Origin of the sequence: Streptomyces sp. NBC_01296 (genome assembly GCF_035984415.1) — a bacterium.
Lineage (GTDB): Bacteria > Actinomycetota > Actinomycetes > Streptomycetales > Streptomycetaceae > Streptomyces.
Genome location: NZ_CP130720.1, coordinates 3248677 through 3705144, shown reverse-complemented (window position 1 = coordinate 3705144; position 456468 = coordinate 3248677). Strand labels below are relative to the sequence as shown.

Sequence of the window (456468 nt, the reverse complement as noted above, 5' to 3'; positions counted from 1 at the left end):
CGCCTTGACCTTGCCGGACCGGATCTTGGTGCTGCTGAGGTGGCAGTACCAGGTCTCGGTGCCGTCGGGCGAGGTCACTATGGCCATGTTGCCGTAGGCGCTGTTCCACTGGGTGCGCACGGTGCCGTCGGTGGCGGACATGACCGGAGTGCCGTAGGAGACCGGGAAGTCGATGCCGGTGTGCACGGACATCCACATGCCGCCGGCCTGGCCGAAGCTGGCGCTGAGGCCGTGCTGCGAGACCGGGATCGCGAACTTGGGGCGGGCCGCTTCCTTGGCCGCCTCCTCCTCCGCCTTCTTCTGCTTTTCGTCTTCCTGGCGCTGGCGCAGGTCGATGCGCTCCTGCGTGCGGCTCGCGCGGTCCGCGAAATCGCCCGCGTCGGCGCTGAGCGCCGTCAGCTGGGTGTCGAGCTTGCTGTTCGCCGCGACGGGCTTCACCGAGGCCGGGTCGGGCGCGGCCATCGTGGTGGTGCCCTCGGCGGGCTTGTCCGCGGCGGTGAGTCCGCCGACGGAGGCGGCCGCGACACCGGCGACGCCCATCACGCAGGCGGAGGGCACGGCCACGGTCAGCAGGGCGGAACGCTTCGCCGGGGTGCGGCGCCGGCTGCTGCCGCCTGCGGACGGAGAGGCGGCCGTGGACGCCGACTTGGTCTTGGCGCCGGCGCGGCGCGAGCCGCGCGGCACGGGCGCGGCGGCCGGGGTGACCGGCATGGCCTGGGTGGGCAGGTCGTGCACCGGGGCGGCCGCGAGGTCGCCGTCGAGATCGATCCCGAAGTCTTGGTCGAGGCCGTGCTCGAGCCCGAAGTCGTGGTCCTGCTCGGGGGCTTCACTGCCGAGGACCTCGAAGACGGCGGTCTCGCTGTAGACGTCGGCGGCGGGGGCGGCCGGCGCCTCGTAGGCGTAGGCCGCGTCCTGCTGCTGCGGTTGGTGCGCCTCGTGCTGCTGCTGATACTCGTACGGGTAGTCGTACGAGAAGGTCTGGGTCTGCTGCTCGTGCTGCGGGACGGTGTTCCAGGCGGTGGCGTCGTACGCGCCGGTCTCGGTGCCCGTGGTGCCGTAACCCGGCACCGCCCACTGCCCGGTCTGCGCGGCCTGCCCGGTCTGCTCGTAGCCGAAGGCGGTGGCCTGGTAGTCCGTGCTGCCCGGCTGGTTCCAGGCGCTCGCATCCCACTGTCCGGTGCCGGCGTCCTCGGTGACGCCGCCCTGGGCGGGGATGGTCGGCAGGTAGCCGCCGTCCTGCGGGTAACTGCCTTGGGCGGACCAGGCGGTGGAGTCGTACGCGCCGGTCTCGTAAGAGGCATAAGAGGCGTAGTCGTACCCCTGGCCCTGTGTTTCGTAGGAAACATAGGTCGAGTCACCAGCGAAAGTGGTGTCGGAAAGGCCGTCGTACCCGGAATCGGGGTACAGGCCCGACGAGGGGCGGTCGTTCACCAACTTCTCTTTCGCCTCGGCAGTGGGGGCCTGGGTGGCCAGGGAACTCGAGGTTCCCTGGGGAGAGCAGTGGCGTGACTGTACCCGGCGGTTACTGGCAACGACAATCTTCGAGCGGCTCCGAGCTTTCCGGAACCGGGCATTCGGCCGTCTTTCGGTCGCGGCAAGGCCGAGCCTTGGCCTTGAGTTCGAAATTCGTTCGAGTCCGGGTGGGTTGGTGTTCACGCGACGGAAGCGGCGTCTCCCAGGCTCTCGACCGCGGCCGGACCGGGTCCGTCGAGCGCGCGCCGGACCGCCGCCGTCACGGCGGGATGGGCGGGCAGGGCGAGGTGTCCGATGCCGGTGACCTGGACGTTCTCCACGCGGAGATCCGGATGCTCGATGCGGGCCGTCTCGGTCGGATCCATCAGCTCGTCGAACTCGCTCCAGAACGCCACGCATCGGGTCCGGCAGCCGGGCGCGGGTGCCCGCAGCTCGGCCATCACCTCGGAATCCGGGCGCATCTGCCGGACCAGCGGGTGGGCGTCCATGAAGGGGGCGACCCGTGTGCCGGAATGCGGGGTGCCGAGCGTGACGAGCGTGCGGACCCGGGCCTCGCCGCCGAGGCGCTGGACGTAGTACCGCCCGACCAGCCCGCCCAGGCTGTGCCCGACCAGGTCCACCTGCTCCTGTCCCGTGCGCTCGCACAGCTCCTCGACCCGCCGGGCGAGGTGGCGCGCGGTGACCCGCAGGTCGCGGGTGAAGGGGGAGTAGTTGTACGTCTCCACCTGCCGCCGCCCGCCCGCGGCGAGCGTGCGGCGCAGCAGGACGAAGACGGACCGGTTGTCGGTGAACCCGTGCAGGAGGAGTGCGGGTGTCTGCCCGAGGTGTTTCCTGCCGGTTTCGGCGGGCTTCTCCTGACGTATCCCGGTCGGGTAGAGGAGCAGGTGGCCGCCGAGGACCACCGCCTCGAGCACGCCGGCCCGCAGCGCGGCCCCGGACACGGGTACGGGTATGGACACCCCCATGGACGGCCCCCCTCAGCCTTGTGGGACAGCGCCTCTTGGGGTCGCGGCCGGCCGCGCCACCGTGCCGTGCGGCTGTCGGTACGGTGGCGCGGCGCCCCCGGTGCGGCTCCCCTGGCGGTGAATCAACGCCGTCCCACGTGTGATTTCCCCCTCGTGGTTGACCGTGAAACGGGGGTGTGCGCGATGCTGTACTTAACGTTCGTTCACTCGGGAGGCAGTGCGATGGGTGTGACCGGTCCGATCCGTGTGGTGGTGGCCAAGCCGGGTCTCGACGGCCACGACCGCGGGGCCAAGGTGATCGCGCGTGCGCTGCGGGACGCGGGCATGGAGGTCATCTACACCGGCCTCCACCAGACCCCCGAGCAGATCGTGGACACCGCCATCCAGGAAGACGCCGACGCGATCGGCCTCTCGATCCTCTCCGGCGCCCACAACACGCTGTTCGCGCGCGTCCTCGAACTCCTCAAGGAGCGCGACGCGGAGGACATCAAGGTCTTCGGCGGCGGCATCATCCCGGACGACGACATCGCCCCCCTGAAGGAAAAGGGCGTGGCCGAGATCTTCACCCCGGGCGCAACGACGACGGCGATCGTGGACTGGGTCCGCGCCAACGTCCGCACCGCGTAGCCGCCGGGCCACCGCTGCGGAGCCGATGCTGCGCAGCGGTACCCCGGGGTGTCCGCACGGTCCTGCCCGGCCCGGCCCGGCCCGGTCAGGGCCTCGGGGCCAGCTCCGCGAGCATCGTGGCGCGCAGGCGCAGCGTGGCGACCAGGCGCTGGAAGGCCTCCGACCAGTACGCCGCCGCGCCCGGAGAGGTGTCCGGCGGGCCGTCCGACGCCGTCGTCAGGGACTCCAGGTGGTCGGCCGCCGCGGGATCCAGGCAGCGTTCCGCCAGGCCCATCACCCCGCTGAAACTCCACGGGTAGCTGCCCGCCTCCCGCGCGGCGTCCAGCGCGTCCACCACCGCCCGCCCCAGCGTCCCCGCCCACGGCACCAGGCACACGCCGAGCAGCTGGAAGGCCTCCGAGAGGCCGTGGGCCCGTATGAACTCCGCGACCCACTGCGCGCGTTCCCCGTCCGGCAGGATCGACAGCAGCTTCGCCCGCTCCGCGAGCGACGCCGTGCCGGGGGCCGTCGCGGGCGGCGCCGAGGCCGCGCCGAGCAGGGCCTTCGACCAGTCCGGATCACGCTGGCGCACCGCCGCCCGGCACCACGCCGCGTGCAGCTCCTCCCGCCAGCTCTCGCCCTCGGCCACCGGCAGCGCCACGATCTCCGCCGGGCCGAGCCCGCCGAACCGCTCGCGCCAGCAGGACAGCGGCGCCGCCTCCACCAGCTGGCCCAGCCACCAGGCCCGCTCCCCGCGCCCGGCCGGCGGCCGTTTGACCACGCCGTCCCGGAGCATCCCCGCATCGCACTCGGCCGGCGGGGTCACCCCCTGCGGCCCCACGCAGGCCAGCGCCCGCTCCGCCATCCGCCCGGCCAGCGCGGACTGCGGCAGGGCGGACAGCAGCTCGGCGGCCGTCGCCCGGACGTTGCGGCTCCGGTCGCCCAGGGCCGCCTCCAGGAACGGCTCGTCCCCCGCCGCCAGCCCCACCCGCAGCGAGTCGAGGAACATCAGCCGGTCCTCGGCCCGTTCCGTGGCCCAGGTCGTCGACAGCAGCCGCGTCGCAGCCGCCGCCTCGTGTGCCCGTACGGCCCCCAGCAGGGCCACGCGCTCCGCGAACAGCCCCTCCTGCCACAGCCGTTCCACCCCGGCCCGGTCCTCGGGGCCGGGCAGTTCCCCCGCGCCGCCCGCCCCGCCGCGCAGGGCGAACCGCCAGTCCGGGTTCAGCCGGGCCAGCCACAGCCCCCGCGCCCCGGCCAGGGCCAGCGCCTGCGGGCGCAGGTCCGTACGGGCCCGGGCCGCGTCCAGCAGCGCCGGCACCAGCGCGGCCGGCGCCCGGTAGCCGTGCCGCCCGGCGGCGGCCAGCCACTGCGGCAGCAGCTCCGTCAGATCCGGGGCGGCCCCGCGCCGCCCGCCGCCGCCCGCGCCGGTCCGGCCGGCCAGCAGCTGGGCGAGCCGCCGCCGGGCCGGCTCCGGCGGGGCCGGGCGCGGATCCCGCGGTGCGGGATCCGGCCGCGGACCCGCCTCGGCGGGCCGCAGCCCGGCCCGGCGCCGTACGGTCTGCACGGCCGCGGCGTCGAGCAGGGCCGCCGGACTTCCCTGCCGCCGCCCGGTCCCCAACAGCGCGGCCCCGACCAGCTCCTCCCACTCCCCGTAACCCGCGTCCGCGGCGGCACCCGTAGTCGTAGTCGTAGTCGTAGTCGTAGTCGTGGTTGTCGTGGTCGTCGTCGTGCCCGTGGTCGTCGTGGCCGTCACCGTGTCCCTCCCTCTCGTCGTGCAGTGCTCCGGTCCCGCCCCCTCCGCGGGACCGGAGCAGCTTTCGTGCCCCGTCCGTCGACCCTTCAGCTTGCGTGGTTGTCGTTCACAAAAGCCCCCCGGCTTCGTCGTTTGTGCACGTCGGCGCCCCCGCGCCGACGCTCCCTCCCCTACAAGGGCCCCCGGCCCCTCACCCCAGGGCGACCGGTTCCGGGCAGCCCGGATGCCATGCCGTCAAAGGAGTGAATCCGCGGTGTCCGCATTCGCCGAACACCGTGACCGGGCCGCCGCCCGAGAGCGCGGCCAGCTGCCACAGCCCGGACCGCGACCCGCCGCCGCCGAGCGCGACCGGCAGCGCGCAGTCGCCCTCCGCGTCCGCCAGTTGCCAGCCCGTTTCCCCCGGTATCGGGATCACCGGGCCCAGCACCACCGGCCACGAGTCGAGCCACGGGTCCTCCCGCAGCGCCGCCCCGTACGCCTCCAGTGCCTCCCCCGTACTGACCCCGGCCGGGACCCGATCGCACGGCGCGGCCGCCGCGGATCTCTCCCCGAGATCCGCCCGCAGTCCCGCCGAACCGGGCCGGAAGCGAGCCTCCGCCTCCAGCACCAGCCCCACGGGCAGTGCCAGCCCCGGAGGCCGCCCGGGCGGACCGAAGTCCAGTACCAGGGCCGGGCGCCCGCTCCCCAGCCCGCGCAGCCAGGACCGCCGGGTGGTGAGCCGGCCGTCCGGTGACACCGAGTCGTACTGGGCCAGCACCAGCCAGCGGTCCCGTACGACCTCCCCCTCCGCTGCGGTACCCGGAAGCCCCACCCTGCTCCGGACCGTTGCGGCGAGCGGCTCCGGCAGGCCTGCCAGCCCGAGCCAGCCCCGGTTCAGCAGGTGCAGCAGCGCGCCCTCCTCCAGCATCCGGGCGGGCCATCCGGGACCGCAACTGGGTATCGTCCCCAACTCCCGCACCCGTGCGGCCAGTCCGGGCGCCTGGGCGTCGACCATCCGGGCGGCCGTCTCCTCCCAGGGCGCGTACCCCGCCTGCTGCTGGCCGGCCAGGCCCCCGCGCAGCACGTCCTCGAGCCGCTGCTCCAGTTCGCCTACGCCCGCACTGATCCGGGCCGCCCTTCGTTCGGCCCGGCGCTTCGCCGCCTCCTCGTCGACCGGTCTGCCTGCCGAGGCCGCGGGGCGCTCGGCCTTCGCCACCCGCTCCGCCAGCCACCCGGCGGCCCAGTCCGGCGCCTCGCCGGGCTCGCCGAACCCCTCCGCCGACCAGAGCAGCAGCAGTCCGATCGCGTGCTTGCACGGGAACTTACGGCTCGGACAAGAGCACTTGTACGCCGGGCCCCTCAGGTCCACGACCGTCCGGTACGGCGTACTGCCGCTGCCCTTGCACGACCCCCACACCGAACCGGAAGCGGAATCTCCGGTCTGCGACCACGGACCCGCCCCGCCCAGCTTGGCCCCCGCCTTGCGTGACGCATCGTCAGGAGCCAGAGCCAGTACCTGTTCCGCCGTCCAGTGGACCCCCTGCTCAGTCATGTGTCCCACCGTAGAGACCCCCACTGACAATCGCCCTGACCTGCAACAACGTTGTGAATGAAGGGCGTTGTCAGTGGCGTGGTGCACGGTTGTTCCAGCAGTCGGGAGCGGCTGCCGAGCATTGGAGGGGGACCATGACCACGCCCGAGAACGGCAAGGGCGCCCAGGCGCTGCGACCGCACGCCGAAGACGCCTTCGCGGACGAACTGAAAGCCCTCGCCGCCGCCGACGACCGGCCCCGCCCGGAGCGTTGGAAGCTCTCCCCGTGGGCCGTCGCGACCTACCTCCTGGGCGGCACCCTGGAGGACGGCACGGTCATCACGCCCAAGTACGTCGGCCCGCGCCGCATCGTCGAGGTCGCCGTCACCACCCTCGCCACCGACCGCGCCCTGCTCCTGCTGGGCGTCCCCGGCACCGCCAAGACCTGGGTGTCCGAACACCTGGCCGCCGCCGTGAGCGCAGACTCCACCCTCCTCGTCCAGGGCACCGCCGGCACCCCCGAGGAGGCGATCCGGTACGGCTGGAACTACGCCCGCCTCCTCGCCCACGGGCCCAGCCGCGAAGCCCTCGTACCGAGCCCCGTCATGCGGGCCATGGCCGAGGGCATGACCGCCCGCGTCGAGGAGCTCACGCGCATCCCGGCCGACGTCCAGGACACCCTCATCACCGTTCTGTCCGAGAAGACGCTCCCGATACCGGAGCTCGGCCAGGAGGTGCAGGCCGTGCGCGGCTTCAACCTCATCGCCACCGCCAACGACCGCGACCGCGGGGTCAACGAGCTCTCCAGTGCCCTGCGCCGCCGCTTCAACACCGTCGTGCTGCCGCTGCCCGCCACCGCCGAAGCCGAGGTCGACATCGTCGCCCGCCGCGTCGACCAGATGGGCCGCGCCCTCGACCTGCCGGCCGTGCCCGAGGGCCTGGAGGAGATCCGCCGCGTCGTCACCGTCTTCCGCGAGCTGCGCGCCGGGGTCACCGGCGACGGCCGTACGAAGGTGAAGTCGCCGAGCGGCACCCTGTCCACCGCCGAGGCCATATCGGTCGTCACCGGCGGCCTGGCCCTGGCCGCCCACTTCGGCGACGGCGTCCTGCGCCCGTCCGACGTGGCCGCCGGGATCCTCGGCGCCGTGGTCCGGGACCCGGCCGCCGACAAGATCGTCTGGCAGGAGTACCTCGAGACCGTGGTGCGCGAGCGGGACGGCTGGAAGGACTTCTACCGCGCCTGCCGGGAGGTGACGGCATGAACGGTACGAGCAGCCCGGCCGCCGAGCGGCGGGGGCCGCTGCTGCTGGGCGTGCGGCACCACGGGCCCGGCTCGGCCCGCGCGGTGCGGGCCGCCCTCGACGCGGCCCGCCCGGCGGCCGTGCTGATCGAGGGCCCGCCGGAGGGGGACGCGCTGCTGCCGCTGGCCGCCGACCCGGGGATGCGGCCGCCCGTCGCCCTGCTCGCGCACGCCGCCGACGATCCGGGCAGGGCCGCGTTCTGGCCGCTGGCCGCGTTCTCGCCGGAGTGGGTCGCCATCCGCTGGGCGCAGGAGCAGGAGGTGCCGGTTCCGGTGCGGTTCATCGACCTCCCGGCCGCGCACTCGCTCGCCGCGGAGACCGACACCGAAGCCGACCCGGACGCGGCCGGGTCCGTACGGCCGGACCCCCTCGCGGTGCTGGCCGAGACCGCCGGGTACGACGATCCCGAGCGCTGGTGGGAGGACGTGGTCGAGCACCGCGGCGCCGTCCGGGAGGACCCCCTCGCCGTGTTCGAGGTCCTCGGGGAGGCCATGGGCGCGCTGCGCCAGGCGTACGGGGACGGCGGCCACGCGCGGGACCTGGTGCGCGAGGCGTACATGCGGCAGCGGATGCGGGCCGCCCGCCGGGAGTTCGGGGACGCGTACGCCGTGGTGTGCGGGGCCTGGCACGTGCCGGCGCTGCGCGCGAAGACCACGGCCGCCGCGGACAAGGCGCTGCTCACCGGGCTCCCCAAGGTCAAGGTGGAGACCACCTGGGTGCCCTGGACCCACCGGCGGCTCGCCCGGGCCGACGGGTACGGGGCGGGCATCACCTCGCCCGGCTGGTACGCGCACCTCTTCGCGGCCCGGGACCGGCCGGTGGAGCGCTGGCTGACCAAGGTCGCCGGGCTGTTGCGGGAGGAGGACCGGCAGGTTTCCCCGGCCCACGTCATCGAGGCGGTCCGGCTGGCGGGGACGCTGGCCGCGGTGCGCGGGCGGCCGGTGGCCGGGCTGACGGAGACCCTCGAGGCGGTGCGGGCCGTGATGTGCGACGGCTCCGACATACCGCTCGCGCTCGTCGAGGACCGCCTGGTCGTCGGCGACGTGCTCGGCGAGGTCCCCGACGGGGCGCCCGTCGTGCCGCTGCAGCGGGACCTGACCCGGCAGCAGCGCTCGCTGCGGCTCAAGGCCGAGGCGCAGGAGCGCGAGCTGGAGCTCGACCTGCGCAAGGACACCGACGCGGCCAAGTCCCTGCTGCTGCACCGGCTGCGGCTGCTCGGCATCGGCTGGGGCACGCCGGCCGCCTCGCGGGGGAGCACCGGGACGTTCCGCGAGACGTGGCGGCTGCGCTGGGAGCCGGAGCTGTCGGTGCGGGTCGCCGAGGCCGGGATCTGGGGCACCACCGTCGAGGCGGCGGCCACCGCCAAGGCCGAGGCGGATGCGGCCGGGGCGGCGGAGCTCGGTGAGGTGACGGCGCTGGCCGAACGGTGCCTGCTGGCCGGGCTGTCCGAGGCGCTGCCCGCCGTACTGCGGGCCCTCGCGGACCGTGCCGCGCTGGACACCGACGTGGCAGGGCTCGCCAAGGCCTTGCCGGCGCTGGCCCGTTCGCTGAGGTACGGGGACGTACGGGGGACGGACGCGTCGGCGCTGCGGACGGTCGCGGGCGGGCTCGCGGAGCGGATCTGCGTGGCGCTGCCGCCCGCGTGCGCGGCGGGCCTGGACGCGGATGCGGCGGCGGAACTGCGGGGGTATGTGGACGGGGTCCACGGCGCGATCGGACTCCTGGAGGCGGACGGCCTGCGGGAGCGCTGGTCGGCGGTGCTGCGGGCGCTGGCCGGGCGGGACACGGTGCCGGGGGTGATCCGCGGGCGGGCGGCCCGGCTGCTCCTGGACGACGGGCGGCTGCCGGCGCAGGAGACGGCGCGGCTGATGGGGCTCGCGCTGTCCCCGGCGGCGGCGCCGGCGGACGCGGCGGGCTGGATCGACGGCTTCGCGGGGGGCGGGGGCACGCTGCTGGTCCACGACGAGCGGCTGCTGGGGCTGATCGACGCGTGGCTGACCGGCGTGCCGGAGCAGGCCTTCACCGACGTTCTGCCGCTGCTGCGGAGGACGTTCGGGGCGTACGAGGCGGGCGTGAAGCGGAGCCTGGGCGAGCTGGTCCGCCGCGGCCCGTCGGCGAAGCCCGCGCCGTCCCGGGCCCCCGAGGGCTTCGCCCCCACCCTGGACCCCACCCGCGCGAACGCGGTCCTCCCCGTCCTCCGTCTCCTCCTCACCCCGGCATGACCACCAGGCATCCCGGGGCGGAGCCCGGGGGACGGTGGAAGGGCGCGGCGGGGAGAGGCTCCACGCAGCGGTGGGGCGGAGCAGGGCGGGACGCATGGCACCGGCGGGCTCAGGGGCTCGGTGTGGCGGAGACGGAAATGGATACGCGGCGTCGGCGCGGGCCGGGGGCCGGGACGAGCGGGCGTCGGCGCGGGCCGGGGGCCGGGATGGGTAGGGGGACGGGTAGATGAGCAGTGCTGGGATCTCGGCAGTGGGCGACGCCGCCGCGGAGGCGCGGCTGCGGCGGTGGCGGATGGTGCTCGGGGGGGACGGGGACGGGACCGGGTACGTGCCCGGCGGGCGGGACGCCGGCATGGACGCCGCGCTCTCGGGGCTGTACGGAGGCGGAGCCGGGGAGCGGAGCGGAGGGCTCGGGGGCTCCGCGCCCCGCGTGGCCCGCTGGCTCGGGGACATCCGTACGTACTTCCCCAGCTCCGTCGTCCAGGTCATGCAGCGGGACGCCATCGAGCGGCTCGGCCTGTCCGGCCTCCTCCTGGAGCCCGAGATGCTGGAGGCCGTCGAGCCCGACGTCCATCTCGTGGGAACGCTGCTCTCCCTCCACAAGGCCATGCCCGAGACGACCCGGGAGACGGCCCGCGCCGTCGTCCGCAAGGTGGTCGAGCAGTTGGAGAAGCTGCTCGCGTCCCGCACCCGCGCCACCCTCACCGGAGCCCTCGACCGCTCCGCCCGGACCGGCCGCCCCCGGCACGCCGACATCGACTGGGACCGGACCATCCGGGCGAATCTGAAGAACTACCTGCCGGAGTACCAGACCGTCGTCCCCGAGCGGCTCGTCGGGTACGGGCGCGCCGCCCGGGCGGTGAAGAAAGAGGTGGTTCTCTGCATCGACCAGTCCGGATCGATGGCCGCCTCCGTCGTCTACGCCTCCGTCTTCGGCGCGGTGCTCGCCTCGATGCGTTCGATCGCGACCCGGCTCGTCGTCTTCGACACCGCCGTCGTGGACCTGACGGATCAGCTCGACGATCCGGTCGACGTCCTGTTCGGCACGCAGCTCGGCGGCGGCACCGACATCAACCGCGCCCTCGCCTACTGCCAGTCGAAGATCACCCGCCCTGCCGACACCGTCGTGGTCCTGATCAGCGATCTCTACGAGGGCGGCATACGCAACGAGATGCTGGGCCGCGTCGCGGCGATGAAGGCGTCGGGAGTCGAGTTCGTGACCCTCTTGGCCCTGTCCGACGAGGGTGCTCCCGCCTACGACCGCGAGCACGCCGCGGCCCTTGCGGCACTGGGCGCGCCGGCCTTCGCGTGCACCCCCGACCTGTTCCCGGAAGTCATGGCCGCGGCCCTGGAGAAGCGCCCCTTGCCCGTCCCCTGACCCGTCCCCGATCGGCCCCGCCGACCCTGGCAGATCACACGAACTTCCAGTTCAACCGTGAGGCGATCTGTGACAGGTATCACCGCTCAGGTGTGATCTCTGATTTAGGGACCCAGGTCCCACGGGGATAACCTGCGGGACGGACATGCCGCGTCCACGGTCACCGTGTGCGCCTCCCTAGTGACAGCGCCGTCACGTTGCCCTCCGCGGCACGCCCACGCAGACAACCGCGAATCACTGCGAATCTTTGAAGACAAGGGACGGACGCGCGTGGACCTGTTCGAGTACCAGGCGAGGGACCTCTTCGCCAAGCACGGTGTACCGGTGCTGGCCGGTGAAGTCATCGACACGCCTGAGGCGGCTCGCGAGGCCACCGAGCGGCTGGGCGGCAAGTCGGTCGTCAAGGCGCAGGTGAAGGTCGGCGGCCGCGGCAAGGCCGGCGGCGTCAAGCTCGCCGCCACCCCGGACGAGGCCGTCGCCCGTGCGACGGACATCCTGGGCATGGACATCAAGGGCCACACGGTCCACAAGGTGATGATCGCCGAGACCGCTCCCGAGATCCTCGAGGAGTACTACGTCTCGTACCTGCTGGACCGCACCAACCGCACCTTCCTGGCCATGGCCTCGGTCGCGGGTGGCATGGACATCGAGCAGGTCGCCGAGGAGACCCCGGAGAAGCTCGCCAAGGTCCCGGTGAACGCCAACGAGGGCGTGACCATCGAGAAGGCCCGAGAGATCGTCGCGCTGGCGCAGTTCCCGGCCGAGGTCGCCGAGAAGGTCGCCGAGGTCCTCGTGACCCTGTGGGCGACCTTCATCGCCGAGGACGCGCTCCTCGTCGAGGTCAACCCGCTCGCGAAGGTCGCCAACGGCGACGTCATCGCGCTCGACGGCAAGGTCTCGCTCGACGAGAACGCCGAGTTCCGCCAGCCGGGTCACGAGGAGTTCGTGGACCACGCGGCCGCGAACCCGCTCGAGGCCGCCGCCAAGGCGAAGAACCTCAACTACGTGAAGCTCGACGGTGAGGTCGGCATCATCGGCAACGGCGCGGGTCTCGTCATGAGCACCCTCGACGTCGTCGCCTACGCCGGCGAGAACCACGGCGGCGTCAAGCCCGCCAACTTCCTGGACATCGGCGGTGGCGCCTCCGCCGCCGTCATGGCCAACGGTCTCGAGATCATCCTCGGCGACCCGGACGTCAAGTCCGTCTTCGTCAACGTCTTCGGTGGCATCACCGCCTGCGACGAGGTCGCCAACGGCATCGTCCAGGCGCTGGCCCTGCTGGAGGAGAAGGGCGAGGCGGTCACCAAGCCGCTCGTCGTCCGTCTCGACGGCAACAACGCCGAGCTGGGTCGCAAGATCCTCTCGGACGCCAACCACCCGCTGGTGCAGCGCGTGGACACCATGGACGGCGCGGCCGACAAGGCCGCCGAGCTCGCGGCTGCGAAGTAAGGGCAGAGGTCACAGACTCACATGGCTATCTTCCTCAACAAGGACAGCAAGGTCATCGTCCAGGGCATGACCGGTGCCACGGGCATGAAGCACACCAAGCTGATGCTGGCTGACGGCACCAACATCGTCGGTGGCGTGAACCCGCGCAAGGCCGGCACGACCGTCGACTTCGACGGCACCGAGGTCCCGGTCTTCGGCTCCGTCGAAGAGGCGATGAAGGCGACGGGCGCCAACGTCTCCGTCCTCTTCGTCCCGCCGGCCTTCGCCAAGGCGGCCGTCGTCGAGGCCATCGACGCCGAGATCCCGCTGGCCGTCGTCATCACCGAGGGCATTGCGGTGCACGACTCCGCCGCCTTCTGGGCGTACGCGACCGCCAAGGGCAACAAGACCCGGATCATCGGCCCGAACTGCCCGGGTCTGATCACCCCCGGCCAGTCCAACGCCGGCATCATCCCGGGCGACATCACCAAGCCCGGCAAGATCGGTCTCGTGTCCAAGTCGGGCACGCTGACCTACCAGATGATGTACGAGCTCCGTGACATCGGCTTCACCTCCGCCGTCGGCATCGGTGGCGACCCGGTCATCGGCACCACGCACATCGACGCCCTGGAGGCCTTCGAGGCCGACCCGGACACCGAGCTGATCGTCATGATCGGTGAGATCGGCGGCGACGCCGAGGAGCGTGCGGCGGACTTCATCGCGAAGAACGTCACCAAGCCGGTCGTCGGCTACGTCGCGGGCTTCACCGCACCCGAGGGCAAGACCATGGGCCACGCCGGCGCCATCGTCTCCGGCTCCTCCGGCACCGCGCAGGCCAAGAAGGAGGCCCTCGAGGCCGCCGGCGTCAAGGTCGGCAAGACGCCGACCGAGACGGCGAAGCTCGCGCGCGAGATCCTGAACGCCGCGAAGTAACGCTTGGCGCTGCCGTACGTGTACGGCTGTACGGGCGTGGCCCGCATCCCGACCGGGGTGCGGGCCACGCCCGTTCCTGCTCGCGTTCACTCCAGGCTGGGGGTGAGCCGCTCGGGCCTGTGCGCCGGATGCCCGCGCAGCTTTTCGCGCAGCTGCCGGGTCTCGTCGGTGAGCCGCTGGGGGCCGCTGAGCGGGGGCACCCCCGAGACGCTCGCGCCGGGCGCGATGGGGGGCTCGTACTGCCGGGGCGCGGTCACGGTGGTGTACGCGGTCGCGGCGGCGATCACGGCGCTCAGGCCGAGGACCGCCTGGGTCCACCGCCTGGCGCGGTACTCGGCGGCGACGCGTACGGCGGCTGCGGCGCGGGGTTCCAGCCGGACGGCCGGCGTGACCGCGCCGAGCCGCTCGCGCAGCAGCGCGGACTGCCTCTCGGGCGGCGCGGCGGCCAGTTCCGGGATCCGGTCGGCGAGGGCGGCGTGCGCGTGCAGGAGCCGGTTGCCGGCGGTGGGGGTGCTGGCCTCGGTCTCGGCGGCGGTGTCGGGGAGGTCGAGGCCGACGCCGTCGTAGAGCAGGACGGTACGGCGGTGGGCCGGCGGGAGCGCGAGCATGGCGTCCATCAGGATGCGGTCCGCGGGGGCGGCCGGTGCCTTGTCGGGGTGCTTGTGGGCGCGGCGGAACCGGTGCCAGGGGGAGAGGGCGTACTCGTACGAGGCGGCGCGCACCCAGCCGACGGGGTCGGGATCGGTGGCCACCTCGGGCCACCGCGCCCAGGCGAGCTGGAACGCCCGCTCGACGGCCTCTTGGGAGAGACGGCGGCGGCCGGTGAGCAGGTACGCCTGCCGGGTGAGCGCGGGGGCGGCGTACTCGTACAGCGCGTCGAACACCTCCCTGGGCCCCAACGGCCCCACCGCAGCCCCGCCCTCCGGAACCTCCGGCTCCCCTTCCGTCCCGCCCGGCGCCTCGGGCTCGGATGCGTCGTCCCCTTCGGGCGCAGGCCCGCCCGGCAGCTGTGCCGCCGCTCCGGGGTGGGGCGCGGTGGCCCCTTCGGGCGCGCGCTCGGGCCCCTCAGGGTGGGGGGAGTCCGCGAGGGCGGTTCCTGACGGGGGATCGGGCGGGTCCTGCTCGGGCGCGGGTGCGAGGGCGTCGTGCTGCGGAGGCAGGCCGGCCGGGGCGGAGGTTGCCCGGCCGGGCGTGCCGATGCCGCGGGCGGTGGCCTTGACGTTGACCTTGGCCACGTGGCGGGGCATGGCCGCGGGGGGCCGCGCAGCCCGCTTGGCCGCGACCGGCGGCCGGGTCCGCGGACCCGGCCCGCCCATGCCGAAGGGCCGGATGCCGCCCGACATCCGCAACGGGCTCGCTTCGGTCTCGTCCGCGCCGGTGCTCCCCGCGTCCGCGTTTGTGTCTGTATCTGAGTCCGCGTCTGACTCCGCGTCTGAACCCGCGTCTGAGTCCGCGTGGCCTTCCGCCGATGACGTGCCGTCAACCGCCGCTGTGCCCGACCCGGTGGCGACCGCGTCGTGCGCATCCGCGTCCGAGGGGTGGAGGGCCGTCAGGAAACCCGCGTACGCCTGGCGTTTGCGGCCTCGGGGGTCCGTGCGGCCCGTCTCCCAGGAGCGGACCGTGCTGACCGTGACGCCCACCGCCGTCGCGACGTCCTCGTACGTCAGGCCCGCCGCCTCGCGCAGTCTGCGGCGTTCCTTGGGCGAGGGGAGCCTCGGCTCCTCGACGCTCTCTGTCATGCCACACTCCCCGTGACCTGCCGGCAGCCCTGGGCGGAAAAGTACATAAAACATATATTGAGCGACACCACGGACATTCGCCTGTTACCCGCCCATAGCGCGTGTCGTTGGCACCATGGCGGGGTGACCCAAGTGACCGAACGCGGCACCCTGTTGCCGACGGCGTTGCCGCCCGCCCCGCGGGCCGCCGCCGGGCGGCGCCGATCGCCGGCCGCCGCGGCCTGTGTACTGGGCGGAGCCGTGGCCGCAGGGCTGGGGCTCGGCTTCCTCGCCGTGCTCGTCATCGTGCTGTGGATCAGCTCCCCTTACCCCGACAGCGGCCCCGGCGGCGCCCTGCACCTGGCCGCCGGGCTCTGGCTGCTCGCCCACGGGACCGAACTCGTCCGGTACGAGACCCTCTCCGGGGTCCCGGCCCCCGTCGGGGTGACCCCGCTGCTCCTCGTCGCGCTGCCGGCCCTGCTCATGCGCCGCGCCGCCCGCCTCGGCAGCGCCTCGGGCGACGGCAGCGACGGGGACGAGGTCCTGCCGGCCGGCGCCGTCTTCTCCGCCGTGACCTGCGGATACCTCTCCGTCGGATCGCTGGCCACCGTCTACGCGGCCGGCGGCCCCATGCCCGCCGACCCGCTCAGCGCCGCCTGGCACGTCCCCTTGGTCGCCGTGCTCGCCGCCGCCGGCGGGGTGTGGGCGGCCAAGGGGCGTCCGGTCGGGCCGCTGCCCCGGTGGGTGCCGGGGAGCGTACGGAGGGCCGTCGCGCGCCCCCGCTACGCTCTCGCGCTGCGCGCCGGAGCCGCCGGGGCCCTCGTCCTCCTGGGCGGCGGTGCGCTGCTCGTCGGGGCCTCGCTCGCCTGGCACGCCGCGGAGGTCCAGGGGTCCTTCCTGGCGCTGACCGGCGTCTGGTCCGGCCGCTTCGCGGTCCTGCTCCTCGCCCTCGCGCTGCTCCCGAACGCCGTGGTGTGGGGCGCGGCCTACGCCCTCGGGCCCGGCTTCGCCCTCGGCGCCGGCGCGACCGCGACCCCGCTCGGCTTCGCGGGAGCACCCGCGCTGCCGAGGTTCCCGCTGCTGGCGGCGCTGCCGCCGGAGGGGCCCGGGACGCTGCTGACCTGTGCGACCGCCGGGGTGCCGCTGGTGGCCGGGCTGGCAGTCGGGTGGTTCGCGGTACGCCGGGCGCGTGAAGTCTCGTACGGGGAAACCGCTCTGACGGCGGCTCTGGGCGCCCTCGTGTGCGCGCTGGTGCTGGCCGGACTCGCGGCGGCCTCGTCGGGGCCGCTCGGCTCGCGGGGGCTGGCGAGCTTCGGACCGGTGTGGTGGGCGACCGGCGCGGCGGCCTTCGCGTGGACGCTGCTCCCGGCGGTGCCGGTGGCGGTGGCCGTGCACTCCTGGCGTACCCGGCCCGCCCGGCAGGCGGACGCGAGCGGCATGGAGGGGGAGGACGAGTGGCACGACCGCGGCGTACGGGAGCTGCGCTGGGAGGCCCTGCGGCGTGCCGCGGGCGCCCTGATCCCCGACCTGGCCCAGGACGCGCCGCCGGCCCCCGCCGAGCCGACCCCCGCCGAGCCGGTGCCGGCGGAACCGGGGAAGGCCGCACCCGTCAAACCGTCGCGCCGGTTCACCGTCGTGACGGGACTTCACCTGGACCTGACGCCGACTCCGGTCCCGGCGGAGCCGGCCCCGCCACAGGAGCCCGAGCCGTCCGGGTCGCTCGTGCCGCCGGTGGCCGGCGCCCGTGTACTGGCCCGCCGCAAGCCCCCGGCCTGAGCCGGCGCAGCCGCAGGCGGTGGCCGCTGCCGGCCGCCGCTACTGCTGGACCTTGAGGATCTTGCCGAGCATGTTGTCCGGCAGCAGCGTGTTGCACTGCAGCTCCGCCGACTTCGTGAGGGCGTCCTCGCGGCAGACGTAGAAGTCCTTGTACGCCAGCTGCAAGCCGTACGAGCTCAGGGCCAGCAGGATCGCCAGCGAGGCCGTGACCAGCCCGCCGATCGCCGCCGTCCGCTGGGGACGGGCGGCCGGCCCGAGGGCCGCCAGGCCCCCCTGGGCGGCAGGGCCCGCCGCGGCATCGGCCCGCGCGTCCGACGGGGATGCGGCAGCCGGCCTCCCGCGCAGCCCGCTGATCCCCCAGTACAGGGCGAGCGCACCCAGCAGCAGCCCCACCGACGGGATCCCGAAGATCCCGAAGAAGAAGCCCCACATGCCGGCCAGCAGCGCGTACCGGGCGCGCCGCTGGACCGGGTCCGTCGGGTCCCAGCGCACGGGCCCGCTCGGGCCCGTCCCGGGGTCCTCACCGGGGCGGTCGCCCTCGCCGTCGCCACCGCTGCGCGGCTGCCACGGCTGGTCGGGCCGGCCTTCCGGGGGAGCCGCGAAGGGGTTGTCGTCGGTGGAGGAGTCGGGCTGGCGGCGATCCGGCATCGAGTGCGTTTCTTCCCCTGTGTCGTGGCCGTATGCGGCTTGTACGCCAGACGCTACCGCCCGGCCGTCCCCCCGTCCCTCGGGGGCTGTCCGGTGTGCCGGTATCGTTGCAGGCGGTCGGCGGCTTCGTAGGGTCCCCCGTATTTCGGGATACCTAAGTTTTGTCTGATCACACAAGATGTATGGAAGCATTCCCGCAGAAAGGGCCTCCCATGGCCGCCTCCCGCCTGGTCGTGCTGGTCTCCGGTTCCGGCACCAACCTCCAGGCCCTGCTCGACGCCATCGACGCCCACCCGGGCGGATCCGAGGGCTTCGGCGCCGAAGTCGTCGCCGTGGGGGCCGACCGCGAGAACATCGTCGGCCTGGAGCGGGCCGAGAAGGCGGGGATCCCCACCTTCGTGTGTCCGGTCAAGGCGTACGGGACCCGTGAGGAGTGGGACGCCGCCCTCACCGCGGCGACCGCAGCCCACGCGCCGGACCTCGTCGTGTCCGCCGGGTTCATGAAGATCGTGGGCGCGTCGTTCATCGGCCGCTTCGGCGGCCGCTTCGTCAACACGCACCCCGCCCTCCTCCCCGCTTTCCCGGGCGCCCACGGCGTACGGGACGCCCTCGCCTACGGCGCGAAGGTCACCGGCTGCACGGTCCACTTCGTGGACGCCGGCGTGGACACCGGTCCGATCATCGCCCAGGGTGTGGTCGAGGTCAGGGACGAGGACGACGAAGCCGCTCTGCACGAGCGCATCAAGGAAGTCGAGCGCCAGCTGCTCGTCGACGTCGTGGGGCGACTGGCCCGGCACGGCTACCGCATTGAGGGACGAAAGGTAACAATCCAGTGACCGCCGTAGAGAGCAGCACCACCTCGTCGAGCTCGTCGAAGCGACCGATCCGGCGCGCGCTCGTCAGTGTCTACGACAAGACGGGACTGGAGGAGCTGGCCCGCGGCCTGCACGAGGTGGGCGTCGCGCTCGTCTCGACCGGCTCCACCGCCTCCAAGATCGCCGCGACCGGCGTGCCCGTCACCAAGGTCGAGGAGCTCACCGGCTTCCCCGAGTGCCTGGACGGCCGGGTCAAGACCCTGCACCCGCGCGTGCACGCCGGCATCCTCGCCGACCTGCGCCTGGAGGACCACCAGCGCCAGCTCGCCGAGCTCGGCATCGAGCCGTTCGACCTGGTGATCGTCAACCTCTACCCGTTCCGGGAGACCGTCGCCTCGGGCGCCACCCCCGACGAGTGCGTCGAGCAGATCGACATCGGCGGCCCGTCGATGGTCCGCGCCGCCGCCAAGAACCACCCCTCGGTCGCCGTCGTCACCAGCCCCGCCCGGTACGCCGACGTCCTCGCCGCGGCCCAGGGCGGCGGCTTCGACCTCACCGCGCGCAAGCGGCTGGCGGCCGAGGCCTTCCAGCACACCGCCGCGTACGACGTCGCCGTGGCCTCCTGGTTCACGAATGCGTACGCCCCGGAGCCGGAGGCCGTGCTGCCCGAGTTCCTGGCCGGTGCGTGGGACCGCAAGTCCACCCTCCGCTACGGCGAGAACCCGCACCAGGCCGCCGCCCTCTACACCGACGGCCAGCCGGGCGGGCTCGCCAACGCCGAGCAGCTGCACGGCAAGGAGATGTCCTTCAACAACTACGTGGACACCGAGGCCGCCCGCCGCGCCGCGTACGACCACGACGAGCCCTGCGTCGCGATCATCAAGCACGCCAACCCGTGCGGGATCGCCGTCGGCGCGGACGTCGCCGCCGCGCACCGCAAGGCGCACGCCTGCGACCCGCTGTCGGCCTTCGGCGGCGTCATCGCGGTCAACCGCCCGGTGACCGTCGAGCTCGCCGAGCAGGTCGCGGAGATCTTCACCGAGGTCATCGCCGCCCCGGCGTACGAGGACGGCGCGGTCGAGATCCTGGCCAAGAAGAAGAACATCCGCGTCCTGAAGGTCGACGGCACCCCGCACCAGCCGGGAGACCTGAAGCCGATCTCCGGCGGCGCGCTGCTCCAGCAGAGCGATCTCTTCCAGGCCGAGGGCGACGACCCGAAGAACTGGACGCTCGCCACCGGCGACGCCCTCTCCCCGGAGGAGCTCGCCGAGCTCGCCTTCGCGTGGAAGGCCTGCCGGGCCGTCAAGTCCAACGCGATCCTGCTCGCCAAGGACGGCGCCTCGGTCGGCGTCGGCATGGGCCAGGTCAACCGCGTCGACTCGGCGAAGCTGGCCGTCGAGCGGGCGGGCGCCGAGCGCGCGCAGGGCTCGTACGCGGCCTCCGACGCCTTCTTCCCCTTCCCGGACGGGCTGGAGATCCTGACCGCCGCGGGCATCAAGGCCGTGGTCCAGCCGGGCGGTTCGGTCCGTGACGAGCAGGTCGTCGAGGCCGCGAAGGCGGCCGGCGTGACCATGTACTTCACCGGCACCCGGCACTTCTTCCACTGAGCACCGGGCGCCGGGCCGGCGCCCCGAGTACGGCGAAGGCCGCCATCCGCAGCTTTGCGGGTGGCGGCCTTCGCCGTACTGACGGGTCTTGCTGCTGCGCTCTAGTACTGCGGGCGCCGGAAGTACGCGCCGGCGGCCGAGTTGGCCAGGCCGACCAGGACCCAGAGGGCCAGCCCGAACTCGATCAGGCCGATGACCAGCGAGAACACCACGGCGCCCGCCGCCGTGTCGCTGCCGAGCGCCACGAGGTTGGCGAGCACGCCGAGCCCGGAGAAGAGGGTCATCAGCGAGCCGTAGATGATGCCGGAGACCCGGACGCCGCCGCGGCCCTTGCCCAGCTTGGCGGCGGTCAGGATCGGCCACAGCGACAGGGCCAGGGCGAAGATGCCGATGCCGACGATCACGCCGCCCGCGAGCGCGCCCGCGTCGCTCGCCGAGGAGCTGTAGCCCGAGGAGCTGGAGGAGCCCGAGAACGCCGAGGCGAACAGCGCCCCGCCGACGAGGGCGGCGATCCCGCCCAGGACCTGGAGGCCGCCGACGATGAACAGGATGACGCGGGCGGCCTTCACCCCGCCGGGCATCGGCATCTGGGCGCCCGGGTATCCGCCGGGACCCGCCGGGTAGGCCTGGTTCGGGTAGCCCATCGGCGCCTGCTGCGGGTAGGCGTAACCACCCTGCGGCGGGACGCTGGGCGGGGCCTGCTGGGGGTAGCCGTAGCCGGGCTGCCCCTGCGGGGCCGGCTGCTGCTGCCCGTACGGGTTGTTCGGGTCGCCGAAGCTCATCTTGGGGTGTTCCTCCGTGGAAGTGCGGGGACGCACGGCACGCGCGGAGGAAAACACTGCGATGTGCGGTCCGCCCCCCGGCACTGCCCGCGGCACTCTTTCGGTCATCGTCGTCCGATGGGGCCGGAGTTGTCCAGCCGCGGTGCGACCGGCCCGTCACTTGTTGTGCAAGTGCAACGAACGGTTCAAGCCTGTGACGAACCCGCGGGGACCCCCACGACTGGAACCGGGGCCGTCCCATCCGGGAGGATGGGACCATGACCGCCCAGATTCTCGATGGCAAGGCCACCGCCGCCGCGATCAAGTCCGAACTGACCGCCCGCGTGGCGGCGCTCAAGGCCCGGGGCATCACCCCCGGCCTCGGCACCCTCCTGGTCGGCGACGACCCGGGCAGCCGCTGGTACGTCAACGGCAAGCACAAGGACTGCGCCGAGGTCGGCATCGCCTCCATCCAGCGCGAACTGCCCGCGACGGCCTCCCAGGAGGACATCGAGGCGGTCGTACGGGAACTCAACGCGAACCCGGAGTGCACCGGCTACATCGTCCAACTCCCGCTCCCCAAGGGCATCGACACCAACCGGGTCCTGGAGCTGATGGACCCGGCCAAGGACGCCGACGGCCTGCACCCGATGTCGCTCGGCCGGCTGGTGCTGAACGAGCCGGGCCCGCTGCCCTGCACCCCGTACGGGATCGTCCAGCTGCTGCGCCACCACGGCATCGAGATCAACGGCGCGCACGTGGTGCTCCTCGGCCGCGGCATCACCGTCGGGCGCTCCATGGGCCTGCTGCTGACCCGCAAGTCGGAGAACGCCACCGTGACCCTGTGCCACACCGGCACCCGCGACCTGGCGGCCCAGCTGCGCCAGGCGGACATCATCGTCGCGGCGGCCGGTGTCCCGCACCTGGTCAAGCCGGAGGACGTGAAGCCCGGCGCGGCCGTCCTGGACGTGGGCGTCAGCCGTGACGAGAACGGCAAGATCGTCGGCGACGTGCACCCGGGCGTCGCCGAGGTGGCCGGCTGGATCTCCCCGAACCCGGGCGGAGTCGGCCCGATGACCCGCGCGCAGCTGCTCGTGAACGTCGTCGAGGCGGCGGAACGGACGTCGACCAGTGCAGGCTGAGAACGAAGCGGAAGCCGGCGCCGGCGCCGACTCGGGGACCGAGGCCGCAGCCGGTTCCGGCGCCGGCCCCGGCCCCGACACCGCCGCCGCCGGCGCCACGTCCGAAGCCGGGCGCGGCGCCGAAGCGGCCACGGCCGCGGAGGCCGCGAAGTCGCGCCGCTTCCCCTCCGTCACCCAGGACACGGCCCGCCCCGAGGGCCACGGCCGCGCCGCGCCCGGGGACGCGCTCGCGGCCCGGCAGTGGCCGATGCTCAGCGTGCTCGCCGCAACCGCGGTCGGACTGCTCCTGACCGCACTGGGACACCCCCGCGCCGGCGTCCTGGTGATCGGCGTGGCCCTGATCACGGCCTCCGTCCTGCGGCGCGTACTGCCGCAGGTGGGGATGCTCGCGGTGCGCTCCCGCTTCACGGACATGGTCACGTACGGGCTGCTGGGGGTGGCGATCACGCTGCTCGCGCTGGTGATGGAGCCCAAGCCGTGGCTGGAGATCCAGTTCTTGGAGAGCGCGGTCCGCTTCACGGTCCGCTGAGGCGCCCACGGAGGCCCGCCGAGCCTTCCGTGCGCCTGCGCGACACCCGTCCGGCGGTAGCGGATGGCTGAAAAGCGGGGGGAAATCCCGCTCCGCGCCTTCGAACTCCCGGTCCGTGTGCCGTGCACCACACGGACCGGGGGATTGGGTCGCCGGAAGGTCGGATAGCCTGACGCCGGATGTCTCTTCACGTCAAGATTCGCAGGGAAGCGGCGTCCGCCAGCACATGGGGCGGCGACGCCCCACCGCCAGCTGTCTAACGGAGAAGGCCATGACCCGCACTCCCGTGAATGTCACCGTCACCGGCGCCGCCGGCCAGATCGGCTACGCGCTGCTCTTCCGCATCGCTTCCGGTCACCTGCTCGGCGCGGACGTGCCGGTCAAGCTCCGCCTTCTGGAGATCCCCCAGGGCATGAAGGCCGCCGAGGGCACCGCCATGGAGCTCGACGACTGCGCCTTCCCGCTGCTCAAGGGCATCGACATCTTCGACGACCCGAACGCGGGCTTCGAGGGTGCCAACGTCGCCCTGCTCGTGGGCGCCCGCCCGCGCACCAAGGGCATGGAGCGCGGCGACCTGCTCGCCGCCAACGGCGGCATCTTCAAGCCGCAGGGCGCCGCGATCAACGCGCACGCCGCGGACGACATCAAGGTCCTGGTCGTGGGCAACCCGGCCAACACCAACGCGCTCATCGCGCAGGCCGCCGCCCCGGACGTACCGGCCGAGCGCTTCACCGCGATGACCCGCCTGGACCACAACCGCGCGATCTCGCAGCTCGCGGCGAAGACCGGCACCGCCGTCTCCGACATCAAGCGCCTCACCATCTGGGGCAACCACTCGGCGACCCAGTACCCGGACATCTTCCACGCGGAGATCGCCGGCAAGAACGCCGCCGAGGTCGTCAGCGACGAGCTGTGGCTCGCCGACACCTTCATCCCGACCGTCGCCAAGCGCGGCGCGGCGATCATCGAGGCCCGTGGCGCGTCCTCGGCCGCCTCGGCCGCCAACGCCGCCATCGACCACGTCCACACGTGGGTCAACGGCACCGCCGCGGGCGACTGGACCTCCATGGGCATCCCGTCGGACGGCTCCTACGGCGTCCCGGAGGGCATCATCTCCTCCTTCCCCGTCACCACCAAGGACGGCAAGTACGAGATCGTCCAGGGCCTGGACATCAACGAGTTCTCCCGCACCCGCATCGACGCCTCGGTCGCCGAGCTCGTCGAGGAGCGCGACGCGGTCCGCGAGCTCGGCCTGATCTGATCTGATCCGATCCGATCCGGCCGGTCATCCGGCCGGTCCGATCCGATACGCCTGAAAAGGCCCCGGCGCACGCGCCGGGGCCTTTTGGCGTGAACCGCCCTGTCCTGCGCGCCCCGCGCCCCGTACGGTTTCCCTCCTCCCGACCGAGGGGAACTCGTGAGCGGCACACCGGACGGCAGGACCCCCGTGGACCCGGCGGTATCGGAGGCGGGACGCCTCCTGTGTGCCGGCACCTACCTCGACGCCGCCTACCGCGACCGGGTGATCGAGGAGCTGTACGTCCACGAGGAACGGTTCCCCGCCCCCTCGTACGGGTTCGACGCAGCCCGCGTCCTCGCCCACGCCCTGCGGGCCCTGCGCACCGAAGTGGCCTGGTCGGCGGCGATCGTGGCGGTGTGGGGCCTCGGCCTGTTCCTCACCCGTGCGTTCTTCCTCTTCCTGCTCGTCCCGGCGCTGCTCCTGAGCGGGGCCGGGCGGATCAAGAAGCGCCGCGAGCGCAGCGGCCGTGGCGGCCGGGTCCTCGAATGGATCCTGCGCGGCTGCGCCTGCTTCCTCCTCGGCCGCATCCTGTGGGGGGTGCTCCGCGGGTTCTTCGCGGACGACGCGAGCAACGGGGCCAACCTGGACCTGAGCGACCTCGGCACGTACCTGGCCCAGCTCCTGCAGACCGACCCGCTGGCGGTCTTCCCGGAGATCCCGAGGATCGGGCAGGTCTACGGAGAGGCCTACGCGTGGACGGTCGTCCTGATCGCCGTGCTGGTCACGGTGCTCGTCGGCTTGCAGCGCGGGCACTTCGCGCAGATCATCCGCTCCTCGCTCAGCCGGGCACAGTACGAGGACCGCTCCGGCGACCCCGCGGCGGGACGGCGCTTCGAGCGGGCCCGGGAGGACATCGAGCGCGCCCAGCACGCGCCGCTGGTCCTGTACGACGTCGGCAATCCGTTCTGCGGCGCCGGCAAGGCCCATCTGCCGTGGCAGCTCGCCGTGGAGCTGCGCCCGCGCACCGGGGCGGGAGCCCGGCGCCTCGACAACGAGCGGATCATCGAGCAGATCCGGCCCAGGCTGGAGGCCCTGCGCACCCCCTCGCCGCGCGGGTCCGAGGCGGCGGACGACGCCGTACTGGACCGGCTGCGCGAACTGGTCGTCGACGAGTGCGTGTTCCTGCCGGCCGCCGGAGTGCCCGACGTGGACGCGGTGGACCTGTCCGCGGAGGCCTTCGCCGAGCACCGCGCCGCCGCGGTCGAGGAGGGCGGCGAGCGGCGCCGGCACTTCCTGCGCGTCCGGATCGGCGGCTGGGACGAGAACCTCGTCATCACCGTCTTCATCCGGGTCCATACGCAGGGCGGCATGCTGATGCTGGAGGTCGCGCCGCACGTGCTGCTGCCGGTGCGGCCCGATTTCCAGCGGGCCGACGACATCGCCCGTCGATACCGCCGCAACACCCCCGTGGCCAAGGTGCTCCTGGCCCTCACCCATGCGCCCGGCTCCCTCGGCGTGGCCCTCGCGACGCTGGGCGGGGCCTGCCGTGTCCCGTGGCGGCTGGCGACCGCCGGGCACGGCGTCGCGTACGCGGCCGGGCCGGCCGCCTCCGTACGCGAACTGGCGTCGCAGGAGGACGGATCGCTGTTCCAGCTGATGGACCTGGACCGGTACCTGAAGACCATCCAGGAGCGGATCGTCGGCGGCGTGACGCTGGCGCTGCACGACGCGGGCTGGCACACGGAGGAGTTCGCGGAGCGCGCCGTCAACGTCGCGGAAGGCGGGGTGTTCATCCAGTCGGTGAGCAACAGCGCCTTCGGGATCCACGGCGTGAGCCACAACAGCACGGTGAACAACGGGACGACGGACAGGGCGGAACGCAAGGACGGGCGCGTGCGCGCGGGCAAGGAGAGCAGAAGTGGCAAGTAGCGCAGACGCCGGGCAGCCGCTGCCTTCGGTGCGGATCGGCGACGTGCAGGGCAGTGCCTTCAGCATCGGCGGCACGGACGTCAGCAACAGCACGGTCCATCACGGCGGTACGGACCCGGGTGCGGGTGGTGCGGCCGGGCCGACCGCGCAGGAGCTGCTGGAGGCCGTACGCGACCTCCGCGCCGCCCTCGTACGGCTGCCCCGCAGCGACGGGAGGGCGGCGCTCGACACCGAACTGGACGCGGCGGCGGAGGAGTTGGCGGGGCCCGGCGAGGAGGTCCGGCCGGGCCTGGCCAGCCGGCTGCGCGGGGTGCTGGAGCGGTGGGCCCCGCTGGTGGACTCGGTGAGTGCGGCCACGGCCCTGGCGGCCCTGCTGACGTCGTCCGGGGGGTGATCCGTGGCCCCGGAGAGCGGCCCCGTCCGCTGGAACCCACAGTCGCAGCAGTGGGAGCGGTGGGAGGAGAGGCCGGAGCCGGAGGGGCCGGAGCCCGGGTCCGGGGGGCCGCCGCACCCGTCGGGCCCGCAGCCGCCGCCGAAGCCCGCCTACCCGCCGGGCGCAGGACGGCCGGGGGAGCGGGGGGAGCCGGGCATCCCGGCGGACCGGGAGGCTCCGGACGCCGTACCGCCCGTGCAGCGCACGGCGCGCAGGTGGTGGCCGCGGGTGGCCGTCGCCGGCGGCCTGGCGGTGGTCCTCGGCGGGGCCGCGCTGGCGGCCGCGTTCGTACTGAGGGAACCGCCGGGGCTGCCGGCCGGCTACAAGGTGCTGCGCAGCGCCGGGTCGGGCTTCCAGGTCGCGGTCCCCGACGACTGGCAGCTCAGCACGTCCGAGTCCGGCACGGGAGCCGGCACGGTGTTCCGCCCGGCGCAGGGCCGGGAGAGCCTGCTCCAGGTCTTCCCGGTCACCGGCGGCCCCGAGGACCCGTGCGAGGTCCTGCACGAGGGAACCAGGGAGCTGAGCGGCCGGGACGGCTACCGGCGGCTGTCCCTCGACCCGAAGGACGGCCGCGGCTGCGAGCTCGTCTACGAGGTGCCCGACGGGGACTCGAACGGAACCGCGCGCGGCATCGGGCGGGTTACCGTCGCCTCCGACGGCAGCCGGTGGGTGCTCATGGCCCTCGGACCGGTCGGCCAGGCCAAGGCCGTCCGCGCGCACATGGCGGCGGCCCTGGGCTCGTTCCGGCCGGGCTGACGGCCGGTGCTGCTCGGCCGGTCGCACTCGGCCGGTCCCGCTCGGCCGGTCCCGCTCGGCCGCTTCCTACTTGAACATGCCCGGCGTGTAGTGGCCCGGGACCATGCGGGTGGTCACCGCGAAGCGGTTCCAGACGTTGATCGTCGCGATCACGGCGATCAGCTGGGCGAGCTCCTTCTCCTCGAAGTGCTTCGCGGCCTTCTCGTACACCTCGTCGGGAACGAAACCGTCGGTCAGGACGGTCACGGCCTCGGTCAGCTCGAGCGCCGCGGCCTCCTTCTCGGTGTAGAAGTGGCGCGACTCCTCCCAGGCGGCGAGCTGGACGATCCGCTCGACCGTCTCGCCCGCGGCGAGCGCGTCCTTCGCGTGCATGTCCAGGCAGAACGCGCAGTGGTTGATCTGCGAGGCGCGGATCTTGACCAGCTCGACCAGGACCGGGTCCAGGTCCTTCTTCGAGGCGATCTCCAGGCCCACGACGGCCTTGTAGACGTCGGGCACGTGCTGGGCCCAGCCCATGCGCGGGGTGTGCTCGGGTGCGTGTGCGGCGGTGTGTTCGTGCGTGGTGGTCATGTCTCCACCCTAGGCAGCAGGCGGCCCGCCGATATGGTCCATATCCATGACGGAATCATGGGCCACTTTCGGCGCCGACCTGCATCTGGACCTCTCCGTCGGGCGGGGTCTGCGGGCCGGGCTCGTCGACGCGCTGCGCGAGGCCGCGCGCAGCGGGCGGCTGGCGCCCGGGACCCGGCTGCCGTCCTCGCGGTCGTTCGCCGCCGATCTCGGGATCGCGCGCAACACGGTCGCGGAGGCGTACGCCGAGCTCGTCGCCGAGGGCTGGCTGACGGCCCGGCAGGGCTCGGGCACGCGGGTGGCGGAACGGGCCCGGCCGCGGCGGCCCGCGGGCGCCGCCCGGGTCCGGCATCCCGAGCGGCGGCGGCCCTCGTACAACCTGCTGCCCGGCACCCCGGACCTGGGCGGCTTCCCGCGTGCCGCCTGGCTGACGGCGGCCCGGCGGGCGCTGACGGACGCGCCGAACGATGCCTTCGGGTACGCGGCGGACGCGCGCGGCCGGGTGGAGCTGCGGGAGGCGCTCGCGGGGTACCTGGCGCGGGCGCGCGGGGTGTACGCGGACCCGGAGCGGATCGTGCTGTGCGCGGGGTTCGTGCATGCGGTGACGCTGTTGGCGGGGGTGCTGCGGGCGCGGCGGGTACGGGAGGTGGCGGTCGAGGGGTACAGCCTCGACCTGCACCGGGAGCTGCTGACGGGGGCGGGGCTGCGGACCCGGCCGCTGCCGGTGGACGCCTCGGGGGCGCGGACGCCGGACCTGTCCGCGGAGTCGGGGGCGGTGCTGCTGACCCCCGCCCACCAGTTCCCCACCGGGGCGGCGCTGACCCCGGCCCGGCGGGCGGCGGCGGTCGACTGGGCCCGGACCACGGGCGGGCTGATCCTGGAGGACGACTACGACGGGGAGTTCCGCTACGACCGCCAGTCGGTGGGGGCGTTGCAGGGGCTGGACCCGGACCGGGTGGTGTATCTCGGCACGGCGAGCAAGTCGCTCGCGCCGGGGCTGCGGATGGGGTGGATGGTGGTGCCGCCGGGGCTGCTGGACGAGGTCGTCGCGGCGAAGGGGCGGATCGACTGGACGTCGAGTGCGCTGGACCAGCTGACGCTCGCGGAGTTCATCCGGTCCGGGGCGTACGACCGGCACGTGCGCGGGATGCGGCTGCGGTACCGCAGGCGCCGGGACGAGCTGGTCGCGGCCGTCTCCGGCCGGGTGGCGGTGTCGGGCATCGCGGCGGGCCTGCACGCGGTGCTGGACCTCCCGGCGGGGACGCAGGCCTCGGTGCTCCGGGCCGCGGCCTGGCAGGACCTGGCCCTGGAGACCCTGTCCCGCTACACCCACCCGGAGGCGGGGCTTCCGCCGCGTGAGGCGCTGGTGGTGGGCTACGGGACTCCGTCGACGAGCGCATGGTCCCCGACGCTGGCGGCCCTGCTTTCCGCGCTGCCTTAACGCGTGCGCCGGCGGGTGCGGGTGCGGGTGCCGGTCCCGGTGCGGCGCCGTTGCGGGGGCTCTGCCCCCGAGCCCCCGCGCCTCAAACGCCGGCGGGGCCGGATTTGGCCGGGCGGTGCCTCAAACGCCGGCGGGGCTGGATTTGCCGGGGCTACGCCGGCGCTGCTTCCGGGTCCGGGGGTTCGCCGAAGCGGGTCAGGAGGAGGGCTCCGGCGACCGATACCGCGAAGCCGAGGACGGCCAGCCAGGTCAGGCCCTCGCGGGTGCGGTCGCCGAGCCAGACCACCCCGACCACCGCCGGGCCGATCGTTTCGCCGATCACCATGCCCGCCGTGGCCGTCGTCACCGAGCCCCGCTGCAGCGCCGAGGTGAGCAGCAGGAACGCCGCGCCCCCGCCCAGCAGCAGTGCGTACAGCGCCGGGTTCGTGAGCGACCTGATCGAGATGTCGTCGATGAGGCGGACCGCCACCTCCACCACCCCGAAGCCCGTCCCCGCCGCCAGGCCGAGGACCAGCGCCCGGGAGCGGTCCGGGAGCCCGCCGGCCACGGCCCCCACCAGCAGCACCAGCCCCGCCACCACCAGCAGCCCCAGCTGCAGGGCGAACGACCCCGTCCCCGAGCCCTCCTCGCCCGACGCCAGCCCCAGCATCGCCAGCCCCGCGCACACCACCCCCACCGCGCCCCACTCGGCCCCGCTCAGCCGCACGTGCAGCAGCCACGCCGAGACCACCGCCGTCACCGCGAGGCTCGCCGCCAGCGCCGCCCCCACCGTGTAGATCGGGATGTGTTTCAGCGCCACGATCTGGAGGACGAACCCCGCCGCGTCCAGCCCCAGGCCCAGCAGGTACCGCCACTGCCGTGCCGCGCGCAGCAGCAGCGCCGTGTCCACCCCCGACCCGGTTCCGGGCTCCACCGCCCGCGCGGCCATCGCCTGCAGGACCGAGGCCGTGCCGAAGCAGACCGCCGCACCGAGCGCGCAAACCATCCCAAGAAGCACGAATTGACTCTAGGTCATGGAGGTGATGAGAGGGTTTGGACGGCCGGATTCCATCGCTTCGCCGACCCGTTCTAGTCTGTCCGCCATGGATGGCATGGACGACAGCAGCAGAAGCAGCACCACCCGACGCCGCATGCGCTCCGGCAGCGTCGCCCTCGGCGGCATGGGCCTGCTCGCCGCCGCCCTCGTGGCCTGCGGCAGCAGCAGCGAGCCCGACAAGCGCTGCGTGGACCGCGCCACCATGGAGAAGCTGAACAGCAAGGAGTGCAAGAGCGGCAGCGGGAGCAGCAACAGCCGCGGCACGTACTACTACGGCGGCAGCGTCTCCAAGAACCGGGTCAGCGGCGGCAGCTTCGACAAGTCCGCCGTCACCCGCGGCGGCATCGGCGGCCACTCCAGCTCCAGCGGCGGCTGAACCGCGTGCGCCGTCACACCATCGAGCCGCGCCCCGACTGGCAGAAGACCGTCGAGGAACAGGGGCTGATCTACCCCCTCACCCGCTACCCCGACGACTCCCTGCGGCCCTACTGGGACGAGAGCGCGTACTACTCCTTCTCGCTCCCCGAGGTCGAGGCGCTGGAGAACGTCGTCGAGGAGCTGCACGCCATGTGCCTGGCCGCGGCCGCGCACATCGTCGAGCACGACCGCTTCGCGGACCTCGGCATCACCGACCCGCGCCTCGCGGAGCGCATCGCCGAGTCCTGGCGCCGGCGCGCCGAACAGCCCTCCCTGTACGGCCGGTTCGACCTGCGCTACGAGGGCGACGGCAGCCCGGCCAAGATGCTGGAGTACAACGCCGACACCCCCACCTCCCTCGTGGAGGCGGCCAGTCCGCAGTGGTTCTGGATGGAGGAGCGCTTCCCCGGCGCCGATCAGTGGAACTCGCTCCACGAGCGGCTCGTCGAGGCCTGGCGCCGGCAGGCGGAACTGCTGCCGCCCGGCCCGGTGCACTTCGCGCACTCCGAGACCGACGAGCTGGGCGAGGACCTGATGACGGTCGCCTACCTCCAGGAGACCGCCGAGCAGGCGGGCCTGGAGACCGAGGAGCTGTCCGTCGAGCAGATCGGCTGGGACAGCCTGTCGGGCCGGTTCGTGGACAAGAAGCTCCGCTTCATCCGCAGCTGCTTCAAGCTCTACCCGTGGGAATGGCTGACCACCGACGCGTTCGGCCCGCAGGTCCTCGGTACGTACGACCACGGCGGCGGCTCCGGGACCACCACCTGGATCGAGCCGCTGTGGAAGATGCTGCTGTCCAACAAGGCGCTGCTGGCCATCCTGTGGGAGCTCTTCCCCGAGCACCCGAACCTGCTGCCCGCCTACCTCGACGGCCCGCGCGAGCTCGCGCAGACCACCGGGTACGCGGCGAAGCCCCTGCTGGGCCGCGAGGGCGCCGGGGTCAGCCTGCACCCGGCCGGCGGCGAGCCGTTCGTACCGGACGAGGACGAGACGTACGTCTTCCAGGGCCTGGCCCCGCTGCCCGACTTCGACGGCAACCGCGTAGTGCTCGGCGCGTGGGTCGTCGAGGAGGAGGCGGCGGGCCTCGGCATCCGCGAGTCGGCGGGCCCGGTCACGGACGAGTACGCCCGCTTCCTGCCGCACGTCATCCTGTAGGCCGTCTCTTCCGGATCTTGCCGCACCGGCAAGATCCGAAAGAGACGACCCAGCCGCAGGCGCGGCCGGGACCTGCTCGGCTCCCGGCCGTGCCCGCGGCGGCGGATCCGGGTCAGCCGGCCGCGAGCACCGACCGCAGCTGGTCCAGGCCCCAGTCCAGGTCCTCCTTGCTGATCACCAGCGGCGGCGCGATCCGGATCGTCGATCCGTGCGTGTCCTTGACCAGCACGCCCAGCTCCATCAGCCTCTCGGAGATCTCCCGGCCCGTGCCGTGCCCCGGGGCGATGTCGACGCCCGCCCACAGCCCGCGCCCGCGTACGGCGGTCACCGCACCCCCGCCGACCAGCAGGTTCAGCTCCCGGTGCAGGTGGTCGCCGAGCTCGGTGGCACGCTGCTGGTACTCGCCGGTGCGCAGCATCGCGATCACCTCCAGGGCGACCGCGCAGGCCAGCGGGTTGCCGCCGAAGGTGGAGCCGTGCTCGCCGGGCCGGAACACCCCGAGCACGTCCCGGTCGGCGACGACGGCCGAGACCGGGACCACGCCGCCGCCCAGCGCCTTGCCGAGGACGTAGACGTCCGGCACGACCTCCTCGTGCTCGCACGCGAACGTCTTCCCGGTCCGGCCCAGCCCCGACTGGATCTCGTCCGCCATGAACAGGACGTTCCGCTCGCGCGTGAGCTCCCGTACGCCCCGCAGGTACCCGGCGGGCGGCACCAGCACCCCCGCCTCGCCCTGGATCGGCTCCAGCAGCACGGCCACGGTGTTCGCCGTGACGGCCGCGGCCAGCGCGGTGAGGTCCCCGTACGGGACGATCTCGAAGCCCGGTGTGTACGGCCCGTAGTGGTCGCGGGCCTCGTGGTCCGTCGAGAAGCTCACGATCGTCGTCGTCCGGCCGTGGAAGTTGCCGGACGCGACCACGATCTTGGCCTGTCCGTCCGGGACGCCCTTGACCTCGTAACCCCACTTGCGCGCGGTCTTCACCGCCGTCTCCACGGCCTCCGCACCCGTGTTCATCGGCAGCACCATCTCCTTGCCGCACAGCGCGGCGAGCTCGGTGCAGAAGTCGGCGAACCGGTCGTGGTGGAAGGCCCGCGAGGTGAGGGTGACCCGCTCCAGCTGCGCCTTGGCGGCGTCGAGCAGACGCCGGTTGCCGTGGCCGAAGTTGAGCGCCGAGTAGCCCGCGAGCATGTCCAGGTAGCGGCGGCCCTCCACGTCGGTCATCCACGCGCCTTCCGCGGACGCCACGACGACGGGCAGCGGGTGGTAGTTGTGCGCGCTGTGGGCCTCGGCGGAACGCATGGCATCAGCAGTTGTCGACACGGGGTCTCCGATCGTCGGTCAGGCGGGCCGGGTGACAGGGGTGACGAGGGTGGTGCCACCGGCGTCACATCACCTTGTATACGGCTATACGTCGCTCGTACACCGGACGGGGAAACCTTTCCTGTGGACCGCCCGCTAAGGTGGGCGGCACGCACGGCGACTGGCGTACGGAGAACCAACTCCGGGGGAGTCGTGCGCGCACGACCGCATACAGGGCCGCTCGCCTGGGCCTCGCGGGGACGAGATCTGACATCGACCCCGGAGGAGCCGCCATGAGCGCGAGCCGCCACCCCGCCCTTCTCGCCACCGATCCCGAGCTGGCGTCCTACGTCACCGCCGAGGAATCCCTGCAGGCGCAGACCCTGCGCCTGATACCCAGTGAGAACTACGTGTCCGCCGCCGTGCTCGAGGCCTCCGGCACGGTGCTGCAGAACAAGTACAGCGAGGGCTACCCCGGCCGCCGCTACTACGAGGGCCAGCAGAACATCGACCGCGTCGAGGCGCTGGCCGTCGAGCGGGCGAAGGGCCTGTTCGGGGTGGACCACGCGAACGTGCAGCCGTACTCCGGCTCGCCGGCGAACCTCGCGGTGTACCTGGCCTTCGCGAAGCCCGGCGACACGGTGATGGGCATGGCCCTGCCGATGGGCGGGCACCTGACGCACGGCTGGGGCGTCTCGGCGACGGGGTCCTGGTTCCGGGGCGTGCAGTACGGGGTGTCCGCCGAGACGGGCCTGATCGACTACGACGCGGTGCGCGAGCTGGCGCTGACCGAGCGCCCGAAGATCATCTTCTGCGGCGGTACGGCGCTGCCGCGCACGATCGACTTCGCGGCGTTCGCCTCGATCGCCCAGGAGGCGGGCTCGATCCTGGTCGCGGACGTGGCGCACATCGCGGGCCTGATCGCGGGCGGGGCGCACCCGTCGCCCGTCGGGCACGTGGACGTGGTCTCCACGACCACGCACAAGACGCTGCGCGGCCCGCGGGGCGCGATGCTGATGTGCCGGGAGGAGCACGCGAAGGCCATCGACAAGGCAGTGTTCCCGGGCCTCCAGGGCGGTCCGCACAACCAGACGACGGCGGGCATCGCGGTGGCGCTGCACGAGGCGGCGCAGCCGTCGTTCGTGACGTACGCGCATGCGGTGGTGGCCAACGCCAAGGCCCTGGCGCAGGCCCTCCTCGCCAAGGGCTTCGACCTGGTGTCGGGCGGTACGGACAACCACCTGATCCTGATGGACCTGACCTCGCGGGGCGTCCCGGGCAAGGTGGCGGCCAAGGCGCTGGACCGGGCGGGGATCGTGGTGAACTACAACACGGTCCCGTTCGACCCGCGCAAGCCGTTCGACCCGTCGGGCATCCGCATCGGCACGCCGTCGCTGACGTCGCGGGGCCTGGGCGTGGAGCACATGCCGGCGGTGGCGGACTGGATCTCCCGAGCCGTGGACGCCGCCGCGAAGTCGGACGAGCCGGCCCTGTCCGCGATCCGCGCGGAGGTGGCGGATCTCCTGTCGGCCTTCCCGGCCCCGGGCCTGCCGGTCGCCTGACCGGTCCCGCCCGCTGCGCGGAGCAGCCCCCTGCCCGCCCTGCACGGTTCCCCGGGCTCCGCCCGGACCCGGTCCTCGAACGTCGACGGCTGAAATCCGGCCCGCCGGCGTTCGGGGCGCGGGGTCCGGGCGCAGGGCCCGGGAATCGGTCAGGTGCGGCCCGGCACGGCTCCGGTACCTGAGAGAATGGGGCCATGGCTTCTGATCGTCCTCGCGCGCTCTCCGGTATCCAGCCCACCTCCGGTTCGTTCCACCTCGGGAACTACCTCGGAGCCATCCGCCAGTACGTCGCCCTGCAGGAGACGCACGACGCCTTCTACATGGTGGTCGACCTGCACGCGATCACCATGCCGCAGGATCCGAAGGATCTCCGCGCGAACACCCGGCTCTCCGCCGCGCAGCTCCTCGCCGCCGGTCTCGACCCCGAGCGCTGCACGCTCTTCATCCAGAGCCACGTTCCCGAGCACGCTCAGCTCGGCTGGGTCATGAACTGCATCACCGGCTTCGGCGAGGCCAGCCGGATGACCCAGTTCAAGGACAAGTCCGCCAAGGGCGGGGTCAACAACGCCACCGTCGGCCTGTTCACGTACCCGATCCTCCAGGTCGCCGACATCCTGCTCTACCAGGCGAACGCCGTCCCCGTCGGCGAGGACCAGCGCCAGCACATCGAGCTGACCCGCGACCTGGCCGAGCGCTTCAACCAGCGCTACGGCCGGACCTTCACCCTCCCCGCCGCGCACATCGTCAAGGAGGTCGCGAAGATCTACGACCTCCAGGACCCGACGATCAAGATGTCGAAGTCCGCGTCGTCCCCCAAGGGCCTGATCAACCTCCTCGACGAGCCCAAGGTCACCGAGAAGAAGATCAAGAGCGCGGTCACCGACACCGAGGCCGAGGTCCGCTTCGACGCCGAGAACAAGCCCGGCGTCAGCAACCTGCTCACGATCTACTCCACCCTCACGGGGGAGTCGATCCCCGCCCTCGAGGCCAAGTACGAGGGCAAGGGCTACGGCGCGCTGAAGACGGACCTGGCCGGTGTGATGGTCGATTTCGTCACACCGTTCAAGCAGCGCACCCAGGAATACCTGGACGACCCGGAGACGCTGGACTCCATCCTGGCCAAGGGCGCGGAGAAGGCCCGCGCGGTCGCCGCCGAGACCCTGGCGCAGGCCTACGACCGCCTCGGCCTGGTCCCCGCGAAGCACTGAACCGGGGCTGACAAATCGGTCAGGGAAAGAGGCCCTGGCAATCCGGGGGGTGCTGGCCCCACACTGGGTCGGCAGGACCCGCACACAACCTGCACGCACCAGACGACGGACCGGACGACGGAGGAGACATACGTGGGGACCGTAACGCTCGGCGTTTCGATCGCGGTCCCGGAGCCGTACGGCAGCCAGCTCCAGGAGCTGCGCACCGGCTTCGGGGACGCTGCCGCGCACGGCATCCCCACGCATGTCACCCTCCTCCCGCCCACCGAGGTGGAGGCGGATCGGCTGCCGGAGATCAGGGCCCACCTGACCGAGGTCGCGGCCGCCTTCGGCCCCTTCGCGATGCGGCTCGCCGGCACCGGCACGTTCCGCCCGCTCTCACCGGTCGTCTTCGTCCAGGTCGTCGAGGGCGGTACGGGCTGCACCCGGCTCCAGGGCCTGGTCCGCGACCCGGACGGGCCGCTCGACCGGGAGCTGGCGTTCCCGTACCACCCGCACGTCACGGTCGCCCACGGGATCTCCGAGGAGGCGATGGACCTGGCGTTCACGACCCTCGCCGAGTACGCGGCGCAGTGGACGTGCACGGGCTTCGCGCTCTACGAGCAGGGCTCGGACGGGGTCTGGCGCAAGCTGCGCGAGTACCCCTTCGGCAGCGGTCCGATCACCGGCGTCCCGGCGCAGCTCGGGTCACCGGTCGACGAGGCCGCGGGGGCCGCCGGTGCGGCCGAGACCGCCGCACGGCGCTCCTGACGGCGCGGCCTGAGCGTCTGGCGGGCATGGAACCGGAGCGTGCGCAGGACCAGGGTGTGGAACGGACGATCGTCCATCGGACGCGCTTCGCGAAAAGTCACAATCGACGACCGTAGTGCCCGAAACCGGCAATCCCGGCTATTGCCGTCAGCTCCTTTACGGTGACCTCATGGACTGGCTGACGAAACTCCCAGTGATCGGGCCACTGGTGGTCCGGCTGATGCGGACGCACGCGTGGCGTGCCTACGAACGCCTCGACCGGGTCCATTGGAGCCGGCTCGCCTCCGCGATCACCTTCATCAGCTTCCTCGCACTCTTCCCGCTGATCACCGTGGCCGCCGCCATCGGCGCGGCGCTGCTCAGCCAGGAGCAGCTGGACCGGCTCCAGAAGAACCTCGCCGAGCAGGTCCCCGGCATCTCCGGGCAGCTCGACATCGACGGCCTCGTCGCCAACGCGGGCACGATCGGGCTCGTCGCCGCCGCCCTCCTGCTCGTCACCGGCATCGGGTGGGTCGGCTCGATGCGGGACTGCCTGCGCGCGGTGTGGGACAAGGACGACGAGGACCTGGGCAACCCCGTCCTCCGCAAGGGCAAGGACGTGCTCGTGCTCGTCGGCCTCGGCGGCGTGGGCCTGTGCTCGGCCGCGGCCTCGATCCTCGGCTCCAGCGCGGTCGGCAAGTTCGGCAGCTGGCTGGGCGTGCCGCAGCACGGTGCGGGCGGCGCGCTCCTGCGGGCCGGCGCCTTCCTCGTCGGGGTCGTGGCGGCCTTCCTGCTCCTGCTCTACGTGCTGACGCTGCTGCCGGGCGTCGAACCGCCGCGCCGCCACCTCATCCAGGCGGCCCTCCTCGGCGCGGCCGGCTTCGAGCTGCTGAAACTGCTGCTCAGCGGCTATATGCGCGGGGTCGCCGCTAAGAGCATGTACGGGGCCTTCGGCGTGCCGGTCGCCCTGCTGATCTGGATCAACCTGATGGCGAAGCTGCTCCTGTACTGCTCGGCCTGGACGGCCACCCGCGCCGCCGCGAACGGCGACGGCGCCCAGGGCCCCGAGCAGCCCGCGCACCAGGAGCGGGAGGCCTAGGAGGCCTATGCGGCCTGGTCGCCGCCGCCGCCGCTGCGGCGGCCGCGCGGGCGGCGCGGCCAGCGGCGGTTGACGGCGTACGCCCCGCCCGCGATCGCGGCCAGCGCCCCGCCCGCGACGCCTAGCGCGGTGCCGACACCGCCGCCCGCGCCCTCGCCGGCCGCCGAGGAGCTGTTCTCGTGCGACTGGGCGGGGGAGCCGAGCGAGGAGGTGTCCGCGCTCTTCGGCGGGACCAGCTCGCCCACCGGCTTGACCTTCCCGATCGCCGCGAAGCCCCAGTCGAAGAGGCCGGCGGTCTCCTCGTAGACGGAGTTCAGGCCGCCCGCGCTCGGGTTCATCACCGTGACCAGCAGCTTCTTGTTGCCCTGCTGCGCCGCGCCGGTGAAGGTGGAGCCGGCCATGGTGGTGTTGCCGTTCTTCACCCCGGCGATGCCCTTGTACGGGGAGAGGCCGCCCGAGCCCGTCATCAGCCGGTTGGTGTTCTGGATCTCGAAGTACTCGCGCGGCTTCCCGGGCTCCTGCCGGCCGGGGAACTTCGCCTCCGCCGTCCCGCAGTACTCGCGGAAGTCCTGTTTCTGCAGGCCGGAGCGGGCGATGAGGGTGAGGTCGTACGCGCTCGACACCTGCTCCGGGGCGTCGTACCCGTCGGGGGACACGACGTGGGTGTCGAGGGCCTGCAGCTCCTCGGCGTGCGCCTGCATGTCCTTGACGGTCTTCTCGATGCCGCCGTTCATGGCGGCGAGCACGTGCACGGCGTCGTTCCCGGACCGCAGGAACACCCCGAGCCACAGGTCGTGCACGGAGTACTCGTGGTCCTCCTTGACCCCGACCAGGCTGGAGCCGGCTCCGACGCCCTCCATGTCCTGGTCGGTGACCTTGTGGACCTTGTCCTTCGGGAGGGTGGGCAGCACCGTGTCCGCGAAGAGCATCTTCAGGGTGGAGGCCGGGGGCAGCCGCCAGTGCGCGTTGTTGGCGGCCAGGACCTCGCCGGTCTCGGCGTCGGCCACGATCCACGAACGCCCCGTCAGGTTCGTCGGCAGGGCGGGGGCGCCGGCCAGCGGGTTCACCTGGACCCCCGGCTTGCCGAGCAGGGCTCCGCCGACAGTGGACATCGACGCCGGCGGCCCGGCCGCGGCCTTGGGGGGCTGCCCCTTCCCGTCCGTCGGCGGGGTGGGCGCGGCGTGCGCGGGCACCACGAGCACGGCGGGGACGAGCAGCCCGGCGGAAAGGACCGTCAGCGCGGTCTTCTTGGCAGACACGCAGGTGAAAGTACATCCCGATCGGCGCTCCGCCGTCAGGGACCGGCCAACGTGGCCGAACCACCGCCGGTACAGCCCACCCCGACGCGTCCGTCCTGGGGACCAAACCGATACTGGGGGCATGAAACTCAGCCGTGCCGTCTCCTGGTTCCTGCTCGCCTTCGGAGTGTGGAGCTGGTTCATCTGGGCAACTTTCGTCCGGAACCTGTGGAAGGACGCCAGCGGTCTGGCATTCGACGCGGCGGGCGAGCCGACGGCCTACTTCTGGGTACACCTTCTCCTGGCCATCGCCTCCTTTCTCCTGGGGACGGCCGTTGGTGTGATCGGGTTGCGCGGCGTCCTCGCGCTGCGGCGCGGATCACGCCGGGGTCCTGACGCGGGTCCGGACGCGTGAAGATCGCGATGTTCGCGGTGATCGCGGTGCTGGTCCTGGCCCTGCTGGTCCTGGTCCACCGCTGGCTGTGGATCCGCCTGGTCCGCGATACGACGCGCCCGCACGGCACGGCCCGCCGGATCGGCACCACCCTCGCGTTCACCCTGCCGCTCCTCTCGCTGGCCGCCCTCACCACGGGCCGCGCCGGCGCCCCCTTCTGGCTCCAACAGTCCGTGGCCTGGCCGGGTTACATGTGGCTCGCGGTCCTCCTGTACCTGACGCTGGCGATGCTGGTGGCCGAACCCGCCCGAGCCCTCCTCCTGCGCCGAGCCCCGTCCGGCTCCGTCGAGCCCACCCACCCCCGCCGGCGTTTGAGGCGCGGGGTCCGGGGCGGAGCCCCGGGGAACGGCGAAAGGGCGGGTGGGGGACAAGCCCCGCAGGGCCCTGCGACCGCCCTGGACGACCCGCTCCCGCCCCAGCCCCAGCAGATCCAGAGCCCGGCGGCCCAGGACCCGGCCGGGGCGACCCGACGCCAGTTCGTCGCCCGAGCGGTCGGCGGCGCCGCCGCCCTCGCGGCAACCGGCACCGTGGCCACCGGAACCTACGGAGTACTCCGCGGCCCCCGCGTCAAGCGCGTCCAGGTCCCCCTCGCCAAACTCCCCCGCGCCGCGCACGGCTTCCGGATCGCCGTCGTCAGCGACATCCACCTCGGCCCGGTCCTCGGCCGCGCCCACACCACCCGCATCGTCGAGACGATCAACCGCACGCAGCCCGACCTCATCGCCGTCGTCGGCGACCTCGTGGACGGCAGCGTCCATGACCTCGGCAGCGCCGCGGAGCCGCTGCGCCGGCTCCGCGCGCGCCACGGCTCGTACTTCGTCACCGGCAACCACGAGTACTTCTCGGGCGCCCGGCAGTGGATCGACCACGTCCGCGAGCTCGGCCTCACGCCCCTGGAGAACGCCCGCCGGGCGCTCCCGTACTTCGACCTCGCCGGGGTCAACGACGTACAGGGCGAGACCGAGGGCCACGGCCCGGACTTCACCGCCGCCCTCGGCGACCGCGACCGGGCCCGCGCCGCCGTGCTCATGGCCCACCAGCCCGTTGTCATCCACGACGCCGTCCGCCACGGCGTCGACCTCCAGCTCTCGGGCCACACCCACGGCGGCCAGCTCTGGCCGGGCAACTACCTCGCCGAGCTCGCCAACCCCACCGTCGCCGGCCTCGAGCGCTACGGCGACACCCAGCTCTACGTCTCCCGCGGCGCGGGCGCCTGGGGACCCCCGGTCCGGGTCGGCGCACCGTCCGACATCACGGTCGTCGAACTCGCCTCATACCAGGCCTGACCGGTCGCAACCGGTAACGACCCGCCGTGAACCGGCCTTCCCGGGGCCCTATTTCCATGATGGGATGACCGTTAATCGGACATGGGGATCCGATTAACGGTCAAACCCCGGGCGTACGCATGCCCTGGGCGGGGTGGGGTGGGGTCAAGGATGAAGTCTGTCCGCACGAAGGTCATCGCGGTCGGGCTGGTGATCGGCGTGGCCGCGGTCGGCGCCTGGCAGCTGCTGCCCGAGGAGGGCCGCGGCAGCGGGACCGCCCTGCGGGTCGGGACGAGCGACGCCGTCTCCTCCCTCGACCCCGCCGGGGCGTACGACGCCGGCTCCTGGGCTCTGTTCAGCAACGTCTTCCAGTCGCTGCTGACCATCAAGTCCGGCTCCGGCACCCCCGTCCCGGACGCGGCCTCCGCCTGCAAGTTCATCGGCCAGAAGCTCACCACGTACCAGTGCGAGCTCCGCCCCGGCCTGAAGTTCGCGGGCGGCCGCGCCGTCACCGCCGAGGACGTCAAGCACTCCTTCGACCGCATCAAGGCGATCAACTCCGACCAGGGCCCGGCCCCCCTCTTCAACACCCTGGAGTCGGTCAAGGCCGAGGACCGCACCGTCACCTTCAACCTCTCCGCGCCCGACGCCACCTTCCCCTTCAAGATCGCGACGGGCGCCGGCTCGATCGTCGACAAAGAGAAGTACCCGGCGAAGGCCCTGCGCGAGGACGGCAAGGCCGACGGTTCCGGCCCCTTCACCCTCGGCGCGTACCGGCCCGTCGGCAGCGTCGAACTCAAGCCCAACCCGGGCTACCTGGGCCAGGCCAAGCCCGCCAGGACGGCCGTCACGGTCCGGTACTTCAAGGACTCCGCCCAGCTCAACCAGGCCTGGCAGGACCACCAGATCGAGGTCGCCCACCGCGACATGCCGCCGGACGTGCTCGCCGGCCTCAACCCCGGCCTGAAGGACACCCGTTACCAGGCCTCCGGGGGCACCGAGACCCGCAGCATGGTCTTCAACGTCCGCCCCGGCTCCGCCGCCGCCCCGCTCGTCGGCGCCGACTCCAGCATGAACAACGGCTTCTCCGACAAGGCCGTGGGCGACCTCATCGCCCGTACGCAGTCCTTCTCGGACCGGGCCCAGGCCGCCGGCGACTTCCGCGAGCTCCAGAAGCTGGTCGCCCAGCACGTCCCGATGCTGCCCCTCTGGCAGAAGAAGGACTACGTGATGTCCCGCGACGCCGTCTCCGGAGCCCAGTACCTCTCCGACGGCACCGGGGTCTGGCGCCTGTGGGAGCTCAACTGGCTGTAGGGGGCGGGCAAGCGCGCCGTGCCGGGCGCTACGCGGAGCCGGGGTCCGGGTCGGAGGCCCGCTTCTTCTTCGACACCACCGTCTGCGCCATGCCCGGCAGGAAGTCCGCGAACAGCTCGTGGACCTCGCGCACCAGCGGCCGCAGCACCCGGAACCGGGCCAGGACGATGCCCCGCGTCGTCAGCTGCGCTCCGCGCTCCGCGAGCCTGCGCGTCTTCTCGCTGTTCGGGGACCGGTCGAAGACCCAGTACAGGACGAGCCCCATCTGCGAGAGCCACATCAGCTCCGGCAGTACGTCGGCCAGCTCGTCCGGGACCTTCGTCTTCGCGCCCGCCAGCACCTCGCGGTGCATGTCGATCGCGGCCTTGCGCGCGGGTTCCGATTCGGGGGAGAAGGGGCTGAGCGGGCTCTCCGGGTCCGCCGCGTTCTTGAAGAACTGCGAGGCGAACTCGTGGTACGGCGCCGCGATGTCCAGCCAGCTCGTCAGCACGCCCGCGAGCCGCTTCTGCAGATCGGTCTCGCTGTCCAGGATGGGCCGGACCGCCGCCTGGTGTGCGGCGCCGATCCGGTCGTAGAACCCCTGGACCAGGTGTTCCTTGGACGCGAAGTAGTAGTAGGCGTTGCCGACCGAGACTCCTGCCTCCTTGGCGATGGCCCGCATGGTCGTCTTGTCGAAGCCGCGCTCCTGGAAGAGACGGAGCGCGGTTTCGAGGATGAGCGTGCGGGTCTGCTCGCTCTTGGGAGCCTTCTGATCAGTCACGGTGTACGAGCCTATCCGGGTACGGCGCAGTGGTCGTCACAGGCCGGTGCCTCCGGCTCCACTTCACCCTCCGGCCCGGGCCCGGTCCGTACGGCCTGCCGCCATGCCGAGGCGGTGTACATCGCGGCGCGGGCGAAGGGCCGGCCCGCCGGGGTGGCGAGCCAGTTCGCCTTCGGCCGGTGCTCCACCAGCGCCCACAGGCACACGATGAAGGCGTCGGTCCCGGTCCACACCTGCCCCGCGTCCCCGATGACGGTGATCTCGCGGAGCGTCGCCGCATGGTCGAGCTGCGGGTAGCGCCGCTGCGCCTCGTGGGACCCGGCCGGGATCAGCCGGAGCGGTACCAGCCAGCGCTGCCCGAGGAGCCAGTGCCGGATGTGGACGCAGAGCGGGCAGTCGGCGTCGTACAGCACGGTCAGGTGGTGCGTGGCCGTCGTTGCCGTGGCCATCGGTCAGGCCCCGGCCGGAGCGGTCCACGTCTGGGGGGCGACCGGCGGGGTCTGCTGGCGCTCCATGATCCCGCGGCGGCGCATCTTGTTCAGCACCCAGACGTTGCCGAGGTGCATGACGCCGAGGACGAGCAGGACGACACCGATCTTGACCGACAGGGCCTCGAAGAGCTGACGCGCCGTGTCGATGCTGACGTCCGAGCGCAGGTACAGGGTCACGAAGCCGATGTTGACGAGGTAGAAGCCGACCACCAGGAGGTGGTTCACGGCGTCCGCGAGCTTCTCGTTCCCGTGCAGGACGTCGGCGATGAAGATGCGCCCGTTGCGGCTGAGCGTGCGGGCCACCCAGACGGTCAGCGCGATGCTGACGAGCAGGTAGATGACGTATGCGACGACGGTGAGGTCCATGCCCTCGCCCCCCTTGAACGTGTTCAACTTGTTGGCAGGACTGACTGTAGACCTCTTTTTGAACAGGTTCAAGCTTTGTGGTGAAGGGGCTGTACGCAGGTGTCCGCGACCGCCGAGGCCGGGAACGGCGTCCGCTTGCTCTCCGTCACCAGCCGCCGGTGGAAGCCCGCCATCACGAGCCCCGTCGCGGCATGCCGGTCGAGCAGCGCGGCGGCCTCGTCCGGCACCCCGCCGTGCCCGCGCCCCGCGATCCACTCCCGCAGGAAGGCCTCGTGCTCCAGGTCGTCGCGCTCGTCGGCGCCGGGCAGGTGGTACCGCAGGAGATGGCTCGCGGTGTACGCCCGGTCGTACGCCAGGTGCTCCGACAGGAACCGGGCCTCGTCGGACGCCAGCTCGAAGCGGGTGCTGAGCGCGAGCCCGAAGTCGGCGAAGTGGACGAGCTCGCCGTCGGTCAGCACGTTGTGGAAGTGGGCGTCGAAGTGGACCAGCCCGCGCGAGCTCATGAACTCCGCCCCGCGGAGCAGGGTCCGGTCCGCCCAGTCGTACGCGGGGTGCCCGGCCAGCCAGGTGCCGAGCCGGTGCGGCACGTGCTCCAGGAAGAGCACCAGGCTGTACGAGGCCCGCCCGATGGCCTCCAGCCGCCGGCGCACGGCGTCCGACCCCTCCCACCGGGCGACGGCTGCGTCGATGCCGTCGCCACCGGGCGGGGAGTCGGGCAGTACCCGCCAGTGGTACATCAGCGGAAAGCCGTCGTACGCGCCCTCGATCACCCAGCCGGTGGTCATGGCGTGCGCGGCGAGCTCCCGCCAGGCCCCGAACCCGGCCGAGCCGACCCCGTATTGGTAGTGCAGCGGCAGTCCGAACAGGTTCGCGGTGGACCGCATGTTGCGCGGCAGCAGCTCGAGGTCGGTCAGCGGCACGCGTTTGACGAAGACCCGGGTCCCGTCGACGTCCAACTCGGCGGACCGGCCGCCGATACCGGACCCGAGGGGTGTCGCGGCGGCCGTGAGTGCGCGCAGCCGGCGGTCGCTCAGCAGGGACAGGCGGGTGGAGACGGCGGAGTACGCCGTGAGTCGCTCGGGGTGCATCCGGGCGACGCTACCGGCGGGCGCGTCACACCCTGGTCGCCTTATCCGGCAGATCCGGAGGAGACGGCCTGGTCACGCCGGACCTCCGCCCCGGGGAAGTGGACGTCGTAGCGGTCCTGGTGGGGCAGCAGCTCCTCGAACGGCGCCAGCCCGTGCTGGATGCGCCCCAGCGTCCGGAAGTAGCCGAAGCGCTCCACCCCGGGGGTCAGTACGACGAGGAGTTCGGCGCCTGTGCCCGGGGCCGCGCCGAACGCGTGCGTCAGCCCTGGTGGCACGAGGACCAGCCCGCCCTCCGCCACCCGCACGCGCTCCGTGCCGAGCACGAAGTCGGCGGCCCCGCCGAGCACGTAGAAGAGTTCGGTGGACCGGGTGTGGAAGTGTTCCGGTGCCCCGGCCGAACCCGCGCCCAGGCTGAGCCGGTTCACCCCGGCCGCGCCACCGTCCGTCAGCAGCCGGAAGGCACCCGCGTGGGGCAGCGGCACCTCCTCGGCGTCCGCCGCCCGCACCACGAGCGCGGCCGCGCCGCCGCCCGCGTGCCCGTCCGTACCTCCCGCGACCTGCACCTGGTGTCCCATCCGTCGTCCTTCCGCCGCTTGCGGTCCGTCGTACCGACCGCTCCATTCGAGCAGGGCAACCACCGCCGAACCAGCGTCGTTTCGCGCGTACAGTCATCTCCGATCGTGATGGGTCGGGGCAGGGAGGGCCGCGCATGGAGCTGCGCCAGCTGCGGTACTTCGTGGCGGTCACCGAGGAGGGCGGCTTCGGCCGGGCCGCCGAGCGACTCCACACCGTCCAGTCGGCGGTGAGCCGCCAGATCGGCCTGCTGGAACGGGAACTGGGCCTGGTCCTCTTCACCCGCACCACCCGCCGGGTGGGTCTCACCGGCGCCGGCGAGCGGCTGCTCCCGGAAGCGCGGGCGGTGCTCGCCGCGGTCGCCCGTACCCGGGAGGTGGCCGCCGAGGTCGCGGCGGGCGCGACCGGCGTGCTCCGGCTGGGCACGGTGCACGGCCCGGGGGACCGGGTCTACCGGCTGCTGGAGGAGCTCGCCGTCAGCGCGCCCGGGCTCCGGGTGCGGCCGGTCCGGCTGCCGGTGACCGAGCGGCTCGCGGCGGTGCGCTCCGGCGAGCTGGACGCGGCGCTGGTCCGGGCCCGGCCCGATGCACCCGGCCTGGAGCTGCTGCCGCTGTGGCGGGACCGGCTGTACGCGGCCCTGCCGGGCGGGCATCCGCTGGCCGGGGCCGCGGAGCTGGACCCGGAGCAACTGGCGCACCTGCCGCTGCGGCTGGCGGCCCGGGAGGGCAACCCGCCCTTCCACGACCTGGTCGCCCCGCTGGCCGGAGCACCGGCCGGGCCGCCCTTCACCGACCTGCTCGCCACGCTGACGTCGATCGGCGAGAGCCCCCTGACCCCGTCCTGGACGGTGTTCTACGAGGTGGGGCCGCTGCCGAGGCTGCCGCGCACCGCGATCCGGCCGTTGACCCGGCCGGTCCTGACCACGTACCTGGCGGTGCTCCCGGGGCCTCCCGGACCGGCAGTGCGCCGGCTGCTGGCGACCGCGACCGCGACTGCGACCGCGACCGCCTCGGAGCCCGGGGGCCCGCACGGCTGAGGGCCCCCGGTCCCGGGGCAGGGCGATCAGGTCCGCAGGCCGTCAGCAGGGCGGCCGCAGGCCGTTGCGGTAGGTGCGGGGGCGGTCCGCCGAGACGATCGCGGCCTCGGGGCGGGGCATGGGGGTGCCGTCGGGGAGGAGGAGGGGAGCGGGTTCCAGGACGATGCCGACGTCTGCCCCGCGGCGGGTCGTGTGCGCGGCGGTGACGCGGTTCAGGGGGGCCGGGGTCAGGGTCTGCGTCTCGCGGATGTACGCGACGAAGCTCTCGAAGTCGCGCTGGTGGCGGTAGGGGGCCTGGAAGCCGGTCAGCGCGTCGTAGCCGTCGTTCGCCAGGAAGGTGTACGAGGGGGACGCGAGACGGTAGGTGCCGGTGAGGTCGAGCGCGGCGCCGTCGATGAACACGTCGGCCGGGTTCACGCGGTCGCCGACCCCGCCCAGGGTGTTGAAGGTGTAGCGGACGTTCCTGGAGACGGCCAGGGGCGCGAACAGCAGCTCCCCGCTCGCCGCGATCGTCCACTGCTGCTCGAGGGCGTCGTGGATCTGCCGGCCGGTCACCGTCGCGCTGACGATCGGGTCGCCGAAGCCGACGGCCTTCCAGGCGCGGCCGAACGTGACGGCGCCGCCCGAGGCCGTGTCGCGGACCAGGTCGCCCGCGATGACGCACTGGCCGACCCGCGGTGCCACCGCGACCAGGGCGAGCTGGGCCGGGACGGCGGGGTGGATGTTGGCGTCGTTCTCGGGGTCGGCCGGGCGGCGGCCCGCCCACAGCGCCCAGTCGGCGACCAGGTCGCCCATGGTGCTCTCGCCCGCGGTGTTGCGCGTACGGATGAACGATCCGCTCTGCTTGCCGATCTTGCCGGTGTTGCGGGCCGCGGCCTGGCCCGCCCAATAGTCGACGACCTCCTTGAGGGCGGGGTCGGGGGTGACGTCACGGGTGTTGGGGTGGTTCGTGGACACCGTCAGCTCGCGGACCACCTCGCCGGTGGCGGGGTCGAGGCGAAGGTTGATCTCGTTGATGAGCTGGCCGTAGCAGCCGGCCTCGACGAAGGGGCGGGGAACGCCGTTCGGGTCCGGGACCATCATGTTGAACCGGGTGTGCCAGTGGCCGGTGACGATGGCGTCGATGTCGGGGGAGACGCGCAGCGCCAGGTCGAGGGCCGGGCCCGACGGGTCGGTGCCGCTGTTGAAGTCGCCGCCCGCGACCGCCCCGTCATGCATGCTCAGCACGATCGCGTTGACGCCCTGGGCCTTGAGCAGCGCCGCGTACCGGTCGGCGGTGGCGACCTCGTCGAGGGTGGCCAGGCCCGGCTGGTAGGAGCCGGGGAAGAGCTCGGTGCCGAGGGCGGTGAGGTGGATGAAGCCGATCTGCAGCTCCTGGCCGGCGGCGGTGCGGACCTTCTCGATGCTGTACGCGGGCAGGACGGTGCGCTGGTCGGCGTCCCAGACGACGTTGGCGCTGTAGTAGCGGAAGCCGGAGCCGTGGAAGCGGGCGCCGGAGGAGTCCGTGAAGGTGGCGTCGCGGCCCTCGACGGGGAAGGGGACGCCCTGCTCCATGTGCCGTTGGAGGAAGGCCGGGGACTTGTCGAACTCGTGGTTCCCGGCGGTCGCGAAGTCGAGGCCCATGCGGTTCAGGGCTTCGACGGTGGGCTCGTCGGCGAAGGCGGCGGCGTCGAACTCCCAGCCGGAGAAGGAGTCTCCGGGGGTGAAGAAGAGCGAGTTGAGCCGGCCGGAGCGGAGGCGGGCGAGGTGCGCGGCCATGTAGGCGACGCCGCCGACGGTGTAGGTACGGCCCCCGTTCCCGCTGATCGTGGCGTTGCTGCCGGGGGCGGCCTGGAGGTAGCCGTGCAGGTCGGTGATGCTGAGGAGCTGGACGTCGACGTACTCGACGGCGGAGGCGGCGTCGCGCGCGTGGTCGGTGGCGTGGGCGGGGATGCCGGTGGCGAAGGTGGCTGCCGCGGTTCCCATGGCGGTGAGGAACGTGCGCCGCCCGACGTGGTGAGAACTGTGGTCCGGATACGTGCTCTTGGAGTGCGAGTGCCTCGTCACGGGGGAATGGTCCCGCCGGGCGGGTCCGGTGTCGATGCGCCGGGCCGTATGCGGGCGGCGGGGCCCGGATGGCGGGGCGGCGGGGCCGGTGGCAGCCTGGAGGGGCGGGGGTGTGAAAGGGGAGGTGGACCTCCTTGAGCAGGCACGCTCCACTCGTCCGAACCGCACGGGCCTTCGCCGTGGCCGGAATCCTGTCGGCGGCGCTCGTACCCGTCTCGGCGGCGCCGGCGACGGCCGTCGCGTGCGACGCCGCGGCCGCTGCCCGGGCCCCGACCGGCAGCAACGACAGCGCCGCGCGGAACGCGGTGATCTGCCTCATCAACGCCGAGCGCGCGCAGCTGAGGCTGCCGGCCCTCACCGTGAACCAGGCCCTGACGAATGCGGCGCAGCAGCACTCCGCCGCCGCCGTCCAGCTGAAGTGGTGGGGTCCCGGCAAGGACTCGCACACCAACCCGCAGACCGGTTCGACACCGGGGACCCGGATCAAGGCCGCGGGCTACTGCCCGAACCCCAGGTCGTGGGGCTACGCCGAGATCACGTACACGGGCTGGGGCGGCTCGGGGACCCCGAACGCCGCGGTCAACTGGTGGGTGCACGTCAGCACGTACGGCCACCGGCAGATCGTCCTCGACCCGTCGATGCGGGAGATCGGCGCCTGGGCCCAGCCGGGCGCGGCGGACCGCGCCGGGGCCGGCGCGAGCCAGGCCGGCACCTACGTCGTGACGTTCGGCCGCTGCGTGCAGTGACCGGCCACCCGGGACGTCTCAGCCGTTCGGATGGTGCAGGAAGTCCAAGAGCAGGGCCGTGGTGTCCTGCGGGCGTTCCAGGGACGGGAGATGGCCCGCCCAGGCGAGTTCCAGGTGGCGGGCCCCGGGGATGCGGTGCGCGAGGTCGGCGGCGATGTCGCGGAAGTCCTCGACGTCGTGGGCGCCGCCGATCGCGAGGGTCGGGGCGGCGACGGCCCCGAGGTCGATCTCGTGCTCCGGGAGCTCATGAGCGCCCTCCACGGTCGGCGCCACGTCGAAGATGCGGCGCTGCATCGTCCGTACGAGAGCGCGGGTCTCCTCGTCCGCCGACGGGCCGAGCCAGGTGTCCACCATCAGCTCCACCGCCCCCGCGACGTCCCCCGCCTCGAGCAGCGCGTCCTCCGCGGCGGCGACCTTCCGCAGGGCCGGGCCGCGCTGCTGCCCGGGGACGGCGGAGCAGAGCAGGGCCAGCGCGGACACCCGCTCCGGGTGCAGGGACGCGATCCCCAGGGCGACGCGGCCGCCGTACGAGGACCCGGCGAAGGCGGCCCGTTCGATCCCGAGGGAGTCCAGCAGGTCCAGTACGTCGTCCACGTCGCGGTAGGGCGCGACGGCCGGCGGCGAGTCCCCGCACGTGCGGAAGTACGCCCGGACGACCCGGAACCCGGCCCCGGCCAGCGGGCCCCACTGCGGCTCCCACATCCGGCGGTCGCAGACGGAGGAGTGGAGCAGGACCAGCGCCGGACCGTCCGCCGGACCGGCGACGTCATGGGCAAGGAGAGGGTTCACGGGATCCATGGGGTTCATGGGCGTCATGGGGTTCGTGGGAGTCATGGGGACATCCTGTCCGAGGCGCGGTCCAACCGCCCTTGGATATAAGGCAGCCGATCCGCTGTCAGAGGGCCCCCTTACGCTCCTGGTCATGGGAATGGTGACCTTCGTCGACGAGACGACAGCGGGCGGCCGGGGCGACGGCTGGGAGTTCGAGGTGGCCGAGGAGCGGCTCGCGCTGCGCGAGCTGATCCGGCGGCGGGTGTTCCAGGAGGTCGCCGAGCGGCGCGCCGCGGCCCTCGTGCCGCAGAGGGACCAGCCCGATGCCCACGAACAGGCCGAGCTCGCGCTCACGGCCTTCGGGCGCAACGGGTTCCTCGTACTCGTCGGGGACCGCCAGGTCACCGATCTCGACGAGGTCGTCGACCTGCCCCTCGGCACGGAGGTCACCTTCCTGAAGCTCGTCGCCCTGGTGGGTGGCTGACATGGCCGGGAACAGGAAAACGAACAATCGCCACGCCGACGCGATCCACCGCGCCCTGGAGGAGGAGAACGCCGCAGAGCTCGCCACCGCGCTCCTGAAGGCCGCCATCCACTACAGCGGCCACTGGGGCAACGGGGAGGCGGCCGAGGTGATCGGCGCCGTCCGCGCCCGGCCGGTGGAGTTCCGTCGGCGGCTCGTGGACCGGCTGGCCGAGACCTTCCGCTCCCTCGCGGAGGACTCCCCGGCACGGGTGAACGCGCTGGCCCTCATCGCCGCCGCCGGACGGGACCTGCCCGGGGGCGGCCCGCTCTCCGCCGAACGGCTGGGCAAATTCGACGAGCTCGGCCGGATGGGGCAGGTCTACTCCTACGGATGGGTCTCGGAGCTGGTCCTCGCCGAGCTGGACGCGGGCCGCACGATCCCGCCGGCCGCCGTCGCCACCCTGCGCCGAAGCGCCCTGGTCGCATACGGGTACCGGCCGGTCGTCGAGCTCGCGCCGCGGCTGACGGAGCCCGTCCTCAATGTCGGCGAGGCGTGGGCGGACCGGGCGATGGCGGCCGGGAACCGTTGGCACGCCCTGCTCGCGCACGCGGTGACCGCGACCGCAGCCAAGCCCACGGCCAAGTGGGAGAAGGCCGGCCGGGCCCTGATCAAGGAGGCCGGGGAGGACGCCGTACGCGAACAGCTCCTCGGCTGGCTCCGGCTCGTCGGCGCGCCCCGTACCTTCGCCCTGGACGAGGAGCGGTACGGGCCGAACCCGAACGACACGTGGGACACGTACAACGCCAACGCCCTGCGCGGACTGGCCTGGCTGCTGTCCTTCCTGCCCCCGCACCCGGACATCGCGCGGGTGCTCGGCGCGCTCGTCGAGACCTCGCTGCGCAAGGTCGCGGGACTCGGCCCCCGCAACCCCAAGGTGGCCAACGCCGGGGTCACCGCCCTGTCCCGCATCGACAGCGAGGCCGCCCTGGCCGAACTGGCCCGGCTCGCCACCCGCGTGACGTTCAAGGGCACCCTCAAGATGCTGGACTCGGCCCTGGAGGCACGGGCCACCGCGCTCGGGCTGGGCCGGGAGGAGATCGAGGAGCTCGCCGTGCCTGCGTACGGGCTGACGCGGGTCGGGCAGGCCGAGTATGCGCTGGGCGGGACCACCGCCCTCGTGCAGGTCCGCGGCTCCAAGGCGGTGCTCTCCTGGCGCAGCGCCACCGGCAAGGCGGTCAAGAGCGTGCCGGCGGCCGTGCGCCGCGACCACGCCGAGGAGCTCAAAGAGCTCAAGGCGGCCGTCAAGGACATCGACAAGATGCTCGGGGCGCAGGCCGAGCGGCTGGACCGGCAGTTCCTCGCCCGGCGCACCTGGACGTACGGGCAGTGGCGCGAGCGCTACCTCGACCACCCCCTGGTCGGCACCCTCGCCCGCCACCTGCTGTGGGTGGTGGACGGCACCCCCGTCGGCTTCGCCGACGGCGAGGCGCGCACCCTTACCGACGGGCCCGTCACCGAGGGCGCCGAGGTGACCCTCTGGCATCCCATCGACCGCGAGCCGGCCGAGGTCGCCGCCTGGCAGGACTGGCTCGAACGGCACGGCATCACCCAGCCGTTCAAGCAGGCCCACCGCGAGGTCTACCCGCTCACCGATGCCGAGCTCCGCACCGGGACGTACTCCAACCGGTTCGCCGCGCACTTCCTGCGCCAGCACCAGTTCCACTCGCTGGCCGCGATCCGCGGCTGGCGCAACAAGCTGCGCCTCGCCGTCGACGACACCGCGCCGCCCGCCGTGCGCGAGCTGCCGCAGTGGGGGCTGCGGGCCGAGTACTGGATCGAGGGCGACACCGGGGGCGACCAGTACGAGGACATCACCGACTCGGGCAGCTTCCTGCGCCTGCGCACCGACCAGGTGCGCTTCTACCCGATCGGCGCCCCGCAGAACTCGGCGCACGCCTGCGGCGGCGAGTACACGATGTGGCTCCGTGGCGGCGAGGACCCGGTCGACCCGCTGCCGCTGGCCGAGGTCCCCGCCCTCGTGCTCAGCGAAGTCCTGCGCGACGTCGACCTGTTCGTCGGCGTCGCCAGCGTCGGCAACGACCCGACCTGGCAGGACGGCGGCCCCGCAGGCCGCTTCCGGGACTACTGGACCTCGTACGGCTTCGGCGAGCTGAACCAGAGCGCCGAGACCCGCCGGCTCCTGCTGCAGCGGCTGGTCCCGAGGCTGGCCATCGCCGACCGGTGCCGGATCGAGGGGCGCTTCCTGCACGTGCGGGGCGAGCTGCGCACGTACCGGATCCACCTCGGGTCGGGGAACATCCTCATGGACCCGGGCGACCAGTACCTGTGCATCGTCCCGGCGGGGCGCGCGGCCCCCGGGACGGAGACCGGCTACCTGCCCTTCGAGGGGGACCCGACGCTCGCCCTGATCCTCAGCAAGGCGATGATGCTGGCGGACGACGCCGGCATCACCGACCCGACCGTCACCCGTCAGATACTGAGGGAGCGGGCGTAGTTGATCTGGTTCATCACCCAGGGGAACGTTCCCGCGTCGACCGCCGGGATCATCGTGGAGTGGTGGCGGCCGCCGCTGGTGACGGTGACCTGGATGTAGCCGGTGGTGGTCTTCTCCTTCATGAGGAGGAAGAGCAGGCCGAGCAGGCAGAACAGGAAGAAGATGATCGCGAGCACGACCGCGTGCGTCGGGATCTTCGTCTCGGTGCGGGAGAAGTCCGAGGCGTTCCACATCGCGCCCTTGAGCGGCATCGCGCCCGAGGGGGTGATGATCTGGTCCCCGGCGATGGTGATGTCGCCGAGGGACAGGCCGGACCCGCCGGCGCCGTGCGGGGCGACCGCGTAGGCCGGGGGCTGCGCCGGCGGCATCATGGGAGGCTGCGCCTGCGCCGGGATGCCCGCGCCGCCGACGGTCGGCTGGTAGCCCGGGGCGGGCGGAGTGGCCGGGTACCCGTACCCGGCGCCTCCGGGGGCCGCCGGATAGGGCGGCGGATAGCCATAACCGGGGCTGCCCGGAGCCCCGTTGTCCCCTGCGTACGGATTCGGCTGCTGGTCGCTCATGCGCTCGATCTTTCCACAGCCACCCCCGACCCCGTACCCCGGTCGGAGCAGCCGCCTATTCGCTGTCGGGCTTGCGCCGCGCCGCCGCGAGAACGGCCTCGACGTCCAGGGTCACCTTGGCGCCGATCGACTCGGGCAGAGTGACGAGCTCGCCGGGGGCGTGGACGCGGTGGGTGGCGTACTCGTCCTGGACCGGATCGGTGAGGACGTGCAGGCGGTTGTGCCGGCGGTCGACGATCACGTAGACCGGGACCTTGGCGTCGGCGTAGGCGGTGACCTTGGTCCGCAGGTCCGTCTTGTAGTTGCTGGAGGTGACCTCCAGGACCAGGCGGAAGGCGAGGGGGTCATAGCAGTTGTTCTCGACGAGGTGGTCTTCGAAGTCCGCGTCGACCACGGCGAGGTCCGGGATGGCGTAGTCCTCGCGCCCGTCGGGGAGCCAGATGCCGATCGCCTGGATGACCTCCGTTGCCTCGCCGTCGAGCCCTGCCGTGATGAACGGCCTCATGAGCTTGGTCAGGCCCCGCCCGTGGGCGCCGTCTGCCGGTGGGGACACGAGGATCTGTCCTCCGATGATCTCGACTCGGTAGCCGGGGAGCCGCTCCATGAGGGCGTTGGCCTCATCGAGGAGCGAGGGCTCGGCTTCCGGTTCGCTGTAGGGATGCTCAGCGGGTGCTGCGGACATCACGGGCCTCCCGTGGGCTGCTGTCGAGAGCATCATCGTAGGACGGGAACGGGCACCGCGGCCGGAAGCCGGGCCCTCACCCGAACGGGCGAGGGCCCCGCCCCCGGAACGAATTCCGGGGGCGGGGCCCAGTCGGCTGAAACCTCGGCCGGGTACGACGGACGGAGTCCGGCGCAGCGTCTCGAAGCCGGGGAGGCCCGCCGGGGCCGACCCGTGCGAGGGACGCGTCGAGAAATCAGAAGCGGCGCGTGATCAGGGCGCGCTTGACTTCCTGGATCGCCTTCGTGACCTCGATGCCGCGCGGGCAGGCGTCGGTGCAGTTGAAGGTCGTGCGGCAGCGCCACACGCCGTCCTTGTCGTTCAGGATCTCCAGCCGCTGCTCGCCGGCCTCGTCACGCGAGTCGAAGATGAAGCGGTGGGCGTTGACGATCGCCGCCGGGCCGAAGTACTGGCCGTCGTTCCAGAACACCGGGCACGACGAGGTGCACGCCGCGCACAGGATGCACTTGGTGGTGTCGTCGAACCGCTCGCGGTCCTCCGCCGACTGCAGGCGCTCACGCGTCGGCTCGTTCCCGTTGGTGACGAGGAACGGCATGACGTCGCGGTACGCCTGGAAGAAGGGCTCCATGTCGACGACGAGGTCCTTCATCACCGTGAGGCCCTTGATGGCCTCGACCGTGATCGGCTTCTCCGGGTTGATGTCCTTGATCAGCGTCTTGCAGGCGAGCCTGTTCTTGCCGTTGATCCGCATCGCGTCGGAGCCGCAGATGCCGTGCGCGCACGACCGGCGGAAGGTCAGCGTGCCGTCGAGCTCCCACTTGATCTTGTGGAGACCGTCGAGCACGCGCTCCTTCGGGTCGATCTCGATCTGGAAGTCCTGCCACTGCGCCTCGTCCGAGATCTCGGGGTTGAAGCGGCGGATCCGGAAAGTGACCGTGATGTACGGGGAGGCCGCGGCCGCCTCTTCCATCTTTTCCAGGGTGGGGGTAGCCATCAGTACTTACGCTCCATCGGCTGGTAGCGGGTCGTCACGACCGGCTTGTAGTCGAGCCGGACCGAGTCCGAGCCATCGGCTCCGACCTCGCGGTACGCCATGGTGTGGCGCATGAAGTTGACGTCGTCGCGGTTCGGGTAGTCCTCGCGGTAGTGACCGCCGCGGGACTCCTTGCGCGCGAGCGCGGACACGGCCATGACCTCGGCCAGGTCGAGCAGGTTGCCCAGCTCGATGGCCTCCAGCAGGTCCGTGTTGAAGCGCTTGCCCTTGTCCTGGACGGACACGTTCTTGTAGCGCTCGCGCAGCTCCGCGATCTTCTCGACCGCGGTCTTGATGGTCTGCTCCGTACGGAACACCATCACGCAGGCGTCCATCGTCTCCTGGAGCTCCAGGCGCAGGTCGGCGACCCGCTCCTTGCCCGTGGAGTTGCGCAGGTGCTCGACCTGGTCGATGACCTGCTGCGCCGGGTTCTCGGGGAGCTCGACGTAGTCGTTCTCCTGCGAGTACCTCGCCGCGGCGATGCCGGAGCGCTTGCCGAACACGTTGATGTCCAGCAGCGAGTTCGTGCCGAGGCGGTTGGCGCCGTGCACGGAGACGCAGGCGACCTCGCCGGCCGCGTACAGGCCCGGGACGACGGTGGTGTTGTCCGACAGGACCTCACCCTCGACGTTCGTCGGGATGCCGCCCATGGCGTAGTGCGCGGTGGGCTGGATCGGGATCGGGTCCGTGTACGGCTCGATGCCCAGGTACGTACGCGCGAACTCGGTGATGTCCGGGAGCTTCGCGTCGAGCTGCTCCGGCGGCAGGTGCGTCAGGTCCAGGTACACGTGGTCACCGGCCGGACCGCAGCCGCGGCCCTCACGGATCTCGGTGTAGATGGAGCGCGAGACGACGTCACGGGACGCGAGGTCCTTCATGACCGGCGCGTACTTCTCCATGAAGCGCTCGCCGTCCTTGTTGCGGAGGATGCCGCCCTCACCGCGGGCGCCCTCCGTCAGCAGGATGCCCATGCGCCAGATGCCCGTCGGGTGGAACTGGAAGAACTCCATGTCCTCGAGCGGCAGGCCGCGGCGGTAGCAGGCCGCCTGGCCGTCACCCGTGAGGGTGTGCGCGTTGGAGGTCACCTTGAAGAACTTGCCGGTGCCGCCGGAGGCGTAGATGACGGCCTTCGCCTGGAACACGTGGATCTCGCCGGTGGCGAGCTCGTACGCGACCACGCCGGCCGACTTCTTGACGCCGTCCTCCTCGACCAGGAGCTGGTCCAGGACGTAGAACTCGTTGAAGAACTCCACACCCTCCTTGACGCAGTTCTGGTACAGCGTCTGGAGGATCATGTGGCCGGTGCGGTCCGCGGCGTAGCAGGACCGGCGGACCGGCGCCTCGCCGTGGTTGCGGGAGTGGCCGCCGAAGCGGCGCTGGTCGATGGTGCCGTCCGGGGTGCGGTTGAACGGCAGGCCCATCTTCTCCAGGTCGAGGACTGCGTCGATGGCCTCCTTCGCCAGGATCTCGGCGGCGTCCTGGTCGACCAGGTAGTCACCGCCCTTGACCGTGTCGAAGGTGTGCCACTCCCAGTTGTCCTCTTCCACGTTCGCCAGCGCGGCGGCCATGCCGCCCTGCGCGGCACCCGTGTGGGAGCGGGTGGGGTAGAGCTTCGTCAGCACCGCGGTGCGGCTGCGCTTCGTCGACTCGATGGCGGCGCGCATGCCGGCGCCACCTGCGCCGACGATGACGGTGTCGTACTTGTGGATCTTCATTGGATTCGCCTCAGCCCCGTTGCCTAGCGGATGTTCGGGTCGAAGGTGAAGATCACCAGCGTGCCCAGAAGGATGGTGAACACGGTGGCGGTGTAGAGCAGGCCCTTCAGCCACAGCCGCGTGTTGGCGCGCTCCGCGTAGTCGTTGATGACGGTACGCAGGCCGTTGGCGCCGTGCAGCATGGCCAGCCACAGCATCAGCAGGTCCCAGACCTGCCAGAACGGGGACGCCCAGCGGCCGGCCACGAAGGCGAAGCCGACCTTGGAGACGCCGCCGTCCAGCACCAGCTGGATGACGAGGTGGCCGATGACCAGGACCACGAGGACGATGCCCGAGAGGCGCATGAAGAGCCACGCGGCCATCTCGAAGTTGCCGCGGGTCGAGCGGGGCGTCTTGCCCGTGCGCTTGCGCGGGGCCTCGATGTACGGCGCCGGGTTGTCGACGTCGTAGAGGCTCACGCCCTCCACGTCGCCGATGGCCTGGGCGGAAGAAGTGTCAGAAGACATGCGTGTCACTTCCCGAACAGTTCGGCAGCTGCGTGGCCCAGGACGGGGTACAGGGCCCCGATCATCAGGATGATCCAGACGATCATCACGCCCCAGAGCATCTGCTTCTGGAGACGGGGGCCCTTGGACCAGAAGTCCACGGCGATCACACGGAGACCGTTGAGCGCGTGGAAGAGGATGGCGGCCACGAGGCCGTACTCCATCAGCGCGACGATCGGAGTCTTGTAGGTAGCCACGACATCGTCGTACGCCTCGGGGGAGACGCGGACGAGAGCGGTGTCGAGGACGTGTACGAACAGGAAGAAGAAGATGAGGACGCCGGTGACTCGATGAGCCACCCAGGACCACATTCCTTCCCGGCCGCGGTACAACGTTCCAGCCGGCACGGAAAACCCTCCGGAAGCGGGGCGGGGGCCAGCCGGCTTCTTTGTCGGTCGGGCCCGGCCGGGTACGGTCCTCCGGCCCCGGACATCGTAGCGACGCTTTGTCGGTTCCCTCGCGCCGGGTCCATCGGTGTGATCAAACAGGCACGGACGGACTATCCCACAGGGGCGAATAGCCCTGAATCCGCGGCGGAAACCCCGTCCGGCGAGGTCAGCCAATGTGTCAGATCTGCCAGCCGGACCTGGGCGAGGCGGCGCAGCTCGTCCGCCGAGAGCGACCGCTCCTCGTCCGCCTCGAGCTCCATCCGGCGCCGGATCGCGGTCAGCAGCTGGTCCGCCTGCTCCTCCGGCGGATGCCCGGCCAGGCAGATCACGAAGGCGTGGCCGAACTTGCGCTCGTACTCCGCATGGGCCGCGTCGAGCGCCAAGAGCGCGGCGTACGAGGCCCCGTGGTCCAGCTCCACCGGGAACTCCGAGGCCAGCGCCTCGCTCAGGTCCGCCTGGGAGAGGTCGTACGAGGCCTCGTCGGCGGCGGCCAGCAGCGCACCGGGATCCGGGTAGGGGCGGTGGATCGCCACCCGCTGGGCCCACCGCCGGCTCCCGCAGCAGTGCAGCAGGACGGCCTCGGCGGCTTCGGGGGAGAGGGCGTTGAACCGCGCCAGCCCGGAGCCGTGGGAAGGATCGGAGCTGCCGCGGACCTGTGCCGGAAGGTGGCTGGACAGCGGGGGGCTCCTCGGGGCGTGGCGCGGGTGTACCGCCACGCTAGCGACGCCGGACCGGGTGTGTCGTACCCATCCGAGGTTTTCACCCGGAAGTGAGCCGAAAGGATGACGTGATGACGGGCGGCGCGCCGGAAAGCCGCGAGCAGCGGCGGTGCAGGGAGGGCCGGCGGGGGATGAGGAAGACGACCGAGGCCGCCACCCCCCACAGGAGAGGCCCCGGTCGCCGTCCGTACGGGCTCGTGCGACAAGCCCGTACCCCTCTCAGCGCCGCGAGTGCGTTTTGTGTCACACCCCGCTTCGCGCACGATTGGTTGCTCCCCGTACACCACGTGGACGTAGGTACTTGAAAGCCGTAACGTGCTGATTTGCGCCACACGTACAGGACAGTGAACGGGTTGGGGACTTTGCTGGGGGACGACGCGGAGCTGACCGCCGCGGTGCTCGCGGCGCAGGGCGGCGACGAGAGCGGATTCCGTGCTGTGTACCGCGCCGTGCACCCACGCCTGCTCGGTTACGTACGCACGCTCGTCGGGGACGCAGACGCCGAGGACGTGACCTCCGAGGCCTGGCTGCAGATCGCCCGCGACCTCGACTCCTTCACCGGCGACGCCGACCGCTTCCGCGGCTGGGCCGCCCGGATCGGCCGCAACCGGGCCCTCGACCACATCCGCATGCGCGGGCGCCGCCCCGCCATCGGCGGCGACGAGACCGAACTGACGGGCCGCGCAGCCGACAGCGACACCGCCAGCGAGGCGATGGAGGCCCTGTCGACCGGCCGGACCATGGCGCTGATCGCACAGCTTCCGCAGGACCAGGCCGAGGCCGTGGTGCTCCGCGTCGTGGTCGGCCTGGACGCCAAGAGCGCGGCCGAGACCCTGGGCAAGCGCCCCGGCGCGGTACGCACCGCAGCCCACCGGGGCCTGAAGAAACTGGCCGAGCTGCTCGGCCAGGAGGGCGGCTTCGGGCCGGACCTGGATCCGGGGTCTGATGCGGCGGGGCCGGTCGGCCATAATGCCGGTGACCAGGCGCGGGACGGCAGGGGCGGGAGGGATCTCGACGCCGTGCCCGCTCAGCGCGGCCGGGACAGCGGCCTCGTGGAGCAAACCGGTGTGACGCATTCACGTTGGCGGACGCAGAAGGACATGTGATGGCCGACGAGCGCAACAGGTGGCTGGACAAGGCCGCGGCGGAACGAGTGCTGCGCGGCGGCCAGGCCGCACCTGGCGCCGACCGGCGCGCCCCCGAAGCGGAGGCCCGCCTGCGGGCCGTTCTCGACATGCTGGCCGCGCCGCAGCCGCCCGCCGGGGTGGAACTGCCCGGCGAGGCCGCCGCGGTGGCCGCCTTCCGCGCGGCGCGCGGCGGAGCGGTCGCGTCCGGGGCGGCTTCGGCGCCCGGGGCCTGCGGTGGGCCTTCGGTGTTCGGAGTGTCCGCGATATCCGCAGCGCCCGGGACGTACGCACCCGCCGGCGCCGACACCACGCCCCTCGTGGAACTCGCCGCGGCCGCCGCCGTCCCCCTCGCCGTCGCCCCGTCCCGGCGCGGCCGCCCGGCGCGGTTCGCACTGGTCGCCGCCCTGGCCGGCGTCGCCGTCGGCAGCCTGGCGGTCGCCGCCGGGGCCGGCCTGCTGGACCGGGTCACGAACGACACGGCGGGACCCGCACCGGCGGTCTCCCTCAGCGCCGACGAGAACCGGACGACGGCCGGCGACACCGCGGGCCCGACCCTCGCACCGCAGCGCCCCACCCCGCTCCGCGGCACCGACGGCTCGGTGCCCGGCCTGGGCACGGCGCAGACGCCGGGCGCGGACGCGGACGCGGGCGCGATCCAGGGATTCGGAACCGGAACGGGAACGGGAACCGGACCCGGTTCCTCGTCCGGCGCCGGCGCCGGCAAGGACGACGCGGGCGACAAGGGCACGAAGGACGGCAAGGACGCCTTCGCCGGCGGGACCACCTCGCTGAAGGACTCGGACAAGCTGAGCCGCCTCAAGGCGGTGGACCTGTGCGAGGCCTACCGGTCGGGGCACATGACCTCCGACCGCCGCGAGCGGCTCTCGAAGCTGGCGCAAGGACTCGCGCGCATCCCGCACTTCTGCGAGGCGCTGCTCGACGGGCCCATCGGCAGCGGCGCGCCGACCGTTCCGCGCACCGCCGACGACGGGAGCCCCGTGCTCAAGGCCCCGACGTTCGTCCCGGCGAGCCCGGTCGCGTCGTCCGCGGCGGCCCGCAAGCCGCGCTGACGGCTGCCGCTACAGCTGCCGCCACGGCTGTCAGGCGTTCCTTCGGGTGGTCCGCGAACACTCCTCGAGCGGGTTTCGAGCGGCGGCGTGAACGGGCTGTAACACTTTTCGAACCTGCGGCGCAGTACATAACGAGCCGACTGGTCATCGGCCGCGCATGAGCCGGGGTTCCCCCCGTACCCCTGGGCTCTGCGCACCCGGCGCGGGCGGGGTTCGTTCCCCCGGCCCTGCCCGCGCCTTTTACTTCTTCGACCGGATCACCGGGATCCCCGGGATCGCCCGGGGACCATCGCCATCACGCGGATCACCCTGATCGCGCGGATCATGCGGATCGCCCGGGATCACCAGTAGACGACGACCTTGTCGCCGACGTGCACCTGCTCGAACAGCGAAGCGAGCTTGCCCTTGTCCCGGACGTTCACGCAGCCGTGCGAGGCGCCGGCGTAGCCGCGGGCCGCGAAGTCGGCGGAGTAGTGCACCGCCTGGCCCTGGCTGAAGAACATCGAGTACGGCATCGGCGTGTGGTAGATGGTCGACGTCCAGTCCTTGGCCTTCCACTCCACCTTGAACTCGCCCTCACGGGTCGGGGTGTTCTCGGAGCCGAAGCGGACGTCCAGGGTGGAGACGATCTTGCCGTCGATCATCCAGGCGAGCGTGCGGCTCTCCTTGCTGATGCACATGACGCGGCCCGTCATGCAGCGCGGGTCCGGCGCGTCGACCTCGTTGACGGTCGGCGGGCGCAGCTCGTCGGCGGTGGGCTTCTTGCTGAGGCTCTGGATCTTCTTCCAGGTGGCCTCGTCGACGGCACCGGACGCCGTCAGGTCGTTCTTCGCCTGGAAGGCCTTGACCGCGGTGGTCGTCTTCGAACCGTAGAAGCCGGTGGGCGCGACCGTCATGTACTTGAGCTGCTTCAGGCGGGCCTGGAGCTCGCGGATCTGCTCGCTCTCGTCGCCGTTCGCCATGATGGCCTTGACCGTCGGCGAGGGAGACGCGGACGGCGAGGCCGACTGCGAGGCGGACGGCGAGGGCGAGGTGTCGGCGGGCTTGTTGTCCGTCGACTGGGAGCTCTCGGGGGTGGAACCCGCCGCGGACGCGGACGGAACCGAAGAGGCGGAGCCGGCCGGCTCCGTCTTCTGAGGCCCGCAGGCGGTCGCGGCGAGCGCGACGGCGGTGGCCACCCCGAGCGTGCGGATTATGACTCTCTGGCGGTGCATTGCAGTCCCCCGATTTCTACGTCGTGTATCTAGGTGATGCCTGGCGGGCGTGGAGAGTTGCAGACGATCCAGGGATGTTGCGCCATTGTGACCAGCGGCCGTCAGTGGACGGCCGGAGCCGTCGCGGGGAGGTTTTATCAGCCCCGGGGCCGTTTGCTCTATGGAGGGCTTCGTCACATGGCGAGTACTGAGAGCGGATTTCCGATCGAACCCGTTTACGGGCCCGGCGATCTGACGGGGTGGGATCCCGGGGGCAAACTGGGTGAACCAGGGGCGTATCCGTACACGCGAGGGGTCTACCCGACGATGTACACCGGCAAGCCGTGGACGATGCGGCAGTACGCCGGGTTCGGGACGGCGGCCGAATCCAACGCCCGGTACCGGCAGCTCATCGCCGGCGGCGGCACCGGGCTGTCCGTCGCCTTCGACCTGCCGACGCAGATGGGGCAAGACTCCGACGCGCCGCTCGCGCACGGGGAGGTCGGCAAGGTCGGCGTCGCGATCGACTCGGTCGAGGACATGCGGGTGCTGTTCGACGGGATCCCGCTCGACCGGGTCTCCACGTCCATGACGATCAACGCCCCGGCGGCGCTGCTCCTGCTGATGTACCAGCTGGTCGCCGAGGAGCACGGGATCGACGGCGGGCAGCTGACCGGGACCGTCCAGAACGACGTGCTCAAGGAGTACATCGCGCGCGGCACCTACATCTTCCCGCCCGGGCCCTCGCTGCGGCTGACGGCCGACACCTTCCGCTACTGCAAGGCCGAGATCCCGCGCTGGAACACCATCTCCATCTCCGGCTACCACATGGCCGAGGCCGGGGCCTCGCCCGCGCAGGAGATCGGCTTCACGCTGGCGGACGGGATCGCGTACGTACGGACCGCGCTGGCCGCCGGGATGGAGGTCGACGAGTTCGCCCCGCGCCTGTCCTTCTTCTTCGTCGCCCGCACCACGCTGCTGGAGGAGGTCGCGAAGTTCCGGGCCGCACGGCGGATCTGGGCCCGGGTCATGCGCGAGGAGTTCGGGGCCCGGAACCCGAAGTCGCTGATGCTGCGCTTCCACACCCAGACGGCCGGGGTCCAGCTGACGGCGCAGCAGCCGGAGCTGAATCTCGTACGGGTGGCCGTGCAGGCGCTCGGGGCGGTGCTGGGCGGAACGCAGTCGCTGCACACCAACTCCTTCGACGAGGCGATCGCCCTGCCGACGGAGAAATCGGCGCGCCTCGCGCTGCGGACGCAGCAGGTGCTGGCGTACGAGACGGACGTGCCGCACACCGTCGACCCCTTCGCCGGGTCGTACGCGGTGGAGCGGATGACGGACGAGGTCGAGGCGGCGGCGCTCGCGCTGATGCAGCGCGTCGAGGACCTGGGCGGGGCGGTGGCCGCGATCGAGGCCGGATTCCAGAAGGGGGAGATCGAGCGGAACGCGTACCGCATCGCGCGGGAGACGGACGGCGGCGAGCGCGTGGTGGTCGGGGTCAACCGGTTCGCGCTGGAGCAGGAGGAGCGGTACGAGCCGCTCCGCGTCGACCCGGAGATCGAGAACCGGCAGCGGGAGGCGCTGGCGGCGCTGCGCGCGAGCCGCGACGGCGAGGCGGTGTCGACGGCGCTGGCCGCGCTCCGCGAGGCGGCGGCCGGCACGGCGAACGTGCTCCATCCCATGAAGGAGGCCCTGCGCGCCCGCGCCACGGTGGGCGAGGTCTGCAACGCGCTGCGGGAGGTGTGGGGGACGTACGAACCGGCGGATGCCACATGGTGACATCCACACGGTGACATCCACATGGTGATATCAAGCCACGACAGGTGCATCCCTATGGGACACTCCTGCTCATGCTGGGTGTCACCGATCTGCCGACCTACCTCGTCGGGCTCATACTGATCATTTTGCTGCCGGGGCCGAACTCGCTGTACGTGCTGTCCGTCGCGGCGCGCCGCGGCGTGCGCACCGGGTACAAGGCCGCCGCCGGGGTGTTCACCGGCGACGCCGTGCTCATGGCGCTCTCCGCCGCGGGCGCCGGGGCGCTGCTCCAGACGAGTCCGGTGGCCTTCGGCATCGTCAAGCTGCTCGGCGCCGGGTACCTGACCTGGCTCGCGGTCGGGATGATGCGCGGGGCGTGGGCGCTGTGGCGCTCGCGGGCCGAGCGGGAGGAGCAGGCCGAGGTCCCGACCGCGGGCGAGGCCGCGGAGGGGGAGCGGCCGTACCGCCGGGCGCTGCTGATCAGCCTGTTCAACCCCAAGGCGATCCTGTTCCTCATCTCCTTCTTCGTGCAGTTCGTGGATCCCTCGTACGCCTACCCGGCGCTCTCGTTCCTGCTGCTGGGCGCGCTGCTCCAGCTCGGCAGCTTCCTGTACCTGACTCTGCTGATCTTCAGCGGGACCCGGCTGTCCGCCGCCTTCCGCCGCCGCAAGCGGCTCTCGGCCGGGGCCACCTCGGCGGCGGGCGTGCTGTTCCTCGGCTTCGCCGCCAAGCTCGCCGTCAGCTAGTGCCGCGTCAGGCAACGTTTGCCCGTCAAGGAGCGGCGTCCGGTGCGTGCTCTCGGCGTGCCGGCCGCAAGCGCTCGTACTGGACGTACTTGAGCTTTCGGCCGGTGCGGCGAGAGTGCGTGCCGGGCGTCGCGACGGGGCGAACGTTGCCTGACGCGGCACTAGCTCCTGTCTTTCGGATCAGCTCAGGTCCAACCGCAGCTCCGCCCAGAGCGTCCGGCACATCCCGAGGATCCGCTCGGCCCCCAGCGGCTGCTGGAGCATCGTCAGGTTGACCAGGAAGTCCGCAGCCCGTCGAGGGCCCGTAACCGCCCGGCGGCCCCCTCGGTACGAGGAGCCGGAACGGTGGTCCGCGGGGTGGCGGTCGCCGTCACCGCGTGCGGGCCGCGCGCAGCCGCTTCAGCCGGCGGACCACGCGGCGGACGGCCGGGCTGTGCGGCAGGAAGGACAGCTGGGCCGGGATGCCGCCGGGCAGCCCGAGGGTGGTCAGCCGGCGGCGCTTGAAGTAGCGCCAGGTCCGGTCGTCCAGATGCGCGGCGAGATGGCGTTCGGCCTCGGTGCGGCGCGCCGCCAGGATCTGCGGCTGCATGGTGAACCCGACCGCGGTGAGCAGCCCGGCCAGGCCGTCCCGGACCTCGTCGGGCCCGGGTGTGCTCCAGCCGGCGACGGCCTCGGCGTCCGCGAGGGCGGGGAGCAGCGCGTCGACCACCGTGAGCGGGATCCGGTTGCTGTTCTGGTACGGGGTGAGGCGGGCCAGTATGGCCTCGGTCCCGGTGCGCGCCACCGGCAGCCCGTACAGGGTGGCGGCGGTGAGCAGTCCGGTGGAGAAGCAGCCGACGACCAGGGCGGGGCGCAGCCGCTGGTAGAGGGTCTCGGCCAGGACCGGGGTGGCCATGACGGTGAGGCGGGCGCCCAGCCGCTCGGCCTCGGCCTCGGCGCGGCGCGAGTACGCGGCGGGGGCGCTGGGGTGCGGTTTGAAGACGAGCTCCCGGTGGCCGAGGGCGTACGCGCCCCGGACCATCTCGACGTGGAGCTCCTCCTCTTCCTGCGGGGAGAGGAGTTCGAGGGCGGAGAGGTACTGGCCCAGCAGCAGCGCCGGCGCCTCGCCGACCCCGTCCAGCTCGGGCCCGTACGAGGGGAGTTCGCCGAGCACCTTGAGGAACTCCGGTGTCGGGACCAGCTCCGGCGGCACGTCGAACTCGGTGAGCAGCAGGGGCTCCAGACCCGGCACCAGGTCCAGGTGCAGGACGCGGCGCACGCGCATGCCGAGCTGCGGGTCGAGGCGGAAGCGGGTGGGTCCGTAGCTCATCAGCCCGTCGGCGTAGACGTCGACGGCGGCGCCGGGGAACAGCGTGCACAGGGTCCGGGCGGGCGGGACCTGGATCGACTCCACGATGATCTCGACGCGGTCCTCGCCCAGCCCCCAGATCGCCCGGAGCTGGCGTTCCCACAGCGGGACGTCCTCGGGGCGCGGGGCCCAGGCGCTGGGGTGCTGCGGGGCGATGGCGGCGTTCCAGTCGAGCACCTCGTCGAAGCGGGTGCGCAGCGCGGCGAAGCCCGGCATGTCGGCGAGTCCGGGGGAGACCTCGGCGGTGAGGGCGTGGTTGCTGGTGAGCAGGATGCGGCGGCCGGCCGGCGGGAAGCTGCCCGCGTCGATGGCGGCGGCGAGCGTGGCCATCCCGTAGAGCGTGGAGGCGAGGAAGATCTGGGTGCACGGGGTGCTCTGAGCGGCCATCAGGCAGCGGCTCCTGCTCGGGTGTCCGTTCCGGTGCCCGGACGCGTGCGTGCGGGGCGGCGGCGCAGGCGGCGCAGCAGGGCGGAGCGGTCGGCGTCCATCGCGTTCAGGGCCTGGTCGAGTACGTCCTGCGGCATGCGTCCGAGAGCGTCCGTGCTCATCGAACGGAGTTTCTTGGCCACAGCAGGCTCGAACCTTTCGATGGACCCGATATGGTGCGCGATAATTGCACAATATGTTCGGACGGCTTTCGGAAGAAGAAGATCACGATCGGGATCTCCGGCCGTATCCGCCAGGACCTGGTCGAATGCCTTGATGAAATCGAGCTGGCGCTCGTCCTTGATCTGCGTCAGCGAGGTCGATACGCCCCGCCGGTAGAAGATCCCGGGCAGCCCGACCGCCGCGAACGACCCGGCCCCCCGGTGCAGCCGCCAGATCCACGGCCGGTCCTCGGCCGTCCGCAGCCCGTCGGTGAAGTGCAGCAGCCCGCGGTCCAGCAGCCGCCGGTGGTACATGCCCGCCCAGGCGTACGGGTAGTCCACCGAGGTGGCCCGGGAGGCGGGCAGGATCCCGCCCCGCGGATCGCCGACCACCAGCTGCGGACCGTAGGGGACGCGCTGCACGGAGCGGGTGCGGCCGGTCACCTGGACATGGTCGTTGCGGACGAAATCGCAGCTCAGAGCCTCTATGGCGGCCAGCGTCCGGGCCAGGTGGCCGGGCGCCAGCCAGTCGTCCCCGTCCAGGAACGTCACGTACTCGCCGCGGGCCGCGTCCAGGCCGGTGTTCCGGGCGGTGGCCAGGCCGCCGTTCCGTTCGTGTCTGAGGAGCACCGCCCCCGGCAGCTCGCGCGCCGCCCGCTCCAGGAGTTCGGGCGTCCCGTCCGTCGAGCAGTCGTCGACGAGCAGGAACTCGAAATCGTCCCGGGCGTTGAGTTCGAGGCTTTTCAGGGCATCCGGTGCGTATGTCTGCACGTTGTAGAACGGCACGACAACAGAGAGCTTGAGCACCTGCGAGACGTTAAGGCGTCGTCCGGCATTCACCATGGCCCGTATGCGGATTCCATGTGAACGACGCAGGGCGGGCGCGTTAACCCGTGCGGTTTCGCATGACGTAGACGGGTTGTTAACCCGCTGTTGTGCGTTCGTTGGGCCGATCACCGAAATTGCGGAATAGCTTCTGCCGGGTGCCAGCCAGTAATCGTGCCGCCACTCATACTCGTACTGCCCTTCGCATCGCCGTACTCGCCGATTCCGATACGCGATGGAAATGGGGAGCACTCACCGCCCGCCGCCTCGCGGCGGAGCCGCACCTCACCGGATACCTGCTCCGCGGCCGGGCCACCCCGACCGCGCGCCAGCTGGGCGAGGTGGGCGTCCGCGCCGACCGGCTCTCCGAGGTGACCTGCGCGCAGTTCCTCGCGGAGCTCGAGCGCGAGCGGTACGACGTCGTCGTCCTCGCTCTCGTCGGCGGAGCCGTCCAGGCAGTCCTGCACGGGGTCCGCGCCCTGTGGCCCGAGCCCGCCGCCCGCCCCGTCCTCGTCACCGGGTACGTGGGCGTCGTATACGAGAAGCTCGCCGACGGGCTGCTGCTCAGGCACGGGGCGGACCTCGTCCTCGCCAACTCCCGGTACGACGCGGGACGCTTCCGCGCGGTGTACGAGGGCGTCGGCGCCGACGCCGGCGCCGTCACGCAGACGGCACTGCCGTTCCTGGACGGAGCGGCGTACGAAAGGGCCGGCAGCAGCGCCCACACCGTGGTCTTCGCCGTCCAGCCGTCCGTCCCCGAGAGCCGCGCCGACCGCGCGTACCTGCTGGAGCGGGCGGCCCGGCACGCCCGGCTGCACCCCGGACGCGAGGTGCTGATCAAGCTGCGCAGCCGGCCCGGGGAGCACACCACGCACCTGGAGGAGCAGCCCTACCAGCGGCTGGCCGAGCGGATCCCCGGCGGACTGCCCGCCAACTGCCGCCTGGTGTACGGGAACATGGGCGAGGTCCTGGACGGCACCGACCTGCTGGTCACCGTCTCCTCCACGGCCGCCCTGGAGTCCCTGCACCGCGGGATCCCGACGGCCGTCCTCACCGACCTCGGCATCCGCGAGGTGCTCGGCAACCACCACTTCCTCGGCTCGGGCTGCCTGGCCTCCTGGAACCAGCTCGACGCGGGCCTGCTGCCGCAGGGCGACCCGGACTGGCTGGCCGACCAGGGGGTGACGGGTGCGTCCGGCGCCCCGGACTCCTTCGCCGCCGCCCGCGCCCGGCTCGGCGAACTGCTGGACCTCCCCGTCCTCCCCGCCGTCGCCCCCTACTACACGCAGGTCACCGCGCCCGGTTACCTGCCCGGGATCCTGGCCCGGCACCACCTCGCCCCCGACGGGACCCCGCTGCCCGGCGCCGTCCGGGAGGGCGGCGGCGAGTCCCGGCTGCGCCGCTGGCTCCGCTCGCACCTGCGCGAGGCCGCCCGCGGGGCGTACCGGCACGGGGTCCAGCGCGTGGCCCCGATGATCCGCCGGATGGGGGAGCTGTGAGCCCCGCCGCGCCCCGGCGCGTGCTGGCCGTGATCCCGGCCCGCGGCGGCTCCAAGGGCGTCCCGGGCAAGAACCTCGCCGAGGTGGCCGGAGTCCCGCTCGTCGTCCGGGCCGTCCGGGCCTGCCGGGGCGCCGCCACCGTCACCGACGTCGTGGTCTCCACCGACGCCGGGCCCATCGCCGACGCCGCCCGCACCGCCGGGGCCGACGCGATCCGCCGGCCCGCGGCGATCTCCGGGGATACCGCGAGCAGCGAAGCCGCCGTGCTGCACGCGCTCGACGCCTTCGAGGAACTGCACTCCCTCACCGTGGACGTCGTCCTCCTCGTCCAGTGCACCAGCCCCTTCCTGACCTCCTGCGACGTCGAGTCGGTCGCCGCCGCCGTCGCATCCGGCGCGGCCGACTCGGCCCTGACCGTCGCCCCCTTCCACGGCTTCCTCTGGCGGGAGGCGGCCGACGGCGCCGGCAGCGGCGTCAACCACGACAAGGCCGTACGCCCCCGCCGGCAGGACCGCCCCCAGGACCTGCTGGAGACCGGCGCCGCCTACGCCATGGACGCCGCCGGCTTCCGCACCGCCCGGCACCGCTTCTTCGGACGCACCCTCCCCGTCGCCACCGACCCCGCACGGGTCCTGGAGATCGACGACCCGCACGACCTGGCCCGCGCCCGGCTCCTCGCCCCCCTGTTCACACCCCCTCCGCACCCCCACGCACCGAACGAAGGACCTGAGCTGCCATGACCGTCGCCACCCCCAACTCCCGCCTGCGCACCTTCGGCTCGCGCACCGCCGGCCCCGGCCGCCCCGTCTACGTCGTCGGCGAGATCGGCATCAACCACAACGGCGACCTCGGCAACGCGTTCGCCCTCATCGACGCCGCCGCCGAAGCGGGCTGCGACGCGGTGAAGTTCCAGAAGCGCACCCCGGAGATCTGCACCCCGCGCGACCAGTGGGACATCGAGCGCGACACCCCCTGGGGCCGGATGACGTACATCGACTACCGCCACCGCGTGGAGTTCGGCGAGGCCGAGTACCGCTCCATCGACGAGCACTGCGCCAAGCGCGGCATCGACTGGTTCGCCTCCCCGTGGGACACCGAGGCCGTCGCCTTCCTGGAGAAGTTCGACGTCCCCGCCCACAAGGTGGCCTCCGCCTCCCTCACCGACGACGAGCTGCTGCGCGCCCTGCGCGCCACCGGCCGCACCGTCGTCCTCTCCACCGGCATGTCCACCCCGAAGCAGATCCGGCACGCGGTGGAGGTGCTCGGCAGCGACAACATCCTGCTCTGCCACGCCACTTCGACGTACCCGGCCAAGGCGGAGGAGCTCAACCTGCGGGTGATCAACACCCTGCAGGAGGAGTACCCCAACGTCCCGATCGGCTACTCCGGCCACGAGACGGGCCTGCAGACCACCCTCGCGGCCGTCGCCCTCGGTGCCACCTTCGTCGAGCGGCACATCACCCTCGACCGCGCCATGTGGGGCTCCGACCAGGCCGCCTCCGTGGAGCCGGGCGGCCTCGCCCGCCTGGTCCGCGACATCCGCACCATCGAGACCGCCCTCGGCGACGGCATCAAGCGCGTCTACGACTCCGAGCTCGGCCCCATGAAGAAGCTCCGGCGGGTCCGGGGCGAACTCGCCTCGGTCTGAGCTGCGGCCTTCCGGCCCCTCGGCCTTTGCGCTGCCCCGCCCGGTGTCCGTCCGGTACGACGCTCCGCCCCCGCCCTGACGAGGAGTACGTGGTGACCCCCCCAGCCTCCACCCTGGCTTTCGTCGAGAGTCCGGTCCAGCTCCTGAACGTGCTGGAGTGGGCGTACGCCGAAGCCGTGTCCGCACCGGGCGGTGCCGTCCGGCTGGCCGGCGTCCCCCGCCAGCCGGGCCCGATCGCCTCCCGCGGACCCGAAGGGGGCGGCCCTCCCCGCCCCGCCCTCGGCGGCGGGTCCGGTTCGGCGAGCGCAGCGTCCTGGCTGCGGATCGTCGTACTGCCCCCCACCGACCCCATGTCCCGCGGCCAGCTGCGCCGGATGGCGGGCCTCGCACGGGACGAGGGGTACGAGGTCGCCTGGCAGGAGGCCCGCGGCGGCCGGCTCGCGCCCTTCAAGGCGCTCGCCGCGCTCGCCCGGGACGTGCGCGCGGCCCGCCGGGTCGTCGTCGGCGACCCCTTCTCCCGGTACGTGCAGCTCCTGCTCACCCTCGTACGGGCCGAGGAGCTCGTGGTGGTCGACGACGGGACCGCCACCATGGAGTTCGTCGCCCAGACCGGCCGCGGCGAGCGCCTCGTACGCTGGCACCGGGTCGGCGGCGGAGGCCTGCCCGGCCGCGTCCGCGAGCTCGCGTACGCACCGGTCTCGGCCACCGCCCGGCGCCGCTTCACCCCGGCCGCGGGCAAGGGGCGCCGCGTCGAGGTGTTCAGCTCGATGCCCGTCACCGTCCACGGCGCGATGACGCTGCGGGTCAACGAGTTCGCCTGGACCCGCTCCCGGTTCGGGCCGCCGCGCCTGACCAAGGGCACCGACCTCGTCGGGACCTCCCTCGTGGAGACCGGTGTGGTCGACCCGGCCCGCTACCTGGACGCCGTACGCGCCCTGACCCTGGAGCACGGGGCCACCCGCTACTTCGCGCACCGCCGGGAGTCCGCGGCGAAGCTGCGCGCGCTCAGCGAGGCGACCGGGCTCGAGATCGTCCGTCCGGACCTGCCGCTGGAGCTGATCGCCCGGCGCGGACCCGTCGGCCGTACGATCGTCAGCTTTCCGTCCACCGTCGTCCACACCCTCCCGTACGCGCTGACCGGAACCGGTGTGACCGTCGCCGTATGCGATGTCGACCCGGCCTGGCTCACCGGCTCCGCCTCGCCGCGGGCCCGCAGCTTCCTCGCCGGGGTCACCGAGACCGCCCGTGATGTGCACAGACTGCCTGCCCAGACGGCCTCTGCGGCCGGATGAGCGCGCGAGTTTACCCCCGGGTGCATCCGGTCATGCGTCCAGAGGTCTGGTTTTTTTCCCCTAACGGCATGAACTTTTGGTGATCTCCGGCCAGTTGAGCCATTCGTGGGCCTACCCTTCAACGGGTGAACCAGTTGATGTCCCGCGAGTCCCAGACCGCCCTGCCCGGCACGCCCGACCGGCCCGAGCTGCCCGGCAAGCTTCCGGACCACCTGCGTGCCGAACTGATCGCCTTCCGCCGGGACTTGCACATGCACCCCGAGCTAGGACACCAGGAGTTCCGCACCACGGCGGCGATCAAGGCCCGGCTGGAGAAAGCCGGCCTGCGCCCCCGCGTGCTGAAGTCCGGAACCGGCCTGATCTGTGACGTGGGCACCTGGGACGGGGGCCGGCCGATGCTGGCCCTGCGCGCAGACATCGACGCCCTGCCCATTCCGGACACCAAGACCCACGTCGCGTACCGCTCGACCTTCCCCGACCGCGCCCACGCCTGCGGCCACGACGTGCACACCGCGGTCGTCCTCGGCGCGGGCCTGGTCCTCGCCGACCTCGACCGGCAGGGCCTGCTGCCCCGCCCCGTGCGGCTGCTGTTCCAGCCCGCCGAGGAGGTGCTGCCCGGCGGAGCCACCGACGCCATCGAATCCGGTGTCCTGGACGGCGTGGGCCGGATCGTCGCGGTGCACTGCGACCCGCGGGTCGACGCCGGGAAGATCGGACTGCGGACCGGGCCCATCACCTCGGCCTGCGACCGGCTGGAGATCACGCTGGCCGGCCCGGGCGGACACACCGCCCGCCCGCACCTGACCACCGACCTGGTGACGGCCGCCGCCCGGGTCGCCGTCGACCTGCCGGCCGTGATGTCCCGCCGGATGGACGCCCGCTCGGGCATGTCCATCACCTGGGGCCGGATCGAGGCCGGGCACGCCTGCAACGTGATCCCGATGCACGCCGAGCTGTCCGGGACCATCCGCTGCCTGGACATCAACGCCTGGCACGAGGCGCCCGACCAGATCCACTCCGCGATCGACGAGATCGCCGGGATGCACCGCGCCAAGTCGGAGATCACCTACGTGCGCGGGGTGCCGCCGGTCGTCAACGACCCGGTGGTCACCGAGCTGCTGCGCGAGTCGATGGAGGCCCGGCTCGGCAAGGAGTCCGTCGAGGACACCGAGCAGAGCCTCGGCGGCGAGGACTTCTCCTGGTACCTCGAGCACGTGCCCGGAGCCATGGCCCGGCTCGGCGTGCACACCCCCGGCGCGAGCGCCAAGAGGGACCTGCACCGGGGCGACTTCGACGTGGACGAGTCCGCTATCGGGGTCGGCGTGGAGTTCTTCACGGCCGCCGCACTGCTCGACGGGCGGCGTTCGAGTCCGATCGGGTAAAAATTCCTACAACATCTGAGCGCCTGCCGTCACACCTGTCCGGCCCTTGGTACACAAGGGCTGGACGTCCGGGCAGTTACCAATCGGTCACTGTCCGATTCGCGACGATCCGATAACGACTCATGAACGGCCCTTTAACTGACATCTACGCGCGTTACGATCGCCGCTAAACCAGCGCCGGTCGTGGCGCTTCGGTCAGGTTTTGAAGGAGCCTCCCCTTGCGCCGGATCACCAGGATCGCCACCGTGGGCATCGCGTCCGCGGCGCTGGCCCTCTCGGCCACCGCCTGTGGCGGAAAGAAGTCGTCCGACACCGCCGCCTCCCCCTCGGAGTCGGGTGGTGCCAAGTCCGCCGCCATCGCCTACGACATCGGCGGCCGCGGTGACCAGTCGTTCAACGACGCCGCGTTCGCGGGTCTGGACAAGGCTGAGAAGGAACTGAAGATCAAGGGCGCCGAGGCGGAGCCCACCGAAGGCGAGAGCGAGGCCGACAAGGTCCAGCGCCTCACCGAGCTGGCCCGCAAGGGCAACAACCCGGTCATCGGTGTTGGCTTCTCGTACGCCCCGGCCATCAAGAAGGTCGCCTCGAAGTTCCCGAACACCACGTTCGCGATCATCGACGACACCTCGGTGACCGACAAGAACATCGCGAACCTGGTCTTCAACGAGGAGCAGGGCTCCTACCTGGCCGGCGTCGCCGCCGCCAAGGCCTCCAAGACCGGCACGGTCGGCTTCATCGGCGGTGTCGAGGTTCCGCTGATCAAGAAGTTCGAGGCGGGCTTCACCCAGGGCGTCAAGGACACCAACCCGAACGCCAAGGTGCTGTCGACCTACCTGACCCAGCCGCCGGACTTCTCCGGTTTCGCCAAGCCCGACCTGGGCAAGGCCGCCGCCAAGGGCCAGCTCGACAACGGCGCCGACGTGATCTACTCCGCCGCCGGCCTCGCCGGCTCCGGTGCGATCGAGGCCACCGCCACCGCCGGCAAGTGGGCCATCGGCGTCGACTCGGACCAGTACAACCAGGCCGGTCTGGCCAAGTACAAGGACCACATCCTGACTTCGGTCACCAAGGACGTGTCCGGTGCGGTCTACAACGTGATCAAGTCCGTTGAGGACGGCAAGCCGGAGAACGGCGAGGTCCGCTACGGCCTCGACAAGAACGGCGTGGGCCTGGCCGACTCCAACCCGGAGTACAAGAAGATGGCCGACGTGACCGCCGCCGTCGAGAAGGCCAAGGCCGACATCATCGCCAAGAAGATCAACGTCAAGACCGCCCCGTAAGGCCGTCCCAGACGTGAAGTAGATGGTCCCGGGGCCCGGGAAGCGGTCTCCACCGCTCCCGGGCCCCGAACCGCATTCCGTGATCCTTGTGGCCAGTTGGCCGCAAGTTTTCACTTTCGACAGTGCTACGCGCGTAGAGGCATCGTGGACGCGATACCTTCTCTCCCCGCCCTGTCCCCCCTGCCTCCAGGCTTTCCAGCTCCTTCCGCGCCAAGGAGAGTGCGTCATCAACGCGTCCAGCCCCCCTGCCGTAGAACTGCACGGCATCACCAAGCGTTTCCCCGGCGTCGTCGCCAACAAGGACATCGCCATCACCGTCCGCAAGGGCACGGTCCACGCCCTGATCGGTGAGAACGGTGCCGGCAAGTCGACCCTGATGAAGATCCTCTACGGCATGCAGAAGCCGGACGAGGGCACCATCGCCATCGACGGGGAGCAGGTCACCTTCGCCAACCCCGGCGAGGCCATCGCCCGGGGCATCGGCATGGTGCACCAGCACTTCATGCTCGCCGACAACCTCACCGTCCTGGAGAACGTCGTTCTCGGCGGCGAGAAGCTGTACGGCATCGGCGGCAAGGCCCGCAAGAAGATCCTGGAGATCTCGGACGCGTACGGCCTCGGCGTGCGCCCCGACGCCCTGGTCGAGGACCTCGGCGTCGCCGACCGGCAGCGCGTGGAGATCCTCAAGGTCCTCTACCGCGGCGCCCGCACCCTCATCCTCGACGAGCCGACCGCCGTGCTCGTGCCGCAGGAAGTCGACGCACTCTTCGACAACCTGCGCGAGCTCAAGGCCGAGGGCCTGACCGTCATCTTCATCTCGCACAAGCTGGGCGAGGTGCTCAAGGTCGCCGACGACATCACCGTCATCCGCCGCGGCACCACCGTCGGCACCGCCGACCCGAAGACCGCGACGACCAAGCAGCTCGCCGAGCTCATGGTCGGCAGCGAGCTGCCCTCGCCGGAGACCCGCGAGTCGACGGTCACGGACGTCCCGATGCTGACCGTCCAGAGCCTGACCCTCGCCGCGTCCGACGCCGTCGTCGTCGAGCCCGAGACCATGGCCCCGACGGACCCGGAGGACTCCACCCTCCACGAGCACGTCGAAACCGGCCGGCTCCTGCTCGACGACATCAACTTCACCATCCACAAGGGCGAGATCCTCGGCATCGCGGGTGTCGAGGGCAACGGCCAGACGGAGCTCATCGAAGCCCTGATGGGCATGAACTCCGCCGACTCGGGCGTGATCACCCTTGACGGCCGCGACATCACGAAGACGCCGGTGCGCAAGCGCCGCGAGGGCGGCATCGGGTACATCCCCGAGGACCGCCACCGCCACGGCCTGCTGCTGGAGTCCTCGCTCTGGGAGAACCGCATCCTCGGCCACGTGACCGAGGCGCCCAACTCCAAGCGCGGCATCCTCGACCCGAAGGCCGCCCGCAAGGACACCGAGCGGATCGTGCGCGAGTACGACGTGCGCACGCCCGGCATCGACGTGACCGCGGCCTCCCTCTCCGGCGGCAACCAGCAGAAGCTGATCGTCGGCCGCGAGATGAGCCACAACCCGAAGTTCCTCATCGCCGCCCACCCCACCCGCGGTGTGGACGTCGGTGCGCAGGCGCAGATCTGGGACGCGATCCGCGAGGCCCGCCGCGAGGGCCTGGCCGTGCTCCTGATCTCCGCCGACCTGGACGAGCTCATCGGCCTGTCCGACACCCTGCGCGTCATCTACCGCGGCCGCCTGGTCGCGGACGCCGACCCGGCGACCATCACGCCGGAGGAGCTCGGCACCGCCATGACGGGTGCCGCGCGCGGCCACCTGGACGAATCCGACAACCACTCCGCCGATGCCGACGGTGACACGACGGAGGACGAGGCACGATGAAGAAATTCGACAAGGACCGGCTGCTCCTCGCTGCCGCCGGCCCGGTGCTCGCGCTGGTCAGCGCCTTCCTGCTGACCATGATCGTGCTGGCCGCCTCGGGCGTGGACCCGATCGAGCCGCTGCGCATCATGATCGAGCAGGCCAGTTACGAGGACGTCCAGGTCCTGATCATCAATCAGGCCGGCATCTACTACCTGGCAGCCCTGGCCGTGGCCATCGGCTTCCGGATGAACCTCTTCAACATCGGTGTGGACGGCCAGTACCGCCTCGCCGCGATGGTCTCGGCCGTCGTCGGTACCGCGGTCACGCTGCCGGGTCCGCTGCACATCCTGCTGATCGTGGCCGTGGCCATGCTCACCGGTGCCTTCTGGGCCGGCATCGCGGGCATCCTCAAGGCCAAGCGCGGTGTGAGCGAGGTCGTCTCCACGATCATGCTCAACGCCATCGCGACCGCCGTGATCGCCTGGCTGATCCTGCCCAAGAACCTGGGCGTGCAGCCGGCCGGCTCCAACGACCTGACCACCGGCGAGATCGCCGAGTCGGGCTGGTTCCCGTCCCTGACCATGGGTGACGGCCTGGAGGTCTACGGATTCACCTTCGTGGCCTTCGCCCTCGGCATCGTCTACTGGTTCGTCCTCAACCGGACCCGGTTCGGCTTCGACCTGCGCGCCACCGGCGCCAGCGAGTCCGCCGCCCAGGCCTCCGGCGTCGACGCCAAGAAGATGATCATGACGTCGATGCTCATCTCGGGCGCGGTCGCCGGCCTCACCGGCATGCCGCTGCTGCTCGGCGAGTCCCACACGTACAACCTGTCCTTCCCGCTGGGCGTCGGCTTCACCGGCATCACCATCGCGCTGCTGGGCCGCAACAACCCGCTCGGCATCTTCTTCTCCGCCCTCCTGATCGCCTTCATCGACAAGGCGTCCGCCGGTCTCGACCAGAACGGCTACGCCAAGGAGATCGGCACGATCATGCAGGGCCTGATCGTGATCGCGGTCGTCGTCAGCTACGAGCTCGTCCGCCGCTACGGCATCCGCCGCCAGCAGCAGAAGGTCGGCGAGGAGCTGGCCGCCGGCCACGCCATCAAGACCGACAAGGAGGTTGCGGCGTGAGCACCAGCACCGTTTCCGCGACGAGCGCCGCGCCCAAGAAGAACGGCGGCCGCCGCAAGCTCACCCTGCCCTGGATCCTGCTGATCATCGCGGGCGGTCTCGCCCTGATCTCGCTGGTCCGGGTCGTCTCCGGCGCCAATGACCTGACCTCCATCGGCCAGGTCTCCGGTGCCCTCCAGCTCGCCGTGCCGATCGCCATGGCCGGCCTCGGCGGCCTGTGGGCCGAGCGCGCAGGCGTCGTCAACATCGGCCTCGAAGGCATGATGATCCTCGGCACCTGGTTCGGCGCCTGGGCCGGCTACCAGTGGGGCCCGTGGACCGGCGTTGCGATGGGCATCGTCGGCGGCGCCATCGGCGGCCTGCTGCACGCGATCATCACGGTCACGTTCAACGTCAACCACATCGTCTCCGGTGTGGCGGTCAACATCCTGGCCATCGGCTTCACCCAGTACCTGTCGAACTTCACCTTCGACAAGGCCCCGGGCGGCTCCTCCAAGCAGTCCCCGCGCATCGACCCGATCACCGAGATCACCATCCCAGGACTGTCGGACGGGTTGGCCACGCTCCAGGGCAAGCACTGGTTCCTGATCTCGGACCTCGCCGGCATCCTCGGCGGTCTCGTCACCAACCTGTCGCTGCTGACCGTCGTGGCGATCCTGCTGATCCCCGCCACCTGGTGGGTGCTGTGGCGCACGGCCTTCGGCCTGCGGCTGCGCTCCTGCGGTGAGAACCCGATCGCCGCCGAGTCCCTCGGCGTCAACGTCTACAAGTACAAGTACATCGCCGTGGTCGTCTCCGGTGCGATGGCCGGCCTCGGCGGCGCGTTCCTCGCGATCGTCTCCACCGGCATCTACCAGGAGGGCCAGACCGGCGGCCGCGGCTACATCGGTCTCGCCGCGATGATCTTCGGTAACTGGATGCCGGGCGGCATGGCCCTCGGCTCGGGCCTGTTCGGCTTCACCTACAGCCTGAAGCTGCGCGGCGGCGCCGAGAACGTCCACGCGATGCTGCTGCTCATCGCGATCCTGCTCGTGGTGGCCTGCGCCTGGCAGCTGTACAAGAAGAAGCACGTCCAGGCCGCCATCGCGGCCGCGTGCGCGGCCGGCCTGTTCCTCTGGTACGCGCTGACCGACGCGGTGCCGAGCCAGTTCGTGGACGCGGCCCCGTACGTCACCACGCTCCTGGTGCTCGCGCTCTCCGCGCAGCGGCTGCGGATGCCGAAGGCGGACGGCATGCCCTACCGCAAGGGCCAGGGCAAGTGACCGACGTGGACTGGGAGGCCCTGCGGGCCGCCGCCCGGGAGGTCATGTCCCGGGCGTACGCCCCGTACTCCGGCTTCCGGGTCGGGGCCGCCGCCCTCGTCGACGACGGCCGCACCGTGGTCGGCTGCAACGTGGAGAACGCCAGCTACGGGCTCAGCCTGTGCGCCGAGTGCGGGCTGGTCTCCGCGCTCCAGGCCACGGGCGGCGGCCGCCTGACGCACTTCACGTGCGTGGACGGCAAGGGCGAGATCCTCGTCCCGTGCGGGCGCTGCCGCCAGCTGCTCTTCGAGTTCGGCGGGCCGGAACTGCTGGTGGAGACCCCGAAGGGGATCCTTCCGCTGGCCGAGATGCTGCCGCAGGCCTTCGGGCCGGACCATCTGAGATAGCCGTGCCGACGGCCCTTCGCCCTGCCGGGCGAAGGGCCGTCTCCCTTCCGTCTTTCTTTCCCCTCATCTCTATGCGCGTAGAAGGAAGCACCACATGGACGTCATCTCCGTCATCCGGACCAAGCGGGACCGCGGTGAGCTGAGCCCCGAGCAGATCGACTGGGTCATCGACGCGTACACGCGCGGTGTCGTCGCCGACGAGCAGATGTCGGCGCTGGCGATGGCCATCCTGCTGAACGGCATGAACCGGTCCGAGATCAAGCGCTGGACCGCCGCGATGATCGCGTCGGGCGAGCGGATGAACTTCGACTCCCTGTCCCGCCCGACCGCCGACAAGCACTCCACGGGCGGCGTCGGCGACAAGATCACCCTCCCGCTGGCCCCCCTCGTCGCCGCGTGCGGCGCGGCCGTGCCGCAGCTTTCGGGCCGCGGCCTCGGGCACACCGGCGGCACCCTGGACAAGCTGGAGTCGATCCCCGGCTGGCGCGCGCTGCTCTCCAACGAGGAGATGATGCACGTCCTCGACACCACCGGCGCGGTCATCTGCGCGGCGGGCGACGGCCTGGCCCCCGCGGACAAGAAGCTGTACGCCCTGCGCGACGTGACGGGCACCGTCGAGGCCATCCCGCTGATCGCCTCTTCGATCATGTCGAAGAAGATCGCCGAGGGCACCGGCTCGCTCGTCCTCGACGTGAAGGTCGGCACCGGCGCGTTCATGAAGAACATCGAGGACGCGCGCGAGCTCGCCTCGACGATGGTCGCCCTCGGTACGGACAGCGGCGTCAAGACGATCGCCCTGCTCACCGACATGTCCACCCCGCTCGGCCTGACGGCCGGCAACGCGCTGGAGATCCGCGAGTCGGTCGAGGTCCTGGCCGGCGGCGGCCCCTCCGACGTCGTCGAGCTGACCCTGGCGCTGGCCCGCGAGATGCTGGACGCGGCGGGCATCAAGGACGCCGACCCGGCCAAGGCGCTGGCCGACGGCTCCGCGATGGACGTCTGGCGCCGGATGATCGCGGCCCAGGGCGGCGACCCGGACGCGGCCCTCCCGGTGGCCCGCGAGCAGCACGTCGTCACCGCCCCCGAGTCGGGCGTGCTGACCCGCCTGGACGCGTACGGCGTCGGCGTCGGCGCCTGGCGCCTGGGCGCCGGCCGCGCGCGCAAGGAGGACCCGGTGCAGGCGGGCGCCGGCATCGAGCTGCACGCCAAGCCGGGCGACACCGTGGTGGCCGGCCAGCCGCTGATGACGCTGCACACGGACACCCCGGAGAAGTTCGACTACGCCCTGGCCTCCCTGGAGGGCACGTACGACATCGCCCCGGCCGGCACGGCGTTCTCCGCCGCGCCGATCGTCCTGGACCGCATCGCCTGACCTGCGGCCCCCCCAACGCGTCGGCGCGGCTCCCCGTCCGGAGCCGCGCCGGCGTCTTTGCGCGCACCGATGAGTTCGGGCGGGCCCGGCAGTCACTCCTGCGTGGAGATCATGCGACTCGTGCTGCCCGGGCCCCGACCGACCGCGCAGGACGTGGACGGGTTGAGCGCCCGCCTGGTCCGGCTGTACGAGGGCGGGGCCGCCGCGGTGGTGTGCGACGCCGCCGCCGTCACCGCCCCTGACCTGGGGGTCGTCGAGGCGCTGGCCCGGCTGCGGCTCGCCGCCCGGGGCCGGCCGTTCCGGGTGACCGGCGCCGCGCCCGCCCTACGCGCCCTGCTGGACCTCGTCGGCCTCCTCGAGCTGCTCGGGGAGGCCGAACAGGGGGAACCAGCGGTCGGTGTCCAAGAAGGCGTTGAGCCCGACGATCTTGCCGTCTGAGATCTCCAGGACCTGCAGCGCCCACGGCACGTGCCCCGGCTTCCCGTCCTCCCGCGGCCGGTACTGGCCGAAGGCCGGCAGGCCGTTCGCCGTGGTCGGGACCAGGCGGGAGCCCTTGCAGCCGATGCCCTGGTGCAGATGCCACGCCGCGATGTCCGCATGCCCCTGCAGCCACAGGTCGAACGGCGGCATCGACAGCACCGCGTCCTCGTGCAGCAGCGTGGTCAGCCGCGAGATGTCGTAGGCCTCGAACGCCGAGAGGTACTGCTCCAGCAGCTTCACCTGCTCCGCGTCCAGCGGGTCCGCCGCCTCGCTCTCGCGCATGCGGGTGGCGGACATCGTGGCCCGGGCCCGCTGCAGGGCGCTGTTCACCGAGGCCACCGTGGTCTCCAGCAGCGCCGCGACCTCGTCCGCCTTCCACGCCAGCACCTCGCGCAGGATCAGCACCGCCCGCTGCTTCGCCGGCAGGTGCTGCAGCGCCGCCACGAACGCGAGCCGTACGGATTCCTTCGCCAGCGCCATCTCCGCCGGATCGGCGGTCTGCGGCAGCACCCGCCCGTCCGGGACCGGCTCCAGCCACGTCGCCTCGGGCGACTGGCTCAGCACCGCGGACGCCTGGTGCTGCGGGGCACTGAGGTCCATCGGGCGGGCCCGCTTGTTCCCCGCGCTCAGCAGGTCCAGACAGACGTTGGTGGCGATCCGGTACAGCCACGAGCGCAGCGAGGACCGGCCCTCGAACTTCGCGAAGCTGCGCCAGGCGCGGACGTACGTGTCCTGCACCGCGTCCTCGGCGTCGAAGGAGGAGCCGAGCATGCGGTAGCAGTAGCCGGTGAGCTCGACCCGGTAGCGGTCCATCGCCGCATCCAGGTCGGACTCGATGCCCGTGGCGAGGTCACTCATGGCTGTCTTCCCCCAGTCGGTCCGATACCTCGAAAACTACCGGAGGGGTCTGACAACGGCAGCCGGAAAGCCGGCCTAGGTACCGGGCTTGCGGCCGTACACGTACACGTCGTCGCCCTTGACCAGCAGGTTCCAGTACGCCTTCGCGTCCGCGGGCCGCATGTTCACGCACCCGCCGGACCCCGGCGGGTTCCACATGCTCTTCTCGACGGAGTGGAACGCGATCCCGTTGTCGAAGAACTGCGCGTACGGCATCGCCACGTCGTAGATCGTCGACCAGTGGTCGATGCTGCGGTAGTAGATCCGCTTCAGCCCGGTCCGGGTCTCGGTGCCGTCCTTCCCGGTGCGGACCGGCACCGGGCCGTACTTCAACGCGGCGCCGTCCTGGACCCAGCTGAGCTGGCGGGTCAGGTCGACGCAGGCGATCCGGCCCAGGTTCACCGGGCACTTCCCGTCCCTGTTCGGGGTCGTGCCCGCCGCCTGCTGCGCCAGCATGGTGCTCATCGTCTGCCAGGTCAGCGGCCCGGCGTACCCCGCGGTCGGGGTGATCCCGTGCTTGGCCTGGAACGCCTTGACGGCCTGGCAGTCGGCCGCGGACTGCCATCCGTCGACCGGCCGCCCCAGGAACTGCTCGACCTGCCGCTGGTACGGCCCCGTGGTCACGTTGCACGAGCCGGCGGCCTGCGCCGCCCCGCCCCCGCCGACCACCAGCGGGGCCGCGAGCACCACCGCCCCGCAGACCACCGCCGCCGCACGTCGCCCCGTACGCAGCCGTCCCGTACGCATCCGCATGGATTTCACGTCGGACTCCCTCCCACCTCCTCATGCCTGCCCGGCGGGGAGGGGCAACGCGCCGGAGCCCGGGGCGTCTTGCGCCTCCGGGCTCCGTAATTCCGCTCGTACCGATGCCGTACGGGCGATGCGCGCGCGGCCGTATCAGCGTGCGGCCGCCAGCGAGGTGAGCCGGCGCTCCGCACGGGCCGCGTGCGAGCCGTACAGGGTGATCGACACGACGCCGAGCACCGCCAGCAGCGCGATGCCCACCGTCGCCGCCCAGCCCGCCGAGTGGTAGGCGAGCGCGCCGAGCGTGCCGCCCGCGCTGGAGCCCAGGTAGTACGCCGACTGGTACAGCGCCGAGGCCTGCGCCCGGCCCGACGTCGCGGTCCGGCTCACCGCGGCGGACGCCACCGCGTGGCCCGCGAAGAAGCCGGCGGTGATCAGGACCAGCCCGACCAGGATCGCGGCGAGCGAGTCCGCCAGGGACAGCAGCAGGCCCAGCGCGGTCGTGGTCACCGCCAGGTACAGCGCACCGCGCCGCCCCGTACGGGCCACCAGCTGCCCGGCGGCGGCCGAGGAGACCGTACCGACCAGGTAGATCAGGAAGATCGAGCCGATCACGCCCTGCCCGAGGGAGAACGGCTCGTCGACCAGCCGGTAGCCGATGACGGTGTACACGGCGCCGAAGACGGTCATGAACAGCGCGCCGATCCCGTACAGCCGCATCAGCAGCGGATCGCGCAGATGGCCGGCGACGGTACGGCCGACCGCCCGCGGGTTCAGCGAGGCCGGGCGGAAGAACCGGGCCCGGGGGAGCAGCACCAGGAAGGCAGCCGCGCACGCCAGCGACATCAGGCCGACGGCCAGCAGCCCGCCCCGCCAGCCCCACACCTGGGCCGCCCAGCCGGTGACGAGGCGGCCGCTCATGCCGCCGATGGAATTGCCCGCCACGAACAGGCCGATCGCACCCACCAGCGCCTTCGGCTTGACCTCCTCCGCCAGGTACGCCATCGCGGAGGCCGGGATGCCGGCGATCGCCGCGCCCTGGACGGCGCGCAGCACCACCAGCCACTCCAGGTTCGGCGCGAACGGCACGAGGAGGCCGACGCCGACGGCGACCAGCATGGAGACCGTCATCATCCGGGTCCGCCCGAAGCGCTCGGAGAGCGCGCTGAGCGGCAGGACGAACAGGGCGAGCGCGCCGGTGGCCGCGGACACGGTCCAGCTGGCCTGACCCGCCGTCACCCCGAACCCGTCGGAGATCGCGGGCAGCAGCGCCTGGGTGGAGTAGAGGAGGGCGAACGTCGCGAGTCCGGCGGCGAAGAGCGCGAGGCTCATGCGGCGGTAGCCGGGGCGGCCGGGGGAGCGGGGTTCCGGTGCGGCAGGGGACGACAGGGTGGAGGCACCCGTGGTGACGGGCGCCCCGGTATGAACGGGAGGCATGCAACGACCGTAGACCCGCCCCGTTTCATGCGTCCAATGCACAGAATCGCGATAATCGATCCACTGGTGCATGACTGCAGTTCAGAGGGGTGCCTGTAAATGAACCGTTACGAAGAAGACATTGCGGTGACAGGTTTGCTGGCCCCGCGCCTGGCGTACTTCGCCGCCGTCGCCCGGCACGAGCACGTCACCCGCGCCGCGCACGAGCTGGGCGTCCCGCAGTCCACCCTGTCGCGGGCCATGGTCCGGCTCGAACAGGACCTCGGCGTCACGCTGTTCGCCCGCAAGGGCCGTACCGTCGCGCTCACCACGGCCGGGCGGACCTTCCTCGGCTCGGCCGAGCGGGCCCTCGCCGAAATCGCCCGCGCCGCCGAGTCGGTGCAGCAGGACGCCGACCCGGCCTTCGGCAAGGTGGCGTTCGGCTTCCTGCACACCCTCGGCCCCGAGACCGTACCCGGCCTGATCCGCGCCTTCCGCGCCGACCACCCGCGCGTGCGCTTCTCCCTGGTGCAGAACTACGGCGAGGCCATGCTCGAGAAGCTGCGGGCCGGCGAGCTCGACCTCTGCCTGACCTCACCGCTGCCCGACGCCCCCGACCTGGTCGCCCGCCGCCTGGACGTGCAGCGGCTGCGCCTGGTGGTCCCCGACGACCACCGCCTGGCCACCCGCAAGCGCATCCGCCTCGCCGAGGCCGCCGAGGAAACCTTCGTCACCCTGGAGCCCGGCTACGGCATGCGCCGCATCACCGACGACCTGTGCGCGGAGGCCGGGTTCACCCCGCGCGTGGCCTTCGAGGGCGAGGAGGCCGAGACCCTGCGCGGCCTGGTCGCGGCGGGCCTCGGCGTGGCCCTGCTGCCGCCGCCGGCCGTGGCCCGCCCCGGCGTGGTCGAGCTGACGGTGACGGCCCCGCGCGCGGTCCGCGAGATCGGCGTCGCCTGGCTCGACGGCCACCCCGACACCCCGCCGGTCGCCGAGTTCAAGCGCTTCCTGCTGTCCCGCCGCGGCCGGCTGATCCCGGAGCTGCACGGCTGGCACCCCGGTCAGGATCCGGCTTCCTCCCCGGAGGCGGCGGGAGCCGCCGCCGAGGAGAGCAAGTAGCCCGCCTGGAAACGGGACTTGGCGCCCACCGCCCGCATGGTCTGCGCGATGTGGCGCTGGCAGGTCCGCTCCGACATGCCCAGGCGGCGCGCGATCACCTTGTCCTCCAGCCCCTCCGACAGCAGCCGCACGATCGTCTGCCGCAGCTCGTCCGAGAGCGAGCGGGCCGCGTCCGGGCTCACCGTCGTGGGGAACGGCTCCGCTTCCACCCAGCACCGCTCGAACGCCGAGGTCATGAAGTGCACGACCGCCGGCTCCCGCACCACCAGCGCCGCCCCGCTGCGGTCCGGCACCGCCATCAGCCCCGTGTGCCCGTCGAAGACCAGCATCCGCATCAGGGCGTCGCCCAGCGTCCGCACCTGCGCGCCCAGCGCCGTCACCCGCTCCACGTACGCCGCCGTGGGCCGCGAGTAGCGGGCCGTGTGCTGGTAGATCGTGCGCATCCGCACCCCGCGCGCCAGCAGCGACTCGTCCCGCCCGATCGCCTCCTCGAGCGTCTCCACCGGCCGGCCCCCGCCCGGCTGCGAGGCCAGCAGCTCCCGCTCGCACCCCGCGGCCAGCTCCGCGATCAGCCCGCGCACCGCGCCCAGGTCGGTGACCAGCTCCAGCTTCGCCCGCCCGGACCCGTTGCGTTCGAGGTGCGCCGCTCCCGCCTCGTATGCCGGGACGAGCGCCTCCAGCCGCCCGCGCAGCCGGTCCATCTCGTCGTGGGTCTCCCGTACGAGCAGGGCCAGCGGGGCCAGCGCCCGGGCCGCCGCCGCCCGCGGCGCCACGGCGCTCCACCGCTCCGGACCGTCGCCGGAGGCCCGCTGGAGCAGGTGCGCGGCGGCCAGCTCGGTGATCGCCGCGGCCGCCCGCGCCCCGAGGGCCTCGGTGGCCTCGGCCGCGGCGAACGAATGCCGCTCCACGGCGTACGCGTACAGCCGCCGGGCGGCGCGGCTCAGGTCGCCCCCGTGCGGCTGGTCGGCTTCGTCGGCTGGCATGTGCGTATTCGTCCCGGCTTGCGGATGTTTATAAACCCCTCGTGTTCCCGCAAGGCGGCAAGACGACCCCCGATCGGGCGCCCTGCGGATATGCCGAACCGGCACAGTGGTCACACCGGGTGAAGGGGGAAACGCGGTGACGGGGGAGCGGGAGCGGGTTCGCAGGACCGGGCGGGGCCCATGGCGGTCCTGCTGAGCCCGCGCCCCGCCGTGGTGGTCGCGCCAGATCCGCCGGTGCCCTCCGACCGTGAGGGGACGGAGCGGCGGGCACGGACGGACCGGCGCGACCACCGCCGTACGCGCGGCGCCCGGCGCGGACCGGGCCGTGGCCCTGCGCGGACGGCCGGTACCCCTCACCCCGGATTCACACGGGATTCACGTACCGCCGCCACCGTGGAGGCATGGCCCTCACCCGACGTGAAGTTCTGGCGACCGGTGCCTCCGGCGCCGCCGCAGCCGCCACCCCGCACCTGTCCGCCCCCTCGCCGGACACCCGGATCCTGACCGGCACGATCCCCCCGGGCGCCCCCGACTTCGTCGAAATACCCCTCGAAGTACCGCGCGGCGTACGCGAGTTAAGAGTGTCCTACACGTACGGGAAGCCGCCCGTACCGCCCGGCACCCCCGGAAACGCCCTCGACATAGGCATCTTCGACCAGCACGGCACCGCCCTCGGCGGCCGCGGCTTCCGCGGCTGGTCCGGCGGCGCCCGCAGCGAGTTCTTCCTGCGCGCCGACGACGCGACCCCCGGCTACGTGCCCGGCCCGATCGAAGCCGGCCGCTGGCACGTACTGCTCGGCCCGTACACCGTGGCCCCGCAGGGGCTCCCGTACGAGATCACCGCACGCTTCACCTTCGGGGAGCCGGGCCGCACCCCCCGCCCCGTCTACCCGCCCCAGCGGGCCCGCGGCCGCGGCCGGGCCTGGTACCGGGGCGACTGCCACATCCACTCGGTGCACTCCGACGGGCGCCATACCCCGACCGAGATCGCCGGCCTCGCCCGGGCCGCCGGCCTGGACTTCATCAACTCCTCGGAGCACAACACCCACACCGCGCACGCCGCTTGGGCCGACGCGCTCTCGCCGGACCTGCTGATCCTGACCGGCGAGGAGATCACCACCCGCACCGGCCACGTCCTGGCGGTCGGCACCGATCCGGGGACCTTCGTCGACTGGCGCTACCGGGCGCGCGAGGGCCGCTTCGGCCGGTTCGCCCGTGCCATCCGGGGCGCGGGCGGGCTGGTCGTGCCCGCCCACCCGCACGCCACCTGCATCGGCTGCGCCTGGAAGTTCGGCTTCGACGACGCCGACGCGGTCGAGGTCTGGAACGGCCCGTGGACCCCGGACGACGAGGTCTCCCTGGCCTCCTGGGACGCCACCCTGTGCGGCGCGGACGGCGAGCGGTGGCTGCCGGCCGTGGCGGGCAGCGACCACCACCGCGACCCGGACCGCATCGGCGGCCCGCAGACCGTGGTCCTCGCCGAGGACCTGACCCGGCAGGCCGTCCTCGCCGGGATCCGGGCGGGCCGGTCCTACGCCGCCGAATCCGCGCAGGTCACGGTCGGCTTCGAGGCCGTCGGAGGGCGCGGGGAGCATGCCGGGATCGGGGAGCGCCTGCGGGTGGCCCCGGACGCGGACGTGCTGATCCGGCTCACGGTCACGGGCGCCCCGGGCTGCGAACTCAGGCTGATCACCGATCTGGGCCCGGCCGTCACGGCCCCCGACGCCACCACCCTGGAATGGCACACCACGCCGGCCCGCTCCGCCTACGTCCGGGCAGAAGTCCGCCACCCCGCCGCAACCCCGCCCCTGCCGGGCGCCCCGGCGGCGTTCACGAACCCGGTGTGGCTGCCCGCGGGGTGACGTGACCGGTGACGTGTCCGGTGATGTGGCCGGCGATGTGGCCGGGAGGTCAGGCCGGCTTCGCGTACTGGCCGAAACCGGTCCAGTCCACCGCGACGCACTGCTCGTCGCCGACGACCCAGGCGTCGTGTCCGGGCGCGATCTCCATGAGGTCGCCGGGGCCGTACTCCTCGCTGCTGCCGTCGTCCATGACGACCTTCATCCGGCCGCTCACCACGTAACCCGTGTGCGCGGCCTCGCAGCTGTCCGTGCCCACCAGCGGCTTGATGTGCTCCGACCAGCGCCAGCCCGGCTCGAAGACCGCGCGGCCCACGGAGCCGCCGTCCGTCTGGATCACGTCGAGCCTGCCCTTGCCGTCTGCGAACGGACGGGTCTCATCCGCCTGGTCGAAGCTCTTGCGCACGATTCCGGCCATGCCGAACCGCCTCCCGCGGAGAAGGACCCCGAGTCCACTCCTCACCATACGCTCGGGCGACCGGACACCTCATCCGCACGCAGCCGCACCCCCACGGGTCAGCCCCGCAGCGACCGTCCGAACCCGGAGGCGAGCGGCATCCGCAGCCCCAGCGGCGGCGGCGCGGCCAGCGCGTCCGTCACCGGCCGCGAATACCGCCCCGAGAACATCGCCCCCAGGACGAAATCCACGGACAGCGCCACGACTTCCGCCTGGTGCTCCCGCAGCCGGTGCCCGTCCGAGTGCACCTCGAACCGGCACGTCGCCCGGTTCGCCTTCTTCGCCTGCGCCGCCAGCCGAAACGATGCTTCAGGATCGCTGTGCGCGTCGTTCGTCCCGTGCACGATCAGCACCTGCCGCCCCGACAGCTGTTTCACGGGTTCCGGGGAATCCGCCGAGACCACCTCGCCTAAGGAAGGGGCAAGCGCCAGCACCGAGTTGACGGCGTCGTGGCCCGCCGCCCGCAGTGCCGCCCGGCCGCCCGCGTCGTAGCCGACGAGGCACACCGGCACGTCCCCGTACCGGCGCACCACCTCGTCGGCCGCCCACCGGGCGTCGTCCTCCCGGCAGGCCCCCCGGCCGTGCAGGACCGTGTGCGCGACCAACCCGTCCGCCCCGCCCGCCCGGACCAGTGCCCGCGCGAGCGGGCGCACCGGACCGGGGAACCATCTGGACGCTCCGGGGAGCAGAAGGACCGCTCCGTTGACTGTGCTTCCCGTCGGGACCGAGCCGTTCGCGCCGGCCGCCCGCCCCAGGCGGGCCCCGCGCGCCGGCGGCGCATGCTGTGCCATGGCGGAACATTCTCAGACTGACAGGTGTACGCGACCCGTCCGTACGGTCTCTGTTACGTATCGACCCCTGTCGCCGACGCGCTGCTCTACGCGCGTAGGAGTAGAGTGCCCGGATGACGAGCGAGACCCTCAACCTGCCGACCCCGGACCAGATCCGCCGCTCCCCGAAGGTGCTGCTCCACGACCACCTCGACGGTGGCCTGCGCCCCGGGACCATCATCGAGCTGGCCCGGGAGGCCGGCTACGAGAGCCTTCCCGAGACGGACGCCGACAAGCTCGGCATCTGGTTCCGCGAAGCCGCCGACTCCGGCTCCCTGCCCCGCTACCTGGAGACGTTCGCGCACACGTGCGCCGTCATGCAGACGAAGGCGGCGCTGTTCCGCGTCGCCGCCGAGTGCGCCGAGGACCTGGCCGAGGACGGCGTCGTGTACGCCGAGATCCGCTACGCCCCCGAGCAGCACCTGGAAGCCGGCCTGACCCTCGAAGAGGTCGTCGAGGCCGTGAACGACGGCTTCCGCGAGGGTGAGCGCCGCGCGAAGGCGAGCGGCCACCGCATCCGCGTCGGTGCGCTGCTCACCGCGATGCGCCACGCCGCCCGCGCCCTGGAGATCGCCGAGCTGGCGAACCGCTACCGCGACAACGGCGTGGTCGGCTTCGACATCGCCGGTGCCGAGGCCGGGTTCCCTCCCACCCGCCACCTCGACGCCTTCGAGTACCTCAAGCGCGAGAACAACCACTTCACCATCCACGCGGGCGAGGCCTTCGGTCTGCCGTCGATCTGGCAGGCCCTGCAGTGGTGCGGCGCGGACCGCCTGGGCCACGGCGTGAAGATCATCGACGACATCGAGGTCGCCGCCGACGGCTCGGTGAAGCTGGGCCGGCTGGCCTCGTACGTCCGGGACAAGCGCATCCCCCTGGAGATGTGCCCCACCTCGAACCTGCAGACCGCCGCGGCCGCCTCGTACGCCGAGCACCCGATCGGCCTGCTGCGCAAGCTGCACTTCCGCCTGACGGTCAACACCGACAACCGGCTGATGAGCGGCACCAGCATGAGCCGCGAGTTCGAGCACCTGGTCGACACCTTCGGCTACACGCTCGACGACATGCAGTGGTTCACCGTCAATGCGATGAAGTCCGCGTTCATTCCTTTCGATGAACGACTGGCCATGATCAATGAGGTCATCAAGCCCGGTTACGCGGAGCTGAAGTCGGAATGGCTGTTCCAGCAGACTGCTTCGACCAGCGGTTCTGTCTCGGTCTAGGCCATGGCTTGACGTAAGGAAAGCGCCCGGGGAGAGCAATTCCCGGGCGCTTTCTCGTATTTACGTATGTTTGCGGCCGGGGGTTTGAAGTGACTAGTTTGCGGAGCCGCCCAATTCCCCGTCGCAAGGACTCGATCTTCATGAAGAAGTCAGCTGCCAAGACCCTCGGTGCCGCCGCCCTCGGTGCCGCCTTCGTCGCCGCCGCCGCGGGTTCCGCGTCGGCCGCCGTGCCCGCCATCGGCCTCTCCGACGCCCTGACCACCGTCACCGGCGCCGCCCAGGGCCTCACGAGCCAGCAGCAGGTGAGCCCCCAGGGCGGCCAGCAGAGCGACGTGGCCAGCCCCCTCAACCAGCTCACCGACGCGGTCGGCCCCACGCTCGGCGGCCTGCCCATCGGCGGCGCGCTCGGCGGCTGATCCCCGCCGGATCCGCCTGCGGATCGGTCCGCGGATCCGTCCGCGGGTTTTTCGTACGCGCATGCACGTGGCGCACGCCGGTTCGATCGGGTGTGTGCCACGTCGTGCCGTGTGCCACGATCACCACCAACTGCCCGCCGACGCATTGGGTATGAGGTCATCGGTCATGCGCTTGAACGCACGAGTCACGTTCGCAGCGGCCACCGCCGCCCTGCTCCCCGCCCTCCTCCTGGGAGCCGTGGGATGCAGCAGCAAGGACGCGCCCGCGGCCGGCAAGGCGCCCGACCCGAAGGGCTCCGCCCCCGTCGGCTCGCCCGCCGCCTCCCCGGGCGGCGCCCCCAGCGGCCCGGCCGCGCCGAAGGCCGGGGCGAGCAAGCTGGAGCGCTCCGCGCTCGAACAGGGCGATCTGCCCGGCTACCAGGTCTCCGCGCAGGGCAAGAACCCGAACGCCCCCGACGGCCAGCCCCAGGCCGACCGCAAGGCCTGCCAGCCCCTGGCCGACATCATGGGCGACAAGCCCGACCCGGCCGCCCGCGAGACCGTCAACCGCGGCGTCGGCTCCCAGAAGCAGGTCGGACTGGCCGTCTCCGCCTCCGTCAGCTCCTACGCCGAGAGCGACGCCAAGGCGCTGATCGCCCGGCTGAAGGACGCCGTCGCCGCCTGCGGTACGGGCTTCTCCGCCACCGTCGAGAAGCAGAGCGGCAGCTACCGCGACGTACGGCCGGCCGAGTACAAGACGGCCGGCGACGAGAGCGTCAGCTGGACCACGACCGCGGCCGCCCAGGGCGTCTCCGCGCAGGTCCACGTGGTCGTCGTACGCCAGGGCGCCACCGTCGTGCGGCTGATGGCCCTCAACGTGGCGGCGGCCGCGGCCCAGCAGAAGGCGCAGGTCCCGCACGAGGTGGCGGACAAGCAGCTCGAGAAGGTCCGCAGCGCGGGCTGAGCCGCCCCGGACGTGCTACCAGGTGTTGGAGGGGGACTTCTCATTGGGCAGGAGCACCCACAGCGCCAGGTAGATCAGGAACTGCGGGCCGGGCAGCAGGCACGAGACGACGAATATCAGGCGCATCGTATTCGCGGAAATTCCGAAGCGGCGCGCCAGTCCGGCGCAGACGCCGCCGATCCAGCGGCCGTCACGGGGGCGGGCAATGGCGCTCATGGGTTTCTCCTCTGTGGGCTCTGCGGGCCACCGGAACGGTCGGTCAAGGTGGGCTCCCGCGATACCTCAATACTCCCGCGGCACTGCGGACAGAACGTCGGTCCACGGACCGAGGCCGACCCTGGGAATTCTCGGGGTAGAGCCCTGAGTGGAGTGCTGGGAGCGCTGCGAGCGCCGCAGCCGCGCCCGCAGTGCCGGTACGACGGCCACGTGCGCGAGCACCACGCCGAGGCCGTTCAGCAGGACCGAGTCCACGTCGACCACCTGCCCGGGCACCGCGCTCTGGAGCATCTCGATGCTGAGCGAGACCAGCGCGCCCGCCGCTGCGGTCCGGCCCAGCGAGGACCACGCGGCCAGCGGCGAGGGCGCCAGGTTCCCGTTGACGAGCGGCAGCAGCACCCCGAGCGGGGCGAGCAGCGCCAGCCCCTCCCCGATCCGCCGGACCGCCTCGAGCGGTCCGTACGAGAGGTCCTCCCGGATCCCCTCCAGCGGGGTCAGATTGGCGGCGGCCGCCCAGGGCACGTCCAGGGGCCGCAGGGTCAGCCAGCCGACGAGGAGGAGATGAGCGATCAGCAGCCCCCCGCCCAGGAGTCGGAGCCGGAGGTGAATGGCGGTGGCGGCACTGCGGCCGACCTCATTGCGCTGCACACCTGCGAGGACGCAGCGCCCGGTGGCTGCGGTTCCGGTCGGATCCGGCGAGCAGGCGGCATATGACGATCCGATCGGATGAAACCCCGGCGGGTCGGCGACGGACCCGCCTGCGCTGCCGCTGCGGACCCGCACAGTGGGCGCGGCCCACCGGTGGCAGCCGAAGGAGAACAGCCATGCCCGCACGACGCAGCCCCGTACGGCGCACAGCAGCGGACGGCGGCGCACGACGGCCGCTGCGCACGATCGTGGCCGGGTTCTGCGGCCGCGCACTGGCCGCGGCCCTCGCCGGCCTCGGCGTCCCCCGGGCCTAGCCCGGGGCGGGGCCCGCCGTCAGCGGGTGGCGAGGAGGACGATCAGGAACACCGCGCCCGCGACGGCGGGCGCGATGACCTCGTACGACCACCGCACGCGCACGCTGCCGCGGGCGCCGGCCCGCGTGGCGCCGCGCTCGGCCAGCTCCCGCAGCTCGTCCACCACCTGGTCCGCGTGGGCCCGCGGCGGTTCGACGGCGGCGGTGGAGGCCGCGTCGCCGCCCTCGGGCGAGCTCAGTCCCTTGTTGGTCAGCCCGCCGCGGCGGGAGAACTGCTGCCGGCTCGCCTTCTTCCGCTCGCGCAGCGAGACCGGAACGGACCACAGCTGGTACTTCGACCCCTCGGCCAGCACCTCCGCCGAGTACCCGGCGCGCACCGCGTCCACGGCGGCCCAGGGCAGCTCGATGATCCGGAACGGGTTCCGTACGCGCATCCGGTCGTCGTTGGCGAAGACCGCCGGGCGGATGGTGAAGGCCACGGTCAGCGGTACGGCCAGCAGGGCGATCGCCGCGGCGAACCACGGGGAGTCCCCCGATCCCCGCACGATGGCGTCCCCGCACAGCCACGCGATGAGCGCGAGCAGCAGCACGCCGGTGACGACGGCCATGGGGGAGCGGTAGACCCGGTCGTCGTACACCGGTTCGTCAGTGGGCTGCTGGCTGCTCATGCGCCCGATTCTGCCTCAAGCCGTCTCAGCCCACGAGATCGGCGTACACGATGATGTTGTCGGGGCGGTGGCCTTCGGTGATCTCGCCGCCGCAGGTGATCACCCGCAGCTCGGGGCGCGCGGTGTTCCCGTACACCTTGGCGGTCGGGAAGTTCTTCTTGTCGACCTGTTCCAGCTCGCGCACCCGGAAGACGGCGGTGGTGCCGTCCGCCCGGGAGACGGTGATCTCGTCACCGGTGCGGATCTTCGAGACGTTGCGCAGGACGGCAGGGCCGCGCGCGGTGTCGAAGTGTCCGATCAGTACGGCCGGGCCGGTCTCGCCCGGGGTGACGGCCTTGGTGTACCAGCCGATCCGGTTCCCGTCCGCCACGGAGGGCACCTCGACGGTGCCGTTGGCGGCCAGGCCCAGTTCCAGCAGCGGGCCCGCGTCCACCCCGGCCGCGGGGATCCGTACCCGTACGGGCTCCGAGGCGGGCAGCGGGGTGGCGGGCGCGGCCGACGCCCCGGCGGACGACGCCGCGGCCGGCGCGGGCGCGGCGGCCGCGGCGATGTGCGGCGGGGGCGTGGGGGCGGCCGGTGCGCCGCCGCAGCCGGTCAGGGCGGCGAGGGCGAGCGGGCCGAGCAGGGCGGCGGCGAGCAGGGGGCGGACGCGGTGGGCCATGGGGTGCTCCGGGAAGCGGGCCCGGCGGGCCACCGCGGAGGTGGCCCGCCGGATGGCGGAACGGGGAGGAACAGGCAGGAACCGTGAGGGCAGGGATGCCGCTCAGGCGCCGTTGCGGGCGCGGCGGGAGCGGACCATCAGGGCCGCACCGAGCACGGCGAGGATCGCGACGAGACCGGCGCCGGCGGCCACGGTGGTGCTGTTGTCGGTGTCCTCGGCGGCGATCTCCGCGCCGGCGGCGACCGCGCCCTGCGGGACGACCACGGTCTGCGCGCCCGTCTGCGGCTTCACGTCGGCGGCCGGCTTGACGGTGACCTTGGCGGTCGGCTGCGCGGAGGGCTTGGCGGAGGGCTTGGCGGAGGGCTGGGTCGACGGCTTGGTGGAGGGCGTGGTGGTCGGCGCGGCCTTCGGCAGCAGGTAGAAGTCCGAAGCGCCCTCGCCCTGCCGGTGGACGTTGAGCCCGTAGCGGCCCTCGTCGGTGAGCTTGTACTCGGTGCCGTCGAGCACCGCGACGCGGTTCGAGAGGTCCAGCTTCGCCAGCACCCGGCCCGCCCAGCCGTCGGCCGGCTTCCAGTTGTCGCCGACGGCGCGGATCCAGACCTCGGGGCCCTCGACGTCGTTGCGCAGCACCGCGATCACCCGGTCGCCGACGAGGTGGATCTCGCCGTCGTAGCGGCCCTTGTCCGACGAGGCCGCAGACACCGCAGACACCGCAGACACCGCAGACACCGCGGTCACCGAGGTGACGGCCTGCGGGGCGGGCGCGGCGAGGGCCGTCGCGGCCGGCGCGAGCAGGGCCCCGGCGAGGGCGGCGGTGACGATCGAGGTGCGGAGGGCGGTACGCATAACGACTCCTGGAAGCTTTGTCGCGGGAAGGTTGGGAGAGTCGCATGCCCCTTTTCTCTACGGGTTCTCTGCCGAAGCTTTCATCCGGTGAGGTCTGGCGGGCTGCTGAAGAGAAATTTACGGATCTCGTTCGACCGGACGATCGGGTTCCTGTCCGCGCGGTGTAACAGGAAAAGCGGAGGTCAGCGGTCCGCAGGCCGGAGTCCGGCCGGATCCCCGCCCCGCCCGGATGTGGCCAACCCCGCACAGATGTGCGGCCTCGGGGGGTGACAGGCCGCTACGCGCGTAGATATGCTCATCTTGTGACCATGCCCACTACCCTCACCGCATTCGCTGACGTGACGACGTCCGACAGCGCGCTGCGCCGCTTCCTGCACGGGCTGCCCGGCGTAGACGCCGTCGGCCTGGAGGCCCGCGCGGCCGCGCTCGGTACCCGTTCGATCAAGACCACGGCCAAGGCGTACGCCATTGACCTGGCCATTTCGATGATCGACCTGACCACGCTTGAGGGTGCGGACACCCCGGGCAAGGTCCGAGCGCTCTCCGCCAAGGCCGCCAATCCCGACCCGACCGACCGCAGCACTCCCATGACCGCCGCGGTCTGCGTCTACCCCGACATGGTGGCCACCGCCAAGGCCGCCCTGAACGGCGCCGACGTCAAGGTGGCCTCCGTCGCCACGGCCTTCCCGGCCGGCCGCGCCGCGCTGCCCGTCAAGCTCGCGGACACCCGTGACGCCGTCGCCGCCGGCGCCGACGAGATCGACATGGTCATCGACCGTGGCGCCTTCCTCGCCGGCCGCTACCTGGAGACGTACGAGCTGATCAGGGCCGTCAAGGAGGCGTGCGTACGCCCCGACGGCACCGCCGCCCGCCTCAAGGTCATCTTCGAGACCGGCGAGCTGTCGACGTACGACAACATCCGCCGGGCCTCCTGGATCGGCATGCTCGCGGGCGCCGACTTCATCAAGACCTCCACCGGCAAGGTCGGCGTCAACGCCACCCCCGCCAACACGCTGCTGATGCTCGAGGCCGTCCGCGACTTCAAGGCGCAGACTGGAATCCAGATCGGCGTGAAGCCGGCCGGCGGCATCCGGACCACCAAGGACGCCATCAAGTTCCTGGTCCTGGTCAACGAGACCGTGGGCGAGGACTGGCTGACCAACCACTGGTTCCGCTTCGGCGCCTCCAGCCTGCTCAACGACCTGTTGATGCAGCGCCAGAAGCTGAGCACCGGCCGTTACTCCGGTCCCGACTACGTGACGGTGGACTGATCACCATGGCATCTGCATTCGAGTACGCACCGGCTCCCGAGTCCCGCTCGGTCGTCGACATCGCCCCCTCGTACGGGCTCTTCATCGACGGTGAGTTCACCGACGCCGCCGACGGCAAGGTCTTCAAGACCGTCTCGCCGTCCTCCGAGGAGGTCCTCGCCGAGGTCGCCCAAGCCGGCGCCGCCGACGTCGACCGCGCCGTCAAGGCCGCCCGCAAGGCGTTCGCGACCTGGTCCGCGCTGCCCGGCTCCGAGCGCGCCAAGTACCTCTTCCGCATCGCCCGGATCATCCAGGAGCGCAGCCGCGAGCTGGCCGTCCTGGAGACCCTGGACAACGGCAAGCCGATCAAGGAGACCCGCGACGCGGACCTCCCGCTCGTCGCCGCGCACTTCTTCTACTACGCGGGCTGGGCCGACAAGCTCGGCCACGCCGGCTACGGGCCGAACCCGCGCCCGCTGGGCGTCGCCGGCCAGGTCATCCCGTGGAACTTCCCGCTGCTGATGCTGGCGTGGAAGATCGCTCCGGCGCTCGCCGCCGGCAACACGGTCGTCCTCAAGCCCGCCGAGACGACTCCGCTCTCCGCGCTGTTCTTCGCGGACATCTGCCGCCAGGCGGGCCTGCCCAAGGGCGTCGTCAACATCCTCACGGGTTACGGCGACGCGGGCGCGGCCCTCGTCGAGCACCCGGACGTCAACAAGGTCGCCTTCACCGGCTCGACCGCGGTCGGCAAGGCCATCGCCCGCCAGATCGCCGGTACGGACAAGAAGGTCACCCTGGAACTGGGCGGCAAGGGCGCCAACATCGTCTTCGATGACGCCCCCATCGACCAGGCCGTCGAGGGCATCGTCAACGGCATCTTCTTCAACCAGGGCCAGGTCTGCTGCGCGGGCTCGCGCCTGCTGGTCCAGGAGTCGATCCACGACGAGCTGCTGGACTCCCTCAAGCGCCGCCTCTCCACGCTGCGCCTGGGCGACCCGCTCGACAAGAACACCGACATCGGCGCGATCAACTCCGCCGAGCAGCTGGCCCGCATCACCGCGCTCGCGGAGACCGGCGAGGCCGAGGGCGCCGAGCGCTGGTCCCCGGCGTGCGAGCTGCCGTCCTCCGGCTACTGGTTCGCCCCGACGCTCTTCACGAACGTCACCCAGGCGCACACCGTCGCCCGCGACGAGATCTTCGGCCCGGTGCTGTCCGTGCTGACCTTCCGTACGCCCGACGAGGCCGTCGCCAAGGCCAACAACAGCCAGTACGGCCTGTCCGCCGGCATCTGGACGGAGAAGGGCTCGCGCATCCTCGCGGTCGCGAACAAGCTCCGCGCCGGTGTCGTCTGGGCCAACACGTTCAACAAGTTCGACCCGACCTCGCCCTTCGGCGGCTACAAGGAGTCGGGCTTCGGCCGCGAGGGCGGCCGCCACGGCCTGGAGGGCTACCTCGATGTCTGAGTCTTCTGCGACGCGTCTGAGCGTCTTCAAGACCTACAAGCTGTACGTCGGGGGCAAGTTCCCCCGCTCCGAGAGCGGCCGGGTGTACGAGGTGCAGGACTCCAAGGGCAAGTGGCTGGCCAACGCCCCGCTGTCCTCCCGCAAGGACGCGCGGGACGCGGTCGTCGCGGCCCGCAAGGCCTTCGGCGGCTGGTCGGGCGCGACCGCGTACAACCGCGGGCAGATCCTCTACCGCATCGCCGAGATGCTGGAGGGCCGCCGCGAGCAGTTCGTCCGCGAGGTCGGCGAGGCCGAGGGCCTGTCCAAGTCGAAGGCGGCCGCGGTCGTCGACGCGGCCATCGACCGCTGGGTCTGGTACGCGGGCTGGACCGACAAGATCGCCCAGATCGTGGGCGGGGCCAACCCGGTCGCGGGCCCGTTCTTCAACCTCTCCACCCCGGAGCCGACGGGCGTCGTCACCGTCGTCGCCCCGCAGGACTCCTCGTTCCTGGGCCTGATCTCGGTGATCGCCCCCGTCATCGCGACGGGCAACACCGCGGTCGTGATCGCCTCGGAGAAGGCGCCGCTTCCGGCCCTTTCCCTGGGCGAGGTGCTGGCCACCTCCGACCTGCCGGGCGGCGTCGTCAACATCCTGTCCGGCAAGGCCGGCGAGATGGGCCCGCACCTGGCGTCCCACCAGGACGTCAACGCGATCGACCTGGCGGGTGCCGATACGGCGCTGGCCAAGGAGCTGGAGATCGCGGCGGCCGACAACCTCAAGCGCGTCCTGCGTCCACAGCCTGTGGACGACTGGAGCGCCGACCCTGGTACGTCGCGCATGACGGCGTTCCTGGAGACGAAGACGGTCTGGCACCCCACGGGTTCGCTGGGCTCGGGCGGATCCTCGTACTAGGCCGACCCCTGTAACGAGAAGGGCCCTGCGAAAACCGGCCCCGGCAGCGTCCCCCGTGCTGCCGGGGCCTTTTCGCGCCCCGGTACTCCCGGCTACTTCGGCAGCAGCGGGCCGAGCAGCGAGGACGCGGCCGCCTCGGGCAGCTCGCCGATGGACGGCCCCTGCGTCAGGATCCCCGTGACCATGGTGGTGCCGACCGCCGGGAAGTCGGCGACCTTGGTGGCCACGCCGTTGTCGAGCGGGTCCACGCCGGTGTGTGCCAGGGGGTTCACCTTGAGGTTCGCGATGGGGTCGGCGACCCCGGCGAGGGCCGCCGGGACCGAGAGCTCACCGGCCTGGGCGCCGCCGGCGGCCATGGCCAGGGCCGCACCGGCCATGGAGAGCGTGAGGCCTGCGGAGCGCAGCGTGGAGCTGCCGGGGGCTGCGTGACGTGCCATGGGGATCCCGCCTGAGGTCGTAGTCGCGTGCGCACGCAGCGTAGTCGAGGTGTGATCCTGGATACCAACCGGCCACCGGAGGCATCCCCTGCGCGGGGGAATGGTTCAGACTGGTGTCCCGTGAGCTCTTCCTCTCCTTTGCCTACGCGTGTCGTCCTGTTGACCGGGCCCTCGGGCTCCGGCAAGTCCAGGTTGGCTGCCCGTTCCGGGCTGCCGGTGCTGCGCCTGGACGACTTCTACAAGGAGGCCGACGACCCGACCCTCCCGCTGGTCGAGGGCAGCTCCGACATCGACTGGGACTCCCCGCTGTCCTGGGACGCGGACGTGGCGGTCGCCGCGATCGTGGAACTCTGCGCGGCAGGCCGTACCGAGGTGCCGGTGTACTCCATCGCCACGTCCTCCCGTACGGGTACCGAGACGCTGGACATCTCCCGCACCCCGCTGTTCATCGCGGAGGGGATCTTCGCGGCGGACATCGTGGCCCGGTGCCAGGAGCTGGGGCTGCTGGCGGACGCCATCTGCCTGCGCGGGCGGCCCTCGACGACGTTCCGGCGCAGGCTGATGCGGGACCTGCGCGAGGGCCGCAAGTCGCTGCCGTTCCTGCTGCGCAGGGGATGGCGGCTGATGCGGGCGGAGCGGGGCATCGTGGCCCGGCACACCGCCCTCGGCGCGCACGCCTGCGGCCGCGACGAGGCCCTCGGCCGCCTGGCCGCCTGCGCAGCGGGCCGCCACCGCGCGGCCGCCCCGGCGTAGCCGCCGGTTCCACGGTGTCGGCCGGGCCGGACATGCGAGAAGGCGGGATCATGCGGACCCCCGGCCGCCTGATCCCGCCTTCTCCCCCCGCAGGCCCCCGTCCCACCCCCGTAGGACGGGCCCCCTGGCCCATGGTCTGTGGTGTGCCGCGTTACGCGACGAGCTCCTCGAAGGACTCCGCCTCGTCGCGGCCGAAGCTCAGCACCTCGTCGTCCCGCAGGCGCCGCAGCGACCGCCAGATGCTCGACTTCACGGTACCGACGCTGATGCCCAGGATCTCCGCGATCTCCGGGTCGGTACGGCCTTCGTAGTACCGCAGCACCAGCATCGTGCGCTGCGGCTCCGGGATGCGGGCCAGCGCCTGCCACAGCACCGCGCGCAGCTCCGTACCCCGCATCGCGTCCGTGTCCGAGGCCGTCTCCGGGAGCTCCTCGGTCGGGTACTCGTTCAGCTTCCGCCGGCGCCACGCGCTGATGTGCAGGTTCGTCATCGTGCGCCGCAGGTACCCGCCGACGGCCGCCTTGTCGCTGATCCGGTCCCAGGCGCGGTACGTGGAGAACAGCGCGCTCTGCAGCAGGTCCTCGGCCTCGTAACGGTCACCGGTCAGGTGGAAGGCCGTCGCGTACAGGGCGGCCCGCCGCTCCTGGACGTACGCCGTGAACTCGGCCTCCGAGGTGGAGGAGAGCTCGGGCGTGTGCTGCTCCGGGACGGAAGGCCGGTACGTGTTCGCGTCGATGGCCACCGTGTGCGCCGGCCGCGGACGGGCGACCGTCACCGAACGGACACCTGCCCGGCGGTTCACATCGTGCAGCCGCGTGACAACCGCGCTGGTGGTGGTGCTGTGCAGCGTGTTCATCTCGCGCCCCCCGTCGTGGAGTCTGCTTCGGATCCTGCTCGGTTTCGTTGGTAGAAGACTGCCCGGCGGACTTAACCGGGGTGTCCGCCGACTGTCACAGGCCTGTCACAGCGACCTCTGTGCGATCCCGTGCACCCGACGGTCGAACTCCGAACGGTCCATGGGACAGAATGAGCCCGTGCCTTTCCTGTTGCTGATCGAGGACGACGACGCCATCCGCACGGCCCTCGAACTCTCCCTGTCTCGCCAGGGCCACCGTGTGGCCACCGCGGCGACGGGCGAGGACGGCCTGAAACTGCTGCGCGAGCAGCGGCCGGACCTGATCGTGCTGGACGTGATGCTGCCCGGGATCGACGGTTTCGAGGTGTGCCGGCGGATCCGCCGCACCGACCAGCTGCCGATCATCCTGCTCACCGCGCGCAGTGACGACATCGACGTGGTGGTGGGCCTGGAGTCCGGCGCCGACGACTACGTCGTCAAGCCGGTCCAGGGCCGGGTGCTCGACGCCCGGATCCGGGCCGTGCTGCGCCGAGGGGAACGGGAGGCCACCGATTCCGCCGTCTTCGGGTCCCTGGTCATCGACCGGTCCGCGATGACGGTCACGAAGAACGGCGAGGACCTCCAACTGACGCCGACCGAGCTGCGGCTGCTCCTGGAGCTCAGCCGCCGGCCCGGGCAGGCGCTCTCCCGACAGCAGCTGCTGCGCCTCGTCTGGGAGCACGACTACCTCGGCGACTCCCGGCTCGTGGACGCCTGCGTCCAGCGGCTGCGCGCCAAGGTCGAGGAAGTGCCGTCCTCGCCCACCCTCATCCGGACCGTCCGTGGTGTCGGCTACCGGCTGGACTCGCCGCAGTGATCAAAGCCCTGTTCGCGGGCCGGCGCTGGACCAGCCTGCGGCTGCGGCTCCTGATGGTCTTCTGCCTGGTCGCGCTGGTGGCCGCGGTCTCCGCGTCCGGGATCGCGTACTGGCTCAACCGCGAGGCCGTGCTCACCCGTACCCAGGACGCGGCCCTCGGCGACTTCCGCCAGGAGATGCAGAACCGGGCCGCGGCGCTGCCCGCCGACCCGACGCCCGAGGAGATGCAGCGCACCGCCGAGCTGATGGCGGGCAGCAGCCCCGGCTACAGCGTGCTGCTGGTCGACGAGCGGGGCGGCCGCAAGGTGTTCGGCGCGGCCGGTCCCGACTCCTTCGGGCTGGACGACGTACCCGCCTCGCTGCAGCGTGCGGTGAACGACCAGCAGAAGGCGACGGCGGCCAACGACTCCGAGTACCACATGTACTGGCAGCGGACGAAGCCGCGCGGCAATCCGTACCTGGTCGGCGGGACGCGGATCGTGGGCGGCGGGCCGACCGGCTACATGTACAAGTCCCTGGCGCAGGAGCGGGACGACCTGAACGCGCTGGGCTGGTCGCTGACCATCGCCACGGGTCTCGCTCTGCTCGGGTCGGCGCTGCTGGCCCAGGCCGCGGCCCGGACCGTCCTCAAGCCCGTACAGCGGCTGGGGGACGCGGCGCGGCGCCTCGGCGAGGGCGAGCTGGACCACCGGCTCGACGTGTCGGGGACCGACGAACTCGCCGATCTGTCGCACACGTTCAACAAGACGGCCGAGGCGCTGGAGAAGAAGGTCGCCGACATGAGCGCCCGGGAGGAGGCCAGCCGACGCTTCGTCGCGGACATGTCGCACGAACTGCGCACGCCGCTGACGGCGTTGACGGCGGTCGCCGAGGTGCTGGAGGAAGAGGTCGAAGACCTCGATCCGATGATCGCACCGGCGGTGGCGCTGGTGGTCAGCGAGACCCGGCGGCTGAACATCCTGGTGGAGAACCTGATGGAGGTCACCCGCTTCGACGCGGGGACGGCGCGGCTCGTGCTGGACGACGTGGACGTCGCCGACCAGGTGACGGCGTGCATCGACGCGCGGGCGTGGCTCGACGCGGTCGAACTCGACGCCGAGCGCGGCATCGTGGCGCGGCTCGACCCGCGCCGGCTCGACGTCATCCTCGCCAACCTGATCGGCAACGCGCTCAAGCACGGCGGCTCGCCGGTGCGGGTGTCGGTGGTCGTCGAGGGCGAGTGGCTCGTGATCGCGGTCCAGGACAACGGGCCGGGCATCCCCGAGGAGGTGCTGCCGCACGTCTTCGACCGCTTCTACAAGGCGAGCGCCTCGCGGCCCAAGTCCGACGGGAGCGGGCTGGGCCTGTCGATCGCGGTGGAGAACGCACACATCCACGGCGGTGACATCACCGCCGCCAACGGGCCGGAGGGCGGCGCGCTGTTCACGCTGCGGCTGCCGGTGGACGTGGGGAAGGTGATCGCCGGTGACGCGGACGCGTAGGGCGGCAGTGCTGCTGGCCCTGGTGGGGCTGGTGTCCGGCTGCGGGATCAGGGCGACGACGGTGCCGGTGGACGTCGGTCCGGCGCCTTCGCGGGTGTCGTGCGACACCCCGGAGCTGCAGACCGGGGTACAGGGCTTCCGGGCCACGGTGGAGCTCGTGTGCGGATCGCAGCTGGTCGGCGTGGAGCGGGTGGTGCCGGTGCCGGAGAAGAAGCCGGTACGCGACCCCGTGATCCTGGTCGCCGAGGCGCTGCTGGAGGCGCTGCAGCGGGAGCCGTCGGCGGAGGAGCGGGACGCGGGCTTCACGACGTCGGTCCCCGACGGGCTGACGGTCGCACCGGCGCGCCCGGGCGATCCGGCGGGCACGGTGCGGCTCAGCCGCAAGCCGGAGGACCTGCCGCCGGTCGCCCTGTCGCAGGTGGTGTGCACGCTGGCGGGCAGCGAGGCGGTGTCGGCGGGGCCGGGGCCGGTGGTGCTGGGCGGGCCGGACGCGGATCCGCCGCGGGCGTGGGAGTGCACGGAGGCGGTCCGCTCCCGCCCGGAATCGGTCCCCACCCTGGGCGAACTGGTCCGCCCGACCCCCACCCCCTCCTGACGCGCGCTCGCGCGGCTCGGCGCCGGGGGCGCCCCCCCGGCTTCGTGCCGCTGCGCCGGCCTCCGACCGGCGGATGTGGGCCCGGGGAGGCGCCCCGGAACGGGCACGGCCGTGCAGAGCACCGCTGCCGGGTGTTCGGTCGCTGCGCGGGGCGGGGAGAGCGTTCTGCGCAGCAGGAGCCTTCGGTTTCGCGGCAGGCGGCCGTCCAGGGCCGATCGGGGTCAGTCGGATGGCCTCTTGAGGCAGGCTTCCAAGGTGTCGATGTACTCGGCGGGCACGATGTTGCCTGCCGCGGTGGTGAATTCGAGACCGGACAAGTCGCGGACATAGGCCAGCCGCACCCACTGCGCGGCGCCGGTGCCGGACACGTTCTCGTTGACCACGGCCATCAGCTCACCTTCGGTACCGGACGCGATGTCACGGACACGGCGGTGCAGGAGGCGGTGGGGGACACACTCGTACAGCTTCTCATCGGATGCCGCCTCGAAGGTGTCGAGGAAGCGCTCCCAGCCGACCCGCGCACGGTCGAGGAGTTCCTGACTGGGTCCGGTCCCGGCCTCCGGCTTTGGACAAGGGTCTTCGTGGGCGGCTCTTTCGTGGATCGTGGTCATGGATCCTCTGCCTTTCGCGCGGGGTGGCGTGGAGCCAAGTCCAGCGCCCAGAGAGGTGTCGCGGTCGCTGGGAGGGCGGACGTTCAGGCGGACGTTTCCTCTCGCCGCCACCTGCCGCCCGTATCCTGAAACCGTCACGGACCACGCACGGATGGTGAGCGAGCTGGTGAAGAAACTGGTCCCGTTACGCCAGGCAGCGGGATACACACAGGCGTCGTTCGTCTCGGCATTCGCTACGGAGGCAGCGCGGCTCGGCATCGCCGCCGCGGTGAGCGTCCGCCAGTTACGGCGCTGGGAGAACGAAACGCCGCCGCCCCTTCCTCACCCGGGCCAGCAAATCGTCCTGGAGGCGATGTTCGGTGTCCCGCTTGCCGAGATGGGTTTCGAGGTTCCGCTCCATCGCGTGACGGTGGCAGCGCCGATCAGTGATTCTGGGAACGTGAAGAGGAGATCCTTCGTCGCGGACGCGGGTGCCCTCGTAGCGGCGGCCCTCATCCCCGCTGTGCGGGGGCCACGCGTGGGCGCGTTCGAGCTCGGGCGTTTGCGCGAGCGGCTCGAAGAGCTCTACCGGACCGACCACACCAAGGGCAGCGCGCCGGCCGGCATCCAGGCCGGTCATATCGAGGCGGACATCACCGGCGCCTTGGAAAGCGGGTCGTACACCTCGGCTGTTGGGTGCGAGCTCCAGAAGATGCTCGCCGAATTGCATGGGCATCGGGCCTGGTACGGCTATGACGGCGGCCGCATTGCCGAGGGCAGGTCGGCATGTATGGAAGCCCTTGCAGCGGCTCAGCTCGTCGACGACCCCCTCCTTCAGATTTCCGTGCTGGAGACCCTGGTCCTACTGGCGATCAAGGCAGATCGAACGTGGGAGGCGGCGAGTGCCGTGGAGAACGCATACCGCTTGGCGGCTCGGACACAGGCCGGTGCGACCGTTCACCTCGTGATCGCACTTCGGAGTGCCAACGTGGCCATTCACTCAGGGGATCTGGCAAGCGCACGCCGGGCTCTCAGCCGGTCCGTTCAATATCAGGGGCGTGCTGATTCCGACGAAGAAGTGCCCAACTGGGCTCGGTTTGTGGGGCCGTTCGAAGTCGACTACGCCACTGCCGACATGTACATGAGGGCGAACCAACCACAGCGAGCGGTGCCGTTCCTTCGTGCCGCCGTGCAAGGCATCGGCGGCGATCTGGCCCGGAACAGTGCCTCCTACCGGATCAGGTTCGCCGATGCCCTGCTGGCAGCCGGAGAGCTCGAAGAAGCGTGTGCCGAGGTATACGGCGTCCTGGACACGTGGGGTGGGATCGCTTCTCCCCGCTTGCTGGGCAAGGTGTGTGACTTCCAGAGGTCAGCGGCCGGGATTCCCAGCCAGACCGCCCGCGACTGCGTCGCGCGCATTCACGAGACCGTTCGAAAGGGTCCGGGATGAGTCAGTCACAGATCCGCGTCATACGGCTCGACGGCTCGGCTGCAGCGAGCGCAGAGGACGCCTTCCGCCTGGTCTACGCCGAGGCGTTCGCCGAACCGCCCTATGCCGAAAGCGACGCGGAGGTATCAGCCGCCTTCCGCCGGTTCCGGGCCCAAACCCGTAAGAGCACTTTCCTCGGAGCGCTGGCGACGACCGAAGACGGTCGGCCGGTCGGCATGGCGTACGGGTACCCCCTCGGCCCCCAAACGGGTTGGTGGGATCAGCTCTTGGAGCCGGTTCCTGAAGACATGCGGCGCGAGGACGGCCGTCGAACCTTCGGTCTGATGGAACTCGCCGTGCGCGCCGCCTGGCGTCGACAGGGCGTCGCCCGCCGCTTGCACGACACCCTGCTCGCCACCGTCGACGCCGAACGGGTCTTGCTCAACGTCCACCCGGACAGCGAAGCGGCCGTGGCCGCCTATCGCGCATGGGGCTACCGCAAGGTGGGTGATGCACACCCGTGGCCCGGCGCACCCCTGCACGACGTGATGCTGCTCGACCTCGGCTGAACGCTCTGGGCGGCCGCCGGACGCCGAGACGGGAGACGCGCGCAGCGATCTGACGCGCTCGGGTGGCCCGTGGGGGGATCCGGCCGTCATCAGGTGCGGGTAGGCGCGCCCCCGGACTCGCCCCGGGGACGCCGAAGGCCCCCCGAGCCGGAGCTCAGGGGGCCGGGCAGGGGCCGAAGCCCCTGGACTGCACCCCACGGACGGAGTCCGGTGCAGCGGCGCGAAGCGGGGAGGCCCCTCGGGGCCGAGCCGCGCGAGCGGCGCGGGAGGAAATCAGATGCCGGCGGCTGCCGACAGGTCCTTCTTGATCCCGTCCAGGATCTCCTGGCCGCGGGTGCGGGCCGGCGCGAGGTCCGCGGCGTCCGCCACCGGGACCACGACCTCCAGGTAGCACTTCAGCTTCGGCTCCGTGCCCGACGGCCGCACGATCACCCGGGCCTTGTAGTCGCCCTCCAGGTAGTAGCGCAGGCCGTCCGTGGGCGGCAGCGTCGCCGTACCCCGGTTCAGGTCCTCCGCCGAGGAGACCCGCAGGCCCGCCAGCGACACCGGCGGCTGCGCGCGCAGCGCGGCCATCGCCGAGGCGATGACCGACAGGTCCGAGACGCGGACCGACAGCTGGTCGGTGGCGTGCAGGCCGTGCTCCATCGCCAGGTCGTCGAGCAGGTCGGTCAGCGTACGGCCCTGCTCCTTGAGCTCCGAGGCCAGCTCCGCCACCAGCAGGGCGGCGGTGACGCCGTCCTTGTCGCGGACGCCCTCGGGGTCCACGCAGTAGCCGAGCGCCTCCTCGTAGCCGTAGCGCAGGCCCTCGACGCGGGCGATCCACTTGAAGCCGGTGAGGGTCTCCTCGTAGCCGACGCCCGCCGCCTCCGCGATCCGGCCCAGGAGCGAGGACGACACGATCGACTCCGCGAAGACGCCCTGCGCGCCCTTGTGGACCAGGTGGGCCGCCAGCAGCGCGCCGACCTCGTCGCCGCGGAGCATGCGCCAGCCGTCCGCGGTGGGGACGGCCACCGCGCAGCGGTCCGCGTCCGGGTCGTTCGCGATGACGATGTCCGGGTTCACCCGGGCGGCCGTCGCGAAGGCCAGGTCCATCGCGCCCGGCTCCTCCGGGTTCGGGAAGGCCACCGTCGGGAAGGCCGGGTCCGGCTCCGCCTGCTCGGCCACGAGGACCGGGGCCGGGAAGCCGGCGCGGGCGAAGGCGGCCAGGACGACGTCCTTGCCGACGCCGTGCATGGCCGTGTAGACGGTCCGCACGCCCCGGGGGGAGCCGGGGGTCAGGACGGCGTCCGTACGGGCCAGGTAGGCCTCCAGGACCTCGTCGCCGAGGTCCTCCCAGCCGGACTCCGGACGGGGGACCGAGGCGAGGGTCTCCACGCGCCCGATCTCCGCGGCGATCTCGGTGTCCGCGGGGGACACGATCTGCGAGCCGTCGCCGAGGTAGACCTTGTAGCCGTTGTCCCGGGGCGGGTTGTGGCTCGCGGTCACCTCGACGCCGGCTACGGCACCCAGGTGCCGTATGGCGTACGCGAGGACCGGCGTCGGCAGCGGGCGGGGCAGGACGGCCGCGCGCAGGCCCGCGCCGGTCATCACGGCGGCGGTGTCGCGGGCGAAGTCCGCGGACTTGTACCGCGCGTCGTAGCCGACGACGACCAGGCCGCCGGCATGGCCCTGGGCCTTCAGGTAGGCCGCGAGGCCGGCCGCGGCCCGGATGACCACCGAGCGGTTCATCCGCATCGGGCCCGCGCCGATCTCGCCGCGCAGTCCGGCCGTGCCGAACTGGAGGGTGCCGGAGAACCGGTCCGCCAGCTCCGTGACGTCCCCGGCCTCGATGAGCTTCGCGAGCTCCTCGGCCGTCTCCGGGTCCGGGTCCTCCGCCAGCCAGGCCTGGGCCCGGGTGATCAGGTCGTCCTGTTCCTGCACTACTTCCGCCTTGTCTCTCGTACGGGTTCTTCTCGTACGGTGCCGGTGCCTCAGATGCGGGCGAGGACCTGGGTCAGCAGCTTGCCCATGCGCGCGGCCGAGTCGCGGCCGGCCTGGAGCACCTCTTCGTGGTTCAGCGGCTCGCCGGACAGGCCCGCCGCCAGGTTGGTGACCAGGGAGATGCCGAGCACCTCGGCGCCGGCCTCGCGGGCGGCGATCGCCTCGAGGACCGTGGACATGCCGACCAGGTCGGCGCCCATGACGCGGATCATGTTGATCTCGGCCGGGGTCTCGTAGTGCGGGCCGGGGAACTGGACGTAGACGCCCTCTTCGAGGGTCTCGTCGATCTCCTTGCACATCGCGCGCAGGCGCGGCGAGTACAGGTCGGTCAGGTCCACGAAGTTCGCGCCGACGATCGGCGAGGCGGCCGTCAGGTTGAGGTGGTCGCTGATCAGGACGGGCTGGCCGGGCTGCATGCCCTCGCGCAGACCGCCGCAGCCGTTGGTCAGGACGATGGTCTTGCAGCCGGCGGCGACGGCGGTGCGCACGCCGTGGGCGACGGCGGCGACGCCGCGGCCCTCGTAGTAGTGGGTCCGGCCGAGGAAGAGCAGCGCACGCTTGTCGCCGATCTTGTACGAGCGGATCTTGCCGCCGTGGCCCTCGACCGCGGGCGGCGGGAAGCCGGGCAGCTCGGTGACGGGGAACTCGGCCTCGGGTGCGCCCAGCGCCTCTGCGGCGGGGGCCCAGCCGGAGCCCATGACGAGGGCGACATCGTGGGTTTCGGCGCCGGTCAGCTCACGCAGGCGGGCGGCTGCGGCGGTGGCGTCGGCGAAGGGGTCGGTAACAGATGCGTTCACGCAGACGAGCGTAGCCGAGCATTGCCTACGCGCGTAGATGGCGCAGCTCACGGTGTTCGGATCGTTGTCTTGTCGTTTCCACCGAATGGACCGCTGTCCGACGCATCGCCCGCATCGCCCGCATCGCTCGCGTGGCTCGGGAGGCTCGGGAGCTCGCGCCCGGTGGCCTCAGCAGGGGCGCTTGCGCAGTTCCATCACGTAGTCGTGCGGTGCGCCCGCCGATTCGGCCGCATCCGCGATCTCACCGAGGTAGCGCGCCGAGGGCAGGCCGCCCTCGTAGCCGTTCAGTACGTAGCACCACGCCGCCTCCTCGCCGTCCAGCGTGTGGACGCGGATCCGCATCCGGCGGTAGATGTCGAGCCCGACGCCCTCCCACCGGTCCATGGAGTCCTCGTCCAGCGGTGCGATGTCGTACAGCGCGACGAACACCTGGTGCCGCGGGGCCTCGACGATCGTGGCGAGGGCGCCCTCCCACCCCATCTGCTCACCGCCGAAGGTCAGCCGCCAGTCGTTGATCCAGCCCGTGCCGCGCAGCGGCGAATGCGGGGCGCGGCGCGTCATCAGCCGCGGGTCGAGGTTGCCGGCGTACGCGGCGTAGAGCGACATGAGGTCGAGGGTACGGGAGGGGCGGGGATGGCCGCGTGCCCGGATGGTGCCCGGACCGCGCCCGGATGGCCGGACCGGGGGAGAAGCACCTTGAAGCGTGCGGGACAATGGGGCACGGAATGCATCCCCCGGGGAGACCCCCCGGAAGCCCCGGCCGGGGCGGCAGCCGGCCGGGTAGACGTGAGGCGGAGTTTTCGTGACCCGGATCGTGATCATCGGCGGCGGACCCGGCGGGTATGAGGCGGCCCTCGTGGGGGCCCAGCTCGGCGCGGAGGTGACCGTCGTCGACTGCGACGGTCTGGGTGGCGCGTCGGTGCTGACCGACTGCGTGCCCTCCAAGACTCTCATCGCGACCGCCGAGGTCATGACGACCTTCGACTCGTCGTACGAGGAGCTCGGCATCGTCGTCGCCGACGACACCCCGCCGCTGGAGCAGGCCGCGCGCGTCGTCGGCGTGGACCTCGGCAAGGTGAACCGGCGCGTCAAGCGCCTCGCGCTCGCCCAGTCGCACGACATCACCGCCTCCGTCACCCGGGCCGGCGCCCGCGTCGTACGGGGCCGCGGCAAGCTCGGCGGCCCGCAGGGCATCGACGGCACGCGCGACGTCATCGTCACCGCCGCCGACGGCACCGAGACGATCCTGACGGCCGACGCCGTGCTGATCGCGACCGGCGGCCACCCCCGCGAGATCCCGGACGCGATGCCCGACGGCGAGCGGATCTTGAACTGGACCCAGGTCTACGACCTGGACGAGCTCCCCGAGGAGCTCATCGTGGTCGGCTCCGGCGTCACCGGCGCCGAGTTCGCCGGCGCGTACCAGGCCCTCGGCTCCCGGGTGACCCTGGTCTCCTCCCGCGACCGCGTGCTGCCCGGCGAGGACCCGGACGCGGCCGCCGTCCTCGAGGACGTCTTCCGCCGCCGCGGCATGAACGTCATCGGCCGCTCCCGCGCCGAGTCCGCCAAGCGCGTCGGCGACCGCGTCGAGGTCACCCTCTCCGACGGCCGCGTCATCACCGGCACGCACTGCCTGATGGCGGTCGGCGCGATCCCGAACACCGGGAACATGAACCTGGAGGAGTCCGGGGTCCGGCTCAAGGACTCCGGGCACATCTGGACCGACAAGGTCTCCCGTACGTCCGCGCCCGGCGTGTACGCGGCCGGCGACGTGACCGGGATCTTCGCCCTGGCGTCCGTGGCCGCCATGCAGGGGCGCATCGCGATGTACCACTTCCTCGGCGACGCGGTGACCCCGCTGAACCTGAAGACGGTCTCGTCGAACGTCTTCACCGACCCCGAGATCGCCACCGTCGGCTACACCCAGGCCGACGTGGACTCCGGCAAGATCGAAGCCCGGTGCGTGAAGCTCCCGCTGCTGCGCAACCCGCGCGCCAAGATGCAGGGCATCCGGGACGGCTTCGTGAAGCTGTTCTGCCGCCCCGGCACCGGGATCGTCGTGGGCGGCGTGGTCGTGTCGCCGCGCGCGAGCGAGCTGATCCACCCGATCTCGATCGCCGTCGACAACAACCTGACCGTCGAGCAGATCGCAAACGCGTTCACGGTGTACCCCTCGCTGTCGGGATCGATCGCCGAGGTCGCGCGCCAGCTGCACACGCGGAAGGCCGCCGGCGAGGCGTGAGAACGGCAACCGCCCCACGTCGCAAGGGGACTTGGGGCGGGCCGCCGGGGAGTGAAGAGACGTTCACTCAACCGTCCGGACGCGTATACCACTAGTCGCCCTGTTTTATGGACAACTTCGGTATTCCGGCGCAAGGAGCTGAAACAAGACGGTCGTTGGCGTTACTGTCAGTTTCGTGTTCGCTGCAGAACGTCGCCAATTGATTCTCGAAATGGTGCGGGCCAACGGAGCGGTATCGCTCCGGGAGCTCGCCCGCGTCGTCCAGACCTCCGAAGTGACCGTACGGCGGGACGTGCGGGCGCTGGAGGCAGAAGGACTCCTCGACCGCCGACACGGCGGTGCGGTTTTGCCGGGCGGTTTCACGCGGGAGTCCGGGTTTCCGCAAAAGTCACATCTCGCGACGGCGGAAAAGACCGCCATTGCCGATGTAGCGGCCGGCCTTGTCGAAGAAGGCGAGGCCGTCGTCGTCGGCGCGGGCACCACGACCCAGGAGCTGGCCCGTCGGCTCGCCCGGGTGCCCGGACTGACCGTCGTCACCAACTCGCTGCTGGTCGCGCAGGCTCTGGCCCACGCGAACCGGGTGGAGGTGGTCATGACCGGCGGGACCCTGCGGGGCTCGAACTACGCGCTGGTCGGCAGCGGTGCCGAGCAGTCCCTCCAGGGGCTGCGGGTGTCGCGGGCCTTCCTCTCCGGGAGCGGCCTGACCGCCGAGCGCGGGCTGTCCACGTCCAACATGCTCAGCGCGAGCGTGGACCGGGCGCTGGTGCAGGCCGCGGCGGAAGTGGTGGTGCTGGCCGACCATACGAAGCTCGGGACCGACACCATGTTCCAGACCGTGCCGACGGACGTGATGACCCGTCTGGTCACGGACGAGCCGCCGCCGCACGACGACCGGGCGGCGACGGAACTGCAGGCGCTCGCCGACCAGGGAGTGCAGATCACCGTGGCCGGGGCCGTGGCCTCCGGCGGTGAGGGGATGGTGGGCCGGCGCCCGCGCAGGGAGTCCCCGCTGCCGGTGCAGAGGCGTGGTGGGCCGTCGGCCCAGCTGCGCAGCGCGCCCGCCTCGCTGCTCGAGCAGCAGAACGTCGGGGACCGCCCCCGCGTCGCGGACATGAGGCGCCGCTAGCCCCCCGAACCCCCGCGCCTCACACGCCGGCGGGGCTGGAAGATCCAGCCCCGCCGGCGTGTGAGGCGCGGGGGTTCGGGGGCAGCGCCCCCGGAGCGGCGCCGCACATGAAAAACGGGGTCCCCGGGGCGGTGGCCCCGGGAACCCCGGTCAAGGACGTCAGTCCTTGATCTCGCAGATGGTGGCGCCGGAGGTGAGGCTGGCGCCGACCTCGGCCGTCAGGCCGACGATCGTCCCGGAGCGGTGCGCGTTCAGCGGCTGCTCCATCTTCATGGCCTCGAGCACGACGATCAGGTCGCCCTCGTTGACCTGCTGGCCCTCCTCGACCGCGACCTTGACGATCGTGCCCTGCATCGGGGACGCGAGGGTGTCGCCGGAGGCCGCCGGACCGGACTTCTTGGCCGCGCGGCGCTTCGGCTTGGCACCGCCGGCAGCGGCCGTGCGTGCCAGGGTCATGCCCAGCGAGGACGGCAGCGAGACCTCGAGACGCTTGCCGCCGACCTCGACGACCACCGTCTCGCGGCCCGGCTCGTCCTCGGCGTCGTCCGCGGCCGGAGCCACGAACGCCGGGATCTCGTTGACGAACTCGGTCTCGATCCAGCGGGTGTGCACCCGGAAGGGGTCCGAGGTGAACGCCGGGTCGGCGACGACCGCGCGGTGGAACGGGATGGCCGTGGCCATGCCCTCGACCTCGAACTCGGCCAGCGCGCGGGCGGCACGCTGGAGCGCCTGCTCGCGGGTGGCGCCGGTGACGATCAGCTTGGCCAGCAGGGAGTCCCAGGCCGGGCCGATGACCGAGCCGGACTCGACGCCCGCGTCCAGGCGGACACCGGGGCCCGACGGGGCGGCGAACTTCGTGACCGTGCCCGGGGCCGGCAGGAAGCCGCGGCCCGGGTCCTCGCCGTTGATGCGGAACTCGAACGAGTGGCCGCGCAGCACCGGGTCGCCGTAGCCGAGCTCCTCGCCGTCGGCGACGCGGAACATCTCGCGCACCAGGTCGATGCCGGTGACCTCTTCGGTGACCGGGTGCTCGACCTGGAGGCGGGTGTTGACCTCGAGGAAGGAGATCGTGCCGTCCGTGCCGACGAGGAACTCGACGGTGCCGGCGCCGACGTAGCCGGCTTCCTTCAGGATCGCCTTGGACGCGGCGTACAGCTCCGCGTTCTGGGCCTCGGAGAGGAACGGCGCGGGAGCCTCCTCCACCAGCTTCTGGTGGCGGCGCTGCAGCGAGCAGTCACGCGTGGAGACGACGACCACGTTGCCGTGGCTGTCGGCCAGGCACTGGGTCTCGACGTGCCGCGGCTTGTCGAGGTAGCGCTCGACGAAGCACTCGCCGCGGCCGAAGGCGGCGACGGCCTCGCGGACGGCCGAGTCGTAGAGCTCCGGCACCTCTTCGAGGGTGCGGGCGACCTTCAGGCCGCGACCGCCACCGCCGAAGGCGGCCTTGATCGCGATCGGCAGGCCGTGCTCCTTGGCGAACTCCACGACCTCGTCGGCACCCGAGACCGGGTCCGGCGTACCGGCGACCAGCGGGGCGCCGGCGCGCTGCGCGATGTGCCGGGCGGCGACCTTGTCACCGAGGTCGCGGATGGCCTGCGGCGGCGGGCCGATCCAGGTCAGGCCGGCGTCGAGCACGGCTTGAGCGAAGTCCGCGTTCTCGGAGAGGAAGCCGTATCCGGGATGGATGGCGTCCGCGCCGGAATCGGCTGCGGCCTGCAGGACCTTGGAGATGTCCAAGTAGCTGGCGGCCGGGGTGTCACCGCCCAACGCGAAAGCTTCGTCGGCCGCGCGGACATGCAGAGCGTCCCGGTCCGGATCGGCGTAGACGGCTACGCTTGCGATTCCGGCATCCCGGCAGGCCCGAGCAACGCGGACAGCGATTTCGCCACGGTTGGCGATGAGCACCTTGCGCACGATGGCTCCCTCCTTGAAACAAGCTGAGTTTAGGGACAGCCCACACGGCGTTTCGACCCTTCCCTGGTGGTGACCTTGCCCACACGCAGTGTGATTCGAGTCCACCTCCAAGGGGGAAAGCCCTTGTGGCGCCCCAGGTCAGGGGGATCCCCAACTGCACAGTAACCCCGTCATGTATCCAAGGTCTCTGTCCGCCGGGTCAGCGGCCCCCTGTGATTCTTTGTCGAGTCCCTACGAACGGCCCACACATTCTTTGCGTGTCCGCGGCCCGGGGGCCCTTCACGTAACGAAGCTGCCCGGACCCCTTGTCCGTACGTTTACCCGTTAGTAGCCTCCAGGCGTCGAACAGGCTTGTGGCCGGGGACGTGTGGGGAGGGGTGGGTCGTCGTGGGCTTCGTGCTGCGCAGACTCGTGGCCGGGCTGGCCGCGATCGTGCTCGTCGCCGAGGCGGCGGTGCTCGTTCTCGTCCACTTCGTGCTCGGCCGGACCACCCACAACCAGTCGATGTCCATCGCGGGCATGGATCCGGATGTCATGTCCCTGGCGACGTACGGGATGGGGGCCGGCATCGGCGCCTTCCTGCTCCTGTGCGCCGTACTGCTCGCCGTGGCGGCCGTACGCGACCGGCCCCCCGGGACCTTCGCCCGCATCGTGCTCGTCACCGCCGCCGTCACCCACGGCCTGCTCGGCGCCCTCGCCGTCGGCCTGGTCGGCTGGGGCGCCTTCGCGGTGATGATGCTGATCCTCTGCCTGCTCGTCCTGACCCTGATGCTCTACGCGGCCCAGGGCGGGCCCGGAGCGCCCGCAGGAGGCACCGCGGGCGAGCCGGACGGCCAGGACGGTCAGGACGTCCAGGACGTCCAGGACGCCCCGCCTCCGCCCTTCGGGGAGCTCAAGCCCACAAATCCGTGATGGACACGCCCAGTTCGGCCAGCAGGGAGCGCAGCAGCGGCATCGACAGCCCGATGACGTTCCCGTGGTCGCCGTCGATGCCCTCGATGAACGGCGCCGACAGCCCGTCCAGGGTGAACGCCCCGGCCACGTGCAGCGGCTCGCCGCTCGCCACGTACGCCGCCACCTCCGCGTCCGTCGGCTCGCCGAACCGGACCGTCGTGGAAGCCGTGGCCGAAACCTGACGCCCGGTCGCCGTGTCGATCACGCAGTGCCCGGTGCGCAGTACGCCGGCCCGCCCGCGCATCGACTTCCAGCGGGCGGTGGCCTCCTCGGCGTCCGCCGGCTTGCCGAGCGCCTCGCCGTCCAGCTCCAGCACCGAGTCGCAGCCGATCACCAGGGCGCCCGCGGCCTCGTCCAGGGCCGCCACGACCCCCGCCTTGGCCTCGGCCAGCGCCAGCGCCAGCTCGGCCGGGCTCTCCGCGCTGAGGGCGTCCTCGTCGAAGTTGCTGACGATCACGTGCGGGGCCAGCCCGGCCTGCCGCAGCAGGTTGAGCCGGGCGGGTGAGGCGGAGGCGAGAACGAGGGCGTGGGCCTTGGCCTGGGCAGCAGCAGTCATGCCGCCATCGTAGGGGCGGGAATCCGGCGCCCGGCACGCACCGGGACACCCCCGGAAACCCCCGCCTAGAAGCCCACGCCCAGCACGTACACGACCACCAGCATCGCGAGGACCACCACCAGGGTCATCCGCCGGACCATCGCCTGCGCGTCGCGCATGTCCTTAGGCGGCTCGTTCTTCGGGTCTGACCAGAGCATGCCTCGATCCTGGCCCTGGAGACCGGAGCGGCGCCTGAGTACGCGTACTCAGGCGCCACGGTCCGTTCACGCCATCTTCACGTCCGGAGGGACGCTTGGACGGCCTAGCCGGGCCAGTACGTACGGGCCCACGCGCGCGGCCCCGGCTGCGGCAGCGTCCGCCGGGCCACCCGGGCCGGCGCCGACCATGCGTCCGCCACCCGCGGCGCGTCCGACGGTGCCGAGGCCAGCACCGCCGCGCGCGCTTGGACCACCGCCAGTGCGGCGGCCAGCTCCTCGGGCGTCGGATTCCCCTTGACGACCTTGATCACCACAGGACTGACCTCCTACAGGGGGATGTTGCCGTGCTTCTTCGGGGGCAGGGACTCGCGCTTGGTGCGCAGCTGGCGCAGCCCCTTGACCACGTGGGCCCGCGTCTCGGACGGCATGGTCACCGCATCGATGTAACCGCGCTCGGCGGCCGTGTACGGGTTCAGCAGCGCGTCCTCGTACTCGGCGATGAGCCGCGCCCGGGTCTCCTCGGCGTTGCCCGCCTCCTCCGCCTCGGCGATGGCACGGCGGTGCAGGATGTTGACCGCGCCCTGCGCGCCCATGACGGCGATCTGGGCGGTCGGCCAGGCCAGGTTCAGGTCCGCGCCGAGGTGCTTGGAGCCCATGACGTCGTACGCGCCGCCGAACGCCTTGCGGGTGATGACGGTGATCAGGGGGACGGTGGCCTCGGCGTACGCGTAGATCAGCTTCGCGCCGCGCCGGATGATTCCGTTGTACTCCTGGTCCGTGCCCGGCAGGAAGCCCGGCACGTCCACGAACGTCAGCACCGGGATGTTGAAGGCGTCGCAGGTCCGCACGAAGCGGGCGGCCTTCTCGGAGGCGTTGATGTCCAGGCAGCCGGCGAACTGCATCGGCTGGTTGGCGACGATGCCCACCGGGTGGCCCTCGACCCGGCCGAAGCCGGTGAGGATGTTCGGCGCGAAGAGCGACTGGGTCTCCAGGAACTCCGCGTCGTCGAGCACGTGCTCGATCACGGTGTGCATGTCGTACGGCTGGTTCGCGCTGTCCGGGATCAGGACGTCGAGCTCGCGGTCGGCCTCGGTGACCTCGGTGTCCGCCTCCTCGGGGAAGGCGGGCGGCTCGGAGAGGTTGTTCGACGGCAGGTACGCCAGGAGGTTCTTGACGTACTCGATGGCGTCCTTCTCGTCCCCGGCCATGTGGTGGGCCACACCCGAGGTGGAGTTGTGGGTGCGGGCGCCGCCCAGCTCCTCGAAGCCCACGTCCTCGCCGGTGACCGTCTTGATGACGTCCGGGCCGGTGATGAACATGTGCGAGGTCTGGTCGACCATCACGGTGAAGTCGGTGATGGCGGGGGAGTACACGGCGCCGCCGGCGCAGGGCCCGACGATCAGGCTGATCTGCGGGATCACGCCGGAGGCGTGGACGTTGCGGCGGAAGATCTCGCCGTACATGCCCAGCGCGCTGACACCCTCCTGGATGCGGGCGCCGCCGGAGTCGTTGATGCCGACGAGCGGGCAGCCGGTCTTCAGCGCGAAGTCCATGACCTTCATGATCTTCTGGCCGTAGACCTCGCCGAGGGCTCCGCCGAATACGGTGAAGTCCTGCGAGAACACGGCCACCGGGCGGCCGTCCACCGTGCCGTAGCCGGTGACGACGCCGTCGCCGTAGGGGCGGGTCTTCTCCAGCCCGAAGTTGGTCGACCGGTGCCGGGCGAACTCGTCGAGCTCGACGAAAGACCCCTCGTCCAGCAGCAGGGCGACCCGCTCACGTGCCGTCAGCTTCCCCTTGGCGTGCTGCTTCTCCACCGCGCGCGCTGACCCGGCGTGAGTGGCTTCGTCGATGCGGCGCTGCAGGTCCGCGATCTTGCCCGCGGTCGTGTGCATGTCGATCGGCTCTGAGGGTTGTGACATCGGGGTCGCGGCTCCCTGTGTGGTGTCAACTGCCTGGTCAATTGATTGACTACTGCTGGCTACTGGTGCGTAGCGTATCGGCGGGCATGGCGCTCGGCAGTGCGGCGTTTGACACACCTACTGTGGGTTGCATGACGCCATCAGATGCATCAGGAGGCGCTCCGTCCGGAGCCTCCGCCGGCCGCTGGTCGAGCCTCGACCGGCCGCCGCTGAACGCCGCCGTGCTGGAGCGGGCCCTCGTCGGGGACGGGGGGCTGTGGTCCTCGGTCGAGGTGGTCGCCGCCACCGGGTCCACCAACACCGATCTCGCGGCCCGGGCCGGGCAGCTGCCCGAGGGGGCCGTGCTGGTCGCCGAGGAGCAGACCGCCGGGCGCGGGCGGCTCGACCGGAGCTGGGTCGCGCCGGCCCGTTCCGGGCTGTTCTTCTCCGTCCTGCTCAAGCCGGGCGACTCCGTACCGCAGGAGCGGTGGGGGTGGCTGACCCTGCTGGCCGGGGTGGCCGCCGCGACCGGGGTGTCCCGGGCCGCCGGGGTGGACACGGCCCTCAAATGGCCCAACGACCTGCTGATCACCGTGGACGGGGAGGAGCGCAAGACCGGCGGCATCCTCGCCGAGCGGGTCAGCGACGGCGTGGTGCTCGGGATCGGGCTCAACGTCACCCTGACCGAGGACGAGCTGCCCGTGCCGGAAGCCGGGTCGCTGATCCTCGCCAAGGCCGCCGTGACGGACCGGGAGCCCCTGCTGAAGGCCGTACTGCGGTCCCTGGAGCACTGGTACGGGGAGTGGCGGGCGGCGGGCGGCGACCCGGCCGCCAGCGGGCTCCAGGAGGCGTACGCGGCGGACTGCGTCACGCTCGGCCGGCACGTACGGGCGGACCTGCCCGGCGGCCGCACGCTCACCGGGACGGCCGAAGCGGTGGACGCGGACGGCCGGCTCGTCGTACGGACCGCCGAGGACCGGCACGAGACCGTGGGGGCCGGGGACGTGGTGCACCTGAGGTCGGTGCGGTAGCCCGGCCGCAGCTGCAGGGAGTGGGGAGTGAGCTACGGCACACCTGCCGTATGGTTTAGGCGATCCCGGTCCTCCCGGCGATCACCCGGTTCGGCAGGGCAGTGCGCACGGAATGGACAGGAGGCGGCCCTTGACCGTCGACGACTCTACGTCCGGCGCGTCCGCCCCCCGGCCCGGCGGCCCGGGGCCCACCGGCTCGGGGCCCACCGGTCCGGGCACGCCGATCGGGCGCGACCAGCACACTCCCCACCACGAGGTCGACCACACCGCTCAGCCGACGGCGGACCCGCTCGCCATCCGGCTGGAGCAGCTGATCCTGGGCGCGGAGCGCCGGTACACCCCCTTCCAGGCGGCCCGCAGCGCCGGCGTGTCGATGGAGCTCGCCTCCCGCTTCTGGCGGGCCATGGGCTTCGCGGACATCGGGCAGGCCAGGGCCCTGACGGAGGCGGACGTACTGGCGCTGCGCCGGCTCGCCGGCCTCGTCGAGGCCGGGCTGCTGAGCGAACCGATGGCCGTGCAGGTGGCCCGGTCCACGGGGCAGACCACCGCCCGGCTGGCGGAATGGCAGATCGATTCCTTCCTGGAGGGTCTGACGGAGCCGCCGGAGCCGGGAATGACCCGTACGGAGGTCACGTACCCGCTGGTCGAGCTGCTGCTGCCGGAGCTCGAGGAGTTCCTCGTCTACGTGTGGCGCCGCCAGCTGGCGGCGGCCACCGGCCGGGTCGTGCAGGTGGCGGACGACGAGGAGATGGTCGACCGGCGGCTCGCGGTGGGCTTCGCGGACCTCGTCGGCTTCACCCGGCTGACGCGGCGGCTGGAGGAGGAGGAGCTCGGCGAGCTCGTCGAGTCCTTCGAGACGACCTCGGCGGACCTGGTGGCCGCGCACGGCGGCCGACTGATCAAGACGCTCGGCGACGAGGTGCTGTACTGCGCCGACGACGCGGCGACGGCGGCGGAGATCGCGCTGCGGCTGATCGAGACGATGGAAGCCGATGCCCAGATGCCGGAGCTGCGCGTCGGCATAGCGTTCGGGACGGTGACGACCCGGATGGGCGACGTCTTCGGAACCACCGTGAACCTGGCCTCGCGCCTGACGTCGATAGCGCCGAAGGACGCGGTGCTGGTCGACGGGGCGATGGCGGAGGAGCTGGGGCGGACGGGCGCGGCGCCGGTCTCGGAGAAGGAGGCCGAGGCCGAGGAGGGCGGCGGGGCGTACCGCTTCGCACTCCAGCCGATGTGGCAGCGGCCGGTGCGCGGGCTCGGGGTCGTGGAGCCCTGGTCGCTGACGCGGCGGAAGCCTAAGATCCCCGGGTAACGTTCGTTAACCGGGAGGGTCTCTGTGTCTGAGTTCGTGGCTGTGCGCCGGCATGAGGACGGGGTCGCGGAGCTGGTCCTGGACCGGCCGAAGGCGATGAACGCGGTGTCGACGGACATGGCGCGGGCCATCGGCGACACGTGCGCGGAGCTCGCGGCGGACGCGTCGGTACGGGTGGTCGTGCTCTCGTCGGCGGCGGAGCGGGCGTTCTGCGTCGGGGCCGACCTCAAGGAGCGCAACTCCCTGTCGGACGCCGAGCTGGTGCAGCAGCGGCCGACCACGCGGGGCGCGTACGGAGGCGTGCTGGAGCTGCCGATGCCGACGATCGCGGCGGTGCACGGCTTCGCGCTGGGCGGCGGCTTCGAGCTGGCGCTCGCGTGCGACGTGATCGTGGCCGACGAGACGGCGGTGGTCGGCCTGCCGGAGGTCTCCGTGGGCGTGATCCCGGGCGGCGGCGGCACGCAGCTGCTGCCGCGGCGCGTGGGCGCTGCGCGGGCGGCGGAACTGATCTTCACGGCGCGCCGGGTGGAGGCGGCGGAGGCACTGTCCCTGGGCCTGGTGGACTCGGTGGTCCCGGCGGGCACGGACCGGGACGAAGCCCTAGCCCTCGCGGCCCGGATGGCGGCGAACTCCCCGGTGGGGCTGCGGGCGGCGAAGCGGGCCCTGCGGCTGGGGCACGGGATGGACCTGACGGCCGGCCTGGAGATCGAGGACGCGGCCTGGCGGACGGTGGCCTTCTCGGGGGACCGCGCCGAGGGCGTGGCGGCGTTCAACGAGAAGCGCCGCCCGAACTGGCCGGGCCGCTAGGCGGTCCCATGGGGGCAGCGGCCCCCCGCGGGGCGGGTTCGGTCGAGCGGCCGCAGCCGAACCCTGCCCCGCAGCCGAACCCGGCCCCGCCGGGGTCCACGGGCCGGGCCGGAAACGGGGCTGCCGGAGACGGCGATCGTCGGCAAATCTGACAAAACTCCCTAACCTGGGGTGATGGGAGTCGACGGGCGGCTGCGAGCCGTCGTGGGCCTGGCGCAGGCCATGGCCGCCGCATGCGCGCCGCGGGACAGTGTCCGGGCGGCCGCCCGCGGGGCCCGCCTCGCGATGGACGGCTCGTTCGCCGCGATCTCCGCGTGGGAGCGCGAGCGGGGCCGGCTGCGGGTCCTCGTGAACGAGGGGGAGCTGCGGGCCGGGGAGGAGACGTTCCCCGAGGACGAGTCGTACCCCGTCCACGACTTCCCCGAGATCACCGAGTTCCTGCACGAGCGCTGGGTCGGCGGCAGCGGCCCGCACGCCTGGGTGGAGAGCGCCGGCGGCGGCCGACCGGGGCGGCGCGGCGAGGCCCTGCGCCGCCGCGGCCGCGGCACCTGCGTCGTCGCGCCCATCGTGCTCAGCGGGCGCGCCTGGGGTGAGCTGTACGTCGCCCGCGACGACGGCCTGCCCGACTTCGACGAGGACGACGCCGAGTTCGCGACCGTCCTGGCCGCCGTCGTCGCTGCCGGGCTCGCGCAGAACGAGAGGCTCGAAGAGGCCCGGCGGCTCGCCTTCACCGATCCGCTGACCGGCCTGGCCAACCGCCGCGCCGTCGACATGCGGCTCGACGAGGCCCTCGAGGAGCACCGGCGCAGCGCCGCCGTGGTCAGTCTCGTCGTATGCGACCTGAACGGGCTCAAGAAGGTCAACGACACCCTGGGGCACGCCATGGGTGACCGGCTGCTGGAGCGGTTCGGGTCCGTGCTCAGCCTCTGCGGGGCCATGCTGCCCGGCGCCCTCGTGGCCCGGCTCGGCGGCGACGAGTTCTGCCTGGTGAGCGTCGGGCCCTCCGCCGACGAGGTGGTGCGGGTGACCGAGGGGCTGTGCCTGCGCGCCGCCGAGCTGGAGCTCGGGGAGGGTGTGGCCTGCGGGGTTGCGTCCACCGGGGACCCGATCGGGCTCGTGAAGTCCTCCCGGCGGCTGTTCCGGCTGGCCGACGCCGCCCAGTACAAGGCCAAGGCCGCCCGCTCGCCGAAGCCCGTCGTCGCAGGCCGGGACACCGCCGTCGTCCGGATGGCCGATGCCGCCCAGGACGAGGCGGCCGGCGAGCGCCGCCGCTTCCGCGGCCGGGCGTAGGCCGGGCGTAGGCCGGGCGTAGGCCGGGCGTGGGCCGGGTGTGGGCCTTGTGGCGGAGGCGTAAGGGGCCCTCGTGAAACTTGCTAGTGACATGAAGCGATTCAGTCCGTAGGCTGCTGAATATGGATATGCACACTGTCGTGGTGGGGACGTCCGGGACCACCGCCGAGGACGTCATCGCCGTCGCCCGCGGCAACGCGCGGATCGAGCTGTCCGGCGAGGCGCTCGACGCCCTCGCCCGCGCCCGCGAGATCGTCGATGCCCTCGCCGCCAAGCCCGAACCCGTCTACGGGGTGTCCACCGGCTTCGGCGCCCTCGCCTCCCGGCACATCAGCCCCGAGCTGCGCGCCCAGCTGCAGCGCAACATCGTCCGCTCGCACGCCGCCGGCATGGGCCCGCGCGTCGAGCGGGAGGTCGTGCGCGCTCTGATGTTCCTGCGCCTGAAGACCGTCGCCTCCGGGCACACCGGCGTCCGGCCGTCCGTCGCGCAGACGATGGCCGACGTGCTCAACGCCGGCATCACGCCCGTCGTCCACGAGTACGGCTCGCTCGGCTGCTCCGGCGACCTCGCGCCGCTCTCGCACTGCGCGCTCACCCTGATGGGCGAAGGCGACGCCGAGGGTCCGGACGGGGTCGTGCGCCCCGCCGGAGAGCTGCTCGCCGAGGCCGGGATCCAGCCGGTCGTGCTGAAGGAGAAGGAGGGCCTCGCCCTCCTCAACGGCACCGACGGCATGCTCGGCATGCTGGTCATGGCCCTCGCCGACCTCGACAAGCTGTACAAGTCCGCCGACATCACCGCCGCGCTGACCCTCGAGGCGCTCCTCGGCACCGAGAAGGTGCTGGCGCCCGAGCTGCACGCCATCCGCCCGCACCCGGGCCAGGGCGCCTCCGCCGCGAACATGGCCGCCGTCCTGAAGGACTCCGGGCTCACCGGGCACTTCCAGGAGGAGTCCGCCCCGCGCGTGCAGGACGCGTACTCGGTGCGCTGCGCCCCGCAGGTCGCCGGCGCGGGCCGCGACACCATGGCGCACGCCGCCCTGGTCGCCTCGCGCGAGCTGGCCTCCTCGGTCGACAACCCGGTGGTGCTGCCCGACGGGCGCGTGGAGTCCAACGGCAACTTCCACGGCGCGCCGGTCGCGTACGTCCTGGACTTCCTGGCCATCGCGGCGGCCGACCTCGGCTCCATCGCCGAGCGCCGCACCGACCGGCTGCTCGACAAGAACCGCTCGCACGGCCTGCCGCCGTTCCTGGCGGACGACGCCGGTGTCGACTCCGGTCTGATGATCGCCCAGTACACGCAGGCCGCCCTGGTCAGCGAGATGAAGCGGCTGGCCGTCCCCGCCTCCGCCGACTCGATCCCCTCCTCCGCCATGCAGGAGGACCACGTCTCGATGGGCTGGTCGGCCGCGCGCAAGCTCCGTACCGCCGTCGACAACCTGACCCGCATCATCGCGATCGAGATGTACGCGGCCACCCGGGCCATCGAGCTGCGCCACGGGCTCACCCCGGCCCCGGCCAGCCGGGCGGCCATCGCGGCGGCTCGGGCGGCCGGCGTGGAGGGTCCCGGGCCGGATCGTTTCCTCGCCCCCGACCTGGCGGCCGCCGACGCGTTCGTCCGTGCGGGCGGCCTCGTGGCCGCGGTGGAGCCGGTGACGGGTCCGCTGGCCTAGCCGTACTGCTGAAGCGAAGGGCCGGCCCCGGGGATCGTCTCCCGGGGCCGGCCCTTCGGTGTGTCTGCGCGTACGGGGCTACGTGCGCGAGCGGTGTACGGAGAAGGTGACGAACCCGGCCCCGAGGCCCAGGCAGAGCGTGCCGCCCAGCAGGTAGGGGGTGGTGTCGATCCCGCCGGTGTCGGCGAGCCCGAGGGACACCTGGCCGGCGGTCTGCGGGGAGGCGCCCGCGGGATCGGCCTCGAGCGTCGTCACCGATCCGGGCCCGGGCGCGTTCGCGGACTCGGGCGCGGCGGAACCGGAATCGGACGCCGTGGAATCGGGCGCCGCGGACCCCGGTGCGGTGGCGTTGGCCGAGGGTACGAACCACAGGGCGGCGAGAAGGGTGGTCGCTCCGAGAGCGGTGAGCAGCGGTCGACGTGCGGACACGGTGCGATCCCCCTTGCGGAAGCAGCGAATTGGCCGTGTGCGGTGATGCTACGGACAAGGGCGGGTCGTGGGAAAGTCGGGGCTTCCTCGGGCTTAGTCTCCGTCGTATGAACCCTTCTGACACATCACGATACGTACGGCTTCGGGTGGATTTGGTACTGGAGGTGCCCGACCCCGAGGCGCTGACCGGAGCCGCGCTCGAGCACATCGAGGCCGACGAGTTCATGCCGGACGAGGAGCGCGGCCACGCCGAGTCGGCCGTACGGGAGGACGAGTCGGAGGCGCTCGCGTACCTCGTCGACCCCACTGACCTGGTCGCGGACATCCCCGGCGTGGAGCTGGCGCAGGCCTCCTGGAGCAGTGAGCCCGTCGAATACGACCCCGAGTCCATGGAGTGGGACCTGGGCGAGGAAGATGGGGACTTCGACGAAGAGACGACCGACAACGCCTGACCGTGTGGTTGCACACATTCAAACGGAATGTGGAACCGATCCGGGCCTTCAACGCGTTGACTGGTGCGAGGCAGGGGGCGTGTCTCCCTGCCTTGATCGGGGCACCGCCCGGCGGCAGCCGGGGGAAGCTCGGGGGTTCAGGCAACGATGGAGTGGCGTGTGAGGACGGACAAGAAGCGGCGGAGAAGGTCCCTCGTGGCCATATCCGCCGTACTCGGTGGCGTGCTGGTGCTCTCGGCGTGCGGCGGTGGCGACGACAAGCCCAAGGGCGGCGGGGACGGGAGCAACAAGTCGCAGTCGGACGTGGACGCGGCCGCGGCCAAGGACGCCTCCAAGGCCAAGATAACGATCACGCCCAAGGACGGCGCGACCAACGTCGGCCTGAACGACGCGACCAACGTCGCCGTCGCCGACGGCACCCTCACGGCGGTCGAGCTGAAGACCTCCGAGGGCGCGGCCGTGGCCGGCAAGATAGCCGCCGACGGCAAGAGCTGGAAGCCGGACGCCGCGCTGAAGCGCTCCACGAAGTACGCCCTGTCGGCCACCGCCAAGGACGAGGCCGGCAAGGAAGCGCACGAGAACACCTCCTTCACCACCGTCTCCCCGGAGAACAGCTTCGTCGGCTCGTTCATACCGGACGACGGCCAGACCGTCGGCGTGGGCATGCCGGTCTCGATCACCTTCAACAAGGCGATCAAGGACCAGAAGGCGGTCCAGGCGGCCATCACCGTCACCTCCAGCAGCGGCCAGGAGGTCGTCGGCCACTGGTTCAGCGCCCAGCGCCTGGACTTCCGCCCCGAGCAGTACTGGCAGGCCGGCTCCACCGTCACGCTGAAGCTGGCGCTGGAAGGGGTGCAGGGCGCCCCCGGCGTCCAGGGCGTGCAGAACAAGACCGCCACCTTCAAGATCGGCCGCAGCCAGGTCTCCACGGTCGACGCGAAGACCAAGAAGATGACGGTCACCCGGGACGGCGCGGTCCTCAAGACCATCCCGATCTCGGCGGGCTCCCCGGACAACCCGACGTACAACGGCCAGATGGTGATCTCCGAGAAGTTCAAGGAGACCCGGATGGACGGTTCCACCGTCGGCTTCAAGAACAGCGAAGGCAAGGGCGAGTACGACATCAAGGACGTCCCGCACGCGATGCGGCTGTCCCAGTCGGGCACGTTCATCCACGGCAACTACTGGGGATCGGACTCGATCTTCGGCAGCGTGAACACGAGCCACGGCTGTGTCGGTCTGAACGACGCCCAGGGCGCCAACGACCCGAACCAGCCGGCGGCCTGGTTCTTCGACAACTCGCTCATCGGTGACGTGGTCACGGTGGTCAACTCGCCGGACAAGACCATCAAGCCGGACAACGGCCTCAACGGCTGGAACATGAGCTGGGCGGACTGGAAGGCCGGCACCGCCTCCTAACCTCCTGACCTGGGACTTCTGGTCCCGACCGAACCCCGCCGATGGCGGGGAGCCCCTGACGGAGGCTCCCCGCCATCGGCTGTTTTTCCAGGGGCCAAGCGCCCCTTTCAGGGGCTAAGGTCCCGATCATGCCCCAGCCCCTTGCTCCCACCCAGCTCTCCGTGCCGCCGACCGACGCCGAGGTCGACGCCTGGGCGGCGGTACTGACCGCTGCCCACGCCGCCGACCTGCCCGGCGTGCCCGTACCGACCCGGGTGGAGATCGCGGGGCGGCTGCGCGTGGCGCCGACCACCGGCCGCTTCGCGCACTTCGCGGCGGACGGGGGCGTGGCGAGCCTGCTCCTGTTCACGGACGCCGGCAATGCGCACACCGCCTCGCTGGACGTGCTGCAGGTACGTCCGGACGCGCGGCGGCGGGGGACCGGCACGGCCCTGTGGCACCGGGTCCGCGAGGAACTGCTGGCCCGGGGCCGCACCTCGGTCTCCACGATGGCCGACCTGGGCGGGGCGGGGCAGGCGTTCGCCGAGTCGCTGGGCTTCGAGAACGTGCTGCCGCTCGCCTGGTACGTGCAGGACGTGCGGGACGTGCGGGACGTGCGGGACGTGCGGGACGCGGCGGCGGGGCCGGCCGCCACGGAGCCCGAACTCCCGGCGGGCTACGAGCTGGTGTGCTGGGAAGGCCTGGTCCCGGACGCGTGGGTGGCCGCGGCCGCCGTCGCCCACGGGTCGATGGAGGACGCGCCGACCGGGGACATGGACGAGCAGCCCCCGGCCTGGACCCCGCAGCGCCTGCACACGGTGCAGCGGCTGGTCCTGGACCGCGGCGGCCGGATGGTCATGGTCGCGGCGGTGACCCCCGCCGGCGAGGTGGCCGCGTACACGTCCCTGGTGCTCCCGGACCCGGCCGCCCTGCGCGCCCTCCAGTACGACACGGTGGTCGTCCCCGCCCACCGCGGCCGCGGCCTCGGACGCACGGTCAAACTCCACATGCTGGGGGAGGCCACGGCCCGCTTCCCCGCCCTCCGCGAGATCGCCACCTCGGTGGCGGACGAGAACACTCCGATGCGCGCGGTGAACGCCGCCCTGGGCTACCGCCGCGAACGCGCGGCGGCCATCTTCCAGATCAAGCTGTAGCCCCGTCCGCGTCCGCCGGGGCCGGGGCGGAGGAGGCCGAAGGGATCGCCGGGGCGGAGGGGCCGGAAGGGGCCGACGGGGCCGACCACGAGGCCAGCAGGCGCAGCGCGTCCGCCGAGGGCGAGCCCGCAGCGGCGTGGAAGGTCACCAGGAACTGCGCCGAGTCGTCCGGCAGCGCCAGGGTCTCGAAGGCCAGGTCCAGCTCACCCACCAACGGGTGCCGCAGCCGCTTCACCCCGTGCGTCTTGTTGTCCGCCACCGTGTGCGCCGCCCACAGCCGCCGGAACTCCTCGTTCTTCACCGACAGCTCCCCGACCAGCGCGGAAAGCTGCTCGTCCTCCGGGTGCTGGCCCGCGTACATGCGCAGGTTGCTCACCACCTCGCAGGCCCGGCACTCCCACTCCACGTACAGCTCGGCCGTCGCCGGGTCCAGGAACACCTGCCGCACGAGGTTCCGCTCCTGCGGCGGCAGCGCCCCGAAATCGCCGAACACCGCGGCCGCCAGCCCGTTCCAGCCGATCACGTCCTGACGCCGCCCCACCAGATACGCCGGCACGCCCTCCATCGCGTCCAACAGCGTCCGCAGCTCCGGGCGGACGTGCTGCGCCCGGTGCTGCCTGCCGCGGTGCCTGCGGGGCCGGGGGCTGGCCAGGTGGTTCAAGTGGGCCGTCTCCGTGCCGTCCAGGTGCAGGGCGCGGGCGATGGCGTCCAGCACCTCCGCCGACACGTTCTGTCCGTGCCCCTGCTCGAGCCGCGTGTAGTACGCCACCGAGACGCCCGCCAGCTGCGCCAACTCCTCGCGGCGCAGCCCGGGCACGCGGCGGTGACGCCCGTAGTCCGGCAGGCCCACGTCCGCGGGGCGCAGCCGCGCACGGCGGGAACGGAGGAACTCGCCCAGTTCGGCACGCTGATCAAGCTGGTCCATGACGCCAGTATCGCCGGGCGGCCCGCGCGGCGCGGTCGTGTTCCTGACCCCGTCAGGGGTAGGACCGCCAGTCGTAGGCAGGGCAGGGGTCTGGGTGGCGGCGGCCCGGTCCGCCATCGTTGCTCGCACCGCACAGGGTCCGCAGCAGCGTTCGAGGAGTCTTCACCCATGTCCGTCACCCAGGTCGCCGCATACGCCGCCCCCGCCGCGAAGGCCCCGCTGGAGCGCACCACCGTCCCGCGCCGCCCCGTCGGCGAGCACGACGTCCTCATCGAGATCAAGTACGCCGGCATCTGCCACTCCGACATCCACCAGGTCCGCGACGGCTGGGGCGAGGGCATCTACCCCATGGTCCCGGGCCACGAGATAGCCGGTGTCGTCACCGAAGCCGGACCGGGGGTCACGAGGTTCGCGGTCGGCGACCACGTCGGCGTCGGCTGCTTCGTCGACTCCTGCCGGGCGTGCGAGTACTGCCTGCGCGGGCAGGAGCAGTACTGCGCGCACGGCATGACCGGCACGTACAACGCCCGCGACAAGAAGGGCGACCCGACGTACGGCGGCTACTCCACGCACGTCGTCGTCGACGAGAACTACACCGTCCGCATCCCCGACGGCCTCGACCTCGCCGCCGCCGCCCCGCTGCTGTGCGCCGGGATCACCCTCTACTCCCCGCTCAAGCACTGGCAGGCGGGCCCGGGCAAGAAGGTCGCGATCGTCGGTCTCGGCGGCCTCGGCCACATGGGCGTCAAGATCGCGGCCGCGCTCGGCGCGGAGGTCACCGTCCTCTCCCAGTCCCTGCGCAAGCAGGAGGACGGCCTGCGGCTCGGCGCCGCGCACTACTACGCCACGAGCGACGAGACCACCTTCGAGAAGCTGGCCGGCAGCTTCGACCTGGTCATCTCGACCGTCTCGGCCCCGCTCGGCCTCGACACGTACCTCGACCTGCTGAAGGTCGACGGCGCGTTGGTCAACGTCGGCGCCCCGGAGGAGGCGGTCGAGCTGAACCTGTTCTCCGTCATCACCGGCCGCAAGACCCTCGCCGGCTCGATGATCGGCGGCATCGCCGAGACGCAGGAGATGCTGGACTTCTGCGCCGAGCACGGCCTCGGCTCGGAGATCGAACTGATCCGCGCCGAGCAGATCAACGAGGCGTACGAGCGCGTCCTGGCCAGCGACGTCCGCTACCGCTTCGTCATCGACGCGTCGACGATCTGACCGGCCCGCTCCAGCGCGGCGGCGAGCCGGTCCCGGGTCGCCGTCTGCACGGCGATCCGCGCCTCCAGGACCGCGAGCCGCTCCCGGGCCACCGCCAGTCCCTTCGGGCCCGGCGGCCCGGCGGCCACGTCACCGTCCAGGCAGTCCAGGAAGACCCGTACGTCGTCCAGCGTCAGCCCCGCGTCCAGCAGGGTCCGGATGTTGCGGACCCGTACGGCGGCCCCGGCGTCGTAGACGCGGTAGCCGTTGGGGGTCCGCCCGCAGGAGATCAGCCCGGCCTGCTCGTAGTGGCGCAGGGCGCGCGGGGTGGTCCCGGTCGCCTCCGCGAGTTCCCCGATCAGCATGCGTCCATGGTCGCCGAGGAGCACCGCCGCGGGGTCGCCGGGGTCGGGCCGCACAGGTCAGGCCGGCAGCGCCCCGCCGTCCACCGGGAGCACGACGCCGGTCACGAACGACGCTGCCGGGTCGGCGAGCCGGGTGACCGCCCACGCGACCTCCTCGGGCCGGCCCACCCGCCCCAGCGGGGTCCGGGCCACCTGCCAGGCCCGCACCTCGGCGGCCCGTTCGGGGCTCAGCCCCTGGTGTGCGGCGATCGGCGTGTCCACCGCCCCGGGCGCGACCGCCGCGACCCGGATGCCGCGCGGGGCGAGCTCCACGGCCCAGCTGCGGGTCAGAGTGTCCAGAGCGGCCTTCGTGGCGGCGTAGAAGGAGTTCCCGGGCCAGCCGCGCTGCCCGACGGCGGTGGTGATGTTCACGACCACCCCGGCCGGGGCGGCCTCCAGGGCGGGGAGCGCGGCCTGGGTGAGGAGCACCGGGGCCAGCAGGTTGGTGGCCAGCTGCGCTGAGAGGTCCGGCTCGGTGAGGCCCCCGAGGGGGCCGCTGCGCACGATCCCGGCGTTGTTGACGAGCACGTCGATGCGGCCGTGGGCGGCAAGGACGGCCCGGACGATCCCCTCGGGCCCGCCGGGGGCGGTCACGTCGGCGGCCAGCGGGTGGATGCCCGGACGGCCCTCGGCCGTACCGGCGAGCGCCTCGGGGCGCCGGCCGACGACGACCACGCGGTCGCCGCCGTCGGCGAAGGCGCGTGCGGTGGCGCGGCCGATGCCGGTGCCTGCGCCGGTGACGAGGATGAGCCGCTGCGGGGTCTTGCTGCTGATGTCCATGACGAGAGGGAACAACCCTCCCCCCAACGGCAAGGTCAAGCCCTCACCGCCCCGCCGCCCCGCACCCGACGGTCTGCCGGCGCGTGTCAAGGAACTCCGCGCGGACAGGACACGTCACGCCCTGAGCCGGCAGCGGGCCGCCGAAGTCACTGGCGACGTACGCGAGCGTTGGACCTCGGGCAGGCTGGACCTGGCGCAGAAGCGTGCCCTGATCAGGGAAGCGCTGCACGCGGTGATCGTGCTGCCGGTGGGAGGCGGAGGTCGGCGCCCGTTCAACCCTGACCTGCTGGTCCCGAAGTGGCGGGACTGACGGGGCAGTGGAAACGGAATGGGGCACCGACGTCTGGCTGGTGCCCCTTCGTTTGTCTTGCGGGTATGGACTACCGCTGCCGCCGGCCTATCGAATGGGGCAGGGCAGGTCGGTTCCGGTGCGGTTGGGGGAGCACGTCACGAGCGCAATCGAGTGGAAGAGCGTGCCCCCGAGGTAGTGGCCGAGGGACACGTCTCCACCCCATGTCAGCCGCTCCACAGCGGCCTTCGCCACAAGCATCAGACGGGTTGCGTCTCGGTCCTGCCCGCTGGAGAAGCGAGAGGCGGCCTGTGCGAGCTGAAGACCCAGCCACTCCCCGGCCTCTTTCGGTTCCTGCCACGTGCCCCGGACCATCGACGCCGGTTTCATCAGCCAGTGCGCTGTCTGAAGCGGTGGTACGTCCGTCATGGGAAACTCCGCCACCGCCGAGCGGTACCGCTCGATCACATCCGATGGGCTGCCCGCCGTTGGCGGAGTGCCCGGCGGTCGCCTCAAGCTCTCCTTGTCGAACGCCTTCTTCTCACCCAGCCAGGCGTACCCGTGGATGTGCACTGCGTGTTCCGTTCCTGGAGAAGGGGACGGCCCCGCCCGTCGGCATGTGGGCGAGGCCGTCAGTGAAGGGGGTGCGCAGGGCGTCAGGCGGAGAGCCCGAATCGCGCGGGGTCGATACCGGCCGCGTCCAGCTCGGCAGTGGTGAAGCGCAGCGGCTCGGCAGTCGGCCGCTTGCTGTCACCCAGGGCCCACGAGTCCGGGCCGATCTTGGAAAGGGTCACGCACGCCTCGCCGTCCGGGTGCGTGTTGCCTCCGCACGCCTTGCTGAAGTGGGTTCCGGTGATGTCGAGGCTGTACAGGTCGGTCATCTGGTCCTCCTTGATTCAGGTGGGAAGGGCACCGCTGTCCCGCTCGCGGTGTGTCCGGGTGCCTCGTAGCGCCTCTGCGATCTGCTCGACGTGAGCAGCGGGTATTGAGTCCAGGTGTACGAGCGGCTGGCCTCGGGGAGTCACCTGCGGGCGTATCGCCGCGTAGGCGCTCTCCGGCAGGCCCAGGGAGGCGAGCACCTCGCGCATGGCATCGGAGGCGTTCAGAGCCGCTGTACGTCCGTCTCTCCAGACCTGCATGTCCACTACTGCACCCCGGGGTGCTTCTTGGGATGCGCGGTCAACTCGACGTTGCAGTCCGATACGGCGGACAGGTCCCCGGCGCCGTACGCCGCTGTGCGCTGCTTCGCAAGGGCGGCGCACACGCCGCAGCCCGGCGCAGGCGCAGGGGGTGTGCGGGGGAGGGACAGTTGAACCGGCGGGTCCATCGTGGTGCTGGGGCTGCTCACTGGGATTTCCTCCCTCGGGTGTTGGCACCGCTGATGCTTCACCCGCTGATCAGCTCGTTCTAGGACCTTTCCTGTTGGGGCAAGAATCCGTCCCGGATGCCCTCGACCAGGGTTCTCATGGCATCGCCGAAGACCGCCACCGCAGCGAACCGTTCGAAGGTGTCGAGGTAGAGCTGGACGTCCTTCGGGTCGCGGGTGGTGACCTCGGAGTGGAACGTCTCCACGATGACGAGCCGGTCGTCGTGGAGGCTGAAGCAGGTCATGGGGAAATCGGGCATCCGGCGGTCGGACGGCACGACACCCAGCGAGACATTGGGCAGACGGGACACGGATACGAGCCGGTCGAGCTGGAGCGCCATGACCACGGGCTCGCTGATGCGCCACCGGAGTACGTGCTCACAGATCAGGAAGCGGAAGGACCTGCCCGGTTCGTACAGGACGGATTGCCGTTCGAGGCGGGCAGCCACGGTCTTGGACCTGATGTCCTCCGGCAGGGCCGGAGGCAGGGAGAAGACGGCGGAGGCGTACTCGGGCGTCTGGAGGAGTCCGGGGATGAGCTGTCCCTGGAAGAGCCTGAGCGTGGTGGTGCCGGCCTCGATGGCCCGGATGGTCTTCTGGTGCTTCCACGGGCCCATGCGGCGCAGCAGGCGCCATGCGGTGGCCTCGGTGGCTTCAACGCGGGCGGCTGCCAGGAACTCTGCCTTGACTTCTTCGCTCACGCCTATGGCGGTGAGGACCAGGTCCACGTCCTGGACGGTCGGTCGTACCTTGCCCGTCTCGATCTTCGAGAGCTTCCCGGCAGACATGGAAGCCCTGCGGGCCACCGCGTTACCCGTGAGTCCGGATGCATCGCGCAGCGCCCGCAGGGCTTTCCCGATCGAGTCGGCGGTCAGTGGTGCCGCTCCCAGTAGTCCGCGAACGGCACCGCTTCGGCCAGGGCGCGGTCTCGGTAGTCCTGATACTCGGCAAGGTAGTGGGCAGGAAGCAGTTCGGCGCCGATGAACGCACCTTCGGGCGTGTAGTGCATCCGGTACACGTCCTGGTCATCGAACAACCAGAAGTCGTGATCGGGCAGGTCGGCCACGTCCTGGTTGGTCTTGTCGATGATGCCGATGGTCTCGCCAGCCGTGATGTTGCCCGGGTAGGCGGCCAGTTCGTACCGCAGGTAGTCGGTCAGCGGAGACCTGAACACATGGACGCGCGAAACCTCCTTGCCCTTGTCGGTCATCGACCGTACCCACGGGTTGTCGCCCCAGCCAGGGCCCATGTCCCCGCCGGCCAGGAAGCGTTCGAACTCCTCGCGCTCCTCCTCCACGCTGTAGACGGAGAGCGTCTCAAGTCGGAAGGCGGTCCGCTCGAAGGTCTCGAAGAGACGGGCGAACTCCTCACCGTTGAGCACGGAAGTACTCCTCCAGCACCGCGGCCGGGACCACGACGGCGGTCTCGCCCTCGGGCAGGTCGAGCTGCGCCAGCCGCTCGGGGTCAGTGATGACGTAGCCCTGCACGACGTAGTCCTTGGCGTCCTCAGTACCCCACAGCGTCGGGCACGTTCCGTTCCTGCACTCCGGGTCACCGGACAGCTTCCGCAGCATCCTTGCCCCCACACGTCGGCGTACGCCTGTTGCGTTCGATGCTCCCGAGTCGGTCGCGGCGAGGTCAAGCGCTGATCCTTTCCAGAACAGGAAAGCAGCCTTCTCGGTTGGAATCGAGGATGCGTTGGGACGTACGCGGCGGCTACAACGGCAGCATGACCGTCTTCCTGTGTGCCAAGTGCGGCGGCAGTCTTACGCCAGACCTGAAGCCGCTGCCTGCCGTTCCCTCAGTGCCTGACGACGAAGAACGGGACAACGTGAGTCGGCTGGCGTCGGCCACGCTCCCGCAGGGGTACTACGCGATCGAGACCGAACCGTGGGGTGCCCCGTACGTGCCGCATCCAGATCAGGAAGAGGGCGGGCCTGCACAGCCGCGTGGGCCCTGGCGGAGTGATGAAGGGGTGGCAATGGTCTCTGCCGGGCCGCGCAACAACATCGTGATCCACCCCGAGGGCGCGCCTGACCTCCGGCCGCTGCCAGACTGGGAGAACAGCGGCGGATGCTGCGGTCCGTCCGGAGGCAGCGGACTCAACCGTGCCTGTCCTTGTGGCGCCCGAGTGGCCACGCTTGCCGCAGACTGCTTCGGCCCGTACGAGCTCCACCTGGACGCGAAGCGGGTCTACGGCTACGACCCATCCTGATCAGTAGCCCGAGGGGTGCGCGGGCAGCCAGGTGGAGTGGCAGTCGCGCAGCCGGTCCCGTTCCTCGGGGGTGGCGAGGATGACGTCCGCGCCGCCGTCGTACGGGTGGTGGATACGGGTGAGCTCGGTGTCCGCCACGAAGATGCCTGGCAGGGTGTCGTCCGCGACAGCGCGGAGCAGCTGGTCGAGGCAGCCCCGTCGCCAGGGGCGGCGGTCGGCGTAGAAGTACCAGCGTGTGTGGAAGGCCGGATCCGGGTCGTCGGTGTGGTCCAGGGTGGTCCACAGCGTGCCCTCCGGGTGGAGGGCAGCGCGGTGGGCCGAATAGTCCGTCGGCTCGGACGGGTCGGCCCAGTCGGTGGTCACCACGTACGCCTCGCCGCCCGCGAAGAGCTCGTCGAGGACTGTGTTGTACCGGTCGAGGAGGACCGCGTACTCGGCCTCGTCCTTCGCGTAGCGTTTCGACTCCGGCAGGCTGTGGAAGCGCACCCAGCGGTCCCCGTACACCGTCTTCAGCTCCCACGGCAGCATCGGCCCGGCAGGCCTGTGGGCCTGCCAGAGCCGGGTCAGCCGCTCGTGTGCCGGGTCGGGGAGTAGGGCGCCGCTCACTCCCCAGGCGCTTCTGCGATGCCGATTGGGCAGGCTACGCCCGTGCCACCGATGCCGCAGTAGCCGTCAATGTTGCGGTCGAGGTACTGCTGGTGGTAGGGCTCTGCCGGCCAGAAGGGGCGATCCGCCGCCGGGAGGACCGCCGTCGTGATGTCGCCGTAGCCCGAGGACGCCAGGACCTGCTGGTATGCGGCGCGGGAGGCCTCGGCCTCGGTCTGCTGGGCCTCGGAGTGGGTGTAGATCGCCGAGCGGTACTGGGTGCCGACGTCGTTGCCCTGGCGGAAGCCCTGGGTCGGGTTGTGGGACTCCCAGAACAGCTTCAAGAGGGTGGCGTACGAGACCTGCGCCGGGTCGAAGACCACGCGGACGACCTCGGTGTGGCCGGTCTGCCCCGAGCACACCTCCTCGTACGTCGGGTTCTCGGTGAAACCGCCCTGGTAGCCGGCCAGCGTGGTCCACACCCCCGGGGTCTGCCAGAACTTGCGCTCCGCGCCCCAGAAGCAGCCCAGGCCGAAGTCGGCCACCTGGAGGTGGGCGGGGTAGGGCCCCGTGAGCGGGTTGCCGAGCACGGTGTGCCGGTCCGGGAGCGAGAACTGCGGGGTCGCGCGGCCCTGGAGGGCCTCCTCGCGGGTGGGGAGCTCGGGCGTGCGGCGGTACGAGAACATGATTCCCTCCTAGTGGTTCTCCCTTAACGGGCGGGGGCGGGCCGGGATTCCCCCCCCGACCCGCCCCCGGCGACCGCGTCAGACTTTCGTCATTTCTGCGTGACCGCCCGCCGCACGCTGAAGTCCCTCGCCTGCACGTACCGCGCCTTGGCGTCCGCCGCGTACGTCCACGGCGTCGCCCCGATGTGCCCGTCGACGGCACGGAACTGCTCCACGGCCTCCGTGTACCGGTCCTGCCAGTACAGGTTCCACGCCAGCATGTGCCGCACCCGGGTCACCCGCCGGTCGGCCGGGTCCGCCGCCGCCACGTCCGCGAGCGCCGCGTCCGTGGCCGCCACGATCTCCGGCCGCTTGTAGTAGACGCTCGGGTCGAGCTCCGACTCGGACATCTCGTACTCCAGGTACGCGTACAGCGGCAGCAGCGACAGCAGCTCACCCGGGGCGCCCGCCGCCGCCGACCGCCGCGCGAACGCCTCCGCCTCCTCGTGCGAGCCGCGCCACTTGCGGCACCAGTACTGCAGGGCGCCCGTGTGCGCCGCCAGCACCTTCGGGTCGCGCTCGACGATCTGCGCCCACAGCTGCCCGTACCGCTCGTGGGAGTACCCCAGCGCCATGGCGACCGGCTGCTCCAGCATGTACGGCACCGGGTCCGCCGGGTCGGCGAGCCGCTGGGCCTCGTGCATCGCCTCCTGCGAGGCGGCGATCAGCCGGTGGAAGTTCCGGAACTGCTCCTGCGTCGTGTTCTTCGCGCTCAGCGAGCCGCGCACGTTCCACGCCACCAGCACCGAGGCGTCCGCGTGCACCGCCGCCGCCGTCGGGTCCTGCGGCCGCGCCGCCCGCCAGGCCAGCAGCCAGGCGTCGTCCTCGGCGGCCGGCTCGGCCAGTTCCCGTACGCGCCGGATCCGCTCGTCCCAGTTCTGCCCGGCCGCGTCCGCCCAGGCCGCGCCGGCCTGCCAGTCGCCCGCCCGTACGGCGGCCAGCGCGGCCGTGTCCGCAGGCAGGAGCGGGGACCCGTTGTCGGTGTCGAGCCGCTCGGCCGGGGCGAAGCCCAGCGCGACCGCCGCCAGGCCGTCGGCGCGGCTCGCCCAGCGGCGCCTGCCCGCGCCGCCGCCGGCCTTGCGGGCACGCAGCAGCTTGTACGCGCCGCTGATCAGGAGGATCCCGAAGATGATCAGGCCGAGCATCAGACGAGCACCAGCTTCCGCAGCGGTTCGGTGCCGGGCAGGTCCGCGACGAGCGCGTCCAGGGCGAGCTCCAGCTGCTCCTCGAACCCGTCGGCCGCGTACTGCAGGGCGGCCGAGTCGGACCAGGACAGCTGCCAGCGGGCCGCGCCGCGGGCCGTCAGCTCGGCGGTGACCAGCTGCTTCAGGGCGCGCCGCAGCACGGGGCGGGTGAACTCGCGGGCGGCGCGGCCGGTGGCGGACGCCGCCTCCTCGGACTTCGGGAAGCGGTCGGCGATCCGCCAGCGCAGCGCCGGGTCGGCGTCGACGGCGTCCAGCAGGGCCGCCAGCTCCGGGGCCGTGCCCTCGGCGGCGACGGCCTCGCGGATCTCCTGCGCGCCCTGGCCGACGTACCGGGTCATGCTCTCGTGGACGAGGTCCGCCCAGTCCACGCGGGTGAGCGCGAGCGCCTCGGGGGTCAGGACCGCCTGCTCCAGCGCCGCCAGCGCGGCCTGCGGGGAGGCGAGCAGCTCGAGCGCCGGTCGGGCGGGCTGCGCGCCGCGGCCGTCGTCGGGCATGGCTTCGATGCGGGCCACGCGTTCGGCGAGCGCGGGGTGCGAGTCGTACGGGGAGGTGGGCTCGGTGGACAGTTCGCGGCGCAGGCCGTCCAGTTCGTCCGAGCGGGCGTCGAGCAGCTGCCGCAGGCCGCCGAAGACCTGGCCGGAGGGCGGCAGCAGGCCGGCGCCGACGCCGAGGGTGGCGTACGAGTCCATGTAGAAGTCGTGGGCGGGGCCGATGGCGTTGAGCTCGCGCAGCGCAGAGGCGGCGGAGTCGCGGCCGGCGACGCGGACCGAGGCCAGGTCGGCGGCGAGCTCCTGGCGGCGGCTGCCGGAGAGGGTGGCGCGCATGTAGAAGCGCGCGTACGCCGTGTAGATCTTCGCCATGGCCCGGTACATCGCGCCCTGGCCGGTGGTGTCGACCTCCTTGGCCTCCTTGCCCTTGGCGACCCGCTTCTCGGCCGCCTTCTCCTGCCGGGCCCGCTCCTGGGCGACCTTGGTGTCGGCGCGGTCGTGGAAGTGCCCGATGGTGCGGATCAGCTGGGCGCGGCCGCGGGCGATCAGCGGGGTGAGGCGGGTGTCGAGGTTGGCGTAGTGGCCCATCTCGTGGGCGAGTACGGCGCGCAGCTGCATCTCGTCCAGGCCGGTCATCAGGGGCAGGCCCAGGTAGAGGCGGCGGGTGCCGGACTTCAGGCCCAGCAGCCGGGCGTCCTCGCTGACGGCCGCGTTGACCTCGTCGATGAGCAGGATCTCGTCCGGGGCGCGGGTGCCGACCTGCGCCGCGATGTCGCGGACGGTCTGCCACAGGACGGGTTCCTGCTGCTCGGTGACGGGCACGCCGGGCTTCGGAGCGCCCTTGGGGGTGCGGAGCATGAACATGCCGCGCACGATCGGGACCGCGAGGACCACCGAGACGATGAGGATCTTGAAGGCGATGCCGCCGTGCAGCCGGGTGACGGTGGCCCAGTCGGCGGCCGCGAGCACGCCGAGCAGGATGAAGCCGAGCAGGTAGAAGCCTGCGAGCAGGACGAGGGCGCGCAGCGCGCGCAGTGAAGCGCCCATATGGACGGATCCCCCCACGGGATGAAGTGGTTCAGGTGCATGTGCAGGTGCATGTCAGGTGCTGCGGGTGTACCGCGGGTGTGCCGCAGGCGCGCGGTGGTCGGCCGGGCCCGGGCGGTCACGCCGGGTCATCATGCGGCCCGCGGATCTTTACAGCAACCTTATTCATCGCGATTCCGCAGGTGGGAGCCAGGGGGGCCGGGGCTCCTGCCTGCGGGCGCCGCGCCGCCGCCGCGCCGCCGCGTCAGTGCGGCAGCGTCGCCGGGGAGCCGCCGTTGGCCTCGTAGCCCGCCACCGCCAGGGCGCGGTACACCGCGTACTGCGCCGCCGGGTCCGGGGAGACCGACCACGGCAGGGCGCCGACGTAGCCGTCGATGTGGCGGACCTGCTCCATCGCCTCCGCCCAGCGCTCCATCGGCACCAGGAACGACAGCAGCATGTGCCGGACGTGCGCCAGCATCGGGTCGTCCTGGCGGGCGGTGTGCACCGCGTACAGCGCGCCCTCCACCGCCCGGGTCACGACCGCGCCCTGCCAGAAGTTCGTCAGGACGACCTCCGGGACGTGCTCGTACACCGCGAACAGCGGCAGCGCCGCCAGCAGCGAGCCCTGCGGGGCGCGGGCCGCCGCCGCGTGCGCGAAGGCGTCCGCCTGCTCCCGCGAGCCGTGCCACTTCTCGCACCAGTAGTGCAGGGCCGCCAGGTGCGCGCCCATGTGCGCCGGCGCGACGTCGATGACCTTCGCCCACAGGGCGTCGAACTCCGCCTCCGAGTACCCGAGCGCCCGCGCGACCGCCAGCTCCGTGATGGACGGGACGGGGTCGCCCGGGGCCAGCAGCGCCGCCCTGCGGCACGCCTCCCGGGCCTCCTCCAGGATGATCCGGTGGTCCGTGGAGCCCACGCCGCCCGAGTGCCGCCACGCCTGCTGCACCAGCAGCTCCGCGTGCACCTGCGCGCCGCCCGCGTCCTTCTCGGCCTCCAGCCGCCAGGCCTTCAGCCACTGCGCGCCCACCCCGGGCCGCTCCACCAGCTCCAGCGCCGCCGCCCCGCCGAAGGCCTGGATCCGCTGCCAGCGCATCTCGCCCTCCTTCGGGGTCCCGGCCAGCAGCTGGGACGCGGCCTGCCACCGGCCGCTGCCCTGCACGGCTTCCAGGGCGTCCATCAGGTCCTCGTCGGGGCCCGGGACGCGGATGTCCAGGTGCTCCTGGCGGGCGAAACCGTAGTTCTCCGGGTCGGCCGCGTCAGGGCTGCCCGGCGCGACCAGGCGTACGCCGCCGCCCCGCCGGCGCCGTATGTACGGGCTGAAGGCGGCCACGAGCAGGCCGAGCGCGATCACGAACCACAGAATCTCCATGGCCCCAAGCGAACCAGACGCACCCGCGCAAAGGCCAATGCCCCACCGGCACTCCGCATCCGGCCGTGCACGGCCGCACCACCGGGTGTGCAGTGGGCTCGTCGGCGGCCGGGGCATAGCATCGGCCCATGAGCGACGACAGCCACGAGCACCAGAGCTTCGAGACCCGCGCGATCCACGCGGGCAACACGGCGGACCCGCTGACCGGCGCGGTCGTGCCCCCGATCTACCAGGTGTCCACGTACAAGCAGGACGGCGTCGGCGGACTGCGCGGCGGCTACGAGTACAGCCGCAGCGCGAACCCGACCCGGACCGCGCTGGAGGAGAACCTCGCGGCGCTGGAGGGCGGCCGGCGCGGCCTCGCCTTCGCGTCCGGGCTCGCCGCCGAGGACTGCCTGCTGCGTACGCTGCTTTCCCCGGGCGACCACGTGGTCATCCCGAACGACGCCTACGGCGGCACCTTCCGCCTCTTCGCGAAGGTCGTCTCCCGCTGGGGCGTGGAGTGGTCGGTGGCCGACACCTCCGACGCGGACTCCGTACGGGCCGCCCTGACCCCGAAGACGAAGGTCATCTGGGTCGAGACCCCCTCCAACCCGCTGCTCGGCATCACCGACATCGCGGTCGTCGCCGACATCGCGCGGTCGGCCGGCGCCAAGCTGGTCGTGGACAACACCTTCGCCTCGCCCTACCTCCAGCAGCCCCTCGCGCTCGGCGCGGACGTGGTCGTGCACTCGCTGACCAAGTACATGGGCGGCCACTCCGACGTGGTCGGCGGCGCGCTCGTCACCGCCGACGCGGCGCTCGGCGAGGAACTGGCCTACCACCAGAACGCGATGGGCGCCGTGGCCGGCCCCTTCGACTCCTGGATCGTGCTGCGCGGCATCAAGACGCTGGCCGTCCGCATGGACCGGCACGCGGAGAACGCGGCGAAGATCGCGGAGATGCTGACCCGGCACCCCAAGGTGCACAAGGTCCTCTACCCGGGTCTGGCCGAGCACCCGGGCCACGAGATCGCCGCCAAGCAGATGCGCAACTTCGGCGGAATGATCTCCTTCTGCGTCGTCGGCGGCGAGCAGGCGGCGGTCGATGTCTGCGCCCGCACCAAGATCTTCACCCTGGCCGAGTCCCTCGGCGGCGTCGAGTCCCTCATCGAGCACCCGGGCCGCATGACCCACGCCTCGGTGGCCGGCTCGGCCCTGGAGGTCCCGGCGGACCTGGTCCGCGTCTCCGTGGGCATCGAGAACGCCGACGACCTGCTGGCGGACCTGACCCAGGCCCTCGGCTGAGCGTCCCGTACGGTCAACAACCGCCGAGCGGTGGTCACCAGCCCTCCAGGGGCGGGGAGACGCCGCTCGGCGGGATCTCCCACGGGCGGGCCAGCGAGGCCCACACCGCGAAGGCCACCGCCGCCGCGAACAGCAGGGCCCAGCCGGCCCGGCGCAGGGCCCGGCGGCGGCGCAGCAGCCGGTCCCCGCGGGCCGCGGCACTGGCCGCCAGCCCGGCCGGGACCACCGGGTGGGGGCCCTCCAGCAGCCGCCTGACCTGGTCCTCCTTGCGGTCGGGGACGCTCATGCGGCCTCCCGCGAGCGCATCGCGGCCACGGCCCGGTTGCACAGCACCCGCACGCGATCGAGCGGCAGCCCCAGCTGCGCGGCGGTGACCTCCTCCGCGACGCCCTCGTACACGCGCAGCACCAGCACGAGCCGTTCCAGCGGGCCGAGCCGGGCGAGCAGCCCCTTGCCGCCGTGGTGGCGCCAGCCGGTGCGGGCGAAGGCGTCGCACAGCTCCCGGCGGGTGTGGTCGTACGGGTCGTCGCCGCGCACCCGGCGCCAGTTCGCGTACGTACGGGCCAGCGCGTCCGCGAGCAGCCGGCGGGCGGCGGCGGGTTCGGCCTCCGGCTCGGCCGTCAGCAGGACGGCGACGTGCAGGAGCCGCCCCGCCGCACCCGCGACGAAGGCTTCGAACTCCGCGTAGGCGCCCGGCCCGTGGTCGTCCACAGGCCACATAGTGCGGGCAGCGGGACCGCCCCGGTCAAGAGGTGGGACGGCCCCGGCTCGTGCCCGTCCTCAGGAAGCGGGGCCCGCCTCCGAGACGGCGCCCATCAGTTCCGACAGCGAACCGTTGAAACGGGTCAGCAGCCCGGTGAACGACTCGCGCTCGTCCTCGCTCCAGTCCTCGGTCACCCGGGCCATCAGCTCGCGCCGCGAGGAGCGGACCTCCTCGAGCCGGGCGAGGCCGCGCGGGGAGAGCGCGAGGACCACGGCCCGCCCGTCCTCCGGGTGCGAGGTGCGCTTGACCAGGCCGCTGTCGACGAGCGGCGCGACCTGGCGGGTGACGGTGGAGGAGTCGATGCCCATGCCGCCGGCGAGCGCCTTGACGCCCATCGGGCCTTCCAGGTCGAGCCGGTTCAGCAGCAGGTACGCGGCGCGGTCCATCGAGTTGCGGGCCTGGCCGACCCCGCCCAGGCGGGTCTGCTCGGCGCGGCGGGCGAAGACGGCCACCTGGTGCTGGAGCGCGTCGAGGAGACCGGCTTCGGCGGACGCCTCGGCCGCCGTGGGCAGGTCGGAATTGGCCGGGGTGGAAGGCATGGCCGTGAGCTCTCTTCACGTGGGGCCGACAAGGATGGGGGACAGAGTACGCGGCCGTGGGGCGGCTCGTACGCCTCGTACGAGAACTGGTGCGGGCAGTGGGGACCAGCGCCCCGAGCCCGTCCCGGATGGCCGGATTTCGCCCCCTGTGGGCCCTCCTCGCCGGGCCGTTGGCCGGGCTCTTGACCGGGCTGTCGGCCGGACGCCGTGATCCGTGCGGGCTGCGAGACTGGCGGCATGAACTACCGCGTGCCCGTGCCCGTCCCGCAGGTCATCCTCGACGACGTCCGGGGGGCCCAGAAGATGCTGTCGGGCGTCGCCCGGGTCACGCCGATGGAAGGCAGCCGGCACCTGACCGCCCTCACCGGCTCCCCGATCCACTTCAAGTGCGAGAACCTCCAGCGGACCGGCTCCTTCAAGCTGCGCGGAGCGTACGTGCGCATCTCGGGCCTGCGCCCCGAGCAGCGGGCCGCCGGCGTCGTCGCGGCCAGCGCGGGCAACCACGCGCAGGGCGTGGCCCTGGCCTCCTCCCTCCTCGGCGTCCGCTCGACGGTGTTCATGCCGGTCGGTGCGCCGCTGCCGAAGGTGGCGGCCACGCAGGAGTACGGCGCCGAGGTGCGGATGTCCGGGCAGGTCGTCGACGAGACCCTGGCGGCGGCCCAGGAGTACGCGGACCGCACCGGGGCGGTGTTCATCCACCCCTTCGACCACCGCGACATCATCGCGGGCCAGGGCACGGTCGGCCTGGAGATCCTCGAGCAGTGCCCGGAGGTGCGGACGATCCTCGTCGGCATCGGCGGCGGCGGCCTCGCGGCGGGCATCGCCGTCGCGGTGAAGGCGCTGCGGCCGGACGTCAAGGTGATCGGCGTCCAGGCGGAGGGCGCCGCCGCCTACCCGCCCTCGCTGCGGGTCGGGCACCCGGTCTCGATCGACAACCCGGTCACGATGGCGGACGGCATCAAGGTCGGCCGCCCCGGCGACATCCCGTTCCACATCATCGGGGACCTCCTCGACGGCGTCCGCACGGTCTCCGAGGACGCCCTCTCCAGCGCCCTGCTGCTCTGCCTGGAGCGCGCCAAGCTCGTCGTCGAGCCCGCCGGGTGCAGTCCGGTGGCCGCCCTGCTGAGCCGGCCCGAGCTGTACGGCGGGGGCGGCCCGGTGGTCGCGGTCCTGTCCGGCGGGAACATCGACCCGCTGCTGCTCCAGCGGATCCTGCGGCACGGCATGGCGGCGGCGGGCCGCTACCTCTCGCTGCGGCTGCGCGTGTCCGACCGGCCGGGGGCGCTGGCCGGTCTCCTGGGGGTGTTGTCGGTGGTGGACGCGAACGTGTTGGACGTGAGCCACGTACGGACCGACCCGCGGCTGGGGCTCACCGAGGTGGAGGTGGAGCTGCACCTGGAGACGAAGGGCCCGGAGCACTGCACCGAGGTCGCGCGTTCGCTGCACGCGGCCGGGTACACGGTCATGGGCTGAGCCGAGCCGGCCCGAGCAGACCTGAGCGGAGCAGGCCCGAGCCGACCGGTTCCCGAGGAACGGCGCGCAGCCCCGTAGCGGCACGCGATATAACGCGATAGCGTAAGTCCCCCGAACGGCCGGGCGAGGACGGTCCGGCGCCCCTAGGATTGCGTAGGAATGTAACGATTCTGCTGGCCCCGATGCACACTGGGAGAACCCAAATGCCAGGCGCCATCTATGCCGAAGGCCTGGTCAAGACCTTCGGCGAGGTACGGGCACTGGACGGCGTGGACCTCGATGTCCCCGAAGGCACCGTGCTGGGCCTGCTCGGCCCCAACGGCGCCGGCAAGACCACGGCCGTGCGCGTCCTGACCACCCTCCTCAAGCCCGACAGCGGCAAGGCCGTCGTCGCCGGGATCGACGTCCTCAAACACCCCAACGAAGTGCGCCGCGCCATCGGCCTGTCCGGCCAGTTCGCCGCCGTCGACGAGTACCTGACCGGCCGCGAGAACCTCCGGATGGTCGGCCAGCTCTACCAGATGAGCGGCAAGGCGGCGAAGGTCCGGGCCGCCGAGCTCCTCGAACGCTTCAACCTCGGCGACGCCGCCGACCGCACGGCCAAGACGTACTCCGGCGGCATGCGCAGGCGCCTCGACCTCGCGGCCGCCCTCGTCGTCAGCCCGCCCGTCATGTTCATGGACGAGCCGACCACCGGACTCGACCCCCGCAACCGCCAGCAGCTGTGGGGGATCATCCAGGAACTGGTCGCCGGCGGCACCACCCTGCTGCTCACCACTCAGTACCTGGAGGAGGCCGACCACCTCGCGCACGACATCTGCGTGGTCGACCACGGCAAGGTCATCGCCCGCGGCACCTCCGACCAGCTCAAGGCCCGGACCGGCGGCGAACGCGTCGAGGTCGTCGTCCACGAGCGCGACCGCATCCCCGACGCCCGCGCGGTGCTCGCCGGCTTCGGCAAGGGCGAGACCGCCGTCGAGGAGCACACCCGGAAGCTGACCGTCCCCGTCACCGGCGGCGCCAAGCTGCTCGCCGAGGTCATCCGCGAGCTGGACTCCCGCAGCATCGAGATCGACGACATCGGCCTGCGCCGGCCCACCCTCGACGGCGTGTTCATATCCCTCACCGGCCACGCGGCCGCCCTGGCCGACGAGGAGAACGGCGAGGGTGCCCCGGCGGACGCCAAGGGCCGCCGCGGCCACAAGGCACCAACACCGGCATCGCCGTCGCCGTCCGTGCCGGCCTCGGCCTCGGAGCCGGCCTCGGAGCCGGCCTCGGCATCGGCCTCGAAGGAGGCGGCGAAGTGACCACCACCGCCTCCCCGCCCCCGCCGCTCGCGCCGCCGCGCCCGCGCGGCGGCATCGTCCAGGGCGTCAACGACTCCCTCGTCATCGCCAAGCGGAATCTGATCCGTATGTCCAGGATTCCCGAAATGATAATTTTCGGGGTCATTCAACCGGTCATGTTCGTCGTGCTGTTCAGCTACGTCTTCGGCGGCTCGATCAGCGTCGACGGCAACACCTCGCCCGCCGCCTACCGCGAGTTCCTGATGGCCGGCATCTTCGCCCAGACCGTCACCTTCGCCACGGCCGGCGCGGGCGCGGGCATCGCGGACGACATGCACAAGGGCCTGATCGACCGCTTCCGCTCGCTGCCCATGGCCCGCGGCGCCGTCCTGACCGGCCGCACCCTCGCCGACCTCGTCCAGACCACCCTCACCCTGGTCGTCCTGGCCGTGGTCGCCCTGCTCGTCGGCTGGCGCACCCACACCAGCGCCGGCGAGGTCCTGGGCGGCTTCGCCCTGCTGCTCCTGCTCGGGTACGCGTTCTCCTGGATCGGCGCGCTGATCGGCCTGTCGGTGCGCACCCCCGAGGCGGCCACCTCGGGCGGGCTGATCTGGCTCTTCCCGCTGACGTTCATCTCGAACGCCTTCGTCCCGTCCGACAACATGCCGACCTTCCTGCGGACCATCGCCGAGTGGAACCCCTTCAGCGCGACCGTCCAGGCGGCCCGCGGGCTGTTCGGCAACTTCCCGCCGGGGTACGAGGCGCCGGCGGCCTGGCCGATGCAGCACCCGGTGGTCGCGTCGGTCCTGTGGTCCGTACTGATCATCGCGGTGTTCCGGACCCTCTCGGTCCGCAAGTACCGCTCGGCGACCGCGTAGGTCCCACGGCACGGGAAAGCCCCCGCCGGATCGCTCCGGCGGGGGCTTCTCGATGTCGTGGGGTGATCAGCCGTTGAAGGGCTTGACGTCGAGGATCTTGACGGCGGCCTTCTTGCCGTTCGGCAGCTCGTACTCGGCGTCCTCGCCGATCTTCTTGCCCATCACACCGGTGCCCAGCGGGGACTGCGGGGAGTAGGTCTCGAAGTCCCCGGACGCGTACTCGCGCGAGGCGAGCAGGAAGGACATCGTGTCGTCCTCGTCGCCGTCGAAGGCGATGGTGACGACCGTGCCGGGCGCGACCTCGCCGTCGGAGGCGGGTGCGGTGCCGACCTTGGCGTTCTCGAGGAGCTGCGTCAGCTGGCGGACGCGGAGCTCCTGCTTGCCCTGCTCCTCCTTGGCCGCGTGGTAACCGCCGTTCTCGCGCAGGTCGCCCTCCTCGCGGGCGGCTGCGATCTTGGTGGCGATCTCCGTGCGTGCGGGACCAGAGAGGTAGTCCAGCTCGGCCTTCAGCTGGTCGTACGCCGCCTGGGTCAGCCAGGTGACGCTCTCGCTCGTCTGGGTCACGGGTGCTCCTCGTCGGTACAGGGGACTACAAAGCCGCCAGCGGCGGGCGAAACCACGAGCCTAACAATTCGGGAAGAAAAGGGGGAGGACACCATGTGTATGAAGTGTGTCATTGGGCCTGTGAGCAGGAAAGAGCTCAGTCTGCCGCGGGCGTGGTGCCCGTCGCCGCCTGGCAGCCCACCAGTTCGATCATCGTCGCGCGGCCGGTGGTCTTCAGCGAGAGCATCTCGTCCACGCGCGTGCTCTTCTGCCCGAAGGTGAAGTCGGCGCGGCCGACCTCGGCGTGCTCCTTGTTCTGGGAGCTCAGCGTGCACACCCCGGTGACCGAGGCGTCCTTGCGCACCTCCAGGTGCACCTTCACCTCGGTGTCCGAGACCACCTGGAACTTGATCACCTCGGCGCTGACGCTCTGACCGGCGACGTAGTCCCAGCCGATCCAGCCGACCAGCGCCAGCAGCCCGACGCCCAGCACCGACCCGACGATCTTGAGCTTCCGGTCCGCACGCTCGTCCCCCGACCGCCCGTAACGACCCTCGGGCAGCCCCTCGCGCACCGCACTCATTGATCGTTCCTTTCTCGGGTCCGGGCATGTTCCGTTCGCCCGGTTCGGACACCGTAACCGGAGGATGTCACGGCCTTCGGCCAGGGGCGGGGCTCCTCCCCCCCTTTCCGGGGGAAACCGGCTCCACGACAGGGGTGCTGAGCGGTATTTTGCCGCCGTGACACCACGGGCGGAGCCGAGACGGGCCGGACACGCTCGGTACACGTACCGGCTACGCGTGTCAGCCACTGCGCAAGCGGCTCTGCTCTCGGAGTGGGATCGGTGCCGCTGGGTGTGGAACAGCTGCGTTGCCCGGTCCCGGGCGGCCCGCGTGGCCGGGGAGGCCTGCGGACCAGCTGTGCTGGACAAGATGCTGACCGGGTGGCGTGCTGAGCACGAGTGGCTGCGCGAAGGTGCCTCGGTGCCGCAGCAGCAGATCATCCGGGACTTCGGCAAATCCCGGACAAAGGCACTGAAAGACATCGGAGCGCGATTGCCGATGCGTAGGCGCGCAGGGATGCCACGGTTCAAGACCAAGCACGCACTGCCGCTTTCGGAACGTACCTACACGTGCAGTGCGTGCGGAGCAGCCTCCCCCAGGGAGAAGAACTCCGCGCGTGTGATGCTCGTCCGGGCTGGTCTCACCCCGGCTGGTGCCGATCGCAGAAGACCCCATCGTCCGCAGGACGACCGGGCAGCGTGAGCCAGGAATCCCCCGCGCAATTTGCTTGCTGAGGGGAGGAGTCAATATAGAAGGCGACGCCGCCGCCCTGACGACTTAAAGAGGATCCTGTCTTGACCGAGCAGCTTCGACTGATGGCCGTCCATGCCCACCCCGACGACGAGTCGAGCAAGGGCGCGGCCACCATGGCCAAGTACGTGTCCGAGGGGGTTCCCGTGCTGGTGGTGACCTGCACGGGGGGCGAGCGCGGCTCGATCCTCAACCCCAAGCTCCAGGGCGACAAATACATCGAGGAGAACATCCACGAGGTCCGTGCCAAGGAGATGGACGAGGCGCGCCAGATCCTCGGCATCGAGCAGGAATGGCTGGGCTACGTCGACTCCGGCCTGCCGGAGGGCGACCCGCTGCCCCCGCTGCCCGAGGGCTGTTTCGCCCTGGAGGACGTGGACGAGGCGGCCGGCCGCCTCGTGAAGAAGATCCGCGAGTTCCGGCCGCAGGTCATCACCACGTACGACGAGAACGGCGGCTATCCGCACCCCGACCACATCATGACCCACAAGATTTCGATGGTGGCCTTCGAGAGCGCGGCCGACACCGAGAAGTACCCGGAGGCCGAGTTCGGCCCGGCGTACCAGCCGCAGAAGCTCTACTACAACCAGGGATTCAACAAGCCGCGCACCATCGCCCTGCACGAGGCACTGCTCTCGCGCGGCATGGAGTCCCCGTACGGGGAGTGGCTGGAGCGCTGGAAGGAGTTCGAGCGCACCGAGCGGACGCTGACCACGCACGTGCCGTGCGCCGACTTCTTCGAGATCCGTGACAAGGCGCTCATCGCGCACGCCACGCAGATCGACCCGGACGGCGGCTGGTTCCGCGTTCCGATGGAGATCCAGAAGGAGGTCTGGCCCACGGAGGAGTACGAGCTCGCGAAGTCGCTCGTCGACACTTCCCTCCCCGAGTCCGACCTCTTCGAGGGCATCCGGGAGAATGCGTAGCTATGAGCGCTACGCACGCAGCACTGACCGAGCTCCTTCCGCTCGCGGGTGACACCTTCGACAAGAACAAGGTGACCCCCGGAGTCCTGGGCTTCATCGTGTTCGCGGCCCTCGCCCTCGCGGTGTGGGGCCTGATGAAGTCGATGAGCCGCCACATGGGCAAGGTCGACTTCAAGGAAGCCCCGGAGGCGGGCGCGGCAGCCGCTGCCCCCGCCGCGGACCCGGCTCCGTAGGGAGCCGTCCTCCAGGCGGTGCGCCGCCGCCCCTCCCGCCGCGCGGGAGGGGCGGCGACTGCGCGTGCCTGCGGCCGGGCCCGTACGGCTCATGCGGTATGCGGTCATACGGCCGGCTGGGCCGGTGGCATCGGGACGCCCATGATCTCCCGCGAGTGCAGGTTCGGGACCAGCGCGAGGCGCCACGCCTGCCAGCCCTCCGCCGGGTCCACACCCCGCCCCAGCACCACCGCGTAGGTGTCCAGGCTGTCCTCCAGGCGCCCGTCCCGCATCGGGTGCGGCGACGCGGCCAGCCGGGCCAGCTCCGCCCGGGCCTCGTCCACGCCCGCGCCCGGCAGCGCGTACGGCAGCAGCGTGCAGCGCAGGAACCGGGCCCAGTCCTCCCCGCGCCGGTCCCCGTACGAGATGAACAGCCGGGCCGCCTCCTCGCACAGGCCCAGCGCCTGCGACGCCCGGCCGTTGCCCGCGTCCACCACCGCCAGCTCCAGGCAGGTCCACGCCTCCCCGTGCGCCAGCCCGATCCGCCGGAAGTCCGCCCGCGCATCCACCAGCAGCTGCCGCGCGAACCCGGAGTTCCTCAGGTTCCCCGTCTGCGCCGCCCGCTGGTCGCGCGTCACCCGGCCCGAGTGGTGCCGGGCGTGGGCCAGCCCGTACACGTCCCGCATCCGCGAGAACATCGTCCGGGCCCGCTCCAGCTCCCGTACCGACTGGTCGCGCTCGCCGCCCTCCTCCAGCGCCTGCCCGAGGTAGTACAGCGTCCACGCCTCCCCGCGCGCGTCCTCCTGCTCCCGGTGCCGGGCCAGCGCCTCCCGCAGCCGCTCCACCGCCGGCCCCGGATCCCCGTCCACCACCCGGGCCCGGCCCAGCTGGGTCAGCGCCCAGGCCTGACCGCGCTCGTCGCGCGTACGCCCGTACAGCTCGAGGGCGAGCTTCAGCTCCGCCTCGGCCCGCGGAACGTCCCCGAGCCGCAGGTACACCTGCCCCAGCTGGAAGTGCGCCCACGCCTCGCCGTGCACGCTCTCGCTCTCCCGGTGCAGGTCCAGCGACTGCTCCAGCAGCTGCATCGCCTCCGCCAGGTGCGCCCGGTCCCGCTCCACCGCCGCCAGGGCGTGCAGCCCCCACGCCCGGTCGCCGGCCAGCTTGTCCGGCTCCTGCAGCACCAGCGCCTCGCGGATGCGGGCCGCGGCCTCCGGCAGCTGCCCCTGGTGGTGCAGGGTGATGCCGAGCGAGATCAGCGCCATGCCCGCGCCCGCGTCCTGCTGCGCCTCCATGTACTGGTCGACCACCGAGGTCAGCGTGGTGCGGGCCTTGTCCAGCTCGCCGAGCTGGCGCGCCGCGATACCCGTACGCCACTGCACCGAGCGGACCAGTCGCCCCTGGCCGGGCTCGCCCTGCCGGGCGGCCTCCACCGCCTGCGTCAGCTCGTTGATCTCACCGAGCCGGTACAGGTCCCCGCGCAGCAGGCAGAAGTCGCACAGCGCGCCCAGCAGGTCCAGTACCGCCTGCTGGTCCACGTCCTCCGAGTGCCGCAGCGCGGCCGTGATGAAGCTGGACTCGTCGTCCAGCCAGCGCAGCGCCGCGTCCAGCGAGGCGAAGCCGTGCCCGCCGAAGTGGTTCGCCCGGGTCGACATCTTCCCGTCGACCATCCGGATCACCGAGTCCGCGAGCTGCGCGTAGTTCCGGATCAGCCGCCCGTGCGCCGCCGAGGCCTCGGCCCGGTCCTCGTCCGCCGCGAGCCGCGCCGCCGCGTACGAGCGCACCGCGTCGTGCATCCGGAACCGCTCCCCGCGTACGGGGTCCAGCAGGCCCGCCTGCGCCAGCTCGCGCAGCAGCCGCCCGGCCGCCGCCTGGTCCGCGTCGATCAGCGCCGCCGCGGCCGACGGGCCGAGCGAGGCCCGCCCCGCCAGCGTGAGCCGCCGCAGCAGCCTGCGCCGTTCCTCGGGCAGGCGTACGTAGGCCAGGTCCAGGGCGTCCTCCAGCGCATCGGCGCCACCGGTAGCGGCCGGACCTTCCCCCGGTACGGCCCCCAGCGGGGCCAGGACGCGCAGGGCCAGCGGGAGCCCGCCGCCGAGCGCGAGCAGACCCTGCACGGCCTCCTCCTCGTACGGGGCCCCGCCGGCCGCCTCCGCCCCGGCACGCACCAGCTCCGCGCCCTCCGGCTCCGTCAGCCGCTCCACCGGGAGCTGGTGCACCCACGCCGCCAGGTCCGGCAGCTCCAGCGGCTCCCGCGCCGTCACCAGCACCAGGCTCTCCGACCGCTCCGGCACCAGCATCCGCACCTGCGCCGCATCCACGGCGTCGTCCAGCAGCACCGTCACCGGCAGCCCCTGGAGGTGCTGGTGGTACAGCTCGCCCAGGCGCCGTACCTGCTGCTCCGCCGAGGACCCCTCGCGGAACAGCAGCTGCTCGCGCGGTGCGCCCAGCCGGTTCAGCAGGTGCAGCAGCGCCTCCCGGGTCGACAGCGGCGCCTCCCCGCTGAGCGAGCCGCCCCGCAGGTCCACCACGCAGGCCCCGCGGAACTGGTCCCGCAGCGCGTCCGCGGCCCGCAGCGCCAGGGCCGTGCGGCCCACCCCCGGCCCGCCGTGGAGCACCACGACCACCGGGCGGGTCTCCGTACTGGCCCGGGCCGCCTGCACCCACTGTGCGATCCGCGTCAGCTCCGCCCGACGGCCCGTGAACAGGGTTCCGGACTGGGGGAGTTGACCGAAGGACTGCTCCAGCACACTGCGCCGCCGGGCCTCCGCGCTGCGGTCGGTCCCGCGCAGCGACGCCGCGGCCGGCCGGGAGGGCTGCCGGGGCACCCGCGCCGCGGCGACCACCGCGCGCTGCTGCTCCATGAACGGGCGGATCCCGCGCACCTCCAGCGCCGTCAGCCACTGGAGCCTCAGCTGCTCCGGCCCGCCGGGGCGGCCGCGCACCCCGGCCCGGCGGTTGGCGGCGGGCAGGTGCCCGGCGGCCACCTTGGCGACCGTGGCCGCCGCCCCGGCGACGGCGGTGACGGCCCCGGCGGTCAGCGCGGTGCCCGCCGCCACGCCGAGCGACAGGTCGGCCCCGACGGCCGCGGCGGCCGCAACCGCCGTCACGAGCAGGGCCGTCGAGGTGTTCCCGCGCCGGAAGGCCTCGCCGAGGGACTCCTCCCCGGCCGCCGTCTCGTCCAGGGCCCGTACGTACGCCTCGTACTCCTCGGCGGCGCTCGCCGCGAGCGCGTCCAGCGCCTCCAGGCCGCGCGTCAGCAGCGCCGCCTTGTCGACCGGTTGCCCCGTCCCGGCAGCCCGCTGGGCCTCCTCGTCCACGGCCCGCTCCAACAGCCGCTCGGCCTCACCGCGATGGCTGTCCCGCATCGGCAATCCCCCTCAAGAGAGCTCCGGCAACGTGCCCCAAGTGTCCGCCGGGACTGCCACGAGCGCGAGGGAATCTGAGCTAGATCAGAGGGAGTTGAAGCATCTTCGGTCGCTCCCGTGCATATATGTACGTTCCGGGCCGCACGCCCGTACCGACGGCCGGGACCCGCCATCCCGGGCAGGGAGAGCGCTCGACGAAGTCGAGGGGCCGGGTCCGGCCCTGGCGCGTGCGCCGATCGGCTACCCAGATCGTGACGCCTTCCCGGCTACCCACATCGTGATGCCTTCCGGCACTCCGTTATAGCGAGTCGAACGATCTACCGCTTACTTCGATTGCGCGGCGAAGATTGAACCGCCCAATTAGATAACGTCGTTATAGTTGGCGAAATCAAAGGAAGTCCCATGAGCCTGCCCGAGCCTTGGTGGCGTGCAAGTCAAAGTTATGTCTCGGAGATCCTCTCACTGCTCGCGGCCGCGCCCGATCGAGATGTCGTTCATTGGCGTGGCAAAGCCTTCTCCGGTGGCGACCTGATTCGGTCCGTGACTGAAACGTTCCTTGCGCTGCGCAATCGCGGAGTGGGCAGGGGGGATGTGGTGGCGATTCTGGTCGCGCCCAACAGCCCTGAGATGCTCACCGTGCGGTACGCGACACATCTGCTCGGCGGCGCCGTGTGCTATGTGCGGACCACTAATCCCGGTACCAGGACGACGATCCTTCCGCTGGATCACCAGATCCAGATTCTGCGCGAAACCGAAGCCGTAACCATCTATGCCGATGCCGAAGGTTCGGAGCGCGCGGCAGAGCTCGCCGATGGCAGTGGGATCCCGGTAACGCGACTTCAGCATGGGGAACGCGATGAGGTCGGCCGGGTCGATTTTGCCGGTACCCCGGACGCCGTTTCATGGGACCCGGAGGCGCTGGCCTTCATCGGCTTCACGAGTGGCAGCACGGGACGGCCCAAGGGAATCCGGTTGTCGGGCCGCGCGTGGGAAGCCACCATGCGTGCATGGATGGAGGTCGGTCGTGAATACGACTGTGCGTCGATCCTGGTGTCGACCCCTCTGAGTCATGGCGTCGCCCCGATGGTAGACGCGGTCTTCGCCTTGGGCGGAGCGCTCTACGTCCATGAGAGCTTCGATGCCGAGAAATTCGTGGACACCGTCTCCGCGGAGAAGGAGGTCTCGTGGACGTTCATGGCGACAAATCACGTGTTCCAGGTCATCGATCATCTGCTCGAGCGAGGAATCCGCGACCGAGACGCTTTTGAAGCCGCGGGCCTGTCTTCGCTGAAGCGGATCGTCTACGGCGGCAGCCCCGCGGCGCCCGCCAGATTGACACAGGGTTTTCGGATTTTCGGCCCATCCATGGCGCAGGGGTATGCCACGAGTGAGAGCGGTCGCATCACGATCCTGACGCCCGAGGAGCACGGCGACCCGGAACTCGCGGCCACGGTCGGCCGGCCCTTCCCCGGGGCGGAGGTCGTCGTCTGCAACTCGAATTCGGGCGCGCAGTTGGCGGTGGGGGAAATCGGCGAGGTTCGTGTCCGCTCGCCTCAGATGATGGACGGCTATAACGGCAACCCGGAGTTGACTGCACAAGTTCTTCGTGACGGCTGGTATTTCACCGGAGACATCGGCCGTCTCGACGAGCGAGGCTATTTGACTCTCCTGGGTCGGGTGGCCCACGTCATCAAGGTCGGCGGCGTCAAGGTTCATCCCATAGTTCTCGAGGCGGAAATTCTTTCCCACCCGGGTGTCCGGCACGCTGCCGTCTACGGCGTGCAGGACGAGGACGGAAGCGATCACATCCACGCCGCGATCGAATGCGATCCGGCTGAGGTGGTCGAAGTGGAAGACATTCGCGCGAGAATTGCTGAGGCGCTTTCCCCGATTCACGTGCCCGAGAAGATTCATGTCTTGAGCGAACTGCCGATGAACAGCAACGGCAAGCCCGACAAGGTGCTCCTGAAGTCGCAATATTCCTAGCGTGGACCTTTCGGTTCGCAGGTCAATCCAACCGCTACGTCGAGAAGGCGAGTGAATGAACGTTCACCTGGCATCATACCTGAGTGGGAACACCGCTGAAGATCTTGCTGAAAGCAAGCGCGAGTTCCTGGAGATCGGCCGCCGTTCCGGTGATTACCCCATGGCCAGTGCGCGGCGCGACGGGGTGGATTCGGAAGTAAGCGTCTGGTGCAGCAACGACTATCTGGGAATGGGCCAGAATCGCCAGATCATCGAGGCCATGCACGCCGCGATCGATGCTCACGGCGTAGGCTCCGGAGGTTCCCGGAACATCGGTGGAACCAACCACTACCACGTCCTGCTCGAAAATGAGCTGGCGGACCAGCACGGCAAGGAGGCCGCTCTCCTCTTCACGTCGGGATACACGGCCAACGAGGGGTCCCTCTCCGTTCTGGCGGGGCTTCCGAAGGACACCATCGTATTTTCCGATGCGAAGAACCACGCCTCGATCATCGACGGTCTCCGGCACAGCGGCGCGAAGAAGCACGTCTTCAGGCACAACGACGTCGCCCACCTGGAAGAACTGATCGCGGCCGCTCCCGCCGACAGCCCGAAGCTCATCGTCGTGGAATCGGTCTATTCCATGTCGGGCAACGTTGCGCCGCTCGCCGAGATCGCCGACATTGCGGACAAGTACGGTGCCACGACCTTCATCGACGAGGTCCACGCGGTCGGCATGTACGGCCCGCAGGGCGCCGGCATCGCCGCGCGGGAAGGCATCGCCGACCGGTTCACGGTCGTGATGGGCACCTTGGCCAAGGGTTACGGAACGGTCGGCGGCTACATTGCGGGACCGGCGGCCCTCGTGGACGCGGTGCGGACCTATTCGCGCTCGTTCGTCTTCACCACCTCGCTGCCGCCGGCGGTTGCGGCCGGTGCGCTGGCCTCGGTTCAGTACCTGCGGTCTTCCGATGTCGAGCGGAAGCTCCTCTCGGAGAATGCGCAGCACCTGCACAGCCTTCTGATCGCGGCCGACATCCCGTTCATTTCGACGGACTCCCACATCGTTGCGGCCTTCGTCGGTGATGACGAAATGTGCAAGCGGGCGTCCCAGCTGATGTTCGAGCGGCACGGGATCTACGTCCAGTCCATCAATGCCCCCAGCGTGCCCGCGGGCGAGGAGATCCTGCGGATCGCTCCGTCTGCCGTGCACGATCAGAAGGATGTCGAGGAATTCGCCCAGGCCCTGCAGGGAATCTGGAAGGAACTGAACATCCCGACCGCGAGTTCCCGAGACTGGTGACCATGTCAGTTGCCGGCGTGCTGGCCGACACGGCGGCGCAGCGACCTGACCACTCTGCCGTGATCTACGAGTCCGAGCACTTCACCTACGGGTGGCTGTGGGAACAGGCACGTCGCTACGCCTCCGTGCTGCGAGCCAACGGGGTACGGCCGGGAGACCGGGTCGCCATGCTCCTGGTCGACACCCCGCAGTTTCCCGTTGTGTACTTCGGCGTGCTGGCGGCCGGCGCCGTCGCGATCCCGCTGAGTGTCATGTCGACCGCGTCGGAGATCGATCACGTACTGACCGATGCCGACGCCCGTTTTCTGGTGTGCGCCGCCTCCTTGCTCACCCGGGCGAGGGAGGCGGCGGAGCCGCTCGGCACGGTGCTCCTCACCGTCGGACCGGGCCCCGCGGGCACGGTCGACCTGGAGAGCGCGGCACGGGACACAGAGCCGATCGACGATTCCGCGGTGCGGGAACCCGACGATGTCGCGGTCGTGTTCTACACGTCCGGCACGACGGGCAAGCCGAAAGGGGTGATGCTCACCCACCGGAACATTCTGCACAACGTCGAGAGGATGGTCACCACTCCGTACATGTTCCGGAGTGACGACGTACTGCTCGGGTGTTTGCCGCTGTCGCACGGTTTCGGTCAGATCTGCGGCATGCTGACCGGCTTCCGCGCCGGTATATCCATGGTCATGATGTCGAGGTTCTCCGGTCGGGAGGCTCTCGCACTGATGACGAAACACCGGTGCACGGTGTTCATGGGCGTGCCGACCATGTATTTCGGGTTGCTCGATGCGGTGGCCCAGGGAGAGCCGGTTCCTCGGCTCGACCGCGTGTACAGCGGGGGATCGGCGCTTCCGGTCAAGACCCTCGACGATGTCCGAAGCGTTTTCGGATGTCCTGTGTACGAGGGGTACGGGATGACCGAGACCTCCTGCAGCGTTGCCTATCACTATCCCGGCCTGACTTTTAGATCCGCAACAGTCGGTGTTCCGATCACCGGCATCACTGTCGGTATAGCTCGGCCGAATTCCGACAGGATCGATCTCCTGCCCGTCGGTGAGGTGGGCGAGATCGTGGTGCGCGGTCCGAACGTCATGGCCGGATATCTCGATCGCCCTGATATCACCGCCGAGGTTCTGATCGACGGCTGGTTCCTCACCGGCGATCTCGGCAGGCTGGACGGCGACGGCTACCTTTCGGTCGTGGGGCGTAAGAAGGACTTGATTCTGCGTGGCGGCTACAACGTCTATCCGCGCGAAATCGAGGAGATCCTCGTCGGGCATCCGGCCGTGGCACAGGTGGCGGTCATCGGTGTTCCGCATCCTGTGCTCGGTGAGGAGGTCTGGGCGATCATCGTCCCCGCCCGGCCGGAGGACGTCACCTCTGGATCGAATGAAGAGATCATCGAATGGGGCAAAGAGCGTCTCGCCGCATATAAATACCCTCGTCGGGTCGAGTTCACCGACGCTCTCCCGATGGGGCACAGCGGAAAAGTTCTCAAGCGGATGCTCGTCGCGAAATACGAGCCGACCGCCGGCTCTTAGCGGCAAACGAAGCTGGCTTTGGATCGGCCAGTCCCCCAAGCGGCTGACCGGCCGTCGCAGAATCAATTGACGTAGCACCCGCAGCACGGCTGCGGGTGCTACGCCTCCGCTCAGGCATCGTACGCAACAATAGGTAGGGCAGCTCGACATGGTTGAATTCCAAGCGGACACTTCGACATCGACCGAGGCGATCGCCATCGTCGGTATGTCCTGCCGACTGCCGCATGCGGAGAACCCCGCTCAGCTGTGGCAGCTGCTGCGCGACGGCCGCAGTGCGATTGGCGCGCCCCCGGCAGGCCGCCCCGACCTGCCCTCTCGGCCGGGGGGCTATCTCGAGGACGTCAGCGGCTTTGACGCGGGCTTCTTCGGCATCAGCCCGCGCGAGGCGTCGTCGATGGATCCGCAGCAGCGGCTCATGCTCGAGCTCGCCTGGGAGGCACTGGAGGACGCCAGGATCCTCCCGTCCGATCTTGCCGACAGCCGGACCGGTGTCTTCGTCGGCGTCATCGCCGACGACTATGCCGCCCTCACGCATCAGCACGGGGTCGAAGGCATCACCCGCCACACCCTGACCGGTCTCAACCGCGGCGTCATTGCCAACCGGATCTCCTACACCCTGGGTCTGCACGGACCGAGCGCGGCCGTGGACACCGGCCAGTCCTCCTCGCTGGTCGCTGTGCACCTGGCAGTCGAGAGCCTGCGCCGCGGCGAGTCCGCCATGGCCATCGCCGGCGGTGTCAACCTCAATTTGGTGCCGGACAGCACCATCGGCGCGGAGCGGTTCGGCGCACTTTCACCAGACGGTCTCAGCTTCACTTTCGACGCGAGGGCGAATGGATATGTACGCGGTGAGGGCGGCGCGTTCGTGGTGCTCAAGCCGCTGCACGCCGCCGTAGCAGACGGCGACCCGGTCTACTGCGTGCTGCACGGCAGCGCGATGAACAACGACGGGACGACCGAGGGTCTGACCGTACCGAGTCCGGCCGGCCAGCAGGACGTCCTGCAGCAGGCGTACGAGCGCGCCAAGGTGTCCGCGGAGCAGGTGCAGTACGTCGAATTGCACGGCACGGGTACCAAGCTGGGCGACCCGATCGAAGCGTCGGCCCTGGGCGCGGTGCTCGGTGACGGCCGCGTGGACGGAACCGAGCTGCGGGTCGGATCGGTGAAGACCAACGTCGGACACCTTGAGGGTGCCGCCGGCATCGTCGGCTTGCTGAAAGCGGCGCTCTGCATCCGCAACCGCGAGCTCGTGCCGAGCCTGAACTTCGAAACCCCCAACCCGGACATTGCATTCGACGAGTTGAAGCTCGCCGTGCAGCGAAGCCTCGAGCCGTGGCCGCGGCCGGACGAGCCGCTCTACGCAGGTGTCAGCTCGTTCGGTGTGGGCGGCACCAACTGCCACGTCGTGCTTTCGGACTGGCGCACCGAGTCGGCGGCGCAGGAGGAGTCGCCCGGCGCCGGGTCCGGCTCGGGTGTGGTGCCGTGGGTGGTGTCGGGCAAGTCGGCCGAGGCTGTGGCCGGTCAGGCAGGGCGGCTGGTGTCTCTCCTGGAGGGGCGTCCGGGGCTGGATGTCGCGGCGGTGGGTCGTTCGCTCGCGGTGTCGCGTGCCCGTTTCGATCACCGTGCGGTGGTGCTGGGGGAGACGCACGAGGAGCTTTTGGCGGGTGTTCGGGCGTTGGCCGCGGGTGTGCCTGCGGCTGGTGTGGTGTCGGGTCGTGCGGTGCCGGGTGATGTGGGCAAGACGGTGTTCGTCTTCCCCGGTCAGGGTTCGCAGTGGCAGGGCATGGCGCTTGAGCTCTTCGACTCCTCCCCGGTGTTTGCGGGGCGGCTGGTGGAGTGCGAACAGGCTCTGGCGCCGTTCACGGACTGGTCGCTGCTGGATGTGCTGCGCGGCGTGGACGGTGCGCCTGATTTCGACCGGGTGGATGTGGTGCAGCCCGCGTTGTGGGCGGTGATGGTCTCGCTGGCGGCGCTGTGGCGTTCGGTGGGCATCGAGCCGGATGCGGTGGTCGGTCACTCGCAGGGTGAGATCGCGGCGGCCGTGGTTGCCGGTGCGTTGTCGCTCGAGGATGCGGCGAAGATCGTCGCATTGCGCAGCCGGGCGATCGTGAAGCTGGCCGGTACGGGTGGGATGGTGTCGGTGGCCCTCCCGGCCGACGACGTTCGCGAGCTCATCGCCGATGGGGGCGGCGCGATCGATATCGCCGCGCACAACGGCCCCGTCAGCACGGTCGTCTCCGGCGACCCCCAGGCCCTGGCCGACCTCGTCGCGCAAGCTGACGTCAAGGGATACCGCGCCCGCACCATTCCGGTCGACTACGCCTCTCACTCCTCCCACGTCGACTCGTTGGAGGACGAGCTGCGGGAGCTGCTCGCCGGTGTCACGCCGCGTGCCGGTGACATCAAGTTCTTCTCCACTGTCACCGGGCAGCCGCTGAACGGTGAGGAGCTCGACGGCGGGTACTGGTTCCGCAACCTCCGCCAGACCGTCCAGCTGGAAGAGGCCACCCGCGCTCTGCTGGGCGACGGGCATCGCGTCTTCATCGAGGTCAGTGCCCACCCGGTGCTCACCTCGGCCCTCGGCGACACGGCCGAAGAGGCCGGTGTCGGCGGCATGGGTGTCGTCGGATCGCTGCGGCGCGACGACGGTGGACGGGATCGTTTCCTGGCCTCGGTCGCAGCGGCGCACGTCAACGGTGTGGAGGTGGAGTGGGAGCGCTTCCTGCCGGGGTCGGGCCTGGTGGACCTGCCCACGTACGCCTTCCAGCGTCAGCCCTTCTGGCTGGACGGTTCGGCGACCGGGCCGGTCCGGGTCCGGACCGCCGCGGCAAGGCGCAGCGGTCCGAAGCGGTCCGCGCCGCGCCGCGATGAGCTGGAACTGGTGCGTGCGCACGTGGCAGCAGTGCTCGGCCACGGATCGGCGCGCGACGTGGACATCGAGACGACCTTCAAGGACCTGGGCTTCGACTCCCTCTCGTCCGTCGAACTGCGGAACGCGCTCAATGCGGCCACCGGGCTCTCGCTGCCCGCCGGCCTCCTCTTCAACTACCCGACCCCGGCCGTGCTCGCCGAACACCTCGGTGATCAGCTCCTCGGCCTGGAGCAGGGCCACGGCCAGGATGACGACGAGTACGAGGCCATAGCCCTCGACGAGCCGATCGCGATCGTGGGCATGGCATGCCGGCTGCCGGGAGGGGTCGCCTCTCCTGAGGACCTGTGGCGCCTGGTCAGCGGCGAGGTCGATGCGGTCGACGGATTCCCGACCAACCGAGGCTGGGACCTTGACTCGCTCTTCACCCCCGATCCGGACAGCCCCGGCAAGACCTACGCCACCCAAGGCGGTTTCCTGCACGACGCGGACCGCTTCGATGCCGAGTTCTTCGGCATCAGTCCCCGTGAGGCGGCGGCGATGGAGCCCCAGCAGCGGCTGCTGCTGGAGACGGCCTGGGAGGCCTTCGAGCAGGCGGGCATCGACCCCGCCGCGCTGCGCGGCACCCGCACCGGTGTGTACGTGGGCGCGACGGCGCAGGAGTACGGGCCGCGGCTGCACGAGCCGTCCGGCGGATACGAGGGCTACCTGCTGACGGGCAACGCCGCCAGTGTGGCCTCGGGCCGGCTGGCCTACACCTTCGGGCTGGAGGGCCCGGCGGTGACGGTCGACACCGCCTGCTCGTCCTCGCTCGTCGCGCTCCACCTCGCCGCGCAGTCGCTGCGCCAGGGCGAGTCCTCCGTGGCCATCGCCGGCGGTGTGTCCGTCATGGCCACGCCCGGCATGTTCGTGGAGTTCTCCCGGCAGCGCGGGCTGTCGCCGGACGGGCGGTGCAAGGCGTTCTCCTCGTCGGCGGACGGCACGGGCTGGGCCGAGGGCGTGGGCCTGCTGGTGCTGGAGCGGCTGTCGGACGCGGAGCGCAACGGACACCAGGTGCTCGCGGTGATCCGTGGTTCCGCCGTGAACCAGGACGGTGCGAGCAACGGTCTGACGGCCCCGAACGGGCCTTCGCAGGAGCGGGTCATCCGCGCCGCGCTGGCCGGCGCCCACCTGTCGGCGTCCGAGGTGGACGCGGTGGAGGCGCACGGCACGGGCACCAAGCTCGGCGACCCGATCGAGGCGCAGGCGCTCCTGGCCACCTACGGCCAGGACCGCGAAGAGCCGCTTCGACTCGGCTCGCTGAAGTCGAACATCGGTCACACGCAGGCCGCGGCGGGTGTCGCGGGCGTGATCAAGATGGTCATGGCCATGCGTAACGGGGTCCTCCCGGCGACGCTGCACGTGGACGAGCCGACCTCGCACGTCGATTGGTCGGCCGGCGCGGTGGAGCTGCTGACGCGGGCCCGGCAGTGGCCGGAGCTCGACCGTCCGCGCCGGGCGGGCGTCTCGTCCTTCGGCATCAGCGGTACCAACGCTCACCTCATCGTCGAACAGGTCACGGAGATCGAAGCTCCGGCGGAGGAACCGTCGGTGTCGGGTCCGGTGCCGTGGGTGGTGTCGGGCAAGTCGCGGGCTGCTCTGTCGGAGCAGGCGGATCGGCTGGTGTCGTTCCTGGAGGAGCGGCCGGAGCTGGACGTCGTGGCCGTGGGCCGTTCGCTGGCCGTATCGCGCGCTCGTTTCGATCACCGTGCGGTGGTCGTGGGGGAGACCCGTGAGGACCTCCTGGACGCTCTGCGGGCGCTGACCCCGGGCGAGGCCGTCTCGGCAGGCTCGGTCGCGTTCCTGTTCTCCGGGCAGGGTAGTCAGCGTGTGGGCATGGGCCGTGAGCTGTATGCGGCGGAGCCGGTGTTCGCGGCTGCGTTCGACGAGGTCGTCGCGGCGCTGGATGCCCACTTGGACCGTTCGCTCGCCGGGGTGATCGAGGGTGAGCCGGAGCTGCTTCAGCGGACGCTGTTCACCCAGCCGGCGCTGTTCGCGGTCGAGGTGGCCCTGTTCCGCCTGCTGTCCCATTACGGGGTGACCCCGGATTATCTGGTGGGCCATTCGGTCGGTGAGCTGGCGGCGGCCCATGTGGCGGGTGTGCTGTCCCTCGAGGACGCCGCGCGTTTGGTGTGTGCGCGGGCGCGTCTGATGGAGGGTGTTGCCGAGGGTGGGGCGATGGCTGCCCTGAACGCGGGTGAAGCGCGCGTTGCCGGGTGGCTCGAGGGTCGTTCCGGTGTGGATGTGGCCGGTTTCAACAGCCCTGCCGGCACCGTGATTTCGGGTGACGAGACGGCCGTGCTCGAAATCCTGGAGCTGGCTCGCGGGGAGGGTGTGAAGGCGACGCGGCTGAAGGTGAGCCATGCCTTCCACTCCGCGCACCTGGACGGAATGCTGGCGGAGCTCACCGAGGTCGCCCGGACCCTGACCCATTCGGCTCCCCGGATCCCGGTCGTCTCGAATGTCACCGGTGAGGTGGTCGAGGAGTTCACCGCCGAGTACTGGGCTGTTCAGGCCCGTTCGGCGGTCCGTTTCGCCGACGGCATCGCCACGCTGTCCGGTCTTGGTGTGACGGCGTTCGTGGAGCTGGGTCCCGACGGGACGCTTGCGGGTCTGACGGGCGAGTGCCTGGCCGACACCGAGGGCATCGTCGTGGTTCCGGTGCTGCGCAAGGACCGCGCCGAGAAGCATTCCCTCCTCGCCGCCCTGGGCGCCGTGCACGCACATGGTGTGGGCGTGGACTGGGAGGGGTTCCTGCCGGGTTCCGGTGGGGTGGAGCTGCCGACGTACGCGTTCCAGCGTGAGCGTTTCTGGTTGGACGCGCCGCGTTCCGGTGATGCGGCGGGTCTGGGTCTGACGGCTGTGGATCATCCGTTGTTGGCTGCGGTGATCACGGAGCCTGACGGTGACGCGGTGCAGTTCTCGGCTTCGGTGTCGTTGTCTTCGCATCCGTGGCTGTCCGATCACGCGATCGGTGGGACGGTCCTGGTTCCGGGGACGGTGTTCCTGGAGCTCGCGGGCACCGCGGCCGAGCAGCTCGGATACGCCGCCGTCGAGGAACTCACCCTCCAGGCACCCCTGATCCTCTCGGAGAAGACGAGCGCTCAGCTGCGGCTGACCGTCGACCGGGCCGACGCGCGCGGCGACCGTCAGTTCACCGTGTACTCGCGGACCGGCGAAGAGCAGTGGACCGCCCACGCGTCCGGCCTGCTCACGTCCTCCGTCCCCTCGCCGGGCGTCTCCCTCGACCAGTGGCCCCCGGCCGATGGCACCCCCATCCCGCTGGACGGCGTCTACGACCGCCTCGACGACCTGGGCTACGGCTACGGGCCGGCCTTCCACGGTCTGCGCGCCGCCTGGCGCGCCGGTGACGACCTCTTCGCCGAGGTCGCCCTGCCCGACCAGCTCCACACCGAGGCCGCGCGCTTCAGCGTGCACCCCGCCCTCCTCGACGCGGTGCTGCACCCGCTCGTGCTGGAGGCCGCGGCCTCGGCGCAGGACGACAGCACGATCCGTCTGCCGTTCTCGTTCTCGGGCTTCGTGCTGCACGCGGTCGGCGCCACGGTGCTGCGCGTCCGCTGGACCCGTACCGGCCAGGACACGGCCCGTCTCGCTCTCGCCGACGGCGCCGGCGCTCCGGTGGCGACGATCGAGTCGGTCGCCCTGCGGCCGATCGCCCGCGATCAGCTCGCCGCTGCCGGCCCGGCCGTGGAGTCCCTGTACCGGCTGGCCTGGGAGGCCGTCCCGACGGCCGAGCCGGTCGCCGACCAGCGGTGGGTCCGGCTGGGCGAGACGCCCTACGCCGACCTCGCCGCGCTCGGCGCCGCGGTCGACGCCGGATCTTCCGTACCGGAGTTCGTGGTGATCGGCGAGCAGGAGCTCGCCGTCGCCACCACCGGTGATGTGCTCGACCGGACCCACGCCACGGCGGCGCGCGGGCTGGAGGCGGTGCGGGAATGGCTGGCCGCCCCGCAGTTCGCGGAGCGCCGCCTCGTCCTCGTCGTGCCGGACGGCGCGCTGCACACGGCCCCGCTCGTGGGCCTGATCCGCACTGCGCAGACCGAGCAGCCCGACCGACTGGTCCTCGCCCACGTGGACGAGCGGGGTCTGGAACTGCTGCCCGCCGTGTTGGCCTCGGGTGAGCCCGAGGTGGCGGTGCGGGGCGGCGAGTTGTTCGTGCCGCGTCTGGCGCGTGCCGCGGGTGTCGTGGCGGGTGCGGTGGAGGGCCTGGATCCGGAGGGTACGGTCCTGGTGACCGGCGCTCTGGGTACGCTGGGCCGTCTGGTGGCGCGCCGGTTGGTGACGCATCACGGTGCGCGCCACCTGCTGTTGGTGTCGCGTCGTGGTGGTGAGACTCCGGGTGCTGCCGAGTTCGTGGCGGAGCTGGCGGAGTTGGGTGCGCGGGCTCGGGTTGCGGCGTGTGACGTGTCGGACCTCGACGCGCTTGCGGGTCTGTTGGACGAGGTCGCGGTCGAGCGTCCGCTGACTGCCGTGGTGCATACGGCGGGTGTCCTGGACGATGCGACGGTCGCGATGCTGTCGGCCGGTCGGCTGGAGCGGGTGATGCGCCCGAAGGTGGACGCGGCCTGGAACCTGCACCGCCTCACCGAGTCCCTCGGCCTCGCCTCGTTCGTCATGTTCTCGTCCATCGCGGGTCTCATGGGCAACGCCGGCCAGGCCAACTACGCGGCCGCGAACACCTTCCTCGACGCCCTCGCGCGGCACCGCCGCGCCCGGAACCTGCCCGCCACCTCCCTCGCGTGGAGCCTGTGGGACAGCGCCGACGGCATGGCCGGAACCCTCGCCGACGCCGACGTCGCGCGGTGGAAGCGGAGCGGAATCGTCCCGCTGACCCCGGAGCTGGGTCTCGATCTGTTCGACGCGGCGCTCGCCTCGGCGGAGCCGCTGCTGGTCCCCGCCGAACTCGACCTGGGCGCCCTGCGCGCCCGGGCCGAGGAGAACGCGCTCCCCGAGCTGTTCACCGGCCTGGTCCGCGTCCGCCGCCGGCAGGCGGCCGGCGCCGCCCGCGGCGCCGACTCGTCGTGGGTCCAGCGGCTGATCGCGCTGGCCGCGGAGGAGCGGGCGCAGGCCGTACTCCAGACCGTACGGGAGACCGTGGGGCTGGTTCTCGGGCACGGGGCCAACGCCGACATCGACCCGGCCAAGGCCTTCAAGGACACCGGCTTCGACTCCCTCTCGGGTGTCGAACTGCGCAACCGGCTGGGCTCGGTGACCGGTCTGCGACTGCCCACCACCCTCGTGTTCGACCACCCGTCGCCCCAGGCGGTGGCGGACTTCCTGCTGGACCGGCTCGACGAGACCGGAACGGCCGTCGTCCCGTCGGTGGTCGCCCACGCCCCGGGACTGGACGAGCCGATCGCCGTGGTCGGCATGGGTTGCCGCTACCCGGGCGGGGTCTCCTCGCCGGAGGATCTGTGGCGGCTCGTGGCGGAGGGCCGGGACGCGATCGACGAGTTCCCGTCCGACCGCGGCTGGGACGTGGAAGGCCTCTTCGACCCGGACCCCGAGAAGATCGGCAAGTCGTACACGCGCAAGGGCGGATTCCTCTACGAGGCGGCGGAGTTCGATGCCGAGTTCTTCGGTCTGAGCCCGCGTGAGGCGATCGCGACCGACCCGCAGCAGCGTGTGCTGCTGGAGGTCGCGTGGGAGGCGCTGGAGCGTGCGGGAATCGACCCCGCCTCGCTGCGCGGTTCCTCGACCGGCGTCTACGCGGGTGTGATGTACAACGACTACGGGTCGCGGCTGGGGAGTGCTCCGGAGGGCTTCGAGGGGCATTTGCTGACGGGCACGATCGCGAGTGTCCTGTCGGGTCGGGTTGCCTACACGTTCGGTCTCGAGGGGCCGGCGGTGACGCTGGACACGGCGTGTTCCTCCTCGCTGGTGGCGGTGCACCTGGCCGCTCAGGCGCTGCGCCAGGGCGAGTGCTCGATGGCACTCGCCGGCGGTGTCACCGTGATGTCCACGCCGACGACCTTCGTCGAGTTCTCGCGTCAGCGCGGTCTGTCGCCGGACGGGACCTGCAAGTCGTTCGCGGCTTCGGCGGACGGTACGGGCTGGGCCGAGGGCGCGGGCGTGCTGGTGCTGGAGCGTCTGTCGGACGCTCAGCGGCTCGGGCACAACATCCTGGGTGTGATCCGTGGTTCCGCGGTCAACCAGGACGGTGCGAGCAACGGCCTCACCGCCCCCAACGGGCCCTCGCAGGAACGCGTCATGCGCCAGGCCCTCGCCAACGCCCGCCTCGCTCCGCACGAGGTGGACGCGGTCGAGGCGCACGGCACCGGTACCCGGCTCGGTGACCCGATCGAGGCCAACGCGCTGCTGGCCACCTACGGCCAGGACCGCGAAGAGCCGCTGCGTCTGGGATCGATCAAGTCGAACATCGGTCACACGCAGGCTGCCGCGGGTGTCGCGGGCATCATCAAGATGCTGATGGCGATGCGCAACGGGGAGCTTCCGGCGACGCTGCACGTGGACGAGCCGACGCCGCACGTCGACTGGTCGACGGGTGCGGTGGAGCTGGTCACCGAGCGTCGGGCGTGGCCGGAGGTGGCGCGTCCGCGTCGCGCGGCCGTGTCCTCGTTCGGTATCAGTGGTACGAACGCGCATGTGGTCCTGGAGCAGGGCCCGGAGCCGGTCGTGGCCGGTGAGCCGGTGGTGGCGGGGCTTCCGCTGGTGGTCTCGGCGAAGAGCGAAGCGGCCCTGGCGGCGCGTGCCGGCCAGGTGCGTGAGCTGCTGGCCTCGGAGATCGTCGATTCGGCGCGGGTGGCTTCGGCTCTCGCGACCCGGGTCCCGCACCTCCCCTTCCGGGCGACGGTTTCGGGCGCCGGCCGAGATGAGCTGTTGGCGGGTCTTGAGGCGCTGGCCTCGGGCGGGTCCGCGGCGAACCTGGTGCAGGGTGCGGTCACGGGCTCGGGCAAGACGGTGTTCGTGTTCCCGGGTCAGGGTTCGCAGTGGCAGGGCATGGCTCTGGAACTCTTCGACTCCTCCCCGGTGTTCGCCGCCCGGCTGGTGGAGTGTGAGCGGGCGCTGGCGCCGTTCACGGACTGGTCGCTGCTGGACGTCCTGCGCGGTGTGGAGGGTGCACCCGGTTTCGATCGGGTGGAGGTGGTGCAGCCGGCGCTGTGGGCGGTGATGGTGTCCCTGGCCGCGCTGTGGCGTTCGGTGGGTATCGAGCCGGATGCGGTGATCGGCCACTCGCAGGGTGAGATCGCGGCGGCCGCGGTGTCGGGGGCGCTGTCGCTGGACGACGCGGCGAAGGTCGTGGCGTTGCGCAGCCGGGCGATCGTGAAGCTGGCGGGTACGGGCGGGATGGTCTCGGTGGCCCTGCCGGCCGACGAGGTCCGCGAGCTCATCACCCGTTGGGACGGCGCCATCGACATCGCCGCACACAACGGCCCGCGTTCCGTGGTGGTCGCCGGAGAGGTGACCGCTCTCGAGGAGATGGTCGCCTACTGCAAGGACAACAAGATGCGCGCCAAGCGCATCCCGGTCGACTACGCCTCCCACTCCGCGCACGTCGAAAGCCTGCGGGACGAGCTTCTCGACGCCCTGTCCTCGCTCACCCCGCGCGCCGTCAAGGTGCCCTTCCTCTCCACCGTCACCGGGCAGCCGCTGGACGGCACCGAGCTCGACGGCTCGTACTGGTTCCGCAACCTGCGCCAGACCGTCCAGCTGGAGGAGGCCACCCGGACCCTGCTCGACCAGGGCCACCGCGTCTTCATCGAGGCCAGCGCCCACCCGGTGCTGACCATCGCGCTCCAGGAGACGATCGACGACACGTCGTACGACAGCGCCGTCACCGTGCCCTCGCTCCACCGCGACGAGGGTGGACTCGACGACTTCCTCGCCTCCGCGGCGCAGGCCCACGTCTCGGGTGCCCCGCTCGACTGGGCTGCCGTGGTCGGCGGACCCGGCGCGGTCGTCGACCTGCCGACCTACCCCTTCCAGCGCCGGCGCCACTGGCTGGAGGGCCCGGCGCCGGCCGGGGACGCGGGCGGGCTCGGCATGGCCGCCGAGCGGCACCCGCTCATCGGCGCCGCGCTCTGGATGGCCGACGAGGACAAGCTGGTCCTGAGCAGCAGGATCGCCCTGAACACGCAGCCCTGGCTGGCGGACCACGCCGTGGCCGGCACCGTGCTGCTCCCCGGTACCGCCTTCGTGGACCTCGCCATCCGGGCGGGTGACCGCACGGGCCTCGAGCAGCTCGACGAGCTGACCCTGCAGGCACCGCTGGTGCTGGCCGGCCGCGGCGCAGTACAGCTCCAGGTCGTGGTCGACGCTCCGGACGAGGAGGGCCGGCGCGCGCTGTCGGTCCACTCCCGCCCGGAGCCCGAGTCCGACGACGCCGCGGTCCACCCGTGGACCCTGCACGCCACCGGCGTACTGGGTCATGCGGAAGGACGTGCGGGCGTACCGGCCGACTCCGCCTGGCCCCCGGCCGGCGCCGAGCCGGTCGACCTGACGGCGGCGTACGACACGCTCGCCGAGCGGGGCTTCCAGTACGGACCCGCCTTCCAGGGCCTGCGGGCGCTGTGGCGCGCCGGCCAGGAGATGTTCGCCGAGGTCGCGCTCCCCAACGACGTCCCCCCGGGCGAGTTCGGGATCCACCCGGCCCTCCTCGACGCCGCCCTGCACCCGCTGGCGCTCGCGCAGGACGGCCGCCTGGTGCTGCCGTTCGCCTGGACCGGCGTTCGGCTGCACGCGGTGAACGCCAGCGTGCTGCGCGTACGGATCACCCCGGAGGGCTCGGGTGCCGCCCTGTCCCTCGCCGATGCGAGCGGTGCGCCGATCGCGTCGGTGAAGACGCTCGGCCTGCGGGCCGTGGACCCCGCGCAGCTGGCCGGCTCGGGCACCCCCCGCCAGCCGCTGCTGCAGGTGGAGTGGACGACCGCCCCGGAGGTCGCCCCGGCCGCCGGATGGGCCGTCCTCGACGCGTCCGGCCACGGTCTGCCCGCCCCTCTGGGCAGCTACTCGGACCTCGCCGGCATGGCCGCGGCCCCGCCGCTCGTCGTGGTCCCCTTCCCCGGCGAGGACGGCCCCGGCGCCGTGGCACACCGGGCCCTGCGGCTGGCCCAGGAGTGGCTCGCCGAGGAGCGGTTCGCCGACTCGCGCCTGGTCTTCGTGACCCGTGACGCGACCACCGCCCGCACGGAGGCCGGACTCGGCTCGGCTCCCGTCTGGGGGCTGGTGCGTACCGCCATGGCCGAGAACCCCGACCGGTTCGGCCTGCTGGACCTGACGGACTGGGACCTCTCCGAGGCCGAGCTCGGCCGTGCGCTGGCCGTACCGGACGCGCAGGTGAGCCTGCGGGACGGGGCACTGCTCGTACCGCGGCTGGTCAAGTCGCCGACGACGGGCGACACCGTGCCCGCCCTGAACCCCGAGGGCACCGTGCTCATCACGGGCGCCACCGGCACCCTGGGCCGGCTGTTCGCCCGCCACCTCGTCGCCGAACACGGCGTACGGCACCTGCTGCTGGCGAGCCGCCGCGGCCGGGGCGCGGCGGGCATGGCGGAGCTGGAGGCCGAACTCACGGCCCACGGAGCCGACGTGTCCGTGGTCGCCTGTGACACGGCCGACCGCATGGCGGTCGCCGCGATGCTGGACGCGATCCCCTCGGAGCACCCGCTCACCGCGGTCCTGCACACCGCCGGCGTCCTCGACGACGGCACGCTGCACGCCCTCACGGCCGAGCAGCTCGACACCGTACTGCGCCCCAAGGTCGATGCCGCCCGGCACCTGCACGAGCTGACGGCCGACCTGGAACTGGACGCGTTCGTCCTGTTCTCCTCGCTGGCCGGTACGGTCGGCACCGCGGGACAGGCCAACTACGCCGCGGCCAACACCTATCTGGACGCCCTCGCGCACCACCGCCAGGCCCTGGGCCTGCCCGGTACGTCGCTGGCCTGGGGCCTGTGGGCCGAGGGCAGCGGGATGACCGGTCACCTGACCGACGCCGACCTCGCCCGCATGTCCCGGGGCGGCATCGCCCCCATCGGCAGCGAGCAGGGGCTGGCGCTGTTCGACGCGGCCCTCGCGACCCGTGGGCCGGTGCTCGTTCCGGCGCTGCTGGACTACACCGGACTGCGGGCACAGAGCGAGGACGGCACCCTGCCCGCGCTCTTCCACGGCCTGGTGCGCCCGGCGCGGCGCGCCGCCGTCGGCGAGCAGGCGGGCGGGAACTCCCTCCGGGAACGCCTGGCGCCCCTGGCCCTCCAGGACCAGGAGCGCGCGCTGCTGGAACTGGTCCGCGGCGTGGTCGCCTCCGTACTGGGGCACACCGACGCCGACCAGGTCGCGCCCGACCGGTCCTTCAACGACCTGGGCTTCGACTCGCTCAAGTCGGTGGAACTGCGCAACCGGCTGAACGCGGCCGCAGGTCTGAAGCTGCCCGCGACGCTGGTGTTCGACCACCCGAGCACGGTCGAGCTGGCCGGCTTCCTGCGGACCGAACTGCTCGGCTCGGCCGCCGCCGCGGTGACCGTGGCCGAACCGGTCGTCGGAGCCTGCGACGAGCCGATCGCGATCGTCGCCATGGCCTGCCGCTACCCGGGCGAGGTCAGCTCCCCCGAGGAGCTGTGGGCGCTGCTGTCCGACGAGCGGGACGCCATCGGCCCGTTCCCGAACGACCGCGGCTGGGACCTGGACGGCCTGTACGACACGGACCCCGACCACATGGGCACCTCGTACACCCGGCACGGCGGATTCCTCTACGAGGCTCCGCAGTTCGACCCCGAGCTCTTCGGGGTGAGCGCCCGGGAGGCCACCGCCATCGACCCGCAGCAGCGCCTGCTGCTGGAAATCTGCTGGGAGGCCTTCGAGCGCGCGGGCATCGACCCGACCTCGCTCAAGGGCAGCCAGACCGGTGTGTTCGCCGGTGTCATGGCCAACGACTACGCGGCACGCCTGAAGGACGCCCCCGAGGCCCTGGAGGGCTACCTGTCGGTCGGCAGCACGGTCAGTGTCGCCTCCGGCCGCGTCGCCTACACCCTCGGCCTGCAGGGACCGGCGATCACCGTCGACACCGCCTGCTCCTCCTCGCTCGTCTCCGTCCACCTCGCCGCGCAGGCGCTGCGGAACGGCGAATGCGGGCTGGCCCTGGCCGGCGGTGTGACCGTCATGGCCGCGCCCACCCTGTTCGTCGAGTTCAGCCGGCAGCGCGGCCTGGCACCGGACGGCCGGTGCAAGTCCTTCTCCGCGCAGGCGGACGGGGCGGCCTGGGCCGAAGGCGCCGGAATCCTCCTGCTGGAGCGGCTCTCCGACGCCCAGCGCAACGGCCGCCGGATCCTCGGCGTGATCCGCGGAACCGCCGTCAACCAGGATGGTGCGAGCAACGGCCTCACCGCCCCCAACGGCCCCGCCCAGGAGCGGGTGATCCGCCAAGCCCTGACCAGCGCGGGCCTGACCACCGCGGACGTCGACGCGCTGGAGGCCCACGGCACCGGCACCACGCTGGGCGACCCGATCGAGGCCCAGGCCGTACTCGCCACCTACGGGCAGGAGCGCCCGTCGCCCCTCCTGATGGGCTCCCTGAAGTCCAACATCGGACACTCCCAGGCCGCCGCCGGTGTGGCCGGCGTCATCAAGATGGTCATGGCGATGCAGCACGGGGTGCTCCCCAAGAGCCTCCACATCGACGAGCCCAGCCCGCACGTGGACTGGTCCGCCGGCGAGGTGGAACTGCTCACCGAGGCGGTGCCGTGGCCCGAGTCCGAGCGGCCGCGCCGGGCAGGCGTGTCCTCCTTCGGCATCAGCGGTACCAATGCCCACGTCATCGTGGAGCAGCCGCCGGCCGAGGGGACGCTCCCGCCAGCCGAGCCGATGCCCGTCGTGCCGCTGCTGCTGTCCGCGCACAACGACGCGGCCCTGCTGGCACAGGCCGACCGGGTGGGCGCGGCCCTCGCCGACACCGGGCAGCAGGACCTGGCATCGACGGGCCGGACCCTGGCCGTCGGACGGGCCGGACTGCCGCACCGCGCCGTGGTGGTGGCCTCCACCGCCGCCGAAGCGGTCGACGGATTCGCGGCGCCGACCGTGCGGGGTACACCCGTGGACGGCCGTACGGCCTTCCTCTTCACCGGTCAGGGCAGCCAGCGACTCGGCATGGGCCGGGAGCTGTACACCGCCTACCCCGCCTACGCCGAGGCCCTGGACACCGTATGCGAAGAGCTCGACCCATGGCTGGAAAGGCCGCTGCTCGACGTCCTCTTCGGTGAGGACCCGGCGCCGCTGGACCAGACCGGCTTCACGCAGGCCGCCCTGTTCGCCACCGAGGTCGCGCTCTTCCGGCTCCTCGAAGGCTGGGGCGTACGGCCGGACTTCCTCGCGGGCCACTCCATCGGTGAGCTGGCCGCCGCGCACGTCGCCGGCGTCCTCTCGCTGGCGGACGCGGCGCAGCTCGTCGCGGCCCGCGGCCGGCTGATGCAGGCACTGCCCGGCGGCGGCGCGATGCTCGCCGTGCAGGCCGAGGAGCAGGAGGTGCTGCCGCTGCTCGCCGGACGGGAGGACCTGCTGGGCATCGCCGCCGTCAACGGCCCCGCCTCCGTGGTGCTCTCGGGCGACGCGGAAGCCGTCGAGGCCGTCGGAGCCGAACTCGCCGCCCGGGGACGCAAGACCAAGCGGCTGCGCGTCAGCCACGCCTTCCACTCCCCGCACATGGACGCGATGCTGGACGCATTCCAAACGGTGGCGAAGGGGCTCACGTTCGCCGCGCCCACCATCCCGATCGTCTCCACCCTGACCGGGCAGCCGGTCGGCGCCGAGGAACTGACCACGCCCGAGTACTGGGTCCGGCACGTCCGCCGGCCCGTGCGCTTCCTGGACGCGGCACGCGCCCTGGAGGCCGAAGGCGTACGGACCTTCCTGGAGCTCGGCCCGGACGGCGTGCTCAGCGCGATGGGGCAGGACTTCCTCGACGCGGGATCGCTCCTGGTCCCGGTGCTGCGCGGCGGGCGCCACGAGCCGCACACCGCCGTCACCGCCCTGGCCCACGCCCACGTACGGGGCGTGCCGGTGGACTGGCGCGCACTGTTCGGCGAGAACGCCGGACCGGCCGCGGACCTGCCGACCTACCCCTTCCAGCGCCGGCGCTACTGGCTCGCGGAGGGGCCCGGCGGCGGCGACGTCACCTCGGCCGGACTCGACTCCGCACGGCACCCGCTGCTCGGGGCCGCGGTTGCGCTCGCCGACTCCGACGGGGTCCTGTTCACCGGCCGGATCTCGGCCCGCAGCCACCCCTGGTTCGCCGACCACGCCGTCGCCGGCACCCTGCTGGTCCCGGGCACGGCCCTGGTGGAGCTCGCGCTCCACGCGGGCGCCGCACTCGGCTGCGAGCGGCTGGAGGAACTCGTCCTCCAGGCACCCCTGGTCCTTCCCGACGAGGGCGCGCTCCAGCTCCAGATCACCGTCGGCGGCCCCGACGCGGACGGCCGCAGGCCCGTCGCCGTTCACTCGCGCGGGGACCGGGAAGGCGACGTCTGGAACCGGCACGCCACCGGCACCGTGGTGGCCGCCGTTCCCGGCGGCCCTGAACCCGACCTCGCGTCCTGGCCTCCGGCCGGCGCCGAAACCCAGCCGGTCGAGGACCTGTACGACCGCCTCGCCGACCAGGGCTACGGCTACGGCCCCGCCTTCCAGGGCCTCCAGGCGGCATGGCGCTCGGGCGAGGACCTTTACGCCGAGGTACGGACGTCCGTCGACCCTGAGGGATTCGCCCTGCACCCGGCACTGTTCGACGCCGCGCTGCACACACTGTTCCTGGAGGAGTCGGCCGAACTGCGGCTGCCCTTCTCCTTCGGCGGCGTCCAGCTGACCGGGTCCCGGACCGGCACCCTGCGGGTCAAGCTGTCGACCGGCCCGGACGGAACGGTCGCGGTCGCCGTCGCCGACGAGACGGGCGCGCCGGTCGCCACCGTCGCATCGCTCGCCCTGCGGGCCCTGCCGGCGGGGACCGCGCTGACCCGCCCCTCCGACCAGCACGTGTACGCGGTGGAGCGGGCCGGTGTGGAACTCCCCACCGGTGGCGACACGACCATCGTGGTCCTCGGCGGGGCCGACCTCGGACTCGTTGCCGAGCACCACGCCGACCTCGCCGACCTGGCCGCCTCGACGGCGGACGGCGCGGCCGCACCCGACGTGGTCGTCCTCCCGGTACGCCCGGCCACGGCGCAGGAGACCGGCCGGGTCACGGAGGAGGTGCTGGCGGTCATGCGGCAGTGGCTCGCCACCGACGCGCCGGCCGGAGCGAGGCTCGCCGTGGTCAGCACCGGGGAACTGGCGCACAGCGCACTCTCCGGGCTGATGCGGACGGCCGAGTCGGAACACCCGGGACGTTTCCAGCACGTGATCACGGACGGCCTGCCGGCCGGCCGCGAGCTGCTGGCCGCGGCCCTGGCCGACCCCCGGCCGCAGCTCGAACTGCACGGGGGACAGGCCTGGGTGACCCGGCTCGCCAAGGTCCCGCACCCGGTCCGTACCCCGGACGTGGACGACGCGTTCGACCCGGAGCGCACGGTGCTGATCACCGGTGGCACGGGCGCACTCGGAGCCCAGGTCGCCCGGCACCTGGTGACCGGCCGCGGCGCCCGTCGCCTGCTGCTCACCAGCCGGCGGGGCGGGGCGCAGGACCTGGTCGCCGAACTGACGGCGCTCGGCGCGGACGTACGGGTCGCGGCGTGCGACGCGGCCGACCGCGACGCGCTGGCCGGGCTGCTCGCCTCGATCCCGGACGAGTACCCGCTCACCGCGGTCGTGCACGCGGCCGGAGTCGTCGAGGACGCCACGCTGGAGGCCATGAGCCCGGAGAGCCTCTCCCGGGTCCTGCGGCCGAAGGTGGAAGCCGCCTGGAACCTGCACGAGCTGACCGCCGGACTGGAGCTGACGGACTTCGTCCTCTTCTCTTCCGTCGCCGGCCTGGTGGGCAACGCCGGACAGGCCAACTACGCCGCCGGAAACACCTTCCTGGACGCGCTCGCCGCACACCGGCGCGCCGAGGGCCTGCCCGCCGTGTCCCTCGCCTGGGGCATGTGGCAGGACGGCATGGCGAGCGACCTCGACCGTGCCGACCGGGCCAGGCTCGCACGCAACGGGATCCTGCCGATGCCGACCGACCGGGCACTCGCGGCCCTCGACACGGCCCTGGCCGGAGCCAAGGCGCCACAAGCCGGCGGCGGGGCGGGGATCCGACCGGTGCTCGCGCCGGTGGCACTCGACCTCGCGGTACTGCGGGGCCTCGGGGACGCATTGCCCGAGCTGTACCGGGGCCTGGTGCGCACTGAGCGCCGAGCCGGCCGGCGCACCTCCGCTCCGGCGGAGATCCCGCTGGCGCAGCGGCTCACGGGCCTGAGCGAGGCGCAGCAGCAGCAGCTGCTGCTCGACTTCGTCAGGGAACAGGTCGGCATCGTCCTTGCCCACCCGGCCCCGCGGACGATCGACGTCCAGCGCGGACTGCTGGACCTGGGCTTCGACTCGCTCACCGCGGTCGAATTCCGCAACAGGCTGGACACCGCCAGCGGGCTGCGGTTGAGCAGCACGCTCGTCTTCGACCACCCGACCACGCAAGCCGTCGCCGAACACCTGCGGGGCGAGCTGGTCGGCGAAGTGGCGGACCCGGTCCAGGAGGCCCTGGACACACTCGAGGCCGCTCTCTGGGCCTCCGGCGCGTCGGACAGCGACGGACCGGCAGGAAGGTACACCGCGCGACTGCGCGGCCTGCTCCGGGCGATGGACGGCGGCCCCGACGGCGCCGACATCGACCTGGCGACCGACGACGAACTCTTCGCAGCACTTGACAACGAACTCGGCAGGTAGACATGAACAACGAGCAGAAACTTCGCGACTACCTCAAGCGGGCAACGGTCGACCTGCGGGAGAGCCGTCAGCGTGTGCAGGACCTGGAGGAGCGCGCACACGAGCCGATCGCGATCGTGGGCATGGCATGCCGACTCCCGGGCGGTGTCGCCTCCCCGGACGACCTGTGGGAGCTGCTGAGCGCCGAACGCGACGCGGTCGGCCCCTTCCCGCAGGGCCGCGGCTGGGACCTGGAAAACCTGTACCACCCCGACCCCGACCACCTCGGGACCTCGTACTGCCGCGAGGGCGGCTTCCTGTACGAGGCGGACCGGTTCGACGCCGAGTTCTTCGGCATCAGTCCTCGCGAGGCGGCGGCGATGGATCCCCAGCAGCGGTTGCTGCTGGAGACGGGTTGGGAGGCCTTCGAGCACGCGGGCATCGCCCCGACCGCGCTGAGGGGCACCCGTACCGGGGTGTACATGGGCGTCATGTACGACGACTACGGCTCCCGGACCCCCCAGGCGCCCGAGGACTTCGAGGGCTACCTGCTGACCGGAAGCGCGGGCAGCGTCGCCTCGGGTCGGTTGTCCTACACCTTCGGCTTGGAGGGGCCGGCGGTGACGGTCGACACCGCGTGTTCCTCCTCGCTCGTCGCGCTTCACCTTGCCGCCCAGTCGCTGCGTCAGGGTGAGTGCTCGATGGCGCTTGCCGGTGGTGTGACGGTGATGGCGACACCGGGCACGTACGTGGAGTTCTCCCGGCAGCGCGGGTTGTCGCCGGACGGGCGGTGCAAGGCGTTCTCGTCGTCGGCGGACGGCACGGGCTGGGCCGAGGGCGTGGGCGTGCTGGTGCTGGAGCGGCTGTCGGACGCCGAGCGCAGCGGGCACCGGGTGCTGGCGGTGATCCGTGGTTCCGCGGTGAACCAGGACGGTGCGAGCAGCCAGCTGACCGCGCCGAACGGGCCTTCGCAGGAGCGGGTCATCCAGGCCGCGCTGGCCAATGCGCGGCTGTCGCCGTCCGAGGTGGACGTCGTGGAGGCGCACGGTACGGGTACGAGGCTGGGCGACCCGATCGAGGCGCAGGCGCTGCTGTCCGCTTACGGCCGGGCCCGCGGGGACGACAACCCGCTGTGGCTGGGTTCCCTCAAGTCGAACATCGGTCACACGCAGGCCGCGGCGGGTGTCGCGGGCGTGATCAAGATGGTCATGGCGATGCGCAACGGGGTCATGCCCTCGACCCTGCACGTGGACGAGCCGACCCCCGAGGTCGACTGGTCGGCGGGCACGGTGCAGCTGCTGACGCAGGCTCAGCAGTGGCCCGAGCTCGAGCGTCCGCGCCGTACGGGCGTGTCGTCCTTCGGGATCAGCGGGACCAACGCCCACGTGATCCTCGAAGAGGCGCCGCGCGAGCCTGCTGCCGATCCGGTGACAGGACCGGATGCCGTCGTACGGCAATCGGAGCCGGGCCGACCGGCGCTGCCGGCACCGTGGTTGCTCTCGGCCAAGTCGGAGACCGCGCTGCGGGCGCAGGCGAGCCGGCTGCTGGCCTGGCTCGCCGACCACCCCGAGGCGGATGACGCCGATGTCGCTGCCGTCCTGACCGCTGCGCGCGCCCAGCTGGGTCGGCGCGGCGCGGTGCTCGGATCCGACCGGGCCGGTCTGCTCGCCGGCCTCACGGCCCTGGCCGCGGGTTCGGCGTCCCCGCACGTGGTGTCGGGTGTCGCCACCACCGGCGAGACGGCCTTCCTGTTCACCGGTCAGGGCGCGCAGCGCCTCGGCATGGGCGCAGGGCTGGCCGCCGCGTTCCCCGTGTTCGCCGCTGCCCTCGACGAGGTGTGCGCGCAATTCGACGCCCTGCTGGGGGTCTCGCTGCGCGAGGTCATGTTCGGCGGGACCGGGGGCGGCGGGAACGGCGCCGCCGACACCGAGGGCAAGGCCCTGCTCGACCGGACGGAATTCACGCAGCCGGCGCTGTTCGCGTTCGAGGTGGCGCTGTACCGCCTCCTGGAGTCGTTCGGCGTGACCCCGGACGTGGTGGTCGGGCATTCGATCGGTGAGCTGGCCGCGGCCTACGTGGCCGAGGTGTGGTCGCTGGCCGACGCGTGCCGGCTCGTTGCCGCCCGCGGTCGACTGATGGGCGCGCTGCCGACCGGGGGAGCGATGCTCGCCGCCGCGGTGTCGCAGGAGCGGGCGCTGGAACTGCTCGCGGCCGGGACGGTCTCGTTGGCGGCGGTGAACGCGCCCGCGGCGACGGTGTTCTCGGGCGAGACTGAGGCGATCGTCGCACTGCAGGACCAGCTGGCGGACGAGGGCGTGAAGACGACCCGGCTGACGGTCAGCCACGCCTTCCACTCGGCGTTGATGGAGCCGATGCTCGCCGAGTACGAGCAGGTCGCCCGATCGGTGGAGTACCGGGCGCCCCGCACGGGCGTGTGCTCCACGGTGTCCGGAGAGCCGGCCGGTCCCGAACTGCTGACGCCGCAGTACTGGGTGCGGCAGGTGCGCGAGGCCGTGCGGTTCGCCCCGGCGGTGCAGTCACTCGTCGACGCCGGCGTGCGCCGGTTCGTCGAGGTGGGTCCGGACGCGGTGCTGGCGGCGCTGACCCGCCAGACACTGCCCGACGAGGTGGCGTCCCGCTCGCTGGTCGCGGCGGGCTCACGGCGCAGCGTCGACGAGGTCGACCAGTTCCTGCAGTTGCTCGCCGCCGCCCACTGCTCGGGCATGACCGTCGACTGGGCGCCGCTGTCACCGCGAAGGCCGGTCACCCACCTCGACCTGCCCGTCTACGCCTTCCAGCAGCGCCGGTACTGGGTGCAGCCCGACGACGACGCGCTCGGTGACATGGGCCGCGCCGGTCTCTCCACGCTCGACCATCCGATGCTGCGCGTCGCCGCGCCGCTCGCCGGTCGCGACGAATGGCTGTTCAGCGGCAGGCTCTCCACCACCGACCACCCGTGGATCGCCGACCACACCGCCTTCGGAGCAGTGCTCCTGCCCGGCACCGGGTTCGTGGATCTCGCGCTGGCCGCGGGCCGCCGCCTGGAACTGCCCGTCGTGGACGAACTCGTCCTGGCGACGCCGCTGCTGTTCGACGGTGACGCTGCCGTGGACGTGCAGCTCTCGGTGACCGAACCCGATCACACCGGCCGCCGGCGCCTGTCGATCCACTCGCGTGCCGTCACCGGCACCGAGCGCTCCCACCCCGGCGAGCCGGACTGGACGCTGCACGCCACCGGCACCCTCGCCCCCGCCGACGGCGTGACACCGGACTGGACCGACCCCGACTGGCCGCCGGCCGACGGCACGCCGATCGACGGAACGCGTCTGTACGACCGGCTCGCCGACCTGGGATTCGGCTACGGCCCGAGCTTCCAGGACGTGCGCGCCGCCTGGACCAGTGATGACGACGTGTTCGCCGAGGTGGCCCTGGACGAGGCGACAGCGGGCCGGGCGGCGGGCTTCGGGGTGCATCCGGCGCTCCTGGACGCGACCTTCCACGCTGCCATCGACGTGCTCGCCGAGGACCTCCCCGACGGCAGGCTGCCGCTTCCGTTCTCCTTCAACGGCGTCCGTGTGTTGCGGCCCGGCGCCACCGCGGTCCGCGCCCGCATCATCCGTTCGGGTTCCGAGAAGGTGCGCATCGACGCCTGCGACGCCACCGGCGCCGCGGTGCTGTCGATCGACGCCGTGCTCGCCCGCCCCGCGGACGCGACCGCTCTCGCCGGTACCCGCAGCCCGCTCTACGCCGTCGACTGGACGCCGGTGACGGCGCCCGCGGTGTCGGACCGGCACCTGGTCGCACTGGGCCGAGCCGTCGCGGGCTGCGCCGAGACGTTCGAGGACGTCGCGGCGTTCGCGACGGGCGGGGGCCACACCGGCGCGACTGTCGTCTGGTCGCCCGAAACGGCGTCGGCGGACGGCGACGACGTCCCCGCGACCCTCCGCACCGCCGTGCACACCGCCCTCGCAGTACTGCGCGACTGGCTCACCGAGCCGGGCTGCGCCGACTCCACACTGATCGTGCTGACCCGCAACGGAGCGGGTCTGCCCGGCGAGACGCCGGACCCCGCGGCAGCGGCCGTCCGCGGCCTGGTACGCAGTGCGCAATCGGAATACCCGGGGCGCATCGTGCAGGTCGACCTCGACGACAACGACCTCGCGGACCTGCCCCGACGGATCGCCGCCGCGGTCGCCGCGGACGAACCACAGCTCGCGATCCGCGGCGGCGCCACGCTGGCGCCGCGGCTGGTGCGTGCGACCCCCCTCGAACCGGCCGGCGGGCACTTCGGTGACGGCACGGTCCTGATCACCGGCGGCGCAGGCGGACTGGGCGCCGTCACCGCACGCCACCTGGTCACCCGGCACGGGGTGCGCAGCCTGTTGCTCGTCTCGCGCCGCGGCCTCGCCGCGCCGGGTGTCGAGGAGCTGGTCACCGAGCTGACCGCGCTGGGCGCCGACGTACGCGTTGCCGCGTGCGACGTCAGCGATCGCGCCGCGGTCGCGGCGCTGCTGGAATCCGTACCGGCGCACCAACCGGTGACCGCCGTCGTGCACACCGCGGGCGTGGCCGACGACGGCACCATCGAGACCCTGACCGCCGAGCAGGTGGACCGGGTGCTCGCCCCGAAGGCCGATGCCGCCTGGCACCTGCACGAGCTCACCCGCGACATGGACCTGTCGGCGTTCGTGCTGTTCTCCTCCGCCGGGCCGCTGCTCGGTGGGCAGGGCCAGGGCAACTACGCGGCCGCGAACGCGGCGCTGGACGCGCTCGCCCAGACGCGCCGCAGCGCCGGTCTGCCCGCGCACTCGCTGGCCTGGGGGCTGTGGAAGCGCGGCATGGCCGAGGCGTTGAACGACCCGGGTGCCGAACACCTGGTGCGTCAGATCCGTACGCGTCTCGGTCTGTCCCCGATCGAGCCGGACACGGGCATGCAGATGTTCGACCATGCGCTGACCACCGGCGAACCGGTGCTGATGACCGCGCTGCTCGACACACCCGCCCTCACCGCGCTGGGCCGGCTCGGCACGCTGCCTGCGCTGCTGCGCGGCCTGATCCGCGTACCCTCGCGCGGCCGGGTCGCCGACAGCCCGTTGCGCCAGCGGTTGCTCGACGCCCCCGCCGATCAGTGGGAGGCACTGATCCGGGGCGAGGTCCGCGCGATCGCCGCCGCGGTCCTCGGCCACGAGTCGGCCGACGCCATCGACCCCGAGACACCGTTCACGGACCTGGGCTTCGACTCGCTCGGCGGAGTCGAGTTCCGCAACCGGGTGACCGCCGCCACAGGTGTTCAGCTTCCGTCCACGCTGGTGTTCGACTATCCGACCGCCGCCGCCGTCGCGGGCTTCCTGCGCACCAGGGTCGACGGTTCGGAGCCGACGCGACCGCGCCCCGCCCCGACCAGTGCCAGGGGCAGGGCCAGGGCCGACGAGCCGATCGCGATCGTCGGCATGAGCTGCCGGTATCCCGGCGGCGTCGAGAATCCCGACCAGCTCTGGGAACTGATCGCCGGGCGCGTCGACGCGATCACCCCGATCCCGGGCGACCGCGGCTGGGACCTCGAGCGCCTGTACGACGCAGACCCCGGCAAACCCGGCAAGATCTACACCCGGGAAGGCGGATTCCTGCAGGCCGCAGGTGATTTCGATGCCGCCTTCTTCGGAATCGGGCCCCGCGAGGCAGCGGCGATGGACCCGCAGCAGCGGTTGATGCTCGAGGCGTCCTGGGAAGCGCTCGAAGACGCCGGTATCGATCCGACCTCACTGCGGGGCAGCGATACCGGGATGTACGCGGGCGTCATGTACCAGGACTACGGCTACTCGGCGCGCGATGCCGCCGACGGTGCCGCGGAAGGCTACCTGGCGACCGGAGCGGCCGGCAGCGTCGTCTCCGGCCGGGTGTCGTACGCCCTCGGTCTGGAAGGACCCGCGGTGACGGTGGACACGGCATGCTCGTCGTCGCTGGTGGCCCTGCACGTGGCGGCCCAGGCACTGCGCGCCGGGGAGACGTCGCTGGCCCTGGTCGGCGGAGTGACGGTCATGTCGACCCCGCTGCTGTTCGTGGAGTTCTCCCGGCAGCGGGCGCTGTCACCGGACGGGCGCTGCAAGCCGTTCTCGAATGCTGCGGACGGCGTCTCGTGGGCCGAGGGCGTCGGCGTGCTCGCCCTCGAGCGGTTGTCCGACGCGCAGCGCAACGGACGCCCGGTGCTGGCCGTGATCCGCGGCAGCGCAATCAACCAGGACGGTGCGAGCAACGGCCTGACCGCACCCAACGGTCCCTCCCAGGAGCGGGTGATCGCCCAGGCACTGGTCAACGCAGGGGTGGCCGCGGCCGAGGTGGACGCGGTGGAGGCGCACGGCACAGGCACCACGCTGGGTGACCCGATCGAGGCGCAGGCGCTGATCAACGCCTACGGACAGGATCGCGCCGAGCCGCTGCGGATCGGGTCGTTGAAGTCGAACATCGGGCACACGCAGGCGGCCGCCGGTGTCGGCGGTGTGATCAAGATGGTGCAGGCGCTGCAGCACGAGGTGCTGCCGCCCACCTTGCATGTCGACGCGCCGTCGCAGCACGTGGAGTGGTCGGCGGGCGCGGTACGGATCCTGACCGAGGCCGAGCCGTGGCCGGCCGGGCAGCGTCCGCGCCGGGCGGGGGTGTCGTCGTTCGGGATCAGCGGCACCAACGCGCACGTGATCCTCGAAGAGGCTCCCGCGGCCCCGCCGCGGCCGGTCGATCCACCGCGCCCGGAGGCCTTGCCGCTGCTGCTGTCGGCGCGGACGACCGCCGCGCTGAGGACCCAGGCGCGCCGTCTGTACGACGCGCTGAGCGAACGCCCGGAGCTCGACCTGACCGACGTCGCGGTGACGCTGGCGCTGCACCGCGCGCAGCTCGAGCAGCGCGCCGCCGTCGTGGGCCCGGACCGGGAGACGCTGCTGGCGGCCTTGGCGCGCCTGGCAGCCGACGAGACCGGATCGGGCATCGCCAACGGCGCTGGTCAGACGGGCACGACAGCGTTCCTGTTCACCGGTCAGGGCGCGCAGCGGATCGGGATGGGCGCTGGACTGTACCGGGCGTTCCCGGCTTTCGCCGCCGCGCTCGACGAGGTGTGCGCGCAATTCGACGCACACCTGGGGCATTCGCTGCGGGACGTGATGTTCGGCGCGCCGGCCGCTGCGGGCGGCGCGACGGCCGAGGCCCTGCTGGACCGCACCGAGTACGCCCAGCCCGCGCTGTTCGCGTTCGAGGTGGCGATGTACCGCCTCGTCGAGTCGTTCGGCGTGACGCCGGATGTGGTGGCCGGGCATTCGATCGGCGAGCTGGCCGCGGCGTACGTGGCCGGTGTGTGGTCGTTGCCGGATGCGTGCAGGCTCGTTGCGGCCCGGGGCCGGTTGATGGGGGCGCTCCCGACGGGCGGGAGCATGCTGGCCGCCGCGGTGCCGGAGGTGCGGGCCGTGGAGCTGCTGGCGGCGGTCCATGCCGATCCGGCAGCCGCCGCGGTCTCGCTGGCCGCTGTGAACGCTCCCGATGCGGTGGTCTTCTCCGGAAACACCGAGGCGGTGTCCGCGCTCGAGTCGAGGCTGGTGGCCGAGGGAGTCAAGACCAGCAGGCTGCGGGTGAGCCACGCCTTCCACTCCGCCTTGATGGATCCGATGCTGACCGAGTTCGCGGAGATCGCCGCGGGCCTGACGTACCACGAGCCGCGCATACCGCTGTGCTCCACGGTTTCCGGCGCGTTCGCCGGCGATTCGTTGGGTACGCCCGAGTACTGGGTACGGCAGGTGCGCGAGGCAGTGCGCTTCGCCCCGGCGGTGCAGTCACTGCTCGATTCGGGTGTGCGCCTGTTCGTCGAGCTGGGCCCGGACGCGGTGCTGACGACCATGACCCGCGCCGCTCTGCCGACGGACCTCGCAGCGCGCGTATCGGTGGTCGCGGGATCCCGTCGCACGGTCGCCGAACCCGAGCAGCTGGTCGCCGCGCTGGCCACCGCGCACGGTGCGGGCCGGCCGGTGCGGTGGGCGGACTACTTCGGAGCCCGACCGCAGGCACGGATCACGTTGCCCACCTATCCCTTCCAGCACGAACGATTCTGGCTGCTGCCCGCGGAGGCCGCTGCGCCGCTCGCCGGTGCCGACTCCGTCGACCATCCGCTGCTGCACGCCCAGGTACAGCTCGCCGGCAAGGACGAGTGGCTGTTCACCGGCAGGCTCTCGCTGCGCACGCACCCATGGCTCGCCGACCACGCCCTCTTCGACACGGTCCTGATGCCGGGTACCGGATTCGTGGAACTGGCCCTGGCCGCCGGTGCCCGGCTCGGCGTGCCGCGCCTGGCGGAACTGGCGCTCGCGGCGCCGCTGGTCCTCACACCCGATGGCGCCGCGGACATCCAGCTCGCCGTGGGCGAACCCGACGCCGATGGGCACCGGACCGTGGCCGTCCACGCCCGCGCCGCCGACGCATGGGTGCTGCACGCCCGTGGCCTGCTCACGCCCGCCGCGCCGGCCGCGGCGCCGGACTGGGCCCAGGTGTGGCCTCCGGTTGCGGGCGATCCGGTCGACGGGCAGCAGGTGTACCGCGCACTCGGCGACCTCGGCTTCGGGTACGGCCCGGTGTTCCAGGGTGTTCGCGCCGCGTGGTCGCGCGGGGAGGAAGTGTTCGCCGACCTGGCGCTCGACACCGACACCGCAGCGCGCGCCACCGCCTTCGGACTGCATCCGGCACTGCTGGACGCGGTGTTCCACGCGGCTGTCGGCCCTCTCGCCGAGGGCGGGCCCGACGGCCGGGTGCCACTGCCCTTCGCCTTCGACGGCGTCCAGCTGGCACAGTCCGGCGCGGATGCCCTGCGCGTCCGCATCGCCCGTACCGCACCGAACACCTTGTGCGTGGAGGCGGTCGACGCGACCGGTGCCCTCGTGCTGAGCATGGAGTCCGTGCGGGCCCGCCCGATCGAGCAGCAGGAGCTGGCCCGGCTGCGCGGCGCGGCACCGCTGTTCGACCTCGAGTGGGTCGCCGTGCCTGCCGCCTCCGAGGCGGACGCCGGACGCGTCGTCGTGCTCGGCGACCCGGCGACCATCGAGGCCCCCGAGCCCCCGACACGCTGCGGCGATCTCGCGGAACTCGCCGTGCTGCGGGATGCTCCCGACACGGTGGTGTGGTCGGCGCCCCGCGGAACCGGTGCCGACGCGGCGGACGTACACGCCGGCGTGCTGACGACACTGGCACTGTTGCAGGGCTGGATGGGCGACGAACGCCCCGGCCGGCTCGCGATCGTGACGCACACGGCCGCCGGACTGCCCGGCGAGGAACCCGACCTGGTCGGCGCCGCCGTGGCGGGCCTGGTGCGCAGCGCACAGTCCGAGCACCCGGGCCGGTTCCTGCTCATCGACCACGACCGCGACGTCCTGCCGGTCAAGTCGCTCGCCGATGCCGTGGCCCGGGACGAACCGCACGTGGCCGTTCGCGGGGGTCGGCTCCTGGCACCGCGACTGCAGCCGCTGCCCGCCACCGAACCGGGCGTGCCCCCGTCGTTCGACCAGGGCACGGTGCTCATCACCGGCGGCACCGGCGGCATCGGCGCGATCCTCGCCCGGCACCTGGTCGCAGCGCACGGCGCACGACGACTGCTCCTGACATCGCGGCGCGGTGCCGCCGCGGACGGCGCCGCCGAACTGGCCGCCGAGCTGACCGGCCTCGGCGCCCGCGTACGGGTCGTGGCGTGCGACGTCACCGAACGCACCGCCGTCCAAGCCCTGCTGGCCGACATCGACACCGACGCCCCGCTGACCGCCGTCATCCATGCGGCGGGCGTTCTGGACGACGGCACGATCGACACCCTCACCACCGCGCAGACGACACGGGTGCTGGCACCGAAGGTCGATGCGGCACTGCACCTGCACGAGCTGACCCGCGACCTGGATCTGTCGGCGTTCGTGCTGTTCTCGTCCGCGGCGCCGTTGCTCGGCGGGCAAGGACAGGGCAACTACGCCGCCGCGAACAGCGCGCTGGACGCGCTGGCACGCGTGCGGCGCAGCGCGGGCCTGCCCGCGCACTCGCTGGCCTGGGGACTGTGGACCGTCGGCATGGCGGGGATACTCAGCGGGGACGGCGCCGAGCAGTACGCCCGCCAGATCCGGGCCAGGCTGGGCCTGGTCCCGATCGACCCGGAATCCGGGATGGCGCTGTTCGACCACGCACTCGCGACCGACCGGGCGACACCGACGACGGCACTGCTGGACACGGCGGCGCTCACCGACCTGGCGCGCGGCGGCACACTGCCCGCGGTGCTGCGCGGCATGATCCGGGTGTCCCCGGCCGCCGCGCGTACCGGTGTCAGCCTGGCGCGGCAGCTGGCCGCACTGCCCGACGCCGACCGCGACGGTGTGGTCCTGCGAGAGGTGCGCAACGTCGCCTCGGCGGTCCTCGGCCACCTGTCCGGCGACGCGATCGACCCGCACGCGCCGTTCACCGAGCTCGGATTCGACTCCCTCGGCGCCGTCGAATTCCGGAACCGGCTCGCACAGCTGACCGGGCTGGAGTTGCCGTCGACGCTGATCTTCGACCACCCGACCGCCGCCGATGTGGCGAAGCTGGTGCGCTCGCTGATCGAGGAATCCGACACCGGCGTGGTCGAGCAGGCACCGGTCGGCGTGCGCGGCACGATCACCGACCTGGTGTCGGCGGCGCATCGCCGCGGTGAGCTGGCAGGGGCGATGCCCCTGCTGACCGCGAGCTCGGCTCTGATGACCACGTACCCCGCCGGCGAGGCCGCCGCACAGCGCCCGGCTGCGTCGCAGCTCCTGGCGCGCGGCGCCGCGGCGCCGGCGCTGGTCTGCATCCCCTCGTTCCTGGCGGGATCGGGCACGCACCAGTTCGCCCGCCTGGCTCGCGAACTGGGCGTGGGCGGCGAGCGGCAGGTCAGTGCGTTGCGGCTGCCCGGTGTGCGCGCGGGCGACGACCTGCCGGCGACATGGGCGGCGGCGATCGAGAGCCTCGCCGCGGCCGTCGCACCGGAACTCGAGCGAGGCCCGGTGGCGCTCATCGGCTACTCGGCCGGTGGTGCGATCGCCCACGCGGTCGCCCGGCGGCTCGAGGACGACGGCGCCCGGCTCGCGGGCGTCGCGATGATCGACACCTACTCCCCGGAAGACCACGAACTCAACCGCCTCGTGCTCACCAACGCGCTGGGGCAGATCCTGTCCCGGGACAACGCACTGACCCCCGTCGACGACCACGGCCTGGTCTCCATGGGCGGCTACGTGCGGATCTATCCCGAGCGCGAGGCCAAGCCGATCGCCGCGCCGACGCTGAATCTGCGGGCCACCGTGACGCTGAGCAGCTTCGGGGACGTCGACCCCGTCCCCGACTGGCAGCACCGTGGACCGGCCGAGTACATCGAGGGAGATCACTTCTCGATCATCGAGGGACAGGCGGCAGAGACCGCCGCGCACCTGCGGCGCTGGCTCGATTCGCTCGGCGGCCGCTGATGTCCGAACCGTCGGATTCGAGGAACGAGGAAATATGAAAGCCCTGGAAAAGCGCGGCGTGCGAGCATTCGACGAGGTTCACGCGGCCCGCCGCTGTGCGGGGCGCGACCCCGTGCCGACGGTCGGGTAATTCCCCGCAATCCGCATGATCGGCGTCAGTCAATTCCCCACCCCTGTGGTCACGACTCCCCAGCGGGACGCTGACGCCGATCACGCTGCCGGCCGCGCTCGAACCAGAGCCTTCCTGGAGCATCGGTCGATTCCCCGTGGGCGCGCCCTGGAGAATCGGTCGAGTTCCCCCAGTGCATACCGGTGCCCGGGTGGAGAAGTCGATCGCGCTGCGCTTCTTCGGCGGTGTCCCGCGGCGCCGGGTGCCGTACGCACGACCGTGCTGGACAAACTACGTGAAAGCGGCATCCCTGCCCGAGACGCCCCCGGGCGACGCGGCGCGACGGCTCTGAAGACATGAAATCCGCGCAGTCGCAACCATAGGGAAGTGAAATCCCTCGACTGCGAATCCGGCAGAGACATAAATCTGCCCGGTCCGCAAATCCGGCAGGGGCATACGGTTCGTCCGGCCGCAACGGTTTTGGCGAGAAAATCCAAACTTGACAGCGTTGTGGAGGTTGCCTATATTCCCATCGGCCAAGTCTCCGCCCATCGATATCCGAAGGTGTTCATGACCGTGCCTCCCGCATTGCCGAAGTCCAGGCAGCAATTGATTCTTGCCATTCTCATGCTGTGTTCACTGCTGATCTGGATGGAAAACACCGTCCTGAGTACCACGCTGGAGACCCTTGCGGATCCGGTCCGCGGACTGGGGGCCGATCCCGGTCAGCTGCAATGGGCGACCGGTGCGTACACCCTGGCCTTCGCCACGTTGATGTTCACCGCGGGCGCACTGGGCGATCGGTTCGGCCACCGGACCGTTTTCTCCAGTGGGCTGGTGATCTTCGCCGGGTCCTCGCTGTGGGCGGCGTACGCAGGCGATGCGGGTCAGCTGATTGCAGCCCGAGTTGCGATGGGGGTGGGCAGCGCGCTGATCACGCCCGCCATGATGGCCATCCTCATGTGGACCTTCACCGGCACCAAGCGGGCTGCCGCGATCGGCATCTTCTCGACGTCGGCCGGTGTCGGAATGGCTGCCGGCCCGGTGCTGGCGGGGTCCCTGCTCGATCATTTCTGGTGGGGCTCGGTCTTTCTGATCAATCTCCCGGTCGCTGCATTGGCGTTGGTCGGGCTTGCCGTGCTGGTTCCGAATTTCCGCAGCCCCACTCGGCGACCGCTGGACCCCGCTGGAATGTTGCTGTCGATCAGTGGGCTCGTGGCGTTGGCCTACGGGCTGATCCGGGCGGGGCAGGTGGCGGCGTGGAGTCGTACCGACGTCTGGGTGCCGATCGTTGTCGGTCTGGTTCTGCTGGCCGTTTTCGTACTCGTCGAACTGCGCCTCAAGATGCCCAGCTTCGATCCGCGACTGTTCGCGCAGCGCACCTTCGGCGGCGGCAATGTGGCGCTCGGACTGCTGCTCTTCGGCGTGGCCGCCATCACCTTCTACAGCGCGTTCTACCTGCAGGGCGCGCTCGGATTTTCGCCGATGAAGGCCGGTCTGGCCAATGTCCCGACAGCAGTCGGCGCGCTCGCGGGGGCGCCCCTTGCCTCCCGCCTGGTTCGCCGCCTGCCGCTACGCCTCGTCACCGTGCCGGCGCTCACCGCGGCTGCGCTGGCCATGGGTGGGTACACGTTCCTCGGACTCGAAACCCCACTCGTCTGGATCGAGATCCTTTTGCTGATACAGGGTCTTTCGATCGGCATGGTGATCGGCCCCGTTACGGCCGCATTGATCAGCGACCTGCCGTTGGAACAGGCCGGTGCCGGGTCGGCCGTCACCAACACCGTGCGCCAAACCGGCAGCGTGATCGGAATCGCCGTAGGCGGCACGATCATGTCGATCATGTACCGACGTGCGATCGAACCTTCGCTGGAGGGTGCATCCGGTCCGGTGCAGGATCAGGCGCGAGTCTCCGCCGAACAGGCCCGCCACGTCGCCGCCACCATCCACCAGCCCTCTCTCGCCAGGGCTGCCGACGATGCGTTCATCCACGCCATGCACGTCGGCGCGGGCTGGATCACGGCCGTCGTGCTCCTCGGAGCAGTGGTGCTGCTGATCACCTTGCCTGCTGCCGGAAAGAAGAAGGCCCCGACACCGCAGCCGGACCGCGAAGAGGCCCGCAGCGCCGAGTCTCGATCCCTCGCGTGACGGGCTGTCTGCAAAACATCGCCGGCCTCCGCTTTTAGGGCGCTTTGACTCATGGTCCGGCTCGAATCGAAGGAGACGCCTGTTGTCGAAAATGAATGATCCCGCTGTGCGTGCGGTCGAATCGGAGCGGGATTATGTGTCCTCCTTGTACGAGCTGCTCACCGAGCGTATTTCCGAGGCGCGAGTACAGCGCGCGAGTGTGCTGAAGGCCCCGGCGGAAAGCGCCGGTGAGGCATACGAGAGGGAAATCGCCGCCGAGCGTCTGGCCAAGGAAATCGGCCGACTGGAGGGCGCCGAAAAGGGGCTGGTCTTCGGGCGCATCGACTGGACGGACGGCACGGCCCTGCGCATCGGGCGGATCGGACTGCATACGGAGGAGGACGACCTGCCTCTGCTCGTGGACTGGCGCGCGAACGCGGCGCGGCCCTTCTACGAGGCGACGCCGGTCCACCCGATGGACCTGCGGCGGCGTCGGCACCTGCGTCTGCAGGAGCGCACGGTCATCTCGGTGAGCGACGAACTGCTTGACGGGACCGCCCCGACCGACGAGGACGTCGTGGGGGACGGCCCGTTGACCGAGGCCCTGTCGGCACGGCGTACGGGCAGGATGCACGCGGCCGTCGCAACGCTGCAGGCCGAGCAGGACGAGATCGTCCGCTCCGCCCACCGCGGGGTGACCGTCGTGCAGGGCGGGCCCGGCACCGGCAAGACGGTGGTCGCACTGCACCGGGCGGCCTACGTCCTGTACGCGTTCCCGCGCGCCGCGGAGGAGGGCGTCCTGGTGGTGGGCCCGAACGCCCGGTTCCTCGACTACATCTCCCAGGTCCTTCCCTCGCTCGGGGAGAACGACGTCGTTCTGGCGACCTGCCGGGAACTGGCCGGGGTGTCCCCGGACGCGGTGGGCCCGTTCGACACGGCGCGCCTCAAGGGCGGCACCGACCTCGCCGACGCCCTGGCCGGCCTGCTGCGCGTCCACCAGGCCCCCGCCGGTGACTTCACCGTGCGGGTCGGACAGGAACTGGTGCGCCTCCCCGGCGAGGAGGTCGCCACGGCACGCGACGCCGCCGTGGCAGCCGTACCGGGGCACAACCCCGCGCGCCAGGTGTTCAAGGAGCTCTTGGTCGACGCCGTCACCGACGCTATGCAACGAGACATGGGCGACCTACTGGAACAGATCGACGCCGATACCGAGAAGATGACGGGTCTCAACCTCGACCGGTTCACGGGAGCCGCCCAGCGCCGTGTCGAAGGCGCACCCGACCCGGGCCCGGCCCACGAGCTGGACCTGGACGCCATCCGGGCCGATCTCCTCGACGACGCCGGAGTCGACCAGGCGGTCGAGGCGTTGTGGCCGAGGCTGGTACCCGGTGACCTCGTGAAGGCGCTCCTGACGAACGCCGACGCTCTCGCCGAGCACCTGCCCCGCCTGACCGCGCAGGAGCGGTCCCTTCTGCTGCGCGGTCCGGACGACCCGTGGACCGATGCCGATGTGCCGCTGCTGGACGAGGCGGCGAGCCTGGTCTCCGGCCCCCCCGAGCGGACGTACGGGCACGTCGTCGTCGACGAGGCGCAGGAACTGACCGCCATGCAGTGGCGGATGATCGTCCGCCGCTGTCCGTCGAGGTCGATGACGCTGGTGGGCGACTTCGCCCAGGCAGGCCCGGTCGCGACGGCACGCGACTGGAAGGAAGCCCTGAGCCCCCACGTCGGACCGCGGTTCAAACTGCACGACCTGACCGTCAGCTACCGCACGACTCAGGAGATCCTGGAGAGCGTCCGGGACCTGCTCACGCGGATCGCTCCGGACCAGAAGCCCACGCGGTCACTGCGAAGCGGTGAGATCCCTCGCACCGTGACCACGCCTCCGGACGGGTCGGTCACCGCCGTCGTCCAGGAGCTCCGCACCCAGAGCGCCGCGCACCCGGGCGAGCTCCTGGGAGTGATCTGCGCGGACACCAGGGTGGGCGAGCTGACGGCCCAGGGCATCGCTCAGCACGCACGCATCGTGCCGGCGTCCGAAGCGCGCGGCCTGGAGTTCGACGGGGTCGTCGTCATGAACCCCGAGGAAATCATCACGAACCGCCCTGGTGGGGAAAGGGACTTGTACGTGGCCCTGACCCGGGCCACCAAGCGCCTCTGCACCATCGCCGTCCAGCCCGCCTGACGGCTCGGCGCCCGCGTCGTCGCCGCGGGCGCACCCGGCGGGTACGGATCGCCGCCTCCGCGCGGCGGCCGTCCCCGCGCCGTTGGCCACGCCGGCGAGTCTCACCTTCTCGGCCACCAGGGCGGGCCATGCGCACCGCTCGGCCAACCGGATCATCGCGACGAACCCGGCATGCGCGATCAGATCGGGGCCATCGAAGGCGGCAAACAGTTTCGCGGACCTGTGCTCGACTTTCACTTGAGAGATGCCTTGTCGATCGAGCGTGGTGAAAGCGTGGGAACTCCCACCATTGCAGGTCAGCAGGCACCTCTTCCTATTCCCCGCCCACCAACAGACCATCACGCGGCGGCTAGTCCAGAGTGGACACTCCCCGCAACTGCGTGCCATGCTCATCGATCATGAGTCGAACCTTCCAGATTTTGACGCGAGAAAACTGGGGGATCACTGACATGGCTAACGGGGGATCACGGATATGGCTAGCGTGAAGAGCAGGTTGACGCGGCAGCCGATTTCGGGCGGCGGAAATCACGAACACTACAGCAGTCAGATGGATTACCCGGTGCCTGACATATCTGACAGGCGAGCTTCCCTGCAGGCTGGGCGATCCCTGCTGCAGACTGAGATAGCGCTGATCATCGAAGATGACATTCGTCGATACAGTATCGAGGGAATGCTTCGTTCGCTCGAAATTCAATCGGCAGTGCAATCCATCACGGATATCGAAGATCTCTCGACATTCTGCAACGGCCAGCTGATCCTTTCAGCCGGCAATGCTTTGGGGTCTTTGCCTGACGAGATCGCCGAAAAGCTGCGCAACCAGAACATACGTGTACTGATCCTGGTGGATTCGGCAGACGTGGTCGAGCAATCCTGGGTAGATCACGCAAACGGTTTCCTGGACTGGGCGGATCTCCGCCCCGAGACCCTGCGCGAGGCGATCGTCGACGTGAAGGCCGGACGGCTTCATGTGTCGGAGACCCTGGCGCGACGATCCGTGACGGCGCCCGACCAGGACGGTGATGACACCACCTCGAAGCGCGCGTCAATGATTGCGCTGACGGCACGTGAACAGCAGGTACTGCGCCTGATTGCCGAGGGGCTGAGCAACCGGCAAGTCGCTCGATCGCTGAGTATCTCTGAACATGGAGTCAAGCGCACGGTCGGTATCATTTTGGCCAAGCTCAACTGCCCGAATCGGACTCTTGCGGTTGTTCGGGCCATAGAGTCGGGGTTCCTCGTCATGTGAGGAGAATGCGATGGACCGCGCCATGGGGCAGGCTGTCCTCCCTCGGTCGCGGCCTGCCACTGCTTGACGAGCAAGCCGCAAAGGGCCGGGGCATCCGCGAATGCCCCGGCCCTTGGCCCTCTGGGGTATGCCCGCGCCGCAGGTTGCGAAGCGCCGCCCCCTGCCTCGCAGGTCGAGATCGCTCGGGCCCGTCTCCTCCGCCGGGGCGGGGGGGTGCATCCTCTTGGTTACGTGCCGTGTGCACCACATCACTCCCGGGTCTGACCCTCGATTGCAGGGCCGGACGCTCCGGATCGTGCGACGATGCCGATATGAATCGACTGGCCAACTCCCAGTCGCCTTATCTGCTCCAGCACGCCTCCAATCCAGTGGACTGGTGGCCATGGGGAGAGGAGGCGATGACAGAAGCGAAGCGGCGGGACGTGCCCATCCTCTTGAGTGTGGGCTATGCGTCCTGCCACTTAGGCTTCCGGTAATCCACTGGTGCCACGTCATGGCGCACGAGTCGTTCGAGGACGAGCCGGCCGCCGCCTACATGAACGAGCACTTCGTCAACGTCAAGGTGGACCGCGAAGAGCGGCCCGACGTCGACGCCGTCTACATGGAGGCCGTGCAGGCCGCCACCGGGCAGGGCGGCTGGCCCATGACCGTGTTCCTCACCCCCGATGCCGAGCCCTTCTACTTCGGGACCTACTTCCCGCCCGAGCCCCGGCACGGGATGCCCTCCTTCACGCAGGTCCTCGAAGGCGTGCGGACCGCCTGGGTGGGGCGGCGCGAGGAGGTGGCCGACGTCGCGCAGCGGATCGTGCGGGACCTGACCGGGCGGCAGTTGGACTACGGCAAGGCCGGCGCCCCCGGCCCCGAGGAGCTGGTGCAGGCGCTTCTCGGGCTGACCCGCGACTACGACGCCGTCAGCGGCGGATTCGGTGGGGCCCCGAAGTTCCCGCCGTCCATGGTGCTGGAGTTCCTGCTGCGCCACCACGCGCGCACCGGGGCCGAGGGGGCCCTCCAGATGGCCGCCGACACCTGTGAGGCCATGGCCCGCGGCGGGATCTACGACCAGCTCGGGGGCGGGTTCGCGCGGTACTCCGTGGACCGGGAGTGGGTCGTGCCCCACTTCGAAAAGATGCTCTACGACAATGCGCTTTTGTGTCGGGTCTATGCGCACCTCTGGCGGGCCACCGGGTCCGACCTCGCGCGGCGCGTCGCGCTCGAGACCGCCGACTTCATGGTGCGCGAGCTGCGCACCGCCGAGGGCGGCTTCGCCTCCGCGCTCGACGCGGACAGCGAGGATCCGCTGACCGGCGAGCACGTGGAGGGCGCGTACTACGCCTGGACGCCCGCCCAGTTGGCCGAGGTGCTCGGCGAGGACGACGGGGCGCTGGCCGCCGCGTACTTCGGGGTGACGCACGAGGGCACCTTCGAGCACGGCGCGTCCGTGCTCCAGCTGCCGCAGGACGGTCCCGTCGTGGACGCCCGGGTGATCACCGGGATCAGGGAGCGGCTGCTCGCGGCGCGCGTCGGGCGGCCCGCGCCCGGGCGCGACGACAAGATCGTCGCCGCCTGGAACGGCCTGGCGATCGCGGCGCTCGCCGAATGCGGGGCGTACTTCGACCGGCCGGAGCTGGTCGAGCGGGCGACCGAGGCCGCGGACCTGCTGGTCCGGGTCCACTTCGACGCGGCGGCCGGCCGGGCGCGGCTGGCCCGGACCAGCAAGGACGGGCGCGTCGGGGCGAACGCCGGGGTGCTGGAGGACTACGGCGACGTCGCCGAGGGATTCCTCGCGCTGGCGTCCGTGACCGGCGAGGGGGTCTGGCTGGAGTTCGCCGGGTTCCTCGTCGATCTGATCCTGGACCGGTTCACGGCGCAGGACGGCTCCCTCTACGACACCGCGCACGACGCCGAGCAGCTCATCCGCCGGCCCCAGGACCCGACCGACACCGCGGCCCCTTCCGGCTGGACGGCCGCGGCCGGGGCGCTCCTGTCGTACGCGGCGCACACCGGCTCGCAGGCGCACCGCACGGCGGCCGAGCGGGCGCTCGGGGTGGTGCACGCACTGGGTCCGCGCGTTCCGCGCTTCATCGGGCACGGACTGGCGGTGGCGGAGGCGCTGCTCGACGGTCCGCGCGAGGTGGCCGTGGTGGGGCATCCGGAGGATCCGGCTCTGGCCGAGCTGCACCGGACGGCGTTGCTGGGGACGGCTCCCGGGGCTGTGGTGGCGGTCGGTCTGCCGCTTGCGGCCGACGGCAGCGGGGGCGAGTTCCCCCTGCTGGCCGAGCGCACACTCGTACGCGACCTTCCCACGGCGTATGTGTGTCGACATTTCGTCTGCGCGCGGCCTACGACAGACCCGGTCGAGCTTGCCGATCAGTTGGGTGCGGTTCATCCCTGAATCGGCCACAGTGCCGTCAATTCCGGTTACCTGTGGGCAAGTTCGGAAACGTATTTTTTATCTCTGCAGCGCCTGAGTTTCATTTTTGCTGCCTAGTCTCGTGTCTTCGGGAGTCGCTGGGGAGTCGCCGGAACAGCGCACTGGGGGTGCGCCCGAGGGGGAAGCAGGGGCAGGCGGGCCGGGGGGCCCGCCTTGATCCCCTGGGGGTTTGCCGATCGCCGCCTGGTGTCGCGGCATGTCTGTGGGGGACGTTTTGTACACCTCTGTCGTCATATCCGTGATTTCGTTTGCGCTTTTCTGGATGGCCGCTTTCACGCTGTGGTGGCAGATGCATGCGTGGCGCACGCCCGAGACGCTCGCCTCCACCCGGTTCGACCGCCCCGATGGCGAGGGCCTGCTGGCCTTCTCGCTGCTCCTGCCGGCCCGGCACGAGCAGGCGGTCCTGCGGCACACGATCGAGCGGCTGCTCGAATCGAGCCACACCGACTACGAGATCATCGTCATCGTCGGGCACGACGATCCGCAGACCGCCGCCGTCGCCGAGGCCGCCGCGGCCGGGGCGCCCGAGCGCGTACGGGTCGTCGTCGATCACCACGAGACCAAGAACAAGCCGAAGGCCCTCAACACGGCCCTCCCGCACTGCCGGGGCGACATCGTCGGGGTCTTCGACGCCGAGGACCAGGTCCACCCCGAGCTGCTCGCCCACGTCGACCACGCCTTCCGCTCCACCGCGGCCGACGTGGTCCAGGGCGGGGTGCAGCTCATCAACTTCCACTCGAGCTGGTACAGCCTGCGCAACTGCCTGGAGTACTTCTTCTGGTTCCGCTCCCGGCTGCACCTGCACGCGGAGAAGGGGTTCATCCCGCTCGGCGGCAACACCGTCTTCGTCCGCACCGAGGTGCTCCGCGAGGCCGGCGGCTGGGACCAGAACTGCCTGGCCGAGGACTGCGACCTGGGCGTACGGCTTTCCTCGGTCGGCAAGAAGGTGGTCGTCGCGTACGACTCCGACATGGTCACCCGCGAGGAGACGCCCGGCTCGCTGATGAGCCTGCTCAAGCAGCGCACCCGCTGGAACCAGGGCTTCCTCCAGGTCTACCGGAAGAAGGACTGGCAGCAGCTGCCCGGCCGCGGCCAGCGCTGGCTGGCCCGCTACACGTTGATGACGCCGTTCATGCAGGCCGCGTCCGGGGTGATCATCCCGGTCAACTTCGCCGTCGCGGTCTTCCTCGACGTACCGGTCGGCGTCGCGATCATCACCTTCCTGCCGATGATCACGGCGATGGTGACGTTCGTCTTCGAGATCGTCGGCCTGCACGACTTCGGCCGCCAGTACGGCCTGCGCGTCCGCTTCGTGCACTACCTCAAGCTCGTCGTCGGCGGCCCGTTCTACCAGGTGATGCTGGCGGGCGCCGCGATCCGTGCGGTCTGGCGCGAGCAGCGCGGCCAGGGCGAGTGGGAGCTGACCAGCCACACCGGCGCCCACCTCACTTCGATCAGCGCCACCGCCGGGGTCTCCACCGCCGGCGCGTCCACCGCGATCCGAGAGGACAGCCACCAGTGACCGCCACCCTGCCCACGGCCACTGATCCCCAGCCCGGTGCCGCCGCGACCGTCGCCGCCACGAACGTCGCCGAGCCCCGCGTCCCCGCCCAACGGGGTCCGAGCAGCCCCGGCAGCCGCGGCGGTCTCGGGGTCCGGCCGCCCGCCCCGGCCCACCCCCTCGTCCGCTTCCGCTCCTCCCGCCCCGACCTGCTGCTCTGCGGGGCCGTGCTGCTCGCGATCGTCCTCGTCCAGGGCTGGAACATCACGCACTTCCCGACCCTGAGCGACGACGAGGGCACGTACCTCGCCCAGGCGTGGGCCGTGCAGCAGGGAGAGGGCCTCGCGCACTACACGTACTGGTACGACCATCCGCCGCTGGGCTGGATCCAGATAGCCGGCCTGACGTACCTGCCCTCCCTCTTCGTGCCCGACTGGATGACCGTCGCGCCGATGCGCTTCTCGATGGTCGCGGTCTCCGCCGTCAGCTCCGTGCTGATCTACGTCCTCGCGCGTCGGCTGTGGCTGCCGCGCTGGGCGGCCGGACTGGCGATGGCCCTCTTCGGGCTCTCCCCGCTCTCCGTCGTGCTCCAGCGGGAGATCTTCCTCGACAACCTCGCCGTGATGTGGATGCTGCTGGCCTTCTGCCTGGCCGCGTCCCCCAGCCGCCACCTGTGGCACCACTTCGGGTCCGGACTCGCGGCCGCCACCGCCGTCCTGACCAAGGAGACGATGCTGGTGGTGCTGCCGGCGCTGCTGGTGACGATGTGGCGCCACAGCCACCGGGACACCCGCAAGTTCGCCGTCACCGGGGCCATCACGGCCTGCGCGCTCATCGGGCTCTCGTACCCCTTGTACGCGCTGCTCAACAGCGAACTGCTGCCCGGCGCCGGGCACGTCTCGCTGATCGACGGCATCACGTACCAGATGAGCCGCCCGGGCTCGGGCTTCATCCTCGCCCCCGGCTCCGGTTCGAACGGCGTGTTCCGGTCCTGGCTGTACTACGACACCGTCCTGCCGCTCGGCGGGCTGGCCGGCGCGCTCCTGCTGATCCTCACCCTCCGCTGGTCGGTCACCGCCCGTGCGCTCGCCGGCCCCGCGCTCGCCGCCGTCATCCTCGCGGCCGTCGCGCTGCGGCCCTCCGGCTACCTGCCGGCGATGTACGTGATCCAGGCGCTGCCGTTCCTCGCACTGGTCCTCGCCGGGGGCGCGGCGAGCATCACGCACGCCGTGCTGCGCCGCCGCCGTACGCCGGGGGAGCGCAGGTCCCTGACGTACGGGCGCCGCGTGCTGATCGGCGTACTCGCCGCGGCCGCCGCGGTGTACGTGCTGCCGCGCTGGTACGAAGGCAACAGGACCGCGCTCACGGCCGACGCGAACGCCCCGTACCGGCAGGCCGCGGCCTGGCTCGGCCGGGAGCTCCCCGACCCGGGGCGCACCCGGGTCCTGGTCGACGACGCGCTCTGGCTGGACGCCGTGCACCACGGGTTCGAGCCCGGGCTCGGCGCCATCTGGTTCTACAAGGCCGATCTCGACCCGGCCGTCACCAAGACGCTGCCGCGCGGCTGGCGGGACATCGACTACGTGGTCTCCTCGCCCACCGTCCGGCGGGACGCGGTGGACCTGCCCAACGTGAAGGCCGCGCTGGAGCATTCGACCGCGGTGGCCGTCTTCGGCTCGGGCGAGGACCGCATCGAGATCCGCAGGACCGACCGAGCCGACGGGAGCTGATCCGCCATGAGCGAGGACCTGTGGACCCCGCATGCCCTGAACGATTCGGAATTTTCCATTCCGATGCTTTCCGCTCCGGAGGGGGTGGTGGCGGGCAGCGTCACCCTCATCATCCCGACCTTCAACGAGGCGGGGAACATCGGCGAGTTGCTGAGCCGGCTCGCCGACTCGCTCCCCGCCCACCTGCCCTGCGAGGTCCTGTTCGTGGACGACTCCACGGACGACACCCCGGCGGTCATCGAGAAGGCCGCCCTCGACCTGCCCTTCCCGGTCTCCGTCCTGCACCGCGAGAGCGCGGCCGGGGGCCTCGGCGGCGCCGTCGTCGAGGGCCTGAAGCGGGCCGAGACGGACTGGATCGTCGTCATGGACGCCGACCTCCAGCACCCGCCGCACCTGGTGCCCGAGCTCGTCGGCGAGGGCGAACGCACCGGCGCCGACCTCGTGGTCGCCTCCCGCTACATCCCGGGCGGCAGCCGGGCCGGGCTCGCCGGCAGCTACCGCATCGCCGTCTCGCGCGGCGCCACCTGGCTCACCAAGGGGCTCTTCCCGCGCGCCCTGCGCGGGATCAGCGATCCCATGAGCGGCTTCTTCGCCATGCGCCGCGCGGTCGTCACCGCGGACGCCCTCAAACCCCTCGGCTACAAGATCCTGCTGGAACTGGCGGTGCGCTGCCGCCCCGCCGAGGTCGCCGAGGTGCCGTTCGTCTTCCAGGACCGCTACTCCGGCGAGTCCAAGTCGAGCGCCCGCGAGGGGATGCGGTTCCTGGCCCACCTGGCCGCGCTGCGCTCGGCGACCCCGCTGGCCCGGATGATCGGCTTCGGGCTGATCGGGCTCTCCGGCTTCGTCCCGAACCTGTTCGCGCTGTGGCTGCTCACGCACGCCGGGATGCATTACCTGCCGGCCGAGATCGCCGCCAACCAGGCCGGGGTGCTCTGGAACTTCGTCCTCATCGAGACCCTGCTCTTCCGCGACCGGCGCCGCCACCGCCACTGGGCGGACCGCGTCGGCCGCTTCGCCGTGCTGGCCAATGCCGACCTGCTGCTGCGCATCCCGCTGATCGCCCTGTTCGTCGCCAGGTTCGGCATGGAGGTGCTGTCCGCCACCGCCCTCGCCCTGGTCACCACCTTCGTCCTGCGGTTCGCCGCCACCGAAGCCCTCGTCTACCTCCCGCGCAAGACGCGCAGCCGTACGCGTACCGCACGCACCACCAGGAGTTGAGCCGCTCAGAGCCGCACGGAACGGAAGGGAACCTGTCCATGCCAGCGAACATCCGGCGGAAGGCCGGGCGGCGCGCCGCCCTGGCCGCCGTCGGGGCGATGACCGCGGGCCTGCTGCTCACCGCACCGCAGCAGGCCACGGCCGGACCGCCCAATCTGCTCACCAATTCCGGTTTCGAGACCGCCGGCGCACCCGGCGACGACATGCCCTCCTGCTGGGAGAAGTCCGGCTGGGGGGACAACGACTTCACCTACGCCACCGTCGCCGACGCGCACAGCGGCACCAAGGCCATGAAGGTCTCGCTGACCCGCCGCCTCAGCGGCGACCGCAAGGCGCTCGTCACCGAGAACACCACCTGCGCCCCGACGGTCGTCCCGGGCAAGCAGTACGACCTCTCGGCCTGGTACAAGTCGAACACCCCGGACGTGTCGGTGACGGTGTTCCGCCACGACACCACCGCGGGCTGGCAGTACTGGACCGACCTGCAGAATCCGCCGGTCAGTGCCGGATGGGCGCGCACGGAGGTCCGTACGCCCGCCGTTCCGCCCGGCACCGACAAGATCACCTGGGGGCTCTCGGTCTACGGGGTCGGCACGCTCACCACGGACGACTACGCACTGGAGGAGGTCGGCGCGGCCCCGCCGCAGCCGGGGTGCACGGGCACGGCCGAGCAGTGCGCCAAGGGCAAGTGGGAGGTGATCCCGGCCAAGAACCCGGTGCGTTCGATGCACGCCGTCGTGCTCAAGAACGGCAAGGTGCTGCTGATCGCGGGCTCGGGCAACGACATCTCCCAGTTCAACGCGGGCACGTTCACCTCGGCCGTGTACGACCCGGCGAACGGGTCCTTCAAGACGATCCCGACGCCGGTGGACATGTTCTGCTCGGGGCACGTGCAGCTGTCGGACGGCCGGGTGCTCGTGATGAGCGGCAACAAGGGGTACCCGTCCGCCGACGGCAAGGTCGGCTACCAGGGGCTGAAGGACTCGTACATCTTCGACCCGGCGACCGAGGCGTACACGAAGACCAACGACCTGAACGGCGGGCACTGGTACCCGTCGGCGACGGTCCTCGGCAACGGCGACGTGATCACCTTCGGCGGTCTGAAGGAGGACTCGACGGGCAACGTGACCGCGGAGAAGTTCTCGGCTGCGCAGGGCAAGTGGCTCCCGATGAACGAGGTCAACCAGACCTGGTCGTACTGGGGCCTGTACCCGTCGATGATCCTGATGCAGGACGGGCGGCTCTTCTACTCGGGCAGCCACACCTTCGGCAACGGCACGCAGGGCAGCGGCGCGTCGATCTACGACTACAACGCGAACACGATCACGGACGTGCCCGGGCTGCGCAAGAAGGACGAGCGCGACGAGTCGGCGAGCGTGCTGCTGCCGCCCGCGCAGGACCAGCGGGTCCTGACCGTCGGCGGCGGCAACAACGAGTCGAACCCGGCGGCGAACCGGCTCACCGAGCTGATCGACCTGAAGGCGGCGAGCCCCGCGTACACCGCAGGTCCCGACCTGCCGCAGGGCCTGGTCGACGTGGGCGGCGTCAAGCGGGCGCAGACCGGGGCCGAGGGCAAGATGTACGTGTCGGCGGTGCTGCTGCCGGACGGCAAGGTGCTGGAGACCGGCGGCGGGCTGCACGACCGGGCCGACCCGGTGTACGAGGCCTCGTTCTTCGACCCGGTGGCCAACACCTACAAGGCCGGGCTGCCGGCCGACCCCATCCCGCGGACGTACCACTCGGGCGCCTTCCTGCTGCCCGACGGACGGGTCATGACGGTCGGCGACAACCCGGGCAACGGCACGTACAACAACAACGTGTCGATCTACACCCCGCCGTACCTGTTCAAGGGCGCACGCCCCAAGCTCACCTCGGTGATCGACACGCAGTGGGTGTACGGGGACACGCAGCGGATCACCGTCGACCGGCCGATCGCCAAGGCGGAGCTGATCCGTCCGGCGGCGGTCACGCACTCCTCGGACCCGAACCAGCGGTTCGTGGACCTGCCGATGACGGTGGTCAACAACACCACCGTCGACCTCAACGTCACCAGCAATCCGAACCTGGCCCCGCCGGGCTGGTACATGCTCTTCGGGGTCGACGCGAACGGCATCCCGTCGGTGGCGACCTGGGTGCACCTGGGCGGCCCGTCGGCGCTCGCGGCCACGGCGCAGGCCCCGTCGCCGCACGTCCACGACTTCGCGGACGCGCCGCAGGCGGCCCCGAAGCAGAACCCGGGCCGGCGGGACTCGGTGCCCGTCGCCCCGAGCGTCGCCGGCTGCGACCGGCACTACGGCACGGTCGGCCAGTGCGTCCCGACCACCTTCCCGGCGGAGGTGAAGGCGACGACGAAGGCCCGCTGCGACTGGCTGGCCTCCCACCAGTACCCGAAGCGCATGAAGGTCAACGGCAGCGACCCGCTGCGCCTGGACCCGGACGGCGACGGCTACGCCTGCACGTAGCCGCCCCGGCAGAACGGAGCCCCGCCGCGCACCGCGACGGGGCTCCGTCAGTTCCGGAAGGGACGGCCTAGTGCTGGTAGGCCGCGAGCGAGATGCCGACGTAGTGGGCCACGAAGGCGGCCAGCGTCAGGGAGTGGAAGACCTCGTGGAAGCCGAAGAAGCGGGGGGAGGGGTTCGGGCGCTTCATGCCGTAGATCACGCCGCCCGCGCTGTAGAGGAGCCCGCCGGCGATCACCAGGACCAGGACGGCGATGCCGCCGGTGCGCATGAAGTCGGGGAGGAAGAAGACTGCCGCCCAGCCCATCGCTATGTAGCAGGGGGTGTAGAGCCAGCGCGGGGCGCCGACCCAGAAGACGCGGAAGGCGATGCCGGCCGCGGCCGCGATCCAGACCGCCCACAGGAGCGTCCGTCCGGTGGAGGGCGGGAGCAGGAGCACCGTCAGCGGGGTATAGGTCCCTGCGATGATCAGAAAAATGTTGGCGTGGTCGAGGCGCCGCAGGATGGCCTCGCCCCGGGGGCCCCAGGTGCCGCGGTGGTACACCGCGCTGACGCCGAACAGCAGGCAGGCCGTGAGGATGTACACCCCGCACGCCACCCGGGCCCGGGTCGACTCGGTGAAGGCCATCAGCGCCAGGCCCGCGACGACGACGGCAGGGAACATTCCGGTGTGCAGCCAGCCGCGCATCAGCGGTTTGGCTTCCGGTGCCTCGGAGGCGTCGGGTGCGACCGGTACGGCGTCGACCGGCACGGCGGCGGCGTCAGAACTCATGGCCGCCATGCTACCTACGGGTCCGTAGGTTTCCGTTAGTGCGCTTTACGGAAGATTGACGGGAGTGGCGATGCTCACGTGAGAGGCCCCCTGGACATATGCGCACATGCACCGGATGATCAGATGAGTGCGGTCGGCACCGGATGAGCGGAGCGCGAAGCGTCCGGGTCGCAGCCCCCACGGGGCAAACACCAAACACACCCCTCAACAAGGAGCAATCGTGGCGCGCGACAACGCGGCTCCCACCACCGGTCCGACCCTTCCCACCGAACATGCGGTGCTGATCTCCTGGGTGGACGAGATCGCAGCGATCACCCAGCCCGACCGGGTCGTCTGGTGTGACGGCTCCGAGGCCGAGTACGAGCGCCTGTGCGCGGAGCTCGTCGCCAAGGGCACGTTCAAGAAGCTCGACGAGGGCAAGCGCCCCAACTCGTACTACGCCGCCTCCGACCCGTCCGACGTCGCGCGCGTCGAGGACCGGACCTTCATCTGCTCCGAGAAGGAGGAGGACGCGGGCCCGACCAACCACTGGAAGGCCCCGGCCGAGATGAAGGCCATCTTCGCGGGGCAGGAAGGTATCTTCCGCGGCTCCATGAAGGGCCGGACGATGTACGTCGTCCCCTTCTGCATGGGCCCCCTCGGCTCCGAGCTCTCCGCGATCGGCGTCGAGATCACCGACTCCGCCTACGTCGCCGTCGCCATGCGCACCATGACCCGCATGGGCAAGGCCGTCCTCGACGAGCTCGGCACCGACGGGTTCTTCGTCAAGGCCGTCCACACCCTCGGCGCTCCGCTCGCCGAGGGCCAGGCCGACGTGCCGTGGCCCTGCAACACCACCAAGTACATCTCGCACTTCCCGGAGACCCGCGAGATCTGGTCGTACGGCTCGGGCTACGGCGGCAACGCCCTGCTCGGCAAGAAGTGCTACGCGCTGCGCATCGCCTCCGTCATGGCCCGCGACGAGGGCTGGCTCGCCGAGCACATGCTGATCCTCAAGCTCACCCCGCCGCAGGGTGAGGCGAAGTACGTCGCCGCCGCGTTCCCGAGCGCCTGCGGCAAGACGAACCTGGCCATGCTGGAGCCCACGATCCCCGGCTGGACGGTCGAGACCATCGGCGACGACATCGCCTGGATGCGCTTCGGCGAGGACGGTCGCCTGTACGCGATCAACCCCGAGGCCGGCTTCTTCGGCGTCGCGCCCGGCACCGGCGAGCACACCAACGCCAACGCCATGAAGACGATGTACGCGAACACCGTCTTCACCAACGTCGCGCTCACCCCGGACGGCTCCGACGTCTGGTGGGAGGGCATGACCGAAGAGGCGCCCGCGCACCTCATCGACTGGAAGGGCAACGCCTGGACCCCGGAGTCCGAGACCCCGGCGGCCCACCCCAACGCCCGCTTCGCCGTCCCGGCCTCGCAGTGCCCGACGATCGCCCCCGAGTGGGAGGACCCCAAGGGCGTCCCGGTCTCCGCGATCCTCTTCGGCGGCCGCCGCGCCTCCGCCGTGCCGCTGGTCACCGAGTCCTTCGACTGGAACCACGGCGTCTTCATCGGCTCGAACATCGCCTCCGAGAAGACCGCCGCCGCCGAGGGCAAGGTCGGCGAGCTGCGCCGCGACCCGTTCGCCATGCTGCCGTTCTGCGGCTACAACATGGGCGACTACATGGGCCACTGGGTCGACGTCGCCAAGGACAAGGACCAGTCCAAGCTCCCGAAGATCTACTACGTGAACTGGTTCCGCAAGAACGACGCGGGCAAGTTCGTGTGGCCGGGCTTCGGCGAGAACAGCCGCGTCCTGAAGTGGATCGTCGAGCGCCTCGACGGCAAGGCCGAGGGCGTCGAGACCCCCATCGGCATCCTGCCGACCGTGGCCTCCCTGGACACCGACGGCCTCGACATCCCGGCCGAGGACCTGGACTTCCTCCTCACCGTCGACAAGGAGGTGTGGCGGGACGAGGCCTCCCTGGTCCCCGAGCACCTGAACACCTACGGCGACCACACTCCCAAGGAGCTGTGGGACCAGTACCACGCGCTCGTCGAGCGCCTGGGCTGAGCCGGGCCGCGCCCTGAAGAAGGGCCAATGAACGTGGGAGCCCCCGACCAAGCGGCGCCCACCGCTGTGGGAGCCCCCGACCAAGCGGTTCCCACCGCAGCACCGGCCGAAAGTCATACCTGTCAGGAGCGTTGTCCGCGCTCCTCCAGGTAGGTCGTGTGCGTCTGTTGACGGCGGGCCTCTGCTTCGCGGAGGTCCGCCGTCGCGCGTTCCGCCTCCTCGTGCAGCAGCGACAGCTGCCGCTCCAGGTGGCGTTCCGGCGATTCCCCGCCCGGGGTGAGCCGGGTCCACCAGCGCGTCCGGTTGTACGTGTCCACGCACTCCGGCACGTCCAGCTCGATCGCCCGCGACAGCGCGTGCACCGACTCGGGATCGGTGGCCAGGACGTCGGCCACCCACCCCGGCTCCAGCAGCGCCCCATACAGCTCCATCAGCTCCGCGAGCCGCCCCTCGGCCGGAGCGGGCAGCTCCACCTCGGCGACGTACTCCCGCAGCCGGCCGAACTGCTCCCGTACACCGTTCAGCTGCTCGGTGGGCCCCTCGGGCTCCGGCGGCGCCGGCCGCCGCGGCGGGGCGATCAGCGCGCCCGCGCCGTACAGCCCGGCCACGACCACCGGCCAGTACGTGCCCGCGACCCCGGTGAGGGTCAGGCCCAGCCCGACGATCCCGCAGGCGCTGCCGGCCAGGTTCTTCTTCGACTCCAGGTAGTCGAGAAGACGCGTGCCGAGCCCTCCCCCGCCGGCGGATCTATTGGTAGCCACGGATCTCCTCGAAGGCTCCGTCCAGCGAACCGTTGCCGTCGGTGGCGTCGAAGAGCCGCCCGCCGGTCAGTTCGGTGATGTGGGTGAGCTCCTTGCGGTCCGAGTCCCCGAACAGCACCGCGAAGACCGGTGTGTGCTTCTGCGCGTCCGGCAGCCCGGCGTAGAAGGAGTCGAAGTCCTTCGCCTTGTCACCGCTCTGCCCGTCCGTCATCAGCACGATCGAGGTGAACGCATCCGCGTTGCCCTTCCCCAGGTGCTCGTACGCCGCCTTCAGACTGCCGTACACGGCCGTACCCCCCTCCGGCCGGAGCGATTTCACATCGCCCCGGATCGCATCCAGCGCGGGCCCGGGATTGCCCGGCTCGACGACGTGCGTCAGCACCTTCTTCACCTTGTCGCCGAACGGCAGGAGCGTCACCTCCTCGCGGTCCCGGAACCGCTGCCCGGGCCCCGAACCGCCCGTTCCCGTCAGCTCGGTGAGCGCCGACCGCAGCCGCCCGATGCGGTCGTCCTCCTCCATCGAGCCCGAGGTGTCCAGCACGTACACCGTCCGCGAGGGCCGGCGCAGCTCGTTCTCGTACGAGGCCAGCAGCCCGTCCGCGACCGACCGGGTGCCCGGGAACGGCAGCTCGCGCCGCTTGTCCGCGTTCAGCCCGGCCGCCGGCTGCACCCCGGCCGCGACCGGCCGGCGGAAGGTCTTCTCGGTGATCGCCTTCTGCGCCTCGGCGCCGCTCAGGTAGTCGGTCAGGGCCCGCCCCGACTCGCGGGCCCCGGCCGGGGCCGAGGTCAGCAGGGTCAGCGGGTAGTGGGCGGTGACCACCCCGTCGCGCGGCCGGATCACCGTCAGGTCCGTCTTCGCGTCGCGGTTCATGGACAGCAGCACGGACTCGTAGTTCACCACCGCGTCCACGTCCCCGCGCTTGGCGTACGCGGTGGCCAGCCAGCCGGAGGATCCCGAGGTCAGCTTCTGCCCGGCGAAGAACTCCTTCAGCTTGGGCTGGGCCGTCTTCACGTCCGCGTCGGTCAGCGCCGCCTGCGCGCCCGACAGCCCGGAGGCCACAGAGATCAGCGCGGAGAACCCGGAGTTGGAGCGCACCGGGTCGGTCATCCCGTACGACAGCTTCCCGGCGGAGACGGCCTCGTGCACCGCCGACCAGGTCACCTCCTCGGGCTTCCAGCCGAGCCGGGCCAGCGCGTCCGCCCGTACGCCCAGCGCGACCGGCGAGGACATCACCGGCGTCTCGCTGCTGAGCTTCCCGGCGGCCTCGGGGCGCAGCCGCAGGTAGTCGTTGGAGGACAGCCAGATCGCGTCGTACTTGCCGTCGGCCTTTCCGGAGGCGACCTGCTCGGCCGCGTCCAGGGTGCCGGACCAGGTGAGCTCGACGCTGACCCCGGTCGCGGCCTTCGCGGCCTTCAGCACCGGCTCCATGTCGGCCAGCTCGCTGGAGGCCAGCACCCGCAGCCTGCCCTCCTGGTACTTCGACCCGGCGGGCTTCGCGGGCCCGTCGGCGGTGCAGGCCGAAGCCCCCAGCAGGGTCGCGGCCAGCGCGACCGCCGCCGCGAGCCGTCTGCGCACCGAAGCGGCACGGACGCCACGGATGCTCACAGGGCCCCGCCTTCCAGTGCGCCGGAGGTACGCGTACGGGCCAGGTAGGCCGACGCGGTCTGCAGTTCCCCGGTCAGGGACTCGACGGTGGCGGCCATGTTCTCGGTGGCCTGCACCTTGAACGTGTCGATCGCGTCCAGCGTCCGGTAGATCTGCGCGAAGGCCGTACGCAGCGTCTCCGCGCCGACCGCCGGGTCGGCGGCGATCCGCTGGATCTCCCCGCTCTGCGTGGCCAGCATCTCCGCGTTGCCGCGGATCAGGTCCTCGGTGGTCGTACGCAACGTGTTGACCTGCTCGATCACCTTGCGCTGGTTGTCGAGGGCCGACGCCAGCATCACGGCGATCCGCAGCGCGGACACGGTGGTGGTGGCGGCCCGGTCGACGCCCTTGATCAGCTCGTCGTTGTTGCGCCGGACCACGTCCATCGCCAGATAGCCCTGCGCGCACACCGCCAGCTGGGTCAGCAGGTCCTGGTGCTTCTGCCGGACCGGGAAGAGGAGGTCGGCGCGCATCGCGTCGGCCGCCGGTGGGTCGCTGTGCTCGGCCTCGGTGATCCGCTGCCCGACGGCCGTGTCGAGGGCCTCGGTGAGGACGGCGTACTCCTGGAGCTTGCCCATGGTCTCCCACAGGCGCGCCCGCTCGGTGTGCAGGGCCGCGTTGTCGCGGCGCAGCTCGTCCTGACCGCCGCGCAGGGCGCCCACGATCTTGTTGAGGGTGGCCTGCGAGGAGGCGTACTTGGCCACGTGGTCGCGGAACTTGTTGCCGCCGGGCAGCTTCGCGAGGAACGCCTTGACGCCCTTGGCGGGCGTGTCCCGCGGGTCGAGGTCCTCCACGGTGCGGCGCAGCTCGACCAGGGAGCCCGCGACGCGGGCCTGGGCGTCGCCGCCCCCGTCGGAGCCGACGGACCGTACGGCCCGCTCGAGCATCCGGTTGGACTGCTGGGCGGCGCTGCGGATGTCGGCGGCGCCGAGCCCGGAGATCTCGCCGATGCGGCTCGCGAATTCGGGGGAGCGGGCATCGATCCCGGCGAGCGAGCCGACGTACTCCCCGGCCCGGCGGGCCATCTCCTCGCGCACCCCGTCCTGCACCGGTACGAGGCCCGAGGCCTGCTCCCGCTTGACGGGGGCGACGGGCTCGGGGGCGGTGAGGACGAGCGGGCTCTCCTCAGGCGGTGTCAGTGTCATGTACGTGGTCCCCCTAGCCCTTGGCGCGCGCGGCCAGCGCCATGAGGATCTTGACGGTCGGTGCGCTGACCTGGCGGATTCCGGTCAGCTCCGGGTTGATGTACGCGGCGTGCGAGGCGGTGGCCGCGGTGAACTCGGACACGCCGTTCTGCGGCCGGAACCCGTGCCGGACGGCCAGCTCGCGCAGCTTCGGGTCGTTGGCGAGGAGGGAGCCGAGCTCCTTGGCGTTCTCGCTGATCGGCACGAAGGTGTGCGGGGAGTTGACGGTGGTGTCCGGGTAGAGGACGACCATGCCGTCGGTGGCCCCCGGTCCGGGTTTCTGCTGGAGCAGCGAGGCGACCTGCGACTCGTACGCGAGGATGAGCGGCTCGCCGCTGCCGGAGATGAAGGCCCGGAAGGGGTCGTCGGTGCTCGGCTCCAGGGCGCCCTGGACGGAGATCAGCTTCTGCATCAGGGGCGCGGTGCGGTCGATCGCGGCCTGGTCGGAGACCACGCTGTTGCCGTTGGCGACGTTGGAAGTGGCGGCCAGGAAGAGCGCGCCGGAGTTGGACGTGGCGGGATCGGTGGTCTTGATGAACACGGTGCCGGTCAGCTCGGCGAAGGCGGCGGAGCCGGACAGCTGCTGCCACGTGCGGTCCTCGCCGGCGGCCTTGAGGTAGGGGCCCATGAGGAGGGTCCCGGAGTTCTTGCCGGTCATCTTGGCGAGGTTGTTGTCGGCGAGCACCTTGGCGGCGTTGGAGCGGGCGATGACCACGAGCGGGGAGAAGAAGGGCTTGGTGGTCTGGGCGCCCTTGACGCCGGCCGCGGCCTCGATCTCCGTGGCGGGTTCACTGCTGCTGGGGAAGGCGAAGTCGAACTCCTTGAGGGCGAGTTGGTCCATCGCCCAGGAGCCGGACGTTTCGGTCTTCACGGTGTAGCCCTTGTCGGCCAGGGTTTTGACGACGTCGGGATCGCGGAAGTATTCGGACTTCTCGGATCCGATGACGCCTTTCACGGTCTTCGTTGCCGTGGTGGGGGTCTTGTCTCCTCCGGCGAGCGCGACGGCGACCACGCCGCCGAGGAGGAGGACCGCCAGGGCGATTCCTAGGATGCGTCTCACGGGTGCAGCGTGCTCGCGGAAACCCACATTCCGCGTGAAGTTGAATGAACGTCAGGTGTCCAGGCGGTCCCACTTCGAAATGCTGTGTGGATCGGCCGGTGCTGGCAGGCGGGGCGGCAGGCCGGGAGGATCGTCCCATGGGCGTGAGCGCGTTGAAGTGGCAGGGCTGGGCGGTCGGCCTGACGGTCGTGGCCGGCCTGCTGGTGTTCGCCCCGCTGGGCCTGTACGTCTGGGCCAGCGGCGAGCCGGGCGCGGCGCCGCCGCGACCTGCGGTGGAGGACGTACGGGTCACCGGCTGCCGGATCGATCCGGGCAGCCGCCGCGTGGTGGCGACGGTGGAGGTGGCGGGCCGCCCCGAGGGGACCGGTGCGTACGTGGTCACGGTCGAGTTCCGCGAAAAGGCGGATCCGGACCCGGACGCGGCCACCCGCCCGGCCCAGTCCCTGGTGAAACTCCCGGGCGTAGCCCCGTCCGCCACGGAACACGCCGAGGCCCTGGGCCCTCTGTGGCCCCCGGCCACAACCCCCTGGTGCGGGGTCGCTGCCGCCGATTTCACCCCGAACCGCTAGCGGAACCGGCCCGACGGGCCGAGCCGGGGCGTGCGCCCGGCCAGGCCGGGGCGGTGGCGCCCGGTCCGGAGCCTCCGCGGCCCCGGACCGGGGCCGATCAGAGGCTGCCGGCCAGGTTCTGCGAGGCCAGGGCGGCGGCGTGCGCGTCCATGCGCTCGGCGGCGAGGATCGCGACGGTGGTGTCGGCGCGGGACGCGGCGACGACCAGCGCGCGGCCGGCGAGGTCATGGGCCCGCTGGTGCAGGGCGGTGAGTTCCACGGCCCCGGCGATGTCGGCGCGCGGCGCACGCGCGGGCTCGGCGCCGCGCAGCCGGGCCACCTGGGCGGCGATACGGGCGGCGGCGCCGTCGAGCCCGAGCTCGTCGGTGACGGTCAGCAGGGCGGCCAGGTGGCCGGCGAGCTGGGTGTCCAGCGCTTCGGCGCGGCTGCTGTGCGGATAGCCGGCGTGGTCGTCGGAGTGGCGGCCGCCCAGACGGTGGACGACCGGCTTCGTGCGGATCGGCTCGTACATGTGGGGGCCTCCTGCGTGGTCAGGAGGCCATCCTACATTGGATCCGTTCTAAAGTTGTGCTCGATCCGGCATCGAGTGCGCCATGCCTGCTACGGCTGGCCGTATCCGTCGAGGAACTTGCCGATCCGGGTCACCGCGTCCGCCAGGTCCTTGGGGTTCGGCAGCGTCACGATCCGGAAGTGGTCGGGCTCGGGCCAGTTGAAGCCCGTGCCGTGCACCACCATGATCTTCTCGGCCCGCAGCAGGTCGAGGACCAGCTGGCGGTCGTCCTTGATCTTGTAGACGGCCGGGTCGAGCTTCGGGAAGAGGTACAGCGCGCCCTTGGGCTTCACGCAGGTGATGCCGGGGATCTGCGTCAGCAGCTCGTACGCCGTGTCGCGCTGCTCCAGCAGCCGCCCGCCCGGGAGGACGAGGTCCGTGATCGACTGCCGGCCGCCGAGGGCGGTCGCGACGGCGTGCTGCGAGGGCATGTTCGCGCACAGTCGCATGTTGGCCAGGATCGTCAGGCCCTCGATGTACGACGCGGCGTGCTTCTTGGGGCCGCAGACCGCCATCCAGCCGGACCGGTAGCCGGCGACGCGGTAGTTCTTGGAGAGCCCGTTGAAGGTGAGCGTCAGCAGGTCCGGGGCGATCGCGGCGGTGTTCGTGTGCGTGGCGCCGTCGTAGAGGATCCGGTCGTAGATCTCGTCGGAGCAGACGATCAGGTTGTGGCGGCGCGCGATGTCCGTGAGGCCGCGCAGCATCTCGTCGTCGTAGACGGCGCCGGTCGGGTTGTTCGGGTTGATGATCACCATCGCGCGGGTGCGGTCGGTGATCTTGCGCTCGATGTCGGCGAGGTCCGGCATCCAGTCGGACTGCTCGTCGCAGCGGTAGTGCACGGCGGTGCCGCCGGCCAGCGACACGGAGGCGGTCCACAGCGGGTAGTCCGGCGCGGGGACGAGCACCTCGTCGCCGTCGTCGAGCAGCGCCTGCATCGACATCTGGATCAGCTCGGAGACGCCGTTGCCGAGGTAGATGTCCTCGACGTCCAGCTCGATGCCCTTGGTCTGGTAGTGCTGCATGACCGCGCGGCGCGCGGAGAGCAGCCCCTTCGCGTCCCCGTACCCGTGGGCGTTGCCCAGGTTGCGGAGCATGTCCTCAAGGATCTCCGGCGGGCACTCGAAGCCGAAGGCCGCGGGGTTGCCGGTGTTGAGCTTGAGGATGCGATGACCTGCTGCTTCGAGCCGCATCGCCTCTTCGAGGACGGGGCCGCGGATCTCGTAGCAGACATTGGCGAGTTTCGTTGACTGGATCACCTGCATGACGGGAGCTTACGGGCCGTACGGGCGGTCCGCCGAGGTATTCGGGACAGGAGCGGGGGAGTGATATGTCCCGTTTCGCATGATGGAACGGTGGCGGCCCGGTCCACCCTTGGAAACGGCGGCACCGCGGCGCTCCGGCCTGCGGAATCGGTGGGGGCCGGCGACGGGCGAGCCGCGGTGTTGCGCTCGTCACGCTCGTCGCTTCGAGGCGCGCGCGGACGCGGCTCGGGCAGGCGGTCCGCGCTCCGCGCGAGCAGGCCGCCGCACTGTCAGTGGTCGCCCGTACCGTCGTGGGTGGGGAAAGGGGGCGGAACATGGAGCATCTGCGCATCATCGCGGGGGACGCGACCAGCCCGCAGGCCAAGGGGCCGAAGATCATCGCGCACGTCTGCAACGACATCGGCGGCTGGGGCAAGGGCTTCGTGGTGGCGCTCTCGAAGCGCTGGCCCGAGCCCGAGAAGGCGTACCGGGCCTGGCACCGGGGCCGCAGCGGGAACGACTTCGGGCTGGGCGCGGTCCAGCTGGTCCAGGTGGCGCCGGACGTCTGGGTGGCCAACATGGTCGGCCAGCGCGGCATACGCACGGGCAGCGGCGGCCCGCCGATCCGCTACGGCGCGGTGGAACGCTGCCTGGCGGCGCTCGCCGGGCACGCGCTCGAACGGGGCGCCTCGGTCCACATGCCCCGCATAGGCTGCGGCCTGGCCGGCGGCAAGTGGCCCCGCATCGAACCGCTGATCACCCAGGCCCTGTCCGCCCGGGACGTGCCCGTGACGGTCTACGACCACGGGTGAGTGCCGGGCCGGCCGGCTGCCGGGCTCCGGGCCGGTCCGATGCGGGGCGTGATCCGGACGGTCGGCGTCAGGCGGAGCGGCCGGGGGCCGGCTCGAGGATGACCAGAGGGATCTCGCGGGGCGCCGCCGCCGTCCGGTAGTCGTCGAAGAGGGGCCACAGGGCCGTCATGGCGGGCCAGTAGACGTCCCGCTCGATCGGGCAGGCCGTACGGGCCGTGGCCTGGAAGACGGCCGGGCCGACCTGGAGGCGGACCCCCGGGTGGGCGGCCAGGTTCCGGTACCAGGCCGGGTGCTGAGGGGCGCCCCAGTCGGCGGCGAGCACGATGTGCCGACCCTCGTCCGTCGAGTAGATCAGCGGGGTCCGGGCGGTGCGGCCCATGGCGCGGTCGAAGGTGGTGAGCAGCAGCGTGGGGACCCCGTGCCAGAGGTGGCCGTCGAGTCCGCCGGTCGCCACGTAATCCTGTACGTGGTCCCGCTCGCGGCCGGGCTTCGGGTCGGTGGGGTGGTCCCAGTCGATGGTGAGCGTCTGCATGGCGGTGCCTCCGAGTCAGGGCCCCCGCGCGGCTTAACGATCCTTCACCGATTCTGGATGCGGTCGGCCCGGAGCGCGCTTTGTATCTCATGATCACCGTCGGTGAAACTGTGGCCATGACAAGGGAAAAGACGGGCCGCATCATCGGCGCGACATTCGGGCTCGCCTTCATGCAGGTGAACGCGGCCACCCTGCCGACAGCCGCCGCCATCCCCGTGCGGGTCCTCGCGCTGATCGCCTTCCTGGCCGTGTTCCGCGGGGTGCGCCGCCTCCCCGCGCCCCCGCCCGCCGAGACCGCGCCCGCCGAGACCGCGCCCGCCGAGACGCGCCGGCACTTCGGACGGCGCTACGGGTACGTGGTGGGCGCCGAGGTGCTCGCCGCCGTGGCCGGGATCCTCGTGATCAACCACCTGCTGCACGCCCCGCACGCCATGGTCGCCTGGATCGCGTTCGTGGTCGGGGTGCACTTCTTCGGGCTCGCGGCCGTCTGGCGGACGCCGTCGCTGAACCTGCTGGCCGCCGCGATGTCCGCGTGCGGCGCCGTGGGCCTGGTGATGGCCGCCCTCGGTTCCTCCCGGGCCGCCATCGCCTCGGTCGCGGGGATCCTCCCGGGCGCGCTGCTGCTCGGCTCGGTCTGGTGGAGCCTGCGCGCATCCGCCGCTCCCGCCCCCACCGCCACGGGCAGCGCTTCGTAGCGCCGCGCATGTGGCCCCGGCCGGGGGCGGACCCCCGGCCGGGGCCACCAGCAGCTTTCGTGCCGCGCCACCGCCCGGGCTACGGGAGGTAGCGCTCGATGACCGCCGGGCCCTCCTTCTCGATCAGCTGGCGCGCCTTCTCGAGCCGCTCCGGAGTCGGCTCCATGCCTTGCACCATCACGAGGTCCTCGGGGTCGTACGGCCGTTCCCCGCCGCTGAAGAGCTTGGCCGGCCGCTTGGGCTGCTGGTCCGATTCACTGTCCATCGGTTACCTCCTCGGAATGTCCCCCGATCCCCTCATCCTCCGGCGACATCGCCATGAACGCACCCGCAGGGATCCGGGCCCCGCCCGTCACGCCGAGGCGACCGCCGCACAGGCCGTCAGGGCGACTATCGAGGCGCAGATGCTCAGGTTGACCGCCCGGTGCTCCCAGAACACCGCGGCGAACTCGCGGAGGGTGGCGCTCGGCCAGAAGTACGTGGCCGTCGGGGAACCCAGCACCTGCCCGTTGACCCCGGCCCTGCGGGCCGTCATCGCGGCCCGGAAGGCGTGGAAGTTGTTGGTGACGACCACGCAGCGGTAGCCGGGGTCCGCATCGAGCATGATCGTGCGGCTGAAGGCGAGGTTCTCCCTCGTCGTACGGGAGCGGTCCTCGAGCCGTATCTGTTCCTCCGGGACGCCCTGCGCGATCAGCCAGTCCGCCATCGCCCGCGCCTCCGACAGCCTCTCGTCCGTCCCCTGCCCGCCCGAGACCAGCAGCAGCGGCACCCGGCCGCCCCGGGCCACCTGGGCGGCGTGGATCTGCCGGCCCTTCTCCAGCCGGGACGCCAGCAGCGGCGGCACCCGCTCGCCGCAGATGAGACCGGAGCCCAGCATCACCACGTAGTCGACGTCTCCGCGCACCGTGATCCGCCCGTAGAGGAAGGCGTACGCGAGGAAGCAGAGGAAGAGGAAGGAGACGTAGCCGACGAGCATGATCAGGCCCGCCACCATCGTGTCCACGACGCGCGAGCCCCGGCCGGCCACCCCGAGGACCAGCGCGATCAGCGCGAAGATCCCGACGCCCGCCGCCATGGACAGCATGTTGGTCGGGCTGCGGCCCTCCTTGCGGATCATCGTCAGGCCGTTGCGGATCAGGTAGCCGCCGAGCACGAGCGTGCCGACCGTGGGCACGAGCAGCACCAGCAGGACCGCGATCGCATCCAGCGGTGACGGCAGTTCGGGTATCTGGAACAGCAGGCCTGTCGACCCGAACATCAGGGTGAGGCCAAGCAGGACCGCGTTCCGAAAGCGCCGGCGGTCCTCCCGCACGCTCACGCAGAAGAGGACGAAGAACAGCGCGGCGGGGACGAAGGCGAGCATGCCGCCCATCGTAGGCGGACGGCCTGAACCCCCCACGGCCTCAACGGTCTCAGCGCCCGCGGTACGGCGTCCTGCGGACCGACCGGCCGGCCAAGGCGTCCGTCCTCTTCCCGTCCCGCATCACGAACCGGCCGCCGATCAGCACGTGGGGGATGCCGGCCGGCAGCGCCCGCGGGTTCTCGTACGTCGACCCGGCCGCGACCGTGTCCGGGTCGAACAGGACGAGATCGGCGCGCCGGCCGGTGCGCACCAACCCCCGGTCGGGCAACCGCAGTCGGGCCGCCGGGCGGCCGGACAGGTGGGCCACGCACTCCTCCAGCGAGAGCACGCCGAGCTCGCGCACATAGCGCCCGAGGTAGTGCGGGAAGGTGCCGTACGCCCGCGGATGCGGTTTCGCGCCCTGGAGGATGCCGTCCGAGCCGCCGGTGTGGACCCGGTGGCGCATGATCGCCCGGACGTTCTCCTCGTGGCCGACGTGCTGGAGGACCGTCGGCCCCAGCCGGTCCTCCACCAGCAGCCGCCGCGCGGTGTCCCAGTCCCGCAGGCGCGTGCCGACGTACGCCCCGAGCGCGGGGTCCGCCGTTCCCGAGATCTCGATCGTCGCCCAGTCGACGGGGACGCCGTGGCAGCCGTCGGCCCCGGTCACCTCCAGCGCGTACCGGATCCGCTCGGCCTCGGCGTCGTCGCGCAGCCGGGCGAGGACGGCCTGCGGCCCGCCCTCGCCCGCCCAACTGGGCAGGAGCGCGACGAGGGTGGTGCAGCCCGGGGTGTACGGGTACGAGTCGAGGGTGATGTCGGCCCCGGCGGCGAGGGCGTCGTCGAGGAGGGCGAGGAGGGCGCCCGCCCGGCCCTCGTTCTCCGCGAAGTTCATGGTGGCGTGCGCGAGATGCAGCGCGCAGCCGGCCTCCCGGCTCAGCTCGACCATCTCGGCGTACGCGTCGAGCGCGCCGCGCCCGTACGAGCGGTGGTGCGGGCAGTAGTAGCCGCCGTACGCGGCCACCACCCGGCACAGCTCGGTCAGTTCGGCGCCGGACGCGTACATGCCGGGGGTGTAGGTGAGCCCGGAGGACAGCCCGACCGCGCCCTGCGCGAGGCCCTCGGCGACGAGCGTACGCATCCGGTCGAGCTCGGCGGGGGTGGCCGGGCGGTCGTCCCAGCCGATGGCGTACGCGCGGACGGTGCCCTGCGGGACGAGGTACGCGGCGTTGACGGCGATGCCGGTGCGGTCGAGCCGGTCCAGGTACCCGCCCACGTCCCGCCAGCCGAACTCGATGTCCTCGCCCGCGCCGTTCCAGCCGGTGATGGCGGCCCGCACCTGCGCCAGGGTGCGGTCGTCGACGGGCGCGTACGAGAGCCCGTCCTGGCCGAGGACCTCGAGGGTCACGCCCTGGGCGGCCTTGGCGCTGTGGTCCGGGTCGCGGAGCAGGGCGAGGTCGCTGTGGGCGTGCATGTCGACGAACCCGGGGGCCAGCGCGAGGCCGTGCGCGTCGACGGTGTGCCGGCCGCCGGAGCGGATCCGGCCGATCTCGGCGATCCGGCCCTCGTGCACGCCGACGTCGGCGGTGTACGAGGGCCCGCCCGTGCCGTCGACGACGCGGGCCCCGCGGATGACCAGGTCCACCGGCGCGGCTCCGCTAGAAGAAGGTGCGGACGTAGTCGGTGACCGTGCCGTCGGCCGCGACGACCGGGATCAGCGGCCACTTCTCGAAGATCGTGCAGGGGTGGGACATGCCGAGCGCCACCCAGTCCCCGACGTTGACGTCGTCCGCGGAGTCGGTCTCCAGCCAGGCGTGCTGGTCGGACAGTTTGACCACGCGGACACCGGTGGCGGGGCGCTCCTCGCCGGTCAGCGCGTCGCGGACCAGCTCGGCCTCGGGCAGGCCCAGGTCGTAGGCGATGTCGCGCTTGCCGGCGTTGACGAAGGCCTGCGTGGGGGAGGGGCGGGAGACGACCTGCGTCCAGAGCCGGAAGGCGGGGCGCAGGCCGCCCTCCTCCGGGACCCGGTTGAAGGGGGTCAGGCGGGTGTACCAGCCGTGGTCGTGGGAGACGTACGCGCCGGAGCGCAGCAGTCGCAGGGTGGGCCGCGACAGCTCCGGGAGCGCGCCGAACACGTCCGCGACGGCGTCGAACCAGGCGGAGCCGCCGGCGCTGACGACGATCTCCTCGAGGTCGGGGGCGAACCGCCCGGCCCGGTCGAACTCGACGGCGAGCGCGGTGAGCCGGCTCAGGTACGCGTGGACGGAGTCCGGGTCGGCGCCGGGGACCTCGGCCTCGTACCCGGCGATGCCGACGAGGCGCAGGGTGGCGGCCCCGGCCACGGCGTCGGCGACGGCCCGGCAGTCCTCGTCGGTCCGCGCGCCGGTACGGGCGCCCTCGCCGGCGCCGAGCTCGACGACGACGTCGACGACCTGGTCCTGCCCCTGCAGCGCCCGGTCCATGAGCTGCACCCCGCGCACGGAGTCGACGTAGCAGACGAAGCGGAAGCCGGGGTCGGCGGCGAGCTCGGCGGCCACCCACTGCAGGGCGGCCGGGTCGACGAGCTCGTTGGCCAGGAAGATCCGCTGGATGCCGAAGGCGCGGTAGACGCGGGCCTGGTGGGGGACGGCGGAGGTGATGCCCCAGGCGCCGTGTTCGAGCTGGCGCTGGAAGAGCTGCGGCGCCATGCAGGTCTTGCCGTGCGGGGCGAAGGCGAGGCCGTGGCGGGCGGCGTACGTGCCGAGGGCGGTGAGGTTGTGCTCCAGCGCGTCGGCGTCGAGCGTGAGGACGGGGGTGGTGAAGCCGCCGGTGTAGAGATCCCGCTTCTCGGCGGCCAGCCGGCCCACGGTGAGCTTCGCCCGCTCGGCGTCGGGCGGCAGCCCCTTGAACCGGTGGTCGACCGGCTCGTCGGCGAGCCGGCGGACTGCTTCGGTGCCCATGCGGATTCCTCCTCGCGTTGCAGCTGGTGCAACGCTCATTGCGTGCTGTGCCTATGGGTGTCTAACATCCCTGGTGGTGAAGGGTCAACGTCCAGCCGCGTGCGTGGGGTTCCGGAAGGGCATGGCGTGAGTCAGTCGGTGGAGCGGGCGCTGCGGATCCTGCCGCTGCTCGCGAAGGGGGCGGCGGGGCTCGGCGACGTCGCCGAGGAGCTCGGCGTGCACAAGAGCACGGCCCTGCGCCTGCTGCGCACCCTGCACGAGCACGGCTTCGTCTACCGCCAGCCCGACGGCCGCTACCGCCTCGGCGCGCAGCTCTTCGCGCTGGCCGGGCAGGCCCTGGAGAACCTGGACGTCCGCGCCGTCGCCCACCCCCACCTCGTCGAGCTCAACCGGATCACCGGGCACACCGTGCACCTCGCCCTGCACCAGGACGACGAGGTGGTCTACGTCGACAAGGTCGACAGCCGCTACCCCGTCCGGATGTACTCCCGCATCGGCAAGCCCGTCCCGCTCACCGTCGCCGCCGTCGCGAAGCTGCTGCTCGCCGACCTCCCCGAGGCCGAGCGGCGCAGCCTCGCCGAGCGCATCGACTACCCCCGCTACACCGCCCGCTCCACCCCCGACGCGCAGGCCTTCCTGCGCGAGCTGGACCTCGTACGGGAACAGGGCTGGGCCACCGACCTGGGCGGGCACGAGGAGTCGATCAACTGCGTCGGGGCCCCCGTGCACGGGCCGGACGGGCGGGTCGTCGCCGCGCTGTCCGTCTCCGCGCCCGGCGTGGTCGTCCCCGCCGAGGGGCTGCTCGAGCTGCTGCCCCTGGTCCTGCGGACCGCCGACACCGTCAGCCGGGAGTACTCAGGCTCCCCGGAGAACAGCGAGGACACCCCGTGACCGAGAAGACCGCCATCACGCCGGACACGCACACCACCCCGCCCGCGAAGTTCTCGCACGGCGTGCGCAAGGGGAACATCCTCCAGGTCGCCGGCCAGGTCGGCTTCCTCCCGCACGTGGACGGCCGGGCGCCCACCCCCGCCGGGCCGACGCTGCGCGAGCAGACCCTCCAGACGCTGGAGAACGTCCGCTCCGTGCTGGAGGCCGGCGGCGCGGGCTGGGACGACGTGATGATGATCCGGGTGTACCTCACCGACACCGGGCACTTCGCCGAGATGAACGCCCTCTACAACGCCTACTTCGAAGAGCGGGGCCTCAAGGAGGCCCCGGCCGCCCGCACCACCGTGTACGTCGGCCTGCCCGCCGGCCTCCTCATCGAGATCGACGCCCTCGCCGTCGTCGGGTAGCCCCCGGCCGAAAGGGGCGCCCCCCTGGCGGTGGGGCGCCCCCGGTGCGGTGCGGCGCTCGGATCACAGGTCGCGGATCACGTGCAGTACTGCGACTGCTTGCCGATCGAGCGGTACATGCAGTCCGCGTTCTCCAGCAGTTGCAGGACGGCGTCGCGGTTGCGTACCGTCTCGCGGTCGATCACCTCGTCCGGCGGGTAGAAGCCGCCCCCGCCGCCGGTGTCGGACGGGTACATCTCGAAGGTGTAGGCGAAGATCTTCTGGTTGCCCCACAGCCAGTCGTCGATCGTCCCGTCCGTGATGTACAGGTCGCTCGACTGCTCCGGCGTGTAGCCGTTGCTGTTGGCCATGCTGGTGCCGATGGTCTTGTAGACGGCGAGGTCGTCGGCCGTCAGGCCGGGCGCCGTGTCGTTGTACGTCCACCCGAACGGCCAGAGCACCAGCTCGCTGTACGTGTGGAAGTCGATGGCGGCGGTGATCTGCTGCTTGCCGCCGACCACGCGGCTGCGGACGAAGTCCGCGACCACCTTCACCTCGGGCCCCGACTCGGCGGCCGCGCCGCGGTAGGTCTCGGAGCTCTTGCTGCTGCTGGAGCCGCCGCAGCAGCCCCACTTGTAGTTCCAGTTCCGGTTCAGGTCGGTGCCGACGTACGAGGAGCCCGAGTTCGGCTGCCGGTTCTTGCGCCAGGAGCGGTAGGAGCCGGTCGCGATGTCGTACTCGCCGCCGTCCGGGTTGAGGTCCGGCACGATCCAGATCTCGCGGCCGTTGACCATGTTGGTGATCCGCGTGTCGGTGCCGTACTTGGAGCCGAACTCCTTGAGCAGGTAGAGCGCCATCTCGACGGTCAGGTGCTCGCGGGCGTGCTGGTGGTGCGTGAAGAGCACCTCGGGCTCGTTCTCGTCGGTCGCGACGTTGTCACTGATCTTGATGGCGACGATGTCCCGGCCCTGGTACGACTTTCCGATCACTTTCTTGCTCATGATCGAGGGGTACTGCGCGATGCGCTGGTCGATCTCCGCGTTCGCCTCGGCGTAGTTGTGGTACATCGAGTCCTTGGACGGGAAGTCCATCGGGCTCGCCGCCACGCCCCGCTCGGAACGGTCCGGCGGCCCGGGCAGCGCGGTCAGCTCGTATCCGAGCGCCCGCAGCTGCTTGGCCTGCATGGGGTCGGCGCTGACGACGACCGAGCGGGCGTCGACCTCGTCGATCGAAACACCCGTACGGAGCAGAGCCGTTCGCTCGGCGGCCGTGGACGGGCCCTTGATCTCGTACTGGACGACGGACTCGTCCTGGGTGGCGGTCGACGGTGTGGGCGGTGGGGCCGCCGTCGCGCTCATGCCGTAGGCGGGTGCGCCGAGCGCGAGAGCGAGCAGGGCCGCCGTGACGGCGGCCCTGCGTCGGGTGTGGAGCCGCATGCGTTCTCCTGGGTGGGAGTGTGGGGGTAGCCGTGCGGACGCGCACAGCGTGCTCTCGTGGCATGTCCCGGTCAAGAACTGCATTCCGGCCAAATCTGCCGGGACGGCCACCCCCACACGTACCGCCTAGGGCAGGCCGTGAACCTTCGGACCCACCGAGTTGGACCAAGCGCTCCCCGCCTTGGCGTCCCAGTTGGTCGACCAGGTCATCGCGCCGCGCAGCCCCGGGTACGTCTTCGAGGGCTTGAAGGATCCGCAGTTCGTGCCCCGGGCCAGGCAGTCCAGGGCGTTGTTCACGATGGTCGGGGAGACGTACCCGCTGCCCGCGCCGCTCGGCGAGGCCGGGACGCCGATGCCCACCTGCGAGGGGTCGAGGCCGCCCTCGAGCTGGATGCAGGCCAGCGCGGTGAGGAAGTCCACCGAGCCCTGCGAGTAGACCTTGCCGTCGCAGCCGTTCATCGAGCCGCTGTTGTAGTACTGCATGTTGACGACGGTGAGGATGTCCTTGATGTTCAGCGCCGTCTTGAAGTAGCCGCCCGCCGTCGACTGCATGTCGATGGTCTGCGGGGCCATCGTGATGACGAGCGAGGGGCCGGCCTTGGCGGACAGCGAGCGCAGGGCCTGCGTCATGTAGGTCGGGTTGAGGCCGTTCTCCAGGTCGATGTCGATCCCGCTGAAGCCGTACTCCTGCATCAGCGCGTACGCCGAGTTCGCCAGGTTGTTCGCGGAGGTCGAGTCGTTCACCGAGATGGTGCCCTTCTCGCCGCCGACGGAGAGGGTGACGGACTTGCCGGCGGCCTTCTTCGCGGCGATGTCCGCCTTGAACCGGTCGACCGTGTAGCCGCCGAGACCGGCCGAGTCGAGGTTGAAGGAGATGGCCCCGGGCGTGGTCGTGGCGTCGGCGAAGGAGACGGCGATGATGTCGTACTGGGACGAGACGTCCGAGATCTTCTGGACGGTCGCGCCGTTGTTGAAGTTCTGCCAGTAGCCGGTCAGCGCGTGCTTGGGGACCGAGGGGTTCGGGTCCGGGTTCCCGCCGCCGGTGGTCGTGCCGGTCACCGCCGCGGACTTCGGACCCTCGCCGGCCGCGTTGTACGCGCTCACCTGGAAGGAGTACGAGGTGGCGGCGGCGAGCCCGGTGATCTGGGCGGGGGAGCCGGACGCGGTCTTGACCCGGACGCCGTCCTGATAGACGTAGTAGCCGCTCGCCCCGCTGACCGCGTTCCACGAAAGGGTGAGCCCGTTGGCGCTCTGGCCGGAAACGGCGGTCCCGGCCGGGGCGCCGGGCACGGACGGGCCGGGGTCGGTGCCGCCGCCCCCGTCCGGGCCGAAGACGCTGAAGTCGTCGACGACGTAGGCGGCCTGCCCGTACCAGCCGTGCGTCCACACGGTGACCTGGGTGGTGTTCGGGCCCGTGGTGAAGGTGGTCGACAGCTTCTGCCAGCCGCCGCCCGAGCCGGGGGTCCAGGTGGACACGTCCTGCGTACCGGTCCCGGTCGCGCCGAGGTACACGTACGAGCCCTGCACCTGCTCGCTGAGCGTGTACGTCGAGTTCGGCTTGACCGTGACGGTCTGACTGCACTGCGCGTTGTCCTGACCCGCGGGGGTGCCCTTGAGGGCACCGGCCCCGGCGTACACGGGCGAGGACACGACGGCGCCGCTCCCGGAGCTGCACGTCCAGTCGGCGAGCCCGGACTCGAAGCCTCCGTTGCGGGCGACGTTGACGTCGGCGGCCTGGGCGGTGCCGGTGGCGAGGGCGGTCAGGCCGCCGGCGGCGAGGGTGGCGGCGCCCAGGAGGGCGAGCGAGCGTATGCGGTTCACGTGGTCTCCGTGGGGGGAGAAGGGGATGTGAAGGGGGTGGTGGAACAGGCGGAGGGGCAGGTGGAGGGACGCCTTCGGGCGTAAGTGGGGGAACCCGTCAACGTGTTGGCCCCAAGTTGGTCCAGACCAATCTCCGTGTCAAGGCTCTTTGCAATGTGGCTTGAATTGATCGGGCATCCGATCCCGGTTGTCCGGGTTTCCCGCCACCTGTGACAGGTGCCTGCAGCACGGGAATTCCCAAGGCCCTGCCCTGCCAGGGACGACGCGGATATGGTGCTGGGGCAAGGGGGAAGGGCGCCGATCGTTTGCGGTCGCGCAGGGGTGCGCGTACGCGACGGCGGCGCCGACGTATGGGGCGTACGGGGTGAACAGGGGGATTCGCGTGCCGACCGCCATTGCCGTCACCAGCGCCGATCTGGCGCTGCCGGCCCCTGACCGGCACACACCGCCGGCCGTCGTACTGCACCCGCCGGGGCAGCTAGACCTGGCGGGCGCGCTCGCCGAGACGAGCGCCCTGCTGGAGCGCCACGGCCACCTCGTGGTCTTCGTGCCGCCCTGGCTGCCGACGGCGACCGTCCAGCGGCTGCACACGGTGCGGGCCATCCTGGAGACCGACCGGATCGCCCTCATCGACCTCGATCTGCCCCCGCTGGCCACGGCCCTGCTGGTACGTCAGCTGCGCCAGCTGAGCGTCTGCGACTTCAGCCCCGGGGTCATCGCCTCCGCGGCCCGGCTGCTGTCCCACTACATCCACGCGGGGGCCCTGCTGGGCTCGGTCGCCAAACTGGACCGGGTCCCGGTCGGCCTCAAGGCCCACGCGCGCTCGTGGTCGCCGAACGCGCAGTTCGCCGTACTGGCCCACCCGACCCCGCACCTGGTCAGGCTGAGCGGCTCCGGCGGCAAGGCCCACGGCGGCCGCGCCGCACACGGCGGGCACGGCTCGGGCGCCCGCTCCGGAGGCGCCCGCTCCGGGGCCGCAGCGGGCGCCGGGCTGCCGCCCGGCCCCGGATTCGCCACGCACCTCACCTTCGCCCGCGGCCAGCTCGCCTCCGACTGGGTGGCGGCCGAACTCGCCCCCGCCTGGCAGGTCCAGGGCGTGATGGAGAACCCGCTCCCCGCCGACTCGCCCGTCTGGTGGGCCACGACGAAGCTCGTGGAGTTCGCCGCCGCCATCCCGGACCCGGCCGTGCTCTACCAGCTCGTCGCCTCCGTTCGGCGCGAGCAGTGCCACTGGTGCGGCCTCGAGCTCATCGGCGACCGCTGCGGCTTCTGCGCCGCGCCGCTGGCCGCACCGCCGCCGGCCGAGGAAGGGGGCCGGACGGCAGCACCGGCGTTCTCCGGCTCTCCCGGCTCCTCCAGACCAAGACACTGACCGGCTCGAACCACGAAGAACGGCGAGGTAGTACGGCCCATGAACTCACGCCAGCGCCGCGGCGTCATCCTGCTGCTCCTGTCGGTCCTCTGCGCCCTCGCGGCGTTCGGCGGGGTCCTCGTGGTGATCGGCGACGTCAATTCCAAGGTCGGGTCCGAGGTCGTCGCGTACCGCGCCAAGGGCGACATCGCGCCGTACAGCCCGCTGTCGGCGGGCCAGTTCGAGGAAGTCTCGATCCCCAAGCGCTGGCTGTCCGACACCGCCGTCACCGACCTCGGGCAGCTCAAGGACAAGATCACGCTCACCACCCTGCGCAAGGGCTCACTGCTCCAGGCGGGCATGTTCGTCGACAAGCCGCAGCTCCAGCCCGGGGAGCAGGAGATCGCCATCATGATCGACGCGTCGACCGGCGTGGCCGGCAAGATCTACTCCGGGGCCAAGGTCAACATCATCGCCACCTTCAAGGGCGCCAAGGACACCGAGCCCTCCCGGTCGGTGATCATCGTGGCCAACGCGCGCGTCCTGAACGTCGGCAGGCTCACCGCCCTCGACAAGGACAGCGACAAGAAGGGCCCCGCCGAGGCGGTCCCGATCACCTTCGCCCTGAACACCAAGGACACCCAGCGCGTCGCGTACGCCGAGTCCTTCGCGGAGCACGTACGCCTGGCCCTGGTGGCCCCCGGCACCGACTCCGCGCCCGGCGCGAGCGACCGCACGTACACCCTCGACGGGGACAAGTGAGGCCCGGATGACCACCCGAATCCTCCCCGCGGCCGGCGACCCGGACGCCGCCCGCGCCATCTCCACCCTCCTCAGCCAGCTCCCGGCCGCCGAGCCGGGCGCCCCGGTCCCCGACTCCACCTCGCTGCTGGACACCCTGGGGCGGCTCGCCGCCGAGTCCATCGACGAACTGCCCGAGGTGGTCCTCGTCCACGAGCGGATCGGCCCGGTGCCCGCGCTCGACCTCATCCGCGAGGTCGCGCTCCGCTTCCCGGCGGTGGGCGTGGTGCTGGTGTCCTCCGACGCGGGCCCGGCGCTGTTCTCCGCCGCCATGGACTCCGGCGCCCGGGGTCTGATCGGGCTGCCGCTCGCGTACGAGGAGCTCGCCGCCCGCGTCCAGGCCGCCGCCCAGTGGTCCGTGGGCGTACGCCGCCACCTGGGCCGGGGAGCCGACGTGTTCACCGGGCCCGGCGGCAAGGTGGTCACCGTCACCGGGGCCAAGGGCGGCGTCGGCACCACCTTCACCGCCGTGCAGTTCGCGCTCGCCGCGGCCGCCTCGGGGCGGCGTACGGCCCTGGTCGACATGGACCTCCAGGCCGGCGACGTCGGCTCGTACCTCGACGTGCAGTTCCGGCGCTCCATCGCCGACCTCGCCGGGATCCAGGACATCTCGCCGCGGGTGCTCCAGGACGCGGTGTACGACGACCGGACCGGGCTGGCACTGCTGCTGGCCCCGGCGGACGGCGAACGCGGCGAGGAGGTCGACGAACGCGCCGCCCGGCACATCGTCGGCGCCCTGCGCAGCCGGTACGAGCTGGTCGTCATCGACTGCGGCACCCAGGTGACGGGCGCGAACGCGGCGGCGGTGGAGATGGCGGACGTGGCGGTCCTGGTCACCACCCCGGACGTGGTCTCCGTACGGGCGGCGAAGCGCCTGGTCCGGATGTGGGAGCGGCTCCAGGTCCGCAAGGCGGAGGACACCGCGATGGTGGTCAACCGCTGGAGCAAGCACACGGAGATCCAGCCCGCGCTCATCGAGAAGATCACGAAGACCCGGGCCACCCGGACCCCGGTGCCGGCGGCCTTCAAGGAGCTCCAGGCGGTCGTGGACGCGGGACGGGTGCAGGACCTCGACAACCGCTCCAGCGTGAAGCAGGCGCTGTGGACGCTGGCGGGCGAACTCGGCCTGCTGACTCCCCCGTCCACGCCGGAGCCCGCAGCCGCCGCCTCGGGAACCCCGGGCGCGGCCCTGGCGGTACGGGCCCCCGGCCCGGTGGCCCGCCTGCGGGGCGGCGACCGGGGCGCGGCGGGCCCCTGGCTGCGCCGCGGCCGGGAGGGCTGAGGCATGTCCGCGCGGAGACCCGCCCGCGCCGCCCGGGGAGACCGCGGCCAGGTGGCGATCGAGTTCGTCGGCATGGTGCCGCTGATCCTGCTGCTCGTGGCGGCGGTGTGGGAGTGCGTACTGATCGGGTACGCGTTCTCCCTGGCGGGCAACGCGGCGGACGAGGCGGCGCGGGTGGGGGCGGTGCACGGGGACGGGGCGTGCGATGCCGCTGCGCGCCGGCATGTCGGGGGCGCCTGGAACATGGGTGTGGACTGCCGGGAGTCCGGCGACGTCTACAAGGCGACCGTGAAGCTCAACCTCCCGGTCCTCTTCCCGGGCCTCGGCATCGGTACCCCCATCACGGGCGAGGGCGGCTCCGCGAAGGAAGAGGAGGACTGAGGTGAAACGCGACCGGGACCGGGGCCAAGTGGCCCTGGAGTACATCGGCTTCATCCCGATCCTGCTGTTCGTCGCCCTGTGCGGGATCCAGCTCGGCTGGGTCGGCTACGTCCACCAGCAGGCCGAGACCGCTGCCCGCACCGCCGCACGCGTGGAGGCCCGCAACCCGGGCGCCGGCTCGGCGGCGGGCAGGGCGGCCATCAGCTCCGGCCTCGACGCGACGATCGACGTGCTTGCGGGCCCTGACGCAGTCACCGCGAAGGTCAGCATCCCGATCAAGTCCATCGTGCCGGGCCTGTCCATCGACCCGGCCAGGGCAACGGCCATCATGCCCAACGACGATCCGAAGGTGACCGGTCCATGAGCCTGCGTTCCCGGGTCAACACCCCCGACGACCGGCACAGTCCCCGCGAGGACGGCCGGCTGGTCTCCGCGTACCGGGCGAAGCTGCTGGAGGAGATCGACCTCGCCGAGATGTCCGCGCTCGCGCCCGCCGAGCGCCGGGCCCGGCTGGAGCGCGTGCTCGGGCACATCATCAGCCGCGAGGGGCCCGTCCTTTCCACCGTCGAGCGGGCGCAGCTGATCCGCCGGGTCGTGGACGAGGCGCTCGGCCTCGGTGTGCTCGAACCGCTCCTCGAGGACGCCTCGATCTCCGAGATCATGGTCAACGGACCGGACCAGATCTTCGTCGAGCGCGCCGGCCGCGTCGAGCAGCTGCCCCTGCGCTTCGCCTCGCACGAGCAGCTGATGCAGACCATCGAGCGGATCGTCTCCACCGTCAACCGCCGGGTGGACGAGGCCAATCCGATGGTCGACGCGCGCCTGCCCAGCGGCGAGCGCGTCAACGTGATCATTCCGCCGCTGTCCCTGACCGGGGCCACCCTCACGATCCGCCGCTTCCCGCGCGCGTTCACCCTGCACGAGATGATCGGCCTCGGCTCGCTGGACGAGCAGATGCTCCTGCTCCTGTCCGGCCTGGTCCAGGCGAAGATGAACGTCATCGTGTCGGGGGCCACCGGCACCGGGAAGACCACGCTCCTCAACGCCCTCTCCGGCCTGATCCCCGAGGGCGAGCGGATCATCACCATCGAGGACTCGGCGGAGCTCCAGCTCCAGCAGGCGCACGTCATCCGCCTGGAATCCCGCCCGGCGAACGTGGAGGGCAAGGGCCGGATCACCATCCGCGACCTCGTCCGCAACTCCCTGCGCATGCGCCCCGACCGCATCATCGTCGGCGAGGTCCGCGGCGGCGAGACGCTCGACATGCTCCAGGCGATGTCGACCGGCCACGACGGCTCCCTGGCCACCGTCCACGCGAACAGCGCCGAGGACGCCCTGATGCGCCTGCAGACCCTCGCCTCCATGTCCGAGGTGGAAGTCCCCTTCGAGGCCCTGCAGGACCAGATCAACAGCGCGGTGAACGTGGTCGTCCAGCTGACCCGCTTCGGCGACGGCTCGCGCCGCCTCACCGAGATCGCCATCCTCGACTCGCACGGCCGCGAGCCCTTCCGCATCACCACCGTGTGCCGGTTCGCCGCCCAGCCGATGGGCCCCGACGGCCGCGTCCACGGCTACTTCGAGTACTACCCGCTGCCGCGCCGGATCGCGGACCGCCTCTACATGAACAACCAGCCGATCCCGCAGGCCTTCGGGGTCGCCATGTCCGACGACCAGCTCGCCACCCGCATCACCCGGACCGTCCTGTGAACCCACTCATCCTCCTCACCCTCGGCGCCACGCTGCTGGCCTGCGTCCTCGTGGTCGTCGGCGTCCACGCCTACGCCGCCGGCCGCGCCCAGCGCGCCGCCCTCATCGAACGCCTCGCCACGGACGGCGCACCGGAGCCGACGGGCCGCAGGCGCCGCTTCCCCGGCGTGGACCGGCGTCTGCGCAGAACCGCGCTGGGCAAGCGGATCGAGGTGAAGCTGGCCGTGACCGGCCTGGACCTCACGCCCGGCGAGTTCTTCGTCTACGTGCTGATGTCCGTCGCCGGCGTGTGGCTCGTCGCGGCGAGCTTCCTGGCCCCGTTCTTCGGCCCGGTGGCCGGCCTGATCGGCCTGTGGGCGGCGGACGCCTTCCTCAACTGGCAGCGGGCGCGCCGCACCGAGCGGTTCATCAACCAGCTCCCCGAGCTCGCCCGCATCCTCGCCAATGCCACCCAGGCCGGGCTGGCCCTGCGTACGGCCATCGCCATAGCGGCGGAGGAGCTGGAGGCCCCGGCGGGCGAGGAGCTCGCGCGCGTCGCCGACCGGCTCGCCGTCGGGCACTCCATCGAGGAGTCCCTCGGCGAGATCGCGCAGCGGCTTCCCTCCCGGGAACTGGTCGTCCTCGTCTCCACGCTCGTCCTGTCCGCGCGCGCGGGCGGCGCCATCGTCGGCAGCCTGCGCAACCTCACGGTGACGCTGGAGCAGCGCAAGGAGACGCGGCGCGAGATCCGCACCCAGCTCTCCCAGGTGACGGTGACGGCCTACCTGGTACCGGCGATCGGACTCGGCTCGCTGCTGCTGGTGAACGTGATGATGCCGGGCGCGCTGGACCGGATGACCGGCGCGTTCATCGGCCAGACGGCGGTGCTGGTGGCGATCGGGCTCTTCACGCTCGGCTTCGTCCTGATCCGCCGCCTCTCGAAGATCGACGTGTGAGGGGGCGACGGACATGACGGCTCTGCTGCTGGCCCTGCTGCTGGGGGTGTCGGTCTTCGGCGTCTTCCACGGCATCCGCCTCTACCGCGCCGAGACGAAACTGCCGAGCGACCTCGCGCTCGCCCTGGAGGTCGGCGCCACCCGTACGACGGCGGTCGGCTCGGCCGTGGACCGGCTCGGCATCCGCTGGGCGCCGCTCGTCCTGCGCCTGATGGGCCCGAACCGGGTCGCCCGCAAGCGCCGCCAGATCGACCTGGCGGGCAATCCGGCGGGCCTGACGATCGACCGGTACGCGGCGCGCCGTGCGGTGTACGGGTTCCTGGGCGCGCTCGGCGCGTTCTCGATGCTGATCAACGGCCAGCTCGTACCGGCCCTGCTGATGGTCGCCTTCGGCCTGTTCTGGATCGAGGTCGGCCTGTGGTCGGCGATCCGGGTCCGCCGCGACCACATCGAGCGGACGCTGCCGGACTTCCTGGACGTGCTGGCGGTCGTCGTGAGCGCGGGGCTCGGCTTCCGGCAGGCGCTGGAGCGGGTGGCCGGCAAGTACGAGGGCCCCTGGTCGGACGAGATCCGGATCACCCTGCAGCAGATGGACATGGGCGTCAGCCGCCGCCAGGCCTTCGACGAACTGCGCGCGCGCAACGACTCCGAGCAGGTGGCGCAGTTCGTGACCGCGCTCCAGCAGGGCGAGGAGCTGGGCTCGCCGATCGTCGAGACGCTGATCGCGATCGCCGAGGACATGCGCCGTACGGATGCCCAGAACGCCCGGCGGCGGGCCGCCCGGGCCGTCCCGAAGGCCACGTTCGCGGTGACGATGTTCATGCTGCCGGGCACGCTGATCCTGCTGGTCTGCGGCTTCGTGTACGGCGCGGACGTCGACTTCGGCGCGATGCTCGGGGGCGGGTGAGCCATGGCGGTCCTCCACATCCCCCGGACCGGCCTGGCGGCGCGGGGGAGGGCGCAGCGCACGGGCAGGCCCTCCTTCACCCTCCAGGTGAACGCCCTCCAGGCCCTGTGCCGCAGGGTGTTCGCGTTCCGGATGGTGGTGATCGGCCTGGGCGCGCCGCTGGCACTGGGGCGCACGGCCCGCGGCGGGCCGATGTACCTCGTTGGCGGCGCGGTCCTGCTCACCTTCATGCTCTCGTACGTGCTCTTCCGCGACTGGGAGCGCTTCGGGCCGCTGCTGCTGCGCCACCGCTGGCTGCTGGCCCCGGACATGGCGTTCTGCGGGCTGCTGCTGGTCACGGCCACGCCGGACTCGCCCCTCGGCTTCGCCGTGCTCTGCACACCGCTGCTGGCCGGGCTGGTCCACGGGTGGCGCGGTTCGGCGGTCTACGCGGCCCTGGCGGCGGCCCTGGTGGCGGCCGTGGGCGGCGCCGACCTGACCCTGCCGGTGCTCTGCCTCCTGGCGGGCGCGGCCGGCGCCTCGCTGCGGGACCTGCTCTTCCGCTTCGGCTCGGCGAGCCAGGCCCTGACGGAGACGCGGGCCCGGCTGGCGGTGGCCGAGGCGGTGCGCGCCGAACGGGACCACCTGGCCCGCGAGATGCACGACTCGGTGTCGAAGACCCTGCACGGCCTGGCCCTGGCGGCGGACGCCCTCGCCCGCACCACGGACCCGGCGGCCCTGCGCCGCCAGGCCGCTTTCCTCTCCGGCGCGGCCCGCGCGGCGGCGGCGGAATCCCGGGCACTGCTGACGGACCTGCGGTGCGAGGCGGATGCGCCGGGGGTCTCGCTGTCAGGGGAACTCCGCCGCCTGGTCGGCGCGGACGCGGAGCTCCGTACGGAGGGGGTCCTCCCCGTGCTCCCCTCCGCAGTGGCGCACCACCTCCTGGCGGTCGCCTCGGAGGCCCTGGAGAACGCCCGCCGCCACGCGGGAGCCTCGCGCGTGACGGTCAAGGCGGCGGTGGACGCGAGGGACCTCACCCTGACCATCGAGGACAACGGCTGCGGCCTCCCGCCCGATGCCCGACGCCGCAGGGGCCGCTTCGGGCTGCTCGGGATGACGGAACGCGCGGCGTCGATCGGCGCCCGCCTCCACATCGGAGCCCGGCCGTCCGGCCCCGGAACCCTCGTCCGCCTGGACCTCCCGCTCGTGGCCCTGACCCCGGAGGGGAGCCCGTGATGCCGCTCCGCGTCCTGATCGCCGACGACAACCCGGTCGTACGGGCGGGCCTGTCGGCCCTCTTGGCCACGGCCGGGGACCTGGAGGTGGTGGCCCAGGCATCGGACGGCCGCGAGGCCCTCAGCCTCACCCGCCGGCACGCCCCGGACGTGATCCTGCTGGACGTCCGCATGCCGGGCGTCGACGGCATCTCGGCGCTGCCGCACCTCGTACAGCTGGCGCCCGTACTGATGCTGACGTACAGCCAGGAATCGGAGATCGTCCGAGAATCCCTCCTCCTGGGCGCGGGAGGCTACCTGGTCCACGGCGAATTCACGCCCGAGGACCTGGTCCGAGCCGTCCGCGACGTCCGCGAGGGCCGGGCCCACTTCACGACGACGGCGGCGAGCGCGCTCCTCGCCAACCTCCGGACCTCTTCGCAACCGCAACGATCTGTGGCACGCTCTCCTGAGCGACTGCACAACTCGGTTCTCTTCGGCCTGAGTTCGAGGGAGGTGGAGATCATGGATCTGATCGCGTCCGGGATGAGCAACCAGCAGATCGCGGCCACCTGCTTCATCAGCGAGAAGACGGTCAAGAACCACATCAACCGCATCTTCGCGAAGCTCCAGAGCACGAGCCGCAGCGAGGCGATAGCGCGCTGGCTGGGAACGGCCCGTCCAGGGGTGACCGGCCATGGGTAGACGGAGTGCGCAGTGGGTCCGTAATTGGGCCCCGGGACCCTTGGTTATCACCGGTGACTCCCCGTACGGTCCGCAAACCAACAGCGGCACCGGCCCGGGAGGGAACCCCCATGTTGCAGAACACCCTGGCGAGGATGCGGAAGCGGTACGAGGGCAAGGGCGCGAACGATCGAGGCCAGACGGCCTTCGAATACCTGGGCATCATCCTGGTGGTCGTGGTGATCATCGGCGCGATCATCGGCACGGGCATCGGTCAGGCCATCACCACCAAGATCACGGGTGCAGTCGCGAGTATCACCGCGGGGAAGTGAGCCTGCGCGGATTGCGCGACGATCGCGGACAGGCATTCCCGATCTACGCGGTCGCGGTGGTCGGCCTGCTCTTCGCCGCTTTGGCCTTCTTCGTCGTGGGTCAGGCGGGCGTCACACGCAGCAATGCGCAAGGAGCCGCTGATGCGGCGGCCCTTGCCGCTGCTGGCGAAGCCAGGGACAACGCATTTCTGGGGCTCGACTTGCTCAGCCTCAAGCCCACCGACTGGGCGAAGCTTGTCGACGGTGACCTTCTCGCCGGGGACGGGGCGTGTGAAAAGGCAGACGAGTTTGCCGCCTTGAACGATGCCACCGCGGAGTGTGTAGCGGCCATCCCCGTTGTCACCGTGACGGTGACAACGAACGGGACTGTCGGGCAGTCGGTTGTGCCGGGTACCGAGGGAATCCACGGTAAGGCCGCAGCCAAGGCGGCTATCAAGCCTCGGTGTTCCCTGAGGTCGGCCCCGGATCCCACCCCGCCCGCCCAGACGCCAAGTCCGACGCCAAGTCCGAGCCCGTCACCGGGAGCGGGAGGCGTCACCTTCGTCTGCGACGGGAAGTCTCTCGCCTTGGATCCGGCGAAACCGGGCCCGCTGACCAAGCTGGCGAGGGTGCTCTTCACGGTTCGACTGGTCGACTGACAAGTACGCGAGAGAAGGAAGCTGCATAGATGAGCACTCGGCACTCGGCAAAGGTCCGCGGGGGAGCGGCTGCCGCAGTTGCGGTCCTTTTGGCGATCACAGCGGCGGGTTGTGGCGGGGGAGACGACAACAAGCCCAAGGCGCCCCAGGCCCCAGCGTCGAAGTCTCAAGGGGACGCGCCCAAGGCCCAGGCGCCGAATGGCAGCCCCAAGCCCACGCCGCAGGAAGTGCTCGCCACGGTCAACGGCGAAGCCGGCATGACCCTGACCATCAACAAGGCGGCTCGGGATGGGGGTGGATTCTTGACCGTGGAAGGCCAGTTGAAGAACACCGGTGCCGCCCCCTACGTCAACACCGCACCATGGCGCGGCAATGAACTCAACTCCAGCGGTGTTTCGGTGGCGGGCGTCACCCTGGTCGACAAGGCCGGGAAGAAGCGCTACTACGTCCTCCGCGACACGGATGGCAGGTGCTTGTGCACCACCGGACTGGCCATCATCGAAGCCGGGCAATCGGTGCCCTTCTTCGCGCAGTTCCCGGCGCCACCGGCAGCCACCATGGAGGTCGAGATGAGCCTGCCCACCTTTGCCACGGCCACCATCAAAATCTCCGGGTGACCCCATGAATAAACGCCACCGTGTCTCCGCTGCGACAGCTGTCGTCGGTCTCGTCATTGCCGGCGCCCATCTGATCGGCGCGTCCAGCGCCTACGCTGACGACGTCAAGCCGTCGGCACCTCCCGGCACGGAGCCCTCCGCCGCCGCGCCCGTGCCCATCGACTCCAACGCTCCCGGGCTGAAGATCCCCCAGGGTGGAACCCTGGCTCCGATCAAGGTCCTGGACATCGCCGAGGTCGTCGAAGACCTGGGCGGTGAGCAGCGGCGGCAGGAGACGAACCAGTCCGTCATGATGGCGCTGCAGTCCGAGGTGCTCTTCCCCGAGAACAGTGCCGTCTTCAACGCCCAGGCCGCCGCCCGGATACAGGCCATCGCCAGCGAGATCAACACGCAGAAGGCGACCCGGGTCCGGGTCTTCGGGTTCACCGACGACCAGGGCAGTTACGAGCACGGCAAGGAGCTCTCCAAGCAGCGCGCCGACGCCGTTCAGACGGAGCTCGCCAAGACCGTCACCAGCCCCGGCGTCGTCTACGACGTCCGGGGCTACAGCGAGGACTACCCGATCGCCGACAACGGCACCGAGGAAGGCCGCAAGAAGAACCGCCGGGTCGAGATCACCTTCCCCCGCACCACCGCCGCCGGCGGCAACTAGACGACGAGTCCCGCCAGGCAGCCGACGAAGAACAACCCGGGGACCACCGCCAGCAGGCAGGCGAGCGCGGTCACGGCCGTGGCCGGTCCCTGGTACTCGCGCGGATCCGCGAACGCCGCGCACAGCAGGAGCAGCGCCGAAGGGAAGAAGATCAAGGTGCCTTCCCACGCGCCGAGGATCGACCACCCTGCCAGCGCGATCCCGAGGACCACGCAGGACGTCATGAACCGCGCCCGGTCCGCCCGGAAGGCCAGAGGCGCCGAGAACAACAGGAGGGTCGCGACCAGCCGGAAGGCCGGCGCGCCCGCGCAGAGCAAGGTGAGCGTGATCGGTGCCGGGAGGATCAGGGCGGTCAGCGCGATCTTGGTCTGCCAGGGGTGGACGGGCCGCACCCGGCGCGTCCAGGGCCTGCCGGCTCTTCCGGTCGGCTCCGTCGCCGTCATGGCCGCCCCCGCACTCTGCTCCGCAGCAAGTTGAACGCGTTCAATCTAGCGCATGCCCGTCTCCTGGGCGAGCAGCAGGGCGGACGCCGCCTCGCGGGCGCGGTGGGCCGGCTCGGGGCCGGGGGATAGGGCCGCCACCGCCGTCGCGCCCTCGACGAGGATCAGCAGCTGCTCCGCGAGCTCCTCGCGGCCGGGGCCGGCCAGCTCCGCCAGCAGCTCCCGCAGCTCCGCCTTGTGGCGGCGTACGACGTCCAGCACCCCGGCGGGGCCCGTGCCCAGCTCCCCGTACGCGTTCAGGAACGCGCAGCCCCGGAAGTCCGGCTCCGAGAACCACTGCGCCAGCCAGTCGAAGACGGCCTCGACCGGATCCGCGGAATTCGCCACCGCGCCGCGCAGGCTCGCCGTCCAGCGGCGGTCGCGGCGTTCGAGGTAGGCCGTGACCAGGGCCTCCTTGGCCGGGAAGACCTTGTAGAGCCGCTTGAGCGGCACCCCCGAATCCGTGCGGATGCGGTCCATGCCGACGGCCTGGATGCCCTCGGCGTAGAACAGCGCCTCCGCCGCGTCCAGCAGCCGGGTGCGGGCCTCTTCGTCGTCCATGGAGGCAGCGTAGCCCAGAATCGCTTGCGCGGAGAACGCTCGTTCTCTATCGTCTCCCCTTGTCGAGAACGACCGTTCTCTGCTCCTTCCTCCGACAGAGGTGCGCCCATGACCGACCCCGCCGTACGCCCGCCCGTGCCGCCGTTCACCGAGGAATCCGCCCGAGCCAAGGTCCAGGCCGCCGAGGACGCCTGGAACAGCCGTGACCCCGAGCGCGTCGCGCTCGCCTACACCGAGAACTCGTTCTGGCGCAATCGCGACCGCTTCCTCAGCGGCCGCGACGAGATCCGGCAGTTCCTCGCCGAGAAGTGGGAGCGCGAGCTCGACTACCGGCTCCGCAAGGAACTGTGGGCGTACACCGGCAACCGGATCTCCGTCCGCTTCGAGTACGAGTGGCACGACGCCGCCGGCCAGTGGTGGCGCAGCCACGGCAACGAGCAGTGGGAGTTCGACGGCAACGGGCTGATGCGCCGCCGCGAGGCCAGCATCAACGACATCCCGATCACCGCCGAGGACCGCCGCCTCACCTGCTGACCCGTGGGGAGGTGTGCCGTTCACCGGCCCGCGGTATGTCTCTGCGCGGGAGCTCGGTCCCCCTCCGGCATCCCAGGTGAGGAGTCTCGGCATGGCGCGGGCTCGTGTGAACGGCGTGGACCTCTACTACGAGGTCGCGGGCGAGGGCGAACCCCTGGTCCTGGTCCACGGCTCGTGGGTCGACCACGAGAACTGGCAGCTCGTCGTCCCCCGCCTCGCGCAGTCGTTCCGCGTACTGGTCTACGACCGGCGCGGCCACAGCCGCAGCGAGCGCCCGCCGGGGCAGGGCAGCCGGCGGCAGGACGAGGACGACCTCGCGTCGCTCATCGAGACCCTCGGCGCCCCGGTTCACGTGGCCGGGAACTCGTTCGGGGCCTCGACCGCGCTCGGCCTCGCCTGCCGCCGCCCGGAGCTGCTGCGCAGCCTGGCCGCGCACGAGCCCCCGCTCATGGGCATCGTGGGCGACGAGGACCGGGAGCTGCGCCCGGTGCTCCAGGCCATGGAGGCCGCCCTCGACGGCGTCCTCGCGGCCCTGCGCGCGGGCGAGGACCGGGCCGGCGCCCAGCGGTTCGTGGACGACGTCGCCATCGGACCGGGCGGCTGGGAGCAGCTGCCGGAACAGTTCCGCGAGACGTTCACCGCGAACGCCCCCACGTTCATGGACGAACACGGCGACCCGGACTGGGCGAGCCTCGACCTCGCCCGCCTCTCCGGCTACACCGGCCCCGCGATGCTGACCTTCGGCAGCGAGAGCCCGCCGTGGTTCCCGGTGATCGTCGGCAAGCTCGCCACCGCGCTCGGCGGCCGTGCGCAGATGCGGACGCTGGTGGGGGACGGGCACGTCCCCCACCTCACCCACCCGGACCGCTACGCCGACGACCTGATCGCCTTCATCCGCTCCTCGGGACGGTCGCCGGCCGATCGGACCACGAGGAACTCGGGCCCGTAGGCGGCGATGGCCTCGTTCGGCCGCTGGATCTGCATCAGCGCCACCGCGTGGGGTGTGCCGTGGGGACGTGTACGGGCACGGCCCGTACACGTCCCCACGGGTCAGTCCGCCAGCAGGTGGTCGGCCTTGCCGGCCTTGATATCCCGGATCAGCTGCCGCAGCGCGTCCGCCGTGTCGCTGACGTACGCCGCTTCCTGCCCGGCCACCGCGATGTAGCTCCCGCCCTCTCCGTCCATCCCTATCCGGTAGCAGGAGTTGCCTTCTCCGCAGAACGGGTCTTCCCAGGTCACGGTGGTCACGGTGTCCCCTCTCACAGCTGGCTTGCGATGGTTCGGATGAAGTCCCGGGAGGCTTCGGCGGACAGGGCCAGGCTTTCCAGCAGGGCGAAGTGGGCGCGGTACTTCGAGAGTTGTGTCTCGGCGTGGATGAAGTCGGGGCCATGCGAGTTGTCGACCTGCACGGTGTCGAGCTGTGCTGTCGGGCCCTCCGCGTAGATCACGGTCTGCCCCGCACCCGGGAACCCTCCCGCGTCGAACGGGAGAACGAGCACGGTCACATTGTCCTGCTCGGACCGGTTGAGCAAGTGGTCGAGCTGTGCGCGCAAGACGGCGCGTCCGCCGAACTGCATACGCAGGGCGGCTTCGTGTACGACGGCCACGAACTCGGGTGCGTTCTCGCCGTCCAGGATGCGCTGGCGCTCGACGCGTAGCGCCAGCCGCAATGCGACCTCGCGCTCCGGCAGGGGTGGGATCACCATCCGGAAAAGGGCGAGCGCGTGGTCGGAGGTCTGCAAGAGTCCGGGCATGTGAACGGAGTAGGCGCCCCGCATGCGGACGCAGCGAGCTTCCATTTCCGCAATGTCCAGGAGGCCCTGGGGGAGTTGGCCCCGATAGCGATCCCACCACTGGCGTCCGGCCGGCTGCGCCATCTCCATCAGTCCGGAGATGTACAGCTCATCGGTGACTTCACAGTTGCAGGCCAGCGTGCGCAGCCGCTCGGTCGAGATGGCGCGCGTCCCGGACTCCATCGCGGAGATGGCGCCCCGGTCCACCCCCAGAAGTCCGGCGGCGAACTCGGCCGAAACCCCAGCTGCCGTACGCATCCTGCGTAGCTCGTACCCCAACCTCTTCTGGCGCTCTGTCGTGGCTGTCCTCGCGGTCATGGCGTGAAGTCTTGCGCGTCCCGAGGCCCTCTGGGCGCGAGCGGCTGACTTCTCCCGCCGAGCGGGCCAAATTTGGCCCGCTCGGCGCTACATTGGGTAACGCACCGCTCACGCAACGGGAGTTGAAGTGCATCGCTGCGGCATGCGCATGCCGCAGCGACAGGCCACCACGCCCACGGCGGAGCCATTCGCAACCACAGGGAGTTCGCGATGCTCAACCCCTTCATGCAGTCGGCCCAGGGCCGGTTCACCGTCTGTCCGGCTTCGCCGCCCGCTCCCGACGGGGACGAGCCGCCCTCGCCGGAGGCGCTGACCTGCAGCCTGACCGTGCCCGGCGAGGCGTACAGCGCGCAGATCGCGCGTCGGACCGTACGGTCCGTACTTCATGCGCACCGGCTCGATGCGATCGCCGTCTCCGCCGAGCAGGTGACCGGCGAACTGCTCGCCGCCTCCTGGCATTTGGATCCTGGGCGGAGTCTCTACCTTTCCGTTCGGTATCGGGACGATGCGCTGCGGCTCACCGTCTACGACGGTCACGCACCCCACTCCCACCCCCGGCTGGCCGCCCACTGCGAGGCCCGACGGCGGGCCGCGCTGCGGCTCATGGCAGTCGTGGTCCGGGAGTGCGGCGGGGCCTGGGGTTTCGGGGAGTCCCGGGAGCCGGGTGGCGGGACCCGGACCTGGGCGACCCTTCCCCGTGCGGGCGCCCTCGGTTACGGGGAGGGGGAGGGGCTCTCCGTGGGCTTCGGGTAGCAGGGCGATCGGACGGTGATGTAGGCGATGCCGTCACCGGTGCCTCTGTCCGTGATGCTGTTCTGGGCGCTCAGCGAGAAGTCGTCGGGCCTGGTGTGCATGAAGACGGCTGCTGCGGGATCCGACCAGTCGCCGTCGGAGTCTTTGCTCTGGAACTTGTAACCCAGCGCCACCCACGCGTCCCGGGCCTGACGGACGAGATCCCTCGCGGCAGAAGGGGCCACGCCCTCGAGCCGGTAGTCGACGGAGACCTGGTCCAGCTCGGCGGTGCCGAACTCGGTCGTGCACCCACTGCTGGAGTAGTGATGTTGCCGCAGTGCCGGTTTCGGAGACATGCCGGCAACGGCCTGCTGCACGATCTCCTCGGCACGCATCCGGGCCTGCTGCTCGGTCAAGTCGGCCGTCTTCCTCGCGCACGCCGCTGTCGTGGCGGTCAGCGCCAACAGGGTCACCCATGCCACCGCGCTCCGCAGCAGGGGCCGGCCCGAGTCCTCGAAGTGCGCCTGCGCCCGGGCCATGGCCCGACCGTGTCCCATCCGTCCGCCTCCACAACACGCTCCACACCGACCCGCCGACCGTATGGGCGGGCGAGCGATCGGACGTGAGTGCGGATACTCATCTTCGGGTGGCCCCGGTCCGGCCATGGCCCGGCCCCCACCCCCGCCTCAGGTCGCCTCGTGGGCCTGCGTGATGAGGTCCGTGGCGACCTCCAGGGCCGCCAGGCGGGTCTCCTCCGGGTCGCCCTCCACGTGCTGCAGGAACATCATCCCCGCGTGCAGCGTGAACAGGGCGCTCACGCACCGCACCTGGTTCGTCAGGGGCCCGTCCTCCGTGCGGAGCAGCTCGACCAGCGTGAACAGCCGGCGCTTGACCGTCTCGCCGATGCTCAGCTCCCGCATCGTCGCCTGGTTCTCCTGCATGAACCGGTACAGCGGCGCCCCCGCCACCATCGCCTCGCTGTAGCGCCGGAGCACCTCGCGCTTCATGTCCAGCGTCCGCGGCTGCTGCTTCGCCCAGTCGATCAGCTCGTCGATCGGCCTCGTCAGGTCCTCGAAGACGCTGATGATGATGTCTTCCTTGGTCTTGAAGTGGTAGTACAGCGCCGCCTTCGTGACCTCCAGCCGCTCCGCGATCTCGCGCAGCGAGGTCTTCTCGTACCCCTGTTCGGCGAAGAGCTCCAGTGCGACGTCCTGGATGCGCTGGCGCGTATTGCCACGGCGCGCCTGCGGACTGCTGCTGGACATGGCTCTCCCCAAACTACTTACTTGACGCCCGGCTAGTGGCGGGTCTACCTTCCCCAGTGTAGTCAACTAGCCGGTCGGCAAGTAAGGGTCCGGAGCATGTGGGTGAACGGGGAGTGGACATGACTCAAAACACAAAGGCGGCGGAGATCTCCGAGGAGGTGAAGCCGCGCAGCGTCCGAGTCGTCCTCATGGCCCTCATGATCGCAATGCTCCTGGCCATGCTCGACAACATGATCATCGGTACCGCGATGCCGACGATCGTCGGTGAGCTCGGCGGTCTGGAGCACCTCTCCTGGGTGGTCACCGCGTACACGCTGGCCACCGCGGCCTCCACGCCGATCTGGGGCAAGCTCGGCGACATGTACGGGCGGAAGGGCTCCTTCCTCACCTCCATCGTCATCTTCCTGATCGGCTCCGCACTCAGCGGCATGGCCCAGGACATGGGCCAGCTGATCGGCTTCCGCGCCATCCAGGGCCTCGGCGCAGGCGGTCTGATGGTCGGCGTCATGGCGATCATCGGCGACCTGATCCCGCCCCGTGAGCGCGGCAAGTACCAGGGCATGATGGCCGGCGTGATGGCCCTCGCCATGATCGGCGGACCGCTCGTCGGCGGCACCATCACCGACCACATGGGCTGGCGCTGGTCCTTCTACATCAACCTGCCGCTCGGCGCCGTCGCGCTCGCCATGGTCAGCGCGGTCCTGCACCTGCCCAAGAAGAAGGCCCAGGGCAAGATCGACTATCTGGGCGCCGCGCTGCTGACCGTCGCCATCACCTCGACCGTGTTGGTCACGACCTGGGGCGGCACCGAGTACGCCTGGGGCTCCGGGGAGATCATCGGCCTGATCATCGTCGGTGTCGTGTCGATCGCCGGCTTCCTCTTCGCCGAGACCAAGGCCGCCGAGCCCGTCATGCCGCTGCACATCTTCCGCAGCCGCAACTTCACACTCATGTCGGTCATCGGCTTCCTCGTCGGCTTCGCGATGTTCGGCGGCGTGCTCTACCTCCCGCTCTTCCAGCAGTCGGTCCAGGGCGCCTCCGCCACCAACTCCGGTCTGCTGCTCCTGCCGATGCTGCTCTCGATGATGGTCGTCTCGCTGATCGCGGGCCGGGTCACCACCAGCAGCGGCAAGTACAAGGTCTTCCCGATCGTGGGCGGCGCTTTCATGGTCGTGGGGCTCTTCCTGCTCGCGCAGATGGACACCGAGACCAGCCGTCTGATGTCCGGCGTCTACATGGCGATCCTCGGCGCCGGCCTCGGCTTCCTGATGCAGATCACCATGCTGGTCGCGCAGAACAGCGTGGACATGAAGGACATGGGCGTCGCGTCCTCCTCGGCCACCCTCTTCCGTACGCTCGGCGGCTCGTTCGGCGTGGCCCTGATGGGCTCGCTGTTCACCAGCCGGGTCACGGACACCATGAGCGAGCGCCTCGGCCCGCAGGCCGCCGGCGCGGCCGGTGCCGCCCGCCTCGACGCGGCCAGCCTGGCGAAGCTGCCGGAAGCGGTGCGCGACGCCTACCAGCACGCGGTCGCCGCCGGTACGCACTCCGCGTTCCTGCTCGGTGCGGCCATCGCCGTACTGGGCTTCGTGGCCGCCTGGTTCGTCAAGGAGGTCCCGCTGCGGGGCGCGGGCCCGGCCCAGGGCGCCGACGCGGGCGGCGACAAGGCGGCGCAGGCTCCGCAGGAGTCCTTCTCGCACTGACGAGGCCGTACGTTCTCCAGCCCGGCCCCGGCGGATTTCCGCCGGGGCCGGGCTTTTTCCTGCCCTCAAGCCGGGTACGCATGAGTTCGGTGAATGCGGCTGATGCGGGGGAGGTTGATGTGGTTCCGTCCTGTTTCAGGTGGGGTCCAAATCGGGGCGATCAAGGACCAAGGTCCTATTAGCTGGATTTTATGGGGGAATTGGCGGGAACCCCGCCGCTTCGAGGGTCGTCCTGGAGGGCAGAGCGCACACAGGAACGGACGGGGAGGGGACGGTCCATGGGCTTCATGGCGCGCGCGAACAGGCAGGGCATCCGGGCCGGGGCAGTCGTCGTGGCCGCGGCCGCCGCAGTGGCCGGGACGGCGTGGGGGGTGACCGCCCTCGTGGAACCGGGCCCCGGCCGGCACGAGGACGCGGCCCGCCAGACCGACACCGGTGGCACGGGCGGCGGTTCGGACGACGGGGCGAAGGGCGGTGGCGGGAAGGGTGGCGGGGCCCAAGGCGCCGGCGGCGGCGCGCCCCGGTCGCAGATACCCGACGGCATAGCGCACGCCTCCGAGAGCGGCGGCAACGCCGTCAACATCACCATCGACGACGGCCCCGACCCCCAGTGGACCCCCAAGGTCCTCGAGGTGCTCGAGAAGTACGACGTGAAGGCGACCTTCTGCATGATCGGACCGCAGGCCAAGGCCCACCCCGACCTGGTCAAGCGGGTCGTCGCGGGCGGCCACCGGCTCTGCGACCACACCATGAACCACGACACGGCCATGGACAAGAAGCCCGTGGACTACCAGGAGAAGCAGATCCTGGACGCGAAGAAGATGATCGAGGACGCCGCGGGCGGCGGCGCCACGGTGGAGTACTACCGCGCCCCGGGCGGCGCGTTCACCCCCGACAGCCGCCGCATCGCCGCCGCGCACGGCATGCGCCCGCTCGGATGGAATGTCGACACCAAGGACTTCGGCAAGCCCGGCGTCGCCGCCATCGTCAACACGGTCAAGACGGAGATAGGCAACGGCCCGACCGTCCTCTTCCACGACGGCGGCGGCAACCGCACCCAGACCGTCGCGGCCCTCGACCAGGTGCTGGCCTGGCTGAAGAACCAGGGCCGTCCCACCGGCTTCCCCGTCCGCACCGCCCCTGACGCCTCCTGACACGCCGTCCGGCGGCGAACGGGTGAAGGTCGCCGCCCCGGCGCCGCCCGCGGTGTTCCCTGGTCGCGCACACAGCCCGTACGACCGCCCAGGAGGCCCCCGTGATCCCGTCGAACCAGCTGACCGACCCCGCCGTCCGCGCCTTCGTCAGCGCCGTCAACGCGGGAGACCGGAACGCCTTCCGCGCCGTCCTCACCGAGGGCGCGACCATGTCCGACGACGGCTCCGACCGCGACATCACCCAGTGGGCCGAGAAGGAGATCTGGTCCTCCAACGGGCACATGGACGTGGAAAAGGAGTCCGACGGCGGCCGCGCCCTCGTCGTCGACTATCGCAACGACACGTGGGGCGAGATGCGCACCGCCTGGCAGTTCACCGTCACCGGCGACGGCCGCATCAGCCGCTTCGAGACCGGTCAGGCCTGAGCCGTCGCCCCCTGGGCCGAGGCCGCCCGCAGCACCGCCGCCGTCAGGCGCTCGTTCTCCGGCGCGGCCCCGCCCGGGAAGGCGAACCGGCGGCGCGTATACCCGTACGCGAGCCCCGTCGCCGGGTCCGCCCAGCCCAGCCCGCCCGACGCGCCGCAGTGCCCGAACGCCTGCGGGCCCACGGCGTGCTGCCGCTCGAAGCCCAGCCCGAAGTGGTCCACCTCGGCGGTCACCCGGTCCTCGCCCGGGGTGTGGGGCGCCGCGAACTCGGCCGCCGTCTCCGGCTTCAGCAGCGGAGGCCGGCCGTCCACCTCGCTGATCGCGGCCGCGTACATCCCCGCGACGCCGCGCGCCGTTCCTGTGCCGCCGGCCGACGCCGGGCCCAGTTCCCTCACCTTGGGGTGGTTCCCGTACGCCAGCAGGTCCATCGCGGGCTCCCGGTGCGCGTTGAACGCGACCGGCAGGAGCTCCGGCAGCGCGGCCCCGGCCGTCGCCGCCAGCTGCTCGGGCGTGGGAAGCATCTCCAGCACCGGCTTCCAGCGGCCCTCCAGCTCCTGTGGCAGGCCCATGTACAGGTCCAGCCCGTACGGTGCGCGGATCCGCTCCTCGAACACCTCCTGGAGGGACTTTCCGGTGGCCCGCCGCACCACCTCGCCGATCAGCGCGCCGATCACGAAGGCGTGGTACCCGTACGCCGTCCCGGGCTCCCAGTACGGCTCCTGCGCGGCCAGTCGCGCCGCGATCAGCGCGTCGTCCGCGATCTCCGCGTAGTCGAAGCCCTCGGCGGTGTTGACCAGTCCGGCCTGGTGCGAGACCAGCTGCCGCACCGTCAGGCGCTCCTTGCCGCCGCCCATGAACTGCGGCCAGTACTCCGAGACGCGGCGCTCCAGCTCCAGTACGCCGTCCTGTACGAGCAGCGCCACCACCAGGTGCGCGCCGCCCTTGGTGATCGAATAGACCCCGGTCAGGGTGTCGGCGCCGGTGTCCTCGCCGGCCCACAGGTCGACCACGCGGCGGCCGTCCCGGTACACCGCCAACTGCGCCTCGGGGGAGTGCGCCTCGGCCGCGACGAAGGCCTCGAACTCCTCCCGTACGGGCTCCCAGCCCGCTGCCACCGCGCCGTACACGTTCGTACCCACACCCGCACTCGCGCCCATCGGGACTCCCTGTCGCTCGGTGTCGTCGCTTCACCCGGTAGAACGGAAGATGATCATGCGATATTCCGGTGCGCGGATCCCGTACGGGTGAAAGCCCGCGCGGCCTCGTTGCAGCCCGCCGAGGGGCCCCGTTGGGCCGGGCATGAAGCGCACCCGCATCGCCGCTCTCGCCCTCGCCACCGCCGCAGCGGCCCTCGCTCCCGCCTTGGGCCAGCCCGCCACCGCCGCGGACGGTACGTACCTGCAGGACCCGGCCGGCGGCGAGAAGACGATGAAGTCGCAGTGGACCAAGGACGAGATGCACAAGCTGGAGGGGCAGCTCCGCTTCTACCCCGGGATCCGGTACAAGACGGTGACCCGCCCCGGCCCCTCGGGCGCTCCCGACTACGAGCGGCGGGTCGCCGACCCCAAGACCCTGGCCTGGCAGCCCTCGTTCGACTTCGGCTGGGCGGTGTCGGACTCGAAGCTGGTGAAGAAGGCCGTGACGACCAAGGACGGCAGGCACCCGATCGTCCTGCACGCCGTCCTGCGCTCCGCGGACCACGCCAAGGCGGTCGAGGTGCGCCAGGAGCTGGCGGACCGGCCGGCGACGGGGCGCGCGAAGGTTCCGGGCGGCAAGCGGATCGCCTGTGACACCGGTGAGTACACGGTGGAGTGGTCGCTCACACGCTCGGGCTACGGCACGCTCACGGGGGCGTTGAGCTGGGACTCCAGCTGTGAGCAGTACCGGACGGCGTTCTCATCGGAGAACGGCAGGGTCTGACCCGGAGGCGGAGGGAGCGGAGAGGGAGGGAGAGGGCCGGCCGCCCCGTGCACCTTGTGGGTACGCGGCGGGCGACTGGTCCGCGGCCTTGGATCAAGAGCCGTGGCAGCCATTCTGCCGCACGGGGTGGGATGCGGCAGGGGCGAAAGCCCCGTGTCGGGCGGGAAGTTCAGTGCATTCAGTGCTTCTTTGCGGCCTCGTTCGCCTTGGCGGCGATCTCCTCGAGGACGGACTTCGCGTCGCCGTTCGGTTCCACGGCGCGGCCGATGTTGCGCTTGATGGTGTCGCTGACCGTCACCCAGGACGGGTCGTTCACCGGGTACAGCTGGGCGCCGCGCAGGGCCGTCAGGAAGAACTGGTCGTTGCTGTCGAGGCCGGCGCCGGAGGGGTTGCGGGAGGCCGAGACGGTCGAGGGCAGCAGGTGGTAGCGGCCCGCGAAGTCCGACAGGTTCTTGTCCTGGTAGATGAAGTCCAGGAACTTGCCGATCTCCGCGCGCTTTCCGTTCTGCTTGAAGGCCATCATCCAGTCGGCGACACCCACGGCCGGCGGGGTCTCCCCGGAGCCGAGCGTGTCCGAGACCGGCATGGTCGCGGTGCGGACGTCGATGCCCTTGGCACGCGCCTCGTGGAGGAGCTGCGGGTAGCCGTTCAGCATGCCGACCTCGCCGCGCACGAAGGCGGCGAAGGCGTCGGCGCGGTTGAGCTGCGACGGCGGGACGGGCCCGGTCAGGCCGGGACCGACCAGGTTGTCCTTCAGCCAGCGGAAGGTCTCGATGTTCTGGTCGGAGGCCAGGTTGTAGTTGCCGGCGCTGTCGGCGTAGCCGCCGCCGTTGCTCAGCTCCCAGATCATCGCCTCGGCATGCGCCTCCTCCGGGCCCAGGGGCAGGGCGTACGGGTACTTCACGCCCTTGTCCTTGAGCGCCTTGGCGGCGGACTTCAGGTCGGACCAGTTCTTGGGCTCGCTGACGCCGGCCTGCTTGAAGAGGCCCTGGTTGTAGAAGAGGAGCCGGCTGCTCGCCACCCAGGGCAGGCCGTAGAGGGTGTTGCCGACCGAGCCGGCCTCGGCGAGCGGCTGCAGGAAGTTCGCCTCGGCGGTGACCGAGAGGAGTTCGTCCGCGGAATAGAGCTTGTTCTGCGCCGCGAAGTCCGAGTACGAGCCCATGAGGGCCATGTCCGGCGCATTGCCGGACTTGACCATACGGGTGACCTCGCGGTCGATGTCCGCCCACGGCAGGAGCTGGACCTCGACCTTGATGTCGGGGTTGGCGTTGGTGAAATCGACTGTGACCTTGTCCCAGAAGGCCTTGGAACTGGTGGCCTGGTTGTCGCCGTATTCCGCGGCGACCAGGCGCAGCGTTCCGCTGTCACCTGCGCCGTTGTCTGAACCGCCGCATCCGGCCAGCGGGAGCAGCAGACCGAGCACGACCGCGGTCGCGCCCGTGCCGAAGATTCTTCGTCGCACGGGTGTATTCCCCTGAATTTCTTTTGAGTCCCGTTACTACTTATGAGTTGCTCCGGGCTGGGGTGTCCGTCCGTGGCCCGTTGGCCGGAATTCTCTCCTGCGGAAGGGCGGTTGATTCCATTGGGTCGGAACTTGTGGTCAATGCTCCAAGTACGGCTTTTCCGGGTGGTGTTTTCCGATATGTGATCAACAAATCGGACGCGCGTAGACATGCCGAAAGGCCCGATTCCGGCCCATTGGGGCTGCGGAACGGGTCGGAGGTCCGGATCAGGTCAGGGGGCCGGTGCGCCCGGGGCTCAGTCGGTGAACTCGCCCGCGTAGGGGTCGGGCTCGCCCGTCTCCGGGTTGCGGCCCTCCTGCCAGCGGCGCTGGGCCTTGCGCCAGTGCACGAAGCTGAGGTGCCCGCCGTCCCAGAAGGTGATGCTGACCGGGCTCACGTCGAACTCGTCGGAGCAGAGCCGGTACAGGAACTCGGCCATGCCGTACGGATGGACCGCGAACGCGTCGGCGGTGTGCCGGCCGACCACCAGGACGGGCCAGCGGTTCGGATCGGGGTCGGTGGTGACCCAGCAGAGGATGTCGGAGCCGCCGGTGACGCCCCACGCGATGATCGACTCGGGGTCCACGCCGAAGGCGGCCCGGCCGCCCTCCGCCTCCCAGAGCTGGCGGGCGTTTTCGGTCTCCTCGGCCATCTCGGCCGGATCCCACTGCAGCCCGGGCTTGGGGAGGGGCAGCAGGATGCTGGCCTCGCCGTTGATGGAGCCGGCGCCGAAGCGGCCCATGAAGGCGACGAAATCGGCCGGGAACCGGGTGTGCCAGGCGGCCTCGGCGGCCGGCCAGTCGATGTCCTCGTCGGCGCCGTGCGTCGCCGGCATGATCTGCTCCAGCGCCTTGATCCGCGCGTTCTCCGTCATGCCGCTCCCCTGAGACCCCAGCTCAACCGCCCCAACCTACCGCCGGGGCCGCGCCGGGCCTAGCGGTAGTTGAGACGGGTCCGGTCCGTCCGGTCCCTCGACGTGCAGCTGCGAGCCGACGCGCAGGCCCCAGGCCGTCATGGCCCCGGCCTCGGCCTCCAGGACGTGCCGGGAGCGGAGCCGGGGGAGCCCGAGCCGGCCGGGGGGCATGGTCGTCAGGGCGATGACGCGCAGGCGGCGGTCGAGGTACGCCACGTCGATCGCGAACCGCATCCGGAACGTGTGCACGCTCCCGGCCGGGGTGAGGAGCAGGGCGGCGCCGGGTATGCCGTCGCGGCCGAGCAGGCCGCGGGTGCGGGCCCGGTAGGAGGCCGCGATCTCCAGGGGCACCGGTTCCCGGTCCGGCCCGAGGCGGAGCAGGCCGTTGCTGGTGGTCATGGCGGCCAGGGTAGGGGCGGTTGGGCCCCCGGGCCCATGCGGGTGCCGGTGTCTGCGCCTACCGTCGGCGGGATGGGCCTGTCAGTGATCACCGTCGCCGCGGTCGTGTACGGGGTGGCTGCGGGGCTGCTGCTGCCGCGGGCCGCGTATCGCCTGGCGGTCGAGCCGGATGAGCCTTGGCAGGACCGCTGCCCCGAGGGCCACCCGATCCGAGGCTGGCTGGGCCTGCCCCGCTGCCACCCCGCTGCGCGCGCTTCGTCGCGGGAGCCGTCGCACCGGTACGGGGTTTCCGTTGCGTGGGGCGGCGCCGTCGCCGGCGCGCTGTGCGGGGTGGTGGGCGGAGCTGTCGGAGAGCGGCCCGAAGGGGTCGTGCTGGTTGCGGTGGCGCCGGTGCTGCTCCTGCTCGGGATCGTGGACCTGGCCGTGCAGCGGCTGCCCGATGTGCTCACCCTGCCCCTCGCGGGAGCGGTCGCCGCCGGGCTCGGGGCGGCAGCCCTCGTACCCGGCGCCGGGGGGTCCTGGACGGGCGCCCTGCTCGGTGGGGGCGCGCTCGGAGGGGCGTACCTCCTGCTGTTCCTGATCAACCCCGCCGGCATGGGCTTCGGCGACGTCAAGCTGGCGCTCGCGCTCGGGGTCATCCTTGGGTGGTACGGCTGGGGGGTATGGGCCGTCGGAGCCTTCCTCGGGTTCCTCTACGGCGCCCTGTACGGCCTCACCCTTGTGCTGCGGGGCCCCGGAGGCCGCCGGACGGCCTTCCCTTTCGGCCCCTTCATGACGGCCGGAGCCCTCACCGGAGTGCTGCTGGGTGGTTTCGGAGCGTAATCATCTTGCGTCGATGCACGCATCAGGCTTTACGAAGGGTTATGGTGGAACCCCCCCCTCGGGCCGGTCCGTATCCCCCCCACGGACCGGCCCGTTTTTTATTTCCACCACCGCCCGGGCAAAACCGCAGGTCAGCTGCGCTGGGCCCAGATGTTGGTGCCGGGGGTGGACACCGCGAAGGAGTCGATCTCCTTCAGCTCCTGCTCCGACAGCGGCGCACCGCCCAGCGCGGCCACGTTCTGCTCCAGCTGGGACACGCTCGAAGCGCCGATCAGCGCCGAGGTCATCCGCTCGTCCCGCAGCACCCAGGTCAGCGCCAGCTGCGCCAGCGACTGCCCGCGGCGCGCCGCGATCTCGTTCAGGCCGGCGAGGCGGCGGACCACGTCCTGCGACAGCAGGTCCGGGTTCAGGGACTTGCCCGCGGCGGCACGCGAGTCCTCCGGGATGCCCTTCAGGTACTTGCCGGTCAGCAGCCCCTGCGCGAGCGGCGCGAAGGAGATGCAGCCCATGCCGGCCTCCTCCAGGGTGTCCAGCAGCCCGTCCTCCTCCGTCCAGCGGTTGATCATGGAGTACGAGGGCTGGTGGATGAGCGGGCGGATGCCCATCTCGCGCAGGATCCGCGCAGCCTCGGCCGTCTGCTCGGCCGTGTACGAGGACACGCCCACGTACAGCGCCTTGCCCTGCCGGACCGCGGACGCCAGCGCGCCCATGGTCTCCTCCAGCGGGGTCTCCGGGTCGAAGCGGTGCGAGTAGAAGATGTCGACGTAGTCCACGCCCATCCGCTTCAGCGAGGCGTCGAGCGAGCTCATCAGGTACTTCCGGCTGCCCCACTCGCCGTAGGGGCCCTCGTGCATGAAGTAGCCGGCCTTGGTGGAGAGGATCAGCTGGTCGCGGTAGGAGGCGAAGTCCTGCGCGAAGATCTTGCCGAAGTTGAGCTCGGCCGAGCCGGGGGGCGGGCCGTAGTTGTTCGCCAGGTCGAAGTGGGTGACGCCCAGGTCGAAGGCCCGGCGCAGGATCGCCCGCTGGGACTCGAGGGACTTGTCGTCACCGAAGTTGTGCCAGAGGCCGAGGGAGATGGCGGGAAGCTTGAGGCCGCTGTGGCCGGTGCGCCGGTACTCCATGGAGTCGTAGCGCGAGGGCTCTGCCCGATAGGGATTGTTATCAGTCACGTTGTCCTCCCTATCACGGACTTGTGACAGACCGAGTTGGGTACCCGATCCCGCCGCGCAGTAATGTGGCGGCCTCGGGGGAAGGACCGCATTTCGCACGGGGGCATTGCACGGAGGGGCTGGAAGATCGTGAAGCTGCGCGACCTGGTGTACAGGCTCTACGCACGCCGGGTGGAAGGCCGCCTCGACCATGACGCGTCGCCCAAGCACATCGGCGTGATCCTGGACGGGAACCGGCGCTGGGCGAAGGCGTCCGGAGGCACGACGGAGCAGGGCCACCAGGCGGGGGCCGACAAGATCTCCGAGATGCTGGGCTGGTGCACCGAGACCGACGTCGAGGTCGTCACCCTGTGGATGCTGTCCACGGACAACCTGGACCGGCCGGAGGTCGAGCTCCGCCCGCTGCTCAACATCATCGAGAACACGGTCCGGGGCCTCGCCGCGGACGGCCGCTGGCGCGTCCACCACGTCGGCAACCTCGACATCCTGCCCGCGCAGACGCAGTCGGTGCTGAAGGAGGCCGAGCAGGCCACCCACGACGTCGACGGGATACTCGTCAACGTCGCCGTCGGCTACGGCGGCCGCCAGGAGATCGCCGACGCGGTCCGCTCCCTGCTGCTCGAGCACGCGGAGAAGGGCACCTCGTTCGAGGAGCTCGCCGAGATCCTCGACATCGACCACATCGCCGAGCACCTCTACACGCGCGGCCAGCCCGACCCGGACCTGGTCATCCGGACCAGCGGCGAGCAGCGGCTGTCCGGATTCATGCTGTGGCAGAGCGCGCACTCCGAGTACTACTTCTGCGAGGTGTTCTGGCCGGCCTTCCGCAAGGTCGACTTCCTCCGGGCACTGCGCGACTACGCCGCCCGCCACCGCCGCTACGGCTCCTGACGGCCCCTCCGAACGGCACTTTTCGGCTCCATCCACGGCGCGCCCCGGACCTCCGGCGGCGCGCCGTCGCCGTACTCCCGGGGGTCCCCCCGGCCCCTGCCGTCCTCCCTGCAAGGCCTTCACCAGGGATTCACCGAGCGTCCGTCATATGCCATGGCATGGCCGGGCCTGATCGGGGAATATCCCTTTCAGGTCGATGCCCGATCCACGGGTGTCGAGTCTCAGCGGACGGCATGGGGTCGTCCGCCCGGGAGGCCCTTTGCACCAGGACGCACGTGCGGTTCGCACGGACGAATGGGAGGGCCGGAAATCGGCCCCGGCATGGGTGCCGATGACCGGTCCGGTCTTCATGGCCCGACCTCTTCCGAGGGGGTACGTCCTTCCGTGGTGACCAGCACAAAGCGCCGCCTGCCCGACAGGCGGACCTACGTCCTCGACACCAGCGTCCTGCTGGCAGACCCCAATGCGATCACCCGCTTCGACGAGCACGAGGTCGTGCTCCCGATCGTGGTGATCACCGAGCTGGAGGCAAAGAGGCACCATCCCGAACTCGGCTACTTCGCCCGTCAGGCCCTGCGCCTGCTCGACGACTTCCGGGTTCGCTACGGTCGCCTCGACGCCCCCATCCCGCTGGGCGATCTGGGCGGCACCCTGCGTGTCGAGCTCAACCACTCCGACCCCGGTGTCCTGCCGGCCGGCTTCCGGTTGGGGGACAACGACTCGCGGATCCTCGCGGTCGCCCGCAATCTCCAGGCCGAGGGCTACGACGTCACGGTCGTCTCGAAGGATCTCCCGCTGCGCATCAAAGCCTCCTCCGTGGGGCTGCTCGCCGAGGAGTACCGGGCGGAGCTCGCGATCACCGACGCCGGCTGGACCGGCATGAGTGAGCTCGCGCTGTCCGGGGAGCAGGTCGACCTGCTCTACTCCGAGGAGCGGCTGTACGTACCGGAGGCCGCCGAACTGCCCGTGCACACGGGGCTGGTCCTCCAGTCCGAGCGGGGCAAGGCCCTGGGCCGGGTCACCGCGGACGGCAACGTACGGCTCGTACGGGGCGACCGCGAGGCCTTCGGGCTGCACGGCCGCAGCGCCGAGCAGCGCATCGCCCTGGACCTGCTGCTCGATCCGGAGATCGGGATCCTGTCCATGGGCGGCCGGGCCGGCACCGGAAAGTCGGCGCTGGCGCTGTGCGCGGGCCTGGAGGCCGTGCTCGAGCGGAGGCAGCATCAGAAGGTGATGGTCTTCCGGCCGCTGTACGCGGTGGGCGGCCAGGACCTCGGCTACCTGCCCGGGGACGCGTCCGAGAAGATGAGCCCCTGGGCGCAGGCGGTCTTCGACACCCTCTCGGCGGTGGCCGGGCGCGAGGTCATCGAGGAGGTGCTGAACCGGGGGATGCTGGAGGTCCTGCCGCTCACGCACATCCGCGGGCGCTCGCTGCACGACGCCTTCGTGATCGTGGACGAAGCCCAGTCGCTGGAGCGGAACGTCCTGCTGACCGTTCTGTCCCGAATCGGCGCAAATTCGCGGGTTGTTCTGACCCACGACGTCGCCCAGCGGGACAATCTGCGGGTCGGCCGGTACGACGGCGTGGTGGCGGTCGTTGAGAAGCTGAAGGGGCACCCCCTCTTCGCGCACGTCACGCTCACCCGCTCCGAGCGCTCCCCGATCGCCGCACTGGTCACCGAGATGCTCGAGTCCCTGTAGGGGTGAAGGGGGTAAAACCCCCATAGCGGGAAGGCGAGTTGGCGCCGCCCGGCAAAGGCACGAGAGCCTAGCCGGGCGGCGTCGTGCTGCACAGACCTTTGGTGAAACCAACGGCAACATGCGAGGTGTGACCTTTCCCACGCAGCGGAGAATTGCCTTGCGGTGTCGGGGTCCGGCAGAGTCTGTTTTCCGTCAGGCCCCGCATACGGCACACCTGTATCTCCGGTATCTCCCGTGGGTACAAAGCAGCATCACAACTCCACAGTCGTTCGCCGTATGCCGCCCGAGCACCACGCGGCAGCCCCCGTAAGGGAGTTGCCCACGGGCCCGCGCCTCCAGTGATCGCAGCACCACGGAGGCCAGTGTCGAGGGGCACTATTGCGCCCGCCCGGTCACTGCGGACGCTGCTGGAAGGACACCGTGTGAGCCGGATCTCGGTCCGGGGGATCGCTGTGGCTTCGGCCACCGCAGTCACCACCGTCGGCGCAGTCGTGGGCGTTGCCGCTGGCGACCCCGCCTCGAACGATCTCGAGACCACCGCGTCCGGGGCGACCCTCCTCGCCGACATCCCGGTCGGCGACCAGGCGCAGGTCCAGAACGCGTCCCTGACGCAGCAGGCCGACGCCATCGCCCAGGGCGCCGACACCGACGCCAAGCGCGTCGCCGAGGAAGCCGCCCGCATCCAGGCCGCCGAGGACGCCAAGTCCAAGAAGGCCGAGGCGCAGAAGGCTGCCGACGAGAAGGCGAAGAAGGACCGCGAGGAGAAGGAGCAGGTCGCCAGCCGCTCCGCGGCCCGCAGCGCCGGAGACTTCGCCGTCCAGAGCTCCTACACGGTCGCCCAGGTCAAGGCCATCGCCCAGCAGATCGTCCCGGCCGGGCAGTTCCAGTGCTTCTCGAACATCATCAACGAGGAGTCGACCTGGAACTACAAGGCCGTGAACTCGTCCTCGGGCGCGTACGGTCTGGTCCAGGCGCTCCCGGGCTCGAAGATGTCCTCGGTCGCCGACGACTGGCGCACCAACCCGGCCACCCAGATCCAGTGGGGCCTGAACTACATGAACGAGCGCTACCACAGCCCGTGCAGCGCCTGGAGCTTCCACCAGGCCAACGGCTGGTACTAGTACCGGCCACCCGCTCAACCTCGAGGAGCCCCGCACCGTCCTACGGTGCGGGGCTCCTCGCGTGTACGGTCTTTCGAGGTGTGTCCACGGGCGGGGGAAGGGAAAGACATGGCGAAGAGGGCAGGCTGGCTCGGCCGGCTCGGGAACAGGCTGAGCCGCATGGAGGCGCGGCTCCAGGAGCGGCGTGCCGAGGTCGAGGCGGAGAGCATCCTCGCCGCTCCTGTCGCGGTCACCGCGGGGGGCGCCGCCCGTACGGGCGTGAGCGCGGGTACCCGGGCCGGCGCGGGGGCCCCGGCAGCCCATGCACCCACCCCGGTGACCGCCACTCCCGCCGAGCAGCCCGGCCACCCGCACCCGCCCGCCCAGCCCGGGCGTCCCGACCCGGTGAGCGTCGTCCCGTGGGGCATGCGCGTCGCCGCCGAGGTCAGCTGGCGGTTGCTGCTGCTCGCCGGGATGCTCTGGGTCGTGATGAAGGTGATCAGCGAAGTCCGCCTGGTCGTCCTCGCCTTCGCGGCCGCCCTGCTCGTCACCGCGCTGCTCCAGCCCTTCGTGGTCCGGCTGCGCCGCCTCGGCCTGCCGCGCGGGCTCGCCACCGCCGTGACCGCGATCCTCGGGTTCGTGGTCATCGGGCTGGTCGGCTGGTTCGTGGTCTGGCAGGTCATGGAGAACCTCGACGACCTCTCCGCCCGTGTCCGCGACGGCATCAACGAGCTCAAACTCTGGGCACTGGACAGTCCGTTCCACGTGACCGAGAAGCAGATCAACGACATCGCGAAGAACCTCAGCGAGACCATCGGCACCAACACCGAGCAGATCACCTCCGCCGGCCTCCAGGGCGTGACGGTCCTCGTCGAGGTGCTGACGGGCATCCTGCTCGCGATGTTCTCGACGCTGTTCCTGCTCTACGACGGCAAGCGCATCTGGACCTGGGTGCAGGGCCTGGTCCCGGCCGCCGCCCGCCCCGGTGTCGCGGGGGCCGGTCCGCGCGCCTGGCGCACGCTGACGGCGTACGTGCGCGGCACGGTGCTCGTCGCGCTCATCGACGCCATCTTCATCGGCCTCGGCATCTACTTCCTCAAGGTGCCGATGGCGGTGCCGCTGGCCGTCTTCATCTTCCTGTTCGCCTTCATCCCGCTCGTCGGCGCGGTGGTCTCGGGCGCCCTCGCGGTGGTCGTCGCCCTGGTGACCCAGGGGCCGTGGACCGCGCTGATGGTGCTCCTCGTGGTGCTGGCCGTGCAGCAGATCGAGGGGCATGTGCTGCAGCCCTTCATCCTGGGCCGGGCCGTACGGGTGCACCCGCTCGCGGTGGTGCTGTCGGTGGCCGCGGGCGGCATGATCGCGGGCATCGGCGGAGCGGTCGTCGCGGTCCCGCTGGTCGCCGTCACCAACACGGTGGTCGTCTACCTGAGGGCCTACTCCCGCGACCAGCTCCTGCGCGGCGCAGCGCCGATCGGCCCCGGTCCGCACGGCTCGACGGCGTTCGAGCAGGCCGTGCGGGGGGCCGAGCGTGATCAGCGAGCCTGAGCTCGAAGGGGAGTGGGACACCGGCCGGCCGGCGGCGCCGGCGCAGGAGCCCGACGCCCCGCGCGAGCGCGTACGGGGGCCCCGTACGGCCTGGTTATGGGCGCTCGGCGGGGCCGTACTGGCCTCGGCCGTCTGGGTCGGCGTCCTGGTGGCGCAGGATCGTTTCGCCAGTGCGCCGCGGATCGCGTACCGGCACACCGAGGACCTGTGCGAGGCAGGGCGCCTGGCCGCGCTCGCCAAGACGGAGGTGCAGCCGGGTCACGGCTTCCCCACCCATGGCGAGCATCCCGGGCTGGACTGGTCGTACTGCAGCTACAACGGGGACTACGTCGACGGGCAGGTCTCCTACCAGGTGCAGGCGATGACCGAGCTGCACAAGAAGACCGATCCCGAGGCGGAGTTCGGCACGGGACCCTGGGCCGGCTGGGGCATTTTCGGCGGTGGCGCCGGTACGGCGGAGCAGGTCTCCGGGCTCGGCGAGCGGGCGGAGTTCCACGAGGGGGCCGGCGGCAGCGGGCCCCGGCTCCAGGTGCTCGACGGCGGGGCGGTGTTCACGCTGAACGTCCAGTGGTTCGGGCCCGATGCCCGCTTCGAGCCGGACGGGGACGCGATCAAGGCAGCGATGATCGAGGACATGCGCGCCCTGATGACGGCCCTGCGCAAGTGATCACCGGGCGCAGGTGAACGACGGGCGCAGGTGAACGACAGGGCCCCCGCTGCCGGGAACGGCTGCGGGGGCCCTGGGCCTCGTACGAGGAGGACTACTCGGCGGCGAGGGCGGCCTCGGCGTCGAGGGTGACCGCGACGGCCTGGATCACCGAAGCGATCTTGAAGGCCTCCTGGATCGTCTCGCGGTCGACGCCGGCCTTGCGCAGGACCTGCTCGTGCGAGTCCAGGCACTGGCCGCAGCCGTTGATCGCGGAGACCGCGAGCGACCACAGCTCGAAGTCGACCTTCTCCACACCCGGGTTGCCGATGACGTTCATCCGCAGGCCCGCGCGCAGCGTGCCGTACTCCGGGTCGGAGAGCAGGTGGCGCGTGCGGTAGAAGACGTTGTTCATCGCCATGACCGCGGCCGCGGACTTGGCGGCGGTGTACGCCTCCGGCGACAGGGCCGCCTTCGCCTCCGGCTCCAGCTCACGCAGGACGCGCGGGGAGCGGGCGGCGATCGCGCAGGACAGGACCGTGCCCCACAGCTGCTGCTGCGGGAGGTCGCTGTTGCCGATGACCGAACCGAGGTTCAGCTTCAGGTCCTTGGCGAAGTCCGGTATGGCGGACTTGAGGGAGTCGAGGGACATCCGTCACTCACCGGCCAGCAGCGCGCCGGCGTCCAGGGTGCCCTCGCCCTTGTTCCAGTTGCAGGGGCACAGCTCGTCGGTCTGCAGGGCGTCGAGGACCCGCAGGACCTCCTTGGGGTTACGGCCCACGGAACCTGCGGTCACCATCGTGAACTGGATCTCGTTGTTCTGGTCGACGATGAACACGGCGCGCTGCGCGAAGCCGTCCTCGCCCTGCACGCCACAGGCCTGCATGAGCTCGTGCTTGGAGTCGGCCAGCATCGGGAAGGGGAGGTCACGCAGGTCGGCGTGGTCCTTGCGCCAGGCGTGGTGGACGAACTCGGAGTCGCCGGAGACGCCGAGGACCTGGGTGTCGCGGTCGGCGAACTCGTCGTTCAGCTTGCCGAAGGCGGCGATCTCGGTCGGGCAGACGAAGGTGAAGTCCTTCGGCCAGAAGAACACCACGCGCCACTTGCCCTCATGGGTCTTGTGGTCGATCTGGGCGAACTCGCTGCCGGCCTCGAGCGAGACGCAAGCGGTCAGATCGTAGGTGGGGAACTTGTCACCGACAGTGAGCACGTGCTCTCCTTGCGGAAATGGAAAAGAGCCCTTTTGGGGGTTTTCCGAGGGGGTTGGACGGATCTCACATGCTGGCACAGCAGGATTGATTACGGAAATAGCTAGACTCGAGCCAGGTGATCGGAGGTACCTATCAGTGGCTGTCGGTAATAGGGGAGCGAAGCAGGCGACGCTCGCGCAGCTGCGCGCGTTCGCGGCCGTCGCCGAGCACCTGCACTTCCGGGACGCCGCCGCGGCCATCGGAATGAGCCAGCCGGCGCTCTCCGGCGCCGTCTCCGCGCTGGAAGAGGCCCTGGGCGTGCAGCTGCTGGAGCGCACCACCCGCAAGGTGCTGCTCTCGCCGGCCGGCGAGCGGATCGCGGCCCGGGCCCGGGCGGTCCTCGAAGCCATGGGCGGGCTGCTGGAGGAGGCAGAGGCGGTACGGGCCCCCTTCACCGGGATCCTGCGGCTGGGGGTGATCCCCACGGTGGCCCCGTACCTGCTGCCGACCGTGCTCGGGCTCTTCCACCGGCGCTACCCGCGGATGGACCTCCAGGTGCACGAGGAGCAGACCTCTTCGCTGCTGGACGGGCTGGCCGGCGGACGGCTCGACCTGCTGCTGCTCGCGGTCCCGCTCGGTGTCCCGGGGGTGACCGAACTGCCCGTCTTCGACGAGGACTTCGTCCTCCTCGCGCCCCGGGAGCACCCGCTCGCCGGGCGCAGGGACATCCCGCGCGAGGAACTACGGGGCCTGCAGCTGCTGTTGCTCGACGAGGGGCACTGCCTGCGCGACCAGGCCCTGGACATCTGCCGCGAGGCCGGCCGGACCGACGGGGCGGACGTCACCACGACCGCCGCCGGACTGTCCACCCTCGTACAACTGGTCGCCGGGGGACTGGGGGTGACGCTGTTGCCGCGCACCGCGCTGCGGCTGGAGACCGCACGCAACGAGTACCTGGCCACCGGGTACTTCGCCGAGCCCGCGCCCTCCCGGCGGATCGCGCTGGCGATGCGCACCGGAACGGCCCGCCAGGAGGAGTTCCGGGCCATCGCGGGCGCCCTGCGCGAAGCCGTACGCCCGCTCCCGGTGTGGCCCGCCGAGTAGGGCGGATCGGTCCGGGGAGCGGGCGTACGGGCCTGCGCGCGCCCGGCGTCACTCCGTACGCAGGCCGTCAGCGGGGCGGACCCCGCGGGTGGCCCCCGCCGACCCCGGCCCCTGTCGGGCGGAGATGCCCGACAGGGGCCTGCCCGGGGAACTGCCGTCAGGAATCGGGCGAGCTGCGGGGGCGGCCGCGCGGCCGGATCGGGGCGGCCCCGCCCGGCAGCCGGCCCGTCTCGGACAGGGCCCGCCGCAGCAGGAACTCGATCTGCGCGTTGGCGCTGCGCAGTTCCTCGCCCGCCCAGCGCGCGAGGGCGTCGTACACCTGCGGGTCGAGCCGCAGCAGCACCTGCTTGCGCGCCTGCCGCCCCGCGCGCGCGGCCCGCTCCTGGCCCTGCCCCGCGTCGGGGCCCTGTCCCGGTTGCGGGTCCTGCGGCTCGCCGGCGGGGCTCACTGGTAGAGCGTGCCCGCGTTGACCACCGGCTGGGCCGCCCGGTCGCCGCAGAGGACCACCATCAGGTTCGAGACCATGGCGGCCTTGCGCTCCGGGTCCAGATCCACGATGTCCTCCTCCGCCAGGCGGGTCAGGGCCAGTTCCACCATGCCCACCGCCCCTTCGACGATCTGCTTGCGGGCCGCCACGACCGCTCCCGCCTGCTGGCGCTGGAGCATCGCGGAGGCGATCTCCGGAGCGTACGCGAGATGCGTGAACCGGGATTCGATGATGCGGACGCCGGCCGCCTCCACCCGCGCGTGCAGTTCGAGCGCCAGCTTCTCGGTGATCTCCTCGGCGTTGCCGCGCAGCGAGAGCCCGCCCTCCTCGTGCGAGTCGTACGGGTACTCGATCGCGATGTGCCGGACCGCCGCCTCGGTCTGGGTCTCGACGAACTGGGTGAAGTCGTCCACCTCGAACTTCGCCCGCGCGGTGTCCTCCACGCGCCACACCACGACGGCCGCCAGCTCGATCGGGTTGCCGTACGCGTCGTTGACCTTCAGGACGGCCGTCTCGTGGTTGCGGACCCGGGTGGAGATCGTCTCCCGCGAGGTCAGCGGATTGACCCAGCGCAGGCCGTCCGCACGGATCGTCCCCCGGTACCGGCCGAACAGCTGGACCACGCGCGCCTCGCCCGGAGCCACCGTGTTCAGCCCGCTCATCGAGATGACCGCGACGAGGATCAGCAGGATGCCCGGCGGTATCAGGGACGCGTGCATCACCGTGCCGTCGGAGGTCACGCCGAGGGCGATCAGGCCCGCGCCGGCCACCGCTCCCAACAGCCCGAGTACCAGGGCCAGTCCGCCGCCCATGCTGCGCGCCGTGAACTCCCGTACGTCTGCAGCGGTTGCCGCCGAGTTCGTCATCATCTGCCCCGTTTCGCTTGGTCGCGGCCGGTCGAGCCGCCTAGCAAAGTGATATCACTTTTTGAGGCTGCCGCAACCCTACGGGCTTGCCGCGCGTCGGTTCCCTTGATGTGGGTGCTGATTCTCACGTCCGAATTGACCGGTATTGGCCATGGTTGGCCAACCTTTGTCACAACCTGCGGTGTTAGCTTTCTGAGCTGACGTCGGGGGGGAAATCGAGCGGAGCGGGAGCGATGGGCCGAGCAGAAGCGCGAAAGGCGCAGCAGCGCAGTGCGCGGCGGGCGCCGCGCGGGAGCGCCACCGGGAAGAAGGGGCGTTCCGGCAAGCGGACCGGTATACGCCGCTTCTTCACGTGGAAGAAGATCCTGGGGACGCTCTTCGGGCTGCTCCTGCTCGGCACGGGCGCACTCGTCGCCCTCTACTTCTACGTGGACGAGCCCGACCCCAACGCCGACGCCCTGACGCAGAGCAACGTCTACAAGTACGCGGACGGCTCGATCATGGCGCGCGACGGCAAGATGAACCGCGAGATCGTGCCGATCAGCCGGGTCCCCAAGGACGTCAAGACCGGCTTCATCGCCATCGAGAACAAGTCCTTCTACAAGGACAGCGGCGTCGACTTCCTCGGCATCGCCCGAGGGCTGTTCAACACGGTCACCGGCAAGGGCAAGGCCGGCGGTTCGACGATCACCCAGCAGTACGTCAAGAACTTCTACCTGAACCAGGACCAGACGGCGACCCGCAAGCTCAAGGAGCTGGTGATCTCCCTCAAGGTCGACCGGCACATGCAGAAGGACGAGATCCTCGCCGGTTACCTGAACACCAGCTACTTCGGGCGCGGCGCGTACGGCATCCAGGCCGCCGCCCAGGCCTACTACGGCGTCGACGTCGACAAGCTGACCCTGGAGCAGGGCGCGTACCTCGCGGCCGTCCTCCAGGCGCCCAGCGACTACGACCTGGCGACCGCGGGCCCGAACGGCACGCGGCTGGTCAAGATCCGCTTCAACGGCGTGCTCGACAACATGGTCGAGATGAAGGCGCTCGACCCCGAGAAGCGCAAGCAGCTCCAGCTCCAGATGCCGATCAAGCCCAAGGCCGCCCCCGGCATGGAGGGCCAGAAGGGCTATCTGAAGCAGGCCGCGGACGCGGAACTGCGGCGGCAGACCAAAATGACCACCCAGGAGCTGCAGGCCGGCGGCTGGGAGATCACGCTCAACATCGACCCCAAGAAGCAGGCCGCGCTGGAGAAGGCCGTCCAGGACGAGCTGGAGTCCAGGCTCGACCGCAAGGACCGGCCCGTCGACGCGAGCGTGCAGGCCGGCGCCACCTCCGTGGACCCGAAGACCGGCGCGGTCGTCGCGATGTACGGCGGCACGGGCCTCTCGGACCACTGGGCGAGCAACGCCCTGCGCCAGGACTTCCAGCCCGGCTCGACCTTCAAGCCGATCGTGCTGGCCTCCGCCCTGGAGAACAAGTCCACGACGCACGACAAGAAGCCCATCACCCCGAACGCGCTCTACGACGGCACCAGCAAGCGCCCGGTCGTCGGCAGCGACACCCCGTTCGCCCCGCAGAACCAGGACAACGCGAACTACGGCGACCCGTACCTCACCGTCCAGGCGGCCACCAACTCCTCCGTGAACTCCGTCTACGCGCAGATGATCGTGGACGTGGGCCCGCCCAAGGTGAAGAAGACGGCCCTCGCACTCGGCATGAACGACCGCGACGGATGGCCGGAGGACAAGCCGGCCATGTCGCTCGGCACCATGAGCGCCAACACCCTGGAGATGGCCGGCGTCTACGCCACCTTCGACAACCACGGCAAGAAGATCACCCCGACGATCCTCAAGAGCGCCAAGCACGCCACCCGCGAGTTCAAGCCGGTCGAGGCCGTGGGCAGCCAGGCCATCAGCCGCCAGACCGCCGACACGGTGACCAAGGTGCTCACCGGCGTCGTCAACGACGGTTCCGGCAAGGCCGTGAAGAGCTCCGCCTACGAGGCCGCCGGCAAGACCGGTACCACCGAGTCCAACGTGGCCGCCTGGTTCACCGCGTACACGCCGGAGCTCGTCACCGTCGTCGCGATGTTCGGCGAGGAGCCCGGAACGGCCAAGCAGGTCACCCTGACCGGTACCGCCGGCGGTGGTCGAGCGGGTGGTTCCAGCTTCCCGGCCGAGATCTGGAAGGCGTACACGCTGGCCGCGCTCAAGGGCGTGGACACCGGCGAGTTCGACCTCTCCGAGGCGGACATGGGCCCCTCGCAGGCGCCCACCCGCAGCAGCTCCCCGTCGTCGACCTCCTCGGCCTCCACCTCGCCGTCGACGCCCGTATCGCCTTCGCAGACCTCCCCGGACCCCGGCAAGAGCTCGCCGAACCCGACCAAGAGCACGTCGAAGAGCCCGGACCCGACCAAGAGCCCGGACCCGACCAAGAGCCCGGACCCGACCAAGAGTCCGCCGATCACGCTCCCGTAGCGGGCTCGTACGGCCCCTGACGCACCGCCGCCCCGCAGCATCCATGCTGCGGGGCGGCGGTGTTCTCGCGTTCGGCCTCGTACCCGTCCAGTCAGCGCTGGTCGTTCGCCCCCGGCAACGGGAGCTCGAACCAGACCACCTTTCCGCTGCTCAGCCGGGTGGCGCCCCAGCGGCGGGCCATCCGGTTGACCAGGAACAGCCCGCGGCCGCCCTCGTCGGTGTCCCGGGCCCGGCGCTGGCGCGGCAGCTGCGGGGAGTCGTCGCCGACCTCGCAGCGCAGTACGTCCGTCCGCAGCAGGCGCAACGTCACGGGCCGCTCGGCGTACCGGACGGCATTGGTGACCACCTCGCTGACCAACAGCTCCAGGGAGTCCTGGAGCTCCTCCAGGCCCCAACGGGTCAGCGCGCGGCGGGCGAACCGGCGGGCCCGGCCCGGAGCCGTCTCCTCCGGGTCCAGGAACCAGTACGCCACGTCACTGGGCGCGATCCCGTCGAAGCGGGCCGCGAGCAGCGCGATGTCGTCGTCCCGGTCGCCGGGGCCGAGCATGTCCAGGACGTCGTCGCACAGCGCCTCCAGCGGCGGCGGATGGTCCAGGCCGGTCAACTGGGCGGTGGTGGCGAGCCGTTCGCGCAGCTGCTCGATGCCGGTCCAGACGTCGCGCAGCCGGGACTCCACCAGGCCGTCGGTGTACAGCAGCAGCGTGGCCCCGGCGGGGGCGTCCAGCTCCACGGCCTCGAAGTCCACGCCGCCGACGCCGATGGGCGCGCCGGGGGGCACCCGGAGCACTTCCGCGCGGCCGCCGAGGTGCAGGAGCACCGGCGGCGGGTGGCCGGCGTTGGCAATGGTGATCCGGTGCGAGACCGGGTCGTAGACCGCGTACAGACAGGTGGCCATCCGGTCGGAGCCGAGGCGCTGCGCCTGCTCGTCCAGGTGGTGCAGGACCTCGGCGGGCGGCAGGTCCAGCTGCGCCAGCGTCTGCGCGGTGGTGCGGAGCTGTCCCATGATCGCGGCAGAGGTCATGGAGTGGCCCATGACGTCGCCCACGACGAGCGCGACCCGGCTGCCGGGCAGCGGTATGGCGTCGTACCAGTCGCCGCCGACCCGGGCCGTCTCGGCGGCCGGCAGGTAGCGCGAGGCGAGCCGGACCCCGGTGGGCTGGGGGAGGCTGTCGGGGAGCATGGTGCGCTGGAGCTCGTCGGCGATGTACGCCTCACGGCCGTACAGGACCGCCTTGTCGATGCCGAGCGCGGTGTGCGTGGCCAACTGGGCGGCGACCAGCAGGTCGTTCTGCTCGAACGCGGGCCGCTCGGGGCTGCGCAGGAACACCGCGGCGCCGATGACGCGGCGGCGGCCGCGCAGCGGCGCGAGGATGGCCCGCTGGCCGCGCGGAACGGGGTGCTCCGAGCCGAGCAGCTCCGGCAGCGCGTCCTTGGCCCCGGCCGCGGACCCGAAGACGGGCCGTACGCCGCGCAGGACCTCGGCGAGCGCACCGCCGGTGCGGATCTCGCAGAGCTCGGCCGCGGGCAGGTCACCCTGCGGGCCGACCATCGGCAGCTGGCTGAAGTCGAGTTCGCCGGCGGCCCCCGCGGCTCCGGGGGCCCCCGTGCCCTCTGTTCCCGTCAGATCGTCGATCGGCCGGAGCCGGTCGGTGCGGCGCAGCCTTAAAACGACCGGGCCGACGGGACGCTCGTCGCCCACCGGCAGGGGATCCCGCAGGTAGACGAGGATGGCGTCCGAGAAGGTCGGCACGGTGGCCCGGCACAGTCCGAGCACGATCTCGTCGAGGTCGATGCCGCGGGCGATCCGCCGGGTGGCGGCGCCGACGAAGCGCAGCCGGTCCCCCTCGCGCCGCGCCATCCCGCCGTCCGGCGCCGGCGCGACCCCGCCGAGGAGATCGGCCACTGCTGAGCCCTGCCCCTCGTACGCCGGCCCGGCGCCGCCGGGCCCGCTCGTGCGGGCGGGGTCCGTGTCCGCCGGGGTGCGGCCTTCGCGGGCCTGGCCGGCGGCCGCGCCTTCGCCGCCTGCGGCGGCCCGGCCTTCGCGGCCCGCGGGTGCGTCCGTGTCCGGTCCGGCTCCGCGGGGGCGGGAGGCGTCCGGTACGGCCGCTGCGCGGCGTTCCTGGCCCGTGTCCGGGGCCTCGTGGGCCCGGCCGACGGGCAGGGCCGCGGAGGCCGGGTCCTCGTCGTGGGCAGCCGCCGCGTGCGCGGCGTTCCGTGCGGCCTCGCCGTCGCGCCGCCGGGATCCGCCCGCCGCGGTCTCGCGCGCGGCATTGCGGGCCGCCTCGCCGTCGCGGCCGCGGCGGCCTGCCGCGCCCTGCGCCGAGGCGGCGCGCGAGCGGCCCCGGCCGGGGCGGGGCGTGCCGTCCTGCGGGGCGGGCACGCCCTCGCCGCGCGGGCGCGGGACGTCCGAGCCCCGGCCGGCGGCCTCCGCGTGCGCGCGGACCGGGTCGTCGCCGGCCGCGGCCGAACCGCGTACGGCCTCGGCGGCGGGGACGGGGGCCTTGCCGTGGCCCAGTTCCTCCGCCGGGCCGCCGGAGCCGGCAGGCACGGCGGAGCCGCCCGGGGCCGGTGTCGCGGCGGCCGCGGCGGGCTGCGGTCCCTCCTGCGAGGTGGGGTACTCCGTCACGCGTGGAATTCCGTCCGTTTGCGCTCGATGTGCGCTGCACTCAACTCGGTCAGTCGCGGTATACCCGCTCAGCGGCGGGGACACCATCACCCCGCGGTACCGCGTCCCGCTCGTTACCTCTCGCTCTGCGTTGACCTCCGGTCAAGTCCCGCGTACGGCACGACATTTACGGATGTGCGGTCGAGCGCGCCTCCCGCGCGCGACCCGCGGAGGGAGATCTTACGTTTGAACCCCGGGGGCGCATCAAGGGTCTCATGAGGTCATATGCGCCGGAGTGCGGTCCCAGTCTTCGGGAAGGGCCGGAACTCCCCAGGCGGGATCCGGCCGCCAGTCCTGCCAGCCGTCGCAGAACGGAGCCCCCCACGCCTTGATCACGTCCACCGCGGCCCGCCCCGCGACCTGCACCTGGCCGGCCTGTTCCGCGTCCATCAGACCGGACCGCTGGGCCTGCGCGAACTCGTCCTCGTCCCGCCATTTCCACGTCCGGTCCGGGTAGACGGAGATGTCCAGGAAGTGGTCCACGGAGTCGATCCCGCCGGACCACCGCGTCCGCGGCTCCTCGAGGTTGACGTACCAGCTCTTGAACCGCCAGCCGTGCTCCCAGAACAGCCACACCGACCACGGGTCCCCGGGCCGGGCCAGCTTCAGCACGCCGGCGCCGAACCAGCGCGACCGTACGGTGGTGCGCGGCGCGGTGTACCGGGTGGCGAGCGGCTCCTCGTGGACGGAGCTTCCGTCGGACAGCACCGGCTTGACGCATTCGGTGCCGGGGGCCATCCACACCGCCAGCAGTTCGTCGGTGTCCTGCACCACGGTCACCGGGCGGCAGATGTGGACCGCGCCCTTCAGGCCCGGGGCGTGGTCGCGGTAGCGCCAGAGGACCTGCTCCCCGGGCTGCCAGCGGGTGCCCTGCGCGTCGCCGCCCCCGCGGCCTCCGGTACCTGTCATGCGCAGATCTTAGGGCTGGGGCCCCTGCGCCCGCTGCGGTGCAGGTCACGGAGGTGTGCGGGGACGGAAAACGACCGATTCCGGCCCCAGTCCGGAAACATTTTCAGGGCCGGGTCATCCGCAGGACGTCGAGCGCCTCGTCCAGCTGCTCCAGCGTCAGGTCGCCGCGGTCGACGTACCCGGACTCGAGCACGACCTCCCTGATCGTCTTCCGCTCCGCGAGGGCCCTCTTGGCGACCTTGGCCGCCTCCTCGTAGCCGATGTACCGGTTCAGCGGGGTCACCACGGAGGGGGAGGACTCGGCGAACTCCCTGGCCCGCGCCTCGTTGGCGGTGATCCCGTCGACCGTGCGGTCGGCCAGCAGGCGGCTCGCGTTGCCCAGCAGCCGGATCGATTCCAGGAGGTTCTTCGCCATCACCGGGAGCATCACATTGAGTTCGAAGTTGCCCGCCGCGCCCGCCACCGCGACGGTCGTGTCGTTCCCGGTCACCTGTGCGGCGACCATGAGCACGGCCTCCGGGACCACCGGATTGACCTTCCCGGGCATGATCGACGAGCCAGGCTGGAGATCGGGCAGATTGATTTCGGCCAATCCTGTCCGCGGCCCCGAGGCCATCCAGCGCAGATCGTTGGAGATCTTGGTCAGCGAGACGGCGATCGTACGGAGCATCCCCGAGGTCTCCACCAGCGCGTCCCGCGCCCCCTGGGCCTCGAAGTGGTTGCGGGCCTCCGTCAGCGGCAGCCCGGTCGCGGCGGCCACCTCGGCGATCACGGCCGCGGAGAAGCCGGGCGGCGTGTTGATCCCGGTGCCCACCGCGGTCCCGCCCAGCGGCAGCTCGGCCAGCCGGGGCAGCGCAGCCAGCAGCCGCTCGACGCCGTAGCGCACCTGGGCGGCGTACCCGCCGAACTCCTGGCCCAGGGTCACCGGGGTGGCGTCCATCAGGTGCGTGCGGCCCGCCTTGACCACCTCGGCGAACTCGGAGGCCTTGCGCTCCAGGGCGGCGGCGAGGTGCTCCAGGGCCGGGATCAGCTCGCGGGTGACGGCTGCGGTCGCGGCGATGTGGATGGACGACGGGAACACGTCGTTGGAGCTCTGCGAGGCGTTGACGTGGTCGTTGGGGTGGACCTCGCGGCCGAGCCGCTCGCCGGCCAGGGTGGCGATGACCTCGTTGGTGTTCATGTTGGACGAGGTCCCGGACCCGGTCTGGAACACGTCGACCGGGAAGTGCTCGTCCCAGCGCCCCTGCGCCACCTCGGCGGCGGCGGACCGGATCGCGTCGGCGATGCCCTCGTCGACCACCCCCAGCTTCGCGTTCACCGCGGCGGCCGCGGCCTTGATCAGGGCGAGCGCCTCGATGTGGGCGCGCTCCAGGCGCTGCCCGGAGACGGGGAAGTTCTCCACCGCGCGCTGGGTCTGGGCTCGCCATTTGGCATGCGCGGGCACCAGTACCTCGCCCATCGAGTCGTGCTCGATCCGGTACTCGCCTGCTGATCCATGGGCCTGCTGATCGTTCGTCATCTTGGTGGCCTCCTCAAAAAGTTGAGCAATTGTCTTGTTCGAAGTGTTCCCAACTCCCCTACCGGCCAGTAAATACCGGGGGTAACACCAACGTCGGGGAGGCGTCATGACACGTGTACGTACCAAACCCAGGCTCAGATCTACCTTCGCCGCAGCCGCGGCGATCGCGGCCGCCCTCGGGGGCGTCACCGCCATCACCCCCATGGCCCACGCGGCCGCGCCCGCCACGACCGCCGGGGCCGCCACGGCCTCCGGGGCCGTCACCCCCCTGTCGCCCGAACTCGAGGCCATCCGCGCAGCGGAGGCCGTCAAGATCTACGGCGACGCGGCGATCCGGCCGCTGAACGAACGCAAGACCGGGCTCATCTCGCTCGGCGACAGCGAGATCTCGGGCGAGGGCGTCGGCAACTACGACCCCGCGACGAACACCTCCGCCAACCAGTGCCACCGCTCGCCCGACACCGCGATCCACCGCACCGGCATCCCGGCCGACCTCACCTTCAACGTGGCCTGTTCCGGCGCCTACACCGGCAACATCCGGATAGGCGGCAGCAAGCAGTACGCCGACGAACTGGTGCAGAGCGACAACCTGGCCGTCAAGGCGCGCAACACGAAGATCAAGATGGTGCTGCTCGTCGCCGGAGCCAACGACGACTTGCAGTTCGGCCCGGTCATGACCGACTGCGTGACCCGCTGGGTGCTCAGCCAGGGCACCTGCGAGCCCAAGTACGGCCCCGGCTGGCAGGCGCGCGTCGACGGCCTCAAGCCCAAGGTCGAGTCCACCCTCGCCGACCTCAAGACGGTCATGCGCGACGCGGGCTACGCCGACTCCGACTACAAGCTCGTCGTGATGGGCTACCCCAGCCCCATCGGCCCCGACTTCTACGACAACCCGAACTTCCCCGGCAAGCTCCCCGGAGGCTGCGCCGGCTACGACTCCGACGCCGCCTGGGGCCGCAACTACGCGGTGCCCGCCTTCGAGAAGGGCATGCGCGCGGCCGCCCTCGCCTCCGGCGCGACCTACCTGGACAACTCACGGCTCTTCCAAGGCCACGAGGTGTGCATGGAGGACACCTGGGCCCGCGGCCTCTACCTGGACCTCGGGGACCACTTCCCGTGGGACGAGAACACCGCCCGCCAGTCCTTCCACCCCAACTACCGCGGCCACGGCGCCTTCGCGGCCTGCCTGACCCAGCTCTACAACTCCGGCCTGCGCGAGGCCTCCTGCGCCGACCCGGCGAGCACCGGCACCCCGGTCCTGCAGACCGGTGCCTGGGACGACCTGTACAAGCCGCTGAAGAACGAGGCGACCGGCAACTGCCTCGACTCCAACGGCGGCGCCAGCGCCAATGACACCAAGGTCATCGGCTGGGACTGCCACGGCGGCCGCAACCAGGGCTGGTGGTACGACTCCGCGAAGAAGTCCGTCCACATCGAGCTCACCCACGACCGCTGCCTGGACGCCCCGGGCGCCAACTACGGCGCCGGCACCGGCCTGATCATCTGGAACTGCCACGGCGGCGCGAACCAGCAGTGGGTCCGCGACGGCGCCACCCTGCGCCCCGCGGCCGCCCCGGGCATGTGCCTGACCGTGGCCGCCGCCCACGACCAGCTGCGCCTGCAGACCTGCAGCGGCTCGGCGAACCAGCGCTTCGTCTGACAGGACCCCGCCCCGTACGACCCGAACCCCCCACACCCGGCCGGCGCACCCCGGCCGGGTGTTCCCGTGTCCGCAACCGCGGGGCCCGAACACACGTCCGTACCTTCCGGCAGGCTCGCCGGCGTCGTTCCGACGCCGGGCGCGCGCAGACCTCGTAAGGGAGCACTCCGATCCTCGTCACCTTCCTCCTCCTGGCCGGCACCGCTCTTCTCGCGGTTGTGCTCCTCCTCGGCAAGGGGATCCACTACCTCGTGACCCGCAGGCCGGCACTGGGCACGAGCCCCGTCGGGAAACGGGCGGAAGCGGCGGGACTGTGCCTGTGCGTGGCGGCCCTCCTGTTCGCCTCCGGAGGTCTCACGGGCCTGAACGCCGCCCGTCCGGTGCGGCCCTGCGTGGCGGCCCTCATCGAGATGAGGGGGCCGAACACCTACCGGACGCCCGACGCCGACATCACCATCCACCGGACACTGGTCCCCGTTTCGGTGGTCTGCGAGTTCGCCGGCAACACCCGTGTGGAACTCGTCTCCCCCTGGGTCAACCCGCTTCTGTCGCTCTCGCTCGCCGGTGCGGCCGGCTGCGCGGCCGGCGCGGTGGGGGCCGCCAGGACCCGGCGGACGGCCCGGCGCGCCGGGCACCCGGCATTCTGAACGGCCGCTCTCAGCGCCCTTCGAGCTGCTCCCGTACCTCGCGCGGCCGGTTGGTGATGACGGCCTCCACGCCGAGGCGGACGCACAGCTCCACGTCCTCGGGCTCGTCGACCGTCCAGACCCGTACGCGCAGCCCCTTGGCCTTCAGCCGCCCCACCAGCCCCGGATCCTTGCGGACGAGGTCGATGCCCGGGCCGGCATGGCCCGCGAACGGCGGGCGCAGCGGCCGCAGCGGCCGCTCGATCAAGTAGACCGCGGGCAGGCCGGGAGCCAGCCGGTTCAGCCGGATCAGGGCGTTGCGGGAGAAGCTCATCACCTCGACGCGGCCGTCGGAGCCGTCGGCCAGGCCGTGGTCCTTCAGGACCCGTACGAGCTCGGCCTCCAGGCGGCCGCCGGCGCGGGTCGGGTGCTTGGTCTCGACGGCCAGCCCGACGGGCCGGTCGGCGGCCAGCGCCTCCTTGAGCAGGTCCTCGAAGAGCAGCACCTGCGCCCCGCGGTGCGCGTCGCCCTTCCAGCCGCCGAAGTCGAGCGCGGCCAGCTCCTCGTACGTCATGGCGGAGACGACCCCGCGCCCGTCGGAGGTCCGCTCCACCCGCCGGTCGTGCACGCACACGAGCCGCCCGTCGGCGCTGAGCCGTACGTCGCACTCCAGCGCGTCGGCGCCGTCGGCGATGGCCTGCCGGTAGGCGGCGAGGGTGTGCTCGGGGTGGTCGTGGGAGGCCCCGCGATGGGCGATGACCCGCACGTCGCGGGCGGTGGCGGACTGCGCGTACTGCCGATTCATGGATCAGACGGTATCCGGACGCGCGGCGGCGCGCGGAGCCGGCGCCGGCCCGGTGACCGAACAGTTCGTTACATCGGGGTGCGGGGCGCGGGGACCGCTCAGTGCGGCCGGGGGGCCAAGGGGGCCGGGGTGACCTTGAAGCCGCCCTTCGTGACCTCCGTGAAGGGGGCCGGGGCCATGCACGTGCCCACGCGGGGCTCCGACACCGAGCCGTCGGGCTTCACGTCGACGTTGGCGATGCCCCACGAGAAGCCCACCCGGTCGGGCCCGCCGCGTTCGCCGTCCTGGACGCTGATCCCGATCCGCTTGCCCTCCCAGCCGACGTTCGAGGACGTGACCACCGCGGTGATCGTGGCCGTCCTGCCGCCGGTGACCATGCAGTCCACCTCCGCCTCGGCGACGGCGGTGAAACCCGTGTCCGGCATGGCGTGGTAGACGGTCACCCGGCCGCGCGCGTCGACGGGCATGCCCTGCTCCCCGCCCGGCGCCGGGAAGGGCCTGCTCCACGGGACGGCGTCGGCGTCGACCGTGAAGCGGATGTCGTGCTCCTTCGGAACGTAGGGGTAGGACACCGTTCCGCCCCCGTGCACGGAGGCGAGCTTCGGCGCGGCCGGCGCCGCGGGAGCCGGCGCCGCGCCGATCAGCGTCGCCGCCAGGGCGGCGGCGCATCCGGTCAGGAGGAGGGCGCGCTTGCGGTTCTTCATCGTGAACTCCCTTTGAGGGCGTGCCGTTCGGATACGACGACAGCCTCTCGCGGGGTCTTCGGCGATCCATCTGCCCGCGGGACGACATGCGTGAGGGCCCCTCCCCCACGCGGGGGAGGGGCCCTCAGGCCGTCGTACTACAGACGGAGCAATCAGACGGCTTCGAGGCGCCGACCTTGGAATACAAAGTCAATGCTCGACGCAAGCGCGGCCAGGGCGGAGACGAGCAGATCGACCGGGATACAGTCCCGTGCGTTGTGTTCCCGTGAACACGCGTCACCCCACCCGTAATGCCAAGGTGGGGTAACGCGGTCCTTGCTGAGCCTCGCTATGACTTACGAGCCCTGGCGCACGGGGATGCTCAGGAAGGTAGGAGACGGCTCCACTGAGCTGAAGAAGTCGTTGCCCTTGTCGTCCACCACGATGAACGCCGGGAAGTCCTCGACCTCGATCTTCCAGACCGCCTCCATGCCGAGCTCCTCGTACTCCAGGACCTCGACCTTCTTGATGCAGTCCTGGGCCAGGCGCGCCGCCGGGCCGCCGATCGAGCCGAGGTAGAAGCCGCCGTGCGTGCCGCAGGCGTCCGTCACCTGCTGCGAGCGGTTGCCCTTGGCCAGCATGACCTTCGAGCCGCCCGCCGCCTGGAACTGCTCGACGTACGAGTCCATGCGGCCGGCCGTGGTCGGGCCGAAGGAGCCCGAGGCGTAGCCCTCGGGGGTCTTCGCCGGGCCGGCGTAGTAGACCGGGTGGTCCTTGAGGTACTGCGGCATCTGCGCGCCCGAGTCCAGCAGCTCCTTGATCTTGGCGTGCGCGATGTCGCGCGCCACGACCAGCGGGCCGGTCAGGGAGAGGCGGGTCTTCACCGGGTGCTTGGTCAGCGTCGCGAGGATCTCGTCCATCGGCCGGTTCAGGTCGATGGAGACGACGTCCGAGGAGTCGCTGAGGTGCTCGTCCGTGGTGTCCGGCAGGAAGCGGGCCGGGTCGCGCTCCAGCTGCTCCAGGAAGACGCCCTCGGCGGTGATCTTCGCGGTGGCCTGGCGGTCCGCCGAGCAGGACACGGCGATGGCGACCGGGAGGGACGCGCCGTGGCGGGGGAGGCGCACGACGCGGACGTCGTGGCAGAAGTACTTGCCGCCGAACTGCGCGCCGATGCCGATCTTCTGGGTCAGCTCGAAGACCTGCTGCTCCAGATCGAGGTCCCGGAAGCCGTGGCCCAGGGGCGAGCCCTCGGTCGGCAGCTCGTCCAGGTAGTGCGCGGAGGCGTACTTCGCGGTCTTCAGCGCGTGCTCGGCGGAGGTGCCGCCGACCACGATCGCCAGGTGGTACGGCGGGCAGGCCGCGGTGCCCAGCGAGCGGATCTTCTCCTCCAGGAACTTCATCATGGAGCCCTCGTTGAGGACCGCCTTGGTCTCCTGGTAGAGGAAGGACTTGTTGGCCGAGCCGCCGCCCTTGGCCATGAAGAGGAACTTGTACGCGCCGCCGTCGGTGGCGTACAGCTCGATCTGCGCGGGCAGGTTCGAGCCGGTGTTCTTCTCCTCCCACATGGTGAGGGGGGCCATCTGCGAGTAGCGCAGGTTCAGGCGCGTGTACGCGTCGTAGATGCCGCGGGAGAGGGCCGCCTCGTCCCCGCCCTCGGTGAGGACGTTCTGGCCGCGCTTGCCCATCACGATCGCCGTGCCCGTGTCCTGGCACATCGGCAGGACGCCGGCCGCCGCGATGTTCGCGTTCTTGAGGAGGTCGAGCGCGACGAACTTGTCGTTCGACGAGGCCTCGGGGTCGTCGATGATCCGGCGCAGCTGCGCGAGGTGCGCGGGGCGCAGGAAGTGCTGGATGTCGTGGATGGCCTCTTCGGCGAGCTTGCGCAGTGCCTCCGGCTCGACCTTGAGGAACGTACGGCCGTCGGCCTCGAACGTCGAGACGCCCTCCGAGGTCACCAGCCGGTAGGGGGTGGTGTCCTCGCCCAGGGGCAGCAGGTCGGTGTACGCGAACTCCGGCATCGTGTGGCCATTCCTCACTCGGCAGACTGCGCTGACGACCAATTGGCAGCGCGGCTATCCAGCGTAGGACCTCCGTCCCGGGCTGTGTCTGTGAGGTAAGGCTCACTCGTGACTATCGCGATCTATCGCGTATCGCTATGCTGACCGACGTGGACCTGGAAAAGAAGCCTGCCGCGCCCGCCGAACTGCGAGCCTCCGACGCCGACCGCGACCGGATCGCGCACATCCTGGCCGATGCCGTCGCCGAGGGCCGGCTGACCGCCGACGAGCACTCCGAGCGCCTGGACTCGCTGTACGCCGTGAAGACGGTCGGGGAGCTCGAGGTGCTCGTACGGGACCTGCCCGCGCCCGGCGCCGCGCCTGCGGCGCCCTCGTACGCACAGGGTCCGGCGGGTCCGGCGCCGGCCGGCCAGGCCGAGGTCTCGGAGACCGTGGTCGCCGTGTGCAGCAGCGTCGCCCGCAAGGGCCGCTGGCGGCCGGGCGCGCACACCCGCGTGGTCTCCGTCCTGGGCGACGTCACCGTCGACCTCACCGAGGCCGTCTTCGAACAGCAGGTCACCGAGATCAACGTGACGAGCGTGCTGGGGAACGTCGAGATCCTGGTCCCGGAGAACGTGACGCTGCGCGGCTACGGCAGCGGGGTCCTCGGCAACTTCGAGGTGCACGGCGAGGGCCGCGCCGGGACCACCGATCCGAACGCGCCGGTGGTGATCGTCCGCGGCTTCGCGCTGCTGGGCAACATCGAGGCCCGGCCCAAGCTGGGCGCCCGCCTGGTCGACCTGGCCCGCAAGCTGCGCAAGCGCCTGGAGGGGTAGGGGGCTCGGGCCGGGCGGTGCGTCGGGTTTCGGTCGAAGTTCCCCACCGCGGCGCGCTTGCTCCACGCAGTGCATAGGGGCGCGTACAGCGGGTAGGGACAGGTGCATCGTCTCTCGCTTGCGTATACGTCGTCAGGAGTAGACCGTGCAGCATCCGCCGCATCAGTCCCTGCAGGTAGCCGCCGTACAGAGCCTCCAGGCGCGTCCGGCCGCCGTACCGAAGCCGCGGGTGCCGGCGAGGGAAGAGGACGGCCCATGGCACGCGGAGGCGGTGTGCCGCCGGGACGAGGCGGGGCTGTTCTTCGCGCCCTCCAAGGAGCCGACCGCGGCCAGGCTCTCCCGCGAGGAGGCCGCCAAACGCGTCTGCGCGCGCTGCCCGGTGATGGTCGCCTGCCGCGAGCACGCACTGCTCCAACCGGAGCCGTACGGGGTCTGGGGCGGGCTCACGGCCGCCGAGCGGCGGGTGGTGCTGGCCCGGCGCCGGCGCCGGGCGGCGGAACTGCGCCAGGTCCCCGGGGCCGGGCCGATAGCCGCCGCGGGCTGAGGGCCCGTACGCACACGAGCGAGAGGGGCGCTACCGCCGCACGCGGTAGCGCCCCTCTCGCTGTGCCGGCCGCCGGCCGGCCCGTCCGGTTCTACTTCGCGCGGTCGAAGTCGACCGCGCTGTAGGCGCGCAGCTTCGACAGGCGGTGGGTCGAGTCGATCTGCCGGATCGTGCCCGACTTCGAGCGCATGACCAGCGAGGACGTGGTCGCGGTCTCCGAGCGGTAGTGGACGCCGCGCAGCAGCTCGCCGTCCGTGATGCCGGTGGCGACGAAGAAGACGTTCTCGCCGGACACCAGGTCGTCGGTGTGCAGGACCCGGTCCAGGTCGTGGCCCGCGTCGATGGCCTTCTGGCGCTCGGCCTCGTCCTTCGGCCACAGCTTGCCCTGGATGGTGCCGCCGAGGCACTTGATGGCGCAGGCCGAGATGATGCCCTCGGGGGTGCCGCCGATGCCCAGGAGCAGGTCCACGCCGGTGCCCTCGCGCACCGCCATGACCGAGCCCGCGACGTCGCCGTCCGAGATGAATTTGATCCGGGCGCCGGTCTCGCGGATCTCCTTGACGATGCCCTCGTGGCGCGGGCGGTCCAGGATGATCACCGTGACGTCCTCGACGGCCATGTTCTTGGCCTTGGCGACGCGGCGGATGTTCACCGAGACGGGTGCGTTGATGTCGACGAAGTCGGCGGCCTCGGGGCCGGTGACCAGCTTCTCCATGTAGAAGACCGCGGACGGGTCGAACATGGTGCCGCGGTCGGCGGCGGCGAGCACGGCGATGGCGTTCGGCATGCCCTTGGCGTTCAGGGTGGTGCCGTCGATCGGGTCGACGGCGATGTCGACCTCGGCACCGGTGCCGTCGCCGACCCGCTCGCCGTTGAACAGCATCGGGGCTTCGTCCTTCTCGCCCTCGCCGATGACGACGACGCCGTTCATCGAGACGGTGGAGATCAGGGTGCGCATGGCGTTGACCGCGGCGCCGTCCGCGCCGAGCTTGTCGCCGCGCCCGACCCAGCGGCCGGCGGCCATGGCGGCGGCCTCGGTCACCCGGACCAGTTCCAGGGCGAGGTTGCGGTCGGGGGCCTCCGGAGAGACTTCGAGCTGGGGCGGCAGGTTGTGCTCGGTCATCGGAGCGCACCTTTCTGTACGGCGACGGCCGGGAAGTGAGGGTGTTGGAACTCTATCGGTACGTCGACAAATTGAGCAGACCGGGTCACGTATGAGCGGAATACCGGTCAGCTGATTGGCGTGAGCGGACATCTTGCGGACCGGTGCGGTCGCCGCGGCGACCCCGCCGGAGATCGCTCCCGGCCATGGGGGACGATGGTGGCGTGGCAGGTATGAAGGGCAAGCAGACGGTCTGGGACATGGTCCGGTCGCTGGCGGTGATCGGTGTCGTCGTCGCGGGGATCTACATCTTCGTCCCACATGACGAAAAGGCCGATCCGACGCGCGTGGTCGACTACCGGGTGGAGACGATCACCGCCCGGCGCGCGGCGCCGTACCCGGTGGCGGCGCCCGCGGGGCTCCCGGCGCAGTGGCGCGCGACCTCGGTGACGTTCGACCGCAAGGCCTCGAACGCCTGGCACCTGGGCTTCCTGGACCCGCAGGGGCAGTACGTCGCGATCGAGCAGTCCAGCGACGCCTCGGCCAAGCGCGTGGCCGCCCTCACCCAGCAGGCGAAGGCCACCGGCCAGACGCAGCAGGTCGGCGACCTGGCCTGGGAGCGCTGGGAGGGCGAGAAGTACGACGCGCTCGTCCGCCAGGAGCAGGGCCACGTCACGGTGGTGGCCGGCACGGCCTCCTTCGAGGGCCTCGGCGCGATGGCGGCGGCGCTGGAGTTCAAGCAGGGCGCCACCCAGTAGTCCGCCGTACGGCGGCAGCGCCCGGCGGTCCGCCGTACGGGCGCCGACATGCGGAAAGGCCGCTCCTCCCGGAATTCCCGGGGGAGCGGCCTTCTGCGTGTCCGGGTCAGGACTCAGACGGTGGTGATGACCTGGTCGAAGCTCAGGCGCGGGCCGCGGGCGTGCCACGCGTCCTCGCCCGGCTTGCCGATGTTGACGACCATCAGCGGGGTGTGGTCGCCGTCCAGGAACTCCTTCTGGACGCCGGCGAAGTCCAGGCCGCCCATCGGGCCCGCGGCCAGACCGGCGGCGCGGACGCCGACGATGAAGTACGCGGCCTGCATGGCGGCGTTCATCACGGCGGACTGCTCGCGGACCGGGCGCTCGCTGAAGAAGGCGTCCTTGGCCTGCGGGAAGTGCGGGAGCAGCTGCGGCAGCTCCTCGTGGAACTCGTTGTCCGCGGAGAGGATCGCGACGAGCGGCGCGGCGGCGGTCTTCGCCTGGTTGCCCTCCATCATCAGGTTCACCAGGCGCTCGCGGGCCTCGGGAGAGCGGACCAGCGTGATGCGCAGCGGCGTCGAGTTGAAGGCGGTGGGGCCGTACTTGACCAGGTCGTAGATCGCCTGGACCTGCTCCTCGGTCACCGGCTCGTCGGAGAACGAGTTGGCGGTGCGGGCCTCGCGGAACAGCAGGTCCTGAGCGGCGGAGTCAAGAACGAGAGACATCGGAAAGCCTTCTTCCATACGGAGGTGAAGCGATGTCCCGACATTAAGCCAAAAGTTGTAGAACTTTCAACTAAATCGGCGTCGAGGTGACTCGGATCACGTGTGGCCCGGCGTCCGGCCCGGCCTCAGGCGTCCCGCTCGCCACTCCCGCCACTCCCGCCACCCCCGTCGGCCCCCGCTTCGCGGGCTGCCAGTGCCGAGTCGAGCCGGGCGCGGGCCCCTTCCAGCCAGTGCCGGCAGACCTTCGCGAGCTCTTCGCCGCGCTCCCAGAGTGCGAGGGAGTCCTCGAGCGAGGTGCCGCCGGCCTCCAGCTTGCGGACGACCTCGATGAGCTCGTCCCGGGCCTGCTCGTACCCCAACGAGGTATCGGTTTCAGTCATTCCCGTCCCACCTTATGTGTGCAGTACATCGAATATCCGGTGCGGTGCGCGCGGCTCACTCGCCGCCCTGCCCGGCCTCCGGTGCGACCTGTGCGACCCGTACGGAGAACTCGCCCTCCGCCACCCGCGCGCGCAGCACCTCGTCCGCCGAGACGTCCTGCGGCGAGCGCACCACGTGCCCGTCCGCGCGCTGCAGTACGGCGTACCCCCGCTCCAGCGTCGCCGCCGGGGACAGCGCCACCACCCGGGCCAGGGTGTGCGCGAGCTCCGAATCCGCCCGGTCCAGCAGGTGCCCGAGGGTGCGCCGGGTGCGCCCCAGCAGGGCCTCCAGCTCGGCCTCGCGGGTCTCCACCATCCGCTGCGGATGGACGAAGACCGGCCGGGCGAGCGCGTGCGCGAGCCCCCGCTCCTCCCGGTCGAGCAGCCCGCGCACCGCCCGGAGCCCCCGGCCCTGCAGCTGGCGTACCCGCTCCAGCTCCTCGCCGACGTCCGGGACCACCTTCTTCGCCGCGTCCGTGGGCGTGGAGGCCCGCAGGTCCGCGACCAGGTCCAGGAGAGGGGAGTCCGGCTCGTGCCCGATCGCCGAGACCACCGGGGTACGGGCCGCCGCGACCGTCCGTACGACCTCCTCGTCGGAGAACGGCAGCAGGTCCTCCACGCTGCCGCCGCCGCGGGCCACGATGATCACGTCGACCTCGTCCAGGGCGTCGAGCTGCTTGACCGCCCGGATCACCTGGGGCACCGCGTTCACCCCCTGCACGGCGACGTTGCGCACCTCGAAGCGGACCGCCGGCCAGCGCCGCCGGGCGTTCTCCAGTACGTCGCGCTCGGCCGCCGAGGCCCGCCCGACCACCAGCCCGATCAGCTGCGGCAGGAACGGCAGCGGCTTCTTGCGGTCCAGCGCGAACAGGCCCTCGGAGGCGAGCGAGCGCTTGAGCTTCTCCAGCCGGGCGAGGAGCTCGCCGATGCCGACGGGCCGTATCTCGGTGGCCCGCAGGGACAGCTGCCCGCGCGGGGCGTACCACTCCGGCTTGGCCAGGACGACGACCCGCGCGCCCTCCGTCACCGCGTCCGCGACCTCGTCGAAGACCTGGCGGTAGCAGGTCACGCTGAGCGAGATGTCGTGTGAGGGGTCGCGCAGCGTCAGGAAGACCACCCCCGCCCCCGGCCGCCGCGAGAGCTGCGTGATCTGCCCTTCCACCCACACCTGGCCGAGCTTGTCGATCCAGCCCCCGATGAGCCGGGACACCTGGCCGACCGGCAGCGGCGCGTCAGCCGACGTATTCAGACCCATGCACGAAGGCTAGCCGCCCGGGCTGACAGCGTCTCAGGGACCGGTGAGGGTGTCGTGTCCCGGGTCCGGTGACGGTGTCGTGTCCCGAGTCCGGTGACGGTGCCGTGCCTCAGCGTCCGGTAGCGCCGTCCGGCGGCGCGGGCCGCCGGCCGCGCTGGGCGAAGAGCACCCCCAGGCCCACCACCAGCCACACCGCCCCCACCACCTGCGCCGTCCAGGCCGCCTCGACGATCACCGCCACGGTCACCGCCGCGCCGAGCACCGGGATCACCAGGTGCTTCCACCAGTTCGGGGTCCCGGCCCCGCGCCGCACCACGAACCAGCCGACCACCGAGGCGTGCAGCAGCGTGAACGCCACCAGCGCGCCGACGTCCACCACCGAGACCAGCTGGTCGAGCCCGTCGTCGCGGCGGGCCGCCCACACCGCCGCGACCAGCGTGATCGTCGCCGCCACCAGCAGGGCCGGCCGCGGAGTCCCGTCCGAGGTCCGCGCGAGCGCCCCCGGCAGCCGCCGCTCCCGGGCCATCGCGAACACCAGCCGGCCCGCCGCCGCCTGCCCGGCCAGTGCCGCGAAGGCCGCCCCGATCGCCTTGCTGACCGCGACCAGGTCGTGCAGCCAGGGGCCGACCGAGGAGTCCACCGCGTTGTAGAAGGCCGGCCCCTGCTGCGCCGGATCGGCCGCCAGCTCCGCCGGGGACACCGGCATCAGCAGCGCCGCCAGGTAGCTCTGCGCGATGAACAGCCCCCCGGCCAGCGCCAGGCAGAACAGCACCGCGTGCGCCACCCGCGCCGATCCTCCCGTCACTTCCTCCGCGAAGGAGACGATCGCGTCGAAGCCGAGGTAGGAGAGGACCGCCACCGACACCGCGCCCAGGACGGCCGTCAGGGAGAAGCCTGGCGTGCCGTCCCCGGTCAGCGGCGAGAGCCAGCCGCGCTGCGCCCCGTCCCGGACCAGTACCGTCACCGCGGCCACCACGAACACCAGCAGCACCGCGAGCTCCATGGCCAGCACGGCGAAGCCCACGCGCGCGGCCGCCCGTACGCCCCACAGGTTCAGCGCGGTGGTCACCAGCACGGCCAGTGCCGTCCACGCCCACCGGGAGACTTCCGGGACCAGCGCGTTCATCGCGATCCCGGAGAAGAGATAGGCGACCGCCGGGATCAGCAGGTAGTCGAGCATCGCCATCCAGCCGGCGATCAGCCCCGGCCCCTCGCCGAGTCCCTCGCGCGCGTACGTGAACACCGAGCCGGCCTGCGGGGCCACCCGGACCATCTGCGCGTACGAGAACGCCGTGAAGGCCATCGCGACCGTCGCGAACACGTAGACGAGGGCGACGGCGCCGTGCGATTTCGCGTCCAGGGCGCCGAAGACCCCGACCGGGGCCATGGGGGCGATGAAGAGGAGCCCGTACACGACCAGGTCCCGGAATCCGAGGCTCCGCCGGAGGGCCGGCTTCGGGGCCGTACCGGGCTCCGTAACGGACGCCATCATTCCTCCGAAGGGCGGTCGGTTCGCACGTTCGACCCAGTCTGTGCCGAATGGGCGACGCCCGGCCTCCTGGAGACCCCCGTACGATGGACCGCATGACTGCTGCCGCACCTGCTCCCGCTTCCCGACGCGTCCTGCTCGCCGCCCCGCGCGGCTACTGCGCGGGCGTGGACCGAGCCGTGATCGCCGTCGAGAAGGCTCTCGAGCAGTACGGTGCGCCGGTCTACGTCCGGCACGAGATCGTGCACAACAAGTACGTCGTCCAGACGCTGGAGAAGAAGGGCGCCATCTTCGTCGAGCGGACGGAGGAGGTGCCCGAGGGCTCCATCGTGATGTTCTCCGCGCACGGCGTGGCGCCGGTGGTGCACGACGAGGCGGCGGCCGGCAAGCTCGCGACGATCGACGCGACCTGCCCGCTGGTCACCAAGGTGCACAAGGAAGCGATCCGGTACGCGAACGAGGACTTCGACATCCTCCTCATCGGCCACGAGGGCCACGAGGAGGTCATCGGCACCTCCGGCGAGGCCCCGGACCACATCACGATCGTGGACGGCCCGGACGACGTGGACAAGGTCGTCGTGCGCGACGAGTCGAAGGTCGTCTGGCTCTCGCAGACCACCCTCTCGGTCGACGAGACCATGGAGACGGTCGACGCGCTGAAGACCAAGTTCCCGCTGCTGGTCTCGCCGCCGAGCGACGACATCTGCTACGCCACCTCGAACCGCCAGGCCGCGGTCAAGGTGATGGGCGCCGACTCCGACCTGGTCATCGTCGTCGGCTCCAAGAACTCCTCGAACTCGATCCGGCTGGTCGAGGTCGCGCTCGATGCGGGCGCTCGCGCCGCGTACCTCGTCGACTTCGCGAGCGAGATCGACGAGGCCTGGCTGGAGGGCGTCACCACGGTCGGCCTGACCTCGGGCGCCTCGGTGCCGGAGGTCCTGGTCGAAGAGGTCCTGGAGTGGCTGGCGGCGCGCGGCTACGCGGACGTGGAGATCGTCAAGACCGCCGAGGAGTCGATCGTCTTCTCGCTGCCGAAGGAGCTGCGCCGCGACCTGCGCGCGGAAGCGGCCGCACTGGTCGCCGACAAGTAGGCTCCGGCCCGCGAAGTTCCCTACGGTGTTTCCATGCAGATCTTCGGCGTGGACATCGGTGGTTCCGGGATCAAGGGCGCTCCCGCGGACCTGGACCGTGGCGAGCTGGCGCAGGAGCGCCACAAGGTACTGACACCGCAGCCGGCCACCCCCGACGGGGTGGCCGGCTGCGTCGTCGAGGTGGTGCGCCACTTCGACTGGGACGGGCCGGTGGGAGTGACGTTCCCGGGCGTCGTCACGGGGGGCGTCACCCGTACGGCGGCCAACATGGACAGCGCGTGGATCGGCGTCGACACGGCGACCCTGCTGTCGGACCGGCTCGGCGGCCAGCCCGTCACGGTCCTCAACGACGCGGACGCGGCCGGGATCGCGGAGATGACGTACGGCGCGGGCCGGGGCCGCGACGGCACGGTGATCATGCTGACGCTGGGCACGGGCATCGGCAGCGCGCTGTTCACGGACGGCCGGCTGGTCCCGAACTCGGAGCTCGGCCACCTGGAGCTGAAGGGCCACGACGCGGAGAAGCGGGCGTCGGTCAAGGCCAAGGAGGACGGGGAGCTCACCTGGGAGCGCTGGGCGCACCGGGTGCAGAGGTACCTGGAGCACGTGGAGATGCTCTTCTCCCCGGACCTGTTCATCATCGGCGGCGGCGTCAGCCGCAAGCCGGAGAAGTTCCTTCCGCTGATCGAGGACGTCCGGGCCGAGATCGTCCCGGCCAGGCTCCAGAACAACGCGGGCATCGTGGGGGCGGCGATGGCGGCGCGGGCATCGAGCGCTTAGGCGGCTGCGCTAGGCGGTCCGGCGGGGGAGCCTGCGCCGGGAGATCAGTACGGCCTTCCGTACGACGACGATCAGCGCGGAGATCAGGGTCCCCCCGTACAGCCAGCCGGCGTGCAGCGACAGGGCGGACACGATCCCCATGAGCTCTGCGCCGAAGCCGCCCGAGCCGCCGGAGATGGGCCAGACCCCGACGGCGAAGGCGATCGGCGCGGAGATCGGCGCGGTGATCAGGTCGGCGGGGCGCACCCAGAGGGCGGTGGCGGCCGCGACGGGCAGGAAGAGCAGTCCGTACGCGAGCAGCGAGCCGCCGAAGAGCAGCCAGGCGATCCCGGCGACCAGGGTCATCGCGACGCACGCGAACAGCCCGCCGCCGAGCCCGGTCAGCCGGGCCCGCGGCAGCCGCCGGGCGGGCGCGGGCTGCGGGCGGCCGCCCTGGGCGGGCACCCCGCCGATGGGCGGGGCGGCCTGGCGCCGCGGCGGCTGCTGCTGCCGCTCCGGCTGCTGTCGCTGCGGGTGATCCGCCGAACGCGTCCTGTATCGCTCCACCCCACCAAGCTAGGCGGGCCGAGCGCGGTATCGGGGTGGGGACACGCGTACAACGACTGCCACTCATCGGAAAGTAAACTGTCCGGTGGCCCACTCCCGGGCCGCCGCCCCCTCCAGCTACGGGAAGTCGCCAACGTGTCGCTCACGATCGGAATCGTCGGCCTGCCGAATGTCGGCAAGTCGACCCTGTTCAACGCCCTGACCAAGAACGACGTGCTGGCGGCCAACTACCCGTTCGCCACCATCGAGCCGAACGTCGGCGTCGTCGGCGTCCCGGACCCGCGCCTGGCCGTCCTCGCCGGGATCTTCGGCTCGCAGCGCATCCTCCCGGCGACGGTCGACTTCGTCGACATCGCGGGCATCGTCCGCGGCGCCTCGGAGGGCGAGGGCCTGGGCAACAAGTTCCTCGCGAACATCCGTGAGTCGGACGCGATCTGCCAGGTCATCCGTGCCTTCAAGGACGAGAACGTCGTGCACGTCGACGGCAAGGTCTCGCCGAAGGACGACATCGAGACGATCAACACCGAGCTGATCCTCGCCGACCTCCAGTCCATCGAGAAGGCCGAGCCCCGCCTGACGAAGGAGTCCCGCCTCCAGAAGGAGAAGGTCGCGGTCCTCGCGGCCGTCGTCGAGGCCAAGAAGATCCTCGAGGCCGGCGACACCCTGTTCTCCAAGGGCATCACCAAGGGCACGGAGCAGGGCGACCTCCTCCACGAGCTGCACCTGCTGACCACGAAGCCGTTCCTCTACGTCTTCAACGTGGACGAGGACGAGCTGGTGGACGACGCCTTCAAGGCGGAGCAGAGCGCGCTGGTCGCCCCGGCGGAGGCGATCTTCCTGAACGCCAAGCTGGAGCAGGACCTCTCCGAGCTGGACGACGAGGAGGCCCTCGAGCTCCTCCAGTCGGTCGGCCAGGAGGAGCCCGGCCTGGCCACCCTCGGCCGCGTCGGCTTCGCCACCCTGGGCCTCCAGACGTACCTGACGGCCGGCCCGAAGGAAACCCGCGCCTGGACCATCAAGCAGGGCGCCACGGCCCCCGAGGCGGCCGGCGTGATCCACACCGACTTCCAGCGCGGCTTCATCAAGGCCGAGGTCATCTCCTTCGCGGACCTGGTCGCCTGCGGCTCGGTGGCCGAAGCCCGCGCCAAGGGCAAGGCCCGCATGGAGGGCAAGGACTACGTCATGCAGGACGGCGACGTGGTCGAGTTCCGCTTCAACGTCTGATTGGACGTGAATAACGGCCTGACCTGCGAGAAGGCAGGTCAGGCCGTTGTGCTGTCCGCAGCAGTCCGCAGAACCTGGAGCGGTTACGTGTCGTAGACCGTGGAGCGGTGTCCGACGTGTACGACCCACACCACTAGTTCCCCATTGTCGATGGTGTAGACGACGCGATAGTCGCCGACTCGTAGGCGGCGGCGCTCAGGCTGGGATACGAGTGCGGTGGTGTTGAAGCCGAAGGGGTCGCTCTCCAGCTCTGTCAGTTTGGCCAGGATGCGAAGCGCCATGTCGCGCGGGATCTTGCGAAGCTCGGCCTGGGCCTCGGGTCGGAACGTCGTGCGGTAGTCACTCACTGCGTGCCAGTGTCTCCCTCATCACGTCCTCGATCGGGACGCCGGCGGCCGGGCTCGCCATCCGCTCGTCGATGATGCGGTTGATCTCGCGCTCTTCCCACTCCTGGTACTTGCGCAGCACCTCGATCGAGACCACGGCGGCGACCTGCTTGCCGCGACGGGTGATGACAGTGGGCATGTCGTCGCGGTCGGCCCGTTCGACGACTTCGGCCAAGTGGGCGCGTACGTCGCGGATGGACTCTATGGGCAGCGGCTGCTGAGTCATGCCTCAAGGGTACCGAGTGTGCCATGTGTACACAACGTGTTCGCCGTGGGGGACGGACGGGCATGCCTCGCCGCGGTCGAGCGTGCTGGATGTGCTGGATAGGGCTGCGCCGTGCTGACTTGGTGCTGACTCGCGATCGCGGAACCGGAGGCAGGGTGGCGATGAAGGCATCGCTGCGGAGCTGCGCGGGCACCTCGCCTCCGTCGAGACCCCGTAGGCCAGTCCGCAGACAGTCCGCAGGACACCCGTAAGCGCCCGTCGGGACCCAACGCATGTCAACGGGGAAATGCCTGGTCAGGGCGTTGCGTGCGGCTCCGCCGCAGGTCAGGATCAGCCCTCAGGCATTCCGCTTCAACGTCTAGTCGCTGCGTCACCACATGTGAGAAGTTGCGTCAAACGTGCAGTCAGAAGGGGTCGGACTCTGACGAGTCCGACCCCTTCTGTATTCCCGTGCTGACTTGGTGCTGACTTTTCAGCTGCTTCGGGGCGGCGTCAGCTTGTCGAGGTCCAGGCTGATCTCGAAGGGCACGGGGCGCTGGAGGGTGCCCCGGAAGATGCCGGCGGGTGCGTAGGCGCCGGTGGGTTCATCGAGCTCGTAGACGTGGACGACAGGTGCCCCGTCCTCGTCCTCGATGCACCAGTAGTGCGGGATGCCGGCTTCCGCGTACTTGCGGAGCTTTACGGTGCGATCGCGAGGGGCGGACTCGGGGGAGACGACCTCGATGACGAGCTGGACGTCCTCCGGTGCGAACCAGGTACGGTCACCGTCGAAATCGGCCGTCGTCACCAGCAGGTCCGGTTCGGGACGGTTGCGTGGGTCGAGCTTGATGGTCATCTCGCGGCCGACTCTGGTGTCGGCGGGCACCTGCTCCATGAGTGCGACCGTGAGCATGGTGACGAGGTGGCCGTGCCACCACCTCTGGGGCGACTTCACGAAGACGAGGGCTCCATCGATCAACTCGGTGTGGCGGGGCGCCTCGGGGAGGCGGTCGAGGTCCTCCGCGAACCAGCCTTCCGCGCGCGGCGGGCGCATCCAGTCGGGCAGTGCGGTCATGGGACAACCCTAGCGATCGCGGCCGTCACGAGGGGTGGTTGTGCCGCTGATCCATCATCGGGCATGGACATCGTCGGGATACTCGAAGCCGCCTGTTTGCCGGTGCCTGAGGATGTCGCCACGGACCGCGACATCACCGTGTCCGACGTCTGGGACCACCTCGCGCATGACGAGTGGGACGTGGCGCTCGACCTGCTCCAGGAGCTGGGCGACGGATGGACCGCGCCGGCAGGATCTCCCGTGCTGATTCCCCGCTGACCTGAGCCTCTCAGAACCACGTTTCCGCAGGTGGGTGCAGTGTCTCGCCCATTTTTCTTCAACGTCTGACCGGCTGGAACACCACGGCGCTGACCTGACGGACACGCGGGTCAAAAGGGGCCGGCTCCTCTGGGGGCCGGCTCCTTTGTCGTCCTCGCCCGATGCCGGGCTTGTGGGTGCTTGCCCGCAAACGGGGGCGGGGGTCGGGGCGGGCGGAGAGCCTCGTTGACGGGTGGATCTTGGTGAGTAGGGTCACGGAGCGCGCGCGGTCTCGACAGCAGACCCCGGGGGAGCGTTGGCGCTTGGGAGGCTCAGGCCGTGACCAGATGGCGATTCCGCACGAGGCTGTGGACCGCAGTGACGACCACGAGCCTGCTTCTGGCCCTGGCTCCCGGTCTGGCCGCCGCCGCGCCGCCGGGTGTCGACGACCCCGCCGATCCGACCGTACGGCGCGACCCCGCGACCGGGCACGCCCGGATGATCTTCAACTCCGGTGGTTATCTGACCCCGCCCTCCAAGCGGGCTCCCGAGCACGTCGCACTCGCCTACGTGCGTGACCATCGGGGGGAGTTCGGGCTCACCGACGAACAGGCCGCGCAGCTCGTCGTCGTCTCCACGTACCCCACCCGGCACAACGGGGCGCAGCAAGTGACGATCGGTCAGAGCATCGACGGCATGCGCGTACACGGCGGGCTCCTCACCGCCACCGTCGACAAGCGCGGCCGCCTCGTCATCCTCGGCGGCGCCGTCGTGACCGCCGAGCCGGCCGGCAGCGTGGAGCTGACGGCGAAGCAAGCCCTCGACCATGCGGCCGAGGCCCAGGGCGCCAGGGCGCAGCACGAGCTGACGGGCACGGACAACCGCGACAAGGGCAAGCAGAAGTTCAAGAACGTCTACGCCAAGAGGCTCACGAAGCCCAACGACGTGACCGCCGAGCTGGTGTGGTTCCCCACCGACTCGGGCCGCGAGCTGCGCCCCGCCTGGCTCACCGACATCGAGGTCTCCGGTACGTCCTGGTACCAGACGGTGGTGGATGCCGCCGACGGACGGCTGCTGAGCCGCGAGAGCCGGTACCACCACGCAGGCCCCGAAGGGACCGTCTTCACGGCGCAGCACCCGGACGCCGCCGGCGCCGCCCGTACCGTCACGCCGTTCACCGGGCGCGACGGCTCCTGGGTGGCGGACCGGCTGACCCAGGGCAACAACGCCAACGCGTACCGGGACGAGGACGGCGACAACACGGTGCCGGACACCGGGAACGACGCGCTGCGCCCGCAGTCCCCGGCCGGCGGCGACCCCGCCTTCCAGCACTTCGGCCACACGTTCAACGACACCTGGCGCACCAACGCCAGTGGGACGCAGGCCAACCTCGACGCGGACGTGAACCCCGTCGTCACGCAGCTCTTCTACTACATCAACGTGATGCACGACTACCTCTACAACCTGGGGTTCGACGAGGCGTCGCGGAACTTCCAGGTCGACAACTTCGGTCGCGGCGGCGCGGGCGACGACCCGGTGCTGGCCGAGGCGCAGGACGGCTGGGACTTCGGCTGCCTGGACAGCAGCACGCCGCCGAACGCGATCCGGTGCACGAACAACGCCAACTTCGGCACCCCCGGGGACGGCGCCAGCCCGCGCATGCAGATGTACATGTGGCAGCCGCCGGGCCGGCCGTGGCGTGACGGTTCGCTCGACGGCGACGTCATCGCGCACGAGTACGGGCACGGCGTGTCCAACCGCCTCGTCGGCGGCGGCCACCTCGGCGGCGGCGCCCAGACCGGCGCCCTCGGGGAGGGCTGGAGCGACACGATCTCCTTCCTCAAGTGGGGCGACGCAACGGTCGGCGAGTACGTCACCGGCAACACCGCCACCGGCATCCGCACGCAGGCGTACGACACGTCCACCGAGAAGTGGGGAACGTTCCGCCCGGCCCGCGGCGTGCACCGCAACGGGGAGATCTGGGCCGCGACGATGTACGACATCCGCGAGGCGAAGGGCATCGCGTTCACCGAGCAGCTGGTCATCGACGGCATGAAGAACACCGTCACCGCGCCGAGCTACCTCGACGCCCGCGACGGCATCCTCGCCGCCGACATGACCGACAGCGCGGGCGCGAACCAGTGCCTGCTGTGGCGGGTCTTCGCCGGCCGCGGCATGGGCGCGGGCGCCGCGTCGAGCGCGGACCAGAACACCGTGACGGCCGACGAGACCGTCCCGGCCGCCTGCCTGCCGACCGCGAACGCGGGCGGCCCGTACAGGACGGGCGAGGGTACGGACGTCACGCTCAGCGCCGCCAGCTCCGCCCAAGGGACCGGGCCCTCGGCCGGGCACCCGGCGACGTACGCGTGGGACCTCGACAACGACGGGCAGTACGACGACGCCACCGGGGTCAGCGCCACCTTCGGCCAGGTGGGCCAGGACCGCGTCCTCACCGTCGGACTCCGGGTGACGGACAGCGCGGGCAACACCGACACCGACGCGACGACGGTCACCGTCGAGAACGTCGCGCCGACCGTGTCCCTGCAGACGGTCCCCCCGGCCGGGGAGAACACCCCGGTCACCCTGACGGGCGGCATCGGCGACCCGGGCCGGCTCGACCCGCTGACGGCCACGGTCGACTGGGGCGACGGAGCGGGCCCGCAGGCGCTGGCCGGCACGCTGGAGAACGTACGTCCCGACGCGACGCTGAGCTTCTCCGCGGCGCACACGTACGGGGACGACGGGACCTTCCGGATCGAGGTCTGCGGCAGTGACGACGACACGAGCAGCTGCCGGTCGGCCGACGCGACGATCGCCAACACCGACCCGGCCGCGGCGATCTCGGCCGACGGGCAGACGACGTACAACGGGCAGAAGGCCTTCATCGCCCACGCCGGTACGCCGGTCGCCGTGAAGGGCACGTCGACCGACCCCGGCAGCGACGAGCTGACCCTGACCTGGCTGTGGGGGGACGGGGCCTCGGACAGCCTGGTCTCGCCGGTGAACCCGCCGGCCGCCGACCTGGACCCGAGCCCCTCGATCCAGCCGCGCAACGTGACGGCGACGAAATCGCACGCGTACCCGGCAGCCTGCCTGTCCACGCTGACCTTCACCGGCCGGGACGACGACGCAGGCGCCGCCTCCGACACGGCGGCCGTCATCACCACCGGCAATGCCCTGCGGGCGCGCAACCAGGCGTACTGGACGGGCGAGTACGACGGGCGGGCGCCGAGCCTGTTCACGCCGGCGCAGCGGGCCTGTCTGCTGGGCGTGGCCTCGTTCATGAGCGCGGTCTACGGGCCGCTGACCGAGGCCCAGGCGTACGCGATCCTGAGCTCGGGCTCCCCGCAGCCGAGGCCGCTGGTGTCCCAGCAGCTGCTCGCGGCGTGGCTCAACTTCGCGAACGGGTCGTACGACCTGGCCACGCCGGTCGACACCGATGGCGACCGGAAGACGGACTCGACCTTCGGGGCGGCGGTGGCCCGCGCCGAGGCGCTCTACAACGACCCGGCGTCGACGCGGAACCAGCTGCTGTCCCAGGTCGACGTCCTGCTGCGGTTCAACGTGCGTGACGGTGGCTGACCGGCGCCTGGTGTGCCTCGCCGCCCTCGGGTTCTTCACCGGGTGCGGGGGCGGCCGGGCGCGTCCGCCGGCGAAAGAGGCACGTGACCCGGGCGGTACGGGCGCCACGGGAGCCGGCGCACCGACGCCGGCGCAGGGCCGCGTACTCACCGGGGCCGACGGCGGCTTCACGGGCCGGCTCGAGGTCGGCCAGACGGCCCGGCTCCGGCTCCCGGAGACCGGCCCGGAACCCACCGCTCAGGGCGAGTCGGTCCTGCTGATCCCCCTCAGCAACGTGACGGCCACGGGCCACCGCGAATGGGAACTCCGCGCGGTCCGCGAGGGCACCACCCACATCTCCGTCCCCCACCCCCCCACCCCACCGGCGAAACTGACCTTCGTGGTCCCGTGAGCGCAGCGGGGCGGCGGAACGCGCAAGGCGCGCCCGGGGGAGGTGGGCGCGCCTTGTGGTGCCGCTAGTGCAGGGACCCGGAGGAGCCTGACGGGCGGGGGCGGTCCTGGGGCATGTCCATGTCCATGTCCATGTCCTCGGACGTGCGGTCCGGGTTCTTCGCCTGGCTCTTGGCTTCCTGCATCTTCTGCTTGGCCTGCTCCTTGAGCTTGTTGGCCTTGTCCTGGGGCGGCTGCTTCTTGACCATGCGGGTTTCGCTCCTCGAAGAGGGTGAGGGGACGTCCACTGGGGACGTCCACCACCCTGGCACCGAGTGGTGACTCCCGCATGTCGGACGATTACTCTCCGTTGGCCGTCAGGCGAAATTGGCCTTGGCCAGGACCGTGCCGTCCGGGGTGAGGAGGTTGGCGCCCGCGAGGGTCGTGGGGTTCACGTCGGCCGCCGCGACCCAGTAGCCGTAGCCGCCCTGGAGCGAGAACGTGCCCAGGCGGGTCGTCGTGCCGTCCTTGTTGACGAGTACGCAGCTGACCTCCGGCGTCGCCTTCTCCAGGTCCACCGACATGTACACCCAGCCCTGCTGGCCCGGATGGGCGAAGACCCGGCCCACCTCCCCGCCCGCCGCCATCAGCGGCGCCTGCAGCAGCTGGCCGTTCGCGCCGGCCGTCGGGGACGCGGGCCCCGAGGCCTGCTCGATCACCGTGCCCGCCGCCCAGCCGGCGAACCCGCACGCCACCGCCAGGGCCGCCGCCGCGACCGCGACCCGGGGCCGCAGCAGCCGGCGCCGGGCCGGCGCGGGCTGCGGCACCGGCTGCGGGGGAGCCTGCTGCGGGGCCGGCTGGAGGCCGGCCGTGACGCGGCTCTCGAAGCCGACCGGGGGCTCCGTGCCCGGCAGCAGGCCCAGCAGTCCGTCGCCGACCTGGGCCAGCTGCTCGATGTGCCCCCGGCAGCCGGGGCACCGGTCCAGGTGGGCGACCGCACGGGCGCGCTCCCGGGCCGGAAGGATGTCCAACGCCAGCTCGGCGTCGAGCTCCCTCAGCTGCTCGCAGGTCATCTCGCTCATCGCCGGCTCTCCTCGGCCCCCAGGGTCCTGCGCAGCTTGTGCATGGCCGTCCGGATCCGCGTCTTGGCCGTCCCCAGCGGGATCCGCTCCATGTCGGCGACCTGCTGCGCGGTCATCCCGTAGATGCCCGCCATCACCAGGGCGCGCGCCTGATCCCGGGGCAGGGCCGCCACGGCCGTCCGTACCCCGGCCGACGTCTCGGCGGCGAGCGCCTGCTGCTCGGGGGTCTGCGTCACGATGTCGAGGAGGGCGTCCAGGTCCTCGGGGGCGACCGGGTTGGCCCGGCGGGCCCGGACCGCGTCGATCGCCAGATGGTGCGCGATCGCCGTCAGCCAGGTCCGTACCGAACCGCGGCGCGCATCGTAGACCTGGGCGTGCCGCCATGCGCGCTCGAACGTCAGCTGGGCGATGTCCTCGGCGAGCTGCGCGTCTCCGACGACGGCGATGGCCACGCCGAACACCGTGCGCTGGAAGCGGCGGACGAATGCGACCGCGATCTCGGGATCACCCGTCGCCAGGCCCGACAGAAGTGCTTCGTCCGGCGCACGCCCGAGGGGGAGGCCCGTTCTCTGCACATCAGTGGATACGTTCGGCCTCCCCGAATGGATTGGTTCGGGTTCGCGCGGAAACACCCCTTCATTGTGCTCCTCTCCCGGCCTTCGTCCCCGTCCGCAATCTCCCGGCGGCGGTCAGCCGTATCCCTGCCATGACAAGGACACGCACCACCCGAACCACTCGCGTGGGAATGGGGCTGGCGGCCGGAGCACTCGCGGGGCTGCTGGCCGCCTGCGGGGGCAGCGCCGACGGTGCCGGAAACGGCCCGGCGGCGCCGCCCGCCCCGCCCGCGCCCTCCGCGACGCAGGTCACGGCGGACCTCAGCGACTTCCACATCGCCCTGTCCCAGAAGACGTTCAAGGCAGGGGCCTACTCGTTCACCGTCAAGAACACCGGCCACCACGACCACGCGTTGGAGGTCGAGGGACCGGGCGGGGAGCAGCGCTCCAAGACCCTGGCGCCGGGGGAGAGCGGGAAGTTCGACATCACCCTCAAGGACGGTACGTACGAGCTCTACTGCCCCGTCGACGGGCACAAAGACCTCGGCATGAAGACGGAGATCACCGTGGGCGGCGCCGTGAACGGCTACTGAGCGTCCCGCCGACGGCGGTAGGTTGCGTGCAGTCGTTACCCGGCGCAGCCGGGAGCAGCCGGCGGGAGCGGTCGAGGGGAGGGGCATGCGGCACAGGGCGGCCGAGGCGATCGGCGCGGGCGAGCGGCTGCACGCGGCGGCCGGCGCGCTGCTGGCCGACCACCGGCGGGCCGTCGAAGCCGTACGGGAGGCCTGGGCGCCGATCCACGCGGAGCTGGCCCGCCTCGAGCTGCGGCGGATCCCCGTCGACCGGCTGGCCCAGGTCACCGAGGGGCGGCTGCGGGTGGCCGCCATCGAGGCGGCCGGGTTCGACACCGTGCAGCAGGTGCTGGATGCCGGACGCCACCGGCTGCGGCAGATCCCCGGGGTCGGGCAGCAGACCGCCGACCAGGCGCTGGGCGCCGCCCGGCAGCTCGCCGAGGCCGTCGGGGAGACCGTCGCCGTACACCTCGACGTGGACCGCCCCGAACCCCGGACCACCGCACTCGTGACCGCCCTGCAGCTCCTCGTCGAGGCCGGGCCCGAAGCCCGCCGGGCCGTCGGGGCGGCCCGGCAGCTGGAATCCGGGCTCGGGCCGCTGCTCGCCGACGCCGGGCCCGCCGCAGGCCGGCTGCGGAGGTGGTTCGCGGGCCGGGAGCGGCGCGAGCGGGCCCTGGCCGCCGTCGGGGAGATCGGCCGGCTGACCGCGGAGGCCGCCGGGAGCGGGGTGCCCGTACTGCTCGGGCAGGCCTCGGTCGACCTGCTGCGCGGCCCCGCCGACGAGGCGGCCGCCTGGGTCGACTTCGAGCTGCGCTCCGCCGAGTACTACGGGCTGCTCGCGGAGATCACCGAGCGCGCCGGGACCGGCCCCGACCCGGCCGCCGCCCAGGGGTTCCTGCCCGAGGCGCTGGCCGAGCGGATCCGTGCCCAGGACCTCGACGCAACGCACCGCCGGGTCTCGCTGCGCGGGTACCAGTCCTTCGGCGCCCGCTTCGCCCTCGCCCAGCGGCGGGTGATCCTCGGCGACGAGATGGGGCTGGGCAAGACGGTCCAGGCGCTCGCCGCCCTCGCGCACCTCGCCGCGCAGGGGCAGCGCCACTTCCTCGTGGTCTGCCCGGCCGGCGTCCTGATCAACTGGACCCGCGAGATCGAGGCGCGCAGCACCCTGCGCGCGGTCGCCCTGCACGGCCCCGGCCGGCACGACGCCTTCGCGGACTGGCGGGGGGAGGGCGGGGTGGCCGTGACGACCTTCCAGGCGCTGACCGGATTCCCCGAACTCGCCGCCGAGGACCTGGGGATGCTCGTCGTGGACGAGGCGCACCACGTCAAGAACCCGCGCGCGCAGCGCTCCCTGGCGGTCGCCGCCTGGGCCGCCCGCTGCACGTACGTCCTCTTCCTCACCGGCACCCCGATGGAGAACCGGGTCTCCGAGTTCCGCAGTCTCGTACGGATCCTGCGGCCCGAGGCGGTCTCCGGGATCGGGGACGTCGACACGGTCGCCGGGTCCAAGGCGTTCCGCAAGGCGGTGGCGCCCGCGTACCTGCGGCGCAACCAGCGCGACGTACTCGGCGAGCTGCCCGAGCTCCAGTGGACCGACGAATGGGAGGAGCTGAGCGCCGCCGACCGGGACGCCTACCGGGCGGCGGTGCGGGCCGGCAACTTCATGGCGATGCGCAGGGCCGCGTACGCGAAGCCGGACAAGTCGGCGAAGCTGCAACGGCTGCGCGAGCTGGTGGCGGACGCCGCCGCCAACGGGCTGAAGGTCGTGGTGTTCTCCTCCTTCCGCGAGGTGCTCGGGGCGGTCGAGGAGGCGCTCGGGCGCCGGCCGTCGGGAGACGGCGGACGCGACGGGGGTGACGGAAGCGACGGAGGCCGGCTCTTCGGGCCGATCTCCGGGAGCGTGCCGCCCGCGCGCCGCCAGCGGCTCGTCGACGGGTTCGGCGCGGCGGCCGGGCACGCCGTGCTGCTCGCGCAGATCGAGGCGGGCGGCATCGGGATCAACCTGCAGGCGGCGTCCGTGGTGATCCTCTGCGAGCCGCAGGTCAAGCCGACCATGGAGCAGCAGGCGGTGGCCCGCGCCCACCGGATGGGCCAGGTGCGCGCCGTACGGGTGCACCGGCTGCTGGCCACGGACGGGGTGGACCAGCGGATGCTGGAGGTGCTGGAGCGCAAGGCGCGGCTGTTCGACGCGTACGCCCGGCGCAGCGTGGTGGCGGAGTCGGCCCCCGAGGCGGTCGACGTCTCGGACACCTCGCTGGCCCGGCGCATCGTCGAGGAGGAGCAGGCGCGGCTCGGCGCAGCGCCGCGAAGCCGGTGAGGCCCGCCAGGGCCGAAGCGCGCGAGGGGTGCGTCAGAAGGAGACCGAGGCGATCGTGAAGGACGTCGGCGTGCCCGGGCCCATGGGGCCGCCCTTGTCGAACTGGGAGCGGACCACGAGCGTGCGGCCCGGGGTGTGGCTCAGCGTGGTCGGGATCTGCAGGGACGGGTCGGTGATCGTCCGGGTCAGCCGGGCCCGGGTGCCGTCGGGGCTCAGGTGCCACCGGGTCAGGGTGTTCGTGGTGTTGTGGGCCACCCGCAGCGTGCCGTCCGGGGCGAGGTCGAGGCCGTCGGCGTGGGTGAGGTCGCCGCCCTGGAGGGCGACGCGGGATATCGCGCCGGTGCGCAGGTCGATGCGGTGGAGGTCGCCCGCGGTCATGTCCACGGCCAGCAGGAAGCGGCCCGCCGGGTCCGAGACGATGCCGTTGAGGGCGAAGCTGCCCGCCGGGGACGGGGTGAGGTGCCCGCTCAGGTCGTACGCGGGGAGCAGCGCGCCGGAGCCGGCCGCCAGCTGGGCCGGGGTGACGCGGTAGACCACCGAGCGGACGCTGTCCGTGAGGTAGGCGGTGCCGTCCGGGGTGATGGCCAGGTCGTTGACGAAGAGCCCGCCGGTCCCGGCGACCTCGAAGTGGGCCAGGCGCCTGCGGGACGCGGTGTCGTACACGGAGACCCCGGAGGTGGAGTCGGTCACCCACAGGCGGCCGCGGGCGTCGACGCGCAGGCCGTTCGCCGTGTGGCGGCCGTCGGTGCCGGCGGGCAGGAACACCTCGGCGGTGCGCTGTCCGGGGCGGGCCCGGTAGACGGTGCCGTCCGCGTACGAGCCGACGTAGACGCTGTGGTTGCGGGGGTCGGTGGCTATGCCCTCGGGGTAGACCTTCTCGCCGGGGAGGGTGAAGGCCGTCGAGATCCGGCCGTCGGAGGCCGGGGGGGATGCCGGGGCGGATGCCGGGGAGGCAGCCGGGGCGGCCTGGGCCGCCTGCGCGGCCGGGACCGCGCCCAGGGTGAGCGCCGTGGTCAGGGTCAGGAGCGTGGCGGGCAGGAACTTCTTCAGCACAGCGAGTGTCCTCTTCCGTGTAGGTGAACACGAAGATAGGTTAGAGCTCTAATGCTTGCAAGGGCCTTAGGATGCGGGGATGACCTCCATGCCTCCCGAGGAGCGCATCGGCTCGCACGTCAAGCGCGCCGAGCAGGCGCTCATCGCGGCCAAGAACGCCGCGCTCAAGTCCGCCGCAGTAACGGTTCCGCAGTACGCCGCGCTGCTCTGGCTCTCCGAGAAGCCGGGCATTTCCGCGGCCGCGCTCGCCCGGCTGTGCGGGGTGACGCCGCCGACCATGAACACCGTGCTGAAGAACCTCCAGGAGCGCGGGCTCATCGAGCGCACCCCGCACGAATGGCACCGCAACGTGCTCGAGACCCGGCTCACGGAGGAGGGCCGGGCCGCGATGGAGCTCGCCGACGCCGGCGCCGTAAGGGTCGAGCGGGCGCTCGCCGCCGCGTTCTCGGCGCAGGAGCGGGAGCAGCTGATCAGCCTGCTGGGGCGGTGCGTGGAGGCGCTCGACGCCCAGAGGTGAGCCGTGCTGTTGGGGTTCCGGACGCATGAGGTTCCGACCGCGTTCCGGTCGGGTTCCGGAACTGTCCGTGAAATGCGCGCATCAGGGCTGAAGGGGTACCCAGCCGTTCTGTCCCAGCCCGGGGCAGTCATGACCGTTCGGAGCGAAGTTCGTGCATCAAGACCCGCCCCGGCGTTCCCGCCGGGCGATATGGATATCCGCCGTCGTGGCCTTCGTGCTGCTGCTCGGCGGCGGAGGCTTCGCCGCCTGGAAGCTCGAGTGGTTCTCCGGCAACGGTGCCCCCGTGAGCTTCGGCAAGGCTCCCGCGCCCGCCGCCCCCGAAGCGGGCGGGCCGTCCCCGCAAGCGCCGTCGGCCTCGCCCACGCCGACCGGTGATCCGGACGTGCTCCTGCCGGCCGGCCCGAAGTCCGACTTCAAGCAGACCGCCAAGCTCGACGACGGCACGATCATCGCGAAGACCCGCCTCGCGGGCGCGAAGTCCGGCTTCGAGGGCGACGTCTGGGTGTGGACGCCCAAGGAGTACAACGAGGCGAGGTACGAGAAGAGCGCCTTCCCGGTGCTCATCGCCCTCCCCGGCGGCAACGGCTTCCCGACCAACTACTGGGCCGACCGCAGCCTGGGCCTCCAGAAGGCCATCGGCGAGGGCGTCCAGGCCGGTACCAGCCTGCCGTTCATCGTGATCATGCCGGTGCTGAACCCGGACAGCAAGTACTACTACGACGGCGCCGACATCCCCGGCCAGCCCAAGATGGGCACGTGGATCGCCGAGGACGTCCCGGAGTTCACCAAGGCCAACTTCCGTACGTACAAGTCCCGCGACGGCTGGGCCTTCATGGGCTCCTCCTCCGGCGCCTTCGTCGGCATGAAGACCGTCCTGCAGTACCCGGACCGGTTCAAGGCCGTGATCGCCAGCGGCGGCGAGATCGTTCCCGACTCCCCGCTCTGGAAGGGCCACCAGGCGGAGATGGACGCGAACAACCCCGAGAAGCTCGCGAAGAAGCTGATCGACGGCAACGGCCCCGAGGTCTACATCAACTTCCAGGTCGGCACCAAGGAGACCGGGAAGGAGCGGATGACCACGTTCCAGCAGCAGTACGGCAAGGGCCCCGTCAAGATGACGATCCGCGACATCCAGAACGGCGAGCACAACGGCTGGCACTACGTCCGGGGCATGAAGGAAGGCTCCCTGGAGTGGATCAGCAAGGTGCTCAAGGGCCCGCAGCCCCAGGCCGGCTGACCCGGCCGTACGCACGGAGCCCGGGATCGGGGTGGCGCAGGCCACGTCCCGCCGGTCCCAGGCAACCCATCCGATCGTTGACACCTCTGTAAGGGGTGTAAGGGGGACCGATCGGTCCGACCCGCGCTCTTCGGGAGCGCCGGAGAAGGAACGGGACAAATCCGTGCAGCATGACCAGCTTCAGGGTGACGGCGACCTCATGACCGAGGAAGGCCCGCTGACCACGGGCCGTCGCCGCTCCAAGCGCCTGCGCAGGCTTCTGATCGGCGGTGCGCTGGCCTTCACGCTCGCCGCCGGCGGCGGCGCGGCGTACGAGTACGGGCTCTTCTCGGACATAGGGGATCCGGTCTCCTTCGGGAAGGTGCAGGAGTCGGCCGCCGCGGCCGAGGTGATCCGGCCGGGGGTGAGCATGCCGACCGGGCCGAAGTCCGAGTTCGTCCGGACCTACCGGATGCCCGACGGCACGCAGATCGGCCGGACGACCCTGACCGGCGCGAAATCGGGGTTCACCGGTGACGTGTGGGTGTGGGTCCCGAAGCAGTACGACGAGCCGAGATACGCCAAGAGCGCCTTCCCGGTTCTGATCTCCCTGCCCGGCGGCCGGGGCTACCCCACGAACTACTGGGGTACGGGCCCCGGCCTGGGCCTCGAGAAGGCCGTCAGCGACGGGGCGAAGGCCGGTACGAGCCTGCCCTTCATCCTGATCATGCCGGTGCACAATGCGGACACCAAGCACCACTTCGACGCCTCGGACATCCCCGGGGAGCCCAAGATGGGCACCTGGATGGCCGAGGACATCCCGGATTTCACGAAGGCCAATTTCCGGACCTTCACCTCCCGGGACGGGTGGGCCTTCATGGGCTCCTCCGCGGGCGGATTCGGTGCCTTCAAGCACGTCCTGAAGTACCCCGACCGGTTCAAGGCGGCCATCGCGAGCGGGGTCGACATCGTCCCCGACTCCCCGCTGTGGAAGGGGAACACGCAGGCCATGGACGAGAACAACCCCGAGAAGCTCGCCGAGAAGCTGATCAAGGAGGGTGGTCCGGACGTCTACATCAACTTCCAGATCGGCACCAAGGAGACCGGGCGCGAGAAGGCCGAGAAGTTCATGAAGGAGTACGGAAAGGGCCCCGTGCACACTCAGCTCCAGGTGATCCAGGATGGTGAGCACAACGGAAAGTCGTACGTACGCGGTATGAGGGAGGGCGCTCTGGAGTGGATCAGCAAGGTCATGCTCGCACCGACCCCCGACCCCGGCGTGCGATGAACGTAGTCGTCAAGGGTGCGTCGGCGGCGGCCGCCGCCGGGGTGGCGGCGGTGCTGGCCGTCGGCTTCCTCAAGGCGACGGACGTGGACGCGCACGCGGTGCACGCCTTCCCCGGCGTCGGCGTGCTCATGGCGAACGGGGAGCACTGGTGCACGGCGAGCGTCGTCGACAGCCCCAAGGGCACGGTCGTCGCGACCGCCGCGCACTGCGTGGCCCCGGCCGGCGAGGGGGGCGAGCCCGGAGCGGTCGCCCCCGACGGCCGCGCCATCGGCGACCTCTCCTTCGCCCCCGCCTTCACCGGTGAGGGCGTGGGCCGCCAGCCCCTCGGGGTGTGGAAGGTCCGCGCGGTCCACGTGGACGAGCGCTGGACCAGATGGGGCGAGGACACGGCCGACTTCGCCTTCCTCAGCATCGAGCCGGACGAGGACGGCCGCACCGTGCAGCAGGCGGTCGGCGGCGCTGAGGAGGCCCCGAAGCCCGAGTGGACCTCCGGGTACGAGCGCGAGGTGACGGTCGTCGGCTATCCGGAGTCGGACCGCAACCCGCAGAACAAGCCCATCTCCTGCACCACGCAGACCCGCCACGACCAGGAGGACCCCGCGATGCTCTACATCGGCTGCGCGGGCTTCTGGTCGGGCACCAGCGGCAGCCCCTGGATCGCCGACCGGGGCGGTCCGGGCCGTCCCGGTCGGCTGATCGGGGTGCTGAGCGGCGGGGAGACGGACGTGGACTCCACGGCCGCCCTGTTCGACGAGAAGGCCAAGGCGCTGTACGAGCAGGCCGCACGGGACTGAGCCCGGGCCCGGGCCCCCGCTACTGTCTGCGCTCGGTGCTGACGATCACGCACACCGCCGCGACGACGACCGCACCGCCGACCAGGATCGGCCAGGTCAGGGCCTCGTCGAGGATCAGCGCACCCAGCGCGACGGCGACGACCGGGTTGACGTACGCGTACGTGGCGACCAGCGACAGCGGCGCCGACTGGAGCAGCCACGCGTACGCCGTGAAGGCGACCAGCGAGCCGAACACGACGAGGTGGCCCAGCGCCAGCCAGGAGGCGGTGGAGAAGCCGGCCGGGTCCAGCCCCCGGTGCTCGCCGCGCAGCAGGCCGACGGCGATGCCGCCGGCCCCGCCCGCGAGCATCTGGTACGCGCTGCCCGTGAACGGGTTGCCCGGCAGCGACAGCTTCGACGCGGAGAAGGAGCCCAGCGACCAGAGCACCGACGCCACCAGCACGAGCAGCACCCCGGAGAGCTGCACCGCACCGCCGATGCCCGGACGGGTCAGCACCGCGAGCCCGGCGAAGCCCAGCAGTACGCCGCCCAGGGTGCGCAGCGGCGGCCGGTCGCCGGTGGCGGTCCGCAGCACCACCAGCCACATCGGCACCGCCGCGATGAGCAGTGCGGCCAGGCCGGACGGCACCTCGGTCTCGGCGAGCACGACGAGGCCGTTGCCGCCGAGGATCAGCAGCAGGCCGACCATGACCGCAGAACCGACCTGGGCGCGGGTGGCCCGGAGCGCGGCCGGCCCGTACCGCCAGGCGACGAGGCCGAGCAGCAGCAGGCCGGCCGCGATGAAGCGGGCACCGGCGGAGAGGAACGGCGGCATGGTCCGGACGACCACGCGGATGGCGAGGTAGGTGGAGCCCCACAGGACGTAGACGAGGGCGAGCGCGGTCCAGACGGCGCCGGTGACCCTGCGGGCGGTGGATTCCGGCGGCTTGCTCTCAGCAGTCTCCGAGGTGCGCATGACGGGATCCTAGGGTCGTTGGCGCGTACACGCTTCCCGGGTCTCAGTCCTTGAGCAGGGCGTTCAGCTCGCCGTACGGGAGGGAGGCGTCGAGCGCGGTGTACGTGCCACCCGCGACCAGCTCCTCGGCGGCGCGGCGGACCACGTCGTACGCGGCCGACGCGACCCAGGAGCCGAGGCTGACGCGGGCGACGCCGAGGGCGCCGAGCTCGGCGACGGACGGGGCGCCGGGGCCGACGAGGATGTTGAGCGGCGCGTCGATGCCCTTGGCCAGCTCGGTGACGGTGGCCGGGTCGGTGACGCCGGGGACGAAGATGCCGGTGGCGCCCGCGCGGAGGTAGGCGGCGGCGCGGGCGAGGGTCTCGTCGAGGCGGTCCGCCTCCTCGCCGAGGCCGAAGAGGAACGTGTCGATGCGGGCGTTGATGTACAGCGGGACCCCGGCGGTGTCGGCGGCGGCCCGGGCCGCCGCCACCCGCTCCGCGTGGTCGGCGGCGGCCCGGGTGCCGTCCTCGATGTTGATGCCGACCGCGCCGGCGGCGAGCACCCCGGCGACCGTCTCGCCGACCCCTGCGGGGTCGGCGCCGAAGCCGCCCTCGATGTCGGCGGTCACCGGGACGGAGACGGCCGCGGCCACGCGGGCGACGAGGTCGAGGGCGCGGTCGCGGGTCAGGGCGTCCCCGTCGGGCGCGCCGAGGGACCAGGCGACACCGGCGCTGGTGGTGGCGACGGCGGGGGCGCCGGCAGCCTCGACGAGGCGGGCGCTGACGACGTCCCAGGCATTGGCCAAGGCCAGCGGCGCAGTGGGGGTGTGGAGGGCGGCGAAGCGGCGGGCGAGATCAACGGTGGTGGTCATGGGCCCAGTTCAGCAGACCATCCCGGTCCGCGGCTGGCAATTTTCCGACACGTAGGGGGCGGGTGCGGCGTTGTTCCCGGGGACGCTGCCCCCGGAGCCCCCGCGCCTCAAACGCTGGCGGGGCTGGATTTCAGCTGCGTGGACCGCGGGGCGTGAGTCACGCGTCCCGGCCACCTCATAGGTGGTCTGGACGGAGGAGACAACCCGGCAGCCAGTCGGGCTCTACCTCCAAGCCCGGTCGTTTACGGCCGGGTCAAGTTGACGCCTGCTCCGCACAGCGGGAGGACCGTCGTGCGGCCCTGGAGGGGGTCGGTGGGGGCGAGCGGGCCCACCGCCGCCCAGCAGGCCGCCGCCGTCGGCTCCACGAAGAGCCCGCGCCGCGCCAGGTCCCGCCGGGCCGCGCGCAGGGCCGGCTCCGGGACCGTCAGGAAGGTGCCGCCGGACTTGCGGACCGCGGCCAGGATCTGGCGGGCCCGCGGCGGGGCCGGGATCGCGATGCCCTCGGCCAGGGTGGGCCGCTGCTCCACCGGGTCGGCGTCCTCCGCACCCGCCGCGAAGGCGGTGGCCAGCGGGGACACCGCCTCCGCCTGCACCGCGATCAGCGCCGGCGGCTTCACCCCGCGCCGCGCCAGCTCCTCGACCGCCAGCGCCACCCCCAGCAGCAGGGTGCCGTTGCCGACGGGGACGACGAGGGTCTCGGGGAGCCGGCCGCCGAGCTCCTCCCACACCTCGTACGCGTACGTCTTGGTGCCGTGCAGGAAGTACGGGTTGAAGACGTGGCTCGCGTAGAAGACCCCCGGGAGGTCGGCCGCCTCCCGGGCCGCCACCGCCGTCGCCTCCCGGCCGCCCGGTACGAAGCGGACCGCCGCCCCGTGCGCCCGCATCTGCTCCGTCTTCTTCTCCGAGGTGCCCTCGGGCACGAAAACTTCACACTTCAGCCCGGCCCGCGCGCAGTACGCGGCCACGGCCGTCCCCGCGTTCCCGCTGCTGTCCGCGACCACCCGCTCCGGTGCCAGCCGCCGGGCCAGCTCGGCGAGCATCACCGCGCCGCGGTCCTTGAACGACAGCGTCGGCATCAGGAAGTCGAGCTTGGCGTGAATCCGCTCCCCGAGCGGGACCAGCGGGGTGTTCCCCTCCGACAGCGTCACGGAGAACGCCCCCGGCAGCGGCAGCACGGACCCGAACCGCCAGAGCGAGTTGGGTCCGGCGGCCGGTTCGAGCGGACTGGCCGGATCCGGTGCGAAGTCGAGATCCCACGGTCCACCGCAGAGCGGGCAGCACCAGGGCGCCGTCCGGGCATCCGCGCGCGTGGCGTCTTCCGGGCAGACGTAGCCGGGCAGTGCGTGCGTCATGTGCAGAGCGCCTTTGCTCATTCATGGCCGTTGTATGGCACGGATGTTACGCGTTCGCCGTCCTCTTGTGGTGGGGCGAACGCGTGGGTCAACCTTTTGGAGGCGGCAGCCCGGCAGACCCCGAACGGGTTGTCATGCCCATGTCTTTCTGCCGCCTCACCCCCCGCAATGCACCACCTATGAGGAGGACCCCTCGCATGTCCGTGATGCGTCACACCCGCCGGAAGCTCGCCGGCATCAGCGCGACCGCCGTCGTGGCCCTCGCGCTCGGCGCGGCCGCCGCGTTACCCGCCTCCGCGGCCGACAACGGCCCCCAGGGCGTCATCGAGAACGCCGGTGCCCCCGGCTCGGTCGCCGGCAGCTACATCGTGACCCTGAAGGACTCGGCCGCCCGTTCCACCGCCGACAGCGGCAAGGCCGTCGCCCGGCGCCACGGCGCGACGATCGGCAGGACCTACAGCGCCGCCCTCAACGGCTACTCCGTCAAGGTCTCCGAGGCGCAGGCGAAGAAGCTCGCCGCCGACCCGGCGGTCAAGTCCGTCGTGCAGAACCGGACGTTCACCGTCGACGACGCCCAGGGCACCCAGCCCAGCCCGCCCTCCTGGGGCCTGGACCGCATCGACCAGCACCCGCTCCCGCTCGACAACAGCTACACCTACCCGGACAAGGCCGGCGAGGGCGTCACCGCGTACATCATCGACACCGGCGTCCGCATCACCCACGGCGAGTTCGGCGGCCGCGCCTCCTACGGCTACGACGCCATCGACAACGACAACACTGCCCAGGACGGCCACGGCCACGGCACGCACGTCGCCGGCACGGTCGCGGGCTCCTCGTACGGCGTGGCCAAGAAGGCCAAGATCGTCGGCGTCCGCGTCCTCGACAACAACGGCTCCGGTACGACGGAGCAGGTCGTCGCCGGAATCGACTGGGTCACCCAGCACGCCGTCAAGCCGGCCGTGGCGAACATGTCGCTCGGCGGCGGCGCCGACTCCGCGCTCGACACCGCCGTACGCAACTCCATAGCCTCCGGCATCACGTACGGCGTCGCCGCGGGCAACGAGTCCACGGACGCGAGCAGCAAGTCCCCGGCGCGCGTCGCCGAGGCCATCACGGTCGGCGCCACCACCAGCACCGACGCCAAGGCCAGCTACTCCAACTACGGCTCGATCCTGGACGTCTTCGCCCCGGGCTCCTCCATCACCTCCTCGTGGGGCACCGGCGACACCGCCACCAACACCATCTCGGGCACCTCGATGGCCACGCCGCACGTCGTGGGCGCGGCCGCCCTGTACCTCTCGCAGAACCCGGGCAGCACGCCCGCGCAGGTCCGCGACGGCCTGGTCGCCGCGGCCACCCCGAACGTGGTGACCGGTCCCGGCACCGGCTCCCCGAACCGCCTGCTCTACGTGGGCGGCACCACCACCCCGCCGAACCCGGGCACCCGCTTCGAGAACACCGCGGACTACGCGATCAACGACAACGCCACCGTCGAATCGCCGCTCACCGTCAGCGGCGTCTCCGGCAACGCCCCGGCGGCGCTGAGCGTTTCGGTCGACATCAAGCACACGTACACCGGTGACCTGAAGGTCGACCTGGTCGCCCCCGACGGCTCGGTCTACACCCTGCACAACCGCAGCGGCGGCAGCGCGGACAACATCATCAAGACCTTCACCGTCAACGCCTCTTCGGAGGTCGCCAACGGTGTGTGGAAGCTCCGCGTCAACGACAACGCCAACGTCGACACCGGCAAGATCGACTCCTGGGCGCTCCAGTTCTGATCCACCGGGAGTGAACGCGGCACGAGGCCGCGGTGAACTGCGGGGGCGACCGTCACGGCGGTCGCCCCCGCTGCGTACTATTTCGCGCATTCGTTCGCGCCCCCCGTGATGGAGCACCCCCGCACCGTGAGCACCCCGCCCCCGCCCCACTGGCCCGCTCCGCCCCCGCAGCAGGCGTACCGGGAGCCCGCTCTCAACGGTTTCGCACTCGCGTCGCTGCTGGTCGGGCTGTTGTGCCTGCCGCCGCTCGGGGTCGTCTTCGGGATCGTGGCGCTCGTCCAGATCGCGCGCAAGGGGGAGCGGGGCAGGGCGCTCGCGATCACGGGTCTTGTGGTGTCGCTCGTGATGACCGCCGCCGCAGGGTTCGCCGCGGACCGGGTGGCAGAGCGGCTGTTCGACCGGCTGGACACGCTCCAGCAGTTCGAGGGCGTCGAGGGCGAGTTGACCGCCACGGACGACATGCGCGCGGGCGACTGCTTCAACGTCCCCCGCGGGGACCTGCTCGACGAGAGCCCTCTCATCTACCGGATCGCGTGCACCGAGGTGCACGAGGGTGAGGTCACCTCCTCGACCCGGTTCGACGACACGGTGTTCCCGGGCGGGCCCGAGCTGAGGAAGACCGCCACGGACGTGTGCTGGAAGGCGCAGGACGCGTACGCGATGGACTCGTGGGCGCTGCCCCCGTACGCGGAGATGTTCTACTTCGCGCCCTCGCGCCAAGCGTGGAGCGGCGGCGACCGGCGGCTGCTCTGCGTCATCGGCACGGCGGAGCGGGAGCACCGCGGCAGCCTGCGCAAGGACGCCGGGACGCTGAAGCCGGAGCAGGTGGCCTTCCTGCGCGTGATGAACGAGGCCGATCTGGCGCTGGGGGGCGGGCCGGAGGAGGAGCTCGACGAGGCGCTGCCGCAGTACCGGGAGTGGGCCCGCGAGGTCGACCGGGCGCTGGCCGCGGAGGCGGGACTGCTGGACGGGGTGGAGGCCCGGCCGGAGCTGGCCGGGCCGGCGCGGGCGCAGCTCAAGGAGGTCGAGGCGGCGCGGGCGGCGTGGCAGCGGGCGGCGAAGGCGACGAAGCCGGCGGAGTTCCAGGACGCGTGGGACGCGGCCTCGGGGGCACTGTCCGTGGACACGGAGAAGACGCTGCGCGGGGCGTACGGGCTGTCGACGAGGGTGCCGGACTGGCGCGCGGGGCAGCAGGGCGACTCGGAGGGTGATGCGGACGGCGGTTCGGACGGGTCCTCTTCGGCCTCGGTGTGAGGAGCCGTCGAGGATAGCGTGAGGTAACGCGCGGTAACGGGTTTCAGTGACCTGCCTTCATCACTTCGGGTGAAACTCTGGCCCTTGCTTGCGGTCTACAACCGTAGGTTGCCAGGGTGTAGCTGTCTGTCAACCTGATGGGAGTGGCCAGTGACTTTCGGTGAGCAGCCGGCCTATCTGCGCGTCGCCGGGGATCTGCGACGGAAGATCGTCGATGGGTCCCTGCCCCCGCACGCCCGGCTCCCCTCGCAGGCCCGGATCCGCGAGGAGTACGGAGTCTCCGACACCGTGGCGCTGGAGGCGCGCAAGGTCCTCATGGCGGAGGGGCTGGTCGAGGGCCGGTCCGGGTCGGGTACGTACGTGCGCGAGCAGCCCGTGCCGAGACGGGTCGCCCGCTCGGGATACCGCACGGGCGGGACGTCGACGCCGTTCCGGCAGGAGCAGGCCGAGGCGGGCGCCCGGGGCACGTGGGAGTCCGGCAGCGAGCAGGCGGCCGCACCGGCGGAGATCGCCAAGCGGCTCGGCATCGAGCCCGGCGCGCGGGTCATGAGGACGCGGTACGTGTTCCGCGACGCCGGGGAGGCGATGATGCTGTCGACCTCCTGGGAGCCGCTCGCGGTCACCGGCCGGACCCCGGTGATGCTGCCGGAGGAGGGGCCGCTCGGGGGCTCGGGGGTCGTCGACCGGATGGCCGCGATCGACGTCGTCGTGGACAACGTGGTGGAGGAGGTCGGGGCGCGGCCCGGCCTGGCCGAGGAGATCATGCTGCTGGGCGGGGTCCCGGGCCATGTGGTCCTGGTGATCGGCCGTACGTACTTCGCGTCCGGACTTGCGGTCGAGACCGCCGACGTGGTGGTCCCGGCGGACCGCTACCGCCTGTCGTACCACCTGCCGGTCCGGTGAGCGGACGGGGCGTGCCAGGGCGTTAACCGGGCGGTGACGCGGGGGTGCGGGGCGTAACCCCGGGGCAATGTCCCCGTGTGACGGGGTGTCACAAACCGGCCCTACCGTCCGGCGGTATGACCGACACCGCCGCCACCACGGCCGCCACCCCCGGGCCGGGTCCCGCCTCCGCGCCTCGCCGGAACTATGCGAAACTCGCCGCCGACGAGAGCCGCGAGGACTACTCGCTGCGGTACGCGCCCCACGCGTTCCGCCGCTGGAGCCCCGCCACCGTCGCGGGCACGGCGCTCGGCGGGATCGCCTACCTCGCCGATTTCGCCATCGGTGCCTCGATCGTCTTCGCGTACGGGTTCACCAGCGGACTGGCCGCGATCCTGACCGCCGCCGCCGTCATCTTCCTGACCGGCATCCCCATCGCCCGGGCGTGCGCCACGTACGGGCTGGACATGGACCTGGTCACCCGGGGCGCCGGTTTCGGCTACTTCGGGTCCACCCTCACCTCCCTCATCTACGCCTCCTTCACCTTCATCTTCTTCGCCCTCGAGGGCTCGATCATGGCCCAGGCCATGCACCAGGCGATGGGGCTCCCCGTCGAGATCGGATACCTCGTCACGACGCTCATCGTGATCCCGATCGTGTTCAAAGGCATGGGCGCGCTCGCCAAGGTGCAGGCGTGGACCCAGCCCGTCTGGCTGATCGGCCTGGTGCTGCCGTTCCTCGTGCTCGCCTTCCAGGCCCCGGCGGCCTGGGGCGCGTTCACGCACTTCGGCGGCACCGAGGGCGCCGGGGCCGGCTTCTCCTGGACGGGGTTCGGCTTCGGGACCGGCATCGCCCTCTCGCTCATCGCCCAGATCGGGGAACAGGCCGACTACCTGCGGTTCATGCCCGCCAAGACCGCGGCCAACAGCCGCACATGGAAGACCGCGGTGCTCGCCGCGGGCCCCGGCTGGGTGATCATCGGGGCCGCCAAACAGCTCGGCGGCGCCTTCCTCGCCTTCGCGGCCCTCGAAACGGTCGGCAAGACGCACGCCCTGGAGCCGATCGCCCCGCAGATCGAAGCCCTGCGCCCGTGGCTCGGCTCCTTCGCGCTGCCCGCCGCCGCGCTCTTCGTGATCGTCTCCCAGGTGAAGATCAACGTCACCAACGCCTACAGCGGCTCGCTGTCCTGGTCGAACTTCTTCTCCCGCATCACCCACCGCCACCCCGGCCGGGTCTGGTACATCTTCCTCAACCTCGCCATCGCGCTCACGCTGATGGAGCTCGACATGTTCGCGATGCTCGGCAAGCTGCTCGGCTTCTACTCCAATGTCGGCATCGCGTGGATCGCCGCCGTCGCCGCAGACCTCGTGATCAACAAGCGGCTCGGACTCAGCCCGCCGTACATCGAGTTCAAGCGCGCGTACCTGTACGCCGTCAACCCGGCGGGTTTCGGTGCGATGGCGATCGCCTCCACGGTTTCGATCCTCGCCTTCTTCGGGCTGTTCGGCACCTACGCCGAGGCGTTCTCCACCTTCATCGCGGCCGGACTCGCCCTCGCCCTGTGCCCTTTGATCGCCTGGGCGACCGGAGGGAAGTACTACCTGGCCAGGCCGAACACCGTGACCGGGCCGGGAGCGGAGGTCGAGGACATCACCGCCACCCACACCTGCTCCGTCTGCGAGACGGCGTACGAACTCCCCGACATCGCCGACTGCCCCGTCCGGTCGGGGCCGATCTGTTCGCTCTGCTGCTCCCTCGACGCCACCTGTGGGGACGTCTGCCGCAAGGGGTCGCAGGCAGGTGCGGTGGTGCTGCCGATGCCGACGGTGCGCCGGTTCTGAACCGGCGTACACGGCCCTGTCGTACGCATGGCCGGATGCGTACGCCTGTGAGGTACCTCTTCGTGAAAAACCGTATCCGCTCCGTAAAGGTCGGGCGTAAGGTCGGGCATATGCGCAATGCGGTTTCCCGGGCAGGTACATCGGCGGAGGGTGAAACGCGATGAACGACAGCGGTGCCCTGCTCCCATGGCTGGTCATACGTCAGGACGACAACGGCAACCGCTACCGGGTGGGCCGGTACCCCACCCGGGCCGAGGCCCAGAAGGTCGTCGACAGCCTCGAAGACAGAGGCCACAAGCAGCTGTACTGGGTCGAGCGGATCGGTCAAGCGGCCACGAAGAACTGAGCATCCGCGCGTTGGCATAGGCTCCGCCCCATGACGGTACGAGTGGTCGTGGGCGGAGCCCTTTGTCATGAGGGCCGCCTGCTGGCCGCCCGCCGCAGCGCACCCCCGGAGCTGGCCGGACGCTGGGAGCTGCCGGGCGGGAAGGCCGAGCCGGGCGAGTCCGTCCCCGAGGCGCTCGTACGCGAACTGCGCGAGGAGCTCGGCGTGGAGAGCGAGCCGCTCGATCGGATCCCGGGGGAGTGGCCGCTCAGGCCCGGGCTCGTCCTGCACGTGTGGACCGCCCGGCTGCTGTCCGGGGAACCCGAGCCGCTCGAGGACCACGACGAGCTGCGCTGGCTCGGACCGGAGGAGCTGGACTCGGTGGACTGGCTCGACCAGGACCGGCCGGCGGTCGCCGAGGCCGGACGGCGGCTGCGCGCCGAGCGCGACGGGCAGCACACCAGGTCGCACGGGGGCGCGTGACGCGCGTGCGCTGGGCCGTCTGCGCCACAGTGCGCCGGTGCGTGAAGGTCGGGTGGTACGACGCCTCGAATATCGGGTATGTCGCTATTAGTCCCTATCGTGTACTGCCCCTCGTGGCTCTGTCCCTGATGAATCGGACTGGGGTCGTTGCCGGCCCGGGAAGTGATCGGCGTGATCGACACAGACGGTGAATGCGCCGAGTGGGCCTTCCCCGCCGAACCCGGCGCCGTCCGCACCGCCCGGCACGCCGTGCGTGGCACGCTCGGATCCTGGGGCCTGGACTCCGTCGGCGACGTCACCGTCCTGCTGGTCAGCGAGCTGGTCACCAATTCACTGAGGTACGCCTCCGGCCCCATCGGCGTCCGGCTGGTGCGGCGCAATCCGGCCAGTGGAAGTGTGACGGGGGGCGCCGCCCTGCTCGTGGAGGTTTCCGATCCGCTTCCGGATCCGCCCCGCGAACGGGTCGCGAAGCCGGACGACGAGGGCGGCCGGGGACTTCACCTGGTGGCGTCCTCCGCGCAGCGCTGGGGGACGCGGCACGGGAAATCGGGCAAGACCGTGTGGTTCGAGTTGGCACTTCCTGGTGAGTAACAAGGTGAAGGATGGCCGACGATCACACGGCATGGCTCGAAATAGTCGGGACCTTTTTGTGATCGTGAACGCCGTGCCGTGCGGGGCCGTGGTGCTGAATACTTCGGTCATGGCCGGTCCGGTTGCGGTGAGCTGGAGGGGACGGTCGCGTGAGCGAGATACCTGCGCAGGCACATCAGGCCCGTGTGCCCGGGGAGACATGGCACGACTCCCTGTGGCACAGCAGCCCGCCTGGCTCGATATATGACTACATAAAGGTCGCGTCCTTCTCCATCGGACCCGACGGGCTCATCGACCAGTGGAGCCTGCGCGCCGAGGAGCTGTTCGGGCTGACCGCCGCACAGGCCGTGGGCCGGGACCCGGTGGACGCCTTCATGCCGCCGGAGCTGCGCGCCGGCGGGCACCGCAGGGTGGCCGAGATCCTCGACGGCAAGGAATGGACCGGCCTCGTCCCCTTCCGGATCCCCGGCGGCAACGGCGCGCACGGCGTGGCCGAGATCTATGTGATGCCCACCCAGACCGAGACCGCCGAGCGGGCCGCGCTGTGCGTCGTGGTCGACGTACGCGCGCTGCGCCGGATCGAATCCGATCTCGCCGCCTCGCAGGCCATATTCGGCCAATCTCCTTTCGGCTTCCTGCTCTTCGGTACCGACCTCACCGTGCAGCGGGCCAACCGCCGTTTCGCGACCGTCTTCGGCGGCGCCGTCGAGGAGCACCGCGGCCGCACCGTCCACGACTACCTCCCGCCCCAGGAGGCCGACCGGATGACCGAGGCCCTGCGGCGGGTCCTGGAGACCGGCGACTCCGTCACCGACCTCCAGATCACCGGCGCCGCCCCCGGCAGCCGGGAGCACCGCCACTGGTCCATCAACCTCTACCGCGTCCACGGCGGCACCGGCCGCCCCATCGGCGTCGCGGGCATCGGCACCGACGTCACCCGCCGCCACCTCGCCGCCCGCGAGGCCGCCGGGGTCCGGCGCAATCTCGCCCTGCTCAACGAGGCCGGGCACCGCATCGGGAACTCCCTCGACCTCGAGACCACCGCCCGCGAACTGCTGGACGTGACCGTCCCGGGCTTCTGCGACCTCGCCGCCGTCGACCTCTACCAGGGGCTGCTGCTCGGCGACGACGACCGGCCCGCCCGGCCGCAGGGGCCCGGCGTGCCCACGCTGCCGCCCGGGCTGGGCGCCGGCCGGGCGCCCTCCGCGCCCCTGCGGCGCGTCGCCTTCGCCTCGGCCGTGTCGGACGCCCCGCTGTCCGGTCCGGGCGCGCTGGTCTCCGTAGGGGAGATCCACCGCTACCCGGCGGCCTCGCCGGGCGCGCTCGCCCTGCGGACCGCGCGGCCGCGGCTGATCGACGGCGGCGGACCGGACGACCTCGTGCAGTCCACGCTCGTCGTGCCGATGGTCGCGCACGACACCGTCGTCGGGCTCGCCCAGTTCTCCCGTACGAAGGGCAGCGAGCCCTTCGGGGAACGGGACCGGGCGGTGGCCGTGGAACTCGCCGCCCGGGCCGCCGTCTGCATAGACAACGCCCGCCTCTACCGCCGCGAGCACGAGCGGGCGCTGATACTGCAGCGCAGCCTGCTGCCGCCCGGGGACCCCGAGGCGGCCGGCCTGGACATCGCCTGCCGGTACCTGCCGGGGAATGCGGCCACCGAGGTCGGCGGGGACTGGTTCGACGTCATCGAGCTGCCCGGGCACCGCACGGCGCTGGTCGTCGGCGACGTCATGGGCCGCGGGCTGCGGGCAGCCGTCGCGATGGGCGAACTGCGCACCGCCGTAAGGACCCTGGCGCTGCTGGACCTGGAACCGGCGGAGGTGCTGACCGCGCTGGACGAGATCGCCCGCGGGCTCGGCGCGCCCGGCGGCTCCCAGCAGGCCTCCCGGGCGGCCCTGCACTCGCGGGACGCGGACCGATCCGAGGTGTACCTCGCGACCTGCGTGTACGCCGTCTACGACCCGGTGACCCGGCGCTGCACCATCGCCAACGCCGGCCACATGCCGCCCGTGCTGGTGGAACCGCCGGAACCGGGCGCCCCGCCCCGGCCCGCCCTGCTGCTGGAGGTGCCGCCCGGGATGCCGCTGGGAGTGGGCGGGGAGCCGTTCGAGGAGGTGGAGGTGGACCTCCCGGAGGGCGCCCTGCTGGCCCTCTACACGGACGGGCTGGTGGAATCGCGGGACCACCCGCTCGAGGAAGGGCTGCGGGGGCTGCGGGACGCGCTGTCCGACCCGGTGCGGCCGCTGGAGGACGTGTGCGACCACGTGCTGAACACGCTGGACACGCGGCACGGTGAGGACGACATCGCGCTGCTGATGGCGCGGGTGCAGGGGCTGCCGGTGGAAGCGGTGGGGGACTGGCAGCTGCCGCGCGAGGCGCGGTCGGTGGGCCGGGCGCGGGAGCTGGCACGGGCGAAACTGCCGGGCTGGGGACTGGAGGGGCTGCTGGACACCACCGAGCTGCTGGTGAGCGAGCTCGTGACGAACGCCCTGCGGTACGGGGAGGGCGAGATCCGGCTGCGGCTGCTGCTGGACCGCACCCTGGTCTGCGAGGTCTGGGACGGCAACCTGGTGCAGCCGCGGCGGCGCCGGGCCCGGGACACGGACGAGGGCGGGCGGGGGCTGCAGCTGGTCGGCATGCTGTCGGCGGGCTGGGGCACGCGCCGCACCCACCGGGGGAAGACGGTCTGGTTCGAGCTCCCGCTGCCGGGGGGTGCGACGGAGGCCGTGACGGAACTGTCCGCGGAGCAGCTGCTGGGCATGTACGGCTGACCGCGCCGCTGCCGGGGGCTCCGCCCCGGACCCTCCCCCTACCGCCGGGGGCGGGTCCGGGCAGTGCCCGGTTTCAGGCGGCTCGGCCCTTCAGGGCCGCGAGCCGGGATTCGACCTCCGACGACGTGCCCAAGTCGTCCAGGGCCTCGAACTGGGCGTCCAAGGACGAGGCCGCCAGTTCCTGGCGGCCCAAGGCCCTGGCCTCCTCCCGGCGGACCTTGTCCTCGAAGCGGGCGATGTCGCTCGTCGGGTCCATGACGTCGATGCTCTTCACCGCGTCCAGCATGGTGTTCTGCGCCTGCGCGGTCTTCGCCCGGGCCACCAGCTCGTCCCGCTTGGCCGTCAGCTCGGTCAGCTTCTCCTTCATCGCGTCCAGCCCGGACTTGAGCTTGTCCACGACCTCCCTCTGGGCGGCGATCGTCGGCTCCGCCGTCTTCGCCTCCTTCTCCGAACGGAGTTGGCGGCCCAGGGCGACCTTCGCGAGGTTGTCGAACGTGTCCGCATCCGCAGTGGACCCCTCGGCCCGCAGTCCGTCCGCCTTCCTGCTCGCCGCGAGCGCCTTGGTGCCCCATTCCGCGGCCGCCTCCACGTCCTCCTTGTGGTCCGCCTCCAGCATCCGCAGATTGCCGATCGTGGTGGCGACCGCCTGCTCCGCCTCCGTGATGTTGTTCGAGTAGTCGCGGATCAGCTGGTCCAGCATCTTCTGCGGGTCCTCCGCCTGGTCCAGCAGCGCGTTGATGTTCGCCCTGGCGAGCTGGGTGACGCGGCCGAGGATGGTCTGCTTGCTCATCGGTGACCTTTCACGGGGTGAGGGAGAGTGGATCAGAAACGGCCGCCGCCGCCCATGCGGCCGCGGGTGCCGCCGCCGCCGAACGAGCCCGGGCCCGGCCCGCCGCCACCGCCGAAACCGCCACCCCCGAAACCGCCGCCGAAGCCCCCGCCTCCGCGGCCGCCGCGCAGGATCTCGCCCAGGATGATCCCGCCGAGGACCGCGCCGCCCATGCCGCCGCCCTGCTGCCGCTGCCCGCCTCCGTACGGGTTCTGGTACGCCCGTACGTCCTGCTCGGCCAGCTGCTGCGCCTGCCGCGCCAGCCCGTCCGCCTGCTGCGCCTGCGCCAGCGCCGCCGCCGGGTCCGAGCCCGCCAGGGCCGCCGACCGCTCCATGCGCCGCTGCGCCTCCGCCAGCCGGGTACGGGCCTCGCTGCCGACCGCGCCCCGGCTCGTGGTGATGTAGTCCGCCGCCGCGCCGATCGCGCTGCGCGCCGAGAGCACCGCCTGGTCCAGCAGGGCGGCCGCCCGCCGGCTGCCCGCCTCGCGCTCCCGGGCCCCGGCCAGCGCCTCGTCGAGGACGGCATCGGCCTCCTCGACCCGGCGCAGGGCGTCGATCGGGTCGTACCGGCCGGCCTCCTGCGCCCGCCGTACGTCGGCCAGGACCGCCTCCGCCCGGCCGATGCGGCCGCGCAGATCCGCCGTGGAGGCGCCTTCCGCGGTGCCGGTCAGCAGGCCGCGGGCATCGGCGAGGTCGGTCTCCGTCTCCGTGAGCGCCCCGGGCAGCTTCCCGGCCGCCTCCGCCAGCTCCTGGGCCCGCCGCTCCACCGCGTCGACCAGCGTCGCCGCCTGGTCCACCGCACCCTCGGCGGCCCGTACGTGCACGGCGGCCTTCCCGCTGTCGCCGCCCTCGAGCGCCGCCCGGGCCTCACCGAGGCTGGTCGTCGCGAACAGCAGCCGGTCCTCGGCCTGTTCGGCGTTGGAGGCCACCGGCGCGGACGCCGAGTCCGCGTAGCGCCCGGCCAGCGCGGTCAGGGTGGCCGCGGCCGTCGTCGTACGGCCGGCCAGGGCCTGCAAGTGCGCCTCCACCGTCGCCACGGCCTGCGGGGCGTTCTTCTCCAGGTCCCGCAGCCGGTCGAAGTCCGCCGACTCGGCGTCGAGCCGCCGGCTCGCCTCCGTACAGCGGGCCACGATCTCGTCCAGCATCCGCCGCCGGGTGGGGTCGTCCTCGGGATACGCGTCGTCGAGCTGCTGGCGCAGCCGGAACGCGGCCGTCAGCTCGCTCTGCGCCAAGGCCAAGGCCTCGGTGAACGTGCCGACCGCCGCGTCGCCGAACTGCGCCGAGGCGAAGCCGAGCTCCTCGGTGCTGGTGCGGATCGCATCGTCGGTCTCCACCAGCAGGGCCTTGGCCTTGGCGTCCAGCTCGGGCAGCGGCAGGGCGGTCGTGGTCGCGGGCTGCTCACCCCACCCCTGCGTGCTGCCGGCCCAGCCGGCCTTGCGCTTGCGGCGGCTGTACGCGTACGCCCCGAGGGCGCCGGCCGCGACGACGACGACCACCGGGAGCACGTAGTCCCCGGCCCCGCCGCCGGCGCCCGAGCCGCCGCCGGGGTTCGCCACGCCGGGGGTGACGGCGGGCACCGGTACGGACTTCCCGGCGAGCACGGCGCCGTACCCGTCGGCGGCGCCGATCGCGGCGCCCGCCCAGTCGTTCTGCCTCAGCGCGGGCTCGATCGCCGTACGGGCGACGTCAGCGAGCTGCTCCTGGGTGAACCCGGAGTCCACATCGGCCGAATAGGCGTACTGGCGCGCCCCGGTCGCCACCGCCAGCAGCACGTCGTCCCGGCCGAGGCCGTTCTTCTGCGCCGTGGCGTCCGCCCAGCTCTGGGCGGAGCGCCCGGAGAAATCGTGCACGTACGTCACGAAGAGCTGGATGCGGTGGTCGGCGTACAGCTTGTCCAGCGCGGCGGTGACGGCGGCCTTCCGGTCGCCGAGGGCGCCCACGCGGTCGGTGATCTGCCCCTGCTGGGACAGGGTGACGGGATCGTCGGCCCGAGCGGCCGGCGCCCCGGCCACCCCCCAGCCGCCGAGTCCCAGCAGCGCGGCGGCCAGCACGAGCCCGACCCGCAGGGACATCCCGGCGGCGGTGGGTCGTCGCTTCGGCGGAGTCACATTCCGGAGGCTATGACCACACCCGGGCCCCCGCGACCGGAGCGCCCGCGGCCCCGATGGGGAGGGCGCCGACCCGGTCAGGGCAGGGCGACCGCCTTCAGCTCCGGGCGGGCCAGGACGAGCTGCTCGCCGATCAGCAGCGTGCTCCCGCGTCGCCCCGGCTCCTCCCACCGGCGGCGCGGCTTGCCCGTCGCCGGGTCCAGGACGGCGACGAAGGCATCCGCGGAGCGGTTCAGGAGGCCGCGACGGCCGCCCGGGGGGAACTCGACGTACAGCCCGCCCGGTCGCAGGCCCAGCAGCTCGATCATGCCCCCCGGCGCGTCCCGCCGGGTCACCCGCTGCCAGCGCAGCGCACCGGTCTGCGCGTCGAGCGCGTACAGCACGTCCCCCTCGCCCGGGCGGTACGCCGTCCCGTACACCGTTCCGCGCTCGACCAGCAGCCCTTGCGCAATGCCTGGAGCGAACCGCCACAGCTCCCGGCCGGTTCCGCGGTCCAGGGCGCGTACGTGCTCGAGGTCCACCAGGTGTACGGGCTGCACGCCGGACGTCCGCTCGAAGGCCTCGGCGCCCCGGAGCTGCGACCACATCCGCTCCCCGGTCGACAGGTGCAGGGCCTCGAGCCGTCGGCTGCCCGTCAGGACCACGCAGTTGCCCACCACCGTCCGGAACCGGGCGGAGTCCGGCTCCACCCGCCACAGGACCGCGCCCGTCGCCGAACGCCGCGCGGTCAGTTCGCCGTCCGCCTCGTGCAGCAGCACCGGCCCGGCGGTGTGCAGCCGCCCGTTCTGCGGCAGGTCCCGCCACCAGCGCACCCGCCCGTCGCGCGGCTCCCGCGCCACCAGCCGTACCCCCGCCGCGCCTTCCCGGCTCACGCCGACGTACACCGTGGCGGCGTCCGCCGCGCAGGACACCAGCAGGCGACCGGCCCCGGCCCCGGGCAGCGGCGCCGCCGGGACCCCCTCGTCGGCGAACGCCGTCCAGCGGATCGCCCCGGTCGCGGCCCGTACGAGGCCCACCTCGGGCCCGGACCGCCACACCGCGCCGTCGCCGGCGGCCCGCAGGTCATCGGGCCGGACGTCGTCGTGGTGCCACCGGCGCTGCCCGGGGGCCACGTCCGGCGGCGCCGGCCGCGATGCGGACTCCGCACTGATGGCGGCGACCGTCCCGGGCGGCGGCGCCGTACCCGCGTCGGCCGCCGCCTCCGGCAGCCAGGGCATCCGTCCCGTCGGCAGGCAGTCGTGGGCGGTCCCGGCCAGCGCCAGCGCCCGCTGCGCCGGCTCCGGCAGGCTCCGGGCCCGGTCCGCGCGGTCCTGCGCCCGCACCCGGTCCAGCGGCTCCCGGGTGGCCTGCGCAACCCGGGCGCGGGCCGCTTCGAGCGCGGCCAGGGCGTGGCCGGCCTTCTCGTCGGCGGAGGCCTCCGCCCGGCCGCGCAGCAGCCCGGCGGCCTGGTGGCGCAGCCGCTCCGCCTCCACCGGCTGTCCCTGCCCGGCGAGCTGGTCGGCCTCCTCCCGCAGCCAGGCCGCCCGCTCCTCCAGCACCCGGGGCAGCTCCTCCTCCGCCTGCTCCAGGGCGTGGGAGGCGCCCGCCGGATCCCCGGCCGCGGCACGGTCCTGCGCCAGCTGGCACAGCACGAGCAGTCGGCCCCCGGCCGAGCCGATGTGCTCGCTCAGCCGCATGGCCGCGGGCAGGTCCCGCGGGGCGAGGGCGACGACGAGGTCGTACGTGCCGGCCGCGCGCTGGCCCGGGTCCCCGATCCGGGCGAGCTGCCGCTCGGCCTCCTCGGGCCGGGCCGCGGCGAGGGCCGCCTCGATCCGGGCCCGGAGCCCGCCGCGCGCCGGGCGCCCGCGGAAGTGGTGGCCGGCGATCCGGGAGGCCTGCTCGGGGTCCACCTTGACCAGTTCCTCGGCCAGCGCACGCAGCGGACCCTCCCGCCGGGAAGCGGACACCGTGAACAGCGCCTGATGCGCGTCGGTCAGCAGCCGCCGGGCCCGGGCCGGGGCGTGCGGGGCGGTGTCCCGGGCCAGCGCCGTCAGCAGCCGGGCCACCCGGGCCCCGTCGCCCGCGCCGCCGGTCCAGGCCGCGAGCTCGGCCTCCGCCAGGAGCCGTCCGGCGAGGCCCGCGTCGAAGCGGGCCGCGGCGTCCGCGGCGGCGGTCAGCACCTCGACGCGGCTCTCCCCGTCGGTGGCGGGCACGGCCCGGAGCGCATCCTCCGCCTCGAGCACCAGCTCCCGTACGAACTCCCGCACCGCGCCCGACACACCCCCGGCCCCCGGCCCGTCCACTGCGTCGGCCGACCACCCGTCACCGTCCCCCGGCCCGGCCGACCACCCCGCCGCCGCCTCAGCCCCCGGCTCGGCCACCGGCGAGGCCACCGACACCGCCCCGGCCCCGCGCAGGCCCCGCAGGGTCTTGCCCACCGACTGCGCCGACTCCGGCCTGGCCTCCGGGTCCTTCGCGAGCAGCGCCCGCACCAGCCGGTCCAGCTCCGGGGGCACCGGCGCGCCGACCTCGCGCAGCGACAGCGGTGCCTCCTCGATGTGCCGGCGCATCAGGACGTACGGCCCCTCGCTCTGGCCGAACGGCGGCGCCCCGCTCAGCAGGGCGTACAGCACGCACCCCAGCGCGTACAGATCGCACCGGGCGCCCGCCCGCTCGCCCCGCCACTGCTCCGGCGCCATGTACGCGGGCGTGCCGAACATCCGGCCCGTGACCGTCCAGCCCGCCGTCGCGTCCGCGGAGTACGCGATGCCGAAGTCGCAGATCTTGAGCCGCCGGCCCGGCAGCAGGAAGAGGTTGGCGGGCTTCAGGTCCCGGTGGACCACCGACTGCTCGTGCGCGGCGGCCAGGGCCTCCGCCGTCTGCGCGGCCAGGTCGACCGCGAGGTCCACCGCGAGCCGGCCGTCCCGCGCCAGCATCGTGGCCAGGTCCTCGCCGGCCAGCAGCTCCATCACGATGAAGAGCCGCCCGTCCTGCTGCCCCACGTCGTGCACCACGGTGATCCCCGGGTGCTGGAGCCGCGCCCCGATCGTGGCCTCGCGTCTGAAACGGGCGACCACCTCGTCGTTCGTGGCCGCTTCCAGCAGCACCTTGACCGCCACGGACCGGTCCAGCGCCAGGTCGTGCCCGCGCCACACCTCGCCCATGCCGCCCTGGCCCAGCCGCCGGTCCAGCCGGTACCGGCCGGCCAGCTGATCCCCCACCCGCACCGCAAAGCCCCCTGACATCACGTCATGCGACGTTTTCCCAGGGGGCATTGTGTCCTGCGAAATGAACGGCCGGGGGTGCTACAGGTCGCCGCGCCTGCGGATCTTGTTGCCCAGCCACACCAGCGGGTCGTACTTGCGGTCCACCGCCCGCTCCTTCAGCGGGATCAGCGCATTGTCGGTGATCTTGATGCCCTCGGGGCAGACCTCCGTACAGCACTTGGTGATGTTGCAGTAGCCGAGCCCGTGCTCCTCCTGGGCCGTGCGCTTGCGGTCCAGGCCCGCCTCCGCCGCCGCGTCCAGGGGGTGCATGTCCAGCTCCGCGACCCGCATCAGGAAGCGCGGACCGGCGAACACCTGCTTGTTCTCCTCGTGGTCGCGCACCACGTGGCAGGTGTCCTGGCACAGGAAGCACTCGATGCACTTCCTGAACTCCTGCGAGCGGTCCACGTCCACCTGCTGCATCCGGTACGCCCCCGGAGCCACCCCCTCCGGCGGCACGAAGGCCGGGACCTCGCGCGCCTTCTTGTAGTTGAACGACACGTCCGTGACCAGGTCCCGGACGACCGGGAAGGCGCGCAGCGGCGTGACCGTGATCGTCTCGGACCGTTCGAAGGTGGACATGCGCGTCATGCACATCAGCCGCGGCCGGCCGTTGACCTCCGCGCTGCACGAACCGCACTTGCCCGCCTTGCAGTTCCAGCGCACCGCCAGGTCCGAGGCCTGGGTGGCCTGGAGCCGGTGGACGATGTCCAGGACGACCTCGCCGTCGTGCACCTCGACGGTGAAGTCCCGCAGTTCCCCGCCCTCCGCGTCGCCCCGCCAGATCCGGAAGCTCGCGTCGTACGTACTCATTCGTAGAGCTCCTCTTCGGCGAGGTACTTGACCAGCTCTTCCTTCTCGAAGAGCGCGAGCAGGTCGGGGCGGATGGGTTCGGTCCGGGTCCGGACGAGGGAGATCCGGTCGGCGGCCGGGTCCTCGGGCGCCGGGTCGACCGGCCGGCACAGCAGGTTCACCGGGCGCCAGGTGCGCTCCATCGCCGGGCAGTCCTCCCGGGTGTGCCCGCCGCGGCTCTCGGTGCGCTCCAGGGCCGCGCGGGCCACGCACTCGCTGACCAGCAGCATGTTCCGCAGGTCCAGGGCGAGGTGCCAGCCCGGGTTGAACTGCCGGTGCCCCTCGACCCCGGCCCGGGCCGCCCGTACGCGCAGGCCCGCCAGCTTCTGCAGCGCCTCGGCCATCTCGCCCTCGCGCCGGATGATCCCGACCAGGTCGTTCATGGTCGTCTGGAGCTCCTGGTGGAGCGTGTACGGGTTCTCCGCGCCGTCGGCGGCGTGGAACGGGGCCAGTGCCTCCGTCGCGGCCGCGTCGATCTCCGCCTGGGAGACCGCGGGCGGCGCTCCGGCGAGGCCGCCTGCGTACTCGGCCGCGTGCAGCCCGGCCCGCCGGCCGAACACCAGCAGGTCGGACAGGGAGTTCCCGCCGAGCCGGTTCGAGCCGTGCATGCCGCCCGCGACCTCACCGGCCGCGAACAGACCCGGGACCCCGACGGTCGCGGCGGTGTCCGAGTCCACCGCGATCCCGCCCATCACGTAGTGGCAGGTCGGGCCGACCTCCATCGGCTCGGCGGTGATGTCCACGTCCGCCAGCTCCTTGAACTGGTGGTACATGGAGGGCAGCCGCCGTTTGATCCGCTCGGCCGGCATCCGGGTGGACACGTCGAGGAAGACCCCGCCGTGCGGGGAGCCGCGGCCGGCCTTGACCTCGGAGTTGATGGCCCGGGCCACCTCGTCGCGGGGGAGCAGTTCGGGCGGGCGCCGGTTGTGGTCCGGGTCCTCGTACCAGCGGTCGCCCTCCTCCTCGGACTCCGCGTACTTCTCCTTGAAGACGTCCGGGACGTAGTCGAACATGAACCGCTTGCCCTCGCTGTTGCGCAGCACCCCGCCGTCGCCGCGCACCGACTCGGTGACGAGGATGCCCTTGACCGAGGGCGGCCAGACCATGCCGGTCGGGTGGAACTGCACGAACTCCATGTTCAGCAGCGGCGCGCCCGCGAGCAGCGCCAGCGCGTGGCCGTCGCCCGTGTACTCCCAGGAGTTGGACGTCGTCTTGAAGGACTTGCCGATCCCGCCCGTGGCCAGGACCACCGCCGGGGCCTCCAGGACGAAGAACCGGCCGGACTCGCGCTCGTAGCAGAAGGCCCCCGAGACCCTCTCCCCGCCGTTCGGACCGCGATCCTTCAGGACCCTGGTGACCGTGCACTCCTGGAAGACCTTGAGCCGGGCCTCGTAGTCCCCGAACTCCTTGAAGTCCTCCTGCTGGAGCTGGACGATCTTCTGCTGGAGGGTGCGGATCAGCTCCAGGCCGGTCCGGTCGCCCACGTGCGCGAGGCGCGGGTACTCGTGCCCGCCGAAATTGCGCTGGGAGATCTTTCCGTCCGGGGTGCGGTCGAAGAGCGCGCCCCAGGTCTCCAGCTCCCAGACCCGGTCCGGGGCCTCCTTCGCGTGGAGTTCCGCCATCCGCCACTGGTTCAGGAACTTGCCCCCGCGCATGGTGTCGCGGAAGTGCACCTGCCAGTTGTCACCCTCGTTGACGTTGCCCATGGAGGCGGCGATCCCGCCCTCCGCCATCACCGTATGGGCCTTGCCGAACAGGGACTTGCAGATCACGGCGGTACGGGCGCCCCGCTCGCGCGCCTCGATCGCGGCCCGCAGTCCGGCGCCGCCCGCACCGACCACGACCACGTCCCACTGCTGCCGGTCGACTTGAGCCATGTCAGAAGAACCTCGGATCGTTGAAGGCGCCGCTGGCCAGCAGGTACACGTAGAAATCGCACAGGGCGACGCTGATCAGCGAGGCCCACGCGAGCTGCATGTGGCGGGTGTTGAGCCGGCTGATCCAGCCCCACAGCCGGTAGCGCACCGGGTGCTTGGAGAAGTGGCGCAGGCGGCCGCCCATGATGTGCCGGCAGGAGTGGCAGGACAGCGTGTAGGCCCAGATCAGCGTGATGTTGACGAGGAACAGCAGCGTCCCGAGGCCCATGTGGCCCCACTCGTAGCGGTCGTTGCGGAAGGTCAGCACCGTGTCGTACGTGAGGATGCCCGCGACCGGCAGCGCCGCGTAGAAGAAGTACCGGTGGATGTTCTGGAGGATCAGCGGGAAGCGGGTCTCGCCGGTGTACTTCGTGTGCGGCTCGGCGACGGCGCAGGCGGGCGGCGAGGCCCAGAAGCCCCGGTAGTAGGCCTTGCGGTAGTAGTAGCAGGTCAGCCGGAAGCCGAGCGGGAAGATCAGGATCAGCAGGGCGGGGGAGAGGCCCCACCAGCTGCCGAACAGGTCCAGGTTGGGGCCGCCGCGCATCTCCTGGCAGTTCTCCGCGAGACACGGGGAGTAGAACGGGGAGACGTACGGGGCCGCGTAGTAGTCGGCGTTGGCGAAGGCCCGCCACGTCGAGTAGACGATGAAGGCGAGCAGTCCGGCCGCGGTGACGGCGGGGGCCAGCCACCACCGGTCGGTGCGCAGGTGCCGGGCGGCGATCGAGGCCCGGGAGGCGTCGTGGACGCCGGTCAGCTGCCGGGGTGGTTCCGTGCCTGTGGCCAAAGGGGACTCCGGGTGGAGTGAAGAGGGGTGACCCACGAGGCCCAGCCGCGGACGGCTGGGCCTGGTGGGGTGCGGGGGTACTGGCGCGTGCGGGGTGCCGGGCCGCGTACGCCAGGGTCAGGGTGCCCGGCGGTCGCGGGCTCCGAGGCCCTCGTCGTCGGCGTCCTTCCACAGCGAGCTGTCGTACGGGGCGTCCGGAACGGAGACCATCCCCTCCTGGCGTGGGGCCCGCGGGGTACCCGGGGCCTGCCGGGCTGCGTCCTTGACGTCCCGCTCCAGCCGCTCGACCGAGCGGACCAGCTCGTTCAGGTTGCGTCGTACGGCGGTCAAATCGTCTTGCAGGGACATGACTTGCCCTCACTTCCGCTGGTTGCGGTGGCAACGCTCATGTGCGCCTGCGAGTGTCGCGCCTCCCGTCCCCCGTTGTGAAGGGACGTGCAGCGATTGCGGGCGCGCAGGCGCAATCTGTGCGCCCCTCCCTGCTCCCATTTTGATCCCTCTTCCGAGGGAACGCCCGTCCGTGACGCAAGTGGGATTGGTCCGCACGGGTGGGGTTCGCGGCGTGGCGAGGGTCGGCTGCGAGAGCTGCGGCGGGCTGTGGATTTCAGTGTGTTGCGGCACCCAGTGTGATCAGCTCCATATACCGCCAAACGTGATCAAGCTGCCCCCTTTCACGCCCCGCCCCGGAGGTACCACCCATGTCCCAGAGAACGCGCAGGTCCTTGGCGCTCCTGACCTCGGGAGTCCTCGCACTGCCGCTGCTCGCGGGCTGCGGCGGTGGTGACGACGAGGGCGGTCCCGTGGCCGCCGGCCAGGACATCGCGGCCACGGCCCGCGACAAGGTCGCCGACGGCGGGGTGCTCCGCTGGGCCGTGGACAGCCTCCCGGACACCCTGAACACCTTCCAGGCCGATGCGGACGCCACCACCAACCGGATCGCCGGGGCGGTGCTGCCCCAACTGTTCACGCTGGACGGCAGGGGCCGGCCGGTGGCCAACCCGGACTACCTGGAGAAGGCCGAGGTCGTCGAGCGCGAGCCCAAGCAGGTCGTCCTGTACAAGCTGAACCAGCAGGCGGTGTGGAGCGACGGGCGCGAGATCGGCGCCGCCGACTTCGTGGCGCAGTGGCGGGCCCTGAGCGGCAAGGACTCCGCCTACTGGACGGCCCGCAACGCCGGATACGACCGGATCGAGAAGATCGAGCGCGGCAAGACCGACCTCGAGGTCAAGGTCACCTTCGCCAAGCCGTACACCGACTGGCGCTCCCTGTTCTCCCCGCTCTACCCCAAGCAGGTCACCGGCACCCCGGACGCCTTCAACGAGGGTGCCCGCGGCACCCTCAAGGTCACCGCCGGACCCTTCAACCTCGGGGCGATCGACAAGAAGACCGGTACCGCGGCGCTGACCCGCAGCGCCCGCTGGTGGGGCCGGCCGGCCAAGCTGGACACGCTGGTCCTGACCGCCGTGCCGCGGGCTCAGCGCCCGGCCGCGCTGGCCGCCGGAAAGGTCGACCTGGCGGAGATCGACCGGGCCGGCGCCGACCGGATCGCGCTGGCCGCCCGGGACGCGGAGCGCAGCCCGGGTTCGGGCAAGAGCCCGGCCCACGGACCGGGCGCCTCGATGACCCCGGCCGAGGCCACGCTGTCGTGGGCGACCGCGTACGGGGCCGATGAGGGCAAGGCGGCGACGGAGCGGGAGAACCGGGCGCAGAACGCCGACGCGGCGAAGAACTACGCCGACGAGCAGTCGGCCCTGGGCACCTTCACGGTCCGCAAGTCCCTGGAGCCGGCCTACACCCAGCTCGCCCTGAACGGGTCCGCAGGCCCGCTGGCCGACGAACGGGTCCGGCGGGCGGTGGCCCGGGCCCTGGACCGCAAGGAATTGGCCGAGATCGTACTGAAGCCCCTGGGCCTGCCGGCGAAGCCGGTCGGCAGCCACGTGGCGCTGGCCGGGCAGCGGGCGTACGCGGACAACAGCGAAGCGCTCGGCGGCAAGGACATCCACGCGGCCGAGGCCCTGCTCGCGGACGCGGGCTGGCGCCGGGGCGGCAAGCTCACCGAGCCGGCGGGCGCGAAGGCCGGCTCCGAGAACGCGGAGGACGGCCAGGACGACTCGAAGACCCCGTCGGGACCGGGCACCGGGAACGACGGCCTCTACATCGTGGGCGAGACCGACGGGCGGGGTGGCGACAGCCTGGACCGGGGGCTCCCGGCATTCAGGTCCGCGATCAAGGCGGACGCGGAGGCCTCCGCGCAGGGCGACCAGGGCGACCAGGGCGCCGGGAACGGCCCCCTCGCCCAGGGCGGGCGGCGCCTCTCCCCGGTGCCGGCCGCGGCCCCGCTCGCGGACGAGCAGCGGGCCGCCCTCCTGGCCCAGGCCGAAGCCCTCGGCGCCGACGCCCCCGACCCGGCGGCCCCGGCGGCCCCGGCGGCCCCGGCGGACGCCGCGGACTCCGCCGACGACGCCAAGAGCGGCCCGGCCCGCGACGGCGCCGCCCCCGAGCCCGGCAGGTCCGGGAGCAGCCCCAGCCCGGCGCCGGCCCCGGTCAAGCAGACCCGCAACTCCGGAAACATGCTGGCCAAGGACGGCAAGGCACTCTCCCTGCGCTTCGTCCTCCCGGCCGGTCCCGGCTCCGAGGCCCTGCGCACGGTCGGCGAGCGGATCGCCCAGATGCTCCAGAAGGTCGGCGTGCACACCGAGCTGACCAAGGTGGCCGACGAGAGCTTCTTCAAGGACCACATCGCCTCGGGCCAGTACGACCTGGCGCTCTACTCCTGGCCGGCAACGGCCTACCCGGCCACCGACGCCCGCCCCATCTTCGCCAAGCCGGAGCCGGCCGCCGACGGCTCGCTCCTCGTCGAACAGAACTACACACGGGTCGGCACCGACCACATCGACCAGCTCTTCGACCAGGCGCTCGGCGAGCTCGACGAGGAGGCCTCGCGCGAGCTGATGCGCAAGGCCGACGCCCGGATCTGGGCCGCCGCCGGCTCCATCCCGCTGTACCAGCGCCCCGAGCTGGTGGCCGCCAAGCCGAACCTGGCCAACGCCGGCGCCTTCGGCCTCGGCACCCCCCGTTTCCAGGACATCGGCTGGAAGAAGGCTCAAGCCGCCAAGGAAAAGCAGGAGAAGAAGAAGTGACAAAACGGGGCCAGACAGATTGAGCTTCGGCTCACAAGCTCAGATGTGACTCAAGTCCCTTGCCCGCCGGATCCCCGGCGGGCAAGGTCGTGTCATACCCCTTGAGCACGCCTGTTGACCCGCAGCAAACCCGCAGTACCCAAGGCCGGGACACCCCACCCCACACCCGGTCCTTCTCAGTCGTCCGGCCTCTTGACAGACCCCCCGGCGAGCGGTTCCCGCCACGCGACGTACGATGGGGTAAGGCCGTGGCAGGTTTTCCGCCCGGTCGAGGCGCGCGTGCCGGACCGTACGCGACGCCATCCACGATCCCGGGAGAAGCGCCGAAGTGCCCACGCGCCACGACATCCGTAACGTCGCCATCGTCGCCCACGTCGACCATGGCAAGACGACCATCGTCGATGCCATGCTCAAGCAGGCCGGTGCCTTCGCCGCCCACCAGCACCTCGACGACCGCATGATGGACTCGAACGACCTGGAGCGTGAGAAGGGCATCACGATCCTCGCCAAGAACACGGCGGTGAAGTATCACCCCAAGGACGGCGGGGCCCCGATCACGATCAACATCATCGACACCCCCGGCCACGCCGACTTCGGTGGTGAGGTCGAGCGCGGTCTGTCGATGGTGGACGCCGTCGTTCTGCTGGTGGACGCCTCCGAGGGTCCGCTGCCCCAGACCCGCTTCGTCCTGCGCAAGGCCCTGCAGGCGAACATGCCGGTCATCCTCTGCATCAACAAGACGGACCGCCCGGACTCCCGGATCGACGAGGTCGTCAACGACACGTACGACCTCTTCCTGGACCTGGACGCCACCGAGGACCAGATCGAGTTCCCGATCGTCTACGCCTGCGGCCGTGACGGCGTCGCCTCGCTGACCAAGCCCGAGGACGGCACCGTCCCCGCGGACAGCGACAGCCTGGAGCCGTTCTTCTCCACCATCCTCGAGCACGTCCCCGCCCCGGTGTACGACGAGGAGGCCCCCCTCCAGGCCCACGTCACCAACCTGGACGCCGACAACTTCCTCGGCCGCATCGCGCTGCTCCGCGTCGAGCAGGGCGAGCTGCGCAAGGGCCAGACCGTCGCGTGGATCAAGCGTGACGGCACCATGTCGAACGTCCGCATCACCGAGCTGATGATGACCGAGGCGCTCACCCGCAAGCCGGCCGAGGTGGCGGGCCCCGGTGACATCTGCGCCGTCGCCGGTATCCCCGACATCATGATCGGCGAGACCCTGGCCGACCCGGAGAACCCGATCGCGCTCCCGCTGATCTCGGTCGACGAGCCGGCGATCTCGATGACCATCGGCACGAACACCTCCCCGATGGTCGGCCGCGGCGGCAGCGGCAAGGGCGCGGACGCCAAGTCCGCGGTCAAGGACCGCAAGGTCACCGCCCGCCAGGTCAAGGACCGTCTGGACCGGGAGCTCGTCGGCAACGTCTCGCTCCGCGTCCTCGACACCGAGCGCCCGGACGCCTGGGAGGTCCAGGGCCGTGGTGAGCTCGCGCTCGCCATCCTGGTCGAGCAGATGCGCCGCGAGGGCTTCGAGCTGACCATCGGCAAGCCGCAGGTCGTCACGCAGGAGATCGACGGCAAGGTCCACGAGCCGGTCGAGCGCATGACGGTCGACGTCCCCGAGGAGCACATGGGCGCGGTCACGCAGCTCATGGGCGTCCGCAAGGGCCGCATGGACAACATGTCGAACCACGGCTCCGGCTGGGTCCGCATGGAGTTCGTCGTCCCGTCGCGCGGCCTCATCGGCTTCCGCACGGAGTTCCTGACCAACACCCGCGGTACGGGTATCGCCCACTCGATCCACGAGGGCCACGAGCCGTGGTTCGGCACGCTGACCACCCGTAACAACGGTTCGCTGGTCGCGGACCGCTCCGGTTCGGTCACGCCGTTCGCCATGATCAACCTGCAGGAGCGCGGCGTCCTGTTCACCGACCCCGGCACCGAGGTGTACGAGGGCATGATCGTCGGCGAGAACTCGCGCTCCGACGACATGGACGTGAACATCACCAAGGAGAAGAAGCTCACCAACATGCGTGCGGCTTCCGCGGACAACACGGAGAACGTGGTGCCGCCGCGCAAGCTCTCCCTGGAGCAGTCCCTGGAGTTCTGCCGCGACGACGAGTGCGTCGAGGTGACCCCGGAGGCCGTCCGCATCCGCAAGGTCGTCCTGGACCAGAAGGAGCGCTCGCGCACCGCGTCGCGCGCCAAGTCCGGCAAGTAACACCTGCGCAGTACGGCTGACAGCCCGGCCCCGCACGGATCTCCGTGCGGGGCCGGGTTTTTTCGTGCCCGCTTCCCGGTGTCCCGGTTTCCCGATTCCCCCTGCCGGGACAAGTGCGGGACAACCGCCTCATGAGGGTCGGGACAGGAAGCGGAGATCCTGGCGAAGTCCACTCCGGACGGAATGGACGAGAGGAGAAGCTGATGCCGCAGTTGGAGATCGAATTCCCGGCCATCGCGCAGAACTGGCTGGCGGTCGAGAGCGTCCCGCAGATCGGGAGCGATTCGGCCGAGGAGCGTGCCTGGGTTCCCGCCTACTGGGCCACTCCGGCCGCCGCCTGAGCGTGTGGTCAGCCGGGGGTGCCGGTTTCCGGCACCCCCGGTTTTCCCTTTCCTGCTTTCCCGCATTCCGTACCGGACGGTGCTTTCGATGTCGCTTGTAGCATCACCTGATTCTGCCCGAGGCAAAACAGACCTCGCGGACGGACTCCTGGTCGCCGATGGCCGATTCGGCGATTCCGGGGCCATCGGAGAACGCAACATGGCCCGCTTCGTCCTCGGCCTCCGGCTGCTGGCGCAGCGCGACGCCCGCCACCCGGAGGCGTTGCAGCGGCTCTCCCTGCTGAGCCGCGAGCAGCTCCTCCCGCTGCTCGGCGACCCGGTCCTGCGCAACGCGTTCGAGGACGACATGGTCAAGCTGGAGAACGGCTACTCCGGCGCCCTCGGCCTGGGCGAACTGGCCGCCCGCCTGCCGCTCGACCCGGAGGGCCTGGGACCGTGCGAGCGGATGGCCACCCCGCACGTCAGGCCGTGGCCGGAGCACGGGCCCGCCTGGCTGTGGACCGAGATGAACCCGGCCGGCCGGGTGCCGGAAGACCTGTCGGCCCGGCTGCGCCGGCTCTACGACGGCAGCATCGAAGGCGGCCCGAGCGCAGATCCGGTCATACCGACCCCGGAGATGTGCCGGCGGCTGACCCGGGGAGCCGACCTGCTCACGCGGCTGCTCCCGCAGGTCGGGCCCAGCGTGCTGCGGCACGTCTCCGTCGTCGGCTTCACCCGCGGCGAGTCGGCCGACGGCCCGCTGCAGTCGCTCTCGGGCGGCGACCCCCTCCCGTCGGCCATCCTGATGGCCCCGGAGCGGCTGGCCGACCCGTGGACCGCCGCCGAGACCCTGCTGCACGAGGGCGTCCACCTCAAGCTCTTCGACGCGCTGCGCTCGGGCGCGCTCCTGCGGGACGCGGACCTGTCGGTGCCGATCCCGTGGCGTCACACGTCGTGGCGCGTCGTACGGGTGCTCGTCGCGCTCCACTTCTACGTCCACATGCTGGTGTTCCAGGAGGCCGCCCGGCAGGCGGACGACACGATCCGGGCGGAGTTCGGCGATCCGCCCGCCGCGGAGGTCGTCGACGAGGTGAGCCCGGGCACGGAGGCGGACCGGAACGGCACCTACGGGACGAGCCTGGAACGCGCCCGCTACCTCGCCGGATACATCCTCGGCCTTCCCGGGGACCGCCTGACGCCCGACGGCCACCGGTTCATGCGCTGGCTCCTCGAGGTGCTGGAGCTGGTCCACGAGGACTCCGGGATCTCGCCCCCCGCGGGGGTGGCGGGCGAGGTCCCGGCCCGGTCGCCGGCGGTGGCGCAGGACGCAGTGGTACGCCGTAGTGCCCGCGCGATGGCCCGGCCGCTGCCCGAGCGGGGCGAGCTGCTCGTGGTGAACACGGACACGGCTGCGATGCACTGGCTCAACGCCCGCTCCTGGCTGATCTATTCGCTGTGCGACGGCAGCGACGTGCGATCCGTGACGGCGGAGTACGGGAACAGGTCGGGGGTCGACGCCGACGCGGCGCGCGCCCATGTCGAGGCCTGCCTTGCGCAGTTGACGGCGGTGGGCATCTTGCAGTGACCGGCCTCGAAGCCCCCTAGGGGGTGTCTTGCCGATCAGGCCGGGCTCGCGGCGTGATCGACAAGACACCCCCTAGCGGGTCTGGCCGAACCCGGCGTCCCGTGCGAACACGATCGCCTGGGAGCGGCCGTTCGCGCCGATCTTCGCGAAGATGGCCGAGACGTGGTTGCGCACCGTCTTGTCGGCGACGGTCAGGGCCCGGGCGATCCGGGGGTTGTCGTAGCCCCGCGCCACCAGGTCGAGGATCTCGCGCTCCCGCCGGGTGAGCGCGGGCAGCGGATCGCGGTCCGCGTCGCGGGCTGGGGGGTCGAGCAGGCCGGCGAACAGGCGGGCGGCGGCCGCGCTCGCGACCATGAACCCGTTGGCCACCATGTGCACGGCGTCGCGTACGTCATGCGATCCGGCGTCCTTGGCCACGTACCCCCGGACACCTGCCCGCAGCGCCGACTTCAGCAGCTGCTCGTCGTCCCCGCGGCCGGTCATCCCCAGGAGCCGCGTGCGGTCCGACTCCGTGACCAGGGTCCGGCAGGTCTCGAGGGAGGAGGAGCCCGGCAGGTCCAGGTCCATGAGGAGCACGTCGGGCGCCGAGGACCTGACGAGGGACAGGACCTGGCCGGCCTCTCCCGTCTCGGCGACGACCTCGATGCCTGCCGCGCCGTCGAGCGCGAGACGGATGCCGGCCCGCAGGAGCGGATGGCGCTCCACGAGTGCGACACGAAGGGGTACGGGGCCGGGCGCAGACTTGGTCATGAAGGCAACTCCCTTGTGACGTCGGGACGTACGCGGAGCATGCGGACGGGGCGCTAGCGGCAAACTAGTGACCGGTTCCCGCGCGGGCTCCCGTACGCTCCCGGACCATGGAGCGTGAACGGGGCGGGCTGTTCGACTACCGGATTTTGGGGCCGTTGGAGGTCGTGTGCGGGGGCGAGCCCGTTGCGGTGACCGCTCCCAAGGAGCGTGATCTGCTCGTGCTCCTGCTGCTGCGGGCGGACCAGGTCGTTCCGGCCGAGGATCTGATCGACGGCCTCTGGGGAGACGCGCCTCCGACCACGGCCCGCACCACCCTGCAGAACTACATCAAGCGGCTCCGGCACGTCCTGCGCAGCGCGGGCTGTGACGGGGACGTACTGGCGACCCGGCCCGGGGGCTACGTCCTGTTGCTGGAACACGCCGTGCTGGACCTGCGCGAGTTCGACCGGCTGACCGCCGCCGCGGCCGAGGCGGCGGAGCGGGGGGACGACGCCGCGGCCTCCGCCCGGCTGGGCGCCGCGCTGGCCCTGTGGCGGGGAGACGCTCTGGCGGGCAGCCGTGCGGAGCAGCTGACCCAGGTCGAGGCGCCACGGCTCGACGACTCCCGCATGGCCGCCTTCGAGCAGAGGATCGAGGCGGAGCTCCGCCTCGGCCGGCATACGGCCGTCCTCGTGGACATCGAGTCCGCCATCGCCCGCAACCCGTTGCGCGAGCGGCTGTACGGCCAGCTGATGCTCGCTCTGTACCGCTGCGGACGGCGGGGCGAGGCACTCAGCGCGTACCAGCGTGCGCGGGCGAAACTGGTCGGTGAACTCGGCCTGGAGCCGGGCCCGGAGCTGCACGCGCTCCACCGCCGGGTGCTGGCCGACGACCCCGCGCTCCTCGACCCCCGCCCCCGCCGGACGGCGTCGGCAGGGGCGGCCGACGGGACGCCGGTCCCCTCGCGCCAGCATGCCCTCCCCGCCCAACTGCCCGCTTCCACCGCGGTGTTCACCGGCCGGACCGATGCGCTCCGGCGCCTCGACATGCTGCTGCCGGTCGGTGGGGACGAGACGTCGGGCGCGGTGCGGATCGGTCTGGTCACCGGGCAGGCCGGAGCGGGGAAGACCTCCCTGGCCGTTCACTGGGGCCACCGCAGACGTGACCGGTTCCCGGACGGACAGCTGTACGTGAACCTCCGCGGCCACTCTGCCGGCCGGCCGCTGCGGCCCCTCGACGCGCTCAGCGGATTCCTCCAGGCGTTCGGTGTGCCCGCGCAGCACATCCCCGCCGAGGAGTCCCGGGCGGCCGCCCTCTACCGCTCGCTCTGCACGGGCAAGCGGATCCTCGTCGTCCTGGACAACGCACGCTCCGCCGAGCACGTCCGCCCCCTGTTTCCCGGCCACTCCGAGTGCCTGGTCCTGGTCACCAGCCGGGACTCCCTGGCCGGGCTCGTGGCCCGGGACGCCGCCGTCCCGATGCCGCTGGGCGTCCTGGAGCCCGCCGAGGCGGAAAAGCTCCTCCTCCACATGATCGGAGAAGCGCGCGGCCGCGCGGAACGGGAGGCGGTCGCCGAGCTCACGGCCGCCTGCGCCTACCTGCCCCTCGCGATCGGGATCACGGCGGCCGATCTCGCGGTCCACCCGGACCGCTCCATCGCGGACCAGGTGGCCCGGCTGGCCGGCGACACGCTGTCCGCGCTGCAGGTACCCGGGGACGAGGAGAGTGCCGTCCGATCGATCCTGGACATGTCCTACGTCACACTCGAGCAGCCCGCCGCCAGGCTGTTCCGGCTGCTCGGTCTCGTCCCGGGCCCGGACGTCCCCCTGCCGGCGGCGGCAGCGCTCGCCGGTGTAGCGCTTCCGGTCGCCTCGGAGCTCCTGGCCCGGCTGACCCGTACCCACCTCCTGGAGGAGCACGCGCCGGACCGGTACGCCTTCCACGACCTGCTGCGCGCGTACGCCCTGGAACGGTGCGAGGACGAGGACGGGCCCCGGGAGCGAGCGGCCGCGCTGGAACGGCTGCACGACTGGTACCTCGGCAGCGTCGACACCGCGGTCCGGATGTTCCAGCCGGAGGCCGTCCGGCTGCCGGTGGAGCACGGCGGCCGGGGCCTCGCCTTCCCGGACACCCAGGATGCGATCGCATGGCTGGACGCCGAGCGGGCGAACACCGTGGCCCTCGTGCAGCGGGCCACGGACCCGGAGTCGTGGCGGTTCGCCTGGAGCCTCGCCGACGCACTCCGCCCGTACATGATGCGGCGCGCCTACGCCGCCGACTGGCTCGCCGTGGCCTCGGCCGGGTTGGCCGCCGCGGAGGCGGACGGGAATCCGGCCGGGCAGGCCGCGGCCCACCGGAGTCTGTCGAGTGCCTACCTGAACCGGAGCGACTACGAGAAGAGCACGTTCCACGACGACCGGGCTCTGGAGCTGTACCGCAGGACGGGCTCGGCGCAGGGACAGGCGGCGACCCACAACAGCCTGAGCCTTGCGCTCTGGTACGGGGGCCGGCTGGAGGAGGCGCTGGTCCACAGCCGGCGCGGGGCGGACCTGTGCCGCGTGACCGGCTTCCGGCTGGGCGAGGCGATCTCGGTGGGCAACCTGGGGGCGATCCTGCACGAGCTGGGCCGCCTCGCCGAGGCCGAGGACCGGCTCGTGGAGGCCCGTGAGCTCTACCAGGGGCTCTCCCTCCCCACGGCCCTCTCCATCACGGTGCGCAATCTGGGGGCCGTACTGCACGATCGGGGACAGCCCCGGCGGGCGGTCGAGCACCTGGAAGCGGCGGCGAGCACGCAGCGGGAGCTGGCTCTGCACACCGATCTGGCGTTCACCCTTTTCTGGCTGGCGACGGCATCGGTGCAGGCCGGAGACCGGTCGGCCGCCCTGGACCACATCGAGCAGGGGTTCGAACTGGCGACGGGGGAGCTGCGCGCCGAGTCGTACCTGCACACGGGCCGGGCCCTGCTCTCGCAAAGCCTGGGCAATCACGACGTCGCCCTGCGGCATTTCCGGCAGGCGGCCGAGCTGGCCCGCCGGTGCGATGCCCGCACGCCGGAGCTGCGGGCCCTGACGGGGCTGGCCGAGAGCAGCCTGCGGCTGGGCCGGCACGGCGAGGCCGCGGAGCACGCGAAGACCGCCCGGGCCCTGGCCACCGCGAGCGGGTACCGCGTCTTCGCGGCGCGGTCCCTCGCACTGCTGGCGGAACTGGACCTGGCGCGGGGCGGGTTCGAGCGGGCCGAGCGCCGTGCGCGCCGGGTGCTCGACATCCAGACGGAGGCGGGGCACCCGATCGGGCGGGCCGAGGCCCTGCTGGTCCTCGGCCATGCCCTGCGGCAGGCAGGCGACGAGGAGGGGACCCTCCGGGCCTGGGCGCAGGCCCTGGAGGTGTACGAGTCCCTCGGCGCGGGCCGCCGGCACGAGGTCCGGGCCCTGATGGGCCGTTGACCACCCCAGGGGCCTTCGCGCTTGTCAACCGGATTGTCTCGTTCTTGCGTCCGGATACCGTGCACCACACTCCGGAAGGTGCGTCAACCGTCCGTTTCGCACGTGTCTGTCTCCTATCCGTTTGTCCGGATTTCGGGTTTTCGCCATGGGGTGATGTTGTGAAAACGAGACCACTTAAGTGTGGTTTACGGTCTGGCGGTCCCTGAGGATGGCTCCATTGAGCTCGGGTCAATGGGTCACACGCTGTGGGGAGCGTCGACTCACGAGCACACACGATGGGGCCGGATTTCGCTGTCAGGGGTGTCAGCGAGGACCGGGTCCTTCACGTATCCACAGTGACTCCTGAGGAGGCAATTACCCATGCGCGGAGCAACGAGCGCCAAGTGGGTCGCGGGTGCCGTCATCGTGGCGATGGCCGCCACCGCATGCAGCACCAGCAAGGACTCGAACGCCGGGGGCAAGTCCGGCGGAAACATCACCGTGGTGCTCGGCGAGCCGCAGCACGGCCTGGTGGGTCAGAACACCGCCGAGTCCGAAGGTGCCGAGGTTCTCAACTCGCTCTTCACCGGCCTGGTCAAGTACGACAACAAGACCAACGAGCCGAAGCTCGCGGTCGCCGAGGCGATCGACACCACGGACTCGAAGACCTGGACGATCAAGATCAAGGACGGCTTCACCTTCCACAACGGTGAGAAGGTCGACGCTGCGTCCTTCGTCCGTGCCTGGAACTGGGGCGCCAACCAGGACAACGCGGCCGAGGGCATGCCGTTCTTCTCGAAGATCGAGGGCTCCGACGAGCTCGCGCCGGGCAAGGACAAGAAGCCCACGGCCAAGGAGCTCAAGGGCCTGAAGGTCGTCGACGAGAAGACCTTCACCGTCACCCTGAAGGACCCGTTCTCCCAGTTCAAGACCATGCTGGGCTACAACGCCTTCTACCCGCTGCCCAAGGCGTTCGAGGCCGACCCGAAGAAGTTCGGCGAGGCTCCGATCGGCAACGGCCCGTTCCAGATGGACGGCGCCTGGGAGCACAACAAGCAGATCAAGATCAAGAAGTACGACAAGTACCCGACCGAGGGTCGCGCCAAGCTCGACGGCGTCACCTTCAAGATCTACGACAACCTGGACACGGCGTACAACGACCTGCGCGCCGACACCATCCAGATCGTCGACAAGCTCCCGATCTCGGCGATGGCCACCGTCTCCCAGGAGTTCGGCGACCGCTACATCTACAAGCCCGAGTCCGGCGTCGGCTACATCGGTCTCCCGCTGGAGCAGAACCCCGAGGCGTTCGGCAAGGTGGAGATCCGCAAGGCCATCTCCATGGCCATCGACCGGGACGCCATCGGCAAGACCATCTTCAACGGCACCCGCAAGCCGGCCGACGACTTCATCAGCCCGATCATCCCCGGCTACCGCAAGGGCGCCCTGGGCGAGGCGGGTACGTACAACCCGACCAAGGCCAAGGAGCTGTTCCAGCAGGCCGGCGGCATCCCGGGCAACAAGATCGAGCTCGGTTACAACGCCGACGGCGGCCACAAGGAGTGGATCGAGGCCGTCGGCAACCAGCTGAAGGCGAACCTCGGCATCGAGGTCACCGCCAAGCCGTACGCCAAGTTCGGCGACATGCTGGACGACCTGGGTGCCTCGAAGTACAAGGGCGCCTTCCGCATGGCGTGGTCCATGGACTACCCGGCGGCGGAGAACTACCTCCGTCCGATCTTCTCGAAGGTCGCGATCGAGAACGGCTCCAACTACGGCCACTACCAGAACGACGCGTTCGAGGCGAAGCTCGCCGAGGCCGACAAGGCCACCGACGCCGCGCAGGGCCTGAAGCTGTACCAGGAAGCCGATGACATCATCATCAAGGACCTGCCGTACATCCCGGTCTTCACGTACATGTCTTCTTCGGCCTACTCCAAGACCGTGAAGAACGTCGAGGTCGACGCACAGGGCCGCATGGACCTGGCGAACGTCGAGCTCAACTAACACCCCTCTTCACTAAGGGGATCCCGGGGGCGGGCAGGCGGAATCAGGTTTCCGTCTGCCCGCCCTTTCCCCCTGTTCTTCTGTTGGAGGTCTGATGGGCCGCTACCTCATCCGCCGACTCATACAGGCGATCCCTGTACTGATCGGTGCCACGTTCCTGATCTACTTCCTGACTTTCGCCATGCCGGGCGCTGACCCGATCCAGCTGCTCGCCGGTGAGAAGAAGGCCGACCCGATCGTCACGGCGATGCTGCGCGCAAAGTACCACCTCGACGACCCGTTCCTGCTCCAGTACTGGAACTACATCACCGGTGTGTTCCAGGGCGACCTCGGTGAGACCCTCACCGGTCGCAAGGTCGTCGACCTGTTCTCCGAGGCGTTCCCCTACACGGTGAACCTGGCCCTCGTCGCCTTCGTCATCGAGGCCGTCGTCGGCGTGGTGGCCGGTGTCATGGCCGCCCTGCGCCGCGGCAAGTTCCTCGACCAGCTGGTGCTCATCTCCACGCTGATGGTCATCTCCATCCCCGTCTTCGTCACCGGCTTCGTGCTGCAGCTGACGCTCGGCGTGCAGATGAAGACCAACTGGGGCATCGACTTCTTCCCCGTCTCCTTCAACGAGAACGACGGGATCCGCGCGTACCTGCTGCCGGCGTTCGTCCTGGCCTCCACGTCCCTCGCGTACGTGGCCCGCCTGACGCGCACCAGCCTCATGGAGACGATGCGCGCCGACTACGTCCGCACCGCGACCGCGAAGGGCCTGCCCCGCCGCCGCGTCGTCGTGAACCACGCGCTGCGCAACGCCCTCATCCCGATCGTCACGTTCCTCGGCGCCGACCTCGGTGGCCTCATGGGCGGTGCGGTCATCACCGAGCGGATCTTCAACATCCACGGCGTCGGCGGCCTGCTCGCCCAGTCCGTGTACCTCAAGCAGGGTGCGGTCGTGGTCGGCGGTGTGACGATCCTCGTCCTCGTCTACCTCATCGGCAACCTGCTCGTGGACCTGCTCTACGCCGTGCTCGACCCGAGGATCCGTTATGCGTGACACAACTACGGTGGAGGACTCGATGACCGACACCCAGATCGCCGGAGCCCCCTCCGCCGACGCCGCGGTCAAGGCCGGCGGGAAGAGGAAGAAGGACCGCGAGGCCAGCCTCTGGTCCGATGCCCTGAGCGACCTGCGTCGCAACCCGGTCTTCCTGATCGGTGCGTTCCTCGTCGTCTGCATGCTGGTCGTCTCCGCGGTCCCGCAGTGGTTCACCGACGGCAGCCCGTTCGACGCCACCGCCTGCACCCTGCAGAACTCGCTCAAGAAGCCGAGCGGGGACCACTGGTTCGGCTTCGACATCCAGGGCTGCGACGTCTACACCCGTACGGTGTGGGCCGCCCGCAACTCCGTGATCGTCGGCATCGTCACCACCACTCTGGTGACCGTCGTCGGCGGCGCCCTCGGCCTGCTGGCCGGCTGGGCCGGCGGCATGCTGGACAGCTTCCTGTCCCGCTTCACCGAGATCTTCTTCGCGATCCCGCTCCTGCTCGGCGGCATGCTGATCATGTCCGCCCTGCCGGGCAACGCCTGGACGGTCTCCCTGGTGCTCGCGATCCTCGGCTGGCCGCAGATCTTCCGCATCATGCGGTCCTCGGTGCTGCAGAACAAGAACAACGACTACGTGGTCGCCGCCCGCGCCCTCGGCGCCGGCACCCTGCGCATCACGCTCCGGCACATCCTGCCGAACGCCATCGCCCCCGTCATCGTGGTCGGCGCGATCAGCCTGGGTGTGTACATCTCCGCCGAGGCGGCCCTGTCGTACCTCGGCATCGGTGTCCAGCCCCCGGAGATCTCCTGGGGCCTCATGGTCAGCGACGCCTCCGTCCGTTGGCTGCAGGCCCCGCACGTGCTCCTCTTCCCGGCCGCCGCGCTGAGCGTCACCGTGCTCGCGTTCATCATGGTCGGCGACGCGGTGCGCGACGCCCTCGACCCGAAGCTGCGCTGAGGAAGGGCGTACGTTGACCATCATCGACAAGACCTCGAACGTCCCCGCTCCGCGCTCCGCGCCGGAGGGGACCCCCCTGCTCGAAGTGCGCGACCTGCACGTCGAGTTCCACACCCGCGACGGTGTCGCCAAGGCCGTCAACGGCGTCTCGTACTCCGTGAACGCCGGCGAGACCCTCGCGGTCCTCGGCGAGTCCGGTTCGGGCAAGTCCGTGACGGCGCAGGCCATCATGGGCATCCTCGACATGCCGCCCGGCAAGATCGCGGGCGGTGAGATCCTCTTCCAGGGCACGGACCTGCTCAAGCTCCCGGCCGAGGAGTACCGCAAGGTCCGCGGTTCGAAGATCGCCATGATCTTCCAGGACGCCCTGTCCTCGCTGAACCCGGTGCACACCGTCGGCGCCCAGCTCGGCGAGATGTTCCGAGTCCACCGCGGGATGTCCAAGAAGGACGCCACGGCCAAGGCCATCGAGCTCATGGACCGCGTGAAGATCCCCGCCGCCAAGGCGCGCGTGGGCGACTACCCGCACCAGTTCTCCGGCGGTATGCGCCAGCGCATCATGATCGCCATGGCGATGGCCCTCGAGCCGGACCTGATCATCGCCGACGAGCCGACCACGGCTCTCGACGTGACGGTCCAGGCCCAGGTCATGGACCTGCTCGCGGAGCTCCAGCGCGAGATGAACATGGGCCTGATCCTGATCACCCACGACCTCGGCGTCGTCGCCGACGTCGCGGACAAGATCGCCGTCATGTACGGCGGCCGGATCGTCGAGACCGCCCCGGTCCACGAGATCTACAGCCGCCCCGCGCACCCGTACACCCGCGGTCTGCTCGACTCGATCCCGCGCCTGGACCAGAAGGGCCAGGAGCTCTACGCGATCAAGGGCCTGCCGCCCAACCTGCTGAACATCCCGTCGGGCTGCGCCTTCAACCCGCGCTGCCCCAAGGCGCAGGACATCTGCCGCACCGACGTGCCGGTCCTGCACCCGGTGACCGAGCAGGACGGCACCGAGCTGCCCGGCCGCGGCAGCGCGTGCCACTTCTGGAAGGAGCAGATCCATGGCTGAGCTCACCAAGAACGCCACCGAGCGAGAGCCGATCCTCCAGGTCCGCAACCTGGTCAAGCACTTCCCGCTGACCCAGGGCATCCTGTTCAAGAAGCAGGTCGGCGCGGTCAAGGCGGTCGACGGGGTCTCCTTCGACCTCTACCGGGGCGAGACCCTCGGCATCGTCGGCGAGTCCGGCTGTGGCAAGTCCACCGTCGCCAAGCTGCTGATGAGCCTGGAGAAGGCCACCGCCGGCGAGGTCTTCTACAAGGGCCAGGACATCACCAAGCTGTCCGGCAAGGCCCTCAAGGCCGTCCGCCGCAACATCCAGATGGTGTTCCAGGACCCGTACACCTCGCTGAACCCGCGCATGACGGTCGGCGACATCATCGGGGAGCCCTTCGACATCCACCCCGAGGTGGCTCCGAAGGGCGACCGGCGCCGCAAGGTCCAGGAGCTCCTGGACGTCGTGGGCCTCAACCCGGAGTACATCAACCGGTACCCGCACCAGTTCTCCGGCGGCCAGCGCCAGCGCATCGGCATCGCCCGCGGCCTCGCGCTCAACCCGGAGATCATCATCTGCGACGAGCCGGTCTCCGCGCTCGACGTGTCGGTGCAGGCGCAGGTCATCAACCTGATGGAGAAGCTCCAGGACGAGTTCGACCTGTCCTACGTCTTCATCGCGCACGACCTGTCGATCGTCCGGCACATCTCGGACCGCGTCGGCGTCATGTACCTGGGCAAGATGGCCGAGATCGGCAGCGACGCCCAGATCTACGAGCACCCGACGCACCCGTACACGCAGGCGCTGCTGTCGGCCGTCCCGGTTCCCGACCCGCAGGCCCGCGAGGGCCGCGAGCGGATCATCCTCACCGGTGACGTCCCCTCCCCGGCCAACCCGCCCTCGGGCTGCCGCTTCCGCACCCGCTGCTGGAAGGCCGAGGACCGGTGCGCCACGGAGGAGCCGCTGCTGGCGATCCCGACGCGCTTCCAGGGTGTGAACACCCCGGCCGCGCACGAGTCGGCGTGCCACTTCGCGGAGGAGAAGGCCATCCTGGCCGTCTGATCCCGCACCGCCGTACGCAGTCCAGGGCGCCCAGGCCGGATTCCTCCGGCCCGGGCGCCCTTGCGTGCGCGGCCCCGCGCCCGCGCCCTTGCGTACGGCAGCGCGCAGAAAGGCAGTTGCGGCCCCGCCGCCGCGGGGCGGACAGTGTCCGGATGGCCGAGACACCGAACGACCGCCGAGGTCGGCGCATGCCGACCGTACGACCCGCAGGGCCCGGGGACGCCTCCGACATCTGCGCCCTGCTCAACGCCGTCGACGTCTTCGAGATCGGCAGACCGGAGACCGACATCGGTACCGTCGAGGCCGATCTCCACCACCCCGACGTCGACCTCGCGAAGGACTCCTGGCTGGCCTTCGAGGGCGGCCGGCTCGTCGCGTACGCCCTGGTGTGGGCCGACTCAGGACCCGGCCGGGTCGACTCGGACCACTACGTCCTGCCCGGCCACCGCGAGGCCGCCGTCCGGCTGCTGGAGCTGATGGAGGTCCGGGCCCGCGAGCTCACCGCCGGCGCCGGGGAGGCCGTCCTGCGGCTCCAGCTCAACGTGAAGCCCACCCTCGACGCCGACCTGCTGCCCGGCCGCGGCTACCGCACCGTGCGCCGCTACCAGGTGATGACCCGCGACCTCGCGCCGGCCGCCGACCTGCCTCCCGCCCCGCCCGAGGGGCTCGCCCTGCGCGACTGCGCCGCCGACGAGGCCGACCGCCGCCGGGCCCACGCCCTGGTGGAGGAGACCTTCGCGGCCCACTTCGGCCATGTGGAGCGCCCGTACGGGGCATGGCTGGACCACCTCGACGCCCGCCGGCTCGACTGGTCGCTGGTCTGGATCGCGAGCCTGCCCGGCGAGGGCGACGTGGGCGTCCTGCTGACCCGCGACGACCGCACCGGCATGGGCTGGCTCAGCCACATCGGCGTCCGCGCGGACCTGCGCGGCCGCGGCATCGGCGGCTTCCTGCTGCGCCACGGCTTCGCCGCCTACGCGGCCCGCGGCCGGGACACCCTCGGCCTCGGCGTGGACGTCCACAACGAGACCGGCGCACTCGCGCTCTACGAGGCGCACGGCATGGGCCTGCACTACGCCGTCGACACCTGGGAGCTGCCTTTGCACCCGCAGGGGTGACAGCCGGGAGACGCGAGGGTGCAATCGGCCGAACCGGGAGTGCTCGGGCGCCCACATAGGGTGACATGGGCCCCAAGTGAGTCTTGGGAGCCATAGGAGGCACTTCATGCGCGGAGCCACCCACGCCAAGTGGGCCGCATGTGCAGTGGCCGTCGCCCTCGCGGCGACGGCCTGCGGCGACGAAAGCGGCGGCGGCGGTGGCGGTGGCGGCGACACCGGAATCGTCAGCTCCTCATGGGGTGACCCGCAGAACCCCCTGGAGCCGGCCAACACCAACGAGGTGCAGGGCGGCAAGGTCCTCGACATGCTCTTCCGGGGCCTCAAGCGGTACGACCCGAAGACCGGCGAGGCCAACAACATGCTCGCCGAGAAGATCGAGACCACCGACAGCCAGCACTTCACCGTCACGCTGAAGGACGGCTGGAAGTTCAGCAACGACGAGCCGGTCACCGCGCAGTCCTTCGTGGACGCCTGGAACTACGGCGCGGACGTGCGCAACAAGCAGAACAACGCGCCGTTCTTCTCCGACATCGTCGGCTACGCGGACGTCCACCCGACGTCCGGCGAGCCCAAGGCCAAGACGATGTCGGGGCTGGTGGTCAAGGACCCCAAGACCTTCACGGTCGCCCTGAAGAACAAGTTCTCCACGTGGCCCGAGACCCTCGGCTACCAGGCCTTCTCCCCGCTGCCCAAGGCCTTCTTCACCGACCACGCCGGCTGGCTGAACAAGCCGATCGGCAACGGCCCGTACACGGTGGACTCGTACACCAAGGGCACCGGCATGAAGCTGCGCACCTGGGCCGGCTACCCGGGCGAGGACAAGGCGCTGAACGGCGGAGTCGACCTCAAGGTCTACACCGACAACAACACCGCCTACACGGACCTGATCTCCGGCAACCTCGACCTCGTCGACGACGTCCCCGCGCAGCAGCTGAAGAACGTCAAGAACGACCTCGGCGACCGGTACATCAACCAGCCGGCCCTCATCATCCAGACCCTCACCTTCCCGCTGTACGACCCGCAGTGGAGCAAGGAGGGCATGGAGAACGTCCGCCGCGGCATCTCCATGGCGATCAACCGCGACGAGATCACCAAGCAGATCTTCCGCGAGACCCGCACCCCGGCCAAGGACTGGACCTCCCCGGCCCTCGGCGAGAAGGGCGGCTTCAACGCCACGCTCTGCGGCGACGCCTGCAAGTACGACCCGGCCGCGGCCAAGAAGCTCATCCAGGACGCCGGCGGGCTCCCCGGCGGCAAGGTCACGCTGACGTCCAACGTGGACACCGGCTCGCACCGCGAGTGGATGGACGCCGTCTGCAACAGCATCAACAACGCCCTCGGCGAGGGACCGGTCTGCACGGTCAACCCCATCGGCACCTTCGCCGACTTCCGCAACCAGCAGAGCTCCTTCAAGCTGACCGGCCCCTTCCGCTCCGGCTGGCAGGCCGACTACCCGCTGATCCAGAACTTCCTCCAGCCGCTCTACTACACCGGCGCCTCCTCCAACTACGGGAAGTTCAGCAACCCGGACTTCGACAAGCTCGTCGACGAGGCCAACCAGGAGAGCGACGCGGCCAAGGCCATCGCGAAGTTCCAGGACTCCGAGAAGATCCTCGCCGCGCAGATGCCGTCCATCCCGCTCTGGTACCAGAACGGCAGCGCCGGCTACGCCGAGCGGCTCACGGACGTGGCGCTCAACCAGTTCAGCGTCCCCGTCTACAACGAGATCAAGGTCAGCTGACCCTCCGTCGGATCGATCCTGGAGCAGTCCATGGGACGTTATGTGATCCGGCGGCTGCTCCAGATGATCCCGGTGTTCATCGGCAGCACGTTCCTGATCTTCTTCATGGTGTACGCGCTCGGCGACCCGGTCGCGGCCCTCTTCGGCGACAAGGCGCCCGACCCCGCCACCGCCGCGCGCATCCGCAAGGACCTCTACCTCGACCGCCCGCTGTGGGAGCAGTACCTCCACTACATGGGCCAGATCTTCCAGGGCGACTTCGGCACGGCCTTCAACGGCCAGCCCGTCACCGAGCTGATGGCCTCGGCCTTCCCCGTCACCCTGCGCCTGACCATGGTCGCGATCTTCTTCGAGATCGTCATCGGCATCACCCTCGGCGTGATCAGCGGGCTGCGCCGGGGCAAGTCCGTCGACACGAGCGTGCTGGTGCTCACCCTCGTCGTCATCTCCGTACCGACGTTCGTGACGGGCTATGTGCTCCAGTACCTCTTCGGCGTCAAATGGGGCTGGGTCCGGCCCACCGTCTCCCCGGACGCCCCCTTCAACGAGCTGATCCTGCCCGGCATCGTGCTCGCGCTGGTCTCCCTCGCCTACGTCACCCGGCTCTCGCGCACCTCCATCGCCGAGAACGTCAAGGCCGACTACGTGCGCACCGCCGTCGCCAAGGGCCTGCCGCGCCACCGGGTCGTCACCCGCCACCTGCTGCGCAACTCGCTCATCCCCGTCGTCACCTTCATCGGCACCGACATCGGCGCCCTGATGGGCGGCGCCATCGTCACCGAGCGGATCTTCAACATCCACGGCGTCGGGTACCAGCTCTACCAGGGCATCCTGCGCAACAACTCCCCGACGGTCGTCGGCTTCGTGACCATCCTCGTCATCGTCTTCCTGCTGGCCAACCTGCTCGTCGACCTGCTCTACGCGGTCCTGGACCCGAGGATCCGTTATGCCTGAGCGCAACGAGCCCGTCTTCGACCCGCTGCAGCCCGCAGAGGGGGAGGCCATGGCGCCCACCGGCCAGGGCGGGCCCATAGACCTCGCGATCGAGGAGGCCGAGAGCCTCGAACAGCGTCCATCAGCCGCCTCCGGCGGACGGGACCTCGGCGACGCGCCCACCGGCCCGGGCGAGAAGGCCCGCTCCCTGTGGTCCGACGCCTGGCACCAGCTGGTCCGCAACCCCGTCTTCGTCATCTCCTCGCTGATGATCCTGTTCCTCGTGATCATCGCGATCTGGCCGCAGCTCATCGCGAGCGGCGACCCGCTCCAGTGCGACCTGTCCAAGTCCCAGCAGGGCTCCTCGCCCGGCCACCCCTTCGGCTACGACACCCAGGGCTGCGACGTCTACACCCGTACCGTCTACGGCGCCCGCGCCTCCATCACCGTCGGCGTCTGCGCCACCCTCGGCGCCGCCCTGCTCGGCTCGGTGCTCGGCGGGCTCGCCGGGTTCTTCGGCGGCTGGGGCGACTCGCTGCTCTCCCGGGTCGCGGACATCTTCTTCGGCATCCCCGTCGTCCTCGGCGGCCTGGTCTTCCTGTCCGTGGTCACCAGCACCACCGTCTGGCCGGTCGTCGGCTTCATCGTGCTCCTCGGCTGGCCGCAGATCGCCCGCATCGGGCGCGGCTCCGTCATCACCGCCAAACAGAACGACTACGTCCAGGCCGCCCGGGCCCTCGGCGCCGGCAACGGCCGGATGCTGCTCCGGCACGTGGCGCCCAACGCCATCGCGCCCGTCATCGTCGTCGCCACCATCGCCCTGGGCACGTACATCGCCTTGGAGGCCACCCTGTCCTTCCTCGGCGTGGGCCTGCGCCCGCCCACCGTCTCCTGGGGCATCGACATCTCCAACGCGGCCCCGCAGATCCGCAACGCCCCGCACATGCTGCTCTGGCCGGCGGGCGCCCTGAGCCTGACCGTGCTCGCGTTCATCATGCTCGGCGACGCGGTGCGCGACGCCCTCGACCCCAAGCTGCGCTGAGGAGTGGGCACATGCTGCTCGAAGTCCGCGACCTCCATGTGGAGTTCCGTACGCGGGACGGAGTCGCCAAGGCCGTCAACGGTGTCAACTACTCGGTGGACGAGGGCGAGACGCTCGCCGTGCTCGGCGAGTCCGGCTCGGGCAAGTCGGTGACGGCCCAGGCCGTGATGGGCATCCTGGACGTGCCGCCGGGCCGGATCGCGGGCGGCGAGATCCTCTTCAAGGGCAAGGACCTGCTGAAGATGAAGGAGGAGGAGCGGCGGAAGATCCGCGGCGCCGACATGGCGATGATCTTCCAGGACGCCCTGTCCTCCCTGAACCCCGTGCTCAGCGTGGGCACCCAGCTGGGCGAGATGTACGAGGTCCACCGCGGGATGTCCCGCAAGGCGGCCAAGGCCAAGGCCGTCGAGCTGATGGACCGGGTGAAGATCCCGGCGGCGAAGGACCGCGTGGGGGACTACCCGCACCAGTTCTCGGGCGGCATGCGCCAGCGCATCATGATCGCGATGGCGCTGGCCCTGGAGCCCTCCCTGATCATCGCGGACGAGCCGACGACGGCCCTGGACGTCACCGTCCAAGCCCAGGTGATGGACCTGCTGGCCGAGCTCCAGCGCGAGCTCAACATGGGGCTCATCCTCATCACCCACGACCTCGGGGTGGTCGCGGACGTCGCCGACAAGATCGCCGTCATGTACGCGGGCCGGATCGTCGAGGCGGCCCCCGTCCACGAGATCTACGCCGCGCCCGCCCATCCGTACACCCGCGGTCTGCTCGACTCGATCCCGCGCCTGGACCAGAAGGGCCAGGAGCTCTACGCGATCAAGGGCCTGCCGCCCAACCTGCTGAACATCCCGCCCGGCTGCGCCTTCAACCCGCGCTGCCCGATGGCACAGGCGGTCTGCCGCACCGACGTCCCGCCGCTCGCGCAGGTGGGCCAAGACCGCGCGAGCGCGTGCTTCTTCTGGAAGGAGTGCCTCGGTGGCTGAGCCCATCCTGGAGGTCAGGGACCTCGTCAAGCACTACCCGCTGACCCGGGGCGTCCTCTTCAAGAAGCAGGTCGGCGCCGTCAAGGCGGTCGACGGGGTCTCCTTCGGCCTCGCCCGGGGCGAAACCCTCGGCATCGTCGGCGAGTCCGGCTGCGGCAAGTCCACGGTCGCCAAGATGCTGGTCAACCTGGAACGCCCGACGGCCGGCGCGATCTCGTACAAGGGCGAGGACATCACCAAGCTGTCCGGCAAGGCCCTCAGGGCCGTCCGCCGCAACATCCAGATGGTGTTCCAGGACCCGTACACCTCGCTGAACCCGCGCATGACGGTCGGCGACATCATCGGGGAGCCGTACGACATCCACCCCGAGGTGGCTCCGAAGGGCGACCGGCGGCGCAAGGTGCAGGAACTCCTCGACGTGGTCGGCCTCAACCCGGAGTACATCAACCGGTACCCGCACCAGTTCTCCGGCGGCCAGCGCCAGCGCATCGGCATCGCCCGCGGCCTCGCCCTGCAGCCGGAGATCATCGTGGCGGACGAGCCGGTCTCCGCGCTCGACGTCTCGGTCCAGGCCCAGGTGATCAACCTCCTGGAACGCCTCCAGAACGAGTTCGACCTGTCCTACGTCTTCATCGCGCACGACCTCTCGATCGTGCGGCACATCTCCGACCGGGTCGGCGTGATGTACCTGGGCCGGGTGGTGGAGATCGGCACCGACACCCAGATCTACGACCATCCGACCCACCCCTACACCCAGGCCCTCCTGTCGGCCGTGCCCGTCCCGGACCCGCAGGCGCGCGCCCACCGCGAGCGGATCATCCTGACCGGCGACGTGCCCTCCCCGGCCAACCCGCCCTCGGGCTGCCCGTTCCGCACCCGCTGTTGGAAGGCGCAGCAGCGCTGCACGGACGAGGTCCCGCTGCTGGCCGTCCCGGAGGCCTTCCCGTCCGGCCCGGCGGCCCACCCCTCAGCCTGCCACTTCGCGGCGGAGAGACAGGTCGTCCCGGCCCCGGGCGAGCTGCCCCCGCCGCCCGCCGCGCCGGCCCCGCCTGCGAAGGAATGACCGGCGCAGCCCCGAGGGGCGAAATCCGGCCACCCCGCGCGGATTCGCTCCGTCAGGGCCGCTTTCCCGCCAACGCGGTTTACACGCAGGCAACTTGACCGTTTCTGTCCCGAGATCTGAGGCGTGCAGCCTGGGTCCCGTGCGGCCGTGCGGGTGCCGACAGCCGGTCGGGGAGGCGTACACCCTCCCCGGCCGGCCTCCCCCGTGACCCTGCGCATGCGCGGCATGCGCCCCTCGTGCTGCCGGAATTCGATCGATGCGCTGGTACGGATAGTTATGATCCGTAGCGCACGGTGGGTATGACTCCGCCGAGCACTGAGTACGAATACGCGTACCGATGTCCGCTCGACGTGGAGGTGAAACGCCGTGGCACTCTCGATCTCGGCCGTGGTGCTGCTGGCGATCGTCGTCTTCCTACTGGTCCGCCGGTCGGGCCTGAAGGCGGGACACGCCGTTGTCTGTGTGCTCCTCGGGTTCTATCTGGCGAGTTCGACCATCGCGCCGACCCTCAGCCAGCTGACCACGAACGTGGCCAGCATGATCAGTGGACTCAAGTTGTAGGCCGGTCCTCGTAGTCTTGGCCCCATGAACGGTCTTCCCGCCCGTCGGCTTCTCCTCGTGCACGCGCACCCGGACGACGAGTCGATCAACAACGGCGTCACCATGGCCAAGTACGCGGCCGAGGGCGCCCACGTCGCGCTCGTGACCTGCACCCTCGGCGAGGAGGGCGAGGTCATCCCGCCCGGGCTCGCCCACCTGGCGCCCGACCGCGACGACACCCTGGGGGCCCACCGCATCGGCGAGCTCGCCGCCGCGATGGCGGAACTCGGCGTCACCGACCACCGGTTCCTCGGCGGCCCCGGCCGCTTCCGGGACTCCGGGATGATGGGCGCCGAGCAGAACCGCCGGCCCGGCTCCTTCTGGTCCACCGACGTGGACGAGGCCGCCGCGCATCTGGTCGAGGTCATCCGCGAGGTCCGCCCGCAGGTGCTCGTCACCTACGACCCCGAGGGCGGCTACGGGCATCCCGACCACATCCAGGCCCACCGGGTCGCCATGCGCGGCGCGGAGCTGGCCGCGGAGGCCACGTACCGCCGGGACCTCGGCGATCCGTGGGAGATCGGGAAGATCTACTGGAACCGCGTCCCGCGCTCGGTGGTCGAGGAGGGCTTCGCCCGGCTGAAGGCGGCGGAGGCCAAGACGCCGTTCCCGGGGCTCGCTTCGCCGGAGGACGTACCCGGTGTCGTCGCCGACGAGCGGATCACCGCCGAGATCGGGGCCGACGAGGCGTTCGTGGCGGCGAAGGCGGCCGCGATGCGCGCCCACGCCACCCAGATCGCCGTGGAGGGGCCCTTCTTCGCCCTCTCCAACGACCTCGCGCAGCCGCTGTTCACCCGCGAGTACTACGAACTGGTCGCGGGTCGGCCGGGCGCCCCGGCGGGCGAGCGCGAGCACGACCTGTTCGCGGGGGTGCAGGCATGACCGGGACACTGACGCCCGCGCGGATCGCCGTCCTGCTCGGCCTGTTGGCGGCGGGCGTGCTGACCGGCATCGCCGGCTGGCTCGTCGTGGACCTGTGGTTCCCCGGCGGGCTGCTGCTGGCACTGCTGGCGCTCTTCGGCCTGTTCCTCGGCGGCCGGATCGCCGTCGGGACCGGGATCGGGGTGGGTGCCGGCGTGCTCGGCTGGTTCCTCGCGTACGTGCTGCTCGGCGCCCCGCGCCCCGAGGGGGACTTCCTGCTCAGTTCGTCCGGAATCAGCACGTACGCCTACCTTTTGGGCGGGACGGTGCTGGCTGTGATGTGCGCCACGCTGCGCGGCCCGTTCGAGGGACCGGTTTCGGCCGTGCAGTCCGGCAAGTGACGTGCCGTTGAACTCCGTCGAGGTGCGCGTTCACGGGGGTTGGGCCGGGGCTCCCGGGCTGCTCGGAGGGGCCCTGGAGGGGCCGAAGGGGAACCCCTGATTCCCCTAGGACAGTTGCGCGAGGGCGACGGCCAGTATGGTGGTCGGGCCGCCGAGCTGCCCGCGCACGGTATGACGGGCGGCGGAGCCAACCGGGAGAACCTGCCTTGAGTCGTGAAACCGACAGTTCGTCCTCCGGGCCCCAGGGGCGCGGTGGAGCCGCTTACCCCTCGGGTACACCGCCGTACGGAACCGGCCAGTACCCGTCCATGCCCGTGCCGTCCGGGCCCGGCGCGGCGACTGTCTCGGAGGAGAACCCTGTGACCTCGAACCCGTCCACGCCCGACACCGACGGGCCGAAGACAGAGACCACCCTGACGACCCGGATCCGGATCAACATCCCGGGTTCGCGGCCGATCCCGCCGGTGGTCGTACGCAAGCCGGTGGCGGCTGCCGCCGCCGAGCCGGAGCCCGAGGCCGAGCCCGCCGCCGAGCAGGCCGCGGCGGAGCCCGCGCCGGCCGCCGAACCGGAAGAGCCGACCAGCAACTGGTTCGCCCCCCGCAAGGCGGCCCCTGCGCCCGCTCCGGCCACGGCTCCGGCACTGCCGACCCGTACCCCGGCCGCGGCGGGCCCCGCGCCCGCGCTGCCCCACCGCACGCAGGCCGGCCCCGCCCCGGTGCTGCCGACCCGTACCCCGGCGCCGCCCGCCGGGGGCGCTCCGGGGGCTCCGGTGTCCGGCTTCGCCCCAGGAGCCCCAGGAGCCCCCGGCCCCGCGGGCCCGCGTCCGGGCGCCCCCGCCGGCCCCCGCTTCGACACGCCCGCCCACGGCTTCGCCCCGGCGCCGCCCGCTCCGGCCGGCCCCGGCTACGGACCCGGCGGCCCCGGCCCCGACGCGCCCCTCGCGGCCCGGCGGCCCGGCGGCCCCGGCGTCGGCACGCCCCCGGGCCTCCCCGGCTACGGCGACGGCGGCCCCGCCACCGAGCCGTTCCCCGCGTACGGCGGCCCGGCAGGCCCGTCGGGCCCCGGCGCCCCCGCGGGCCCCACCGGCGGCCCCGCGCTCGGCACCGTCCCGCTCGGCGCCGAGGCCCCCCGCTGGCCCGGACCGGAGCTGGACGAACCGTTCCCGCCGGTCCCGACCCCGGTCCCCGCCCCGGCACCGGCCGCCCCCGCGCGCCCGAAGCCGGCCAGCGCCACCCCGACCAAGATCAAGAAGGGCCGCTCCAAGCTGGTCCTCGTCGGCAGCGGCCTCATCGCCCTGCTCGGCGTGGCCTACGGCGCCGGGCTGCTCCTCAACCACTCCGACGTCCCCAAGGGCACCACCGTCCTCGGCGTCGACATCGGCGGCAGCCGCGACGAGGCCGTCGGCAAGCTCATGACGGCCTTCGGCAACCGCGCCGCGACCCCGCTCACGCTCACCGTCGGCGGCAAGCCGGTCGAGCTCAAGCCCGAGAAGGCCGGCCTGAGCCTGGACGCCCAGACCACCGTCCGCAACGCGGCGGGCAGCGACTACAACCCCGTCACGGTCATCGGCTCGCTCCTCGGCAACGAGCGCATCGCGGATCCCGTGATGCCGATCGACGAGGAGAAGCTCCAGGTCGCCCTCCAGGAGCTGGCCGGAACCGCCGGAACCGCCACCGAGGGCACCATCACCTTCGACACGGGCAAGGCCGTCGCCGTCCCCGGCAAGCCCGGCTCCACCCTGGACGCCGACGCCTCCGCCGAGTTGGTCAAGAAGGCCTTCCGCGACATGGTCGCCACCGGGAAGTCGACCCCGGTCGAACTCCCCACCGCCACCAAGAACCCCGTCGTCGACCAGGCCGAACTGAACCGGGCCATGAAGGAGTTCGCGGAGCCCGCGATGTCCGGCCCCGCCACGGTCAAGGCCGGCGCCAAGTCCATCCCCTTCGGGGCCAAGTCCCTGCCCAAGATCCTCAGCATGCAGGTCGTGGACGGGCACCTGACCGAGAAGTACGACCTGGAAGCGCTCAAGGCGACGTACGGGAACACCTTCGACGGTGTCCTGATCACGCGCGGTACGGGCGAGAAGACGGCGGTCACCCCGCAGGACGTCGTCGGCGCCCTGCGCCAGGCGCTGCGCGGGAAGACCGCGGCCGAGCGGACCGTCACGATCAACACCAACGGCAGCTGACGAACCGGCTCGTGGGAGCCCCCGTCCGATCCCTCGGGCGGGGGCTCCGCCGTGTCCGCCGCCGGCCCGGTCGCGGGGGCCGTCATGCCGAGCGCATGACATCTGTCATCCACCGGTCACGACCGCAGACACTGCCGCGCGCACCCCCGTACGGGGGAATCTTCGGTCATGACGACGACAACCCCGGCGCACACCACCGCCGCACAGGACACCGGACCCGGCGCCGGCCCCGTGGTGGCCTTCCACGACGTGACCAAGAACTACGGCGCGGTCCGCGCGGTCGACGGCCTCTCCCTCGAACTCCACCCCGGCGAGACCGTCGCCCTGCTCGGCCCCAACGGCGCAGGCAAGTCCTCCACCCTCGACCTGCTGCTGGGCCTGCGCCCCGCCGACTCCGGCACCGTCCGCCTCTTCGGCACCACCCCGCGCGAGGCCATCGCGGGCGGCCGGGTCGGCGCGATGCTGCAGAGCGGCGGCCTGATGGAGGACGTGACCGTACGGGAGATCGTCGCCCTCGGCTGCGCCCTGCACCCCCGCCGCTACCCGGTCGAGGAGGTGCTCAGCCGCGCCGGGATCACCGAGATCGCCGACCGCATGGTCAACAAGCTCTCCGGCGGCCAGGAGCAGCGCGTCCGCTTCGCCCTCGCCACCGCGGGACACAACGACCTGATCGTCCTCGACGAGCCGACCACCGGCATGGACGTCACCTCCCGGCAGGCCTTCTGGGCCACGATGCGCGAGCAGGCCGCCCAGGGCCGCACGGTCCTCTTCGCCACCCACTACCTGGAAGAGGCCGACGCGATCGCCGACCGGGTCCTGGTCCTCAACAAGGGCCGGCTGCTCGCCGACGGCACCGCCGCCGAGATCAAGGCCAAGGCCGGCGCCCGCCGCATCGCCTTCGATCTGGCCCCGGACGCCCCGGTGGACGAGGCGGCGCTGCGCGCCCTGCCCCAGCTGACGGCCTACGAGCGCCGCGGCGACACGGTCAGGCTCCAGTCGCGCGACGCCGACGCCACCGTCCACGCCGTCTACGCCCTGGGGCTCTACCCCCGGAACCTGGAAGTCGCCGGGCTCGGCCTGGAGCAGGCCTTCATCGCCCTCACCGAGGCCGAGGAGGCCAAGTAACCATGCCGACCACCGGAACGATCAAGCTCATCAAGCTCGAGATCAGCCGAGCCCTGCGCAACAAGAAGTACCTGTTCTTCACCGTCCTCTACCCGGCCGCGCTGTTCCTGATGCTCGGCGGCACCCTGAACGGCACGACGAAGGTCATGGGCACCGAACTGACCATGCCCGCCTTCTACATGGTCGCCATGGCCTCCTTCGGCGCCCTGACCGCCGTCCTGATGGGCAACAGCGAGCGCATCGCCAAGGAGCGCGAGAAGGGCTGGGTCCGCCAGCTGCGGCTGACCGCCCTGCCCGGCCGCGGCTACGTCCTGGGCAAGACCGCCAGCGCCGGCGTGCTCTCCCTGCCCGCCATCCTCGTCGTGTTCGCGGTCGCCGCGGGCGTCAAGGGCGTCCGGTTCGAGGCCTGGCAGTGGCTCGCCCTCACCGGTTCCATCTGGGCCGGCAGCCTCGTCTTCGCCGCCCTCGGCGTGGCGATCGGCTACCTCGCGAGCGGGGACACCGTCCGCCCGATCACGATGCTGTTCTACTTCGGCCTGTCGATCCTCGGCGGTCTGTGGATGCCGACCGCGAACTTCCCGCAGTGGCTGCAGAACATCTGCGAGTGGCTGCCGACCCGGGCGTACGCGGGCCTCGGCCAGGCCATCGAGCTCGGGGGCGCACCGCACCTGAAGGGCGTGGCGATCCTGGCGGTGTACTTCGTACTCTTCACCGGTGCCGCCGCCTGGCTGTACCGCAAGGACTCGCTGAAGGCGTGACGGGTGTGACGAGCGTGATGGGTGCGACGGGGGCGGCCGGTGGAACCGGCGCGACGGAGCCGATGACCGAGACCGGTCTGCTGGGAACGAAGGGCGGCCCCCGGGTGGGCATGCGCCCCGAGAACCGCCGGCAGATGATCGTGAAGTCGCTGTGGATCAGCGTCTGGCTGTTCTACCTCAGCGCCCCCGTCACCGACCTCGTCAGCGGCGGACACGGCCTCGGGGCCCGGCTGCTCGGCGGCCTGGGCCTCGTGGCCTTCGTCGCCTGGTACCTGGTCATGGTCTTCCGTACGGCCCGGCAGACCGAGGTACGGCGCGTGCTGCTCTCGGTGGCGGTCCTTTCCGCGCAGGCCACGATCCTGTCGCTGTCCCTGGGCCGCGAATGGCTCGTCCTCTTCGTGTACGTGGCGATAGCCTCCGGCGCCGCGCTGCCGGGGGAGATCTCCCGCTTCACGGTGCCGGGCGCCACCGCCCTGCTCACGCTGACGGCCTTCGCGGTGCCGGGCGGCGACGCGTACCTGGCCGGGCTGCTGATCCCGGCCCTGATGGGCGGGTTCGCGATGGTCGGCATCCGCGCGATGATCCGTACGGCGATGGAACTGCGCGAGGCGCGGGCCACGGTGGCGCAGCTCGCGGCGAACGAGGAGCGCCTGAGGATGGCCCGGGACCTGCACGACCTCCTCGGCCACTCGCTGTCCCTGATCACGCTCAAGAGCGAGCTGGCGGGGCGGATGCTGCCCGGCAGTCCCGAGCAGGCGGCCCAGCAGGTGGCCGACATCGAGCAGGTCAGCCGGCAGGCGCTGGTCGACGTACGGGAGGCCGTGAGCGGCTACCGGCGGGCGACCCTGCCGGGCGAACTGGCCGGCGCACGGACCGCGCTGACCGCGGCGGGCGTCCGGGCGGACCTCCCGGCGGAGCCGGCGGAGGGCCTCCCCGAGGAGGTGGAGTCGGCGCTGGCCTGGTCGCTCCGGGAAGCCGTGACGAACGTGGTCCGGCACAGCGGGGCGCAGCGGTGCACGGTCCGGCTGGAGACCCTCCAGACCCTGGCCGGGCCGGTGGTGGAGCTGTCGGTCGCGGACGACGGCGCGGGTGGCCCCTCGGTCGCGGGCAACGGCCTGACGGGCCTGACGGAACGCCTCGAGGCGGTGGGCGGCACGCTGTCGGCCGGCCAGACCGGAAAGAAGGGCTTCCGCCTGCTGGCCCGTGTCCCCCTAGGATCGGGATCATGAGCGAACGTCCTATCCGGATCCTCCTGGCGGAGGACCAGTCCATGGTCCGGGAAGCCCTCGCGGCCCTCCTCGGACTGGAGCCGGACATCGAGGTGCTGGCCCAAGTCGCCCGCGGCGACGAGGTGGTGGCGGCGGCCCTGGCGCACGACGTGAACGTCGCCCTGCTCGACATAGAGATGCCGGGCATGACGGGCATCGAGGCGGCGGCGGCCCTGCGGACCGCGGTCCCGGCCCTCAAGATCGTCGTCCTGACGACGTTCGGCCGCCCCGGCTACCTGCGCGGCGCGATGGAGGCGGGGGCCTCGGCGTTCCTGGTCAAGGACGCTCCGGCCGCGCAGCTGGCGGAGGCGGTGCGCAAGGTCCTGGCGGGCGAGCGGGTCATCGACCCCACCCTGGCGGCGGCGGCCCTGGCGGAGGGCGCGAACCCGCTGACCGACCGGGAACGGGAGGTCCTGCGCGCCGCCGAGGACGGCGCGACGAACGCCGAACTGGCGGCCAGGCTCCACCTGTCGCAGGGCACGGTCCGCAACTACCTCTCGACGGCGATCCAGAAACTCGCCTCCCGCAACCGCGCGGAAGCCGTGCGCGTGGCCCGCGAAAAGGGCTGGCTGTAACCGGACCGGCCCCGCGCAGCGGCACCCGCCCCCGGCCGGGTCAGTTCAGCAGCGCCCTCGCGGACAGGGCCTCGCTCCGGATCCGGGCCGCGGCCGGCGGATCGATCGCGTCGACCACCTCGGCGTAGGACTCCATCTCGGCCGCGCCGGAGGCGAACTCCCCCCGTTCCACCAAGAGCTTGGCCCGCTCGTACCGCAACGACGCCGGATGCGACGGCAACAGCAGCGACAGGTCCAGCGCCCACAGCGCGGCCCCCGAGTGCTCGGGCCGGGCCGAGGCCCACGCCCTGATGTTGTTCAGGATCCGCAGGACGATGTCCAGCGTCCGGGCCGGCGTACGCGGCTGCGCGGCCAGCTCCGCCGGACCGGCGCCCAGCGAGGCGCCCCCGGCGAACGGGTCGACCACCAGGCCCTCGTCCGGGTCCCCGAACCCCACCACGAAGTGCCCCGGCAGCCCCAGCCCGTACACCGGCGCACCCGCCCGCCGCGCGACCTCCAGCCAGACGACGGACAGGAGGATCGGCAGGCCCCGGCGCCGCCGCAGCACCTCGTGGAGCAGCGAGGACGACAGCCGGTCGTAGTCCGCGGGGGTGCCGTGGAAGCCCATCCGGCCGCCCAGCAGCTCGGAGACCGCCGAGGCCCACGCCTTCCCGCCCCGCAGTCCGTACGGCAGCATCCCCGCCAGCCGGTCCAGCTCGATCTGCGCCCAGTCCATGGCCCGTTCGTCCAGCTCCGGGTCCGCCTCCGCGGCGAGCAGCAGGCACAGCAGCGCCAGGTCGGGCCGCTCCGAGCGGGCCTCCTGCGCGAACCGCTCCCGGGATTCCGCGCTCATCGCGCCGCCCGGAAGTGGTGGTAGGCGTGGTGCGTCGCGAAGCCCAGGCCGTCGTACAGCGCCCGCGCCCCCGCGTTGTCCGCCTCCACCTGCAGCCACGCCGCCGACGCGCCCTCCTCCAGTGCCTGCCGGGCCAGCACCGCCATCACCGCCGTGCCCAGGCCCGCGCGCCGGTGCGCCGGGTCGACCTCGACCGCCGCGAAGCCGGCCCACCGGCCGTCCACCACCAGCCGCCCGATCGCCCGTCCGGGCAGCGTCGCGAACCACACCGACGGCCCCGCGACGAGCACCCGCCGGGCCACCTCCGGGTCCTTGACCCGCCCGTACCGCCCGAGCCACTCCTCGTCCGGGGCGCGGGTCAGCCGTACCTCCGGGCCGGTGGCGGCGGTGTCCACGTCCGCGATCGGCGCCAGCGCCGCGATCCGGACCTCCGCCGACACCTCGTTCACCCAGCCCCGGCGCTCGAGCTCCGCGCCCAGCAGCTCCTGGGTGCCGACCGCCCCCGTCGCCGTCTGCACATACGCCGGAAGCTCACGTTCCGCGTACCAGGACGTCACTCGCGCGAGTGCTTCGTCCAGCGGGACCCCGGGGTCGCCGAGCGGCAGCACGGAGTTGGCCCGCCGGGTGAACCCGCCGGCCGCCCGCAGCGTCCATTCGCCCAGCGGCTCGCTCTCCAGCGGCTGCCAGGCCCGCGCCCCGGTCCGCGCCAGCTCCGCGAACGAGGCCGCGGGACCCCGTCGCCGGGCCGGGGCCGGCGGTACGATCTTGCCCGCGACCAGCATCGATTCCGCGATGTGGACGGACTCGCCGCTCTTTCGTGTGATCGTCAGCACACCCTGGTTCCAGGATGTGAGAACACCTACCGTGTCGGTGAACGACGGTGACCCGCTCGAGCCGCTCTCCACCCGTCGTACAGAGACACGTTTACCCACGTCAGCCGGGGTAATACGGATCTCCAGCAGCCCACCGGCAGTGATTTCCACAGCTCTGTCCGCCCCTCCTGTTCGGATCGTGCCCGGGAACGGAGATACTAGGCGTGGGCATCGACGACGCCGCGCTCCCGCGCGATATGGAAAGCCCTACCGAGGAGGAACGAGAGCGTGACCTACGTCATCGCGGAGCCTTGTGTCGACGTCAAGGACAAGGCATGCATCGAAGAGTGCCCCGTCGACTGCATCTACGAGGGCCAGCGGTCCTTGTACATCCACCCGGACGAGTGCGTCGACTGTGGTGCGTGTGAGCCGGTCTGCCCGGTCGAGGCCATCTTCTACGAGGACGACACTCCGGAAGAGTGGAAGGACTACTACAAGGCGAACGTCGAGTTCTTCGACGAGCTCGGTTCGCCCGGTGGTGCCTCCAAGCTGGGCCTGATCGAGCGCGATCACCCCTTCATCGCCGCGCTGCCGCCCATGGGCGAAGGCCACTGACGGCCACTGCCCCACACGGCAGAACGCGTGCTTCGGTCCCGTACGGCCCCCGTGCCGCGCGGGACCGAGTCGTTTGTCCGGCACGTCCAGCACGTCCAGTACGTCCAGCACCAGTAGAGAGCAGAGAACACCGTGGCCGCAGTATCCGCACGTCTTCCCGCCTTCCCCTGGGACAAGCTGGAGCCGTACAAGAAGACGGCGGCGGCCCACCCGGACGGCATCGTCGACCTGTCCGTCGGCACGCCCGTGGACCCGGTCCCGCAGCTGATCCAGGACGCCCTGGTCGCCGCCGCCGACTCCCCGGGCTACCCCACGGTGTGGGGAACCGTCGCGCTGCGCGACGCGATCACCGGCTGGCTGCAGGGCCGCCTCGGCGCGAGCGCCGCCGGACACCGCAACGTCCTGCCGGTCGTCGGCTCCAAGGAACTGGTGGCCTGGCTGCCGACCCAGCTGGGCCTGGGCGCCGGGGACAAGGTCGCGTACCCGCGGCTCGCGTACCCCACGTACGAGGTCGGCGCGCGGCTGTGCGGCGCCGAGGCCGTCGTCTACGACGACCCGAGGGACCTCGACCCGGCCGGCGTGAAGCTGCTGTGGCTCAATTCCCCGTCCAACCCCACCGGGAAGGTCATCCCGAAGGAAGACCTGATCCGGATCGTGGCCTGGGCGCGCGAGCACGGGATCCTGCTCTTCAGCGACGAGTGCTACCTGGAGCTCGGCTGGGAGGCCGAGCCCGTCTCCGTCCTGCACGACGACGTCTGCGGCGGCTCGTACGAGGGCATCGTCGCCGTCCACTCCCTCTCCAAGCGCTCCAACCTGGCGGGCTACCGGGCCGCGTTCCTCGCCGGTGACGCCGACGTGCTCGGCGAACTGCTGGAGATCCGCAAGCACGGCGGCATGATGACCCCGGCCCCGGTGCAGGCGGCCACGGTCGCCGCGCTCGGCGACGACGCGCACGTCGAGGAGCAGCGCGTGCGCTACGCGGCGCGGCGCGCGGCGCTGCGGGCGGCCCTGGAGGCGCACGGCTTCCGGGTCGAGCACAGCGAGGCCAGCCTGTACCTGTGGGTGACCCGGGACGAGGCCTGCTGGGAGACGGTCGCCCACCTCGCCGAGCTGGGCATCCTGGTCGCACCGGGCGACTTCTACGGCGAGGCGGGCGCGCAGTTCGTCCGCGTCGCCTTCACGGCCACGGACGAGCGCGTCGAGGCGGCGGTCAAGCGCCTCGCCTGATCCGGTGCCGGTGCCGGTGCCGGTGCCGCACCCCGCACACAGGCCGAGGGGCCGGGAGCGCGTGCTCCCGGCCCCTCGGCGTTCTTGCTCGCGGCGGATCAGCCGCCCAGGGGGAGGCCGCCCAGCGGCAGCCCCTGGGTGGGAACCGCGCTGGTGAGGTCGCCGGCCGGCACGGCGTCGGTCGGCAGGTTCCCGGTCGGCAGGCCCTTGGCCGGCAGCCCGCCGAGCAGGCCGCCCGCGGTCTTGGTGATCTCCGCGGGGGCGCCGGGCACGGCCTTGGCGGCGGTGTCCGTCGCGGTGGTGGCAGCGGCCTCACCGGTGCCGACCACGTCGCCCGCGGCGTCCGCGGCGTCCGGGCTGGTGAGGGCGCCCAGCTGCGGCACGGACTCCAGGCCCGCGGCGCTGGCCGCGCCGGCCGCACCGACCACGGGAGCTGCCCCGGCTGCGAGCAGCAGCGCGGTACGGGCGATCCGGCGGGTCAGGGGGAGGGACATGATGCTCCTAAGCGGTAGCGGCTGAGTACGCCGTGTACAACCGCTCAGGGGGCGGGTGGAGTTGCGGAGCCACCGGGTAAAGGATCAGTAACGCATCGTTTAATCGGCTTCCGCGAAAAGCCCATGAATGCGCGCCGACCAGGGCTTCCGTCCTTCCGGGGGCGGATCGGGCCGCCCGCCGGGCACCCCCGTACGGGGGACGTCTCGCACGCGCGACCGCGCCGCGGATCGGCGTGTCAGCGGGCCGCGGCTGCCCGCCGGCACCGGCAACGGCACCGGCTCAGCGGGCGACGAAGATCCGTACCTCGTCGCGCTCGGCGCCGTAGGGATCGCCGGCGGCCGACTTCCCGCCCTGGACGCCCTTCTGCTGCCACTTGCCCTTGGCCTCGCCCGCCACCCAGCCGTCCCGGCCGTACGAGACGCGCACGATGCCCATTCCCCGGGAGTTGGCCACCGCCCAGCCCGCCATCGCCTTGCTGCCGCGCGCCGCGGACGCGCCCCCGTCCTGCTTCTCGACGAAGGTCACCTCGGCCTCCTTGACCTCCCGGCCCGCGTCCGGAGTCCGGCGCGGCTCCGCGGGAGCGGAGTGCAGCTTGTCCTTGGCGAAGATCCGGGTGAGCTCCGTCCGCACCTTCTCCGGGTCGCCCGGCGCGGTGGGCGCGGGCCCGCCGCACGTCAGCTCGCCGTCACCGGCGAAGGCGGCCGTCAGGACGGTCGCGTCCGGCTCGTGCTTCGCGTACGCCTGGGGGAAGCCGCTGAGCTGCACCTGCTGCGCGGCCTCCGTCAGCGGGAGCCGCGAGTACCCCTTGACCGCGACGAGGCGCTCGTAGAAGATCCCGGCCGAGTACACCGGGTCCATGATCTGCTGCTCGGTGCCCCAGCCCATCGAGGGCCGCTGCTGGAACAGACCCAGCGAATCCCGGTCGCCGTGGGGCAGGTTGCGCAGCCCGGACTCCTGCATCGCGGTCGCCAGCGCGATGGTCACGGCCCGGTCCGGCAGGCCCTTGGCCACGCCGACCGCGGCTATCGTCGCCGCGTTGCCCGCCTGCTCGGGGGTCATGTCGACGAGGGTCGGATTCGTCCGGAGGGAGGCCGTGCAGTGCGGGGCGCCGCCACCGCCGTTCGTCGAGTCGTACTGCACGGCGAAGTAGCCGATCAGCGCGAGCAGCACGAATGCACCGGCGACTTTGAGCAGCGGCCGGCGGCGAGGGCGGGGGTGATCGCTCTTGGACACGCCGCCCACCGTACTTGAGCCATGTGCCGCGTCCACCGGCCGGACGTGGGACGTTCGTCGCAGCCCGGGGCGTTAGGGTCAGAGCCATGTCCGAATCCGAGCTCGACCTCACCCTGGACGCCGCCGAGCTGACCGCCCGGCTCGTCGACATCCCGTCCGTGAGCGGCGACGAAAAGGTCCTCGCCGACCTGGTGGAACACGCGCTGCGCGCCCTGCCGCACCTCACGGTCGACCGGTACGGGAACAACGTCGTGGCCCGCACGAACCTCGGCAGGGCCGAGCGCGTCGTGCTCGCCGGCCACCTCGACACGGTGCCGATCGCCGACAACGTCCCGTCCCGCCTGGACGAGAACGACGTCCTGTGGGGTTGCGGAACCACCGACATGAAGTCCGGCGTCGCCGTACAGCTGCGCATCGCCGCGACCGTGCCCGAGCCCAACCGCGACCTCACCTTCGTCTTCTACGACCAGGAGGAGGTCGCCGCCGACCTCAACGGCCTGGGCAAGGTCGCCGGGGCCCACCCCGACTGGCTGACCGGCGACTTCGCGGTCCTGCTGGAGCCGTCGAACGCCGAGGTCGAGGGCGGCTGCCAGGGCACCCTGCGCGTCCTGCTCCGCACGACCGGCGAGCGCGCCCACTCCGCGCGCAGCTGGATGGGCTCCAACGCCATCCACGCGGCAGCCCCGATTCTCGCCAAACTCGCGGCGTACGAGCCCCGCAAGCCCGTCATCGACGGCCTCGAGTACCACGAGGGCCTGAACGCGGTCCGTATCGAGGGCGGCGTCGCCAACAACGTCATCCCCGACGCCTGCACGGTGACGGTCAACTTCCGCTTCGCCCCCGACCGCAGCATGGACGAGGCGATCGCCCACGTCCGGGAGGTCTTCGCGGACTGCGGCGTCGACGAGTTCGTGATCGACGACTTCTCGGGCGGCGCCCTCCCGGGCCTCTCCCACCCCGCCGCGGCGGCGTTCATGGAGGCCGTCGGCGGCCGCGCCATGCCGAAGTTCGGCTGGACGGACGTGTCCCGCTTCAGCGCCCTCGGCGTCCCGGCCGTGAACTACGGCCCGGGCGACGCCCTGCTGGCCCACAAGGTGGACGAACGGGTGGAGACGAAGGCGATCCTCCACTGCGAAGAACGACTCCGCGCCTGGCTGACCACCTGAATTCCGCTGCTCGTCACCTTTGTGCGCCTACCCTGATCCAACGATCAGCAGGAGGGAGCACATCATGGGCAACCCCGAAGGCAACGCTCGTCGTCGGCCCGAGGAGCAGCAGCTCGGGCCGGTGCTGCGCAGGCGGAGCCAGGTGCAGGCGGGCAGTACGACGGACCAGCGGCTGCTGGATTCGGCCGGGCCTTCCGAGTGGGTGCACACCGATCCCTGGCGGGTCCTGCGCATCCAGTCGGAGTTCATCGAGGGCTTCGGCACGCTGGCGGAGCTGCCGCCGGCGATCAGCGTGTTCGGCTCGGCCCGTACGCCCGCCGGCTCGCCGGAGTACGAGGCCGGCGTGCAGATCGGCAGCGCGCTCGTCGAGGCGGGCTTCGCGGTGATCACGGGCGGCGGCCCGGGAGCGATGGAGGCGGCCAACAAGGGCGCCCGGGAGGCCAACGGCGTCTCCGTGGGCCTGGGCATCGAGCTGCCCTTCGAGCAGGGGCTCAACCAGCACGTGGACCTCGGGCTGAACTTCCGGTACTTCTTCGTCCGCAAGACGATGTTCGTGAAGTACAGCCAGGGCTTCGTGGTGCTGCCGGGCGGACTCGGCACGCTGGACGAGCTGTTCGAGGCCCTGACCCTGGTCCAGACCCAGAAGATCACCCGGTTCCCGATCGTGCTGTTCGGGTCGGAGTACTGGTCCGGCCTGGTCGACTGGCTCAAGAACACGGTGATCGCGCAGGGCAAGGCCTCGGAGCGCGACCTCTACCTCTTCCACGTCACGGACGACGTGGACGAGGCGATCGCGCTCGTCACCAAGGAAGTCGGCAAGTAGCCCCTGCCGCTACACGAGCCCCCGGCGGGTGACCGCCGGGGGTCTCCGGCCGTCGGGCCGTGTGGCTCAGGCCAGTCCGCGGCGGGCGACCGCCGGGGGTCGGTGGCCCTGGATGGACGCCACCATGTCCAGGATCTGCCGGGTCTCCGCGACCTCGTGGACGCGGTAGACCTGGGCGCCGAGCCAGGCCGAGACGGCCGTCGTGGCCAGGGTGCCCAACAGGCGCTCCTTGACCGGCTTGTCGAGGGTCTCGCCGACGAAGTCCTTGTTGGACAGCGAGACCAGCACCGGCCAGCCGGTGTCCGTCATCTCGCCCAGGCGGCGGGTGGCCTCCAGCGAGTGCCGGGTGTTCTTCCCGAAGTCGTGGCCCGGGTCGATCATGATCGCGTCCCGGCGCACGCCGAGTGCGGCGGCGCGTTCGGCAAGTCCGACCGTGACGCGCAGGATGTCCGCCACCACGTCGTCGTACGTCGTCCGGTGCGGCCGGGTGCGCGGCTCGACCCCGCCCGCGTGGGTGCAGACCAGGCCGACGTCGTGCCGGGCGGCGACCTCCGCCAGCTTCGGGTCCACGCCGCCCCAGGCGTCGTTCAGGAGGTCGGCCCCGGCTTCGCAGACCGCCTCGCCGACCTCGTGCCGCCAGGTGTCGACGCTGATCACCACGTCCGGGTGGCGGCGCCGTACCTCCGCCACGAAGCCGACCGTGCGCCGGGCCTCCTCGGCCGCGTCCACGTGCTCGCCCGGGCCCGCCTTGACCCCGCCGATGTCGATGATCGCGGCGCCCTCGGCGACCGCCTGCTCGACCCGGTCCAGCGCGGGCTCGTCGCGGAACGTCGCGCCCTGGTCGTAGAAGGAGTCCGGAGTACGGTTCACGATGGCCATGATCACCGGCTCGTGGGTGTCGAACTCGCGCCTGCCCAGTCGCAGCATCCCGTTCTTTCCTCCTCCGGCGGCCCTCGCGCCTCGCTGCGACCTTAACCTGGTGGCCGGTGGCCCGATGTCTCTCAGGGAGTTGCTCGTGTTCTGGTTCTTGCTGATCGCGCTGGTCGTGGTCGTCGCGGCGGTCACCCTGGCCGTGGTGGGCGGTGGTTCCGAGGCCGTGCTGCCGGAGGCGGAGCCGGACCGGGTGGCCGACGCGCTGCCGGAGAGCCGCCCGGTCGTACGGGCCGACATCGACGCGCTGCGGCTTCCGGTCGCACCCCGCGGGTACCGGATGGCCGAGGTGGACGACGTACTGGAGCGGCTCGCCGCGGAGCTCGCCGAGCGGGACGCGCGGATCGCGGAGCTGACGGCTGCGGCCGCGCACAGCCGCGCGCAGGCGCAGGGCGGCGCGGTCGACCTGCACAAGGAGGAGCAGTGACGGCCGTCGCGGGTCCGGACGGGGGCCTGCGCTGCCCCTGGGCGCTGGCCACCGAGGACTACCTCGCGTACCACGACACGGAGTGGGGCCGCGCGGTGCACGGGGACGACGCCCTGTACGAGCGGCTGTGCCTGGAGGCCTTCCAGTCCGGGCTGTCCTGGCTGACGATCCTGCGGCGGCGGGAGGGCTTCCGTAAGGCCTTCGCGGGGTTCGTGATCGCCGAGGTCGCGGAGTTCGGCGCGGCCGACGCGCAGCGGCTGCTCGCGGACGAGGGGATCATCCGCAACCGGGCCAAGATCGAGGCCACGCTCGCCAACGCGAAGGTCCTGGCGGGGTGGGAGCCGGGCGAGCTGGACGAGCTGATCTGGTCGCACGCGCCGGAGCCGGGCCGCCCGGCCCCCGCGACGATCTCCGAGGTCCCGGCGGTGACGCCCGAGTCCACGGCCCTGTCCAAGGCCCTGAAGAAGGCCGGGATCCGCTTCGTCGGCCCCACGACGGCCTACGCCCTGATGCAGGCCTGCGGGCTGGTCAACGACCACCTGGCCGCCTGCACCGCCCGTACCCCCGCCTGAGCCGAGCGGCGGCGGGGGCGGGCGGCACCCGGGGGTGCCGGGCTCAGCGGCCCAGGTACTTCGGCGGCTGCTTGGCGAGGAAGGCCTCGACGGCGATGGAGTGGTCCTCGGAGGCACCCGCGCGGGCCTGCAGGGTGTCCTCGTGGGACAGGGCCTCCGCCAGCGAGCGGTCGGCCCCGTAGGCCAGGGACTCCTTCAGGGCCGCGTAGGCCACCGTCGGGCCGGCCGCCAGGGTGCGGGCCACCGCCTCGGCCTCGGCGTGCAGGGAGTCCGAGGGCACCAGGCGGTTCACGATGCCGAGCTCGTACGCCTCCTGCGCCTTCACGGAGCGGGGGAAGAGCAGCAGGTCGGAGGCCCGGGAGGCGCCGATCAGGCGGGGGAGGGTCCAGGAGACGCCCGAGTCCGCGGTGAGCGCCACCCCCGCGAAGGAGGTGTTGAAGGAGGCCGTGTCGGCGACGACCCGGAAGTCCGCCGCCAGCGCGAAGCCGAAGCCCGCTCCGGCCGCGACGCCGTTGACGCCCGCCACCACCGGCTTGGGCATCTCGGTCAGGGCGCGCACGATCGGGTTGTAGTGGTCCGCGACCGTGCTCATGGTCAGCGTGGACCCGTTCTTGCGGTCCGCCGCCAGGTTCCCGATGTGCTCCTTGAGGTCCTGGCCGACGCAGAACGCCCGGTTGCCGGCCGCGGTCAGCAGCACCGCCCGGACGGCCGTGTCCGCGGCCGCCGCCTGGACCGCGTCGCGGAGCGCCACCTTGGCCTCGGTGTTCATCGCGTTCATGGCGTCGGGACGGTTGATCGTGATTTTTGCGAGTCCGTCGGTCACTTCGTAGAGCACGCTGTCGGCCATGGCAGGGGGTCCCCCTTCGTCGCGGGCTTGGCTACCGGCCGGTACCGGCCGGTGCAAGGGCCAGCATGGCGGACCGGACCGTCCCGGGGCATGTGATGTGCGTCAAAGAAAGCGGAGGGCGAACGCCGGGTGCGGCGGCGAAGTATCGCAGGCACGTCCCCGAAATGAGTGGTTTTGGCCGAGCGCGTTGCGCAAGCGTTCCCTGCCGATGTTGGTCATCGGGTCCTGACATGCGGGATAATGGCCAAGAAGCAATGTGTTCGATGCCGGGTTCCAGGCGCCTGAATGGGGCCGTCGGCTGACGATGAGCTGGTTTCAGGAAGGGGAACGAGCATGGCGGCCATGAAGCCGCGGACGGGCGACGGCCCGCTCGAGGTCACCAAGGAGGGGCGGGGCATCGTCATGCGCGTACCGCTCGAGGGCGGCGGTCGGCTTGTCGTCGAGCTGACTCCGGACGAGGCGGACGCCCTGGGTGACGCCCTGAAGAAGGTCGTCGGCTAACCAGTCGGCAGCACCGCGCACCATCTGCATTCTCGTAATCTCTGCGCTGCCCCGTCCGCTCCCCGCGGCCGGGGCAGCGTTGTGTCGTGTCCGGGGACCTCGTCCCGAACTGATCCCCTGCGCCTCGCGGAGCCGGCCGTGACCTTCTCCCCGCCCGCGCCGCCGCCCTTCGCGGACTGCACTCCCCGCCAGAAGGCCGCCCGCGTGGTCTCCGACGGACTGGCGCCGGCGAACACGGTCGTCGCCCTGCTGTTGCTCATCGGGTGGCACGGCAGTGCGTCGTGGACCGGTCTCGGCTGGGGCCTGCTCGCCGCCCTGTTCTGCGGTGTGGTCCCGGTCGGGATCATCACCTTCGGCGTCCGGCGCTGCTCGTCTTCGGGCCGCGGGTGCTCCCGGCGGCCCTGATCGCCGTCGCCGTCGCCTGGTCCCGGCTGGTCCTGCGGGCTCACACCCCGGCGCAACTCCTCGCCGGCACGGCGCTGGGCGGCACGTCGGCGCTCACCTTCCTGCTCCTGAGCTGAGCCGGGTCCCGCCGAGCCGTACCGGCACTCAGCGCCGGACCGCGCACAGCAGCCCGTCGCCCACCGGGAGCAGGGCCGCCTCCAGGGCCGGGCTCTCCCGGACGCTGCGCAGCAGCTCCCGTACCCGCATCACCTCGATCTGCTGCGCCGCCGAGTCGACGGTGCGGCCGTCGGAGAAGACCCCCTCGAAGCACACCAGCCCGCCGGGGCGCAGCAGGCGCAACGATTCGGCGAGGTAGTCGAGGGACTCGGACGGGTCCCCGTCGCAGAAGACGAGGTCGTACCCGCCGTCGGCGAGCCGGGGGAGTACGTCGAGTGCGCGGCCGGGGATGAACCGGGCGCGGTTGCCCGCGAAGCCGGCGGCCCGGAAGGCCTGGCGGGCGAAGGCCTGCCGGTCGGCCTCGGGATCCACGGTGGTCAGCACCCCGTCGGCGCGCATGCCGTGGAGGAGGTGGATGCCGGAGACGCCGGTGCCGGTGCCGATCTCGGCGACCGCCTTGGCGTCCGCCGTGGCGGCGAGCAGGCGCAGCGCGGCCCCGGTGCCCGGGGAGACGGAGCGAAGGCCCGCTTCCCTGGCCCGGTCGCGGGCCCACCGCAGAGCGTCGTCCTCGGCGACAAACGCGTCGGCGAACGCCCAGCTCGTCTGCCGGTTGCCGGTAATGACCCTCTCCTGTCCCCATAGTTGGCGCAACGGTGACTGTATCCGTTGACGTCGGGAACCCGCAGATGGGACCGGGCGTTGAAGAAAACAGCGGCGGAAAGGCCCAGCGAGGCAAAAGGGGCGTAAGGGCGGGGCGCAGCCGGGATAGATGGGGACGGCACCGGGCAGAACGACGGCCCGGCGTGTCGAAGGTACGTGCAAAGTTACTGCAAAAACACTTATCCGGAGCTGACGGGAGGGGTGGCTATGGTAGGGACTCCACTGGACACCACCAGAGCCGATAGGGGAGGTGCGGCTGCGCCTGTGGATCGTGGAGGCGTACTGAGACGCCTCTTCTGGTCGGCGGGTGAGCCGAAATCCGTGACCAACATCGCTGACCGCTTCCACACCGCTGCCACCGCAACCACCGCGACCTTTGCCGCCGATGCGGGCACCCAGGCGTGGACCCCTCCTTCATGGGAGGAGATCGTCAGCACGCACAGTGCGCGGGTCTACCGCCTTGCCTACCGTCTGACGGGCAACCAGCACGACGCCGAGGACCTGACGCAGGAGGTCTTCGTCCGCGTCTTCCGCTCGCTGTCCACGTACACGCCGGGAACGTTCGAGGGCTGGCTGCACCGGATCACCACCAACCTGTTCCTGGACATGGTCCGCCGCAAGCAGCGGATCCGCTTCGACGCCCTCGGCGACGACGCCGCCGAGCGGCTGCCGAGCCGTGAGCCGTCCCCGCAGCAGGTCCTCCACGACACCCACTTCGACGCGGACGTGCAGCAGGCGCTGGACACCCTTGCGCCCGAGTTCCGTGCGGCCGTGGTGCTCTGCGACATCGAGGGCCTCTCGTACGAGGAGATCGCCGCGACGCTGGGCGTGAAGCTCGGCACCGTCCGCAGCCGTATCCACCGGGGCCGTTCGCATCTGCGCAAGGCGCTCAAGCACCGGTCTCCCGAGGCCCGTGCCGAGCAGCGGGCGCTGGCGGGAGTGGCGGTGGGCGCGCCGGGCGCCGGGGGAGAGGGCGGAGCCGAGTGAGCGGAGTCAGTCCGTCTCCTGCCGAGCAGCACCTGGGCGACCGCCTCGCCGCGCTGGTCGACGGGGAGCTGAGTCATGACGCGCGCGAGCGGGTCCTGGCGCATCTGGCCACGTGTGCCAAGTGCAAGGCCGAGGCCGATGCGCAGCGCCGTGTGAAGAGCCTGTTCGTGGAGAGCGCACCGCCGCCGCTGTCGGCCGGGCTCCTGGCCCGGTTGCAGGGGCTGCCGGGCGACGGCCCCGACGGGCCGTCCGGTCCGCCGGGTCCGCAGAGCCCGCCGGGCGCGGAGCTCTTCGGGTACGTGCCCCCGGCCGCACCGCAGCAGGGCTTCCGCATCCACGAGGTGGGGCGTCCGCGCCGCCGCTTCGCGTTCGTGGCAGCCGGGGCCGTCTCGCTGGCCGCGATCGCGCTGGGCGGTTCGCTGCCGGTCGACACCCTCGAGCCGAACGTGCGGGGCGAGGCCCCGGCGACGCGGCCCGGTCCCGCGGTCTCGGTGGCCGATGCGGTGGTCCGGGACCGGTCGCCGAGCCCCGGGTTCGTCGCCGGCCCACGCCCCACGGGCCCGCTGCCACCGGTCCACCCCTCGATCTCCGCCTCACCCCGCCCGGTCTCCCTGACCCGCTGACACCCGGGGCGGCGGGGGCCCGGGAACCGGGGGTGTGGCCCCCGGGGGGCGGGGGACCTGGTTGAATCTGCGGCAGATGCGCCGCCCGGCGGTGCTACAGGTACCCTCCCCCAGGCTCCGCCGGGGGGACCCCCAGGGGGAGCGCCCATGGCCGACCAGCAGCAGTCCGACACGGCTCCCTCGTGGTGGAGCCGCCCTTCCGCCCCGGCGGCAGCGGCCGGGGCGGAGACCGGCCACGCGGCCGAGCCGGGCGCAGGCTCCGATCCGGCGGCCGAGCCCGCGCCACAGGCGACGGTGCCGGGGCCGCGGTACGACCCGTGGGGCGAGCGGCCGCTCCAGGTCGCCGATCAGGGGAAGGCGCCGGGCGGGCGCGGCATCCGGCTGCGGCACGCCGTGGCCCTCAGCCTCGGCACCGCCCTCCTCGCCGGCGGCATCGGCGGCTGGCTCGGCGTCCTCGCCGAACGGCAGAGCAGCACCCGCCTCGAACTCCCGCAGGCCGCCGTCGAGAGCAAGGGCCGGGCCCCCGAGAGCGTGGCCGGCATCGCCGCCACCGCACTGCCCGGCGTCGTGACCCTGCACGTCCGCGGCTCCGGCGGCAGCGGCACCGGAACCGGGTTCGTCCTCGACCAGCAGGGCCACATCCTCACCAACAACCACGTCGTTTCCGACGCCAAGGACATAACGGTCACCTTCAGCACCGGCGAGAGCGTCACCGCCGAACTGGTCGGCCGGGACAGCGGCTACGACCTGGCCGTCGTCAAGGTCGAAGGCGTACGGGGCCTGCAGCCGCTCTCCCTCGGGAACTCCGAGAACGTGAAGGTCGGCGACCCGGTGGTGGCCATCGGCGCGCCGTTCGACCTCTCCAACACCGTCACCGCCGGCATCATCAGCGCCACCGGCCGGCCCATCACCGCAGGCGGCGACAAGGGCGACGGCAGCGACATCAGCTACGTCGACGCCCTCCAGACCGACGCCCCCATCAACCCCGGCAACTCCGGCGGCCCGCTCCTCGACGCCAAGGCCCGCGTGATCGGGATCAACAGCGCGATCCGGGGGGCCGACAAGGGGGATCCCGAAAAGCAGAGCGGCAGCATCGGGCTCGGCTTCGCCATCCCGGTCAACCAGGGCAAGCGCGTCGCCGAGGAGCTCATCCGCACCGGCCACGCCACGCATCCCGTCATCGGCGTCACCCTCGACATGGAGTACACCGGCGACGGGGCCCGCGTCGCCGCCAAGGGCGAAGGCGGCAAGCCGGCCGTCACCGCAGACGGCCCCGGCGCCCGCGCCGGGATCCAGGGCGGCGACGTGATCACCAAGGTGGACGGGGTCCGCGTACACGGCGGCGACGAGCTCGTCATCAAGATCCGGGCCCACCGCCCGGGCGATCCGCTCACCCTGACCGTGCTGCGCGACGGCAGCGAGCGCACCTTGGAACTGGTCCTCGGTTCGGCGAACGGATCATGACCATACGGAGAATCCGAGGCCGATGGCGCACCGATGTATGGGCCCGCCGACAAGGCCGGGTACCGTGTGTCGTGGCCCGAAGTGAAGAGAGCCGAGGAGCGGCAAGGTGTTCAACGACATAGGCGCACTCGAGCTGGTCACGATCGTGGTGCTGGCCATCCTCGTCTTCGGCCCGGACAAGCTGCCCAAGGTGATCCAGGACGTCACCGGGGTCATCCGGAAGATCCGGGCGTTCTCCGACAGTGCGAAGCAGGACATCCGGTCGGAACTCGGTCCCGAGTTCAAGGACTTCGAGTTCGAGGACCTGAACCCGAAGACGTTCATCCGCAAGCAGCTGACCGAGAACGAGGATCTTGCGGAGATCCGCAGCACCTTCGATCTCCGCAAGGAGCTGAACGACGTCACCGACGCCGTGAACAGCAGGGACACGGCCCCCGCCCCGGCCGCCGCCGGCACTTCCGCCGCGCCCGCCGCCACCGGCCCGGACCTGCTCAAGAAGCCCGCCGCCCCGGCCGTCGACCAGCGCACCCCGTACGACGCCGACGCCACCTAGGTCGTGGCCCGGGGCCGGTAAGACACCCCCTGATTCGAGCCTTCCCCGGTGATCCGGGGTCCGGTGGCTATCCTCCATGAGTCCGGACCCAGGACGCCCCAGGGTGGGGGTCCCCCCGACGACACGTGGGGGAGGGCGCGTTCCGGACCCCACGGAACGAGAGGCCGCATCGATGGAGACGACGAGCAGTAGCCGGGTAGGGGTGCAGCCCGCCGAGGCGCCCGCTCCCGCTGCCGCACCAGCAGAACCGGCCGCACCGGCGGAGCCCGCGGCTGCATCCCCGCAGTCCGCCCCCGCGCACCCCCAGGAGGCCGCGGCGCCCGTCCCGACGGCCCGCCGGACGGCCGAGGGGTTCCTGGCCGCGGACTTCCCCTGGTACGGGCTGGACGGGGCCTTCACCGGCCCCCGCTGGCTCATGCAGGTGGGCACCGGCGCCGACGGCACCGTCGAGCACGGTTCCACCGGCCACGGCGACGAGCCCTCCGCGCGCGGGGAGCTCGCCACCGGCGAGAAGGAGCGCTTCGCGGTGGTCGTCACCGTCGCGAGCAACCCGCTGCGCCGCAGCAGCGACGGCACCGGCGTCCTGGAGGCCACCTCGGTCTCCTCGGCGGCCTGGCTGGCCGGCTCCGGGCTGCTGGCGTACAGCTGGCCCGGGCAGATGGACCACACCCTGCGCGACGACTGGCTCGACCAGCAGACCGAAGCCGCCTGGGAGCTCGCCGACGACCTCGGCGGCGAGGACTGGTCGACGCTCTCGCTCCCGGTCGACGGGGAGCCGACGCCGTTCCACTACCGCGAGTCCGAGTTCGGCTGGGTGCTCGCCGGATCGACGCGCGGTGGCGTGCACGTGGGCGCGTACGGGCGCGGGATGAGCGCGTACGGACTCGGCTTCTCGGTGATCGGCGATCTGGCCGCGTACGAGTAGACGGGTACGGGAAAGGGCACCGCCGGTCGGCGGTGCCCTTCGCGTCGTGCAGGTCAGAACTTGTTGCGCGGGGTGATGCCCAGGGACATGCCGGCCAGGCCGCGGGCGCGGCCGCCCAGCTTGCCCGCGATCGAGCGCAGCGCCGCACCGGCCGGGGAGTCCGGGTCCGACAGGACGACCGGCTTGCCCTCGTCGCCGCCCTCGCGCAGCCGTACGTCGATCGGGATGGAGCCGAGCACCGGGACCGTCGCGCCGACCGTCTTGGTGAGGCCGTCGGCGACCTTCTGGCCACCGCCCGAGCCGAACACGTCGACCATCTCGTCGCAGTGCGGGCACGGCAGCCCGGACATGTTCTCGACGACGCCGACGATCTTCTGGTGGGTCTGCACGGCGATCGAGCCGGCCCGCTCCGCGACCTCGGCCGCAGCCTGCTGCGGGGTGGTCACGACCAGGATCTCCGCGTTCGGCACCAGCTGGGCCACGGAGATCGCGATGTCGCCCGTACCCGGCGGCAGGTCCAGCAGCAGTACGTCCAGGTCGCCCCAGAACACGTCCGACAGGAACTGCTGGAGGGCCCGGTGCAGCATCGGACCGCGCCACACCACGGGCGCGTTGCCCGGGGTGAACATGCCGATGGAGATGACCTTCACGCCGTGCGCGGACGGCGGCATGATCATGTTCTCGACCTGGGTCGGGCGGCCGTCCACGCCCAGCATGCGCGGCACGCTGTGGCCGTAGATGTCCGCGTCCACGACGCCGACCTTCAGGCCGTCCGCGGCCATCGCCGCGGCCAGGTTCACCGTCACCGACGACTTGCCGACGCCGCCCTTGCCGGACGCGACCGCGTAGACGCGGGTCAGCGAGCCCGGCTTGGCGAAGGGCACCTCGCGCTCGGCGGTGCCGCCGCGCAGCGTGGCCGCCAGCTCCTTGCGCTGCTCGTCGCTCATCACGTCCAGCGTGACGGCGACCGATGTGACGCCGGCGACCCGCTCGACGGCCTCGGTGACGTTCTTGGTGATCGTCTCGCGCATGGGGCAGCCCGACACCGTGAGGTAGACCGTGACGGCGACCTCGCCGCCGTCGCCGATCTCCACCGATTTGACCATGCCGAGCTCGGTGATCGGCCGGTGGATCTCGGGGTCGTTCACCGTCGCCAGCGCGTCGAGGATCGCATCCTGCTCGGGCACGGCGGCGGAGCTTGTGTCGGTAGCCATGACCCGATGGTACGGCTCGGTAGCCTGCCTCAGGTAAGGCCGCTAGCGGTCGCCTTCGTCACTCTCCGCCGGGAATAGACGCCGCTCGTCCATCTCCTTGATCAGGTCCTGGAACTCCGACCGGATCCAGTCGCGGGTCGCGACCTCGCCCAGGCCCATCCGCAGCGCCGCGATCTCCCGGGTCAGGTACTCGGTGTCGGCGATGGAGCGCTCGTTCTGCTTGCGGTCCTGCTCCAGGTTGACCCGGTCCCGGTCGTCCTGCCGGTTCTGCGCCAGCAGGATCAGCGGGGCGGCGTACGAGGCCTGCAGCGACAGCATCAGCGTCAGGAAGATGAACGGGTACTCGTCGAACCTCAGGTGGTCCGGCGCGAAGATGTTCCACAGCACCCACAGGATGATGACCAGGGTCATCCAGACGATGAACCGGCCCGTGCCGAGGAACCGCGCCACCCGCTCCGACAGCCGTCCGAACGCCTCCGGGTCGTACACCGGAAGCAGCCGCCGCCTGTCCGCCCGGGGCTGGTCCAGCCGCGCCCGCGGCGACCGGGTCAGCGCGGTCGACCCGGTCGGGGAACCGGACGTCCTGGCCCGCAGCCGCTCGGCGACCTCCTCCTCCCGGCCCGTGAGCCCCTGCTCGCGCGCGGACTCGCGGGCGTGCTCGCGCGCCAGCTCCCGCCGTACGCGGATCTGCTCACGGCGCCGTTCGCGGGCCGGCTCACCCCGTCGCTCACCGGGCACCGGGCACCTCCTCGGCGTGGTAGTCCGTCTCCCGCCAGTCGTCCGGCAGCAGATGGTCCAGTACGTCGTCCACGGTCACCGCACCCAGCAGCGAACCGCTCTCGTCGACCACCGGTACCGCCACCATGTTGTAGGCGGCGAGATAGCTCGTCACCTGGGGCAGCGAGGCGTCCGGGCGCAGCGGCGGCAGGCCCGCGTCCACGATCGAGCTCACCAGCGTGAACGGGGGGTCCCGCAGCAGCCGCTGGAAGTGCACCGTGCCCAGGTACTTGCCCGTCGGCGTCTCGTCCGGCGGCCGGCACACGTACACCTGCGCGGCCAGCGCCGGCGACAGGTCCGCCTGCCGTACCCGGGCCAGCGCGTCCGCGACCGTCGCGTCCGGGCGCAGCACGATCGGCTCGGTGGTCATCAGACCGCCCGCGGTGTTCTCCTCGTACGACAGGAGCCGGCGCACGTCGGCCGCGTCGTCCGGCTGCATCAGCGTCAGCAGCCGCTCCTTGTCGTCCTCGGGGAGCTCCGAGAGCAGGTCCGCCGCGTCGTCCGGGTCCATCGCCTCCAGGACGTCGGCGGCGCGCTCCTCCTTCAGCTTGCCGAGGATCTCGACCTGCTCGTCCTCGGGCAGCTCCTCCATGACGTCCGCGAGGCGGTCGTCGTCGAGGGCGTTGGCCACCTCGGCGCGCCGCTTCGGCGTCAGGTGGTGCAGGACGTTCGCCACGTCGGCCGGGCGCATCTGCTCGAAGGTGGCCACCAGGCTCTCGGCGCCCTGGCCCTCCTCCTCCAGCGAGAAGCCCGTCACCGCCGACCACTCCACGGTCAGGGTCTCGCCGCGCCGGCGCAGCGCGCCGCCCTTGCCCTTGCGTACGAAGATCTTGTCGATCTCCCAGTCGCGGCGGGCCGGCAGCTGCTGGATGGCCACGTCGAGGACGGTGACCTCCTCGCCGGTGGTGCCCAGCGTCACCCGGCGGTCCAGCAGTTCACCGAGGACCAGCCGCTCGGTGGGCCGCTGCTCGAAGCGCCGCATGTTGACGACGCCGGTGGTGATGACCTGTCCGGACTCCACGCCCGTCACCCGGGTCATGGGGAGGAAGATCCGGCGCCGGCTGACCACCTCGACCACCAGGCCCAGCAGCCGCGGCGGACGGCCGCCGACGCGGAGCATCGCGACGAGGTCGCGGACGCGGCCGACCTGGTCGCCATTGGGGTCGAAAACGGGCACACCCGACAGATGCGAGACGAAGATCCGCGGGGCGCCACCAGCCATGCGAGCGCCTCCTAGAGCGTCGATCCTCAGTCCTGCCGCCCCTCAGGCTAGCCCGTGCCGCGGGAGACCGTCCTGGTGGGGCGGTCCGCCCGTGCGCAGCCGTGGGAGGCGGGTCGGCCGGGAGGACCGACCACCCGCCGGGCACGGTTGCTACGGGCGGGTACGCTGCCTGCTGCTCGAAGACGCACGACGAGAGGCACCTGCCCGTGACCGCCTACCTCCCCGCCGCACGGCTGCGCCGGGCGGCCTTCGTCGGTGTCCTGTTCGCGGGCCTGGCCGTCACCGGCGCGGGCTGCGGGGCGGACCCCGACGAGGGCACCAACGGGGTCGGCAAGCTCTCCGCCGACCAGATCGAGAGCAAGGCGAAGGCCGCGGCCGGCGCCGCCGACTCGGTCCACCTGTCCGGCACGCTCGTCAGCGGCGGCAAGTCCTTCACGCTCGACATGCGGCTCAAGAAGGACGGCGGCTCCGGCGAGGTGAAGTCGCAGGAGGACACCTTCCAGGTGCTGCGGGTCGGGGAGCAGCTCTACCTCAAGGCGAGCGCCGCCTTCTGGGGCAAGTCCGACTCGGCCGGCAAGCTCGGCGACAAGTACGTGAAGGTGCCCGAGAGCGACCCCACGTACAAGCAGTTCCGCGGGTTCACCGACATGCACGTGCTGCTCGACGGGCTGCTCGGACTCGACGGCAAGCTCGCCAAGGGCGACTACACCAAGGTCGGGCCCACCCGCGCGGTCCCGGTCACGGCGGACAAGGGCAAGGGCGGCAAGCTGTCGGTCTCCCTGGAGGGGACCCCGTACCCGCTGCGCCTCGAGCGGGCCGGCGGGGCGGGCCGGGTCGATCTCGTGGAGTGGGGCAAGGCCTTCCCGCTGGAGGCGCCCGCGCAGGACCAGACCGTCGACTACGGGTCCCAGATGCCGACGACCAAGGAGCAGAGCGGGGCGCCCGTCCCGGCCCCGAGCAAGGGCTCCGGCCAGGGCTCGAACCCGACGAAGTAGCAGAAGGAAAGGGAAGGGGGACCGGCCTTAGCGGGCCGCCTTCTTCCGCTTGAACAGCAGCTTCGGCAGGCCGGCCGGAATGGGCCGGCGGGTGACCGCGGGCGAGCCCAGCGGGGCCGTGGCCAGCGATCCGCCCGGCAGGTCGGTGCTCGCCGTCAGCGGCTCCAGCCGCAGCAGCCGGCACTCGCGCGCCCACCGCTCGGTCATCGCCTCCGAATCGGGCGCGTTCAGCCGCTTCCCCTTGAGCTCGGCGACCGCGGCCTGCCACTCCTCGCTGCGGGGCGCGAGCTCCCGTACGGTCGCGGTCCAGGCCACCAGCCGGCCGCCCTTGTCCTTGCTGCGCACGGTCACCTCGGCGGCCGCGCCGTCCGCGAGACCCGGGAACGGCTGCTCACCGGGACCGTCGCCCAGCACATGGGCCGCGCCGTCCACCCAGGCGTGCCACAGGGCCCGGTCGGCCCCGGAGCCGCGGACCCAGATCAGGCCGGACTTCTTGGTGGCCTCCTCGACGAGGGCCAGGTCGAGCGTGCTGAGAGTCATGCGCACCAGAGTAGGGGGTGCCCCAAGACACGCCCTAGAGCCAGCCGTGGCGGCGCAGGGCCCGGTGGATGGTGAAGCAGATGCCGACGATCGTGACCATCACCATCGGATAGCCGTAGCGCCACCGGAGCTCCGGCATGTGCTCGAAGTTCATCCCGTAGACCCCGCAGATCATCGTCGGGACGGCGATGATCGCCGCCCAGGAGGTGATCTTGCGCATGTCCTCGTTCTGGGCGACCGTCGCCTGGGCCAGGTTGGCCTGGAGGATCGAGTTCAGCAGTTCGTCGAAGCCGACGACCTGCTCGTGCACCCGCGCCAGGTGGTCGGCGACGTCGCGGAAGTACTTCTGGATGTCCGGGTCCACCAGCCGCATCGGGCGCTCGCTCAGCAGCTCCATCGGCCGCAGCAGCGGGGCGACGGCCCGCTTGAACTCCAGTACCTCGCGCTTGAGCTGGTAGATGCGGCCCGCGTCGCCGCCGCGCGCACTGCCCTTGGCGGGCGCGGCGAAGACCGCGCTCTCCACCTCGTCGATGTCGTCCTGGACGGCCGCCGCGACCGCGATGTACCCGTCCACGACGTGGTCGGCGATGGAGTGCAGGACCGAAGAGGGGCCCTTGGCCAGCAGCTCGGTGTCGTCCTGGAGCCGGTGGCGCAGACCCTTGAGGGAACCCTGGCCACCGTGCCGGACCGTGATGACGAAGTCCGGCCCGGTGAAGCACATCACCTCGCCGGTCTCCACCACCTCGCTGGTGGCGGTCAGTTCGGCGTGCTCCACGTAGTGGATCGTCTTGAAGACGGTGAACAGCGTGTCGTCGTAGCGCTCCAGCTTCGGCCGCTGGTGCGCGTGCACCGCGTCCTCCACGGCGAGCGGGTGCAGCCCGAAGGTGGCGGCGATCCCTGCGAACTCGGCCTCGGTCGGCTCGTGCAGGCCGATCCACGCGAAGCCGCCGCCCTCGCGGACCCGGGCCATCGCCTCACGCGGCGTCAGGCAGGCCGACCCCGACCTGCGCACGTCGCGCCGGCCGTCGCGGTACACGGCGCAGTCGACGACCGCGCTGCTCGCGGACGGGTCGCGGGTGGTGTCGTAGCCGGGCTGGGCCGGGGTGGACCTGCGCAGGGCCGGACGTACGGCGGCACGCAGGTAGGGCAGCATCGACATGGCAGGCTCCTTCGCACGCACGGCTGCGGACCGTACGGGTGGGAGGCCTTCCGTCGCCGCCGGCGGGCAGGGCCGGGCAGACGGAAGGAACAGGACGGGAGGACAAAGTTCTGCCGTCGCTCTTCGACTGATCAGATGATCAAACGGGCTGCAACTTGCCCGTACCGGGAGTGGAAGAGCGGTTGGTACTGCACGATCGACTTCGATCCATTGCAGCCCCACCTCCTCCGGCCGGTCCCCCGTGGAGGACGTCCTGTCGCCGGATGCCCCCGAAACTCCCCCGGCTCCGCTGGGAGATGCCCCCATGCGAGGGTGTGGCCCCGACCAGCGATCAACATTATCAGCCGACGGATGGTCAAGACCCGCCCTTTACCCGCCTCATACGAGTTCTATGCTCGCTTCATGGCAGAAATTCTGGCTCTCGTCGAAGCCCGGCTGCGCAGCGCACTCGGCGAACCCGACGCACGCGCCGCGGTCACCTTCCTCGGCACCGACCGCATCGAAGTGCTCCGCTTCGCCGAGGGCGACCTCGTGCGCTACGCGACCCTCGGCATGTCCGCGCATCCGATGGGCGATCCGACCGCCGTGGTCGCCGACCCGCTGCGCGGTCCGCGCGCCGAGCTCGTGCTGACCGTACGAGCGGGACTGGCGCCCACCGACAAGCTGCTGCGGCCCCTCGCGGTGCTGGGCGCCTCGCCGCAGGTGGAGGGACTGGTCGTGTCCCCCGGCGCCTCGCTCGACGTCGGCGGCCCGCTGTGGGACGGGGCGCCCTTCACCTCCGTCCTCGTCGCGGAGCCGGGCGGACTGGTCGAGGACCTGGAACTCGACGAGCCCATGGACCCCGTGCACTTCCTCCCCCTCCTGCCGATGACGGCGAACGAGGCCGCGTGGAAACGGGTGCACGGCGCGGCGGCCCTCCAGGAACGCTGGCTGTCGCACGGCACGGATCTGCGGGACCCTCTTCGTACCGCCGTGGCGCTGGACTGAGACATCCGGACGGGTGATCGTGTCTTGACGGGGCGCCGGGCGGGGAGGAGCGTGGCTTCTTATGAGGGGCGAACCAACTTGCCCGAAGTGCGGTGGCCGGGTCAGGGCGCCCGGGCTTTTCTCCGACTCGTGGCAGTGTGCGGTGCATGGCACGGTGCACCCCCTGCAGCCCGTCATCCCGCCCAGCGTCGAAGGCCTGGGCGTCGTGGTGAACCGGGCGAAGGTGCCGGTGTGGATGCCGTGGCCGCTGCCGGTGGGGTGGCTGTTCACCGGGGTGGCTGCGGCCGGTGACGACCGCAGCGGGGGCCGGGCGACGGCGGTGGCCTGCACGGGCCCCGGACCGCTCGGCGGGTTGGGGGAGCTGCTGCTGGTCGCCGAGGAGTTGGGGGTGGGCCTCGGCGCGCGGTACGCGGGCATCGACGGGCCCGACCCCGGTACCTACATCGACGTCTCGGCCCCGCCGCACGCCAAGGTCGTCGCGGCGGGCCGCCCGACACCGCTGTGGCACGTGAAGGGAGCCCCGGAGGACCGGGCCGTGTTCGCCGGCGAGGCGCGCGGACTGTGGCTGTGGGCCGTGGTCTGGCCGGAGCAGTCGGGCCTGCTGATGTACGACGAACTGGTGCTGACGGACCTGCGGGATGCGGGCGCCGAGGTCGAACTCCTCCCGTGCGGCGCCCTGAGCCCGCGCGTGCTGGGTCCGTAGCCGGACGCCCCAAGGCCCCCGCCGGGGCCGGGCGTCGGGTGGCGTGGCGCCCGCCCGGCAGGCGGGCGGTATCCTGGGGTGTCCCCCCGTACCCGCGAGACCCCTGGAGCCCCGGCCGTGCGCATCGACCTGCACGCCCACTCCACGGCCTCCGACGGGACCGACACCCCCGCCGAGCTGGTCCGCAATGCGGCCGCCGCCGGGCTGGACGTGGTCGCGCTGACCGATCACGACACCGTCGGGGGATACGCCGAGGCCCTCGCCGCGGTGCCGCACGGGCTCACCCTCGTCACCGGCATGGAGCTGTCCTGCCGGCTCGACGGCATCGGGATGCACCTGCTCGCGTACCTCTTCGACCCCGAGGAGCCTGAGCTCGCCCGTGAGCGGGAGCTCGTCCGCGACGACCGCACCCCGCGCGCCCATGCCATGATCGGCAAGCTCCGGGAGCTCGGCGTCGACGTCACCTGGGAGCAGGTCTCCCGGATCGCCGGCGAAGGCTCCGTCGGGCGGCCGCACATCGCCACCGCGCTCGTCGAGCTGGGCGTCGTACCCACCGTGTCCGACGCGTTCACGCCGGACTGGCTCGCCGACGGCGGCCGCGCGTACGCCGAGAAGCACGAGCTGGATCCCTTCGAGGCCATCCGCCTCGTCAAGGCGGCCGGCGGGGTCACCGTGTTCGCGCACCCCGCAGCCGTCAAGCGCGGCCGGTGCGTACCCGAGTCCGCGATAGCCGAGCTCGCGTCCGCAGGCCTGGACGGGATCGAGGTGGACCACATGGACCACGACTCCGAGACGCGCGCGCGGCTGCGCGGCCTGGCCGGCGAGCTCGGACTCCTGGCGACCGGGTCCAGCGACTACCACGGCAGCCGCAAGACCTGCCGCCTCGGGGAGTACACGACCGACCCCGAGATCTACGGCGAGATCACGCGCCGCGCGACGGGAGCCTTCCCCGTTCCGGGCGCCGGCGGAGCGACCGGCGCGTAACCGCGCCCCGCCGCCCCTTCCTCTTCGTCACACCCCTCTCTCCTGCAAGGCATCACTGTGTTCGACTTCGCCGTCTTCGGATCCCTATTTCTCACGCTTTTTGTGATTATGGACCCCCCGGGGATCACGCCGATCTTCCTCGCCCTGACCTCCGGCCGCCCCGTCAAGGTGCAGCGCCGCATGGCCTGGCAGGCCGTCTGCGTGGCCTTCGGCGTCATCGCCGTCTTCGGTATCTGCGGCCAGCAGATCCTGGACTACCTGCACGTCTCCGTCCCCGCGCTGATGATCGCGGGCGGTCTGCTGCTCCTGCTCATCGCGCTCGACCTGCTCACCGGCAAGAACGACGAGCCCAAGCAGACCAAGGACGTGAACGTCGCCCTCGTCCCGCTCGGCATGCCGCTGCTCGCCGGTCCCGGTGCGATCGTGTCCGTCATCCTCGCCGTGCAGAAGGCGGACGGGGTCACCGGCCAGGTCTCGGTCTGGCTGGCGATCATCGCCATGCACGTCGTGCTGTGGCTCACGATGCGCTACTCGCTCGTGATCATCCGGGTCATCAAGGACGGCGGTGTCGTCCTCGTGACGCGGCTCGCGGGCATGATGCTCTCCGCGATCGCCGTCCAGCAGATCATCAACGGCGTGCTCCAGGTCGTGCACGGCGCCTGACCGGCTCCCGCGTACGCGAACGCCCCCGCACCGGATCGGTGCGGGGGCGTCTGCGTCTTGTGTGGATCGAGCGGAGCTGTCAGGAGGACGCACTCTCGGCCGGTCGGATCAGAATGCGCTGGCCTACGGCGGCCGCCTGCTGCACGATCCGGTTGACGGAGGCCGCGTCCACGACGGTGCTGTCCACGGCGGATCCGTCGACATCGTCCAGGCGCAGAATCTCGAAGCGCATGGGGCTTCTCCCTTCGTCAGTGTTCTCCTTGCACTGTTCCAACGAAGTGTAAGAGGCAAACATTCCCTACGCTAAGGAAATTTTTTCATTCGCTAACTAAACCTGGGGGTGGGCGTCCCAGAACGCGGCCAGCGCACCGGCCGTGACCTGCGGATTCTCTGCATTGGGGGAGTGCTCGGTACCCGGTACGACCACCCGCTCGGCGCCCAGTCGATGTGTCATGTCGTCCATCAGCGGGACCGGCCACGCGTAGTCCACCTCGCCGGACAGCACCAGCTTGGGCAGGTCCACGCGGCTCAGCCCGTCCACCCGGTCCGGCTCGGAGACCAGGATCCGGCCCGTGGCGATCAGCTGCTCGGGCACCGTGGCCAGCCACCGTCCGCGCAGGAACTCCGTGAGCTCGGGGGCGTCGGGCACCGCGTCCTCCGGATCGAAGGACCGCATCGCCGTCCATACGCCCGACATGTCTTCGCGCATCGCCTCCAGCGCGGCGACCAGCAGCTTCGTACGCTCCTGCTGGCCCTCGGAGATCGCGGCCGGGCCGCTGCTCATCAAGGTGAGCGAGGCGAAGGGCGCCGCATCGCGCAGTACGGCGGCCCGCGCGATCAGACCGCCCAGCGAATGGCCGACCAGGTGGACCGGCCCCCCGCCCAGCGCCGCGGCCTGGGCGAGGACGTCCAGCGCCAGCTCGTCCAGCGCGTACGCCGATTCCTCGCGCGGTCCGGGACTCTCGTGCTGCCCGCGCCCGTCGACCGCGACCACCCGGTACCCGGCGCCGGCCAGCGGCTCGAGGAGGCCGATGAAGTCCTCCTTGCTGCCCGTGAAACCGGGGACCAGCAGGGCGGTGCCGCGGACCGGCTCGCCGGCCTCGTGCACGGCGAACCCGCCGCGGGCGGTGGACAGGACGTGCGCGCGGGCACCGGACGGCAGTGTGAGGCGGGGCGGCTTGCTCATGGCCAGAGGTTACCGGCCCGTAGGGGCCTGTCCAGCCCGGGTACGCCGATGGCCCCGGCCTCCTCGGAAGGGGACCGGGGCCACCGGACGGCGGAACGGGGGATCAGGCCTCCGTGGTCTCCGCGACGGCCTTGCGGGTCCGCGTGCGCTTCGGCTTCGCCGGGGCCTCCTCGGCGGCCGGCGCGGCCGGAGCCTCGACGACGGCGGCGGCGGCCTTGCGGGTCCGGGTGCGCTTCGGCTTGACCGGAGCCTCCTCGGCCACCGCGGCGGCCTCGGCGACGACCGGAGCGGCCTCCGCGACCTTGCGGGTCCGGGTGGTGGCGGTGCGGCGGGCCTTGACCGGGGGCTCCACGGGCGGGGCCACCTGGAAGTCCGGCTCCGGGGCCGCGTCGACGGCCTTGCGGGTCCGGGTCCGGCGGGCCTTGACCACCGTCTCCGCGGCCGGAGCCTCGGCGATCGGGGTCACCTGGGCGAGGACGGGCTTCTGGGTCGGGACCCGGCGGGCCCTGACCGGCTCGGCCTTGACCGGCTCGGCCTTGACCGGCTCGGCCGGCGGGGCCTGCTGGAACTCCGGCTCCGCCACGACCGGCGCCTCGGCGACCTTGCGGGTCCGGGTCCGGCGGGCCTTGACCGGGGCCTCCTCGGCGGGAGCCTCGACGACCGGGGCCACCGGGGCGGCCTCGACGACGACGACCGGGGCGACCGGGGCCGCCTCGGCCACGGCAGCCGCAGCGGCGGCAGCCGTCGTCACGGAACGCGTCCGGCGGCGCCGCGGCTTGCGCGGCTCGTCGCCGGCCGGAGCCTCGGGGGCCTCCGCCTCGACCACGGGGGTGACGGCAGCGCCCTCGGCACCGAGCTCCGACCCGCCCCGCGTACGGCGGCGCTGGCGCGGGGTGCGCGTACGGGCGGCACGCTCCTCGACCGGGGCCGCGGCGGCGGCCGGACCGCGCTCACCGCGACCGCCACGGCCACCACGGCCGCCGGTCTCGCCCAGGTCTTCCAGGTCCTCGGCCTTCAGGCCGGCCCGCACGCGCTCGGCGCGCGGCAGGATGCCCTTGGTACCGGCCGGGATGTTCATTTCCTCGAACAGGTGCGGAGACGTGGAGTACGTCTCGACCGGGTCGTGGAAGTCCAGCTCCAGCGCCTTGTTGATCAGCTGCCAGCGCGGGATGTCGTCCCAGTCGACCAGGGTGACGGCGATGCCCTTGTTGCCCGCGCGGCCGGTACGGCCCACGCGGTGCAGGAAGGTCTTCTCGTCTTCCGGCGTCTGGTAGTTGATGACGTGGGTGACACCCTCGACATCGATGCCGCGCGCGGCGACGTCGGTGCACACCAGCACGTCGACCTTGCCGTTGCGGAACGCGCGCAGCGCCTGCTCGCGCGCGCCCTGGCCCAGGTCGCCGTGGACGGCGCCGGACGCGAAGCCGCGCTTCTCCAGCTGCTCGGCGATGTCGGCCGCCGTGCGCTTCGTACGGCAGAAGATCATGGCCAGCCCGCGGCCTTCGGCCTGCAGGATGCGGGAGACGAGCTCCGGCTTGTCCATGTTGTGCGCACGGAAGACGTGCTGCTTGATGTTGGCGACGGTCACGCCCTCGCCCTCGGGCGAGGTGGCGCGGATGTGCGTCGGCTGCGTCATGTACCGGCGGGCCAGGCCGATGACCGCGCCCGGCATGGTCGCCGAGAACAGCATCGTCTGGCGCTTGGCCGGCAGGTAGTTCATGATCTTCTCGACGTCGGGCAGGAAGCCCAGGTCGAGCATCTCGTCGGCCTCGTCCAGGACGAGGGCCTTGACGTGCGAGAGGTCGAGCTTGCGCTGACCGGCCAGGTCGAGCAGGCGGCCCGGGGTGCCGACGATCACGTCGACGCCCTTCTTGAGCGCCTCGACCTGGGGCTCGTACGCGCGGCCGCCGTATATGGCGAGGACGCGGACGTTGCGGACCTTGCCCGCGGTCAGCAGGTCGTTGGTGACCTGGGTGCACAGCTCGCGCGTCGGGACGACGACGAGGGCCTGCGGGGAGTCGGTGAGCTGCGCGGGCGTGGCCCGGCCGGCCTCGACGTCCGCGGGGACGACGACCCGCTCCAGCAGCGGAAGGCCGAAACCGAGCGTCTTGCCGGTTCCGGTCTTCGCCTGGCCGATGACGTCCGTGCCGGAAAGGGCGACGGGGAGGGTCATCTCCTGGATCGGGAAGGGGGACACAATGCCGACGGCCTCAAGGGCTTCGGCCGTCTCGGGAAAGATCCCGAGGTCTCGGAACGTAGTCAGGGTGCTGCCTCTTCTGTGAGACGCGGCGCGAGGCGGCGAGGGGGGTCGTACCGTGCCTGGCTTGCAGTACTGCGCCCTCCCAGGGTTCGGGAGAGCAATACGAAGCTGCGCGGGACCACTAGCCTTCGCTCAAGCGCTTGTGCCGCTGAGGGGGCCCCTCGTGGAGAGGCGGTACGCATGGACGTACGCATCACGCCGAGGGCGGTCGGGTGGAGCCGATCGGGCCACCGACCGGGCATCCTCATTCGGATGGCCCGCCGAGTATCCGGCAGGCGCATTACCACTGTACCCCGGAATCGCGCAGCTGTGTCGGGTGAATTCACCTGGTAGTCGCGTTTGGGCGGACCGACAGTGACCGGATGCGGTGCCTTGCAGGGCGTTCCGGCGGGCTATTGTGCGGAGCATGTCGACCGTTGAAAACGCATCGCCCTCCGACGACAGCACCGCCGCCGAGGCGAGCGGGATCGCTGCCCAGGACTGGGCGACCGCCTCCGCCTCGCCGCAGTACCGGGCCGCCGTCGTGGACCTGCTGGGCGCACTCGCGTACGGAGAGCTCGCGGCCTTCGAGCGCCTCGCGGAGGACGCGAAGCTCGCACCCACCCTCGACGACAAGGCCGAGCTCGCGAAGATGGCCTCCGCGGAGTTCCACCACTTCGAGCGGCTGCGCGACCGGCTGGCGGCGATCGACGCCGAGCCCACCGCCGCCATGGAGCCCTTCGCCAAGGGCGTCGACGACTTCCACCGCCAGACCGCTCCGTCGGACTGGCTGGAGGGCCTGGTCAAGGCCTACGTCGGCGACTCGATCGCCAGTGACTTCTACCGCGAGGTCGCCAGCCACCTCGACACCGACACGCGCGCCCTTGTCGTGAGCGTGCTGGACGACACCGGCCACGGCGGCTTCGCCGTCGAGAAGGTGCGGGCCGCCATCGAGGCCGACCCGCGCTGCGGCGGCCGGCTCGCGCTGTGGGCCCGCCGGCTGATGGGCGAGGCGCTCTCGCAGGCGCAGCGCGTGGTCGCCGAGCGCGACGCGCTGTCCACCATGCTGGTCGGCGGCGTGGACGGGATGGCGGCCGGCTTCGACCTGGCGGCCGTCGGCGAGATGTTCACACGGATCACCAAGGCGCACACGAAGCGGATGGCCGCACTGGGCCTCGCCGCCTGATCGTTCCGCCTGCTCGCCCCTCTCTGCTCGTACGTCGGCCCCGGCGCGGAATTCCGCGCCGGGGCCGACGTACGTGATCAGTCGGAGGGGTCCGAGGGGTCCGAGGGGTCCGAGGAGCCGGAGGGGTCCGAGGACCGGTCAGCCCTGCGACGGGAGCGAAAACGGAGTCCGGTGGGACGAGCGCCGGGGCCCCGCGCCGGGACGCAGCAGCAGCGACAGCACCACCGCGGACACCAGCACCGAGCCGACCAGGGTCGCGGTCAGTGTGTTGTGCCCCGGGCCGAGCGCGAACTGCGTCAGATAAGCGCCGAACAGCGCTCCCAGCGTCCCGCTGACCAGCACCATTCTCGGGGACGGCAGCCGCTGTGCGAGCACCCGCACGGCCACTCCGGCCAAGGCGAGGCCCAGGAGGGCAGAGCCGAGCGCTTCCATCAGCAGCATGTGGGCCTCCCGCAGGTCAGGGGCAAACCGGTTCACTGCGGTCCTACCCGAAGCGGAAGAAAGGGAAACGGCCCGGTGGAATCAACCACCGGGCCGTTCCACCCAGTTCTCGGACGCCGGTCGCGCTGCTTCAGAGCGCGCCGAAACCGACCTTGCGCACGCTCGGCTCGCCCAGGTCGACGTACGACAGGCGGTCGGCCGGCACCAGAACCTTGCGGCCCTTGTTGTCGGTGAGGCTCAGCAGCGGCTCCGAACCGGTCAGCGCGGCGGTGACGATGCGCTCCAGCTCCTCGGCGCTCAAGTCGCTCTCCAGCACGATCTCCCGGGGTGCGTGCTGCACGCCGATCTTGACCTCCACGGCTTTGTCCCTCCGATGGTCGGTTGTGCGCGATCAGCCGCGCCGTACCGGTCCACATTAGCCCGGAGAGGGGACGCGGATGCGGCGCTCCGGACACGCTCGCAGCGAACAGCGGCCGGTCAGGCCGGTCCCTGCCCGCCCTCCGTGCCGTGCAGCGGGAAACCGGCGATACCCCGCCAGGCCAGCGAGGTCAGCAGCCCCACCGCCGTGTCGCGGGCGACCGGGCTCTCGCTGGAGAGCCAGTACCGGGCCACGACCTGCGAGACCCCGCCCAGGCCCACGGCGAGCAGCATCGACTCGTCCTTGGACAGGCCGGTGTCCTCGGCGATCACGTCGGAGATGGCCTCGGCGCACTGCAGCGAGACGCGGTCCACGCGCTCGCGCACCGCCGGCTCGTTGGTGAGGTCGGACTCGAAGACCAGCCGGAACGCGCCGCCCTCGTCCTCCACGTACGCGAAATACGCGTCCATGGTCGCGGCCACGCGCAGCTTGTTGTCCGTCGTCGACGCGAGCGCCGTGCGCACGGCGAGCAGCAGGGCCTCGCAGTGCTGGTCCAGCAGCGCCAGGTAGAGGTCCAGCTTGCCCGGGAAGTGCTGGTACAGCACCGGCTTGCTGACTCCGGCACGCTCGGCGATGTCGTCCATCGCCGCCGCGTGGTAGCCCTGCGCGACGAAGACCTCCTGGGCCGCGCCCAAGAGCTGATTGCGTCGGGCTCGGCGCGGCAGTCGCGTGCCCCGGGGACGCGCTGCCTCCGTCTGCTCGATGGCTGTCACGCCGCCTCCCACTTTCTCTAAGAACACAGTGCGCTCTGCGCCGCGCCGCCATCGTACTTTTCGGTAACCGAATCTGGAGGGTCGAAGCCGAGTTTTCTCGCTGTACGGACCGCCCGGAGGCGCTGGTCAGCGGTGCTCGGCAGAGGTACCGCGCGGTAGCTTTGAGCTGGGGGTACCTCCCGGGCCGCCGGGCCCGGGGATGTCAGCGGTAGTCGTCCTCGTCCAGGGTCACCACCCGCGCCTGTTCGGCGGCGTCCCCGTCCGCAGCCTCGTCCCGGTCCACCCCGGTGACCGGGTCGTCGTCGTCGGGCTGCAACTCGGCCAGCTGCTCCGCCGCATCGGCCTCGGGCGCCTCCGCGTCGAGGGTTTCCCGGAATCGGTCCTGGAAGGTATCCGGCTCTGCGGGGTCGACGGTCATGTGGCTCCCCTTCTTCCCTCACCCCCCGTGGGCCTGCCCTACCTACGAGCCTAGGAGGATCGCGGATACCCCGCTACGCGGATCCCCATGCATCTGTGATGCCGAACACAAGAGTCCGGACGTGATCGTCTCGTAACATTGGCCGCATGTCTTCGACCGAGCTGCCGGGTGTGCGATCCACATCCGAGCCGTCCTCCCAGGTGGGAGCCGTCCACGTCGCCGAGGGGGAGCAGCTGCGCACCATCGTGCTGCCCGGACTGGAGCTCGCCGTCCGGTCCCGGCTCCCGCGGCGCACGGGTCTGCCCCCCGCGCTGTTCGTGCACGGACTCGGCGGTTCGTCGACGAATTGGTCGGACCTCATGGTGCAGCTGGAGGACACCGTCGACGGCGAGGCCCTCGACCTGCCCGGCTTCGGCTGGTCCCCGCCGCCCGCCGACCGCGACTACTCGGTCACGGCGCTGGCCCGCGCGGTCATCCGGCACCTCGACGCCGCCGACCGTGGCCCCGTGCACCTCTTCGGCAACTCCCTCGGCGGCGCCGTCTCCACCCGCGTCGCGGCGGTGCGGCCCGACCTGGTGTGCACGCTCACGCTGGTCTCGCCCGCGCTGCCCGAGCTGCGCGTGCAGAAGTCGGCCGTGCCGACCGCCCTGCTCGCCGTACCCGGAATGGCTTCCCTGTTCGGCCGGCTGACCCGCGGGCTGACCGCCGAGGAACGCACCCGCGGGGTGACGGACCTCTGTTACGGGGACCCCTCCCGGGTGACGCCGGAGGGCTTCGGGCACGCCGTCGCGGAGATGGAGCGGCGGATGGCACTGCCGTACTTCTGGGACGCGATGACCCGCTCCTCGCGCGGCATCGTCGACGCGTACACCCTCGGCGGGCAGCACGGGCTGTGGCGCCAGGCGCAGCGGGTGCTCGCCCCGACCCTGCTGGTCTACGGTGGCCGGGACCAACTGGTCTCGTACCGTATGGCGCAGAAGGCGGCGGCGTCCTTCCGGGGTTCGCGGCTGCTGAGCCTGCCCGAGGCCGGGCACGTGGCGATGATGGAGTACCCCGAGGTGGTGGCGAACGCCTTCCGGGAGCTGCTGCACGACACCGACCGAGATACCGAAGACGGCAGAGGCTGAGGACCGTGGGACGACATAGTCGCAAGGGGCCCGCTCCGGCCCCCGCCCCTGTCCGCCCGACACCGGCGGCGGAACCTGCGGCGGAGTTCCCGTACGGGGAGCCGCCGCCGTACGGGGAGCAGCCGCCGAATGCCGGGCACCCGCCGTATACGGAGTACCACCCTCCGTACCAGGAGCAGGCCCCGCACCAGGAGTACCGGGAGTACCAGGGCCACCAGGAGCACTTCCCGTACGAGGAGCAGTTCCCGTACGAGGAACCGCGCGGCGGCCACCCCGAGCAGCGCGAGCCCGGCGGAGCCTGGGGCGTGGGGCCCGACGCCGCCTACGGGGACTGGCGCGGCGTCCCGCGGGCGCGGCGTTCGGCCGCCGCCGTCATGGACAGCGATACGCCGGCCTTCGGTACGCCCGCGGTCGGCTTCCCGCAGGTGACCCTCCCGCAGCCCCCGGCCGACCCCCTCACCTCCACCGGCTCGCACGGCATGGTGCCGGGACCCCGTGCGCCGATGACCGCGGCCGCTGCGGCGCCGCCCGTGGCGCCCGCCGCGCCCTCCGAACCCCTCGCTCCCGCAGCACCGGCCGCTCCCGCCGATCCGGCCGATCCGGCCGAGGAGCAGCCCGGGTCCGGTCGCGGGCGGAAGGTCCGTGCGTATACCGGGATGGCCGCCGCAGCCGTAACCACCGTGCTCGCCGTCGTCGTGGCCGTGCAGATGGCCTCCGACGGCGACAGCGGCTCCTCGCCCACCGCCCGCGCCGCCGGCGACAACCCGAAGCGCGCCGAGCCCGGCCAGTCCCCGGCCTCCCGCTCCGACGGCCGGGCGACCCCCGCCGCGCCCGCCGCACCCGCGGTGGAGCTGTCGTACGAGCAGAAGATGACCCAGCAGTTCCCCATCGACGAGAAGCTGAAGGGACCCGGGACCTTCGACACCGTCCCCGGGGTGGCTCCGGCGCCCGGCAAGGGCAAGAAGATCCGCTACCGGGTCGACGTGGAGCAGGGGCTCGGCCTGGACGCGCAGCTGTTCGCCGAGGCCGTCCACCGCACCCTCAACGACGACCGCAGCTGGGGCCACGGCGGGACGAAGACCTTCGAGCGGGTGCCGGGCGGCGAGGCCGACTTCGTCATCACGCTGGCCAGCCCCGGCACCACCGGCGTGTGGTGCGCGAAGTCCGATCTGGACACCACCGTCGACAACGTGAGCTGTGACTCCGCGTCCACCGAGCGGGTCATGATCAACGCGTTCCGCTGGGCGCAGGGCTCGACGACGTACGGCGCGGACCAGATGTTCGCGTACCGGCAGATGCTCATCAACCACGAGGTCGGCCACCGGCTCGGGCACGGGCACGTGAACTGCCAGACCCCGGGCTCGCTCGCGCCGATCATGCAGCAGCAGACGAAGTCGCTCGACATCGGCGGCATCCAGTGCAAGCCCAACCCCTGGGTGTTCCCCGGGGGTTGACGGTCCACGGCGGCGCGCAGCCGCCGCAGCGGACCCGGACCCGGGCCCGCAGCCCCCGCGGGAGCGGGAGAGGCGCGAGAGGCCCGAGAGGTACGAGGGCCGTAGGCCCTTTGTAGCGCGCTCGAACGCGGGCCGCAGGCGAAAGTTACGACTCTTCACCCCTTCCGGTGGCACGACGGACAACCGTCCGTCGCGTCATCGGCATATCCGCTTGAGTTTCCCGCGGCGGGTCACCGGACGGACGGCGACCGCCTGAACGGGAGATCGGGGGTGCCACTCGTGCGGATCGGACTGCTCACGGAAGGTGGTTATCCGTATGCGACGGGAGAGGCGAGGCTCTGGTGCGACCGGCTGGTCCGCGGGCTGCCGCAGCACGAGTTCGAGCTCTACGCGCTGAGCCGCAGCGCCGAGCAGGAGGAGCGCGGCCGGGTCGTCCTGCCCGAGCACGTCACCCGCGTCTGGACCGCCCCGCTCTGGGCCCCGGCGGACGATGGCCGCACGTACTCCCGGCGTGAGCGCCGGCGCTTCGCCGAGTGCTTCAAGGACCTGGTCCGCGGGATCTGCGCGGGCGAGCCCGAACCGTTCGCCGCCGGCCTGTACGGGCTGGCCGAACTCGCCCGGGAACAGGGCGGGTTGTACGCGGCCCTGCGTTCCGAGACCGCGGTGCGCGCGGTGGAGTCCGCCTGCCGGGCCCCCGGGGCGCTGCGCTCCGTACAGCGCGCCCAGGTGGCCGACCTGCTCGACTTCGTCGACGAACTGGAGCGGCTGCTGCGGCCGTTGTCCCTCGACTGGTACGAGGACCTGCGCGAGGTCGACGTCTGCCACGCGGCCGCCGGCGGGGTGGCCGCGCTCCCCGGCCTGCTGGCCAAACGCTTCTTCGGGGTCCCGCTGCTGGTGACCGAGTACGGGGTCCAGCTGCGGGCCCACTATCTGGAGCACTCGGCGGACGCCGCCTCCGGGTCCGGCGGCCCCGGCGGCCCGGGAGCGGGCCGAGGTGCCCCCCGGCCCGCCGTCCGGGCCCTGCTCGCGGCCTTCCACATGCGGCTGGCCGCCGAGATCTACGCCCGGGCCGACCTCCTCACCCCCGGCAACGCGCACGCCCGGCGCTGGCAGGAGCGCTGCGGCGCCACCCGCGACCGGCTGCAGACGGTGTACCCCGGGATGGAGGCGGACCGATTCGCCACCGTCGGCGAGGACCCGGACTGCGGGGACCCGGACACCCTGGTCTGGGTCGGCCGGATAGAGCCCGCCAAGGACCTGATCGCGCTGCTGCACGCCTTCGCCGAGGTACGCAGGGCCGCTCCGGACACCCGGCTGCGGATCTTCGCGACCGCCGTGGTGCCCGGCTACCTCGCCGACTGCCGCTCGCTCGCCGCACAGCTCTTCCCCGACGAGGCCGCCGACGCCGTCACGGCCGGGGAGAACCCCGTCACCTTCGAGGAGATCGGCGGGCCCGAGGCCCCCACGCCGGCCCACGCGTACGGCTCCGGGCGGGTGGTCGTGCTGTCCTCGGTGATCGAGGGCTTCCCGATCACGCTGGCCGAGGCGATGCTCTGCGGCCGGGCCACCGTGTCCACCGACGTCGGCGCGGTGTGGGAGGTCATCGGCGGCACCGGCCTCGTCGTCCCGCCGCGCAACCCGCGGGCCCTGGCCGACGCCTGCCTGTCGCTGCTGCGGGACCCCGAGCGGGCCCTGCGGCTGGGAGCGGCCGCCAGGGCCCGGGCCCTGGAGCTGTTCACCGTCGAGCAGAACGTGGCCGCCTTCCGGGAGATCTACCTGCGGCTGCTGGCCCGCGGAGCGGCCCGGCCCGACGGCGGGACCCCCTTCGAGCAGCCCCCCGAGGCCCGGGTCCCGGGCCACTGGACGAGCCCCACCTGGGCGACTCCGGCCGCGGCTGGCGACCGGGCCCCGGCGGCCGGGACGGGCGCGCCGGATGCGGGTTCCGGTGCGGGTTCGGCCTCGGCTTCGGCTTCGGCCTCGGCTTCGGCGGCCGGCCCGGATCCGGCCCGGACCCCGACCACCACCACGACCACGACCACGACCACGGAGGCGACGGTATGACCCTGGACGAAGCCGCCCCCGTCGCCCCGGCCCCCCGCCGCAGGGCCGGCGGGGATCCCGTCAAGACGCTGCTGCACCGGCACCGGGCGCTGTGCGAGCGGGCCGTGGACCCGCTGGAGATCGCCGCCGGGCTGGAGGTGCAGGGCATCACCGACCGCACCGCCGCGCGCTTCCGGCACCGGGACGTGTTCTCGCTCGCCGAGGAGCTCTACGCCCGCACCCCGCGCGGGGACGAGCCGGCCGCGCCCCGCACCGTCCGCCCGTCCGACGCCCGGGCGTTACGCGGCTTCGGGTACGCCCTGCTCCCCGGGGCCCTCGCGCTCGGGGCGGCCGCCGCCGCGGTGCCGTACGCCGGGCCCGTCACCGTACTCGCCACCGTCGCCGCCCTGGTGTGGCCCGCCAGGCCCGGGCGGACCGGGCGCGCGGCTGCGGGCCGCTTCCCTTACGCCGCGCTCCTGCTCGCCGCGGCCGTCGTCGGCTGGGCCGTGCTGCGGCACGGCACCCCCCTCGGAGTCGGCCTCGCACTGGCCGCGGCCCCCGGCCACCTCGTCGGCGCCGTGTACGCCGCCCGCGCCCGGAGCCGGCTCGCCGGCAGCCGCGCCCTCGAGGACTTCGCCGACCGGGCCCGGCCGCTGCTGATCGCGGCCGCCCTGGCCTTCGCCGCGACCGCCGCGGGGGCGGCCGCGCTCGCCGGGACGCCGCCGGCCGTCGCCGTACCGCTCGCCGTGCTGCTCTTCCTGACCCGGCTGCTGCTCGCGCACGGCGCCCCGCGCGGGCCCGTCGCCGCGGCCCTGGCCCTCGCCCTGCTCCCGACCCCCCTGGCGGTGCCCGCCGCCGCGGCAGGGCTCCTCGTACACGCCGTCCTCGTGCTGTCCCGCGCGTCCGCGCACGCCCGGCCCTGAGCCGGCGCCTCCCTTCCCGCCGCCGCTCCGCCGCTCTTCGGAGCCGACGCCGAAGCGCCGTACCCCCCACCGGATCCCCGAACCCCGACCCCCTGCCCATCGACCAAGGAGACACAGGATGACCGGCCAGCCAACCAACCGAGGGGCCGTGCGATGAGGGTGCTGCTGATCGGAGCCAACGGATACCTCGGCCGCTACGTCGCCGACCGGCTGCTCGCCGACCCCGCCGTCCAGCTCACCGCGCTCGGCCGCGGCGACGACGCGGACGTCCGCTTCGACCTCGCCACCGGCAGCCCCGGCGCCCTCACCCGGTTCCTCGACGCCGTCCACCCGGGCGTCGTCATCAACTGCGCCGGCGCCACCCGCGGCGGGGCCCGGGAGCTGACCCGGCACAACACCGTCGCCGTGGCCACCATCTGCGAATCGCTGCGCCGCAGCGGCTGCGGGGCCCGCCTCGTCCAGCTGGGCTGCGCCGCCGAGTACGGCCCCAGCCAGCCCGGATCGTCCACGGCCGAGGACGCCGTGCCGAGACCTGGTGGCCCGTACGGCGTCAGCAAGCTCGCCGCCACCGAGCTGGTGCTCGGATCGGGGCTCGACGCGGTCGTCCTGCGGATCTTCTCGCCCGTCGGACCCGGCACCCCCGCCGGATCCCCGCTCGGCCGGCTCGCCGAGGCCATGCGGCGCGCCATGCAGAACGGCGACGGCGAGCTCAAGCTCAGCGGGCTCGGCGTCCAGCGCGACTTCGTGGACGTACGGGACGTGGCGCGGGCCGTGCACGCCGCCTCGCTCTCCGCCGCCCAGGGCGTCGTCAACATCGGCACCGGGCGCGCGGTCCGGCTGCGCGACGCGGCGGCGGTGCTGGCCCGGGTCGCCGGATACGGAGGAGCCCTGCACGAGCTGGACGTACCGCAGCAGGGGCAGCACGGGCAGGGGCACGGCCACGGACCCGGTCATGGTGCCGGGCACGGCGCCGGCCACGGGCACGGGCTGGGGCCCCAGGGCCGCTCGCCCGGGCTCGCCGCCATCGGCGCCCCGCGCTCCGAGGCGACGGCCGAGCAGCTCGCCGCCGGGGGCGCGGCGCCCGCGTACCCGTACCCCGACGGCTGCGGCGCCTGGCAGCAGGCCGATGTGCGCACGGCCCGGGACCGGCTCGGCTGGCGGCCCCGGATCAACCTGGAGGAGTCGCTCGCGGACATCTGGATGGAGGCGGCGTGCCGCATCTGACGACGGCAGCCACGGCGGCCGCCGCGACCGGGGCGGGCCGCCTCGGCCTCGGCGTCCCCGGCTACGCCCACCCGCTGCTCGCCCCCGTCGAATGGGCCGAGCTGACCCGGCCCGGGACCCCGCTGCACTGGACGGTGCTCAATGTCACGGACGGGCCGGGCGGCCGGCCGGACCCCCACTGCACGGAGGCCGCGGGCAAGCTCAGGGAGGCCGGCGGGACCGTGCTGGGCCATCTCGCGATGCGAGACGGTGCGCGGTCGTTCGGTGAGCTCGTCTCCGACGCCCACCGCTTCCTCGACTGGTACCGGGTGGGCGGCTTCTACCTGGCCGACGCCCCGGCGGACAAGGCCGAACTGGCCGAGGTGCGCCGGGTCGCCGACACCCTGCGCGGCCTCGGCGACGGCCTCCGCATCGTGCTGGGACACGGCACGCACCCGTACGAGGGCTACGCGGAGGCCGCCGACCAGCTGGTCACCTTCTCCGGGGCCTGGGCCGACTACCGCTGGTCGCAGGTGGCGGAGTGGACCGCCGAGTACCCGCCCGAGCGCTTCTGCCACCTGGTCCACGGGGTGCCGCGGACGCATCTGGAGGAGGCCGTCCGGATCGCCCGCTGGCTGGGCGCCGGCACGATCTGGTTCACCGACCGGGGAGGCGCCGCCGGGCGTGATCCGTGGGTCTCGATGCCCGCGTACTGGGACGAAATCGTCTCGCGGATCGGACCGGGTGTCTCGGAATGAAGAAGGGCGTGGCAGTGTTACGGGAAGAACCACCGTTACGACGTAACCATCTACGGAGTCCCCGTGTCGCTGCCACCCCTGGTCGAGCCAGCTGCTGAGCTCACCGTTGACGAGGTCCGTCGGTACTCCCGCCACCTGATCATCCCGGATGTCGGGATGGACGGCCAGAAGCGCCTGAAGAACGCCAAGGTGCTGGCCGTGGGCGCGGGCGGCCTCGGCTCCCCCGCCCTCATGTACCTGGCCGCGGCCGGTGTGGGCACGCTGGGCATCGTGGAGTTCGACGAGGTCGACGAGTCGAACCTGCAGCGCCAGATCATCCACAGCCAGGCCGACATCGGCCGGTCCAAGGCCGAGTCCGCCCGCGACAGCGTGCTGGGCATCAACCCGTACGTCAACGTGGTCCTTCACGAAGAGCGGCTCGAAGCCGAGAACGTGATGGAGATCTTCAGCCAGTACGACCTCATCGTCGACGGCACGGACAACTTCGCCACGCGCTACCTCGTCAACGACGCCTGCGTGCTGCTGAACAAGCCGTACGTATGGGGCTCGATCTACCGCTTCGACGGCCAGGCCTCGGTCTTCTGGTCCGAGCACGGGCCGTGCTACCGCTGCCTGTACCCGGAGCCCCCGCCGCCGGGCATGGTCCCGAGCTGCGCCGAGGGCGGCGTGCTGGGCGTGCTCTGCGCGTCCATCGGCTCCATCCAGGTGACGGAGGCCATCAAGGTCCTCACCGGCGTCGGCGAGCCGCTGGTCGGCCGCCTGATGATCTACGACGCCCTGGAGATGCAGTACCGCCAGGTCAAGGTCCGCAAGGACCCCGACTGCGCGGTGTGCGGTCCGAACGCGACCGTCACCGAGCTCATCGACTACGAGGCCTTCTGCGGCGTCGTGTCGGAGGAGGCGCAGGAGGCGGCGCTCGGCTCCACGATCACTCCGAAGCAGCTCAAGGAGTGGATCGACAACGACGAGTCGATCGAGATCATCGACGTCCGCGAGATCAACGAGTACGAGATCGTCTCGATCCCCGGCGCGAAGCTGATCCCCAAGGGCGAGTTCCTGATGGGCACCGCCCTCCAGGACCTCCCGCAGGACAAGCGCATCGTCTTGCACTGCAAGACGGGTGTCCGCAGTGCGGAAGTCCTTGCGGTCCTGAAGTCCGCGGGCTTCGCGGACGCGGTCCACGTCGGCGGCGGCGTGATCGGCTGGGTCCACCAGATCGAGCCCGAGAAGCCGGTCTACTAGGCAGTCGCGGAAGGGGCCGTACCCGGGAGCCGGGTACGGCCCCTTCTGCGTTCCTACGCAGGAGTGCAGACGGTGTTGCCGGGGGGCACCTTCCCGTCCAGCAGGTAGGAGTTCACCGCCTGCTGTACGCACTTGTCGCCGCTGTTGTACGCGCCGTGCCCCTCGCCCTTGTACGTGAGCTCCACGCCGACGCCGGAGCCGAGCCGCTCCACCATCTTGTGGGCGCCCTCGTAGGGGGTGGCCGGGTCGCCGGTGTTGCCGATCACCAGGATGGGCGCGGAGCCGGGGGCGGAGACGTCCGGGGTCTCCCAGGCGCCCGGGACCGGCCAGTCGGTGCAGCTCATCAGGGCCCAGCCGAGGAAGTCCCCGAAGACGGGGGACGCGGCGCGGAAGGAGGGCAGCTTCGCCTTCGTCTGCTCGAGCGTGAACCGGTCCTTGAAGTCGGCGCAGTTGATCGCCGTGTTGGCGGCGCCGATGTTGCTGTAGTGCCCCTGCTGGTCACGGCCGTTGAGCGAGTCGGACAACGCCATCAGCAGCTGCCCCTGCCCGCCGTCGGCCTCGTCCAGCCCCTGCTCCAGCAGCGGCCACAGCTCCTTGGAGTACAGGGCCTGCGCGATGCCGTTGGTCGCGGCGGAGTCGGTGAGCATCCGGCTGCCGATGCCGGGGATGGGCTTGTCGGCCAGGCTCTTCTGCAGCTTGATGATGTTGTCCTCGATCTCCTTGGCGGTGCTGCCCTGGAGCCGGCACTCGTCGCCGCGGTTCACGCAGTCCTGCGCGAAGTTGCCGAGGGCCAGCTGGAACCCCTTGGCCTGGCCGAGCGCCCCCTCCTCGGAGGTGTTCGTCGGGTCCACGACGGCGTCGAAGACGGCCCGGCCGACGTTCTTCGGGAAGAGGTGGGCGTAGACCCCGCCGAGCTCGGTGCCGTAGGAGATCCCGAAGTAGTTCAGCTTCTCGTCGCCGAGGGCCTGGCGGATCCGGTCGAGGTCGCGGGCGGCGTTCTCGGTGCCGACGTACGGCAGCAGGTGGCCGGAGTTGTCCTTGCAAGCCTGCTGGTACTTGTCGATGTTGCCGACGAAGGCCTTCTCCTCGGCCGGTGTCTCGGGACTCGAGTCCTGGGCGTAGTAGGCATCGAGCTCCTTGTCGTCCTCGCACCGGACGGGGGCGCTGCGGCCGACGCCGCGCGGGTCGAAGCTCACGAGGTCGTACCGCGAGCGGAGGGCCTCGTACTCCTTGGCGGCGCCGGGCAGCGTACTGATCCCGGACCCCCCGGGCCCGCCGAAGTTGAACACGAGCGACCCGAGCCGCTTGTCCTTGTCCCGGGCCTTGGCGCGGATCAGCGCGAGCGGAATGGTCTCGCCCTCGGGCTTGGCGTAGTCGAGGGGCACGTGGAGCGTGGCGCACTCCCAGTCCTTGGGCGGCGCCTGCCCCCCGCCTTCGGCGACGGTGGGCGCCTCGCACTCCCCCCACTTGAGCGGCGCGGCCCCCTTGGTCCCGCCGGCCTTCGGCGTCTTCTCCGCACCGCTGTCGGAACACCCGCCGACCCCGGCCAGCCCAACGGCGACAACAACGGCAACGGCACCCCGCACCAGGTTTCGACCCATGCCCCCATCCTGCGTTCCCCTCCGACCCCCCGCCCCCGCGCTGACCCATTCGGGTGGCTTGAAGATGGATAGAGCGAGATGTCGTGAGCAAGGGAGTGTCATTCCGCGCGGGAGACGAGAATCTGTCGAGTGGTTATATTGATTCGCTTAACTCTGACCGATACGGAGTCTCCGATTTGCGGTCCAATTGGATCTGATTCCGTAGCCGATTCCTCCAGTAGTCCGGTGAATCCTTCGCGGATTTCTACAAAGGACCCGATTGGGGTGATCCTTGAGACGATGCCGATTGTCTCTGCGTTGATTTTTGCTACGGCGAAAGCTGCCAGGGGGTCGGGTGTTAGTCCTTTCAGGGAGAGTGAGATCTGTTGGGCAAATGGGTCGACACTCAAAACGATTGCAGTGACGGTTTGACCCACCTGTGCAATTTGAGAAGGGTGGGTGACGGGGGTCCAGGAAAGGTTTGCGGCGGTGACGACTCCCACGTCGCCGTCAAGGTCGACGAAGAGGCCGAAACTTGCAACCTCGGAAACCGTTCCGCGGCACACATCACCAGGCTTCCAGCGCTCTCCCCAGTTAGCGTTCAAAGCAATTCCCTTCGACTCCGCAGGTTGTTGTAGCCACCCATTTACCAAGTATATCCATTGTGGTAGTTTATCCATCGGGGGGTTCCATCGATGAATGAATTAAAGAGAGGGATTTTCTCTCTGGGGATTATCCACTGAAATTCACCGTCCTTGTTGTCGTGTGTCCGCCTGTATGGCGGCGTGTGGCTCTCGGGGAAAGCCTCCCTGAATCCCGGCTTCATGACATACTCGTGATATCCGTCCTCGAAAATTCCCTGGATTGCATATTGCTGGGCCACTTCTTCCGTCTCTCCCAGGTAGGCGTTTCCCGCGCCGCCTATTTCAGTGTCCGGGTGGAGCGTGGGGTCGAGCCCGTTAGCCTCTAGATGTTTTGCGCCGGGATGAGCCGATCGAGCAGCCGGGCTCCGGCGACGCGCCGGTACGTCCATTCCCGCGAGGCATCACCCCGCGCCACGGCGAACCGGGACAGCGCCTCCTCGTCGGAGAACGCGCAGATCCAGTCCAGGCCGCCGAGTTCGGCCGTCCACAGGCCGCCCTGCTCGTCCAGCGGCACGAGCGCCGCCCGGCTGCGGAAGTCCGCCAGCCGTTCCAGTACCGCAGCGCGGGCCGACTCGAAAGGATCGGCGACGGGTTCGTGCACCCGCCCCGCGGCCTCCGTCCGCAGTCGGCCCCACTCCTCGTCGAACCCCATTCCGACACCCCCCACACCGTTTGCAATCGAACGCAATTCCGGGGGGTGTTCGAGTGGGATCCGACTTTGCGCCTTGGCCGGCGCACACTTTGAGACGGCGTCAGGGCCGGGAACGGGTTTCCCGAGCCGTCGCGGCCGCGGTCGTAGACCCCGCGGCCGCGAGGGTTCGTGGAGTTAGATGGCTTCCTTGCGGGTCAGGTAGTTGAACGAGATCCAACCCGGCAGCACCGGCAGCCAGAACGTCATCAGGCGGAACAGCAGCACCGCCGAGATGGCGACCTCCTTGTCCAGCCCGGCCGCGATCAGGCCCAGCGTCAGCGTCGTCTCCACCGCGCCGATGCCGCCCGGCGTCGGCGCCGCCGAGCCCAGGGCGTTGCCCGCCAGGAAGACCACCGCGATGCTCGCGTAGCTGAGGGCCTGGCCGCCCCCGAACGCCCGGATCGACGCGTCCAGGCACATCACGAAGCAGCCGGTCAGCAGCAGCATGCCGCCGATGCCCGTCATGAGCTTCTGCGGCCGCTGGAGCACGTCCAGCATGCGCGGCACGACACCCGCGAACAGCGCCCGCACCCGCGTCGCCACGAACTTCCGCAGGAACGGCACCGCCGTCACCACCAGCACCAGCACCGCCACCGTCAGCAGACCCGCGATGACCGTCCGGGACGGGGTCATCTCCGGGGTCTTCTCGGTGCCCGTCAGGTAGCCGAAGGCCAGCAGCAGCAGGACGTGGCTCGCCAGCCCGAACAGCTGCGAGGCACCCACGCTGGCCACCGCCAGCCCCGGCCGGATCCCGGCCCGCTGCAGGAACCGCGTGTTCAGCGCGACACCGCCGACCGCCGCCGGCGCCACCAGCTTCACGAACGACCCCGCCACCTGCGCGACCACCGTCCGCAGGAACGGCACCCGCTCCGGTACGAAGCCCAGCAGGCTCATCGCCGCCGCGAAGTAGGTCAGCGCCGAGAAGGCCAGCGCCGCCCCCACCCAGCCCCACTGCGCCTGGCCGACGATCGTCGCGAAGTCCACGTGCGCCAGCTGCGTGAGCAGGAAGTACGCACCGAACGCACCCGCGATGAACGACACCAGCGTGCGCGGCCGGATCCGCTCCAGCCGGGCCGGCTCCACCGGCGCCTGCGGGCGGATCAGCAGCACCTGCTGGCGGATCTGGCTCAGCAGGTCCTCCTCGCGGGCCCCGTCGAGCGCGTCGTCCAGTGCCTTCTTCTCGGCCTTCCTCTCCGCGGCCGTGGCCGCCGCCGACTTGGCTCCGGCCTTGCCGCCCGGCTTGCCGGCCTTGTCCGGCTTCGCTTCCTCCACAGCCGCCTCGCGCGCGGCCTTCGCCGCCCGCGAGGACTCCAGTACGGCCTCCCGCTGCCGGTCGGCCCGCTCCCGGGCCAGCCTGCGCAGCGTCGCCCGGGTGGAGCGGCTCAGCGCGATCGGCTGGAGGAGCGGCAGGCAGTCCGCCACCGCGTCCGGGCCGAGCACCGACAGCGCCGAGGCGACCGCGCGCTCCGCGCCGATCCGCAGGCCGAGCGTGGTCAGCAGCTGAGCGATGTCCATCCGCAGCACCAGGTCGCCGGCCGCGATCTCGCCGCCGCGCAGGTCGGTCAGGACGACATTGCCGGAACGATCCACCACGAGCGCGTCGCCGGTGAGCCGCCGGTGCGCGATCCGCCGCGACTGGAGCGCCCGTACCTGCTTCCACGTGCTGCGGGTCAGGTCGTCGGTGATCTCCTCGTCGGCGAGCGCGTCGAGGGGCCGGCCGTCCAGGTGCTCGTACACGAGCATCACGGCGTCCGGGCCGAGCTCGGAGGTGGCGATCAGCTTCGGTGCGTTGGCCCCGGCCGCGATGGCCGCGTACGCGAGCAGCGCCTCCTGCTCCAGCGCCTGGCGCAGCGACTGCAGGCTGCGCCGCGTCGTGATGCCGCGCAGGGTGAGCCGGCGCCAGACCCGGTAGAAGAACCCGTGCGCCTGCTGCTCGCGGTCGACGACGGTGACGTCGAGCGGCGGGCCGTCCTCCAGCGTGACGTGGTACCGGCGGCCCCGGTCGCTGACCTCCGAGGCGTCGGCGCCGTCGGGGAGCTCCGCGCGCATGGCGCTGACCGGCTTGAAGCCGACCCGGCGCAGGCCGGCGAGGAGGGTCTGCCCGGTGGGGCGGACGTTCGGCGAGCCGACGGCGTACAGGGTCCCGTACGCGACGCTCCAGCCGATCAGCACGGTCAGGATGATCGAGAACGGGGTGGTGTACCCGCTCACCAGCATCGCGAAGGCATCGAGCAGCAGCACCACCCACAGCGCGACCCGCCAGCGCGGCCTGCGGGTCATGCCGACGGCGGTCATGTACGCGATGACGGGCGCGAGGTAGCCGTGCACCGGGTCGGTGAGGGGGCCGCCGGCGCTGGTGGGACGGGTGAGGGCGTCCTGAATGGTGTCGGAGGCGGCCTGGGAGACCCACAGGTCCGTGGCCAGGGTCACGCCGTGCGCGAGGACGGCGGCGAGCACGCCGTCGGCGATGCGCAGCCCGTCGCGCTTGATCAGCCGCTCGATGGCGAAGGCGACGGGTACGAGCAGCACGGCGATGCTGGACACCAGCCCGGCGACCTTGATCAGCAGATCGGGCGCGGCGCCGGTGCCTTGGGAGATGTCGGCCTCGAGGCCGGCGGTGGTGCGGTGTGCGAAGGCGGCGATGCCGAGGACGACGGCGATGCCGAGGACGCCGACGAGGAGGCGTACGAGGTCGGACGGACGGTGGACGCGGGCGGCGAGCAGCGGCTCGTCGACCTCGACCTGGTCGGCGGACGCGGAGGCGCGCCCGTGCGGCCCCTCGGAGTCGGCCGCGTCGGGCTGGTCCCCGGCTCCGGCCTCGGCCCCGGCTCCGGCCCCGGCCCCCGCTCCGGAACTGGCCCGCGCGCGGGGACCGGGTTCGGGTGCGGCCCCTGCCCCTGCCCCGGGCTCGGGCTCGGGTGCGGCCCGGCCGGCGAGCTCGTCGGGGAGCTTCCCGGGACGCGGGTCTGGGCGCGCGCCGTCGTCCTCAGCCGCGCCGTCCGGAGGGCTCACACCCTGCTCCTTCGTCGTCACATCCGTCTCTTCTTGATCACGTATCACCAGTCACCGCCCGGAAGATGGTGGCACGGACCGACCGGCGGGCGGGGCATCAGGGTGCGCGCCGGTACGGAAGGAAACCTTCCGGGAACCGGACCGTGATGTACGGCACCATGGGCGCAATGAGCGAAGAGCTGCCCGCGTACGCGGAGCGGGTGCTGGAGGCGGCCGAGCGGATTCCGCCCGGCCGGGTGATGACGTACGGGGACGTCGCCGAATGGCTCGGTGAGGGCGGACCGCGCCAAGTCGGGCGCGTGATGGCCCTGTACGGGGGAGCGGTGCCCTGGTGGCGGGTGGTCAGGGCGGACGGGCGACCGCTGCCCGGCAGCGAGCACCGGGCCCTGGAGCACTACCGCGCGGAGGCCACCCCGCTGCGTCTGACCGCCGACGGCGAGGCCCGGCTGAACATGCCGCGGGCGCGCTGGGACGGGCTGGAGGAGCGCGCCGCACGGGACGAGGGTCACATCTGACAGCTTCGTCCATGCGGGGCCCGGGCGGGCGGTCGGGCGCCCGTACGGGCGACGGCGCAGGGGACCGGCGAGGGCTGGCGCGGCCTCTGCGCCCCGACCTCGGGGAACTGCGCGGGACCCGCCGGTTGCCGTAGCGTTGCCTCTTCGGCAAGCGCGGCAGCGGCCGTGGAACCCGCAGCGAGCGCCGCAACCGCAGTCACCGCAGACCCACCAGGACCTGGACCGGCACCCCACGTGATCACCTCTCCATCCGACCGCTCCGAGCGGCGGCGTACGCGGACCCCTGACGCGTACCGCCTCGTGCGCACCGGGCCGCAGCGGGTGGATCCCCCTGTTCTGGACGCAGCGCAGCAGGCGGTGGTTGATCACACCGGCGGACCGCTTCTCGTCCTGGCCGGACCGGGAACCGGGAAGACGACCACCCTGGTCGAGGCGGCCGCGGCGCGGGTCGAAGCCGGGACGGACCCCGCCCGGATCCTGATCCTCACCTTCAGCCGCAAGGCGGCCGTGGAGCTGCGCGACCGGGCCGCCCTGCGGCTCGGCGGGGCGCGGGCTCCGCAGGCCACCACGTTCCACTCCTTCTGCTACGGACTGGTCCGCGCCCACCAGGACACCGACCTGTTCGCGGATCCGCTGCGCCTGCTGTCCGGGCCGGAGCAGGACGTGACGGTCCGCACCCTGCTGGAGGGCCAGCGCCACATCCGGTCCATCCGCTGGCCGGACGACCTGAGGGCCGCGCTGACCACGCGCGGCTTCGCGGACGAGGTCCGCGCGGTGCTCGCCCGCGCCCGCGAGCTGGGCCTCGGCCCGACGGCGCTGGACGCGTTCGCGACCCGGCTGGGCCGCCCGGACTGGAAGGCGGCGGCCGCGTTCCTCTCCGAGTACCTGGACGTCCTCGACATGCAGGGCACGCTGGACTACGCGGAGCTCGTGCACCGAGCGGTCCTGTTGGCGGAGCGGACCCCCTCCCTGGCCCTGTCCTACGACGTGATCTACGTGGACGAGTACCAGGACACGGACGCCTCCCAGCTGCGCCTGCTGCGGGCCCTGGCCGGGCCGGCGGGCACGCTGGTCGCGTTCGGCGACCCGGACCAGTCGATCTACGCCTTCCGCGGCGCCGACATCAACAACATCCTGGACTTCGAGGGCTCCTTCCCGGGCGCGGCCGTGCACGCCCTGACGGTGGCCCGCCGCTCGGGCGCCGGCCTCCTCGCGGCGACCCGGCTGCTGACGTCCCGGATGCCGGTCCCGCGCCTCCCGTCGGCAGCGGTCCGCGCCCACCGCGCCCTGACCTCGGTCCGGGAGGGCGGCGGGGCGGAGGTGTTCACGTACCCCACGGCCGGGGCCGAGCTGGACAACATCGCGGACATCCTGCGCCGGGCGCACCTCGAGGACGGTGTGCCGTGGCAGGACATGGCCGTCCTGGTCCGCGCCGGCGGCCGCACCCTCCCGGCGATGCGCCGAGCCCTGATCGCGGCGGGAGTCCCGGCGGAAACGGGCGGCTCGGACACCCCCCTCCGCCACGAACCGGCGATCACCCCCCTCCTCACGGCCCTCCGCACGGCCGCCACCCCGGCCACCCCCGACCACGAGCCCGCAGCGGTCCCCGTCCCGGCCCCGGCCCCCGCGGACACGGCCGACCCCGCCCTGCCCGGCCACGCCGTCGACCCGGACTCCGAGCCCGCCGCAGGCGAGGGCAGCGACCCCGGGTCCGAGCCCGCCGCAGGCGACGGCAGCCACGCCGTCCCCGAGCCCGCCGCAGGCGAAGGGTGGGTCGGGGTCGAGGCGGCGCTCGCGCTGCTGAGCTCGCCGCTCGGCGGGATGGACGCCGCCGATCTGCGGCGGCTCGGGCGGGCCCTGCGCGACGAGGAGCGGGCCGCCGGCATCAAGGTGCCGGCCCCGTCCGACGTCCTGCTCGCCCGCGCCCTCGCCGAGCCGGAACGGCTCACCGCCCACGACCCCGCGTACTCCCGCGGCGCGCAGCGCCTCGGACTGCTCCTGCGCAAGGCCCGCGAGCTCCTCCAGGGCGGCGGCACCGCCGAAGAGGCCCTGTGGACCCTCTGGGAGGGCACCCCCTGGCCCCAGCGCCTGGAGCGGGGCGCCCGCCGCGGCGGCGCGGCCGGCCGCAACGCCGACCGCGACCTCGACGCCGTCTGCGCGCTCTTCGACACCGCCGCCCGCGCCGAGGAGCGCACCGGCGGCCGTGGCGCCCTCAACTTCCTCGAACAGCTCGAGGCCGAGGACATCGCCGCCGACACCCTCACCACCCGCGCCACCCGCTCCGAGGCCGTCCGCCTCATGACCGCCCACCGTTCCAAGGGCCTGGAGTGGCGACTCGTCGTCGTGGCCGGCGTACAGGAGGGGCTCTGGCCCGACCTGCGCCGCCGCGGCTCCCTCCTCGAAGCCGACCGCATCGGCCGGGGCGGCCTGGCCGAGCCCCTCACCCCCGGCGCGCTCCTCGCCGAGGAGCGCCGCCTCTTCTACGTCGCCGCCACCCGCGCCCGCGACCGCCTCGTCGTCACCGCCGTCAAGGCCCCCGCCGAGGACGGCGACCAGCCCTCCCGCTTCCTCACCGAGCTCGGCGTCACCCCCAAGGACGTCACCGGCCGCCCCCGCCGCCCCCTCGCCGTCCCCGCGCTCGTCGCCGAGCTGCGTGCCACCACCGTCGACCCCGACGCCTCGCCCGCACTCCGCGACGCCGCAGCCCGCCGGCTCGCCCGCCTCGCCGCGCTCACCGACGAGGACGACCGCCCGCTGGTCCCCGCCGCGCACCCGCAGCGCTGGTGGGGGCTGTACGAGCCCACCCGCAGCAGCGTCCCGCTGCGCGACCGGGACCGGCCCGTCGCCCTCTCCGGCAGCGCCCTGGACCAGCTCGCCAACACCTGCTCCCTCCAGTGGTTCCTGGGCCGCGAGGTCAAGGCCGACGCGCCCTCCACCGCCGCCCAGGGCTTCGGCAACGTCGTCCACGTCCTGGCCGACGAGGTCGCCTCCGGCCGCACCCCCGCCGACCTCGCCGTCCTGATGGAACGCCTCGATTCCGTCTGGGACGCCCTCGCCTTCGACGCCCCCTGGAAATCCCGCCAGGAGAAGGACAACGCCCGCGCCGCCCTGGAGCGCTTCCTGCGCTGGCACACCACCGACCGCGCGGGCAGGGCGGCCGTGGCCACGGAGCACGCGTTCGACGTCACGCTCGAAGCGGGCGACTACGCCGTCCGGATCCGGGGTTCCATGGACAGGGTCGAATCGGACCCCCAGGGGCGTGCGTACGTCGTCGATTTCAAGACCGGCAAGGCCGCGCCCACGAAGGACGAGGTCGCACGGCACCCCCAGCTCGCCGTGTACCAGCTCGCCGTTCGCGAAGGCGCCGTCGACGAGGTCTTCGACGGGCTGCGCCCCGAAGCGGGCGGCGCCGAGCTGGTGCAGCTGCGCCAGGGTGCCGCCGTACGGGACGGGGGCGACGCGGTGCCCAAGATCCAGGCGCAGCAGCCGCTGAACGGCGAATGGGTCGGGGACCTGCTCGCCACCGCCGCCGGCCGGGTCCTGGACGAGCGCTTCGCGCCCGCCGCCGGCAAGCACTGCGACCACTGTTCCTTCCGCAGCTCGTGCAGCGCCCGCCCGGAGGGCCGCCAGACGGTGGAGTGAGTCACACGGCCGAAGCCGCCGGGCCCGCGGTCAGCGGCCCGCGACGGACCGGCCGGTGAGACGGCGGGCGGGAGTGTCCGTGGGTCCGGCTAGCCTCTTCACGTGTCCGCGCGTCCGTCCGTCCTCACCGACCCCGAGCAGCTCAAGGAGCTCCTCGGCATCCCCTTCACGCCCGAACAGCTGGCCTGCATCACCGCCCCGGCCGCCCCGCAGGTCATCGTGGCCGGCGCCGGCTCGGGCAAGACCACGGTCATGGCCGCCCGCGTGGTCTGGCTGGTCGGCACCGGAGCGGTCGCGCCCGAGCAGGTCCTCGGCCTGACCTTCACCAACAAGGCCGCCGGCGAGCTCGCCGAGCGCGTGCGCAAGGCCCTCGCGCGGGCCGGCATCAACGACCCGGACCCTTCCCCGGCCGAGGCCGACGCGGCCGGCGGCGAGCCGCGCATCTCCACGTACCACGCCTTCGCCGGCCAGCTCCTGAAGGACCACGGCCTGCGCATCGGCCTGGAGCCCAGCGCCCGGCTGCTCGCCGACGCCACCCGCTTCCAGCTCGCCGCGCGCGTGCTGCGCGAGGCCCCCGGCCCGTACCCGGCGCTCACCAAATCCGTCCCCGACCTGGTCAGCGACCTGCTCGCGCTCGACGGCGAACTCTCCGAGCACCTGGTCACCCCGGCCGAACTGCGCGCGTACGACACGGAGCTCCTCGACACCCTCGCCACCACCAGGCTCAGCAACGAGGACCTGCGCAAGGTCCCCGAGGCCGTGCGCGGCCGCCTCGAACTGCTGGAGCTGACCGAGCGCTACCGCGCCGCCAAACGCTCCCGCGACCTGCTCGACTTCAGCGACCAGATAGCCCTTTCCGCGCAGCTCGCCACCACCCGGCCCGAGGTCGGGGCGCTGCTGCGCGAGGAGTTCCGGGTGGTCCTGCTCGACGAGTACCAGGACACCTCCGTGGCCCAGCGGCTCCTGCTGTCCGGCCTGTTCGGCGGCGGCAGCGGGCACGCCGTGACCGCCGTCGGCGACCCCTGCCAGGCGATCTACGGCTGGCGCGGTGCGTCCGTGGCCAACCTGGACGACTTCCCCGAGCACTTCCCGCACGCCGACGGCAGCCCCGCCACCCGGTTCTCGCTGAGCGAGAACCGGCGCAGCGGCGGCCGCCTCCTCGACCTGGCCAACGGCCTGGCCGCCCCGCTGCGGTCCATGCACGAGGGCGTCGAAGCGCTGCGCGCGGCGCCGGGAGAGGAGCAGGCCGGCACGGTCCGCTGCGCCCTGCTGAACACGCACGCCGAGGAGCTGGAGTGGCTCGCGGACTCGGTCGCGCACCTGGTCCGTACGGGGACGGAGCCGCGCGAGATCGCGGTGCTGTGCCGGTCCGCGCGGGACTTCGCGCAGATTCAGGCCGTGCTGGTGGCCCGGGACGTGCCGGTGGAGGTCGTCGGGCTGTCGGGGCTGCTGCACCTCCCGGAGGTCGCGGACCTGGTCGCGGTGTGCGAGGTGCTCCAGGACCCGGGGGCCAACGCCTCCCTGGTCCGGCTCCTCATCGGCCCCCGCTGGCGGATCGGCGCCCGCGACCTGGCGCTGCTGGGGCGCCGGGCGCGGCAGCTGATCGGCCGCGCGCCGGGTGAGGTGGACCCGGACGAGCGCCTCGCGGCGGCGGTGGAGGGCGTGGACCCGGCGGAGATCGTCTCGCTGGCGGACGCGCTGGAGACGTTCCTGGACGGGTCCGGGTCCGGGTCCGGGCCCAGGTCCGGGTCGGGGTCGTCCGCGGACGAGCTCCCCTTCTCCGCGGCGGCCCGGGTCCGCTTCGCGCACCTGGCCCAGGAGCTGCGCGATCTGCGGCGTTCGCTCGCCGACCCGCTGATGGACGTACTGCACCGGGTGCTGGCCGCGACCGGCCTGGACGTGGAGCTGTCGGCTTCGCCGCACGCGCTGGCGGCCCGGCGCCGCGAATCGCTGTCCGGCTTCCTGGACGTCGCGGCGGGCTTCGCGTCGCTGGACGGCGAGGCGTCCCTGCTGGCCTTCCTCGGCTTCCTGCGCACGGCGGTCCAGTACGAGAAGGGCCTGGACCACGCCCTGCCCGGCGGGGAGAACACGGTGAAGGTGCTCACCGCCCACAAGTCCAAGGGGCTGGAGTGGGACGTGGTGGTCGTTCCGGACCTGTGCGCGGGCTCGTTCCCGAAGGAGAAGGCCCCGGAGCCGTGGACCTCGTACGCCAAGGTCCTGCCGTACGGCCTGCGCGGCGACGCGGACACCCTCCCGGCCGATCCGGCGTGGACCTCGGCAGGCCTGAAGTCCTTCAAGGCCGCGCTGAAGGAGCACAAGGCGGTGGAGGAACTCCGCCTGGGCTACGTGACGTTCACCCGCCCGCGCTCGCTCCTCCTGGCCTCGGCGCACTGGTGGGGCCCGACGCAGAAGAAGCGCCGCGGCCCGTCGCCCTTCCTGTCCTCGCTCCACGACCACTGCGTGGCGGGCCACGGCGAGATCGAAGCCTGGGCGGAGGAACCGGATCCGGACGCGGAGAACCCGTCCCTCGCCACGGAGTCCACCCCGGACCGGTCCTGGCCGCTGCCCCTCGACCCGGACTCGCTGGTCCTGCGCCGCGCGGCGGCGGCCCTGGTCGAGTCCCACCTGGCCGCCCCGGCCCCGGACCCCTACGTCTGGCCCCCGCACTGCGAGGACCCGTCGTACGCGGACGAGCCGGCCCCGGAGGACCTCTGGGCGCCGGACGAGGCCTTCGCCGCCGGCGCGGTGGTGCCGCATGCCCGAACCGAGGCGGGCTCCGGGGCGCCGTTCGGCGACGACGTCCGGCCTGATGACGACCCCCGGGGTGCCGACCCGTACGACGACGACCTCTGGCCGGACGGCGACGACTGGGGCGCCGGCGACCCCTGGCAGGAGCCCCCGGGCCCGCCCGGGGACCGGGGACACGGCCAGGGCCCCGGGCCCGGCTCGGCCGTGGCCCGTACGGTCCGCGGCGAAGCCCCCGCACACGGAGCTCCCGCACGCGGAGCCCGGCGCACTGCGGCAGCAGCCGGCCTCACGTCCGAGGAGGCACGGGCCATCGCCTCCTGGGACCGGGATCTCGATGCCCTCGAGGGCGAGCTCCGGCGTGCCCGCGCCGCCGTGCGCGACGTCGAGCTCCCGGCCGCCCTCTCCGCCAGCCAGCTCCTGCGCCTCGCCGCGGACGAGCAGGGCTTCGCCCGCGACCTCGCCCGCCCCATGCCCAAGCCCCCGCAGCCCGCGGCACGCCAGGGCACGCGCTTCCACGCCTGGGTCGAGTCCCGGTTCGACGAGCTCCCGCTGCCGCTCCTGGACGTCCTCGACCCCGCCACCGAGCTGCCCGGCTCCGATCAGGAGATCGCCGACGAGGCCGACCTCGACTCCCTCAAGGCCGCCTTCGAGCGCAGCGAGTACGCCGAGCGCACCCCCCACCGCATGGAGGTCCCGGTCCAGCTCACCCTCGCCGGCCGCGTCATCCGTGGCCGGATCGACGCCGTGTACCGCCATCACGACGACGGGTACGAGATCGTCGACTGGAAGACCGGCCGCACCACCGAGGCCGACCCCCTCCAGCTCGCCGTCTACCGCCTGGCCTGGGCGGAAGCCACCGGCACGCCCCTCGACCGGGTCTCCGCCGCCTTCCTGCACGTCCGCAGCGGCCGCGTGGTCCGGCCCCGCAACCTCCCCGACCGGGCCCGTCTTGAGCGGATCCTCCAAGGCAAACCGGACACGGACAGTGACCGGCAACCCGACAGTTAGGCTCATAGGCATGAGCGATACCCCGGCGGACAGCGTCGTCCGCACGTACATCGAGGCCCACCGCGCCGCCTTCCTCGACGATCTCGCCGAGTGGCTGCGCATTCCCTCCGTCTCGGCCCAGCCCGAGCACGCGGACGACGTACGTCGCAGCGCCGAATGGCTCGCCGCCAAGCTCAAGGAGACCGGCTTCCCGGTCACGGAGGTCTGGCAGACCCCCGGCGCGCCCGCCGTCTTCGCCGAGTGGCCGAGCGCGGACCCGGACGCCCCGACCGTCCTCGTCTACGGGCACCACGACGTGCAGCCCGCCGCGGTCGCCGACGGCTGGCACACCGACCCGTTCGAGCCCGTCGTCAAGGACGGCCGGATGTACGCGCGCGGCGCCGCCGACGACAAGGGCCAGGTCTTCTTCCACACCCTCGGCGTACGGGCCCACCTGGCCGCGACCGGCGCCGAGGCCCCGGCCGTGCACCTCAAGCTGATCGTCGAGGGCGAGGAGGAATCGGGCTCCCCGAACTTCCGTGCCCTGGTCGAGCGCGAGGCGGAGCGCCTCGCCGCCGACGTCGTGATCGTCTCCGACACCGGCATGTGGTCCGAGACCACGCCCACCGTCTGCACCGGCATGCGCGGCGTCGCCGACTGCGAGATCGACCTCCACGGGCCCGACCAGGACATCCACTCCGGCGCCTTCGGCGGGGCCGTGCCCAACCCGGCCACCGTCGCCGCCCGCCTGGTCGCGGCGCTGCACGACGCCGACGAGCGGGTCACGATCCCCGGCTTCTACGACAACATCGCCGAGCTCACGGACGAGGAGCGGGCGCTGATCGCCGAGCTGCCGTTCGACGAGTCGCAGTGGCTGCGTACGGCCAAGTCGCACGCGGCCGCGGGCGAGAAGGGCTACTCCACCCTGGAGCGGGTCTGGGCCCGCCCGACCGCCGAGGTCAACGGCATCGGCGGCGGCTACCAGGGCCCCGGCGGCAAGACCATCGTGCCCGCCTCCGCCCACCTGAAGCTGTCGTTCCGCCTGGTGTCCGGGCAGGACCCCTACGAGGTCGAGGCGGCAGTCCGGGACTGGGTCGCCGCCCGGATCCCGGACGGGATCCGGCACTCCATCGTCTTCGGCGCCCCCACCCGGCCGTGCCTGACGCCGCTGGACCACCCGGCGCTGCAGTCCGTCGTACGGGCCATGGGCCGCGCCTTCGGCGAGAAGGTCCGCTTCACCCGCGAGGGCGGCTCGGGACCCGCGGCGGACCTCCAGGACGTACTGGCCGCGCCCGTCCTGTTCCTCGGCATCTCCGTGCCGTCCGACGGCTGGCACTCGCCGAACGAGAAGGTCGAGCTGGACCTGCTCCTCAAGGGCGTCGAGACGGCCGCCTACCTGTGGGGCGACCTGGCCGCCGACCACCGGAAGCCCGCCTGACGCAAGCACGCACCACCGCACCGCACCGCACGCACGCACCGCACGCACCGCACGCATCGCACGTACCGAGTCAAGAGTCACGAGTCACTGAGCCTGCCTGTCCCACCACCGGGGGAGTTGGAAGTACCTGTGAGCACCCATACCGAGCAGCCGATCTCGCTCACCGCGCCCAGCGGAATCGACCGCGCCGCGCACCACCGCCTCGACGAGGCCTGGCTCGCCGCCGCCTGGAGCCACCCGACGACCCGCGTGTTCGTCGTCTCCGGCGGCCAGGTCCTGATCGACGACACCCCCGACGGGGAGACCGGGATCGTGATGACCCCGGCCTTCGAGGCCCCCGTCACCGAGACGCACCGCTACTTCCTCGGCACCGACGAGGACGGCGTACGGTACTTCGCGCTCCAGAAGGACGCGCTGCCGGGCCGGATGGACCAGTCGGCCCGCGCGGCCGGCCTGCGGGAGGCCGGACTGCTGCTGTCCCCGCGCGACGCCGGGCTGATGGTGCACGCGGTGGCCCTGGAGAACTGGCAGCGGATGCACCGGTTCTGCTCCCGCTGCGGCGAGCGCACGGTGGTCGCGGCCGCCGGGCACATCCGCCGCTGCCCGGGCTGCGGCGCCGAGCACTACCCGCGCACCGACCCGGCGGTGATCATGCTCGTCACCGACGAGCAGGACCGCGCGCTGCTGGGCCGCCAGGTGCACTGGCCGGAGGGGCGTTTCTCGACGCTGGCCGGGTTCGTGGAGCCGGGCGAGTCGATCGAGCAGTCGGTCGTGCGCGAGGTGTGGGAGGAGGCGGGCGTCCGCATCGGCGAGGTCGAGTACGTCGCCAGCCAGCCCTGGCCGTTCCCGTACAGCCTGATGCTGGGCTTCACGGCGCGCGCCACCACCACGGAGATCACGGTCGACGGCGAGGAGATCCAGGAGGCCCGCTGGTTCTCCCGCGAGGAGCTGCGCGCGGCGTTCGAGTCGGGCGCGATGGTGCCCCCGTCGGGGATCTCCATCGCGGCCCGCCTGGTCGAGCGCTGGTACGGAGAGCCGCTGCCGCGCCCGCTCGCGTGAGGCGTAAGCCTTCTCACACGGCAGAAGGCCCCCGCCGTGGCGGGGGCCTTTCTGTTCACGCAGCGCGCTGAGCTGCGACTCAGACGGCGAGGGCCTGCTTGACCTGGGCCAGGCTCGGGTTCGTCATCACGGCCTCGGTGCCGGCCGGAGACACCACGAGGACGGTCGGAACCGTCTGGTTGCCGCCGTTCGCCTTCTCGACGAACGCCGCGGACTCGGGGTCCAGCTCGATGTTGATCTCGTTGTACGCGATGCCTTCCCGGTCCAGCTGGGTCTTCAGCCGGCGGCAGTAGCCGCACCAGGTCGTGCTGTACATCGTGACGGAACCCGTGTCCTGCATGCTGCGCTCTCCTCTGTGGGGTCTGGGTGGTCCGAGTACTCGAACGTACGGGACCGCGGGGCCATTCCCGCACCCGCGGTACGGCTGCTACGTCAAGTACGTCACGTGCGTCAAGGGGGCCGGTACGACGAATGCCCGCACCTGTGGACAAGTTTCCCGTGCGCCCCTGGAGACCTGGCAGCATGGCGGGGTGACATCAGCAACGCACCTCTCATCCTTCCCTGCCGGAGCCGACTCGGCCGACGCGGTGCTCCTGGGCCTGGACCCGGAGCAGCGCGAGGTCGCGACGACCCTGCGCGGGCCGGTGTGCGTGCTGGCGGGCGCGGGGACGGGCAAGACCCGGGCGATCACCCACCGCATCGCCTACGGGGTCCGCTCCGGCCAGCTGATGCCGGCCAGCGTGCTGGCCGTCACGTTCACCAACCGCGCCGCCGGCGAGATGCGCGGCCGCCTGCGCTCCCTCGGCGCGGGCGGGGTGCAGGCGCGGACGTTCCACTCCGCTGCCCTGCGCCAGCTCCACTACTTCTGGCCCAAGGCGATCGGCGGCGAGATGCCCCGGCTCGTCGAGCGCAAGGTCCAACTGGTCGCCGAGGCGGGCGCGCGCTGCCGCATCCGGCTCGACCGGGGCGAGCTGCGCGATGTCACCGCCGAGATCGAGTGGGCGAAGGTCACCCAGACCGTGCCCTCCGACTATCCGGCGGCCGCCCTCAAGTCGGGCCGCGAAGCCCCCCGGGACATGGCGGAGATCGCCCAGATCTACGGGACGTACGAGCAGCTCAAGCGCGACCGCGGCATGATCGACTTCGAGGACGTGCTGCTGCTCACGGTCGGCATCCTCCAGGACCGCCACGACATCGCGGAACAGATCCGCACCCAGTACCAGCACTTCGTGGTGGACGAGTACCAGGACGTCAGCCCGCTCCAGCAGCGGCTGCTGGACCTGTGGCTCGGCGAGCGCGACAGTCTCTGCGTCGTCGGCGACGCCAGCCAGACGATCTACTCCTTCACCGGGGCCACCCCGGACCACCTGCTGAACTTCCGCACCCGCTACCCGCAGTCCACCCTGGTCAAGCTGGTCCGGGACTACCGCTCCACCCCCCAGGTGGTCCACCTCGCGAACGGGCTCCTCGCCCAGGCCAAGGGCCGCGCCGCCGAACACCGCCTCGAACTGGTCTCCCAGCGCGAGCCCGGCCCCGACCCGGTCTACGCCGAGTACCCCGACGAGCCCGCCGAGGCCGAGGGTGTCGCCCTGCGGATCCGGAACCTGATCGCGGCGGGCGTCCCGGCCGGCGAGATCGCCGTGCTCTACCGCATCAACGCCCAGTCCGAGGTCTACGAGCAGGCCCTCGCCGACGCCGGGGTCCCGTACCAGCTGCGCGGAGCCGAGCGCTTCTTCGAGCGGGGCGAGGTGCAGAAGGCGATCCTCGCCCTGCGCGGCGCCGCCCGTTCCGGCGGCAACGACCCGCTGCTCGAGGACGTCGTCGAACTCGGCTCCCAGGTCCGGGCCGTGCTCAGCTCCACCGGCTGGACCAGCGAGCCGCCCGCAGGCTCCGGCGCGGTCCGCGACCAGTGGGAGTCCGTGGCCGCCCTGGTCCGGCTCGCCGAGGACTTCGCCCGGAGCCGGCCCGGGGCCACCCTGGCGGACCTGACGGTCGAGCTGGACGAGCGCCGGGCCGCCCAGCACGCCCCGACCGTCCAGGGCGTCACCCTCGCCTCGCTGCATGCGGCGAAGGGCCTGGAGTGGGACGCGGTGTTCCTCGTCGGTCTGACCGACGGCATGGTGCCGATCACGTACGCCAAGACCGACGAGCAGGTGGAGGAGGAGCGCCGGCTGCTCTATGTCGGCGTCACGCGGGCGCGGCTGCACCTGACGCTGTCCTGGGCGCTCTCCCGGGCTCCGGGCGGCCGCGCCTCCCGACGCCCCAGCCGCTTCCTGAACGGGCTGCGGCCGGGCTCTGCGGCCCCGGGCGGCAGAGCGGGCGCCGCGGGCGCCTCGGCCGAGCGGGGGGTCCGCAAGCGGGGCCGCCGCGGCCCGGCGCTGTGCCGGGTGTGCGGCAAGACGCTGACCGAGGCCGGCGAGTTGAAGCTGATGCGCTGCGACGACTGCCCGTCCGACATGGACGAGGGCCTCTACGAGCGGCTGCGGGAGTGGCGCGCGGGCCAGGCGAAGGAGCAGGGGCTGCCCGCGTACTGCGTGTTCACGGACCGGACGCTCGTCGCGATCGCCGAGGCCGCACCGTCCGAGGAGGGCGAGCTCTCGATGATCTCTGGAGTCGGCGGCCGCAAGCTCGACCGGTACGGAGCCGACGTGTTGGCGATCTGCGCAGGTCAGGAGCCTGGGGGCGCGGATGCTGACGACGCGTAGAAACTCGTCGGAAAAATAGTTTGCACATGCCCAGCGAATCCCCATAGGTTCTTAGCAACGGAAACGGTGGCTTCTCCGAAGCTCCGGATCCGTGCTGTACTTATCCGAATACGCATGGGACAGGCCCCCGGGCCCCGTCCCCGAGACGCCGAGAGGAGGCGAGACCAGTGACCAGCTTCATCACCAGCACCAAAATGACCGATCGCTCGGTCGCCGCTTCCTGCATGCTCGGCTCCTCCTCGCTCCTCCCGCTCCTGGGTACCGGTCTGTCTGCGATGTGCGCTGACAGCCGCGCCCTGCTGGCCGCACCCGCCGTGCGTCTTGTGAGCGAGCGGAATGAGCGACCGACCCAGGCACCGGTGGCAGTACTGGAAGCCCAGGCGCATGGCGCCTATGGGATTGCGGCCGCAGCCGGTGCCGGATCCCAGACGAAGCAGACGACGCAGACGAAGCAGCAGCACCACCTGATGTGGGCCTTCCGTGGGCTCGAACCCTGGAGTGATCCAGCCTGATTCCAAGATCAGGCCGGCGCCTTCAGGGCCGCGGAACCCCACCCGGGATCCGCGGCCCTTCTGTTTGTCCCCGAACGGGGACGACGGCACGAAGGAGCCTCGGGACTGGCAAGACCAGTCGGTGTGAGACGTAGCCCAGCCGCCCCCGGCCGAACCCGGCCGGAACGACTAGCCAAACAAGACGAGGAAGAAAACACCGTGCAACTCGAAGCGCACGCCCCGTCCGTATCGCAGACCCAGACGATCTCCCCGCCCGCAGTCCCGGAGGACTCCACCTTGACTCCCCTCACCGCGCTGACCGCGCTCGACGACGCCATCGAGAACCTCGGCGTACCCGTCGCCTGCCGTACCTACGACCCCGAGGTCTTCTTCGCCGAGTCCCCGGCGGACGTCGAGTACGCCAAGTCCCTGTGCGCCACCTGCCCGCTGGTCGAGGCCTGCCTCGCCGGTGCGCTCGAGCGCCGCGAGCCCTGGGGCGTCTGGGGTGGCGAGCTGTTCGTCCAGGGTGTCGTCGTAGCCCGGAAGCGCCCCCGTGGCCGTCCGCGCAAGAACCCGGTTGTTGCGGCATGACCGCCATCGGAACCATCGACCGCCCCGTGACGCACGACCCCTTGAAGCAGGCCTCCATGACCGCCCACACGACGAGCGAGCAGCCGTACGGCTCCGCCACCGCAGACTTCATCACCGCCGGCGCGATCACCTCGCGTCAGAACAGGACCCGTGAAATGCAACTCATCCCAGAAGCCCTGGCTCGTGCCCATATGGACGACCGCATGCGTGAGGTCGACGCCGAGCGTCAGGCCCTGCGCCTGGTCGCCGCCCGCCGCATGCAGCGGCGAGCCGAGCGCGTCTCGCTGCGCGCCCGGCGAGCGCTGGCCATGGCCGTCATGCACTGATCAGCCGCTGAACTGCCGCTGACCAGCGGCGCAGCAGCGTACGGGGGACCGGTCCGAACGGACCGGTCCCCCCGGTGCGTTGCGGACGGTTCTCCGTGCCTTGCGGAGATATCGTCTGGAGGTGGACCAGCCGAATCCCCACCCCGCCCCGTCGGGACCCGAGGCCCAGCCCGTCGTCTGCGCGCGCTGCGGCAAGAAGGCCCCCGACGGCGCCCCGCCCACCTGGACCTGCTCGGTGGAGAACGGGACCAGACAGTACTTCTGCGTCGACTGCGCGCGGGCCAACCTCAGGGCGATCGAGGGCCGCCTCGATTCGTCCTGGTGGTGACCTGGGGCCCTCAGCCCCGGGCCCGTTGGGCCCGGGTCCGAAGGCTCACTCCTCGGGCAGGAACCCCGGGAGCCAGGAGTCCAGTTCGCTCCGCAGCCGTACCGTCGCGCCCAGCTGGCAGAGCACCCCGATGGTGCTCAGCGTCACCCGGTGGATCAGCAGGTACGAGGGCGGCAGATTGATCTGCCGGCTCAACTGGTGTGCGGGGGAGCGGGGATCGGCGATCCGGGCCGCCTGACCGCGCAGCCACGGCCGCGTGAAGGTGAACTCCTCGGCCTGGGCGGGCTCGATGATGGGCAGCAGGTAGTCCAGCACCGCCTCCGGGTCCAGTTCGATGGACTCCTTCACGAACCCCTCGGCGCACAGGTGCCCGTATATCCCCTCGGCGTCGCCCTCGAGCGTCATCCGCAGCGACGTGCCGATGGGCTTGGGCCAGCCGCCGGGCAGCCGGTCGACGGTGCCGAAGTCCAGCACGCCGAGGCGCATCCGGCCGTCCGCCCCCGTCAGCAGCCGGAAGTTGCCCGGGTGCGGATCGGCGTGCAGCAGCCCGGTACGCGCGGGCCCCGAGAACAGGAATCGGGCCAGCAGCTGACCGGCGCCGTTGCGCTCCTCCTCGGTGCCGTCCGCTATCACCTCCGACAGCGGGGTCCCCTCCATCCACTCGGTCACCAGCACCTGGTCGCCCTGGTGCACGACGTCCGGTACGACCACGTCCTCGTCGCCCTCGAACGCGTCCGCGTGGATCCGCTGGGCCTCGGCCTCGAGCTCGTAGTCCAGCTCCTCCGCGACCCGGTCCCGCAACTCCTTGATCAGCGGCTTGACGTCCATGCCGGGAATCAGCGGCCCCAGCAGCCCCGCGAACCGCCCCAGTTGCCTCAGGTCCGACAGCAGCGCCTCACCGGCCCCCGGGTACTGCACCTTCACGGCGACCTGGCGGCCGTCGTGCCACACCGCCCGGTGCACCTGCCCGATCGAGGCGGCCGCGGCCGGCTTGTCCTCGAACTCCTCGAACAGATCGCGCCAGTCGGCGCCCAGCCGGTCCGCCAGTACCTGGTGCACCGTCTCGGCCGGCAGCGGCGGGGCCGCCTCCTGAAGCTTGGTCAGCGCCGCCCGGTACGGCCCGGCGACCTCCTCGGGGAGGGCCGACTCGAAGACCGAGAGCGCCTGCCCGAACTTCATGGCACCGCCCTTCAACTCCCCGAGCGTGCGGAACAGCTGCTCGGCGGTCCGCTGCTGGAGCTCGCGCGCCACGATCTCCGCGGACTTGCCCCCGATCCGCTTCCCCAGCCCCCAGGTGACCCGGCCCGCGAAGCCGAGCGGCAGCGCGGCCAGCTTGACGGTACGGGTGACCGCCTTCCGGGGAAGATCAGACATATGCCCCTCCAAGTCCCAGACTGCTGTGCCGCAAGCGGCGGTTCAGGATGACCCCTCGGCCATCCGCATCCTGTCATGGCGTCCCTGCGCCGCCCCGCCCGAGGCGCCCGCCCCGAACCCGGCACCGATCCGGCCATCGCCGGACAGCATCCACCCCCATGGGACAGCATGACCGGACAGCGGATCGAGCGCGGTGAGCGGGTGCCGGGGAACGGGACCTTCGGATGCGGGGAACCTCCTCCTCTCCCACTGCCGTGGAGGAGCGGCTCGACGCGCCTTCGCAACCGGCTCCTCATGACCCCACCTCCTGCTCCGCCGGGACCCGGGCCGCGGCACACGGGCAGGCCGGGTGGGGGTGCACAGGGGTCTGTTCCCAATGGAGGCCGGGGAGGGCGGCCTCCCAGCGGGAGGCCGTGGAGGCGGGGAGTTCGCCGTCGAGGAAGGACAGGGCGTGGGCCGCGGCGAGGCCGGCCACCGCCGTGGCCAGGCCCAGGTCGCAGGCCGCGGTGGTCCGGCGGCGGTGCGCCGAGCGCCACTGGACCAGCATCCGGGGCCAGGCCGGGTCCGCCTCGACCCGGTCGCGTTCCATGCAGCCCGCGCACGCCGTGGCACCCGGCAGCACCAGCGGCCCCACCAGCCCGGTGCCCTCCAGCACCCCGGCATACAGATGCGGGGTGCCGGTGGCGATCCAGTCGGCCGCGAGCCCCGGATCCGGGGCCCACGCCTGCAGACCGTCCCGGGGCGCGACCACCACCAGGGACACCCCCGGCTCGGGCCCCTCGTGCTCCGCGGTCCGCGGTGCGCGCCCCGGGGCCGATGTGCGGACCAGTCCGGTCGCGGCCTCGGCCCGCAGCCGGCCGATGCTGCCGGGCCCCAGCCCGCCCGGAGCCACATCCGCCGCCTCCACCCGGCCGCCGTCGAGGACCTCGACCCGGCCCACGCCGGCTCCCGCCAGGACCCCGGCGATCACCCCGCCGACCCGGCCGCTCCCGCGCACCTGGACCCGTATGGCCCGGCGGGCCGCGACACCCCGCAAGTCGCCTCCCGGGTCCCGGTGGACCAGCGAGAGCGAGCCCAGATCGGGCCCGAGCCGCTCCAGGGTCTCCGGCCGCTTGCGCACCGCCTGGGCCCGCGGTCCGCCCGCGGTGGCATCGTCCAGCAGCCCGGCCGCCGCCAGCCTCCGCACCAGCGCGTCCACCTGCCCCTCCGGCAGCCCCACGGCCGCCGCCTCCGCGCGCAGCAGCTCCATGCCCCGTGTCCCGTCGATCCGGTCGAGGAGCGATCCCGTCGCCGTGTCCACCGGGCCGAGCACCACCGCATGCGCGGGCGTCACCCCGAACTGCACCGTCTGCAGATCCCGCCACGCCCTCGCCAGCGCCGGCTTCACCTTCGGATACATGGCTTTCCCCCCTCGTACGAACTCCGCCTCATTCCCTTCCTCCGCAGAGTGCCCGCCCGCCGCATTCCGTGCGCGCATTTGTCCACAGGCAAGGGTTATTAGGCATATGAGATGGAGAAAAAGGGCGTTTCCTGTACCGGCTCCGAATCGATCATGTTCGAACCGTGGAGCAGGGCGACTTCCGCGACGGCGAGCGGGTACGGTCTTGGGCGTGTCCGCCGACCCACAGCAGCGCGCCGTCGAAGTCCGCCGGAGCGCGCGCCGCCGCAGGACCGTATCCGCCTACCGTGAGGGTGACCGTACGGTCGTCCTCATCCCTGCCCGGATGTCCGAGGCCGAGGAGCAGCGCTGGGTGGGGGTCATGCTCGACAAGCTGGCCGCGCAGGAGAGCAAGCGAACCCTCGGGGATGCGGAACTCACCGAGCGCGCCGAGCGTTTGTCCGAGCAGTACTTCAGCTCCCGTGCCCGCCCCCGCTCGGTGCGCTGGGTCACCAACCAGAACACCCGCTGGGGCTCCTGCACCCCGGCCGAAGGCAGCATCCGGCTCTCGCACCGCCTCCAGGGGATGCCGGAGTACGTCGTCGACTACGTGCTGCTCCACGAACTCGCCCACCTGCTCGTGCCCGGCCACGGCCCCCGCTTCTGGGAACTGCTCGAGGCCTATCCGCGCACCGAGCGGGCCCGCGGCTACCTCGAGGGAGTGGTCGCCGCCGAGCGCCTCCCCAAGGTCCCGGCGGCCCGCGAGGAATGACCCCGCCCGCGCACCGTCGGGCGCGAACGTATCGATATGTACCGGGTCGGTACCGGCTTGGCCGGATGTCGGCAGATGCAGCTAGCCTGAGCGGCACGCATTTCACTGTCGGGATGGGGGACGGTCGTTACGTATGGCCAGGGAATTCCAACGCGGTCACAAGGCCAGGATCAGCGATCTGACGGCAGGCACCGATCTGTACGTGGGCGTCCAGATCGCCGGCCCCGGACTCGCCTTCGACATCAGCTGCTTCGGCCTCGACGCCAATGAGCAGTTGTCGGACGACCGCTACTTCGTCTTCTACAACCAGCCGAAGTCGCCTGAGGAGTCCATTCAGCAGCTCGGCACGCAGGCCGGCGACACCGAGTCGTTCCGGGTGACGCTGGACCGCGTTCCGGCGAGCATCCACAAGCTGTCCTTCACCGCCACGATCGACGGTGCCGGGCAGATGTCGCAGATCGGCCCGGGCTACATCCGGATCGTGGCCGGCGGCGAGGAAGTCGTCCGGTACTCCTTCACGGGCGCGGAGTTCAGCACCGAGCGCGCGGTGATGCTCGGCGACTTCTACCTCAAGGACGTGTGGCGCTTCGCCGCCGTCGGCCAGGGCTTCGACGGCGGACTCGCCGCACTGCTGAAGAACTTCGGCGGCGAGGTCGCCGAGGAGGACGAGGCGCAGGCCCAGCAGCCGCAGGCCCCCGCCCAGGCCCAGGCCGGCGCCGCGCCGGGATTCGCCGCGCCGCCGCAGGCCGCCGCCCCGGCGCCGTCCTTCGGCGCCCCGGTCCAGGCCCCGCAGGCACCCCAGGCCCCGCAGCCCCCGCACGTCCCGGCCCCCGCGCCCGCCCCGCAGTACCAGCAGCCCGCCGCGCCCGCCCCGGTGCACTCGGCCCCGACCATGGTCGGCCCGCTGACCACCCCGCCGGCCCCCGCGCCGTACGGCCAGCCGCCGCACGCCCCGCAGCCGCCCGGCCCGCCCTCGTACGGCCAGCAGCCGCAGCCCTCGTACGGCCAGGTGCCCGGCTACGGCGGGCAGGTCCCGCCTCCCGCCCCGGCTCCCGCGCCCTACGGCCAGGTCCCCGGCCAGCAGCCGCCCCCGTACGGCCAGGCGCCCGGGCAGATGCCCGGCCCGCAGCCCGGCTACGGCCAGGGCGCCCCGCAGGCTGCCGGCGCCGGCCTCGCCGCCGCCCTCCAGCCGTACAAGGAAGTCCCCACCGGCACCCGCTGGACCGCGCAGAACCAGCAGCTCATGCGGGTCGACCTGGCGATGGGCGGCCAGCCCGTCCTCGCCCGCCAGGGCAGCATGGTCCTCTACCAGGGCAAGGTCGACTTCAGCTACAAGGGCGCCGGCTTCGCCGGCCGCATCGTCGGCAATGCCACCGGCCAGGAGATGCAGCTGATGCGCTGCAGCGGCCGCGGCCAGGTCTTCCTCGCCGAGAACGGCGCGCACCTGCACGCCATCGAGCTCCAGGGCGACGGAATCTGCGTCTCCGCCGAGAGCGTCCTCGCCTTCGACGAGTCCCTCCAGCACGAGGTCCGCCGCATCGAGGGCCACGGCATCCCCGGCGGCGCCCTGTTCACCATGCTGTTCCAGGGCTCGGGCACGGTGATCGTCAAGACGCACGGCACGCCCGTCGTACTGCCCGTCACCCCGACCACCTTCGCCGACAGCAACGCCATCGTCGCGTGGTCCGCGGCCTCCCAGGTGATCGTCTCCAGCCAGGTCCGGCTGCGGCGCAACGCCTACCCCGGCCACAGCGGGGAGACCGTGAACCTCCAGTTCCGCGGCGCTCCCGGCAACTTCATCGTCGTCCAGCCGTACGAGGTCTGAGGGAGCCCGTCATGAACGCAATGAACCAGCAGCTCGCGGGCTACGCCCCCACCCCCGTCACGGCCCGCATGGAGAACCACGGCCGGGCCATGCTCAAGGTCGCCATGCAGAGCGGCCAGGACCTCTTCGCGCGCACCGGATCGATGGTCGCGTACGAGGGCTTCGTCCAGTACGAGCCCAACCCGCCGGCCCTGCGCCAGATGGCCTCGCAGTGGCTCACCGGCGAGGGCGCCCCGCTGATGAAGTGCACCGGCGACGGCCTGCTCTACCTCGCCGACTACGGCGCCGACGTCGTCGTGATCAACCTCAACAACGACGCCCTGTCGGTCAACGGCACCAACCTGCTCGCCTTCGACGCCCACCTCCAGTGGGGCGTCGAACGGGTCAAGGGCATGGCCAAGTTCGCCGGCCAGGGCCTGTTCAACGTGCAGGTCTCCGGCACCGGCTGGGTCGCCATCACCTCCCGCGGCACCCCGATCGTGGTCGACTGCGGCCGCGGCGAGGACGAGACGTACGTCGACCCCGACGCGCTCGTCGCCTGGTCCCCGAACCTCAAGGTGAAGGGCAAGCGCAGCTTCAAGGCCTCGTCGATGATCGGCCGGGGCAGCGGGGAGGCCTACCAGATGGCCTTCTCCGGCCAGGGGATCGTCGTCGTACAGCCCAGCGAGGACAGCACCGACCGGCTCCGGACCCGGGGCTGAGGGGGAGCGGACACATCATGCAGAGCGCACTTTTCGCCCACGCCGAGGCGCAGTCCCAGGAGCGGTACGCCGTCCAGAACCCGCAGCTGCTGCGGGTCACCCTGACCGGCTCCGACGACGTGCTCGCCCGCAAGGGCGCCATGGTCGCCTACCAGGGGATCATCGACTTCGACGGCGAATACCAGAGCACCACCCAGCGCACCGCCCGCGCCCGCACGGGCGAGGGCCTCGACCTGATGCGCTGCTCCGGGCAGGGCACGGTCTACCTGGCCAACCTGGCCCAGTACGTGCACGTCGTGGACGTGGACCAGGACGGCCTCACCGTCGACAGCAGCTACGTGCTGGCCCTGGACTCCACCCTGCACACCGAGGCCATCGCGGTGGACAGCCAGTACGGGATCTCCGGCTCCGGCAAGTACCAGCTCAACATCTCCGGCCGTGGCAAGGTCGCGCTGATGACCTCCGGGCAGCCGCTGATGATGCAGGTCACGCCCGACAAGTACGTCAACGCCGACGCGGACGCCATCGTCGCCTGGTCCACGTCGCTGCGCGTGCAGATGCAGGCCCAGACGCACTCCACCGGCGTGTGGCGGCGGCGCGGCAACACGGGCGAGGGCTGGGAGCTCAGCTTCCTCGGCACCGGCTTCGCGCTGGTGCAGCCGAGCGAGGTGCTGCCGCCGCAGAACACCCAGCTCGGTCAGGGCCTCGCCGCTCAGTACGGCATGGGCCAGCAGGGCGCCCACGCCCAGAACCAGAACAACGCCTGGAACTAGCGCGCCGTACGGCATACGGAAGGGGCGGCTCCGCGGATGCGGGGCCGCCCCTTCCGTCCTTCCGGGGGGTCAGAGCCGCGCCCGGGTCGCCTCCATCAGCCGGACGACCGAGGTGTCGGCCACCGCCGCCACCTCCTCGTACGGGAACCAGCGCAGGTCCAGCGACTCCTCGCTGATCTCCGCCACCGCGTCGGCCGGCGCCAGCGCCGCGTACTGCACGTCCAGGTGCCAGTTGCACGGCGCCGGGATCGGGTGCCGGTCCAGCCGTACGGGGCCGCCCGGCAGCAGGGTCAGTCCGGACGAGATGCCCGACTCCTCGACCGCCTCGCGCAGCGCGGCCCCGGCGAGGGTGGTGTCCTCGGGCTCGCAGTGCCCGCCCATCTGGAGCCAGATGCCGAGCTTCTTGTGCAGGGTCAGCAGGACGCGCCCGCCCGCCGGGTCGACGACCAGCGCGCTGCCGGTGATGTGCCCGGCCCGGCAGGGCTTGTAGACCCCGTCGGGGTGCTCGGCCAGGTGCTCCAGATAGAGGTCTCGCAGCTCGGGCTGGCCCTCGTACTGCTTGAGGACCAGCACCGTGTCGTCGTACAGGCTCACTTCTTTGCTTCACCCTCGCCGTCGGATTCGCCGTCGCCCTGCTCGTCCTGCTTGCCCTGCTCGTCCTGCTTGCCCTGGTCGCGCTTCTGCGCCGCCTCGCCGAGCATCTTGTCGATCTCGGAGAAGTCCAGCTGCTCGCGGTGCACGAACCCGTCCGGGTCGTCGAGGTCCGAGGCCGCCGGCAGCATGTCGGGGTGCTCCCACAGGCCGTCGCGGCCGTCCACGCCGCGCGCGTCGGTCAGCGAGGCCCACAGCCGCGAGGCGTCCCGCAGCCGGCGCGGGCGCAGCTCCAGCCCGACCAGCGTCGCGAAGGTCTGCTCCGCCGGACCGCCCGAGGCGCGCCGCCGGCGCATGGTCTCGCGCATGGCGTCCGCCGAGGTCAGCCGGGGCTTGGCCGCCTCGTGCACGACCGCGTCCACCCAGCCCTCGACCAGCGCGAGCGCCGTCTCCAGGCGGGCCAGCGCGGCCTTCTGCTCGGGGGTGTCCTGCGGCTGGAACATGCCGCCCTGCAGGGCTTCCTGCAGCTGCTCCGGGTTCGACGGGTCGAGCTGGCCGACCACGTCCTCCAGCTTCGAGGTGTCGACCTTGATGCCCCGCGCGTACCCCTCGACCGCGCCGAACAGGTGCGAGCGCAGCCACGGCACGTGCGCGAAGAGCCGGGCGTGGGCCGCCTCGCGCAGGGCCAGGTACAGCCGTACCTCCTCGGCGGGGACGCCCAGGTCCTTGCCGAAGCTCTCGATGTTCAGCGGCAGCAGGGCGGCCTTGCCGGCCGGGCCCAGCGGCAGGCCGATGTCGGTGGAGCCGACGACCTCGCCCGCGAGCGCGCCCACGGCCTGCCCGATCTGCTGGCCGAACATGGCCCCGCCCATCGAGCGCATCATGCCGAGCAGCGGGCCCGCCATGGCCTGCATCTCCTCGGGCAGCACGCTGCCCATGGCCGCGCCGACGCGCTCGGCGACCGGGTCCACGAGCTCCTTCCACACCGGGAGGGTCGCCTCGACCCACTCGGCGCGGCTCCACGCGACGGCCGTGGTGGCGCCCGAGGGCAGCGAGGTCACCCCGTCCAGCCAGTGGTCGGCGAGGCGCACGGCCTCCTCGACGGCCGACTTCTCGGCGACGCCGACGCTCGTGTCCTTCACTCCGTCCGCCGTGCCCTGCGCGACGGTCTGGCGGGCGATGTCCTTGGCCATGTCCCAGTTCACGGGACCGCCCTCGTAGCTGAGCATCTGGCCGATCTGCTGGAAGGCCGCGCCCAGGTCGTTCGGGTTCATCGAGCCGAACATCGCCGCGAACGGGTTGTCCGCGGCGCCGGGGCCGCCGGCGCCGCCCGGCAGGCCCATGCCCGGGAACCCGAACGGATTCGGGCCGCCCTGACCGCCCTGATTGCCCTTCTTCTTGCCCTCGTCGCCGTTCTCAGGCTCCTCCGGCGGAAGGCCAAATCCGAATGGGGTGTCGCTCACGGGTTTCCTCGGCTCGTAGGGCCGCCGGCAGGGCCGACGGGAAATGGTCCGACAACACCACCCAGCGTAGACACCACACCCGCTTCCGGGCTCGGTGCTCCGCCGACTCCTGGGCTGCGGCAGGATGGACATCACCTGGTAGGTACGCGTCACGGCGCGTCCCTACTGAAGACAACCGCTGGAGACGCCTGGTGAGTTCCCCAGATCCGCAGGTTCGCGCGCCGCACGACGCCGAAAACCGCCCTGAGCACGGTGAGAGCGCCCTCGGCGTTCGCCAGCCGCGAAACCAGCCGGACCCCCGCAGGAACGGCCCCGTGATCGCCGTGACCGGCGCCGCCTCCGGGGTCGGGGCGGCCCTGGTGGCCCGCCTGGCCGCCTCCGACGAGGTCAAGCAGGTCGTGGCGATCGACGAGCGGCGCGGTGACTGCGCGGCCGCGCAGTGGCACGTCCTGGACGTACGGGACCCCGCGATCGCCGAGAAGCTGCGCGGCGCCGACGTGGTCGTGCACCTGGCGCTGGACCTCGACCTCGAGACGGACCCGGCGGCCCGTACGGCGTACAACGTGCGCGGGACCCAGACCGTACTGACGGCCGCCGCGGCGGCGGGGGTGCACCGCGTCGTGCTGTGCACCTCGGCGATGGTCTACGGGGCCCTGCCGGACAACGACATCCCGCTTTCGGAGGACTCCGAGCTGCGGGCCACGGCCGAGGCGACCGGCGTCGGCGACCTGCTGGAGATCGAGCGGCTGGGCCGCCGGGCGCCGCGGGCCCACCCCGGCCTGAACGTCACGGTGGTCCGCCCGGCGGTCCTGGTCGGCGGCACGGACACCGCCCTGACCCGCTATTTCGAGTCCCCGCGCCTGCTGGTGGTGGCCGGATCCCGGCCGACCTGGCAGTTCTGCCACGTGGAGGACCTGGTCAGCGCGCTGGAGTACGCCGCCCTGGAGAAGGTCGAGGGCGAGCTCGCGGTGGGCTGCGAGGGCTGGCTGGAGCAGGAGGAGGTCGAGGAGCTGAGCGGCATCCGCCGCATGGAGCTCCCGTCGGCGGTCGCGCTGGGCGCGGCGGCCCGGCTGCACCGGATCGGCCTGACGCCGTCCCCGGCGGGCGACCTCGCGTACACGATGCACCCGTGGGTGGTCAGCGTCAGCGGGCTGCACGCGGCGGGCTGGCGGCCCCGCTGGACCAACGAGGAGGTGCTGGCCGAGCTCCTCCAGGAGGTCGCGGGCCGGCACACGGTCGCGGGCCGCCGCCTGGGCCGCAAGGACGCCACCGCCGCGGGTGCCGCGGGCGCGACCGTCGCCCTGCTCGGCGCCGCCGCGGTGGTCCGCGCCGCCCGCCGCCGCCGAGGCCTCTAACCCCGCCCACGGCTTCGGGCTGCGCCCTGGCCACGGCTTCGGGCTGCGTCCTGGCCACGGCTTCGGGCTGCGTCCTGGCCACGGCTTCGGGCTGCGTCCTGGCCACGGCTTCGGGCTGCGTCCTGGCCACGGCTTCGGGCTGCGTCCTGGCCACGGCTTCGGGCTGCGTCCTGGCCACGGCTTCGGGCTGCGTCCTGGCCACGGCTTCGGGCTGCGTCCTGGCCACGGCTTCGGGCTGCGCCCTGGCCACGGCTTCGGGCTGCGCCCTGGCCACGGCTTCGGGCTGCGCCCTGGCCACGGCTTCGGGCTGCGCCCTGGCCACGGCTTCGGGCTGCGCCCTGGCCACGGCTTCGGGCTGCGCCCTGGCCACGGCTTCGGGCTGCGCCCTGGCGCGGTGGGCCTTGCCGCGGCTCCTGGGTTCGCCGGCGTCGGCCGGTGGTGGCTCGGGGCCGTTGGGGGCGGGGGTTCTGTAGGAGGCTCCATATCTGCAGGTCGTGCAGCCGGTCGAATTGGCTATTCCGGGATGTGAGAGCGGTGGTGCACGATGGCTGCATGGCACCGCACTTCGACCACCCCGGCGAGCAGGCCGCTTCGGACCCGATCCGGCTCCTCGAGATCCGTGAGACCCCGCTCTCGATCGACGAGGTCTTCACGGCCGTCGGCGACGACGCGACGGGCGGAACGACGCTCTTCGTCGGCACGGTGCGCAACCACGACAGCGGGGCGGACGTCGACGCGCTCGGCTACTCCTGCCACCCGACGGCCGAGGCCGAGATGCGCCGCGTCGCCGAACGCGTGGTGGCCAAGTACCCGGTCCGTGCCCTGGCCGCGGTCCACCGGGTCGGCGACCTGTCCGTCGGCGATCTCGCGGTGATCGTGGCCGTGTCCTGCCCGCACCGCGGCGAGGCCTTCGAGGCCTGCCGGATGCTGATCGACGACCTGAAGCACGAGGTCCCGATCTGGAAGCACCAGACGTTCTCCGACGGCACGGAGGAATGGGTCGGCGCCTGCTGACGGCCGGCCGGGGGTTCGGCGGGCGGAGTCCGGCGCGGTCGGGCGAAGCCTGGGAGGCGCCCTGGCGCCGTGCAGTGCGAGGGCGGCCGGGAAGGCGGGGTCGTTCTCCGACGGCACGGAGGAATGGGTCGGCGCCTGCTGACGGCCGGCCGGGGGTTCGGCGGGCGGAGTCCGGCGCGGTCGGGCGAAGCCTGGGAGGCGCCCCGGCGCCGTGCAGTGCGAGGGCGGCGGTGAAGGAGGGCCCCGGGCGCGGGGTGGTTTTCGCGAACCGGTACTGTCCCACCCGTTCGGCCGCGCAACACGCCCTCGATTTGCGTAACCCCCTCCCGGGCACGAGCGTTGAAGCCACCAACGACACGTACTTTCGGGGCAGGGAGGCACGTCCATGGCGTCATTGGCGTGGTTGCTGATTCCGCTGTTCGCCGCGATCGGAGCGGCGATATGGGGCAGCTGGGCGGCGCGCGACCGCACTCAAGGTGACATATCCGAACTCGCGGGTTACGCGAGGTTCCGTGAAGCGATGGACAAGGCCGATCAGGCCAGGGTGAAGGAAGCGGCCCATTCCGGTTCCGACGCGGTGTGACGCGTCCCGGGCGAGGCCCCCAGGCCCTCTGAGAATCTGCTGAGAGTTCCGCGTACGGCCCCCGTAGGGACCGGCCCCGGCGGCCGCCCGTCAGGGCCGTCCCGTACTGTCGATCCATGCCACGCCGCACTGCGACGATGCTCGCCTCCACCCTCATGCTGTTCGCGCTGCTCTGCGCAGGGGTGTTCATCAAGGTCCCGTACTCGGAAATGAGCCCGGGCCCGACGGTGAACACGCTCGGGGACTCGCGCGGCGAGCCCGTCATCAGCATCGCGGACCACAAGACGTACCCGACCAGCGGGCACCTCAACATGACGACGGTCCGCGTCACGGGCGCCGACTACGACATGAACCTGCTCGAAGCGGTCTACGGCTGGCTGTCCGACGACAACATCGTCGTCCCGCACGAGAACCTCTACCCGGACGGGAAGACGGAGGAGCAGTCCACCCAGGAGAACGCGGAGGAGTTCAGCCAGTCGCAGGAGAGCGCCAAGGTGGCCGCCCTCAAGGAGCTGGGCACGCCGGGGGTCACCACCCGCGTCGTGGTCTCCACCGTCGTCAAGGGCAGCCCCGCCGAGGGCAAGCTGCACGCCGGTGACGTGATCCGGGCCGTCGACGGCAGCCCGGTGGGCGCCCCCGAGGACGTGGCCAAGTTCGTCACCAAGCGCAAGGCCGGCGAGCCGGTCGAGTTCACCATCGTGCCCATGGCCGAGGCGGCCGAGGCCGAGAAGGCGCACCGCGAGCCCACCGGGTCGAACAAGGTCGTGATCACCACCGCCAAGGCGGAGGGCGACGGGCACGCCATCGTCGGCATCCGGGCGGGCACCGACCACACCTTCCCGTTCGCGATCGACATCAAGCTCGCCGACGTCGGCGGCCCGAGCGCGGGCCTCATGTTCGCCCTCGGCATCGTCGACAAGCTCACCCCGGGCGATCTCACCGGCGGCAAGTTCGTCGCGGGCACCGGCACCATCGACGACGCGGGCAAGGTCGGCCCCATCGGCGGCATCCAGATGAAGACGATCGGCGCCCGCCAGGCCGGAGCCGAGTACTTCCTGACACCCGCCGAGAACTGCTCCTCCGCCACCCAGCACATCCCCGACGGCCTGACCCTCGTGAAGGTCTCCACCATCGGCGACGCCACGAAGGCGCTGGAGAAGATCAGCAAGGGGGACACGGCCGGGCTGCCGCAGTGCGGCAAGCCCTGACCCGTCCGAAGCTCGCGATCAGTCCAGGAACGTCGCGGCCAGCGCGTCGGCCAGGCCCGGGACCAGGCTCGCGCCGGTCAGCACCTCGGTCGACGAGTCCTTCTCGCGCAGGCGTACGGCCGACTCCCGCGATCCGTCGCGCAGCACGCCCACGGTGAGCCGCACCTCCTGCCGGTCCGGGTGGGCGGCGACCCACTTGGCCAGCTGCTTGTCGCTGAGCCCCTCCGGTACGGAGGCCTCCGCGGACGGCGGCAGCATCAGCCGCTCCACCGTCAGCGCACAGCCGACGATCGACGGGGGCCAGGCGATGGTTCCCAGGAACTTGTCCAGCGGCGTGCCCTTCGGCACCTCGTCCTGCTCGATCGGGGTGAGCTGGCTCTTGCCCGCGTCGTCCTGGTCGAGGCCGAGCTGGCCCGCGAGCCGGGGCTCCGACTTGCGGAGCCTGGCGGTGTCGACGAGTGCGAAGAGCCGGGCGGGCTTGTCCCAGCCGAGGGTGGAGGCGTACTCGTCGATCTCGAGGACGGCACGCGTCAGGGGGGTGGCGGCCATCGGCGTGCCGCCCGGGGAAGGCGAAAGGTTGGACATGGACAACATCCTGCCTCCTCTCCACCCGATAACGGGAACTGACTAAAGCCTCAGTAAGTTGAATGAGTGGGCCCTACCATCGGGGGCCCAGCTTGAGAAATGTCAGTAACGAGACTCAGCGACTTTCGAGGTGCGCACCTTGGCTTTCCAGATGCCGGACCGCGGCGGAGGCCCCTCCGGGCCACGGATGAGAGTCGGCCGCCCCTCCCGGCGTGCCCGAACTCTTCTGATGACCTTGGGCGTACTGGCCGTCCTCGGCATGGCGTTCATCATGTTCGCGGGCTTCTGGACGGACTGGCTCTGGTTCCGCTCCGTGAAGTACTCCACCGTCTTCACCACCACCCTGTGGACCAAGATCGGCCTCTTCGCCGTCTTCGGCCTGCTGATGGCGGGTGCCGTCGGGCTGAACATCTGGCTGGCGTACCGGCTGCGGCCGCCGCTGTCCGCGATGTCGATGGAACAGCAGAGCCTCGACCGCTACCGGATGAGCGTCGCCCCGTACAAGACGTGGCTGCTCCTCGGGATCGCGGCGCTCGTCGGCATGATCGCGGGCGCCTCGGCGGCGGGCCAGTGGAAGACCTGGCTGATGTACGTGAACGGGGTGCCCTTCGGGCAGAAGGACCCCCAGTTCCATCTGGACGTGTCGTTCTACACCTTCGACCTGCCCTGGTACCGCTTCCTGCTCGGCTTCGGCTTCGCCGCCGTCGTGCTGTCGGTGATCGCCGCGGTCGTCGTCCACTACCTGTACGGCGGACTGCGCGTGACCAGCCCGGGCGCCCGGGCCACCGCCGCGGCGACCGGGCACCTGTCGGTGCTGCTCGGCCTCTTCGTGACGCTGAAGGCGGTCGCGTACTGGCTCGACCGGTACGGCCTCGCCGTGAAGTCCAGCGACTTCAAGGCCGCGGACAACTGGACCGGCCTGCGCTACGTCGACGCGAACGCGTACCTGCCGGCGAAGACGATCCTGGTCGCCATCGCCGCCATCTGCGCCGTGCTCTTCTTCGCGACCCTGTGGCGCCGCACCTGGCAGCTGCCCGTCATCGGCTTCGGCCTGATGGTGCTCTCGGCGATCCTGATCGGCGGGCTCTACCCGGCGATCGTGCAGAAGTTCCAGGTCCAGCCGAACGAGCAGGCCAAGGAATCGCCGTACGTCGAGAAGAACATCAAGGCGACGCGTGACGCGTACGGGATCGACCAGTCCGACGTGAAGGACTACCCGGGCGTCCCGCAGACCGAGGACAAGACCAAGCTGCGGCAGGCGGCCAACACCACCGCCAGCGTCCGGCTCCTCGACCCGAACATCGTCTCCCCGGCCTTCCAGCAGCTCCAGCAGGTCAAGGGCTACTACGCCTTCCCGTCCACGCTCGCCGTGGACCGGTACAGCGGCCAGGACACGGTCATCGGGCTGCGCGAGCTGAACATCGGCGGCATCCCGAAGAACAACTGGATCAACGACCACTTCAAGTACACGCACGGCTACGGCGTGGTCGCGGCCAAGGGCACCACCGTGAAGGACGGCGCTCCCGACTTCACGCAGTCCGACCTGCCCTCCAAGGGGATGTTCGGCACGGACTTCGAGCAGCGCATCTATTACGGCGAGCAGACGAAGCAGTACTCGATCGTCGGCGGACCGCAGAAGGAGCTCGACTACTCGGACGACAAGGGCGAGAAGGAGACGAGCTACACGGGCGACTCCGGCGTCAACCTCGACAACCCGGTCAACCGGGCGGCGTACGCGCTCGCGTTCAGCGAGCCGCAGATCCTGTACTCCGGAGCCATCGGCGACGGTTCGCGGATCCTCTACCACCGCACGCCGAAGGAGCGCGTCGAAGCCGTCGCCCCGTGGCTGACCATCGACGGAGCCCCGTACCCGGCGGTCATCGACGGCCGGATCAAGTGGATCGTCGACGCGTACACGACGACGAACGGCTACCCGTACGCCTCACGCACCACGCTGGGCCAGAGCACCGCGGACTCGCTCACCAACAGCCAGCGCGCGGTGGTGGCGCAGGAGAACCAGGTCAACTACATCCGCAACTCGGTCAAGGCCACCGTCGACGCGTACGACGGCACGGTCAGCCTGTACCAGTGGGACACCGAGGACCCGGTCCTGAAGACCTGGATGAAGGCGTTCCCGGGGACGGTCAAGCCCAAGAGCGACATCTCCAAGCCGCTCATGGACCACCTGCGCTACCCGCAGGACCTCTTCAAGGTCCAGCGCGAGCTGCTCACCCGGTACCACGTCACGGACCCGCAGACCTTCCTCAGCGGCAGCGAGGCCTGGGCCGTCCCGGACGACCCGACGACCAAGGCCGGCACGGCGGTCCCGCCGTACTACCTGTCGATGAAGATGCCGGACCAGAAGGAGAAGGACCAGGTCTTCTCGCTCACGACGACGTTCACGCCGAACGAGCGGGACAACCTGAGCGCCTTCATGGCGGTCAACGCAGATCCCGGCACCCCGGACTACGGCAAGATCAGAATCCTGAAGCTGCCGACCAGCAAGCCGGTCGACGGCCCCAAGCAGGTGCAGAGCAAGTTCCAGTCCGAACCGAAGATCGCCGAGTCGATCCGGCTGCTGCGCGGCGGTGACTCCGAGGTCGAGTACGGCAACCTGCTCGCGGTGCCGCTGGACGGCGGGATGCTGTACGTGGAGCCGGTGTACGTGCGCAGTTCGGGGCTGAAGTACCCGCTGCTGCGCAAGGTGCTGGTGACGTACGGCGGCCAGACCGCGTTCGAGGACTCCCTGGAGAAGGCGCTGAACGTGGTCTTCGGAGCCGAGGCGCCGACGGTGCCCACGACTCCGGTGACCCCGCCCGGCGAGGGCACCACCACGCCCCCGACCGCCACGGACCCGACGGTCAAGACGGCCCTCGACGATGCGAAGAAGGCGATCGAGGCAGCCGAGAAGGCCCGTCAGGCAGGCGACTGGGCGGCCTTCGGCAAGGCCCAGGACGACATCAAGGCGGCCCTGCAGCGGGCGATCGACGCGGAGGCCAAGGTGGCGACCCCGAAGCCCGGTGGTTAGTCGGTAATGGCTCGGTCCCGTGTCGTGATACTGTGGTTTCACCGACGCGGGGTGGAGCAGCTCGGTAGCTCGCTGGGCTCATAACCCAGAGGTCGCAGGTTCAAATCCTGTCCCCGCTACTGAAGATGAAGGCCCGGATCCATGGGATCCGGGCCTTCGTCATGTCCAGGTTCGGCACGTCCTTCGTCATGTCCAGGAGGACACGCGGGGGTCATGAGGTAGCTGGGACGGGTGAGTTGGGGCGGGAGCGTGTTTGACTTATCTCTCTGTGGGCATGTCGACAAAACGCTGTAGTGACCTCACAGGCTGCGACATACCAGGTGTACGCGGGTAGCAGGTGATGCGACGATGGGATTTATGGGGGACAGGTCAACTCTGCTGGAGACAGGGCGGTTTGTGAGGGCGGAAGTCGAATCGGGCGCAGAGGCCAACGAGGAGGCTCCGGTCGTTAACGCGCAGACCGCACTGACCGATGCGGATTTCGCGGAGGAAATGTTCGCCGAGACCGACCCGGCGAGCGACACCGAGCTGGAAGCACGGCACCGGGTCGCGGCCGACCGGGGGGACCCGGGCGCGATGAGCGTGCTCGGGGCGCTGCTGCTGCGCCGCGGCGACCTGGCCGGCGCCGAGCCGTACCTGCGCGGCGCCACCGCGGAGGGGGACCGCGCCGCCGCCAACAACCTGGGAGTGCTGCTGCTCCAGCGGGGCTACCCCGAGGAGGCCGCCGGCTGGTGGCGGGTCGCCGCCGTCGCCGGATCCGCGCCGGCCGCACACGCGCTGGGCCGCCACTTCCGCGAGCGCGGGGACGAGCCCGCCGCCGAGTACTGGCTGCGCCAGGCGGCCGAATCCGGCCATGCCCTGGGTGCGTACGGGCTCGCCGACCTGCTGGAGCACCGCGGTGACAAGGGCGTCGAGCGCTGGCTGCGCCAGGCGGCCGAGCAGGGGCACCGCGAGGCCGCGTACCGGCTGGCCCGGCACCTGCGCAAGGGCGACCCCACCGAGGCCGAGCAGTGGTACCGGCAGGCCGCCGCGCGCGGGCACCGGCGGGCCGCGCTGCACCTGGGCGCCCTGCTGGAGGCGCGCGGGGAGCTCAAGGAGGCCGGGCGCTGGTACCTGACCTCCGCCAAGCAGGGCGAGGCACGGGCCGCGTGCGCGCTCGGCTTCCTGCTGCGCGACGCCGGCGACGAGGAGAGCGCCGTCGCGTGGTGGAACCGGGCCGCGCAGGACGGCGACGGCAACGCCGCCAATGCACTGGGCGCCCTGCACGCCGCGCGGGGGGAGACCCAGACCGCGGAGAAGTGGTACCGGACCGCCATGGACGCGGGCGACCAGAACGGGGCGTACAACCTTGCTTTGCTGTGCGCCGCACAGGAGCGGACCGCGCAGGCCGAGCAGTGGTACCGGCGTGCGGCCTACGCCGGCCACCGCGAGGCGGCCAACGCGCTCGCGATCATGCTGCTGCAGGTCGGCGACGCGGCGGGGGCCGAGCCGTGGTTCTCGAAGGCGGCCGAGGCGGGCAGCGTCGACGCGGCGTTCAACCTCGGGATCCTGTTCGCGAGCCGGGACGAGGACCGCACGGCGCTGAAGTGGTACGAGCGGGCCGCGTCGGCGGGCCACACGGACGCGGCGCTCCAGGTCGGCATCGCGCTGGTGCGCGACGGTGAGGACCGGGCGGCCGAGCGGCACCTGCGCTGCGCCGCGGGCGGCGGCAGCGCGGAGGCGGCGTTCCGGCTGGCCGCACTGCTGGAATCGCTGGCTCCGCCGCCGGAGCCGGTGGCGCTGGGCGAGCCGGCCGGCGGCGCCGAGCCCACCGAGAGCGAGGAGTGGTACGAGCGCGCCGCGGAGCTGGGGCACCGCCGTGCGCAGGTCCGGGTCGGGATGCTGGCCGCTGCGCGGGGCGATCTGGCCGTCGCGGCGCGGTGGTACCGGGAGGCGGCCGAGGCAGGCTCCCGCAACGGTGCGTTCAACCTCGGGCTGCTGCTCGCCCGGGAAGGGAACGAGCCGGAGGCCGCGCTGTGGTGGACCCGGGCCGCGGTGGCGGGCCACGGCCGGGCGGCGCTGCGGCTGGGGCTGCTCGCCGCGCGGCACGGGGACCTGGCGGAGGGACAGAAGTGGTGCGTCCGGGCCATGGAGCTGGGGCCGGCGGAGGTGTCCGAGCGGGCCGCCCGGCTCCGCGAAGCCCTCGCCGAGGAGCTCTCCGCCTGACCCCCGGCCCGCGCCCCGAACGCCGGCGGGGCTACCCCGGAGCCACATCGTTAAGCGATTTGCATCTGTCGGGGGGCGTCGCGTAAAGTCGTGTTTACCGACGCGGGGTGGAGCAGCTCGGTAGCTCGCTGGGCTCATAACCCAGAGGTCGCAGGTTCAAATCCTGTCCCCGCTACTGAAGACTGAAGGCCCGGATCCTCTGGATCCGGGCCTTCAGCCGTTTCACGACGAAAAGAGTCGAAAAGAACGGGCCCGGGAGCGCTGCTCCCGGGCCCGTCTTCGTCCGTCGTCCGTCACGCCCCCGCGCAGGACGGGCACAGGCCCCGGTACGTGACCTCGACCGCCGACACCACGAAGCCGAAGCGCTCCGCGTCCGGGAGGTCCGCCAGCGGGTTGCCCGACGGGTGCACGTCGCGGATCGCGCCGCACTGGGCGCAGACCAGGTGCTGGTGGGGCTGGTGGGCGTTCGGGTCGTACCGCTTGGCCCGGCGGTCCGTGGAGACCTCCAGGACCTCGCCGAGGGACACGAGCTCGCCCAGCGTGTTGTAGACGGTGGCGCGCGAGATCTCCGGCAGCTTGTCCACCGCCCGGGCGTGCACCTCGTCGGCCGTCAGGTGAACGTGGTCACCGTCGAGCACCTCGGCCACGACACGCCGCTGTGCGGTCATGCGCCATCCGCGTCCGCGAAGTCGTTCCAGCAGGTCACTCATGGACACCAGCCTAACAGCGAGGGGATTCGGTGTAACTCCCGAACCTGTGTGGAATTGGATTCTTACTTGACTTAGACAAAGTCCATCGTAGGATCGAGTACGGCAAAGGCCAAGGACAGGACACGCAGGGAATGACGCAGGAGGCGCACGTGACGCAGGGACCGCTCACCACGGAGGCCGGGGCTCCGGTCGCCGACAACCAGAACAGCGAGACGGCCGGCGTCGGAGGTCCCGTTCTGGTCCAGGACCAGCTGCTCCTCGAGAAGCTGGCGCACTTCAACCGCGAGCGCATCCCGGAGCGCGTGGTGCACGCCCGCGGCGCCGGCGCGTACGGCACGTTCACCCTCACCCGTGACGTCTCGCAGTGGACCCGGGCGAAGTTCCTGTCCGAGGTCGGCAAGCAGACCGAGACCTTCCTGCGCTTCTCCACCGTCGCGGGCAACCTCGGTGCGGCCGACGCGGTGCGAGACCCCCGAGGCTGGGCGCTGAAGTTCTACACCGAAGAGGGCAACTACGACCTCGTCGGCAACAACACCCCGGTGTTCTTCATCAAGGACGCCATCAAGTTCCCCGACTTCATCCACACCCAGAAGCGCGACCCGTACACCGGCTCGCAGGAGGCGGACAACGTCTGGGACTTCTGGGGTCTGTCGCCCGAGTCCACCCACCAGGTGACCTGGCTGTTCGGCGACCGCGGCATCCCGGCGTCCTACCGCCACATGAACGGCTACGGCTCGCACACGTTCCAGTGGAACAACGAGGCCGGCGAGGTCTTCTGGGTCAAGTACCACTTCAAGACCGACCAGGGCATCGAGAACCTCACCCAGGCCGAGGCCAACCGCCTCGCCGGCGAGGACCCCGACTCGCACCAGCGCGACCTGCGCGAGTCCATCGAGCGCGGCGAGTTCCCGACGTGGACCGTGCAGGTCCAGATCATGCCGGCGGCGGACGCGGCCGAGTACCGCTTCAACCCGTTCGACCTCACCAAGGTGTGGCCGCACGAGGACTACCCGCCGATCGAGATCGGCAAGCTCGAGCTCAACCGCAACCCGGAGAACGTCTTCGCCGAGGTCGAGCAGAGCATATTCAGCCCGGCGCACTTCGTCCCCGGCATAGGCCCGTCCCCGGACAAGATGCTCCAGGGCCGCCTCTTCGCGTACGGCGACGCCCACCGCTACCGCGTCGGCATCAACGCCGACCACCTGCCGGTGAACCGCCCGCACGCCACCGAGGCGCGCACCAACTCCCGTGACGGCTTCCTGTACGACGGCCGCCACAAGGGTGCGAAGAACTACGAGCCGAACAGCTTCGGCGGCCCCTTCCAGACGGACCGTCCGCTGTGGCAGTCCACCGCGGTCACCGGCGGCACGGGCAACCACGCCGCCCCGGTGCACTCCGAGGACAGCGACTTCGTCCAGGCGGGCAACCTCTACCGCCTGATGTCCGAGGACGAGAAGTCCCGTCTGATCGAGAACCTGTCCGGCTTCATCGCCAAGGTCTCCCGTGACGACCTCGCCGAGCGCGCGATCAACAACTTCCGCCAGGCTGACGGTGACTTCGGCAAGCGGCTGGAGGCCGCGGTCCAGGCCCTCCGCGGCTGATCCCCCGCTCGCCGAGAGCTGAAGGGCCGGACCCCGACGGGGTCCGGCCCTCCGGCTTGCGCCGGTACGTGCGGTGCTACGCCGGTACGGTGCTCCTCCTCGCCGGCACCCAGCAGCGGATGACGTCGCGTACGGACACGATGCCGACGGGCCCGCCGTGCTCCAGCACGATCAGATGGCGGAAGCCGCCGTGGACCATCGCCTCGGCGGCCTCCTGGACGGTGGCCTGCGGGGTGCAGAACACCACGTTGTTGGTGGTGTGCGCGCCCACGGACTCCCGGTCGGGATCGTGTCCGGCGCCGATGGAGTTGAGGATGTCGCGTTCGGTCAGGATGCCGATTCCGCTGTGGTCGGGATCGAGGACGACGGCTGCGCCGACCCGTCGGCCGGACATCAGGCAGGCCGCCTGCCGGAGGGTGTGGGCGGGTCCGAGGGTGAGGATCACGGTGCTCATGGCGTCGCGGACGAGCATGAAGAGAGCCACCTCCTGGGGAGAGTCCCTCCGCTTGGGTGGGTGCACCCGGTGAAGGTCCGCACCGAACGGGCACGGAACTTAGAGAAGGCCTTCACAAGCGCACAAGCGGATGGATCCTCAGATTCCCATGGACACGGAGGGTCATCAAGAGGGCGCACCCGGTTGTCCGGGTGCAGGGCCCGAACGGCTCAGGCGCGCGGGCGCAGACATCCCAGCATTTCCTCGTGCAACAGCCCGTTCGAAGCCGCCGCGTTCCCGCCGTGCACGCCTTCCGCGCCGTCCAGGTCGGTGAACCGGCCGCCCGCCTCCTGGACCACGACCGCGATGGCCGCCATGTCCCACAGGTTCAGCTCCGGCTCGGCGCACAGGTCCAGCGAGCCCTCCGCGACCATCATGTACGGCCAGAAGTCGCCGTACCCGCGGGTCCGCCAGCACTGCCGGGTCAGGTCCAGGAACCCGGCGAGCCGGCCCTGCTCCTCCCAGCCGCTCAGCGAGGAGTACGCGAACGAGGCGTCGCCCAGGGTGCCCACCTTCGAGACCCCGAGCGGGACGGGCGCAGCGCCCAGCGCACCGCCGGCGTACGCGCCCCCGCCCTGCGCCGCCCACCAGCGGCGGCCCAGCGCCGGCGCCGAGACGACGCCGACCACCGGCCGGAAGACCCCGTCGGCGCCCTCCTCCATCAGCGAGATCAGCGTGGCCCAGACGGGGACGCCGCGCACGTAGTTCTTCGTACCGTCGATCGGGTCCACGACCCAGCGGCGCGGACCGCTGCCCTTGAGGCCGTACTCCTCGCCCAGGATGGCGTCGGCGGGCCGCGCGGCCTCGATCCCGGCCCGGACGATCTCCTCGGCGGCCTTGTCCGCCTCGCTCACCGGGGTCATGTCCGGCTTCGTCTCGACCTTCAGGTCGAGGGCGCGGAAACGCAGCATCGTGGCGGCGTCCGCCGCATCGGCGAGCTCAAGGGCAAGGCGGAGGTCATCGTCATACTCGGGCATGGCCGAACAGTATCGGGACTCCCCGGACCCGGCGAACGGCGTCCACGGTGCGACCGGCAGGCGCCCTTGACAGGTTCTGTCGGTCCGTCAACTCTGGCGGGAAGGCCGAGCGGGGGAAGTCGAGCGGGGAGGCGCGGATGCCGGCAGCCCGGGAGTCCTTGCTGGAAGCGGCGGGAGCGGCTCTCCTGGCGCGCCCCTGGCCGTCCGTGCGGATGGTCGACGTGGCGGCCACCGCCGGGGTGTCCCGGCAGACCCTCTACAACGAGTTCGGCGGCAAGGCGGGCCTGGGCCGGGCCCTGGTGCGCCAGGAGGCCGACTGGTACCTCGAAGGGGTGGACCGGGTCCTGCGCTCCCCGGCCGGGGCCGCCGAGCGCCTCGCCTCGGTCGCGGAGTGGACCGTACGGGCGGCCCGCGCGCGTCCCCTCGTACGGGCCCTGCTGACGGGGTGCTGGGACGGGAACTTACCGATGCCGCCCGGGCAGGGAATACGGCCGGGCGTACCGGCCCCGGGACCCGGGGAGTTGGCCCGGGCCGTCCGCGACCGGGCCTCGGTGGCGCTCACCCCGGGGGAGGGGGCGCAGCGGTGCGAGCTCGCCGTACGCCTCGCGCTGTCCTACGTGATAGCCCCGGGCGAGGAGCCGGGACTCGGTGAGCTGATGCGGCTGCTGCGCCTGCTCAGTGAGCCGAACCGGACAGCTGGAGGCCGATGACGCCCAGGATGACCAGCGAGATCGAGACGAGTTTGAGGGTCGAGACCAGATCGCCGAGGAAGACCATGCCGTAGATGGCCGTCCCGGCGGCCCCGATGCCCGTCCACACCGCGTAGGCCGGGCCCACGTCCAGTTTCTTCAGGGCCAGGGTCAGCAGCCCGAAGCTGCCGAGCGCGAAGGCGGCGAAGGCGATGGTCGGCCACAGCCGGGTGAACCCGTGGGACAGCTTGAGGCAGACCGCGAAACCGGTCTCCAGGATTCCGGCGACGACCACCAGCAGCCACGCCATGGCGCATGCCTCCCCGCGTCAGGTGACGTCATGTCACGTGGTGCGATTATGCATTTACCAGACGTGGCGCTCGGCAAACCCCGCCGGACGATCAGTCTCCTTCGCGGCGCTCGCGGGTCTGGAGCAGCCGCCGCAGCGAGTACAGGCGCGCCGGATCCGCGTGGCCTTCCTCCACCCACTTGTCGAGCGCGCAGTCCTGCTCGTCGTGGCTGCAGGCCCGCGGGCAGCCCTCCGTACCGGGAACCAGTTCCGGGAAGGCCAGGATCACCCGGGACGGGTCCACGTGGTGCAGGCCGAACGAGCGCACGCCCGGGGTGTCGATGACCCAGCCGTCGCCGCCCGGCAGCGGCAGTGCGAGCGCCGAGGTGGTGGTGTGCCGGCCGCGGCCGGTCACCGCGTTGACGTGCCCGGTGGCGCGCTGGCGGCCCTCGGCGACCAGCGAGTTCACCAGGGTGGTCTTGCCGACGCCCGAGTGGCCGACGAACGCGGTGATCCGGCCGTTCAGGCGCTCGCGCACCCGGTCGGCGGCGTCGCCGCTCGCCAGCTCCTCGCGGTTGGTGACCACGTAGTTCAGGCCGAACGTCGAGTAGATCTCCAGGATCTTGTCCGCCGAGGTCAGGTCCGACTTCGTGAGGACCAGCAGCGGCTCCAGCCCGGCGTCGTACGCGGCCACCAGACAGCGGTCGATCATCCTGGGCCGCGGCTCCGGATCGGCCAGCGCCGTGACGATCGCCAGCTGGTCCGCGTTGGCGACGACCACCCGCTCGTACGGGTCGTCGTCGTCCGCGGTGCGCCGCAGGACGGACTTGCGCTCCTCGATCCGCACGATCCGCGCGAGGGTGTCCTTCTTGCCGGTCAGATCGCCGACGATCCAGACCCGGTCGCCGACCACCGCCGCCTTGCGGCCCAGCTCGCGGGCCTTCATCGCGTGGATCGTGCGGCCGTCGACCAGGCAGGTCAGCCGGCCGCGGTCGACGGTCAGGACGAAGCCCTCGGCCGCGTCCTCGTGCTTGGGCCGGATGGTGGTCCGGGGCCGGTTGCCCTTGGGGTTGGGCCGCTGACGGATGTCGTCCTCGTCGGTGTGCTTGCCGTACCTGCGCATGACGGGGCCCTACGCTCCCGCTCCTGCGAGCATGTCGGCCCACATCCTGGGGAAGTCCGGCAGGGTCTTCGCGGTCGTCGCCACGTTCTCGATCTCCACGCCCTCCACCGCCAGGCCGATCACCGCACCCGCGGTGGCCATCCGGTGGTCGTCGTACGTGTGGAACACGCCGCCGTGCAGCGGGCGCGGGCGGATGTGCAGGCCGTCGGCGGTCTCGGTGACCTCGCCGCCGAGCCCGTTGATCTCCGCAGTCAGCGCCGCCAGCCGGTCCGTCTCGTGCAGCCGCAGGTGCGCCACCCCGCGCAGGGTGGACGGGGAGTCGGCCAGTGCCGCCACGGCCGCGATGCCCGGGGTCAGTTCGCCGACCTCGCTCAGGTCCACGTCGATGCCGTGGATCTTGCCGCTGCCGGTGAAGACCAGGCCCGCGTCGGTCAGCTCGCAGGAGCCGCCCATCTCGGTGAAGATCCGGCGCAGCTCGTCGCCGGGCTGGGTGGTGCGGCGCGGCCAGTCCGGGATCGTGACCGTGCCGCCGGTGATCAGGGCCGCCGCCAGGAACGGCTGCGCGTTCGACAGGTCCGGCTCCACGACCATGTCCCGGCCCAGCAGCGCGCTCGGCGCGACCCGCCACACGTTCGGCTCGCCGCCCGCCTCGGGGGTGTCGACCTGGGCGCCCGCCGCGCGCAGCATCTCCACCGTCATCCGGATGTGCGGCATCGACGGCAGCGCGGTGCCCACGTGCCGGACCTCGACGCCCTGGTTGAAGCGCGGGCCGGAGAGCAGCAGCGCCGAGACGAACTGCGAGGAGTTGGAGGCGTCGATCTCGACGACGCCGCCCTCCAGGGCCCCGCCGCCCTGGACCGTCAGGGGCAGCGCGCCCCGGCCGTCGTCGTCGATCCGGGCGCCGAGGGCGCGCAGGGCGCTGATGACCTGGCCGAGCGGGCGCTCGTAGGAACGCGGGTCGCCGTCGAAGCGGATGTCGCCGGCGGCCAGGGTGGCGACGGGCGGCAGGAAGCGCATGACCGTGCCCGCATTGCCGACGTCGACCGTGGCCGGGCCGTGCAGGGCGGCCGGGATGATCCGCCAGGCCTCGCCGCCGGAGCCGTCACCGGAGCTGGAGGAGGCGGTCTCCTCGATGCCGACACCCAGCGCGCGCAGCGCGTCCGCCATCAGCCGGGAATCGCGCGAGCGCAGCGGGCGGCGCACCCAGCCCGGCTCGGCGGCGAGCGCGGCGAGGACGAGGGCGCGGTTGGTGACCGACTTCGACCCGGGCACGGTGACGGTGGCGTGGACGGTGCCGTCGGCGAGCGGAGCGGGCCAGAGGGCATGGAGCGCGGGGGTCTCGGTCATGGCCCCCACTTTAGTGGTTCCTCCCGGGCCCAGATCTTGATCGCGCCGCCGCAGCGGGGCCGGACGGGATCCGTCTCAGAGGTTGAGAAGCCAGCGCCCGCCGCCGATGAGCGAGCACAGCGCGACGGCGTGGAACAGGAGCAGCCAGGCCACCGGATGGACGTGGGTGAGCCGCCCCAGCTGGTCCGCGTCGGAATCCGGCGCCCCGCCGTGCCGGCGCTTGGCGCCCAGCTCGAAGACCGGCCGCACGCCGCCCATCAGCAAGAACCACACCACCAGGTACGCGAAGGCCGCCTGGACCTCGGCCGGGGCGAGCCAGGAGACCAGGACGAACGCGGCGCCGGACAGCACCACCGTCAGGGCGCCGTACGCGTTCCGGATCATCACCAGCATCGCCAGCAGCAGCGCGGTGGCCGCCCACAGCAGCAGCGTGATCCGGTGGGCCGACAGCAGCGCGGCCCCGCCGAGCCCGAGCAGCGAGGGCGCCGGGTATCCGGCGGCGGCGGTCAGGATCATCCCGGGCCCGGTCGCCTTGCCGACGCTGACGGTGACCCCGCTGGTGTCGGAGTGCAGCCGGATCCCGTCCAGCTTCCGTCCGGTCAGCAGCGCGATCAGCCCGTGGCCGCCCTCGTGCGCGATGGTCACGGCGTTGCGGGACAGCCGCCACAGCGGGCGCGGCCCCACGGCGGCCAGCGCGACCACGCCCGTCACGATCACCAGCCACAGGGCCGGCGGGGTCTGTATGCCGGTCAGCCGGTCCCACAGGCCGGCGGTCGTGGTGCTGTCCATAGAGTGGCGGACTCCTTGCGGTGGTGAGCGGGTGAGATGGCAGTGTGGCAGCCATGTGCGGAAGGTATGCAGCGAGTCGCAAGCCCGAGGACCTGGTGGAGGCCTTCGGCATCGAGCGGTGGGAGCCGGAGGAGACCCTGGCACCCGACTGGAACGTGGCGCCGACGAAGGCGGTCCACGTCGTCCTCGACCGTCCTGTGAAGGACGCTCCGGATCCGCGTCCGGTTCGTCAGCTGCGCACCCTGAAGTGGGGGCTCGTCCCGTCCTGGGCCAAGAACCCCGACGGCGCCGCCCGGATGATCAACGCCCGGTCCGAGACGCTGGCCGAGAAGCCGTCCTTCCGCCGGCCCTTCGCGCAGCGCCGCTGCATCGTCCCGGCCGACGGCTACTACGAGTGGGTCACCGCCCACGACGAGCGGCAGCTCGAGGTCGAGGGCAAGAAGAAGCGGTCCCGCAAACAGCCCTACTTCGTGCTCCCCGCCGACGGCTCCGTCTTCGCCATGGCCGGGGTGTACGAGTTCTGGCGCGACCCGACCCTCCCCGGCGACCACCCGCAGGCCTGGTGGGCGACCTGCTCGGTGATCACCGCCGAGGCCGAGACCGGGCCGCTGGCCGTGGCCCCCGCCGAGGGCCCGGCCTCGCTCGCCGAGATCCACCCCCGGATGCCGCTGATGCTGACCCCGGACCGCTGGGATGCCTGGCTGGACCCGGCCCGCACCGACACCGACGAACTCCAGGGCCTGCTCATGCCGCCGCCGGGCGGGCTGATGCGCGCGTACCCGGTGTCCACGGCCGTCAGCAACGTGCGCAACAACGGGCCGGAGCTGCTCGACGAGCTGGCCGCGCCGCAGGAGTGCACGCTGTTCTGACCCGTGCAGGATGGGTCCATGACCACCCGTACGCGCACCGAGAGCGTCGACACCCCGGCGGGCGAGGCCCGCATCACCTGGCATCCCGCCCCCGCCCGCACGGCCCGCCTCGTACTGGCCGTCAGCCACGGCGCCGGCGGCGGGATCGAGGCCCGCGACCTCCAGGCCCTGGCCGCCGCCCTGCCCGCGCAGGGGGTCACCGTGGCGCTGGTCGAGCAGCCGTGGCGGGTCGCCGGGAAGAAGGTGGCCGCCGCGCCCAAGGTGCTCGACGAGGGCTGGCGCGGCCTGTGGCCGGCGCTGGCGAAGCCCGGGCTGCCCGTCGTGGCGGGCGGGCGCAGCGCCGGGGCCCGGATGGCCTGCCGCACCGCCGCAGAGCTGGGGGCGGCCGGGGTGCTGGCGCTGGCGTTCCCGCTGCACCCGCCGGGCCGGCCCGAGAAGTCCCGGGCCGAGGAGCTGACCGGCGCCGGGCGGCCCACCCTGGTCGTCCAGGGCGGCCGGGACCCCTTCGGGCGGCCCGGGGAGTTCCCGCCGCCGACCGCGCGGGCGGCGTACGAACTGGTGGAGGTCCCGCACGCCGATCACGGCTTCGCGGTGCCGAAGAAGGCCGGTCCGACCCAGGAGGAAACCCTCGAGGCGATCACCGGGGCCGTCGCCGCATGGCTCGCCGGACTTCCCCTCTGACGTGATCCCGATCACCTTTCGGAGCCTGCCCGGCGCAGGCCCCCGGCCCCGGGAATGCACGGCCGGGCCCTTCTGTTGTGCCGGATGTCGGAAACGCACGGGAAATCGTCGGAGGAGAGGGAGCGCATGACCCAGGTCATCAGCCAGCACCGTCCGCAGGCGGCAGGCCTGGACTGGACGGTCCTGCCCGGGCCCAAGCGCGGCCTGCTTCAGGCGGCGGAAGGCCGGGATGGTCGACTATTCTCCGATTCGAGCGGGTCCGCTTTCGGAGCCGTCACGCAGTCGGAGGAGGTGGGTCCTGTCGCTGGGACCGACGAAGGCCACGCGGAGGAGACAACCCCGGAGCGCAATGCGCGCTTCGAGAGGGACGCCCTCGGCTACCTCGACCAGATGTACTCGGCCGCACTGCGCATGACGCGCAATCCGGCCGACGCCGAGGACCTGGTCCAGGAGACGTACGCGAAGGCATACGCGTCCTTCCACCAGTTCCGCGAGGGCACCAATCTCAAGGCGTGGCTCTACCGCATTCTGACCAACACGTTCATCAACTCCTACCGCAAGAAGCAGCGTGAACCGCAGCGCAGCGCGGCGGAGGAGATCGAGGACTGGCAGCTGGCGCGCGCCGAGTCGCACATGTCGACGGGACTGCGTTCCGCCGAATCGCAGGCGCTCGACCACCTGCCCGATTCGGATGTGAAGGAAGCGCTTCAGGCCATTCCGGAGGAGTTCCGCATCGCGGTCTATCTTGCCGACGTAGAGGGCTTTGCGTACAAGGAGATCGCGGACATCATGGGTACACCCATCGGTACGGTCATGTCGCGACTGCACCGTGGCCGCCGTCAACTCCGCGGAATGCTGGAGGACTATGCCCGTGAGCGCGGGCTGGTTCCCGCCGGCGCGGGAGAGTCGAACGACCTGAAAGGCTCGGGCTCATGAGCTGCGGAGAGCCGCACGAGACGGAGTGCTCTGAGGTCCTGGACCACCTGTACGAGTTCCTGGACCACGAGATGCCGGACAGCGATTGCACGAAGTTCGAGACGCACTTCGGCGAGTGCAATCCCTGTCTGGAGAAGTACGGCCTCGAGCAGGCCGTGAAGAAGCTGGTGAAGCGCTGCTGCGGTTCGGACGACGTGCCGACCGATCTGCGCTCGAAGGTCATGGGCCGGATCGAACTGATCCGTTCGGGCCAGGCCGTTCCCGATCACGACGTGACCGCGGATCCCGCCACCGGCTAATCGAACAACCGCCCCTGGAAACCCACTTCGTTCACCCGAAGGTGCTAATCCGGGGGCGCCCGTACGGCGCAATACGAAAATGTGGCCCGCTGCACAAGGGGCCCCACCTATTCTCCCCAGACGGTGCCCCTGCGACGCGGCGGCACCGGGTGCGCACGGCACACGGGAGGAGAGCGCCATGCGGGTACCTCCGCCGGCGGCGCGTCCCTCCCTCATGCGGGCCCTGATCCTGTGCGCCGTCCTCGCGGCACTGGCCTGCACCGCCCCGGCCTTCGCCGATTCCGGCACCCCCTGGCCCGTCGTCGGGCTGCTCGCCCTCCTCTACCTGGGCTGCGAACTCGTCAAGCTGTGCCCGCTGCCGGGCAGCCGCAGCCGGGTCCCCGAGGGCATCGGCTCCTTCTTCCCCGTGGTGCTCGCCGCCGTCTTCCTGCTGCCGCCGGCCGCCGCCGCGCTCGTCGCGCTGCCCGGCGGGTTCGCCCAGGCCGTGCTCCAGCGCCCCGCCCGGGTGCGCCGGGTGTGGCACGCGGCGCAGCAGGCCACGGCCGCCTGGGCCGCGGGATGGACGTTCGCCCTGCTGGGCGGGCCGGCCGCGCTCGGCGCAAGCCCCTTCGCGGGGTCCTTCGGAGCGGCCTTCGGGGGGTCCGGGCCGCCCGGTGCGGCCGGCCGGCTCGCGGAATTCCCGTACGCGATGCTCCCCGCGGCGGCCGCGGCCGCCGCCTTCTGCCTCGTACTGGCCGCCCTCGACGCGGGCATCCTGGCCGCCGCCGAGGGACGGCCCGCGCGGACCGCGTGGCGCGGACTGGTCACCGGCTCCCTGGCCCCGCACTGCGTGCACGGCCTCGCCGGGCTGATGATGGCCGTCATGTGGCGCAGCCCGTACGGGCTCCCGGCCGCCATCCTCGTCCTGCTGCCGATGTACATCTCCTGCTGGGTCTTCGCCCAGTACCACCGCGAACGGGCCGCCCACCAGGCCACGATCCGGGCGCTCGTCCAGGCCGTCGACCTCAAGGACCGCTACACGCGCGGCCACAGCGAGCGCGTCGGCCAGGCCTCGGCGATGATCGCCCGCGAGCTGGGCATGTCCGAGGACCGGCTCGAGGTCGTCCGGATCGCCGGGATCCTGCACGACGTCGGCAAACTCGGCGTCCCGACCCGGCTGCTGCGCAAGGACGGGCCGCTGACGCCCGAGGAGCGCCGGGTCATCGAGCTGCACCCCGAGTACGGGCACGAGATGGTGCGCGGCATCGGCTTCCTGGGGGAGGCCCGGTCCGCGATCCTGCACCACCACGAGCGGGTCGACGGCACCGGATACCCGTACGGGCTGGCCGGTGAGCAGATCCCGGTGCTGGCCCGGGTGGTGGCGGTGGCCGACGCCTTCGACGCGATGACCTCGACCCGCTCGTACAGCCGCGCCCGGCCGGTGCCGGTGGCGCTCGCCGAGCTGGAACGGTGTGCAGGGGCGCACTTCGACCCGGCGATGGTGCACGCGCTGGTGGGCGCGATCGGCCGGGACGGCTGGCACCCGGTGGTCACCGCGGACGACGACGTGCAGGTGATCCCGGCCGGTGCCGGTGCCGGTGCCGTTTCCTCTTCCGCTGTCGGCCGTGCGCCGGCGGCCGTCGCCGCAGCCGCCGCCGCTCCTGTTGTGGCCGCCCCTGCCGCGGCCGTCCCGGACCCCGGCGGCCCCGGGCTGTCCGGGCTCCCGGCCCAGGGCGCCCGCCTGGGCGTACGGACCGTGGACCCGCGGGCCGGGCAGGACCCGGACGGCGGGGGCGGGGCATGAGGGGCGCGGTCGTGTGGACGGTGCGCGGGGCCGCCGGGGTGCTCACCCTGGCCGGGCTCGGGCACACCCTCTGGTACGGCGTCGTCGAGCCCGGCACCGCCCTGGCCTTCGGCACCCTGATCGCCTGCGGCGAGCTCGCCCGCCGTGACACGGGCGACACCCGTGACCGCCGGGCGGACGGCGACCCCCGCGCCGCCCGGGACGCGGCCGAGGAGCGCCGGCCCGCGCCGCTGGGCTCCGCCGGCGCCCTCGCGTACGCCCTGCTCGGCCCGAACGCCACCCAGTCCACGCACCACGGGGTGCTCCAGATCGTCGCGGTCGTCGTCGCCGCGGCGCTCGCCGGGATCGTCCCGCACATCGCCCGGGGCCGCGGTCCCGCCGCCGACCACCTGGCCCGCCGGGTCCTCACCGTCGCCTTCGCCGCCGTCTGCTTCCAGCCGCTCTACAACTCCGGCCGGCTCGAGCACGGCATCGGGCAGGGCCCGTACCTCGTCCTCTTCCTGCTCTTCCTGCTCGGCCTCACCGCCCTCTGCGACGCCGTGCTCGCCGCCGCGCCGGCCGGCGCCCGCACGGGCCGGCCGTACGGGCCGCTGCTGCGCGACGAGCTGCGCGCCCAGCTCGGCATCGGCTCGGCGATCTGCGCCACCGGGGTCGTCATGGCCCTCGGCGTGGCCGTCGCCGGGCTGTGGGCCCTGCCCGTCCTCTGCGTGCCCCTGCTGCTGACCCAGCTGTCCTTCCACCGGATCACCGCGATCCGCACCACGTACCGCCAGACCATCACCTCCCTGGCCCGGGCCACCGAGATCGCCGGCTGTACCCGCCCGGGGCACTCCCGCCGCGTCGCCGTGCTGAGCTGCGCCGTCGGCCGGGAGCTCGGGCTGTCGCAGCGGGAGCTCACCGTGCTGGAATACGCCGCCCTCATGCACGACATCGGCCAGCTCTCGCTCGTCGACCCGGTCCGGGCCGGGGCCACCGCGGGGCTGCCCGCCGCCGAGGCCCGCCGGATCGCCGTGCTCGGCGGGGAGGTCGCCCGGCAGACCGGGGTGCCCGCCGAGGTGGCCGTGGTCGTGGAGCGGCAGGCGGACCCGTACCGGGACCAGCCCGTCGCCGCGCGCATCGTACGGGCGGTCAACGCGTACGACGACCTGCTCGGCGGGACCCGTCACCCCGGCGGCTCACTGGCGGCCCTGGAGCAGCTCAGGCTGGGCACCGGGCGCGACTATCAGCCAGAGGTCGTGGAGTGTCTTGCAAGGGTTCTGGCCAGGGGCGGACGTGACAGAGTCGGTCAAGTCCCACTTGGGTAACCCATGGGTAATGAGCGGCCGTCCGAGTGGGCATGGTTGGATGCCAGTAGGAGTGTCCGTGAGGGTGTCCGCAAGGCTGCACCGTTGGACCGGCAGGCGGGAATCGTGAGGATCTTCGGGAAGGTACGGCATCGGCCCTCCGCCTCGTGGCGGCAGGCCACCGACCGCGCGTTCACGCTGATCGGCGACGGGCGGTACGAGGACGCGGGCGCGCTGCTGACCAGAGCCGCGGACCTGGAGCCCTGGCTGTCCGAGTCCTGGTTCAACCTCGCCCTGCTGCACAAGTTCCGGCACGACTGGGAGCAGGCACGGGCCGCCGGACTGCGCGCCGTGGCCCTGCTGGACCGCGAGACCGGCGCCCCGGACTGGTGGAACGTCGGGATCGCCGCGACCGCGCTGCAGGACTGGCCGCTGGCCCGCCGGGCCTGGCAGGCGTACGGGCTGAAGGTGCCCGGGGACGCCGCCGCCGGCGGGAAGAAGAACAGCGGCGAACCGGTCGGCATGGAGCTCGGCAGCGCCGCCGTACGGCTGTCCCCCGAGGGGGAGGCCGAGGTGGTCTGGGGCCGCCGGCTGGACCCGGCCCGCATGGAGGTCCTGTCGATCCCGCTGCCCTCCTCGGGGCGCCGCTGGGGCGAGGTCGTCCTGCACGACGGGGTCCCGCACGGCGAGCGGGTCACCGCGGCCGGGCCCTCGTACCCCGTATTCGACGAGATCGAGCTGTGGGCGCCCTCGCCGGTGCCGACCTGGGTGGTGCTGCTGGAGGCGGCCACCGAGGCGGACCGCGACGCGCTGGAGCAGCTGGCCTCGGACGCGGGCTTCGCCGCCGAGGACTGGTCGTCGTCGGTGCGGCTGCTGTGCCGGACCTGCTCGGAGAGCGTGATGCCGAGCGGCGAGGGCGACGGAGAGCACCTCGACCCGCACGACCACAGCGAACCGGGGCATCCGGGACCGCTCGGGCACCGTACGAACGGTTCCGGCCCGCTGTGGGTGCCGGAGCGGGAATGCGGCATCGCGGCGCCGGCCGGACTGGTGCGCGGACTGCTCGACGGCTGGGTCGCGGACAGCCCGGAGACCCGGGAGTGGCGGGATCTCGAGGAAGTCTGCTGACCGGGCACCGTAGGCTGTACCGGCACATTGGTGAACGGGTGGACTTACGGAAGGCGTACGGCGGACATGGCGCAGCAGGAGAACGAGGTCGTCGAGCTTGTGAACGACGGGTACGTCGTGGACACCGAGGACTGTGCGGAGCGCGAACTCGCCCACCGCGAGCGCGGCACCGCCCGCCCGATCACGGTCGTCGGCAACCCGGTCCTCCACCACGAGTGCAAGGACGTCACCGAGTTCGGCGACGAACTGGCGCAGCTGATCGACGACATGTTCGCGAGCCAGAAGGCCGCCGAGGGCGTGGGCCTGGCCGCGAACCAGATCGGCGTGGACGCCAAGGTCTTCGTCTACGACTGCCCCGACGACGACGGCGCGCGCCACACCGGTGTCGTGGTCAACCCGAAGCTCGTGGAGCTGCCGGCCGGCTCCCGCGTGCTCGACGACTCGAACGAGGGCTGCCTGTCGGTCCCGACCGCGTACGCCTCGCTGGCCCGCCCGGACTACGCCGAGGTGACCGGCCAGGACGCGCAGGGCAACCCGATCAAGGTGCGCGGCACGGGCTACTTCGCGCGCTGCCTGCAGCACGAGACGGACCACCTGTACGGGTACCTGTACATCGACCGCCTCTCGAAGCGCGACCGCAAGGACGCCCTGCGCCAGATGGAAGAGGGCACCCCGCGCTACGAGACGGTCCCGAACGCCTGAGCCCCGCCGCACAGGCTCAGCACCCGCACACCCCGGTCGACGGCCCGGCGCAGCGCCCCGAGCAACGGCTCGTGGTACTCCCGGGCCGCCGCCGTGCACACGGCGAAGCCGTACGGCGGCAGCTACGCGCGGCCGAGCAGCGCGCGCAGATCATCGGGTACGGGCATGGGAGTGAGCAGCCCCGCCGCCGTACGCCCCGTGTTTCCGTACGGCACGCGCCCGGTCGCCGACCCGGCCCCCGCGACCAGGATCCGCACCACCTGCCCCACGGTCTCCGCCCGGTCCCGGCAGCGCACCGCGAGCCGGAACATGTGCCAGTGCGCACGGGTGTGGGGCCAGGCCCAGGCCTGGGAGATGATGTGGGCCCGCTCCAGGGCGGTCCACATCGCGGCCGTGTCGGGCGCGGCGTCACGGGCGCGGCGCAGCTCGTCCTCGAAGGCCTCGCGCACGGTGGGCGGCATGGCCTTCCCGGTGCAGGCGGCGACGCATTTCCTCATCATGTTTCGCATGCGTCCACGGTGCGGCCGCAGGGCCCGCCGGCGCTTGAACGAACCTGCTACATCCACTGGATGGTGCGGGTGAAGTCCGAGGGCGCGATCCCGAACATCCGCCGCCACACCCGGCTGAAGTGCGCCCCGTCGGCGAAGCCCGCGCCGTGCGCCGCGTCCGTCAGGGAGTGTCCCCGGGAGGCGAGTTCGACCGCGTGCATCAGCCGCAGCCACAGCACGTACGGGCGGAACGGGAGCCCCAGCTCGGACCGGAAGAGGTGCGCGAGGCGGCTCTCCGACAGGCACGCCACCTCGGCCGCCTGGGACAGCCGTACGTGCTCCCGCCCGGGCAGCCAGTCCAGCACCCGCACCAGCCCCGGATGCGGATCCGCGCACGGCAGCGGCCCCCGGGGCAGTACGGAGTCCAGCGCGCAGGCCGCCTCGAAGGGATCGGCGGGCAGCACATCCGGTACGAGATCCCCCGCGTCCCCCGCCAGCGCCGCGAGCCGGCGCCCGGCGACGGAGAGCGGGTCGTAGTGCAGCACGACCCCGCGCGGAACCCCGCCCAGCACGGAATGCCGCACCCCGGCCGGAACCACGTAGGCCCGGCAGCGCAGCGGCTCCCCGCCCGGCCCGGCCATCAGCAGCTCGTCCCCGCCGAGCGCGGCGATGACCTGCACGGAGTGGTGCGCGTGCGCGGTGGCGGACCCGATGGCGCCCCCGTACAGCACGCCCCCGGGCCGCAGCCGCGCCCGCCCGGCCCACCCGGTCACGGACGACGAAGCGCCCCCGCCCAGGACCCCGGTGACCGGGATGTTCCTCCCCATGGGCGGGGACGCTATCAAGTGACGTGAGCAGGCGACCTAGAAGTCCTCGTCCAGGTCGACCGTGCCCTCGACCGCGACCTGGTAGGCCGACGGGCGGCGCTCGAAGAAGTTCGTCAGCTCCTGGACGCCCTGCAGCTCCATGAAGGAGAACGGGTTCTGCGAGCCGTACACCGGGGCGAAGCCGAGGCGGACCAGGCGCTGGTCCGCGACGCACTCCAGGTACTCGCGCATCGACTCGGTGTTCATGCCCGGCAGGCCGTCACCGCACAGGTCGCGGCCGAACTGGAGCTCGGCCTCCACGGCCTCCTTCAGCATGTCGGTGACCTGCTGCCGGAGGGCGTCGTCGAAGAGCTCCGGCTCCTCCTTGCGGACCGTGTCGATGACCTCGAAGGCGAAGCTCATGTGGGCGCTCTCGTCACGGAAGACCCAGTTCGTGCCGGTGGCCAGGCCGTGCAGCAGGCCGCGCGAGCGGAACCAGTACACGTACGCGAAGGCGCCGTAGAAGAACAGGCCCTCGATGCACGCCGCGAAGCAGATCAGGTTCAGCAGGAAGCGGCGGCGGTCGGCCTGCGTCTCCAGCCGGTCCAGCTTCTCGACCTCGTTGATCCACTTGAAGCAGAACTGCGCCTTCTCGCGGATCGACGGGATCTCCTCGACCGCGTCGAAGGCGGCCGCGCGGTCGTCCGGGTTGGGCAGGTAGGTGTCGAGCAGCGTCAGATAGAACTGGACGTGCACGGCCTCCTCGAACAGCTGGCGCGACAGGTACAGGCGCGCCTCCGGGGAGTTGATGTGCTTGTAGAGCGTCAGCACCAGGTTGTTCGAGACGATCGAGTCACCCGTCGCGAAGAACGCGACGAGGCGGCCGATCATGTGCTGCTCGGCGGGCGTCAGCTTCGCCAGGTCGGCGACGTCCGAGTGGAGGTCGACCTCCTCGACGGTCCAGGTGTTCTTGATCGCGTCCCGGTAGCGTTCGTAGAAGTCCGGGTAGCGCATGGGACGGAGCGTGAGCTCGAAGCCCGGGTCCAGGAGGTTCTTCTTCTCGGTGGAGCTCATTACTGGCAGGCCTCGCAGGACTCGGGGTTCTCAAGGGAGCAGGCGAGCGCTTCCGCGGCGGCGGCTTCGGCGGCAGCCTGGGCCGCGGCTTCCGCGTCGATGACGGGCAGCGCCACCGGGGCGGCCGCCTGCGCGGCGCGGGCGATCTTCGTCGCCGGGCGCGAGCGCAGGTAGTACGTGGTCTTCAGGCCCTGCTTCCAGGCGTACGCGTACATCGAGGACAGCTTCCCGATGGTCGGCGTCTCCAGGAACAGGTTCAGCGACTGCGACTGGTCGAGGTACGGCGTACGGGCCGCCGCCATGTCGATCAGACCGCGCTGCGGGATCTCCCACGCCGTGCGGTACAGCTCGCGCACCTCGGCCGGGATCCAGCCGAAGCCCTGGACCGAGCCGCTGGAGTCGCGCAGCGCCTCGCGGGTCTGGGCGTCCCACACGCCGAGCTTCTTCAGCTCCTCCACCAGGTAGCCGTTGACCTGGAGGAACTCACCGCTCAGCGTCTCGCGCTTGAAGAGGTTGGAGACCTGCGGCTCGATGCACTCGTACACGCCGGCGATCGAGGCGATCGTCGCCGTCGGCGCGATGGCGAGGAGCAGCGAGTTGCGCATGCCGCTCTTCGCGATGCGGGCGCGCAGGGCGTCCCAGCGCTCGGGCCAGTTCGACTCGACGTCGTAGTGGTCCGGGTGCAGGACACCGCGGGCGGTACGGGTCTGCTCCCAGGCGGGGAGCGGGCCGCTGCGCTCGGCGAGGTCGCAGGAGGCCTCGTACGCGGCCAGCATGATGCGCTCGGAGAGCTTGGTGGACAGCGCCTTCGCCTCGGGGGAGTCGAACGGCAGCTTCAGCTTGAAGAAGACGTCCTGGAGGCCCATCGCGCCCAGGCCCACCGGACGCCAGCGGGCGTTGGAGCGGCCGGCCTGCTCGGTCGGGTAGAAGTTGATGTCCACGACGCGGTCGAGGAAGGTGACGGCCGTGCGGACGGTCTCGTCCAGCCGCTCCCAGTCGATCTCACCCGTCTCGGTGAGGACGAACGCGCCCAGGTTGACCGAGCCGAGGTTGCAGACGGCGGTCTCGCCGTCGTTGGTGACCTCGATGATCTCGGTGCACAGGTTCGAGGAGTGGACGACGGTGCCCGGCTCGGCGGTCTGGTTCGCCGTGCGGTTGGAGGCGTCCTTGAAGGTCATCCAGCCCTGGCCGGTCTGCGCGAGGGTGCGCATCATCCGGCCGTACAGGTCGCGGGCGGGCATGCTCTTGCGGGCGAGGCCCGACGCCTCGGCCTTGCGGTAGGCGGCGTCGAACTCGTCGCCCCACAGGTCGACCAGCTCGGGCACGTCGGCCGGGGAGAACAGCGACCAGTCGGCGTCCGCGTTCACGCGGCGCATGAACTCGTCCGGCACCCAGTGCGCCAGGTTCAGGTTGTGCGTACGGCGCTGGTCCTCGCCGGTGTTGTCGCGGAGCTCCAGGAACTCCTCGATGTCCGCGTGCCAGGTCTCCAGGTAGACGGCGGCGGCACCCTTGCGGCGGCCGCCCTGGTTCACGGCGGCGACGGAGGCGTCGAGGGTCTTGAGGAACGGCACGATGCCGTTGGAGTGGCCGTTCGTACCGCGGATCAGCGAACCGCGGGCGCGGATGCGCGAGTACGAGAGGCCGATGCCGCCGGCGTGCTTCGACAGGCGAGCGACCTGGTGGTAGCGGTCGTAGATCGAGTCGAGTTCGTCCAGCGGGGAGTCCAGCAGGTAGCAGGAGGACATCTGCGGGTGCCGGGTGCCGGAGTTGAAGAGCGTGGGGGAGGACGGCAGGTAGTCGAGGCGGCTCATCAGCCGGTAGAGCGAGGCCACTTCCTCGACGGCCTGGACGCTGTCGTTTTCGGCGAGGCCGCAGGCCACGCGCAGCATGAAGTGCTGCGGGGTCTCGACCACCTGGCGGGTGATCGGGTGGCGCAGCAGGTAGCGGCTGTGCAGGGTGCGCAGGCCGAAGAAGCCGAAGCGGTCGTCGGCGCCCTCGGCGAGGGTGTGCTCGACGAGCGCGTCCAGGCGGCTCGCGTGCAGCGCCACGAACTCGGCGGTGCGGTCCGCGATCAGGCCCTCGCGGTGGCCCACCGCGACGGAGGCGGAGAAGGAGGTGGCCCCCTGGCCGGCGGCTTCCTCGGCGACGGCCAGCGTCAGCAGCCGGGCGGCGAGCCGGGAGTACGCCGGGTCCTCGGAGATGAGGCCGGCGGCGGCCTCCGTGGCCAGCCCGCGCAGTTCGGCCTCGTCGGCGGCGGCGCTGCGCCCGCGGAGCGCGGCGGCGGCGACCCGGCCGGGGTCGGTGTCGGGGAGGTCGGCCGTCAGCTCGGTGAGGGTTCGCAGCAGTGCGGCCCCAGGTCCCCCGGTCTCGATTCCGGTGTCGGACGGGTCGGACTCGGCGCGCGGTGCGGAAGGCGCGATGGTCACGGGGGGAGCTCTCCCTCGCTCGGCTCCGGGACACCGGCGGGTGCGGGGCGCGAGCGGGCGCGCGCGGAACAGGGCACGGCCCGGGAAGGCACGTTCACACCGCACGGCGTCCACCGGCCCAACCGCGGGGCCCGGACGTATCGGCACCCGGTTCGGTCGAGCCGGGCGCACTGTCGGCAGGTCCTCGGACTTGCGGTGACACCAATCGGTGTACTTCATACCGTTGCGGGACAGTTCCGGATTCGCACCGGATTCCCCTGCGACGACAGCGAGCATGAGCATACATGTGGGGGCCGCTTCCCGTGCGACCCCCTAGATGTTGTGTCGGCGTGGCTACAGATCGAGACCGTACGTGAGCAGAGTGAGGCCGGGGACGGGCTCCCAGTCCCGCTCCGGCGTGCGCACGAAGCCGAGCCGTTCGTAGATCCGGTGGGCGCCGACCATGTCGTCCGTGGTGGACAGGACGAGGCGCCGTACGCCCTCGATGGCCCTCGCCCGCTCCATGCAGGCCCGTACGAGCGCCTCCCCTGCGCCCCGCCCGCGGCCGGCCCGGGCGACGGCCAGCATCCGGAACTCGGCCTCGCCGGCCCCGGCGATGTCGCACAGCGGGCTCCCGGGCGCGGCGAACGCCACACCGCCGAGGAGCTGTCCGTCGCTCGCGGCGGCGACGAGTATCACCCCGTCGCGTGCCCGCCCGGCCACGTCGCGCAGCCGCGCGAGGTACGGGTCGTCCTCGCCGAAGGTGAGCAGCCCGTCCCCCAGATACGCCTGCGCGGTGATCTCCCCGAGCGTCTCGTACTCCGTCGCCAGCGCTTCCCTGATCACGATGTCCATGCAGTCGAGTGTGCCGGACGGCTGTCGGTGCCCGGCGCTATCGTCGAAGGCAGCACCGTCGAGAAAGGCGAGCGAGGCATGACCGTGATGACAGACCGGCCCCACATGTTGACAGAGGACTTCGAAGCCGTGGCGCGCATAGCCGCCCGCGAGAGGGTGGGGACACGGCTGGAGTTCATCGACGGGATCATCAGGAGCAAGGCCATGCCGGACGGCGACCACGGGATGATCGTCCAGTGGCTCACGCGGATCTGTATCCAGCACCGACCGGAGCTGTGGCTGCATCCGGGGCAGGGCATCAAGGCCCAGGAGTACCGAGCCGGCCGGGCGATTCCGGATGCGGCGCTCGCGCCTGCCGACGCATTCGTCGGGCAGGGCGACTGGGTCGACCCCGATCCGATCCTCATGGCCGTCGAGGTGACCTCGTGGGATTCGGACACCCACCGGCGGGACCACGTCGAGAAGCCCCGCGCCTACGCGGAGACGGGTATCCCCGTCTACCTCGTGATCGACCGGGCCAAGTGCGGAATCTCCGTCTACAGCCAGCCCAACGGCCGACGGTACGAGAGCGTCCACATCGTGCCGTACGGCACGGACATCGCGCTTCCCGAGCCCGTCGGTATCACCCTCCGGACCGAGGTCCTCAAGGACTGGGTGCGCTGAGGAACGGAGAAGGGCCTCGCCGGGGTCCCGG

The 456468-nt window shown here is 71.8% G+C and carries 404 protein-coding genes, 2 tRNA genes, 6 pseudogenes and 2 riboswitches (1 of these 414 only partly in view); of the genes and pseudogenes, 239 read left to right on the top strand and 173 right to left on the bottom strand.

The genetic code is table 11. The features are described 5' to 3' along the window. Together OG299_RS16425 and OG299_RS16420 are read right to left on the bottom strand one after the other, a co-directional pair. Positions 1-1431, bottom strand: partial view of a M23 family metallopeptidase gene (locus OG299_RS16425; RefSeq protein WP_327361873.1) — the 5' portion only. Its footprint begins 135 nt before the window's first position; only the first 1431 of its 1566 coding nucleotides appear in the window; it begins with the start codon at positions 1429-1431; its stop codon lies beyond the left edge, outside the window. 221 nt (positions 1432-1652) lie between these two features. After that, complete coding sequence (locus OG299_RS16420) at positions 1653-2438, bottom strand: esterase/lipase family protein (protein WP_266626320.1); 786 nt, start codon at positions 2436-2438, stop codon at positions 1653-1655. 222 nt (positions 2439-2660) lie between these two features. On the opposite strand from OG299_RS16420, the gene OG299_RS16415 reads away from it, so the two are divergent. Further along, complete coding sequence (locus tag OG299_RS16415; RefSeq protein WP_053786390.1) at positions 2661-3065, top strand: coenzyme B12-dependent isobutyryl CoA mutase small subunit; 405 nt, start codon at positions 2661-2663, stop codon at positions 3063-3065. Positions 3066-3150: 85 nt separating this feature from the next. On the opposite strand, the gene OG299_RS16410 is transcribed toward OG299_RS16415, so the two are convergent. Together OG299_RS16410 and OG299_RS16405 are read right to left on the bottom strand one after the other, a co-directional pair. Then, complete coding sequence (locus OG299_RS16410; protein WP_442817591.1) at positions 3151-4887, bottom strand: DUF5691 domain-containing protein; 1737 nt, start codon at positions 4885-4887, stop codon at positions 3151-3153. Positions 4888-4987: 100 nt separating this feature from the next. After that, complete coding sequence (locus OG299_RS16405) at positions 4988-6328, bottom strand: SWIM zinc finger family protein (protein ID WP_327361872.1); 1341 nt, start codon at positions 6326-6328, stop codon at positions 4988-4990. Between the two features lie 134 nt (positions 6329-6462). On the opposite strand from OG299_RS16405, the gene OG299_RS16400 reads away from it, so the two are divergent. The 5 genes from OG299_RS16400 (at position 6463) to sucD (ending at position 13569) form a co-directional block, all read left to right on the top strand. Next, on the top strand, positions 6463-7569 hold the full coding sequence (locus OG299_RS16400) for an ATP-binding protein (RefSeq protein ID WP_327361871.1): 1107 nt from the start codon (positions 6463-6465) through the stop codon (positions 7567-7569). Next, positions 7566-9830, top strand: a complete 2265-nt coding sequence (locus OG299_RS16395) for a DUF5682 family protein (RefSeq protein ID WP_327361870.1) — start codon at positions 7566-7568, stop codon at positions 9828-9830. Before OG299_RS16400 ends, OG299_RS16395 begins: the two co-directional genes overlap by 4 nt. Positions 9831-10056: 226 nt before the next feature. Then, positions 10057-11208, top strand: a complete 1152-nt coding sequence (locus OG299_RS16390; RefSeq protein ID WP_327361869.1) for a VWA domain-containing protein — start codon at positions 10057-10059, stop codon at positions 11206-11208. 270 nt (positions 11209-11478) lie between these two features. Next, positions 11479-12657 carry an ADP-forming succinate--CoA ligase subunit beta gene (gene sucC / locus OG299_RS16385; RefSeq protein ID WP_266626308.1) on the top strand — a complete coding sequence of 393 codons (1179 nt, stop codon included), beginning with the start codon at positions 11479-11481 and terminating at the stop codon, positions 12655-12657. A 21-nt stretch (positions 12658-12678) separates the two neighbouring features. After that, the gene (sucD, locus tag OG299_RS16380; RefSeq protein ID WP_266626306.1) at positions 12679-13569 is read left to right on the top strand and encodes a succinate--CoA ligase subunit alpha; all 891 of its coding nucleotides are present in this window, start codon (positions 12679-12681) and stop codon (positions 13567-13569) included. Between the two features lie 86 nt (positions 13570-13655). Here sucD and OG299_RS16375 read toward each other — a convergent pair whose 3' ends face one another. Further along, positions 13656-15308, bottom strand: a complete 1653-nt coding sequence (locus OG299_RS16375; protein WP_327361868.1) for a helix-turn-helix domain-containing protein — start codon at positions 15306-15308, stop codon at positions 13656-13658. Between the two features lie 123 nt (positions 15309-15431). Here OG299_RS16375 and OG299_RS16370 point away from each other — a divergent pair, with 123 nt between their 5' ends. Next, the gene (locus OG299_RS16370; RefSeq protein ID WP_327361867.1) at positions 15432-17063 is read left to right on the top strand and encodes a cell division protein PerM; all 1632 of its coding nucleotides are present in this window, start codon (positions 15432-15434) and stop codon (positions 17061-17063) included. 39 nt (positions 17064-17102) lie between these two features. Here OG299_RS16370 and OG299_RS16365 read toward each other — a convergent pair whose 3' ends face one another. Continuing rightward, a complete protein-coding gene (locus tag OG299_RS16365) occupies positions 17103-17711 on the bottom strand; it encodes a hypothetical protein (protein WP_327361866.1) in 609 nt (202 codons plus the stop codon). Between the two features lie 212 nt (positions 17712-17923). Between OG299_RS16365 and purN the strand changes: the two genes are divergently transcribed. Both purN and purH read left to right on the top strand, forming a co-directional pair. Beyond that, positions 17924-18547, top strand: a complete 624-nt coding sequence (gene purN / locus OG299_RS16360) for a phosphoribosylglycinamide formyltransferase (RefSeq protein ID WP_266626299.1) — start codon at positions 17924-17926, stop codon at positions 18545-18547. Continuing rightward, positions 18544-20133 (top strand): bifunctional phosphoribosylaminoimidazolecarboxamide formyltransferase/IMP cyclohydrolase, encoded by a 1590-nt coding sequence (gene purH, locus OG299_RS16355; protein ID WP_327361865.1) that lies wholly within the window; start codon positions 18544-18546, stop codon positions 20131-20133. Before purN ends, purH begins: the two co-directional genes overlap by 4 nt. A 101-nt stretch (positions 20134-20234) precedes the next feature. Here the strand turns inward: purH and OG299_RS16350 are convergent, their stop codons facing one another. Next, on the bottom strand, positions 20235-20915 hold the full coding sequence (locus tag OG299_RS16350; protein ID WP_266626295.1) for a hypothetical protein: 681 nt from the start codon (positions 20913-20915) through the stop codon (positions 20235-20237). A gap of 257 nt (positions 20916-21172) precedes the next feature. Here OG299_RS16350 and OG299_RS16345 point away from each other — a divergent pair, with 257 nt between their 5' ends. The 6 genes from OG299_RS16345 (at position 21173) to OG299_RS16320 (ending at position 26923) form a co-directional block, all read left to right on the top strand. Continuing rightward, on the top strand, positions 21173-22036 hold the full coding sequence (locus tag OG299_RS16345) for a bifunctional methylenetetrahydrofolate dehydrogenase/methenyltetrahydrofolate cyclohydrolase (RefSeq protein WP_327361864.1): 864 nt from the start codon (positions 21173-21175) through the stop codon (positions 22034-22036). Continuing rightward, entirely contained in the window at positions 22026-22565 is a 540-nt protein-coding gene (locus tag OG299_RS16340; protein WP_327361863.1) for a DUF3017 domain-containing protein, read from the top strand. The genes OG299_RS16345 and OG299_RS16340 overlap by 11 nt, the downstream gene beginning before the upstream one ends. A gap of 271 nt (positions 22566-22836) precedes the next feature. Continuing rightward, on the top strand, positions 22837-23826 hold the full coding sequence (locus OG299_RS16335; RefSeq protein WP_266626289.1) for a malate dehydrogenase: 990 nt from the start codon (positions 22837-22839) through the stop codon (positions 23824-23826). Positions 23827-23982: 156 nt separating this feature from the next. Further along, a complete protein-coding gene (locus tag OG299_RS16330; RefSeq protein ID WP_327361862.1) occupies positions 23983-25734 on the top strand; it encodes an AbeC-like domain-containing protein in 1752 nt (583 codons plus the stop codon). Then, entirely contained in the window at positions 25724-26128 is a 405-nt protein-coding gene (locus OG299_RS16325; RefSeq protein ID WP_266626285.1) for a hypothetical protein, read from the top strand. The genes OG299_RS16330 and OG299_RS16325 overlap by 11 nt, the downstream gene beginning before the upstream one ends. 3 nt (positions 26129-26131) lie before the next feature. Then, positions 26132-26923, top strand: a complete 792-nt coding sequence (locus OG299_RS16320) for a serine/threonine kinase C-terminal domain-containing protein (RefSeq protein WP_327361861.1) — start codon at positions 26132-26134, stop codon at positions 26921-26923. 66 nt (positions 26924-26989) lie between these two features. Here the strand turns inward: OG299_RS16320 and OG299_RS16315 are convergent, their stop codons facing one another. After that, positions 26990-27493 carry a carboxymuconolactone decarboxylase family protein gene (locus tag OG299_RS16315; RefSeq protein WP_327361860.1) on the bottom strand — a complete coding sequence of 168 codons (504 nt, stop codon included), beginning with the start codon at positions 27491-27493 and terminating at the stop codon, positions 26990-26992. A 46-nt stretch (positions 27494-27539) separates the two neighbouring features. On the opposite strand from OG299_RS16315, the gene pdxR reads away from it, so the two are divergent. After that, entirely contained in the window at positions 27540-28934 is a 1395-nt protein-coding gene (gene pdxR, locus OG299_RS16310; protein WP_327361859.1) for a MocR-like pyridoxine biosynthesis transcription factor PdxR, read from the top strand. Between the two features lie 151 nt (positions 28935-29085). Here pdxR and OG299_RS16305 read toward each other — a convergent pair whose 3' ends face one another. After that, positions 29086-29919, bottom strand: a complete 834-nt coding sequence (locus tag OG299_RS16305; protein ID WP_327364537.1) for a DMT family protein — start codon at positions 29917-29919, stop codon at positions 29086-29088. Between the two features lie 97 nt (positions 29920-30016). Here OG299_RS16305 and OG299_RS16300 point away from each other — a divergent pair, with 97 nt between their 5' ends. Further along, on the top strand, positions 30017-30346 hold the full coding sequence (locus tag OG299_RS16300) for a hypothetical protein (RefSeq protein WP_266626277.1): 330 nt from the start codon (positions 30017-30019) through the stop codon (positions 30344-30346). 5 nt (positions 30347-30351) lie between these two features. Next, a complete protein-coding gene (locus OG299_RS16295) occupies positions 30352-31542 on the top strand; it encodes a glutathionylspermidine synthase family protein (protein ID WP_327361858.1) in 1191 nt (396 codons plus the stop codon). Between the two features lie 112 nt (positions 31543-31654). Here OG299_RS16295 and rocD read toward each other — a convergent pair whose 3' ends face one another. Beyond that, positions 31655-32863 (bottom strand): ornithine--oxo-acid transaminase, encoded by a 1209-nt coding sequence (gene rocD, locus OG299_RS16290; RefSeq protein ID WP_323179032.1) that lies wholly within the window; start codon positions 32861-32863, stop codon positions 31655-31657. 146 nt (positions 32864-33009) lie between these two features. Further along, positions 33010-33100: riboswitch (ZMP/ZTP riboswitch) on the top strand. 35 nt (positions 33101-33135) lie between these two features. Here rocD and glyA point away from each other — a divergent pair. The 4 genes from glyA to OG299_RS16270 all read left to right on the top strand — a co-directional run bounded on the left by glyA (position 33136) and on the right by OG299_RS16270 (position 37440). After that, positions 33136-34404 (top strand): serine hydroxymethyltransferase, encoded by a 1269-nt coding sequence (glyA, locus tag OG299_RS16285; protein ID WP_327361857.1) that lies wholly within the window; start codon positions 33136-33138, stop codon positions 34402-34404. Between the two features lie 194 nt (positions 34405-34598). Then, positions 34599-35612, top strand: a complete 1014-nt coding sequence (trpS, locus tag OG299_RS16280; RefSeq protein WP_266626271.1) for a tryptophan--tRNA ligase — start codon at positions 34599-34601, stop codon at positions 35610-35612. Between the two features lie 132 nt (positions 35613-35744). Further along, positions 35745-36362 carry a 2'-5' RNA ligase family protein gene (locus OG299_RS16275; protein ID WP_266626270.1) on the top strand — a complete coding sequence of 206 codons (618 nt, stop codon included), beginning with the start codon at positions 35745-35747 and terminating at the stop codon, positions 36360-36362. A 169-nt stretch (positions 36363-36531) separates the two neighbouring features. After that, positions 36532-37440, top strand: coding sequence for a YihY/virulence factor BrkB family protein (locus tag OG299_RS16270; RefSeq protein WP_266626268.1), 909 nt, complete (start codon positions 36532-36534; stop codon positions 37438-37440). A gap of 5 nt (positions 37441-37445) precedes the next feature. Here the strand turns inward: OG299_RS16270 and OG299_RS16265 are convergent, their stop codons facing one another. Next, complete coding sequence (locus OG299_RS16265; RefSeq protein WP_327361856.1) at positions 37446-38699, bottom strand: D-alanyl-D-alanine carboxypeptidase family protein; 1254 nt, start codon at positions 38697-38699, stop codon at positions 37446-37448. 121 nt (positions 38700-38820) lie between these two features. Here OG299_RS16265 and OG299_RS16260 point away from each other — a divergent pair, with 121 nt between their 5' ends. The 3 genes from OG299_RS16260 (at position 38821) to OG299_RS16250 (ending at position 41711) form a co-directional block, all read left to right on the top strand. Beyond that, positions 38821-39093: an SCO4848 family membrane protein gene (locus OG299_RS16260; RefSeq protein ID WP_266626263.1), complete on the top strand. Its 273-nt coding sequence runs from the start codon at positions 38821-38823 to the stop codon at positions 39091-39093. 8 nt (positions 39094-39101) lie between these two features. Continuing rightward, positions 39102-40418 carry a metallophosphoesterase gene (locus OG299_RS16255; protein ID WP_327364536.1) on the top strand — a complete coding sequence of 439 codons (1317 nt, stop codon included), beginning with the start codon at positions 39102-39104 and terminating at the stop codon, positions 40416-40418. Positions 40419-40568: 150 nt separating this feature from the next. Next, entirely contained in the window at positions 40569-41711 is a 1143-nt protein-coding gene (locus OG299_RS16250) for an ABC transporter substrate-binding protein (RefSeq protein WP_327361855.1), read from the top strand. A gap of 28 nt (positions 41712-41739) precedes the next feature. Here OG299_RS16250 and OG299_RS16245 read toward each other — a convergent pair whose 3' ends face one another. The 5 genes from OG299_RS16245 to OG299_RS16225 form a co-directional block, all read right to left on the bottom strand. Continuing rightward, positions 41740-42471: a TetR family transcriptional regulator gene (locus OG299_RS16245; protein ID WP_266626259.1), complete on the bottom strand. Its 732-nt coding sequence runs from the start codon at positions 42469-42471 to the stop codon at positions 41740-41742. Between the two features lie 11 nt (positions 42472-42482). Then, the gene (locus OG299_RS16240; RefSeq protein ID WP_266626257.1) at positions 42483-42920 is read right to left on the bottom strand and encodes a thiol-disulfide oxidoreductase DCC family protein; all 438 of its coding nucleotides are present in this window, start codon (positions 42918-42920) and stop codon (positions 42483-42485) included. Between the two features lie 3 nt (positions 42921-42923). Beyond that, positions 42924-43328 carry a hypothetical protein gene (locus OG299_RS16235; protein WP_266626255.1) on the bottom strand — a complete coding sequence of 135 codons (405 nt, stop codon included), beginning with the start codon at positions 43326-43328 and terminating at the stop codon, positions 42924-42926. Between the two features lie 68 nt (positions 43329-43396). Next, positions 43397-44416: a protein kinase family protein gene (locus tag OG299_RS16230; protein ID WP_327361854.1), complete on the bottom strand. Its 1020-nt coding sequence runs from the start codon at positions 44414-44416 to the stop codon at positions 43397-43399. A 41-nt stretch (positions 44417-44457) separates the two neighbouring features. Next, a complete protein-coding gene (locus OG299_RS16225) occupies positions 44458-44991 on the bottom strand; it encodes a cupin domain-containing protein (RefSeq protein ID WP_266626251.1) in 534 nt (177 codons plus the stop codon). A gap of 134 nt (positions 44992-45125) precedes the next feature. Here OG299_RS16225 and OG299_RS16220 point away from each other — a divergent pair, with 134 nt between their 5' ends. After that, positions 45126-46025 (top strand): LysR family transcriptional regulator, encoded by a 900-nt coding sequence (locus OG299_RS16220; protein WP_327361853.1) that lies wholly within the window; start codon positions 45126-45128, stop codon positions 46023-46025. Positions 46026-46067: 42 nt separating this feature from the next. Here the strand turns inward: OG299_RS16220 and OG299_RS16215 are convergent, their stop codons facing one another. Continuing rightward, the gene (locus OG299_RS16215) at positions 46068-47990 is read right to left on the bottom strand and encodes a bifunctional metallophosphatase/5'-nucleotidase (protein ID WP_327364535.1); all 1923 of its coding nucleotides are present in this window, start codon (positions 47988-47990) and stop codon (positions 46068-46070) included. Between the two features lie 215 nt (positions 47991-48205). On the opposite strand from OG299_RS16215, the gene OG299_RS16210 reads away from it, so the two are divergent. After that, a complete protein-coding gene (locus tag OG299_RS16210) occupies positions 48206-48817 on the top strand; it encodes a CAP domain-containing protein (RefSeq protein ID WP_327361852.1) in 612 nt (203 codons plus the stop codon). A gap of 18 nt (positions 48818-48835) precedes the next feature. Here OG299_RS16210 and OG299_RS16205 read toward each other — a convergent pair whose 3' ends face one another. Then, positions 48836-49651: an alpha/beta fold hydrolase gene (locus tag OG299_RS16205; RefSeq protein ID WP_327361851.1), complete on the bottom strand. Its 816-nt coding sequence runs from the start codon at positions 49649-49651 to the stop codon at positions 48836-48838. An 88-nt stretch (positions 49652-49739) separates the two neighbouring features. On the opposite strand from OG299_RS16205, the gene OG299_RS16200 reads away from it, so the two are divergent. Continuing rightward, entirely contained in the window at positions 49740-50072 is a 333-nt protein-coding gene (locus OG299_RS16200; RefSeq protein WP_266626243.1) for a hypothetical protein, read from the top strand. Position 50073: 1 nt separating this feature from the next. Next, a complete protein-coding gene (locus tag OG299_RS16195) occupies positions 50074-52569 on the top strand; it encodes a DUF4132 domain-containing protein (protein WP_327361850.1) in 2496 nt (831 codons plus the stop codon). Here OG299_RS16195 and OG299_RS16190 read toward each other — a convergent pair. From OG299_RS16190 to OG299_RS16160, 7 genes are all read right to left on the bottom strand, one after another. Then, positions 52545-53129: a hypothetical protein gene (locus OG299_RS16190; RefSeq protein WP_327361849.1), complete on the bottom strand. Its 585-nt coding sequence runs from the start codon at positions 53127-53129 to the stop codon at positions 52545-52547. The genes OG299_RS16195 and OG299_RS16190 overlap by 25 nt on opposite strands. Before the next feature lie 55 nt (positions 53130-53184). Continuing rightward, positions 53185-53811 (bottom strand): Uma2 family endonuclease, encoded by a 627-nt coding sequence (locus tag OG299_RS16185; protein ID WP_266626237.1) that lies wholly within the window; start codon positions 53809-53811, stop codon positions 53185-53187. Between the two features lie 235 nt (positions 53812-54046). Further along, a complete protein-coding gene (locus tag OG299_RS16180; protein ID WP_266626235.1) occupies positions 54047-54805 on the bottom strand; it encodes a succinate dehydrogenase iron-sulfur subunit in 759 nt (252 codons plus the stop codon). After that, a complete protein-coding gene (gene sdhA / locus OG299_RS16175; RefSeq protein WP_266626233.1) occupies positions 54805-56559 on the bottom strand; it encodes a succinate dehydrogenase flavoprotein subunit in 1755 nt (584 codons plus the stop codon). The genes OG299_RS16180 and sdhA overlap by 1 nt, the downstream gene beginning before the upstream one ends. A gap of 23 nt (positions 56560-56582) precedes the next feature. Further along, a complete protein-coding gene (locus OG299_RS16170; protein WP_266626231.1) occupies positions 56583-57065 on the bottom strand; it encodes a succinate dehydrogenase hydrophobic membrane anchor subunit in 483 nt (160 codons plus the stop codon). Between the two features lie 5 nt (positions 57066-57070). Continuing rightward, positions 57071-57451 carry a succinate dehydrogenase, cytochrome b556 subunit gene (gene sdhC, locus OG299_RS16165; RefSeq protein WP_266626229.1) on the bottom strand — a complete coding sequence of 127 codons (381 nt, stop codon included), beginning with the start codon at positions 57449-57451 and terminating at the stop codon, positions 57071-57073. Positions 57452-57603: 152 nt separating this feature from the next. Beyond that, a complete protein-coding gene (locus OG299_RS16160; protein ID WP_399847653.1) occupies positions 57604-58209 on the bottom strand; it encodes a 2-oxo-4-hydroxy-4-carboxy-5-ureidoimidazoline decarboxylase in 606 nt (201 codons plus the stop codon). A 365-nt stretch (positions 58210-58574) separates the two neighbouring features. Here OG299_RS16160 and OG299_RS16155 point away from each other — a divergent pair, with 365 nt between their 5' ends. Next, complete coding sequence (locus tag OG299_RS16155; protein ID WP_327364534.1) at positions 58575-59318, top strand: RNA polymerase sigma factor; 744 nt, start codon at positions 58575-58577, stop codon at positions 59316-59318. Further along, a complete protein-coding gene (locus tag OG299_RS16150) occupies positions 59318-60409 on the top strand; it encodes a hypothetical protein (protein WP_327361848.1) in 1092 nt (363 codons plus the stop codon). Before OG299_RS16155 ends, OG299_RS16150 begins: the two co-directional genes overlap by 1 nt. 341 nt (positions 60410-60750) lie before the next feature. Here OG299_RS16150 and OG299_RS16145 read toward each other — a convergent pair whose 3' ends face one another. Next, on the bottom strand, positions 60751-61371 hold the full coding sequence (locus OG299_RS16145) for a L,D-transpeptidase family protein (RefSeq protein WP_323179031.1): 621 nt from the start codon (positions 61369-61371) through the stop codon (positions 60751-60753). A 7-nt stretch (positions 61372-61378) separates the two neighbouring features. Here OG299_RS16145 and OG299_RS42745 point away from each other — a divergent pair, with 7 nt between their 5' ends. The 3 genes from OG299_RS42745 to leuE all read left to right on the top strand — a co-directional run bounded on the left by OG299_RS42745 (position 61379) and on the right by leuE (position 64106). After that, a complete protein-coding gene (locus tag OG299_RS42745; RefSeq protein ID WP_442817513.1) occupies positions 61379-61546 on the top strand; it encodes a hypothetical protein in 168 nt (55 codons plus the stop codon). Between the two features lie 254 nt (positions 61547-61800). Continuing rightward, positions 61801-63381, top strand: coding sequence for an acyl-CoA mutase large subunit family protein (locus OG299_RS16140; RefSeq protein WP_327361846.1), 1581 nt, complete (start codon positions 61801-61803; stop codon positions 63379-63381). 71 nt (positions 63382-63452) lie between these two features. After that, a complete protein-coding gene (gene leuE / locus OG299_RS16135; RefSeq protein ID WP_266626222.1) occupies positions 63453-64106 on the top strand; it encodes a leucine efflux protein LeuE in 654 nt (217 codons plus the stop codon). 370 nt (positions 64107-64476) lie between these two features. Here the strand turns inward: leuE and OG299_RS16130 are convergent, their stop codons facing one another. Further along, the gene (locus OG299_RS16130; protein WP_327361845.1) at positions 64477-65841 is read right to left on the bottom strand and encodes a polysialyltransferase family glycosyltransferase; all 1365 of its coding nucleotides are present in this window, start codon (positions 65839-65841) and stop codon (positions 64477-64479) included. Next, a complete protein-coding gene (locus OG299_RS16125; RefSeq protein ID WP_327361844.1) occupies positions 65841-66848 on the bottom strand; it encodes a glycosyltransferase family 2 protein in 1008 nt (335 codons plus the stop codon). Before OG299_RS16125 ends, OG299_RS16130 begins: the two co-directional genes overlap by 1 nt. 176 nt (positions 66849-67024) lie before the next feature. On the opposite strand from OG299_RS16125, the gene OG299_RS16120 reads away from it, so the two are divergent. The 12 genes and pseudogenes from OG299_RS16120 (at position 67025) to OG299_RS16065 (ending at position 80419) form a co-directional block, all read left to right on the top strand. Beyond that, positions 67025-68365: a DUF6716 putative glycosyltransferase gene (locus OG299_RS16120; RefSeq protein WP_327361843.1), complete on the top strand. Its 1341-nt coding sequence runs from the start codon at positions 67025-67027 to the stop codon at positions 68363-68365. Next, positions 68362-69054: pseudogene (locus OG299_RS16115) on the top strand (acylneuraminate cytidylyltransferase family protein); the annotation flags it as partial. The gene OG299_RS16120 and the pseudogene OG299_RS16115, both read left to right, overlap by 4 nt. Before the next feature lie 47 nt (positions 69055-69101). Beyond that, the gene (locus OG299_RS16110) at positions 69102-70013 is read left to right on the top strand and encodes an N-acetylneuraminate synthase family protein (RefSeq protein WP_266626214.1); all 912 of its coding nucleotides are present in this window, start codon (positions 69102-69104) and stop codon (positions 70011-70013) included. 92 nt (positions 70014-70105) lie between these two features. After that, a complete protein-coding gene (locus OG299_RS16105) occupies positions 70106-71305 on the top strand; it encodes a hypothetical protein (RefSeq protein ID WP_327361842.1) in 1200 nt (399 codons plus the stop codon). Positions 71306-71442: 137 nt separating this feature from the next. Continuing rightward, complete coding sequence (locus tag OG299_RS16100) at positions 71443-72687, top strand: amidohydrolase (RefSeq protein ID WP_327364533.1); 1245 nt, start codon at positions 71443-71445, stop codon at positions 72685-72687. 218 nt (positions 72688-72905) lie between these two features. Continuing rightward, on the top strand, positions 72906-73967 hold the full coding sequence (locus OG299_RS16095; RefSeq protein ID WP_266626210.1) for a BMP family lipoprotein: 1062 nt from the start codon (positions 72906-72908) through the stop codon (positions 73965-73967). A gap of 226 nt (positions 73968-74193) precedes the next feature. After that, the gene (locus OG299_RS16090; RefSeq protein ID WP_406514218.1) at positions 74194-75849 is read left to right on the top strand and encodes an ABC transporter ATP-binding protein; all 1656 of its coding nucleotides are present in this window, start codon (positions 74194-74196) and stop codon (positions 75847-75849) included. Beyond that, on the top strand, positions 75846-76961 hold the full coding sequence (locus OG299_RS16085) for an ABC transporter permease (RefSeq protein ID WP_266626208.1): 1116 nt from the start codon (positions 75846-75848) through the stop codon (positions 76959-76961). Before OG299_RS16090 ends, OG299_RS16085 begins: the two co-directional genes overlap by 4 nt. Continuing rightward, a complete protein-coding gene (locus tag OG299_RS16080) occupies positions 76958-78223 on the top strand; it encodes an ABC transporter permease (RefSeq protein ID WP_266664498.1) in 1266 nt (421 codons plus the stop codon). The genes OG299_RS16085 and OG299_RS16080 overlap by 4 nt, the downstream gene beginning before the upstream one ends. Next, the gene (locus OG299_RS16075; protein WP_327361841.1) at positions 78220-78609 is read left to right on the top strand and encodes a cytidine deaminase; all 390 of its coding nucleotides are present in this window, start codon (positions 78220-78222) and stop codon (positions 78607-78609) included. Before OG299_RS16080 ends, OG299_RS16075 begins: the two co-directional genes overlap by 4 nt. A 94-nt stretch (positions 78610-78703) precedes the next feature. After that, on the top strand, positions 78704-79981 hold the full coding sequence (locus OG299_RS16070; protein WP_266626202.1) for a thymidine phosphorylase: 1278 nt from the start codon (positions 78704-78706) through the stop codon (positions 79979-79981). Between the two features lie 111 nt (positions 79982-80092). Next, entirely contained in the window at positions 80093-80419 is a 327-nt protein-coding gene (locus OG299_RS16065) for an STAS domain-containing protein (RefSeq protein ID WP_266633292.1), read from the top strand. On the opposite strand, the gene OG299_RS16060 is transcribed toward OG299_RS16065, so the two are convergent. From OG299_RS16060 to OG299_RS16050, 3 genes are all read right to left on the bottom strand, one after another. Then, a complete protein-coding gene (locus tag OG299_RS16060) occupies positions 80306-81319 on the bottom strand; it encodes a sigma-70 family RNA polymerase sigma factor (RefSeq protein WP_327361840.1) in 1014 nt (337 codons plus the stop codon). The two genes, OG299_RS16065 and OG299_RS16060, sit on opposite strands and share 114 nt — an antisense overlap. A 75-nt stretch (positions 81320-81394) precedes the next feature. Then, positions 81395-82111, bottom strand: coding sequence for a L,D-transpeptidase family protein (locus tag OG299_RS16055; protein ID WP_442817590.1), 717 nt, complete (start codon positions 82109-82111; stop codon positions 81395-81397). 144 nt (positions 82112-82255) lie between these two features. Beyond that, a complete protein-coding gene (locus OG299_RS16050; RefSeq protein WP_266626198.1) occupies positions 82256-83539 on the bottom strand; it encodes an MFS transporter in 1284 nt (427 codons plus the stop codon). Between the two features lie 99 nt (positions 83540-83638). On the opposite strand from OG299_RS16050, the gene OG299_RS16045 reads away from it, so the two are divergent. Continuing rightward, positions 83639-84637, top strand: a complete 999-nt coding sequence (locus tag OG299_RS16045; protein WP_266626196.1) for a LysR family transcriptional regulator — start codon at positions 83639-83641, stop codon at positions 84635-84637. Here OG299_RS16045 and OG299_RS16040 read toward each other — a convergent pair. After that, entirely contained in the window at positions 84580-85620 is a 1041-nt protein-coding gene (locus OG299_RS16040; RefSeq protein ID WP_327361838.1) for a helix-turn-helix transcriptional regulator, read from the bottom strand. The two genes, OG299_RS16045 and OG299_RS16040, sit on opposite strands and share 58 nt — an antisense overlap. Before the next feature lie 401 nt (positions 85621-86021). Between OG299_RS16040 and OG299_RS16035 the strand changes: the two genes are divergently transcribed. After that, a complete protein-coding gene (locus OG299_RS16035; protein WP_327361837.1) occupies positions 86022-87482 on the top strand; it encodes a CehA/McbA family metallohydrolase in 1461 nt (486 codons plus the stop codon). Between the two features lie 49 nt (positions 87483-87531). Here OG299_RS16035 and OG299_RS16030 read toward each other — a convergent pair whose 3' ends face one another. Together OG299_RS16030 and OG299_RS16025 are read right to left on the bottom strand one after the other, a co-directional pair. Then, complete coding sequence (locus OG299_RS16030; RefSeq protein WP_266626191.1) at positions 87532-87897, bottom strand: cupin domain-containing protein; 366 nt, start codon at positions 87895-87897, stop codon at positions 87532-87534. A 98-nt stretch (positions 87898-87995) separates the two neighbouring features. Continuing rightward, positions 87996-88727, bottom strand: a complete 732-nt coding sequence (locus tag OG299_RS16025; protein ID WP_266626189.1) for an alpha/beta hydrolase — start codon at positions 88725-88727, stop codon at positions 87996-87998. A 113-nt stretch (positions 88728-88840) separates the two neighbouring features. On the opposite strand from OG299_RS16025, the gene OG299_RS16020 reads away from it, so the two are divergent. The 3 genes from OG299_RS16020 (at position 88841) to OG299_RS16010 (ending at position 91348) form a co-directional block, all read left to right on the top strand. After that, a complete protein-coding gene (locus OG299_RS16020) occupies positions 88841-89989 on the top strand; it encodes an adenosine deaminase (protein WP_327361836.1) in 1149 nt (382 codons plus the stop codon). A 140-nt stretch (positions 89990-90129) separates the two neighbouring features. After that, positions 90130-90405, top strand: a complete 276-nt coding sequence (locus OG299_RS16015) for a hypothetical protein (protein WP_266626185.1) — start codon at positions 90130-90132, stop codon at positions 90403-90405. Positions 90406-90571: 166 nt separating this feature from the next. After that, entirely contained in the window at positions 90572-91348 is a 777-nt protein-coding gene (locus OG299_RS16010; RefSeq protein WP_327361835.1) for a hypothetical protein, read from the top strand. A 15-nt stretch (positions 91349-91363) separates the two neighbouring features. Here the strand turns inward: OG299_RS16010 and OG299_RS16005 are convergent, their stop codons facing one another. Further along, on the bottom strand, positions 91364-91564 hold the full coding sequence (locus tag OG299_RS16005; protein ID WP_327361834.1) for a PspC domain-containing protein: 201 nt from the start codon (positions 91562-91564) through the stop codon (positions 91364-91366). A 66-nt stretch (positions 91565-91630) separates the two neighbouring features. Further along, positions 91631-92212, bottom strand: a complete 582-nt coding sequence (locus tag OG299_RS16000; RefSeq protein ID WP_266626179.1) for a VanZ family protein — start codon at positions 92210-92212, stop codon at positions 91631-91633. A gap of 176 nt (positions 92213-92388) precedes the next feature. Here OG299_RS16000 and OG299_RS15995 point away from each other — a divergent pair, with 176 nt between their 5' ends. Next, entirely contained in the window at positions 92389-92526 is a 138-nt protein-coding gene (locus OG299_RS15995; protein WP_327361833.1) for a hypothetical protein, read from the top strand. 19 nt (positions 92527-92545) lie between these two features. Here OG299_RS15995 and OG299_RS15990 read toward each other — a convergent pair whose 3' ends face one another. The 3 genes from OG299_RS15990 to OG299_RS15980 form a co-directional block, all read right to left on the bottom strand. Further along, positions 92546-93193 carry a PH domain-containing protein gene (locus tag OG299_RS15990; protein ID WP_266626175.1) on the bottom strand — a complete coding sequence of 216 codons (648 nt, stop codon included), beginning with the start codon at positions 93191-93193 and terminating at the stop codon, positions 92546-92548. A gap of 25 nt (positions 93194-93218) precedes the next feature. Further along, positions 93219-93854 (bottom strand): class F sortase, encoded by a 636-nt coding sequence (locus tag OG299_RS15985; RefSeq protein WP_327361832.1) that lies wholly within the window; start codon positions 93852-93854, stop codon positions 93219-93221. A 102-nt stretch (positions 93855-93956) separates the two neighbouring features. Beyond that, positions 93957-94700 carry a hypothetical protein gene (locus OG299_RS15980; protein WP_327361831.1) on the bottom strand — a complete coding sequence of 248 codons (744 nt, stop codon included), beginning with the start codon at positions 94698-94700 and terminating at the stop codon, positions 93957-93959. 308 nt (positions 94701-95008) lie between these two features. Between OG299_RS15980 and deoC the strand changes: the two genes are divergently transcribed. Genes deoC through OG299_RS15965 form a run of 3 tightly spaced genes read left to right on the top strand, consistent with a single transcriptional unit; the run spans position 95009 to position 98305 of the window. Next, a complete protein-coding gene (deoC, locus tag OG299_RS15975) occupies positions 95009-95971 on the top strand; it encodes a deoxyribose-phosphate aldolase (protein ID WP_327364531.1) in 963 nt (320 codons plus the stop codon). A 5-nt stretch (positions 95972-95976) separates the two neighbouring features. Next, positions 95977-97413, top strand: a complete 1437-nt coding sequence (locus OG299_RS15970; RefSeq protein WP_327361830.1) for an aldehyde dehydrogenase family protein — start codon at positions 95977-95979, stop codon at positions 97411-97413. Then, positions 97406-98305 (top strand): aldehyde dehydrogenase family protein, encoded by a 900-nt coding sequence (locus tag OG299_RS15965; RefSeq protein ID WP_327361829.1) that lies wholly within the window; start codon positions 97406-97408, stop codon positions 98303-98305. The genes OG299_RS15970 and OG299_RS15965 overlap by 8 nt, the downstream gene beginning before the upstream one ends. A gap of 92 nt (positions 98306-98397) precedes the next feature. On the opposite strand, the gene OG299_RS15960 is transcribed toward OG299_RS15965, so the two are convergent. Continuing rightward, a complete protein-coding gene (locus OG299_RS15960) occupies positions 98398-98742 on the bottom strand; it encodes a hypothetical protein (protein ID WP_327361828.1) in 345 nt (114 codons plus the stop codon). Between the two features lie 54 nt (positions 98743-98796). Here OG299_RS15960 and OG299_RS15955 point away from each other — a divergent pair, with 54 nt between their 5' ends. Then, the gene (locus OG299_RS15955) at positions 98797-99495 is read left to right on the top strand and encodes a uridine kinase family protein (protein WP_266633288.1); all 699 of its coding nucleotides are present in this window, start codon (positions 98797-98799) and stop codon (positions 99493-99495) included. A 151-nt stretch (positions 99496-99646) separates the two neighbouring features. Here OG299_RS15955 and OG299_RS15950 read toward each other — a convergent pair whose 3' ends face one another. Then, on the bottom strand, positions 99647-100351 hold the full coding sequence (locus OG299_RS15950) for a SigE family RNA polymerase sigma factor (protein WP_266626161.1): 705 nt from the start codon (positions 100349-100351) through the stop codon (positions 99647-99649). Between the two features lie 178 nt (positions 100352-100529). Here OG299_RS15950 and afsQ1 point away from each other — a divergent pair, with 178 nt between their 5' ends. The 3 genes from afsQ1 to OG299_RS15935 are packed head-to-tail and all read left to right on the top strand — an operon-like array spanning position 100530 to position 103283. Next, positions 100530-101207 (top strand): two-component system response regulator AfsQ1, encoded by a 678-nt coding sequence (afsQ1, locus tag OG299_RS15945; protein ID WP_266626159.1) that lies wholly within the window; start codon positions 100530-100532, stop codon positions 101205-101207. Positions 101208-101260: 53 nt separating this feature from the next. Beyond that, entirely contained in the window at positions 101261-102688 is a 1428-nt protein-coding gene (locus OG299_RS15940) for a sensor histidine kinase (protein WP_266633286.1), read from the top strand. Continuing rightward, positions 102672-103283: a GerMN domain-containing protein gene (locus OG299_RS15935; RefSeq protein ID WP_266626158.1), complete on the top strand. Its 612-nt coding sequence runs from the start codon at positions 102672-102674 to the stop codon at positions 103281-103283. The genes OG299_RS15940 and OG299_RS15935 overlap by 17 nt, the downstream gene beginning before the upstream one ends. Before the next feature lie 221 nt (positions 103284-103504). Here OG299_RS15935 and OG299_RS15930 read toward each other — a convergent pair whose 3' ends face one another. Then, complete coding sequence (locus OG299_RS15930; RefSeq protein ID WP_266633284.1) at positions 103505-103747, bottom strand: hypothetical protein; 243 nt, start codon at positions 103745-103747, stop codon at positions 103505-103507. Between the two features lie 298 nt (positions 103748-104045). Between OG299_RS15930 and OG299_RS15925 the strand changes: the two genes are divergently transcribed. Then, on the top strand, positions 104046-105323 hold the full coding sequence (locus OG299_RS15925) for an NsdA family TPR-like regulatory protein (RefSeq protein ID WP_327361827.1): 1278 nt from the start codon (positions 104046-104048) through the stop codon (positions 105321-105323). Further along, positions 105320-105871: a GNAT family N-acetyltransferase gene (locus tag OG299_RS15920; protein WP_327361826.1), complete on the top strand. Its 552-nt coding sequence runs from the start codon at positions 105320-105322 to the stop codon at positions 105869-105871. Before OG299_RS15925 ends, OG299_RS15920 begins: the two co-directional genes overlap by 4 nt. 273 nt (positions 105872-106144) lie before the next feature. Here the strand turns inward: OG299_RS15920 and OG299_RS15915 are convergent, their stop codons facing one another. From OG299_RS15915 to OG299_RS15905, 3 genes are all read right to left on the bottom strand, one after another. Next, entirely contained in the window at positions 106145-107791 is a 1647-nt protein-coding gene (locus tag OG299_RS15915) for a phospho-sugar mutase (protein ID WP_266626152.1), read from the bottom strand. Positions 107792-107841: 50 nt separating this feature from the next. Continuing rightward, positions 107842-108648 carry a purine-nucleoside phosphorylase gene (locus OG299_RS15910; protein ID WP_266626150.1) on the bottom strand — a complete coding sequence of 269 codons (807 nt, stop codon included), beginning with the start codon at positions 108646-108648 and terminating at the stop codon, positions 107842-107844. Between the two features lie 168 nt (positions 108649-108816). Continuing rightward, positions 108817-109254: a gamma-glutamylcyclotransferase family protein gene (locus OG299_RS15905; RefSeq protein ID WP_053786320.1), complete on the bottom strand. Its 438-nt coding sequence runs from the start codon at positions 109252-109254 to the stop codon at positions 108817-108819. Between the two features lie 196 nt (positions 109255-109450). Here OG299_RS15905 and OG299_RS15900 point away from each other — a divergent pair, with 196 nt between their 5' ends. Then, entirely contained in the window at positions 109451-110890 is a 1440-nt protein-coding gene (locus OG299_RS15900) for an NAD(P)H-quinone dehydrogenase (RefSeq protein WP_266626148.1), read from the top strand. Between the two features lie 211 nt (positions 110891-111101). Then, positions 111102-112016, top strand: coding sequence for a DeoR/GlpR family DNA-binding transcription regulator (locus OG299_RS15895; RefSeq protein WP_405706295.1), 915 nt, complete (start codon positions 111102-111104; stop codon positions 112014-112016). A 159-nt stretch (positions 112017-112175) separates the two neighbouring features. Here OG299_RS15895 and OG299_RS15890 read toward each other — a convergent pair whose 3' ends face one another. Then, the gene (locus OG299_RS15890) at positions 112176-113930 is read right to left on the bottom strand and encodes an acetyl/propionyl/methylcrotonyl-CoA carboxylase subunit alpha (RefSeq protein ID WP_327361824.1); all 1755 of its coding nucleotides are present in this window, start codon (positions 113928-113930) and stop codon (positions 112176-112178) included. A gap of 387 nt (positions 113931-114317) precedes the next feature. Between OG299_RS15890 and OG299_RS15885 the strand changes: the two genes are divergently transcribed. Beyond that, on the top strand, positions 114318-114842 hold the full coding sequence (locus OG299_RS15885) for a hypothetical protein (protein WP_327361823.1): 525 nt from the start codon (positions 114318-114320) through the stop codon (positions 114840-114842). Here the strand turns inward: OG299_RS15885 and OG299_RS15880 are convergent. The 4 genes from OG299_RS15880 to OG299_RS15865 all read right to left on the bottom strand — a co-directional run bounded on the left by OG299_RS15880 (position 114823) and on the right by OG299_RS15865 (position 117559). After that, entirely contained in the window at positions 114823-115440 is a 618-nt protein-coding gene (locus OG299_RS15880) for a Maf family protein (RefSeq protein ID WP_266626145.1), read from the bottom strand. The two genes, OG299_RS15885 and OG299_RS15880, sit on opposite strands and share 20 nt — an antisense overlap. Positions 115441-115505: 65 nt before the next feature. Next, entirely contained in the window at positions 115506-115637 is a 132-nt protein-coding gene (gene mmpB / locus OG299_RS15875; protein WP_266626144.1) for a morphogenic membrane protein MmpB, read from the bottom strand. Between the two features lie 104 nt (positions 115638-115741). Next, the gene (locus OG299_RS15870) at positions 115742-115951 is read right to left on the bottom strand and encodes an acyl-CoA carboxylase epsilon subunit (protein ID WP_266626143.1); all 210 of its coding nucleotides are present in this window, start codon (positions 115949-115951) and stop codon (positions 115742-115744) included. 12 nt (positions 115952-115963) lie between these two features. Further along, the gene (locus OG299_RS15865; protein WP_266626142.1) at positions 115964-117559 is read right to left on the bottom strand and encodes an acyl-CoA carboxylase subunit beta; all 1596 of its coding nucleotides are present in this window, start codon (positions 117557-117559) and stop codon (positions 115964-115966) included. Between the two features lie 131 nt (positions 117560-117690). Between OG299_RS15865 and OG299_RS15860 the strand changes: the two genes are divergently transcribed. The 5 genes from OG299_RS15860 to hutH all read left to right on the top strand — a co-directional run bounded on the left by OG299_RS15860 (position 117691) and on the right by hutH (position 123651). Next, positions 117691-118569 (top strand): biotin--[acetyl-CoA-carboxylase] ligase, encoded by an 879-nt coding sequence (locus tag OG299_RS15860; RefSeq protein ID WP_266626140.1) that lies wholly within the window; start codon positions 117691-117693, stop codon positions 118567-118569. A gap of 130 nt (positions 118570-118699) precedes the next feature. Beyond that, entirely contained in the window at positions 118700-119884 is a 1185-nt protein-coding gene (locus OG299_RS15855; RefSeq protein WP_389589971.1) for an adenylate/guanylate cyclase domain-containing protein, read from the top strand. A gap of 24 nt (positions 119885-119908) precedes the next feature. Next, entirely contained in the window at positions 119909-120691 is a 783-nt protein-coding gene (locus OG299_RS15850; RefSeq protein WP_327361822.1) for an enoyl-CoA hydratase/isomerase family protein, read from the top strand. A gap of 174 nt (positions 120692-120865) precedes the next feature. Further along, the gene (locus OG299_RS15845) at positions 120866-121981 is read left to right on the top strand and encodes a GGDEF domain-containing protein (RefSeq protein WP_327361821.1); all 1116 of its coding nucleotides are present in this window, start codon (positions 120866-120868) and stop codon (positions 121979-121981) included. 128 nt (positions 121982-122109) lie between these two features. Next, positions 122110-123651: a histidine ammonia-lyase gene (gene hutH / locus OG299_RS15840; protein WP_266633278.1), complete on the top strand. Its 1542-nt coding sequence runs from the start codon at positions 122110-122112 to the stop codon at positions 123649-123651. Between the two features lie 78 nt (positions 123652-123729). Here the strand turns inward: hutH and OG299_RS15835 are convergent, their stop codons facing one another. After that, on the bottom strand, positions 123730-124080 hold the full coding sequence (locus tag OG299_RS15835; RefSeq protein ID WP_327361820.1) for a hypothetical protein: 351 nt from the start codon (positions 124078-124080) through the stop codon (positions 123730-123732). A gap of 146 nt (positions 124081-124226) precedes the next feature. Here OG299_RS15835 and OG299_RS15830 point away from each other — a divergent pair, with 146 nt between their 5' ends. The 3 genes from OG299_RS15830 to OG299_RS15820 all read left to right on the top strand — a co-directional run bounded on the left by OG299_RS15830 (position 124227) and on the right by OG299_RS15820 (position 127084). Continuing rightward, positions 124227-124532, top strand: a complete 306-nt coding sequence (locus OG299_RS15830) for a hypothetical protein (protein ID WP_266626132.1) — start codon at positions 124227-124229, stop codon at positions 124530-124532. Between the two features lie 147 nt (positions 124533-124679). After that, positions 124680-125951, top strand: coding sequence for a L,D-transpeptidase (locus tag OG299_RS15825; RefSeq protein ID WP_266626130.1), 1272 nt, complete (start codon positions 124680-124682; stop codon positions 125949-125951). Between the two features lie 128 nt (positions 125952-126079). Then, the gene (locus OG299_RS15820; RefSeq protein WP_327361819.1) at positions 126080-127084 is read left to right on the top strand and encodes a GNAT family N-acetyltransferase; all 1005 of its coding nucleotides are present in this window, start codon (positions 126080-126082) and stop codon (positions 127082-127084) included. Here OG299_RS15820 and OG299_RS15815 read toward each other — a convergent pair. Continuing rightward, a complete protein-coding gene (locus OG299_RS15815; RefSeq protein ID WP_327361818.1) occupies positions 127074-128009 on the bottom strand; it encodes a helix-turn-helix domain-containing protein in 936 nt (311 codons plus the stop codon). The genes OG299_RS15820 and OG299_RS15815 overlap by 11 nt on opposite strands. Positions 128010-128177: 168 nt before the next feature. Between OG299_RS15815 and OG299_RS15810 the strand changes: the two genes are divergently transcribed. After that, positions 128178-129224, top strand: coding sequence for an NAD(P)-dependent alcohol dehydrogenase (locus tag OG299_RS15810; protein ID WP_327361817.1), 1047 nt, complete (start codon positions 128178-128180; stop codon positions 129222-129224). Here the strand turns inward: OG299_RS15810 and OG299_RS15805 are convergent. After that, on the bottom strand, positions 129191-129568 hold the full coding sequence (locus tag OG299_RS15805; protein ID WP_266626124.1) for a MerR family transcriptional regulator: 378 nt from the start codon (positions 129566-129568) through the stop codon (positions 129191-129193). The genes OG299_RS15810 and OG299_RS15805 overlap by 34 nt on opposite strands. Positions 129569-129625: 57 nt before the next feature. After that, the gene (locus OG299_RS15800) at positions 129626-130387 is read right to left on the bottom strand and encodes an SDR family NAD(P)-dependent oxidoreductase (RefSeq protein ID WP_327361816.1); all 762 of its coding nucleotides are present in this window, start codon (positions 130385-130387) and stop codon (positions 129626-129628) included. On the opposite strand from OG299_RS15800, the gene OG299_RS15795 reads away from it, so the two are divergent. Then, positions 130380-130697: a hypothetical protein gene (locus OG299_RS15795; RefSeq protein WP_327361815.1), complete on the top strand. Its 318-nt coding sequence runs from the start codon at positions 130380-130382 to the stop codon at positions 130695-130697. The genes OG299_RS15800 and OG299_RS15795 overlap by 8 nt on opposite strands. A gap of 87 nt (positions 130698-130784) precedes the next feature. Here OG299_RS15795 and OG299_RS15790 read toward each other — a convergent pair whose 3' ends face one another. The 7 genes from OG299_RS15790 to OG299_RS15760 all read right to left on the bottom strand — a co-directional run bounded on the left by OG299_RS15790 (position 130785) and on the right by OG299_RS15760 (position 133616). Then, positions 130785-131249, bottom strand: coding sequence for a hypothetical protein (locus tag OG299_RS15790; protein WP_327361814.1), 465 nt, complete (start codon positions 131247-131249; stop codon positions 130785-130787). A gap of 83 nt (positions 131250-131332) precedes the next feature. Beyond that, positions 131333-131557 (bottom strand): DUF397 domain-containing protein, encoded by a 225-nt coding sequence (locus tag OG299_RS15785; protein ID WP_266626117.1) that lies wholly within the window; start codon positions 131555-131557, stop codon positions 131333-131335. Between the two features lie 15 nt (positions 131558-131572). Continuing rightward, positions 131573-131815 carry a hypothetical protein gene (locus OG299_RS15780; protein ID WP_327361813.1) on the bottom strand — a complete coding sequence of 81 codons (243 nt, stop codon included), beginning with the start codon at positions 131813-131815 and terminating at the stop codon, positions 131573-131575. A gap of 5 nt (positions 131816-131820) precedes the next feature. Next, complete coding sequence (locus OG299_RS15775) at positions 131821-132024, bottom strand: hypothetical protein (protein ID WP_323179028.1); 204 nt, start codon at positions 132022-132024, stop codon at positions 131821-131823. Between the two features lie 59 nt (positions 132025-132083). Continuing rightward, positions 132084-132890, bottom strand: a complete 807-nt coding sequence (locus tag OG299_RS15770) for a helix-turn-helix domain-containing protein (protein ID WP_327364530.1) — start codon at positions 132888-132890, stop codon at positions 132084-132086. A gap of 23 nt (positions 132891-132913) precedes the next feature. Further along, complete coding sequence (locus OG299_RS15765) at positions 132914-133423, bottom strand: DUF6879 family protein (protein WP_327361812.1); 510 nt, start codon at positions 133421-133423, stop codon at positions 132914-132916. After that, a complete protein-coding gene (locus tag OG299_RS15760; RefSeq protein ID WP_060178883.1) occupies positions 133410-133616 on the bottom strand; it encodes a hypothetical protein in 207 nt (68 codons plus the stop codon). Before OG299_RS15760 ends, OG299_RS15765 begins: the two co-directional genes overlap by 14 nt. A gap of 155 nt (positions 133617-133771) precedes the next feature. On the opposite strand from OG299_RS15760, the gene OG299_RS15755 reads away from it, so the two are divergent. Further along, positions 133772-134257, top strand: a complete 486-nt coding sequence (locus tag OG299_RS15755) for a hypothetical protein (RefSeq protein WP_266626111.1) — start codon at positions 133772-133774, stop codon at positions 134255-134257. Here OG299_RS15755 and OG299_RS15750 read toward each other — a convergent pair whose 3' ends face one another. The 5 genes from OG299_RS15750 to OG299_RS15730 all read right to left on the bottom strand — a co-directional run bounded on the left by OG299_RS15750 (position 134258) and on the right by OG299_RS15730 (position 139658). Further along, on the bottom strand, positions 134258-134863 hold the full coding sequence (locus tag OG299_RS15750; protein ID WP_266626109.1) for a DUF3885 domain-containing protein: 606 nt from the start codon (positions 134861-134863) through the stop codon (positions 134258-134260). It lies immediately after the preceding gene. Continuing rightward, positions 134860-135528 (bottom strand): peptide-methionine (S)-S-oxide reductase MsrA, encoded by a 669-nt coding sequence (gene msrA / locus OG299_RS15745; RefSeq protein WP_327361811.1) that lies wholly within the window; start codon positions 135526-135528, stop codon positions 134860-134862. The genes OG299_RS15750 and msrA overlap by 4 nt, the downstream gene beginning before the upstream one ends. 89 nt (positions 135529-135617) lie before the next feature. Further along, a complete protein-coding gene (locus tag OG299_RS15740; RefSeq protein ID WP_266626107.1) occupies positions 135618-136712 on the bottom strand; it encodes a hypothetical protein in 1095 nt (364 codons plus the stop codon). Continuing rightward, a complete protein-coding gene (locus tag OG299_RS15735) occupies positions 136712-138307 on the bottom strand; it encodes a M48 family metallopeptidase (protein WP_327361810.1) in 1596 nt (531 codons plus the stop codon). The genes OG299_RS15740 and OG299_RS15735 overlap by 1 nt, the downstream gene beginning before the upstream one ends. Positions 138308-138551: 244 nt before the next feature. Continuing rightward, positions 138552-139658: a hypothetical protein gene (locus OG299_RS15730; protein ID WP_266626105.1), complete on the bottom strand. Its 1107-nt coding sequence runs from the start codon at positions 139656-139658 to the stop codon at positions 138552-138554. Between the two features lie 128 nt (positions 139659-139786). Here OG299_RS15730 and OG299_RS15725 point away from each other — a divergent pair, with 128 nt between their 5' ends. Continuing rightward, positions 139787-140944 (top strand): cystathionine gamma-synthase, encoded by a 1158-nt coding sequence (locus OG299_RS15725; RefSeq protein WP_266626104.1) that lies wholly within the window; start codon positions 139787-139789, stop codon positions 140942-140944. A 34-nt stretch (positions 140945-140978) separates the two neighbouring features. Here OG299_RS15725 and OG299_RS15720 read toward each other — a convergent pair whose 3' ends face one another. The 3 genes from OG299_RS15720 to OG299_RS15710 all read right to left on the bottom strand — a co-directional run bounded on the left by OG299_RS15720 (position 140979) and on the right by OG299_RS15710 (position 142246). Then, entirely contained in the window at positions 140979-141230 is a 252-nt protein-coding gene (locus OG299_RS15720) for a hypothetical protein (protein ID WP_030290839.1), read from the bottom strand. After that, positions 141227-141655 carry a sigma factor-like helix-turn-helix DNA-binding protein gene (locus OG299_RS15715; protein ID WP_327361809.1) on the bottom strand — a complete coding sequence of 143 codons (429 nt, stop codon included), beginning with the start codon at positions 141653-141655 and terminating at the stop codon, positions 141227-141229. The genes OG299_RS15720 and OG299_RS15715 overlap by 4 nt, the downstream gene beginning before the upstream one ends. A gap of 69 nt (positions 141656-141724) precedes the next feature. Continuing rightward, positions 141725-142246 (bottom strand): MarR family winged helix-turn-helix transcriptional regulator, encoded by a 522-nt coding sequence (locus OG299_RS15710; RefSeq protein WP_053786297.1) that lies wholly within the window; start codon positions 142244-142246, stop codon positions 141725-141727. A 237-nt stretch (positions 142247-142483) separates the two neighbouring features. On the opposite strand from OG299_RS15710, the gene ilvA reads away from it, so the two are divergent. The 3 genes from ilvA to OG299_RS15695 all read left to right on the top strand — a co-directional run bounded on the left by ilvA (position 142484) and on the right by OG299_RS15695 (position 145883). Continuing rightward, a complete protein-coding gene (gene ilvA / locus OG299_RS15705) occupies positions 142484-143719 on the top strand; it encodes a threonine ammonia-lyase (protein ID WP_266626102.1) in 1236 nt (411 codons plus the stop codon). Between the two features lie 203 nt (positions 143720-143922). After that, positions 143923-145026: an ATP-binding cassette domain-containing protein gene (locus tag OG299_RS15700; RefSeq protein WP_327361808.1), complete on the top strand. Its 1104-nt coding sequence runs from the start codon at positions 143923-143925 to the stop codon at positions 145024-145026. Next, complete coding sequence (locus OG299_RS15695) at positions 145023-145883, top strand: ABC transporter permease (RefSeq protein ID WP_327361806.1); 861 nt, start codon at positions 145023-145025, stop codon at positions 145881-145883. Before OG299_RS15700 ends, OG299_RS15695 begins: the two co-directional genes overlap by 4 nt. A gap of 66 nt (positions 145884-145949) precedes the next feature. Here the strand turns inward: OG299_RS15695 and greA are convergent, their stop codons facing one another. Then, entirely contained in the window at positions 145950-146447 is a 498-nt protein-coding gene (greA, locus tag OG299_RS15690; RefSeq protein WP_266626099.1) for a transcription elongation factor GreA, read from the bottom strand. Between the two features lie 136 nt (positions 146448-146583). After that, positions 146584-147009: a DUF4307 domain-containing protein gene (locus OG299_RS15685; RefSeq protein WP_266626098.1), complete on the bottom strand. Its 426-nt coding sequence runs from the start codon at positions 147007-147009 to the stop codon at positions 146584-146586. 157 nt (positions 147010-147166) lie between these two features. Between OG299_RS15685 and OG299_RS42740 the strand changes: the two are divergent. The 3 genes and pseudogenes from OG299_RS42740 to OG299_RS15675 all read left to right on the top strand — a co-directional run. Beyond that, positions 147167-147529 (top strand): annotated as a pseudogene (locus OG299_RS42740) (RNA-guided endonuclease TnpB family protein); the annotation flags it as partial. Positions 147530-147783: 254 nt separating this feature from the next. Then, positions 147784-148665, top strand: coding sequence for a mycothiol conjugate amidase Mca (gene mca, locus OG299_RS15680; RefSeq protein ID WP_266626096.1), 882 nt, complete (start codon positions 147784-147786; stop codon positions 148663-148665). Between the two features lie 2 nt (positions 148666-148667). Further along, positions 148668-148898, top strand: coding sequence for a hypothetical protein (locus tag OG299_RS15675; RefSeq protein WP_266626094.1), 231 nt, complete (start codon positions 148668-148670; stop codon positions 148896-148898). A gap of 104 nt (positions 148899-149002) precedes the next feature. Here the strand turns inward: OG299_RS15675 and OG299_RS15670 are convergent, their stop codons facing one another. Next, the gene (locus OG299_RS15670) at positions 149003-152239 is read right to left on the bottom strand and encodes a tetratricopeptide repeat protein (RefSeq protein WP_327361805.1); all 3237 of its coding nucleotides are present in this window, start codon (positions 152237-152239) and stop codon (positions 149003-149005) included. Positions 152240-152641: 402 nt separating this feature from the next. Between OG299_RS15670 and OG299_RS15665 the strand changes: the two genes are divergently transcribed. The 13 genes and pseudogenes from OG299_RS15665 (at position 152642) to OG299_RS15605 (ending at position 202249) form a co-directional block, all read left to right on the top strand. Then, positions 152642-154225, top strand: a complete 1584-nt coding sequence (locus OG299_RS15665) for a class I adenylate-forming enzyme family protein (RefSeq protein WP_327361804.1) — start codon at positions 152642-152644, stop codon at positions 154223-154225. 55 nt (positions 154226-154280) lie between these two features. Next, complete coding sequence (gene hemA / locus OG299_RS15660; protein ID WP_327361803.1) at positions 154281-155507, top strand: 5-aminolevulinate synthase; 1227 nt, start codon at positions 154281-154283, stop codon at positions 155505-155507. A 2-nt stretch (positions 155508-155509) separates the two neighbouring features. Beyond that, positions 155510-157045, top strand: coding sequence for a long-chain-fatty-acid--CoA ligase (locus OG299_RS15655; RefSeq protein WP_327361801.1), 1536 nt, complete (start codon positions 155510-155512; stop codon positions 157043-157045). A gap of 148 nt (positions 157046-157193) precedes the next feature. Beyond that, entirely contained in the window at positions 157194-175781 is an 18588-nt protein-coding gene (locus tag OG299_RS15650) for an SDR family NAD(P)-dependent oxidoreductase (protein WP_327361800.1), read from the top strand. Positions 175782-175819: 38 nt separating this feature from the next. Continuing rightward, positions 175820-187240: pseudogene (locus OG299_RS15645) on the top strand (SDR family NAD(P)-dependent oxidoreductase); the annotation flags it as partial. A gap of 496 nt (positions 187241-187736) precedes the next feature. After that, positions 187737-189497, top strand: coding sequence for an MFS transporter (locus OG299_RS15640; RefSeq protein WP_327361798.1), 1761 nt, complete (start codon positions 187737-187739; stop codon positions 189495-189497). Between the two features lie 136 nt (positions 189498-189633). Further along, positions 189634-191661 carry a HelD family protein gene (locus OG299_RS15635; protein ID WP_327361797.1) on the top strand — a complete coding sequence of 676 codons (2028 nt, stop codon included), beginning with the start codon at positions 189634-189636 and terminating at the stop codon, positions 191659-191661. Between the two features lie 481 nt (positions 191662-192142). After that, positions 192143-192907: a helix-turn-helix transcriptional regulator gene (locus tag OG299_RS15630; RefSeq protein ID WP_327361796.1), complete on the top strand. Its 765-nt coding sequence runs from the start codon at positions 192143-192145 to the stop codon at positions 192905-192907. A gap of 311 nt (positions 192908-193218) precedes the next feature. After that, positions 193219-195299: pseudogene (locus tag OG299_RS15625) on the top strand (thioredoxin domain-containing protein). Between the two features lie 235 nt (positions 195300-195534). Further along, on the top strand, positions 195535-196860 hold the full coding sequence (locus tag OG299_RS15620) for a glycosyltransferase (RefSeq protein ID WP_405701082.1): 1326 nt from the start codon (positions 195535-195537) through the stop codon (positions 196858-196860). Next, positions 196857-198569, top strand: coding sequence for an ArnT family glycosyltransferase (locus OG299_RS15615; RefSeq protein WP_442817512.1), 1713 nt, complete (start codon positions 196857-196859; stop codon positions 198567-198569). Before OG299_RS15620 ends, OG299_RS15615 begins: the two co-directional genes overlap by 4 nt. A gap of 6 nt (positions 198570-198575) precedes the next feature. Further along, positions 198576-199787, top strand: a complete 1212-nt coding sequence (locus tag OG299_RS15610) for a glycosyltransferase (protein ID WP_442817511.1) — start codon at positions 198576-198578, stop codon at positions 199785-199787. 38 nt (positions 199788-199825) lie between these two features. Further along, positions 199826-202249: a galactose oxidase family protein gene (locus OG299_RS15605; protein WP_327361795.1), complete on the top strand. Its 2424-nt coding sequence runs from the start codon at positions 199826-199828 to the stop codon at positions 202247-202249. A 67-nt stretch (positions 202250-202316) separates the two neighbouring features. On the opposite strand, the gene trhA is transcribed toward OG299_RS15605, so the two are convergent. Then, positions 202317-203018, bottom strand: coding sequence for a PAQR family membrane homeostasis protein TrhA (trhA, locus tag OG299_RS15600; RefSeq protein WP_405701072.1), 702 nt, complete (start codon positions 203016-203018; stop codon positions 202317-202319). 220 nt (positions 203019-203238) lie between these two features. On the opposite strand from trhA, the gene OG299_RS15595 reads away from it, so the two are divergent. Continuing rightward, positions 203239-205074 (top strand): phosphoenolpyruvate carboxykinase (GTP), encoded by a 1836-nt coding sequence (locus OG299_RS15595; protein WP_266626070.1) that lies wholly within the window; start codon positions 203239-203241, stop codon positions 205072-205074. A 122-nt stretch (positions 205075-205196) separates the two neighbouring features. On the opposite strand, the gene OG299_RS15590 is transcribed toward OG299_RS15595, so the two are convergent. Genes OG299_RS15590 through OG299_RS15575 form a run of 4 tightly spaced genes read right to left on the bottom strand, consistent with a single transcriptional unit; the run spans position 205197 to position 209724 of the window. Continuing rightward, on the bottom strand, positions 205197-205835 hold the full coding sequence (locus tag OG299_RS15590) for a hypothetical protein (RefSeq protein ID WP_327361794.1): 639 nt from the start codon (positions 205833-205835) through the stop codon (positions 205197-205199). Continuing rightward, positions 205822-207441: a substrate-binding and vWA domain-containing protein gene (locus OG299_RS15585; protein ID WP_327361792.1), complete on the bottom strand. Its 1620-nt coding sequence runs from the start codon at positions 207439-207441 to the stop codon at positions 205822-205824. Before OG299_RS15585 ends, OG299_RS15590 begins: the two co-directional genes overlap by 14 nt. Then, positions 207438-208625: a toxic anion resistance protein gene (locus tag OG299_RS15580; RefSeq protein WP_327361791.1), complete on the bottom strand. Its 1188-nt coding sequence runs from the start codon at positions 208623-208625 to the stop codon at positions 207438-207440. The genes OG299_RS15585 and OG299_RS15580 overlap by 4 nt, the downstream gene beginning before the upstream one ends. A gap of 13 nt (positions 208626-208638) precedes the next feature. Further along, positions 208639-209724 carry a hypothetical protein gene (locus tag OG299_RS15575; protein WP_327361790.1) on the bottom strand — a complete coding sequence of 362 codons (1086 nt, stop codon included), beginning with the start codon at positions 209722-209724 and terminating at the stop codon, positions 208639-208641. A 143-nt stretch (positions 209725-209867) separates the two neighbouring features. On the opposite strand from OG299_RS15575, the gene OG299_RS15570 reads away from it, so the two are divergent. Continuing rightward, a complete protein-coding gene (locus OG299_RS15570) occupies positions 209868-210293 on the top strand; it encodes a hypothetical protein (protein ID WP_327361789.1) in 426 nt (141 codons plus the stop codon). A 97-nt stretch (positions 210294-210390) separates the two neighbouring features. Here OG299_RS15570 and OG299_RS15565 read toward each other — a convergent pair whose 3' ends face one another. Continuing rightward, positions 210391-210804 (bottom strand): SCO4983 family protein, encoded by a 414-nt coding sequence (locus OG299_RS15565; RefSeq protein ID WP_266626061.1) that lies wholly within the window; start codon positions 210802-210804, stop codon positions 210391-210393. Positions 210805-210893: 89 nt separating this feature from the next. Next, positions 210894-212105 (bottom strand): pyridoxal phosphate-dependent aminotransferase, encoded by a 1212-nt coding sequence (locus tag OG299_RS15560; RefSeq protein WP_266626059.1) that lies wholly within the window; start codon positions 212103-212105, stop codon positions 210894-210896. 314 nt (positions 212106-212419) lie between these two features. Here OG299_RS15560 and OG299_RS15555 point away from each other — a divergent pair, with 314 nt between their 5' ends. Further along, positions 212420-212896, top strand: a complete 477-nt coding sequence (locus OG299_RS15555; protein ID WP_327361788.1) for a macro domain-containing protein — start codon at positions 212420-212422, stop codon at positions 212894-212896. A 67-nt stretch (positions 212897-212963) separates the two neighbouring features. Here the strand turns inward: OG299_RS15555 and OG299_RS15550 are convergent, their stop codons facing one another. Continuing rightward, positions 212964-213428 carry a nitroreductase/quinone reductase family protein gene (locus tag OG299_RS15550; RefSeq protein WP_266626055.1) on the bottom strand — a complete coding sequence of 155 codons (465 nt, stop codon included), beginning with the start codon at positions 213426-213428 and terminating at the stop codon, positions 212964-212966. 116 nt (positions 213429-213544) lie between these two features. Between OG299_RS15550 and OG299_RS15545 the strand changes: the two genes are divergently transcribed. After that, complete coding sequence (locus OG299_RS15545) at positions 213545-214123, top strand: hypothetical protein (protein WP_327361787.1); 579 nt, start codon at positions 213545-213547, stop codon at positions 214121-214123. A gap of 79 nt (positions 214124-214202) precedes the next feature. Here OG299_RS15545 and OG299_RS15540 read toward each other — a convergent pair whose 3' ends face one another. The 4 genes from OG299_RS15540 to OG299_RS15525 form a co-directional block, all read right to left on the bottom strand. Then, complete coding sequence (locus OG299_RS15540) at positions 214203-214388, bottom strand: hypothetical protein (RefSeq protein ID WP_030290913.1); 186 nt, start codon at positions 214386-214388, stop codon at positions 214203-214205. 87 nt (positions 214389-214475) lie between these two features. Then, positions 214476-215486 (bottom strand): YdcF family protein, encoded by a 1011-nt coding sequence (locus tag OG299_RS15535; protein ID WP_266626049.1) that lies wholly within the window; start codon positions 215484-215486, stop codon positions 214476-214478. Positions 215487-215535: 49 nt separating this feature from the next. Continuing rightward, the gene (locus OG299_RS15530) at positions 215536-217107 is read right to left on the bottom strand and encodes an N-acyl-D-amino-acid deacylase family protein (protein ID WP_327361786.1); all 1572 of its coding nucleotides are present in this window, start codon (positions 217105-217107) and stop codon (positions 215536-215538) included. A 13-nt stretch (positions 217108-217120) separates the two neighbouring features. Then, positions 217121-218401 (bottom strand): alanine racemase, encoded by a 1281-nt coding sequence (locus OG299_RS15525; RefSeq protein ID WP_327361785.1) that lies wholly within the window; start codon positions 218399-218401, stop codon positions 217121-217123. 126 nt (positions 218402-218527) lie between these two features. Between OG299_RS15525 and OG299_RS15520 the strand changes: the two genes are divergently transcribed. Further along, positions 218528-219292, top strand: coding sequence for an IclR family transcriptional regulator (locus OG299_RS15520; protein WP_266626043.1), 765 nt, complete (start codon positions 218528-218530; stop codon positions 219290-219292). Then, entirely contained in the window at positions 219289-219699 is a 411-nt protein-coding gene (locus OG299_RS15515; protein ID WP_327361784.1) for a RidA family protein, read from the top strand. The genes OG299_RS15520 and OG299_RS15515 overlap by 4 nt, the downstream gene beginning before the upstream one ends. Positions 219700-219776: 77 nt before the next feature. Here the strand turns inward: OG299_RS15515 and OG299_RS15510 are convergent, their stop codons facing one another. Continuing rightward, a complete protein-coding gene (locus OG299_RS15510; protein WP_327361783.1) occupies positions 219777-221114 on the bottom strand; it encodes a M14 family metallopeptidase in 1338 nt (445 codons plus the stop codon). 126 nt (positions 221115-221240) lie between these two features. Next, positions 221241-222935 carry a chitinase gene (locus tag OG299_RS15505; protein WP_442817510.1) on the bottom strand — a complete coding sequence of 565 codons (1695 nt, stop codon included), beginning with the start codon at positions 222933-222935 and terminating at the stop codon, positions 221241-221243. Between the two features lie 382 nt (positions 222936-223317). On the opposite strand from OG299_RS15505, the gene OG299_RS15500 reads away from it, so the two are divergent. The 14 genes from OG299_RS15500 to OG299_RS15435 all read left to right on the top strand — a co-directional run bounded on the left by OG299_RS15500 (position 223318) and on the right by OG299_RS15435 (position 234415). Beyond that, positions 223318-224307, top strand: a complete 990-nt coding sequence (locus tag OG299_RS15500; protein WP_266626037.1) for a hypothetical protein — start codon at positions 223318-223320, stop codon at positions 224305-224307. 39 nt (positions 224308-224346) lie between these two features. Then, positions 224347-225048: a Flp pilus assembly protein CpaB gene (gene cpaB / locus OG299_RS15495; RefSeq protein ID WP_266626035.1), complete on the top strand. Its 702-nt coding sequence runs from the start codon at positions 224347-224349 to the stop codon at positions 225046-225048. Positions 225049-225055: 7 nt separating this feature from the next. Continuing rightward, the gene (locus tag OG299_RS15490; RefSeq protein WP_266626033.1) at positions 225056-226369 is read left to right on the top strand and encodes a CpaE/TadZ family protein; all 1314 of its coding nucleotides are present in this window, start codon (positions 225056-225058) and stop codon (positions 226367-226369) included. Positions 226370-226372: 3 nt separating this feature from the next. Beyond that, positions 226373-226750 carry a TadE/TadG family type IV pilus assembly protein gene (locus tag OG299_RS15485; protein WP_266626031.1) on the top strand — a complete coding sequence of 126 codons (378 nt, stop codon included), beginning with the start codon at positions 226373-226375 and terminating at the stop codon, positions 226748-226750. A 1-nt stretch (position 226751) separates the two neighbouring features. Next, complete coding sequence (locus tag OG299_RS15480; RefSeq protein WP_266626029.1) at positions 226752-227114, top strand: TadE/TadG family type IV pilus assembly protein; 363 nt, start codon at positions 226752-226754, stop codon at positions 227112-227114. Next, positions 227111-228457, top strand: coding sequence for a TadA family conjugal transfer-associated ATPase (locus OG299_RS15475; protein WP_266626027.1), 1347 nt, complete (start codon positions 227111-227113; stop codon positions 228455-228457). Before OG299_RS15480 ends, OG299_RS15475 begins: the two co-directional genes overlap by 4 nt. Beyond that, a complete protein-coding gene (locus OG299_RS15470; RefSeq protein ID WP_266626025.1) occupies positions 228454-229392 on the top strand; it encodes a type II secretion system F family protein in 939 nt (312 codons plus the stop codon). Before OG299_RS15475 ends, OG299_RS15470 begins: the two co-directional genes overlap by 4 nt. 13 nt (positions 229393-229405) lie before the next feature. After that, positions 229406-230299, top strand: a complete 894-nt coding sequence (locus OG299_RS15465) for a DUF5936 domain-containing protein (protein WP_327361782.1) — start codon at positions 229406-229408, stop codon at positions 230297-230299. Between the two features lie 3 nt (positions 230300-230302). After that, entirely contained in the window at positions 230303-231514 is a 1212-nt protein-coding gene (locus OG299_RS15460) for a sensor histidine kinase (protein WP_327361781.1), read from the top strand. Further along, positions 231514-232197 (top strand): response regulator, encoded by a 684-nt coding sequence (locus OG299_RS15455; RefSeq protein ID WP_327361780.1) that lies wholly within the window; start codon positions 231514-231516, stop codon positions 232195-232197. The genes OG299_RS15460 and OG299_RS15455 overlap by 1 nt, the downstream gene beginning before the upstream one ends. Before the next feature lie 110 nt (positions 232198-232307). Continuing rightward, the gene (locus tag OG299_RS15450; RefSeq protein WP_327361779.1) at positions 232308-232508 is read left to right on the top strand and encodes a hypothetical protein; all 201 of its coding nucleotides are present in this window, start codon (positions 232308-232310) and stop codon (positions 232506-232508) included. Then, positions 232505-233146, top strand: a complete 642-nt coding sequence (locus OG299_RS15445) for a pilus assembly protein TadG-related protein (RefSeq protein WP_327361778.1) — start codon at positions 232505-232507, stop codon at positions 233144-233146. Before OG299_RS15450 ends, OG299_RS15445 begins: the two co-directional genes overlap by 4 nt. 29 nt (positions 233147-233175) lie before the next feature. Continuing rightward, the gene (locus tag OG299_RS15440) at positions 233176-233763 is read left to right on the top strand and encodes a hypothetical protein (RefSeq protein WP_266626014.1); all 588 of its coding nucleotides are present in this window, start codon (positions 233176-233178) and stop codon (positions 233761-233763) included. Positions 233764-233767: 4 nt separating this feature from the next. Then, the gene (locus OG299_RS15435; RefSeq protein WP_327361777.1) at positions 233768-234415 is read left to right on the top strand and encodes an OmpA family protein; all 648 of its coding nucleotides are present in this window, start codon (positions 233768-233770) and stop codon (positions 234413-234415) included. On the opposite strand, the gene OG299_RS15430 is transcribed toward OG299_RS15435, so the two are convergent. After that, the gene (locus tag OG299_RS15430; protein ID WP_327361776.1) at positions 234412-234858 is read right to left on the bottom strand and encodes a hypothetical protein; all 447 of its coding nucleotides are present in this window, start codon (positions 234856-234858) and stop codon (positions 234412-234414) included. The two genes, OG299_RS15435 and OG299_RS15430, sit on opposite strands and share 4 nt — an antisense overlap. A 45-nt stretch (positions 234859-234903) precedes the next feature. Next, positions 234904-235455: a TetR/AcrR family transcriptional regulator gene (locus OG299_RS15425; protein WP_327361775.1), complete on the bottom strand. Its 552-nt coding sequence runs from the start codon at positions 235453-235455 to the stop codon at positions 234904-234906. A 108-nt stretch (positions 235456-235563) separates the two neighbouring features. Between OG299_RS15425 and OG299_RS15420 the strand changes: the two genes are divergently transcribed. After that, complete coding sequence (locus OG299_RS15420) at positions 235564-235989, top strand: nuclear transport factor 2 family protein (protein ID WP_327361774.1); 426 nt, start codon at positions 235564-235566, stop codon at positions 235987-235989. 91 nt (positions 235990-236080) lie between these two features. After that, complete coding sequence (locus OG299_RS15415) at positions 236081-236938, top strand: alpha/beta fold hydrolase (RefSeq protein ID WP_327361773.1); 858 nt, start codon at positions 236081-236083, stop codon at positions 236936-236938. 101 nt (positions 236939-237039) lie between these two features. On the opposite strand, the gene OG299_RS15410 is transcribed toward OG299_RS15415, so the two are convergent. Then, complete coding sequence (locus OG299_RS15410; RefSeq protein WP_327361772.1) at positions 237040-237237, bottom strand: hypothetical protein; 198 nt, start codon at positions 237235-237237, stop codon at positions 237040-237042. Between the two features lie 11 nt (positions 237238-237248). Then, positions 237249-238100, bottom strand: a complete 852-nt coding sequence (locus OG299_RS15405) for a helix-turn-helix domain-containing protein (RefSeq protein WP_327361771.1) — start codon at positions 238098-238100, stop codon at positions 237249-237251. A 210-nt stretch (positions 238101-238310) separates the two neighbouring features. Between OG299_RS15405 and OG299_RS15400 the strand changes: the two genes are divergently transcribed. After that, on the top strand, positions 238311-238853 hold the full coding sequence (locus tag OG299_RS15400) for an ATP-binding protein (RefSeq protein WP_327361770.1): 543 nt from the start codon (positions 238311-238313) through the stop codon (positions 238851-238853). Here the strand turns inward: OG299_RS15400 and OG299_RS15395 are convergent. Further along, positions 238814-239389, bottom strand: a complete 576-nt coding sequence (locus tag OG299_RS15395; protein ID WP_327361769.1) for a hypothetical protein — start codon at positions 239387-239389, stop codon at positions 238814-238816. The two genes, OG299_RS15400 and OG299_RS15395, sit on opposite strands and share 40 nt — an antisense overlap. Positions 239390-239518: 129 nt before the next feature. Next, on the bottom strand, positions 239519-240097 hold the full coding sequence (locus tag OG299_RS15390) for a TetR/AcrR family transcriptional regulator (RefSeq protein ID WP_327361768.1): 579 nt from the start codon (positions 240095-240097) through the stop codon (positions 239519-239521). 119 nt (positions 240098-240216) lie between these two features. Between OG299_RS15390 and OG299_RS15385 the strand changes: the two genes are divergently transcribed. The 3 genes from OG299_RS15385 (at position 240217) to OG299_RS15375 (ending at position 243379) form a co-directional block, all read left to right on the top strand. Beyond that, entirely contained in the window at positions 240217-241800 is a 1584-nt protein-coding gene (locus OG299_RS15385) for an MDR family MFS transporter (protein WP_327361767.1), read from the top strand. Between the two features lie 287 nt (positions 241801-242087). Continuing rightward, positions 242088-242954, top strand: a complete 867-nt coding sequence (locus tag OG299_RS15380; RefSeq protein ID WP_266633265.1) for a polysaccharide deacetylase family protein — start codon at positions 242088-242090, stop codon at positions 242952-242954. Between the two features lie 101 nt (positions 242955-243055). After that, the gene (locus tag OG299_RS15375) at positions 243056-243379 is read left to right on the top strand and encodes a nuclear transport factor 2 family protein (RefSeq protein ID WP_266625995.1); all 324 of its coding nucleotides are present in this window, start codon (positions 243056-243058) and stop codon (positions 243377-243379) included. Here the strand turns inward: OG299_RS15375 and OG299_RS15370 are convergent. Further along, positions 243370-244536, bottom strand: coding sequence for a serine hydrolase domain-containing protein (locus OG299_RS15370; RefSeq protein WP_327361766.1), 1167 nt, complete (start codon positions 244534-244536; stop codon positions 243370-243372). The genes OG299_RS15375 and OG299_RS15370 overlap by 10 nt on opposite strands. A 142-nt stretch (positions 244537-244678) precedes the next feature. Here OG299_RS15370 and OG299_RS15365 point away from each other — a divergent pair, with 142 nt between their 5' ends. Further along, complete coding sequence (locus tag OG299_RS15365) at positions 244679-245299, top strand: hypothetical protein (protein ID WP_327361765.1); 621 nt, start codon at positions 244679-244681, stop codon at positions 245297-245299. A 178-nt stretch (positions 245300-245477) separates the two neighbouring features. Here OG299_RS15365 and OG299_RS15360 read toward each other — a convergent pair whose 3' ends face one another. From OG299_RS15360 to OG299_RS15350, 3 genes are all read right to left on the bottom strand, one after another. Further along, the gene (locus tag OG299_RS15360) at positions 245478-246761 is read right to left on the bottom strand and encodes an ABC transporter substrate-binding protein (protein WP_327361764.1); all 1284 of its coding nucleotides are present in this window, start codon (positions 246759-246761) and stop codon (positions 245478-245480) included. Between the two features lie 296 nt (positions 246762-247057). Then, the gene (locus tag OG299_RS15355; protein WP_266625987.1) at positions 247058-247675 is read right to left on the bottom strand and encodes an SMI1/KNR4 family protein; all 618 of its coding nucleotides are present in this window, start codon (positions 247673-247675) and stop codon (positions 247058-247060) included. 36 nt (positions 247676-247711) lie between these two features. Next, complete coding sequence (locus tag OG299_RS15350) at positions 247712-248113, bottom strand: DUF192 domain-containing protein (protein WP_327361762.1); 402 nt, start codon at positions 248111-248113, stop codon at positions 247712-247714. Positions 248114-248185: 72 nt separating this feature from the next. Here OG299_RS15350 and OG299_RS15345 point away from each other — a divergent pair, with 72 nt between their 5' ends. After that, positions 248186-248935 (top strand): prepilin peptidase, encoded by a 750-nt coding sequence (locus OG299_RS15345; protein WP_327361761.1) that lies wholly within the window; start codon positions 248186-248188, stop codon positions 248933-248935. A 131-nt stretch (positions 248936-249066) separates the two neighbouring features. On the opposite strand, the gene mgrA is transcribed toward OG299_RS15345, so the two are convergent. Continuing rightward, positions 249067-250104, bottom strand: coding sequence for an L-glyceraldehyde 3-phosphate reductase (gene mgrA, locus OG299_RS15340; protein ID WP_266625982.1), 1038 nt, complete (start codon positions 250102-250104; stop codon positions 249067-249069). 129 nt (positions 250105-250233) lie between these two features. On the opposite strand from mgrA, the gene OG299_RS15335 reads away from it, so the two are divergent. The 5 genes from OG299_RS15335 (at position 250234) to OG299_RS15315 (ending at position 256008) form a co-directional block, all read left to right on the top strand. Further along, positions 250234-250995 carry an isoprenyl transferase gene (locus OG299_RS15335; protein ID WP_266625981.1) on the top strand — a complete coding sequence of 254 codons (762 nt, stop codon included), beginning with the start codon at positions 250234-250236 and terminating at the stop codon, positions 250993-250995. A gap of 384 nt (positions 250996-251379) precedes the next feature. Next, on the top strand, positions 251380-252696 hold the full coding sequence (locus tag OG299_RS15330; RefSeq protein WP_266625980.1) for an RNA 5'-3' helicase PhoH2: 1317 nt from the start codon (positions 251380-251382) through the stop codon (positions 252694-252696). Positions 252697-253118: 422 nt separating this feature from the next. Continuing rightward, positions 253119-253817, top strand: coding sequence for an aggregation-promoting factor C-terminal-like domain-containing protein (locus OG299_RS15325; RefSeq protein ID WP_442817509.1), 699 nt, complete (start codon positions 253119-253121; stop codon positions 253815-253817). Between the two features lie 108 nt (positions 253818-253925). Continuing rightward, positions 253926-255341: an AI-2E family transporter gene (locus OG299_RS15320; protein ID WP_266625978.1), complete on the top strand. Its 1416-nt coding sequence runs from the start codon at positions 253926-253928 to the stop codon at positions 255339-255341. Then, entirely contained in the window at positions 255325-256008 is a 684-nt protein-coding gene (locus OG299_RS15315) for a hypothetical protein (protein WP_327361760.1), read from the top strand. Before OG299_RS15320 ends, OG299_RS15315 begins: the two co-directional genes overlap by 17 nt. A 94-nt stretch (positions 256009-256102) precedes the next feature. On the opposite strand, the gene OG299_RS15310 is transcribed toward OG299_RS15315, so the two are convergent. Together OG299_RS15310 and OG299_RS15305 are read right to left on the bottom strand one after the other, a co-directional pair. Further along, entirely contained in the window at positions 256103-256639 is a 537-nt protein-coding gene (locus tag OG299_RS15310; protein ID WP_053786237.1) for an alkyl hydroperoxide reductase, read from the bottom strand. A gap of 3 nt (positions 256640-256642) precedes the next feature. Then, on the bottom strand, positions 256643-257197 hold the full coding sequence (locus tag OG299_RS15305; protein ID WP_327361759.1) for a peroxiredoxin: 555 nt from the start codon (positions 257195-257197) through the stop codon (positions 256643-256645). 136 nt (positions 257198-257333) lie between these two features. Between OG299_RS15305 and OG299_RS15300 the strand changes: the two genes are divergently transcribed. Then, on the top strand, positions 257334-258281 hold the full coding sequence (locus tag OG299_RS15300; RefSeq protein ID WP_327361758.1) for a hydrogen peroxide-inducible genes activator: 948 nt from the start codon (positions 257334-257336) through the stop codon (positions 258279-258281). Between the two features lie 157 nt (positions 258282-258438). Here the strand turns inward: OG299_RS15300 and OG299_RS15295 are convergent, their stop codons facing one another. Beyond that, positions 258439-258729 carry a type II toxin-antitoxin system antitoxin gene (locus OG299_RS15295; protein ID WP_327361757.1) on the bottom strand — a complete coding sequence of 97 codons (291 nt, stop codon included), beginning with the start codon at positions 258727-258729 and terminating at the stop codon, positions 258439-258441. Then, positions 258726-259637 (bottom strand): SPFH domain-containing protein, encoded by a 912-nt coding sequence (locus OG299_RS15290; protein WP_266625967.1) that lies wholly within the window; start codon positions 259635-259637, stop codon positions 258726-258728. Before OG299_RS15290 ends, OG299_RS15295 begins: the two co-directional genes overlap by 4 nt. Before the next feature lie 230 nt (positions 259638-259867). Here OG299_RS15290 and OG299_RS15285 point away from each other — a divergent pair, with 230 nt between their 5' ends. After that, complete coding sequence (locus OG299_RS15285; RefSeq protein ID WP_327361756.1) at positions 259868-262108, top strand: transglycosylase domain-containing protein; 2241 nt, start codon at positions 259868-259870, stop codon at positions 262106-262108. Between the two features lie 91 nt (positions 262109-262199). On the opposite strand, the gene OG299_RS15280 is transcribed toward OG299_RS15285, so the two are convergent. From OG299_RS15280 to OG299_RS15270, 3 genes are all read right to left on the bottom strand, one after another. Continuing rightward, the gene (locus OG299_RS15280; RefSeq protein ID WP_266633260.1) at positions 262200-264269 is read right to left on the bottom strand and encodes a SpoIIE family protein phosphatase; all 2070 of its coding nucleotides are present in this window, start codon (positions 264267-264269) and stop codon (positions 262200-262202) included. Positions 264270-264986: 717 nt separating this feature from the next. Next, entirely contained in the window at positions 264987-265682 is a 696-nt protein-coding gene (gene fomD / locus OG299_RS15275; RefSeq protein WP_266625963.1) for a cytidylyl-2-hydroxypropylphosphonate hydrolase, read from the bottom strand. 103 nt (positions 265683-265785) lie between these two features. Further along, a complete protein-coding gene (locus OG299_RS15270; protein ID WP_327361755.1) occupies positions 265786-267201 on the bottom strand; it encodes a class II fumarate hydratase in 1416 nt (471 codons plus the stop codon). Positions 267202-267307: 106 nt separating this feature from the next. On the opposite strand from OG299_RS15270, the gene OG299_RS15265 reads away from it, so the two are divergent. Both OG299_RS15265 and OG299_RS15260 read left to right on the top strand, forming a co-directional pair. After that, a complete protein-coding gene (locus OG299_RS15265; protein WP_327361754.1) occupies positions 267308-268861 on the top strand; it encodes a ricin-type beta-trefoil lectin domain protein in 1554 nt (517 codons plus the stop codon). 218 nt (positions 268862-269079) lie between these two features. Further along, complete coding sequence (locus OG299_RS15260) at positions 269080-269508, top strand: hypothetical protein (protein WP_327361753.1); 429 nt, start codon at positions 269080-269082, stop codon at positions 269506-269508. Positions 269509-269518: 10 nt separating this feature from the next. On the opposite strand, the gene OG299_RS15255 is transcribed toward OG299_RS15260, so the two are convergent. From OG299_RS15255 to OG299_RS15245, 3 genes are all read right to left on the bottom strand, one after another. Beyond that, on the bottom strand, positions 269519-270292 hold the full coding sequence (locus OG299_RS15255) for a glycerophosphodiester phosphodiesterase (RefSeq protein WP_266625956.1): 774 nt from the start codon (positions 270290-270292) through the stop codon (positions 269519-269521). A gap of 98 nt (positions 270293-270390) precedes the next feature. Continuing rightward, positions 270391-270996 (bottom strand): hypothetical protein, encoded by a 606-nt coding sequence (locus tag OG299_RS15250; protein ID WP_266625954.1) that lies wholly within the window; start codon positions 270994-270996, stop codon positions 270391-270393. A gap of 335 nt (positions 270997-271331) precedes the next feature. Continuing rightward, positions 271332-272993, bottom strand: coding sequence for a fumarate hydratase (locus OG299_RS15245; protein ID WP_327361752.1), 1662 nt, complete (start codon positions 272991-272993; stop codon positions 271332-271334). A 149-nt stretch (positions 272994-273142) separates the two neighbouring features. Between OG299_RS15245 and OG299_RS15240 the strand changes: the two genes are divergently transcribed. Both OG299_RS15240 and OG299_RS15235 read left to right on the top strand, forming a co-directional pair. Beyond that, entirely contained in the window at positions 273143-273808 is a 666-nt protein-coding gene (locus tag OG299_RS15240; protein WP_389869762.1) for a DUF1707 SHOCT-like domain-containing protein, read from the top strand. Positions 273809-273953: 145 nt separating this feature from the next. Further along, positions 273954-274352, top strand: coding sequence for a WhiB family transcriptional regulator (locus OG299_RS15235; RefSeq protein ID WP_405700999.1), 399 nt, complete (start codon positions 273954-273956; stop codon positions 274350-274352). 91 nt (positions 274353-274443) lie between these two features. Here OG299_RS15235 and glpX read toward each other — a convergent pair whose 3' ends face one another. Then, on the bottom strand, positions 274444-275475 hold the full coding sequence (gene glpX / locus OG299_RS15230; RefSeq protein ID WP_266625948.1) for a class II fructose-bisphosphatase: 1032 nt from the start codon (positions 275473-275475) through the stop codon (positions 274444-274446). Between the two features lie 212 nt (positions 275476-275687). Here glpX and OG299_RS15225 point away from each other — a divergent pair, with 212 nt between their 5' ends. Continuing rightward, complete coding sequence (locus OG299_RS15225) at positions 275688-276212, top strand: DUF4245 domain-containing protein (protein ID WP_327364525.1); 525 nt, start codon at positions 275688-275690, stop codon at positions 276210-276212. Positions 276213-276325: 113 nt separating this feature from the next. On the opposite strand, the gene OG299_RS15220 is transcribed toward OG299_RS15225, so the two are convergent. The 4 genes from OG299_RS15220 to OG299_RS15205 all read right to left on the bottom strand — a co-directional run bounded on the left by OG299_RS15220 (position 276326) and on the right by OG299_RS15205 (position 280079). Then, entirely contained in the window at positions 276326-276916 is a 591-nt protein-coding gene (locus OG299_RS15220) for a malonic semialdehyde reductase (protein ID WP_266625946.1), read from the bottom strand. A 125-nt stretch (positions 276917-277041) separates the two neighbouring features. Next, on the bottom strand, positions 277042-277296 hold the full coding sequence (locus OG299_RS15215) for an exodeoxyribonuclease VII small subunit (protein WP_327361751.1): 255 nt from the start codon (positions 277294-277296) through the stop codon (positions 277042-277044). A 55-nt stretch (positions 277297-277351) separates the two neighbouring features. Next, on the bottom strand, positions 277352-278590 hold the full coding sequence (xseA, locus tag OG299_RS15210; protein ID WP_327361750.1) for an exodeoxyribonuclease VII large subunit: 1239 nt from the start codon (positions 278588-278590) through the stop codon (positions 277352-277354). Positions 278591-278699: 109 nt separating this feature from the next. Next, entirely contained in the window at positions 278700-280079 is a 1380-nt protein-coding gene (locus tag OG299_RS15205; RefSeq protein WP_327361749.1) for an APC family permease, read from the bottom strand. Positions 280080-280165: 86 nt separating this feature from the next. Here OG299_RS15205 and OG299_RS15200 point away from each other — a divergent pair, with 86 nt between their 5' ends. After that, on the top strand, positions 280166-281170 hold the full coding sequence (locus OG299_RS15200; RefSeq protein WP_266625939.1) for a 4-hydroxy-3-methylbut-2-enyl diphosphate reductase: 1005 nt from the start codon (positions 280166-280168) through the stop codon (positions 281168-281170). A 33-nt stretch (positions 281171-281203) separates the two neighbouring features. Further along, positions 281204-281950: a polyphosphate--glucose phosphotransferase gene (ppgK, locus tag OG299_RS15195; protein ID WP_266625938.1), complete on the top strand. Its 747-nt coding sequence runs from the start codon at positions 281204-281206 to the stop codon at positions 281948-281950. A gap of 9 nt (positions 281951-281959) precedes the next feature. Here the strand turns inward: ppgK and OG299_RS15190 are convergent, their stop codons facing one another. After that, complete coding sequence (locus tag OG299_RS15190) at positions 281960-282496, bottom strand: DUF6542 domain-containing protein (RefSeq protein ID WP_442817508.1); 537 nt, start codon at positions 282494-282496, stop codon at positions 281960-281962. Between the two features lie 135 nt (positions 282497-282631). Between OG299_RS15190 and ychF the strand changes: the two genes are divergently transcribed. After that, positions 282632-283720 (top strand): redox-regulated ATPase YchF, encoded by a 1089-nt coding sequence (ychF, locus tag OG299_RS15185; protein WP_266625934.1) that lies wholly within the window; start codon positions 282632-282634, stop codon positions 283718-283720. 83 nt (positions 283721-283803) lie between these two features. On the opposite strand, the gene OG299_RS15180 is transcribed toward ychF, so the two are convergent. From OG299_RS15180 to OG299_RS15170, 3 genes are all read right to left on the bottom strand, one after another. Then, a complete protein-coding gene (locus tag OG299_RS15180; RefSeq protein WP_311121304.1) occupies positions 283804-284067 on the bottom strand; it encodes a type II toxin-antitoxin system RelE family toxin in 264 nt (87 codons plus the stop codon). Next, positions 284060-284332, bottom strand: coding sequence for a type II toxin-antitoxin system Phd/YefM family antitoxin (locus tag OG299_RS15175; RefSeq protein ID WP_327361748.1), 273 nt, complete (start codon positions 284330-284332; stop codon positions 284060-284062). Before OG299_RS15175 ends, OG299_RS15180 begins: the two co-directional genes overlap by 8 nt. Before the next feature lie 472 nt (positions 284333-284804). Next, the gene (locus OG299_RS15170; protein ID WP_327361747.1) at positions 284805-285386 is read right to left on the bottom strand and encodes a Uma2 family endonuclease; all 582 of its coding nucleotides are present in this window, start codon (positions 285384-285386) and stop codon (positions 284805-284807) included. Between the two features lie 63 nt (positions 285387-285449). On the opposite strand from OG299_RS15170, the gene OG299_RS15165 reads away from it, so the two are divergent. From OG299_RS15165 to OG299_RS15155, 3 genes are all read left to right on the top strand, one after another. Then, complete coding sequence (locus OG299_RS15165) at positions 285450-285644, top strand: hypothetical protein (protein ID WP_327361746.1); 195 nt, start codon at positions 285450-285452, stop codon at positions 285642-285644. A gap of 318 nt (positions 285645-285962) precedes the next feature. Beyond that, positions 285963-289205, top strand: a complete 3243-nt coding sequence (locus tag OG299_RS15160; protein ID WP_327361745.1) for a M36 family metallopeptidase — start codon at positions 285963-285965, stop codon at positions 289203-289205. Next, positions 289198-289596 carry a hypothetical protein gene (locus OG299_RS15155; RefSeq protein WP_327361744.1) on the top strand — a complete coding sequence of 133 codons (399 nt, stop codon included), beginning with the start codon at positions 289198-289200 and terminating at the stop codon, positions 289594-289596. The genes OG299_RS15160 and OG299_RS15155 overlap by 8 nt, the downstream gene beginning before the upstream one ends. Positions 289597-289660: 64 nt before the next feature. On the opposite strand, the gene OG299_RS15150 is transcribed toward OG299_RS15155, so the two are convergent. The 3 genes from OG299_RS15150 to OG299_RS15140 all read right to left on the bottom strand — a co-directional run bounded on the left by OG299_RS15150 (position 289661) and on the right by OG299_RS15140 (position 291231). Beyond that, the gene (locus tag OG299_RS15150; RefSeq protein WP_266625889.1) at positions 289661-289843 is read right to left on the bottom strand and encodes a hypothetical protein; all 183 of its coding nucleotides are present in this window, start codon (positions 289841-289843) and stop codon (positions 289661-289663) included. A gap of 108 nt (positions 289844-289951) precedes the next feature. After that, the gene (locus tag OG299_RS15145) at positions 289952-290656 is read right to left on the bottom strand and encodes an anti-sigma factor family protein (protein ID WP_266625887.1); all 705 of its coding nucleotides are present in this window, start codon (positions 290654-290656) and stop codon (positions 289952-289954) included. Beyond that, entirely contained in the window at positions 290653-291231 is a 579-nt protein-coding gene (locus OG299_RS15140) for an RNA polymerase sigma factor (protein ID WP_327361743.1), read from the bottom strand. Before OG299_RS15140 ends, OG299_RS15145 begins: the two co-directional genes overlap by 4 nt. Before the next feature lie 131 nt (positions 291232-291362). Here OG299_RS15140 and OG299_RS15135 point away from each other — a divergent pair, with 131 nt between their 5' ends. Both OG299_RS15135 and OG299_RS15130 read left to right on the top strand, forming a co-directional pair. Continuing rightward, positions 291363-291803 carry a cupredoxin domain-containing protein gene (locus OG299_RS15135; RefSeq protein ID WP_327361742.1) on the top strand — a complete coding sequence of 147 codons (441 nt, stop codon included), beginning with the start codon at positions 291363-291365 and terminating at the stop codon, positions 291801-291803. A gap of 85 nt (positions 291804-291888) precedes the next feature. Next, positions 291889-294099, top strand: coding sequence for a DEAD/DEAH box helicase (locus tag OG299_RS15130; RefSeq protein ID WP_266625882.1), 2211 nt, complete (start codon positions 291889-291891; stop codon positions 294097-294099). A gap of 33 nt (positions 294100-294132) precedes the next feature. Here the strand turns inward: OG299_RS15130 and OG299_RS15125 are convergent, their stop codons facing one another. Further along, a complete protein-coding gene (locus OG299_RS15125; protein ID WP_266625880.1) occupies positions 294133-295152 on the bottom strand; it encodes an SMP-30/gluconolactonase/LRE family protein in 1020 nt (339 codons plus the stop codon). Positions 295153-295231: 79 nt separating this feature from the next. On the opposite strand from OG299_RS15125, the gene OG299_RS15120 reads away from it, so the two are divergent. The 4 genes from OG299_RS15120 (at position 295232) to OG299_RS15105 (ending at position 298967) form a co-directional block, all read left to right on the top strand. Further along, positions 295232-295669 carry a MarR family winged helix-turn-helix transcriptional regulator gene (locus OG299_RS15120; protein ID WP_266625878.1) on the top strand — a complete coding sequence of 146 codons (438 nt, stop codon included), beginning with the start codon at positions 295232-295234 and terminating at the stop codon, positions 295667-295669. Between the two features lie 205 nt (positions 295670-295874). After that, complete coding sequence (locus OG299_RS15115; protein WP_266625876.1) at positions 295875-296906, top strand: alpha/beta hydrolase; 1032 nt, start codon at positions 295875-295877, stop codon at positions 296904-296906. Between the two features lie 163 nt (positions 296907-297069). Continuing rightward, the gene (locus OG299_RS15110; RefSeq protein WP_266625874.1) at positions 297070-298173 is read left to right on the top strand and encodes an alpha/beta hydrolase; all 1104 of its coding nucleotides are present in this window, start codon (positions 297070-297072) and stop codon (positions 298171-298173) included. Then, on the top strand, positions 298170-298967 hold the full coding sequence (locus OG299_RS15105; protein ID WP_266625872.1) for a trypsin-like serine peptidase: 798 nt from the start codon (positions 298170-298172) through the stop codon (positions 298965-298967). The genes OG299_RS15110 and OG299_RS15105 overlap by 4 nt, the downstream gene beginning before the upstream one ends. A gap of 19 nt (positions 298968-298986) precedes the next feature. On the opposite strand, the gene OG299_RS15100 is transcribed toward OG299_RS15105, so the two are convergent. The 3 genes from OG299_RS15100 to OG299_RS15090 all read right to left on the bottom strand — a co-directional run bounded on the left by OG299_RS15100 (position 298987) and on the right by OG299_RS15090 (position 302127). Beyond that, positions 298987-299922 carry an EamA family transporter gene (locus OG299_RS15100; RefSeq protein ID WP_266625870.1) on the bottom strand — a complete coding sequence of 312 codons (936 nt, stop codon included), beginning with the start codon at positions 299920-299922 and terminating at the stop codon, positions 298987-298989. Positions 299923-299965: 43 nt separating this feature from the next. Then, positions 299966-300775, bottom strand: a complete 810-nt coding sequence (locus OG299_RS15095) for an isocitrate lyase/PEP mutase family protein (protein ID WP_327361741.1) — start codon at positions 300773-300775, stop codon at positions 299966-299968. A 242-nt stretch (positions 300776-301017) separates the two neighbouring features. Continuing rightward, positions 301018-302127 (bottom strand): threonine synthase, encoded by a 1110-nt coding sequence (locus OG299_RS15090; protein WP_327364523.1) that lies wholly within the window; start codon positions 302125-302127, stop codon positions 301018-301020. A 197-nt stretch (positions 302128-302324) separates the two neighbouring features. Here OG299_RS15090 and OG299_RS15085 point away from each other — a divergent pair, with 197 nt between their 5' ends. From OG299_RS15085 to OG299_RS15050, 8 genes are all read left to right on the top strand, one after another. Then, positions 302325-303908, top strand: a complete 1584-nt coding sequence (locus tag OG299_RS15085; protein ID WP_327361740.1) for a S8 family peptidase — start codon at positions 302325-302327, stop codon at positions 303906-303908. 126 nt (positions 303909-304034) lie between these two features. After that, positions 304035-305162, top strand: coding sequence for a DUF4190 domain-containing protein (locus tag OG299_RS15080; protein WP_327361739.1), 1128 nt, complete (start codon positions 304035-304037; stop codon positions 305160-305162). 150 nt (positions 305163-305312) lie between these two features. Continuing rightward, on the top strand, positions 305313-306065 hold the full coding sequence (locus tag OG299_RS15075) for a GntR family transcriptional regulator (protein ID WP_266625860.1): 753 nt from the start codon (positions 305313-305315) through the stop codon (positions 306063-306065). Positions 306066-306181: 116 nt separating this feature from the next. Then, positions 306182-307885, top strand: coding sequence for a purine-cytosine permease family protein (locus OG299_RS15070; protein WP_327361738.1), 1704 nt, complete (start codon positions 306182-306184; stop codon positions 307883-307885). Between the two features lie 160 nt (positions 307886-308045). Then, positions 308046-308231 (top strand): SPOR domain-containing protein, encoded by a 186-nt coding sequence (locus OG299_RS15065; protein WP_266625856.1) that lies wholly within the window; start codon positions 308046-308048, stop codon positions 308229-308231. 30 nt (positions 308232-308261) lie between these two features. Beyond that, a complete protein-coding gene (locus OG299_RS15060; protein WP_266625854.1) occupies positions 308262-308693 on the top strand; it encodes a (deoxy)nucleoside triphosphate pyrophosphohydrolase in 432 nt (143 codons plus the stop codon). A 162-nt stretch (positions 308694-308855) separates the two neighbouring features. Further along, on the top strand, positions 308856-309284 hold the full coding sequence (locus OG299_RS15055) for an ATP-binding protein (RefSeq protein ID WP_266633254.1): 429 nt from the start codon (positions 308856-308858) through the stop codon (positions 309282-309284). A 158-nt stretch (positions 309285-309442) separates the two neighbouring features. Continuing rightward, positions 309443-312055 (top strand): SpoIIE family protein phosphatase, encoded by a 2613-nt coding sequence (locus OG299_RS15050; RefSeq protein WP_405706284.1) that lies wholly within the window; start codon positions 309443-309445, stop codon positions 312053-312055. A 73-nt stretch (positions 312056-312128) separates the two neighbouring features. Here the strand turns inward: OG299_RS15050 and OG299_RS15045 are convergent, their stop codons facing one another. The 7 genes from OG299_RS15045 to OG299_RS15015 all read right to left on the bottom strand — a co-directional run bounded on the left by OG299_RS15045 (position 312129) and on the right by OG299_RS15015 (position 322137). Continuing rightward, positions 312129-312845 (bottom strand): PspA/IM30 family protein, encoded by a 717-nt coding sequence (locus OG299_RS15045; protein WP_327361737.1) that lies wholly within the window; start codon positions 312843-312845, stop codon positions 312129-312131. A 32-nt stretch (positions 312846-312877) separates the two neighbouring features. After that, a complete protein-coding gene (locus tag OG299_RS15040; RefSeq protein ID WP_327364522.1) occupies positions 312878-314956 on the bottom strand; it encodes a TPM domain-containing protein in 2079 nt (692 codons plus the stop codon). 113 nt (positions 314957-315069) lie between these two features. After that, entirely contained in the window at positions 315070-318216 is a 3147-nt protein-coding gene (locus OG299_RS15035) for a protein kinase domain-containing protein (protein WP_327361736.1), read from the bottom strand. A 60-nt stretch (positions 318217-318276) separates the two neighbouring features. Continuing rightward, a complete protein-coding gene (locus OG299_RS15030) occupies positions 318277-319050 on the bottom strand; it encodes a succinate dehydrogenase/fumarate reductase iron-sulfur subunit (RefSeq protein ID WP_266625848.1) in 774 nt (257 codons plus the stop codon). Beyond that, positions 319047-320966, bottom strand: a complete 1920-nt coding sequence (locus OG299_RS15025; protein ID WP_266625846.1) for a fumarate reductase/succinate dehydrogenase flavoprotein subunit — start codon at positions 320964-320966, stop codon at positions 319047-319049. Before OG299_RS15025 ends, OG299_RS15030 begins: the two co-directional genes overlap by 4 nt. A gap of 1 nt (position 320967) precedes the next feature. Beyond that, positions 320968-321789 (bottom strand): succinate dehydrogenase subunit SdhC, encoded by an 822-nt coding sequence (locus tag OG299_RS15020; RefSeq protein ID WP_266625844.1) that lies wholly within the window; start codon positions 321787-321789, stop codon positions 320968-320970. Positions 321790-321906: 117 nt separating this feature from the next. Next, complete coding sequence (locus OG299_RS15015) at positions 321907-322137, bottom strand: Rv0250c family protein (protein WP_266625842.1); 231 nt, start codon at positions 322135-322137, stop codon at positions 321907-321909. Between the two features lie 350 nt (positions 322138-322487). Between OG299_RS15015 and OG299_RS15010 the strand changes: the two genes are divergently transcribed. From OG299_RS15010 to OG299_RS14995, 4 genes are all read left to right on the top strand, one after another. After that, a complete protein-coding gene (locus OG299_RS15010; RefSeq protein ID WP_327361735.1) occupies positions 322488-324929 on the top strand; it encodes an ABC transporter family substrate-binding protein in 2442 nt (813 codons plus the stop codon). 328 nt (positions 324930-325257) lie between these two features. Beyond that, entirely contained in the window at positions 325258-327162 is a 1905-nt protein-coding gene (gene typA / locus OG299_RS15005; protein ID WP_266625838.1) for a translational GTPase TypA, read from the top strand. Positions 327163-327365: 203 nt separating this feature from the next. Continuing rightward, entirely contained in the window at positions 327366-327503 is a 138-nt protein-coding gene (locus OG299_RS15000) for a hypothetical protein (protein WP_266625836.1), read from the top strand. 199 nt (positions 327504-327702) lie between these two features. Continuing rightward, positions 327703-329067: a PqqD family protein gene (locus tag OG299_RS14995; RefSeq protein ID WP_266625834.1), complete on the top strand. Its 1365-nt coding sequence runs from the start codon at positions 327703-327705 to the stop codon at positions 329065-329067. Between the two features lie 72 nt (positions 329068-329139). Here the strand turns inward: OG299_RS14995 and OG299_RS14990 are convergent, their stop codons facing one another. Continuing rightward, entirely contained in the window at positions 329140-329817 is a 678-nt protein-coding gene (locus OG299_RS14990) for a response regulator (RefSeq protein WP_266625832.1), read from the bottom strand. A gap of 107 nt (positions 329818-329924) precedes the next feature. Here OG299_RS14990 and OG299_RS14985 point away from each other — a divergent pair, with 107 nt between their 5' ends. The 20 genes from OG299_RS14985 (at position 329925) to OG299_RS14890 (ending at position 353990) form a co-directional block, all read left to right on the top strand. After that, the gene (locus tag OG299_RS14985; RefSeq protein ID WP_327361734.1) at positions 329925-333239 is read left to right on the top strand and encodes an AfsR/SARP family transcriptional regulator; all 3315 of its coding nucleotides are present in this window, start codon (positions 329925-329927) and stop codon (positions 333237-333239) included. Between the two features lie 360 nt (positions 333240-333599). After that, the gene (locus OG299_RS14980; protein ID WP_266625828.1) at positions 333600-335225 is read left to right on the top strand and encodes a peptide ABC transporter substrate-binding protein; all 1626 of its coding nucleotides are present in this window, start codon (positions 333600-333602) and stop codon (positions 335223-335225) included. A gap of 94 nt (positions 335226-335319) precedes the next feature. After that, positions 335320-336267, top strand: coding sequence for an ABC transporter permease (locus OG299_RS14975; RefSeq protein WP_266625827.1), 948 nt, complete (start codon positions 335320-335322; stop codon positions 336265-336267). After that, complete coding sequence (locus OG299_RS14970; RefSeq protein WP_266625825.1) at positions 336260-337216, top strand: ABC transporter permease; 957 nt, start codon at positions 336260-336262, stop codon at positions 337214-337216. Before OG299_RS14975 ends, OG299_RS14970 begins: the two co-directional genes overlap by 8 nt. A 13-nt stretch (positions 337217-337229) precedes the next feature. Continuing rightward, positions 337230-338285 carry an ABC transporter ATP-binding protein gene (locus OG299_RS14965; protein ID WP_266625823.1) on the top strand — a complete coding sequence of 352 codons (1056 nt, stop codon included), beginning with the start codon at positions 337230-337232 and terminating at the stop codon, positions 338283-338285. Further along, positions 338278-339330, top strand: coding sequence for an ABC transporter ATP-binding protein (locus OG299_RS14960; RefSeq protein WP_266625822.1), 1053 nt, complete (start codon positions 338278-338280; stop codon positions 339328-339330). The genes OG299_RS14965 and OG299_RS14960 overlap by 8 nt, the downstream gene beginning before the upstream one ends. A gap of 188 nt (positions 339331-339518) precedes the next feature. After that, positions 339519-340448 (top strand): GNAT family N-acetyltransferase, encoded by a 930-nt coding sequence (locus OG299_RS14955; RefSeq protein ID WP_327361733.1) that lies wholly within the window; start codon positions 339519-339521, stop codon positions 340446-340448. A 106-nt stretch (positions 340449-340554) separates the two neighbouring features. Then, positions 340555-342189, top strand: coding sequence for a peptide ABC transporter substrate-binding protein (locus OG299_RS14950; RefSeq protein WP_266625820.1), 1635 nt, complete (start codon positions 340555-340557; stop codon positions 342187-342189). A gap of 30 nt (positions 342190-342219) precedes the next feature. Then, complete coding sequence (locus OG299_RS14945) at positions 342220-343143, top strand: ABC transporter permease (protein WP_266664115.1); 924 nt, start codon at positions 342220-342222, stop codon at positions 343141-343143. Positions 343144-343192: 49 nt separating this feature from the next. Continuing rightward, positions 343193-344164, top strand: a complete 972-nt coding sequence (locus OG299_RS14940) for an ABC transporter permease (RefSeq protein ID WP_405706278.1) — start codon at positions 343193-343195, stop codon at positions 344162-344164. Between the two features lie 11 nt (positions 344165-344175). Next, a complete protein-coding gene (locus tag OG299_RS14935; protein WP_327361731.1) occupies positions 344176-345150 on the top strand; it encodes an ABC transporter ATP-binding protein in 975 nt (324 codons plus the stop codon). Then, positions 345143-346213, top strand: coding sequence for an ABC transporter ATP-binding protein (locus OG299_RS14930; RefSeq protein WP_266625816.1), 1071 nt, complete (start codon positions 345143-345145; stop codon positions 346211-346213). The genes OG299_RS14935 and OG299_RS14930 overlap by 8 nt, the downstream gene beginning before the upstream one ends. A 366-nt stretch (positions 346214-346579) precedes the next feature. After that, positions 346580-346774 carry a hypothetical protein gene (locus tag OG299_RS14925; RefSeq protein ID WP_030291103.1) on the top strand — a complete coding sequence of 65 codons (195 nt, stop codon included), beginning with the start codon at positions 346580-346582 and terminating at the stop codon, positions 346772-346774. 24 nt (positions 346775-346798) lie between these two features. After that, on the top strand, positions 346799-347695 hold the full coding sequence (mshB, locus tag OG299_RS14920) for an N-acetyl-1-D-myo-inositol-2-amino-2-deoxy-alpha-D-glucopyranoside deacetylase (protein WP_266625814.1): 897 nt from the start codon (positions 346799-346801) through the stop codon (positions 347693-347695). Next, a complete protein-coding gene (locus OG299_RS14915; RefSeq protein ID WP_327361730.1) occupies positions 347692-348075 on the top strand; it encodes a DUF6113 family protein in 384 nt (127 codons plus the stop codon). Before mshB ends, OG299_RS14915 begins: the two co-directional genes overlap by 4 nt. A gap of 359 nt (positions 348076-348434) precedes the next feature. Next, positions 348435-350264, top strand: coding sequence for a peptidoglycan binding domain-containing protein (locus OG299_RS14910; RefSeq protein WP_327361729.1), 1830 nt, complete (start codon positions 348435-348437; stop codon positions 350262-350264). Between the two features lie 168 nt (positions 350265-350432). Next, the gene (locus OG299_RS14905; RefSeq protein WP_327361728.1) at positions 350433-351389 is read left to right on the top strand and encodes an ABC transporter ATP-binding protein; all 957 of its coding nucleotides are present in this window, start codon (positions 350433-350435) and stop codon (positions 351387-351389) included. A gap of 2 nt (positions 351390-351391) precedes the next feature. Next, on the top strand, positions 351392-352147 hold the full coding sequence (locus OG299_RS14900) for an ABC transporter permease (RefSeq protein WP_327361727.1): 756 nt from the start codon (positions 351392-351394) through the stop codon (positions 352145-352147). A gap of 62 nt (positions 352148-352209) precedes the next feature. After that, positions 352210-353376: a sensor histidine kinase gene (locus tag OG299_RS14895; RefSeq protein ID WP_405706275.1), complete on the top strand. Its 1167-nt coding sequence runs from the start codon at positions 352210-352212 to the stop codon at positions 353374-353376. After that, on the top strand, positions 353373-353990 hold the full coding sequence (locus OG299_RS14890) for a response regulator transcription factor (protein ID WP_327361726.1): 618 nt from the start codon (positions 353373-353375) through the stop codon (positions 353988-353990). The genes OG299_RS14895 and OG299_RS14890 overlap by 4 nt, the downstream gene beginning before the upstream one ends. A 40-nt stretch (positions 353991-354030) precedes the next feature. Here the strand turns inward: OG299_RS14890 and OG299_RS14885 are convergent, their stop codons facing one another. Together OG299_RS14885 and OG299_RS14880 are read right to left on the bottom strand one after the other, a co-directional pair. Then, the gene (locus tag OG299_RS14885; protein ID WP_266625802.1) at positions 354031-354822 is read right to left on the bottom strand and encodes a transglutaminase family protein; all 792 of its coding nucleotides are present in this window, start codon (positions 354820-354822) and stop codon (positions 354031-354033) included. Further along, a complete protein-coding gene (locus OG299_RS14880) occupies positions 354819-355805 on the bottom strand; it encodes a GNAT family N-acetyltransferase (RefSeq protein ID WP_327361725.1) in 987 nt (328 codons plus the stop codon). The genes OG299_RS14885 and OG299_RS14880 overlap by 4 nt, the downstream gene beginning before the upstream one ends. A 117-nt stretch (positions 355806-355922) precedes the next feature. Between OG299_RS14880 and fdxA the strand changes: the two genes are divergently transcribed. Both fdxA and dapC read left to right on the top strand, forming a co-directional pair. Then, entirely contained in the window at positions 355923-356249 is a 327-nt protein-coding gene (gene fdxA, locus OG299_RS14875; protein WP_030291119.1) for a ferredoxin, read from the top strand. A 132-nt stretch (positions 356250-356381) separates the two neighbouring features. Then, complete coding sequence (dapC, locus tag OG299_RS14870; RefSeq protein WP_327361724.1) at positions 356382-357476, top strand: succinyldiaminopimelate transaminase; 1095 nt, start codon at positions 356382-356384, stop codon at positions 357474-357476. A 98-nt stretch (positions 357477-357574) separates the two neighbouring features. On the opposite strand, the gene OG299_RS14865 is transcribed toward dapC, so the two are convergent. Beyond that, positions 357575-357970 (bottom strand): ATP-binding protein, encoded by a 396-nt coding sequence (locus tag OG299_RS14865; protein ID WP_327361723.1) that lies wholly within the window; start codon positions 357968-357970, stop codon positions 357575-357577. A 280-nt stretch (positions 357971-358250) separates the two neighbouring features. Further along, positions 358251-359204, bottom strand: a complete 954-nt coding sequence (locus tag OG299_RS14860) for a transglycosylase SLT domain-containing protein (RefSeq protein WP_327361722.1) — start codon at positions 359202-359204, stop codon at positions 358251-358253. A gap of 86 nt (positions 359205-359290) precedes the next feature. Between OG299_RS14860 and dapE the strand changes: the two genes are divergently transcribed. Together dapE and OG299_RS14850 are read left to right on the top strand one after the other, a co-directional pair. Next, a complete protein-coding gene (gene dapE / locus OG299_RS14855) occupies positions 359291-360370 on the top strand; it encodes a succinyl-diaminopimelate desuccinylase (RefSeq protein WP_266625791.1) in 1080 nt (359 codons plus the stop codon). Between the two features lie 64 nt (positions 360371-360434). Beyond that, on the top strand, positions 360435-361193 hold the full coding sequence (locus OG299_RS14850) for an LOG family protein (RefSeq protein WP_266625789.1): 759 nt from the start codon (positions 360435-360437) through the stop codon (positions 361191-361193). Between the two features lie 66 nt (positions 361194-361259). On the opposite strand, the gene folP is transcribed toward OG299_RS14850, so the two are convergent. Then, a complete protein-coding gene (gene folP, locus OG299_RS14845) occupies positions 361260-362120 on the bottom strand; it encodes a dihydropteroate synthase (RefSeq protein ID WP_266625787.1) in 861 nt (286 codons plus the stop codon). Between the two features lie 82 nt (positions 362121-362202). On the opposite strand from folP, the gene OG299_RS14840 reads away from it, so the two are divergent. Continuing rightward, complete coding sequence (locus OG299_RS14840) at positions 362203-362550, top strand: DivIVA domain-containing protein (protein ID WP_266633247.1); 348 nt, start codon at positions 362203-362205, stop codon at positions 362548-362550. Next, on the top strand, positions 362547-363122 hold the full coding sequence (locus tag OG299_RS14835; RefSeq protein WP_327361721.1) for a DNA-3-methyladenine glycosylase I: 576 nt from the start codon (positions 362547-362549) through the stop codon (positions 363120-363122). The genes OG299_RS14840 and OG299_RS14835 overlap by 4 nt, the downstream gene beginning before the upstream one ends. Before the next feature lie 43 nt (positions 363123-363165). Here the strand turns inward: OG299_RS14835 and OG299_RS14830 are convergent, their stop codons facing one another. After that, entirely contained in the window at positions 363166-363969 is an 804-nt protein-coding gene (locus OG299_RS14830; protein ID WP_327361720.1) for a 2-cyclohexenylcarbonyl CoA isomerase, read from the bottom strand. Between the two features lie 333 nt (positions 363970-364302). Here OG299_RS14830 and OG299_RS14825 point away from each other — a divergent pair, with 333 nt between their 5' ends. The 3 genes from OG299_RS14825 to OG299_RS14815 all read left to right on the top strand — a co-directional run bounded on the left by OG299_RS14825 (position 364303) and on the right by OG299_RS14815 (position 364991). Next, a complete protein-coding gene (locus OG299_RS14825) occupies positions 364303-364470 on the top strand; it encodes a DUF3117 domain-containing protein (RefSeq protein ID WP_003966491.1) in 168 nt (55 codons plus the stop codon). Positions 364471-364608: 138 nt separating this feature from the next. After that, a complete protein-coding gene (locus OG299_RS14820) occupies positions 364609-364875 on the top strand; it encodes a hypothetical protein (RefSeq protein WP_327361719.1) in 267 nt (88 codons plus the stop codon). Beyond that, on the top strand, positions 364857-364991 hold the full coding sequence (locus OG299_RS14815; protein WP_266625781.1) for a phosphatase PAP2 family protein: 135 nt from the start codon (positions 364857-364859) through the stop codon (positions 364989-364991). Before OG299_RS14820 ends, OG299_RS14815 begins: the two co-directional genes overlap by 19 nt. 28 nt (positions 364992-365019) lie before the next feature. On the opposite strand, the gene OG299_RS14810 is transcribed toward OG299_RS14815, so the two are convergent. Continuing rightward, on the bottom strand, positions 365020-365682 hold the full coding sequence (locus OG299_RS14810) for an O-methyltransferase (RefSeq protein ID WP_266625779.1): 663 nt from the start codon (positions 365680-365682) through the stop codon (positions 365020-365022). A gap of 216 nt (positions 365683-365898) precedes the next feature. Here OG299_RS14810 and sigE point away from each other — a divergent pair, with 216 nt between their 5' ends. From sigE to OG299_RS14785, 5 genes and pseudogenes are all read left to right on the top strand, one after another. Then, the gene (sigE, locus tag OG299_RS14805; protein WP_266625777.1) at positions 365899-366678 is read left to right on the top strand and encodes an RNA polymerase sigma factor SigE; all 780 of its coding nucleotides are present in this window, start codon (positions 365899-365901) and stop codon (positions 366676-366678) included. Next, positions 366675-367148 (top strand): annotated as a pseudogene (locus OG299_RS14800) (zf-HC2 domain-containing protein); the annotation flags it as partial. The gene sigE and the pseudogene OG299_RS14800, both read left to right, overlap by 4 nt. 300 nt (positions 367149-367448) lie before the next feature. Then, positions 367449-368765 (top strand): S1C family serine protease, encoded by a 1317-nt coding sequence (locus tag OG299_RS14795; protein WP_362634305.1) that lies wholly within the window; start codon positions 367449-367451, stop codon positions 368763-368765. A 106-nt stretch (positions 368766-368871) separates the two neighbouring features. Next, positions 368872-369318, top strand: a complete 447-nt coding sequence (locus OG299_RS14790) for a sec-independent translocase (RefSeq protein WP_266625773.1) — start codon at positions 368872-368874, stop codon at positions 369316-369318. Positions 369319-369490: 172 nt separating this feature from the next. After that, the gene (locus tag OG299_RS14785) at positions 369491-370243 is read left to right on the top strand and encodes a hypothetical protein (RefSeq protein WP_266625771.1); all 753 of its coding nucleotides are present in this window, start codon (positions 369491-369493) and stop codon (positions 370241-370243) included. Between the two features lie 53 nt (positions 370244-370296). On the opposite strand, the gene OG299_RS14780 is transcribed toward OG299_RS14785, so the two are convergent. From OG299_RS14780 to OG299_RS14770, 3 genes are all read right to left on the bottom strand, one after another. Beyond that, positions 370297-371457: an Mrp/NBP35 family ATP-binding protein gene (locus OG299_RS14780; protein WP_266625769.1), complete on the bottom strand. Its 1161-nt coding sequence runs from the start codon at positions 371455-371457 to the stop codon at positions 370297-370299. 42 nt (positions 371458-371499) lie between these two features. Continuing rightward, positions 371500-372051: a DUF1003 domain-containing protein gene (locus tag OG299_RS14775; protein WP_266633243.1), complete on the bottom strand. Its 552-nt coding sequence runs from the start codon at positions 372049-372051 to the stop codon at positions 371500-371502. 133 nt (positions 372052-372184) lie between these two features. Then, positions 372185-373456, bottom strand: coding sequence for a magnesium transporter MgtE N-terminal domain-containing protein (locus OG299_RS14770; protein ID WP_053784562.1), 1272 nt, complete (start codon positions 373454-373456; stop codon positions 372185-372187). Positions 373457-373662: 206 nt separating this feature from the next. Here OG299_RS14770 and OG299_RS14765 point away from each other — a divergent pair, with 206 nt between their 5' ends. Next, positions 373663-374451 carry a hypothetical protein gene (locus OG299_RS14765; RefSeq protein WP_327361718.1) on the top strand — a complete coding sequence of 263 codons (789 nt, stop codon included), beginning with the start codon at positions 373663-373665 and terminating at the stop codon, positions 374449-374451. A 27-nt stretch (positions 374452-374478) separates the two neighbouring features. On the opposite strand, the gene OG299_RS14760 is transcribed toward OG299_RS14765, so the two are convergent. Both OG299_RS14760 and OG299_RS14755 read right to left on the bottom strand, forming a co-directional pair. Further along, entirely contained in the window at positions 374479-374991 is a 513-nt protein-coding gene (locus OG299_RS14760; protein WP_266625764.1) for a hypothetical protein, read from the bottom strand. Between the two features lie 34 nt (positions 374992-375025). Continuing rightward, a complete protein-coding gene (locus OG299_RS14755; protein WP_266625762.1) occupies positions 375026-376150 on the bottom strand; it encodes a magnesium and cobalt transport protein CorA in 1125 nt (374 codons plus the stop codon). A gap of 402 nt (positions 376151-376552) precedes the next feature. On the opposite strand from OG299_RS14755, the gene OG299_RS14750 reads away from it, so the two are divergent. The 4 genes from OG299_RS14750 (at position 376553) to OG299_RS14735 (ending at position 379487) form a co-directional block, all read left to right on the top strand. After that, positions 376553-377137, top strand: coding sequence for a suppressor of fused domain protein (locus OG299_RS14750; RefSeq protein ID WP_266625760.1), 585 nt, complete (start codon positions 376553-376555; stop codon positions 377135-377137). Positions 377138-377198: 61 nt separating this feature from the next. Next, positions 377199-377840: a DUF6758 family protein gene (locus OG299_RS14745; protein WP_266625758.1), complete on the top strand. Its 642-nt coding sequence runs from the start codon at positions 377199-377201 to the stop codon at positions 377838-377840. 117 nt (positions 377841-377957) lie between these two features. Next, positions 377958-378824, top strand: coding sequence for a PHP domain-containing protein (locus OG299_RS14740; protein WP_266625756.1), 867 nt, complete (start codon positions 377958-377960; stop codon positions 378822-378824). Between the two features lie 57 nt (positions 378825-378881). After that, positions 378882-379487, top strand: a complete 606-nt coding sequence (locus tag OG299_RS14735) for a MarC family protein (protein WP_266625755.1) — start codon at positions 378882-378884, stop codon at positions 379485-379487. Between the two features lie 79 nt (positions 379488-379566). Here OG299_RS14735 and OG299_RS14730 read toward each other — a convergent pair whose 3' ends face one another. The 3 genes from OG299_RS14730 to OG299_RS14720 all read right to left on the bottom strand — a co-directional run bounded on the left by OG299_RS14730 (position 379567) and on the right by OG299_RS14720 (position 382846). Further along, complete coding sequence (locus tag OG299_RS14730) at positions 379567-379719, bottom strand: DUF8834 family protein (RefSeq protein WP_166663124.1); 153 nt, start codon at positions 379717-379719, stop codon at positions 379567-379569. Positions 379720-379815: 96 nt separating this feature from the next. Continuing rightward, positions 379816-380673: an alpha/beta fold hydrolase gene (locus OG299_RS14725; RefSeq protein WP_266625752.1), complete on the bottom strand. Its 858-nt coding sequence runs from the start codon at positions 380671-380673 to the stop codon at positions 379816-379818. 103 nt (positions 380674-380776) lie between these two features. After that, entirely contained in the window at positions 380777-382846 is a 2070-nt protein-coding gene (locus tag OG299_RS14720) for a DEAD/DEAH box helicase (protein ID WP_327361717.1), read from the bottom strand. Between the two features lie 493 nt (positions 382847-383339). On the opposite strand from OG299_RS14720, the gene OG299_RS14715 reads away from it, so the two are divergent. Next, positions 383340-384098: a ferritin-like fold-containing protein gene (locus OG299_RS14715; RefSeq protein WP_266625748.1), complete on the top strand. Its 759-nt coding sequence runs from the start codon at positions 383340-383342 to the stop codon at positions 384096-384098. 138 nt (positions 384099-384236) lie between these two features. Here OG299_RS14715 and OG299_RS14710 read toward each other — a convergent pair whose 3' ends face one another. The 4 genes from OG299_RS14710 to OG299_RS14695 all read right to left on the bottom strand — a co-directional run bounded on the left by OG299_RS14710 (position 384237) and on the right by OG299_RS14695 (position 386088). Beyond that, positions 384237-384539 carry a hypothetical protein gene (locus OG299_RS14710; RefSeq protein ID WP_266625746.1) on the bottom strand — a complete coding sequence of 101 codons (303 nt, stop codon included), beginning with the start codon at positions 384537-384539 and terminating at the stop codon, positions 384237-384239. A gap of 130 nt (positions 384540-384669) precedes the next feature. Further along, on the bottom strand, positions 384670-384897 hold the full coding sequence (locus tag OG299_RS14705; protein ID WP_030153467.1) for a DUF3107 domain-containing protein: 228 nt from the start codon (positions 384895-384897) through the stop codon (positions 384670-384672). A gap of 119 nt (positions 384898-385016) precedes the next feature. After that, the gene (locus OG299_RS14700; RefSeq protein ID WP_266625743.1) at positions 385017-385670 is read right to left on the bottom strand and encodes a TetR/AcrR family transcriptional regulator; all 654 of its coding nucleotides are present in this window, start codon (positions 385668-385670) and stop codon (positions 385017-385019) included. A 202-nt stretch (positions 385671-385872) separates the two neighbouring features. Continuing rightward, on the bottom strand, positions 385873-386088 hold the full coding sequence (locus OG299_RS14695) for a hypothetical protein (RefSeq protein ID WP_327361716.1): 216 nt from the start codon (positions 386086-386088) through the stop codon (positions 385873-385875). A 146-nt stretch (positions 386089-386234) separates the two neighbouring features. Between OG299_RS14695 and OG299_RS14690 the strand changes: the two genes are divergently transcribed. From OG299_RS14690 to moeZ, 7 genes are all read left to right on the top strand, one after another. Further along, a complete protein-coding gene (locus OG299_RS14690; protein WP_327361715.1) occupies positions 386235-387215 on the top strand; it encodes an alpha/beta fold hydrolase in 981 nt (326 codons plus the stop codon). Between the two features lie 5 nt (positions 387216-387220). Next, positions 387221-388669, top strand: a complete 1449-nt coding sequence (locus tag OG299_RS14685; protein WP_327361714.1) for a DUF3152 domain-containing protein — start codon at positions 387221-387223, stop codon at positions 388667-388669. A gap of 279 nt (positions 388670-388948) precedes the next feature. Continuing rightward, positions 388949-390730 carry a DUF3492 domain-containing protein gene (locus OG299_RS14680; protein ID WP_327361713.1) on the top strand — a complete coding sequence of 594 codons (1782 nt, stop codon included), beginning with the start codon at positions 388949-388951 and terminating at the stop codon, positions 390728-390730. Further along, positions 390727-391632 carry a hypothetical protein gene (locus OG299_RS14675; RefSeq protein ID WP_327361712.1) on the top strand — a complete coding sequence of 302 codons (906 nt, stop codon included), beginning with the start codon at positions 390727-390729 and terminating at the stop codon, positions 391630-391632. The genes OG299_RS14680 and OG299_RS14675 overlap by 4 nt, the downstream gene beginning before the upstream one ends. 153 nt (positions 391633-391785) lie before the next feature. After that, positions 391786-392856 (top strand): SDR family oxidoreductase, encoded by a 1071-nt coding sequence (locus tag OG299_RS14670; protein ID WP_136225331.1) that lies wholly within the window; start codon positions 391786-391788, stop codon positions 392854-392856. Then, positions 392844-393593 (top strand): spherulation-specific family 4 protein, encoded by a 750-nt coding sequence (locus OG299_RS14665; protein ID WP_266625731.1) that lies wholly within the window; start codon positions 392844-392846, stop codon positions 393591-393593. The genes OG299_RS14670 and OG299_RS14665 overlap by 13 nt, the downstream gene beginning before the upstream one ends. Before the next feature lie 63 nt (positions 393594-393656). Further along, positions 393657-394835: an adenylyltransferase/sulfurtransferase MoeZ gene (moeZ, locus tag OG299_RS14660; protein WP_266625729.1), complete on the top strand. Its 1179-nt coding sequence runs from the start codon at positions 393657-393659 to the stop codon at positions 394833-394835. Between the two features lie 53 nt (positions 394836-394888). Here moeZ and OG299_RS14655 read toward each other — a convergent pair whose 3' ends face one another. From OG299_RS14655 to OG299_RS14640, 4 genes are all read right to left on the bottom strand, one after another. Beyond that, on the bottom strand, positions 394889-396436 hold the full coding sequence (locus OG299_RS14655; protein ID WP_327361711.1) for an alpha/beta hydrolase: 1548 nt from the start codon (positions 396434-396436) through the stop codon (positions 394889-394891). Positions 396437-396534: 98 nt separating this feature from the next. Then, a complete protein-coding gene (locus tag OG299_RS14650; protein WP_327361710.1) occupies positions 396535-397095 on the bottom strand; it encodes a S1 RNA-binding domain-containing protein in 561 nt (186 codons plus the stop codon). Positions 397096-397381: 286 nt separating this feature from the next. After that, positions 397382-397711, bottom strand: a complete 330-nt coding sequence (locus OG299_RS14645) for a hypothetical protein (protein WP_327361709.1) — start codon at positions 397709-397711, stop codon at positions 397382-397384. A gap of 174 nt (positions 397712-397885) precedes the next feature. Beyond that, complete coding sequence (locus tag OG299_RS14640) at positions 397886-400810, bottom strand: lysylphosphatidylglycerol synthase transmembrane domain-containing protein (protein ID WP_327361708.1); 2925 nt, start codon at positions 400808-400810, stop codon at positions 397886-397888. A gap of 110 nt (positions 400811-400920) precedes the next feature. Here OG299_RS14640 and OG299_RS14635 point away from each other — a divergent pair, with 110 nt between their 5' ends. The 5 genes from OG299_RS14635 (at position 400921) to nudC (ending at position 411151) form a co-directional block, all read left to right on the top strand. Continuing rightward, positions 400921-401277: an MGMT family protein gene (locus OG299_RS14635; protein ID WP_327361707.1), complete on the top strand. Its 357-nt coding sequence runs from the start codon at positions 400921-400923 to the stop codon at positions 401275-401277. Between the two features lie 237 nt (positions 401278-401514). Further along, a complete protein-coding gene (locus OG299_RS14630) occupies positions 401515-404919 on the top strand; it encodes an ATP-dependent helicase (RefSeq protein ID WP_442817589.1) in 3405 nt (1134 codons plus the stop codon). A 102-nt stretch (positions 404920-405021) separates the two neighbouring features. Then, positions 405022-408675, top strand: a complete 3654-nt coding sequence (locus OG299_RS14625; protein ID WP_327361705.1) for an ATP-dependent helicase — start codon at positions 405022-405024, stop codon at positions 408673-408675. Between the two features lie 10 nt (positions 408676-408685). Then, positions 408686-410092 (top strand): dipeptidase, encoded by a 1407-nt coding sequence (locus tag OG299_RS14620; protein WP_266625720.1) that lies wholly within the window; start codon positions 408686-408688, stop codon positions 410090-410092. Positions 410093-410209: 117 nt separating this feature from the next. Beyond that, positions 410210-411151 (top strand): NAD(+) diphosphatase, encoded by a 942-nt coding sequence (nudC, locus tag OG299_RS14615; protein ID WP_266625719.1) that lies wholly within the window; start codon positions 410210-410212, stop codon positions 411149-411151. A gap of 79 nt (positions 411152-411230) precedes the next feature. Here the strand turns inward: nudC and OG299_RS14610 are convergent, their stop codons facing one another. Further along, positions 411231-411491, bottom strand: a complete 261-nt coding sequence (locus tag OG299_RS14610) for a mycoredoxin (RefSeq protein WP_030291216.1) — start codon at positions 411489-411491, stop codon at positions 411231-411233. 247 nt (positions 411492-411738) lie between these two features. On the opposite strand from OG299_RS14610, the gene OG299_RS14605 reads away from it, so the two are divergent. From OG299_RS14605 to OG299_RS14585, 5 genes are all read left to right on the top strand, one after another. Beyond that, complete coding sequence (locus OG299_RS14605; protein WP_406514233.1) at positions 411739-413856, top strand: ATP-dependent DNA helicase UvrD2; 2118 nt, start codon at positions 411739-411741, stop codon at positions 413854-413856. 167 nt (positions 413857-414023) lie between these two features. Next, positions 414024-414368 carry a hypothetical protein gene (locus OG299_RS14600; protein WP_327361704.1) on the top strand — a complete coding sequence of 115 codons (345 nt, stop codon included), beginning with the start codon at positions 414024-414026 and terminating at the stop codon, positions 414366-414368. A 198-nt stretch (positions 414369-414566) separates the two neighbouring features. Beyond that, positions 414567-414938, top strand: a complete 372-nt coding sequence (locus OG299_RS14595) for a WhiB family transcriptional regulator (protein ID WP_266625715.1) — start codon at positions 414567-414569, stop codon at positions 414936-414938. After that, the gene (locus OG299_RS14590) at positions 414935-415264 is read left to right on the top strand and encodes a putative WhiB-interacting protein (RefSeq protein WP_053784586.1); all 330 of its coding nucleotides are present in this window, start codon (positions 414935-414937) and stop codon (positions 415262-415264) included. The genes OG299_RS14595 and OG299_RS14590 overlap by 4 nt, the downstream gene beginning before the upstream one ends. Positions 415265-415385: 121 nt before the next feature. Next, positions 415386-415592: a hypothetical protein gene (locus tag OG299_RS14585; RefSeq protein WP_099889587.1), complete on the top strand. Its 207-nt coding sequence runs from the start codon at positions 415386-415388 to the stop codon at positions 415590-415592. 45 nt (positions 415593-415637) lie between these two features. Here OG299_RS14585 and OG299_RS14580 read toward each other — a convergent pair whose 3' ends face one another. Both OG299_RS14580 and OG299_RS14575 read right to left on the bottom strand, forming a co-directional pair. After that, on the bottom strand, positions 415638-416966 hold the full coding sequence (locus OG299_RS14580) for an ABC1 kinase family protein (protein ID WP_327361703.1): 1329 nt from the start codon (positions 416964-416966) through the stop codon (positions 415638-415640). A gap of 292 nt (positions 416967-417258) precedes the next feature. Beyond that, on the bottom strand, positions 417259-418365 hold the full coding sequence (locus tag OG299_RS14575) for a ThiF family adenylyltransferase (RefSeq protein WP_327361702.1): 1107 nt from the start codon (positions 418363-418365) through the stop codon (positions 417259-417261). Positions 418366-418471: 106 nt separating this feature from the next. Here OG299_RS14575 and OG299_RS14570 point away from each other — a divergent pair, with 106 nt between their 5' ends. The 4 genes from OG299_RS14570 (at position 418472) to OG299_RS14555 (ending at position 422415) form a co-directional block, all read left to right on the top strand. Beyond that, entirely contained in the window at positions 418472-419116 is a 645-nt protein-coding gene (locus OG299_RS14570; protein ID WP_405700883.1) for a M48 metallopeptidase family protein, read from the top strand. A gap of 133 nt (positions 419117-419249) precedes the next feature. Next, positions 419250-420941, top strand: coding sequence for a TerD family protein (locus tag OG299_RS14565; RefSeq protein ID WP_327361701.1), 1692 nt, complete (start codon positions 419250-419252; stop codon positions 420939-420941). A 20-nt stretch (positions 420942-420961) separates the two neighbouring features. Continuing rightward, entirely contained in the window at positions 420962-421642 is a 681-nt protein-coding gene (locus tag OG299_RS14560; protein WP_134074411.1) for an AIM24 family protein, read from the top strand. 17 nt (positions 421643-421659) lie between these two features. Continuing rightward, positions 421660-422415, top strand: a complete 756-nt coding sequence (locus tag OG299_RS14555) for an AIM24 family protein (RefSeq protein ID WP_327361700.1) — start codon at positions 421660-421662, stop codon at positions 422413-422415. Between the two features lie 69 nt (positions 422416-422484). Here OG299_RS14555 and OG299_RS14550 read toward each other — a convergent pair whose 3' ends face one another. Together OG299_RS14550 and OG299_RS14545 are read right to left on the bottom strand one after the other, a co-directional pair. Next, positions 422485-423009: an NUDIX hydrolase gene (locus tag OG299_RS14550; RefSeq protein ID WP_327361699.1), complete on the bottom strand. Its 525-nt coding sequence runs from the start codon at positions 423007-423009 to the stop codon at positions 422485-422487. Further along, a complete protein-coding gene (locus OG299_RS14545) occupies positions 423006-424469 on the bottom strand; it encodes a zinc-dependent metalloprotease (RefSeq protein WP_327361698.1) in 1464 nt (487 codons plus the stop codon). Before OG299_RS14545 ends, OG299_RS14550 begins: the two co-directional genes overlap by 4 nt. Positions 424470-424660: 191 nt before the next feature. Between OG299_RS14545 and OG299_RS14540 the strand changes: the two genes are divergently transcribed. Further along, entirely contained in the window at positions 424661-425824 is a 1164-nt protein-coding gene (locus OG299_RS14540; RefSeq protein WP_266625699.1) for an SDR family oxidoreductase, read from the top strand. Between the two features lie 31 nt (positions 425825-425855). Here the strand turns inward: OG299_RS14540 and OG299_RS42735 are convergent. Continuing rightward, a pseudogene (locus OG299_RS42735) lies at positions 425856-426383 on the bottom strand (hypothetical protein); the annotation flags it as partial. On the opposite strand from OG299_RS42735, the gene OG299_RS14535 reads away from it, so the two are divergent. The 3 genes from OG299_RS14535 (at position 426377) to OG299_RS14525 (ending at position 428629) form a co-directional block, all read left to right on the top strand. Next, positions 426377-426838: a molybdenum cofactor biosynthesis protein MoaE gene (locus OG299_RS14535; RefSeq protein ID WP_266625697.1), complete on the top strand. Its 462-nt coding sequence runs from the start codon at positions 426377-426379 to the stop codon at positions 426836-426838. The pseudogene OG299_RS42735 and the gene OG299_RS14535 overlap by 7 nt on opposite strands. Before the next feature lie 385 nt (positions 426839-427223). Next, a complete protein-coding gene (locus OG299_RS14530; protein ID WP_030859410.1) occupies positions 427224-427421 on the top strand; it encodes a hypothetical protein in 198 nt (65 codons plus the stop codon). A 116-nt stretch (positions 427422-427537) separates the two neighbouring features. Continuing rightward, complete coding sequence (locus OG299_RS14525) at positions 427538-428629, top strand: YlbL family protein (protein ID WP_266625692.1); 1092 nt, start codon at positions 427538-427540, stop codon at positions 428627-428629. An 18-nt stretch (positions 428630-428647) separates the two neighbouring features. On the opposite strand, the gene OG299_RS14520 is transcribed toward OG299_RS14525, so the two are convergent. Further along, positions 428648-429223 carry a PPA1309 family protein gene (locus OG299_RS14520; protein ID WP_266625690.1) on the bottom strand — a complete coding sequence of 192 codons (576 nt, stop codon included), beginning with the start codon at positions 429221-429223 and terminating at the stop codon, positions 428648-428650. A 142-nt stretch (positions 429224-429365) separates the two neighbouring features. On the opposite strand from OG299_RS14520, the gene OG299_RS14515 reads away from it, so the two are divergent. From OG299_RS14515 to OG299_RS14500, 4 genes are all read left to right on the top strand, one after another. Continuing rightward, positions 429366-432242: a UPF0182 family membrane protein gene (locus OG299_RS14515; protein ID WP_266633233.1), complete on the top strand. Its 2877-nt coding sequence runs from the start codon at positions 429366-429368 to the stop codon at positions 432240-432242. A 45-nt stretch (positions 432243-432287) separates the two neighbouring features. Then, a tRNA-Met gene (locus tag OG299_RS14510) sits at positions 432288-432361 on the top strand. A gap of 238 nt (positions 432362-432599) precedes the next feature. Next, a complete protein-coding gene (locus OG299_RS14505; RefSeq protein WP_406512682.1) occupies positions 432600-434447 on the top strand; it encodes a tetratricopeptide repeat protein in 1848 nt (615 codons plus the stop codon). 101 nt (positions 434448-434548) lie between these two features. Then, positions 434549-434622 (top strand) — tRNA-Met (locus OG299_RS14500). Between the two features lie 118 nt (positions 434623-434740). On the opposite strand, the gene OG299_RS14495 is transcribed toward OG299_RS14500, so the two are convergent. Beyond that, complete coding sequence (locus tag OG299_RS14495) at positions 434741-435157, bottom strand: Fur family transcriptional regulator (RefSeq protein WP_053784599.1); 417 nt, start codon at positions 435155-435157, stop codon at positions 434741-434743. A gap of 131 nt (positions 435158-435288) precedes the next feature. On the opposite strand from OG299_RS14495, the gene OG299_RS14490 reads away from it, so the two are divergent. Next, the gene (locus OG299_RS14490) at positions 435289-436758 is read left to right on the top strand and encodes a catalase (protein ID WP_266625685.1); all 1470 of its coding nucleotides are present in this window, start codon (positions 435289-435291) and stop codon (positions 436756-436758) included. 76 nt (positions 436759-436834) lie between these two features. Here the strand turns inward: OG299_RS14490 and OG299_RS14485 are convergent, their stop codons facing one another. Next, complete coding sequence (locus tag OG299_RS14485; protein ID WP_053784601.1) at positions 436835-437230, bottom strand: CBS domain-containing protein; 396 nt, start codon at positions 437228-437230, stop codon at positions 436835-436837. A gap of 191 nt (positions 437231-437421) precedes the next feature. Continuing rightward, positions 437422-438228, bottom strand: a complete 807-nt coding sequence (hisN, locus tag OG299_RS14480) for a histidinol-phosphatase (protein WP_266625683.1) — start codon at positions 438226-438228, stop codon at positions 437422-437424. A gap of 137 nt (positions 438229-438365) precedes the next feature. Between hisN and OG299_RS14475 the strand changes: the two genes are divergently transcribed. Next, positions 438366-438938, top strand: a complete 573-nt coding sequence (locus tag OG299_RS14475; protein ID WP_266625681.1) for a TetR/AcrR family transcriptional regulator — start codon at positions 438366-438368, stop codon at positions 438936-438938. Here the strand turns inward: OG299_RS14475 and OG299_RS14470 are convergent. The 4 genes from OG299_RS14470 to OG299_RS14455 all read right to left on the bottom strand — a co-directional run bounded on the left by OG299_RS14470 (position 438904) and on the right by OG299_RS14455 (position 442465). Next, positions 438904-439227, bottom strand: a complete 324-nt coding sequence (locus OG299_RS14470) for a DMT family transporter (protein WP_030153546.1) — start codon at positions 439225-439227, stop codon at positions 438904-438906. The two genes, OG299_RS14475 and OG299_RS14470, sit on opposite strands and share 35 nt — an antisense overlap. 91 nt (positions 439228-439318) lie before the next feature. Then, entirely contained in the window at positions 439319-440329 is a 1011-nt protein-coding gene (rsgA, locus tag OG299_RS14465; protein WP_327361697.1) for a ribosome small subunit-dependent GTPase A, read from the bottom strand. Positions 440330-440338: 9 nt separating this feature from the next. Continuing rightward, positions 440339-441676, bottom strand: coding sequence for a 3-phosphoshikimate 1-carboxyvinyltransferase (aroA, locus tag OG299_RS14460; protein WP_327361696.1), 1338 nt, complete (start codon positions 441674-441676; stop codon positions 440339-440341). A 75-nt stretch (positions 441677-441751) separates the two neighbouring features. Next, positions 441752-442465, bottom strand: a complete 714-nt coding sequence (locus OG299_RS14455) for a M50 family metallopeptidase (protein ID WP_266625674.1) — start codon at positions 442463-442465, stop codon at positions 441752-441754. A 53-nt stretch (positions 442466-442518) separates the two neighbouring features. Here OG299_RS14455 and OG299_RS14450 point away from each other — a divergent pair, with 53 nt between their 5' ends. From OG299_RS14450 to def, 8 genes are all read left to right on the top strand, one after another. After that, complete coding sequence (locus OG299_RS14450; protein ID WP_266625672.1) at positions 442519-443334, top strand: SOS response-associated peptidase; 816 nt, start codon at positions 442519-442521, stop codon at positions 443332-443334. An 18-nt stretch (positions 443335-443352) separates the two neighbouring features. Further along, positions 443353-444015 carry an alpha/beta hydrolase family protein gene (locus OG299_RS14445; protein ID WP_327361695.1) on the top strand — a complete coding sequence of 221 codons (663 nt, stop codon included), beginning with the start codon at positions 443353-443355 and terminating at the stop codon, positions 444013-444015. A 291-nt stretch (positions 444016-444306) separates the two neighbouring features. After that, the gene (locus OG299_RS14440; protein WP_008741505.1) at positions 444307-444951 is read left to right on the top strand and encodes a sigma-70 family RNA polymerase sigma factor; all 645 of its coding nucleotides are present in this window, start codon (positions 444307-444309) and stop codon (positions 444949-444951) included. Then, positions 444948-445250 (top strand): mycothiol system anti-sigma-R factor, encoded by a 303-nt coding sequence (gene rsrA, locus OG299_RS14435; RefSeq protein ID WP_053784609.1) that lies wholly within the window; start codon positions 444948-444950, stop codon positions 445248-445250. Before OG299_RS14440 ends, rsrA begins: the two co-directional genes overlap by 4 nt. A gap of 178 nt (positions 445251-445428) precedes the next feature. Beyond that, entirely contained in the window at positions 445429-447033 is a 1605-nt protein-coding gene (locus OG299_RS14430) for an HD-GYP domain-containing protein (protein ID WP_327361694.1), read from the top strand. Beyond that, complete coding sequence (locus tag OG299_RS14425) at positions 447030-448337, top strand: HD-GYP domain-containing protein (RefSeq protein WP_266625666.1); 1308 nt, start codon at positions 447030-447032, stop codon at positions 448335-448337. Before OG299_RS14430 ends, OG299_RS14425 begins: the two co-directional genes overlap by 4 nt. 105 nt (positions 448338-448442) lie before the next feature. Beyond that, positions 448443-449444 carry a tetratricopeptide repeat protein gene (locus OG299_RS14420; protein WP_266625664.1) on the top strand — a complete coding sequence of 334 codons (1002 nt, stop codon included), beginning with the start codon at positions 448443-448445 and terminating at the stop codon, positions 449442-449444. A 66-nt stretch (positions 449445-449510) separates the two neighbouring features. Continuing rightward, positions 449511-450146 (top strand): peptide deformylase, encoded by a 636-nt coding sequence (def, locus tag OG299_RS14415; protein ID WP_266625662.1) that lies wholly within the window; start codon positions 449511-449513, stop codon positions 450144-450146. Between the two features lie 122 nt (positions 450147-450268). Here the strand turns inward: def and OG299_RS14410 are convergent, their stop codons facing one another. The 5 genes from OG299_RS14410 to OG299_RS14390 all read right to left on the bottom strand — a co-directional run bounded on the left by OG299_RS14410 (position 450269) and on the right by OG299_RS14390 (position 455774). Next, positions 450269-450655: a DUF3703 domain-containing protein gene (locus tag OG299_RS14410; RefSeq protein ID WP_327361693.1), complete on the bottom strand. Its 387-nt coding sequence runs from the start codon at positions 450653-450655 to the stop codon at positions 450269-450271. A 47-nt stretch (positions 450656-450702) separates the two neighbouring features. Then, the gene (locus OG299_RS14405; protein ID WP_266625658.1) at positions 450703-451461 is read right to left on the bottom strand and encodes an AraC family transcriptional regulator; all 759 of its coding nucleotides are present in this window, start codon (positions 451459-451461) and stop codon (positions 450703-450705) included. 36 nt (positions 451462-451497) lie between these two features. Then, positions 451498-452514 (bottom strand): ribonucleotide-diphosphate reductase subunit beta, encoded by a 1017-nt coding sequence (locus OG299_RS14400; protein ID WP_266625656.1) that lies wholly within the window; start codon positions 452512-452514, stop codon positions 451498-451500. Next, positions 452514-454940 (bottom strand): ribonucleoside-diphosphate reductase subunit alpha, encoded by a 2427-nt coding sequence (locus tag OG299_RS14395; RefSeq protein ID WP_405700858.1) that lies wholly within the window; start codon positions 454938-454940, stop codon positions 452514-452516. Before OG299_RS14395 ends, OG299_RS14400 begins: the two co-directional genes overlap by 1 nt. A 158-nt stretch (positions 454941-455098) precedes the next feature. Continuing rightward, positions 455099-455222: riboswitch (cobalamin riboswitch) on the bottom strand. 51 nt (positions 455223-455273) lie between these two features. Beyond that, positions 455274-455774, bottom strand: coding sequence for a GNAT family N-acetyltransferase (locus OG299_RS14390; protein ID WP_327361692.1), 501 nt, complete (start codon positions 455772-455774; stop codon positions 455274-455276). Positions 455775-455852: 78 nt separating this feature from the next. Between OG299_RS14390 and OG299_RS14385 the strand changes: the two genes are divergently transcribed. Next, positions 455853-456437, top strand: a complete 585-nt coding sequence (locus OG299_RS14385) for a Uma2 family endonuclease (RefSeq protein WP_327361691.1) — start codon at positions 455853-455855, stop codon at positions 456435-456437. The last annotated feature ends 31 nt before the right edge of the window (positions 456438-456468 follow it).

What these genes read in the sequence shown, in the direction of transcription:
- OG299_RS15000 (WP_266625836.1), top strand. Translation starts at nt 327,366, where the DNA reads ATGCCGCAGTTGGAGATCGAATTCCCGGCCATCGCGCAGAACTGGCTG.
- OG299_RS14525 (WP_266625692.1), top strand. Translation starts at nt 427,538, where the DNA reads ATGCCACGCCGCACTGCGACGATGCTCGCCTCCACCCTCATGCTGTTC.
- OG299_RS15310 (WP_053786237.1), bottom strand. Translation starts at nt 256,639, where the DNA reads ATGTCCCTCGACTCCCTCAAGTCCGCCATACCGGACTTCGCCAAGGAC.
- sigE (WP_266625777.1), top strand. Translation starts at nt 365,899, where the DNA reads ATGGTAGGGACTCCACTGGACACCACCAGAGCCGATAGGGGAGGTGCG.
- OG299_RS14485 (WP_053784601.1), bottom strand. Translation starts at nt 437,230, where the DNA reads ATGCTCGTCCGCGACGCCATGAGCACCGTGATCCTCACCCTCGGACCC.
- OG299_RS14995 (WP_266625834.1), top strand. Translation starts at nt 327,703, where the DNA reads ATGGCCCGCTTCGTCCTCGGCCTCCGGCTGCTGGCGCAGCGCGACGCC.
- OG299_RS15215 (WP_327361751.1), bottom strand. Translation starts at nt 277,296, where the DNA reads ATGACTGAAACCGATACCTCGTTGGGGTACGAGCAGGCCCGGGACGAG.
- OG299_RS15700 (WP_327361808.1), top strand. Translation starts at nt 143,923, where the DNA reads ATGCCAGGCGCCATCTATGCCGAAGGCCTGGTCAAGACCTTCGGCGAG.
- OG299_RS15060 (WP_266625854.1), top strand. Translation starts at nt 308,262, where the DNA reads ATGACGGTACGAGTGGTCGTGGGCGGAGCCCTTTGTCATGAGGGCCGC.
- OG299_RS15785 (WP_266626117.1), bottom strand. Translation starts at nt 131,557, where the DNA reads ATGACCGACCTGTACAGCCTCGACATCACCGGAACCCACTTCAGCAAG.
- hemA (WP_327361803.1), top strand. Translation starts at nt 154,281, where the DNA reads ATGAACGTTCACCTGGCATCATACCTGAGTGGGAACACCGCTGAAGAT.
- OG299_RS15960 (WP_327361828.1), bottom strand. Translation starts at nt 98,742, where the DNA reads ATGGCACGTCACGCAGCCCCCGGCAGCTCCACGCTGCGCTCCGCAGGC.
- OG299_RS16010 (WP_327361835.1), top strand. Translation starts at nt 90,572, where the DNA reads ATGCGCTTGAACGCACGAGTCACGTTCGCAGCGGCCACCGCCGCCCTG.
- OG299_RS14950 (WP_266625820.1), top strand. Translation starts at nt 340,555, where the DNA reads ATGCGCGGAGCCACCCACGCCAAGTGGGCCGCATGTGCAGTGGCCGTC.
- OG299_RS16030 (WP_266626191.1), bottom strand. Translation starts at nt 87,897, where the DNA reads ATGGCCGGAATCGTGCGCAAGAGCTTCGACCAGGCGGATGAGACCCGT.
- OG299_RS15070 (WP_327361738.1), top strand. Translation starts at nt 306,182, where the DNA reads ATGACCGACACCGCCGCCACCACGGCCGCCACCCCCGGGCCGGGTCCC.
- OG299_RS15355 (WP_266625987.1), bottom strand. Translation starts at nt 247,675, where the DNA reads ATGACGGAGAACGCGCGGATCAAGGCGCTGGAGCAGATCATGCCGGCG.
- OG299_RS15380 (WP_266633265.1), top strand. Translation starts at nt 242,088, where the DNA reads ATGGCGCGCGCGAACAGGCAGGGCATCCGGGCCGGGGCAGTCGTCGTG.
- OG299_RS14405 (WP_266625658.1), bottom strand. Translation starts at nt 451,461, where the DNA reads ATGGGGAGGAACATCCCGGTCACCGGGGTCCTGGGCGGGGGCGCTTCG.
- OG299_RS14505 (WP_406512682.1), top strand. Translation starts at nt 432,600, where the DNA reads ATGGGGGACAGGTCAACTCTGCTGGAGACAGGGCGGTTTGTGAGGGCG.
- OG299_RS14725 (WP_266625752.1), bottom strand. Translation starts at nt 380,673, where the DNA reads ATGAGCAAGCCGCCCCGCCTCACACTGCCGTCCGGTGCCCGCGCGCAC.
- OG299_RS15845 (WP_327361821.1), top strand. Translation starts at nt 120,866, where the DNA reads ATGGGAGTCGACGGGCGGCTGCGAGCCGTCGTGGGCCTGGCGCAGGCC.
- OG299_RS16375 (WP_327361868.1), bottom strand. Translation starts at nt 15,308, where the DNA reads ATGACAGAGAGCGTCGAGGAGCCGAGGCTCCCCTCGCCCAAGGAACGC.
- OG299_RS14530 (WP_030859410.1), top strand. Translation starts at nt 427,224, where the DNA reads ATGGCGTCATTGGCGTGGTTGCTGATTCCGCTGTTCGCCGCGATCGGA.
- OG299_RS15205 (WP_327361749.1), bottom strand. Translation starts at nt 280,079, where the DNA reads ATGGCGTCCGTTACGGAGCCCGGTACGGCCCCGAAGCCGGCCCTCCGG.
- OG299_RS15550 (WP_266626055.1), bottom strand. Translation starts at nt 213,428, where the DNA reads ATGCAGACGCTCACCATCGACTGGGACCACCCCACCGACCCGAAGCCC.
- trhA (WP_405701072.1), bottom strand. Translation starts at nt 203,018, where the DNA reads ATGAGTTCTGACGCCGCCGCCGTGCCGGTCGACGCCGTACCGGTCGCA.
- OG299_RS15685 (WP_266626098.1), bottom strand. Translation starts at nt 147,009, where the DNA reads ATGAGTGCGGTGCGCGAGGGGCTGCCCGAGGGTCGTTACGGGCGGTCG.
- msrA (WP_327361811.1), bottom strand. Translation starts at nt 135,528, where the DNA reads ATGTTCTCGTACCGCCGCACGCCCGAGCTCCCCACCCGCGAGGAGGCC.
- sucD (WP_266626306.1), top strand. Translation starts at nt 12,679, where the DNA reads ATGGCTATCTTCCTCAACAAGGACAGCAAGGTCATCGTCCAGGGCATG.
- rsrA (WP_053784609.1), top strand. Translation starts at nt 444,948, where the DNA reads ATGAGCTGCGGAGAGCCGCACGAGACGGAGTGCTCTGAGGTCCTGGAC.
- OG299_RS16085 (WP_266626208.1), top strand. Translation starts at nt 75,846, where the DNA reads ATGAAGAAATTCGACAAGGACCGGCTGCTCCTCGCTGCCGCCGGCCCG.
- OG299_RS14495 (WP_053784599.1), bottom strand. Translation starts at nt 435,157, where the DNA reads ATGAGTGACCTGCTGGAACGACTTCGCGGACGCGGATGGCGCATGACC.
- OG299_RS16345 (WP_327361864.1), top strand. Translation starts at nt 21,173, where the DNA reads ATGACCGCCCAGATTCTCGATGGCAAGGCCACCGCCGCCGCGATCAAG.
- OG299_RS15565 (WP_266626061.1), bottom strand. Translation starts at nt 210,804, where the DNA reads ATGTACGAGCCGATCCGCACGAAGCCGGTCGTCCACCGTCTGGGCGGC.
- OG299_RS16060 (WP_327361840.1), bottom strand. Translation starts at nt 81,319, where the DNA reads ATGAGTGACCTCGCCACGGGCATCGAGTCCGACCTGGATGCGGCGATG.
- OG299_RS14575 (WP_327361702.1), bottom strand. Translation starts at nt 418,365, where the DNA reads ATGTATCCGAAGGTGAAGCCGGCGCTGGCGAGGGCGTGGCGGGATCTG.
- OG299_RS14945 (WP_266664115.1), top strand. Translation starts at nt 342,220, where the DNA reads ATGGGACGTTATGTGATCCGGCGGCTGCTCCAGATGATCCCGGTGTTC.
- OG299_RS14695 (WP_327361716.1), bottom strand. Translation starts at nt 386,088, where the DNA reads ATGACCGTCGACCCCGCAGAGCCGGATACCTTCCAGGACCGATTCCGG.
- trpS (WP_266626271.1), top strand. Translation starts at nt 34,599, where the DNA reads ATGGCTTCTGATCGTCCTCGCGCGCTCTCCGGTATCCAGCCCACCTCC.
- OG299_RS14570 (WP_405700883.1), top strand. Translation starts at nt 418,472, where the DNA reads ATGAGATGGAGAAAAAGGGCGTTTCCTGTACCGGCTCCGAATCGATCA.
- OG299_RS15675 (WP_266626094.1), top strand. Translation starts at nt 148,668, where the DNA reads ATGAGCGCTACGCACGCAGCACTGACCGAGCTCCTTCCGCTCGCGGGT.
- OG299_RS16365 (WP_327361866.1), bottom strand. Translation starts at nt 17,711, where the DNA reads ATGCCGGATCGCCGCCAGCCCGACTCCTCCACCGACGACAACCCCTTC.
- OG299_RS16335 (WP_266626289.1), top strand. Translation starts at nt 22,837, where the DNA reads ATGACCCGCACTCCCGTGAATGTCACCGTCACCGGCGCCGCCGGCCAG.
- OG299_RS15655 (WP_327361801.1), top strand. Translation starts at nt 155,510, where the DNA reads ATGTCAGTTGCCGGCGTGCTGGCCGACACGGCGGCGCAGCGACCTGAC.
- OG299_RS14400 (WP_266625656.1), bottom strand. Translation starts at nt 452,514, where the DNA reads ATGAGCTCCACCGAGAAGAAGAACCTCCTGGACCCGGGCTTCGAGCTC.
- OG299_RS15965 (WP_327361829.1), top strand. Translation starts at nt 97,406, where the DNA reads ATGTCTGAGTCTTCTGCGACGCGTCTGAGCGTCTTCAAGACCTACAAG.
- OG299_RS14650 (WP_327361710.1), bottom strand. Translation starts at nt 397,095, where the DNA reads ATGGATAAACTACCACAATGGATATACTTGGTAAATGGGTGGCTACAA.
- OG299_RS14470 (WP_030153546.1), bottom strand. Translation starts at nt 439,227, where the DNA reads ATGGCGTGGCTGCTGGTGGTCGTCGCCGGAATCCTGGAGACCGGTTTC.
- OG299_RS14450 (WP_266625672.1), top strand. Translation starts at nt 442,519, where the DNA reads ATGTGCGGAAGGTATGCAGCGAGTCGCAAGCCCGAGGACCTGGTGGAG.
- OG299_RS15620 (WP_405701082.1), top strand. Translation starts at nt 195,535, where the DNA reads ATGTCTGTGGGGGACGTTTTGTACACCTCTGTCGTCATATCCGTGATT.
- OG299_RS15285 (WP_327361756.1), top strand. Translation starts at nt 259,868, where the DNA reads ATGGGCCGAGCAGAAGCGCGAAAGGCGCAGCAGCGCAGTGCGCGGCGG.
- OG299_RS15980 (WP_327361831.1), bottom strand. Translation starts at nt 94,700, where the DNA reads ATGCGTACCGCCCTCCGCACCTCGATCGTCACCGCCGCCCTCGCCGGG.
- OG299_RS16390 (WP_327361869.1), top strand. Translation starts at nt 10,057, where the DNA reads ATGAGCAGTGCTGGGATCTCGGCAGTGGGCGACGCCGCCGCGGAGGCG.
- OG299_RS16205 (WP_327361851.1), bottom strand. Translation starts at nt 49,651, where the DNA reads ATGACTCCCACGAACCCCATGACGCCCATGAACCCCATGGATCCCGTG.
- OG299_RS14955 (WP_327361733.1), top strand. Translation starts at nt 339,519, where the DNA reads ATGCCGACCGTACGACCCGCAGGGCCCGGGGACGCCTCCGACATCTGC.
- OG299_RS15925 (WP_327361827.1), top strand. Translation starts at nt 104,046, where the DNA reads ATGGTGAGCGAGCTGGTGAAGAAACTGGTCCCGTTACGCCAGGCAGCG.
- OG299_RS14520 (WP_266625690.1), bottom strand. Translation starts at nt 429,223, where the DNA reads ATGTTGTCCATGTCCAACCTTTCGCCTTCCCCGGGCGGCACGCCGATG.
- OG299_RS15815 (WP_327361818.1), bottom strand. Translation starts at nt 128,009, where the DNA reads ATGGACCAGCTTGATCAGCGTGCCGAACTGGGCGAGTTCCTCCGTTCC.
- OG299_RS16005 (WP_327361834.1), bottom strand. Translation starts at nt 91,564, where the DNA reads ATGAGCGCCATTGCCCGCCCCCGTGACGGCCGCTGGATCGGCGGCGTC.
- OG299_RS15860 (WP_266626140.1), top strand. Translation starts at nt 117,691, where the DNA reads ATGACGCCATCAGATGCATCAGGAGGCGCTCCGTCCGGAGCCTCCGCC.
- OG299_RS15405 (WP_327361771.1), bottom strand. Translation starts at nt 238,100, where the DNA reads ATGACCGCGAGGACAGCCACGACAGAGCGCCAGAAGAGGTTGGGGTAC.
- OG299_RS14755 (WP_266625762.1), bottom strand. Translation starts at nt 376,150, where the DNA reads ATGTCGATGCTGCCCTACCTGCGTGCCGCCGTACGTCCGGCCCTGCGC.
- OG299_RS14390 (WP_327361692.1), bottom strand. Translation starts at nt 455,774, where the DNA reads ATGGACATCGTGATCAGGGAAGCGCTGGCGACGGAGTACGAGACGCTC.
- OG299_RS15435 (WP_327361777.1), top strand. Translation starts at nt 233,768, where the DNA reads ATGAATAAACGCCACCGTGTCTCCGCTGCGACAGCTGTCGTCGGTCTC.
- OG299_RS15535 (WP_266626049.1), bottom strand. Translation starts at nt 215,486, where the DNA reads ATGCTCGCCTTCGTCCCCGCCGCGCTGTTCTTCGTCCTCTTCTGCGTG.
- OG299_RS15810 (WP_327361817.1), top strand. Translation starts at nt 128,178, where the DNA reads ATGTCCGTCACCCAGGTCGCCGCATACGCCGCCCCCGCCGCGAAGGCC.
- OG299_RS15540 (WP_030290913.1), bottom strand. Translation starts at nt 214,388, where the DNA reads ATGGACAGTGAATCGGACCAGCAGCCCAAGCGGCCGGCCAAGCTCTTC.
- OG299_RS15030 (WP_266625848.1), bottom strand. Translation starts at nt 319,050, where the DNA reads ATGAGTACGTACGACGCGAGCTTCCGGATCTGGCGGGGCGACGCGGAG.
- rsgA (WP_327361697.1), bottom strand. Translation starts at nt 440,329, where the DNA reads ATGCGCAGGTACGGCAAGCACACCGACGAGGACGACATCCGTCAGCGG.
- OG299_RS14385 (WP_327361691.1), top strand. Translation starts at nt 455,853, where the DNA reads ATGACCGTGATGACAGACCGGCCCCACATGTTGACAGAGGACTTCGAA.
- OG299_RS15425 (WP_327361775.1), bottom strand. Translation starts at nt 235,455, where the DNA reads ATGGACGACGAAGAGGCCCGCACCCGGCTGCTGGACGCGGCGGAGGCG.
- OG299_RS15970 (WP_327361830.1), top strand. Translation starts at nt 95,977, where the DNA reads ATGGCATCTGCATTCGAGTACGCACCGGCTCCCGAGTCCCGCTCGGTC.
- OG299_RS14850 (WP_266625789.1), top strand. Translation starts at nt 360,435, where the DNA reads ATGGGCAACCCCGAAGGCAACGCTCGTCGTCGGCCCGAGGAGCAGCAG.
- OG299_RS14475 (WP_266625681.1), top strand. Translation starts at nt 438,366, where the DNA reads ATGCCGGCAGCCCGGGAGTCCTTGCTGGAAGCGGCGGGAGCGGCTCTC.
- OG299_RS15545 (WP_327361787.1), top strand. Translation starts at nt 213,545, where the DNA reads ATGACAAGGGAAAAGACGGGCCGCATCATCGGCGCGACATTCGGGCTC.
- OG299_RS15270 (WP_327361755.1), bottom strand. Translation starts at nt 267,201, where the DNA reads ATGACGAACGATCAGCAGGCCCATGGATCAGCAGGCGAGTACCGGATC.
- OG299_RS14745 (WP_266625758.1), top strand. Translation starts at nt 377,199, where the DNA reads ATGAGGGGCGAACCAACTTGCCCGAAGTGCGGTGGCCGGGTCAGGGCG.
- OG299_RS15385 (WP_327361767.1), top strand. Translation starts at nt 240,217, where the DNA reads ATGACTCAAAACACAAAGGCGGCGGAGATCTCCGAGGAGGTGAAGCCG.
- OG299_RS14560 (WP_134074411.1), top strand. Translation starts at nt 420,962, where the DNA reads ATGAACCAGCAGCTCGCGGGCTACGCCCCCACCCCCGTCACGGCCCGC.
- OG299_RS15710 (WP_053786297.1), bottom strand. Translation starts at nt 142,246, where the DNA reads ATGCCTTCCACCCCGGCCAATTCCGACCTGCCCACGGCGGCCGAGGCG.
- OG299_RS14890 (WP_327361726.1), top strand. Translation starts at nt 353,373, where the DNA reads ATGAGCGAACGTCCTATCCGGATCCTCCTGGCGGAGGACCAGTCCATG.
- OG299_RS15920 (WP_327361826.1), top strand. Translation starts at nt 105,320, where the DNA reads ATGAGTCAGTCACAGATCCGCGTCATACGGCTCGACGGCTCGGCTGCA.
- OG299_RS15940 (WP_266633286.1), top strand. Translation starts at nt 101,261, where the DNA reads ATGGTCTTCTGCCTGGTCGCGCTGGTGGCCGCGGTCTCCGCGTCCGGG.
- OG299_RS16415 (WP_053786390.1), top strand. Translation starts at nt 2,661, where the DNA reads ATGGGTGTGACCGGTCCGATCCGTGTGGTGGTGGCCAAGCCGGGTCTC.
- OG299_RS15730 (WP_266626105.1), bottom strand. Translation starts at nt 139,658, where the DNA reads ATGGAGATTCTGTGGTTCGTGATCGCGCTCGGCCTGCTCGTGGCCGCC.
- OG299_RS15255 (WP_266625956.1), bottom strand. Translation starts at nt 270,292, where the DNA reads ATGAATCGGCAGTACGCGCAGTCCGCCACCGCCCGCGACGTGCGGGTC.
- OG299_RS14675 (WP_327361712.1), top strand. Translation starts at nt 390,727, where the DNA reads ATGACCCTGGACGAAGCCGCCCCCGTCGCCCCGGCCCCCCGCCGCAGG.
- OG299_RS15560 (WP_266626059.1), bottom strand. Translation starts at nt 212,105, where the DNA reads ATGCAGGTGATCCAGTCAACGAAACTCGCCAATGTCTGCTACGAGATC.
- OG299_RS15985 (WP_327361832.1), bottom strand. Translation starts at nt 93,854, where the DNA reads ATGGCCCACCGCGTCCGCCCCCTGCTCGCCGCCGCCCTGCTCGGCCCG.
- OG299_RS14865 (WP_327361723.1), bottom strand. Translation starts at nt 357,970, where the DNA reads ATGTCCCTCCCCCTGACCCGCCGGATCGCCCGTACCGCGCTGCTGCTC.
- OG299_RS14635 (WP_327361707.1), top strand. Translation starts at nt 400,921, where the DNA reads ATGGGCGCAATGAGCGAAGAGCTGCCCGCGTACGCGGAGCGGGTGCTG.
- OG299_RS16230 (WP_327361854.1), bottom strand. Translation starts at nt 44,416, where the DNA reads ATGCACCCCGAGCGACTCACGGCGTACTCCGCCGTCTCCACCCGCCTG.
- OG299_RS15865 (WP_266626142.1), bottom strand. Translation starts at nt 117,559, where the DNA reads ATGTCACAACCCTCAGAGCCGATCGACATGCACACGACCGCGGGCAAG.
- OG299_RS14425 (WP_266625666.1), top strand. Translation starts at nt 447,030, where the DNA reads ATGAGGGGCGCGGTCGTGTGGACGGTGCGCGGGGCCGCCGGGGTGCTC.
- deoC (WP_327364531.1), top strand. Translation starts at nt 95,009, where the DNA reads ATGCCCACTACCCTCACCGCATTCGCTGACGTGACGACGTCCGACAGC.
- OG299_RS14455 (WP_266625674.1), bottom strand. Translation starts at nt 442,465, where the DNA reads ATGGACAGCACCACGACCGCCGGCCTGTGGGACCGGCTGACCGGCATA.
- OG299_RS15395 (WP_327361769.1), bottom strand. Translation starts at nt 239,389, where the DNA reads ATGGGACACGGTCGGGCCATGGCCCGGGCGCAGGCGCACTTCGAGGAC.
- OG299_RS15025 (WP_266625846.1), bottom strand. Translation starts at nt 320,966, where the DNA reads ATGGCTCAAGTCGACCGGCAGCAGTGGGACGTGGTCGTGGTCGGTGCG.
- OG299_RS14715 (WP_266625748.1), top strand. Translation starts at nt 383,340, where the DNA reads ATGTCGACCGTTGAAAACGCATCGCCCTCCGACGACAGCACCGCCGCC.
- pdxR (WP_327361859.1), top strand. Translation starts at nt 27,540, where the DNA reads ATGACGGAATCATGGGCCACTTTCGGCGCCGACCTGCATCTGGACCTC.
- hutH (WP_266633278.1), top strand. Translation starts at nt 122,110, where the DNA reads ATGCACACTGTCGTGGTGGGGACGTCCGGGACCACCGCCGAGGACGTC.
- OG299_RS14730 (WP_166663124.1), bottom strand. Translation starts at nt 379,719, where the DNA reads ATGCGCTTCGAGATTCTGCGCCTGGACGATGTCGACGGATCCGCCGTG.
- OG299_RS16255 (WP_327364536.1), top strand. Translation starts at nt 39,102, where the DNA reads ATGTTCGCGGTGATCGCGGTGCTGGTCCTGGCCCTGCTGGTCCTGGTC.
- dapE (WP_266625791.1), top strand. Translation starts at nt 359,291, where the DNA reads ATGTCCGAATCCGAGCTCGACCTCACCCTGGACGCCGCCGAGCTGACC.
- OG299_RS15345 (WP_327361761.1), top strand. Translation starts at nt 248,186, where the DNA reads ATGGGCCTGTCAGTGATCACCGTCGCCGCGGTCGTGTACGGGGTGGCT.
- OG299_RS16200 (WP_266626243.1), top strand. Translation starts at nt 49,740, where the DNA reads ATGGGAATGGTGACCTTCGTCGACGAGACGACAGCGGGCGGCCGGGGC.
- OG299_RS16040 (WP_327361838.1), bottom strand. Translation starts at nt 85,620, where the DNA reads ATGCCAGCCGACGAAGCCGACCAGCCGCACGGGGGCGACCTGAGCCGC.
- OG299_RS15095 (WP_327361741.1), bottom strand. Translation starts at nt 300,775, where the DNA reads ATGACCACCACCGTTGATCTCGCCCGCCGCTTCGCCGCCCTCCACACC.
- OG299_RS14780 (WP_266625769.1), bottom strand. Translation starts at nt 371,457, where the DNA reads ATGGCTACCGACACAAGCTCCGCCGCCGTGCCCGAGCAGGATGCGATC.
- OG299_RS15225 (WP_327364525.1), top strand. Translation starts at nt 275,688, where the DNA reads ATGAAGGGCAAGCAGACGGTCTGGGACATGGTCCGGTCGCTGGCGGTG.
- OG299_RS15100 (WP_266625870.1), bottom strand. Translation starts at nt 299,922, where the DNA reads ATGCGCACCTCGGAGACTGCTGAGAGCAAGCCGCCGGAATCCACCGCC.
- OG299_RS16150 (WP_327361848.1), top strand. Translation starts at nt 59,318, where the DNA reads ATGGCCGACGAGCGCAACAGGTGGCTGGACAAGGCCGCGGCGGAACGA.
- OG299_RS15350 (WP_327361762.1), bottom strand. Translation starts at nt 248,113, where the DNA reads ATGACCACCAGCAACGGCCTGCTCCGCCTCGGGCCGGACCGGGAACCG.
- OG299_RS16300 (WP_266626277.1), top strand. Translation starts at nt 30,017, where the DNA reads ATGGATGGCATGGACGACAGCAGCAGAAGCAGCACCACCCGACGCCGC.
- hisN (WP_266625683.1), bottom strand. Translation starts at nt 438,228, where the DNA reads ATGCCCGAGTATGACGATGACCTCCGCCTTGCCCTTGAGCTCGCCGAT.
- OG299_RS14980 (WP_266625828.1), top strand. Translation starts at nt 333,600, where the DNA reads ATGCGCGGAGCAACGAGCGCCAAGTGGGTCGCGGGTGCCGTCATCGTG.
- OG299_RS14555 (WP_327361700.1), top strand. Translation starts at nt 421,660, where the DNA reads ATGCAGAGCGCACTTTTCGCCCACGCCGAGGCGCAGTCCCAGGAGCGG.
- OG299_RS14760 (WP_266625764.1), bottom strand. Translation starts at nt 374,991, where the DNA reads ATGACTCTCAGCACGCTCGACCTGGCCCTCGTCGAGGAGGCCACCAAG.
- OG299_RS15065 (WP_266625856.1), top strand. Translation starts at nt 308,046, where the DNA reads ATGAACGACAGCGGTGCCCTGCTCCCATGGCTGGTCATACGTCAGGAC.
- leuE (WP_266626222.1), top strand. Translation starts at nt 63,453, where the DNA reads ATGCTGGGTGTCACCGATCTGCCGACCTACCTCGTCGGGCTCATACTG.
- OG299_RS14895 (WP_405706275.1), top strand. Translation starts at nt 352,210, where the DNA reads ATGACCGAGACCGGTCTGCTGGGAACGAAGGGCGGCCCCCGGGTGGGC.
- OG299_RS15805 (WP_266626124.1), bottom strand. Translation starts at nt 129,568, where the DNA reads ATGCTGATCGGGGAACTCGCGGAGGCGACCGGGACCACCCCGCGCGCC.
- OG299_RS15950 (WP_266626161.1), bottom strand. Translation starts at nt 100,351, where the DNA reads ATGAACACGCTGCACAGCACCACCACCAGCGCGGTTGTCACGCGGCTG.
- OG299_RS15370 (WP_327361766.1), bottom strand. Translation starts at nt 244,536, where the DNA reads ATGGGCGCGAGTGCGGGTGTGGGTACGAACGTGTACGGCGCGGTGGCA.
- OG299_RS15795 (WP_327361815.1), top strand. Translation starts at nt 130,380, where the DNA reads ATGTCCATGACGAGAGGGAACAACCCTCCCCCCAACGGCAAGGTCAAG.
- OG299_RS14430 (WP_327361694.1), top strand. Translation starts at nt 445,429, where the DNA reads ATGCGGGTACCTCCGCCGGCGGCGCGTCCCTCCCTCATGCGGGCCCTG.
- mshB (WP_266625814.1), top strand. Translation starts at nt 346,799, where the DNA reads ATGAACGGTCTTCCCGCCCGTCGGCTTCTCCTCGTGCACGCGCACCCG.
- OG299_RS15905 (WP_053786320.1), bottom strand. Translation starts at nt 109,254, where the DNA reads ATGTCGCTCTACGCCGCGTACGCCGGCAACCTCGACCCGCGGCTGATG.
- ilvA (WP_266626102.1), top strand. Translation starts at nt 142,484, where the DNA reads ATGAACTACCGCGTGCCCGTGCCCGTCCCGCAGGTCATCCTCGACGAC.
- OG299_RS14985 (WP_327361734.1), top strand. Translation starts at nt 329,925, where the DNA reads ATGGAGCGTGAACGGGGCGGGCTGTTCGACTACCGGATTTTGGGGCCG.
- glyA (WP_327361857.1), top strand. Translation starts at nt 33,136, where the DNA reads ATGAGCGCGAGCCGCCACCCCGCCCTTCTCGCCACCGATCCCGAGCTG.
- OG299_RS15090 (WP_327364523.1), bottom strand. Translation starts at nt 302,127, where the DNA reads ATGACGCACGCACTGCCCGGCTACGTCTGCCCGGAAGACGCCACGCGC.
- OG299_RS14610 (WP_030291216.1), bottom strand. Translation starts at nt 411,491, where the DNA reads ATGCAGGACACGGGTTCCGTCACGATGTACAGCACGACCTGGTGCGGC.
- OG299_RS15450 (WP_327361779.1), top strand. Translation starts at nt 232,308, where the DNA reads ATGTTGCAGAACACCCTGGCGAGGATGCGGAAGCGGTACGAGGGCAAG.
- OG299_RS15665 (WP_327361804.1), top strand. Translation starts at nt 152,642, where the DNA reads ATGAGCCTGCCCGAGCCTTGGTGGCGTGCAAGTCAAAGTTATGTCTCG.
- OG299_RS14900 (WP_327361727.1), top strand. Translation starts at nt 351,392, where the DNA reads ATGCCGACCACCGGAACGATCAAGCTCATCAAGCTCGAGATCAGCCGA.
- OG299_RS15265 (WP_327361754.1), top strand. Translation starts at nt 267,308, where the DNA reads ATGACACGTGTACGTACCAAACCCAGGCTCAGATCTACCTTCGCCGCA.
- OG299_RS15130 (WP_266625882.1), top strand. Translation starts at nt 291,889, where the DNA reads ATGCGGCACAGGGCGGCCGAGGCGATCGGCGCGGGCGAGCGGCTGCAC.
- OG299_RS15895 (WP_405706295.1), top strand. Translation starts at nt 111,102, where the DNA reads ATGGTGCGGGCCAACGGAGCGGTATCGCTCCGGGAGCTCGCCCGCGTC.
- OG299_RS14885 (WP_266625802.1), bottom strand. Translation starts at nt 354,822, where the DNA reads ATGAGCGCGGAATCCCGGGAGCGGTTCGCGCAGGAGGCCCGCTCGGAG.
- OG299_RS15420 (WP_327361774.1), top strand. Translation starts at nt 235,564, where the DNA reads ATGACCGACCCCGCCGTACGCCCGCCCGTGCCGCCGTTCACCGAGGAA.
- mmpB (WP_266626144.1), bottom strand. Translation starts at nt 115,637, where the DNA reads ATGCTCTGGTCAGACCCGAAGAACGAGCCGCCTAAGGACATGCGCGAC.
- OG299_RS15250 (WP_266625954.1), bottom strand. Translation starts at nt 270,996, where the DNA reads ATGAAGAACCGCAAGCGCGCCCTCCTCCTGACCGGATGCGCCGCCGCC.
- OG299_RS14410 (WP_327361693.1), bottom strand. Translation starts at nt 450,655, where the DNA reads ATGCGAAACATGATGAGGAAATGCGTCGCCGCCTGCACCGGGAAGGCC.
- OG299_RS14710 (WP_266625746.1), bottom strand. Translation starts at nt 384,539, where the DNA reads ATGCTGCTGATGGAAGCGCTCGGCTCTGCCCTCCTGGGCCTCGCCTTG.
- OG299_RS14670 (WP_136225331.1), top strand. Translation starts at nt 391,786, where the DNA reads ATGAGGGTGCTGCTGATCGGAGCCAACGGATACCTCGGCCGCTACGTC.
- OG299_RS16065 (WP_266633292.1), top strand. Translation starts at nt 80,093, where the DNA reads ATGCGACTCGTGCTGCCCGGGCCCCGACCGACCGCGCAGGACGTGGAC.
- OG299_RS16015 (WP_266626185.1), top strand. Translation starts at nt 90,130, where the DNA reads ATGAAGAAGTCAGCTGCCAAGACCCTCGGTGCCGCCGCCCTCGGTGCC.
- OG299_RS16350 (WP_266626295.1), bottom strand. Translation starts at nt 20,915, where the DNA reads ATGAGCTTCGGCGACCCGAACAACCCGTACGGGCAGCAGCAGCCGGCC.
- OG299_RS15605 (WP_327361795.1), top strand. Translation starts at nt 199,826, where the DNA reads ATGCCAGCGAACATCCGGCGGAAGGCCGGGCGGCGCGCCGCCCTGGCC.
- OG299_RS15170 (WP_327361747.1), bottom strand. Translation starts at nt 285,386, where the DNA reads ATGACCGCACTGCCCGACTGGATGCGCCCGCCGCGCGCGGAAGGCTGG.
- OG299_RS15430 (WP_327361776.1), bottom strand. Translation starts at nt 234,858, where the DNA reads ATGACGGCGACGGAGCCGACCGGAAGAGCCGGCAGGCCCTGGACGCGC.
- OG299_RS15995 (WP_327361833.1), top strand. Translation starts at nt 92,389, where the DNA reads ATGCCCGCACGACGCAGCCCCGTACGGCGCACAGCAGCGGACGGCGGC.
- OG299_RS15400 (WP_327361770.1), top strand. Translation starts at nt 238,311, where the DNA reads ATGCTCAACCCCTTCATGCAGTCGGCCCAGGGCCGGTTCACCGTCTGT.
- def (WP_266625662.1), top strand. Translation starts at nt 449,511, where the DNA reads ATGGCGCAGCAGGAGAACGAGGTCGTCGAGCTTGTGAACGACGGGTAC.
- OG299_RS14905 (WP_327361728.1), top strand. Translation starts at nt 350,433, where the DNA reads ATGACGACGACAACCCCGGCGCACACCACCGCCGCACAGGACACCGGA.
- OG299_RS16420 (WP_266626320.1), bottom strand. Translation starts at nt 2,438, where the DNA reads ATGGGGGTGTCCATACCCGTACCCGTGTCCGGGGCCGCGCTGCGGGCC.
- OG299_RS15485 (WP_266626031.1), top strand. Translation starts at nt 226,373, where the DNA reads ATGTCCGCGCGGAGACCCGCCCGCGCCGCCCGGGGAGACCGCGGCCAG.
- OG299_RS15755 (WP_266626111.1), top strand. Translation starts at nt 133,772, where the DNA reads ATGACCGTCTTCCTGTGTGCCAAGTGCGGCGGCAGTCTTACGCCAGAC.
- OG299_RS14825 (WP_003966491.1), top strand. Translation starts at nt 364,303, where the DNA reads ATGGCGGCCATGAAGCCGCGGACGGGCGACGGCCCGCTCGAGGTCACC.
- xseA (WP_327361750.1), bottom strand. Translation starts at nt 278,590, where the DNA reads ATGGGTCTGAATACGTCGGCTGACGCGCCGCTGCCGGTCGGCCAGGTG.
- OG299_RS15150 (WP_266625889.1), bottom strand. Translation starts at nt 289,843, where the DNA reads ATGGTCAAGAAGCAGCCGCCCCAGGACAAGGCCAACAAGCTCAAGGAG.
- OG299_RS16405 (WP_327361872.1), bottom strand. Translation starts at nt 6,328, where the DNA reads ATGACTGAGCAGGGGGTCCACTGGACGGCGGAACAGGTACTGGCTCTG.
- OG299_RS14750 (WP_266625760.1), top strand. Translation starts at nt 376,553, where the DNA reads ATGGCAGAAATTCTGGCTCTCGTCGAAGCCCGGCTGCGCAGCGCACTC.
- OG299_RS15415 (WP_327361773.1), top strand. Translation starts at nt 236,081, where the DNA reads ATGGCGCGGGCTCGTGTGAACGGCGTGGACCTCTACTACGAGGTCGCG.
- cpaB (WP_266626035.1), top strand. Translation starts at nt 224,347, where the DNA reads ATGAACTCACGCCAGCGCCGCGGCGTCATCCTGCTGCTCCTGTCGGTC.
- OG299_RS15135 (WP_327361742.1), top strand. Translation starts at nt 291,363, where the DNA reads ATGACAAGGACACGCACCACCCGAACCACTCGCGTGGGAATGGGGCTG.
- OG299_RS14970 (WP_266625825.1), top strand. Translation starts at nt 336,260, where the DNA reads ATGCGTGACACAACTACGGTGGAGGACTCGATGACCGACACCCAGATC.
- OG299_RS14770 (WP_053784562.1), bottom strand. Translation starts at nt 373,456, where the DNA reads ATGGCTGGTGGCGCCCCGCGGATCTTCGTCTCGCATCTGTCGGGTGTG.
- OG299_RS16240 (WP_266626257.1), bottom strand. Translation starts at nt 42,920, where the DNA reads ATGGCCACGGCAACGACGGCCACGCACCACCTGACCGTGCTGTACGAC.
- OG299_RS16220 (WP_327361853.1), top strand. Translation starts at nt 45,126, where the DNA reads ATGGAGCTGCGCCAGCTGCGGTACTTCGTGGCGGTCACCGAGGAGGGC.
- OG299_RS16195 (WP_327361850.1), top strand. Translation starts at nt 50,074, where the DNA reads ATGGCCGGGAACAGGAAAACGAACAATCGCCACGCCGACGCGATCCAC.
- OG299_RS15045 (WP_327361737.1), bottom strand. Translation starts at nt 312,845, where the DNA reads ATGAGCAAGCAGACCATCCTCGGCCGCGTCACCCAGCTCGCCAGGGCG.
- OG299_RS15460 (WP_327361781.1), top strand. Translation starts at nt 230,303, where the DNA reads ATGGCGGTCCTCCACATCCCCCGGACCGGCCTGGCGGCGCGGGGGAGG.
- aroA (WP_327361696.1), bottom strand. Translation starts at nt 441,676, where the DNA reads ATGACCGAGACCCCCGCGCTCCATGCCCTCTGGCCCGCTCCGCTCGCC.
- OG299_RS15735 (WP_327361810.1), bottom strand. Translation starts at nt 138,307, where the DNA reads ATGGGCGCTTCACTGCGCGCGCTGCGCGCCCTCGTCCTGCTCGCAGGC.
- OG299_RS16140 (WP_327361846.1), top strand. Translation starts at nt 61,801, where the DNA reads ATGGCGAGTACTGAGAGCGGATTTCCGATCGAACCCGTTTACGGGCCC.
- OG299_RS15010 (WP_327361735.1), top strand. Translation starts at nt 322,488, where the DNA reads ATGTCCCAGAGAACGCGCAGGTCCTTGGCGCTCCTGACCTCGGGAGTC.
- OG299_RS14590 (WP_053784586.1), top strand. Translation starts at nt 414,935, where the DNA reads ATGACCGCCATCGGAACCATCGACCGCCCCGTGACGCACGACCCCTTG.
- OG299_RS15465 (WP_327361782.1), top strand. Translation starts at nt 229,406, where the DNA reads ATGACGGCTCTGCTGCTGGCCCTGCTGCTGGGGGTGTCGGTCTTCGGC.
- OG299_RS15245 (WP_327361752.1), bottom strand. Translation starts at nt 272,993, where the DNA reads ATGCCGGAGTTCGCGTACACCGACCTGCTGCCCCTGGGCGAGGACACC.
- OG299_RS15475 (WP_266626027.1), top strand. Translation starts at nt 227,111, where the DNA reads ATGAGCCTGCGTTCCCGGGTCAACACCCCCGACGACCGGCACAGTCCC.
- OG299_RS15880 (WP_266626145.1), bottom strand. Translation starts at nt 115,440, where the DNA reads ATGACTGCTGCTGCCCAGGCCAAGGCCCACGCCCTCGTTCTCGCCTCC.
- OG299_RS15040 (WP_327364522.1), bottom strand. Translation starts at nt 314,956, where the DNA reads ATGTCCCTGCGGGTCGGGCTCGTGCTGGCCGCCGCGCTGCTGGGACTC.
- OG299_RS14620 (WP_266625720.1), top strand. Translation starts at nt 408,686, where the DNA reads ATGAGCGATACCCCGGCGGACAGCGTCGTCCGCACGTACATCGAGGCC.
- OG299_RS14795 (WP_362634305.1), top strand. Translation starts at nt 367,449, where the DNA reads ATGGCCGACCAGCAGCAGTCCGACACGGCTCCCTCGTGGTGGAGCCGC.
- OG299_RS15525 (WP_327361785.1), bottom strand. Translation starts at nt 218,401, where the DNA reads ATGGGCACCGAAGCAGTCCGCCGGCTCGCCGACGAGCCGGTCGACCAC.
- OG299_RS16145 (WP_323179031.1), bottom strand. Translation starts at nt 61,371, where the DNA reads ATGGCGAACGGCGACGAGAGCGAGCAGATCCGCGAGCTCCAGGCCCGC.
- OG299_RS16315 (WP_327361860.1), bottom strand. Translation starts at nt 27,493, where the DNA reads ATGACCACCACGCACGAACACACCGCCGCACACGCACCCGAGCACACC.
- OG299_RS14915 (WP_327361730.1), top strand. Translation starts at nt 347,692, where the DNA reads ATGACCGGGACACTGACGCCCGCGCGGATCGCCGTCCTGCTCGGCCTG.
- OG299_RS16395 (WP_327361870.1), top strand. Translation starts at nt 7,566, where the DNA reads ATGAACGGTACGAGCAGCCCGGCCGCCGAGCGGCGGGGGCCGCTGCTG.
- OG299_RS15610 (WP_442817511.1), top strand. Translation starts at nt 198,576, where the DNA reads ATGAGCGAGGACCTGTGGACCCCGCATGCCCTGAACGATTCGGAATTT.
- OG299_RS16170 (WP_266626231.1), bottom strand. Translation starts at nt 57,065, where the DNA reads ATGTCTTCTGACACTTCTTCCGCCCAGGCCATCGGCGACGTGGAGGGC.
- OG299_RS14535 (WP_266625697.1), top strand. Translation starts at nt 426,377, where the DNA reads ATGGCACCGCACTTCGACCACCCCGGCGAGCAGGCCGCTTCGGACCCG.
- OG299_RS15760 (WP_060178883.1), bottom strand. Translation starts at nt 133,616, where the DNA reads ATGCTGCGGAAGCTGTCCGGTGACCCGGAGTGCAGGAACGGAACGTGC.
- glpX (WP_266625948.1), bottom strand. Translation starts at nt 275,475, where the DNA reads ATGACCGAGCACAACCTGCCGCCCCAGCTCGAAGTCTCTCCGGAGGCC.
- OG299_RS15440 (WP_266626014.1), top strand. Translation starts at nt 233,176, where the DNA reads ATGAGCACTCGGCACTCGGCAAAGGTCCGCGGGGGAGCGGCTGCCGCA.
- OG299_RS16045 (WP_266626196.1), top strand. Translation starts at nt 83,639, where the DNA reads ATGAACCGTTACGAAGAAGACATTGCGGTGACAGGTTTGCTGGCCCCG.
- OG299_RS15800 (WP_327361816.1), bottom strand. Translation starts at nt 130,387, where the DNA reads ATGGACATCAGCAGCAAGACCCCGCAGCGGCTCATCCTCGTCACCGGC.
- OG299_RS15670 (WP_327361805.1), bottom strand. Translation starts at nt 152,239, where the DNA reads ATGCGGGACAGCCATCGCGGTGAGGCCGAGCGGCTGTTGGAGCGGGCC.
- OG299_RS15015 (WP_266625842.1), bottom strand. Translation starts at nt 322,137, where the DNA reads ATGTCCCTGCAAGACGATTTGACCGCCGTACGACGCAACCTGAACGAG.
- OG299_RS16100 (WP_327364533.1), top strand. Translation starts at nt 71,443, where the DNA reads ATGTCCCGCGAGTCCCAGACCGCCCTGCCCGGCACGCCCGACCGGCCC.
- OG299_RS16130 (WP_327361845.1), bottom strand. Translation starts at nt 65,841, where the DNA reads ATGGCCGCTCAGAGCACCCCGTGCACCCAGATCTTCCTCGCCTCCACG.
- OG299_RS16180 (WP_266626235.1), bottom strand. Translation starts at nt 54,805, where the DNA reads ATGGCTACCCCCACCCTGGAAAAGATGGAAGAGGCGGCCGCGGCCTCC.
- OG299_RS15320 (WP_266625978.1), top strand. Translation starts at nt 253,926, where the DNA reads ATGGCGAAGAGGGCAGGCTGGCTCGGCCGGCTCGGGAACAGGCTGAGC.
- OG299_RS14515 (WP_266633233.1), top strand. Translation starts at nt 429,366, where the DNA reads ATGCCGGACCGCGGCGGAGGCCCCTCCGGGCCACGGATGAGAGTCGGC.
- OG299_RS16185 (WP_266626237.1), bottom strand. Translation starts at nt 53,811, where the DNA reads ATGTCCGCAGCACCCGCTGAGCATCCCTACAGCGAACCGGAAGCCGAG.
- OG299_RS14445 (WP_327361695.1), top strand. Translation starts at nt 443,353, where the DNA reads ATGACCACCCGTACGCGCACCGAGAGCGTCGACACCCCGGCGGGCGAG.
- OG299_RS14720 (WP_327361717.1), bottom strand. Translation starts at nt 382,846, where the DNA reads ATGACCCTCCCCGTCGCCCTTTCCGGCACGGACGTCATCGGCCAGGCG.
- OG299_RS16110 (WP_266626214.1), top strand. Translation starts at nt 69,102, where the DNA reads ATGACCGTCGCCACCCCCAACTCCCGCCTGCGCACCTTCGGCTCGCGC.
- OG299_RS14690 (WP_327361715.1), top strand. Translation starts at nt 386,235, where the DNA reads ATGTCTTCGACCGAGCTGCCGGGTGTGCGATCCACATCCGAGCCGTCC.
- OG299_RS15085 (WP_327361740.1), top strand. Translation starts at nt 302,325, where the DNA reads ATGTCCGTGATGCGTCACACCCGCCGGAAGCTCGCCGGCATCAGCGCG.
- OG299_RS16050 (WP_266626198.1), bottom strand. Translation starts at nt 83,539, where the DNA reads ATGCCTCCCGTTCATACCGGGGCGCCCGTCACCACGGGTGCCTCCACC.
- OG299_RS15105 (WP_266625872.1), top strand. Translation starts at nt 298,170, where the DNA reads ATGAACGTAGTCGTCAAGGGTGCGTCGGCGGCGGCCGCCGCCGGGGTG.
- OG299_RS15145 (WP_266625887.1), bottom strand. Translation starts at nt 290,656, where the DNA reads ATGAGCGAGATGACCTGCGAGCAGCTGAGGGAGCTCGACGCCGAGCTG.
- OG299_RS15035 (WP_327361736.1), bottom strand. Translation starts at nt 318,216, where the DNA reads ATGTCAGGGGGCTTTGCGGTGCGGGTGGGGGATCAGCTGGCCGGCCGG.
- OG299_RS15455 (WP_327361780.1), top strand. Translation starts at nt 231,514, where the DNA reads ATGCCGCTCCGCGTCCTGATCGCCGACGACAACCCGGTCGTACGGGCG.
- folP (WP_266625787.1), bottom strand. Translation starts at nt 362,120, where the DNA reads ATGCTGCGACTGGGCAGGCGCGAGTTCGACACCCACGAGCCGGTGATC.
- ppgK (WP_266625938.1), top strand. Translation starts at nt 281,204, where the DNA reads ATGCAGATCTTCGGCGTGGACATCGGTGGTTCCGGGATCAAGGGCGCT.
- OG299_RS14940 (WP_405706278.1), top strand. Translation starts at nt 343,193, where the DNA reads ATGGCGCCCACCGGCCAGGGCGGGCCCATAGACCTCGCGATCGAGGAG.
- OG299_RS15780 (WP_327361813.1), bottom strand. Translation starts at nt 131,815, where the DNA reads ATGCAGGTCTGGAGAGACGGACGTACAGCGGCTCTGAACGCCTCCGAT.
- OG299_RS16260 (WP_266626263.1), top strand. Translation starts at nt 38,821, where the DNA reads ATGAAACTCAGCCGTGCCGTCTCCTGGTTCCTGCTCGCCTTCGGAGTG.
- OG299_RS14490 (WP_266625685.1), top strand. Translation starts at nt 435,289, where the DNA reads ATGACGCAGGAGGCGCACGTGACGCAGGGACCGCTCACCACGGAGGCC.
- OG299_RS16025 (WP_266626189.1), bottom strand. Translation starts at nt 88,727, where the DNA reads ATGGCACAGCATGCGCCGCCGGCGCGCGGGGCCCGCCTGGGGCGGGCG.
- OG299_RS15175 (WP_327361748.1), bottom strand. Translation starts at nt 284,332, where the DNA reads ATGACTCAGCAGCCGCTGCCCATAGAGTCCATCCGCGACGTACGCGCC.
- OG299_RS16215 (WP_327364535.1), bottom strand. Translation starts at nt 47,990, where the DNA reads ATGGGAACCGCGGCAGCCACCTTCGCCACCGGCATCCCCGCCCACGCC.
- fomD (WP_266625963.1), bottom strand. Translation starts at nt 265,682, where the DNA reads ATGACAGGTACCGGAGGCCGCGGGGGCGGCGACGCGCAGGGCACCCGC.
- OG299_RS15820 (WP_327361819.1), top strand. Translation starts at nt 126,080, where the DNA reads ATGCCCCAGCCCCTTGCTCCCACCCAGCTCTCCGTGCCGCCGACCGAC.
- OG299_RS15510 (WP_327361783.1), bottom strand. Translation starts at nt 221,114, where the DNA reads ATGCGGCTCCACACCCGACGCAGGGCCGCCGTCACGGCGGCCCTGCTC.
- OG299_RS14975 (WP_266625827.1), top strand. Translation starts at nt 335,320, where the DNA reads ATGGGCCGCTACCTCATCCGCCGACTCATACAGGCGATCCCTGTACTG.
- OG299_RS15220 (WP_266625946.1), bottom strand. Translation starts at nt 276,916, where the DNA reads ATGTCTCTCGTTCTTGACTCCGCCGCTCAGGACCTGCTGTTCCGCGAG.
- OG299_RS14655 (WP_327361711.1), bottom strand. Translation starts at nt 396,436, where the DNA reads ATGGGTCGAAACCTGGTGCGGGGTGCCGTTGCCGTTGTTGTCGCCGTT.
- OG299_RS16190 (WP_327361849.1), bottom strand. Translation starts at nt 53,129, where the DNA reads ATGAGCGACCAGCAGCCGAATCCGTACGCAGGGGACAACGGGGCTCCG.
- OG299_RS15555 (WP_327361788.1), top strand. Translation starts at nt 212,420, where the DNA reads ATGGAGCATCTGCGCATCATCGCGGGGGACGCGACCAGCCCGCAGGCC.
- OG299_RS15650 (WP_327361800.1), top strand. Translation starts at nt 157,194, where the DNA reads ATGGTTGAATTCCAAGCGGACACTTCGACATCGACCGAGGCGATCGCC.
- OG299_RS16250 (WP_327361855.1), top strand. Translation starts at nt 40,569, where the DNA reads ATGAAGTCTGTCCGCACGAAGGTCATCGCGGTCGGGCTGGTGATCGGC.
- OG299_RS14645 (WP_327361709.1), bottom strand. Translation starts at nt 397,711, where the DNA reads ATGGGGTTCGACGAGGAGTGGGGCCGACTGCGGACGGAGGCCGCGGGG.
- OG299_RS16235 (WP_266626255.1), bottom strand. Translation starts at nt 43,328, where the DNA reads ATGGACCTCACCGTCGTCGCATACGTCATCTACCTGCTCGTCAGCATC.
- OG299_RS15390 (WP_327361768.1), bottom strand. Translation starts at nt 240,097, where the DNA reads ATGTCCAGCAGCAGTCCGCAGGCGCGCCGTGGCAATACGCGCCAGCGC.
- OG299_RS16270 (WP_266626268.1), top strand. Translation starts at nt 36,532, where the DNA reads ATGGACTGGCTGACGAAACTCCCAGTGATCGGGCCACTGGTGGTCCGG.
- OG299_RS14785 (WP_266625771.1), top strand. Translation starts at nt 369,491, where the DNA reads ATGGAGACGACGAGCAGTAGCCGGGTAGGGGTGCAGCCCGCCGAGGCG.
- OG299_RS16035 (WP_327361837.1), top strand. Translation starts at nt 86,022, where the DNA reads ATGGCCCTCACCCGACGTGAAGTTCTGGCGACCGGTGCCTCCGGCGCC.
- purN (WP_266626299.1), top strand. Translation starts at nt 17,924, where the DNA reads ATGGCCGCCTCCCGCCTGGTCGTGCTGGTCTCCGGTTCCGGCACCAAC.
- OG299_RS15720 (WP_030290839.1), bottom strand. Translation starts at nt 141,230, where the DNA reads ATGAGCGTCCCCGACCGCAAGGAGGACCAGGTCAGGCGGCTGCTGGAG.
- OG299_RS15490 (WP_266626033.1), top strand. Translation starts at nt 225,056, where the DNA reads ATGACCACCCGAATCCTCCCCGCGGCCGGCGACCCGGACGCCGCCCGC.
- OG299_RS15200 (WP_266625939.1), top strand. Translation starts at nt 280,166, where the DNA reads ATGGACCGCATGACTGCTGCCGCACCTGCTCCCGCTTCCCGACGCGTC.
- OG299_RS14935 (WP_327361731.1), top strand. Translation starts at nt 344,176, where the DNA reads ATGCTGCTCGAAGTCCGCGACCTCCATGTGGAGTTCCGTACGCGGGAC.
- OG299_RS15725 (WP_266626104.1), top strand. Translation starts at nt 139,787, where the DNA reads ATGAGCGACGACAGCCACGAGCACCAGAGCTTCGAGACCCGCGCGATC.
- OG299_RS15365 (WP_327361765.1), top strand. Translation starts at nt 244,679, where the DNA reads ATGAAGCGCACCCGCATCGCCGCTCTCGCCCTCGCCACCGCCGCAGCG.
- OG299_RS16055 (WP_442817590.1), bottom strand. Translation starts at nt 82,111, where the DNA reads ATGCGGATGCGTACGGGACGGCTGCGTACGGGGCGACGTGCGGCGGCG.
- OG299_RS15990 (WP_266626175.1), bottom strand. Translation starts at nt 93,193, where the DNA reads ATGAGCAGCCAGCAGCCCACTGACGAACCGGTGTACGACGACCGGGTC.
- OG299_RS14990 (WP_266625832.1), bottom strand. Translation starts at nt 329,817, where the DNA reads ATGACCAAGTCTGCGCCCGGCCCCGTACCCCTTCGTGTCGCACTCGTG.
- OG299_RS14960 (WP_266625822.1), top strand. Translation starts at nt 338,278, where the DNA reads ATGGCTGAGCTCACCAAGAACGCCACCGAGCGAGAGCCGATCCTCCAG.
- OG299_RS15290 (WP_266625967.1), bottom strand. Translation starts at nt 259,637, where the DNA reads ATGATGACGAACTCGGCGGCAACCGCTGCAGACGTACGGGAGTTCACG.
- OG299_RS14565 (WP_327361701.1), top strand. Translation starts at nt 419,250, where the DNA reads ATGGCCAGGGAATTCCAACGCGGTCACAAGGCCAGGATCAGCGATCTG.
- OG299_RS16070 (WP_266626202.1), top strand. Translation starts at nt 78,704, where the DNA reads ATGGACGTCATCTCCGTCATCCGGACCAAGCGGGACCGCGGTGAGCTG.
- OG299_RS14580 (WP_327361703.1), bottom strand. Translation starts at nt 416,966, where the DNA reads ATGTCTGATCTTCCCCGGAAGGCGGTCACCCGTACCGTCAAGCTGGCC.
- OG299_RS16305 (WP_327364537.1), bottom strand. Translation starts at nt 29,919, where the DNA reads ATGGTTTGCGCGCTCGGTGCGGCGGTCTGCTTCGGCACGGCCTCGGTC.
- OG299_RS15120 (WP_266625878.1), top strand. Translation starts at nt 295,232, where the DNA reads ATGACCTCCATGCCTCCCGAGGAGCGCATCGGCTCGCACGTCAAGCGC.
- OG299_RS15165 (WP_327361746.1), top strand. Translation starts at nt 285,450, where the DNA reads ATGGACATCGTCGGGATACTCGAAGCCGCCTGTTTGCCGGTGCCTGAG.
- OG299_RS15580 (WP_327361791.1), bottom strand. Translation starts at nt 208,625, where the DNA reads ATGACACTGACACCGCCTGAGGAGAGCCCGCTCGTCCTCACCGCCCCC.
- OG299_RS15740 (WP_266626107.1), bottom strand. Translation starts at nt 136,712, where the DNA reads ATGCTCGGCCTGATCATCTTCGGGATCCTCCTGATCAGCGGCGCGTAC.
- sdhA (WP_266626233.1), bottom strand. Translation starts at nt 56,559, where the DNA reads ATGAAGATCCACAAGTACGACACCGTCATCGTCGGCGCAGGTGGCGCC.
- OG299_RS16225 (WP_266626251.1), bottom strand. Translation starts at nt 44,991, where the DNA reads ATGGGACACCAGGTGCAGGTCGCGGGAGGTACGGACGGGCACGCGGGC.
- OG299_RS14830 (WP_327361720.1), bottom strand. Translation starts at nt 363,969, where the DNA reads ATGGCCGACAGCGTGCTCTACGAAGTGACCGACGGACTCGCAAAAATC.
- OG299_RS16020 (WP_327361836.1), top strand. Translation starts at nt 88,841, where the DNA reads ATGACGAGCGAGACCCTCAACCTGCCGACCCCGGACCAGATCCGCCGC.
- OG299_RS16400 (WP_327361871.1), top strand. Translation starts at nt 6,463, where the DNA reads ATGACCACGCCCGAGAACGGCAAGGGCGCCCAGGCGCTGCGACCGCAC.
- OG299_RS15825 (WP_266626130.1), top strand. Translation starts at nt 124,680, where the DNA reads ATGGAGTGGCGTGTGAGGACGGACAAGAAGCGGCGGAGAAGGTCCCTC.